The sequence below is a fragment of the Sphingomonas benefaciens genome, assembly GCF_052907485.1.
Map to the genome: position 1 here is coordinate 958,109 of NZ_JBREIC010000001.1, position 445,148 is coordinate 1,403,256.

436 protein-coding genes, 6 tRNA genes, 1 other RNA gene, 1 pseudogene and 1 riboswitch (1 of these 445 cut by a window edge) are annotated in these 445,148 nt (G+C 67.8%); of the genes and pseudogenes, 215 read left to right on the top strand and 229 right to left on the bottom strand.

Annotated features, from left to right (window positions below):
• Window positions 1-83 precede the first annotated feature (83 nt).
• The 4 genes from ACU5AX_RS04660 to ACU5AX_RS04675 form a co-directional block, all read right to left on the bottom strand.
• Window positions 84-395, bottom strand: a complete 312-nt coding sequence (locus tag ACU5AX_RS04660; RefSeq protein WP_446689854.1) for a hypothetical protein — start codon at window positions 393-395, stop codon at window positions 84-86.
• The gene (locus ACU5AX_RS04665) at window positions 392-1,453 is read right to left on the bottom strand and encodes a hypothetical protein (RefSeq protein WP_446689855.1); all 1,062 of its coding nucleotides are present in this window, start codon (window positions 1,451-1,453) and stop codon (window positions 392-394) included. The genes ACU5AX_RS04660 and ACU5AX_RS04665 overlap by 4 nt, the downstream gene beginning before the upstream one ends.
• A 120-nt stretch (window positions 1,454-1,573) precedes the next feature.
• Window positions 1,574-1,658, bottom strand: a tRNA-Leu gene (locus ACU5AX_RS04670).
• A 57-nt stretch (window positions 1,659-1,715) separates the two neighbouring features.
• Window positions 1,716-3,224 carry a YifB family Mg chelatase-like AAA ATPase gene (locus ACU5AX_RS04675; RefSeq protein ID WP_446689856.1) on the bottom strand — a complete coding sequence of 503 codons (1,509 nt, stop codon included), beginning with the start codon at window positions 3,222-3,224 and terminating at the stop codon, window positions 1,716-1,718.
• A 114-nt stretch (window positions 3,225-3,338) separates the two neighbouring features.
• Here ACU5AX_RS04675 and ACU5AX_RS04680 point away from each other — a divergent pair, with 114 nt between their 5' ends.
• The 8 genes from ACU5AX_RS04680 to dapE all read left to right on the top strand — a co-directional run bounded on the left by ACU5AX_RS04680 (window position 3,339) and on the right by dapE (window position 8,792).
• Window positions 3,339-3,617 (top strand): hypothetical protein, encoded by a 279-nt coding sequence (locus tag ACU5AX_RS04680; RefSeq protein ID WP_446689857.1) that lies wholly within the window; start codon window positions 3,339-3,341, stop codon window positions 3,615-3,617.
• Window positions 3,618-3,707: 90 nt separating this feature from the next.
• Window positions 3,708-3,842, top strand: coding sequence for a 50S ribosomal protein L34 (gene rpmH, locus ACU5AX_RS04685; protein ID WP_076743215.1), 135 nt, complete (start codon window positions 3,708-3,710; stop codon window positions 3,840-3,842).
• Window positions 3,843-3,868: 26 nt separating this feature from the next.
• Complete coding sequence (gene rnpA / locus ACU5AX_RS04690; protein WP_232473794.1) at window positions 3,869-4,240, top strand: ribonuclease P protein component; 372 nt, start codon at window positions 3,869-3,871, stop codon at window positions 4,238-4,240.
• Entirely contained in the window at window positions 4,237-4,449 is a 213-nt protein-coding gene (gene yidD / locus ACU5AX_RS04695; protein WP_198352510.1) for a membrane protein insertion efficiency factor YidD, read from the top strand. Before rnpA ends, yidD begins: the two co-directional genes overlap by 4 nt.
• A 15-nt stretch (window positions 4,450-4,464) precedes the next feature.
• On the top strand, window positions 4,465-6,186 hold the full coding sequence (gene yidC / locus ACU5AX_RS04700) for a membrane protein insertase YidC (protein ID WP_446689858.1): 1,722 nt from the start codon (window positions 4,465-4,467) through the stop codon (window positions 6,184-6,186).
• Entirely contained in the window at window positions 6,183-6,854 is a 672-nt protein-coding gene (gene yihA / locus ACU5AX_RS04705; protein ID WP_446689859.1) for a ribosome biogenesis GTP-binding protein YihA/YsxC, read from the top strand. The genes yidC and yihA overlap by 4 nt, the downstream gene beginning before the upstream one ends.
• 154 nt (window positions 6,855-7,008) lie before the next feature.
• Window positions 7,009-7,671, top strand: a complete 663-nt coding sequence (locus ACU5AX_RS04710) for a glutathione S-transferase family protein (RefSeq protein ID WP_446689860.1) — start codon at window positions 7,009-7,011, stop codon at window positions 7,669-7,671.
• 5 nt (window positions 7,672-7,676) lie between these two features.
• Window positions 7,677-8,792: a succinyl-diaminopimelate desuccinylase gene (gene dapE, locus ACU5AX_RS04715; protein WP_446689861.1), complete on the top strand. Its 1,116-nt coding sequence runs from the start codon at window positions 7,677-7,679 to the stop codon at window positions 8,790-8,792.
• A 10-nt stretch (window positions 8,793-8,802) separates the two neighbouring features.
• Here the strand turns inward: dapE and ACU5AX_RS04720 are convergent, their stop codons facing one another.
• The 3 genes from ACU5AX_RS04720 to ACU5AX_RS04730 all read right to left on the bottom strand — a co-directional run bounded on the left by ACU5AX_RS04720 (window position 8,803) and on the right by ACU5AX_RS04730 (window position 11,589).
• Window positions 8,803-9,318, bottom strand: a complete 516-nt coding sequence (locus ACU5AX_RS04720; protein WP_446689862.1) for a Smr/MutS family protein — start codon at window positions 9,316-9,318, stop codon at window positions 8,803-8,805.
• 25 nt (window positions 9,319-9,343) lie between these two features.
• Window positions 9,344-10,654, bottom strand: coding sequence for a murein transglycosylase A (gene mltA, locus ACU5AX_RS04725; RefSeq protein ID WP_446689863.1), 1,311 nt, complete (start codon window positions 10,652-10,654; stop codon window positions 9,344-9,346).
• A 287-nt stretch (window positions 10,655-10,941) separates the two neighbouring features.
• Window positions 10,942-11,589, bottom strand: coding sequence for a Tim44/TimA family putative adaptor protein (locus tag ACU5AX_RS04730; protein ID WP_446689864.1), 648 nt, complete (start codon window positions 11,587-11,589; stop codon window positions 10,942-10,944).
• A gap of 179 nt (window positions 11,590-11,768) precedes the next feature.
• Between ACU5AX_RS04730 and secB the strand changes: the two genes are divergently transcribed.
• The 3 genes from secB to trpS are packed head-to-tail and all read left to right on the top strand — an operon-like array spanning window position 11,769 to window position 14,907.
• Entirely contained in the window at window positions 11,769-12,278 is a 510-nt protein-coding gene (gene secB / locus ACU5AX_RS04735) for a protein-export chaperone SecB (protein WP_198352504.1), read from the top strand.
• Between the two features lie 26 nt (window positions 12,279-12,304).
• On the top strand, window positions 12,305-13,894 hold the full coding sequence (murJ, locus tag ACU5AX_RS04740; protein WP_446689865.1) for a murein biosynthesis integral membrane protein MurJ: 1,590 nt from the start codon (window positions 12,305-12,307) through the stop codon (window positions 13,892-13,894).
• Window positions 13,891-14,907, top strand: coding sequence for a tryptophan--tRNA ligase (gene trpS / locus ACU5AX_RS04745; RefSeq protein WP_446689866.1), 1,017 nt, complete (start codon window positions 13,891-13,893; stop codon window positions 14,905-14,907). Before murJ ends, trpS begins: the two co-directional genes overlap by 4 nt.
• Before the next feature lie 90 nt (window positions 14,908-14,997).
• Here trpS and dnaA read toward each other — a convergent pair whose 3' ends face one another.
• From dnaA to mutM, 3 genes are all read right to left on the bottom strand, one after another.
• The gene (dnaA, locus tag ACU5AX_RS04750) at window positions 14,998-16,437 is read right to left on the bottom strand and encodes a chromosomal replication initiator protein DnaA (protein ID WP_446689867.1); all 1,440 of its coding nucleotides are present in this window, start codon (window positions 16,435-16,437) and stop codon (window positions 14,998-15,000) included.
• Window positions 16,438-16,883: 446 nt separating this feature from the next.
• Entirely contained in the window at window positions 16,884-17,147 is a 264-nt protein-coding gene (gene rpsT / locus ACU5AX_RS04755) for a 30S ribosomal protein S20 (protein WP_198352500.1), read from the bottom strand.
• A gap of 115 nt (window positions 17,148-17,262) precedes the next feature.
• Window positions 17,263-18,078, bottom strand: coding sequence for a bifunctional DNA-formamidopyrimidine glycosylase/DNA-(apurinic or apyrimidinic site) lyase (gene mutM, locus ACU5AX_RS04760; protein WP_446689868.1), 816 nt, complete (start codon window positions 18,076-18,078; stop codon window positions 17,263-17,265).
• A 56-nt stretch (window positions 18,079-18,134) separates the two neighbouring features.
• On the opposite strand from mutM, the gene ACU5AX_RS04765 reads away from it, so the two are divergent.
• The 7 genes from ACU5AX_RS04765 to ACU5AX_RS04795 are packed head-to-tail and all read left to right on the top strand — an operon-like array spanning window position 18,135 to window position 24,425.
• The gene (locus ACU5AX_RS04765; protein WP_198352498.1) at window positions 18,135-18,866 is read left to right on the top strand and encodes a class I SAM-dependent methyltransferase; all 732 of its coding nucleotides are present in this window, start codon (window positions 18,135-18,137) and stop codon (window positions 18,864-18,866) included.
• A 19-nt stretch (window positions 18,867-18,885) separates the two neighbouring features.
• Complete coding sequence (gene ubiB, locus ACU5AX_RS04770; protein WP_446689869.1) at window positions 18,886-20,421, top strand: 2-polyprenylphenol 6-hydroxylase; 1,536 nt, start codon at window positions 18,886-18,888, stop codon at window positions 20,419-20,421.
• A gap of 14 nt (window positions 20,422-20,435) precedes the next feature.
• A complete protein-coding gene (locus ACU5AX_RS04775) occupies window positions 20,436-21,560 on the top strand; it encodes a hypothetical protein (RefSeq protein WP_446689870.1) in 1,125 nt (374 codons plus the stop codon).
• A complete protein-coding gene (gene coaBC, locus ACU5AX_RS04780; RefSeq protein WP_446689871.1) occupies window positions 21,557-22,762 on the top strand; it encodes a bifunctional phosphopantothenoylcysteine decarboxylase/phosphopantothenate--cysteine ligase CoaBC in 1,206 nt (401 codons plus the stop codon). The genes ACU5AX_RS04775 and coaBC overlap by 4 nt, the downstream gene beginning before the upstream one ends.
• A 48-nt stretch (window positions 22,763-22,810) precedes the next feature.
• Complete coding sequence (gene dut, locus ACU5AX_RS04785; protein ID WP_446689872.1) at window positions 22,811-23,254, top strand: dUTP diphosphatase; 444 nt, start codon at window positions 22,811-22,813, stop codon at window positions 23,252-23,254.
• Window positions 23,251-23,655: a hypothetical protein gene (locus tag ACU5AX_RS04790; protein WP_198352493.1), complete on the top strand. Its 405-nt coding sequence runs from the start codon at window positions 23,251-23,253 to the stop codon at window positions 23,653-23,655. The genes dut and ACU5AX_RS04790 overlap by 4 nt, the downstream gene beginning before the upstream one ends.
• Window positions 23,652-24,425 carry a HesA/MoeB/ThiF family protein gene (locus ACU5AX_RS04795; protein WP_446689873.1) on the top strand — a complete coding sequence of 258 codons (774 nt, stop codon included), beginning with the start codon at window positions 23,652-23,654 and terminating at the stop codon, window positions 24,423-24,425. The genes ACU5AX_RS04790 and ACU5AX_RS04795 overlap by 4 nt, the downstream gene beginning before the upstream one ends.
• Before the next feature lie 169 nt (window positions 24,426-24,594).
• Here ACU5AX_RS04795 and ACU5AX_RS04800 read toward each other — a convergent pair whose 3' ends face one another.
• From ACU5AX_RS04800 to wecB, 4 genes are all read right to left on the bottom strand, one after another.
• Complete coding sequence (locus ACU5AX_RS04800) at window positions 24,595-24,870, bottom strand: hypothetical protein (protein ID WP_446689874.1); 276 nt, start codon at window positions 24,868-24,870, stop codon at window positions 24,595-24,597.
• A 145-nt stretch (window positions 24,871-25,015) separates the two neighbouring features.
• Complete coding sequence (locus ACU5AX_RS04805) at window positions 25,016-25,777, bottom strand: metallophosphoesterase family protein (RefSeq protein WP_446689875.1); 762 nt, start codon at window positions 25,775-25,777, stop codon at window positions 25,016-25,018.
• An 85-nt stretch (window positions 25,778-25,862) separates the two neighbouring features.
• Complete coding sequence (wecC, locus tag ACU5AX_RS04810) at window positions 25,863-27,161, bottom strand: UDP-N-acetyl-D-mannosamine dehydrogenase (RefSeq protein ID WP_446689876.1); 1,299 nt, start codon at window positions 27,159-27,161, stop codon at window positions 25,863-25,865.
• Window positions 27,145-28,281: a non-hydrolyzing UDP-N-acetylglucosamine 2-epimerase gene (wecB, locus tag ACU5AX_RS04815; RefSeq protein WP_446689877.1), complete on the bottom strand. Its 1,137-nt coding sequence runs from the start codon at window positions 28,279-28,281 to the stop codon at window positions 27,145-27,147. Before wecB ends, wecC begins: the two co-directional genes overlap by 17 nt.
• 101 nt (window positions 28,282-28,382) lie before the next feature.
• On the opposite strand from wecB, the gene galU reads away from it, so the two are divergent.
• Window positions 28,383-29,243: a UTP--glucose-1-phosphate uridylyltransferase GalU gene (gene galU, locus ACU5AX_RS04820; RefSeq protein WP_446689878.1), complete on the top strand. Its 861-nt coding sequence runs from the start codon at window positions 28,383-28,385 to the stop codon at window positions 29,241-29,243.
• Window positions 29,244-29,324: 81 nt separating this feature from the next.
• On the opposite strand, the gene ACU5AX_RS04825 is transcribed toward galU, so the two are convergent.
• Together ACU5AX_RS04825 and rpsU are read right to left on the bottom strand one after the other, a co-directional pair.
• Complete coding sequence (locus tag ACU5AX_RS04825) at window positions 29,325-29,897, bottom strand: FKBP-type peptidyl-prolyl cis-trans isomerase (protein WP_198352487.1); 573 nt, start codon at window positions 29,895-29,897, stop codon at window positions 29,325-29,327.
• A gap of 109 nt (window positions 29,898-30,006) precedes the next feature.
• Entirely contained in the window at window positions 30,007-30,213 is a 207-nt protein-coding gene (rpsU, locus tag ACU5AX_RS04830; RefSeq protein WP_017978269.1) for a 30S ribosomal protein S21, read from the bottom strand.
• A gap of 270 nt (window positions 30,214-30,483) precedes the next feature.
• Between rpsU and ACU5AX_RS04835 the strand changes: the two genes are divergently transcribed.
• Window positions 30,484-31,212: a response regulator gene (locus ACU5AX_RS04835; protein ID WP_198352486.1), complete on the top strand. Its 729-nt coding sequence runs from the start codon at window positions 30,484-30,486 to the stop codon at window positions 31,210-31,212.
• A complete protein-coding gene (locus ACU5AX_RS04840) occupies window positions 31,196-32,494 on the top strand; it encodes a sensor histidine kinase (protein ID WP_446689879.1) in 1,299 nt (432 codons plus the stop codon). The genes ACU5AX_RS04835 and ACU5AX_RS04840 overlap by 17 nt, the downstream gene beginning before the upstream one ends.
• A gap of 73 nt (window positions 32,495-32,567) precedes the next feature.
• On the opposite strand, the gene ACU5AX_RS04845 is transcribed toward ACU5AX_RS04840, so the two are convergent.
• Window positions 32,568-32,957, bottom strand: a complete 390-nt coding sequence (locus tag ACU5AX_RS04845) for a GFA family protein (protein WP_446689880.1) — start codon at window positions 32,955-32,957, stop codon at window positions 32,568-32,570.
• The gene (locus ACU5AX_RS04850) at window positions 32,954-33,379 is read right to left on the bottom strand and encodes a GNAT family N-acetyltransferase (protein WP_446689881.1); all 426 of its coding nucleotides are present in this window, start codon (window positions 33,377-33,379) and stop codon (window positions 32,954-32,956) included. Before ACU5AX_RS04850 ends, ACU5AX_RS04845 begins: the two co-directional genes overlap by 4 nt.
• 179 nt (window positions 33,380-33,558) lie before the next feature.
• On the opposite strand from ACU5AX_RS04850, the gene ACU5AX_RS04855 reads away from it, so the two are divergent.
• The 3 genes from ACU5AX_RS04855 (at window position 33,559) to ACU5AX_RS04865 (ending at window position 36,911) form a co-directional block, all read left to right on the top strand.
• Window positions 33,559-34,476, top strand: a complete 918-nt coding sequence (locus tag ACU5AX_RS04855) for a dioxygenase family protein (protein WP_446689882.1) — start codon at window positions 33,559-33,561, stop codon at window positions 34,474-34,476.
• A gap of 72 nt (window positions 34,477-34,548) precedes the next feature.
• Window positions 34,549-35,976 (top strand): cysteine--tRNA ligase, encoded by a 1,428-nt coding sequence (gene cysS, locus ACU5AX_RS04860; protein WP_446689883.1) that lies wholly within the window; start codon window positions 34,549-34,551, stop codon window positions 35,974-35,976.
• Window positions 35,973-36,911 (top strand): D-2-hydroxyacid dehydrogenase, encoded by a 939-nt coding sequence (locus tag ACU5AX_RS04865; protein ID WP_446689884.1) that lies wholly within the window; start codon window positions 35,973-35,975, stop codon window positions 36,909-36,911. The genes cysS and ACU5AX_RS04865 overlap by 4 nt, the downstream gene beginning before the upstream one ends.
• A 109-nt stretch (window positions 36,912-37,020) precedes the next feature.
• Here ACU5AX_RS04865 and ACU5AX_RS04870 read toward each other — a convergent pair whose 3' ends face one another.
• Window positions 37,021-37,992, bottom strand: a complete 972-nt coding sequence (locus tag ACU5AX_RS04870) for a M48 family metallopeptidase (protein WP_446689885.1) — start codon at window positions 37,990-37,992, stop codon at window positions 37,021-37,023.
• Between the two features lie 442 nt (window positions 37,993-38,434).
• Between ACU5AX_RS04870 and rpoB the strand changes: the two genes are divergently transcribed.
• The 5 genes from rpoB to ACU5AX_RS04895 all read left to right on the top strand — a co-directional run bounded on the left by rpoB (window position 38,435) and on the right by ACU5AX_RS04895 (window position 48,837).
• On the top strand, window positions 38,435-42,592 hold the full coding sequence (gene rpoB / locus ACU5AX_RS04875) for a DNA-directed RNA polymerase subunit beta (RefSeq protein WP_198352480.1): 4,158 nt from the start codon (window positions 38,435-38,437) through the stop codon (window positions 42,590-42,592).
• A gap of 162 nt (window positions 42,593-42,754) precedes the next feature.
• The gene (rpoC, locus tag ACU5AX_RS04880; protein WP_446689886.1) at window positions 42,755-47,041 is read left to right on the top strand and encodes a DNA-directed RNA polymerase subunit beta'; all 4,287 of its coding nucleotides are present in this window, start codon (window positions 42,755-42,757) and stop codon (window positions 47,039-47,041) included.
• A 301-nt stretch (window positions 47,042-47,342) separates the two neighbouring features.
• On the top strand, window positions 47,343-47,867 hold the full coding sequence (locus tag ACU5AX_RS04885) for a DUF2975 domain-containing protein (RefSeq protein ID WP_446689887.1): 525 nt from the start codon (window positions 47,343-47,345) through the stop codon (window positions 47,865-47,867).
• Window positions 47,867-48,082 carry a helix-turn-helix domain-containing protein gene (locus ACU5AX_RS04890; protein WP_446689888.1) on the top strand — a complete coding sequence of 72 codons (216 nt, stop codon included), beginning with the start codon at window positions 47,867-47,869 and terminating at the stop codon, window positions 48,080-48,082. Before ACU5AX_RS04885 ends, ACU5AX_RS04890 begins: the two co-directional genes overlap by 1 nt.
• Window positions 48,079-48,837, top strand: coding sequence for a hypothetical protein (locus ACU5AX_RS04895; RefSeq protein ID WP_446689889.1), 759 nt, complete (start codon window positions 48,079-48,081; stop codon window positions 48,835-48,837). The genes ACU5AX_RS04890 and ACU5AX_RS04895 overlap by 4 nt, the downstream gene beginning before the upstream one ends.
• Here ACU5AX_RS04895 and ACU5AX_RS04900 read toward each other — a convergent pair.
• Window positions 48,834-49,619, bottom strand: coding sequence for a metallophosphoesterase family protein (locus tag ACU5AX_RS04900; protein WP_446690469.1), 786 nt, complete (start codon window positions 49,617-49,619; stop codon window positions 48,834-48,836). The genes ACU5AX_RS04895 and ACU5AX_RS04900 overlap by 4 nt on opposite strands.
• Before the next feature lie 187 nt (window positions 49,620-49,806).
• Between ACU5AX_RS04900 and ACU5AX_RS04905 the strand changes: the two genes are divergently transcribed.
• The 3 genes from ACU5AX_RS04905 (at window position 49,807) to ACU5AX_RS04915 (ending at window position 54,405) form a co-directional block, all read left to right on the top strand.
• A complete protein-coding gene (locus tag ACU5AX_RS04905; protein WP_446689890.1) occupies window positions 49,807-51,954 on the top strand; it encodes a histidine kinase dimerization/phosphoacceptor domain -containing protein in 2,148 nt (715 codons plus the stop codon).
• Between the two features lie 79 nt (window positions 51,955-52,033).
• Complete coding sequence (locus ACU5AX_RS04910; protein ID WP_446689891.1) at window positions 52,034-53,302, top strand: HD-GYP domain-containing protein; 1,269 nt, start codon at window positions 52,034-52,036, stop codon at window positions 53,300-53,302.
• Window positions 53,299-54,405, top strand: a complete 1,107-nt coding sequence (locus tag ACU5AX_RS04915) for a GGDEF domain-containing protein (protein ID WP_446689892.1) — start codon at window positions 53,299-53,301, stop codon at window positions 54,403-54,405. Before ACU5AX_RS04910 ends, ACU5AX_RS04915 begins: the two co-directional genes overlap by 4 nt.
• A 40-nt stretch (window positions 54,406-54,445) precedes the next feature.
• Here the strand turns inward: ACU5AX_RS04915 and ACU5AX_RS04920 are convergent, their stop codons facing one another.
• The 3 genes from ACU5AX_RS04920 to ACU5AX_RS04930 all read right to left on the bottom strand — a co-directional run bounded on the left by ACU5AX_RS04920 (window position 54,446) and on the right by ACU5AX_RS04930 (window position 56,984).
• Window positions 54,446-55,312 (bottom strand): DeoR family transcriptional regulator, encoded by an 867-nt coding sequence (locus ACU5AX_RS04920; RefSeq protein ID WP_446689893.1) that lies wholly within the window; start codon window positions 55,310-55,312, stop codon window positions 54,446-54,448.
• Window positions 55,313-55,438: 126 nt separating this feature from the next.
• The gene (locus tag ACU5AX_RS04925; RefSeq protein ID WP_446689894.1) at window positions 55,439-55,951 is read right to left on the bottom strand and encodes a biliverdin-producing heme oxygenase; all 513 of its coding nucleotides are present in this window, start codon (window positions 55,949-55,951) and stop codon (window positions 55,439-55,441) included.
• A gap of 43 nt (window positions 55,952-55,994) precedes the next feature.
• Complete coding sequence (locus ACU5AX_RS04930) at window positions 55,995-56,984, bottom strand: NADP-dependent oxidoreductase (RefSeq protein WP_446689895.1); 990 nt, start codon at window positions 56,982-56,984, stop codon at window positions 55,995-55,997.
• 153 nt (window positions 56,985-57,137) lie between these two features.
• On the opposite strand from ACU5AX_RS04930, the pseudogene ACU5AX_RS04935 reads away from it, so the two are divergent.
• Window positions 57,138-57,800 (top strand): annotated as a pseudogene (locus ACU5AX_RS04935) (DUF47 domain-containing protein); the annotation flags it as partial.
• A gap of 12 nt (window positions 57,801-57,812) precedes the next feature.
• The gene (locus tag ACU5AX_RS04940) at window positions 57,813-58,814 is read left to right on the top strand and encodes an inorganic phosphate transporter (RefSeq protein ID WP_446689896.1); all 1,002 of its coding nucleotides are present in this window, start codon (window positions 57,813-57,815) and stop codon (window positions 58,812-58,814) included.
• A gap of 426 nt (window positions 58,815-59,240) precedes the next feature.
• Here the strand turns inward: ACU5AX_RS04940 and ACU5AX_RS04945 are convergent, their stop codons facing one another.
• A complete protein-coding gene (locus ACU5AX_RS04945) occupies window positions 59,241-60,443 on the bottom strand; it encodes a hypothetical protein (RefSeq protein ID WP_446689897.1) in 1,203 nt (400 codons plus the stop codon).
• A 165-nt stretch (window positions 60,444-60,608) separates the two neighbouring features.
• Between ACU5AX_RS04945 and budC the strand changes: the two genes are divergently transcribed.
• The 11 genes from budC to purQ all read left to right on the top strand — a co-directional run bounded on the left by budC (window position 60,609) and on the right by purQ (window position 69,863).
• Window positions 60,609-61,370, top strand: coding sequence for a meso-2,3-butanediol dehydrogenase (gene budC, locus ACU5AX_RS04950; RefSeq protein WP_446689898.1), 762 nt, complete (start codon window positions 60,609-60,611; stop codon window positions 61,368-61,370).
• A gap of 11 nt (window positions 61,371-61,381) precedes the next feature.
• Window positions 61,382-61,825, top strand: a complete 444-nt coding sequence (gene msrB / locus ACU5AX_RS04955; RefSeq protein WP_446689899.1) for a peptide-methionine (R)-S-oxide reductase MsrB — start codon at window positions 61,382-61,384, stop codon at window positions 61,823-61,825.
• A 142-nt stretch (window positions 61,826-61,967) separates the two neighbouring features.
• Complete coding sequence (locus ACU5AX_RS04960; protein WP_446689900.1) at window positions 61,968-63,110, top strand: fumarylacetoacetate hydrolase family protein; 1,143 nt, start codon at window positions 61,968-61,970, stop codon at window positions 63,108-63,110.
• A gap of 34 nt (window positions 63,111-63,144) precedes the next feature.
• Window positions 63,145-63,927, top strand: a complete 783-nt coding sequence (xylB, locus tag ACU5AX_RS04965; protein WP_446689901.1) for a D-xylose 1-dehydrogenase — start codon at window positions 63,145-63,147, stop codon at window positions 63,925-63,927.
• Between the two features lie 83 nt (window positions 63,928-64,010).
• Window positions 64,011-64,415 (top strand): hypothetical protein, encoded by a 405-nt coding sequence (locus ACU5AX_RS04970; RefSeq protein ID WP_446689902.1) that lies wholly within the window; start codon window positions 64,011-64,013, stop codon window positions 64,413-64,415.
• Between the two features lie 68 nt (window positions 64,416-64,483).
• Window positions 64,484-65,293 carry a hypothetical protein gene (locus ACU5AX_RS04975; RefSeq protein WP_446689903.1) on the top strand — a complete coding sequence of 270 codons (810 nt, stop codon included), beginning with the start codon at window positions 64,484-64,486 and terminating at the stop codon, window positions 65,291-65,293.
• Window positions 65,294-65,352: 59 nt separating this feature from the next.
• Window positions 65,353-66,996, top strand: a complete 1,644-nt coding sequence (locus tag ACU5AX_RS04980; protein WP_446689904.1) for an alpha-L-fucosidase — start codon at window positions 65,353-65,355, stop codon at window positions 66,994-66,996.
• A 95-nt stretch (window positions 66,997-67,091) separates the two neighbouring features.
• Entirely contained in the window at window positions 67,092-67,796 is a 705-nt protein-coding gene (locus ACU5AX_RS04985) for a hypothetical protein (protein ID WP_446689905.1), read from the top strand.
• A 368-nt stretch (window positions 67,797-68,164) separates the two neighbouring features.
• Entirely contained in the window at window positions 68,165-68,944 is a 780-nt protein-coding gene (gene purC, locus ACU5AX_RS04990) for a phosphoribosylaminoimidazolesuccinocarboxamide synthase (protein ID WP_115377279.1), read from the top strand.
• Window positions 68,945-68,962: 18 nt separating this feature from the next.
• Entirely contained in the window at window positions 68,963-69,193 is a 231-nt protein-coding gene (gene purS / locus ACU5AX_RS04995; RefSeq protein WP_198352463.1) for a phosphoribosylformylglycinamidine synthase subunit PurS, read from the top strand.
• A gap of 1 nt (window position 69,194) precedes the next feature.
• Window positions 69,195-69,863 (top strand): phosphoribosylformylglycinamidine synthase subunit PurQ, encoded by a 669-nt coding sequence (purQ, locus tag ACU5AX_RS05000; RefSeq protein ID WP_446689906.1) that lies wholly within the window; start codon window positions 69,195-69,197, stop codon window positions 69,861-69,863.
• Between the two features lie 9 nt (window positions 69,864-69,872).
• Here purQ and ACU5AX_RS05005 read toward each other — a convergent pair whose 3' ends face one another.
• A complete protein-coding gene (locus ACU5AX_RS05005; RefSeq protein ID WP_446689907.1) occupies window positions 69,873-70,613 on the bottom strand; it encodes a queuosine precursor transporter in 741 nt (246 codons plus the stop codon).
• A gap of 62 nt (window positions 70,614-70,675) precedes the next feature.
• Between ACU5AX_RS05005 and ACU5AX_RS05010 the strand changes: the two genes are divergently transcribed.
• Both ACU5AX_RS05010 and ACU5AX_RS05015 read left to right on the top strand, forming a co-directional pair.
• Window positions 70,676-70,752, top strand: a tRNA-Arg gene (locus ACU5AX_RS05010).
• Window positions 70,753-70,830: 78 nt separating this feature from the next.
• Window positions 70,831-72,012 (top strand): PQQ-dependent sugar dehydrogenase, encoded by a 1,182-nt coding sequence (locus ACU5AX_RS05015; protein WP_446689908.1) that lies wholly within the window; start codon window positions 70,831-70,833, stop codon window positions 72,010-72,012.
• 8 nt (window positions 72,013-72,020) lie between these two features.
• On the opposite strand, the gene ACU5AX_RS05020 is transcribed toward ACU5AX_RS05015, so the two are convergent.
• The 8 genes from ACU5AX_RS05020 to ACU5AX_RS05055 form a co-directional block, all read right to left on the bottom strand.
• Window positions 72,021-72,146: a hypothetical protein gene (locus tag ACU5AX_RS05020; protein ID WP_446689909.1), complete on the bottom strand. Its 126-nt coding sequence runs from the start codon at window positions 72,144-72,146 to the stop codon at window positions 72,021-72,023.
• 372 nt (window positions 72,147-72,518) lie between these two features.
• A complete protein-coding gene (guaA, locus tag ACU5AX_RS05025; protein WP_446689910.1) occupies window positions 72,519-74,075 on the bottom strand; it encodes a glutamine-hydrolyzing GMP synthase in 1,557 nt (518 codons plus the stop codon).
• 66 nt (window positions 74,076-74,141) lie between these two features.
• Window positions 74,142-74,510 carry a hypothetical protein gene (locus ACU5AX_RS05030; RefSeq protein WP_446689911.1) on the bottom strand — a complete coding sequence of 123 codons (369 nt, stop codon included), beginning with the start codon at window positions 74,508-74,510 and terminating at the stop codon, window positions 74,142-74,144.
• 136 nt (window positions 74,511-74,646) lie between these two features.
• A complete protein-coding gene (rplQ, locus tag ACU5AX_RS05035; RefSeq protein ID WP_446689912.1) occupies window positions 74,647-75,069 on the bottom strand; it encodes a 50S ribosomal protein L17 in 423 nt (140 codons plus the stop codon).
• A gap of 258 nt (window positions 75,070-75,327) precedes the next feature.
• On the bottom strand, window positions 75,328-76,395 hold the full coding sequence (locus tag ACU5AX_RS05040) for a DNA-directed RNA polymerase subunit alpha (protein ID WP_198352456.1): 1,068 nt from the start codon (window positions 76,393-76,395) through the stop codon (window positions 75,328-75,330).
• 89 nt (window positions 76,396-76,484) lie between these two features.
• Window positions 76,485-76,874, bottom strand: coding sequence for a 30S ribosomal protein S11 (gene rpsK / locus ACU5AX_RS05045; protein WP_007405180.1), 390 nt, complete (start codon window positions 76,872-76,874; stop codon window positions 76,485-76,487).
• 92 nt (window positions 76,875-76,966) lie between these two features.
• Window positions 76,967-77,335, bottom strand: coding sequence for a 30S ribosomal protein S13 (gene rpsM / locus ACU5AX_RS05050; protein WP_198352455.1), 369 nt, complete (start codon window positions 77,333-77,335; stop codon window positions 76,967-76,969).
• A gap of 173 nt (window positions 77,336-77,508) precedes the next feature.
• Window positions 77,509-77,751, bottom strand: coding sequence for a hypothetical protein (locus ACU5AX_RS05055; protein WP_446689913.1), 243 nt, complete (start codon window positions 77,749-77,751; stop codon window positions 77,509-77,511).
• A gap of 141 nt (window positions 77,752-77,892) precedes the next feature.
• Here ACU5AX_RS05055 and ACU5AX_RS05060 point away from each other — a divergent pair, with 141 nt between their 5' ends.
• Window positions 77,893-78,039 carry a hypothetical protein gene (locus tag ACU5AX_RS05060; protein ID WP_198352453.1) on the top strand — a complete coding sequence of 49 codons (147 nt, stop codon included), beginning with the start codon at window positions 77,893-77,895 and terminating at the stop codon, window positions 78,037-78,039.
• Between the two features lie 173 nt (window positions 78,040-78,212).
• Here ACU5AX_RS05060 and ACU5AX_RS05065 read toward each other — a convergent pair whose 3' ends face one another.
• The 30 genes from ACU5AX_RS05065 to rpsL form a co-directional block, all read right to left on the bottom strand.
• Complete coding sequence (locus tag ACU5AX_RS05065) at window positions 78,213-78,413, bottom strand: hypothetical protein (RefSeq protein WP_198352452.1); 201 nt, start codon at window positions 78,411-78,413, stop codon at window positions 78,213-78,215.
• 140 nt (window positions 78,414-78,553) lie between these two features.
• A complete protein-coding gene (locus ACU5AX_RS05070) occupies window positions 78,554-79,909 on the bottom strand; it encodes a sensor histidine kinase (RefSeq protein ID WP_446689914.1) in 1,356 nt (451 codons plus the stop codon).
• A 79-nt stretch (window positions 79,910-79,988) separates the two neighbouring features.
• Window positions 79,989-80,678, bottom strand: coding sequence for a response regulator transcription factor (locus ACU5AX_RS05075; protein WP_198352451.1), 690 nt, complete (start codon window positions 80,676-80,678; stop codon window positions 79,989-79,991).
• 255 nt (window positions 80,679-80,933) lie between these two features.
• Entirely contained in the window at window positions 80,934-81,584 is a 651-nt protein-coding gene (locus ACU5AX_RS05080) for an adenylate kinase (RefSeq protein WP_446689915.1), read from the bottom strand.
• Between the two features lie 31 nt (window positions 81,585-81,615).
• Window positions 81,616-82,980: a preprotein translocase subunit SecY gene (secY, locus tag ACU5AX_RS05085; protein ID WP_446689916.1), complete on the bottom strand. Its 1,365-nt coding sequence runs from the start codon at window positions 82,978-82,980 to the stop codon at window positions 81,616-81,618.
• 257 nt (window positions 82,981-83,237) lie between these two features.
• On the bottom strand, window positions 83,238-83,780 hold the full coding sequence (rplO, locus tag ACU5AX_RS05090; RefSeq protein WP_198352448.1) for a 50S ribosomal protein L15: 543 nt from the start codon (window positions 83,778-83,780) through the stop codon (window positions 83,238-83,240).
• Window positions 83,781-83,906: 126 nt separating this feature from the next.
• Complete coding sequence (gene rpmD, locus ACU5AX_RS05095) at window positions 83,907-84,083, bottom strand: 50S ribosomal protein L30 (protein WP_115377306.1); 177 nt, start codon at window positions 84,081-84,083, stop codon at window positions 83,907-83,909.
• A 6-nt stretch (window positions 84,084-84,089) separates the two neighbouring features.
• Window positions 84,090-84,842, bottom strand: coding sequence for a 30S ribosomal protein S5 (gene rpsE / locus ACU5AX_RS05100; protein WP_446689917.1), 753 nt, complete (start codon window positions 84,840-84,842; stop codon window positions 84,090-84,092).
• A gap of 2 nt (window positions 84,843-84,844) precedes the next feature.
• Window positions 84,845-85,201 carry a 50S ribosomal protein L18 gene (gene rplR / locus ACU5AX_RS05105; RefSeq protein WP_198352447.1) on the bottom strand — a complete coding sequence of 119 codons (357 nt, stop codon included), beginning with the start codon at window positions 85,199-85,201 and terminating at the stop codon, window positions 84,845-84,847.
• Window positions 85,201-85,734: a 50S ribosomal protein L6 gene (rplF, locus tag ACU5AX_RS05110; protein ID WP_198352446.1), complete on the bottom strand. Its 534-nt coding sequence runs from the start codon at window positions 85,732-85,734 to the stop codon at window positions 85,201-85,203. Before rplF ends, rplR begins: the two co-directional genes overlap by 1 nt.
• Window positions 85,734-86,129, bottom strand: a complete 396-nt coding sequence (rpsH, locus tag ACU5AX_RS05115) for a 30S ribosomal protein S8 (protein WP_198352445.1) — start codon at window positions 86,127-86,129, stop codon at window positions 85,734-85,736. Before rpsH ends, rplF begins: the two co-directional genes overlap by 1 nt.
• A 10-nt stretch (window positions 86,130-86,139) precedes the next feature.
• Window positions 86,140-86,445: a 30S ribosomal protein S14 gene (gene rpsN / locus ACU5AX_RS05120; RefSeq protein ID WP_198352444.1), complete on the bottom strand. Its 306-nt coding sequence runs from the start codon at window positions 86,443-86,445 to the stop codon at window positions 86,140-86,142.
• Between the two features lie 126 nt (window positions 86,446-86,571).
• On the bottom strand, window positions 86,572-87,156 hold the full coding sequence (gene rplE / locus ACU5AX_RS05125; RefSeq protein ID WP_198352443.1) for a 50S ribosomal protein L5: 585 nt from the start codon (window positions 87,154-87,156) through the stop codon (window positions 86,572-86,574).
• Window positions 87,149-87,466 (bottom strand): 50S ribosomal protein L24, encoded by a 318-nt coding sequence (gene rplX / locus ACU5AX_RS05130; protein WP_198352442.1) that lies wholly within the window; start codon window positions 87,464-87,466, stop codon window positions 87,149-87,151. The genes rplE and rplX overlap by 8 nt, the downstream gene beginning before the upstream one ends.
• The gene (rplN, locus tag ACU5AX_RS05135; RefSeq protein WP_184059266.1) at window positions 87,466-87,834 is read right to left on the bottom strand and encodes a 50S ribosomal protein L14; all 369 of its coding nucleotides are present in this window, start codon (window positions 87,832-87,834) and stop codon (window positions 87,466-87,468) included. The genes rplX and rplN overlap by 1 nt, the downstream gene beginning before the upstream one ends.
• A 185-nt stretch (window positions 87,835-88,019) precedes the next feature.
• Complete coding sequence (gene rpsQ / locus ACU5AX_RS05140) at window positions 88,020-88,292, bottom strand: 30S ribosomal protein S17 (RefSeq protein ID WP_198352441.1); 273 nt, start codon at window positions 88,290-88,292, stop codon at window positions 88,020-88,022.
• Window positions 88,293-88,305: 13 nt separating this feature from the next.
• The gene (gene rpmC / locus ACU5AX_RS05145; protein WP_446689918.1) at window positions 88,306-88,524 is read right to left on the bottom strand and encodes a 50S ribosomal protein L29; all 219 of its coding nucleotides are present in this window, start codon (window positions 88,522-88,524) and stop codon (window positions 88,306-88,308) included.
• Window positions 88,524-88,958 carry a 50S ribosomal protein L16 gene (rplP, locus tag ACU5AX_RS05150; RefSeq protein WP_198352439.1) on the bottom strand — a complete coding sequence of 145 codons (435 nt, stop codon included), beginning with the start codon at window positions 88,956-88,958 and terminating at the stop codon, window positions 88,524-88,526. Before rplP ends, rpmC begins: the two co-directional genes overlap by 1 nt.
• A 12-nt stretch (window positions 88,959-88,970) precedes the next feature.
• The gene (gene rpsC / locus ACU5AX_RS05155; protein WP_198352438.1) at window positions 88,971-89,678 is read right to left on the bottom strand and encodes a 30S ribosomal protein S3; all 708 of its coding nucleotides are present in this window, start codon (window positions 89,676-89,678) and stop codon (window positions 88,971-88,973) included.
• Window positions 89,678-90,055, bottom strand: coding sequence for a 50S ribosomal protein L22 (gene rplV / locus ACU5AX_RS05160; protein ID WP_115377318.1), 378 nt, complete (start codon window positions 90,053-90,055; stop codon window positions 89,678-89,680). Before rplV ends, rpsC begins: the two co-directional genes overlap by 1 nt.
• The gene (rpsS, locus tag ACU5AX_RS05165; RefSeq protein ID WP_198352437.1) at window positions 90,055-90,330 is read right to left on the bottom strand and encodes a 30S ribosomal protein S19; all 276 of its coding nucleotides are present in this window, start codon (window positions 90,328-90,330) and stop codon (window positions 90,055-90,057) included. The genes rplV and rpsS overlap by 1 nt, the downstream gene beginning before the upstream one ends.
• Window positions 90,331-90,333: 3 nt before the next feature.
• On the bottom strand, window positions 90,334-91,170 hold the full coding sequence (rplB, locus tag ACU5AX_RS05170; RefSeq protein ID WP_198352436.1) for a 50S ribosomal protein L2: 837 nt from the start codon (window positions 91,168-91,170) through the stop codon (window positions 90,334-90,336).
• A 5-nt stretch (window positions 91,171-91,175) separates the two neighbouring features.
• Window positions 91,176-91,487 carry a 50S ribosomal protein L23 gene (locus ACU5AX_RS05175; RefSeq protein WP_198352435.1) on the bottom strand — a complete coding sequence of 104 codons (312 nt, stop codon included), beginning with the start codon at window positions 91,485-91,487 and terminating at the stop codon, window positions 91,176-91,178.
• Entirely contained in the window at window positions 91,480-92,106 is a 627-nt protein-coding gene (gene rplD / locus ACU5AX_RS05180) for a 50S ribosomal protein L4 (protein ID WP_198352434.1), read from the bottom strand. Before rplD ends, ACU5AX_RS05175 begins: the two co-directional genes overlap by 8 nt.
• A 3-nt stretch (window positions 92,107-92,109) precedes the next feature.
• On the bottom strand, window positions 92,110-92,847 hold the full coding sequence (gene rplC / locus ACU5AX_RS05185) for a 50S ribosomal protein L3 (protein WP_446689919.1): 738 nt from the start codon (window positions 92,845-92,847) through the stop codon (window positions 92,110-92,112).
• 214 nt (window positions 92,848-93,061) lie between these two features.
• A complete protein-coding gene (gene rpsJ / locus ACU5AX_RS05190; RefSeq protein ID WP_007406109.1) occupies window positions 93,062-93,370 on the bottom strand; it encodes a 30S ribosomal protein S10 in 309 nt (102 codons plus the stop codon).
• A gap of 267 nt (window positions 93,371-93,637) precedes the next feature.
• Window positions 93,638-94,834, bottom strand: a complete 1,197-nt coding sequence (tuf, locus tag ACU5AX_RS05195) for an elongation factor Tu (RefSeq protein WP_198352432.1) — start codon at window positions 94,832-94,834, stop codon at window positions 93,638-93,640.
• Between the two features lie 145 nt (window positions 94,835-94,979).
• A complete protein-coding gene (gene fusA, locus ACU5AX_RS05200) occupies window positions 94,980-97,073 on the bottom strand; it encodes an elongation factor G (protein ID WP_198352431.1) in 2,094 nt (697 codons plus the stop codon).
• A 103-nt stretch (window positions 97,074-97,176) separates the two neighbouring features.
• Window positions 97,177-97,647 (bottom strand): 30S ribosomal protein S7, encoded by a 471-nt coding sequence (gene rpsG, locus ACU5AX_RS05205; protein WP_198352430.1) that lies wholly within the window; start codon window positions 97,645-97,647, stop codon window positions 97,177-97,179.
• A 160-nt stretch (window positions 97,648-97,807) separates the two neighbouring features.
• The gene (gene rpsL, locus ACU5AX_RS05210) at window positions 97,808-98,179 is read right to left on the bottom strand and encodes a 30S ribosomal protein S12 (protein ID WP_029936467.1); all 372 of its coding nucleotides are present in this window, start codon (window positions 98,177-98,179) and stop codon (window positions 97,808-97,810) included.
• Window positions 98,180-98,417: 238 nt separating this feature from the next.
• On the opposite strand from rpsL, the gene ACU5AX_RS05215 reads away from it, so the two are divergent.
• From ACU5AX_RS05215 to ACU5AX_RS05230, 4 genes are all read left to right on the top strand, one after another.
• Window positions 98,418-98,738: a hypothetical protein gene (locus ACU5AX_RS05215; protein WP_446689920.1), complete on the top strand. Its 321-nt coding sequence runs from the start codon at window positions 98,418-98,420 to the stop codon at window positions 98,736-98,738.
• Window positions 98,711-99,103: a bactofilin family protein gene (locus tag ACU5AX_RS05220; RefSeq protein WP_446689921.1), complete on the top strand. Its 393-nt coding sequence runs from the start codon at window positions 98,711-98,713 to the stop codon at window positions 99,101-99,103. The genes ACU5AX_RS05215 and ACU5AX_RS05220 overlap by 28 nt, the downstream gene beginning before the upstream one ends.
• Window positions 99,104-99,160: 57 nt before the next feature.
• Window positions 99,161-99,236, top strand: a tRNA-Trp gene (locus tag ACU5AX_RS05225).
• Window positions 99,237-99,383: 147 nt separating this feature from the next.
• On the top strand, window positions 99,384-99,527 hold the full coding sequence (locus tag ACU5AX_RS05230) for a hypothetical protein (protein WP_446689922.1): 144 nt from the start codon (window positions 99,384-99,386) through the stop codon (window positions 99,525-99,527).
• 71 nt (window positions 99,528-99,598) lie between these two features.
• On the opposite strand, the gene ACU5AX_RS05235 is transcribed toward ACU5AX_RS05230, so the two are convergent.
• A complete protein-coding gene (locus ACU5AX_RS05235) occupies window positions 99,599-99,841 on the bottom strand; it encodes a hypothetical protein (protein ID WP_446690499.1) in 243 nt (80 codons plus the stop codon).
• Between ACU5AX_RS05235 and secE the strand changes: the two genes are divergently transcribed.
• Complete coding sequence (gene secE, locus ACU5AX_RS05240; RefSeq protein WP_332837940.1) at window positions 99,765-99,926, top strand: preprotein translocase subunit SecE; 162 nt, start codon at window positions 99,765-99,767, stop codon at window positions 99,924-99,926. The genes ACU5AX_RS05235 and secE overlap by 77 nt on opposite strands.
• 14 nt (window positions 99,927-99,940) lie before the next feature.
• A complete protein-coding gene (gene nusG / locus ACU5AX_RS05245) occupies window positions 99,941-100,477 on the top strand; it encodes a transcription termination/antitermination protein NusG (RefSeq protein ID WP_198352425.1) in 537 nt (178 codons plus the stop codon).
• 259 nt (window positions 100,478-100,736) lie between these two features.
• On the opposite strand, the gene ACU5AX_RS05250 is transcribed toward nusG, so the two are convergent.
• Window positions 100,737-103,046: a S9 family peptidase gene (locus ACU5AX_RS05250; protein ID WP_446689923.1), complete on the bottom strand. Its 2,310-nt coding sequence runs from the start codon at window positions 103,044-103,046 to the stop codon at window positions 100,737-100,739.
• A gap of 161 nt (window positions 103,047-103,207) precedes the next feature.
• On the opposite strand from ACU5AX_RS05250, the gene otsB reads away from it, so the two are divergent.
• From otsB to ACU5AX_RS05265, 3 genes are read left to right on the top strand one after another with little or no spacing between them, the layout of a single operon-like run.
• Entirely contained in the window at window positions 103,208-103,954 is a 747-nt protein-coding gene (otsB, locus tag ACU5AX_RS05255) for a trehalose-phosphatase (protein ID WP_446689924.1), read from the top strand.
• Entirely contained in the window at window positions 103,951-105,732 is a 1,782-nt protein-coding gene (locus tag ACU5AX_RS05260; RefSeq protein ID WP_446689925.1) for a glycoside hydrolase family 15 protein, read from the top strand. The genes otsB and ACU5AX_RS05260 overlap by 4 nt, the downstream gene beginning before the upstream one ends.
• Entirely contained in the window at window positions 105,714-107,123 is a 1,410-nt protein-coding gene (locus tag ACU5AX_RS05265; RefSeq protein ID WP_446689926.1) for an alpha,alpha-trehalose-phosphate synthase (UDP-forming), read from the top strand. The genes ACU5AX_RS05260 and ACU5AX_RS05265 overlap by 19 nt, the downstream gene beginning before the upstream one ends.
• Here the strand turns inward: ACU5AX_RS05265 and ACU5AX_RS05270 are convergent.
• Together ACU5AX_RS05270 and ACU5AX_RS05275 are read right to left on the bottom strand one after the other, a co-directional pair.
• Window positions 107,074-108,165, bottom strand: a complete 1,092-nt coding sequence (locus tag ACU5AX_RS05270; RefSeq protein ID WP_446689927.1) for a mechanosensitive ion channel family protein — start codon at window positions 108,163-108,165, stop codon at window positions 107,074-107,076. The two genes, ACU5AX_RS05265 and ACU5AX_RS05270, sit on opposite strands and share 50 nt — an antisense overlap.
• Before the next feature lie 374 nt (window positions 108,166-108,539).
• Complete coding sequence (locus ACU5AX_RS05275; protein ID WP_446689928.1) at window positions 108,540-109,697, bottom strand: alpha-hydroxy-acid oxidizing protein; 1,158 nt, start codon at window positions 109,695-109,697, stop codon at window positions 108,540-108,542.
• Window positions 109,698-110,046: 349 nt separating this feature from the next.
• Between ACU5AX_RS05275 and ACU5AX_RS05280 the strand changes: the two genes are divergently transcribed.
• The 3 genes from ACU5AX_RS05280 to ACU5AX_RS05290 all read left to right on the top strand — a co-directional run bounded on the left by ACU5AX_RS05280 (window position 110,047) and on the right by ACU5AX_RS05290 (window position 113,764).
• On the top strand, window positions 110,047-111,690 hold the full coding sequence (locus tag ACU5AX_RS05280) for an inorganic phosphate transporter (RefSeq protein ID WP_446689929.1): 1,644 nt from the start codon (window positions 110,047-110,049) through the stop codon (window positions 111,688-111,690).
• A 120-nt stretch (window positions 111,691-111,810) separates the two neighbouring features.
• Window positions 111,811-112,731, top strand: coding sequence for a UDP-2,3-diacylglucosamine diphosphatase (locus ACU5AX_RS05285; protein ID WP_446690470.1), 921 nt, complete (start codon window positions 111,811-111,813; stop codon window positions 112,729-112,731).
• 7 nt (window positions 112,732-112,738) lie between these two features.
• Entirely contained in the window at window positions 112,739-113,764 is a 1,026-nt protein-coding gene (locus tag ACU5AX_RS05290; RefSeq protein WP_446689930.1) for a glycosyltransferase family 4 protein, read from the top strand.
• A gap of 10 nt (window positions 113,765-113,774) precedes the next feature.
• On the opposite strand, the gene ACU5AX_RS05295 is transcribed toward ACU5AX_RS05290, so the two are convergent.
• The 5 genes from ACU5AX_RS05295 to ACU5AX_RS05315 form a co-directional block, all read right to left on the bottom strand.
• Window positions 113,775-114,494 carry an ATP-binding cassette domain-containing protein gene (locus ACU5AX_RS05295; protein ID WP_446689931.1) on the bottom strand — a complete coding sequence of 240 codons (720 nt, stop codon included), beginning with the start codon at window positions 114,492-114,494 and terminating at the stop codon, window positions 113,775-113,777.
• Window positions 114,491-115,381 (bottom strand): hypothetical protein, encoded by an 891-nt coding sequence (locus ACU5AX_RS05300; RefSeq protein ID WP_446689932.1) that lies wholly within the window; start codon window positions 115,379-115,381, stop codon window positions 114,491-114,493. Before ACU5AX_RS05300 ends, ACU5AX_RS05295 begins: the two co-directional genes overlap by 4 nt.
• A gap of 253 nt (window positions 115,382-115,634) precedes the next feature.
• On the bottom strand, window positions 115,635-117,164 hold the full coding sequence (locus ACU5AX_RS05305) for an efflux transporter outer membrane subunit (RefSeq protein ID WP_446689933.1): 1,530 nt from the start codon (window positions 117,162-117,164) through the stop codon (window positions 115,635-115,637).
• 5 nt (window positions 117,165-117,169) lie between these two features.
• Complete coding sequence (locus tag ACU5AX_RS05310; protein WP_446689934.1) at window positions 117,170-120,382, bottom strand: efflux RND transporter permease subunit; 3,213 nt, start codon at window positions 120,380-120,382, stop codon at window positions 117,170-117,172.
• Between the two features lie 6 nt (window positions 120,383-120,388).
• Window positions 120,389-121,567, bottom strand: coding sequence for an efflux RND transporter periplasmic adaptor subunit (locus ACU5AX_RS05315; protein ID WP_443024711.1), 1,179 nt, complete (start codon window positions 121,565-121,567; stop codon window positions 120,389-120,391).
• 169 nt (window positions 121,568-121,736) lie between these two features.
• Between ACU5AX_RS05315 and ACU5AX_RS05320 the strand changes: the two genes are divergently transcribed.
• Window positions 121,737-122,303, top strand: a complete 567-nt coding sequence (locus tag ACU5AX_RS05320; RefSeq protein ID WP_446690471.1) for a TetR/AcrR family transcriptional regulator — start codon at window positions 121,737-121,739, stop codon at window positions 122,301-122,303.
• 3 nt (window positions 122,304-122,306) lie between these two features.
• On the opposite strand, the gene ACU5AX_RS05325 is transcribed toward ACU5AX_RS05320, so the two are convergent.
• Together ACU5AX_RS05325 and phhA are read right to left on the bottom strand one after the other, a co-directional pair.
• Window positions 122,307-123,308 carry an NAD-dependent epimerase/dehydratase family protein gene (locus tag ACU5AX_RS05325; RefSeq protein ID WP_446689935.1) on the bottom strand — a complete coding sequence of 334 codons (1,002 nt, stop codon included), beginning with the start codon at window positions 123,306-123,308 and terminating at the stop codon, window positions 122,307-122,309.
• 96 nt (window positions 123,309-123,404) lie between these two features.
• Window positions 123,405-124,277 carry a phenylalanine 4-monooxygenase gene (gene phhA, locus ACU5AX_RS05330; protein WP_446689936.1) on the bottom strand — a complete coding sequence of 291 codons (873 nt, stop codon included), beginning with the start codon at window positions 124,275-124,277 and terminating at the stop codon, window positions 123,405-123,407.
• Between the two features lie 49 nt (window positions 124,278-124,326).
• Between phhA and ACU5AX_RS05335 the strand changes: the two genes are divergently transcribed.
• Both ACU5AX_RS05335 and ACU5AX_RS05340 read left to right on the top strand, forming a co-directional pair.
• On the top strand, window positions 124,327-124,980 hold the full coding sequence (locus ACU5AX_RS05335) for a TIGR02117 family protein (RefSeq protein WP_446690472.1): 654 nt from the start codon (window positions 124,327-124,329) through the stop codon (window positions 124,978-124,980).
• Window positions 124,981-125,102: 122 nt separating this feature from the next.
• Window positions 125,103-125,729 carry an alpha/beta fold hydrolase gene (locus ACU5AX_RS05340; RefSeq protein WP_198353347.1) on the top strand — a complete coding sequence of 209 codons (627 nt, stop codon included), beginning with the start codon at window positions 125,103-125,105 and terminating at the stop codon, window positions 125,727-125,729.
• A gap of 255 nt (window positions 125,730-125,984) precedes the next feature.
• Here ACU5AX_RS05340 and ACU5AX_RS05345 read toward each other — a convergent pair whose 3' ends face one another.
• On the bottom strand, window positions 125,985-126,263 hold the full coding sequence (locus tag ACU5AX_RS05345) for a hypothetical protein (RefSeq protein ID WP_198352408.1): 279 nt from the start codon (window positions 126,261-126,263) through the stop codon (window positions 125,985-125,987).
• Entirely contained in the window at window positions 126,263-127,255 is a 993-nt protein-coding gene (locus tag ACU5AX_RS05350) for a glycerophosphodiester phosphodiesterase (protein WP_446689937.1), read from the bottom strand. The genes ACU5AX_RS05345 and ACU5AX_RS05350 overlap by 1 nt, the downstream gene beginning before the upstream one ends.
• A 109-nt stretch (window positions 127,256-127,364) precedes the next feature.
• Here ACU5AX_RS05350 and ACU5AX_RS05355 point away from each other — a divergent pair, with 109 nt between their 5' ends.
• The 5 genes from ACU5AX_RS05355 to ACU5AX_RS05375 all read left to right on the top strand — a co-directional run bounded on the left by ACU5AX_RS05355 (window position 127,365) and on the right by ACU5AX_RS05375 (window position 132,785).
• The gene (locus ACU5AX_RS05355; protein ID WP_198352406.1) at window positions 127,365-127,910 is read left to right on the top strand and encodes a 2Fe-2S iron-sulfur cluster-binding protein; all 546 of its coding nucleotides are present in this window, start codon (window positions 127,365-127,367) and stop codon (window positions 127,908-127,910) included.
• Entirely contained in the window at window positions 127,907-128,887 is a 981-nt protein-coding gene (locus tag ACU5AX_RS05360) for an FAD binding domain-containing protein (RefSeq protein ID WP_446689938.1), read from the top strand. The genes ACU5AX_RS05355 and ACU5AX_RS05360 overlap by 4 nt, the downstream gene beginning before the upstream one ends.
• Before the next feature lies 1 nt (window position 128,888).
• A complete protein-coding gene (locus ACU5AX_RS05365; RefSeq protein WP_446689939.1) occupies window positions 128,889-131,126 on the top strand; it encodes a xanthine dehydrogenase family protein molybdopterin-binding subunit in 2,238 nt (745 codons plus the stop codon).
• Window positions 131,127-131,266: 140 nt separating this feature from the next.
• Complete coding sequence (locus ACU5AX_RS05370; protein ID WP_446689940.1) at window positions 131,267-132,190, top strand: XdhC family protein; 924 nt, start codon at window positions 131,267-131,269, stop codon at window positions 132,188-132,190.
• On the top strand, window positions 132,177-132,785 hold the full coding sequence (locus ACU5AX_RS05375; protein ID WP_446689941.1) for a nucleotidyltransferase family protein: 609 nt from the start codon (window positions 132,177-132,179) through the stop codon (window positions 132,783-132,785). The genes ACU5AX_RS05370 and ACU5AX_RS05375 overlap by 14 nt, the downstream gene beginning before the upstream one ends.
• Window positions 132,786-132,816: 31 nt before the next feature.
• On the opposite strand, the gene ACU5AX_RS05380 is transcribed toward ACU5AX_RS05375, so the two are convergent.
• The 12 genes from ACU5AX_RS05380 to ACU5AX_RS05435 all read right to left on the bottom strand — a co-directional run bounded on the left by ACU5AX_RS05380 (window position 132,817) and on the right by ACU5AX_RS05435 (window position 146,959).
• A complete protein-coding gene (locus ACU5AX_RS05380; protein WP_198352401.1) occupies window positions 132,817-134,025 on the bottom strand; it encodes an ABC transporter permease in 1,209 nt (402 codons plus the stop codon).
• Window positions 134,026-134,303: 278 nt separating this feature from the next.
• Window positions 134,304-135,020 (bottom strand): ABC transporter ATP-binding protein, encoded by a 717-nt coding sequence (locus ACU5AX_RS05385; RefSeq protein WP_198353346.1) that lies wholly within the window; start codon window positions 135,018-135,020, stop codon window positions 134,304-134,306.
• A gap of 28 nt (window positions 135,021-135,048) precedes the next feature.
• Window positions 135,049-136,434: an efflux RND transporter periplasmic adaptor subunit gene (locus ACU5AX_RS05390; protein WP_446689942.1), complete on the bottom strand. Its 1,386-nt coding sequence runs from the start codon at window positions 136,432-136,434 to the stop codon at window positions 135,049-135,051.
• 17 nt (window positions 136,435-136,451) lie between these two features.
• Window positions 136,452-137,960 carry an efflux transporter outer membrane subunit gene (locus tag ACU5AX_RS05395; RefSeq protein ID WP_446689943.1) on the bottom strand — a complete coding sequence of 503 codons (1,509 nt, stop codon included), beginning with the start codon at window positions 137,958-137,960 and terminating at the stop codon, window positions 136,452-136,454.
• A 107-nt stretch (window positions 137,961-138,067) separates the two neighbouring features.
• Complete coding sequence (locus ACU5AX_RS05400; protein ID WP_446689944.1) at window positions 138,068-140,194, bottom strand: ATP-binding protein; 2,127 nt, start codon at window positions 140,192-140,194, stop codon at window positions 138,068-138,070.
• A 122-nt stretch (window positions 140,195-140,316) separates the two neighbouring features.
• Window positions 140,317-141,312, bottom strand: coding sequence for a biotin synthase BioB (gene bioB, locus ACU5AX_RS05405; protein ID WP_446689945.1), 996 nt, complete (start codon window positions 141,310-141,312; stop codon window positions 140,317-140,319).
• A gap of 53 nt (window positions 141,313-141,365) precedes the next feature.
• The gene (gene scpA, locus ACU5AX_RS05410; RefSeq protein ID WP_446689946.1) at window positions 141,366-143,573 is read right to left on the bottom strand and encodes a methylmalonyl-CoA mutase; all 2,208 of its coding nucleotides are present in this window, start codon (window positions 143,571-143,573) and stop codon (window positions 141,366-141,368) included.
• Window position 143,574: 1 nt separating this feature from the next.
• Window positions 143,575-144,357, bottom strand: a complete 783-nt coding sequence (locus ACU5AX_RS05415; RefSeq protein ID WP_446689947.1) for an enoyl-CoA hydratase-related protein — start codon at window positions 144,355-144,357, stop codon at window positions 143,575-143,577.
• Window positions 144,358-144,454: 97 nt separating this feature from the next.
• Window positions 144,455-144,880, bottom strand: coding sequence for a methylmalonyl-CoA epimerase (gene mce / locus ACU5AX_RS05420; protein WP_446689948.1), 426 nt, complete (start codon window positions 144,878-144,880; stop codon window positions 144,455-144,457).
• Between the two features lie 8 nt (window positions 144,881-144,888).
• On the bottom strand, window positions 144,889-145,101 hold the full coding sequence (locus tag ACU5AX_RS05425) for a hypothetical protein (protein WP_446689949.1): 213 nt from the start codon (window positions 145,099-145,101) through the stop codon (window positions 144,889-144,891).
• The gene (locus ACU5AX_RS05430) at window positions 145,098-145,388 is read right to left on the bottom strand and encodes a hypothetical protein (protein WP_446689950.1); all 291 of its coding nucleotides are present in this window, start codon (window positions 145,386-145,388) and stop codon (window positions 145,098-145,100) included. Before ACU5AX_RS05430 ends, ACU5AX_RS05425 begins: the two co-directional genes overlap by 4 nt.
• A gap of 44 nt (window positions 145,389-145,432) precedes the next feature.
• A complete protein-coding gene (locus ACU5AX_RS05435) occupies window positions 145,433-146,959 on the bottom strand; it encodes an acyl-CoA carboxylase subunit beta (RefSeq protein ID WP_446689951.1) in 1,527 nt (508 codons plus the stop codon).
• Window positions 146,960-147,221: 262 nt separating this feature from the next.
• On the opposite strand from ACU5AX_RS05435, the gene ACU5AX_RS05440 reads away from it, so the two are divergent.
• The gene (locus ACU5AX_RS05440) at window positions 147,222-149,669 is read left to right on the top strand and encodes a TonB-dependent receptor (protein WP_446689952.1); all 2,448 of its coding nucleotides are present in this window, start codon (window positions 147,222-147,224) and stop codon (window positions 149,667-149,669) included.
• A 30-nt stretch (window positions 149,670-149,699) separates the two neighbouring features.
• On the opposite strand, the gene ACU5AX_RS05445 is transcribed toward ACU5AX_RS05440, so the two are convergent.
• The 3 genes from ACU5AX_RS05445 to dapB all read right to left on the bottom strand — a co-directional run bounded on the left by ACU5AX_RS05445 (window position 149,700) and on the right by dapB (window position 151,270).
• Window positions 149,700-149,776, bottom strand: a tRNA-Arg gene (locus tag ACU5AX_RS05445).
• Window positions 149,777-149,823: 47 nt separating this feature from the next.
• Entirely contained in the window at window positions 149,824-150,501 is a 678-nt protein-coding gene (nth, locus tag ACU5AX_RS05450; protein WP_446689953.1) for an endonuclease III, read from the bottom strand.
• Between the two features lie 40 nt (window positions 150,502-150,541).
• On the bottom strand, window positions 150,542-151,270 hold the full coding sequence (dapB, locus tag ACU5AX_RS05455) for a 4-hydroxy-tetrahydrodipicolinate reductase (RefSeq protein ID WP_446689954.1): 729 nt from the start codon (window positions 151,268-151,270) through the stop codon (window positions 150,542-150,544).
• A 189-nt stretch (window positions 151,271-151,459) separates the two neighbouring features.
• Between dapB and ACU5AX_RS05460 the strand changes: the two genes are divergently transcribed.
• From ACU5AX_RS05460 to ACU5AX_RS05470, 3 genes are read left to right on the top strand one after another with little or no spacing between them, the layout of a single operon-like run.
• On the top strand, window positions 151,460-151,897 hold the full coding sequence (locus tag ACU5AX_RS05460) for a DUF2231 domain-containing protein (protein ID WP_446689955.1): 438 nt from the start codon (window positions 151,460-151,462) through the stop codon (window positions 151,895-151,897).
• Window positions 151,897-153,198: a PQQ-dependent sugar dehydrogenase gene (locus tag ACU5AX_RS05465; RefSeq protein WP_446689956.1), complete on the top strand. Its 1,302-nt coding sequence runs from the start codon at window positions 151,897-151,899 to the stop codon at window positions 153,196-153,198. The genes ACU5AX_RS05460 and ACU5AX_RS05465 overlap by 1 nt, the downstream gene beginning before the upstream one ends.
• 23 nt (window positions 153,199-153,221) lie before the next feature.
• Window positions 153,222-153,953 carry an NAD-dependent deacylase gene (locus tag ACU5AX_RS05470; RefSeq protein ID WP_446689957.1) on the top strand — a complete coding sequence of 244 codons (732 nt, stop codon included), beginning with the start codon at window positions 153,222-153,224 and terminating at the stop codon, window positions 153,951-153,953.
• Here the strand turns inward: ACU5AX_RS05470 and era are convergent.
• From era to lepB, 3 genes are read right to left on the bottom strand one after another with little or no spacing between them, the layout of a single operon-like run.
• Window positions 153,920-154,819: a GTPase Era gene (era, locus tag ACU5AX_RS05475; protein ID WP_446689958.1), complete on the bottom strand. Its 900-nt coding sequence runs from the start codon at window positions 154,817-154,819 to the stop codon at window positions 153,920-153,922. The two genes, ACU5AX_RS05470 and era, sit on opposite strands and share 34 nt — an antisense overlap.
• Before the next feature lie 40 nt (window positions 154,820-154,859).
• Window positions 154,860-155,528, bottom strand: a complete 669-nt coding sequence (gene rnc / locus ACU5AX_RS05480; protein ID WP_446690473.1) for a ribonuclease III — start codon at window positions 155,526-155,528, stop codon at window positions 154,860-154,862.
• Complete coding sequence (gene lepB / locus ACU5AX_RS05485) at window positions 155,525-156,340, bottom strand: signal peptidase I (protein ID WP_198352317.1); 816 nt, start codon at window positions 156,338-156,340, stop codon at window positions 155,525-155,527. The genes rnc and lepB overlap by 4 nt, the downstream gene beginning before the upstream one ends.
• A gap of 130 nt (window positions 156,341-156,470) precedes the next feature.
• On the opposite strand from lepB, the gene pgi reads away from it, so the two are divergent.
• From pgi to gorA, 4 genes are read left to right on the top strand one after another with little or no spacing between them, the layout of a single operon-like run.
• On the top strand, window positions 156,471-157,961 hold the full coding sequence (gene pgi, locus ACU5AX_RS05490; RefSeq protein WP_446689959.1) for a glucose-6-phosphate isomerase: 1,491 nt from the start codon (window positions 156,471-156,473) through the stop codon (window positions 157,959-157,961).
• Window positions 157,962-158,005: 44 nt separating this feature from the next.
• Complete coding sequence (locus ACU5AX_RS05495; protein WP_446689960.1) at window positions 158,006-158,215, top strand: type II toxin-antitoxin system VapB family antitoxin; 210 nt, start codon at window positions 158,006-158,008, stop codon at window positions 158,213-158,215.
• Window positions 158,209-158,616 carry a type II toxin-antitoxin system VapC family toxin gene (vapC, locus tag ACU5AX_RS05500; RefSeq protein ID WP_446689961.1) on the top strand — a complete coding sequence of 136 codons (408 nt, stop codon included), beginning with the start codon at window positions 158,209-158,211 and terminating at the stop codon, window positions 158,614-158,616. The genes ACU5AX_RS05495 and vapC overlap by 7 nt, the downstream gene beginning before the upstream one ends.
• A 5-nt stretch (window positions 158,617-158,621) precedes the next feature.
• The gene (gene gorA / locus ACU5AX_RS05505; protein WP_446689962.1) at window positions 158,622-159,971 is read left to right on the top strand and encodes a glutathione-disulfide reductase; all 1,350 of its coding nucleotides are present in this window, start codon (window positions 158,622-158,624) and stop codon (window positions 159,969-159,971) included.
• Between the two features lie 4 nt (window positions 159,972-159,975).
• Here the strand turns inward: gorA and ACU5AX_RS05510 are convergent, their stop codons facing one another.
• On the bottom strand, window positions 159,976-160,749 hold the full coding sequence (locus ACU5AX_RS05510; protein WP_446689963.1) for an enoyl-CoA hydratase/isomerase family protein: 774 nt from the start codon (window positions 160,747-160,749) through the stop codon (window positions 159,976-159,978).
• A gap of 102 nt (window positions 160,750-160,851) precedes the next feature.
• Between ACU5AX_RS05510 and ACU5AX_RS05515 the strand changes: the two genes are divergently transcribed.
• Entirely contained in the window at window positions 160,852-161,232 is a 381-nt protein-coding gene (locus tag ACU5AX_RS05515) for a hypothetical protein (RefSeq protein WP_446689964.1), read from the top strand.
• 4 nt (window positions 161,233-161,236) lie between these two features.
• Here the strand turns inward: ACU5AX_RS05515 and ACU5AX_RS05520 are convergent, their stop codons facing one another.
• The 6 genes from ACU5AX_RS05520 to ACU5AX_RS05545 form a co-directional block, all read right to left on the bottom strand.
• A complete protein-coding gene (locus tag ACU5AX_RS05520; protein ID WP_446689965.1) occupies window positions 161,237-162,613 on the bottom strand; it encodes a dihydrolipoamide acetyltransferase family protein in 1,377 nt (458 codons plus the stop codon).
• Window positions 162,614-162,616: 3 nt separating this feature from the next.
• Window positions 162,617-163,624 carry an alpha-ketoacid dehydrogenase subunit beta gene (locus ACU5AX_RS05525; RefSeq protein WP_446690474.1) on the bottom strand — a complete coding sequence of 336 codons (1,008 nt, stop codon included), beginning with the start codon at window positions 163,622-163,624 and terminating at the stop codon, window positions 162,617-162,619.
• A 187-nt stretch (window positions 163,625-163,811) separates the two neighbouring features.
• Complete coding sequence (locus ACU5AX_RS05530; protein WP_446689966.1) at window positions 163,812-165,098, bottom strand: 3-methyl-2-oxobutanoate dehydrogenase (2-methylpropanoyl-transferring) subunit alpha; 1,287 nt, start codon at window positions 165,096-165,098, stop codon at window positions 163,812-163,814.
• A 135-nt stretch (window positions 165,099-165,233) separates the two neighbouring features.
• The gene (locus tag ACU5AX_RS05535) at window positions 165,234-166,235 is read right to left on the bottom strand and encodes a fumarylacetoacetate hydrolase family protein (RefSeq protein WP_446689967.1); all 1,002 of its coding nucleotides are present in this window, start codon (window positions 166,233-166,235) and stop codon (window positions 165,234-165,236) included.
• An 89-nt stretch (window positions 166,236-166,324) separates the two neighbouring features.
• Window positions 166,325-167,893 (bottom strand): methyl-accepting chemotaxis protein, encoded by a 1,569-nt coding sequence (locus ACU5AX_RS05540; RefSeq protein ID WP_446689968.1) that lies wholly within the window; start codon window positions 167,891-167,893, stop codon window positions 166,325-166,327.
• The gene (locus tag ACU5AX_RS05545) at window positions 167,890-168,189 is read right to left on the bottom strand and encodes a hypothetical protein (RefSeq protein ID WP_198352306.1); all 300 of its coding nucleotides are present in this window, start codon (window positions 168,187-168,189) and stop codon (window positions 167,890-167,892) included. Before ACU5AX_RS05545 ends, ACU5AX_RS05540 begins: the two co-directional genes overlap by 4 nt.
• Window positions 168,190-168,499: 310 nt before the next feature.
• Between ACU5AX_RS05545 and ACU5AX_RS05550 the strand changes: the two genes are divergently transcribed.
• Together ACU5AX_RS05550 and ACU5AX_RS05555 are read left to right on the top strand one after the other, a co-directional pair.
• Window positions 168,500-169,891 (top strand): DEAD/DEAH box helicase, encoded by a 1,392-nt coding sequence (locus ACU5AX_RS05550; protein ID WP_446689969.1) that lies wholly within the window; start codon window positions 168,500-168,502, stop codon window positions 169,889-169,891.
• 395 nt (window positions 169,892-170,286) lie between these two features.
• On the top strand, window positions 170,287-170,553 hold the full coding sequence (locus tag ACU5AX_RS05555; RefSeq protein ID WP_446689970.1) for a hypothetical protein: 267 nt from the start codon (window positions 170,287-170,289) through the stop codon (window positions 170,551-170,553).
• Between the two features lie 190 nt (window positions 170,554-170,743).
• Here the strand turns inward: ACU5AX_RS05555 and ACU5AX_RS05560 are convergent, their stop codons facing one another.
• Window positions 170,744-171,535, bottom strand: coding sequence for a crotonase/enoyl-CoA hydratase family protein (locus tag ACU5AX_RS05560; RefSeq protein ID WP_446689971.1), 792 nt, complete (start codon window positions 171,533-171,535; stop codon window positions 170,744-170,746).
• A gap of 76 nt (window positions 171,536-171,611) precedes the next feature.
• Between ACU5AX_RS05560 and ACU5AX_RS05565 the strand changes: the two genes are divergently transcribed.
• Together ACU5AX_RS05565 and ACU5AX_RS05570 are read left to right on the top strand one after the other, a co-directional pair.
• Entirely contained in the window at window positions 171,612-172,037 is a 426-nt protein-coding gene (locus ACU5AX_RS05565) for a PaaI family thioesterase (protein ID WP_446689972.1), read from the top strand.
• Entirely contained in the window at window positions 172,034-172,420 is a 387-nt protein-coding gene (locus tag ACU5AX_RS05570; RefSeq protein ID WP_446689973.1) for a PaaI family thioesterase, read from the top strand. Before ACU5AX_RS05565 ends, ACU5AX_RS05570 begins: the two co-directional genes overlap by 4 nt.
• 3 nt (window positions 172,421-172,423) lie before the next feature.
• Here ACU5AX_RS05570 and ACU5AX_RS05575 read toward each other — a convergent pair whose 3' ends face one another.
• Complete coding sequence (locus ACU5AX_RS05575; protein ID WP_446689974.1) at window positions 172,424-173,668, bottom strand: PQQ-dependent sugar dehydrogenase; 1,245 nt, start codon at window positions 173,666-173,668, stop codon at window positions 172,424-172,426.
• 174 nt (window positions 173,669-173,842) lie between these two features.
• Here ACU5AX_RS05575 and rimP point away from each other — a divergent pair, with 174 nt between their 5' ends.
• From rimP to ACU5AX_RS05590, 3 genes are read left to right on the top strand one after another with little or no spacing between them, the layout of a single operon-like run.
• On the top strand, window positions 173,843-174,439 hold the full coding sequence (gene rimP / locus ACU5AX_RS05580; RefSeq protein ID WP_446689975.1) for a ribosome maturation protein RimP: 597 nt from the start codon (window positions 173,843-173,845) through the stop codon (window positions 174,437-174,439).
• Window position 174,440: 1 nt separating this feature from the next.
• Window positions 174,441-176,057, top strand: coding sequence for a transcription termination factor NusA (gene nusA / locus ACU5AX_RS05585; RefSeq protein ID WP_198352298.1), 1,617 nt, complete (start codon window positions 174,441-174,443; stop codon window positions 176,055-176,057).
• The gene (locus ACU5AX_RS05590) at window positions 176,057-176,287 is read left to right on the top strand and encodes a tautomerase family protein (protein ID WP_198352297.1); all 231 of its coding nucleotides are present in this window, start codon (window positions 176,057-176,059) and stop codon (window positions 176,285-176,287) included. The genes nusA and ACU5AX_RS05590 overlap by 1 nt, the downstream gene beginning before the upstream one ends.
• 127 nt (window positions 176,288-176,414) lie before the next feature.
• Here ACU5AX_RS05590 and ACU5AX_RS05595 read toward each other — a convergent pair whose 3' ends face one another.
• A complete protein-coding gene (locus tag ACU5AX_RS05595; protein WP_446689976.1) occupies window positions 176,415-176,702 on the bottom strand; it encodes a GIY-YIG nuclease family protein in 288 nt (95 codons plus the stop codon).
• A 182-nt stretch (window positions 176,703-176,884) separates the two neighbouring features.
• Here ACU5AX_RS05595 and ACU5AX_RS05600 point away from each other — a divergent pair, with 182 nt between their 5' ends.
• The 9 genes from ACU5AX_RS05600 to pnp all read left to right on the top strand — a co-directional run bounded on the left by ACU5AX_RS05600 (window position 176,885) and on the right by pnp (window position 186,676).
• Window positions 176,885-177,592 (top strand): DUF448 domain-containing protein, encoded by a 708-nt coding sequence (locus tag ACU5AX_RS05600; RefSeq protein WP_446689977.1) that lies wholly within the window; start codon window positions 176,885-176,887, stop codon window positions 177,590-177,592.
• Entirely contained in the window at window positions 177,589-180,423 is a 2,835-nt protein-coding gene (infB, locus tag ACU5AX_RS05605; RefSeq protein ID WP_446689978.1) for a translation initiation factor IF-2, read from the top strand. The genes ACU5AX_RS05600 and infB overlap by 4 nt, the downstream gene beginning before the upstream one ends.
• A gap of 143 nt (window positions 180,424-180,566) precedes the next feature.
• The gene (gene rbfA / locus ACU5AX_RS05610; protein ID WP_198352294.1) at window positions 180,567-180,953 is read left to right on the top strand and encodes a 30S ribosome-binding factor RbfA; all 387 of its coding nucleotides are present in this window, start codon (window positions 180,567-180,569) and stop codon (window positions 180,951-180,953) included.
• Between the two features lie 120 nt (window positions 180,954-181,073).
• On the top strand, window positions 181,074-181,649 hold the full coding sequence (locus tag ACU5AX_RS05615) for a thymidine kinase (protein ID WP_198352293.1): 576 nt from the start codon (window positions 181,074-181,076) through the stop codon (window positions 181,647-181,649).
• A 73-nt stretch (window positions 181,650-181,722) separates the two neighbouring features.
• Complete coding sequence (locus tag ACU5AX_RS05620) at window positions 181,723-182,412, top strand: site-2 protease family protein (RefSeq protein WP_446689979.1); 690 nt, start codon at window positions 181,723-181,725, stop codon at window positions 182,410-182,412.
• Window positions 182,413-182,472: 60 nt separating this feature from the next.
• Complete coding sequence (locus tag ACU5AX_RS05625) at window positions 182,473-182,865, top strand: hypothetical protein (protein WP_446689980.1); 393 nt, start codon at window positions 182,473-182,475, stop codon at window positions 182,863-182,865.
• A 42-nt stretch (window positions 182,866-182,907) separates the two neighbouring features.
• Entirely contained in the window at window positions 182,908-183,897 is a 990-nt protein-coding gene (gene truB / locus ACU5AX_RS05630) for a tRNA pseudouridine(55) synthase TruB (protein WP_446689981.1), read from the top strand.
• 17 nt (window positions 183,898-183,914) lie between these two features.
• Window positions 183,915-184,184, top strand: a complete 270-nt coding sequence (gene rpsO, locus ACU5AX_RS05635; protein WP_198352289.1) for a 30S ribosomal protein S15 — start codon at window positions 183,915-183,917, stop codon at window positions 184,182-184,184.
• Between the two features lie 161 nt (window positions 184,185-184,345).
• Window positions 184,346-186,676 (top strand): polyribonucleotide nucleotidyltransferase, encoded by a 2,331-nt coding sequence (pnp, locus tag ACU5AX_RS05640; RefSeq protein ID WP_198352288.1) that lies wholly within the window; start codon window positions 184,346-184,348, stop codon window positions 186,674-186,676.
• A 100-nt stretch (window positions 186,677-186,776) separates the two neighbouring features.
• Here pnp and ACU5AX_RS05645 read toward each other — a convergent pair whose 3' ends face one another.
• The gene (locus ACU5AX_RS05645; RefSeq protein WP_446689982.1) at window positions 186,777-187,151 is read right to left on the bottom strand and encodes a response regulator; all 375 of its coding nucleotides are present in this window, start codon (window positions 187,149-187,151) and stop codon (window positions 186,777-186,779) included.
• A 79-nt stretch (window positions 187,152-187,230) separates the two neighbouring features.
• Between ACU5AX_RS05645 and ACU5AX_RS05650 the strand changes: the two genes are divergently transcribed.
• A complete protein-coding gene (locus ACU5AX_RS05650) occupies window positions 187,231-188,001 on the top strand; it encodes a Crp/Fnr family transcriptional regulator (RefSeq protein WP_446689983.1) in 771 nt (256 codons plus the stop codon).
• Window positions 187,988-188,974, top strand: coding sequence for a sensor histidine kinase (locus tag ACU5AX_RS05655; RefSeq protein WP_446689984.1), 987 nt, complete (start codon window positions 187,988-187,990; stop codon window positions 188,972-188,974). Before ACU5AX_RS05650 ends, ACU5AX_RS05655 begins: the two co-directional genes overlap by 14 nt.
• A gap of 13 nt (window positions 188,975-188,987) precedes the next feature.
• Here ACU5AX_RS05655 and ACU5AX_RS05660 read toward each other — a convergent pair whose 3' ends face one another.
• Entirely contained in the window at window positions 188,988-189,761 is a 774-nt protein-coding gene (locus tag ACU5AX_RS05660) for a class II aldolase/adducin family protein (protein WP_446689985.1), read from the bottom strand.
• Window positions 189,762-189,927: 166 nt separating this feature from the next.
• Between ACU5AX_RS05660 and ACU5AX_RS05665 the strand changes: the two genes are divergently transcribed.
• Window positions 189,928-190,119 carry a hypothetical protein gene (locus ACU5AX_RS05665; RefSeq protein ID WP_446689986.1) on the top strand — a complete coding sequence of 64 codons (192 nt, stop codon included), beginning with the start codon at window positions 189,928-189,930 and terminating at the stop codon, window positions 190,117-190,119.
• Between the two features lie 94 nt (window positions 190,120-190,213).
• Here the strand turns inward: ACU5AX_RS05665 and ssrA are convergent.
• Window positions 190,214-190,581, bottom strand: a transfer-messenger RNA (tmRNA) gene (gene ssrA, locus ACU5AX_RS05670).
• Window positions 190,582-190,632: 51 nt separating this feature from the next.
• On the opposite strand from ssrA, the gene ACU5AX_RS05675 reads away from it, so the two are divergent.
• On the top strand, window positions 190,633-191,064 hold the full coding sequence (locus tag ACU5AX_RS05675; protein WP_446689987.1) for an RrF2 family transcriptional regulator: 432 nt from the start codon (window positions 190,633-190,635) through the stop codon (window positions 191,062-191,064).
• Window positions 191,065-191,122: 58 nt separating this feature from the next.
• Here ACU5AX_RS05675 and mscL read toward each other — a convergent pair whose 3' ends face one another.
• Window positions 191,123-191,578: a large conductance mechanosensitive channel protein MscL gene (mscL, locus tag ACU5AX_RS05680; RefSeq protein ID WP_446689988.1), complete on the bottom strand. Its 456-nt coding sequence runs from the start codon at window positions 191,576-191,578 to the stop codon at window positions 191,123-191,125.
• Between the two features lie 125 nt (window positions 191,579-191,703).
• Between mscL and ACU5AX_RS05685 the strand changes: the two genes are divergently transcribed.
• From ACU5AX_RS05685 to ACU5AX_RS05710, 6 genes are all read left to right on the top strand, one after another.
• Complete coding sequence (locus ACU5AX_RS05685; RefSeq protein WP_446689989.1) at window positions 191,704-192,303, top strand: LemA family protein; 600 nt, start codon at window positions 191,704-191,706, stop codon at window positions 192,301-192,303.
• A gap of 5 nt (window positions 192,304-192,308) precedes the next feature.
• The gene (locus ACU5AX_RS05690) at window positions 192,309-193,229 is read left to right on the top strand and encodes a TPM domain-containing protein (RefSeq protein ID WP_446689990.1); all 921 of its coding nucleotides are present in this window, start codon (window positions 192,309-192,311) and stop codon (window positions 193,227-193,229) included.
• Between the two features lie 13 nt (window positions 193,230-193,242).
• Complete coding sequence (locus tag ACU5AX_RS05695) at window positions 193,243-193,914, top strand: TPM domain-containing protein (protein WP_446689991.1); 672 nt, start codon at window positions 193,243-193,245, stop codon at window positions 193,912-193,914.
• Window positions 193,911-194,459, top strand: coding sequence for an NUDIX hydrolase (locus tag ACU5AX_RS05700; protein ID WP_446689992.1), 549 nt, complete (start codon window positions 193,911-193,913; stop codon window positions 194,457-194,459). The genes ACU5AX_RS05695 and ACU5AX_RS05700 overlap by 4 nt, the downstream gene beginning before the upstream one ends.
• Window positions 194,460-194,703: 244 nt before the next feature.
• Entirely contained in the window at window positions 194,704-195,426 is a 723-nt protein-coding gene (locus tag ACU5AX_RS05705) for an alpha/beta fold hydrolase (protein ID WP_446689993.1), read from the top strand.
• Window positions 195,423-196,238 (top strand): tetratricopeptide repeat protein, encoded by an 816-nt coding sequence (locus ACU5AX_RS05710; RefSeq protein WP_446689994.1) that lies wholly within the window; start codon window positions 195,423-195,425, stop codon window positions 196,236-196,238. Before ACU5AX_RS05705 ends, ACU5AX_RS05710 begins: the two co-directional genes overlap by 4 nt.
• On the opposite strand, the gene ACU5AX_RS05715 is transcribed toward ACU5AX_RS05710, so the two are convergent.
• Window positions 196,226-196,930, bottom strand: coding sequence for an SIMPL domain-containing protein (locus ACU5AX_RS05715; protein WP_446690475.1), 705 nt, complete (start codon window positions 196,928-196,930; stop codon window positions 196,226-196,228). The genes ACU5AX_RS05710 and ACU5AX_RS05715 overlap by 13 nt on opposite strands.
• A gap of 99 nt (window positions 196,931-197,029) precedes the next feature.
• Between ACU5AX_RS05715 and ACU5AX_RS05720 the strand changes: the two genes are divergently transcribed.
• The 4 genes from ACU5AX_RS05720 to ACU5AX_RS05735 are packed head-to-tail and all read left to right on the top strand — an operon-like array spanning window position 197,030 to window position 199,023.
• Window positions 197,030-197,482 (top strand): VOC family protein, encoded by a 453-nt coding sequence (locus ACU5AX_RS05720; RefSeq protein WP_446689995.1) that lies wholly within the window; start codon window positions 197,030-197,032, stop codon window positions 197,480-197,482.
• Window positions 197,483-198,217 (top strand): hydroxyacylglutathione hydrolase, encoded by a 735-nt coding sequence (gene gloB / locus ACU5AX_RS05725; RefSeq protein WP_446689996.1) that lies wholly within the window; start codon window positions 197,483-197,485, stop codon window positions 198,215-198,217.
• A 12-nt stretch (window positions 198,218-198,229) separates the two neighbouring features.
• Window positions 198,230-198,649: a hypothetical protein gene (locus tag ACU5AX_RS05730; protein WP_446689998.1), complete on the top strand. Its 420-nt coding sequence runs from the start codon at window positions 198,230-198,232 to the stop codon at window positions 198,647-198,649.
• Window positions 198,646-199,023, top strand: coding sequence for a hypothetical protein (locus tag ACU5AX_RS05735; protein ID WP_446689999.1), 378 nt, complete (start codon window positions 198,646-198,648; stop codon window positions 199,021-199,023). The genes ACU5AX_RS05730 and ACU5AX_RS05735 overlap by 4 nt, the downstream gene beginning before the upstream one ends.
• A gap of 36 nt (window positions 199,024-199,059) precedes the next feature.
• Here the strand turns inward: ACU5AX_RS05735 and hslU are convergent, their stop codons facing one another.
• The 6 genes from hslU to ACU5AX_RS05765 form a co-directional block, all read right to left on the bottom strand.
• Window positions 199,060-200,352, bottom strand: a complete 1,293-nt coding sequence (hslU, locus tag ACU5AX_RS05740) for an ATP-dependent protease ATPase subunit HslU (protein WP_446690000.1) — start codon at window positions 200,350-200,352, stop codon at window positions 199,060-199,062.
• A 152-nt stretch (window positions 200,353-200,504) separates the two neighbouring features.
• Complete coding sequence (hslV, locus tag ACU5AX_RS05745) at window positions 200,505-201,065, bottom strand: ATP-dependent protease subunit HslV (RefSeq protein WP_446690476.1); 561 nt, start codon at window positions 201,063-201,065, stop codon at window positions 200,505-200,507.
• Window positions 201,066-201,163: 98 nt separating this feature from the next.
• A complete protein-coding gene (locus ACU5AX_RS05750; protein WP_446690001.1) occupies window positions 201,164-201,436 on the bottom strand; it encodes a 3TM-type holin in 273 nt (90 codons plus the stop codon).
• Window positions 201,433-201,972 carry a glycoside hydrolase family 108 protein gene (locus ACU5AX_RS05755; protein ID WP_446690002.1) on the bottom strand — a complete coding sequence of 180 codons (540 nt, stop codon included), beginning with the start codon at window positions 201,970-201,972 and terminating at the stop codon, window positions 201,433-201,435. The genes ACU5AX_RS05750 and ACU5AX_RS05755 overlap by 4 nt, the downstream gene beginning before the upstream one ends.
• A gap of 61 nt (window positions 201,973-202,033) precedes the next feature.
• Window positions 202,034-203,212, bottom strand: a complete 1,179-nt coding sequence (locus ACU5AX_RS05760; protein WP_446690003.1) for a M24 family metallopeptidase — start codon at window positions 203,210-203,212, stop codon at window positions 202,034-202,036.
• Window positions 203,209-204,432: an NAD(P)/FAD-dependent oxidoreductase gene (locus ACU5AX_RS05765; protein ID WP_446690004.1), complete on the bottom strand. Its 1,224-nt coding sequence runs from the start codon at window positions 204,430-204,432 to the stop codon at window positions 203,209-203,211. Before ACU5AX_RS05765 ends, ACU5AX_RS05760 begins: the two co-directional genes overlap by 4 nt.
• 186 nt (window positions 204,433-204,618) lie before the next feature.
• On the opposite strand from ACU5AX_RS05765, the gene ACU5AX_RS05770 reads away from it, so the two are divergent.
• From ACU5AX_RS05770 to ACU5AX_RS05785, 4 genes are all read left to right on the top strand, one after another.
• Entirely contained in the window at window positions 204,619-205,269 is a 651-nt protein-coding gene (locus ACU5AX_RS05770; protein ID WP_198352265.1) for a GntR family transcriptional regulator, read from the top strand.
• Window positions 205,270-205,359: 90 nt separating this feature from the next.
• Window positions 205,360-205,917, top strand: a complete 558-nt coding sequence (locus tag ACU5AX_RS05775) for a PAS domain-containing protein (RefSeq protein ID WP_198352264.1) — start codon at window positions 205,360-205,362, stop codon at window positions 205,915-205,917.
• On the top strand, window positions 205,910-209,335 hold the full coding sequence (locus ACU5AX_RS05780) for a chemotaxis protein CheB (protein WP_446690005.1): 3,426 nt from the start codon (window positions 205,910-205,912) through the stop codon (window positions 209,333-209,335). Before ACU5AX_RS05775 ends, ACU5AX_RS05780 begins: the two co-directional genes overlap by 8 nt.
• A complete protein-coding gene (locus ACU5AX_RS05785) occupies window positions 209,328-209,699 on the top strand; it encodes a response regulator (protein ID WP_198352262.1) in 372 nt (123 codons plus the stop codon). Before ACU5AX_RS05780 ends, ACU5AX_RS05785 begins: the two co-directional genes overlap by 8 nt.
• 85 nt (window positions 209,700-209,784) lie before the next feature.
• Here the strand turns inward: ACU5AX_RS05785 and ACU5AX_RS05790 are convergent.
• Window positions 209,785-209,861: transfer RNA gene (locus tag ACU5AX_RS05790), tRNA-Pro, on the bottom strand.
• Between the two features lie 198 nt (window positions 209,862-210,059).
• Here ACU5AX_RS05790 and yajC point away from each other — a divergent pair.
• The 4 genes from yajC to ACU5AX_RS05810 are packed head-to-tail and all read left to right on the top strand — an operon-like array spanning window position 210,060 to window position 213,359.
• Window positions 210,060-210,398, top strand: a complete 339-nt coding sequence (gene yajC, locus ACU5AX_RS05795; protein ID WP_198352261.1) for a preprotein translocase subunit YajC — start codon at window positions 210,060-210,062, stop codon at window positions 210,396-210,398.
• A complete protein-coding gene (gene secD, locus ACU5AX_RS05800; protein ID WP_198352260.1) occupies window positions 210,398-211,993 on the top strand; it encodes a protein translocase subunit SecD in 1,596 nt (531 codons plus the stop codon). Before yajC ends, secD begins: the two co-directional genes overlap by 1 nt.
• 15 nt (window positions 211,994-212,008) lie before the next feature.
• Complete coding sequence (gene secF / locus ACU5AX_RS05805) at window positions 212,009-212,980, top strand: protein translocase subunit SecF (RefSeq protein WP_198352259.1); 972 nt, start codon at window positions 212,009-212,011, stop codon at window positions 212,978-212,980.
• Window positions 212,949-213,359: an Mth938-like domain-containing protein gene (locus tag ACU5AX_RS05810; RefSeq protein WP_232473777.1), complete on the top strand. Its 411-nt coding sequence runs from the start codon at window positions 212,949-212,951 to the stop codon at window positions 213,357-213,359. The genes secF and ACU5AX_RS05810 overlap by 32 nt, the downstream gene beginning before the upstream one ends.
• Before the next feature lie 20 nt (window positions 213,360-213,379).
• Here the strand turns inward: ACU5AX_RS05810 and ACU5AX_RS05815 are convergent, their stop codons facing one another.
• Together ACU5AX_RS05815 and ACU5AX_RS05820 are read right to left on the bottom strand one after the other, a co-directional pair.
• Complete coding sequence (locus ACU5AX_RS05815; RefSeq protein WP_446690006.1) at window positions 213,380-214,582, bottom strand: glycosyltransferase; 1,203 nt, start codon at window positions 214,580-214,582, stop codon at window positions 213,380-213,382.
• A 60-nt stretch (window positions 214,583-214,642) separates the two neighbouring features.
• Entirely contained in the window at window positions 214,643-215,464 is an 822-nt protein-coding gene (locus tag ACU5AX_RS05820; protein WP_446690007.1) for a class I mannose-6-phosphate isomerase, read from the bottom strand.
• A 94-nt stretch (window positions 215,465-215,558) separates the two neighbouring features.
• On the opposite strand from ACU5AX_RS05820, the gene ACU5AX_RS05825 reads away from it, so the two are divergent.
• Window positions 215,559-216,509, top strand: a complete 951-nt coding sequence (locus ACU5AX_RS05825) for an outer membrane protein assembly factor BamD (RefSeq protein ID WP_198352256.1) — start codon at window positions 215,559-215,561, stop codon at window positions 216,507-216,509.
• A 738-nt stretch (window positions 216,510-217,247) separates the two neighbouring features.
• On the opposite strand, the gene ACU5AX_RS05830 is transcribed toward ACU5AX_RS05825, so the two are convergent.
• Window positions 217,248-217,478 carry a hypothetical protein gene (locus ACU5AX_RS05830; protein ID WP_446690008.1) on the bottom strand — a complete coding sequence of 77 codons (231 nt, stop codon included), beginning with the start codon at window positions 217,476-217,478 and terminating at the stop codon, window positions 217,248-217,250.
• Between the two features lie 144 nt (window positions 217,479-217,622).
• Here ACU5AX_RS05830 and recN point away from each other — a divergent pair, with 144 nt between their 5' ends.
• Window positions 217,623-219,281, top strand: coding sequence for a DNA repair protein RecN (gene recN, locus ACU5AX_RS05835; protein WP_446690009.1), 1,659 nt, complete (start codon window positions 217,623-217,625; stop codon window positions 219,279-219,281).
• A 246-nt stretch (window positions 219,282-219,527) separates the two neighbouring features.
• Here recN and ACU5AX_RS05840 read toward each other — a convergent pair whose 3' ends face one another.
• A complete protein-coding gene (locus ACU5AX_RS05840) occupies window positions 219,528-220,505 on the bottom strand; it encodes an SDR family oxidoreductase (protein ID WP_446690010.1) in 978 nt (325 codons plus the stop codon).
• A gap of 121 nt (window positions 220,506-220,626) precedes the next feature.
• On the opposite strand from ACU5AX_RS05840, the gene ACU5AX_RS05845 reads away from it, so the two are divergent.
• From ACU5AX_RS05845 to ACU5AX_RS05865, 5 genes are all read left to right on the top strand, one after another.
• Window positions 220,627-220,926, top strand: coding sequence for a hypothetical protein (locus tag ACU5AX_RS05845; protein WP_446690011.1), 300 nt, complete (start codon window positions 220,627-220,629; stop codon window positions 220,924-220,926).
• Between the two features lie 45 nt (window positions 220,927-220,971).
• Window positions 220,972-223,107, top strand: a complete 2,136-nt coding sequence (gene ligA, locus ACU5AX_RS05850) for an NAD-dependent DNA ligase LigA (protein ID WP_446690012.1) — start codon at window positions 220,972-220,974, stop codon at window positions 223,105-223,107.
• A gap of 202 nt (window positions 223,108-223,309) precedes the next feature.
• A complete protein-coding gene (locus tag ACU5AX_RS05855) occupies window positions 223,310-226,621 on the top strand; it encodes a TonB-dependent receptor (RefSeq protein ID WP_446690013.1) in 3,312 nt (1,103 codons plus the stop codon).
• Window positions 226,622-226,733: 112 nt separating this feature from the next.
• Window positions 226,734-227,846: a sensor histidine kinase gene (locus ACU5AX_RS05860; RefSeq protein WP_198352247.1), complete on the top strand. Its 1,113-nt coding sequence runs from the start codon at window positions 226,734-226,736 to the stop codon at window positions 227,844-227,846.
• Window positions 227,843-228,643 (top strand): LytR/AlgR family response regulator transcription factor, encoded by an 801-nt coding sequence (locus tag ACU5AX_RS05865; protein WP_198352246.1) that lies wholly within the window; start codon window positions 227,843-227,845, stop codon window positions 228,641-228,643. The genes ACU5AX_RS05860 and ACU5AX_RS05865 overlap by 4 nt, the downstream gene beginning before the upstream one ends.
• Here the strand turns inward: ACU5AX_RS05865 and ACU5AX_RS05870 are convergent.
• The 10 genes from ACU5AX_RS05870 to ACU5AX_RS05915 form a co-directional block, all read right to left on the bottom strand.
• Window positions 228,600-229,061, bottom strand: a complete 462-nt coding sequence (locus tag ACU5AX_RS05870) for a response regulator (RefSeq protein ID WP_446690014.1) — start codon at window positions 229,059-229,061, stop codon at window positions 228,600-228,602. The genes ACU5AX_RS05865 and ACU5AX_RS05870 overlap by 44 nt on opposite strands.
• A gap of 86 nt (window positions 229,062-229,147) precedes the next feature.
• Complete coding sequence (locus ACU5AX_RS05875) at window positions 229,148-229,294, bottom strand: lmo0937 family membrane protein (protein WP_198352245.1); 147 nt, start codon at window positions 229,292-229,294, stop codon at window positions 229,148-229,150.
• Between the two features lie 118 nt (window positions 229,295-229,412).
• Window positions 229,413-230,216, bottom strand: a complete 804-nt coding sequence (locus ACU5AX_RS05880; protein WP_446690015.1) for a 3'(2'),5'-bisphosphate nucleotidase CysQ — start codon at window positions 230,214-230,216, stop codon at window positions 229,413-229,415.
• Window positions 230,209-231,558 carry a TldD/PmbA family protein gene (locus ACU5AX_RS05885; RefSeq protein WP_446690016.1) on the bottom strand — a complete coding sequence of 450 codons (1,350 nt, stop codon included), beginning with the start codon at window positions 231,556-231,558 and terminating at the stop codon, window positions 230,209-230,211. The genes ACU5AX_RS05880 and ACU5AX_RS05885 overlap by 8 nt, the downstream gene beginning before the upstream one ends.
• Before the next feature lie 99 nt (window positions 231,559-231,657).
• A complete protein-coding gene (locus ACU5AX_RS05890) occupies window positions 231,658-232,011 on the bottom strand; it encodes a DUF3140 domain-containing protein (protein WP_446690017.1) in 354 nt (117 codons plus the stop codon).
• Window positions 232,012-232,070: 59 nt separating this feature from the next.
• On the bottom strand, window positions 232,071-233,471 hold the full coding sequence (locus tag ACU5AX_RS05895; protein ID WP_446690018.1) for a hypothetical protein: 1,401 nt from the start codon (window positions 233,469-233,471) through the stop codon (window positions 232,071-232,073).
• Window positions 233,472-233,579: 108 nt separating this feature from the next.
• A complete protein-coding gene (gene lpdA, locus ACU5AX_RS05900) occupies window positions 233,580-234,974 on the bottom strand; it encodes a dihydrolipoyl dehydrogenase (RefSeq protein ID WP_446690019.1) in 1,395 nt (464 codons plus the stop codon).
• A gap of 34 nt (window positions 234,975-235,008) precedes the next feature.
• The gene (locus ACU5AX_RS05905; protein ID WP_198352239.1) at window positions 235,009-235,404 is read right to left on the bottom strand and encodes an acyl-CoA thioesterase; all 396 of its coding nucleotides are present in this window, start codon (window positions 235,402-235,404) and stop codon (window positions 235,009-235,011) included.
• A 1-nt stretch (window position 235,405) separates the two neighbouring features.
• Window positions 235,406-235,600: a hypothetical protein gene (locus tag ACU5AX_RS05910; RefSeq protein WP_198352238.1), complete on the bottom strand. Its 195-nt coding sequence runs from the start codon at window positions 235,598-235,600 to the stop codon at window positions 235,406-235,408.
• Between the two features lie 20 nt (window positions 235,601-235,620).
• Window positions 235,621-236,967, bottom strand: a complete 1,347-nt coding sequence (locus ACU5AX_RS05915; RefSeq protein ID WP_446690020.1) for a pyruvate dehydrogenase complex dihydrolipoamide acetyltransferase — start codon at window positions 236,965-236,967, stop codon at window positions 235,621-235,623.
• A 119-nt stretch (window positions 236,968-237,086) separates the two neighbouring features.
• Here ACU5AX_RS05915 and ACU5AX_RS05920 point away from each other — a divergent pair, with 119 nt between their 5' ends.
• The 3 genes from ACU5AX_RS05920 to ACU5AX_RS05930 are packed head-to-tail and all read left to right on the top strand — an operon-like array spanning window position 237,087 to window position 239,125.
• Window positions 237,087-237,542 (top strand): universal stress protein, encoded by a 456-nt coding sequence (locus tag ACU5AX_RS05920; protein WP_446690021.1) that lies wholly within the window; start codon window positions 237,087-237,089, stop codon window positions 237,540-237,542.
• 60 nt (window positions 237,543-237,602) lie between these two features.
• Window positions 237,603-237,788 carry a hypothetical protein gene (locus tag ACU5AX_RS05925; protein WP_198352235.1) on the top strand — a complete coding sequence of 62 codons (186 nt, stop codon included), beginning with the start codon at window positions 237,603-237,605 and terminating at the stop codon, window positions 237,786-237,788.
• A 56-nt stretch (window positions 237,789-237,844) separates the two neighbouring features.
• Window positions 237,845-239,125: a M20/M25/M40 family metallo-hydrolase gene (locus ACU5AX_RS05930; protein ID WP_446690022.1), complete on the top strand. Its 1,281-nt coding sequence runs from the start codon at window positions 237,845-237,847 to the stop codon at window positions 239,123-239,125.
• A 4-nt stretch (window positions 239,126-239,129) separates the two neighbouring features.
• Here the strand turns inward: ACU5AX_RS05930 and ACU5AX_RS05935 are convergent, their stop codons facing one another.
• The 5 genes from ACU5AX_RS05935 to ACU5AX_RS05955 form a co-directional block, all read right to left on the bottom strand.
• A complete protein-coding gene (locus ACU5AX_RS05935; RefSeq protein WP_446690023.1) occupies window positions 239,130-240,674 on the bottom strand; it encodes a DUF389 domain-containing protein in 1,545 nt (514 codons plus the stop codon).
• 252 nt (window positions 240,675-240,926) lie between these two features.
• Window positions 240,927-241,961 (bottom strand): RcnB family protein, encoded by a 1,035-nt coding sequence (locus ACU5AX_RS05940; RefSeq protein WP_446690024.1) that lies wholly within the window; start codon window positions 241,959-241,961, stop codon window positions 240,927-240,929.
• A gap of 117 nt (window positions 241,962-242,078) precedes the next feature.
• On the bottom strand, window positions 242,079-242,561 hold the full coding sequence (gene msrC / locus ACU5AX_RS05945) for a free L-methionine (R)-S-oxide reductase MsrC (RefSeq protein ID WP_446690025.1): 483 nt from the start codon (window positions 242,559-242,561) through the stop codon (window positions 242,079-242,081).
• Window positions 242,562-242,606: 45 nt separating this feature from the next.
• Window positions 242,607-243,005 (bottom strand): alternative ribosome rescue aminoacyl-tRNA hydrolase ArfB, encoded by a 399-nt coding sequence (gene arfB, locus ACU5AX_RS05950; protein ID WP_198352231.1) that lies wholly within the window; start codon window positions 243,003-243,005, stop codon window positions 242,607-242,609.
• Between the two features lie 22 nt (window positions 243,006-243,027).
• Window positions 243,028-243,672, bottom strand: coding sequence for an RluA family pseudouridine synthase (locus tag ACU5AX_RS05955; RefSeq protein ID WP_446690026.1), 645 nt, complete (start codon window positions 243,670-243,672; stop codon window positions 243,028-243,030).
• Window positions 243,673-243,723: 51 nt separating this feature from the next.
• Here ACU5AX_RS05955 and ACU5AX_RS05960 point away from each other — a divergent pair, with 51 nt between their 5' ends.
• Entirely contained in the window at window positions 243,724-244,470 is a 747-nt protein-coding gene (locus tag ACU5AX_RS05960) for a M15 family metallopeptidase (RefSeq protein ID WP_446690027.1), read from the top strand.
• Between the two features lie 148 nt (window positions 244,471-244,618).
• Here ACU5AX_RS05960 and wrbA read toward each other — a convergent pair whose 3' ends face one another.
• Entirely contained in the window at window positions 244,619-245,221 is a 603-nt protein-coding gene (gene wrbA, locus ACU5AX_RS05965) for an NAD(P)H:quinone oxidoreductase (RefSeq protein WP_198352228.1), read from the bottom strand.
• 153 nt (window positions 245,222-245,374) lie between these two features.
• On the opposite strand from wrbA, the gene ACU5AX_RS05970 reads away from it, so the two are divergent.
• From ACU5AX_RS05970 to ctrA, 3 genes are all read left to right on the top strand, one after another.
• Window positions 245,375-246,283, top strand: a complete 909-nt coding sequence (locus ACU5AX_RS05970; RefSeq protein ID WP_446690028.1) for a LysR family transcriptional regulator — start codon at window positions 245,375-245,377, stop codon at window positions 246,281-246,283.
• Between the two features lie 118 nt (window positions 246,284-246,401).
• A complete protein-coding gene (locus tag ACU5AX_RS05975) occupies window positions 246,402-247,523 on the top strand; it encodes an AI-2E family transporter (RefSeq protein ID WP_446690029.1) in 1,122 nt (373 codons plus the stop codon).
• A gap of 123 nt (window positions 247,524-247,646) precedes the next feature.
• Complete coding sequence (gene ctrA, locus ACU5AX_RS05980) at window positions 247,647-248,342, top strand: response regulator transcription factor CtrA (protein ID WP_198352225.1); 696 nt, start codon at window positions 247,647-247,649, stop codon at window positions 248,340-248,342.
• 30 nt (window positions 248,343-248,372) lie between these two features.
• Here the strand turns inward: ctrA and ACU5AX_RS05985 are convergent, their stop codons facing one another.
• From ACU5AX_RS05985 to ACU5AX_RS06010, 6 genes are all read right to left on the bottom strand, one after another.
• Window positions 248,373-248,750: a hypothetical protein gene (locus tag ACU5AX_RS05985; protein WP_198352224.1), complete on the bottom strand. Its 378-nt coding sequence runs from the start codon at window positions 248,748-248,750 to the stop codon at window positions 248,373-248,375.
• A gap of 124 nt (window positions 248,751-248,874) precedes the next feature.
• Window positions 248,875-249,087, bottom strand: coding sequence for a hypothetical protein (locus ACU5AX_RS05990; RefSeq protein ID WP_198352223.1), 213 nt, complete (start codon window positions 249,085-249,087; stop codon window positions 248,875-248,877).
• The gene (locus tag ACU5AX_RS05995; RefSeq protein ID WP_446690030.1) at window positions 249,084-249,338 is read right to left on the bottom strand and encodes an MbcA/ParS/Xre antitoxin family protein; all 255 of its coding nucleotides are present in this window, start codon (window positions 249,336-249,338) and stop codon (window positions 249,084-249,086) included. The genes ACU5AX_RS05990 and ACU5AX_RS05995 overlap by 4 nt, the downstream gene beginning before the upstream one ends.
• On the bottom strand, window positions 249,335-249,511 hold the full coding sequence (locus ACU5AX_RS06000; protein WP_446690031.1) for a hypothetical protein: 177 nt from the start codon (window positions 249,509-249,511) through the stop codon (window positions 249,335-249,337). The genes ACU5AX_RS05995 and ACU5AX_RS06000 overlap by 4 nt, the downstream gene beginning before the upstream one ends.
• A gap of 122 nt (window positions 249,512-249,633) precedes the next feature.
• A complete protein-coding gene (locus ACU5AX_RS06005) occupies window positions 249,634-250,527 on the bottom strand; it encodes a bestrophin family protein (protein ID WP_446690032.1) in 894 nt (297 codons plus the stop codon).
• A 23-nt stretch (window positions 250,528-250,550) separates the two neighbouring features.
• Complete coding sequence (locus ACU5AX_RS06010; RefSeq protein WP_446690033.1) at window positions 250,551-252,251, bottom strand: amidohydrolase; 1,701 nt, start codon at window positions 252,249-252,251, stop codon at window positions 250,551-250,553.
• Window positions 252,252-252,462: 211 nt separating this feature from the next.
• Here ACU5AX_RS06010 and ACU5AX_RS06015 point away from each other — a divergent pair, with 211 nt between their 5' ends.
• Together ACU5AX_RS06015 and ACU5AX_RS06020 are read left to right on the top strand one after the other, a co-directional pair.
• A complete protein-coding gene (locus tag ACU5AX_RS06015; protein WP_446690034.1) occupies window positions 252,463-252,591 on the top strand; it encodes a hypothetical protein in 129 nt (42 codons plus the stop codon).
• Between the two features lie 9 nt (window positions 252,592-252,600).
• Window positions 252,601-253,842, top strand: a complete 1,242-nt coding sequence (locus tag ACU5AX_RS06020) for a threonine ammonia-lyase (protein ID WP_446690035.1) — start codon at window positions 252,601-252,603, stop codon at window positions 253,840-253,842.
• Between the two features lie 143 nt (window positions 253,843-253,985).
• Here ACU5AX_RS06020 and ACU5AX_RS06025 read toward each other — a convergent pair whose 3' ends face one another.
• A complete protein-coding gene (locus tag ACU5AX_RS06025) occupies window positions 253,986-254,246 on the bottom strand; it encodes a hypothetical protein (protein WP_446690036.1) in 261 nt (86 codons plus the stop codon).
• 229 nt (window positions 254,247-254,475) lie between these two features.
• Here ACU5AX_RS06025 and ACU5AX_RS06030 point away from each other — a divergent pair, with 229 nt between their 5' ends.
• Window positions 254,476-255,246, top strand: a complete 771-nt coding sequence (locus ACU5AX_RS06030; RefSeq protein WP_446690037.1) for an arginyltransferase — start codon at window positions 254,476-254,478, stop codon at window positions 255,244-255,246.
• Window positions 255,247-255,249: 3 nt separating this feature from the next.
• Here ACU5AX_RS06030 and ACU5AX_RS06035 read toward each other — a convergent pair whose 3' ends face one another.
• The 5 genes from ACU5AX_RS06035 to ACU5AX_RS06055 all read right to left on the bottom strand — a co-directional run bounded on the left by ACU5AX_RS06035 (window position 255,250) and on the right by ACU5AX_RS06055 (window position 261,629).
• Window positions 255,250-256,194 (bottom strand): cell wall hydrolase, encoded by a 945-nt coding sequence (locus ACU5AX_RS06035; protein WP_446690038.1) that lies wholly within the window; start codon window positions 256,192-256,194, stop codon window positions 255,250-255,252.
• Between the two features lie 85 nt (window positions 256,195-256,279).
• Window positions 256,280-257,077 (bottom strand): transglutaminase family protein, encoded by a 798-nt coding sequence (locus ACU5AX_RS06040; protein WP_446690039.1) that lies wholly within the window; start codon window positions 257,075-257,077, stop codon window positions 256,280-256,282.
• Window positions 257,077-258,012, bottom strand: coding sequence for an alpha-E domain-containing protein (locus tag ACU5AX_RS06045; RefSeq protein ID WP_198353333.1), 936 nt, complete (start codon window positions 258,010-258,012; stop codon window positions 257,077-257,079). The genes ACU5AX_RS06040 and ACU5AX_RS06045 overlap by 1 nt, the downstream gene beginning before the upstream one ends.
• Window positions 258,012-259,505: a circularly permuted type 2 ATP-grasp protein gene (locus ACU5AX_RS06050; protein WP_446690040.1), complete on the bottom strand. Its 1,494-nt coding sequence runs from the start codon at window positions 259,503-259,505 to the stop codon at window positions 258,012-258,014. The genes ACU5AX_RS06045 and ACU5AX_RS06050 overlap by 1 nt, the downstream gene beginning before the upstream one ends.
• A 99-nt stretch (window positions 259,506-259,604) precedes the next feature.
• Window positions 259,605-261,629, bottom strand: a complete 2,025-nt coding sequence (locus tag ACU5AX_RS06055; RefSeq protein ID WP_446690041.1) for a protein-disulfide reductase DsbD family protein — start codon at window positions 261,627-261,629, stop codon at window positions 259,605-259,607.
• A gap of 67 nt (window positions 261,630-261,696) precedes the next feature.
• Here ACU5AX_RS06055 and ACU5AX_RS06060 point away from each other — a divergent pair, with 67 nt between their 5' ends.
• Both ACU5AX_RS06060 and ACU5AX_RS06065 read left to right on the top strand, forming a co-directional pair.
• Window positions 261,697-263,391, top strand: a complete 1,695-nt coding sequence (locus ACU5AX_RS06060) for an alkaline phosphatase family protein (protein WP_446690042.1) — start codon at window positions 261,697-261,699, stop codon at window positions 263,389-263,391.
• A 255-nt stretch (window positions 263,392-263,646) separates the two neighbouring features.
• On the top strand, window positions 263,647-264,048 hold the full coding sequence (locus ACU5AX_RS06065) for a hypothetical protein (protein WP_446690043.1): 402 nt from the start codon (window positions 263,647-263,649) through the stop codon (window positions 264,046-264,048).
• A 40-nt stretch (window positions 264,049-264,088) separates the two neighbouring features.
• Here ACU5AX_RS06065 and ACU5AX_RS06070 read toward each other — a convergent pair whose 3' ends face one another.
• Entirely contained in the window at window positions 264,089-265,024 is a 936-nt protein-coding gene (locus ACU5AX_RS06070; RefSeq protein ID WP_446690044.1) for a right-handed parallel beta-helix repeat-containing protein, read from the bottom strand.
• A gap of 202 nt (window positions 265,025-265,226) precedes the next feature.
• Here ACU5AX_RS06070 and ACU5AX_RS06075 point away from each other — a divergent pair, with 202 nt between their 5' ends.
• Window positions 265,227-266,432, top strand: a complete 1,206-nt coding sequence (locus ACU5AX_RS06075; RefSeq protein ID WP_446690045.1) for a cation:proton antiporter — start codon at window positions 265,227-265,229, stop codon at window positions 266,430-266,432.
• A 36-nt stretch (window positions 266,433-266,468) separates the two neighbouring features.
• Here the strand turns inward: ACU5AX_RS06075 and metH are convergent, their stop codons facing one another.
• The 4 genes from metH to ACU5AX_RS06095 form a co-directional block, all read right to left on the bottom strand.
• Window positions 266,469-269,147: a methionine synthase gene (metH, locus tag ACU5AX_RS06080; protein ID WP_446690046.1), complete on the bottom strand. Its 2,679-nt coding sequence runs from the start codon at window positions 269,145-269,147 to the stop codon at window positions 266,469-266,471.
• A 76-nt stretch (window positions 269,148-269,223) separates the two neighbouring features.
• On the bottom strand, window positions 269,224-270,270 hold the full coding sequence (locus ACU5AX_RS06085; protein WP_446690047.1) for a homocysteine S-methyltransferase family protein: 1,047 nt from the start codon (window positions 270,268-270,270) through the stop codon (window positions 269,224-269,226).
• Between the two features lie 109 nt (window positions 270,271-270,379).
• The gene (gene metF, locus ACU5AX_RS06090) at window positions 270,380-271,321 is read right to left on the bottom strand and encodes a methylenetetrahydrofolate reductase [NAD(P)H] (RefSeq protein ID WP_446690048.1); all 942 of its coding nucleotides are present in this window, start codon (window positions 271,319-271,321) and stop codon (window positions 270,380-270,382) included.
• The gene (locus ACU5AX_RS06095; RefSeq protein WP_446690049.1) at window positions 271,318-272,271 is read right to left on the bottom strand and encodes an ArsR/SmtB family transcription factor; all 954 of its coding nucleotides are present in this window, start codon (window positions 272,269-272,271) and stop codon (window positions 271,318-271,320) included. Before ACU5AX_RS06095 ends, metF begins: the two co-directional genes overlap by 4 nt.
• Window positions 272,272-272,403: 132 nt before the next feature.
• Here ACU5AX_RS06095 and ACU5AX_RS06100 point away from each other — a divergent pair, with 132 nt between their 5' ends.
• From ACU5AX_RS06100 to ACU5AX_RS06110, 3 genes are all read left to right on the top strand, one after another.
• Window positions 272,404-272,754, top strand: a complete 351-nt coding sequence (locus ACU5AX_RS06100; RefSeq protein ID WP_446690050.1) for a hypothetical protein — start codon at window positions 272,404-272,406, stop codon at window positions 272,752-272,754.
• Between the two features lie 113 nt (window positions 272,755-272,867).
• Window positions 272,868-273,065, top strand: a complete 198-nt coding sequence (locus tag ACU5AX_RS06105) for a hypothetical protein (RefSeq protein WP_446690051.1) — start codon at window positions 272,868-272,870, stop codon at window positions 273,063-273,065.
• A complete protein-coding gene (locus tag ACU5AX_RS06110) occupies window positions 273,062-274,015 on the top strand; it encodes an aldo/keto reductase (RefSeq protein WP_446690052.1) in 954 nt (317 codons plus the stop codon). Before ACU5AX_RS06105 ends, ACU5AX_RS06110 begins: the two co-directional genes overlap by 4 nt.
• A gap of 26 nt (window positions 274,016-274,041) precedes the next feature.
• Here ACU5AX_RS06110 and ACU5AX_RS06115 read toward each other — a convergent pair whose 3' ends face one another.
• The 3 genes from ACU5AX_RS06115 to ACU5AX_RS06125 form a co-directional block, all read right to left on the bottom strand.
• Entirely contained in the window at window positions 274,042-274,419 is a 378-nt protein-coding gene (locus ACU5AX_RS06115; RefSeq protein WP_446690053.1) for a response regulator, read from the bottom strand.
• Window positions 274,420-274,602: 183 nt separating this feature from the next.
• Window positions 274,603-276,195, bottom strand: a complete 1,593-nt coding sequence (locus tag ACU5AX_RS06120) for an isocitrate lyase (protein ID WP_446690054.1) — start codon at window positions 276,193-276,195, stop codon at window positions 274,603-274,605.
• A 134-nt stretch (window positions 276,196-276,329) separates the two neighbouring features.
• Window positions 276,330-277,721 (bottom strand): helix-turn-helix domain-containing protein, encoded by a 1,392-nt coding sequence (locus ACU5AX_RS06125; protein WP_446690055.1) that lies wholly within the window; start codon window positions 277,719-277,721, stop codon window positions 276,330-276,332.
• Window positions 277,722-277,998: 277 nt separating this feature from the next.
• On the opposite strand from ACU5AX_RS06125, the gene ACU5AX_RS06130 reads away from it, so the two are divergent.
• Both ACU5AX_RS06130 and ACU5AX_RS06135 read left to right on the top strand, forming a co-directional pair.
• Window positions 277,999-278,961, top strand: coding sequence for a cation diffusion facilitator family transporter (locus ACU5AX_RS06130; protein WP_446690056.1), 963 nt, complete (start codon window positions 277,999-278,001; stop codon window positions 278,959-278,961).
• Between the two features lie 32 nt (window positions 278,962-278,993).
• Entirely contained in the window at window positions 278,994-279,689 is a 696-nt protein-coding gene (locus ACU5AX_RS06135) for a hypothetical protein (RefSeq protein ID WP_446690057.1), read from the top strand.
• Between the two features lie 22 nt (window positions 279,690-279,711).
• Here ACU5AX_RS06135 and ACU5AX_RS06140 read toward each other — a convergent pair whose 3' ends face one another.
• Window positions 279,712-280,497: a 3-hydroxybutyrate dehydrogenase gene (locus ACU5AX_RS06140; protein ID WP_446690058.1), complete on the bottom strand. Its 786-nt coding sequence runs from the start codon at window positions 280,495-280,497 to the stop codon at window positions 279,712-279,714.
• Window positions 280,498-280,604: 107 nt separating this feature from the next.
• Here ACU5AX_RS06140 and ypfJ point away from each other — a divergent pair, with 107 nt between their 5' ends.
• Window positions 280,605-281,519 carry a KPN_02809 family neutral zinc metallopeptidase gene (ypfJ, locus tag ACU5AX_RS06145; RefSeq protein ID WP_446690059.1) on the top strand — a complete coding sequence of 305 codons (915 nt, stop codon included), beginning with the start codon at window positions 280,605-280,607 and terminating at the stop codon, window positions 281,517-281,519.
• Window positions 281,520-281,574: 55 nt separating this feature from the next.
• On the opposite strand, the gene ACU5AX_RS06150 is transcribed toward ypfJ, so the two are convergent.
• Together ACU5AX_RS06150 and ACU5AX_RS06155 are read right to left on the bottom strand one after the other, a co-directional pair.
• Window positions 281,575-282,567 carry an NADP-dependent oxidoreductase gene (locus ACU5AX_RS06150; protein WP_446690060.1) on the bottom strand — a complete coding sequence of 331 codons (993 nt, stop codon included), beginning with the start codon at window positions 282,565-282,567 and terminating at the stop codon, window positions 281,575-281,577.
• Window positions 282,568-282,706: 139 nt separating this feature from the next.
• On the bottom strand, window positions 282,707-284,158 hold the full coding sequence (locus ACU5AX_RS06155) for a DUF2171 domain-containing protein (protein WP_446690061.1): 1,452 nt from the start codon (window positions 284,156-284,158) through the stop codon (window positions 282,707-282,709).
• A gap of 215 nt (window positions 284,159-284,373) precedes the next feature.
• Between ACU5AX_RS06155 and ACU5AX_RS06160 the strand changes: the two genes are divergently transcribed.
• The 3 genes from ACU5AX_RS06160 to ACU5AX_RS06170 all read left to right on the top strand — a co-directional run bounded on the left by ACU5AX_RS06160 (window position 284,374) and on the right by ACU5AX_RS06170 (window position 286,030).
• A tRNA-Ala gene (locus ACU5AX_RS06160) sits at window positions 284,374-284,449 on the top strand.
• A 100-nt stretch (window positions 284,450-284,549) separates the two neighbouring features.
• Complete coding sequence (locus tag ACU5AX_RS06165) at window positions 284,550-285,296, top strand: NUDIX hydrolase (protein WP_446690062.1); 747 nt, start codon at window positions 284,550-284,552, stop codon at window positions 285,294-285,296.
• Entirely contained in the window at window positions 285,296-286,030 is a 735-nt protein-coding gene (locus ACU5AX_RS06170) for an extensin-like domain-containing protein (protein WP_446690063.1), read from the top strand. Before ACU5AX_RS06165 ends, ACU5AX_RS06170 begins: the two co-directional genes overlap by 1 nt.
• 37 nt (window positions 286,031-286,067) lie before the next feature.
• On the opposite strand, the gene ACU5AX_RS06175 is transcribed toward ACU5AX_RS06170, so the two are convergent.
• Window positions 286,068-286,625 carry a hypothetical protein gene (locus ACU5AX_RS06175; RefSeq protein ID WP_198353331.1) on the bottom strand — a complete coding sequence of 186 codons (558 nt, stop codon included), beginning with the start codon at window positions 286,623-286,625 and terminating at the stop codon, window positions 286,068-286,070.
• A gap of 279 nt (window positions 286,626-286,904) precedes the next feature.
• Window positions 286,905-287,183 (bottom strand): hypothetical protein, encoded by a 279-nt coding sequence (locus ACU5AX_RS06180; RefSeq protein ID WP_198352186.1) that lies wholly within the window; start codon window positions 287,181-287,183, stop codon window positions 286,905-286,907.
• A gap of 167 nt (window positions 287,184-287,350) precedes the next feature.
• On the opposite strand from ACU5AX_RS06180, the gene ACU5AX_RS06185 reads away from it, so the two are divergent.
• Window positions 287,351-287,686 carry a hypothetical protein gene (locus ACU5AX_RS06185; protein ID WP_446690064.1) on the top strand — a complete coding sequence of 112 codons (336 nt, stop codon included), beginning with the start codon at window positions 287,351-287,353 and terminating at the stop codon, window positions 287,684-287,686.
• A gap of 226 nt (window positions 287,687-287,912) precedes the next feature.
• On the opposite strand, the gene ACU5AX_RS06190 is transcribed toward ACU5AX_RS06185, so the two are convergent.
• Window positions 287,913-288,692, bottom strand: coding sequence for a transglutaminase-like domain-containing protein (locus tag ACU5AX_RS06190; RefSeq protein ID WP_446690065.1), 780 nt, complete (start codon window positions 288,690-288,692; stop codon window positions 287,913-287,915).
• An 89-nt stretch (window positions 288,693-288,781) separates the two neighbouring features.
• Window positions 288,782-289,522, bottom strand: coding sequence for a Bax inhibitor-1/YccA family protein (locus ACU5AX_RS06195; RefSeq protein WP_198352183.1), 741 nt, complete (start codon window positions 289,520-289,522; stop codon window positions 288,782-288,784).
• A 210-nt stretch (window positions 289,523-289,732) separates the two neighbouring features.
• Here ACU5AX_RS06195 and thpR point away from each other — a divergent pair, with 210 nt between their 5' ends.
• The 3 genes from thpR (at window position 289,733) to ACU5AX_RS06210 (ending at window position 294,314) form a co-directional block, all read left to right on the top strand.
• Window positions 289,733-290,278, top strand: a complete 546-nt coding sequence (gene thpR / locus ACU5AX_RS06200; RefSeq protein ID WP_446690066.1) for an RNA 2',3'-cyclic phosphodiesterase — start codon at window positions 289,733-289,735, stop codon at window positions 290,276-290,278.
• A gap of 59 nt (window positions 290,279-290,337) precedes the next feature.
• Window positions 290,338-290,871: a superoxide dismutase family protein gene (locus ACU5AX_RS06205; RefSeq protein WP_446690067.1), complete on the top strand. Its 534-nt coding sequence runs from the start codon at window positions 290,338-290,340 to the stop codon at window positions 290,869-290,871.
• A gap of 338 nt (window positions 290,872-291,209) precedes the next feature.
• Window positions 291,210-294,314 (top strand): TonB-dependent receptor, encoded by a 3,105-nt coding sequence (locus ACU5AX_RS06210; protein ID WP_446690068.1) that lies wholly within the window; start codon window positions 291,210-291,212, stop codon window positions 294,312-294,314.
• A gap of 90 nt (window positions 294,315-294,404) precedes the next feature.
• On the opposite strand, the gene ACU5AX_RS06215 is transcribed toward ACU5AX_RS06210, so the two are convergent.
• Together ACU5AX_RS06215 and ACU5AX_RS06220 are read right to left on the bottom strand one after the other, a co-directional pair.
• Window positions 294,405-295,184: a hypothetical protein gene (locus ACU5AX_RS06215; RefSeq protein WP_446690069.1), complete on the bottom strand. Its 780-nt coding sequence runs from the start codon at window positions 295,182-295,184 to the stop codon at window positions 294,405-294,407.
• Window positions 295,157-296,422: a TIGR04063 family PEP-CTERM/XrtA system glycosyltransferase gene (locus tag ACU5AX_RS06220; RefSeq protein ID WP_446690070.1), complete on the bottom strand. Its 1,266-nt coding sequence runs from the start codon at window positions 296,420-296,422 to the stop codon at window positions 295,157-295,159. The genes ACU5AX_RS06215 and ACU5AX_RS06220 overlap by 28 nt, the downstream gene beginning before the upstream one ends.
• A 247-nt stretch (window positions 296,423-296,669) precedes the next feature.
• Here ACU5AX_RS06220 and ACU5AX_RS06225 point away from each other — a divergent pair, with 247 nt between their 5' ends.
• Genes ACU5AX_RS06225 through ACU5AX_RS06235 form a run of 3 tightly spaced genes read left to right on the top strand, consistent with a single transcriptional unit; the run spans window position 296,670 to window position 299,289 of the window.
• Window positions 296,670-296,795 (top strand): hypothetical protein, encoded by a 126-nt coding sequence (locus ACU5AX_RS06225; protein ID WP_446690071.1) that lies wholly within the window; start codon window positions 296,670-296,672, stop codon window positions 296,793-296,795.
• Window positions 296,795-298,174 (top strand): putative O-glycosylation ligase, exosortase A system-associated, encoded by a 1,380-nt coding sequence (locus tag ACU5AX_RS06230; RefSeq protein WP_446690072.1) that lies wholly within the window; start codon window positions 296,795-296,797, stop codon window positions 298,172-298,174. The genes ACU5AX_RS06225 and ACU5AX_RS06230 overlap by 1 nt, the downstream gene beginning before the upstream one ends.
• Window positions 298,171-299,289, top strand: coding sequence for an acyltransferase family protein (locus ACU5AX_RS06235; protein WP_446690073.1), 1,119 nt, complete (start codon window positions 298,171-298,173; stop codon window positions 299,287-299,289). Before ACU5AX_RS06230 ends, ACU5AX_RS06235 begins: the two co-directional genes overlap by 4 nt.
• A 4-nt stretch (window positions 299,290-299,293) precedes the next feature.
• On the opposite strand, the gene ACU5AX_RS06240 is transcribed toward ACU5AX_RS06235, so the two are convergent.
• Window positions 299,294-299,848 (bottom strand): type 1 glutamine amidotransferase domain-containing protein, encoded by a 555-nt coding sequence (locus ACU5AX_RS06240; protein WP_198352175.1) that lies wholly within the window; start codon window positions 299,846-299,848, stop codon window positions 299,294-299,296.
• Window positions 299,849-299,988: 140 nt separating this feature from the next.
• Between ACU5AX_RS06240 and ACU5AX_RS06245 the strand changes: the two genes are divergently transcribed.
• From ACU5AX_RS06245 to ACU5AX_RS06255, 3 genes are all read left to right on the top strand, one after another.
• Entirely contained in the window at window positions 299,989-301,008 is a 1,020-nt protein-coding gene (locus tag ACU5AX_RS06245; RefSeq protein WP_446690074.1) for a DNA topoisomerase IB, read from the top strand.
• 137 nt (window positions 301,009-301,145) lie between these two features.
• A complete protein-coding gene (locus ACU5AX_RS06250) occupies window positions 301,146-302,297 on the top strand; it encodes a mechanosensitive ion channel family protein (protein WP_446690075.1) in 1,152 nt (383 codons plus the stop codon).
• A gap of 170 nt (window positions 302,298-302,467) precedes the next feature.
• Window positions 302,468-302,755 carry a GIY-YIG nuclease family protein gene (locus ACU5AX_RS06255; RefSeq protein WP_446690076.1) on the top strand — a complete coding sequence of 96 codons (288 nt, stop codon included), beginning with the start codon at window positions 302,468-302,470 and terminating at the stop codon, window positions 302,753-302,755.
• 111 nt (window positions 302,756-302,866) lie between these two features.
• Here the strand turns inward: ACU5AX_RS06255 and putA are convergent, their stop codons facing one another.
• Entirely contained in the window at window positions 302,867-305,920 is a 3,054-nt protein-coding gene (gene putA, locus ACU5AX_RS06260) for a bifunctional proline dehydrogenase/L-glutamate gamma-semialdehyde dehydrogenase PutA (protein ID WP_446690077.1), read from the bottom strand.
• An 80-nt stretch (window positions 305,921-306,000) separates the two neighbouring features.
• On the opposite strand from putA, the gene ACU5AX_RS06265 reads away from it, so the two are divergent.
• The 3 genes from ACU5AX_RS06265 to ACU5AX_RS06275 all read left to right on the top strand — a co-directional run bounded on the left by ACU5AX_RS06265 (window position 306,001) and on the right by ACU5AX_RS06275 (window position 308,556).
• Complete coding sequence (locus ACU5AX_RS06265) at window positions 306,001-306,477, top strand: MaoC family dehydratase (protein ID WP_446690477.1); 477 nt, start codon at window positions 306,001-306,003, stop codon at window positions 306,475-306,477.
• Between the two features lie 58 nt (window positions 306,478-306,535).
• Window positions 306,536-307,714, top strand: coding sequence for an acetyl-CoA C-acyltransferase (locus tag ACU5AX_RS06270; RefSeq protein WP_446690078.1), 1,179 nt, complete (start codon window positions 306,536-306,538; stop codon window positions 307,712-307,714).
• 359 nt (window positions 307,715-308,073) lie between these two features.
• Window positions 308,074-308,556, top strand: a complete 483-nt coding sequence (locus ACU5AX_RS06275; protein WP_446690079.1) for a pyridoxamine 5'-phosphate oxidase family protein — start codon at window positions 308,074-308,076, stop codon at window positions 308,554-308,556.
• A 53-nt stretch (window positions 308,557-308,609) separates the two neighbouring features.
• On the opposite strand, the gene ACU5AX_RS06280 is transcribed toward ACU5AX_RS06275, so the two are convergent.
• Entirely contained in the window at window positions 308,610-309,845 is a 1,236-nt protein-coding gene (locus tag ACU5AX_RS06280) for a polyhydroxyalkanoate depolymerase (protein WP_198352168.1), read from the bottom strand.
• A 157-nt stretch (window positions 309,846-310,002) separates the two neighbouring features.
• Between ACU5AX_RS06280 and ACU5AX_RS06285 the strand changes: the two genes are divergently transcribed.
• Both ACU5AX_RS06285 and ACU5AX_RS06290 read left to right on the top strand, forming a co-directional pair.
• Complete coding sequence (locus ACU5AX_RS06285; RefSeq protein WP_446690080.1) at window positions 310,003-311,772, top strand: ABC transporter transmembrane domain-containing protein; 1,770 nt, start codon at window positions 310,003-310,005, stop codon at window positions 311,770-311,772.
• Between the two features lie 204 nt (window positions 311,773-311,976).
• On the top strand, window positions 311,977-313,125 hold the full coding sequence (locus tag ACU5AX_RS06290) for a saccharopine dehydrogenase family protein (protein WP_446690081.1): 1,149 nt from the start codon (window positions 311,977-311,979) through the stop codon (window positions 313,123-313,125).
• A gap of 5 nt (window positions 313,126-313,130) precedes the next feature.
• Here the strand turns inward: ACU5AX_RS06290 and ACU5AX_RS06295 are convergent, their stop codons facing one another.
• Together ACU5AX_RS06295 and ACU5AX_RS06300 are read right to left on the bottom strand one after the other, a co-directional pair.
• Window positions 313,131-313,460: a hypothetical protein gene (locus ACU5AX_RS06295; protein ID WP_446690082.1), complete on the bottom strand. Its 330-nt coding sequence runs from the start codon at window positions 313,458-313,460 to the stop codon at window positions 313,131-313,133.
• Complete coding sequence (locus ACU5AX_RS06300) at window positions 313,457-315,691, bottom strand: ribonuclease R family protein (protein ID WP_446690083.1); 2,235 nt, start codon at window positions 315,689-315,691, stop codon at window positions 313,457-313,459. The genes ACU5AX_RS06295 and ACU5AX_RS06300 overlap by 4 nt, the downstream gene beginning before the upstream one ends.
• A 221-nt stretch (window positions 315,692-315,912) precedes the next feature.
• Between ACU5AX_RS06300 and trhO the strand changes: the two genes are divergently transcribed.
• Entirely contained in the window at window positions 315,913-316,833 is a 921-nt protein-coding gene (trhO, locus tag ACU5AX_RS06305) for an oxygen-dependent tRNA uridine(34) hydroxylase TrhO (RefSeq protein ID WP_446690084.1), read from the top strand.
• A 103-nt stretch (window positions 316,834-316,936) separates the two neighbouring features.
• Here the strand turns inward: trhO and ACU5AX_RS06310 are convergent, their stop codons facing one another.
• Together ACU5AX_RS06310 and ACU5AX_RS06315 are read right to left on the bottom strand one after the other, a co-directional pair.
• Window positions 316,937-318,466, bottom strand: coding sequence for an aminoacyl--tRNA ligase-related protein (locus tag ACU5AX_RS06310; RefSeq protein ID WP_446690085.1), 1,530 nt, complete (start codon window positions 318,464-318,466; stop codon window positions 316,937-316,939).
• 31 nt (window positions 318,467-318,497) lie between these two features.
• A complete protein-coding gene (locus ACU5AX_RS06315; protein WP_446690086.1) occupies window positions 318,498-318,902 on the bottom strand; it encodes a hypothetical protein in 405 nt (134 codons plus the stop codon).
• 116 nt (window positions 318,903-319,018) lie between these two features.
• Between ACU5AX_RS06315 and ACU5AX_RS06320 the strand changes: the two genes are divergently transcribed.
• The gene (locus ACU5AX_RS06320; RefSeq protein ID WP_446690087.1) at window positions 319,019-319,579 is read left to right on the top strand and encodes a hypothetical protein; all 561 of its coding nucleotides are present in this window, start codon (window positions 319,019-319,021) and stop codon (window positions 319,577-319,579) included.
• Window positions 319,580-319,600: 21 nt separating this feature from the next.
• Here ACU5AX_RS06320 and ACU5AX_RS06325 read toward each other — a convergent pair whose 3' ends face one another.
• From ACU5AX_RS06325 to ACU5AX_RS06355, 7 genes are all read right to left on the bottom strand, one after another.
• Window positions 319,601-319,786, bottom strand: a complete 186-nt coding sequence (locus tag ACU5AX_RS06325) for a hypothetical protein (RefSeq protein WP_446690088.1) — start codon at window positions 319,784-319,786, stop codon at window positions 319,601-319,603.
• A gap of 210 nt (window positions 319,787-319,996) precedes the next feature.
• Window positions 319,997-320,512, bottom strand: coding sequence for a CcdC protein domain-containing protein (locus ACU5AX_RS06330; RefSeq protein ID WP_446690089.1), 516 nt, complete (start codon window positions 320,510-320,512; stop codon window positions 319,997-319,999).
• Between the two features lie 36 nt (window positions 320,513-320,548).
• Complete coding sequence (gene gcvPB, locus ACU5AX_RS06335; RefSeq protein WP_446690090.1) at window positions 320,549-322,123, bottom strand: aminomethyl-transferring glycine dehydrogenase subunit GcvPB; 1,575 nt, start codon at window positions 322,121-322,123, stop codon at window positions 320,549-320,551.
• Window positions 322,120-323,478, bottom strand: a complete 1,359-nt coding sequence (gene gcvPA / locus ACU5AX_RS06340) for an aminomethyl-transferring glycine dehydrogenase subunit GcvPA (RefSeq protein WP_446690091.1) — start codon at window positions 323,476-323,478, stop codon at window positions 322,120-322,122. The genes gcvPB and gcvPA overlap by 4 nt, the downstream gene beginning before the upstream one ends.
• A gap of 122 nt (window positions 323,479-323,600) precedes the next feature.
• Window positions 323,601-323,972 (bottom strand): glycine cleavage system protein GcvH, encoded by a 372-nt coding sequence (gene gcvH / locus ACU5AX_RS06345; RefSeq protein ID WP_198352155.1) that lies wholly within the window; start codon window positions 323,970-323,972, stop codon window positions 323,601-323,603.
• Window position 323,973: 1 nt separating this feature from the next.
• Window positions 323,974-325,167 carry a glycine cleavage system aminomethyltransferase GcvT gene (gene gcvT, locus ACU5AX_RS06350; RefSeq protein ID WP_446690092.1) on the bottom strand — a complete coding sequence of 398 codons (1,194 nt, stop codon included), beginning with the start codon at window positions 325,165-325,167 and terminating at the stop codon, window positions 323,974-323,976.
• A 160-nt stretch (window positions 325,168-325,327) separates the two neighbouring features.
• Window positions 325,328-325,419, bottom strand: a riboswitch (glycine riboswitch).
• 81 nt (window positions 325,420-325,500) lie between these two features.
• Entirely contained in the window at window positions 325,501-326,136 is a 636-nt protein-coding gene (locus tag ACU5AX_RS06355; protein WP_198352153.1) for a hypothetical protein, read from the bottom strand.
• A 116-nt stretch (window positions 326,137-326,252) separates the two neighbouring features.
• On the opposite strand from ACU5AX_RS06355, the gene ispH reads away from it, so the two are divergent.
• Complete coding sequence (ispH, locus tag ACU5AX_RS06360; protein ID WP_446690093.1) at window positions 326,253-327,236, top strand: 4-hydroxy-3-methylbut-2-enyl diphosphate reductase; 984 nt, start codon at window positions 326,253-326,255, stop codon at window positions 327,234-327,236.
• Between the two features lie 15 nt (window positions 327,237-327,251).
• Here ispH and ACU5AX_RS06365 read toward each other — a convergent pair whose 3' ends face one another.
• On the bottom strand, window positions 327,252-327,674 hold the full coding sequence (locus ACU5AX_RS06365; protein ID WP_446690094.1) for a hypothetical protein: 423 nt from the start codon (window positions 327,672-327,674) through the stop codon (window positions 327,252-327,254).
• A gap of 140 nt (window positions 327,675-327,814) precedes the next feature.
• Here ACU5AX_RS06365 and thrB point away from each other — a divergent pair, with 140 nt between their 5' ends.
• Window positions 327,815-328,759 (top strand): homoserine kinase, encoded by a 945-nt coding sequence (thrB, locus tag ACU5AX_RS06370; RefSeq protein ID WP_446690095.1) that lies wholly within the window; start codon window positions 327,815-327,817, stop codon window positions 328,757-328,759.
• Entirely contained in the window at window positions 328,756-329,214 is a 459-nt protein-coding gene (rnhA, locus tag ACU5AX_RS06375) for a ribonuclease HI (protein WP_446690096.1), read from the top strand. Before thrB ends, rnhA begins: the two co-directional genes overlap by 4 nt.
• Window positions 329,215-329,289: 75 nt before the next feature.
• Here rnhA and ACU5AX_RS06380 read toward each other — a convergent pair whose 3' ends face one another.
• Entirely contained in the window at window positions 329,290-330,384 is a 1,095-nt protein-coding gene (locus ACU5AX_RS06380) for an NAD(P)/FAD-dependent oxidoreductase (protein ID WP_446690097.1), read from the bottom strand.
• Window positions 330,374-331,363, bottom strand: coding sequence for an alpha/beta fold hydrolase (locus ACU5AX_RS06385; RefSeq protein ID WP_446690098.1), 990 nt, complete (start codon window positions 331,361-331,363; stop codon window positions 330,374-330,376). Before ACU5AX_RS06385 ends, ACU5AX_RS06380 begins: the two co-directional genes overlap by 11 nt.
• Window positions 331,364-331,419: 56 nt before the next feature.
• On the opposite strand from ACU5AX_RS06385, the gene ACU5AX_RS06390 reads away from it, so the two are divergent.
• The 9 genes from ACU5AX_RS06390 (at window position 331,420) to ACU5AX_RS06430 (ending at window position 340,689) form a co-directional block, all read left to right on the top strand.
• Window positions 331,420-331,881 carry an A24 family peptidase gene (locus tag ACU5AX_RS06390; RefSeq protein ID WP_198352146.1) on the top strand — a complete coding sequence of 154 codons (462 nt, stop codon included), beginning with the start codon at window positions 331,420-331,422 and terminating at the stop codon, window positions 331,879-331,881.
• A 60-nt stretch (window positions 331,882-331,941) separates the two neighbouring features.
• Window positions 331,942-333,015, top strand: coding sequence for a Flp pilus assembly protein CpaB (cpaB, locus tag ACU5AX_RS06395; protein WP_198352145.1), 1,074 nt, complete (start codon window positions 331,942-331,944; stop codon window positions 333,013-333,015).
• A 1-nt stretch (window position 333,016) separates the two neighbouring features.
• Complete coding sequence (locus ACU5AX_RS06400) at window positions 333,017-334,552, top strand: type II and III secretion system protein family protein (RefSeq protein ID WP_446690099.1); 1,536 nt, start codon at window positions 333,017-333,019, stop codon at window positions 334,550-334,552.
• A gap of 22 nt (window positions 334,553-334,574) precedes the next feature.
• Window positions 334,575-335,207 (top strand): CpaD family pilus assembly protein, encoded by a 633-nt coding sequence (locus ACU5AX_RS06405; RefSeq protein ID WP_446690100.1) that lies wholly within the window; start codon window positions 334,575-334,577, stop codon window positions 335,205-335,207.
• Between the two features lies 1 nt (window position 335,208).
• Window positions 335,209-336,480, top strand: a complete 1,272-nt coding sequence (locus ACU5AX_RS06410; RefSeq protein ID WP_446690101.1) for a CpaE/TadZ family protein — start codon at window positions 335,209-335,211, stop codon at window positions 336,478-336,480.
• A gap of 41 nt (window positions 336,481-336,521) precedes the next feature.
• Window positions 336,522-337,496 (top strand): type II secretion system F family protein, encoded by a 975-nt coding sequence (locus ACU5AX_RS06415; protein WP_198352141.1) that lies wholly within the window; start codon window positions 336,522-336,524, stop codon window positions 337,494-337,496.
• Between the two features lie 21 nt (window positions 337,497-337,517).
• Window positions 337,518-338,498, top strand: coding sequence for a type II secretion system F family protein (locus ACU5AX_RS06420; protein WP_198352140.1), 981 nt, complete (start codon window positions 337,518-337,520; stop codon window positions 338,496-338,498).
• A gap of 107 nt (window positions 338,499-338,605) precedes the next feature.
• A complete protein-coding gene (locus ACU5AX_RS06425; protein WP_446690102.1) occupies window positions 338,606-338,995 on the top strand; it encodes a hypothetical protein in 390 nt (129 codons plus the stop codon).
• A 41-nt stretch (window positions 338,996-339,036) separates the two neighbouring features.
• Window positions 339,037-340,689 carry a thiamine pyrophosphate-binding protein gene (locus tag ACU5AX_RS06430; RefSeq protein ID WP_446690103.1) on the top strand — a complete coding sequence of 551 codons (1,653 nt, stop codon included), beginning with the start codon at window positions 339,037-339,039 and terminating at the stop codon, window positions 340,687-340,689.
• Window positions 340,690-340,720: 31 nt separating this feature from the next.
• On the opposite strand, the gene ACU5AX_RS06435 is transcribed toward ACU5AX_RS06430, so the two are convergent.
• The 3 genes from ACU5AX_RS06435 to thiS form a co-directional block, all read right to left on the bottom strand.
• Window positions 340,721-341,005 carry a hypothetical protein gene (locus ACU5AX_RS06435; protein WP_446690104.1) on the bottom strand — a complete coding sequence of 95 codons (285 nt, stop codon included), beginning with the start codon at window positions 341,003-341,005 and terminating at the stop codon, window positions 340,721-340,723.
• Window positions 341,006-341,093: 88 nt separating this feature from the next.
• Window positions 341,094-341,276, bottom strand: a complete 183-nt coding sequence (locus ACU5AX_RS06440) for a CsbD family protein (RefSeq protein WP_446690105.1) — start codon at window positions 341,274-341,276, stop codon at window positions 341,094-341,096.
• A gap of 138 nt (window positions 341,277-341,414) precedes the next feature.
• Window positions 341,415-342,422, bottom strand: a complete 1,008-nt coding sequence (gene thiS / locus ACU5AX_RS06445; protein WP_446690106.1) for a sulfur carrier protein ThiS — start codon at window positions 342,420-342,422, stop codon at window positions 341,415-341,417.
• Between the two features lie 128 nt (window positions 342,423-342,550).
• Between thiS and aroQ the strand changes: the two genes are divergently transcribed.
• From aroQ to glnA, 6 genes are all read left to right on the top strand, one after another.
• On the top strand, window positions 342,551-342,985 hold the full coding sequence (aroQ, locus tag ACU5AX_RS06450; RefSeq protein ID WP_446690107.1) for a type II 3-dehydroquinate dehydratase: 435 nt from the start codon (window positions 342,551-342,553) through the stop codon (window positions 342,983-342,985).
• Window positions 342,986-342,999: 14 nt separating this feature from the next.
• Window positions 343,000-343,497, top strand: coding sequence for an acetyl-CoA carboxylase biotin carboxyl carrier protein (gene accB, locus ACU5AX_RS06455; RefSeq protein WP_446690108.1), 498 nt, complete (start codon window positions 343,000-343,002; stop codon window positions 343,495-343,497).
• 4 nt (window positions 343,498-343,501) lie between these two features.
• A complete protein-coding gene (gene accC / locus ACU5AX_RS06460) occupies window positions 343,502-344,854 on the top strand; it encodes an acetyl-CoA carboxylase biotin carboxylase subunit (RefSeq protein WP_446690109.1) in 1,353 nt (450 codons plus the stop codon).
• 158 nt (window positions 344,855-345,012) lie between these two features.
• Window positions 345,013-345,354, top strand: a complete 342-nt coding sequence (locus ACU5AX_RS06465) for an arsenate reductase family protein (protein WP_446690110.1) — start codon at window positions 345,013-345,015, stop codon at window positions 345,352-345,354.
• A 153-nt stretch (window positions 345,355-345,507) separates the two neighbouring features.
• On the top strand, window positions 345,508-345,846 hold the full coding sequence (locus ACU5AX_RS06470; RefSeq protein WP_198352131.1) for a P-II family nitrogen regulator: 339 nt from the start codon (window positions 345,508-345,510) through the stop codon (window positions 345,844-345,846).
• A gap of 98 nt (window positions 345,847-345,944) precedes the next feature.
• Entirely contained in the window at window positions 345,945-347,357 is a 1,413-nt protein-coding gene (glnA, locus tag ACU5AX_RS06475; protein ID WP_446690111.1) for a type I glutamate--ammonia ligase, read from the top strand.
• A 168-nt stretch (window positions 347,358-347,525) separates the two neighbouring features.
• Here the strand turns inward: glnA and ACU5AX_RS06480 are convergent, their stop codons facing one another.
• From ACU5AX_RS06480 to rpiA, 6 genes are all read right to left on the bottom strand, one after another.
• Window positions 347,526-348,272: an HAD-IIB family hydrolase gene (locus ACU5AX_RS06480; protein WP_446690112.1), complete on the bottom strand. Its 747-nt coding sequence runs from the start codon at window positions 348,270-348,272 to the stop codon at window positions 347,526-347,528.
• A complete protein-coding gene (locus tag ACU5AX_RS06485; protein WP_446690113.1) occupies window positions 348,269-349,066 on the bottom strand; it encodes a Cof-type HAD-IIB family hydrolase in 798 nt (265 codons plus the stop codon). The genes ACU5AX_RS06480 and ACU5AX_RS06485 overlap by 4 nt, the downstream gene beginning before the upstream one ends.
• A 17-nt stretch (window positions 349,067-349,083) precedes the next feature.
• Window positions 349,084-350,094 carry a phosphogluconate dehydrogenase (NAD(+)-dependent, decarboxylating) gene (gene gnd, locus ACU5AX_RS06490; protein WP_446690114.1) on the bottom strand — a complete coding sequence of 337 codons (1,011 nt, stop codon included), beginning with the start codon at window positions 350,092-350,094 and terminating at the stop codon, window positions 349,084-349,086.
• Window positions 350,095-350,145: 51 nt separating this feature from the next.
• A complete protein-coding gene (tal, locus tag ACU5AX_RS06495) occupies window positions 350,146-351,270 on the bottom strand; it encodes a transaldolase (protein WP_446690115.1) in 1,125 nt (374 codons plus the stop codon).
• Window positions 351,270-353,360, bottom strand: coding sequence for a transketolase (gene tkt, locus ACU5AX_RS06500; protein ID WP_446690116.1), 2,091 nt, complete (start codon window positions 353,358-353,360; stop codon window positions 351,270-351,272). The genes tal and tkt overlap by 1 nt, the downstream gene beginning before the upstream one ends.
• Before the next feature lie 72 nt (window positions 353,361-353,432).
• On the bottom strand, window positions 353,433-354,125 hold the full coding sequence (rpiA, locus tag ACU5AX_RS06505; protein WP_446690117.1) for a ribose-5-phosphate isomerase RpiA: 693 nt from the start codon (window positions 354,123-354,125) through the stop codon (window positions 353,433-353,435).
• Between the two features lie 178 nt (window positions 354,126-354,303).
• On the opposite strand from rpiA, the gene ACU5AX_RS06510 reads away from it, so the two are divergent.
• Genes ACU5AX_RS06510 through ACU5AX_RS06520 form a run of 3 tightly spaced genes read left to right on the top strand, consistent with a single transcriptional unit; the run spans window position 354,304 to window position 360,444 of the window.
• Window positions 354,304-355,560 carry an efflux RND transporter periplasmic adaptor subunit gene (locus tag ACU5AX_RS06510; protein ID WP_332837871.1) on the top strand — a complete coding sequence of 419 codons (1,257 nt, stop codon included), beginning with the start codon at window positions 354,304-354,306 and terminating at the stop codon, window positions 355,558-355,560.
• Between the two features lie 4 nt (window positions 355,561-355,564).
• Window positions 355,565-358,807 (top strand): efflux RND transporter permease subunit, encoded by a 3,243-nt coding sequence (locus tag ACU5AX_RS06515; RefSeq protein ID WP_446690118.1) that lies wholly within the window; start codon window positions 355,565-355,567, stop codon window positions 358,805-358,807.
• Window positions 358,807-360,444 (top strand): efflux transporter outer membrane subunit, encoded by a 1,638-nt coding sequence (locus ACU5AX_RS06520; protein ID WP_446690119.1) that lies wholly within the window; start codon window positions 358,807-358,809, stop codon window positions 360,442-360,444. Before ACU5AX_RS06515 ends, ACU5AX_RS06520 begins: the two co-directional genes overlap by 1 nt.
• A 43-nt stretch (window positions 360,445-360,487) precedes the next feature.
• Here ACU5AX_RS06520 and ACU5AX_RS06525 read toward each other — a convergent pair whose 3' ends face one another.
• From ACU5AX_RS06525 to ACU5AX_RS06545, 5 genes are all read right to left on the bottom strand, one after another.
• On the bottom strand, window positions 360,488-360,889 hold the full coding sequence (locus tag ACU5AX_RS06525) for a phasin family protein (protein ID WP_446690120.1): 402 nt from the start codon (window positions 360,887-360,889) through the stop codon (window positions 360,488-360,490).
• A gap of 85 nt (window positions 360,890-360,974) precedes the next feature.
• The gene (locus tag ACU5AX_RS06530) at window positions 360,975-361,448 is read right to left on the bottom strand and encodes a hypothetical protein (protein ID WP_446690121.1); all 474 of its coding nucleotides are present in this window, start codon (window positions 361,446-361,448) and stop codon (window positions 360,975-360,977) included.
• Between the two features lie 16 nt (window positions 361,449-361,464).
• Window positions 361,465-361,914 carry a hypothetical protein gene (locus ACU5AX_RS06535; protein WP_446690122.1) on the bottom strand — a complete coding sequence of 150 codons (450 nt, stop codon included), beginning with the start codon at window positions 361,912-361,914 and terminating at the stop codon, window positions 361,465-361,467.
• Window positions 361,915-361,962: 48 nt separating this feature from the next.
• Entirely contained in the window at window positions 361,963-362,313 is a 351-nt protein-coding gene (locus ACU5AX_RS06540; protein WP_446690123.1) for a hypothetical protein, read from the bottom strand.
• A 38-nt stretch (window positions 362,314-362,351) separates the two neighbouring features.
• A complete protein-coding gene (locus tag ACU5AX_RS06545) occupies window positions 362,352-363,110 on the bottom strand; it encodes a helix-turn-helix domain-containing protein (protein WP_446690124.1) in 759 nt (252 codons plus the stop codon).
• A gap of 130 nt (window positions 363,111-363,240) precedes the next feature.
• Here ACU5AX_RS06545 and ACU5AX_RS06550 point away from each other — a divergent pair, with 130 nt between their 5' ends.
• The 4 genes from ACU5AX_RS06550 (at window position 363,241) to ACU5AX_RS06565 (ending at window position 368,714) form a co-directional block, all read left to right on the top strand.
• Window positions 363,241-363,891, top strand: a complete 651-nt coding sequence (locus ACU5AX_RS06550; protein ID WP_446690125.1) for a L,D-transpeptidase family protein — start codon at window positions 363,241-363,243, stop codon at window positions 363,889-363,891.
• 162 nt (window positions 363,892-364,053) lie between these two features.
• Window positions 364,054-364,719 carry a GAF domain-containing protein gene (locus ACU5AX_RS06555; RefSeq protein WP_198352115.1) on the top strand — a complete coding sequence of 222 codons (666 nt, stop codon included), beginning with the start codon at window positions 364,054-364,056 and terminating at the stop codon, window positions 364,717-364,719.
• A 219-nt stretch (window positions 364,720-364,938) separates the two neighbouring features.
• Window positions 364,939-367,626, top strand: a complete 2,688-nt coding sequence (gene acnA / locus ACU5AX_RS06560; protein WP_446690126.1) for an aconitate hydratase AcnA — start codon at window positions 364,939-364,941, stop codon at window positions 367,624-367,626.
• A 293-nt stretch (window positions 367,627-367,919) separates the two neighbouring features.
• Window positions 367,920-368,714: a TorF family putative porin gene (locus ACU5AX_RS06565; RefSeq protein WP_446690127.1), complete on the top strand. Its 795-nt coding sequence runs from the start codon at window positions 367,920-367,922 to the stop codon at window positions 368,712-368,714.
• Window positions 368,715-368,836: 122 nt separating this feature from the next.
• On the opposite strand, the gene ACU5AX_RS06570 is transcribed toward ACU5AX_RS06565, so the two are convergent.
• The 7 genes from ACU5AX_RS06570 to ACU5AX_RS06600 form a co-directional block, all read right to left on the bottom strand.
• Window positions 368,837-369,247 carry a DUF3035 domain-containing protein gene (locus tag ACU5AX_RS06570; protein ID WP_198352112.1) on the bottom strand — a complete coding sequence of 137 codons (411 nt, stop codon included), beginning with the start codon at window positions 369,245-369,247 and terminating at the stop codon, window positions 368,837-368,839.
• On the bottom strand, window positions 369,240-369,749 hold the full coding sequence (gene lspA, locus ACU5AX_RS06575) for a signal peptidase II (RefSeq protein WP_446690128.1): 510 nt from the start codon (window positions 369,747-369,749) through the stop codon (window positions 369,240-369,242). The genes ACU5AX_RS06570 and lspA overlap by 8 nt, the downstream gene beginning before the upstream one ends.
• Window positions 369,742-372,561, bottom strand: coding sequence for an isoleucine--tRNA ligase (gene ileS / locus ACU5AX_RS06580; RefSeq protein WP_446690129.1), 2,820 nt, complete (start codon window positions 372,559-372,561; stop codon window positions 369,742-369,744). Before ileS ends, lspA begins: the two co-directional genes overlap by 8 nt.
• Before the next feature lie 44 nt (window positions 372,562-372,605).
• The gene (locus tag ACU5AX_RS06585; RefSeq protein ID WP_446690130.1) at window positions 372,606-373,532 is read right to left on the bottom strand and encodes a bifunctional riboflavin kinase/FAD synthetase; all 927 of its coding nucleotides are present in this window, start codon (window positions 373,530-373,532) and stop codon (window positions 372,606-372,608) included.
• A gap of 34 nt (window positions 373,533-373,566) precedes the next feature.
• Window positions 373,567-374,214, bottom strand: coding sequence for an FMN-binding negative transcriptional regulator (locus ACU5AX_RS06590; RefSeq protein ID WP_446690131.1), 648 nt, complete (start codon window positions 374,212-374,214; stop codon window positions 373,567-373,569).
• An 80-nt stretch (window positions 374,215-374,294) separates the two neighbouring features.
• Window positions 374,295-374,774, bottom strand: a complete 480-nt coding sequence (locus tag ACU5AX_RS06595; protein ID WP_446690132.1) for a dihydrofolate reductase — start codon at window positions 374,772-374,774, stop codon at window positions 374,295-374,297.
• A gap of 5 nt (window positions 374,775-374,779) precedes the next feature.
• The gene (locus ACU5AX_RS06600) at window positions 374,780-375,574 is read right to left on the bottom strand and encodes a thymidylate synthase (RefSeq protein WP_446690133.1); all 795 of its coding nucleotides are present in this window, start codon (window positions 375,572-375,574) and stop codon (window positions 374,780-374,782) included.
• A 98-nt stretch (window positions 375,575-375,672) separates the two neighbouring features.
• Between ACU5AX_RS06600 and ACU5AX_RS06605 the strand changes: the two genes are divergently transcribed.
• Both ACU5AX_RS06605 and msrB (ACU5AX_RS06610) read left to right on the top strand, forming a co-directional pair.
• A complete protein-coding gene (locus ACU5AX_RS06605) occupies window positions 375,673-376,062 on the top strand; it encodes a JAB domain-containing protein (RefSeq protein WP_446690134.1) in 390 nt (129 codons plus the stop codon).
• Window positions 376,063-376,226: 164 nt separating this feature from the next.
• Window positions 376,227-376,715, top strand: coding sequence for a peptide-methionine (R)-S-oxide reductase MsrB (gene msrB / locus ACU5AX_RS06610; protein ID WP_446690478.1), 489 nt, complete (start codon window positions 376,227-376,229; stop codon window positions 376,713-376,715).
• Window positions 376,716-376,865: 150 nt separating this feature from the next.
• Here msrB (ACU5AX_RS06610) and ACU5AX_RS06615 read toward each other — a convergent pair whose 3' ends face one another.
• Complete coding sequence (locus ACU5AX_RS06615; RefSeq protein WP_232473768.1) at window positions 376,866-377,387, bottom strand: CHAP domain-containing protein; 522 nt, start codon at window positions 377,385-377,387, stop codon at window positions 376,866-376,868.
• Between the two features lie 486 nt (window positions 377,388-377,873).
• On the opposite strand from ACU5AX_RS06615, the gene ACU5AX_RS06620 reads away from it, so the two are divergent.
• Together ACU5AX_RS06620 and ACU5AX_RS06625 are read left to right on the top strand one after the other, a co-directional pair.
• Entirely contained in the window at window positions 377,874-379,076 is a 1,203-nt protein-coding gene (locus ACU5AX_RS06620; RefSeq protein ID WP_446690135.1) for an acyl-CoA dehydrogenase family protein, read from the top strand.
• A 111-nt stretch (window positions 379,077-379,187) separates the two neighbouring features.
• Window positions 379,188-379,976, top strand: a complete 789-nt coding sequence (locus ACU5AX_RS06625; protein ID WP_446690136.1) for an SDR family oxidoreductase — start codon at window positions 379,188-379,190, stop codon at window positions 379,974-379,976.
• Window positions 379,977-380,421: 445 nt separating this feature from the next.
• Here ACU5AX_RS06625 and ACU5AX_RS06630 read toward each other — a convergent pair whose 3' ends face one another.
• Window positions 380,422-382,677, bottom strand: coding sequence for an NADP-dependent malic enzyme (locus ACU5AX_RS06630; protein WP_446690137.1), 2,256 nt, complete (start codon window positions 382,675-382,677; stop codon window positions 380,422-380,424).
• 166 nt (window positions 382,678-382,843) lie between these two features.
• Here ACU5AX_RS06630 and mutS point away from each other — a divergent pair, with 166 nt between their 5' ends.
• Both mutS and ACU5AX_RS06640 read left to right on the top strand, forming a co-directional pair.
• Window positions 382,844-385,423 (top strand): DNA mismatch repair protein MutS, encoded by a 2,580-nt coding sequence (gene mutS, locus ACU5AX_RS06635; protein ID WP_446690479.1) that lies wholly within the window; start codon window positions 382,844-382,846, stop codon window positions 385,421-385,423.
• 34 nt (window positions 385,424-385,457) lie between these two features.
• The gene (locus tag ACU5AX_RS06640) at window positions 385,458-388,202 is read left to right on the top strand and encodes a [protein-PII] uridylyltransferase (protein ID WP_446690138.1); all 2,745 of its coding nucleotides are present in this window, start codon (window positions 385,458-385,460) and stop codon (window positions 388,200-388,202) included.
• A 479-nt stretch (window positions 388,203-388,681) separates the two neighbouring features.
• Here the strand turns inward: ACU5AX_RS06640 and ACU5AX_RS06645 are convergent, their stop codons facing one another.
• From ACU5AX_RS06645 to ACU5AX_RS06660, 4 genes are all read right to left on the bottom strand, one after another.
• The gene (locus tag ACU5AX_RS06645) at window positions 388,682-391,504 is read right to left on the bottom strand and encodes a TonB-dependent receptor (RefSeq protein ID WP_198352101.1); all 2,823 of its coding nucleotides are present in this window, start codon (window positions 391,502-391,504) and stop codon (window positions 388,682-388,684) included.
• 472 nt (window positions 391,505-391,976) lie between these two features.
• Window positions 391,977-392,510 (bottom strand): translation initiation factor IF-3, encoded by a 534-nt coding sequence (gene infC / locus ACU5AX_RS06650; protein WP_115378678.1) that lies wholly within the window; start codon window positions 392,508-392,510, stop codon window positions 391,977-391,979.
• 76 nt (window positions 392,511-392,586) lie between these two features.
• Window positions 392,587-394,581 (bottom strand): threonine--tRNA ligase, encoded by a 1,995-nt coding sequence (gene thrS, locus ACU5AX_RS06655; protein WP_446690139.1) that lies wholly within the window; start codon window positions 394,579-394,581, stop codon window positions 392,587-392,589.
• Window positions 394,582-394,804: 223 nt separating this feature from the next.
• Window positions 394,805-395,620 (bottom strand): LD-carboxypeptidase, encoded by an 816-nt coding sequence (locus tag ACU5AX_RS06660; protein WP_446690140.1) that lies wholly within the window; start codon window positions 395,618-395,620, stop codon window positions 394,805-394,807.
• Between the two features lie 51 nt (window positions 395,621-395,671).
• On the opposite strand from ACU5AX_RS06660, the gene ACU5AX_RS06665 reads away from it, so the two are divergent.
• From ACU5AX_RS06665 to ACU5AX_RS06690, 6 genes are all read left to right on the top strand, one after another.
• Window positions 395,672-397,192 (top strand): glutamate ligase domain-containing protein, encoded by a 1,521-nt coding sequence (locus ACU5AX_RS06665; protein WP_446690141.1) that lies wholly within the window; start codon window positions 395,672-395,674, stop codon window positions 397,190-397,192.
• Window positions 397,193-397,260: 68 nt separating this feature from the next.
• Window positions 397,261-397,695, top strand: a complete 435-nt coding sequence (locus ACU5AX_RS06670) for a hypothetical protein (RefSeq protein ID WP_198352097.1) — start codon at window positions 397,261-397,263, stop codon at window positions 397,693-397,695.
• Window positions 397,692-397,901 carry a helix-turn-helix transcriptional regulator gene (locus ACU5AX_RS06675; protein WP_446690142.1) on the top strand — a complete coding sequence of 70 codons (210 nt, stop codon included), beginning with the start codon at window positions 397,692-397,694 and terminating at the stop codon, window positions 397,899-397,901. Before ACU5AX_RS06670 ends, ACU5AX_RS06675 begins: the two co-directional genes overlap by 4 nt.
• A complete protein-coding gene (locus ACU5AX_RS06680; protein WP_446690144.1) occupies window positions 397,898-398,806 on the top strand; it encodes an alpha/beta fold hydrolase in 909 nt (302 codons plus the stop codon). Before ACU5AX_RS06675 ends, ACU5AX_RS06680 begins: the two co-directional genes overlap by 4 nt.
• Before the next feature lie 72 nt (window positions 398,807-398,878).
• Window positions 398,879-399,982, top strand: a complete 1,104-nt coding sequence (locus tag ACU5AX_RS06685; protein WP_446690145.1) for a YjgN family protein — start codon at window positions 398,879-398,881, stop codon at window positions 399,980-399,982.
• The gene (locus ACU5AX_RS06690; RefSeq protein WP_446690146.1) at window positions 399,966-401,072 is read left to right on the top strand and encodes a M48 family metallopeptidase; all 1,107 of its coding nucleotides are present in this window, start codon (window positions 399,966-399,968) and stop codon (window positions 401,070-401,072) included. Before ACU5AX_RS06685 ends, ACU5AX_RS06690 begins: the two co-directional genes overlap by 17 nt.
• A gap of 31 nt (window positions 401,073-401,103) precedes the next feature.
• Here ACU5AX_RS06690 and ACU5AX_RS06695 read toward each other — a convergent pair whose 3' ends face one another.
• Together ACU5AX_RS06695 and hrpB are read right to left on the bottom strand one after the other, a co-directional pair.
• A complete protein-coding gene (locus tag ACU5AX_RS06695) occupies window positions 401,104-401,385 on the bottom strand; it encodes an ETC complex I subunit (RefSeq protein WP_446690147.1) in 282 nt (93 codons plus the stop codon).
• Between the two features lie 125 nt (window positions 401,386-401,510).
• Window positions 401,511-403,952, bottom strand: a complete 2,442-nt coding sequence (hrpB, locus tag ACU5AX_RS06700) for an ATP-dependent helicase HrpB (RefSeq protein ID WP_446690148.1) — start codon at window positions 403,950-403,952, stop codon at window positions 401,511-401,513.
• A 121-nt stretch (window positions 403,953-404,073) separates the two neighbouring features.
• On the opposite strand from hrpB, the gene ACU5AX_RS06705 reads away from it, so the two are divergent.
• The 3 genes from ACU5AX_RS06705 (at window position 404,074) to ACU5AX_RS06715 (ending at window position 406,518) form a co-directional block, all read left to right on the top strand.
• Window positions 404,074-404,406, top strand: coding sequence for a hypothetical protein (locus ACU5AX_RS06705; protein ID WP_446690149.1), 333 nt, complete (start codon window positions 404,074-404,076; stop codon window positions 404,404-404,406).
• Window positions 404,407-404,477: 71 nt separating this feature from the next.
• On the top strand, window positions 404,478-405,449 hold the full coding sequence (locus ACU5AX_RS06710) for a cation diffusion facilitator family transporter (protein ID WP_446690150.1): 972 nt from the start codon (window positions 404,478-404,480) through the stop codon (window positions 405,447-405,449).
• A gap of 22 nt (window positions 405,450-405,471) precedes the next feature.
• The gene (locus ACU5AX_RS06715; protein WP_446690151.1) at window positions 405,472-406,518 is read left to right on the top strand and encodes a glycoside hydrolase family 43 protein; all 1,047 of its coding nucleotides are present in this window, start codon (window positions 405,472-405,474) and stop codon (window positions 406,516-406,518) included.
• Window positions 406,519-406,695: 177 nt separating this feature from the next.
• Here the strand turns inward: ACU5AX_RS06715 and ACU5AX_RS06720 are convergent, their stop codons facing one another.
• The gene (locus ACU5AX_RS06720; protein WP_446690152.1) at window positions 406,696-407,706 is read right to left on the bottom strand and encodes a polyprenyl synthetase family protein; all 1,011 of its coding nucleotides are present in this window, start codon (window positions 407,704-407,706) and stop codon (window positions 406,696-406,698) included.
• 98 nt (window positions 407,707-407,804) lie between these two features.
• Between ACU5AX_RS06720 and ACU5AX_RS06725 the strand changes: the two genes are divergently transcribed.
• The 4 genes from ACU5AX_RS06725 (at window position 407,805) to ACU5AX_RS06740 (ending at window position 409,709) form a co-directional block, all read left to right on the top strand.
• On the top strand, window positions 407,805-408,083 hold the full coding sequence (locus ACU5AX_RS06725; RefSeq protein WP_198352088.1) for a chorismate mutase: 279 nt from the start codon (window positions 407,805-407,807) through the stop codon (window positions 408,081-408,083).
• Between the two features lie 60 nt (window positions 408,084-408,143).
• A complete protein-coding gene (locus ACU5AX_RS06730; protein ID WP_446690153.1) occupies window positions 408,144-408,509 on the top strand; it encodes a DUF2147 domain-containing protein in 366 nt (121 codons plus the stop codon).
• Window positions 408,510-408,513: 4 nt separating this feature from the next.
• Window positions 408,514-409,164 (top strand): dTMP kinase, encoded by a 651-nt coding sequence (gene tmk / locus ACU5AX_RS06735; protein ID WP_446690154.1) that lies wholly within the window; start codon window positions 408,514-408,516, stop codon window positions 409,162-409,164.
• Between the two features lie 125 nt (window positions 409,165-409,289).
• Window positions 409,290-409,709 carry a hypothetical protein gene (locus tag ACU5AX_RS06740; RefSeq protein WP_198352085.1) on the top strand — a complete coding sequence of 140 codons (420 nt, stop codon included), beginning with the start codon at window positions 409,290-409,292 and terminating at the stop codon, window positions 409,707-409,709.
• 65 nt (window positions 409,710-409,774) lie between these two features.
• On the opposite strand, the gene ACU5AX_RS06745 is transcribed toward ACU5AX_RS06740, so the two are convergent.
• Window positions 409,775-410,551 (bottom strand): enoyl-CoA hydratase, encoded by a 777-nt coding sequence (locus ACU5AX_RS06745; protein WP_446690155.1) that lies wholly within the window; start codon window positions 410,549-410,551, stop codon window positions 409,775-409,777.
• A 10-nt stretch (window positions 410,552-410,561) separates the two neighbouring features.
• A complete protein-coding gene (locus ACU5AX_RS06750; protein WP_446690156.1) occupies window positions 410,562-411,632 on the bottom strand; it encodes an enoyl-CoA hydratase/isomerase family protein in 1,071 nt (356 codons plus the stop codon).
• Window positions 411,633-411,735: 103 nt separating this feature from the next.
• On the opposite strand from ACU5AX_RS06750, the gene ACU5AX_RS06755 reads away from it, so the two are divergent.
• Window positions 411,736-414,870 carry a type II toxin-antitoxin system ParD family antitoxin gene (locus ACU5AX_RS06755; protein ID WP_446690157.1) on the top strand — a complete coding sequence of 1,045 codons (3,135 nt, stop codon included), beginning with the start codon at window positions 411,736-411,738 and terminating at the stop codon, window positions 414,868-414,870.
• 7 nt (window positions 414,871-414,877) lie between these two features.
• On the opposite strand, the gene ACU5AX_RS06760 is transcribed toward ACU5AX_RS06755, so the two are convergent.
• Together ACU5AX_RS06760 and ACU5AX_RS06765 are read right to left on the bottom strand one after the other, a co-directional pair.
• The gene (locus tag ACU5AX_RS06760; RefSeq protein WP_446690158.1) at window positions 414,878-416,368 is read right to left on the bottom strand and encodes an alginate export family protein; all 1,491 of its coding nucleotides are present in this window, start codon (window positions 416,366-416,368) and stop codon (window positions 414,878-414,880) included.
• A 102-nt stretch (window positions 416,369-416,470) separates the two neighbouring features.
• Complete coding sequence (locus ACU5AX_RS06765; RefSeq protein ID WP_446690159.1) at window positions 416,471-417,808, bottom strand: dicarboxylate/amino acid:cation symporter; 1,338 nt, start codon at window positions 417,806-417,808, stop codon at window positions 416,471-416,473.
• Between the two features lie 202 nt (window positions 417,809-418,010).
• Between ACU5AX_RS06765 and ACU5AX_RS06770 the strand changes: the two genes are divergently transcribed.
• Entirely contained in the window at window positions 418,011-419,759 is a 1,749-nt protein-coding gene (locus ACU5AX_RS06770; protein WP_446690160.1) for a sensor histidine kinase, read from the top strand.
• Entirely contained in the window at window positions 419,756-421,084 is a 1,329-nt protein-coding gene (locus ACU5AX_RS06775; RefSeq protein ID WP_446690161.1) for a sigma-54-dependent transcriptional regulator, read from the top strand. Before ACU5AX_RS06770 ends, ACU5AX_RS06775 begins: the two co-directional genes overlap by 4 nt.
• A gap of 19 nt (window positions 421,085-421,103) precedes the next feature.
• Here the strand turns inward: ACU5AX_RS06775 and ACU5AX_RS06780 are convergent, their stop codons facing one another.
• Window positions 421,104-421,604: a methylated-DNA--[protein]-cysteine S-methyltransferase gene (locus tag ACU5AX_RS06780; protein WP_446690480.1), complete on the bottom strand. Its 501-nt coding sequence runs from the start codon at window positions 421,602-421,604 to the stop codon at window positions 421,104-421,106.
• Between the two features lie 2 nt (window positions 421,605-421,606).
• A complete protein-coding gene (locus ACU5AX_RS06785; RefSeq protein ID WP_446690162.1) occupies window positions 421,607-422,902 on the bottom strand; it encodes a homoserine dehydrogenase in 1,296 nt (431 codons plus the stop codon).
• Window positions 422,903-423,338: 436 nt separating this feature from the next.
• Between ACU5AX_RS06785 and ACU5AX_RS06790 the strand changes: the two genes are divergently transcribed.
• Window positions 423,339-425,306, top strand: coding sequence for an OPT family oligopeptide transporter (locus tag ACU5AX_RS06790; RefSeq protein ID WP_446690163.1), 1,968 nt, complete (start codon window positions 423,339-423,341; stop codon window positions 425,304-425,306).
• Window positions 425,307-425,445: 139 nt separating this feature from the next.
• Window positions 425,446-425,631 carry a hypothetical protein gene (locus ACU5AX_RS06795; RefSeq protein ID WP_446690164.1) on the top strand — a complete coding sequence of 62 codons (186 nt, stop codon included), beginning with the start codon at window positions 425,446-425,448 and terminating at the stop codon, window positions 425,629-425,631.
• A 48-nt stretch (window positions 425,632-425,679) separates the two neighbouring features.
• Here ACU5AX_RS06795 and ACU5AX_RS06800 read toward each other — a convergent pair whose 3' ends face one another.
• From ACU5AX_RS06800 to queF, 3 genes are all read right to left on the bottom strand, one after another.
• Window positions 425,680-426,963 carry a glycoside hydrolase family 130 protein gene (locus ACU5AX_RS06800; protein ID WP_446690165.1) on the bottom strand — a complete coding sequence of 428 codons (1,284 nt, stop codon included), beginning with the start codon at window positions 426,961-426,963 and terminating at the stop codon, window positions 425,680-425,682.
• Between the two features lie 46 nt (window positions 426,964-427,009).
• Window positions 427,010-429,280: a glycosyltransferase family 4 protein gene (locus ACU5AX_RS06805; protein WP_446690167.1), complete on the bottom strand. Its 2,271-nt coding sequence runs from the start codon at window positions 429,278-429,280 to the stop codon at window positions 427,010-427,012.
• Between the two features lie 126 nt (window positions 429,281-429,406).
• On the bottom strand, window positions 429,407-429,853 hold the full coding sequence (gene queF, locus ACU5AX_RS06810) for a preQ(1) synthase (RefSeq protein ID WP_198352073.1): 447 nt from the start codon (window positions 429,851-429,853) through the stop codon (window positions 429,407-429,409).
• Between the two features lie 29 nt (window positions 429,854-429,882).
• Between queF and ACU5AX_RS06815 the strand changes: the two genes are divergently transcribed.
• Genes ACU5AX_RS06815 through metC form a run of 3 tightly spaced genes read left to right on the top strand, consistent with a single transcriptional unit; the run spans window position 429,883 to window position 433,539 of the window.
• A complete protein-coding gene (locus ACU5AX_RS06815) occupies window positions 429,883-431,427 on the top strand; it encodes a cryptochrome/photolyase family protein (protein WP_446690168.1) in 1,545 nt (514 codons plus the stop codon).
• 56 nt (window positions 431,428-431,483) lie between these two features.
• Window positions 431,484-432,332: a 3-mercaptopyruvate sulfurtransferase gene (gene sseA / locus ACU5AX_RS06820; RefSeq protein ID WP_446690169.1), complete on the top strand. Its 849-nt coding sequence runs from the start codon at window positions 431,484-431,486 to the stop codon at window positions 432,330-432,332.
• A gap of 4 nt (window positions 432,333-432,336) precedes the next feature.
• A complete protein-coding gene (metC, locus tag ACU5AX_RS06825) occupies window positions 432,337-433,539 on the top strand; it encodes a cystathionine beta-lyase (RefSeq protein WP_446690170.1) in 1,203 nt (400 codons plus the stop codon).
• Between the two features lie 229 nt (window positions 433,540-433,768).
• Here metC and xth read toward each other — a convergent pair whose 3' ends face one another.
• The 3 genes from xth to ACU5AX_RS06840 form a co-directional block, all read right to left on the bottom strand.
• Entirely contained in the window at window positions 433,769-434,539 is a 771-nt protein-coding gene (gene xth, locus ACU5AX_RS06830; protein WP_446690171.1) for an exodeoxyribonuclease III, read from the bottom strand.
• A gap of 3 nt (window positions 434,540-434,542) precedes the next feature.
• A complete protein-coding gene (locus tag ACU5AX_RS06835) occupies window positions 434,543-434,881 on the bottom strand; it encodes a HesB/IscA family protein (RefSeq protein ID WP_446690172.1) in 339 nt (112 codons plus the stop codon).
• A 266-nt stretch (window positions 434,882-435,147) separates the two neighbouring features.
• Window positions 435,148-436,332: a M23 family metallopeptidase gene (locus tag ACU5AX_RS06840; RefSeq protein ID WP_446690173.1), complete on the bottom strand. Its 1,185-nt coding sequence runs from the start codon at window positions 436,330-436,332 to the stop codon at window positions 435,148-435,150.
• 332 nt (window positions 436,333-436,664) lie between these two features.
• Here ACU5AX_RS06840 and ACU5AX_RS06845 point away from each other — a divergent pair, with 332 nt between their 5' ends.
• Window positions 436,665-437,651: an isopenicillin N synthase family dioxygenase gene (locus tag ACU5AX_RS06845; protein ID WP_446690481.1), complete on the top strand. Its 987-nt coding sequence runs from the start codon at window positions 436,665-436,667 to the stop codon at window positions 437,649-437,651.
• Between the two features lie 276 nt (window positions 437,652-437,927).
• Here ACU5AX_RS06845 and ACU5AX_RS06850 read toward each other — a convergent pair whose 3' ends face one another.
• The 5 genes from ACU5AX_RS06850 to hflK all read right to left on the bottom strand — a co-directional run bounded on the left by ACU5AX_RS06850 (window position 437,928) and on the right by hflK (window position 444,779).
• Entirely contained in the window at window positions 437,928-439,145 is a 1,218-nt protein-coding gene (locus ACU5AX_RS06850; RefSeq protein WP_446690174.1) for a M20 metallopeptidase family protein, read from the bottom strand.
• 97 nt (window positions 439,146-439,242) lie between these two features.
• On the bottom strand, window positions 439,243-440,874 hold the full coding sequence (locus ACU5AX_RS06855) for a helicase HerA-like domain-containing protein (RefSeq protein ID WP_446690175.1): 1,632 nt from the start codon (window positions 440,872-440,874) through the stop codon (window positions 439,243-439,245).
• A 109-nt stretch (window positions 440,875-440,983) separates the two neighbouring features.
• Window positions 440,984-442,555 carry a Do family serine endopeptidase gene (locus ACU5AX_RS06860; protein WP_446690176.1) on the bottom strand — a complete coding sequence of 524 codons (1,572 nt, stop codon included), beginning with the start codon at window positions 442,553-442,555 and terminating at the stop codon, window positions 440,984-440,986.
• Between the two features lie 227 nt (window positions 442,556-442,782).
• Window positions 442,783-443,661 (bottom strand): protease modulator HflC, encoded by an 879-nt coding sequence (gene hflC, locus ACU5AX_RS06865; protein WP_446690178.1) that lies wholly within the window; start codon window positions 443,659-443,661, stop codon window positions 442,783-442,785.
• Window positions 443,658-444,779: an FtsH protease activity modulator HflK gene (gene hflK / locus ACU5AX_RS06870; RefSeq protein WP_446690179.1), complete on the bottom strand. Its 1,122-nt coding sequence runs from the start codon at window positions 444,777-444,779 to the stop codon at window positions 443,658-443,660. Before hflK ends, hflC begins: the two co-directional genes overlap by 4 nt.
• A gap of 74 nt (window positions 444,780-444,853) precedes the next feature.
• Here hflK and ACU5AX_RS06875 point away from each other — a divergent pair, with 74 nt between their 5' ends.
• Window positions 444,854-445,148, top strand: partial view of an Mrp/NBP35 family ATP-binding protein gene (locus ACU5AX_RS06875; RefSeq protein ID WP_446690180.1) — the 5' portion only. Its footprint extends 695 nt past the window's final position; only the first 295 of its 990 coding nucleotides appear in the window; it begins with the start codon at window positions 444,854-444,856; its stop codon lies beyond the right edge, outside the window.

Here is a 445,148-nt window from a genome sequence, read left to right on the forward strand (position 1 = left end):
GCACGGAGCAAATTCATCGCGACGTCACCAAGCTAGCTTCGACCGCCCCCATTCCACTCCGGCTTGCCAGGGCCCTCACCCGCTCACTCCTGCTCATCGCGCAGCCCTGTTAGCTCAGTCGACCCCACGGGGTCATCCTCAGCCAGTGTGTCTTCGAGAAAGAAACCCGCTGGGATGTCGAGCACCAACTGCCGTGCTTCCCCCTCATAATCCTGGGCGATGATCGGAAACGCATCCACGACCTGGCGCAGGAAGGGCTTGTCGAGTTCATCCACATCCGCCGCGAGACTTTCCAGCATGCTGACGGCCGTGTCGGGATGCAAATCCTCTTCGTCGGTCATATTCAAATGTATCACCATATTGGCGATGATGCGGGCAACCTGCAAAGCGATCATGGTTCTACCACCCTGACTTTGATGTTGGCGACTTTTTCTTTCTTGATGGCGTTAAAAGCTTTGATCCTCTGCGCGGCGGTCGGGACTTCCCACATGCCGTGAACACCGTTCTGCGCCAGGACTTTCGATTGCCGCAGGATCTGTGCGCGCGCATTCGGCAGGTTGACGACCTTCCACTTGCGATCGATCATATATTCGCCGTCAATCCCGTCGAACTTGACCCGCCGCGTCGTTCCGTCCGGCATCCGCCGCATCAGCGCAGGTGCGAGGCCGGGTCGCGCTCCAGGAGCTGCGTCATTGTACAGGGTTGATGGCAAACCTTTTTTGAGGGTTTCCTTGGACCAAGTTATCGAAGGCGGCTCACGGGCTGGATACACCTTGGCCATCTTCATCCAGCGAAGCGTGGCGACTCTGGACAGTGCAGTGTTTGTCACCCCGCCGATCGCAACGGTTCCGGCGGCGTGCCCGGTTACCCGACCAATATCCCGGGCCGAGGCGCTCGCGACCGCCTGCCCCGCCCGCGCGATCTGCCGATAGGCCGGCGTATCCTCGGCAGCGATCGCAGCATCCAGCATGGCCGCGACTCCGGCATTGGTCTCGCGGATCGTGGTCACTGGGTTCGTTGTGACCAGCGCATAGGTGTTTGAGACCGCGCCCTTGGCCGTGTCATACAGGCCTTCGCCCACGCCTGCGACAAAGTTGAAAACCGGGCCGCCGGCCTCTCCTCCCGCCCCTGGTCGGCGGGGGGTGCTGGAGAGCGCGCGCGATGCCTGGCGTCGCGCCATATCTTTGGCCGCATCCAACGATACGGCCGGTGCTCCCGCGACCGCCCCTTCTCGGACAAGCCGGCGTCGCGCGCCGCGAACAGCATCCCCCGCGCGCCTCCCTTCGCTGGCACCGCCCGCGCCGGAGAAGGTGAACCGACCATTGGCCGGATCATGCCACGGATTGAACTTGAGTTCGCGCCCGTCTTCGCTTGTGCAACGCGGCAGCCGTCCGGTCCGCAACCATTGTGCGAACAGCCGCCGTCGCTCGAGTGCCGACGATTCCGTCATCATTCCCGCCCCCCGATAAGGCACAATTAGGGAACGACGGCGCAAAAGTCAATCCAAACCGGACATAACACTTCGACGTGCGCGTGCCAGCGCCTTAACTACCGAGAATGATAGGAAAGAAGATGGTGCCCCTGGCCGGACTCGAACCAGCATGCCTTGCGGCGTTCGATTTTGAGTCGAATGCGTCTACCAATTTCGCCACAGGGGCAGCGAAGATCGGCGCGGTAGCCGATGGCGGCGGCGGGATCAACCGGCACGTCGCGAATCAGTTGGCGGGCGCGCGGCGGCGATAGCTCAGCGCTTCCGCGACGTGGGGCCGGCCTACGCCTTCGCTGCCGGCGAGATCGGCGATCGTGCGGGCGACACGCAGCACCCGCGTATAGCCGCGCGCGGAGAGGCGCATCGCCTTCGCCGCCTGGGCAAGTAGGGTGCGGCCGGCCTGATCGGGCGTGGCGACCGCCTCCAGCAATTTGCCATCCGCTTCCGCATTGGTGCGCGGGCCCTCCCCGGCATAGCGTGCCGCCTGCACCGCCCGCGCCGCTGCCACCCGCGCGGCGATCGCCACCGATCCCTCGCGCGCGGGCGGCAGCACGAGATCGGCAGCGGTGACGGCGGCGACCTCCACGTGCAGGTCGATACGGTCGAGCAGCGGCCCCGACACCCTGGCCTGATAATCGGCGGCGCAGCGCGGCGCACGGGCGCAGGCGAGGCTGGCATCGCCGAGATGACCGCAGCGGCACGGGTTCATCGCCGCGACGAGCTGGACGCGGGCGGGAAAGGTGACATGGGCATTGGCACGGGCGACAGTCACCGTGCCCGTCTCCAGCGGCTGGCGCAGCGAATCGAGCACGGCACGCTGGAATTCGGGCAGTTCGTCGAGGAACAGGACGCCGAGATGCGCGAGGCTGACCTCACCCGGCTTGACCCTCAGCCCGCCGCCGGTCAGTGCCGCCATCGATGCGCTGTGATGCGGCGCCCGGAAAGGGCGCGCCCGCGTCAGCCGGCCACCGGCGAGCGTTCCCGCCACCGACTGGACCATCGACACTTCCAGCGCCTCGGCCGCGTCGAGCGGGGGCAGGATGCCGGGCAGGCACGCGGCCATCAGCGACTTGCCGGCGCCCGGCGGCCCGATCATCAACAGATTGTGACCGCCGGCGGCAGCGATCTCCAACGCGCGCTTGGCCACCTCCTGCCCCCGGACCTGGGCGAGGTCCGGTCCGGGCGGCGGCGCGTCCACCTCGCCCGCCGGCGGCGGGGCGAGCAGGCCGTGCCCCTTGAAATGGTTGATCAGCGCCAGCAGGTCCGGCGCGGCGAGCACCTCCACCGATCCCGCCCAGGCCGCCTCCGCCCCCTGCGCCGCCGGACAGATCAGCCCCGCTCCCTCCGCCCCGGCATGGAGGGCGGCAAGCAGCACGCCGGGCGAGGATGCGATCCGCCCGTCGAGGCCGAGCTCGCCGACCACGATATAGTCCGTCAGCGCCTCGCTATCGATCACGCCCATCGCCGCGAGCAGGCCGAGCGCGATCGGCAGGTCGAAATGCGACCCCTCCTTGGGCAGGTCCGCGGGTGACAGATTAACGACGATCCGTTTCGGCGGCAGCGCCAGACCGAGAGCGGCGACGGCACCGCGCACCCGCTCCCGACTCTCCCCCACTGCCTTGTCGGCGAGACCGACGACGTAGAAGCCGGGCACGCCGGGGATCAGCTGCACCTGTACCTCGACCGCCCGCGCCTCCAGCCCCAGATACGCCACCGTCCGTACGATCGCCGCCATGCCTTGCCCCCGGACTGCTGCGATGTCACGCAGCCGGTCATAGCTATACATAGGCGCGAATCCGCCTCCTCGGTGTCTTGCGCTCCTATGTCACCACCACCAGATGGACCCTCGATGAGCGATCGCCACCCCGCCCTGCGCATCCTGCAATTGACGGTGGGCGTGCTGCTGATCGTCGGGGCGGGCATCGTGGCTCCGCTACCTGGGCCGGGCGGTATCTTCCTGTTTGCTGGCGGATTGGTGCTGATCCTGCGCAATTCGCGCTGGGCGCAGGTGCGCTTCGTGCGGCTGAAGCGGCGTTGGCCGCGGATCGGTGGCTTGGTTGACCGGGCGATGCGCCGACGCTCGGCGCTGCGCCGCCACGCCCGCGACAAGCAGCTGCGCTCGCGTTGACTTGCCGCCGTCTTGCGGGTAAGCGCCCCGACCATCCGGCCGCCCTTCGTGGTGGCCCTTTTCTATTTCGACGTATTCGAGGAATGAACCATGAAGCGGACCTTTCAGCCGAGCAACCTGGTGCGGGCGCGTCGCCACGGCTTCCGGGCGCGGATGGCGACGGTCGGCGGCCGCTCGGTGATCCGCGCGCGCCGGGCGCGCGGCCGCAAGAAGCTGTCGGCGTAATTCCCCCTGTCGGCCACGCCGACATATTGACGCTGACCCGCCGCCGCGATTTTGTGGCGGCGAATGCGGGCCTCCGCGCACCGATGCCAGGCTTCGTCCTGCTGGTGCGCCCCCGCGACGACGGTGACGCGACGATCCGCGTCGGCTTCACCGTCACCAAGAAGATCGGCAACGCCGTCGTCCGTAACCGCATGAAGCGGCGGTTGCGGGCGCTGGCGCGCGAGCTGTTGCCGACCGGCGGCATCCGCGGTGCGGACCATGTACTGATCGGCCGCGACGGGGGCGTCGAGCGCGACTTTGCCGCGCTGCGCAGCGAGTTCGGCAAGGCGCTGGGCAAGATCGCGCGCGGCGAATCGGCGCCTGCCCGCGGTCCTCGCCCGCCGAAGCGGCGCAAATGATCGCGCGGCTGCTCATCGTGTTCGTGCGACTCTGGCAGGTCGGCCCCTCGGTCGTCCTGCCGTCGTCCTGCCGCTACCAACCCTCCTGTTCGGCCTATGCAATTACGGCGCTTCGCCGCTATGGCGCGCTGAAGGGGGGCTGGCTGGCGGCGAAACGGATCGCGCGCTGTCATCCCTGGGGCGGGTACGGACCCGATCCCGTCCCGTAGAATTGGGGTCGGACCTTGAACAACGAACGTCAGAATTTTGTCCTGTTCGCGGTCCTCGCGGCCCTGATCCTGTTCGCCTGGCCACTGATCCAGGGGAAGTTCTTCCCGGTGGCCAATCCGCCGGTAACCAAGATCGAGAATGGCAAGTCCAAGGCCTTGCCACAACCGTCGGCCGATCCCGCCGCCGACAATCCGACCGCGATCCGCAACCGCGACCTCGTGCTGCGGGAAACGCCGCGGGTCGCCATCGACACGCCAACGCTGAAGGGTTCGATCAACCTCAAGGGCGCGCGGATCGACGACCTGGTCCTCGTCAAGTACAAGCAGGACATCCGCAAGGATTCGCCGCCGATCCGCCTGCTGTCGCCGGCGGGGTCGCAGGACGCCTATTTCGCCGGCTTCGGCTGGCGTGACGAGGGGCTGAGCCCACCCGCCCCCGACACGGTGTGGCAGGCGAGCGCGCCGGTGCTGAAGCCCGGCCAGCCGGTGACGCTGCAGGCGCAGAATGCGCGCGGCCAGCGCTTCCAGATCCGCCTGTCGGTCGACGACGGCTATATGTTCACCGTGACGCAGACGGTGGCGAACGCCGGCGGCGCGCCGGTGCCGGTCGCCCCCTATGGCTATGTCAGCCGTGTCGGCGTGTCCAAGGACCCCGGCACCTGGCAGATCCACACCGGGCCGATGTCCGTCCACAATGGCGGCGCGCATTACGGCGTCAACTTCAAGGATATCGACCAGACGCCCGACCGGTTCACCACCACCGGCGGCTGGCTCGGCTTCACCGACAAATATTGGCTGACCGCCCTGGTCCCTGATCAGGCGGCGCAGTTCGACGGCCAGTTCCGCTCCGGCGGCGACAAGCAGTATCAGGCCGATTACGCCTTCGCGCCGAAGCTGCTCGCGCCCGGCAAGGCATTGACCCAGACCAGCCGTTTCTTCGCCGGTGCGAAGGAAGTGAAGCTGCTCCAGCAGTATGAGAACCAGCAGGGCGTCGCCAAGTTCGACAAGGCGATCGACTGGGGCTGGTTCGAGATCCTGGAAAAGCCGATCTTCACCTATCTCGACTGGCTGTTCCGCATGGTCAGCAATTTCGGCGTCGCGATCATCCTGCTGACGATCACCATCCGCGGCCTGATGTTCCCGATCGCACAGCGCCAGTTCGCCAGCATGGCGAAGATGCGCGCCCTGCAGCCGAAGATGAAGGCGATCCAGGACCGCTACAAGGACGACAAGGTCGTCATGCAGCAGAAGGTCATGGAGCTGTACAAGACGGAAAAGGCGAACCCGCTCGCCGGCTGTCTGCCGACGCTGATCCAGATCCCGGTGTTCTTCGCGCTGTACAAGGTGCTGATGCTGACCATCGAGATGCGGCATCAGCCGTTCTTCGGCTGGATCAAGGATCTGTCCGCGCCCGATCCGCTGACCCCGGTCAACCTGTTCGGCTTTCTCAATTTCACCCCGCCGCACATGCTGGCGATCGGCGTGGTGCCGATCGTGCTCGGCATCTCGATGTTCTTCCAGTTCCGCCTCAATCCGGCACCTATGGACGAGACGCAGAAGCAGGTCTTCGCGGTCATCCCCTGGGTGCTGATGTTCGTGATGGCCAGCTATCCGGTCGGCCTCCAGGTCTACTGGATCGCGTCGAACTTCCTGGCGATCATTCAGCAGCAGGTCCTCTATGCCCGCCATCCCGAGCTGAAGACCGCTGCGGCAAAGACGACGGTCATCGCCAAGTGAGCGAGGACGGTACGCCGCTGGACCAGGGCTTCACGCCCGAACTGATCGAGGCGGCGCGCCGGACCTTCGCTGGGCCCGTGGCGTTCCTGAAGTCGGCGCCGAGCCTGAAGTTCCTGCCCGATCCCGACGTGCCGGAGGTCGCCTTTGCCGGGCGGTCGAACGTCGGCAAATCGTCGCTGCTCAATGCGCTGACCGGGCGCAACGCGCTCGCGCGCACCTCGAACACGCCGGGGCGGACGCAGGAACTCAACTTCTTCGACGTCGCGGGCAATGGCGAGGCGCCCGCATTCCGGCTGGTCGACATGCCGGGCTATGGCTTTGCCAAGGCGCCAAAGGACGTCGTCCGGACGTGGCGGTATCTGGTCAACGACTATCTGCGCGGGCGCGACGTGCTGAAGCGCGTGCTGGTGCTGATCGATTCACGGCACGGCATCAAGGACGTCGACCGCGAGATCCTGGGCATGCTCGACAAGGCGGCGGTCAGCTATCGCCTGATCCTGACCAAGGCCGACAAGGTTAAAGCGACCGACCTGGCCGATGTCATGGCGCGGACGGCCGAGGACGCGCGCAAGCGGCCCGCGGCGCATCCCGATATCTTGGCGACGTCGAGCGAGGGCGGCATGGGTATTCCCGAACTGCGCGCCGCGGTGTTCGAAGCGATCGGCTGATTCCGCTGGCCGTCGTCCCCGCATTGGCGGGGATACGGAATTGCCGAAACCGGCACCATCAGCGCCAGCGCCTCCGGCCTGCCTTCGCGGCAATGCCGGATGTGTCCGGGCTACCCGCTGGACCTGCTCTGCCCGCGTCGCTACGCCTGCGGCCATGAAGCTCATCATCGGCAACAAGGCCTATTCCTCCTGGTCGCTGCGCGGCTGGCTGGCGTGCAAGCAGTCGGGCATATCGTTCGAAGAGGTGGTCGTGCCGCTCTACGACGCCGAATGGGACCGGCGGCGCGAGGGGGCGGAGTTCGCGCCGTCGAGCGGCAAGGTACCGATCCTGTGGGACGGCGATGCCGTGGTGTGGGACAGCCTGGCGATCGTCGACTATCTCGCCGACAAGGTCGGACGCGAGCATTTCTGGCCGGCGGACGACGCCGCACGCGCGATGGCGCGGTCGATGGCGGCGGAAATGCACTCCAGCTTCACCGCGCTGCGCCGCAAGCATCCGATGAACATCCGCCAGCAATTTCTCGCGCAGCGGCCGGACGACGACGTCATTGTCGACCTTGCCCGCGTGATGGAATTGTGGGCTCAGGCGCGCGCCCGCTTCGGCGGTGACGGCGCCTATCTGTTCGGCGATTTCGGCGCGGCGGACATCATGTTCGCGCCCGTCGTCACCCGCATCCTGACCTATCAGCTGCCGATCGCCCGCTTCGCCGCCGCCTATATCGATGCGGTCGTGCAGCATCCCTTCCTGCAGGACTGGATCGCCGCGGCACAGGAAGAGGATTGGGTGATCGAACAGTTCGAGCAGCCGGCACGGTGAGCCACATGATCGACGTTGTCGCGCTCGCGCAGGCGCTGTTGCGCGCCGGCAGCGTGACGCCGGCGCGCGGACCGGTGTTCGACGTGCTGGAGGCGGCGCTGACCGGTATCGGCTTCGCCGTCGACCGCTTCGTCTGCGGAGAGGCGCCGGACGGCCCGGTCGAAAATATGATCGCGACCCGCCACGGCACCGGGCGACACCTGGCCTTCGCCGGCCATGTCGACGTCGTGCCGCCCGGCGAGGGCTGGACCGGATCGCCGTGGAGCGGCGAAGTGCGCGGCGACCTCCTCCACGGCCGCGGCGCGGTCGACATGAAGGGCGCGGTCGCGGCCTTCGCGGCGGCGGCGTCACGGGTCGACGGCGCCGGACCGCTCAGCCTGCTGATCACCGGCGACGAGGAAGGCCCGGCGACCTACGGCACTCCGGCATTGATCGCCCGCATGGCAGAACGCGACATCGCGCCCGACCTGTGCCTGGTCGGCGAGCCGACTTCGGTCCACCGGCTCGGCGACATGGTCAAGATCGGGCGGCGGGGCTCGGTCAACATCTGGATCGACGTGCCGGGACGCCAGGGTCACGTCGCCTATCCGCACCTCGCCGACAATCCGGTGACGCGTCTGGTGCGCGCGCTCGCCGCGCTGGACGCGATGCCGCTCGATGCCGGCAATGCCTGGTTCCAGCCGTCGAACCTGGAGATCACCGAGGTCAGCGTCGGCAATCCGGCGCATAACGTCATCCCCGCTGCGGCCGCGGCGCGGCTCAATATCCGCTTCAACGACGAACAGACCGGACTTGGCCTGATCGAACGCGTTACCGACATCGTTCATGCCGAGGCGCCGGAGGCGCGGGTCCACGGCACGATTTCGGGCGAAGCCTTTCTCACCGAACCCGGCGGGCTCACCGCCCTCGTCAGCGGCGCCATTTTAGCGAAGACCGGGATCGAGGCCGAACTCTCGACGACCGGCGGCACGTCCGATGCCCGCTTCCTGTCTAAACTCTGCCCGACGATTGAATTCGGGCTGATCAATGCGACCATGCATCAGGTCGACGAGGCGGTCGCGGTCGCCGACCTCGAAACGCTGACGGCCATCTACGCCGACGTGATCCGCCGGGCGGCCTAGCGTCGGAGGATCAGCGCCGCCGCAGCACGATGTAGAGCGCGCCCTGCCCGCCATGACGCGGATGCGCACCTCGCACCGCCGCGATCGCATCGGCATGACGCGACGCGGCGAGCCAATCGGCGATCGCCGCCCGGATCGCACCGCGCGCGTGGGGCCGCTCGCTCTCCGGCCGTGGCGGCTTACCGGTGACGAGCAGCAGCACCCGGTCGCCGCGCGCGATCGCCCGCTCCAGCCCCTGGTCGAGCAGGGCATGCGCCGAGGCCAGGCTGTGACCGTGCAGGTCGATCGAACTGTCGGGGATGACGATCCCGCGGCCGAGCTTCTTGTCCCAGCCGCCGTCGAGCGTGTTGGGACGCGGCTTGGCAGCGGCCGGCGGAGCCACGGGCAGGCGTGGTGGCGGCACGCGCCCGGCGGGCTTCGGCGGCTTTGCCGCCTGTGCGGGCGCGGCGGCGGGCGGCCCCGCCGCCGGCTTGCCGACCGGACCCGCCGGCGCGGCCGCGGCCCGCAGTGGGCGCACGGTCGCCATCACCCGCGCCCATAGCGCGGCTTCGTCAGGGTTGAGCTGGCGCACCGGTCTGCATTCGGCTCAGCGTTCCGATCGGCAGCAGCACGAAGGCGGTGCCGCGCGCCGCCATGCCTCCGGCGGTCGCCTCGGCCACCGGGCCGGCGCCCCAGAAAGTGTCGAAGCGGTTGGCACCCTTGATCGCGCCGCCGGTATCCTGCGCCACCCACAGGCCCGTGGCATCCTGACGATCCATCGACAGGAAGACCGGCGCGCCGAGCGGGACGAATTTGGTGTCGACCGCGGCGCTGATCCCGCCATTGACGACATAGCCCATCGCGCCGAGCGGCGGCGTATCGATCTCGCGGAAGAAGACGAAGCTCTTGTTCTCGTTCATGATCGCCCGCCCCTGTTCGGGGTTGGCGCGCAGCCAGGCGACGATCCCCTGCATCGAGGTCTGGCCGGGGCCGATCAGCCCGCGCGCCTTCATCAGCGCGCCGATGCCGGTATAGTCGCGGCCGTTCTGACTGTCATAGCCGATCCGTATGACGTCGCCATTGGGCAGTCGCAGCCGGCCGGACCCCTGCACCTGCAGGAAGAATACCGCCGCCTCGTCCGCGCCCCAGGCGAGGACCGGCGCGCGTCGCTCGATCGCCCCGCCGACGATCGCGGCGCGGTCGTAATAGGGGATGAGATTCTTGCCGTCGACACGGCCGCGGATCTTCTTGCCCTTCAGATCGGCCGAGAATTGGCCCAGGTCCACGTCGATCAGATCGTCGGGCCGGGCATAGATCGGCACCTCGTAGCCGGGGCGGCGCTCACGCGATGCGGCGATCTCCGGCTCGTAATAGCCGGTGGCGAAGGCGCGGCCGTCGCCGACCTGAACCGCCTCGAAATTGGTGATGAAGAAATCGCGGGCGCCGCCGCGGGCTACGCTACGCGCCGCGGCACAGGCGGTCTGCCAGTCGGCGCCGCGGGTCAGGCCGCTGGTGTCGGTACGGCGCATCAAGCCGGGGCAGCTGGTCAGAAACGCCTGCCGCGCGGCCTCCGCCTGCGCCTCGGTGATCGGCAAGGTATCGATCGCCGGGCCCGGCACCACGCCGGCGGCGGCGGCGGTGGTGGCGCCGGGCAGCGGCTGTACCGGCGTCGCCAGCAACGGTGTCGCCGGCGCGATGCGGCCGTCGAAGCCACGCCCGCTGGCAATCACCTGGCCGGCACTGGTCGGACGGGGCGGCATCGGCCGCGGCCGCTCCTCGCCGCGCACTGGTGGCCGTTCGGTCGTAAGCGGCACGACGCGCCCGCCGCAGGCGCTGAGCGCAAGCGCAAGCGCGATCGATCCTGTTACGCGTTTACCGATCATCGTCCGTCCCCGGATAGCCCCCGCCGTGACACGCGGGTTTCGACAAGGGCACTGCCTTAAGGTGACGGGGGGCGACAAGCCCGGCATGGAAAAAAGACCATCGGAAACGGCTTCGGAACACCCGAGCAAACCCCATCCGCCAGCGGCGGCCTCCTATGCCCGAGCGAAAGGATAGACGGATCTGCGTTCGAAGCAGAAACGCCACCACGGACAAGGGTCCATGATGGCGCTTCGTATCTCTATGCCGGCCCTGCTGTAGGTCCGACGGCCGTCCATGGCGGAGACGTCTACGCTTCGTCCGTATCCGCCAGCTTCCAATTTGGATCGCGGCTCTTCAGCGTGCGGCTGAAAGTCCAGAGATCGTGCGTCTCCACCGCATCGGTCAGCGAACCGGCGATCACCTGTCCCTCGGCATCACGCGTCACGGCAGCAATGTCGGCATCGAAGCGGACGACGATGCGCGCCTCGCGACCGTCGAGCACCGCATCGGCGATCGTCGCGCGCTCGATCGAGATCAGCCGGTTTTCCAGCGTCTCCCCGGCTTCACGCCGGGCCGCAATCGCCTCGCCGAAGGCATGGGCGACATCCGGCTGCGCCAGCTCGGCGATCGTCCCCTCGTCACCTTGCCAGAATGCCTCCAGCGTCATGCGATAGGCGGCCTGGGCGCCCTGCAGGAACTGCGCGACGTCGAAACCGGATTCACCCGAGATGATCGCGCGCAGACCGGCCTCGGCCTTCGGCTCGATGTTGCGGTTCTGCGGCTCGCGAACGTCGGCCGCGACGTCGATCGTGCGGGGCACGGCGACGGCCGCCGGACGCTCCTCTGCTGCCCGCGCGAGCGGCTGCTGCTCGTGGCCGGTACGCTTGCCGAGCACGCTGTACAGGCGGAGCGCCAAAAACGCCGCCACCATCGCGAGAAGAACCACGTAAACCACCGTACCTCCGATCCTGACCGCTACATAAGCCTATCGCGGCCGTTATTCAAACCGGCGGCGTTGAAACCACCCGCCTGCGCTGCTAGCGCGGGCGCCATCGCGACCGAACGTTCGACGGGCAGCTTCGGTCCCATCTTTCTCTAACGCCAGCCCGTCAGACTCTTTCAAGGACTCATCGCATGGCCGACCAGGACAACGGCACCTCGTTCGACACCCAGCCGCTGGCGAACGGCGCCGACACCGGCCCCGCCGCGGGCCTGATCTCGCAATATGTGAAGGATCTCTCGTTCGAAAATCCGAACGCGCCGGCGATTTTCCAGAACCCCAATCCGCCGCAGATCGACGTGCAGTTCAACATCGGCATGGCACAGGTCGCCGACGAGGTGCACGAGGTGATCCTGAAGATCGACGTCAAGGCAGAGGCCGAGGGCCAGACCGCCTTCATCGTCGACCTGACCTATGCCGGCCTGTTCGGCCTGCGCAACGTGCCCGCGGATGCGATCCAGCCGTTCCTGCTCGGCGAGGCGCCGCGCCTGCTGTTCCCCTTCGCGCGTCGCGTGCTCGCCGATTGCGTGCGTGACGGCGGCTTCCCGCCGCTGCTGCTCGAGCCGATCGACTTCGGTGCGCTCTACATGCAGCAGGCCGAGGCGCAGGGCCAATTCACCGTCGGCGACGTCGGCAACGCCTGAGCGCACGGCAGGCGGGGACGACGGGGGTGAACCTCGCCAAGGCTTTGGGTTCGGTCGGCGGGCTGACGCTCGCCAGCCGCGTGCTCGCGCTGGTTCGCGACACGTTGCAGGCCACCTATGTCGGTGCGGGCTTCGCCTCCGACGCCTTTTTCGTCGCCTTCCGTCTGCCCAACATGTTCCGCGCCCTCTTCGCGGAGGGCGCGTTTTCCGCCGCCTTTATCCCGATGTTCAACCGCAAGGTGGCGGATGGCGGCGGGACGGCGGCCGGTGTCGACTTTGCCGAGCGGGCACTTGCACTCCTGTTTCCGGTACTGCTCGGCTTTACCGTCTTGATGATCCTGGCTGCCTGGCCAATCACCTGGGCGCTATCGGGCGGGTTCGACCGTCAGCATCCGACCCCTGAGCAATTCGCCTTTGCGGTGACGCTGTCGCGCTTCACCATTCCCTATCTGATGCTGATCTCGCTGGTGTCGCTGCTCGGCGGCATCCTTAACTCGCTCAACCGCTTCTGGGTGAATGCGGCAGCGCCGATCCTGCTCAACGTGGCGATGGTCGGCGCCCTGCTGTTCTTCCACGGCGGCGATCCCTATGCGACCGCACGCGCCCAGGCGATATCAGTCACCGCGGGCGGGGCGTTGCAGCTGCTCTGGCTATGGTGGGCGTGCCGCCGGGCCGGCGTCCGATTGGCCTTGCGCATCCCGCGCATCGACGATGACGTCAAACGCCTGCTGACGCTGATCGTGCCGGCCGCCGCAGGCGCTGGCGCGGCTCAGATCAATCTTGCCATCTCGACGGCTTTAGCCGGGCATCTGCTTGCCGCCGGCTCAATATCCGCAATCTATTACGCGGATCGGCTCAATCAGTTGCCGCTCGGCCTGATCGGCATCGGTCTCGGCACGATCCTGCTGCCGGTCGTTAGTCGCCTGTTGTCCGAAGGTCGCGAGGCGGAGGCGATGGAGACGCAAAATCGCGGCTTGGAATTGGCGCTGTTCCTGACGCTGCCGGCGACGGCCGCCTTCGTCTTTGCCGCCGAGCCGATCGTGCGCGGCCTGTTCCAGCACGGCGCGTTCGACGCGACCGATACGACGCGTGCGGCGCAGGCGCTTGCCGCCTTCTCGCTCGGGCTGCCCAGCTATGTGCTAGTGAAGGTGCTCACGCCCGGCTTCTACGCCCGCGCCGACACCAAGACGCCGGTCCGGCTGGCGCTCTATTCCGTGGCGATCAATCTGATCGGCAATCTGATCCTGATCCCGACCCTTGCGCACTGGAACATCGGCCAGATCGGGCCTCCTCTGGCCACTGCGCTCGCGTCAACGGTCAACGTCGCCTCGCTCTACATCGTGCTTGCCCGCCGCGGTCATTTCGCGCTCGATCCGCAACTGCGCCGTAAGGTACCGCGGCTTGCGATCGCGGCGCTGCTGATGGGTGGCGCCCTGCTGATGGTGACGCCGTGGGTTGAGCCGTATCTCACCCATTCTCTGGCCGCCCGCGGCCTGGCGCTCACCGTGCTGGTGGGCGCAGGCGTGGCGATCTACGCGCTCGCCTGCGTGGCGACCGGCGCCTTCCGCCTACAAGACATCCGTTCCCTCCTCCGTCGCAGAGCCTCGTCCCGATGACCACCAAGCGCGTCGTATCCGGCATCAAGCCGACCGGTAACCTCCACCTCGGCAACTATCTCGGCGCGGTGAAGCAATGGGTCGCCATGCAGGACGCGATCCAGGCGGAAGGCGGCGAGACGCTCTACTTCATCGCCGATCTGCACGGCTTGACCGAATGGATTGCGCCGGCGGATCTGACCGCCAACACCATCGAGATGACCGCGACGCTGGTCGCCGCTGGCATCGATCCGTCGCGCTCGATCCTGTTCAACCAGGCGCGGGTGACCGCGCACAGCGAGCTCGGCTGGCTGCTCAACAACGTCGCGCGCGTCGGCTGGCTGAACCGGATGACGCAGTTCAAGGACAAGGCGGGCAAGAACCGCGAGGGCGCCAGCGTCGGCCTCTACGACTATCCCGTCCTGATGGCCGCCGACGTGCTGCTCTACAACACCACCCACGTCCCCGTCGGCGAGGACCAGAAGCAGCATCTCGAGCTGGCGCGCGATATCGCGACCAAGTTCAACACCGATTATGCGACCGATCTCTTCACCCTGCCCGAGCCGCTGGTCAGCGCCGCGGCGCCGCGGATCATGAGCCTGCGCGATGCCGGGGCGAAGATGTCCAAGTCCAACCCATCCGAACAATCGTTGGTCAAGCTGATCGACAGCGACGAGGTCATCGCCGACAAGTTCAAGAAGGCGAAGACCGATCCCGATCTGCTGCCGGCCAGCGTCGACGAATTGGCCGAGCGCCCCGAGGCGCGCAATCTGCTGACGATCTTCGCCGCGCTGGCGGATCGGACGCCGCAGGACGTGCTGAACGACTTCGCGGGCAAGGGCTTCGGCGCGTTCAAGCCGGCGCTGGCCGATCTGGCGGTCGCCAAGCTCGGGCCGATCCGCGACGAGATGGTGCGGCTGCTCGACGATCGGGCGGCGATCGAGGCGATCTTGGAGCGCGGCGCCGAACAGGCTCGCTTGCTCGCGGCGCCGGTGCTGCGCGACGCGCAGGCTGCGATGGGATTGCTGCGCTAGGTTGCCGGCGGGGACGACTTCGGTCGTCCCCTGCCACCCGCGCCCCGGCCTCCTTCTCCCGCCGGCCTCGCCGACGAGCCGCGATCGGGTCTAGGCTTCGAGCTCGCGCATCAGCGTACGCACCGCAGCGTCGATGTCGCGATCCTGGTCGCGCAATTCCTCGATCTTGCGCACGGCGTGGATCACGGTCGAGTGATCGCGCCCGCCGAACTTGCGGCCGATCTCCGGCAGCGAACGGGTGGTCAGCCGCTTGGCGAGATACATGGCGATCTGGCGCGGGCGCGCGACCGCACGACTACGCCGGGCGGACACGAGATCGAGCGGCTTCAACTCGAAATGCTGGCTGACCAGCTTCTGGATCTCGTCGATCGTCACGCGACGCTGCGCCCCGCGCAGCACATCGCCCAGCGTCGCCAGCGCAAAGTCGAGGTTGATCCGGTCGCCGGTCAGCTGCGCATAGGCGACGACGCGGTTGAGCGCCCCTTCCAGCTCGCGGATATTGGCATGGATGCGCGCGGCCAGCAGGTCGAGCACCTCGGCGGGGACATCTGCTTCCGGCAGGTCGGCGAGTTTCCTGTCCAGTATAGCACGGCGCAACGTCAGGTCTGGCGCCTTGATGTCGGCGACCAGCCCCACGGCCATGCGGCTGACGATCCGCGCCTCGACGCCGTCGAGTGCCTGCGGGCACCGATCCGCAGAGATGACCAGGCGCTTGCCCGCGCTCATGATCTCGTTGACCGTGTGGAAGAATTCTTCCTGCGTCGCATCCTTGCCGGCGATGAACTGCAGATCGTCGATCAGCAGCAGGTCGGCGCTGCGCAGCCGCTGCTTGAACGCGAACGTGTCGCGGGCGCGCATGGCGGCGACGAAGTCGAACATGAAGCGCTCGGCCGACATGCACAGCACGGTGGCATCGGGATGCGCTGCGAGGAAGGCATGGCCGATCGCATGCATCAGATGCGTCTTGCCCTGCCCGGTGCCCGAATGGAGGAACAACGGGCTGAACCGCGGCGGGCCCGGCTCGGCCAGCGCCTTTGCGGCATTGAAGGCGACGCGATTGGCGGTATCGACGACGAATCGGTCGAAGGTGAAACGCGGATCCAGCGGTGGCCGTTCGGTCGCTTTGCCCGGTGTAGCGGCGGCGACCGCCGGCCGGGCCGGCGCGGGCTGCGGTGCCGCCACGGGCTGCACGGTCGCCGGCTTCGGCGCAGGCGCGTCCGCGACCAGCTTGACCGGGGCAGCACCGGCAGCGCGCGTCTCGATCGCAACGCTGCTGACCGCAGGGATCAGGGCACGAAATTCAAGCAGCAGTCGATCGGCATAATGATTGCGGACCCAATTGGCCATGAAGGCCGAGGGCAGGCCGAGGCGGATCGTGTCCGGCTCATCCGCGTCCTCGATCAGTTCCATTGGCTTGAGCCACTGTTCGAACAAACGGGCGCCGGCCGATTCGCGCAGGTTGGAGCGGACGCGAGCCCAGGCGTGTTGCGCCTCGCTCCCGGTTTCCGCCACTGCCTGCACCTTGACCACGCACACGTCTCCCTTGCTCGCGTAACGGCATGTCACGCGCAGCGGCTCGATCATCAGGACAGACACGTCCCCCATACGGCCCACCGGGCCGTCCGGTATTCCCCAACTGTTCAGTATCCGGCGACGGTGAATCCCGCCGCGGTAGGGGCGAGTTATGAAGCCTGGGCTGAGTCGATCAAGCCCTGCGCCGGTCACTAATGTGAAATAAACGGGATTGACACGCCACGGGCCGCGGAATTGCGTAGAGAAAAATCACAAGTCGTTGTTATTGCTTCTCTTTCTTCGACGGCGCCCAAACCGGCACACACGAATCGCGGTGACTCCGATGGTTCCGATTTCGTTCCACGAACCCCGTTTCGGACGCAAATAAATCCGGCAGACGGCACAGCAAAAAGCCCGCCGGGGAAACCCCGGCGGGCCTTGGCCATCGACGCTGTCGACGTGGATCAGGCGAGCGCGGAAAGGCGCTTCGTCAGCCGTGCGAACTTGCGGCTGGCGGTGTTCTTGTGGAGCACGCCCTTGGCAACGCCGCGCGCCAGCTCCGGCTGGACAGCCGCGAGTGCCGTGGTCGCCGCCGCCTTGTCGCCCGACGCCAGCGCAGCCTCGACCTTCTTCACGAAGGTACGGATGCGGCCGATGCGCGCACCATTGACTTCGGCGCGACGCTCATTGCGACGGATACGCTTCTTGGCTTGCGGCGTGTTCGCCATTCGGGTCGGTCCTCAGTATGTTCCGGTCGATGAAAAAGGGGCGCCGGGATCACCCTACGCCCTCTCGAAGGTGGCGCCCATAACGAGTGTGGGCGACAAGGTCAACCGCGGCTGCTCAGCGCGGCTGGCATTTCGGGCAGTAGAAGGTCGATCGGCCGGAGTCGACCCGCCGCCTGACGGTACCTCCGCAGTGGCACGCCTCGCCCTCGCGGCCGTAGACCAGGAATTGCTTCGAGAAATAGCCGAGTTCGCCATCGGGCCGGGCATAGTTGCGCAGCGTCGAGCCGCCGGCCTCGATCGCGGCGAGCAGCACGTCGCGCACCGCCTCGGCGAGGCGATCCAGCCGCACCTGGCTGATCTGGCCGGCGGGCCGCGTCGGCGTGATTCGGGCGAGATGCAGCGCCTCGCAGACATAGATGTTGCCAAGGCCGGCGACGATCCGCTGGTCGAGCAGCATCGCCTTGATCGGCGCCGCCCGACCGGCGAGCGCCTCCGCCAGATAGGCGCCGGTGAAGGCGGGCCCGAGCGGTTCCGGCCCCATCGCCGCGAAAGGCGGATAGGAGTCGAGCGCGTCGCTGCGCCACAGATCGAGAAAGCCGAATCGCCGCGGATCGTTGAGCGCAAGGCTGCGCCCCTCCCCCGTCTCGATGACCAGATGATCGTGCGCAAGCGGTTCCGCCGGATCGACTCGCCAGCGTCCCGACATGCCGAGATGGAAGATCAGCGTGTCGCCGCGATCGGTGTCGATCAGCCCGTATTTGGCGCGCCGGCCGAGCGCCGTGACAAGGGCCCCGGTCATCCGCTGGCGCAGATCGACGGGGATCGCCTTGCGCAGGTCGGCGCGTCGCGGCTCGACACGGGTCAGGCGCTGTCCCGCCAGCACGGGCGTCAGGCCGCGGACGGTGGTTTCGACTTCGGGAAGTTCTGGCACGCCGATCAGCTAGGTTGCGTTTGCCCCCGCCACAAGGCGCGGCTAGGGCGTTGCAGATGAGCGACACCGTCTCCTTCGGCTACGAAGACGTCACCCCGGAAGAAAAGACCGCCCGCGTCGGCGGCGTGTTCACCAACGTGGCGAGCCGCTACGACCTGATGAACGACGCCATGTCGGGCGGCATGCACCGTCTGTGGAAGGACCGGTTCGTGCGCCGGCTCAATCCGCGGCCGGGCGAGCAGGTCCTCGACATGGCGGGCGGCACCGGCGACATCGCGTTCCGGATCGCCGATCGCGGCGCGACGGTGACGGTCGCCGACATCAATCCTGCCATGCTGGAGGTCGGCATGCAGCGGGCGGCCAAGCGCGGCTACGACGGACTGGTTTGGACCGAGGCGAATGCCGAAGTGCTGACCTTCCCCGACCGCTTCTTCGACGCCTATACGATCGCCTTCGGCATCCGGAACGTCACCGACATTCCGGCGGCGCTGAAGGAGGCGCATCGTGTGCTGCGCCGCGGCGGCCGGTTCTTCTGCCTGGAATTCTCGACCACGCAATGGCCGGGGTTCAAGGAAATCTACGACAGCTATTCGCACAAGCTGGTGCCGAAGCTCGGCCAGATGCTGGCGCAGGATGCGGACAGCTATCGCTATCTGATCGAATCGATCCGCCGCTTCCCCGACATGCCGACGTTCGAGGGGATGATCCGCGACGCGGGCTTCACCGCGACGCGCGTCGAGCCGCTGCTCGGCGGCCTGGTCGCGATCCATTCGGGGTGGAAGATCTGATGCCCGGCGCCGACACGCAGTGACCGCGCCCGCCGTCCATGTCTGGCGACTCCTGAAATGGGGCCGCATCCTGGCGCGTCATGGCGCGCTGAAGGGGATCGAGGGCGATCCCAATACCCCTGCCCCGGTCCGCCGTCTGGCACGGATCGCGCGATTCGGCGCGCGCGTGCCGGCGACGCCGCGTTATGCCGACGCCTTTCAGGCGATCGGCCCGGCGGCGATCAAGCTGGGCCAGACACTGGCCACCCGCCCCGACCTGGTCGGCGAAGCGGCGGCACACGATCTGTTGCGGCTGCAGGATCAATTGCCGCCGGTGCCGTTCGAGACGATCTGCGCGGCGATGGAAACCGGTCTCGGCCGTCCGCCCAGCGCGGTGTTCAGCCAGATCGAGGAGGTGCCGGTCGGCGCCGCCTCCATCGCCCAGGTCCATCGTGCGGTCACGACCGACGGCCGGCGGGTCGCGGTCAAGGTGCTGCGCCCCGGCGTCGAGGCGGATTTCACGCGCGCGATCGACACGTATCAATGGGCAGCGGCGCAGCTCGAGGGGCTGGGTGGCGAGGCGAAGCGGCTGCGCCCGCGGCTGACGGTGGAAAATTTCCGCCGCTGGACGCTGCGCGAACTCAACTTCCAGCGCGAGGCCGCCTCGGCCAGCGAATTGGCCGAGGCGATGACCGCCGAACCCGATTTCGTCGTGCCGACGATCGACTGGCAGCGTTCGTCGACGCGCGTGCTGACGATGGAGTGGATCGACGGGATCAAGCTGTCGAACCGCCAGGCGCTGATCGACGCGGGCTATGACCTGCCGAAGCTCGCCAACACCCTGGTCCAGGCCTTCCTGCGCCAGGCGATCGCGGAAGGATTCTTCCATGCCGACATGCATCAGGGCAATCTGTTCGCCCTGCCCGGCAATCGGATCGCGGCGATCGATTTCGGCATCATGGGGCGGATCGACCGGCGCGCCCGCGTCTGGCTGGCGGAGATCCTCTACGGGCTGATCACCGGCAATTACCGCCGCGTCGCGGAGATCCATTTCGAAGCGGGCTACGTGCCCAGCCACCATAATGTCGCCGAATTCGCCACCGCGCTGCGCGCCGTCGGTGAACCGATGCGCGGCTTGCCGGTCAAGGACATGTCGATCGGCATGATGCTCGATGGCCTGTTCTCCATCACCCGCGATTTCGACATGGTGACGCAGCCGCATCTGCTGCTGCTTCAGAAGACGATGGTGATGGTCGAAGGGGTGGCGACCGGGCTCGATCCCGACATCAATTTGTGGGAAGCGGCCGCCCCGTTCGTGCGCGAATGGATTCGCACCGAACTGGGGCCGGAAGCGGCCATTGCGGACCGGCTGATCGAGGACGTGCGCACGCTGGCGCGGCTGCCTGACCTGCTGCGGCGGATCGAAGCGCGCTATCCCGCCCCGGGTGGCGAGCCCCCTGCCCCGCCGCTCAAGGAGATCGAGGTGGTGCGGATCGGCGGCGGCTGGCGCTATCTTGCGGTGGCACTGGTCACTGCGGCGGCAAGCGTCGCAGCGACGCTGGTGCTGATCCATTGATCGCACGCTGAGCGATGCATCGGCGCGCCCTCACCCCGATCTGGCTGGCGAGACCGTCGCGCTTCGCCGACGTTCAGCCACGTGGCGGCCGGATCGGTGCGGCGCTGCTCGCGCTGCTGCTGATGCTCGCCACGCTGCTCGTCTATGCGAGCCCGGCGCCTCCCGTCGCCAGCGGTCAACCGGAGAATCGCGCTGACGACCGTGCCGACGTCGTGCTGTACGAGACGATCGTCGCCAACGTGCGTGCCGGACGCGACTATTACCTTGCCGCCGCGGATGCGCAGCGCGCCGGCGGCTATCCGCTGCGGCCGTTCGTCACCGTCCGGCTGCCGACGCTCGCTCGGGTGCAGGCCGCGCTACCGCCATTGGCCACACCGATACTGCTCTATCTGCTCTGCGCAGCGGTCGCCGCGACCTGGGGCTTCCGGCTGCGCACCGCCTTCGCCCGTACTCCGCCGCGACTGATCGCGCTGGCGCTGCTGGCAGGCGGGCTGATGGTCTTCGTCCAGCCGGATCTGGCGGCATTCCACGAGATATGGGCAGGGCTGTTCGTCGCGCTGTCGCTCGGATTGTGGCGTCCGGATCGCTGGCTACCATCGGTCGCCTTCGGTCTCGCCGCCGTCCTGATCCGCGAAACGGCGGGATTGTACCTTGCGATCATGGCCGGCTGCGCCCTTGTCGAAGGCCGCCGGCGCGAAACCGCCGGGTGGCTGGTCGCGATCGCGATCCTTGCCGCTGTGCTCGTGCTCCACGCCCATGCCGTCGCCCAGGTCGTACGGCCGCTCGACCCGGCCTCGCCGGGCTGGTCGGATCGGCTCGGCATCGGCCTGTTCGTCCGGGCGTTGGTCGCGCTGACCGCGCTCGATCTTGCCCCGCTCTGGCTGGCCGCGCCGCTGATCGGATTGTCGCTGTTCGGCTGGGCGGCGTGGCGTGACCTTCTGGCAATGCGGGTGCTGGCAACGATGCTCGCCTATGCCACGCTGCTCGGCCTGTTCGCGCGGCCGGACACCTTCTATTGGGCGATGCTGATCGCGCCGCTGTCGCTGGTCGGCCTCGCCTTTGCGCTCGACGGCGGGCGCGATCTTCTGTCGGCCGCGTTCGATACGCGCCGCATCACCGTGACGCGAGTGGTTCGATGACGCGTATCCTGCTGATCGTCGGGGGCGGCATCGCCGCCTACAAGGCCTGCGAGCTGATCCGCCTGCTGAAGAAGCGCGGCCATGCCGTCCGCTGCGTGATGACTGAGGGCGCCGGCCACTTCGTGACCCCGATGACGCTCGCCGCGCTCAGCGAGGACCAGGTCTACACCAGCCTGTGGGACCTCAAGGACGAGGCGGAGATGGGCCATATCCAGCTCAGCCGCGAGGCGGACCTGGTCGTCGTCGCGCCCGCTACTGCCGACCTGATGGCGCGGATGGCCGCAGGGATCGCCGACGATCTCGCCACGACCGTCTTGCTCGCGACCGATACGCCCGTGCTCGTCGCGCCGGCGATGAACGTCCGGATGTGGGCCCACCCGGCGACGGTGCGCAACGTCGCCCGCCTGCACGCCGACGGGATCACCGTACTGGAACCGGACGAGGGGCCCATGGCCTGTGGCGAATACGGCCCCGGCCGACTGCCCGAACCGGAAGCGATCGCCGATGCCGTCGATCGTATGCTCGATCGAGACCGCCAGCGTCCTTTGGCCGGGCGCCATATTCTCGTTACGGCGGGACCGACGCATGAAGCGATCGATCCGGTTCGCTATATCGCCAATCGCTCGTCCGGCCGGCAGGGCTTTGCGATCGCCGGCGCCCTCGCGGCATTGGGCGCCAAGGTGACCCTGGTCGCTGGTCCCGTAACCCTTCCCACCCCAGTAGGCGTGACACGCGTGGACGTGATCAGCGCCACGGAGATGGCGGCGGCGGTCGAGGCGGCGCTGCCCGCCGACGCCGCGGTGATGGTCGCCGCCGTGGCCGACTGGCGGGTCGAGCCGGCGCCGCAGAAGGTCAAGAAAGGCGATGCGCCCCCCTCTCTGGTGCTGACCGAAAACATCGACATCCTGGCCACGCTGGCACTCAGTCCGCGCCGCCCCCGGCTGGTGGTCGGCTTCGCGGCGGAGACGGAGCAGGTGATCGAGCGGACCGCCGGCAAGCGGCTGCGCAAGGAAGCGGACTGGATCGTCGGCAACGACGTGTCGGGCGACGTCTTCGGTGGCGACAGCAACACCGTGCATCTCGCTACCGCCGACGGGGTCGAATCCTGGGAACCCCTGTCCAAGGATGCGGTCGCGCAGCGGCTTGCTGTGCGCATCGCCGCAGCGCTCGCTGCCGACGTCGGCGCAACGCCGGGCCGGTAGGGCGCGTCGGATTTCCCATCCGCTTAAACCTCCGCTACACTCCGTCCAGTGAGCAGCATCCGGATCGCCATCACCCGCTTGCCCCATGGCCAGGGCTTGCCGCTACCCGGCTATGCCACCGCCGGCGCGGCCGGGATGGACGTCGTCGCCGCCGAATCCCTGACATTGGCGCCCGGGGCGCGCGCGGCGGTCGCCACCGGCTATGCGATCGCCATACCCGAAGGTTATGAGGTGCAGGTGCGGCCGCGATCCGGGCTGGCGCTGAAACATGGCGTCACCTGCCTCAATACCCCCGGCACGATCGACAGCGACTATCGCGGGGAGGTGAAGGTGATCCTCGCCAACCTCGGCCACGAGCCGTTTGCGATCGAACGGGGCGACCGTATCGCGCAGATCGTCCCCGCCCCCGTGCTGCGGGCGACATTGCAGGAGGTGGTGGAACTGAACGCCACCGCCAGAGGCGATGGCGGCTTTGGGTCAACCGGGCGATGATCGTCGCCTTGCTCTTCGCCCTACAGGGTGCGCCGGCGGCCGCTCCGCCACCCCCGCCGCTGCCGCCGCAGGATTGGAGCGCGCTGCGGACATTGCCGTTGCTCGGTGATCCATCGGACGATGGCAACGTGTCTGGCTTCGTCCGGTCGGAGGTACTGGCCGGACACTGCGGCGCGGCGATGCAATCCGGCGGCAGCTGGACGCTGCGCGTCGACGTGGCGGTGTTGATCGGGCCCGCCGGCCAGCCGCGCCGTATCGTGCCGCGTGCCATCCAATGCCCATCGGTCGAACAATATGCCGCCGGGCTCGTCTCCAGCATGGCCAGGGCGAATCGCACAGCTGGAGCCTTGCAGACCGAAGGCTGGTATAAGACCAGCCTGACCTTCGCCTGGACGCAATGACCGGGGTTGAGACGCTTTCCGACGACGACCTGTCGCGCTATGCCCGGCACATCGTCCTCAAGGAGGTCGGCGGCGGCGGGCAGATGCGGCTGCGCGCCGCGCACGTCGTGGTGATCGGGGCCGGCGGCATCGGTTCGCCAGCGATCCAATATCTTGCCGCAGCGGGGATCGGGCGACTGACCATCGTTGACGATGATCGGGTCGACCTTTCCAATCTGCAGCGCCAGACGATCTACGCCACCGCGGATATCGGTGCGGCCAAGGCACAGGCCGCCGCTGAAGCGGCACAGCGGCTCAACCCCGGCATCGTCGCCATCGCGATCGCATCACGCGCCGATGCCGGATCAGTTACGCGGCTGATCGCCGATGCGGACGTGGTGCTCGACGGCTGTGACAATTTCGCGACGCGGCTGCTCGTCGCCGACGCCTGTCTGGCGGCGCAAATTCCGCTCGTTTCCGCAGCGGTCGGACAATTCGACGGTCAACTCGCCACCTATCGCGGCTGGGAGCCGGACAAGCCGTGCTACCGCTGCTTCGTCGGCGACGCTCCCGATCGGGATGGCGTCAGCTGCGCCGAGGATGGCGTGCTGGGGCCGATGGCGGGGGTGATGGGCAGTCTTGCCGCGCTCGAGGTAATGCGCGCGATCACGCCGTTCGGGGAGGACAGTGCCGGTCAGTTGCTGATGTTCGACGCACTGGCGCTGCGCAGCCGCACCCTCCGCCTGCCCAAGGATCCAGGCTGCCCGGCATGCAGCGGGCGCGCCCGTTAGACCGCATTTTGCTCTGGCCTCTCGGTGCAGCCCGGACCACGCCCGATCAAGCATGTGGCGCAAATTCGCGTCGCTATGCGATCATATCGGCCGGATTGGAGCGATCTTCTCTAGACAAAAAAATAGCGGCCCGAAGGCCGCTATTTCCTAGCAGATGCTATCCGTCAGCTTAGTTGCTGGACGGCGAATCGTTGCTGTCGGCGACAACGACGATGCCCGCAACGACCGCAGCCGCCGCCAGGATCGCGATGATCACGCCACCACCGGCGAGCTCATTCTTCTTCGCCGAGGCCGAGCCGGTGCGAACCGACTTCGAAACCGACAGGCTGGCGGCCGGATTGACCGGAGCCGCAACGGCCGGAGCGACCGCCATCGTGGCGGCAGCGGCAGCCATGAGATACTTCCCAAGACGCATGATGAACTCCCTCTTGTGCTCGTCGGACATGCCCTGCCACAGTTAGGTAAGCACGGCAACCCGACTAAAACCCGGTTCCTCAATCGGTTCCAAGCAGTTGCGGCAGTGCAACACAAACCGCAAAAAATGTATTAACGCGGATAAGGGAATTAGGGAAGAGGTGTTGGCGCGCCGATCACGCAACCTGCACGGTCCAGCTCGCTTCGCCCTCCAGCCCGAGCGCGGTTAGCCGCCCGGTCGAATAGGCGCCGGTATCGACGCCGATGCGATGCGGCTGAACGTCGAGTTCGTCGCTGATCGTATGACCGTGGACGACGACCTTCTCGAGCGGGCGCCCATGATCCAGAAAGGGATCGCGAATCCACCGCAGGTCGCCGCTGCGTTGGGCATCCAGCGCGACGCCGGGACGCACGCCGGCATGCACGAAGACATAATCGCCGATCACGATCAGATCCTCGAAGGTGGCGAGGAAGGCACGGTGCTCGGCGGGCACCTGCCGCTGCAGCGCCGTCAAGAACTCCTCGTAATCCATCCGGTCGTACGCCTCGGCGTCGATACCGTAGCTGATCGCGGTCTCGCGGCCGCCGACGCGACAGAAGAGGCGCAGCGCCTTGGGCTCGCCGTCAAGCGCGCCGAGGAACATTTCTTCATGGTTGCCGAGCAGAAAGCGGGTGTCGGGCCGCACCGCGGCGAGCTGGCGGAGCCGTTCGACGACGGCCGCCGACGCCGGCCCTCGATCGATCAGGTCGCCGAGGAAGACCAGCGTCGTGCGCGCCGGCCCCCGCGCCTCGTCATCGGCGGCGATGGCGGCGAGCAATCGTTCGAGCAACGCGTCGCAGCCGTGGATGTCGCCGATCGCATAGACACGCTGTCCCGGCGGGATCGATCCCGTCGGCTGGGTGCGGGTTCGGCGGCTTTTCAGCAAATTGGCTAGCATGGATCCGGTCGGGTGACAGCGAGCTGGGGGTGATAGATTCAGCCGCGCCTTGCCGCAACCGCCTGAACTCGGCGTGAAGCGGAGGTCAACCGGCGAGGCGCAGTGGGATTCCCGCGGCAACGGAACGCGGCTGGTCCGGCCAGATGCCGCGCGTATCCAGCACGGCCTTGTCACGCCGCTCCTCCAGCGGCACCGAGCGGAACATGTCGTGGTCGACCAGCACGATCATGATCGGGCATTGTTCGATCGCGGTATCGATGTCGATCAGCCGCGCGCCCGTGGTCGCCAGTGCGGGTGGCAGCGTTGGGGCATAGGGTTCCACCACCCGCATCCGCTCGCCGAACCGTTCGGCCAGTGCCTGTGCCACCTTGAGCGCAGGACTTTCACGGAAATCGTCGATGTTGGCTTTGAACGCGAGGCCGAGACAGGCGAACGGCACACCCGGTCGCGCTTCGATCAGCGCAGCCGCGGCGGCGATGACATGGTCGGTCTTGCCGTCGTTGACCATGCGCGCGGTCCGGATCAGCGGCGTGTTCTGGGGATCGGCGTGAACCAGGAACCACGGGTCGACCGCAATGCAGTGACCGCCGACGCCTGGCCCCGGCTGCAGGATGTTGACCCGTGGATGGCGGTTGGCCAAGCGGATCACCTCCCATATGTCGACACCCATCGTGTCGGCGACGAGACTGAGTTCGTTGGCGAAGGCGATGTTGACATCGCGGAAGGCATTCTCGGTCAGCTTGGTCATTTCCGCCGCACGCGCGGTGGTGGTGACGCAGGCGCCCCGGACGAACCGGCGGTAGAAGGCGAGTGCCTTGCGGGCGCAGCGCGGCGTGATGCCGCCGATGACGCGATCATTGTCGATCAGTTCGACCAGGATACGGCCGGGCAGCACGCGCTCCGGGCAATAAGCGATGGCGACGTCCGCCGCCTCGCCGGTTCGGCCCGGCACGCGCAGGTCGGGACGCAGCTTGGCGAGGAGGTCCCGCACCTCCTCCGTAGTGCCGACCGGGGAGGTCGATTCGAGGATGATCGTGTCGCCCGCCTTCAGCACGGTCGCGATCGTCGTCGCGGCTTGCAGCACATAGCCGATATTGGGGGCATGATCCTCGCCGAACGGCGTCGGCACGGCGATGACGAAGACATCGGCCGGCTCGATCGTCGTGGCGGCGCGCAGCGTGCCGCGTGCGACCACGCCGGAAACCAAGCCGTCGAGGTCGACCTCCTCGATATGGACGCGGCCGGAATTGACGGTATCGACAACGGTTTCCGACACATCGATGCCGAGCACCCGCGCGCCGCTGCGCGCGATCACCGCGGCGGTCGGCAGGCCGATATAGCCGAGGCCGAGAACGACGACCTTGAGTTCAGAGTCCGAAAGCATCGGCGATGATCCCCGCGATCCTGTTGCTGGCCCGGCCGTCACCATAGGGATTGTGCGCGCGAGCCATGGCGGAATAGGCGCCCTTGTCGTCCAGAAGCGTGAAGACTTCGGAAACGATGCGATCTTCGTTGGTGCCGACCAGCCGCGCGGTACCGGCGGCGACGCCCTCCGGCCGCTCGGTCGTGTCGCGCATCACCAGCACCGGCTTGCCCAACGCCGGCGCCTCCTCCTGCACACCGCCCGAGTCCGTCAGCACGATATCACTCAGTTCCAGGGCACGGATGAAATGCGGATAATCCAGCGGCGCGATGCGAGCGACATTGTCGCGGGCGCCGAGCGCCGCATCCATCACACCGACGACGTTGGGATTGGGATGCATCGGGAACAGCACAGCCGTGTCGTCGCGGTCGGCGATGCGGGCGATGGCGCGGGCGATCGCAGCCATGCCGTCACCGAAATTCTCGCGCCGATGGGTCGTGACCAGGATCAGTCGCTTGCCGGCGAACCGGGTCGCGACGGCATCCAGATCCGCGGCGAGCGCAGGTGCGGCGGCGATCCGCTCGCGCGTCCAGTGCAGGGCATCGATGACGGTATTGCCCGTGACGCGGACGCCGGTGGTGACGGCCTCCCGCGCAAGGGCCGCCGCTGCGGTCTCGGTCGGGGCAAAATGCAGATCGGCGATCGGTGCGACGATGCGGCGGTTCACCTCTTCGGGCCAGGGATGGTAGATGTCGCCCGAGCGCAGCCCCGCCTCGACATGCGCGACCGGGATCTTGCGATAATAGGCCGCCAGCGCGCCGACCATCGCCGTTGCGGTGTCGCCCTGCACCACAACGCGGTCGGGCCGCCCGGCATCCATCACCTCGCCGAGGCCGATCAGCAGGCGCGCGGTCAACCGGTCCAGCGTCTGCCCCGCTTCCATCAGGTCGAGGTCGATATCGGGGGTCAGCCCGGCGATGGCGAGCACCTGGTCGAGCAGGCCGCGATGTTGGGCAGTGACACAGGTGACCGTGTGGAGCCGCGGGTCTTGGCGCAGAGCGCGGACCACGGGAAACAACTTGATCGCCTCCGGTCGGGTGCCGAAGATGACGAGAACTTTGGGATGCGGCGGACTGGCCATGGCCCATGCGTAACGGTCGCGACTTAACGTCCGACTAAGCGCGTTGCGGCACCGCCGCGGACATCCTAGGTGCATGCACCTTTGCCAATCCAGGAATGACGATGACGATCAAGCGCGTACGCAAGGCGGTTCTGCCGGTGGCCGGTCTCGGCACCCGGTTTCTCCCGGCCACCAAGGCCATGCCCAAGGAGATGCTGACCGTCGTCGACAAGCCGCTGATCCAATATGCGGTCGAGGAAGCCTTGGAGGCGGGGATCGAGCAGATCATCTTCGTCACCGGGCGCGGCAAGAGCGCGCTGGAAGATCATTTCGACGTCTCCTACGAGTTGGAGGCCACGATGAAGGCGCGCGGCAAGTCGCTCGCCGCGATCGCGGGCGTGCGCCAGAAGCCGGGCTCGCCCGTCTACGTCCGCCAGCAGGAGCCGCTGGGCCTTGGCCATGCGGTATGGTGCGCACGCGAGATCGTCGGCGACGAACCGTTCGCGGTGCTGCTGCCCGACGAGCTGATGGTCGGCGGCTTCATGAAGCAGATGGTGGAGGCCTATGACACGGTCGGCGGCAACGTCATCGGTGCGCTCGAAGTGCCTGACAGCGAGACCGACAAATACGGCATCATCTCGCCCGGCAAACAGGACGGCCGCCTGACCGAAGTCACCGCGCTGGTCGAGAAGCCCAAGGGCAAGGCGCCGTCGAACCTGATGATCCCGGGCCGCTACATCCTGCAGCCGGAGGTGATGCAGATCCTCGACGCGCAGGAGCCCGGTGCGGGCGGCGAGATCCAGCTGACGGACGCGATGGCCAAGCTGATCGGACGCCAGCCGTTCCACGGCTTCACCTTCGACGGGCAGCGCTACGATTGCGGCGACAAGGCAGGCTGGCTGACCGCGAACCTGGCGCTGGGCCTGGCGCGCGAGGACATCGGGCCGTCGGTGCGCAGCTTCGCCAAGCAGCTGCTCGGCTGAGGCGCACGACTGCCGCCGAATGCAAAACGGCCGGGCTTCCATCGCGGGAAGCCCGGCCGTTTCGATATGCGGCGGCGGCGATCAGCGACCGGCGGGCGGCGCGACCTCCGCACCCTGCGGCAGCTGCGGGCGACCGCCCATCTGCTGCTGCATCTGGATCTGGCGGACAACGTCGGCGGGCAGGAACTCGATCATGTCGATGTCGAAGACCAAGGTCGAATTGGCCGGGATCGGGCCCTGCGCCGTATCGCCATAGCCGAGCGACGGCTTGATCCAGACGCGGTACTTCGACCCCTTGGGCATCAACTTCATCGCTTCGGAGAAGCCGGGGACGACGCCGGCGACGGGCATCGGCGTCGGCTGGCGCGACTTGTCGAAGACGGTGCCGTCGAGCAGGCGGCCTTCATAATTGATCAGCGCGACGTCGGTGTCGGTCGGCTTGGCCGCGCCCGGCTTGCCGGGATCGAGCACCTGATATTGCAAGCCCGAGGCGGTGGTGACCACGTTCGAGCGGCGCGCATTGCGGGTCAGGAAGTCGTCGCCCTGGCGCGCGAGCAGAAAGGCGGCAATGACCGCGAGCGCGATGCCGACCCAGAGATAGACGAGATAGCTGCGCTTGACGGGGCGCAGCGGAACGGCGGTGACGGTCGACATGGCTAAGGCACCTGGAGCTGTGGTGCCGGGCCGGCCGTCACCGGAGAAGTTCGCAAAGTTCACGCACCGGCGTCACCGCAAGGGCGACGCCGGGTATCACAATACCTGCTTACCGGGCACCGTCACGCTCGGCGCGCTTGCGCTCGAGCTTGCGGGCGCGGCGCACGGCGGCGGCACGCTCGCGCGCGCGCTTTTCCGACGGCTTCTCGTAATGACGGCGCAGCTTCATCTCGCGATACACGCCCTCGCGCTGCAGCTTCTTCTTGAGTGCGCGAAGAGCCTGGTCGACATTGTTGTCGCGGACGACGATCTGCATAAAACCGATTCACTCCAATCAAATAGGTAACGCGGCCGCGAACCGGGGTCCGCGCCGTGTGAACGGGCTCCCTAGCAGCGACTCGTCGAGCTGGCAACCCGTTCGCCGCAGCGCGGTTCCGCCCCGCCCGACTGTGGCATGGCAACCACAGCCCGCGATGTTTCGCGCCATGTTGCAGCCTTGCAACCGGGCGGATACGTCTGCGCTCGAGTGGCGGACGCCATGCAGAACATCGCCCGACCGACCGCCGCCCCCCTGACAGCGGATATCATGGACCTGGAAACGCGCCTTCTCATCGTCGACGACGATCCCGGTATCCGCGAGCTGACCGCCGCCTTCTTGGCCCAGCACGGCTATCGCGTCGACACGGCGGAGGACGGCCCGACGATGCGCGCCGCGCTGGCGCGCAGCGATTATGCGCTGATCGTGCTCGACGTGATGATGCCCGGCGAGGACGGCCTGACGATCCTGCGCTCGCTGGACCGGGCGACGGCGCCGCCGGTGATCATCCTGTCGGTGATCGGCGAGGAGGTCGACCGGATCGTCGGGCTGGAGATGGGCGCCGACGATTACATCGCCAAGCCGGCCAACCCGCGCGAGCTGCTGGCGCGCATCCGGTCCGTGCTGCGCCGCAACGAGGCGCGCGGCGAGCCGCGCACCCGCCTCCCCGCCCGCCCCTATCAGCGCTTCGCCGGCTGGCGGCTCGATGCGGCCGGGCGTCAGCTGTTCGATCCGGACGACGTGCTGATCAACCTGTCCGACGGCGAATTCCGGCTGCTGATGACGCTGGTCGACCATCCCCGCCGGGTGCTGAGCCGCGATTTCATCCTGGATCATGCGCGCGGGCCGACCGCCGAGCATTTCGACCGCGCGATCGATGTGCAGATCAGCCGCCTGCGCCGCAAACTGGCGCGCCGCGACGGACAGGGCGGCGACGAGCTGATCCGCACCATCCGCAACGAAGGCTATATGTTCGCGGCCGATGTCGAGGTCCGCTGAGCCGGCGGAGCGGGTGCGGTCGATCGCCGCGCCGATCTTCGCCCTCGTCATCGCTGCGGTTCTGGTCGCCACCGCCGTCTCGTTCGTCGTCACCTTCCGCGGGCCGCCGCCGCGCGACCCGCCGCATGCGTTGGACGATATCGCGCACGCCCTGCGCACCGGCGCGGCGCCGGAGGGGCCGGGGCCGCATACGGCCGTGACGCAGAGCGCCGCCGCACCGCAGCCGGGACGCGGGCAGCGTGCGGACGGGCGCGCGGCGCAGCGGATCGCCGCCGACCTGGGTGTTCCGGCGTCGGCGGTGCGCGCCTATGCCGGCCCGCCGAGCGGCCCCGGCGGCATGTTCGTCGACGATTTTACCTTCGCGGTGCGACACGGCGACGGCTGGCGGATCGCGGCGGTGCCGCGCGCGCCGCTGCTCAAACACTGGCATTGGATCAGCCTGTCGGCGATGCTGCTGGCGATCCTGATCCTCGCCTGGCCGGCCTGGGCATTGGCGCGGGCGATCTCGCGCCCGCTCGGCCAACTCGCCGCCGCCGCCGATGCGGCGCGGGTCGGCGAGGCGCTGCCACCGCTGCCGACGCGGGGATCGCGCGAGGTGCGCAAACTCGCCGCCAGCGTCGCGACGATGCATGCGCGGCTCGCCGGCCATGCCGAGGGGCGGACCGCGATGCTCGGCGCGATCGCGCACGACCTCGGCACGCCGCTGTCGCGCCTGTCCTTCTGGGTCGAGCAACTGCCCGAGGCGGCGCGGACGCGCGCCAGCGCCGACATCGACGAGATGCGCGCGATGATCCGCGGCGCGCTCGCCTTCGCCCGCGACGAGACCGGCCCGCACGAATCGGTGCGCGTCGACCTCGGCAGCCTGCTCGACAGCCTGGCCGACGACATGCAGGTCGCCGGCGCGCCCGTGACGTTGACGCCGGGCGAGCGCGCGGTGGTGCGCGGCGATCCGGTCGCCTTGCGGCGGCTGTTCGCCAATCTGGTCGACAATGCGGTCCGCTATGGCGAGGCGGCGACGATCGGCTGGCGGATCGACGGCGCCCGGGTCGCGGTGACGGTCGAGGATCGCGGGCCGGGGATCGACCCGGCGCAGGTCGAGCGCCTGTTCGAACCCTTCGTCCGCGGCGATCCGTCGCGCAACCGCGCGACCGGCGGCACCGGCCTGGGACTGGCGATCGTGCGGACGATCGCCGCACGGCACGGCGGCACCGCGATGCTGGCGAACGGCGCGAGCGGCGCGGGCGGCGCGCGGGCGACGGTGACGTTGCCGCTGGCGGAGTGACGCGGGGCGATTAGAGCCGATCGACATTCGGCAGGGCGTTTCCGAAGCCTGCGCTGCTGAATGTCGATCGGTCCTAGGCCGGCGGTCCTTCCGGATAGTGCGGCAGCCCATCGTCAAGTTGCAGCCAAGGCTGCTTGCGCGACGTCCAGATATGCTCGGTCGGCTTGAAACATTCGGGATGGTCGAGGCTGCCCATCGACAGGCCGATCGTGCCGGCGCTCCGCCGTTCCGAAAACAGCGTCGTGCCGCATGCCGTGCAGAAGCCGCGCCGGATGCCGCTGTCGGCAGCCAGCCAGCCGACCGGCCCCTCGATCGCGACGGCCGCCAGCGGGACCATGACGCGGGCGTAAAAAGCGGCGCCGGTCGCCTTCTGGCAGCGGCGGCAATGGCAGACGCGGACATTGAGCGGTTCACCGTCCGTCCGATAGCGGCACGCGCCGCACAGGCAGCCGCCCGCGATCATCGATCGAACCGCTTGCGAAGGAAGAACCGCACATTGTCTCCGGGGCTGCCGTCCAAGGCGCCGAACGCCTCATAGCCGAGCTTTTCGTAGAACCCCCGGGCCTGGAAGCTCAACGTCGTCAGCCACGATCCGACGCAGCCCCGCTCGGCCGCGATCGCCTCCGCCGCGTTCATCAGCCGCGTTCCCAAGCCCTGCCCCCTGCCGCCCTCCGGCACGACCAGATAGTCGACGAACAACCAGTCGTAGACCGTCTTGCCCCATAGGCTGCCGGCCGTCTCCCCCGCATCGTCGCGCAGCAGGATGGCCACCGGCCGCGGATCGGCCGGATAGCCGCTCTGCGCGTTGAAAGCGGAAAGCGGCGCGAGGATCGCGTCGCGGTCCCGATCGGTCGGCGGATCGGCGATGACGAGGGCATGGGTCATCGCGGCAGTGTGCACGGGCGACGTCGCCGAGGAAATGGCCGATCGGCAAAGCCCTGCGCCGCCGGCATTCCGGCGCGCGACCCATCGTTACACGTCGCAACAATGTGTCGGCGACCGACATCGGCTGGCGACGAGAAGGCACGATCCCCGCCCCGTCATCCATCCGGGGAGTTTCGACCATGACGAATCACGACGATCACCACCACGGCCACGGCATGGCCGAGGACCTGCCGCGGATCGAGGCGCTGCTGGCGCGGCGGCGGGCGCTGAAATGGTTCGCGGGGGCCGGAACGGCGGCGCTGGTCGCGGGCTGCGGCGGCAGCGATGCAAGCGGGTCGAGCAGCAGCGTCAGCGTGACGAGCAGCGGCGCGACCGCGACGCCCACGCCGACCGCCACCGCGACACCGACGCCGACCGCCACCGCCACCTCGACCAGCACCGCCTGCATCGCCGATCCGACCGAGACCGCCGGCCCCTACCCCGCCGACGGCACCAACAGCGCATCGGGTTCGACCAGCAACATCCTGACGGTCAGCGGCATCGTGCGCAGCGACATACGGTCGAGCTTCATCAGCACATCGACCGTGGCGACGGGCGTGCAGCTGACGATCACGCTGACCCTGGTCAACGTCAACGCCGCCTGTGCGCCGCTGGCCGGCTATGCCGTCTATCTATGGCATTGCGATCGGCAGGGCCATTATTCGCTCTATACCGCGGCGGCCGAGAGCTATCTGCGCGGCGTGCAGGTGACCGACGCCAATGGCCAGGTGACGTTCACCACCATCTTCCCCGGCTGCTACGATGGCCGCTGGCCGCATATGCATTTCGAGATCTTCTCGAGCCTCTCCAATGCGTTGGGCGGGAAATATGCGGTGCTGACGTCGCAGCTGGCGATGCCGTCGAGCTGGTGCACGACGGTCTATGCCGACACCACCACCTACCCGTCGAGCGCGACCAATTTCGCCAAGGTGTCGCTGTCGAACGACAATGTGTTTGGCGACAACAGCAGCGCCCAGCTCGCGCAGCAGACCCCGACGATCAGCGGATCGGTGGCGGCCGGGCTGACCGGCTCCGCGGTGATCGGCATCGCGCGCTGACCACGACATCCTCCTCTGCCGGCGCAGGGGAGGATTGGCGTTGCCGCATCCGGCGCGCTAGAGCCTCGCGCCATGACGCCGATCACGCTCTACAACAGCCTGACGCGCGCGACGGAGACCTTCGCGCCCGCCGACCCCGCCAACGTGCGCATCTATTCGTGCGGGCCGACCGTCTATCACTATGCGCATATCGGCAATCTGCGCGCCTATCTGTTTACCGACACATTGGGGCGCGTGCTGACCTGGCTGGGCTATGGCCTCACCCATGTCATCAACATCACCGATGTCGGCCATCTGACCAGCGACGCCGACGCGGGCGACGACAAGATGGAGGCGGCGGCGAAGAAGAGCGGCCAGGACATCTGGGCAGTGGCCGACCATTATACCCGGGCGTTCAAGCAGAACCTCAAGGACCTCAACGTCCGCGACCCCGCGCGCTTTCCCCTGGCTACCGATCATGTCGAACAGATGATCGCCTTCGGCGAGAAGATCGCCGACCGGCATTGCTACCGCCTGCCCGACGGCCTGTATTTCGACGTGACGACGGTGCCGCAATACGGCCTGCTCGCCGGCACGCGCGAGGACGGCCCGGCGGAGGGGCGGATCGAGACGGTGGAGGGCAAGCGTCACCCCGCCGACTTTGCGATCTGGCGCACCAGCGCACCGGGCGAGAACCGCCAGATGGAATGGGACAGCCCCTGGGGCCGCGGCGCGCCCGGCTGGCACCTCGAATGTTCGGTGATGAGCCGGCAGTATCTCGGCGACCACTTCGACATCCACACCGGCGGCATCGACCACCGCGAGATCCACCATCCCAACGAGATCGCGCAGAACCAGGCCTATTCGGGCAGCGCCGACACCGGCGCCACGGTGTGGATGCACAACAACTTCCTGGTCGACCGGACCGGCAAGATGTCGAAATCGTCGGGCGAGTTCCTGACCCTGCCGGCGCTGGTCGCGCGCGGCTTCCACCCCCTCGCCTATCGGTTGATGTGCCTGCAGGCGCATTATCGCAGCGAGCTGGAGTTCAGCTGGGACAATCTGGCGGCGGCGCAGACCCGGCTGAAGCGGCTGGTGCAGAGCGTCGCGGCGCTGAAGGCGCGCGGCGAGGGCAAGGGTGCGGCGGCGGCATCGCCCTATCGCGAGCGGCTCACCGCGGCGGTGGCGGACGACCTCAACACGCCGCGTGCCCTGCCGGTGCTCGACGAACTGCTCGCCGACAAAAGGATCAGCCCGCAGGACCGGCTGGCGGCGCTCGCGGACTTCGACGCGGTGTTGGGGCTGGAGCTGCTGACGCTGACCCGCGAGGATCTGCGGGTGCGGCCGGAGAGCGCCGGGATCGACGAGGCGGGGATTGCGGCGCGGCTGGCGGAGCGGCGCGAGGCGCGCGCGGCCAAGGACTTCGCGCGCAGCGACGCGATCCGGGATGAGCTGACGGCGGTGGGAGTCGAGGTGATGGACGGCGATCCGATGGGCTGGGACTGGAAGGTGCAGTCGTGAAGGCGGTGCTGCCCGCACTCGCCCGACCGCTGCTCGAACCGCGGCTGCCCGCCGGGCTGGAGGTGGCGTGGTTCGCCAGCCCGGACGAGGCGAAGGCGATGATCGCCGATGCCGACATCGCCTGGGTCGACATGCAACCAACGCGGCTGGTCGCCGAGGCGATCCGCGCGGCTGGACCGAACCTCCAATGGGTGTCGACCATCTATGCCGGCCTTGACGCCTTTCCGCTCGACGTGCTGCGCGCCAAGGGCGCGACGCTGACGAACGGCGCCGGGATCAACGCGGTGGCGGTGGCGGAATATGCCGTGATGGCGATGCTGGTCGCTGCGAAGCGCTTCGACACCGTGCTCCACGCCGGGCAGCGGCACGAATGGCTGGGCGATGCGCCGGGCAAGGTCGAGCTGGACGGCACGCGGGCGCTGGTGGTCGGCTATGGCACGATCGGGCGGCTGATCGGCGAGCGGCTGACGGCGTTCGGCGTCGGCGTCGACGGCGTGACCCGGTCGGGGCGCGACGGGACGCTGGGGCCGGACGACTGGCGGGCGCGGCTGGGCGACTATGACTGGCTGGTGCTGGCGGCGCCGTCGACCGAGGCGACCAAGGCGATGATCGGCGCGGACGAGCTGGCGGCGATGCGGCGCGACGCATGGCTGATCAACATCGCGCGCGGCGACATGGTGGATCAGGAGGCGTTGGTCGCGGCGCTCAAGGCGCGGCGGATCGGCGGCGCCGTCCTCGACCCGACCGAGCCGGAGCCGCTGCCGGCGGATCATCCCTTGTGGGACGCGCCCAATTGCATGATCTCGATGCATCTGTCGGGGCGCAGCCAGACCCGGATGTTTCAGCGCGGCGCGGCGCTGTTTCTGGAGAACCTGGCAGCATACATGGCGGGCAAGCCGATGCAGAACGTCGCCGATCTCGACGCGGGGTATTGACCTGTCAGCGCACCCTCACCCTTCCCATCGCCTTCGGCGCTGGGCCCCTTCCCTCTCCCACCGGGAGAGGGAGGGAGGCGCGTAGCGCCGTAAGGGTGAGGGTGATGACTTATTGCAGCGGTTTGTCCGCCTCGGCGAGGATCGGCGGCAGATAGGGCGTCGGGGCATCCGCCGGAATCCTGGCGATCTCCGCCTCCAGCGCGGCGGCGCGCGCCTTGGACGAGGGGTGGGTGCGGCTGCGGAACAGACCGCCGTCGACCTCGCCGCCATGCTCGCGCCAGAACCGCACCGCCGCCTGCGGGTTCCAGCCGGCGTTGCGGATCAGATACATGCCGAGGATATCGGCCTGATCCTCGGTGGTCCGGAACAGGCGCCCGTTGCGGCCGACCTCGGCGAGCAGGCCGCGGCTGACGCCCGCCGCATCGAGCCGGGCCCGGTGGCGCAATATGGTATGGGCGAGCTCGTGGCCGATCACCACCGCCAGTTCCTCGTCGGTATAGCGGGCGAAGAAGGGCACGCTGATCTGGACGATGCGGCCGTCGGACGAGGCCTCCATCTTGTTGCCGAGCAGCACCTCGAACGCGCTGCGGCAGCCGGCCGATGCCGGGATGGTGACGGTGCGGGTACGGCCGTCGCGCAGCAGCGTGACGGCGAGCGGGCGATCGGCGGGTTCGCCGGCGATCACCGCCTGCGCCGCGTCGCGCGCCGCACTGCTCGGTTGCGCCGGCGGGGCGGTGTCGGGCAGCGGCTGGCCATCGATCGCCACCAGCGAGTCGCCGGGGGCGATGCCCGCCCGTGCCGCCGGCCCGCCGGGCACCACCGCCTCGACCGCGACCGGGCGTTCGAAGCCGAAGCTGACCTTCGCCTGGGCACGTAAGGGGGCGTCATATTGGCCGATGCTGTGCAGCGCCCAGCCCGGCGTCGGCTGGCGATCGCGGCACAAGGCGGCATTGGCGGTGGTTAGCCGATAGGCGATCGCGGCCATGCGCCCGTCGACTTCGCGCAGCGCGGCGAAGGTGGCGGCGGGGTCGTCGGCGGGCGTGGCGGCGAGGGCGACGGCGGCGAGGAACGCGAACGGCATGGGACGGTCTTAGCGTAGCAGTGAGGTGGGAGGAACCGGTCCTCATCTCGTCATGCCGGACCCGTTCCGGCATCCACGGAGCCGCATACCCCGCGGCCGCAGCGTACGTGGACGGGTGGATGCCGGAACAAGTCCGGCATGACGGGATTGCGTAGGGGGTTTGCCAGCGCCCCGCCTGTTGTCCCCAGCCCATCCTGCGAGCGGCGCCCCCCCCCTTTGACAAGCGTGCGCCCCGCCCCTATATCCCGCCTCTCACCACAGCTTTCGGGACATGGGGCGCCGTCGCGCAGCGCCTGCATACGAATAGGGAGTTGCTGGTTCCATAGACGCTTCAAGGCCGACGCACAGTGCTGCGCTCGGCTTTTTCGCGTCTTTGACCAATCCGCGTCCCGTCCGGAGGCTTTCCGGGCACGATATACGGCTGACGAGGCACAATAGATCCATGGCGACCAAGGCGATCCAGCAGGCCAGCACCGCGAAGCGGCGCATCCGCAAGATCTTCGGCGACATCCACGAAGTCATCCAGATGCCGAACCTGATCGAGGTTCAGCGTGAAAGCTACGAGCAGTTCCTGCGCTCCGACAAGAGCACCGGTCACGTCTCGGGCCTGGAAAAGACGCTGCGGTCGGTGTTCCCGATCCAGGATTTCGCCGGCACCGCCTATCTCGACTTCGACGATTACGTCCTCGAACCGCCCAAGTTCGACGTCGAGGAATGCCGCCAGCGTGGCATCACCTATGCCGCGCCGATGCGCGTCACGCTGCGCCTGACCGCGTTCGAGGTCGATCCAGATACCGAGGCCAAGTCGGTCATCGATATCAAGGAGCAGGACGTCTACATGGGCGACATGCCGCTCATGACCGAGAACGGCACCTTCTTCATCAACGGCACCGAGCGCGTCATCGTCAGCCAGATGCACCGCAGCCCGGGCGTCCTCTTCGACCATGACCGCGGCAAGACGCACGCGTCGGGCAAGTATCTCTTCGCCGCCCGCGTCATCCCGTACCGCGGCTCGTGGCTGGATTTCGAGTTCGACGCCAAGGACATCGTCAACGTCCGTATCGACCGCAAGCGCAAGCTGCCGGTGACGGCGCTGCTCTATGCGCTCGGCATGAACTCGGAAGAGATCCTCAACTACTTCTACAACCGCGTGACCTTCGTCCGCGGCGAGGGCGGCTGGCGCATTCCGTTCGCGGCCGAGAACTGGCGCGGCGTGAAGCCGATGTTCGACATCGTCGACGCCAAGTCGGGCGAGGTCGTGTTCGCCGCCGGCCAGAAGATCAGCCCGCGCGCCGCCAACAAGGCCGGCAAGGACGGCCTGACCGAGCTGCTGATCCCGACCGAGGAGATCTTCGGCCGCTACAGCGCCTACGACCTGATCAACGAGACCACCGGCGAGATCTACGTCGAGGCCGGTGACGAGATCACCGCCGAGAATCTGGAAAGCCTCGACAAGGCGGGCGTCGACACGATCGAGCTGCTCGACATCGACTTCGTCACCACCGGTCCGTGGATCCGCAACACGCTGAAGGCCGACAAGGCCGAAGAGCGCGAGCAGGCGCTGAGCGACATTTATCGCGTCATGCGCCCCGGCGAGCCGCCGACGCTGGAGACGGCGGAAGCGCTGTTCGCCGGCCTGTTCTTCGATCCGGACCGCTACGACCTGTCCGCGGTGGGCCGCGTCAAGCTGAACATGCGCCTCGACCTCGACGCGCCGGACACGGTGACGACGCTGCGCAGCGAGGACATCCTCGCCGTGATCAAGACTTTGGTCGGCCTGAAGGACGGCAAGGGCGAGATCGACGACATCGACAACCTCGGCAACCGCCGCGTTCGTTCGGTGGGCGAGCTGCTCGAGAACCAGTATCGCGTCGGTCTGCTGCGCATGGAGCGCGCCGTGAAGGAGCGCATGTCGTCGGTCGACGTGTCGACGGTGATGCCGAACGACCTGATCAACGCCAAGCCGGCGGTGGCCGCGGTGCGTGAGTTCTTCGGCTCGTCGCAGCTGTCGCAGTTCATGGACCAGACCAACCCGCTGTCCGAAGTGACGCACAAGCGTCGCGTCTCGGCACTCGGGCCGGGCGGTCTGACGCGTGAACGCGCGGGCTTCGAGGTCCGCGACGTCCACCCGACCCACTATGGCCGCATCTGCCCGATCGAGACGCCGGAAGGCCCGAACATCGGTCTGATCAACTCGCTGTCGACCTTCGCCCGCGTCAACAAGTACGGCTTCATCGAGACGCCGTACCGCAAGGTGAACAACGGCCAGGTGACCAACGAGGTCGTCTATCTGTCGGCGATGGAGGAGCAGAAGCACACCGTCGCGCAGGCATCGGCCGCGACCGATGCGGACGGCCGCTTCACCGAGGATCTGGTCTCGGCGCGGCAGGCGGGCGAGTTCCTGATGGCGCTGCCCGAGACGATCACGCTGATGGACGTGTCGCCGAAGCAGCTCGTCTCGGTCGCCGCCTCGCTGATCCCCTTCCTCGAGAAGGACGACGCGAACCGCGCGCTGATGGGTTCGAACATGCAGCGCCAGGCGGTGCCGCTGGTCAAGGCCGAGGCGCCGTTCGTCGGCACCGGCATGGAAGAGACGGTGGCGCGCGATTCGGGCGCCGCGATCTCGGCCAAGCGCGCCGGCGTCGTCGACCAGGTCGATGCGACCCGCATCGTCGTCCGCGCCACCGGTGAGGTGGATGCGAGCGTCAGCGGCGTCGACATCTACACGCTGATGAAGTTCCAGCGTTCGAACCAGTCGACCTGCATCAACCAGCGTCCGCTGGTGAAGGTGGGTGACGTGGTCGAGGCCGGCGACACGATCGCCGACGGCCCGTCCACCGAGTTCGGCGAGCTGGCGCTGGGCCGCAACGTCCTCGTCGCGTTCATGCCGTGGAACGGCTACAACTACGAGGATTCGATCCTGATCAACGAGCGGATCGTGAAGGACGACGTGTTCACGTCGATCCACATCGACGAGTTCGAGGTCATGGCTCGCGACACCAAGCTCGGGCCGGAGGACATCACGCGCGACATCCCCAATGTCGGCGAGGAAGCTTTGCGCAACCTCGACGAGGCGGGCATCGTCTACATCGGCGCCGAGGTGGAGCCGGGCGACATCCTGGTCGGCAAGATCACGCCGAAGGGCGAAAGCCCGATGACGCCGGAAGAGAAGCTGCTGCGCGCGATCTTCGGTGAGAAGGCGTCGGACGTGCGCGACACGTCGCTGCGCCTGCCGCCGGGCGTTGCCGGCACGGTGGTCGACGTGCGCGTCTTCAACCGTCACGGCATCGATAAGGACGAGCGCGCGATGGCGATCGAGCGCGAGGAGATCGAGCGCCTGAAGAAGGACTCGGACGACGAGCGCACGATCCTCAACCGGGCGACGTGGAGCCGCCTGCGCGAGATGCTGCTGGACCAGGTCGCGACCGGCGCGCCGAAGGGCGTGAAGAAGGGTTCGACCATCGACATGGACCTGCTCGACAGCGTCGACCGCCACGAATGGTGGAAGTTTGCGGTGCAGGACGATGCGGTCCAGGCGAACCTGGAAGCCGTCAAGCAGCAGTATGACGAGGCGACCAAGCGCATCCGCGACAAGTTCGAGGATCGCCGCGAGAAGCTGGAGCGGGGCGACGAGCTGCCGCCGGGCGTGCTCAAGATGGTCAAGGTGTTCGTCGCGGTGAAGCGCAAGCTGCAGCCGGGCGACAAGATGGCCGGCCGCCACGGCAACAAGGGCATCATCAGCCGCATCCTGCCGCAGGAGGACATGCCGTTCCTCGAGGACGGCACGCCGGTCGACTTCGTGCTCAACCCGCTGGGCGTGCCGTCGCGCATGAACGTCGGGCAGATCTTCGAGACGCATCTGGGCTGGGCCGCGCGCGGCCTGGGCCGCAAGATCGGTGCGGCGCTCGACCAGTGGCGGGCCGAGAATCCGAACCCGACGCCGGGTCAGGCGCCGGAGGCGGTGAAGGACGCGCTGCGGCTGGCGTATGGCGACAGCTATGTCGAGGAACTCGACAAGCGTTCGCCCGAGCAGCTGATCGATCTGGCGCAGAACGTCCGTACCGGCGTTCCGATGGGCACCCCGGTGTTCGACGGCGCGGTGGAATCGGACGTGGCCGACATGCTGAAGCTCGCCGGGCTGGATGAATCGGGTCAGGTGACCCTGTTCGACGGCCGCACCGGCGACGCCTTCGACCGCAAGGTCACCGTCGGCTACAAGTACGTGCTGAAGCTGCACCATCTGGTCGATGACAAGATCCACGCGCGGTCGATCGGCCCCTACTCGCTCGTCACCCAGCAGCCGCTGGGCGGCAAGGCGCAGTTCGGCGGCCAGCGCTTCGGCGAGATGGAGGTCTGGGCGCTGCAGGCGTATGGCGCCGCCTATACGCTGCAGGAAATGCTCACGGTGAAGTCCGACGACGTGGTCGGCCGCACCAAGGTCTACGAGGCGATCGTCAAGGGTGACGACACGTTCGAGGCCGGCATTCCGGAGAGCTTCAACGTGCTCGTCAAGGAAATGCGCTCGCTCGGCCTCAACGTCGATCTGCGGTCCATGGAGGATGCGCAGGACGACGACGGGCTCGCCGAGGCCGCGGAGTAAGCCATCGCTCTCCCTCTCCCACCGGGAGAGGGAGGGAGCCGCCGACAGGCGGCGGAAGGGTGAGGGTGACACGGTCGCCACCACCCCACCCTCACCTTCCCACCCGGCTGCGCCGGGCGGGCCCCTTCCTCTCCCAGCGGGAGAGGAAAAAGAGGTAAGAACATGAACGAACTGACCAATTTCGCCAATCCGGTCGCCAAGCCCGAGACGTTCGACCAGATCCAGATCGGCATCGCTTCGCCCGACAAGATCCGTTCGTGGTCGTTCGGCGAGATCAAGAAGCCCGAGACGATCAACTACCGCACGTTCAAGCCGGAACGTGACGGCCTGTTCTGCGCGCGCATCTTCGGTCCGATCAAGGATTACGAATGCTTGTGCGGCAAGTACAAGCGCATGAAGTACAAGGGCATTGTCTGCGAGAAGTGCGGTGTCGAAGTCACGGTGTCGAAGGTACGCCGCGAGCGGATGGGCCATATCGAGCTCGCCGCGCCGGTCGCGCACATCTGGTTCCTGAAGTCGCTGCCGAGCCGGATCGGCCTGTTGCTTGACATGCAGCTGAAGCAGCTCGAGCGTGTGCTGTACTTCGAAGCCTATATCGTCATCGAGCCGGGCCTCACCCCGCTCGAGAAGTTCCAGCTGCTCACCGAGGATGAGCTGCTCGAGGCGCAGGACGAATATGGCGAGGACGCCTTCTCCGCCGGCATCGGCGCCGAGGCCGTGCGCGTCATGCTCGAGAATCTCGACCTGGAGGGCGAGAAGGTCGCGCTGCTCGAGGAGCTGGCGACGACCAAGTCGGAGCTGAAGCCCAAGAAGATCATCAAGCGCCTGAAGGTCGTCGAGAGCTTCCTGGAATCGGGCAACCGCCCCGAATGGATGATCCTGGAAGTCATTCCGGTGATCCCGCCCGAGCTGCGCCCGCTGGTGCCGCTGGACGGCGGCCGTTTCGCGACCTCCGACCTCAACGACCTGTACCGCCGCGTCATCAACCGCAACAACCGCCTGAAGCGGCTGATGGAGCTGCGCGCGCCGGACATCATCGTCCGCAACGAAAAGCGCATGCTGCAGGAAGCGGTCGACGCGCTGTTCGACAACGGCCGTCGCGGCCGCACCATCACCGGTGCCAACAAGCGTCCGCTGAAGTCGCTGTCCGACATGCTGAAGGGCAAGCAGGGCCGCTTCCGTCAGAACCTGCTCGGCAAGCGCGTCGACTATTCGGGCCGTTCGGTCATCGTCACCGGTCCGGAGCTCAAGCTGCACCAGTGCGGCCTGCCTAAGAAGATGGCGCTCGAGCTGTTCAAGCCGTTCATCTACGCGCGCCTCGACGCCAAGGGCCTCAGCATGACGCTGAAGCAGGCGAAGAAGTGGGTGGAGAAGGAGCGCAAGGAAGTCTGGGACATCCTGGACGAGGTGATCCGCGAGCATCCGGTGATGCTGAACCGTGCGCCGACGCTCCACCGCCTGGGGATCCAGGCGTTCGAGCCGGTGCTGATCGAGGGCAAGGCGATCCAGCTGCATCCGCTGGTCTGCTCCGCGTTCAACGCCGACTTCGACGGCGACCAGATGGCCGTGCACGTGCCGCTGAGCCTCGAGGCCCAGCTGGAAGCGCGCGTCCTGATGATGTCGACCAACAACATCCTGTCGCCCGCCAACGGCAAGCCGATCATCGTGCCGTCGCAGGACATGGTGCTGGGTCTCTATTATCTGTCGATGATGAAGGAAGGCGAGCCTGGCGAGGGCATGCTGATCTCCGACATGGCGGAGGTGCATCAGGCGCTCAACGCCGGCTCGGTGACGCTGCACACCAAGATCGTCAGCCGCGTTCCGCAGACCGACGAGGACGGCAACCAGTATCTGAAGCGCGTCGAGACGACCCCGGGCCGCATGCTGCTCGGCGAGACGCTGCCGAAGAGCCACAAGGTGCCGTTCGAGATCGTCAACCGCCTGCTGACCAAGAAGGACGTGGGCGACGTGATCGACGAGGTCTATCGTCACACCGGCCAGAAGGAGACGGTGCTGTTCGCCGACGCGATCATGAGCCTCGGCTTCCGCCACGCGTTCCGCGCCGGCATCTCGTTCGGCAAGGACGACATGATCATCCCGAACGAGAAGGACGCGCTGGTCGAGGAGACCCGCACGCTCGTGAAGGATTACGAGCAGCAGTATCAGGACGGCCTGATCACGCAGCAGGAGAAGTACAACAAGGTGATCGACGCCTGGAGCCGCTGCGGCGACCAGGTGGCGAACGCGATGATGAACGAGATCAAGGCGGTGAAGCGCTACGAGGACGGCGAGCATGCCGGCCGCGAGAAGCCGATCAACTCGATCTACATGATGGCGCACTCGGGTGCCCGCGGTTCGCAGGCGCAGATCAAGCAGCTCGCCGGCATGCGCGGCCTAATGGCCAAGCCGAGCGGCGAGATCATCGAGACGCCGATCATCTCGAACTTCAAGGAAGGTCTGACCGTTCTTGAATACTTCAACTCGACGCACGGCGCCCGCAAGGGCCTGGCGGATACGGCGCTCAAGACGGCGAACTCGGGTTATCTGACCCGCCGTCTGGTCGACGTGTCGCAGGATTGCGTCGTGATCGAGGACGATTGCGGCACCGAGCGCGCGCTGGAGATGAAGGCGATCGTGCAGGGCGGCTCGACCATCGCGTCGCTCGGCGAGCGTATCCTGGGCCGTACCACGGCCGAGGATGTGGTCGATCCGAAGACCAATGCGGTCGTCATCCCGACCGGTACCCTGCTCGACGAGCCGATGGTGGCGAAGATCGAGGCCATGGGCATCCAGGGCATGAAGATCCGTTCGCCTCTGGTCTGCGAGAGCAAGGTCGGCGTGTGCGGCAAGTGCTACGGGCGCGACCTTGCCCGCGGTACGCCGGTCAACATCGGCGAGGCGGTCGGCGTCATCGCGGCGCAGTCGATCGGCGAGCCGGGCACGCAGCTGACGATGCGCACCTTCCACATCGGTGGTGCGGCGCAGCTCAACGAGCAGTCGAACCTGGAGGCGCCGGTCGACGGTACCATCCAGTTCCGCGACCTGCGCATCATCGGCGACCAGCGCGGCCGCCGCGTCGTGCTCTCCCGTTCGGGCGAGATCGCGATCGTCGACATGGACGGTCGTGAGCTGGCGGTGCACCGTATCCCCTACGGCGCTTACGTCATGTTCGACGACGGCCATATGGTGTCGAAGGGTGACCGGATGGCGGAATGGGATCCGTTCACCATGCCGGTGATCACGGAAAACCCGGGTACCGTCCGCTTCCAGGACCTGCTGGAGGGCAAGACGCTCACCGAGCAGACCGACGAGGCGACCGGCATCGCGCAGCGCGTCGTGACGGAATATCGCACCTCGTCCAAGTCGAAGGAGGATCTGCGTCCGCGCCTGACCCTGCTCGACGAGACGAGCGGCGAATCCGGCCGCTACATGCTCGCCCCCGGCGCGACGCTGTCGGTCGAGGACGGTGCGCAGGTGCAGGCGGGTGACGTGCTCGCCCGCGTCAGCCGCGAAGCTGCCAAGACGCGCGACATTACCGGCGGTCTGCCGCGCGTCGCCGAGCTGTTCGAGGCGCGCAAGCCGAAGGAGAATGCGATCATCGCCAAGGTCTCCGGCCGCGTCGTGTTCGGCAAGGACTATAAGGCGAAGCGCAAGATCGGCATCCAGCCCGAGGATGGCGGCGAGGTCGTCGAGTATCTGGTGCCCAAGTCGAAGGTGATCGACGTTCAGGAAGGCGACTACGTCAAGCGTGGCGACAACCTGATCGGCGGCAGCCCCGACCCGCACGACATTCTCGAAGTGCTCGGCATCGAACCGCTCGCGGAATATCTCGTCTCGGAAATCCAGGAAGTCTATCGACTCCAGGGCGTGAAGATCAACGACAAGCACATCGAGGTGATCGTTCGCCAGATGCTGCAGAAGGTCGAGATCACCGAGTCGGGCGACACCACCTTGCTCGTCGGCGAGCAGGTCGACCGCGAGGAGATGGACGCGATCAACGAGAAGCTCGGGCCGAACGAGGCGCGGGCAGCCGGCAAGCCGATCCTGCTCGGCATCACCAAGGCGTCGCTGCAGACCCGCAGCTTCATCTCGGCGGCGTCGTTCCAGGAGACCACCCGCGTCCTCACCGAGGCGGCGGTCCAGGGCAAGCAGGACACGCTGATGGGCCTCAAGGAGAATGTCATCGTCGGCCGGCTGATCCCGGCGGGTACCGGCGCCGGCATGAACCGCCTGCGCGTGGCGGCCTCTTCGCGGGATGCGGCGCTCCGTGCGCAGCAGCGCGCGCTGCAGGCGGCGATCGTCGCCCCGACCTCGGCCGCGGAACTGCGCGCCGCGGAAGAGCAGCGCTCGCGTCGCGACGACCAGGGCACGGGTTCCGACCCGCTCGCCGAAGTCGTTCCGTCGGGCGACGGCAGCGACGCGGCCGCGGGCGAGTATCTGAACGATTGATCGGTCGGGTCCTGAACCTGAAGAGATGAGAAACCGCCGTCCGGCATGCCGGACGGCGGTTTTTCGTTGTGAACGGTGTTGGGGTGCGGCCGATCGTTTCTCGGCGCGCGCTTGCACAGCGCAGCGGTGGACTGGTTCCTCGCCTGCCCCGTCGCGAGGGTACCCCCGTCCCACCGGGCGTGTCGCAGCAATTTCCTCGCATCCGTCATCGGCTAGGGGCGGACACAGCACTTATCGATAATCAACGAATCACTTGCTGTTTTTCGATATGACCCGCATCCTCCCCTGCGGAGGATATCCGATGCCACAGCAACCTCGCCTGCTCCGCACCTCGATCACGACCGTCCAAATATTCCGGATCGCCAATCTGGTCATCGGGTGTTTCTCTCTGTCGGTGCTCATCGCTACGCTGCCGGGCGTCGAATTCGTCCAGCCGATGCTTGTCCGCAAATACGGCGCCGCCGCCGACGTCGACGCCATCATCATCTTCATGCGCGCGACCCTCTTGCTCGGCCTGCCCCTGGCTTATGCCGCGGAACGCCTGTTGCGGGCATTGCGGGCGATCCTGCGTACGGTGGAGCACGGCGATCCGTTCGTCCGCGCCAACGCGGCAAGGCTGCGCATCATCGGCTGGGCGCTGCTGACGCTCCAACTCGCCGACCTGGCGCTCGGCGGCGCCCGGCTGATCGCCAACGCGCTGCGCATCGACTATCTTCAATGGCAGCCGAGCTTCACCGGCTGGCTGGCGGTGATGATCGCGTTTGTGCTCGCGCAGGTCTTCGAACGTGGTGCGGCGATGCGCGACGATCTGGACGGCACGATCTGATGCCGGTCCGCGTCCACCTCGACGATCTGCTCCACGCGCGCCGCATGACGCTAACCGAACTCAGCGAGCGGGTCGGCATCACGCTCGCCAATCTCTCGATCCTGAAAACGGGCAAGGCCAAGGCGATCCGCTTTTCGACGTTGGAAGCGATCTGCACCACGCTCGGCTGCCAGCCGGGCGACATCCTCACCATCACTGAAGGAGACGAACGATGACCGCGATCCAGCGCTTCTTGGCCGTGGCATGGCAATCCTACCGCGACGGCCCACGCGTGCTCGCCGGTCTCCCGTGGCTGTTCGGCGCAATCATCGCCTGGGAATTTGCACAGCACGTGATGGAATATCGCATCGGCTTCTTCGTTAGCCGCGAGGCCGCCAAAGCGGTGTCTCAGGATGGCGGGCGTATGGCGCTCGGCTGGGTCAAGATGATCCTGGTCTACGTGGGCGGCTTCTTCGCCATCCGATATCTAATGCTCGGCCAGTCGCGCGCGGTGCTTCGTCCGGCGCTTCGCACGATGCTCCGCTACCTGCCCTATGTCGCCTACGCACTGATCGTCTTCGCAATAATCTTCTACGCCGACCGTCTGGTGGCGCCGGCGCACGTCATGACGTTGCGCGGCCTCGTCGGCCTGACGCAAATCGCGATCGAGCCGCTGCTGATGCCCTGGATCGTCTCCGCGGCGACCGACGGCCCGGTGCGCACTCCTTGGCAGTCGGCCAACATGGTCGGCCGCTGGTACCCGTGGGCGCTCGCGCTGTTCTTCGTCGGGCGGCTGCCGATCAGTCTGGTCCACCAGGGACTTGGTACCTGGGCGATGGGGCGCGACACGCTGCTGCTCTGGCTGATGCTGGCGGCGGATGCGGTGACGGTCGGACTGCTGATCGCCATCATCCCGGCGCTCAGCGTGCGCATCGTCGCCGGGCTGAGCCAAGCGCCCGCCCGGCCGACGGCGGCCCTCGCACCGGCCTAGCGCCCGACCCGCCCGGCAGCCGCATCCTCGGTGATCACCGCCGCCGGCGCTTCCGATTGCGTGCGCGCGACGGTGGTGAAGCGGCCGTCCGCCACGCGGATCTCGTTGAACGAGGCTGGCGTGTGCCGGGTACGCTTCGACAGCGTCCCGGCGCCGATCATGCGGATCGTCCAGCCATTCCGCTCGATCGGCACGTCGAACGGATCGTGGACATGGCCGCTGAGCACCGCTTGCGCACCCGCAGCGGCGAGTGCGGTGAGCGCGGCATCGCCGTGACGGGTCTTGGCCGTCCCCTTGGTGCCGCCCTCGATCAGCGGGTGATGCGCCGCGACGAAGATGAGATTGCCCTTTGGCGCCGCGGCGATCATCGCCAGCGCCCGGCGCAGCGATCCGGCACTGACCCGACCCTTCGACCAGTTCCAGCGCCATTGCGCGCGCGCGATCGTCTTCAGCGGCACGACGGTGATGCCGGGCAGTTCCAGCTCGCGTTCGATCATCCGCTCCACCGCCGCATAGCGCTGATAGGGGGCGAACAGCCGGCGGAACGGATCCCAGTAATACGGAATGTCGTGGTTGCCGACCTCCACCGTCACCGGCACACCCAGCGCGCCCAGCCAGGCGCCGCCGCGTTCGAATTCGCGGCGCGTTGCGCGCATCGTCAGGTCGCCGGTCATGATCACCGCGTCGGGCGACTCGGCCGCCACGCATTGCTGAAACCAGGCGAGCGCGGCGGGATCCTCGGCACCGAAATGGACGTCGCTGACATGAAAGAGCTTGATCATCATCCCCGCAACGTCGCAGCCGCCGATCGGATGCGTCCTACAGGGGCGCTCGGGCTCGCGTCCAGCCACCAGCTGACCGCAACGTCGACGGTTGGGTCATCACCGTTGATTGATCGAAATTAGCAATGGACGCATTGTAAACCCCTGAAACGAGGCCCATGGTCATAGCCATCTGCGTGCAAGAGTAATGATGGCGACCCCCATTCCCACCGATCCCGCGGTTGATCTGACCGATTGCGACCGCGAACCGATCCACGTGCCGGGTGCGATTCAGCCCCATGGTCTTTTGCTCGTGGCCTCGGCGAACGGGGATCATCGGATCGTCGGCGGCGCCGGTGCGATCGAGCCGCGGCTGACCGCCGACTGGCTCGGCAGGCCCCTCGCCGAGTTGATCGGCCAGGACGTCGCCACTCTGCTGGGCAGCACCCTGCCCGCCAATCCCAATGTCGTCGTGCCGCCGCTGGTCACCGGCAGCGACGAGACGTTTCTCGCGACGCTGCACCGTACCGACGGCTATCTGCTTGTCGAACTGGAGCCGGTGGCGGAGCGGCCGACCACGGCCGCGGCGATGCTGTCGTGGCTCGATGCGGTCGCCGGCGGCTTCGAACGCGCGGTCGACAAGCAGACGTTGTACGAACGCGCCGCCAAGGCCTTCCGCACGCTGACCGGTTTCGACCGGGTGATGATCTACCGCTTCCTCGACGACGAGGCAGGTTGCGTCGTTGCCGAGGATCGCGATCCCGAACTCGGCTCGTTCCTCAACCATCATTTCCCGGCGAGCGACATTCCCCGCCAGGCGCGCGCACTCTACATCCGCAACCGCACCCGCGCGATCCCCGACGCGGCCTATGCGCCGCAGCCGCTGCGCCCGGCGCATCTGGCGAACATCGATCTCAGCGACGTCGCGCTGCGCAGCGTCTCGCCGATCCATCTCGAATATCTGCGCAACATGGGCGTCGAGGCATCCGCCTCCATCTCCATCGTCAAGGACGGCCTGCTGTGGGGGCTGATCGCCTGCCATCACAACAGCCCGCGGCTGCTGCCCCCCGACGTGCGCGGCGCCGCGGCGACGCTGGCCAGCGGGCTGGCACGCCAGATCCGGGCGAAGGAGGAGGCGGCGGCCTATCGCGAGCGGCTCAACCTGCGCGTGGTCGAGGACATGGTGACGCCGCGGTTGCAGGGCGACGTGCCGCTGCACGAGGCGATCGCCGGCATGAAGGGCGATCTCAGGGCGATGCTCAACGCCGACGGTTTCGCCGTGGTGACGCGCACCGCGGTGGTGACCGACGGCCGCTGTCCGTCCCCCAAGGTGCTCGGCAAATTCGCCGATTGGGCGCGGAGCCGCGGCGGCGAACCGGTGGCGACCCACATGCTGTCGACGATGATGCCGGGCGCGGCGGAGCATCGCGCCCTGGCCAGCGGGATGATCGCGCTGCCCTTGCGCGACGATGACGCGACGCTGATCTGGCTGCGCGCCGAGCGCATTCAGGAGATCGAATGGGCGGGCAATCCGCACAAGTCGGTGTCGCTGGCCCCCGGCGAACGGCTGTCGCCACGGGCGTCGTTCGAGACGTGGAGCGAGACGGTGCGCGGCCGTTCGCGACGGTGGTCGCTCGAGGAGATCGAGGCCGCGCACCGCCTGCGCCGCCGCTTCCACGAGGCGCGGCAGGGTCAGCAATTGCGGGCGCTGAACCACGACCTCAATCTCGCACTGGTCGAGAAGGACGCCCTGCTCGCGCAGAAGGACGTCCTGATGAAGGAGGTCAACCATCGGGTGCAGAACAGCCTGCAGCTGGTCGCCTCGTTCCTGCGGCTCCAGGCCAAGACCGCGGGCGACGGCGCGGTCGCCGACCATCTTGCCGAAGCGCAGGCACGTCTCGCTGCGGTCGCATTGGTCCACCGCCGGCTGTACCGCGACGACCAGGTCGAAAGTGTCGATCTGTCGCGCTATGTCGAGGAGCTGGTCGCCGACATGCGCACTTCGCTGGGCGCCGACTGGGGCGCACAGATGCGGCTCGATCTCGCTCCGGTGCTGGTCCCGACCGATCGCGCGGTGAACATCGGGCTCATCCTCACCGAACTCGTCATCAACGCCAGCAAATATGCCTATGACGGCCGGCCCGGACCGCTGTCGATCGCGCTCGAACAGCATGGCGCGCTGCTCCGGCTGATCGTCGCCGACCAGGGCCGCGGCAAGGGTCAAGGCGAAGGATTCGGCAGCCGGATGATGGCGGCGATGGTCCAGCGGCTCGACGGCGAGATCGCCTACCTCGACAATGATCCTGGCGTCAGGGCCATCATGACCGCACCGATCGGCGCAGAATCTACCCTATAGTGGAAGGTTATTATACCCGATTCCGCCGTATCGGGTAACTTTCAGCGAAATCTTCACCTGTGTCAGCCATCTCGGTTGCATGACGGGCGGACGGGGACACAACAAGCTGCTGCGGATCGACGGGCGGCAAGTCGAACTGGGCATGTACATTCACGAACTGCATTGTTCGTGGTTGGACAACCCGTTCTGGCGTAAGAGCTTTCTGCTGACCGACGTGGCCGACCGCGATGGCGTGCGGCAATCGGTACCCGCCGTCACCATCGATCTGTCCAAGGGCCGCGGGCTGACCCTGGTCAAGACCACCGGCCGCTTCCTGCCGGCGGCGGAGGAGCATCGCGATCTGCCGCCCGCCGCCGTGCCAAAGCTGATCCGGCGGCGTCCCTCCAACAGCCTCGACCGGGCACGTGCCAGCGTCGAACAGGCGACCCAGGCGATCACCGACCTGTTCGAGGAAGCCCGGCTCGGCCGGGCGATCGGGGTCGAGACACTCAACACCACGGTCGACGACCTGGCCGACGCCATGACCCGCGACGCGGCGGCGATGATCACGGTGACCCGGCTCAAGGACACCGATCGCTACACCTACATCCATTCGGTCGCGGTCGGCGCGCTGATGATGGGGCTGACCCGCCACCTCGGCTATGACGAGGCGGACGTGCGCGTCGCCGGCATGGCCGGGCTGCTGCACGACATCGGCAAGATGGCGGTTCCGTCGGCGATCGTCGGCAAGCCGGGCAGACTGACGCCAGAGGAGCTGGAGGTGATGCGCACCCATCCGGCACGGGGCCACGGCACGCTGACCGCGATCGCGGAACTCGATCCCCGCATCCTCGACGTCTGCCGTCACCATCACGAGAAGGTCGATGGCACCGGCTATCCGGATGCGCTGTCGGCAGAGGCGCTGTCGCCGTTCGCGCGCATCTCGGCGATCTGCGACGTCTATGACGCGGTCACCTCGATCAGGGCGTATAAGCCCGCCTGGTCGCCGCATACCGCCCTCGCCCGGATGCAGGCGTGTCAAGGGCATTTCGACCCCGACCTGCTCCGCCCCTTCATCGTCAGCCTCGGCATTCAGCCGTTCGGCGCGCTGGTGCGGCTGCATTCCAACCGGCTCGGCCTGGTCGTCGCCGACGGCGACAGCCCGCAGGCCCCGATCGTCCGGGTCTTCTTCGACGTCGAGCGGCAATGCGAATTCGCGCCGATCGATGTCCCGAGTGCCCAGGACGCGATCATCCGCAGCGAGCGCGGCGAATATTGGTTCGGCGCGCGCTGGACCGCGGTGCATACGGCGGTGATGGGTGACGGTGCCCCGCTGCCCGATGGCGTCCGGCAGGAGGCACGGGCATGAGCACTGCGCTACACAGCGCGCCGCGGCGCCGGCTGCGGCTGGGGGGATGGCTGTCGCAGGCCCCCGCCCCGGCCGGCGGCATGCCGTCCCCCGCCCCGGCCCCGGTGCGCGAGAACACCGCCGCGCGCCTGTATGACGAGGTCGGCGAATTTCTGTTCACGCACGACCTGCCGCTCGCGCCCGACATTTTTGGCGTCGCCCTCGCCTATCTCGGCGGTGAGGATCGCGAGCTGACGCTGACCATCCGCGAGCGGTTGCGCACCGAAGGCCGGCTCGATGCCGACTTCCTGCGTCAGCTGGCGGAGATGCGCAGCGGCGGCATCCGCCCGACGACGATCGCCCGCATGGCCGACACGCTCGCCGCGCAGCTGGCGCAATGTCTGGCGCTGCTCGGCGAATCCTGCACGTCGGCGACGGAATATGGCGACGCGCTCGACCGCGAGGTCGAACAGCTCGACAGTCCGGCCGGCGGCGGCGATGCCATGAGCCGGCTGATCGACCTGACGATGCAGGCGGTCGCCACCTCGCGCCAGATGGCGGAGCGGCTGGAGGAAAAGCGCCGCGAGACGACGCGCCTGCGCGACAATCTCGATCGCGCCCGCCGCGCGGCCGAACAGGATCACCTCACCGGACTGATCAATCGCCGCGGCTTCGACGCCCGGCTGCAGGCGCGCAAGCACGCGGGCGAGCCCGCCGATTGGTGCGTCGCGGTGTGCGACATCGACGATTTCAAACGGATCAACGATCGCCATGGCCACGATGCGGGCGATCGCGTGCTCAAGCTGGTCGCACGGCTGCTGAAGACCGAGCTTGCCCCCGACGCCATCGTCGCCCGGCACGGCGGCGAGGAGTTCGCCTGCCTGTTCGCCCATGCCGACGTCGATACCGCCTTTGCCAAGCTCGACGCGGTGCGCCGCTCGATCGCCGCGCGCTCGCTGGTCAATCAGGACACTGGCGAGCCGATCGGCTCGCTGACCATATCGATCGGCCTGGCGGCGGTGGCCGACGACCCGGTCAGGGCGATGCGCCGGGCCGACGCCGCCTTGTACGGGGCGAAGCGGGACGGCAAGAACCGGGTGGCCGTAGCGGAGCGCGGCGCCTGAATTTGCCGGCAGCGCCGGCCGTTCAGGCTGGTCGAGGAGTCTAGAAGACGATCGGTGGCGGCGGTCCGACCTGATAGGCGGTGTGCGGCGCGTCGAAGGGGAAACCCTGCGCCGCCGCCGCGGCGATCGCCAGCCGGACCGAGGTCGCGGTGCGCTGGCTCGTCTCGATCGCGTCAGGCCGCTTCATCCAGTCGGATGAGATGATATAGCCCTGGCGCAGGCGCACCACCGGCCCGCCGGCATGGCCCAGACGCCCCAGCCGCCGCCGCACCGTGGTTTCCGACAGGTTGAGCACCCGCGCCAGCACGCTCGCGCGCACGGCATGGTCCGGGCCGAAGCGGACGCCCTCGACCGGCCGCCGCGGCGGCAGCGGCGCGCGATGCAGATTGCCCGCCAGGATCGTCGAGAAGATCACCAGATCGAGCCAGTTGCCGTGGATTGCCTGATTGCTGTCCGCGGTCGCCAGCATCACGTCGACGGCCGCCTGCACCCCGACCGTCCTGTCGTAGCGCACCGCGCTGGGGCGCAGCACCGGCAGCTCGCCCGCATCGTACAGGGCTTGGACGAAACAGACGAAGCTGTCGTGGGTGAGTGCGATCAGCCCGGCGATGTCGGGACGCGTCAGGACCTCGGGATCGACCACGACCCCGCCGTGCAGCCGTACGCACAGCCCCGCCGCGATCAGGGCGTTGACGTGGCGGCGGACGGTTTCAAACGATCGCCCGAGAGAGATCGCTGCCGAATGGGTCGAGATACCCGAGTTGCGGGCGCCGCCACGAATGCTTTCGCGCGTGATCAGAGAGAAGATCGCGAAACGGTCGATATCGCCGTCGAAGCATCGCAGCCCCGCAGCATTGACCCTTGTCTGCATGTCGGCGAGCAGCCGTGTCATGCTCAACAGCTTCAACCGTCTCTCCGTTTGCAAACGCCCCGACGAAGTCGTTCGTTTGCCACGGATCACCCGTTTTGGGCAGAAAAAGGACGCGTATTCCGCCAGTTTGAGCATTTGTCCATTTCGGACTTCACCGGCACTTCAGTCGCCGAGCGCACCCCGATAGAGAGCGAATGTCTGTCGCGCGCCGTGCAGCGCCGCTGCGCGCCAGCGATCGTCTCGCGCTGCCGCCTGCCGCTCGAGGGCGTCGAGCAACGCCCGCCACTCGCCCCGCTGGTGGACCGCACCGAGATAGGCGGACGGAGCGTCCGGCGGCAGGCCGCGGGCCAGAAGCTGCCCGCCCAGCCGCGATCCCTCGATGACATAGAGCGCGCCCCAACGCGCACCCTCGTTGTCGAGCACGAACGGCAGCGCCGCCGGCAGCGGCCGCCCGAGTGCGGCGAGATCGGCGGCAAGTGCGTCGGCGCGCGGCCGCCAGACCGGCAGATCGTCATGATTGGCCAGCGCCGCTTCGACCGCCGGCAGCGCGCGGCCGTGCGCGATCAGAAAGCGCAGATAGTCCGCCGTCCGGTCGAGACGCAACGCGCCGAACCGGGCATCGACCGCGTCATGATCGGCGGCGGTCTCGGTGCGGAGCGTCTGGACAAAGGACATCCGCACGCCCCTGACGCCTGCACCGCCGCCTGTCGAGGGGGCGTCAGACCAGCGTCAGCACGATCTTGCCGCTGACGTGCCCCTCGGCCTGCGCCTGCTGCGCCGCGGCCGCCTGATCAAGGGGAAAGGTCTGCACCACCCGGACCTTGACGGTGCCGTTGGCGACGAGATCCCCGATCTCTCCCAGCTGCGCGGCATTGGGCCGGGCGAGCCAGCGTGGCGCCGCGCGCACGCCGTGACGCGCCGCCTCGGCCTGGTCCGGTTCGCTGACCGTCGACACCAGGATGCCGCCCTGGCGCAACGTCCCCCACGACCGCGCCCGCGTCTCGCCATCGATCAGATCGAACACCAGGTCGACGTCGCGGGCGATCTCCTCGAACCGCTCGCTGGTGTGATCGATCGCGCGATCGACGCCGAAATCGCGGAGCAACTCCTGGTCGTCGGGACCGGCCGTGGCGAACACCTCCGCCCCCTTCCAGCGGGCGAGCTGCACCGCGAACTGACCGACGCCGCCGGCACCGCCGTGGATCAGCACGCGCTGCCCCGACTGCAGCCCGCCGTGATCGAACAGCCCCTGCCACGCAGTCATCGCCGCCAACGGGATCGCCGCGGCGGTCGTCATGTCCAACCCGTCGGGAATGGCGCACAATTCGATCGCCTTGACGATGACGTAATCGGCCTGCGCCCCGCGGTCGAAATCGATGAAGGCGAAGACCGGGTCGCCATGGCGCACCATGTAATGCGCCCGCGTCCCGAACGTCTCGATCGTGCCGGCGAGGTCGCGGCCAAGCACCGCCGGAAGCTGCGCCTCGCCGACCGGCGGGAATTGGCCTTCGCGGGTCTTGTAGTCGACCGGGTTGACGCTGGCGGCATGGACGCGGACCAAAACCTCGTCGTCCTGCGGCACAGGTAAGGGCAGGTCGCGGACCTCCATCACCTCGGGTCCGCCGAAGCGCGGGATCACCAGCGCACGGCCGCTGCGCGGCGCCGTCTCGGGCGTTTCCGACTCGCGCATGGGATTGTCGGTGGCCATGATCGCTGTGTCCTTCCTATCCTGTCTCGACCGCTCCGAACGCGACGCGCCGCCGTGCGATCCCCCGGCGAGACGCCCGCCAGCGCACTTTCGGCTTGCACCGCGGCCCCGCGCCCGCCATGCGCCGCCCCGCCTACCACCGACATGTTCATCCAGACGAAAGGTCTCGCCATGGTTGCCTGGTTCCAGGCGCTGATGCCCAAGCAGGGGCGTTTCTTCGAGCAGTTCGAGGCGCATGCGGCGACGTTGGTCGCCGGGGCCGAGGCGCTGCAGCGGCTGTTCGCCAGCGAGGGCACGACCGCGCAGCATATCGCCGAGATCGTGCGCCGCGAGCATGAGGCGGACGACATCACCCGCGACGTGCTGCAGGACGTGCGCCGCGTCTTCGTGACGCCATTCGACCGTTCGGCGATCACCGACCTGATCGGGGTGATGGACGATTCGATCGACCAGATGAACCAGACCGCCAATACGATCGAGCTGTATGAAGTAACCACCTTCGCCCCCGACATGCGCGCCATGGCGGACCTGGCGGTCGAGGCGGCGCGGGTCACCGCGCAGGCGATCCCGCTGCTCCGCCATCTCGATCGCAATGCGGCGCAGCTGCACGATCTGACCGCGCGGCTGGTCGCGATCGAGGGCCGCGTCGACGAGCATCACGCCGCCGGGCTGAAGGCGCTGTTCAAGGCGTGCGGCGACAATCAGCCGATGCGCTTCATCGTCGATCGCGAGATCTACAGCCATCTCGAACGGATCGCAGACCGGTTCGAGGACATCGCCAACGAGATCCAGGGTCTCGTGATCGACCACGCCTGAGGCGCGCGCGACATGACCATCTCCTTCACCGTGCTGGTCCTGCTGATCGGCGTGGCGCTGCTGTTCGATTTCCTGAACGGCCTGCACGATGCGGCGAACTCGATCGCCACCGTCGTCTCGACCCGCGTGCTGAAGCCGCATCATGCGGTGCTGTGGGCGGCCTTCTTCAACTTCATCGCCTTCACGGTGTTCGGGCTGCACGTCGCCAACACGGTCGGCAAGGGCATCGTCGATGCGCAGGTGATCGACCCGCAGGTGATCTTCGGCGCGCTGATGGGGGCGATCAGCTGGAACGTCATCACTTGGCGCTTCGGCATCCCGTCCTCGTCCAGCCACGCGCTTATCGGCGGGCTGCTCGGCGCCGGCATCGCCAAGGTCGGCCCCTCGGCGATCGTCTGGTCGGGCGTACGCAACACGATCGCGGGCATCTTCGTGTCGCCCGCGGTCGGCCTGATCCTCGCGCTGGCGCTGGTCCTGGTCGTCGCCTGGACCTCGCTCCGCCTGACGCCGATGGGCGTCGACCGCCGCTACCGCAAGCTGCAGCTCGTCTCCGCGGCGCTGTACAGCCTCGGCCACGGCGGCAACGACGCGCAGAAGACGATGGGGATCATCGCCGTGCTGCTCTATTCGCAGGGTATGCTCGGCGGCGAGTTCCACATCCCCTTCTGGGTGATCCTGGCGTGCCAGGCCGCCATGGCGGCAGGCACGATGTCGGGCGGCTGGAAGATCGTCCACACCATGGGCTCGAAGATCACGCGGCTGACCCCCGCACAGGGCTTCTGCGCCGAGACCGGCGGCGCGATCACGCTGTTCCTCGCCAATGTCGGTGGCATTCCGGTGTCGTCGACGCACACCATCACCGGCGCGATCGTCGGCGTCGGCTCGGCGCGGCGCCTGTCGGCGGTGCGCTGGAACGTCGCCAGCCGCATCGTCGTCGCCTGGATCGTGACGCTGCCGGCGGCCGGCCTGATCGGCGCGCTCTGCTACGAGGCGACGAGGCTGATCGCCCGGTGAGCGGAAGGCGCGATCCGTCCGGCTGACGGACGGAGCGTGCCGCCATCACCCCCGTTATTCTCGCGGAGGCGGGAATCCAGAAACGCTGGCATAGCGGCCCTTGCGACGACCGCCGCGTCTGGATCCCCGCCTCCGCGGGGACGACGGACTATGGCGACGGCGACGCGATGTCCGCATGGTCCCTCGGCGCAACCTGCCACACGGTCAAACTGCCACGACAGCTTGCGGGTGTCTGCCAGCAGCCGGTCGGCATAACGATACGCGCCGCCGTCAACCTGCCCCCGCCGTCATTCCCGCGCAGGCGGGAATCCAGAAACGCTGACGTAGCGGCCCTTGCGAAGACCTGCGCGTCTGGATCCCCGCCTACGCGGGGATGACGGACTGGGGCGATGGCGGTGCCACTTCCACACGATCGCGCGGCGCGGCCTACAGCGCCCAGTCCAGCTGCAACCACAGCTTGCGGGTGTTGGTCAGCAACCGGTCGGCGCGATAATCGGCATAGCGGACGCTCGCCGTCGTGCGGCCGAATTTGGCGCTCGCCAGCAGGTCGATCTCATTGCCATAGTGCCGGACCAGCCGGTCGCTCTCGAACCGGTGGTAGACTGCGGTCAGCCCGACCGCCTTCGCCGGGCCGAGCGTCGTCCAGCCCCATCCTGCGCTGGCATAGAGGTCGCGGATGCCGTCGGCGGGGGTGGTGGTGAATTTGTCGGCCCAGCCCTGGAACTTGAAGATCGAGGCGAGCGGCGTCTGGAAGCTGGTCAGCGCGCTGCCGTCGCTGGCGCCGAGCACCTCGTAACCGGCGCCGAGGCGCGGGCCGCCGAAATCCACGCCGACATCGGCCAGGCCGTAGCCGGCCGCATAGCGATTGGGGTTGCGGTGATAGTCCGACTGGCGCGCATAGCTCAGCTGGTAGCTCACCTTCACCGGCCCGATCGGCCGCATTCCCGCCAGCCGGGCACCATAGGTCTGGCTGGACAGCCGGAAGCCCTGGACCGCCGCCTCGTCCTCGTCGATCAGATAGGCGAAGCCGGTCAGCCGCCCGACCGGCGAATCCCAGCCGAGATTGGCGAGCACGGTATCGCCGCCGATCGACCGCGGGCGCGCGCCGCGTCCGTCGATGCCATTCACCGTGCGGATCGACCAGACGTAGCTGACGTCCGCCTTGACGCCCCGCAGCGGCACGACTTCCGCCCGCACCGCGTCGAAACTCTGCCCGTTGTTGCGGATCGTGCCCTGGCCGACGAAACGCTCGTCGTCGAGCGCGATGACCTGCCGCCCCGCCGTCACCGTCAGCGGTGCGCTGGCATAGCGCGCCTGTGCGCGGAAGATCGCGATATTCTGAGGATCGGCAATCAGTGGCCGCGTCGCCGTGCCGTGCAGGCCGTCGAAATAATCAGGCACGATCGCCAGATTGCCCTGCGCCTGCACCAGCGCCGACCACGGTCCCTCTGCAACCTGCACACCGGTGCGCAGTCGCACCGTCACCGCGTCGCTGTCCTGCGGCAGACCGTCCTGCTCGACTCGTTCGTAGCGCAGCCGACCCTCCGCCAGTGGCGTCACCGTCTGCGCCGTCGCAGACGCTGCCGAGCCGAGCGCCGCCGTGGCGGCCAAAATCGCGATCCCCCGCATAGTCTCCCCTTCCGGATCGTGGGGTTAGCCGATGATCGCGGCCTACCCAATTTAGGAAAGGTTGCGCGATCGATACGGAGTGTTGCCGCTCGGACCGCGACCGCACCGCAACCAAGGCCAGCATGGGCCGTTCACCCGCACCGCTCGGACAGACAGGAGAGACGCGTGGCGCGATTTGCGGACAAGGTGGTGGTGGTGACCGGAGCAGCCTCCGGCATCGGCGAAGGCGCCGCGCGTCGCTTCGCGCAGGACGGCGCCCGGCTGGTGCTCGGCGACAAGGATCGCGACGGGCTGGAGCGGCTCGCCGCCGAACTGGGCGGCCAGGTCGAGACGGTGATCGTCGACGTCTCGGTCAACGCCGATTGCGAGACGCTGGCGGCGCGCGCGGTGGAACGGTTCGGCCGCATCGACGTGCTGGTTAACGATGCCGGCGTCGACCACCTCGGCAAGCTCGACGAGGGCGGCCTAGAGAAATTCACCAAGGTCATCGAAACTGACCTGTACGGCGTCGTCCAGATGAGCCGCGCCGCGATCGCCGCGTTGCGCCAGAGCCGCGGCTGCATCGTCAACATCTCGTCCGTCTCCGGCCTCGGCGGCGACTGGAACCACAGCTTCTATTGCGCCGCCAAGGGCGCGGTGACCAATTTCACCCGCGCGCTGGCGATGGACGAGGCGAAGAACGGCGTGCGCGTCAACGCGGTCAACCCGTCGCTGACCTATACCGCGCTGACCGCGGGGATGAAGGAGCAGCCGGAGCTGATCGCCAAGTTCGAGGAGCGCATCCCGATGGGCCGCGGCGCCGAGCCCGCCGACATCGCCGGGGCGGTGGCCTTTTTGGCGAGCGAGGACGCGCACTATATCACCGGGGTCAACCTGCCGGTCGACGGCGGCCTGTCCGCCTCGAACGGCCAGCCACCGCTGAGCTGAAGGACCCGATGATGACCGACTATCGCAAGACCGACGAGGCGATCGCCAAGCTGACGCCGGAGCAATTCTACGTGACGCAACAGAGCGGCACGGAGCGCCCCGGCACCGGCGAATATCTCTACAACAAGGAGCCCGGCATCTACGTCGACATCGTGTCGGGGGAGCCGTTGTTCGCCTCCGCCGACAAGTTCGATTCGCATTGCGGCTGGCCGAGCTTCACCAAGCCGATCGAGCCCGCGCGGGTGCAGGAACTCTCCGACCGCAGTCACGGCATGGTGCGGACCGAGGTGCGCTCCGCCGGCGGCGACAGTCACCTCGGCCACGTCTTCGACGACGGTCCGCGCGATCGCGGTGGTCTGCGCTATTGCATCAACTCCGCGGCGCTGCGCTTCGTCCCCAAGGCGGAGATGACGGCACAGGGCTATGGCGACTATCTGGATCAGGTCGAGGGTTGATGCGATTGGCAGTGGCCGGTCGCGACACGGCCGCCCGCTGCCACCCTCGCCGTCCTGACCGGGCGGATCGGCCTTGAACCGCCCCGGTCGCCTGCTATTGCCCGACAAATTCACCGGCAATCCAGCGACAGAGAGGTTCGGCATGCCCGCCTATTTTGATCCTGCCACGGCGCTCGGCGCGGATTGGCGCCGGGGCCGCTGGCTCGGGCGAATCGATCGCGGCGACGGGCCCTCGCCTATCTTCGTCGTCGACGGCATCGTCCACGACATGAGCCGCGTCGCGCCGACCGTCGCCGAACTGGTCGCGCGGCAGGCGTTCGACCCCGCCGCGGGCACGCCGGTCGGCGATCTCGCGACGCTCGGCCTGTCGGCCGACGGCATGCCGCGGCTGCTCAGCCCGATCGACCTGCAATGCGTCAAGGCGGCGGGCGTCACCTTCGCCACCTCCGCGCTGGAACGCGTGATCGAAGAGCGCGCGCGCGGCGATGCCACCGCCGCGGCGGGGCTGCGCGGCCGGCTCGAACAGCGGGTCGGCGGCGGCCTGCGCCAGGTCGTGCCCGGCTCGGCGGAGGCCGCCGCGCTCAAGGCCGCGCTGATCGACGAAGGCCTGTGGTCGCAATATCTCGAGGTCGCGATCGGCCCGGATGCGGAAATCTTCACCAAGGCGCCGGTGCTCGCGACGGTCGGCTGGGGCGCGGAGGTCGGCATCCGCTCCGACTCGACCTGGAACAATCCGGAGCCGGAGGTGGCGCTGCTCGTCGCACCGGACGGCCGCGCGGTCGGCGCCTGCCTCGGCAACGACGTCAACCTGCGCGATTTCGAAGGACGTTCGGCGCTGCTGCTCGGCAAGGCGAAGGACAACAACGCCTCGGCCGCGCTCGGCCCCTTGGTCCGCCTGTTCGACGACGGCTATACGATCGATCACGTCCGCGATGCGCAGGTGACGCTGACCATCGTCGGCGAGGACGGCTATCGCCTCGACGGCCACAGCTCGATGCGCGAGATCAGCCGCGATCCGCTCGAGCTCGTCCGCCAGGCGCTGAGCGAGCATCACTATCCCGACGGCTTCGTCCTCTACCTCGGCACGCTGTTCGCGCCGATCCAGGATCGCGACGAGCCCGGCCGCGGCTTCACCCACAAGGTCGGCGACACCGTCACCATCGCCAGCCCCGGCCTCGGCGAGCTGGTCAACCGCGTCACCACGTCGAAGGATGCCGCGCCGTGGACCTTCGGCACGCTTGCGCTGATGCGCAATCTCGCCGGCCGCGGCCTGCTCGCCGCCTGATCGGCGGCCCCCTCGATCCTTTGAAAGCACCCACATGACCGACCTGCCCGCCGCCGACCGCCGCGCCATCTACCCCTCGCTCCGCGGCAAGCGCGTCATCGTCACCGGCGGCGGGTCGGGCATCGGCGCCGGCCTGGTCGAGGCCTTCGTCGCGCAGGGTGCGCGCGTCGCCTTCGTCGATGTCGCGGTGTCCGACAGCGAGGCGCTGGTCGCGCGCCTGTCGCACGAGGCTGCGCATCCGCCGCTGTTCCGGCCGCTCGACCTCACCGACCTCGACGCGCTGAAGACGGTGTTCGCCGAACTGATCGCGCAACTCGGCGGCTGCGACGTGCTGATCAACAATGCCGCCAACGACGATCGCCACGCGATCGCCGACGTCACCCCGGCCTATTGGGACGAGCGGATGAACGTCAATCTGCGCCACCAGTTCTTCGCTGCCCAGGCGGTGGTACCGGCGATGACCGCGGCGGGCGGCGGGTCGATCCTCAACTTCGGCTCGATCAGCTGGCATCTCGCGCTCGAAGACCTCATCCTCTACCAGACCGCCAAGGCCGCGATCGAGGGCCTGACGCGCAGCCTCGCCCGCGATCTCGGCCGCAAGGGCATCCGCTGCAACGCCATCGTCCCCGGCAACGTCCAGACGCCGCGTCAGGAGAAATGGTACACGCCGGAGGGCGAGGCGGAGATCGTCGCCGCGCAATGTCTCGACGCCCGCATCCAGCCTGCCGACGTCGCCGCGCTCGCGCTGTTCCTCGCCTCGGACGACGCGCGCCTATGCACCGGTCACAATTACTGGATCGATGCCGGCTGGCGGTAAGCGGCGCGGCGGCGGGGCGTCGCCGGCCATGACGACTTTGGTACGGTAACGGAATTTTTTAAATATCAGTCCATAATGGCCTGATGGCTCCACCGCGTTATGACATTCGGCCGGATGCGGACGCGCAGTTTCTGCGGCTGACGCTGTCAGGCGACTGGGATGCCGCCACGTCCGAACGCTTCGCGACCGACGTCGCCGAACGGCTGCGCATGATGCTGGCCGATGGCGTCCGGCATGGCGAGCTGCGCACGCTGATCGACATGCGCGAGAAGATGGTGCTCCCGCAGCAGGCGGCGGCGCATTTCACCCGCCTGATCCGTCCCGGCGGCCCGTCGAAGCGGATCGCCCTGCTCGCCTCCGGTGCGCTCCACCGGTTGCAGGTGAAGCGGTTCATCGACGATCGCTGCCGCCTGTTCGAACATGAGACGGATGCCATGGCGTGGCTGCTGGCGGATCCATGGCGAGACGCCGCCCCCGCCGATGATTGACCACCGGATGCTGGACGTGGTCGAATCCCGCCGCCAGCTTCGCCTATTCGCCTCGTGAGGTACAGCCCGTGACCACCACGCCTTCGCGCATCGCCGGTTTCGCGCCGAACCCCGGCGCAACCCTGGCCTTCGCCCTGACATCCGCGCTGCTGGTGGTGCTCGCCCACGCCATCGCCTATCTCGCGCATGAATATGCGCACAGCATCGTCGCCTGGGCGCTGGGCTGGATGGCCGACCCCTTCGCGCTCGATTATGGCCCGGCGACGCTCAACAACATCCTGTTCCTTGGCGATGTCGGCGACAACGTGCCCTATGACGCGATCTTCGCGCAGGGGCGCGGCCTGCAGGCGGCGGTCATCGCGCTGGCCGGCATGACGATCGGCAACGTCGCAGCCTATGTCCTGCTCGCCCGCCTCGCCACCCGGCCGTGGATCGCCGGCCATCCGATGCGGCTGTCGATCGTCTTCTGGCTCGCGCTGATGTCGGCGGGCAACGTGTGGAGCTACGTGCCGGTGCGCGCCCTCGCCACTCATGCCGACATCGCCCTGGCGGCGAAGGGCTTCGGCGTGGCGCCGTGGCTGCAATTGCCCTTCCTGCTGGTCCCGTCGCTGGGCGTCATCCTGCATTTCTTCGGTCGGATGTGCGGTCCGGTCATTGCCGGCATTGCCCGCGCCACGCCCGGTAGGGCCGTCGTGCTGATCGCGCTGACCGGCTATTGGTTCTTCGTCTTCTTCGTCGGCGATGCCGCGGGCGGCAGCTACGGCATGCCGGCGGAACTGATCGCCATCACCTCCAAATATCTGCTGTTCCCGCTGTCGACGGCGTGGCTCTGGCACCGCTATGCCACCTGCCTCGCTGCCCCGCATACCAGTCGATAGCGCTCGACAGCGCCCCATTCGTCCCATAGTCTTTCGTCTGACATATCGGGAGGGATTCGGTGGACCGGCGATCGTTTCTGTACGGCGCGACCGCCACCGGCGCCGCGACGCTGATCGACCGGGCGGCCCGGTCCCGCACCGGCCCTGCCGCCGCGTCGGGCCCGTTCCAGCCCGAGTGGTCGTCGTTGGTCGCCGGCTATCGGGCGCCGGACTGGTTCCGCGACGCCAAGTTCGGCATCTGGGCGCATTGGTCGGCGCAATGCGTGCCCGAGGCGGGCGACTGGTATGCGCGCGAGATGTATCTGCAGGGCACGCGTGCCTACCGCCACCATCTCGACCATTACGGCCACCCCTCGCAGGTCGGCTTCATGCAGATGTATCCGCGCTGGACGGCGGCGCGATGGCACCCGGAACGGCTGCTAGACCTCTATCAGCGCGCCGGCGCGCGCTATTTCATGGCGCTGGCCAACCACCACGACAATTTCGACAGCTATGCCTCGACCCATCATGCGTGGAACAGCACCCGCATCGGTCCGAAGCGCGACATCATCGGCGAATGGAGCCGGCTGGCGCGGGCGCGCGGCCTGCGCTTCGCCGTCTCCAACCATTCCGCCCATGCCTGGCACTGGCTGCAGCCGGCCTATGGCTACGATCCCGAAGGGCCGCGCGCCGGCCAGCGTTACGACGCCGCCGTCCTGACCCGGGCGCAGGGGCGCGGCCAATGGTGGCAGGGGCTCGACCCGCAACAGCTCTACACCGGCCCCACCATGCCGATGCCGGACGGCCTGCGCTCGATCGCCGCCGCCAACGCCTGGCACGAGAAGAACGACCGCCTCTGGATCGAAACGCCGCCCGCGGCCAATCCCGGCTTCACCCGCAACTGGTCGCTGCGCTGCCGCGAGCTGATCGACGTCTACCGGCCGGACATGATCTATTTCGACAATTTCGCGCTGCCGCTCGGTCAGGTGGGGCTGGATGTCACCGCCCATTTCTACAACCAGTCGATGCGCTGGCACGGCGGCCGCAACGAGGCGGTGGTCACCGCCAAGGGCACGCCGGCCGACCGGCGCGCCGGCATCGTCGACGATGTCGAGCGCGGCGTCCATGACGACATCCAGCCCTATCCGTTCCAGACCGACACCTGCCTCGGCAACTGGCATTACGACCGCGATCTTTACGAACGCGACGGCTACAAGACGCCGGCCAAGGTGATCCACACCTTGTGCGACGTGATGGCGAAAAACGGCAATCTGATGCTGTCGGTGCCGATGCGTGGCGACGGTACGATCGACGAGAAGGAGGAGGCGATCGTCGAGGCGATCGCGGCGTGGATGGGCCGATACGGCAGTGCCATCTACGGCACCCGCCCCTGGCATCGGTCCGGCGACGGCCCGACCCGCCCGGCCGGCGGCGACTTCAACGAAGGCGGCCGCGACAGCCCCTTCACCGCGCGCGACATCCGCTATGCGCGCAAGGGCAGCGCCGTCCACGCCTTTGCGCTCGGCTGGCCGGACGACGGCATCGTCCGCCTGCCCGCGCTGGCGGCGCAGGGCGAGGTACGGCGGGTCACCGTGCCGGGCTCGACGGTGCCGCTGCCCTTCCGCCGCACGTCCGAGGCGGTCGAGGTCGATGTGCCCGGCGCGCTGCGCAATCCAATCGGCATTGCCCTGATCGTTGAGGGCGATGGCCTGACGCGCGGCTGATCACCCCGTCGGCCGCTGAACGTGCCAGAATCTTCACCGGCTTGACGCAATTCCTACTAGCTGCGTAGATAATCGTGTTGGCGGGAGACAACGCGATGCGGTGGCTGGTGATCGGATTGGCCTGCGTCCTGTTGGCAGGCTGCAGCAAGGCACCCGACGGCCCCGGCGAGGTGACGGCGCGCGCCGGCACGCTCGCCTTCGCCTATCAATTCACCTTCCGCTTGCCGTCCGCGCGCATCGCCGATGCGCAGGAGGCGGCAGCCCAGGCATGCGAACGGCTCGGCGTGGGCTGCCGGATCACCGGCATGACCTATCGCGTCGACGACGCCGCCCGGGTTTCCGCCAGCCTCGACCTCCGCGTCGCGTCTTCTGGCGCCCGCGCCTTCGGGCGCCGCAGCGTCCAACAGGTCGAGCAAGCGGGCGGCGTCCTGGCGCAGGCGGAGATCAGCGGCACCGATCCCACCGATGCGAAGGCTCAGGCGGCCGATGCGGCCGACAGGAACGACGCCGAGACGCAGCCCGCCGGACGGACACCGGCCGCGTCCGTCGTGCCGGCGAACGTCGCCACCACGCCGATCCGCTTCACCTATGTCGCGGGCGCCGGCGTCGGGCTGCGCGCGCGCCTCGGCGAGGCCGCGGCGGCCGGCTATGCCTCGCTGAACTGGACGCTGGGCAACGCGCTGACGCTGCTGGCCTACGGCATTCCGCCGTTCGTGCTGCTGTTCCTGGTCGCTTTGTTCTGGCACCGCGTCGGCCGCCCGCTCCATCGCCGGCTCTTCCCGCCGCCGCCGGCCGGATGACGCCGTCGCTGCCCGACCCGCCGTCGGTCCGCGGCGATGCGGCAGGCTCATTTGGGCGGGCCGCACCGGTTCGCTCAGCCGCTGTCCTACAACGCCGTCGCCCGCTACGCTCGCATCGCCCCGCTCTTTGATTCGTCCAGACCATCTGCCGCGTGCCCCCATGCACGGGTGGGACCTTTGCGACCTTTCGAGGTTGGCGGCCCAGCGAACTGCGGGCATCGCGCGCCCCTTTGGGTGAGACTTTTGAGACTTTCCGCGCCGAGCGGGAAGATTGCACCCCCGCCCCCCTTCCCCTATAGGCGCCTCGATCCTGCCCCGGCCACGTCAAGGGCGTCGCCGGGGCGCACCGTTTCCAGGGGACTGCGCACATGGCTCGCCGCCGCCAGATCTACGAGGGCAAGGCCAAGATCCTCTACGAGGGCCCGGAGCCGGGCACCCTGATCCAATATTTCAAGGACGACGCCACCGCGTTCAACGCCCAGAAGAAGGGCACGATCAACGGCAAGGGCGTGCTCAACAACCGGATCAGCGAGCATGTCTTCACCCTGCTCGACGCGATCGGCGTACCGACGCATTTCATCCGCCGCCTCAACATGCGCGAACAGCTGATCCGCCAGGTCGAGATCGTGCCGATCGAGGTCGTCGTGCGCAACGTCGCCGCCGGCTCGCTGTCGAAGCGCCTCGGGATCGAGGAAGGCACCAAGCTGCCGCGCACGATCATCGAATATTATTACAAGGACGACGCGCTCGGCGATCCGATGATCACCGACGAGCATATCGCGGCCTTCGGCTGGGCAAGCCAGGAGGAGATGCACGACATCGCCGACCTCGCGATCCGCGTGAACGACTTTCTCACCGGCCTGTTCGCCGGCATCGGCATCCGCCTGGTCGACTTCAAACTTGAATTCGGCCGGATCTGGGACAATGACTATGGCCGGATCATCCTGGCGGACGAGATCAGCCCCGACGGCTGCCGCCTGTGGGACATGACCAGCGGCGAGAAGCTCGACAAGGATCGTTTCCGCCGCGACCTGGGCGGCGAGGCGGAGGCCTATCAGGAGGTCGCCCGCCGGCTCGGCCTGATGCCCGAGGGCGAGGACAATGCGGTGCTCGACCTCGACAGCCATCGCAAGCGGCGTGGCAAGTAAGGCAGGGAGAAGTCACCGATGAAGCTGCGTATCTTCGTGACGCTCAAGCCCGGCGTGCTCGACCCCCAAGGCCGTGCGATCCACCACGCACTGGGCAGCCTCGGCTTCCAGGGCGTCGAGGACGTCCGCGCCGGCAAGATGTTCGAGCTGGAGGTCGCCGACTCGACCGACGATGCGGCGATCGACGGCATGTGCCGCCAATTGCTCGCCAATACCGTGATCGAAAACTACCGGGTGGAGCGCGTTTGAGATGAAGACCGCCGTCATCGTCTTTCCGGGATCGAACTGCGACCGCGACCTCGCCGTCGCGCTGGAGGCGGTGACCGGCGTCAAGCCGGCGATGGTCTGGCATGCCGAAACCGAACTGCCGGACGGCATTGGCTTCGTCGCGGTGCCCGGCGGCTTCTCCTACGGCGACTATCTCCGTTCCGGCGCGATCGCCGCCCGCTCGCCGATCATGTGCGCGGTGGTCGAACAGGCGGGCCGCGGCCTGCCCGTGTTCGGCGTGTGCAATGGCTTCCAGGTGCTGACCGAGGCGGGGCTGCTCCCCGGCGCGCTGATGCGCAACGCCGGCCTCAACTTCGTCTGCCGCGACGTCGCGCTGACCGTCGAGAATGCGCAGACCGCCTTCACCAGCCGCTATGACGCGGGCGAGACGCTCTCGGTGCCGGTCGCGCACCACGACGGCAATTACTTCGCCGATGCCGATACGCTCGACCGGCTCGAGGGCGAAGGCCGCATCGCCTTCCGCTACGGCGAGGCGGTCAATGGCTCGGCGCGCAACATCGCCGGCATCGTCAACGCCGCCGGCAACGTGCTCGGCATGATGCCGCACCCGGAACGCCGGATCGAGACGGCGCACGGCGGCACCGATGGCCGTCGTCTGTTCGAGGGTGTGCTGGAGACGGTCGGCGCCTGACCGCGCTGGCTAGAGCCGGGTCCGGAACGGCGAGAAGTCGGTGGCCCGATCGAACACGTCGACGCCCTCCGCGCGCTTGAGCCAGCCGACCACCGCATAGGTGACCGGCGTCAGCAGCACCTCCCAGCAGACCTTCAGCGCCCATTGCGTGAACAGTACGGTGACGACCAGCGCGGGCGTCCACCCGGTCGCACCCAGGAAGGCGAGCGGGTAGAAGATCAGGCTGTCGACGCCCTCGCCGACGACCGTCGATCCGATGGTGCGCATCCACAGATGCCGCCCCTCGCTCCACACCTTCATCCGCGCCATGACGTAGGAGTTGACGAACTCCCCCGCCCAAAAGGCGCACACGCTGGCCAGCACGATGCGCGGCACTTGGCCGAAGATCGTCTCATAGGCGGCCTGGTTGGTCCAGCTCGGCGCCGGCGGCAACGCCACCACCACCCAGCTCATGAACGCCATGAACACCACCGCCGCGAACCCCGCCCAGATCACCCGCCGCGCACGGGCATAGCCATAGACCTCGGTCAGCACGTCGCCGATCACATAGCTGATCGGAAAGAACAGGATGCCCGCGCCGAACGGCCAGTCGCCGATCCCCGGCAGATGGATTACGGCGACCTTGCCCGCACCGATGACGTTGGACAGCAGCAGCAGCGCGACGAACGCCGCCATGACGAAATCGTAATAGCGGAACGCCGCCCCTTGCATGGCGGCGGCATCGACGGGGCGTTCGGCTGGCTCGGTCATCGGCCTGGCATCATATCCCGGTTCCGCTGCCGCACAATCCGCGCTAGTCCCCCCTCTGGTGCGCGCCCGTAGCTCAGTTGGATAGAGCACGAGCCTTCTAAGCTTGGGGCCGCTGGTTCGAATCCAGCCGGGCGCGCCAATGTCCCTTCGCTGGTCGCCACGCATCTTCAGCATCGTTCGATCGTTGATCGCCGCACAGCGAAGGAAGGAAGGCGCCATGACGACCCGATGGGGAATGGCACTCTTCGCGGCGCTCGCGGTGAGCGGATGCGGTAGCGACGATAGCGGCGGTGCGATCGGTTCGACACCATCGCCGACCCCCAGCGTCTCGCCGACGCCGAGTCCCTCGCCCTCCGCCACCACGCCGGCAATCGCGGTTACGGCGGTCGACCAGCGCGTCGTCGCCAGCCTCGACAATCCCTGGGCGATCGCGGTCTTGCCCGACGGGCGCATGCTGGTCACCGAGAAGCCGGGGCGGCTGCAACTGGTGACCACCGGCGGCGCAAAGACCGCCATCGCCGGTGTGCCCAATGTCTTCTATTCTGGGCAACTCGGGCTGCAGGACGTCGATCTCGACCCAGGCTATGCCAGCAACGGGCGCGTGTGGCTGAGCTATGCAGAGCCCGCGACCGGCGGTCAGCGACTGGCCGTAGCACGCGGTACGCTCAACCTGACGGCAAACCGCCTCGATGACCTGACGATAGTGTGGCGCGCGACGCCGACGACCACCGGCGGGCAGCTCGGCGCGCGCCTCGCCTTTTCGCCCGACGGCCGCTATCTCTTCGTTACCAGCGGCGAACGCCAACAGGGTACGCCGGCACAGGATTTGTCCGGCACTTTGGGCAAGATCGTCCGGCTGAACCTGGACGGCAGCGCGGCGGCCGGCAATCCCTACGCAGCAACCGCCAACGCCCGGCCGGAGATCTGGACGCTCGGCCACCGCAATCCCTACGGCCTGGTCTTCGCCAGCGACGGCCGGCTGTTCGAAAGCGAGATGGGTCCGGCGGGCGGCGACGAGTTCAACATGATCGAGCCGGGCCGCAATTATGGCTGGCCGCGCGTCTCGGAGGGCGACAATTACGACGGCACGCCGATACCGCGCCACAGCACCAATACGGCCTATACACCGCCGCTGGTCAGTTGGACGCCGGTGATCGCGCCGGGCGGCATGATCCAGTATCGCGGCAGTGCGTTCGGGGGCTGGACGGGAGATTTCCTGCTGGCTGGCCTGGTGCAGCAGGGCATCGTGCGTGTTCGGGTCAGCGGCAACACCGCCACCGAAGTCGCCCGGATCGGGTTGGGCGACCGGATCCGCGACGTGGCGGAAGGACCGAACGGCACCTTATGGGTGCTACGCGACGGCAGCGGCGGGGCGCTGATCCAGCTCACCCCGCGTTGAGGACGCGATCAGGCAGCGAGGCGAACCGGCGTGGCGGCGCGGTCGTTAGCCGTCACGGGACGCGGCGCCGTGATGGCAGGCGTCTGGGTGGCAAGGCGACGGTATTCGAAGAACAGGGCGATCAAGCTGAACATGGGGAGGTCTTTCATGCTTTGCCGCAATGCAGCATGATCTCCATGTGGCGAGGTACGGCGGTTGCGGCAAATGCAAGTCGGTTCTTCAACATTGCAGGGCACACAATCGTCCATGGCATCGGCAGGAGATGGCACCCGATGCCGGCGCCCCTGCTGCCGACCCGCCCTATCGGAAATGCATGTCGCAACCATGCAAGGCAAGGCTCACGCTGGCCAAATTGGCGCGGCATTCTCCAGTGCCGCACCCTCGCGAACCGAGAAGGCAGCACTCATGGTCAGTGCCGTGTCCTGCCCTCGCAGCCATCGCTCCGACATTCGAATCAACCTAAAAACCGCGCGGTCAGACCTCCAATCGACCGTTCGTCATGGCCATCATTCCCATTCGATCGTGCCAGGCGGCTTGGAGGTATAGTCGTAGACCACCCGGTTGACGCCCTTCACCTCGTTGACGATGCGAGTCGCGACTCGGGGCAGGAAGTCTCCGGGGAAGTCGAATACCTCTGCCGTCATGCCATCGGTGGACGTGACGGCGCGCAGGGCCAGCACCGAATCATAGGTGCGGCCGTCGCCCATCACCCCCACGGTGCGCACCGGCAGCAGCACCGCGAAGGCCTGCCAGATCGCATCGTACAGGCCGGCGTTGCGGATCTCCTCGAGGTAGATGGCATCCGCCTTGCGGAGGATGTCGCAGCGCTCGCGGGTTACCTCGCCGGGAATGCGGATGGCGAGGCCGGGTCCGGGGAAGGGATGGCGACCGACGAAGATCTCCGGCAGGCCCAGCTCGCGACCGAGGACGCGGACTTCGTCCTTGAACAGCTCGCGCAGCGGCTCGACGAGCTTCATGTTCATCCGCTCGGGCAGGCCGCCGACATTGTGATGGCTCTTGATCGTCACCGACGGGCCGCCGGTGAAGCTGACGCTCTCGATCACGTCGGGATAGAGCGTGCCTTGGGCGAGGAACTCTGCCCCGCCAATCTTCTTCGCCTCCGCCTCGAACACGTCGATGAAGGTCTTGCCGATGAACTTGCGCTTCGCCTCCGGGTCGGTGACGCCGGCGAGGCCGTCCATGAACAGGTCCTGCGCCTCGACGTGGACGAGCGGGATATTGTAGTGGCCGCGGAACAGGCCGACGACCTGCTCGGCCTCGCCCGCGCGCAGGATGCCGCCGTCGACAAAGACGCAGGTCAGCTGGTCGCCGATCGCCTCGTGGATCAGCAGCGCCGCGACCGCCGAGTCGACCCCGCCGGACAGGCCGCAGATCACCTTGCCGCTGCCGACCTGGGCGCGGATGTCAGCGATCTTCGCCTCGCGGAATTCCGCCATCGTCCAGTCGCCCGCCAGTCCGCAAACGTGACGCGCGAAATTGGCGATCAGCTTGCCGCCGTCCGGCGTGTGGACGACTTCCGGATGGAATTGCACGCCATAGAAGCGGCGCGCCTCGTCAGCGACGATCGCATAGGGTGCGCCTTCGGAGGTCGCGACGGGGACGAAACCGGGAGCGAGCGAGTCGACCTTGTCGCCGTGGCTCATCCACACCTGATGGCGCTCGCCGCTCGCCCAGAGCCCGTCGAACAGCGCGCATTCCGACTTGATGTCGACGAACGCCTTGCCGAATTCGCCGCCGTCGCCCGAGACGACGACATTGCCGCCGAGCTGCGCGCTCATCAACTGCTGTCCGTAGCAGATGCCGAGGATCGGCACCCCCGCCTCGAAGAAGCGCTGCGGCGCGCGCGGGCTGTTCTCCGCGGTGACGGAGGCAGGGCCGCCGGACAGGATGATCCCGGCCGGCTTGATCCGGTCGAACGCCTCCTCCGCCGACTGGAAAGGTGCGATCTCCGAATAGACGCCCGCCTCACGCACTCGCCGCGCGATGAGCTGGGTGACCTGACTGCCGAAGTCGATGATGAGGATGCTGTCGCTGTGCTGCATGGCGCCGGCCTTAGCGGTGCAGCCAGACGAGGCCAAGCCCGACCGGAAGGTCTCCACCGCCTGCCCTCACTCCATGCCCGGCGGAAGTTTCAACACCAACGGCACCGTCGCTGGTGGGCTAGCGTCGACTTGTGCCGGCCGGGAAGGATCCAACGCAACGATGCTCGCATCGGTCCGGCCGAGATTGCGGAACCGGTCGCCGTGGCGATGCAGATCATCGGGCCCCAATCGGGGCGCGCCGGACGGACGAACGCCGAGGATCGTCGCGCCACCGGCATAAGCGGCGATCGCTTGGTCGCGCCGCCGCGCCTGTTCCCGGTTGAACTTCAGCCATTCCGCGGTGGGCGTCGATACGGCGGTGCGTTGCGGCTGATAGCGTTCGGTACAGCCCGAGACCGCCCGCGCAATCAGACCCAATACCAGTGTATGTCGCATCGTCCCCCCGGATCGGGCGATCGGCTCGATCACCGGGAGGAGCCCTATCAGTCCATAGTTGACCTGATGCTGAACGCACGAAGGGCGCGCCGTTGCCGACGCGCCCCTGTATTGCCGGAACCGGCGACGATACCGATCAGGCGGCTTCGTCGAACTCCTCGTCGGTCATCACCGGGCCCGAATCCTGGCCCTTGGCCGACACGTCGCGGTCGACGAACTCGATGATCGCCATCGGCGAGGCGTCCGAGGCGCGGATGCCGGCCTTGATGATGCGGGTGTAACCGCCGTTGCGGTCGGCGTAGCGCGACGCCAGGACGTCGAACAGCTTCACCAGCTGCGCATTGTCGAGCAGGCGCGCATGGGCGAGACGACGGTTGGACAGGCCACCCTTCTTCGCCAGCGTGATCAGCTTCTCGACGTAGGGACGCAGTTCCTTCGCCTTGGCGACAGTGGTGGTGATATGCTCGTGCTTGATGAGCGCGGCCGACATGTTGCGGAACAGGGCCAGACGATGGGCCGAGGTACGCTGCAGCTTACGGCCGCCGACGCGATGACGCATGATTCACTTCCTTCGTTCGTTAAGGGGCCGTGTCACGGAACCCCAGAGCTGGCGGTTTACGACCCGGGGACCGCCGTTCACCCCGTCTGAAAAGTCTCAAAGGTCGCACGCATCGCATGCTTCCCTGGCCGCCGGGTGGCGGTGCGGCGGAGCCGCACCGAGCACGTCGATCGGGATCGGGTCGCGACTGCGTCGCTTCCCGATCCGTCGGCCGGGCTGACGCCGTCTCGGAGATAGCTTTCGCTATCTCCGCGCGGCTCAGCCCATGATCTCCTGCTCGAGCTTCTTGGCCATTTCCTCGATGTTCTCGGGCGGCCAGCCCGGGATTTCCATGCCGAGGCGCAGGCCCATGGACGAGAGCACTTCCTTGATCTCGTTCAGCGACTTGCGACCGAAGTTCGGGGTCCGCAGCATCTCGGCCTCGGTCTTGCCGACCAGATCGCCGATATAGATGATGTTGTCGTTCTTCAGGCAGTTCGCCGAACGCACCGACAGTTCCAGCTCGTCGACCTTCTTGAGCAGGTAACGGTTGATCTGCTGCGTGTCGCCCGCGACCTCGCCACCGGTAGCCGGCACAGCGGCCTGGCCGATCGGCGCCGACGAACGGGTGATCGCCGAATCGTCGAAGTGAACGAACAGCGCCAGCTGGTCCTGCAGGATACGCGCGGCATAGGCCACCGCATCGTCCGGGGTCACCGTGCCGTCGGTCTCGATGGTCAGCGTCAGCTTGTCATAGTCGAGGTCCTGACCGACGCGGGTCGGGTCGACCTTGTACGACACCTGGCGCACCGGCGAGTAGAGCGCGTCGACCGGGATCAGGCCGATCGGCGCGTCGGCCGGACGGTTGGCGGTCGCCGGGACATAGCCCTTACCGATGTCGGCGGTCAGTTCCATGTTGAACGTCGCGCCTTCGTCGAGGTGGCAGATGACCAACTCGGGATTCATCACCTCGATGTCGCCCGACACTGCGATGTCGCCGGCCTTGACCTCGGCCGGACCGGTCGCCGACAGCTGCAGACGCTTCGGGCCTTCGCCCTGCATCTTCAGCGCGATCTGCTTGACGTTGAGGACGATGTCCGTGACGTCCTCGCGCACGCCGGCCAGGCTGCTGAACTCGTGCAGCACGTTCTCGATCTTGATCGAGGTCACCGCCGCACCTTGCAGCGACGACAGCAGCACACGACGCAGCGCGTTACCGAGCGTCAGGCCGAAGCCACGCTCCAGCGGCTCGGCGATGAAGGTCGCCTTGCGCTTGCCATCGCCGCCCTTCTTCTCAAGGCCGTTGGGCTTCTTCAGTTCCTGCCAGTTCTTTGCGTTGACAGACACGTGTGTCCCCTAATTTGGGGCCGGAACGGGGGCGGTTCCAGCCGGGAAAGAGACGCGCCGACTCGTCAGCCGGCGCGTGGAGCGCCTGATTAGACGCGGCGACGCTTCGACGGGCGCACGCCATTGTGCGGGATCGACGTCACGTCGCGGATCGAGGTGATCTGGAAACCGACCGCCTGCAGCGCGCGCAGCGCCGACTCGCGGCCCGAACCCGGGCCCTTGACCTCGACTTCGAGGGTGCGGACGCCGTGTTCGGCGGCCTTCTTGCCGGCGTCCTCGGCGGCGACCTGCGCTGCATAAGGAGTCGACTTACGGCTGCCCTTGAAGCCCATCATGCCGGCGGACGACCACGAGATGGCATTGCCCTGCGCGTCGGTGATGGTGATCATGGTGTTGTTGAAGCTGGCGTTCACGTGCGCGACGCCGGCGGTGATGTTCTTGCGCTCGCGACGGCGAATGCGCTGCGGTTCACGTGCCATTGTTGGTAATCCTGACCTGAATCTCTGATGCGGAAGCCGCGGCGGCTGTCAGCCTCCAGCCTGCCTCCGGCGGAGAAGTAAGCGCCCCGCGCTTACTTCTTCTTGCCCGCGATCGGCTTCGCCTTGCCCTTGCGGGTGCGCGCGTTGGTGTGCGTGCGCTGGCCGCGGACCGGCAGGCCCTTACGGTGACGCAGGCCGCGGTAGCAGGCCAGGTCCATCAGGCGCTTGATGTTCATCGCGGTCTCGCGACGAAGGTCACCCTCGACCGTGTGGTCGGCGTCGATCGTCTCACGGATCTGCAGCACTTCCTGATCGCTCAGGTCCTGCACGCGACGCTCCGCGGCGATGTTCAGCTTGCCGGTGATTTCCTTCGCCTTAGCCGGGCCGATGCCGTGGATATAGGTCAGCGCGATCACCACGCGCTTGTTGGTCGGGAGATTGACACCCGCGATACGTGCCATGAAACGTTTCTCCTTGCTCCACAGGGGCCGGCATGGCCGCACGGCCCCCATCTCGTCGCATTACATCCGAACCGCCACCGACCCTGATACGCACGCGCGCGGCGCGCGCCAGACAGCGCCGCCGGGACCGGTGTTTCGGAAGGACAGGCAGGTAGGCGCGCGCAAACGTCGTGTCAAGCGATCGGTTCCGCTGCGCGCAGCTTCGTAAGCGCCTGCCACCAGCGACGTAACGCGACCGCAGTCCATAAGAGTTCCACCGCGCCGAACGGCCAAGCGCCTTGCAGGAAGCCGTAGCAGGAACTGAGCAAGCATCCGAAGGCGAAGCCCAGCGTCCACCAAGGCGAACGCGCCTCCATCAGATAACAGAGCAGCATGAAGAGAATGGCGAACAGGCCGAAGAGCGACAGCGGATCCATGACGCCCGACGTGGCGCCCCTAGCCCGCGACGGCAAGGACCGCAGCCGCCGATGATGCCGGGACGGGCCCCATTCTGCCGCATTAACCATTCTTTAGGCGGGTGACGGCAGAACACGCTCGTTCATTGCATGAGAAGCCGCATGTCCGACTCGCTTGTCGCCAGCCGTCGTATTGCCACCAAGATGCAGTCGCCGCTGCCGGCGCAGACCGGTCCGTGGCGCGCACCCGATTTGGTCGAACTGATCGCGCGGATCGATGCCGCGCTGGAAACCCGTCGCGCCGCCTGAGCGCTGCGCCCAAGGCCGTCCGGTATTATGGGCGCAAGACCGCGCCGCCACGCCCTAAGTCGCCTACAGGCAGCGCGAATGTCACGTTGCACTGACGCTGTTACGCAACGCGCGTGGCGTGAATCGGAATGCGCAGCCGCCCGCCGCTCAGCGGCGCCGACGGTCGCGCCCGATCATTGCAGGACGATCGTGCCGGGTGCGGTCAACGCCATCAGCAGCAGCATCGCCGACAGGCCGGCCGACAGGCCGCACAGCACATAGCCGATATATTCGAGCATCGGGGGATTGGCCCGTTGCAGCCGGCGGTTGCGCGACGCCCCCTGCAACACGAAACTGGTCAGCATCCCATAAGTGAAAACGATCGCGCCGAGCATAATGCCCCTTCTTCCCGCTAACGGTCCAAAGCCCCCGCGGCCCCCCGGCCGCACTGTCGCCAAAAGCCTAATCGCGGCGCCCTGACAAACGGTTAACTGCCAATCGCCCGGAAAGCGCGACCAAATCCGGCGACGCCGGGTCAGCGTGGCAGCACGATGCGTGCGATCAGCCCTGGGGCATTGTCGGCGAGCTCGAACCGGCCGTTGTGCAATCGCGCCACCGCCTCGATCAGCGCCATGCCCAATCCGGCGCCCGGAGTCGTCCGCGCCGCATCCAGCCGCCCGAACCGCTTCAGCGCCTGGGCGCGATCCTGCTCGGCGATGCCATTGCCGCGATCCTCGACCTGGATGACGATCTGCGTCGCATCGCCGCTCAGGCGCAGCACCAATTGCCGTCCCGCGGCCGCATGCTTCAAGGCATTGTCGATCAGATTGGTGATCGCCTGGCTGAGCAATTCGCGGTGCAACGGCATCGCCGGCGGCTCGGCGTCGATCGTCACGGTGAACGCCCAGCCGGCCTCCTCGGCGACCGGGCCGTACAGGTCGGCGATCTCCTCGATCAGCTCGAGCGGCTCGACCAGGGTGAAGCGATCACGCGACACCGATTCGGACCGGCTGATCTCGATGACCATGGTCAGCATCCGCATCACCAGATCGGTCTCGACCAGCAAGCCGCCGAGCGCCGCCTCGCGTTGCGCCGGATCGGCGATCAACACCGCCTGTTCCGTCTTGGTGCGCAATCGGGCGAGCGGCGACCGCAAATCGTGTGCCATGCTGTCGGTGACGACGCGCAGCTCGACCATGACGCGCTCCAGCTTCTGAAGCATGCGGTTGAGCTGTTCGGCCAGCCGGTCGAAACCATCGCCATGGCCGCCGCCCACCGGCACGCGGCGCGACAGGTCGCCCTCCCCCGCTGCCTCGATCACCGCCGCGATCCGGCCGAGCCGCCTGCCGACATATTGCGCCAGGACGAGACCCGCACCGATGCCGAGCAGCAGCGACAGCAGGATGGCGACCGCCAGCGCCCGCTCGATCGCATGCTGCTCCGCCTGCACGAGATCGAGGCTGCGTCCGACGATCAGCCAGTCATCACCGATCCGGTGCAGCGCATAGCCGACGTCGCTGGTCGCGTCCGAACCGTCGAGATCGGCGACCCGGAAGGTGGCGGCCGTCAGGGGAACGGGAAGCCGGGCCGGGCCGTAACCGAACACGCGCCGCGAGCGGGCGTCGAAGACCGCGAGCAGCAGCGAGGTGTCGCCGGGGGCGCGACCGTCGCCGATCGCCTCGCGCACCGCGTCCATGCCGCCGGTGCGGTAGAGCGCGCGCATCGCATCGGACTTCTCGATCGTCTCGCGGCGCACCGTGCCGATCGCGGCATCGTGCGTTTGCTTCCAGACGAAGCCGACGAGGACGAGATTGGAGACAACCGCCAGCGCGATCGACAGCAGGGCGATGCGCGCGGTGACCGACAGGCGCATGCCATGGCCAAGGGTCATGGCCGAAACCCGCGCGACGTCGGCGCCGGGCCCGTCATGCAACCGACCGGCGCGCAGCGACGATCATCCGGCCGGACGATCAGTCCGCCGCCAGCCGGTAGCCAGCACCGCGCACGGTATGGAGGATCGGCGAACCGAAGCCGTCCTCCAGCTTGCGACGCAGCCGGCCGATATGCACGTCGACGACGTTGGAGCCGGGATCGAAATGGTAGTTCCAGATCTTCTCCAGCATCATCGTCCGCGTCACCACCTGTCCGGCGTGGCGAGCGAGGAATTCGAGCAGGTTGAATTCGCGCGCGCCGAGCGGGATCGTGCGGCCCGCCCGTGTGACATGCCGGGCGAGCAGGTCGATCTCGAGGTCGCCGACCGCCAGCCGCGTGCGCGTCGGTTCGGCTGCGGCGCGATCGGTGCGGCGGACCAGCGCTTCGATCCGCGCCGACAGTTCGGCGAAGGAGAAGGGCTTGCAGAGATAGTCGTCCGCGCCGGCCTTGAGCCCATCGACCCGGTCGTCGACGGCGGCGAGCGCGGACAGAACCAGCACCGGCGTCGCGATGCCGGCGGCGCGGATCGCGCTCACCATCGACAGTCCGTCGATGCCCGGCAGCATGCGGTCGGCGATGACCAGGTCGAAGATGCCTTCGCTCGCCAGGAACAGCCCGTCGCGGCCATCGTGCGCCGTCTCGACGGTATAGCCGGCTTCCGACAGTCCCTTGGCCAGATAAGCGGAGGTCGAGCTGTCATCTTCGACGATCAGGATCTTCCGGGTCACGCGTCCTTCCCCTCGTGCCGCAACCTATGACGGGAAAGGCCGGCGGAAAGCAACTCTCCGCCGGCCCCCCACGGCACCCCCGGGAGTGTCGGGCACCGATCCTGTCGAAACTGCGTCGGCCGGAACGGCCTAGTTGCGACCTCTAGTCGGAACTGCCTGCCATCGCGATGAAATCAATATGAAAAAGGTGTCATGTTCGCGTCACAGCCGGGCCGCGACCGGCCCCGCCGGCGCGTGCCGGAAGCGGTCGCGGGCTCAGCCGCGACCGTCGAGGATCGTGTCGATCGCCTGCGCGACATGGTCGATGTCGGCCATGCCGTTGACGCGATGGACCAACCCGCGGCTTTCGTAGATCGGCAGGATCGGCGCGGTCTTGGCGCGATATTCGGCCATGCGCGTGCGCACGGTTTCGGCATTGTCGTCCGGCCGGCGCTTGAATTCGGTCGATCCGCAGACGTCGCAGACGCCCGCCACCTTGGGCAGCTTGAACCGGTCGTGATAGCCGGTGCCGCACACCGCGCAGGTGTAGCGCCCCTCGACGCGTTCGATCAGGGCCGCCTCGTCGACCTCCAGTTCGATGACGAAGTCGAGCGTCTGGTCGCGCTCGTCGAGGAGGCCGTCGAGCGACGCCGCCTGCGCCGCGGTCCGCGGATAGCCGTCGAAGATCGCGCCGCCACCGATGCCCTGATCGAGCCGCTCGCCGATCAGTGCGGAGACGATCGCGTCGGAGACGAGCTGACCGGCGTCCATCACCGCCTTCGCCTGCTGGCCGACCGGCGAGCCCGCCTTGACCGCGGCGCGCAGCATGTCGCCGGTCGACAGCTGCACCATGCCGCGGGTCGTCATCAGCCGCTGCGCCTGGGTGCCCTTGCCCGCCCCCGGCGGCCCGAGAAGGATGATGTTCACGCGTTGATCCCCTTTTCCGTCGATGACCCGCTCAGCGCAGGCGTCCGCCCTTCAGCTTCGCCTTCTTGATCAGGTCGCCATATTGGTGGGCGAGCAGGTGGCTCTGGATCTGCGTCACCGTGTCCATCGTCACGTTGACGACGATGAGCAGGCTGGTGCCGCCGAGATAGAAGGGAATCGACAAGGCCGAAACGAGATATTCGGGGAGGAGGCAGATGATGACCAGATAGGCGGCACCGATCACGGTGATGCGCGTCAGGACATAATCGAAATAGGTCTCGGTGTTCTTGCCCGGCCGGATGCCGGGGATGAAGCCGCCGTAGCGCTTCAGATTGTCCGCAGTCTCTTCCGGATTGAAGACGACGGCGGTGTAGAAGAACGAGAAGAAGATGATGCCCGCGGCGTAGAGCGCCATGTACACCGGGCTGCCGTGCTGCAGATACTGGTTGAGGGTGATGATGAAGTCACCCCATTTGCTCTCGCCCGCGACGTGCTGGCCGGCGAACTGGCTGATCGTCAGCGGCATCAGCAGCAGCGACGAGGCGAAGATCGGCGGGATCACGCCCGCGGTGTTGAGCTTCAGCGGCAGATGGCTGCGATCCGCCTGCATGCCGCGTTGCGTCTGGCGCTTGGGATATTGGATCAGGATGCGGCGCTGCGCCCGCTCCATGAAGCAGATGAACAGGACCAGGAAGACGACCGCGGCGATGATGCCGATCAGGCGCACCGCATCGATCGACCCCGACCGCCCGCCCTCGAGCAAATTGACCAATGTGGTCGGCAGATGGGCGACGATGCCGGCCATGATGATCAGGCTGGTGCCGTTGCCAATGCCGCGGCTGGTGATCTGCTCGCCCAGCCACATCAGGAACATGGTGCCGCCGATCAGCGAGATGACCGCCGCGATGCGGAAGGTCATGCCCGGCTCGATCACCGCCTGCACGCCCTGGCTGGCGCCGAACGCCTCCAGGCCGACGGCGATGAAATAGCCCTGCACTGCGGTCAGCGCGACCGTGCCGTAGCGGGTATATTGGTTGAGCTTCTTGCGCCCCGATTCGCCTTCCTTCTTGATCGCGGCGAGCTGCGGCGACAGCGAGGTCGCGAGCTGCACGACGATCGAGGCGGTGATGTACGGCATCACGCCCAGCGCGATCAGCGACATGCGGGTCAGCGCGCCGCCCGAGAAGGTGTTGAAGAAGTCGAGCACACCGCCGCTGGTCCGCTGCGACAGCTGGCCGAGCACCGTCGGGTCGATACCCGGCAGCGGCACGTAGCTGAGCAGGCGGAAGACGATCAGCGCGCCGATCGTAAACCAAAGCCGCTTCTTGAGGTCGGTGGCCTGGGCGAACTTCGCCAGGCTGATGCTTTGCGCCATCTGGTCGGCTGCGGATGCCATGCGTGTCGGTGTCCTGGAAACAGAAACGGCGGGTAAGCGTGTGTCCGCCCCCGCCGCTCATATAGGCGCTTGATGCGCCTTGTCTAATGCCCGGCGTTGTCCTTGCCTGCAGGCAGGCATGCCGTCGCTCCCATCCGTCACCCCGGACTTGTTCCGGGGTCCACCGTTCCGCATGCGCCGCGACCGACGCTGAGGAGGACGGGTGGATGCCGAAACACGTCCGGCATGACGCAGAAAGAACGACGGCGGGAAGCAGGTCAGGCCTTGAACGACGCCTTCTTTTCCTGGCGCGCCTTGTACTGCACGCCCTTCTTGGCGGCAGCCTTCTCCGACGCCGGGACGATCGTCGGCACGTCGACCGAGCCGCCGGCCTTCTCGATCATCTCGCGCGCCGAGGCGGAGACGCCGGCGACGGTGAACGCCAGCTTGGCGGTCAGATCGCCCTTGCCGAGCAGACGGACGCCGTCCTTGCCGCCACGCACCAGACCGGCCGCCTTCAGCGCCGCCTGGTCGATCGTGCCCTCGGCCTTCAGCTTGCCCGAATCGATCGCCTTCTGGATCGCGCCGGTGTTCACCGTCGCATAATCCTTGGCAAAGATGTTGTTGAAGCCGCGCTTCGGCAGACGCATGTGGAGCGGCATCTGGCCGCCCTCGAAGCCGGCGATGCTGACGCCCTCGCGGCTCTTCTGACCCTTGACGCCGCGGCCGCCGGTCTTGCCCTTGCCCGAGCCGATGCCGCGGCCGACGCGGATCTTGGACTTGCGGGCACCCTGGTTGTCGCGGAGTTCATTGAGCTTCATGATATGCACTCGCTTTCGCTTTTGTCGCGCTCCCGGCGACTAGGCCGGGTGGTGGAAAAATCGGAAAAAGGAAGGGGGCTGGTTAGCCCCCTTCCCCGTATTTGTCACTAGGTCGGATACGGGTGTTTAGCCCTGAACCTCAACCATGTGCTGGACCTTGCGGATCATGCCGCGGACCTCGGGGGTATCCTCGAGCTCCGACACCTTGTGCATCTTGTTGAGGCCAAGGCCGACCAGCGTCGCGCGCTGGTCCTTGGTGCGGCGGATCGGCGAACCGGTCTGCTTGATCTTGATCGTCGCCATCGTGCGTTACTCCGTGACGGCCGCGGCTTCGGCCTCGGCGACGCCCTTGTCGGCACCACCGCGACCGAGCAGGTCGGCGATCTTCTTGCCACGACGCTGAGCGACCGCCTTCGGCGAAGTCTGGTCGGTCAGCGCCTCGAAGGTGGCGCGGATCATGTTGTACGGGTTCGAGGTCCCGATCGACTTGGTCACCACGTCGGCGACGCCCAGGCTCTCGAAGATGGCGCGCATCGGGCCACCCGCGATGATGCCGGTGCCCTGCGGCGCCGAGCGGACGGTGACGCGGCCGGCACCGAAGTGGCCGTTGCCGTCATGGTGCAAGGTACGACCCTCGCGCAGCGGCACGCGGACCATCGCCTTCTTCGCCGAAGCGGTCGCCTTGGAAATGGCTTCCGGCACTTCGCGTGCCTTGCCATGACCGAAGCCGACCCGGCCCTTGCCGTCGCCGACGACGACCAGTGCCGCGAAGCCGAAGCGCTTGCCGCCCTTCACCGTCTTCGAGACGCGGTTGATGTGGACCAGCTTCTCGATCAGCTCTTCGCCGCCATCGTCCTGACCGCCACGACGGTCGTCGCGACGACCGCGGTTGCCGTCACGGCCGCCACGATTGCCGCCCGGACCACCCGGACCGCGACCGCCGCCACGACCGCCACGCGGACCGCGACCGCCGCCCGGACCGCCGAAGCCGCTCTGGCCCTGCTGCGCATCCTGCGGCGCGCCTTCAGCCGCTGCGGGCTGCACGTTGTTGTCGTCAGCCATCTTTAGAACTCCAGTCCGGCTTCACGAGCCGCTTCGGCGAGCGCCTTGACGCGGCCGTGGAACAGGAAGCCACCGCGGTCGAACACGACCTGCGTGACACCGGCCGCCTTCGCCGCTTCCGCGACGCGCTTGCCGACCTCGGTCGCCGCAGCGACGTTGGCGCCCGACGTGTCGCGCGCACCCTTTTCCAGCGTCGAGGCCGAGGCGACGGTCTTGCCCGCCTCGTCGTCGATCACCTGGGCGTAGATGTGCTTGCCCGAACGATGCACCGAGAGCCGCGCACGGCCACCGGCACGCGCCTTCAGCGCGGTACGATTGCGCCGACGGCGCTTCTCGAACAGAGAGAGACCCTTGGTCATTACTTCTTCTTCCCTTCCTTGCGGAAGATGAACTCGCCGTCGTACTTGATGCCCTTACCCTTGTACGGCTCCGGCTTGCGCCAGCGACGGATCTCGGCGGCCAGCTGGCCGACCTTCTGCTTGTCCGAACCGCTGATCTCGACGGTGGTGGCGTCCGGCGTCTTCACCTCGATGCCTTCCGGCACGTCGATGTTGACGTCGTGGCTGTAGCCGAGCTGCAGCTTCAGGGTCTTGCCCTGCGCCGCGGCGCGGTAGCCGACGCCGGTGATGACCAGCTTCTTTGAGAAGCCGGTGGTGACGCCGGTCACCAGGTTCTGCACCAGCGTGCGCTGCATGCCCCAGAAGGCGCGGGCGCGCTTGGTGTCGTTCGCCGGCTGCACGCCGATGGCGTCCGACTGGACGTCATAGGCGATCTCGTCGGCGAGCGGCATCGACAGGGTGCCCTTGGGCCCCTTCACGCTCAGCACCTTGTCGGCGACGGTCGCGGTCACGCCCGCGGGGATCGCGACGGACTTCTTACCGATGCGGCTCATCAGAACACCTCCGCCAGCACTTCGCCGCCGACGTTCTGCTCGCGCGCTTCCGCGTCCGAGAGAACACCGCGCGGGGTCGACACGATGGTGATGCCCAGGCCGTTGCGCACGCGCGGCAGGTCCTGCGCGCCCGAATAGATGCGACGGCCGGGCTTCGAGACGCGCGCGACGTGCTTGATCGCCGGCTGGCCCTCGAAATACTTCAGCTCGACGCGGATGCCGGCCGCGGGGCCCATCTGCTCTTCGCTGTAGCCACGGATATAGCCTTCGCGCTGCAGAACGTCGAGCACGCGGACGCGCAGCTTCGACGCCGGCGTCAGGACGGAGTCCTTGCGCGCGCGCTGGCCATTGCGGATGCGGGTGAGCAGGTCACCCAGGGGATCGGTCACTGCCATGATCTAATCCTTACCAGCTCGACTTCGTGAGGCCGGGGATCATGCCCTTGTTGGCAAGATCGCGCAGCATGACGCGAGCAAGACGGAACTTGCGGTAATAAGCGCGGGGACGGCCGGTGATCTCGCAGCGGTTGCGGATCCGGGTCGGGTTCGCGTTGCGCGGCAGTTCCGCCATCTTGAGGCGGGCGATCAGGCGCTCGCTTTCGTCCAGGCTCTCATCGTTAGCCTGGGCTTTCAGCTTCGCATATTTGCCGGCATATTGCTTCACCAGCTTCTTGCGACGCTCGTTCTTGTTGATCGAACTCAGTTTCGCCATGGACTTAAGCTCTTCCTATGTAACTCCCCTCCCGCTTGCGGGAGAGGTCGGGGGAGGGAAGGACCGACACGAACTACGCTCGCTGAGCCCCTCCCCTAGCCCCTCCCGCAAGCGGGAGGGGAACCCTTATGCCGCCTTCTTCTCTTCGGCGGCCTCGGGCTGCGGGAACGGGAAGCCGAACAGACGGAGCAGCTCGCGCGCCTCGTCGTCGGTCTTCGCCGTGGTGGTGACGATCACGTCCATGCCGCGCACCTTGTCGACGCGATCATAGCTGATCTCGGGGAAAATGATCTGCTCCTTGATGCCGCAGGCATAGTTGCCGCGACCGTCAAAGCTCTTCGGGTTCAGACCACGGAAGTCGCGCACGCGGGGCAGCGCGATGGTGATGAAGCGGTCGAGGAACTCGTACATGCGCTCGCGGCGAAGGGTGACCTTCACGCCGATCGGCATGCCTTCACGCAGCTTGAACTGCGCGATCGACTTCTTCGCCTTGGTGATCACCGGCTTCTGGCCCGCGATCAGCTCCATCTCGGACGCGGCCTGGTCGACGCGCTTCTTGTCCTGGGTCGCCTCGCCGACGCCCATGTTGAGCACGATCTTCTCGATCCGCGGGATCTCGTTGACGTTCTTGTACCCGAACTTCTCGACCATCGCCTTGACGATCGTGTCCTCGTAGATCCCCTTCATCCGGGGCTTGTAGGCATCAGCCATCGATCTTCTCCCCGGACTTCACGGCCACGCGGACCTTCTTGCCATCCTGCATCTCGAAACGGACGCGGGTCGGCTTGCCGTCGGCGGTCACGTGCGCGACCTTCGAGATATGCAGCGGCGCTTCGACGCGCTCCAGGCCACCCTGCGGGTTCGCCTGGGTCGGCTTGCGGTGGCGCGTCGCAACGTTGACGCCGCCGACGACGACCTTGCCGTCCTTCGGCATCGCCTGGGTCACGGTGCCGGTCTTGCCCTTGTCCTTGCCGGACAGGACGATGACCTGGTCACCCTTCTTGATCTTCGCGGCGGCCATTACAGCACCTCGGGAGCGAGAGAGATGATCTTCATGTGCTTCTTGCCACGCAGCTCGCGCACCACCGGGCCGAAGATACGGGTGCCGATCGGCTCCTCGTTCTTGTTGACCAGAACGGCAGCGTTGCTGTCGAAGCGGATGGTCGAGCCATCGGCACGGTGGATGTCCTTGGCGGTGCGGACGATGACGGCGCGGTGCACGTCACCCTTCTTCACGCGACCGCGCGGCTGCGCTTCCTTGATGCTGACGACGATGATGTCGCCGACCGATGCCGTGCGACGCTTCGAGCCGCCCAGCACCTTGATGCACTGCACCCGCTTCGCGCCGCTATTGTCAGCGACGTCGAGATTGGACTGCATCTGGATCATCGATCCTGCTTCCTTCTCTTCTTGGGCTGGATTCCGACCCAGCCCGGCCTAAAAAAAACGACCCCGGCGGCGGGCGAACCCGCGCCAGGGGGAGCGGCCCCATAGCCGCCCCGGTGGCAGAGGGCAAGCCCCCTGCCCGCCGATCACAATCGGGTCATCCCGGTCGATGCCGGGACGACGGCCGATTACGCGTCGACGTCGACCCGCTCCGGCGTCGCATGGGTGTTCACCCGATCGAGCACCTTCCAGGTCTTGAGCTTCGACATCGGCGCGATCTCTTCGATGCGCACGGTCTCGCCCTGCTTGTACTCATTCGCCTCGTCATGGGCGTGATACTTCTTCGAACGGCGGATGATCTTGCCGTAGAGCGGGTGCTTCACCTTACGCTCGACGTTCACCACCACCGTCTTGTCGCCCTTGTCGGAGACGATCAGCCCGGTCAGCACGCGCTTCGGCATGTGCCTTGGTCCTTTACTTGGCGGCCGAAGCGCTGGTGCGCTTGGCCTGCAGGGTCTTGATCCGCGCGATGTCGCGGCGGACTTCCTTCACGCGGCTCGGCTTCTCGAGCTGGTTGGTCGCAGCCTGGAAGCGCAGGTTGAACTGCTCGCGCTTCAGGTTGCCCAGGCTCTCGACGAGCTGGTCGTCGCTCTGGCCGTTGAAATCGGTCCCGTTCTTCTTGCTCTGGGCCATTACTCGCCTCCGAGGTGCGAGGTGTCGCCCAGGCGGGCAACGACCTTGGTCTTGATGGGGAGCTTCATCGCGGCGCGCTCGAACGCCTCCGCGGCGATCTTGCCTTCGACGCCGTCGAGCTCGAACAGGATACGGCCCGGCTTGACGCGCGCCGCCCAATATTCGGGCGAGCCCTTGCCCGAGCCCATGCGGACTTCGGCAGGCTTGGTCGACACCGGCACGTCCGGGAACACGCGGATCCACAAACGCCCCTGGCGCTTGATGTGACGCGTGATCGCGCGGCGGGCCGCCTCGATCTGGCGGGCGGTGATCCGCTCCGGCTCCATGGCCTTCAGGCCATAGGCGCCGAAGTTCAGCGTGGTGCCGCCCTTCGCATCGCCGTGGATGCGGCCCTTGAAGGCCTTGCGGAACTTGGTGCGCTTTGGTTGCAGCATCTCTTCTCGTCCTTAACGGCGGTCGTCGCGCGCCGGGCGAACGCCGGAGGTCTGAGCCTCCATCATCAGCCGGTCGGTCGCCATCGGGTCGTGACCCAGGATCTCGCCCTTGAACACCCAGACCTTGACGCCGCAGACGCCGTAGGACGTGTGCGCTTCGGCCTCGGCATAATCGATGTTCGCGCGGAGCGTGTGCAGCGGCACGCGGCCCTCACGATAGCTCTCGGTGCGCGCGATCTCGGCGCCGCCCAGACGGCCGCCGCACTGCACGCGGATGCCCTCGGCACCCAGACGCAGCGCCGACTGCACCGCGCGCTTCATGGCGCGGCGGAACGCGATACGACGCTCCAGCTGGTCGGCGATGCCCTGCGCGACGAGACGCGCATCGACTTCCGGCTTGCGGATTTCGACGATGTTCAGCGACACGTCCGAGCTGGTCATCGCGCCGAGCGTCTTGCGCAGCTTCTCGATGTCCGAGCCCTTCTTGCCGATGATGACACCGGGACGGGCGGCGAAGATCGAGATGCGGCACAGCTTGGCCGGACGCTCGATCACCACCTTGGAGATCGCCGCCTGCGGCAGCGTCTTCATGATGTACTGACGGATCTTGAGATCCTCCAGCAGCAGCCGGCCATAGTCATGGCCTTCCGCGAACCAGCGGCTGTCCCAGGTGCGGTTGATCTGCAGGCGCAGACCGATCGGGTTGCTCTTCTGACCCATTATGCTTCTTCCTGCTCGCGCACGACGATGCGCAGACGGCTGAACGGCTTCAGGATGCGCGTCGACTTGCCGCGGCCACGCGTGGCGAAGCGCTTCATGGTGATCGACTTGCCGACCGACGCCTCGGCGACGACGAGCGCGTCGACGTCGAGGTTGTGGTTGTTCTCGGCATTGGCGATCGCCGAAGCGAGCACCTTGCGCGCGTCCACCGCCATCGCCTTCTTCGAGAAGGCGAGGATGTTGAGCGCGTCGCCGGCCTTCTTGCCGCGGATCAGGCCCGCGACCAGGTTCAGCTTCTGCGCCGACCCACGGATCTGGGTGCCGACGGACAGGGCCGACTTGTCGTCGACCTTGCGGGGGGACTGAGGCTTGCTCATCAGCGCTTGCCCTTCTTGTCAGCCGCGTGACCCGGGAAATAGCGGGTCGGCGCGAACTCGCCGAGCTTCATGCCGACCATGTCCTCGTTGACCGAGACGGGCACAAACTTGCGGCCGTTGTAGACCGAGAACGTCAGACCGACGAACTGCGGCAGGATGGTGGAGCGACGCGACCAGGTCTTGATCGGCGCACGGCCACCGGCATCCTGCGCGGCTTCGGCCTTCTTGAGCAGGCTCAGTTCGACGAACGGGCCCTTCCAAACAGAACGAGCCATCTATCAGCCCTTCTTCTTCGCGTGACGGCTGCGGATGATCATCTTGTCCGTCGCCTTGTTGTGACGGGTGCGCGCACCCTTCGTCGGCTTGCCCCACGGGGTGACCGGATGACGGCCGCCCGAGGTCCGGCCTTCACCACCGCCGTGCGGGTGGTCGACCGGGTTCTTGGCGACGCCGCGGGTCAGCGGGCGCTTACCCATCCAGCGCGAACGCCCGGCCTTGCCGAGGTTCTGGTTCTGGTTGTCCGGATTGGACACCGCGCCGACCGTCGCCATGCACTCGCCGTGGATGTAGCGCTGCTCGCCCGAGTTCAGGCGAACGATCACCATGCCGCGATCGCGGCCGACGACCTGCACATAGGTGCCGGCCGAACGGGCGATCTGGCCACCCTTCATCGGCTTCATCTCCACGTTGTGGACGATGGTGCCGACCGGCATCTGGCCCAGCTCCATGGCGTTGCCCGGCTTCACGTCGGTCTTCTTGCCCGCGACGACCTTGTCGCCGGGCGCGAGACGCTGCGGCGCCAGGATGTAGGCCAGCTCGTCGTCGGCATACTTGACCAGCGCGATGAACGCGGTGCGGTTCGGATCGTACTCGAGCCGCTCGACGGTGCCCTCGACGTCCCACTTGCGACGCTTGAAGTCGACGTAGCGGTACTTCTGCTTGTGACCGCCCGCGATGCCGCGGCTGGTCACATGGCCCTTGTTGTTGCGGCCACCGGTCTTGCGCTTGCCTTCGGTCAGCGCCTTGACCGGCTTGCCCTTATAGAGCGCCGACTTGTCGACGAGGATGAGGCCGCGGCGGGCCGGGCTCGTCGGGTTATAATGCTTAAGTGCCATGGCCCTTAGATCCCCGTCGTCACGTCGATGGACTGGCCATCCTTGAGGGTGACGATCGCCTTCTTCATGTCCGAACGCTGGTAGGGAGCACCCTTCCAACGCTTGGTCTTGCCCTTCTGGACGATCGTGTTGACGCCGGTCACGGTGACGTCGAACAGAGCTTCGACGGCAGCCTTGATCTGCGGCTTGGTCGCGTCGTTGGCGACCTTGAACACGACGGCGTTCTGCTCGCTGAGCAGGGTCGCCTTCTCGGTGATGTGCGGCGCGACGATCACGTCATAGTGACGGTTGTCGACAGCCTTCTGCTGCTTAGCCATTGAAGCGGGCCTCCAGCTTTTCGACCGCGGCGCGGGTCAGCACCAGCGTGTCAGCCTTCAGGATGTCATAGACGTTGGCACCGATCGCCGGGAGGACGTTGACCTCGCGGAGGTTGCCGGCGGCGAGCGCGAAGCTGGTCTCGACGGCGTCGCCATCGATGACGAGCGCGGTCTTGCCGAAGCCGAGCTTGGCCAGATCGCCCTTCAGCGTCTTGGTCTTGTTGCCGTCGACCACCAGGCTGTCCATGACGATCAGCGAGCCGGCCTTGGCATGGCTCGACAGCGCCATCTTCAGACCCAGCGCGCGGATCTTCTTGTTCAGCGACGGATTGAAGTCGCGAACGCGGGCACCGTGAGCCTTACCACCGCCGATGAAGACGGGAGCGCGACGATCGCCGTGACGGGCGACACCGCCGCCCTTCTGGCGACCCAGCTTCTTGCCCGAGCGGGCGACATCGGCACGCTCGCGGGTGCCGCGCGCGGTGGCGCGACGCTTTTCTAGCTGCCAGGTGACGACGCGATGCAGGACGTCAGCGCGCGGATCGAGGCCGAAGACCTCGTCGTTGAGCTCGACATCCGCCGCGGCGGAACCGGCGAAGGACTTGACTGCGACCTTCACTTCTTAGCCCTCCTGGCCAGCGGTGGCTTCCGGAGCGGGCTCGGCAGAAGCGACATTGTTGTTTGCGGCGCTCTTCAGCCCGGCAGGCATCGGCGCATCGGCGTGATGGGCGACCTTGACCGCGTCCTTGACGAACAGCCAGCCGCCCTTCGAGCCGGGGACCGAGCCCTTGACGAAGATCAGGCCGCGCTCGACGTCGGTGCCGACGATCTCGAGGTTCTGCTGGGTGCGGTTCTTGTCGCCCATGTGGCCGGCCATCTTCTTGTTCTTGAAGACGCGACCCGGGTCCTGGCGGTTACCGGTCGAACCGTGCGAGCGATGCGACACCGACACGCCGTGCGTCGCGCGCAGACCGCCGAAGTTCCAGCGCTTCATCGCGCCGGCGAAACCCTTACCCTGGGTACGACCCTGGATGTCGACCAGCTGGCCGGCGACGAAGTGGTCGGCCGACAGTTCGGCGCCGACGTCGAGGAGATTGTCCTCGGTGACGCGGAATTCGGCGACCACCGCCTTCGGCTCGACCTCGGCCTTGCCGAAGTGGCCGCGCTGCGGCTTGGCGACATTCTTGGCCTTGGCGACGCCTGCGCCAAGCTGGACGGCGGTGTAGCCGTCGGTATTCATCTCGCGGCGGGCGATGACCTGCAGGCCTTCGAGTTGCAGGACGGTGACCGGCACGTGGCGGCCGTCATCCTGGAACAGGCGGGTCATCCCCATCTTCTTCGCGATCACGCCGGTGCGCATGATCCACACTCCTCACAGAGGCACGCCCGAACCATTCGGACGTGCGTGTCGACCCGGAAATGCGAAGCGTGCCCCCGTCCCGGGCCGGTTGTCCTCACAGCACTATGCTCAAGAACATGACGGGAGACGCTGCCCTGACTGCCGAAGCGGTCAGCGGTATCTCAAATGCCATCGCGCCGCGGGACCGGAGTCGACCGCAGCGCGTGGGCAGCCCTTACGCGAGCTTGATCTCGACGTCAACGCCGGCGGCGAGGTCGAGCTTCATCAGCGCGTCGACCGTCTGCGGGGTCGGCTGCACGATGTCGAGCATGCGCTTGTAGGTGCGCACCTCGAACTGCTCGCGCGACTTCTTGTCGATGTGCGGGCCGCGGTTGACGGTGAACTTCTCGATACGGGTCGGCAGCGGAATCGGGCCGCGGATGAGCGCGCCGGTGCGACGCGCGGTGTCGGCGATGTCGCCGGTCGCCTGGTCGAGAACGCGATGGTCGAACGCCTTGAGGCGGATGCGGATGTTGCTGTCCATGATCCCTACCGATGCTACTTGAGCACAACCCCGGCCGTCACCCCGACACCCGGTCCGGGGTCGGGGGCTCGTGCCGCAGGCCGCAGGCCGGCGGGATGAGATCCCGGGGCGACGCCCGGGACGACGAGAAAGAGCCGTCACTCGAAAACTGAAGGGGCGCCCTTACAGGCGCTCCTATAAAAAGGCAATCGCCCGGCACCCCTTTTTGGGGGTACCGGGCGAAAAACCTTGCGATGTCGTCGGCGCACTCGGCGCGCCGAAGACCTCTTACTTGTCGATCGAGCTCACGACGCCCGCGCCGACGGTACGACCGCCCTCACGGATGGTGAAGCGCTGGCCGACGTCCATCGCGATCGGCGCGATCAGCTTGATGCCGAGGGCGATGTTGTCGCCCGGCATCACCATCTCGGTGCCCTCGGGCAGCTCGACGGTGCCGGTCACGTCCGTGGTGCGGAAGTAGAACTGCGGACGATAGTTGGCGAAGAACGGCGTGTGACGGCCACCCTCGTCCTTCGACAGCACGTACACTTCCGACTTGAAGTCGGTGTGCGGCTTGATCGAGCCGGGCTTGCAGAGCACCTGGCCACGCTCGACCTCGTCACGAGCGACGCCACGGATCAGCGCGCCGACGTTGTCGCCGGCCTGGCCCTGGTCGAGCAGCTTGCGGAACATCTCGACGCCGGTGACGGTGGTCTTGCGGACCTCCGGGTGGATGCCGACGATCTCGACTTCCTCACCGACCTTGATGATGCCGGTCTCGACGCGGCCGGTGACGACGGTGCCGCGACCCGAGATCGAGAACACGTCTTCGATCGGCATCATGAACGGCTTGTCGAGCGGACGCTCCGGCTGCGGGATGTACTCGTCGACTGCCTTCATCAGCTCCATCACCGCGTCGGTGCCGAGCTTCTGGTTCGAACCCGACAGCGCGCAGGTCGCCGAACCCTTGATGATCGGAATGTCGTCGCCCGGGAACTCGTACGAGCTCAGCAGCTCGCGGACTTCCAGCTCGACCAGCTCGAGAATTTCCTCGTCGTCGACCAGGTCGACCTTGTTCATGAACACGACCATCGCCGGCACGCCGACCTGACGGGCGAGCAGGATGTGCTCGCGGGTCTGCGGCATCGGGCCGTCGGTCGCCGACACGACCAGGATCGCGCCGTCCATCTGGGCGGCACCGGTGATCATGTTCTTGACGTAGTCGGCGTGACCCGGGCAGTCGACGTGCGCATAGTGACGGTTCGCGGTCTCGTACTCGACGTGCGCGGTCGAGATGGTGATGCCGCGCTCACGCTCTTCCGGCGCCTTGTCGATGTTGGCGAAGTCGACCGCCGCGTTGCCGGCGACGTTTTCCGCCAGCACCTTGGTGATCGCTGCGGTCAGCGAGGTCTTGCCATGGTCGACGTGACCGATGGTGCCGATGTTCAGGTGCGGCTTGGTCCGCTCAAACTTAGCCTTAGCCATTGATTCCCTACCTTCTGGATTTCCACTTGAGCCGCACTGAGGACTCGCCGTGAAGGCGGCCCCATAGCGGCTGTTTTCACCCTTTGCCAGCCCCTCCCGACCAGACCGCCCCGGAAGGCGGCCTGAATGACGGGAGGTACCCGGCTTACGCCAGCTTCGCCTTGACCTCGTCCGCGACGTTCTGCGGCACTTCGTCATAGTGCGAGAACTGCATCGAGTAGCTGGCGCGGCCCTGGGTGAAGGAGCGCAGCGAGTTGACGTAGCCGAACATGTTGGCGAGCGGCACCATCGCGGTCACCGCCTGCGCGTTGCCGCGCGTGTCGGTGCCCTGGATCTGGCCGCGGCGGCTGTTCATGTCGCCGATCACGTCGCCGAGATAATCCTCCGGCGTCACGACCTCGACCTTCATCACCGGCTCGAGCAGCGTGATGCCGGCCTTCTGGGCCGCCTCACGCATCGCACCGCGCGCGGTGATTTCGAACGCCAGCGCCGACGAGTCGACGTCGTGATACGCGCCGTCGTACAGCGAGATCTCGAAGTCGATGATCGGGAAGCCGACCAGCGAGCCCGTAGCCGCCGTCTCGCGGAAGCCCTTCTCGATCGCCGGGATGTATTCGCGGGGGATGTTACCGCCCTTGATCTCATCCTTGAAGATGATGCCAGCGCCGCGCTCGCCCGGCGTCAGCTTCACCTTCACACGACCGAACTGGCCGGTGCCGCCCGACTGCTTCTTGTGCGTATAGTCGATGTCGACGGCCTTCTTCAGGTATTCGCGATACGCGACCTGCGGCGCACCGACGTTCGCCTCGACCTTGAACTCGCGACGCATGCGGTCGACGAGGATCTCGAGGTGGAGCTCGCCCATCCCCTTGATGATCGTCTGGCCCGATTCGTGGTCGGTCGACACGCGGAACGAGGGGTCCTCGGCAGCCAGGCGGTTGAGCGCGATGCCCATCTTCTCCTGGTCGGCCTTGGTCTTCGGCTCCACCGACAGCTCGATCACCGGCTCCGGGAATTCCATCCGCTCAAGGATGATCGGATGCGCCGGATCGCACAAAGTGTCGCCGGTCGTCGTCTCCTTGAGACCCGCGAGCGCGACGATGTCGCCGGCACGCGCCTCTTCGATGTCCTCACGCGAGTTCGCGTGCATGAGGAGCATGCGGCCGATCTTTTCCTTCTTGTCCTTCACCGAGTTCAGGTAGCTGCCCTTGGTGAGCACGCCCGAATAGATGCGGGCGAAGGTGAGCGAACCGACGAACGGGTCGTTCATGATCTTGAACGCCAGCGCCGAGAAGGGCGCAGTGTCCGACGAGGGGCGCTCGTCCGGCGTCTCGCCGTCGAGCTTGACGCCCTTGATCGCCGGCACGTCGAGCGGGCTCGGCAGATAGTCGACGACGGCGTCGAGCAGCGGCTGCACGCCCTTGTTCTTGAACGCCGAACCGCAGACGACCGGCACGAACGCCATGTTGAGCGTGCCCTTGCGGAGCAGCGCCTTCAGCGTCTTGGCGTCGGGCTCGTTGCCCTCGAGATACGCCTCCATCGCCTCGTCGTCCTGCTCGACGGCGAGCTCGATCAGGTCGTTGCGATACTTCGCCGCCTTCTCGGCCATGTCGTCGGGGATCGGCTGATATTCGAACTTCGCGCCGAGCGACTCTTCGAGCCAGATGATCGCGCGGTTCTCGACCAGGTCGACGAGACCCTTGAAGCCGCCCTCGATGCCGATCGGCAGATACAGCACGGCCGGCTTCGCGCCCAGGCGGTCGATGATCGACTGCACGCAGAAGTAGAAGTCGGCACCGGTGCGGTCGAGCTTGTTGACGAAGCACATCCGCGGCACGCCGTACTTGTCGGCCTGACGCCACACGGTCTCCGACTGCGGCTCGACGCCGGCGACGCCGTCGAAGCAGGCGACCGCGCCGTCCAGCACGCGCAGCGAGCGCTCGACTTCGATCGTGAAGTCGACGTGGCCCGGCGTGTCGATGATGTTGATCAGATGCTCGGGGCCCTTGCCCTCTTCGGCCTTCCACTTGCAGGTGGTGGCCGCCGAGGTGATCGTGATCCCGCGCTCCTGCTCCTGCTCCATCCAGTCCATCGTCGCAGTGCCTTCGTGCACTTCGCCGATCTTGTAGGACTTGCCGGTGTAATAGAGGATGCGCTCGGTCGTCGTGGTCTTGCCGGCGTCGATGTGCGCCATGATGCCGATATTGCGGTAGAGTTCGAGCGGATGGCTGCGGGCCATGATCGGGCTTCCTTAGCGATGTGGGGAGCTCAGCACTCGGCCGGCTCCCCACGATATAGGTCAGATTGAGGACGCTTCCAAGACAGGCCGCGTCCGCAATGGATTACCAGCGATAGTGCGAGAAAGCGCGGTTCGCTTCCGCCATGCGGTGGGTGTCTTCGCGCTTCTTCACCGCGTTGCCGCGGTTGTTCGAGGCATCGAGCAGCTCGCCCGACAGGCGCGCCGACATCGTGTTCTCGCTGCGGGCACGAGCCGCGGCGATCAGCCAGCGGATCGCCAGCGCCTGCGCACGCTCCGGACGTACTTCGACGGGGACCTGGTAGGTCGCACCGCCGACGCGGCGGCTGCGGACCTCGATGCCCGGCTTGATGTTGTTCAGCGCGTCGTGGAACACGCCGATCGGCTCGCGCTTCGCGCGGGTCTCGACGGTTTCGAGCGCACCATAGACGATCGATTCGGCGGTGGACTTCTTGCCGTCCAGCATCACCGAATTCATGAACTTGGAGAGAACCTCATCCCCGAACTTGGGATCAGGCAGGATGACCCGCTTTTCGGGACGACGACGACGCGCCATTTGGAATTCCTTCTAACCAGCTCCCCCATCCGTCATCCCGGCGAATGCCGGGACCCATGGACGCGATGGAGGTCGTTGTTGCACGCGACCCCGGTCGAGGTCGCTCCGAGCCGCACGAGATCCCGGCCTTCGCCGGGATGACGTGAGGCATCGCCTCACATCACTTCGGCCGCTTGGCGCCGTACTTCGAACGCGACTGGCGACGGTCCTTGACGCCCTGCGTATCGAGCACGCCGCGCAGCACGTGGTAGCGCACGCCCGGAAGGTCGCGCACACGGCCGCCGCGGATCAGCACCACCGAGTGCTCCTGCAGGTTGTGGCCTTCGCCCGGGATGTAGCTGATCACTTCGCGCTGGTTGGTCAGGCGGACCTTGGCCACCTTGCGCAGCGCCGAGTTCGGCTTCTTCGGGGTCGTCGTGTACACACGGGTGCAGACGCCGCGCTTCTGCGGGTTCTGCTCCATCGCAGGGACCTTGGACTTGGCCTTCTGCGGTTCGCGGCCCTTGCGGACCAGCTGGTTGATCGTCGGCATGAAGCCTTCACCTCTTGATAGGGTTACTTTGCTGGAGCCATCACAGCACTTCGGAATACAAAAAGGGGCGAAGGCCACGCGCTAGCGCTGCCCCGACCCACACATCTTGCATCCAGCAATGTTCAAGCTTGTCCGCCACTTTCGGGCAGCGGACGCGCGGCCCTATACGTCGCGGGCGGACGATCGTCAACGGGCGGGCTTAACCGCGCCGCAACCGACGACGGCTATGGCCGGAACGATGCCGACGCTCATCCGCCTAATGCGCACCGCCGCTCCGCACCGCCGCCGCCAGACCGGCACGGCGCTGCTGGTCCTGCTGGTCGCCGTGACCGGCACCGACTGGGTCGCCGGCTGCGCGGCCGCGGTGCAGGCGATCGCGATGATCGCGGCGATCCGCTCCTACCCGCTGAGCCGCCCGCCCGTCGCGGCGAACGACAACCTGCGGCTGCCGCGCGGCCTGCAGCCGCCCTCCCCGCTCGCGGCGGCGATGGCGCGTTGCTATAATGATTGGGACGACGGGTGGAGGGACCAATGTTCGGCGGCAGCAAGGTTGAGGTAAGGCGCGAGCGCACCAGCGGACTTTCCGTGATCGGCGCCGACATGACGATTCGCGGCGACATCACCACCGAGGGCGATCTTCACGTCGACGGGCTGGTCGAGGGCGACATCAACTGCGGCTCGCTGATCCAGGGCGGCAGCGGCCGCATCGTCGGCACGCTGCGGGCCCGTGAAGCACGCATCGCCGGCGCGATCGAGGGCACGATCCATGCCGAGCGGCTGACGATCGAAGGCGGCGCCCGCATCACGGGTGACAGCCACTATCACATGCTGACGATCGCCACCGGCGCGCAGGTCGACGGGCGGATGACGCCGGAAGGCTCCGCGGCGGAGGCGCCGCTGCGGCTGGTCGACGCAACCGGCTGAGGCGGCAACGACACGCTTGCCCTCGCCGATCCGACCGGCTAGAGGCCCCGCCACCGCAGGAGTGTAGCTCAGTTGGTAGAGCATCGGTCTCCAAAACCGAGGGCCGTGGGTTCGAGTCCCTCCACTCCTGCCAACATCCTTCCCCCCGATGCTATGGATGGGCCGCATCCCCGCCCTTGATCCACATGCACGACGACATCACCGAAAATGACTCAATTGTCATTTTGAGTGTGAATGGGGAGTGACGACGCCGTGCGGCGTCACTATCGCCGAGGCCGCTATGGATGAAAGCACGCGTTACCTGATTGTCTACACCATCGTGGCGATATTGCTGGTGATCGGTGTCCCGTCATCGGTCGTCATCCTGCGCCGCCGCCGCCGGGAGAAGCTGCGGCGACGGGGCATCAAGACCTACGGGCATTGATCCGCCGGCCCTGATCAACCGCGACGACGATCGGACGACCCACCGCCTCCCACGCTCTTGCCTTCACGGCATCACGCCGCTATCTGCCTGATCCCATCCGACAGCGAGGACGGGCAAACGCCGGTTCCCTTCACGGGAAGCGGCGGAAAAGCCATGTCCTTCAGATCGGTATTTTCTGATTCCAGCGGGCTTCGAAAAACAGTGGCGAAGACGACCCCTATCGAATTCATCCGACAGGTGCAGGCCGAGACCAAGAAGGTCGTGTGGCCGACCCGGCGCGAAACGATCATGACGGGCGTCATGGTGGTCATCATGACGACCATCCTCGCGCTGTTCTTCCTGGGCGTCGATTCGGTGTTCAACGCCATCGTCCAGGCGCTGCTGAAGCTCGCGAAGTAAAAGGGCCTCATTACATGGCGCGCTGGTACATCATTCACGCCTATTCCGGCTTCGAGGGCAAGGTCCGCGACGCCATCATGGCCGAGGCGACCCGCCTGGGCCTCGAGCAGCTGGTCGAGCAGATCGAGGTGCCGACCGAGACCGTCACCGAGGCGCGTCGCGGCAAGAAGATCGCCGTCGAGCGCAAGTTCATGCCGGGCTACGTGCTCGCCAAGCTCAGCATGAACGACGACGTCTACCACCTCGTCAAGAACACCCCCAAGGTGACCGGCTTCCTGGGCTCGCAGGGCAAGCCGCAGGCGATCAGCGAGGCGGAAGCCGCGCGGATGCTCAATTCCAAGGAGGAAGCCGCCGCCGCGCCGAAGACCAAGGTCAAGGTCGATTACGAGATCGGCGACGCGGTCAAGGTGCTGGAAGGTCCCTTCGCCAGCTTCAACGGCGTGGTCGAGGAACTCGATTTCGACAAGTCGAAGGTCAAGGTCAGCGTCTCGATCTTCGGCCGCGCGACGCCGGTCGAGCTCGACTTCGAGCAGGTCGAACGCTCGAAGTAAGCGGATCCTTTGCGGATATGAAACAGGCCGGCGGGGCGACCCGACCGGCCTTTTTCGTATCCGCTGTCCTACAAGGTTTCAGCGCCGTAGAAGGATCGAGGCATCGCGACCGGGCGACGCCCCGCTCTTTCTCATCGTGCCATCACATCGCCGCGGCACAGAAGGCAATGACGCGTGCAGGCGTCAATTCTGTCAAGACTCGCGATATCGTCCTTGTTTCGCAACGGGATCGCGCCGCCCAGACGGGAGCGCATCCCCCTCACCGCGCGCCCGCCGGCAAATTGGTCTCCAGATAGCGCGTCAGCAGATTGTACAGATGCACGCTCGTCCCCGGCTTTTCGTAGATGCCGTGCGTGCGATCCGGATAGGCCATCATCGAAAACGGCTTGCCGGCGGCGATCAGGGCATCGGCCATCTGCTCCATGTTCTGATAGTGGACGTTGTCGTCGCCGGTGCCGTGGACCATCAGCAGATTGCCCCTGAGCCCCGACGCATAGGTGATGGGCGAGCCCTTGCGAAAGCCGTCCACATTGTCCTCCGGCAGCCCCATGTAGCGTTCCTGATAGATGGAATCGTACAGCTTCTGGTCGGCGACGCCCGCCACCGCGATGCCGGTGGAATAGAGGTCGGGGAAGCGGAACATCGAATGGAGCGTGGTCGAGCCGCCGCCGCTCCACCCCCAGATGCCGACCCGCGCCGGGTCGATATAGGGACGCGTCGCGAGCATCTTACGCACGCCGGCGGCGATATCCTCCGGGCCGATGATGCCGATCCGCCGATAGATCGTCTTGCGCCATTCGCGCCCGCGCGGGCTTGCGACGCCGCGGGGATCGATGCTGGCGACCAGATAGCCGTGTTCGGCCAGCATCCGATGCCAAAGCGCGCCGCGGCCGCCCCAGCGATCCGCCACCGTCTGGCCGGCGGGTTCGCCATAGACCTGGAACAGGATCGGATAGCGTTTGCTGGGATCGAAATTGGCGGGCTTGATCAACCAGGCGTCGAGCTGTGTCCCGCCACCGATATCGACCCGGAAGAATTCAGTAGGCGGCAACGGCCCCTGGCTGACGACGTCCTGGAACGCCTGGTTGCGCGCCAGCACCCGCAGCGACGTGCCGGTGGTCATGTCGAGCAGGTCGGTGACGGGCGCGCGGTCGAAGCTGGAATAGGTATGACGCGCCCAATGCGCGCCGGGCGCCAGATCGTAGCCGTGCGTCCCGGCCAGCCCCTCTGGCGTGACCCGCTCGACGCGGGGCGTGCCGGTCAGCGTCGCGCGATACAGATAGCGCTGCGTCGGATTGTCAGGCGAGGCGATGAAATAGGCATAGCCGCCCTTCTCGTCGACCTGCAGCAGGTCGATGACGTCGTAATTGCCCGGCGTGCGCAGGTCCGATTTCTTGCCGTCGCGCGAGACGAGATAGAGATGGCGCCAGCCGTCACGCTCGCTCATCCAGGTGAAGCCACGGTCGTTGGCCAGCCACTGGACCTGGTCGTTCGCCTCGACCCAGGCCTTGTCACGCTCGACGAACAGGGGGGCGACGGCGCCGGTGGCGGGATCGCCGCTCAGCACCTGATAGGTGTTCTGCAACCGGTTGGCATATTGGATGAGCACGCGGCCCGACTTGCCCGCCCAGCCCATTTGCGGCACGTAATTCTGGCGCGGATCGCCCTGCAGCCTGAACCAGCGTGTCTCGCCGCTGCCGACGTCGACGGTGCCGACCTGCACCGCCGAATTGGTCGTCCCCGCCTTGGGATATTGCAGCGGGATCACCTTGGAATATTGGCCGTCGGTGTTCTTGACCATGTAGAAGGTGCCGACCCCCGACGTGTCGAACCGCCAGAAGGCGATGCGTCGTGAATCCGGGCTCCAGCTCCACGCCTTGCGGAGGCCGAATTCTTCTTCATACACCCAGTCGCCCAGACCGTTGACGATCAGGTCGCTGCCGTCGCGAGTGAGCTGCTGCGGCGCGCCCCCGGCGACGGGTTCGACGTAGAGGTTGTTGGCGCGGACATAGGCGATGCGGGTGCCGTCCGGCGAGAATTCGGCATACATGGTCGTCGACGGCGCGACGCCGCTGCCGCCGACCCGGCGCAGCGCCTTGCTGTCGAGGTCGAGCAGCCAATAGTCGCCGAGTGCGCGCGTCCGCCGGAATGGCTGGCCGTTGGTGAAGATCAGCACCTTGCGCCGATCGGGCGAGAAGGCATAGCCCTCCACCCCGATCGGCGTGCCTCCCTTGGGCACGAGCAGCGCCGCCGGGACCAGCACGGTGCGCGCGCCGCCGGCGATCTCGTAGCGGACGATGTCGCTGCCGCCGCCGGCGCCCTTGGCGGGCTCGATCGCGATATAGCCGCGGCTATCCTCGGTCCATTCGCCGCCGTCGAAACTGTCGCCGCGGATCGCGTCCTGGCCGAAGATGCGCTCGACGGTCAGCGGCCGATACCCCTGCGACGCCGCCGCAACCGGCGCACGCCCGCGCTGGACCGGCGCCTCCGGCACCGGCGTGACCTGCGACCAGACCAGTGCCGGCGTCGCGATCGCGGCCAGGGCGGCCAGCAAAGTTATTGAACGCATCAGGCATCCCCCTCAATCATCAATTCGCCGCTGTGTTAGCGGGGCAAGCCGCAACCGTATACCGCTTCGTGCCGACAACCCCATGCATCGCGTGTCGCGGGAACCAGCGCCGCCCGATGAGGGATTGACGCGGAGCCATCCTATCGGAGACGCAGCGCCTCGTGACCGATCTACCCCCTCCCCCGCTCAACCTGCTGCGTGACGCCGCGCTGTTCCTCGACTTCGACGGCACCCTCGTCGAACTGCAGGAACGCCCCGACGCCGTGTGCGTGGATGATCGGCTCAAAGCCTTGGTCGAGCGACTGTCACGCGCGCTCGACGGCCGCGTCGCCATTATCAGCGGGCGGCCCGTCGCCGGCATCCGCGCCTTGTTCGGCGATCCCGGTTTCGCCGTTTCCGGCAGCCATGGCCTCGAACTGGCCTGGCCCGACGGCAAGGAAACGATGGCGGAACGACCCGCCGCTCTCGACCGTATTGTCGCCGAGATGACATCCTTCGCCTCTACACGCCCCGGCGTGCTCGTCGAACAAAAGCCGCTCGGTGCGGCGCTCCACTACCGATCCGCTCCGGACGCCGCCGCCGACAGCGGCGCATTGGCGCGCGACCTCGCCGCGGAAGCAGGTCTGCACCTGCAGACCGGCAAGATGATGATCGAAGTGCGCGTTCCGGGCGCCGACAAGGGCAGTGCGCTGGTCAAGCTGATGGACTCGGCGCCGATGGCGGGTTTCCGGCCGGTTTTCCTCGGCGATGACGATACCGACGAACCGGCGATGGTGGCCGCCGCCAACATGGGCGGCGCCGGCATTCTGATCGGCGCCGCCCGCGCCAGTGCCGCGGCCTATCGGCTCGACGGCGTCGCCGCGGCGCTCGACTGGTTGGAGGCCGCCGCCGCGCGGGCGCAGGCATGAGTAGCGTCGACCTCTGGCCGATCGGCAATTGCCAGGTCAGCGCCCTGATCGATCGTGCCGGCCGCTTCGTCTGGGCCTGCGTGCCGCGGGTCGATGGCGATCCGCTGTTTTCTGCATTGGTTGGCGGCAAGGAGCCGGAGGGCGGCTATTGGTCGATCGACCTCGAGGATTCGGCCAGCGTCGAGCAATATTACGTCCGCAACACGCCGATCCTGGTCAGCCTGCACACCGACACGGCCGGCAACGCGATCGAGGTAATCGACTTCTGCCCGCGCTTCTCGCGTCACGGCCGCACCTATCGCCCGGTCGCTTTTGCCCGCATCGTACGGCCGGTCGCGGGATCGCCGCGGATCCGGGTCAAGATGCGCACCACCTGCGGCTGGGGCGGCATGTGCCGCGAACAGGTCGGCGGGTCGAACCATCTGCGCGTCCTGCTCGACTCGATGGCGATGCGGCTGACCACCACCGCGCCGATCGGCATGGTCGAGGAAGAGCGGCCGTTCCGGATCGAGCGCCCCCTGCACTTCTTCCTCGGGCCTGACGAGGGCTTCGCCGGCGACCTCGCTGAAACGGTCGAGGCGATGCTCGCCCAGACCACGGCGGAGTGGCAGGAATGGGTCCGCGGCCTCGCCGTACCGCTGGAATGGCAGGACGTGGTGATCCGGTCGGCGATCACGCTGAAGCTGTGCCAGCACGAGGAGACAGGCGCGATCGTCGCGGCGCTGACCACCTCGATCCCCGAACATGCCGGGTCCGAGCGCAACTGGGATTACCGTTACTGCTGGGTACGTGACGCTTATTACACGGTGCAGGCGCTCAACCGGCTCGGGGCACTCGACGTACTGGAGGGCTATCTCGGCTATCTGCGCAACATCGTCGACAGCGCGCGGGGTGGCCATATCCAGCCGCTCTATGGCGTGCTGGGCGAGGCGACGCTGGAGGAACGGTTCGCCCCCGCCCTGCCCGGCTATCGCGGCATGGGGCCGGTCCGCGTCGGCAACCAGGCCTATGAGCAGGTCCAGCACGACGCCTATGGCCAGATCGTCTTGTGCAGCGTCCACGCCTTCTTCGACCAGCGGCTGTTCCGCCAATCCGGCCGCGAGGATTTCGAGAGCCTGGAGCGGGTCGGCGAGCGCGCGTGGAAATTCCACGACCAGCCCGACGCCGGCCTGTGGGAGCTGCGCACGCGGCAGAGCGTCCACACCTATTCGAGCGCGATGTGCTGGGCGGCCTGCGATCGGCTGGCCAACGCCGCGCAGGCCCTGGGGCTCGAGGACCGCCGCGCCTTCTGGCAGGATCGCGCCGACACGATCCGTCGCGAGATCGAGACGCGCGCCTGGCGGCCGGAGACCAACCGGATGTCGGCGACCTTCTCCGGCGACGACCTCGATGCCAGCCTGATCCAGCTGCTCGACCTCAGGTTCTTCCAACCCAACGATCCGCGCTTCATCGGCACGCTGGAGGCAGTCGAGAAGGGCCTGCGCCGCGGCAGCCACATGCTACGCTACGACACGGAGGACGATTTCGGCCTGCCGGAGACGGCGTTCAACGTCTGCACCTTTTGGCTGATCGAGGCGCTGCACTTCACCGGCCGGTCGGAGGACGCGCGCGCGTTGTTCGACGAGATGCTCGCACGCCGCACCGCAGCGGGCTTGCTGTCCGAGGACATTGATCCAAGTAGCGGCGAATTGTGGGGAAATTACCCACAGACCTATTCGCTGGTCGGCATGATCAACTGCGCCGCCCTGTTGTCGAAACCATGGAGTTCGATCCGCTGAACCGTCTCGTCATCATTTCGAATCGTGTATCTGCACCTACTGGCTCACATTCCGGGTCGCAGGGCGGGCTCGCCGTCGCGCTCACCTCTGCCTTGCGCGAATATAAGGGGATCTGGTTCGGCTGGTCGGGCGAGCAGACCGAGGAATATTCCGGCCAGATCACCTTCGCCCGCAACGAGGGTGTGACCACCGCCACGGTCGACCTGGAAGAACAGGATGTCGAGGAATATTACAACGGCTACGCCAATCGCACGCTGTGGCCGCTGTTCCATTATCGCGTCGACCTGGCGGAATATGAGCGCGAGTTCGCCGGCGGCTACCAGCGGGTCAACGTCCGCTTCGCCGAGACGGTCCGCCCCTTGATCGAGGAAGGCGACGCGGTCTGGATCCAGGACTATCACATGTTCCCGCTCGGCGAGGAACTGCGCAAGCTGGGCCTCAAGAACCGCATCGGCTTCTTCCTGCACATTCCCTGGCCGCCGCGCCGTCTGCTGTCGATCCTGCCCGAGGCGGAGGCGCTGGTGCGCACCATGTTCGCCTATGACGTGATCGGCTTCCACACCGAAGAATGGCTGAGCTCGTTCGTCGACTATGCCTGTCACGAGCTTGGCGCCATACTCGACGGCGACACGCTGCGGCTTGGTGAGCGGCATGTGAAGGTGATGGCGGTACCCATCGGCATCGACGCCGAGGAATTCGCCGGCCTTGCCACCAGCACGCGCGGCCGCCTCGCCTTCCGGCAGATGCGCGACAGCGCGGTCGGGCGCGACATGATCGTCGGCGTCGACCGGCTCGACTATTCCAAGGGGCTGGAAGAGCGGTTCCTCGGCTACGAACGCTTCCTCACCGAACATCCCGAAGAGCGGAAGGAGGTCTTCCTTCTTCAGATCGCGCCGCCCAGCCGGGCGACCGTCGGCAGCTACCAGCGCATCCGTACCAGCCTGGAAGGCATCGCGGGGCGGATCAACGGCGCCTATTCCGACATCGACTGGACGCCGATCCGCTACGTCAACCAAGGCTATCCGCGCGACGTCCTGGCCGGCATCTACCGCGCCGCCAAGATCGGCCTGGTCACGCCGTTGCGCGACGGCATGAACCTCGTCGCGAAGGAATATGTCGCCGCGCAGAACCCGGAGGATCCCGGTGTGCTGATCCTGTCGCGCTTCGCCGGGGCGGCGTGCCAGCTGACCGACGCGGTGCTGATCAACCCCTATTCGGCCGAGGAGATGGCCGATGCGATCATGCTGGCGCTGCGCATGCCGCGCGAGGAGCGTATCGAGCGCTGGCAGAAGATGATGGCGGTGATCAACCGCGAGGATATCGGCTGGTGGCGCCGTACCTTCACCGAGGCGCTGATGCAGGTGCCGTTGCCGGAGACGGAGCCGGCATAAGCCGCGTCTTCGGCAGCGCCTCCGGCATGTCGGTGCGGATGAAGGCATAAAGCGCCTCGCGCACCTCGCAACGCAGGTCGAAGGCCGTCGAGGCATCCTTAGCGGTCATCAACCCACGCAACTCCATCGTTCCGTCGGGCTTCGAGTCGGTGACCTGCAGGTTGTAGAAGCGGCCATCCCAGCGCGGCGATGCGCGCACCACCTCCTCCAGCTTCTCCCGGAGCCGCGGCACGTCGGCGGCGGGATCGACGTACCAGAAGACCGAGCCGAGCAACGCGCTGGTTTCCCGCGTCCAGTTCTGGAAGCTGTTCTCGAGGAACTTCGACACCGGCACGACAAGGCGGCGGTCGTCCCAGATGCGCACCACGACATAGGTCAGGCGGATGTCCTCGATCCGCCCCCATTCGTTGTCGATGATGACGACGTCGTCGATGCGGATCGGTTCAGTGAAGGCCATCTGGATGCCGGCGATGACGTTCTTCAGCGCGGGTTGCGCGGCGGCGCCGATCGCGAGGCCCGCGACGCCGGCGGAGGCGGCGAGCGTGACGCCGATCGTGCGCACCGACGGGATGCTCATCAGCATCATCATCGCGGTCAGCATGACCAGCACGAACACGCCGATACGGTGCAGGATCGAAATCCGCGTCCGCCGCCGCCTCGCGCGCAGATTGTCGGGGCCGCTGATGTCGAAGCGCACCTCGCTGATGTCGCGATAGGCGGTCAGCGCCGCGAGCAGCATCCAGCCGAACAGGCCCGGCGCGGCGATGCCGAGGAGGCGCTGCCAGACCGTCTCCCAGAAACGCGGCAAGTCGAGCGTCGGGGTCGCCGCGGCCATCGCAAGCCCGACCAGCAGCCAGAAGCTCGGCCGCCGCAGCCGGAGGACGAGAATGTCATCGGCCTTGGTCGCCGTCCGCCCCGCGATCCGTTTCAGGATGGCGAACAGCAGGCGATGCAGCAGCACCACCAGCACGACGAGGCCGACAAGGCCGAGCAGCCGGGTGGCCCAGCCGGGCAGATCGAGATCGGCATAGGGGATGCGCATCGCGCGCTAACACGCATCAGTCGGCGAAAGGGTCCGACCGTCACCCCTCGGCACGCGAGTCTTGACAGATTTGACGCCTGAACGTTGCGTCTTCTGCCTCTCCGGCTTTTCGGTTATTGCGCGATGAGAAAGAGCATAGATGGAACGAGTCCCCGCCCATCGTTCCGACCAGAGCACAGATCGCGAACGATATACGCGTGCCGAAGCTTGTAGGACAGGATCTTCGTCCTCCCCTGCAAGGGAGGTTGCAGGTCACAGCCCGGCTGAGGAAGTATTGCCTGTCGCGACATTGCCACGCCCCTGCTCGAGTAGGGACACCCCCCTCCACCCGCCACGCTAATCCCCTTCCCCTTGCAGGGGAGGATTTGGGGGCTCTATACCCGCTGCGCGCCGGCCTCGCGCACCGCGGCCAATGTCGGGTAGCCGTTGACCGCCATCAGCAGGTCCGCCTCCGCCAGCAGGCAGCGCAGGACGTGCGCGGCACCGTCCACACCGCCGAGTGCGAGGCCGTAGCTGTACGGACGCCCCACCCCGACCATGCGCGCACCGAGCGCGATGGCCTTGATGACGTCGGTGCCCGAACGCACACCCGAGTCGAACAGCACCGGTAGGTCGCCAGCTGCCGCGACGACATCCGGCAGCAGGTCGATCGCGGCGATCCCGCCATTCGCCTGGCGGCCGCCGTGGTTCGAGCAGTAGATCGCGTCGATCCCGACATCGGCGGCGCGGCGCGCGTCGTCGGGGTGACAGATGCCCTTGAGCACGATCGGCAGGCTGGTCAGCGACCGCAACCAGCCGAGATCGTCCCAGGTCAGTACCTTACCGAAGAGGCGTGTCCACAGCCCGACGGCCTCCGAAGGCGCGTGCGCGGGCGGCTTGCCAAGTAAGCGCTGGAAGACGGGATCGCTGAAATAATTGGTCAGTACGTGGCCGCGAAGCTGAGGGAAATTGGCGACGTTGAGGTCGCGTGGTCGCCAGCCGGTGACCCAAGTGTCGAGCGTCACGACGATCGCCTTGTAACCCGCTCCTTCCGCGCGCGAGACGAGGCTGGCGGCGAGTTCCGGATCGCGCGGCGTATAAAGCTGGAAGAAGCCGGGCGTCTGGCCCATCGCGCCCGCCACCGCTTCCAGCGGATCGTTCGACAGGGTCGAGGCGCAGAGCGGCACGCCAGTGGCGGCCGCCGCGCGCGCGGCGGCGAGATCACCGTGCCCGTCCTGCGTACACATACCGGTGACGCCGATCGGCGCCATGAACAAAGGGCTTGGCAGCGTCAGGCCGAACAGCTCGACCGACAGGTCGCGCGTGCTGCAATCGACCAGCATCCGCGGCACCATGCCCCAATGCGCGAAGGCCTCTGCGTTGCGCCGCTGGGTGGTCTCGTCGCCGCAGCCGCCCTGCACATAGCCGAGCACGCTGGGCTCCATCGCCGCGGCGGCGCGCGCCTCCAGCGTCGCGAAGTCGACGGGCCAGCGCGGCTGGATGCCTTGTAGGCCCGCGCCGTAGATCAAATTCTGGTAATCGCCATAGGCCATGGGCGCCTCTCCTTGGATCGTTTTCGGTGAGGGTAAGCCGGCTGGGGGTGCGGTTGAAGCGGTATATGTAGGGGTTTGTCGCGCGCCCTCCGGCGCGCCTGCTGCGTCATCCCCGCGCAGGCGGGGATCCAAAGACGCCGACGGTGCGGCTCCATCGTTGGCGCCTGCGCATCTGGATTCCCGCCTGCGCCGGAATGACCGTAAATTTGGGGGCGCTTTCGCTTCTGCCGCTTCGACCGGGAGCATCGCCGCTGCAACCTGGATCAATGGCGTGCGTTGGGCGCGACGATGGGATAGGCCGTCACAGGTCTGTCACGAACTCGTCACATCGAGGGTGCACCGGCACGCCATGGCTACCGTCGCTTCCGCCCCGCACGAAGGATCCTCATCCTCACGCGGTCCGCATCTCGATGCGCAGTTGCATCCCGCCGGACGCTGGATCTTCCTTGCGGTGCTGGTCGGCGCGCTCGGTTATGCCGGTTTCAGCGTCATCAGCGACACCGCACAGGTCGGCGAGCAACTGGCGACCGGCGTCTTCCTGTTCCTGGGCCTGGCGCTGCTGATCGCTTTGGGCTTCGAATTCGTCAACGGCTTCCACGACACCGCCAATGCGGTGGCGACGGTGATCTATACGCATTCCCTGCCCGCGCCGATCGCGGTGGTGTGGTCAGGGTTCTTCAACTTCCTGGGCGTCGTCACCTCGTCGGGGGCGGTCGCCTATTCGATCGTCACGCTGCTGCCGGTCGATCTGATCCTGCACGTCGGATCCGCCGGCGGCTTCGCGATGATCTTTGCATTGCTGCTCGCTGCGGTGATCTGGAACCTCGCGACCTGGGCGGTCGGCCTGCCCAATTCGTCGAGCCACGCACTGATCGGATCGATCCTGGGTGTCGGCCTCGCCAACCAGCTGCTGTCGCAGGGGATCGGCGGCACGTCGGGGGTCGATTGGCACCAGGCGGAAAAGGTGCTGATCACGCTGCTGGTCAGCCCGCTGGTCGGCTTCGCCGGCGCACTGGTGCTGATCCTGGTGATGAAGCGCTTCTTCCGCGACCCCAAGCTGTATCGCGAGCCGCCCGCCGACGCGCCGCCGCCCAAAGGCATCCGTGGCCTGCTCGTTTTCACCTGCACCGCGGTCAGCTTCGCGCACGGCAGCAACGACGGACAGAAGGGCATGGGCCTGATCATGCTGATCCTGATCGGCTGCGCCCCCACCGCCTATGCGCTCAACCGCACCGTACCGTCGAGCGCCACCCCCGCTTATGTCGCGCAGGCGCGCGCGGCGGAGGCGACGTTCGCCGCACACGGCGATGCCCGGCCCGCGTCGATCGACGCGGCGCGCGCGACGATCACCAAGGGCTTGTCGACCCGTCACGTCGACAATCCCGACATCTACGGCGCCCTCGCCGCACTCTCCGCCGACGTGGGCAAGCGGATCGGCAATTACGGCGCGCTGAGCAACGTGCCGGCGGCGGCGACGCCGAACCTGCGCGCCGACATGTATCTGGTGCTCGACGCCAGCAAGCAGATCGTCGCCGACGAGGGCGCCAAGGCGCGCTTCTCCGCACGCGAACTCGAACAGATCAAGGGTTATGGCGGCAGCCTGGAACAGGGCACGCGCTACATCCCCCTGTGGGTCAAGGTGACGCTCGCGATCGCGCTCGGGCTTGGCACGATGGTCGGATGGAAGCGGATCGTCGTCACCGTCGGCGAACGTATCGGCAAGAGCCACCTTACCTATGGCATGGGCGCGTCGGCGGAATTGATGGCGGCGAGCACGATCCTGCTCGCCGACCGGCTCGGCATGCCAGTGTCGACGACGCATGTGCTGTCGTCCGGCGTCGCGGGTGCGTCGGTCGGCAATGGCGCCGGACTGCAGTGGCGCACCGTGCGCAACATGGCGATGGCATGGTTCCTGACCTTGCCCGTTGCGATGCTGCTGGCGGGCCTGCTCTACTGGGCGCTGCTGACCGGAATCCGCCTCTACGCCGGATAGGGCGGACGGCCCGGCCGCAACAAAGCCGTAACCGGAACGAGACGGCAGCGTCATACTGGACGTGCATGGGAATCGGACGGGGGAAGAGGGCCCCCGAGGGGTTCCGCCATGACCGACGCCATGTTCGACGATCGTCCCGCCACCGCCTTCGATCAGGATCAGGATCAGCTTGGGGCCGCCATCCTGGCCTTCGCGACCCAGGGCCGCCCAGCCGCGCCGAATCGCACCCCGGACAAGCCCGCGATCCAGCGCCGCCGCTACCGCACGATCTGGATCAGCGACGTCCATCTCGGCACCCGCGGCTGCAATGCGGACATGCTGATCGACTTCCTCGATCATGTCGACAGCGACATCCTCTACCTGGTCGGTGACATCGTCGACGGCTGGCAGCTGAAGAAGCGCTTCTACTGGCCGGCGGCCCACAATGACGTGGTCGGGCGGCTGCTCAAGCGGGCCAAGCGCGGCACGCAGGTCACCTACATCCCCGGCAATCACGACGAGATGTTCCGCCAGTTCGCCGGCATGAACTTCGGCGGCGTCGCGATCCGCCGCAAGGCGATCCATCGCACCGCCGATGGCCGCCGCCTGCTGGTGCTGCATGGTGACGAATTCGATGCGATCACGCTTGGCCATCGCTGGATCGCGCTGCTCGGCGACAGCGCCTATACCGCGTTAATGACGCTGAACCGCTGGACCAACGTGGTGCGGCGCAAGCTCGGCCGACCCTATTGGTCGCTGTCGAAACATGCCAAGGCGAAGGTCAAGAACGCCGTCGCCTTCATCTCCAAGTTCGAAGAGGTCGTCGCGCATGCCGCCGGCTCGCGGGGGGTCGACGGCGTGGTATGCGGGCATATCCATACCGCCGAGATCCGCCAGATCGGCGATGTCGCCTATTATAACGATGGCGACTGGGTCGAAGGCTGCACCGCACTGGTCGAGCATTTCGACGGTACGATGGAAGTGCTGCACTGGGCGGACGAGATCGAGGCACGTACCGCGGCAGATCGCGCCGCCGCCCGCAGCGTCACCCTCGCCGCCTGAACTCCCGATGCGCATCGCACTGATCACCGACGCCTGGCAGCCGCAGGTGAACGGCGTCGTCCGTACGCTGGGGGCGACGCGACGCGAACTCGAAGCGATGGGGCATGAGGTGATGGTCGTCTCGCCCGACCGGTTCACCACCCTGCCGTGCCCGACCTATCCGGAAATACGGCTGGCGCTGACCGGGCGCAGCGGCGTCGGGCGGCTGATCCGCGCCTTCGACCCCGACGCGATCCATATCTCGACGGAAGGGCCGCTGGGCCTGGCGGCGCGGCGCTGGTGCCTGGCGCGCGGATTGCGCTTCACCACCGCCTATCACACGCAATTCCCGGACTATCTGGCAGCACGCACCGGCGTCAGTGCGGAATGGTTCTGGCGCTACATCTGCTGGTTTCATCGGCCGGCGGAGGCCATTCTGACATCGACGGCGTCGGTCGACGACGTGTTGCGCGACCATGGCCTGACCCATTTGCGGCGCTGGGGCCGCGGGGTCGACCTGACGCTGTTCACGCCGGACGGGCCGCGCGATCCGGTCATGGCGACCCTGCCGGGGCCGATCCAGCTCTACGTTGGCCGGGTCGCCGTAGAAAAGAACGTCGAGGCGTTCCTTGCCACGAAGCAACCGGGCAGCAAGGTCGTGGTCGGCGACGGCCCGGCGCGCGATGCCCTGGCAGCGCGTTACCCGCAGGCGCATTTCCGCGGCGCCCTTTACGGCGAGGCGCTGGCGGCCGCCTATCGCAGCGCCGACGTCTTCGTCTTCCCCAGTCGCACCGACACCTTTGGACTGGTGATGGTCGAGGCGCTCGCCTGCGGCACGCCCGTCGCGGCCTTGCGCGCACCGGGTCCGGTGGACGTGCTGTCGGCGGACGTGGGGGCGATCGATCCGTCGCTCGACCTGGGGATCGCGGCGGCGCTGGCGAGGGACCGCACCGTCTGTGCGGATTATGCCAAGGGGTTCAGCTGGACCGCCAGTGCCACGCAATTCCTGCACGCGCTGGCACCGATCCGCTTCGTCGCGCGCATGGCGGCCTGAAACAACGGCATCATCCCCCGCGCCGGAGGCGATCGATCATCTCGCGTTCGAACTGCCGGGGGTCGTCCGCGGCTTGGCATAAAGCGGCGCGATCCAGCACCGCTGCGACACGCCCGTTCGCAAGCATCAGACCCGCGTCACACGCCCCCGCCAGCGTGCCCAAATCATGCAGCGCGGTGACGAGCGTCAGCCCGTCGTCGGCCATGCGGCGCAGCACCTGCCGAACGTCATAGGCGGCGACTGGATCGAGCCAGTTGAACGGTTCGTCGAGGACGATGCAGCGATGCCCTCCCGCGAAGGCGGCGGCGATAGCCAGACGCTGACGCATCCCCGCCGAACATTCCCCGATCCAGCGATCGAGCAGTGCCGGAATCCCGAGCGCCGCCCACAGATCCGCCAGGCGCGCCGCATCGAGCGGCGCGTCGCCGCGAGCGTAATCGAGCAGCTCCCGGCCCCGCAGCAGATCGGGCAGGCGGTCCGCCGGCGGGGCGAAGCCGATGGCACGTGCGCGGGCGGCGCGATCGTCGGTAAGATCGCGCCCGTCGATCCGGCAGGTGCCGCCCACAAACGGCAAGCGACCGCTCACCGCGCGCAGCAGGCTCGTCTTGCCCGAACCGTTCGCGCCAACGATGCCGAACCATGTTCCTGGGGCGACCGACAGGTCGATGCCGTGGACGACCCTCTGCCCCTCCCGTGCGACGATCGCCTCGGCGAGGTGAATCGCGATCATGGGATCATCCAAAGCTGGCGTGCGGCGCCTCGCGACATCCGCCAGAGGCTGATCAGCGCGACCACCGGCGCGGCGAACGGGACCATCACCGCGACCAGAGCGACGACGCCGATCAGGACGGCGACGAGCATATCCGCCTGCCGCCGGCGGTAGAGCCGATAGGCCTGGATACGCAGCGTCAGGATCAGCAACAGCACCGACGCGGTCAGCGCCGCCACGATTCCCGCGCTCAGCCCTATGGCCAACCCCGCAGCCAAGGGCGAGAGACACAGGAAGACCAAAGCCGCGGGGAGCTGCCGCCGCAGCACGGTACCTAGGCCGTGACCCGCCATCGCCATGTATCGCACGACGGCCGGATCGATGGCCGTAAGCGACGCCGCCAGCCCCAGCGTGACGACACCGGTTTCGACAAGTTGCGCGCCCGCATCGGCGGGACGGACCACCAGCAGGACGACGAGCAGGAGCGTCGCGGCAGCCAGTCCGGCAAGGGGCCGCCGCGAGAGCGAGGCGAAAGCCTGCCGCGGAGTCATGCCGCCCCCATGCCATGGCCGGACTCGATATCTCGCCACGGCCACACCGGCCGCCGCAAACCCCAGATAGGCGGGCGCCGCGGTCATCACGAGGTCCGACCGGATGACCAGCATCGCCAGTACGATCGTCAGTAGCGCGACGCCGTAGCAGCGAAGACGGTAATGAACGCGACCTATTCGATCGAGAGATAGGGCCGCCAGCACGCCATCGGCGTCGTGGAAGCGCAAGCGCTCCGCGACGAGGCGCTCCATGCCCCATGCCGCCGCACCGGCGGCTCCGATAGCGATCCACCTTGCCCGTTCGGCCGGCTGGTCGAGCAGCGCATGGCGGGCCAGCGCCAACACGAACACCAGCATCACCGCAGCGATCAGCCGATCGTGCCAGCCGCGCAAATTCGTGGCGACCGCGCGACCGAGCAGCCGCCGATCGTGATCGAACAGACGATTCGAGCCGTGTTTCTCAACCCCCATCACGGCGGAGTAGGCCGGATCGCCGCGAGCTTTTCAAGCGTCGCCAATACGAGGTCGGCGACGATCGGCCCGTGGCCGATCCTCTCTCTTGCTGCGACCCGGCCGCGTCGGGTGGGCGCACCACCCGACGTGTCTGCGATTACTGCAGCCCGCCGCCGAGCGACCGGTACAGTTCGATCAGGTTGCTGCCCCGCGCCAGCCGGGTGGTGACGAGCTGCTGCTGCGCCGTGTAGGACGTGCGCTGGGTGTCGAGCGTGTTGAGGAAGCTTTCCACGCCCGCCCGATAGCGCGCGTCGGAGAGACGCGCGGCGACCGCGGCTGCGTTGGCGCGTGCGGTTTGCGCCGAAACCTGCTCGTCAATCGTGCCTCGCTGCGCCAGCGCATCGGCGACCTCGCGGAAGGCGGTCTGCACCGTCTTCTCATAGGTGGCGACCGCCGCCTGCTGCGAGGCCTTGGCATAATCGAGATTGCCGCGCAGGCGCCCGCCGTCGAACAGCGGCACGCCGATCGACGGCGTGCCGGTGTAGGTGAAGCTGCCCCCACCGAACAGGCCGCTCAGCGCGGTGCTGATCGTGCCGAGCGTCGCGGTCAGCGAGATACGCGGGAACAACGCGGCACGCGCCGCACCGATATTGGCGTTCTGCGCGATCAGTTGATGCTCCGCCTGCAACACGTCCGGCCGGCGCAGCAAGACCTCCGATGACACGCCGGCCGGCAACGTCGGGATGGTTGCGTCACCATTCCCTAGGCTGGCGGGCAGCAGATCGGCGGTTACCGTGGTGCCGACAAGCAGGTTGAGCGCATTCTGATCCTGCGCGACGCGTGTCTTCAGCGCCGCGATGTCGTTGCGCGCGGCCTGATAATTGGTTTCCGCCTGCCGCGCCTCCAGCTCGGAAGCGACGCCGATGCGGAACTGCGCCTGGGTCAGTTCGAGCGTCTGCTGGAACGTCTTCAGCGAATCCTGCGAGATGCGCAGCTGGTCCTGATCCGACGCGAGCGTCAGCCAGGCGGTGGCGATTTCCGCGATCAGGCTGATCCGCGTCGAGCGCTGCGCCTCTTCGCTGGCGAAATATTGTTCCAGCGCGGCGCGGCTGAGGTTGCGGACTCGGCCGAACAGATCGAGTTCGAACGCCGAGAAACCGGCATTGACCGAATAGAATTGGAGATTGGACGAGGAGCTGCTTCCGACGCTGCCGCCGACCCCCGTACCGGTACCACCGGTCGTACCACCCGTGGTTCCGCCGGTGCCGGTGCCGCCCGTGCCAGTGCCACCGGTGCCCGATCCGCTCGCGGCACCTGTGGTGCTCGCCGCGCCGAACAGATTGTTGGTATAGGTGCCAGAGCCGCTGATCGTCGTGCTCGGCACCAGATCGGCGCGCTGGACGCGATATTGGGCACGAGCCTGCAACACGTTCGCCGCCGCGACGCGCAGGTCGCGGTTGTTGTCGAGGCCGAGCGCGATCACCTGTTGCAGCTTCGGATCGGTGAAGAAGCTGCGCCAGCCGATCTTGGTCACGTCGGGGGCGTCGGTCGCGGCGGCGGGATAGACGCCGCCCTGCGGCAGCGTCGCCGGCACCGCGCCCGCCGGGCGGACGTATTTCGGCGCCATGTTGCAGCCGGCGAGCGACGCGCTCGCCACCAGCGCCACGATGAGGGACTTACGGGTCATCGAACTTACGCTCCCTGCGGGGCCGGACGGCCCTGCGGTTCGTCATGAGCACCGCCGTCGTGCGGCGGCGCGCCGTGGGGATCGTCATGGGCCGCCGGCTCGGCGTGGCCGCCCTGACCGAACAGGCGCAGGACTACGACGAAGAACATCGGCACGAAGAAGATCGCGAGGATCGTCGCCGACAGCATGCCGCCGACCACGGCACGGCCGATCGCATTCTGGCCGCCCGCGCCCGCCCCAGTCGAGATCGCCAGCGGCAACACGCCGAAGACAAAGGCGAGGCTGGTCATCAGGATCGGCCGGAGGCGCAGCTTCGCCGCCGCAACCGCCGCGTCGAACGGCTTCAGCCCGTCGCGCATCTTCTCCTCGGCGAATTCGACGATCAGGATCGCGTTCTTCGCCGACACGCCGATCGTGGTGATCAGACCGACCTGGAGGTAGATGTCGTTGTTGAGCCCGGTCAGCGTCGCGGCGAGCACCGCGCCGAGCACGCCAAGCGGCACCACCAGCATCACCGAGATCGGCACCGACCAGCTTTCATACAGCGCGGCGAGGCAGAGGAAGACGATCAGCAGCGACAGGCCGTACAGTGCCGGCGCCTGGCCGCCCGACAGACGTTCCTCGTAGCTGAGGCCGGTCCATTCCAGCGCCGTGCCCGGCGGCAGTTTGGCGTGGATCGCCTCCATCGCCTTCATCGCCGCACCGGACGAGACACCGGGCGCGGGAGCGCCGAGCAGTTCCATCGACGGCAGACCGTTGTACCGGGTCAGCTGCGCCGGCGCCTGCTTCCACGACAGGGTCGAGAAAGCGGTGAAAGGCGCCATCTGGCCGCTGTCGCCGCGGACGTAGAAATTGCCGACGTCCTCGGGCTTCTGGCGGTAGGGTTCATCGGCCTGGATGTAGACGCGCTTGACGCGGCCACGATCGATGAAGTCGTTGACGTAGCTGCCGCCCCAAGCGGTCGAGATCGTGCTGTTGACCGTCGACAGGTCGAGGCCGAGCGCACGCGCCTTGTCCTGATCGACGTCGATCTTGAGCTGCGGCGCGTCGTCAAGGGCGTTGGGACGCACGCCGACCAGCGACTTGTCCTGCATCGCCATGCCCAACATCATGTTGCGCGCGGCAAGCAGCTTTTCATGGCCGATACCGGATTCATCGACCAGTTGCAGGTCGAAGCCGGTGGCATTGCCGAGCTCCTGCACGGCGGGCGGGATGACCGCGAAGATCATCGCGTCCTTGAACTGCGACAAGGCTCCCATCGCCCGGCCGGCGATCGCCTGCGCCTTGTTGGCCGCGCCCTTGCGTTCATCCCACTGCTTGAGCGGGATAAAGGCGATGCCGCTGTTCTGGCCCTGGCCGGCGAAGCTGAAGCCGTTGACGGTGAAGACACCCTGGACGTTTCCGCCTTCCTTTTGCAGGAAGTGATCGCGGATCGTGTCGAGGCCCTTTTGGGTACGGGCGGTGGTGGCGCCCGGCGGTCCCTGCACCAGTGCGATCATGATCCCCTGATCCTCGTCGGGCAGGAAGCCCGTCGGCAGGCGCATGAACAGGAAGCCCATGCCCAGCACGAGCAGCAGATAGACCAGCATCGAGCGCTTCCAGCTGCGTGCCGTCCGCACCACGCCATGCTCGTAGCGGACCTGGCCCCGCTCGAACTTGTCGTTGAACCAACGGAAGAAGCGGGCGAAAATGCCGTTGCCTTCGACCTTATTGGCCTCGTGCGGCTTCAGGATCGTAGCGCATAGCGCCGGCGTCAGGATCAGCGCGACCGCGATCGACAGCACCATCGCCGAGACGATCGTGATCGAGAACTGGCGATAGATGACGCCGGTCGAGCCGCCGAAGAACGCCATCGGCAGGAACACCGCCGACAGCACCAGCGCGATGCCGATCAGCGCGCCGGTGATCTCGTCCATCGACTTCCGCGCCGCCTCCTTGGGCGACAGATGCTCGGTGGTGATCAGGCGTTCGACGTTCTCGACGACGACGATCGCGTCGTCGACCAGCAGGCCGATGGCCAGCACCATGCCGAACAGGGTCAGCGTGTTGATCGAATAGCCCGCCGCGGCGAGGATGCCGAAGGTGCCGAGCAGCACCACCGGCACTGCGATCGTCGGGATCAGCGTCGCGCGCCAGTTCTGCAGGAACAGGAACATGACGAGGAAGACGAGGATCACCGCCTCGATCAAAGTATGGACGACCTGCTCCACCGACAGCCGCACGAACGGCGACGTGTCATAGGGATAGATCACCTTGACGTCGGACGGAAACTGCTTGGCGATGGCGTTGACGCGCTCCTTGACGGCGGTGACCGTGGTCAGCGCGTTGGCCCCCGGCGCGAGCTTGATGCCGATGCCGGAGGCGGGCTTGCCGTTCCATTCCGACTGAAAGCCGTAATTTTCTGCGCCGATCTCCACCCGCGCGACATCGCGTAGCCGGACCACGGCCCCGTCGGTGCCGCTCTTCAGCCGGATCGCGCCGAATTGTTCGGGCGAGGTCAGTCGCGACTCGACCGACACGGTGGCGTTGAGCATCTGCTCCTTGGGCGCCGGCTGCGCACCGATCTGGCCGGCGGACACCTGCGCGTTCTGCGCGGTGATCGCGGAGGTCACGTCCGCCATGGTCAGCGCGTAGTTGTTAAGCTTCAGCGGATCGACCCAGACGCGCATCGCATATTGCGAGCCGAACACGATCGTGTCGCCGACGCCGTTGACGCGCGCGAGCGGGTCCTGGATCTTGGACACGATATAGTCCGACAGGTCGGCACCATTGTGGCTGCCGTCCGCCGAATAGAGGCCGACGAACATCAGGAAGTTCTGCGTCGCCTTCGCGACGATCAGCCCCTGGCGCTGGACTTCCTGCGGCAACAGCGGCGTCGCCGCCTGCAGCTTGTTCTGCACCTGCACCTGCGCGATGTCGGGATCGGTGCCCTGTTCGAACGTCAACGTGATCGTCACTTGCCCGGCCGAGGACGAGGACGAGGAGAAGTAGCGAAGGTTATCAATGCCCTTCAGCTGCTGCTCGATGATCTGCGTCGTCGTATTTTCGAGCGTCTGGGCGTCCGCGCCCGGATAGGTCGCGGTGATCGACACCGCGGGCGGTGCGATGGCCGGAAACTGCGCGATCGGCAGGCTGCGGATCGCCAGGATGCCCGCGAGCATCGTGACGATCGCCAGCACATAGGCAAAGATCGGGCGATCGATGAAATAGCGCGACATGGATTCTTACTTCGCCTGTGCCTGCGCTGGCTGGCCGGGTTGCCCGGCCGCCGGCTTCGCATTGGGATCCCAGACATGGCCCTTCACCGGCATGCCCGGCCGCAGCATCATGCCGCCCTCGACGATGACCTTGTCACCCGGCTTCAGCCCGGAGGTGACGACCCAATTCTCGCCCTCCGTCCGGTTGGTTTCGAGCACGCGAGGTTCGACCTTGCCGCCCTGGCCGATGACCATCACCGTCGCCTTGCCGCGCTCGTCGCGACTGACCGCGCGTTGCGGGACGAGGATCGCATCCGCCTGCGTACCCTGGATCAGCTGGGCGCGGACGAACATGCCGGGCAGCAACAGCCCGCGCGGATTGCCGAACAGCGCCCGAATCGTCTGCGAACCGGTCGACGGATCGACGGTGACGTCCGCGAAGCGCAGCGTGCCCTCGATCGGATAGGTCGTGCCGTCCTCGAGCAACAGCTTGACCCGCGCATTGCCGTCGCGCGCGACCTGGCCGGCGATGATCTGCTGGCGCAGCTTGAGCAGGTCGGCGCTCGACTGCTGAATGTCGACATAGATCGGGTCGAGCCGCTGGATCGTCGCCAGCGCCTGCGTCTGCGCGGCCGACACCAAAGCTCCGGTGGTGAACAGCGAGCGACCGATGCGGCCGGTGATCGGCGCGCGGATCGTCGTCCGCGCGAGGTCGATCTGCGCCGTGCGCACCGCGGCCTGCTGCGCGGCGACGTCGGCGCGCGCCTGCGCGGCCGAGGTCTGCGCATTCTCATATTCCTGGCGCGCGATCGCGTTGATCTTGACCAGTTCGCCATAGCGGCGGGCGAGCGCCTCGCTCGACGCGATCGCGGCGCGGGCGCGGGCCAGTGCGGCGCGCGCATTGGCGACCTGCGCCTGATAGGGCGAGGAATCGATGCGGTAGAGCGGCTGGCCGGCACGGACCATGTCGCCCTCGGTGAAGAGCCGCGCCAGGATCAGGCCATTGACCTGAGGCCGGACGTCCGATGTCTCATAGGCGGCGGTGCGCCCGGGCAGCTCGGTGGTGACCGAGACCGGCTGGGTCTTCATTTCGACATAGCCGACTTCCGCCGGCCCTTGCTGCTGCTGCGCCGGTTGACCGCCGCCATTGCTTCCGCAACCGGCAAGCACCAGCGCCAACGCCACCACCCTGTGTCGGCCATTCATCATGCTGTAATCCGCTAGACAATATGTGAGTGATCGTTCACTCTCATTTTTGCTGCTACTGCGAAGACGGACGGAGCGTCAAGCGTCGAGATGAAGATAAACTACGATGAACGATAGCGTTGGTGGTTGCCCCCTGCCCCCGAGCCGGGCCGAACAGCGCCGCCGGTTGGTGATCCAAACTGCGCGCAAGTTATTCATGGATCACGGCTTTCATGCCACCGGCATGGCCCAGCTCGCCAAGGAATCGGGTGTTGCGGTGGGTCAAATCTATCGCGACTTCGCGTCCAAGGAAGATATCGTCGCGGCGATCTGCAACGCCGATTGTCGCGAATATATGCTCGACCGGCAGCTGCGACAGGCGATCGAGTCGGACGACTCGGAGGGGGTTCGCGCCTGGTTGCGCCACTTCCTCGACGCGGAGGATCCGGAGGACGATGACCGGCTGTTCGCCGAAATCGTCGCCGAGGCGACCCGCAACGATCGGATCGCGTCGATCTTTCACGAACTGCGTGGCGAGTTCCAGGGCAAGCTGCACGCCGCGCTGGTGATGCTGGCGCCGGGCGATGCCTTTGCGGAGCGGCGACAGCTGATCGCGGACATGATCATGTCGCTGTCGCTGGGGCTAATGTATTTCCAGCTGCTTCACCGGCCGGACAATATGGATGCGCTGACGACGATGCTGATCAGCCTGGTCGATCGTGAGGTCGACGCCTTGTGCGCCGACGCGCGGGCCTGACGGTCAGCGGTCGGCCCACTCCCGGAACCAGGCAACGAAGCGCGGCACACCGTCGTCGATCGTCGTCGTGGGACGATAGCCCAAATCACGGGTCGCCGAATCGATATCGGCAAAGGTGCGCACCACGTCGCCGGGCTGTATCGGCAGGTCTTCCCGAACCGCACGCCGACCGATCGCCTGTTCCAGCAGAGCGATGACGCGGCCCAGCGGTTCGCAACGGTGGTTGCCGAGATTGTAGAGGGCGTGCGGGCCAACGCTGCCGCCGGACTTGGCCTTGCCGTCATCAGCCGGTGCCCGGTCATGCGCGGCGAGGACGCCGGCGACGATATCGTCGATGAAGGTGAAGTCGCGCTCCATCCGCCCCTGGTTGAAAACCGGGATCGGCTCGCCGCGCAGAATCTTGCCGGTGAAGATCCACATCATCATATCGGGCCGGCCCCATGGGCCATAGACGGTGAAGAAGCGCAGCCCCGTCTGCGGCAGACGGAAGAGATGCGCATAGCTCTCGCTCATCAGTTCATTGGCGCGTTTGGTCGCCGCATAGAGTGAGAGCGGTCGGTCGACACGATCTTCGACGCAAAACGGGACTGCGGCATTGCCGCCATATATGGACGAGGACGAGGCATAGACCAGATGCTCGACCCGTCGTGCGCGGGCCAGTTCGAGCAGGTTGAGGTGGCCGACGAGGTTCGCCTGGCCATAGACCTCCGGCCGCTCGACGGAATAGCGCACACCGGCCTGCGCACCGAGATGGACGATGCGCTCAAACTCCCGGCCTTTCAGCGCGGCGGTCAGCTCGCCGGGATCGGCGAAGTCGAGACGGTGGAATGCAAAACGATCACCGAATGCCGCCCGTAATTGGGCAAGCCGTGCGTGCTTGAGCGCCGGATCGTAGTAATCGTTGAGCGAATCGATCCCGATCACCCGATCGCCGCGGGCCAGCAGCGCCGCTGCGACGCTCATGCCGATGAAGCCGGCAGCTCCGGTAACCAGCGTCGTCGGCATGCAAGGTCCCTGCGAATCGAGCTCTATGGTCCGCCATCCGCCGGCGAACCGGGCCGCGAACGGTTCGCGCCGCCTCTATGACCTTCTAGCGACGCGTCAACCGTTAGCCTTGGCAAGGGCATAAGCCTGGGTGCCGCGGGTCATCACCCTGTCGTCGGGCAGGATCTCGGCGACCGGAATGTCGGGCTGTGCCTTGAGCTGCGCGTACAGCGGGGCAAAGTCCGTCTCGACCGTGATCCTCAGCAGTTCGTCGAAGCTGGGGATGACGAAATAATTCTGCTGGAAATCGTCGATGCGATATTCGGTCCGCATCACCCGCGCGATGTCGAAGCCGATGCGATTGGGGCTCGGATCGTCGAGCGCGAAGCGGCTTTCGGCATAGCTGGAGACGATGCCCGAGCCGTAGATGCGCAGGTCGCCCCCTTCCTGCACCAGCCCGAACTCGACGGTATACCAGTACAGGCGGCCGAGATATTTCAGCGCGTCGAGCCCGAGCGCGCGCTGTCCGCCGCGGCCATAGGCCTCCAGATAGTCGGCGAACACCGGGTCGGCAAGCATCGGCACATGACCGAACACGTCGTGAAAGACGTCCGGCTCCTGCAGATAGTCGAGCTGGTCCGGGCGCCGGATGAAATTGCCGGCAACGAAACGGCGGTTCGCCATATGGTCGAAGAAGACGTCGTCGGGCACCAGTCCCGGCACGGCGACGACCTGCCAGCCGGTCAGTGCCATTAGCCGCTCCGACAGTTCCTCGAAGTCGGGAATGCCCGGCTTCGACAGCTTCAGCACGTCGAGCCCGCGCAGATAGGCCTCCGACGCGCGGCCGGGAAGCAGCTTGGATTGCCGCGCGAACAACGTATCCCAGGTGGCATGGTCCTCGGCCGTATAATGCTGCCAATCCTGGGGGATCGTCCAGTCGGCGGCAGCGCCCGGCGGGGGCGAGTCGAGCATGTGGGTATCGTCGGCCATGCGTCATCCTAACAGAAGGTATCCGATGAAACTATACGCGTGGAGGTTGATGCGGATCACCGGCCAAGGCCTGCTGGGGTTGGCGTTGGCGCTTGGCGTCTATGCCGCCGCGGGGCTGATCGGCGGTGCCATCCCGGTCCATGCGGACTGGCGTCCCGCCGCCCGCGGCATCCCCGTTTGGATCGAATCGAACGGCGTCCACGTCGGCCTGGTTCTGCCGAAAAGCGCGGCCGGCGTGGATCTCGCGCCCTTTGCGCCGGGCGCGGATCTGCGTGACCCGCGCTACGCCGCGTACGACCATCTCGCGATCGGTTGGGGAGAAAAGGACTTCTACCTCGGCACGCCGCATTGGGCGGACGTCCGGCTTCGCACGATCATGGCGGCGGCGATCGGCAGCGACACGACACTGTTGCATATCGAGCACGTCCCCGGCCCGATCGAGGGTGCGCGGGAGATCATGCTTCGCCCCGACGAATATCGTCGGCTAGCGACATTCGTTCAGGCAACCTTCAAGCGCGACGGTCGTATATTTCAGGGATATGACAACAACGATGCCTTCTATCCGGCGCGGGGCCGCTATAGCGCGTTGCGGACATGCAACAGCTGGGTCGGGGAAGCGTTGCGCCACGCCGGCGTGCGGATAGGCCGATGGACACCTTTTCCGGTCACCGTGACAGGCTGGTTTCCACCCACGACGGCTTAGCGCCATTCCGTCGTCTGCTGAGCGATGCCCTGGCGCGTCGCCCGCGGCACGATGCGGCGGACGAGACCCTGGCCGCGCCGCCGCCATCGTTGTTCGCCGCGGAGTTGCCGAGGGTCGCTTGGATGCTGGCGACGCGCTGGCGGCATCGCGAGGCCTTGGCGGCGGTGCCGCCCGGACGCGGCGGTGCCGTGATGGTGCTGCCCGGCCTGTTCGACTCGGATGGGTCTAGCCTCGTGCTGCGACGGTTTCTGGGCGGCCTCGGTTACCGGGCGCAGGGTTGGGGCCTCGGTCGCAACCTTGGCGCGCGCAGCGCCGACGGCGATGCCAGCCGGCTGATCGCGCGGGTCGAGGCGCTCGCAGCGGAGGCCGGCCCGGTCGCGCTGGTCGGCGTCAGCCTGGGTGGGCTGATGGCGCGTCTGGTCGCGCATCGCCGACCCGATCTCGTGTCCCGGGTGATCACCGTCAGTTCGCCCTATGCGGGCAGCGGCAGGGCGACCAACGTCTGGCGCGCCTTCGAATGGGCGACGGGCGAGCGGCTCGACGATCCGGCAGTGGTCGCCCGTTGCGAGGAGATCGCCGCCCCCCTGCCCGTGCCGGCAACCGCGATCTGGAGCCGCCACGACGGTATCGTCAACGGTCGCATCTGTCATGACCCGAGCGCGACCTGCGTCGAGGTGTCGAGCGGACACCTTGGCGCGCACATCCATCCAGAGGTGCTGATCGCGATTGCCGAGGCGTTGGGGAAATAACGCTAGGATTGATCGACATTCAGCATCACAGGCTTTGGAAACGCCCTGCCGTCATTCCCGCGAAGGCGGGAATCCAGACGCGCGGAGGCTACTTGTAGAGCCGCGACGTCAGGGGTTCTGGATCCCCGCCTACGCGGGGATGACGAACCATGGCCTGCCATGCGGAAGGTCGATCGGCTCTAGCGGACAGGTCAGGCGGCCAGCCCCCGCCCCCCCCCGCGTTTGCGGGAAGGAATGCAAAGCGCTGCGCGGAGCTCAATATCCCGCGCGGTACCCCGAATATTGGCAAGCATCCTGGTCGTCGGGATGCTTGCGGCAGCGCTCCGCCGCCTTCTTGCGCTCGCGGCCTTCCTTCGCCTCCTGCTTGCGCATCTTCCGGCCGTAGTTGCGATCGGCCTCCGATTGGCTGGTCGTGGTCCAGTCGACCGCCTTGCCGACCACCTGAAACGGCGCCTTGACGATCGAGGTCGCGGTGCTGACGCAGCCGCTCGTGGCGAGGGCGAGCAGGGGAAGAAGCAAACAGGCCTTACGCATTACGGATGTTCCCTGGCGGCATTACGCGCCTCCACCCCTTCTAGCGGAAAATCGGTGAAGAATCCGTCGATACCCTGGTTCAGCGCGGCGCGGATTTCGCCCCGCACGTCGCCCTGCGCACTTGGGTCGTCGCCACGACGAAAGGGTGCCCGCAGGAACTGGTTCTCCGCGCGATAGGTCCAGGGGTGGACGCGCAAGCCGGCGGCATGGGCATCGGCGACTAAAGTCGACGGCTGCTCCCCACGCCACAGCTGCGCCTTGTTCGGCCCTATGCCCCAGGCATAGGTCGCGATCTGCCGCAGCCCCGCCGGCGTCAGCATCGCGGCATAGGAAGCCGCGGCGCGATCGGCCGGCCCGCCCTCCCCGTCGACCAATTGGATCAGGCGGATACCGGTCAGATCGTGGATACGCCGCAAGTTGGCGACCTCGAATGACTGGATGAAGACCGGCGCGTCTGCGCTGCTCCACCCTGCCGCCTTGAGCTGGTCGACCAGCAGGACGTCGGTGGGATGGCCGATGCCGGCGAAATAGGTCGGATGCTTGGTTTCGGGATAAATGGCGATCGTCCGCCCCAGGTCCCGCGAGCGGCGTTTGGCGAGCGCGATGATCTCCGCCAGCGTCGGCACCTCGAATTGGCCGTCATAGGCGGCATTGGCACGCCGCACCTCGGGCAGGCGCTCGCGCGCGCGGAGCGTCTTCAGTTCGGCGAGGGTGAAATCCTCGGTGAACCAGCCCGTCACCTGCTGCCCGTCGATCGTCTTCGTCGTCCGGCGCTTGGCGAATTCGGGGTGCTGCGCGACATCGGTGGTGCCGCCGATCTCGTTCTCGTGACGAGCGACCAGCACGTCGTCCCGGGTCGGCACCAGATCGGGCTCGATCACGTCGGCACCCTGTTCGATCGCCAGTTCATAAGCGGCCAGGGTATGCTCGGGGCGATAGCCGCTCGCGCCGCGGTGCGCGATGACGATCGGAGGCGACAGGGGTGTGGTCATGCCGCCCTTGTGCCCGTCCGCAACCGTACGGGCCAGTGAGACCGATTCGCATCCGGAAACGATCAGCAAACAAGACGTTAAGCTGCGGATCAACCAGGGGCTCCGCCACATGCGCTTTACCATCAACGGGCAATCCCATCAGGCGGACGTCGACATCCGCACTTCCCTGCTCGACCTGTGCCGCGAGCATCTCGGCCTGACCGGCAGCAAGAAAGGGTGCGACCACGGCCAGTGCGGTGCGTGCACCATGCTGGTCAACGGACGCCGCGTGAACAGCTGCCTGTCGCTCGCCGTGATGCATCAGGATGACGAGATCGTGACGATCGAGGGGCTGGGCACGCCGGATCAGCTCCACCCGCTGCAATCCGCCTTCGTCCGTCACGACGGCTATCAGTGCGGCTATTGCACCCCCGGGCAGATCTGCTCGGCGGCGGGCATGCTCGACGAGGTGAAGAAGGGCTGGCCGAGCTACGTCAGCGACGACCTGACCGCGCCGGAATTCGGCGACGAGGAGATAAGCGAGCGGATGAGCGGCAATCTGTGCCGATGCGCCGCCTATCCCAATATCGTCGACGCGATCCGCGAGGTGGCGTCGTCGTCGGGCGACGCGAAGACGGCGCCGACGCCCCGCGAGCCGGCGGAGGCGGGCGCATGAAGACCTTCACCTACGAAAAGGCGACGACCGCCAACGACGCGGTGCGCGACATCGACCATGTCGGGGCCAAGTTCATCGCCGGCGGCACCAATTTGCTCGACTTGATGAAGCTGCAGGTCGAGACGCCGGACAAACTGGTCGACATCAGCCGCCTGCCCCTCGGCGAGATCGAAGAGCGCGAGGACGGCGGGCTGACCATCGGCGCGCTGGTGCCGAACAGCGACCTCGCCGCCGATCCGCGCGTCATCGCCAAATATGAGGTACTGAGCCGCGCCCTGCTCGCCGGTGCCAGCGGCCAGCTGCGCAACAAGGCGACCACGGGCGGCAATTTGCTGCAGCGGACCCGCTGCTATTATTTCTACGACACTGCGATGCCCTGCAACAAGCGCAACCCCGGTGCGGGCTGCTCGGCCATCGGCGGCTTCAACCGCGTGCTCGCGGTGCTCGGCACGTCGGATCATTGCATCGCGACGCATCCGGGCGACATGCCGGTGGCAATGCGCGCGCTCGACGCGACGATCATCACGCTCAAGACGGACGGCGACAAGCGACGGATCAGCATTCATGACTTCTACCGCCTGCCGGGCGACCGCCCGGACATCGAGACGGTGTTGGAGCCGGGCGAGCTGATCACCCATGTCGAATTGCCGGCACCGCCAGAGGGCAAGCAGGTCTACCGCAAGGTCCGCGACCGCGCCTCCTACGCCTTCGCGCTCGTCTCGGTCGCGGGCGTGGTCAAGGTGGCGGACGGCAAGATCGAAGCCGCGTCACTCGCCTTCGGCGGCCTGGGGCCGATGCCGTGGCGCAATCCGGCGGTGGAGGCGGCGCTGGTCGGCCAGGCGCCGTCCGATACCGCCTTCGCCGCGGCCGCCGACGCCTTGCTCGCCGACGCCAAAGGCTACGGCAGCAACGACTTCAAGATCCCGCTCGCGCGCCGGGTCCTGATCGCCACCCTGCGCGAGCTGACGGGAGAATAACATGTTCGGTTTCGGCAAGAGCGACACCAACGCGCTGACCATGGACAAGCCGCATCCGGACAGCCTGCTCGACACGGGCGCGCAGGATGTGATCGGCAAGCCGATCGACCGGATCGACGGCCCGCTGAAGGTGTCGGGCCGCGCCACCTATGCGGCGGAATACGACATTCCCAACCTCGCCTACGGCTTCCTGGTCCGTGCGACGGTCGGCTCGGGCAAGGTCGTCGACATCAACGCCGACGCCGTGCGCGGCCTGCCGGGCGTGATCGACGTCATCACCGACTACAAGACATTTATTCGCAATCCCGGCCAGGGCGGCGACCGCAAGAAGCCGCAGCAAGGCGTCGACGACGTTGCCTATTTCGGCGAACCGATCGCGATCGTCGTTGCCGACAGCTACGAGGCGGCACGCGATGCCGCGCAGCAGCTCACCGTCGAATACGAAGAGAAGGACGGGCGTTACGACTTCGCCGCCTATCGCGACGAACACGACAAGCCGCCCGAGGGTGTGATGCCGCCCTATACCGGCACCGGCGATCCCGACGCCGCATTCGACGCGGCGGCGATCAAGATCGACGCGACCTATACGACGCCCAGCCAGAATTCGGCGGCGATGGAGCCGCATGCCAGCATCGCGCTGTGGCAGGACGATGAGCTGCACCTCTACGGCGCCTACCAGATGCTGTCGACCGACCGCATCCAGCTCGCCAAGGCCTTGGGGATGAAGCCCGACAAGGTGCGGATCGTCGCGCGCTTCGTCGGCGGCGGCTTCGGCTCCAAGCTGGGCATCGCGCCGGAGAGCGTCGCCGCGGCGGTGGCGGCGAAGCAGATCGGCCGCCCGGTCAAATGCGCCATGGCGCGGCAGCAGGTGTTCGACGCGACAGTGCGCCGCTCCAACACCGAGCAGCGCGTGCGGCTCGGCGCGGATACTGACGGCAAGCTGTCGATGCTCGGGCACAATTGCCTCGTCTCGAACCTCCCCGAAGAGGGCTTCTTCGAGCCGTGCGGTCAGGCGACTCAGTTCCTCTACGCCGCCCCCAACATCACCATCACGCACGACATCGTACGGCTCGACTGGTTGCTCGCGGCGTCGATGCGCGCTCCGGGCGAGGCGGTCGGCATGATCGCGCTGGAATGCGCGATGGACGAGCTGGCGGAGGCGGTCGGGATCGACCCGATCGAGCTGCGCAAGCGCAACGAGCCGACCGAACATCCGATCGATCATATCCCCTTCTCCACCCGGCAACTGGTGCCGTGCATGGACCGCGGTGCCGCGCTGTTCGGATGGAGCAAGCGGCAGGCGAAGCCGGCGAGCGATCGCCGCGGCGAATGGCTCTACGGCATGGGCATGGCGGCCTCGGCCCGATCGAACATGCTGCAGAAGTCGAGCGCCAAGGTGTCGATCGACGGTCAGGGCCATGCCACGGTCGAAACCGACATGACCGACATCGGCACCGGCACCTATACGATCCTGGCGCAGATCACCGCCGAGATCCTGGGCCTGCCGATCGCCGACGTGACGGTGAAGCTGGGCGACACCGCGTTCCCGCCCGCCGCCGGTTCGGGCGGATCGTTCGGCGCGGGGTCGAGCGGGACCTCCGTCTATCTCGCCTGCGAGGCGCTGCGCGGACAGATCGCCGAAAAGATGGGCGTCGCCACCGATGCGCTGACGCTGAAGGACGGCCGCGCGATCGGCGACAACCGCTCGGTGCCGCTTGCCGAATTGGTCGGCGACGGGATCGAGGCGACCGGGCAGGTCGCCCCCGGCAAGCAGGAGAAGGAGACGCTGCAGTCGAGCTACGGCGCCCATTTCTGCGAAGTTGCGGTCAATGCGGTGACCGGCGAGGTGCGGATCAAGCGCATGCTCGGCGTCTTCGCCGGCGGTCGCATCCTCAACGCCAAGACCGCGCGGTCGCAGATCCTCGGCGGCGTGACGTTCGGGATCGGCGCGGCGCTGTCGGAGGAGCTGGTGCACGATCCCCGCAACGGCAAGGTGGTGAATCGCGACCTTGCCGAATATCACGTGCCGGTGAATGCCGACATTCCGCAAATCGACGTGGAATTCCTGTCGGAGCGCGACATCCACGCCAATCCGATGCATGCAAAGGGGCTAGGCGAATTGGGCATTTCCGGTGCCGGTGCGGCCGTGGCGAACGCTATCTATAATGCCACCGGCGTGCGGGCTCGCGACTTCCCGCTGACCCTCGACAAGCTGCTCGACGGCTTGCCGGCCGTCTAGCATAGTCTCCCCGCTTGCGGGGAGCGGGACCGTCGCAGACGGTGGCAGCGGGCTTCCTCAAACGTAACCGTTGGTGGATAGCCCCCTCCACCAGCTTCGCTGGTCCCCTCCCCGTGCCGGGAGGATGAAGAGAGAACGACATGGCCGAGAACGACAGCGTCATAGCCGCCGCAAGATCCTGGGCGGGGGAGCCAATGGCGCTGGCGACCGTGGTGTCGACCTGGGGTTCGGCACCGCGACCGCGCGGCAGCCACATGCTGGTTCATGCCGATGGCCGGTTTGAAGGATCGGTATCTGGCGGCTGCGTCGAAAGCGACATCCTGCAGACCGCGGCCGAAGTGATCGCCGGCGCACCTTTCCAGGTCAAAACATACGGCGTCGCCGACGCCTCTGCCTGGGAGGTCGGCTTGCCCTGCGGCGGCGAGATCGCGGTGATGGTGCAGCCGGTGTCGGCGGCGGGCTTCGACCCCGAATTGTTCGACCGGATCGGCGAGGCGCGCGACGACGGACGGGCGCTGACCGTCATCACCGACCTCGCCACCGGTCACAGCGACCTGCGCCCGCAGGAGACAGGCGAGGTCTTCATCAATCGCTACGATCCGCCGCGCCGTCTGCTGATCGTCGGCGCGGTGCAGATCGCCCAGGCGCTGGCGCAGCTGTCGACCACGCTCGGCATCGAGACGGTGGTGATCGACCCGCGCGCCCGTTTCCTGACCGAGGAGCGCTTCCCCGGCACGACGCTGGACGATCGCTGGCCGGACGAGGCGGTGACCGCACTGAATCCCGGCCCGTCGACGGCGGTGGTGACGTTGAGTCACGACATCAAGATCGACGATCCGGCGCTGATCGCCGCGTTGGCCAGCGACGCCCCCTATGTCGGCGCGCTCGGCAGCCGGCGCAGCCATGCCGCGCGGCGCGAGCGGCTGGCGCAGGCCGGGCTCAGCGCCGAACAGATCGATCGGATCGACGGCCCCGTCGGCCTCGACATCGGCGCGATCGGCCCGTCGGAGATCGCGCTGTCGATCGCCGCCGCAATGGTGAAGGCCTTCCATGATCCGCGCTGAGGATTGCGTGCTGGTCCTGCTCGCCGCGGGCCGATCGTCGCGGATGGGCGACATCGGCAGCAAGCTCGACCAATTGTTCCTCGGCCGGCCGCTTGGCCTGCATGTCGCCGTCGCGCTGGAGGACATGCCGTTCCGCGAGCGCGTCGCAGTGTGCGGCGGCGCGGAATGCGATTATGCGCAGCACGGCTTCTCCGTCGTCCGCAACGAGGATCCGGATCAGGGCCTGTCGCATTCGGTGCGGCTCGGCGTCGAGCGTGCGCGGGCCGTGGGCGCGCGGGCAATCGTGCTGGCGCTCGCCGACATGCCGCGGGTGACGGCGACCCATATCTACGCGCTGCTCGAGGCGGCAGATGGCGACGATGCGGTGGTCGCGTCGAGCGACGGCCGCAGTCCGAAACCGCCGTGCGTCTTCGGCCGCGACCGGTTCGACGCTTTGTGCGATCTGGAAGGCGATGCCGGTGCGCGTGCGCTGATCCTGGCCGGCAAGCACGTCGTCACCGTCCCCGCGGAACTGATCGACGTCGACACGCCCGAAGAGCTGGAGGAACTGCGCCGGCTGGTCCACGCGCCGGAGGCACGGACGCGCTGGCGCTAGCGCCCCCCGCCCGCGGGCGGGAGGGGATCGATCACTCGTGCCGCAGCGCGTCGATCGGATTGAGCGCCGCCGCGCGCCGCGCCGGGAAATAGCCGAAGACGACGCCGATGATCGCCGAGATGGCGAAGGCGATGACGTTGATCTCCGGCACGAACAGGAACGGCAGGCTGCCGAGATAGGACAACAGCCCCACCGCGGCCTGGGCAATGACCAGCCCGATCAGTCCGCCCAGCATCGACAGGGCCACCGCCTCGACCAGGAACTGGGTCAGCACCTCGCTGGCAACCGCGCCGATCGCCAGGCGGATGCCGATCTCGCGCGTCCGCTCGGTCACCGACACCAGCATGATGTTCATGATGCCGATGCCACCGACCACCAGGCTGATCGCCGCCACCGCGGTGACGATCCGGGTCAGCAGCGTCGTCGTGCTGGAGAGCGTGTCGCTGATCTGCTTGGTGTCGAAGATGTTGAAATCGTCGTCCTTGCCGGCGGTGATATTGCGCCGCTCGCGCAGCAGGTCGGTGATTCCGGCCTGCACGGTGCTGGTCGAATAGGCCTGGTCGACGCCGACCAGCATCAACCGGATGTCGCGATTGCCAGTGAAACGGCGCTGCACTGCCTTGATCGGCATGATGACGACATCGTCCTGATCGCCGCCAAAGCCCGCCTGACCGCGCGTCGACAACACGCCGATCACGTCGCAGCTGATGCTGCCGATGCGGAAGCGGGTGCCGACCGCGTCGCCGCCGCGCCACAGATTCTGGCGCACGGTGTTGCCGATGATGCACACCGCCTTGCCCGCGCTTTCCTCCTGCCCGGTCCAGTAGCGGCCGGCGGTCAGCGGCCAGGCCTGCACCTGGAAATAGGCGTTGGTCGTGCCGTTGATCGTCGTCTGCCAGTTGGCGCCTTCATAGATCGCGGTGGCACTGGCCTGCGCCTGCGGCGCGACCGCCGAGACGCCGGCGATCTGCTGCGCAATCGCGGTGACGTCCTCCGGCTTGAACGGCGCCGGCGGTGGGCCGCCTCCGCCGCGACCGAAGCCCTGGCCGGGACGGACCTGCAGGATGTTGGTGCCGAGCGACGAGATGTTCTTCTGCACCTGCGCGGTGGTGGCACGGCCGAGCGTCACCATCGTGACCACCGCGGCGACGCCGATGATGATGCCGAGCGTGGTCAGGAACGAGCGCAGCTTGTGCCGCGCGATCGAGCGCAGGGCGAGGAGGAGCGTGGTGCCGAGCATTTATTGAGCCGTCCCGAAGGGCATGCCGCCAGACGCATCCCACGTCATTCCCGCGAAGGCGGGAATCCAGAGATGCTGGCGTCGCGGCTCCATCGCAGACGCCAACGCGCCTGGATCCCCGCCTCCGCGGGGCTGACGGCAGTGGTAAAGGCCAGCCTCACCCCCAATCGTCATGCCGGACTGGTTCCGGCATCCACGGATCCGCAGACGCCGCGCCCGCAACGTGCGTGGACGGGTGGATACCGGAACGGGTCCGGCATGACGGGCGATAGCCCCCCTCACGCCACCGGCTCCCCGGCGTGATGGTTGCGTTCGATTCGTTCGACCAGGCCATCCTTGAAGTGCACCACCGTGTGCGCGAATGCCGCCATGTCGGGCTCGTGCGTCACCATCAACACGGTGATGCCGCTGTTGGCGTTGAGGTCGGACAGCAATTCCATGATCTCCACCGACCGTTCGCTGTCGAGGTTGCCGGTCGGTTCGTCGGCGAGCAGCACGTCGGGTTGGGTGACGATCGCCCGCGCGATAGCGACGCGCTGCTGCTGGCCGCCGGACAGTTCGGCGGGCGTATGGTCCCACCATTTCTCCAGGCCGACCTTGGCGAGCGCCGCCATCGACGCCTCACGCCGCGCCTGCTTGTTGTCGCCGCGGTAGAGCAGCGGCAGCTCGACATTCTCCAGCGCGGTGGTGCGCGCGAGCAGGTTGAACCCCTGGAACACGAAGCCGAGATATTTCCGCCGCAACAGCGCGCGCTGATCGCGGTCGAGCGCCTCGACGTGATGGCCGCGGAACAGGAACTCGCCCCCGGTCGGCACGTCGAGACAGCCGAGTATGTTCATCGTCGTCGATTTGCCCGATCCCGACGCGCCCATCACCGCGATGAAGTCGCGCGCGTGGATGTCGAGGTCGATGCCCTTCAGCGCCTGGAAGGCGGTTGCCCCCTCGCCATAGGTCTTGGTGATGCCGCGCAGCCGGATCAGCGGCGGCGCCGCCAGATCCGGGCCGCCGCCGGGGCGCGGCGGGTTACTGGCCACGCTGGCCCCCGCCTGCCCCGCCCGCTGCGCGCCGGCCGCCCGAGCGGCCGCCACCGCCGGAGCCCGAGTCGCCGCCCGCGAGCTGGCCGGTGATGACCTGCATCCCCGGCTTCAGGCCGCCGCTCAGCACCTCGGTCATCTGGCCGTTGGTATCGCCGGTGGTGATCTGCACCGGCTGCGGCTGGCCATCAGCACCCTTGACGTAGACGGTCTGGGTCGCGCCGCGCGCCAGCGTCGCCTGGCGCTGGTTGCCGCCACGCGGACGCCGCATGGTCAGCGAACCCGCAATGCCATCGTTCTGCGAGGCGTTGCCGCTCGACGGCTTGAAGCGCAGGGCGGCGTTGGGAACGAGCAGCACGTCCTTCTTCTCGGAAGTGATGATGTCCGCCGTCGCGGTCATGCCGGGACGCAGCTGGAGCGTCGGATTGGCCACGGTCAGATCGGCGGCGTAGGAAACGACCTGATTGCTGGTCGAGGTCGCGCTGGTCGTCGACGAGGAGGAGGTGCTCGCCGCGCTGACCGTCAGGTTGGAGCCCAGGTCGACGCGGGTGATCGTCGCCGGGAAGGTCTTGCCCGGGAAGGCGTCGACGGTGAAGCTGGCCTTCTGGCCGACCTTGACGCCGCCGACATCGGCCTCGTCGATCGCCACCTCCAGCTTCATCTTCGACAAGTCCTCGGCGATGACGAACAGCGTCGGCGTGTTGAACGAGGCGGCGACGGTCTGGCCGGGATCGACCTGCCGCGCCAGCACGACGCCGTTGACCGGCGAGCGGATGACCGAACGCGCCCGCTGCGTCTGGCTCTGCGCCAGCAGCGCGCGCGCCGCGGCGACGTTCGCCTGCGCGGTCTTGGCGGCGGCGACCGCACGCTGATAATCGGCCCGGCCGGTCTGCAATTCGGTACCCGACGGCACGCGACCGCCCGACAGCTTGTAGACTTCCTCCAGCCGGGCGAGCTGGGCGCGGCTCTCCGCCACGGTCGCCTGCGCCTGGTTCACCTGCGCGACATTGGCCGCGATCTGCGCCTGCTGCTGCTTGATCTGGTCGTCGATTTGCTGCGGATCGATCAGCGCGAGCGGCTGGCCGGCGGTGACGCGATCGTTGACGTCGACGACGACCTTGGTGACCAGGCCCGACAGCTGCGAGCCGACCGTCACCTGAGTCGTCGGGGCGAGCTTGCCCGTTGCCGACACGCTGACGGTCAAATCGCCGCGGTCGGCCGCCTGGGTGGCATAGTCCGCGCCCTTCTTGCCGCCGAAGCAGCGGCTGACCAGCAGGCCGAGCAGGACGACGCCGACGACGATCAGCACCCATTTCAGGTAGCGCCGCCACGCCGGCACCGGCTTCACCCCCAGGAACTCGTCGGTCGTCTGCATTGCCGTGTCCTGGGCCATCAGCGGGTCTCTGTGCCGGAAGAAAGGGGGTCGGTAGCGGGCGTGCCGGTCGGAACGACGGCGCCGCGTGGCGGCGCCTCTGGGATGAGGTTCGGATCCCAGCCGCCGCCGAGCGCATTGTACAGCGCGACCAGCGCGGTCGCCTTGTCGGACTGCGCCTGGGTCAAGCCGTTCTGCGCCGAGAGCAGCGCCGCCTCCTGCGTGTTGAGCGTCGTGAAGTCGGTCAGGCCGGTACGATATTGGCTGCGGGCCAGGATCGCGCTGTTGCTGGCGGCTTGGTAGGCGATGCGAAATTGGATCTCGCGCTGCCGTGCCGAATCGAGCGCGACGATGGCATTCTCGATATCCTCGAGCGCGGTCAGCACCGTGCCCTTGTAGGCCGCCAAGGCCGCGTCGGTGGCGGCTTCGTTGGCGCGGACGACGCTGCGCAGGCGGCCGCCGTTGAAGATCGCCTGGGTCAGGCCGGCGAACAGGCTGCCGGTGATCGCATTGCCCAGGCTGCCCAGCGCACTGGCGTTGGTGTTGACGTTGCCGGTGATCGCCAGCGCCGGATAGAGCGCCGCCTTGGCGACCCCGATCTGCGCGGTGGCGGCGGCGAGCGCGCGCTCGGCGGAACGGACGTCGGGGCGACGGCGCAAGGTGTCGGCGGGAATACCGACCCCGACCGTCTCCGGCCCGCGCGGGATCGGGCGCACCACGGCCAATTGGCTGCGCAACGCGCCCGGCGCCTGCCCGGTCAGCACGCCGATGCGTGCGACGGCGGCGGCATATTGCTGCTCGATCTGCGGCACGGTGGCGGCGGTCTGGGCGCGCTGCGCCCGCGCCTGCTCGGCATCGACGGAGGAGACCAGGCCGGCCTGCACCCGGAAACCCGCGATCTCCAGATTGTCGTCCTGGATCGCCAGGCTGGCGCGCGCATTGGCGAGCTGCGCCTGATAGGCGCGCGCGAGGATGTAGTTGGACGCGACCTCGCTCTCGACGGTCAGCAGCGCCGTGGCATAGTCGAAGCCCGAGGCCTGATATTGCGCGCGGCTCGATTCGACGGTGCGCCGCAATTCGCCGAACAGACCGAGCTGGTAGCTCGCCGACAGGCCGGCGGAAAAGCTGTTGGTGCCGCCGCCGCCGGTATCGACGACAGTGCCGTCGGGCAGCGTGAACGACCGGCCGCCGCCCCGCAGATTCTCATTGCGCTGATAGCCCGCCGATCCCGACACGGTCGGCAGCAGTCGGGCGCGGCTTTGGATCAGCGCTTCGCGGGCCTGACGCAGCCGGGCCACCGCCTGCGCAACGTCGGTATTGGCGAGCCGCGCCTGCTCGATCAGCTGGCCGAGCGCCGGATCGTCGAAATTGGCCCACCAGCGGGTCAGATCCTCCGGCGTTGCCGCCGCAGGTACGGAATAGGCCGCGGGCACGCCAAGCTCGGCGGCAGCCTTCGGTCGGTAATTCGGGCCGACGGTGCAGCCGGCCAGCGCCGCGGTGACGAGCAGAAGGGCGGGAACACGAGCCATGGCGTGGTGTGTGGTCAATACACCCGGGGCCTGTCCAGTCTTATTATGTCGCAGAGTGTGCCACTTGCACCGGCGGGGACGATGCGAACCGGCCCGCCGGCCGCGGATCATTCCAGTTCCAGGATCACCTGATCGACGGCCAGGCTGTCGCCCGCCGCCGCGTTGACCGCCTTCACCGTCGCACTCTTCTCGGCGCGCAGGATGTTCTCCATCTTCATCGCCTCGACCACCGCGAGCGGCTGGCCGGCCTCGACCTTGTCGCCCGCCGCGACGTCGAGCCGGACAAGCAGGCCCGGCATCGGCGCGATCAGGAACTTGGACAGGTCGGGCGGCACCTTTTCGAGCAGATGCCGCGCATAGGGCGCGACGCGGGCGGGCAGGACGCGCGCGACATGGCTGGCGCCGCGCGCCGTCAGCCGGAAGCCGGTGCGGGTCGGCGCGATCCGCACCGACAGACGCGCCTCGTCCGCAAGCTCCGCCTCGATCAGGCGATCGCCCGGGGTATATTCGATGCCGATGTCCAGCGGTTGACCGTCGACATCGATCGCCTCGGTCGAGATGCTGACCGCGTGATCGACGCCGCCGATCCGCACGACCCAGTCGGCGGGCGGCCGGAGCCGGTGGCCGAGCTGACCGTTGATGCGCCGTGCGCGATCCGCCTGCGCCGTCGCGGCGAAGGCGGCGATGGCGGCGAGATCGCGCAGCAGCTCAGCGGAAGCGGGGGCGCCGTGGAAGCCGTCGGGATATTCCTCGGCGATGAAGCCGGTGGTCAGCCGGCCCTCGCGGAAGCGCGGATGCTGCATCAGCGCCGACAGGAAGTCGATGTTGGTGCCCGGCCCCTCGATCTCGAAGGCGTCGAGTGCCGCGATCTGGGCATCGATCGCCGCCTCGCGCGTCGGCGCCCAGGTGATCAGCTTGGCGATCATCGGATCGTAGAACATGCTGACTTCGCCGCCCTCGGCGACGCCGTCGTCGACACGGACGATGGCTTGGGGTTCAAAGTCCCTGCCCCCCTCACCGTCATCCCCGCGGAGGCGGGGATCCAGAGACGCGACGTCGGCGGCTCCATCGGCGACATGGGTTATGGATCCCCGCCTCCGCGGGGATGACGGCAGTTGGGCCGCGGCATCGATAGCTTGCGGCGGATTGTAGCGCACCAATCGCCCGATGCTCGGCAGGAAGCCGCGATACGGGTCCTCGGCATAGATGCGGTTCTCGATCGACCAGCCGTTGATCCCGACGTCGCCTTGCCCGAAGGCCAGCGGCTCCCCGGCCGCAACGCGGATCATTTGCTCGACCAGATCGAGCCCGGTGATCTCCTCGGTCACCGGATGCTCGACCTGCAGCCGGGTGTTCATCTCGAGGAAGTAGAAGCTCTCGCCGGTCGTATCCGCACCGGAAACGATCAGCTCCACCGTGCCGGCCGAATAATAGCCGACCGCCCGTGCCAGCGCGACCGCCTGTTCGCCCATCGCCGCGCGCATCTTCGGCGTGACGAACGGCGACGGCGCCTCCTCGACCACCTTCTGGTGGCGGCGCTGCACCGAACATTCGCGCTCGTTGAGGTAGACGATATTGCCGTGCTGGTCGCCGAGCACCTGGATCTCGATGTGGCGCGGGCTCTCGATGAACTTCTCGATGAAGACGCGGTCGTCGCCGAAGGACGCGAGCCCCTCGCGCTTGGTCGCCTCGAACCCCTCGCGCACGTCCTGCTCGCTCCAGGCAAGCCGCATGCCCTTGCCGCCGCCGCCGGCCGAGGCCTTCATCATCACCGGATAGCCGATCTCGCCCGCGATCCGCACCGCCTCGTCGGTGTCGGCGATCTCGCCGAGATAGCCGGGCACGACGTTGACGCCGGCCTGCTTCGCGAGCTTCTTCGATTCGATCTTGTCGCCCATCGCCGCGATCGCGTTCGGCGGCGGCCCGACGAAGGCGATGCCCGCTTCGGCACAGGCACGCGCGAAGCTCTCGCGCTCAGACAGGAAGCCGTATCCGGGGTGGATGCAGTCGGCGCCGGTTTCCTTGGCCGCCAGCAGGATCAGCTCCGCCTTGAGATAGCTCTCCGCGGCGGGCGCCGGCCCGAGCCGCACCGCCTCGTCCGCCATCAGCACGTGCGGGGCGCGCGCATCGGCGTCGGAATAGACGGCGACCGTCTTGATCCCCATCCGCTTGGCGGTGCGGAACACGCGGCAGGCGATCTCGCCGCGATTGGCGACCAGGATTTTCTTGAACATCCTCTTCTCCCCTCCCGTTTGCGGGAGGGGCCGGAGGAGGGCCTGTCCGCATGCGGGCATCGTTCTGATGGTGGGGAGGGCGGCCCCTCCCCCTAGCCCCTCCCGCACGCGGGAGGGGGGACTTACTCCGCCGCCTCGGCCAGCCGGCACTCCGCCGCCATCGGCGTCACGCCCAGCTTGGCGAACAGCGCGGCGTCCTTGTCGTCGCCGGCATTGCCCGCGGTCAGCAATTTGTCGCCGGTGAAGATCGAATTGGCGCCCGCCATGAAGCACAGCGCCTGGGTCGAGTCCGACATGCTCTCGCGCCCCGCCGACAGGCGCACCATGCTGGCCGGCATCGTGATCCGCGCCACCGCGACGGTGCGGACGAACTCGATCTCGTCGATCTTGGCGAGCGGCGTGTCGGCCAGCATGTCGCCGAGCACCGTGCCCTTGACCGGCACCAGGGCGTTGACCGGCACGCTGCCCGGATGCTCCGGCAGCGTCGCCAGCGCGTGGACGAAGCCGACACGATCCTCCCGCGTCTCGCCCATGCCGACGATACCGCCGCAGCAGACGTTGATCCCGGCCGAACGCACCGCATCGAGCGTATCGAGTCGCTCCTGAAAGGTCCGCGTCGTGATCACGTCGCCGTACCGCTCCGGCGAGGTGTCGATATTGTGGTTGTAATAGTCGAGCCCCGCCGCGGCGAGGCGATCGGCCTGATGCGGCTCGAGCATGCCGAGCGTCATGCACGTCTCCATGCCCATGCCGCGGACGCCCTCGACCATCGCGACGATCGCGTCCATGTCGCGGTCCTTGGGATTGCGCCACGCCGCGCCCATGCAGAAACGCGTCGAGCCATTGTCCTTGGCCTGCGCCGCCGCCTGCAGCACCGCGCGCACGTCCATCAGCTTGGTCGCCTTGACGCCGCTGTCCGCACTGACCGACTGCGAGCAATAGCCGCAATCCTCCGGACAGCCGCCGGTCTTGATCGACAACAATGTGGAGAGCTGCACCTGGCCAGGCGCGTGATGCGCGCGATGAACGGTCTGCGCCTGCCACATCAGCTCGTCGAACGGCAGGTCGAACAATGCGGCGATCTCGTCGCGGGTCCAGTCGTTACGTACGCCCGTCATTGGTCTATTCACGTCCTTGTCCATCGTCGCGCTCGAAGGCTGTAGCAGCGTGTTCACGCGGCGTCCTCCTCCGGCGGCATATTGTGGCCGAGCAGGCGCAGCACCTCCTCCGCCGCCCTGATCAGATTGGTGCCGGGGCCGAAGATCGCCTGCACCCCCGCGTCGCGCAGCGCCTGATAGTCCTGCGCGGGAATGACGCCGCCGGCGATCACCTTGATGTCGGGCCGCCCGGCGTCCTTCAGATGGCCGATCAGCTCCGGGATCAGCGTCTTGTGCCCGGCGGCGAGGCTGGAGGCACCGACCACGTCGACCTCCTTCTCCAGGGCGAGCGCGCTCGCCTCCTTCGGCGTCTGGAACAGCGGGCCGGGCACGACCTCGAAGCCGAGATCGCCGAACATGCTGCTGACCAGATTGGCGCCCCGGTCGTGGCCGTCCTGCCCCATCTTGGCGACCAGCATGCGCGGCTTGCGGCCGAGCCGCCGCTCGGTTGCCTCGACGCCACGCACCAGCCGCGCCCAGCGCTCGTCATCGGTATAGGCACCACCGTAGACGCCTTTGACCGGTTTCGGATGCGTGCCGAAACGGCCGAACACGTCCTCCATCGCGGACGAAATCTCGCCGAGCGTCGCGCGCGCCCGCGCCGCCTCGACCGCAAGGGCGAGCAGGTTGGCGTTGCCCCGCGCGCCCTCCCGCAATTCGCTAAGCGCGCGCTGGCAGGCGGCCTCGTCGCGGGCGGCCTTGACGGCCCGGATGCACCGTACCTGCGCCTCACGCACCGCGACATTATCGACGTTGAGGATATCGATCGGCGCCTCGCCGGGCAGCCGGTATTTGTTGACGCCGACGATCACGTCCTCGCCGCGATCGACGCGCGCCGCCCGCGCGGCGGCGGCCTCCTCGATCATCGCCTTGGGCCAGCCGGCGGCGACCGCCTTGGCCATGCCGCCTTCCGCCTCGATCCGTTCGATCAACGCCCAGGCGCCGTCCACGAGCGATTGCGTCAGGCTCTCGACATAATAGCTGCCGCCGAGCGGATCGACGACCTTGGTCATCCCCGTCTCTTCCTGCAGCACGATCTGCGTGTTGCGCGCGATCCGCGCGGAAAAGTCGGTGGGCAGCGCGATCGCCTCGTCGAGCGCGTTGGTGTGGAGCGACTGGGTGCCGCCCAGCATCGCCGCCATCGCCTCGATCGTCGTGCGCATGACGTTGTTGTACGGGTCCTGCTCGGTCAGCGACACACCGCTCGTCTGGCAATGGGTGCGCAGCATCTTCGAGCGCTCGTCCTTTGCGCCGAGCTGCGTCATCGCGCGATGCCACAGCACCCGCGCGGCGCGCAGCTTCGCCACTTCCATGAAGAAGTTCATGCCGATCGCGAAGAAGAAGCTCAAACGCCCTGCGAACTTGTCGATGTCGAGCCCGCTGGCGACGCCGTATTTCACATAGTCGATGCCATCGGCGATGGTGAAGGCGAGCTCGTGGAGCTGCGTCGCCCCCGCCTCCTGCATGTGATAGCCGCTGATCGAGATGCTGTTGAACTTGGGCATCTCGCGTGACGTATAGGCGAAGATGTCCGAGATGATCCGCATGCTCGGCTCGGGCGGATAGATGTAGGTGTTGCGGACCATGAACTCCTTGAGGATGTCGTTCTGGATGGTCCCGTCGAGCTTGGCGCGCTCGACCCCCTGTTCCTCGCCGGCGACGATGAAGAAGGCGAGGATCGGGATCACCGCGCCGTTCATCGTCATGCTGACGCTCATCTGGTCGAGCGGAATGCCGTCGAAAAGGATCTTCATGTCCTCGACGCTGTCGATCGCGACGCCCGCCTTGCCGACGTCGCCGGTGACGCGCGGGTGGTCGCTGTCGTAACCGCGGTGCGTGGCGAGATCGAAAGCGACCGACAACCCCTTCTGCCCCGCGGCGAGGTTGCGCCGATAGAAAGCGTTCGATTCCTCGGCGGTGGAGAAGCCGGCATATTGGCGGATCGTCCACGGCCGGCCCGCGTACATCGACGCGCGCACGCCGCGCGCGAACGGCGCGAAACCGGGCAGACCGGGGTCCCAGCCCTCGACATCGGCCTCGGTGTACAGCGGCTTGACGTCGATCCCCTCAGGCGTGCGCCAGGTCAGGTCCTTGCCCTTCACCTCCCTGGCGGCGGCGGCCTGCCAGTCGGCATGGCTCGGCCGTGGTGTCGGCTCCAGAGCAGCGGCGGGTGCGCGGGTGCTGCCGGCATCCTCGCCGATATTGGTTTCGATCTCGGCCATGTCAGGCCCCCTTGAATGCGGGCGCGCGCTTCTGGAGGAAGGCCATGCCGCCCTCCATCGCGTCGGCGGTGCCGCGCATCGCGCGCTGATCGTCGGCCTCGCGCGCCAGAGCGGTGGCGAGATCGCTTTCGAGCGCGGCGTGCAGCCCGCGACGGATCGTCCCCAACGTCATCGTTGGCCCCGCCGCCAGCCGGGCCGCCAGCTCGAACGCCTCCGCCTCGAGCGCCTCGTCGGCGACGACCTTGTGGATCATGCCCCAGTCGAGCGCCTTGGCGGCCGGCACCCGCTCGCCGAGCAGCATCATCTCCGCTGCCCGCGCGCGGCCGATCAGCCGCGGCAGCAGCCAGCTCGCGCCGCCGTCGGGCACCAGGCCGATGTTGACGAATGCCTGCAGGAAATAGGCGCCCTCGCTCGCCACGCAGAAATCGGCGGCGAGCGCGAGGCTGCAGCCGATGCCGGCGGCCGGTCCGCGCACCGCGCTGACCACCGGCACCCGCGCCTCGGCGACGGCGAGGATGGCGGGATTGTAGCTGTCGGTCAGCGCCGCATGCGTCGCCGCGCCGGGGTCGGCGGAGCTCAGCGCACCGGCACCGACATCGGCGCCCGAACAGAAGGCGCGCCCCGCCCCCTGGATCAATATCGCCCGCGCGCCGCCCAGATCGGCCAGTGCGGCCGTGATCTCCTCGAACAGCGACGGCGGCGCGGCATTGAGCCGCTCCGGCCGGTTGAGCGTCAGCACGAGCACGTCGCCGCGCCGCTCGGTCAGCAATTGGTCGACGGCCATGTCCGCCTCTCCCTCGTCTCTCAGCATCGCGGAGGGAACGTGCCCGTCCGCATCGTTGCGGAGGCCATGGACCGGCGGCGCGCGCGGTTCAAGGGGATCAGCCGTGATGGTCCCCGCGCGGGCTTTCCATCAGTTCGACCAGCATCCCGCCCATGTCGCGCGGGTGCACGAAGACGATCGGCGTGCCGTGCGCACCGATCCGCGGCTCGCCGAGCACGGTTGCGCCCTTCGCCTTGAAGCCGGCGACGGCGGCGTGGATGTCCGGCACCTCGAAACAGACATGATGCTGTCCACCGGCGGGGTTCTTCTTCAGGAAACCGGCGATCGGCGAGCTGTCGTCATAGGGCTGGATCAGCTCGATCTGGGTGTTGGGCGCGTCGATGAAGCACACTTTGACACCCTGCGCGGGCAAGTCGAACGGCTCGCCGATCGCGGTCGCGCCGAGCAGGGAGCGATAGGTCTCGATCGATTGGGCGATCGACGGCGTCGCGACGCCGACATGATTGAGGCGGCCTAGGGTCATCTGATTGGTCAATCCTCGATCCGCCGTTGCCGCGTCGCCATCGCGGCGCCTTCGATCACACCTTCGAGCCGGCTGACGCGGTCGCGCAATGCGGCGTGCGCTTCAGCGAGGGCGGCCAGCCGACCGCTCTGACTGGTAGCCATATCCTTGAGCTGACGAACGTCTTCTTGCAGCAGAAGGACGTTACGAAGCGCCGTCATCGTCTCGCCAAGGAAGCTCATACGCCTGCTCCTTCGCCGGCAAGGACCGCATCCACGACGGCGTTTGCACGGCTCATGCTCGCAATCGCTTCCTTGATGTCGGCACGCATCCGCGGAACGGCGGCGTTCACTTCACGAACAAGCGTCGCCAGCTGCTGCTCGTCCTCATCCGCGGTGGCTTGCGCAATGTAGATAGCCGAAGCCTCGCGCATGACATGACCAACGGATTTGCCCTGGCTCGCGGCAAATGCGTCGAGTGACGCCTTGTGTTCGGGGGTGGTCAGAAAGGTCACGCGTTCAGTCTGCATGCAGCGCCTCCTTCACATGACCTTATAATGTGCAGGGGCAGGGCTCACAACGGAATATTGTCGTGCTTCTTCCACGGGTTTTCCAGCTGTTTGCCCCGTAGCTTGCGAAGCCCGAGCGCGATCCGCCGCCGGGTGGAGTGCGGCTGGATCACCTCGTCGATGAAGCCCTTGCTCGCCGCGACGAAGGGGTTCGCGAAGCGCGCCTCGTATTCGGCGGTGCGTTCGGCGATCTCTTCCGGCGTCTTCCCCCGGAAGATGATCTCCACCGCGCCCTTGGCGCCCATCACCGCGATCTCGGCGGTCGGCCAGGCATAGTTCAAGTCGCCGCGCAGATGCTTGGACGCCATCACGTCGTACGCGCCGCCATAGGCCTTGCGCGTGATGACGGTGATCTTGGGCACGGTCGCCTCGGCATAAGCGAACAGCAGCTTGGCGCCGTGCTTGATGATGCCGTTATGCTCCTGCGCCGTGCCGGGCAGGAAGCCGGGCACGTCGACGAAGGTCACGATCGGAATGTCGAAGGCGTCGCAGAAGCGGACGAAGCGCGCCGCCTTCTTCGATGAATTGATGTCGAGCACGCCGGCCAGCACCATCGGCTGGTTGGCGACGATGCCGACGGTGCGCCCCTCGATCCGGCCGAAGCCGCAGATGATGTTGGCCGCATGCGCCGGCTGCACCTCGAAGAAGTCGCCTTCGTCGACGGTCTTCCGGATCAGCTCGTGCATGTCGTACGGCTGGTTGGCATTGGCCGGCACCAGCGTGTCGAGGCTCGGCTCGATCCGGTCCCAGGCGTCGGCGGTCGGCCGCTCTGGCGCCGCCTCTCGGTTCGACGCGGGCAGGAAGTCGATGAAGTCGCGCGCCGCCAGCAGCGTCTCGATGTCGTCCTCGAAGGCGACGTCGGCGACGCTGGTCTTGGTGGTGTGCGTCACCGCGCCGCCCAGCGCCTCTTGCGTCACCACCTCGTTGGTCACCGTCTTCACCACGTCCGGGCCGGTGACGAACATATAGCTCGAATCCTTCACCATGAAGATGAAGTCGGTCATCGCCGGCGAATAGACCGCGCCGCCCGCGCAAGGCCCCATGATCAGGCTGAGCTGCGGCACCACGCCCGAAGCGAGCACGTTGCGCTGGAACACCTCGGCATAGCCCCCCAGCGACGCCACGCCTTCCTGAATGCGCGCGCCGCCGGAATCGTTCAGGCCGATGACGGGCGCGCCGACCTTCATCGCCATGTCCATGACCTTGCAGATCTTCTGCGCATGCCGCTCGGACAGCGAGCCGCCGAACACGGTGAAGTCCTGGCTGAACACGAAGACCAGCCGGCCGTTGATCGTGCCCGATCCGGTCACCACGCCGTCGCCCGGGATCACCTGATCCGCCATGCCGAAATCGACGCAATTGTGCTCGACGAACATGTCGACCTCTTCGAAACTGCCCTCGTCGAGCAGCACGTCGAGCCGCTCGCGCGCGGTCAGCTTGCCCTTGGCGTGCTGCGCGGCGACACGCTTCTCACCACCGCCCATCCGTGCAGCTTCACGACGACGTTCGAGTTCCTGGATGGTCGATGACATGGCCTCTCCTCCCCGTTGTTTCGGCCGCACGACGGATCGCGGGCGCCAGCCGGGGTGTCCGGTTCAACAGCGGCGGCAAGCTATAGGTTCGGTGCTTTTGCCTCGCAAGGCGGGTTGGCCAGCGCCATCCATGGGGCCGAACCGTCACCATCGTGTCACGAACCGTGTCTAGCCGCCTCGGCATCCGGCGGCATCGGCTCGCCGGGCACGATGATGCCGACCGGCTCGATCAGCGGGCACGACGGCTGCCGGGGGGCAAGACATGAATGATTGGGTTCATGCGACCGCGCGTCGCGGGGTTATCGCCGCCTCGCTCGCCGGCGCCGCGCTATTCGCTGCGCCGGCACTGGCGCAGACCGTCGCACCGCAAAACCCCGGGCCAGCAGCGGACACGACCGCTCCTGTCACGTCGGCTGGAGACGAGGACAGCCGCGACATCACCGTCGTCGCACGCAAGACCAGCGAAAACGTGCAGGAGGTGCCGATCCCGGTGACGGTGATCGGCGCCGCCACGCTGACCCGGCAGAACCTCACCAATTTCACCAACTTTCAGTTCAAGATCCCGGCCTTCTCGGTCTATCTGACCAATCCGAAGCAGCTCAACCTCGGCATCCGCGGCATCGGCAACAACGGCTTCAACACCGATGGCATAGACGGATCCGTCGGCGTCTTCGTCGACGGCGTCTACACCGGCCGGCAGGGCATGGTGTCGAATGACTTCAACGACCTCGCCGACGTCGAGGTGCTGCGCGGGCCGCAGGGAACGCTGTTCGGCAAGAACACCACCGCCGGGGCGGTGCTGATCAACACGCTGAAGCCCAGCTTCACGCCGGGCGCGACCGCCGAGGCAAGCACCGGCAATTTCGGCTTCACCGAGATCAAGGGCAGCGCCACCGGTCCGCTGGTCGACGGACTGCTCGCGTTGCGCCTGTCGGCCTTCTATAGCGATCGCGACGGCACCTATCGCAACCTCTACAACAACCGGTATCAGAATGCGCGCCAGGGTTCGGGTCTACGCGGCCAGCTGCTCGCAACGCCGGCCGACGACCTCAGCATCCGCCTGATCGGCACGCATGCGCGCCAGTCCTTCCCGACCATTTCGCCGGTCATCCTGTCGATCTACAATCCCGCGGCGCTGCAGGCGCGGATGGCGGCGGCGGGCTATACGCTGAACACCGGCACCGCCAGCAACCGGTTGATCAACATCGATGGCCGGCTCGACGCGCGCACCAGCCTTGACAGCGCCAGCGGCCAGATCGACTGGTCGCCCGGCGACCTCGGCACCTTCACCTCGATCACCGGCTGGCAGCGGTGGAGCTGCTTCACCAACAATGACAACGATTACACGCAGCTCGACGCGATCACCGACTACGGCTCGTGCAACGTCGAGCGGCAGGTCTCGCAGGAATTGCGCTGGGAGACGCCGCGCGGCCGCACGGTCGAGGCGACGTTCGGCGCCTTCCTCAGCCGCCAGCGGCTCCAGGTCGATTCGCGCATCCGCTTCGGGCGCCAGTACAATATCTGGGCGGCCAATCCGTCGACCAATGCCTTCCCGACGATTGGCGGCCGCAGCTGGGCGCTGGGCGCCTATGCCGACCGCGTTGCCGGCTTCGGCATCCGCAGCCAGGCGGTCTTCCATACCGATACCGAGGCGCTGTTCGGCAACGCCACCTGGCACCCCGATGCCGCACGCCGGCTGGCCTTCGACATCGGCCTGCGCCAGACCTGGGAACGTCGTTCGCAGACCTATAACGGCGTCGTCGCCGCCAACCTTGGTAATCTCACCAGCGCCCAGATCCGCGCCCTGTCGCCCGCCGGCGCAAATGCGCAGCTGGGGCAGGTCGACACCAGCCTGAGGGATCGCGCCCTGTCCGGCGAGGCGGGCGTCAGCTATCAGGCGGGCCGCGACGTCTTCGTCTACGGCAAATATGCCCGCGGCAACAAATCGGCGGGCTTCAACCTGTTGCCCTACAATAGCAGCAATCCCGACAGCGGCGTCGCCTCGGCGATCGCACTCGGCGCGGCGCAGACGGTGAAGGGCGAAACCGCGGACAATTTCGAGGCGGGGATCAAATCGTTGTTCCTCGACCGGCGCATCCTGCTCAATCTCACCGCCTTCCACACCAAGGTGCGCAACTATCAGGCGAACCAGGCGGTCGGCGTCGGCAACACCGCGCTCAAGTTCCTCGCCAACGTCGGGTCGCTGACCTCGCGCGGCATCGAGCTGGAAAATGAGACGTGGCTGGTTCCCGGCCTGCATACCAAGGGCTTCATCGCCTATGACAAGGCGACCTATTCGTCCTTCCCCAATTCAGTCTGCCCGGGGCAATTAACCACGCCGACCTGCGACCTGACCGGGCGGCAGGTCGCCTGGGCACCGGTGTGGACCAGCGACCTGACGGTCGATTATACGCAACGGCTGGACGAGACGACCAAGGCCTATGGCCTCGTCGACGTCAATTGGCGCTCGCGCCAGAATACGACGATCACGCTCGATCCAGCGGCGGAGATCCCGGCCTATGCACTCGCCAGTACGCGCGCCGGCCTGTTGCTCGACAACGAGCGGCTGGATTTGCAGCTATGGGTCGAGAATCTGTTCAACAAGGCCTATTTCATCAACCTGCTCGGCTATACCAAATCGACCGGCATCGTGCAGGGCTATCCCGGCAACCCGCGCAGCTACGGCTTCACGACGCGCGTCCGCTTCTGACGCGCGCTTGGCGGGACCGATGAAGGAAGCTGGCGCACCCGACAGGATTCGAACCTGTGGCCTCTGCCTTCGGAGGGCAGCGCTCTATCCAGCTGAGCTACGGGTGCGTGGAGCGCCCGCCTAGCAAAGGCGCGACGGCTGCGCCAGCCTTTGTTTACGCCGTCGGATCGTCGGCCGCATCCGCCGACGAACCTTTCGGCGGTGGCGTCTTCGGCTTGAACGCGCACAGGTCCGCGACGACGCAGCGCCAGCATTCCGGCTTGCGCGCCTTGCAGACGTAGCGGCCGTGCAGGATCAGCCAATGATGCGCGTGCAGGCGGAACGGCTGCGGCGTCGCCTTGTCGAGCTTCAGTTCGACCGCCAGCGGCGTCTTGCCGCGGGCGAGGCCGGTGCGGTTGCCGACCCGGAAGATATGCGTGTCGACCGCGAAGGTCTCCGCGCCGAAGGCGACGTTGAGCACGACATTGGCCGTCTTGCGCCCGACCCCGGGCAGCGCCTCCAGCGCGGCGCGATCGTCCGGCACCTGGCCGTCATGGTCGGCGACCAGCGCTTCGGACAAAGCGATGACGTTTTTCGCCTTCGTGTTGAACAGGCCGATCGTCTTGATGTGCTGCTTCAGCGCCGCCTCGCCGAGCGCGACCATCTCTGCCGGCGTCGTCACCTGTTCGAACAGGCGGCGCGTCGCCTTGTTGACGCCGGCGTCGGTCGCCTGTGCCGACAGCACCACCGCGACCAGCAATTGATAGGCATTGCTCGATTCGAGCTCGGTTTCCGGATGCGGATTCACCTCGGCCAGCCGCCGATAGAATTCGAAGACGTCCGCCTTCTTCATCCCGCCCCCTGCCCCGCCGGCACGATCCCGGCCGTCGTCCTCACAGGCCGAGCACGTCCGCCATCCGGTATCGGCCGGGCCGCTGCGGCGCGAGCCATAGCGCCGCCCGCACCGCGCCCTTGGCGAAGATCGAACGGTCCTGCGCCAGATGCGACAGCTCGATCCGCTCCCCCTCGCTGGCGAAGACGACGGTATGGTCGCCGATGACCGAGCCGCCGCGCAGCGAGGCGAGGCCGATCGTCCCCTCCATGCGCGCGCCGGTCAGCCCGGCGCGGCCGTCGACGCGCACCTCGCCCAGCGTCGTGCCCCGCCCGCTGGCCGCCGCTTCGCCGAGCATCAGCGCGGTGCCCGAGGGTGCATCGACCTTGTGGCGATGATGACTCTCGACGATCTCGATGTCCCAGTCGCTGCCCAGGCGCGTCGCCGTCTCGCGCACCAACTGGGCGAGCAGCACGACACCGAGCGAGGTATTGCCGGTCTGCAGCACGGCGACGTCCTGCGCGGCGGCGTCGATCAGCGCATGCTGCGCGGCGGACAGGCCGGTCGTGCCGATCACGATCGGCGTCCCGGTGGCGCGCGCCGCGGCGAGATGCGGCTCCAGCGCGGCGGCGACCGAGAAATCGACCAGCACGTCGGCACGACGGGCCAGCGCGAGCGGATCGCCGCCCGCCCCCGTGCCGCCGGCGAGCGTTGCGCCCTCCGCCTCGGCGAGATCGGCGATGGCGCGGCCCATGCGGCCGCCGCTGCCGTAGATGCCGATCGCGGTCATGCGGCGGTCCGGGCGGGCAGGCGGTGGCGGTAGGTCATGGCTCATCCTTGGCAGAGAATCGACGGCGGCGACAGGGGGCGACACCCCGTCACGCGCCGAAGCGCCCTGATCGGACCGGACCCGTAACGCCGGCTCGTGCGTAAGGGTGGTCAGGCTGTGACCAGCAGCAGCCGGTGAGGACCTATGCCCATGGCTCGTACCCTAACCGCCGCCGGAACGGCGCATCCCATCCACGGGATGCTGGCCGCCTATCCGCTCGCTTTCTTCACTGCGGCGCTCGTCAGCGATATTGCCTATGCCAATACCGCGTGGATGCAATGGGCCAATTTCTCGGTCTGGCTGATCGCGGGCGGCTGCGTGATGGCGGTGCTCGCGGCGCTCGTCGGCATCGTCGACGCGATCCGCCATCGCGGGCGAACGCGGCGACGGGCCAGCGCGCTGCACGGTGTGCTCACCGTGGTGATGCTGGTGCTGGCGATCCTCAACGGCTTCATTCACAGCCGCGACGGCTGGACCTCGGTGGTGCCGACCGGGCTGATCCTGTCCGCGATTGTCGCGGCCCTGGTCGTGGTGACCAGCTGGCTCGGCTATGCCGCAGAGCCGGCACCGACGGTGGAGACGGTCTGATGCGCGCGCTTCTCCTTCTCGCCGGCACCGCCGCCCTGCTCGCCGGTTGCGGCGCCCGCGGCGGCGGCGATCCCTCGACGCAATTGGGTCCCAATCCGCGGCTGCCGGCGATCAACCAATATGTCATGCCACCGATGCACGTCGCCGGCGTCACCGCCCGGAACGGCGCGGTGCCGACAGTGCCGCGCGACCTGACCGTGCGCCCCTATGCCGGCGATTTCCGCAACGTGCGCCAGCTCTACACGCTGTCCAACGGCGACGTCCTCGCCGTCGAGCCCAAGGGGCCGAGCGAGCCGGTGCAACGGCCCAAGGACATCATCGTCAACTGGGTGCAGGGCTTCGGCCATGCCAAGACGGGCGGCGCGGACCGGATCACGCTGCTGCGGGACAGCGATGGCGACGGCCGCGTCGACCAGCGCAGCGTGCTGGTCGACCATCTCCATGCGCCCTTCGGCGTCGTGCAGGTCGGCGGCGACCTTTATGTCGCCAACACCGATGCGATCGTCCGCTTCCCCTTCACCCCCGGCCAGACCCGCATCACGGCGCCGGGCACGATCCTGACGCAGCTTCCCGGCGGACCGATCGATCACCATTGGACCAAGAGCCTGACCGCCAGTCCCGACGGCAGCAAGCTGTACGTTGGCATCGGTTCCAACAGCAACATCACCGAAAACGGCATCGAGGCCGAACAGGAGCGGGCGCGCATCTGGGAAGTGGATCGCGCGAGCGGCGCCCATCGCCCCTATGCGACCGGCCTGCGCAACCCGAACGGCCTGACCTTCCACCCGCAGACCGGGCAACTGTGGACGGTGGTCAACGAGCGCGACGAACTCGGCCCCGATCTCGTTCCGGATTATATGACGGCGGTGACGCCGGGCGCTTTCTACGGCTGGCCATACAGCTATTGGGGCCAGCATCGCGACCCGCGCGTGCAGCCGCAGCGGCCGGATCTGGTTGCCCGCGCGATCCTGCCGGATTACAGCCTCAGCTCGCATGTCGCGCCGCTCGGCATGGCGTTCAACACCGGCACCGGCCTGCCCGCACGCTTCGCCGGCGGCGCCTTCATCGCCGAACACGGCAGCTGGAACCGCGGCCACCTCAACGGCTACAAGGTCGTCTACGTCCCCTTCGCCAACGGCCGGCCCAGCGGCAAGGCGGTCGACGTCGTGACCGGCTTCATCGACGCATCCGGCAAGGCGCGCGGCCGGCCGGTCACCGTCGCCTTCGACCGCACCGGCGCCTTGCTGATTGCCGACGACGTCGGCAACATGGTCTGGCGGGTCAGCGCCAAGGGGCGCTAAGCGCGCGCATGGAGGTCGGGACGATGGGCGGGATCCGGAATATCGTCATCCTGACTGGCGCCGGCGTCTCTGCGGAATCGGGCATCGCGACGTTCCGCGGACCGGGCGGCCTATGGGAAGGCCACCGGGTCGAGGACGTGTGCACGCCCGAGGCGCTGGCGCACGACCCCGCTCTGGTCCATCGCTTCTACGATCTGCGACGCGCCGCGCTCAGGGACGTTCGGCCCAATGCCGCGCACACTGCGCTCGCCCGCCTCGACCGCGAATGGACGGGCGACCTGCTGATCGTGACGCAGAATGTCGACGACCTTCACGAACGCGCCGGGGCGGAGCGGCTGGTCCACATGCATGGCGAATTGCAATCCGCCCTGTGCGCCGCCTGCGGCGTGCGCGAACGGTGGACGGACGCACTGCCGCCGGCGACGGAATGCCCCAATTGCGGCACCTTCGCCCTGCGTCCCGACATCGTCTTCTTCGGTGAGATGCCCTACCACATGGACCGGATCGAGGCCGCGCTCGCCGCCGCCGACCTGTTCGTGTCGATGGGCACGTCCGGGGCCGTCTATCCGGCCGCCGGCTTCGTCCAGATGGCGGACGCCTATGGCGCCGACACGCTGGAACTCAACCTGGAGCGATCCGCCGGCAGCGGCTTCTTCGCCCGGTCTGAGCTGGGCGCGGCGGGAGAGCTGGTGCCGGCCTGGGTCGACACCGTGCTCGCCGCTCAATCGACCCAGTCGAGTCCCATGTCGCGATAGACTTCGCGGTCTTCGTCCCAGCCCTGCTTGACCTTGACGTGCAGGTAGAGGTGGACCGGGCAGCCCATGATCGCCGCCAGTTCCGTACGCGCGCGCGCGCCGATCTCGCGGATGCGCTGGCCGCCCTTGCCCAGCACGATCGCGCGCTGGGTCGGCCGTTCGACCAGGATCTGCTGATGGATCTCGACCGATCCGTCGGGCCGTTCGGTATAGGCCTCTGTCTCGACCGCGCTGGCATAGGGCAGTTCGGCGTGGAGCTGCAGATACAGCTGCTCGCGCGTCACCTCGCTGGCCAACGCCCGCTCGGTCGCGTCGGACACCTGGTCTTCCGGATAATGCCACGGCCCGGCCGGCATCGCCGCCGCCAGCGCGCTCTTGAGCTCGGGCAGCCCGTCGCCGGTCTGCGCGGACACGAACCAGGTGTCGGCGAAGGTCATCATCGCATTGAGCTTCTCCGCGTGGATCAGCAGCTTGGGCTTGTCCGCAACGTCGACCTTGTTGAGCACCAGGATCTTCGGCTCGGTCCGGTGTTTCAGCGCGTCGACGATCCCCTCGACCTTGGGCCCGATGCCACCCTTGCCGTCGACGACCAGGGCGATCAGATCCGCGCCCTCCGTTCCGCCCCAGGCGGCGGCGACCATCGCGCGATCGAGCCGCCGCTGCGGTTCGAAGATGCCGGGCGTGTCGACCAGCAGGATCTGCGCCTGATCCTGGAGGGCGACGCCGAGCAATTTGGTGCGCGTCGTTTGCGCCTTGGGGCTGACGATCGCAACCTTCTGGCCGACGAGCGCATTGACCAGCGTCGACTTGCCGGCATTGGGCGCACCGACGACGGCGACGAGGCCGCAATGTTGGGTCTGGGTCATCATCATCCTTTGGGGAGGCGCGCCGCGTTGGGCAAGCGTCTTACCCCTTCACCTGCGCCAGCATCGCCTTGGCCGCCGCCGTCTCCGCATCCTGTTTGCTGGTGCCGGTGGCGCTCGCCTCGAGCTGGCGGCCGACCCGGACCTGGACGGTGAAGCGCGGCGCGTGATGCGGGCCGGACCGTTCGACGACGCTATATTCCGGTGGCTTGCGATTATGCGCCGCGGCCCATTCCTGCAACGCCGACTTGGGGTGCTGTGGCGCTTTGTCGGTACGATGGACGCGATCGGCCCAGGCGTGCCGGATGAAGCCGCGCGCCGCATCCAGCCCCGCCTCGCGGTAGAAGGCGCCGATCAGCGCCTCCATCACGTCGCCCAGGATATTGTCGCTGTCCGACGCGCCGTCGTCGCGCGCCTGCTTGCCCAAGCGCAGGTGATCGCGCACGCCGAGTTCGCGGGCCACCTCGGCACAGACATGGCCGGTGACCAGCGCGTTGAGCCGCTTCGACAATTGCCCTTCCGGCTCCTCGGGGAACAGCTCCCACAGCCATTCCGCCATGACCAGGCCGAGCACGCGATCGCCGAGGAACTCGAGCCGCTCGTAATTGTCCGCCGCCTGGCTGCCGTGGGTCAACGCGCGGGTGAAGGCGGCAAGGTCGCGGGGCGCCCGGCCGAAGGTCGCGCCGAGCCAGTTTTCGATCGTGCCGCTCAGAAGCCCTCTCCCACCCGCGAGAAGCGCCAGCCGGACAGCCACGTCCAGGGCCGCCACAGCGAGGCCGAACCGTCGTTGGAAGCGAAGGTGACGACCGCCTTGCCCTCGATCCGCTCCATCGGGATATAGCCCATGCCGGCGGGATAAGGGAAACGACTGTCGGCGCTGTCGTCGCGATTGTCGCCCATCAGGAAGACGTCGCCGGCCGGCACGGTGTACAGGCCGGTGTCGTCGCGATCGGGCAGTTCGGCCTGATCGAGGACGAAATAGCTCCGTCCGTTCGGCAGCGTCTCGCGGAAGCGCGGGTAGCGGCAGATCGCATGGCCCTGCGCATCGGTGTCGAGGAACGGCGCGCCGCAATGGCTCTCGTCGAAATTGGGCGAAATCGGCAATACGAAGTCGGCGACGCGCTGCTTCGGGATCGGCTTGCCGTTGAGGATCACCACGCCATGCGTGACCTGGATCGTGTCGCCCGGCAGGCCGATCACCCGCTTGATGACGTCATGGTCGTCCGACCCCGGCGACCGGAACACGACCACGTCGCCTCGGGTCGGGTCGCGGCCGAGAAGACGGCCCGGGACGGGCGGGATACCCCAGGGAAAGGACCAGCGCGAATAGCCGTAGTTCCACTTGGTGACGAACAGATAATCGCCGATCAGCAACCGTGGCAGCATCGATTCGGACGGGATCGAGAAGGGTGCGAACACCAGGCTGCGCAACAGGAACACCGCCAGCGCGAGCTTGAGCAGGAAGCGCAGCATGTCGGCCCATTCGGACGTCGGCTTCGCGGAAGAGGGGTTGGAAGTGGCCATGACGGGAGCCTTAGCCGGGCTCGTGCGTCCTGAGTAGCCGTCTCCTGCCGAGCATGCGGGCGACGCCCCTTGCGGTATTACATTGGTTCGCTACGGAAACGATCGCCAACTTCCCTTCAGGATGATGCACATGAGCGACTGGTCTGCCATCGAGGCCCTGCCCTCCCCCAAGCTTCTCGAACTGTTCGATGCCGATCCGGAGCGGCTGGCGACCTTCAGCCTCGACGTGGCGGGGATCCATTTCGACTGGTCGAAGACGCATCTGACGCGCGAGGCGGTCGACGCCTTCGTCGCGCTGGCGGACGCCAAGGGCCTGGCGGCGAAGCGCGATGCGATGTTCGGCGGCGAACACGTCAACGTCACCGAGGACCGCCCGGTCGAGCACACCGCCGAGCGCGGCGAGGGTAATGCCGACAGCGTCGCCCGCGCCCGCCAGCTGCACGAGCGGATGCGCGCGCTAATCGACGCGATCGAGGCCGGCGCGCTCGGCGACATCCGCCACGTGCTCCACATCGGCATCGGCGGGTCCGCACTCGGCCCGGACCTGCTCGTCGACGCGCTGGGTCGCGAAGAGAAGCGCTACGACGTCGCGATCGTCTCCAACGTCGACGGCGTCGCCCTGGAAGACGCGATCAAGGATTTCGATCCCGCCGCCACCTTGCTGGTCGTGGCGTCCAAGACCTTCACCACCACCGAGACGATGCTCAACGCCACCTCCGCGCTGCAATGGATGCAGGAGCATGGCGTCGAGGATCCCTATGGCAAGGTGATCGCGCTCACCGCCAGCCCCGAAAAGGCGATCGAATGGGGCGTCGACGAGACGCGCATCCTGCCGTTCAGCGAAGGTGTCGGCGGCCGCTATTCGCTCTGGTCGTCGATTGGCTTCCCGGCGGCGGTGGCGCTCGGCTGGGCGGCGTTCGAGGAGCTGCTGGAGGGCGCGGCCGAGATGGACCGCCACTTCCGCCTGACCGCGCTGCGTCAGAACGCGCCGGCGCTCGCCGCCTTTGCCGACCTCTATTACACGCAGGTCCGTCACGCCGAGACGCGTGCGCCCTTCGCCTATGACGAGCGGCTGCGCCTGCTGCCGAGCTACCTGCAGCAGCTGGAGATGGAGTCGAACGGCAAGGGCGTCACGATCGACGGCCAGCCCGTAAGGCGCCCGACCGCGGCGATCACCTGGGGCGGCGTCGGCACCGATGCGCAGCATGCGGTGTTCCAGCTGCTCCACCAGGGTACGCACCTCGTCCCCGTCGAGTTCATCGCGGTGATCGAACCGGGCGATACGCTGGCGGAAGACCATCATCGCCAGCTGCTGCTCAACGCCTTTGCCCAGGGCGCGGCGCTGATGAAGGGCAAGCAGGTCGACGATCCGGCGCGCTCGTACAGCGGCGACCGGCCGTCGTCGACGCTGCTGCTCGACACGCTCGACCCGCGCACGCTCGGCGCGCTGATCGCCTTCTACGAGCACCGCGTCTTCGTGAACGGCGTGCTGCTCGGCATCAACAGCTTCGACCAGTTCGGCGTCGAGCTGGGCAAAGAAATGGCCAAGGCCGCCGACCAGGGCGGACAGAGCTTCGACCCCTCCACCGAAGACCTGATCCGCCGCGCCGGTCTGGATTGATGCCTGCCCGACCGCTATGTGTATGGCTCTGCGGAGCCATACACATGCGGACCAATATCGATATCGACGAAGCCCTTTTGTCCAAGGTGATGAAGGCGCTAGACATCGACAGCGAAAGTGACGCCGTCAACGAAGCGCTGCGCCGGCTGATCACGGTTCGGCAGCAGGAGGCGATTCGCGGCCTGCGCGGGTTGGGTTGGGATGGCGATCTCGACGACATGAGGACCAGCAAGCACCTTCCTGCCGAATGGTAGTCGTCGATTCCAGCGTCTGGATCGATTATCTTCGTGCGACACGGACCCTCCAGACCGAGTATCTGCATAGCTGCCTCGGCCGTGAAGAGGTGTCCGCCGGCGATCTCATCGTCGCCGAGGTACTGCAGGGGGCTCGGGACGATCGCCGCTTCGGGATCGCCCGCGACCTGCTGAGCCTAGCCACCCCCCTGACCATCTCCGACCACCGCGTCGCTGTCGAAGCCGCCCGAAACTATCGTCACCTGCGCCGCCTCGGCATCACGGTCCGCAAGACGATCGACACGCTGATCGCCACCCGCTGCATCCTCGACGACCTTCCCTTGTTATACAGCGACCGCGACTTCGATCCGTTCGTCCGGCATCTCGGCCTGCGACCGGCGCTCGCGCTGCCCTTGGAGTGATCCCAATGCCCCAATACGACTACGACCTCTTCGTCATCGGGGCGGGCTCCGGCGGCACGCGTGCCAGCCGCGTCGCCTCCGCGCATGGCGCCAAGGTCGCGGTGGCGGAGGAATACCGCGTTGGCGGCACCTGCGTGATCCGCGGCTGCGTGCCCAAGAAGCTGCTCGTCTACGGGGCGCATTTCGCCGAGGATCTGCGCGACGCCGGCCAGTTCGGCTGGGACGTGCCGCAGCCTTGCGCCTTCGATTGGAAGCGGCTGCGCGACAACGTGCTGGCCGAAGTCGACAGGATCAACGGCGCCTACAAGCAGACGCTGGAGAACAACGGCGTCGAGATCATCCCGCAGCGCGCCGTGGTGACCGGTCCCAACAGCGTCCGGCTTGCCGACGGCACCGAGAAGACCGCGGCGCGCATCCTCGTCGCGGTCGGCGCGCATCCGGCGGTACCGTCCTGCCCGGGCCACGAACACGGCATCACCAGCAACGAGGCCTTCCACCTCGACGCCATCCCCAAGCGTATCCTGATCGCCGGCGCCGGCTATATCGCCAACGAATTCGCCGGCGTCTTCCACCAGTTCGGCGCCCACGTCATCATCATGAACCGGACGCAGGACATCCTGCGCGGCTACGACCTGTCGATCCGCGACCGGTTGTTGCAGATCAGCATGATGAAGGGCCTGGAGTTCCGCTTCGATGCCGCCTTCGAGGGGATCGACAAGGGCGAGGACGGCTGCCTGACCGTCAAGATGTCGAACCACGAGCCGGTCACCGTCGACATGGTGATGTTCGCCACCGGCCGCGTCCCCAATACGCGCGACCTCGGGCTGGAGACGGCGGGCGTCGAGCTGGACGACAAGGGCGCGGTCAAGGTCGACGCGCAGAGCCGCTCGACCTGCGACAGCATCTTCGCGATCGGCGATGTCACCAACCGCGTCCAGCTCACTCCCGTTGCGATCCGCGAGGGGCAGGCCTTCGCCGACACCTTCTACGGCGATAAGCCGACGACCGTCGATTACGAGAATATTCCGAGTGCGGTGTTCAGCCACCCGCCGCTCGCCGGCGTCGGCATGACCGAGAGCGAGGCGAAGCAGAAGCTCGGCTCGGTGGCCGTCTATTCGTCCGACTTCCGGCCGATGAAGAACGTGCTGGCCGGCCGCAACGAGCGGGCGCTCTACAAGATGGTGTGCGACGGCGAGACCGGGCGGATCGTCGGCCTCCACATGATCGGGCCCGACGTGCCGGAAATCCTGCAGGCCGCCGCCGTCGCGGTGAAGGCAGGGCTGACCAAGGCGCAGTTCGACGCGACCGTCGCTTTGCACCCCACGATGGCGGAGGAACTGGTCCTGATGCGCTGACCGCTCAGGCGCCGATGTAGCGGCCGGGGCGGCGTTCGTTCACCGCCCTCACCCCTTCGGCGAAATCCTGCGTGCGCTGCAGCCATGCCTGTTCGGCGAGTTCGTGATCGGTCTGGCGCTGGACGAGACCGGACAGGTCGCCGCGGATCGTCGCCCGCGTCGATTGCACCGCGAGCGGCGCCGCCGCGGCGATCTCCTGCGCCAACGCCAGCGCCGCCGGGCGAAGCTGGTCCTGCGCCACGATCTGATCGACCAATCCCCAGGCTTCCGCCTGCTCCGCCTTGATGCGACGGCCGGTCAGCAGCATCAGCGCCGCACGCTGTCGGCCCACCACGCGTTCGAGCACGGCGGAGATGCCGAAGCCGGGGTGCAGCCCCAATTGGACGAAATTGGCGACGAACCGCGCTTCGGGCGACGCGATCCGGAAGTCCGCGGCCAATGCCAGGCCGAGGCCGGCGCCGACGGCGGAACCTTGGATGGCCGCGACGACCGGCTTGGTGACGGCGTACAGACGTGCCGCCGCGACGTAGAAGGGATTGCGCGTCCCTTCGGGCTGCGGATCGGCGACGGGATTGTCGCGGGCCAGATCGGCCCCGGCGCAGAAGACCCGCCCGTCGGACTGGAGCACGATCGCCCGCACCGCGGGATCGACATCCGCCGCGGTAAAGGCCGCGCCGATCCCCTCGATCAGGGCAAGGTCGGCAGGATTGTGCGGCGGCCTGGCGAAGGTGATGATGGCGACGTGATCGTCATGCGCGACATGAACGGAAGCGGTCATGCCGTGGCCATAGCGTGACCATCGGTTCCAATCCAACCGATCCGCCATTTTGATGATACCGAAGCGGGCTTGTTAATAATCGAATCGTATACGACCGATCCCATGCTGCTGCCCGCCCTGCTTCTCGCCGGCCTGATCGTCCCGGCCGCGACGACCGCTGCCCCCGTTGCCGCGGCCGCCGCCGCCACGGGTCGGCTGCAGCTCGGCGAACAGCAGCGGCTTCGCTTCGAACGGCGGCTGGAACTGCTGGCGATGCAGATCGACCGGCAGCGCGCGCTGGGCCTGCCTGAAGGACGCGCCGCCTTCATGCGCCAGGACCTCGCCCGCGTCGCCACCGGCATCGCCGCGATCCTGCGCGTCCAAGGCTATCTCAGCCCCGCCGAAGAGCGCAGCTATACCGCCTCGCTGGGCCAGGTCGCGCGCAAGCTGGCCCGCGCCCAGGCGGAACGCGCGCCGCAGCTTACGCTCGTCGCCCGGCGCTGAGCCGTCAGTCGGCGAACAGCAGCACCGGGGTTTCCAGCACCGCCTTCAGTGCCTGCACGTAGCTGGCGGCGTCCCAACCGTCGACGACGCGATGGTCGCAGCTGATCGACAGGTTCATCAGCTTGGCGCGGCGGATCTCGTCGCCTCGTCCGGTGAACACCGGCCGCTCGACGATCTTGTTCGGACCGATGATCGCGACCTCGGGCCGGTTGATCACCGGCGTCGTCGCGATGCCGCCGAGCGGCCCCAGGCTGGTCACGGTGATCGTGCCGTTGCCCAGTTCCTCCGACTTCAGCTTGCCGGCGCGCGCAGCGTCGGCGAGGCGGCCGATTTCGGTCGCGAGCTGCCAGACGTTCTTGTCCTGTGCGTCGCGGATCACCGGCACGGTCAGCCCCGCGTCGGTCTGTGCCGCCATGCCGAGGTGGACGCGACCCGACCGCGTCACCACGCCCGCCTCGTCATCGTAGCGCGCGTTGAGCATCGGGAATTGCGGCAGCGTCCGGCAGATCGCGACGATCATCAGCGGCAGCAGCGTCAGCTTCGGCCGGCCACCGCGATGGTCGTTGAGATCGGCGCGCATCTTTTCCAGCGCGGTCACGTCGATCTCGTCGACATAGGTGAAGTGCGGAATGTGCCGCTTCGCCGCGGCCATGTTCTCGGCGATACGACGGCGCATGCCGATGACGCGGACCTGCTCGTCGGGCCGCGCCCGGCTCGCCTGCGGCGCCTGATAGCCCTGCGCGCTGCCGTAACGCAGGAAGGCATCGAGGTCGGCGTGGCGGATGCGGTCGCCCTCCGCGACGCGGACCTGGCTCAACTCGATGCCGAGGTCGCGCGCACGGGCGCGAACCGCCGGCGAGGCGAGGATGGGTGCACTGTCCCTCTCCCCTTGTGGGAGAGGGAGGGAGCCGCCGGAGGCGGCGGAAGGGTGAGGGGGTGTCTGCGGCGAGCGTAACGCTTCATCACTCCCTCTCACCTTCCCACTCGGCTGCGCCGAGCGGGCCCCTTCCTCTCCCACAAGGGGAGAGGAGGTTTGTGCCTCCTCCACCCCGGGATTCTCCGCCTCATACTGTTCCGCCGTCTCGGCCTGCGCGGGCGTCGGGGGTGCGGCGATCACCTCGGCCTCGCCCTCCCCTTCGCCCTCGGTCTCGATGACCACCAAGGTCGAACCGATCGCCACCTGGTCGCCGACCTCGCCGGCCAGTTCGACGACGGTGCCCGCGACGGGGCTTTCCATCTCGACGGTGGCCTTGTCGGTCATCATGTCGGCGAGGTTCTGGTCCTCCTCGACACGGTCGCCGACGGCGACGTGCCAGGCGACGATTTCGGCTTCGGCGATGCCTTCACCGATGTCGGGCAGGCGGAAGGAGAAGCGGGCCATGCGTCAGGCGTCCTTCATGATCTTCTTGAGCGCCTCGCCGATGCGGACCGGGCCCGGGAAATAGGCCCATTCGAGGCTGTGGGGATAAGGCGTGTCGAACCCGGTGACGCGCTCGATCGGCGCCTCCAGGTGGTAGAAGCAGCGTTCCTGCACCAGCGCCGACAGTTCGGCGCCGAAGCCGGAGGTGCGTGTCGCCTCGTGGACGATCATGCAGCGGCCGGTCTTCTTCACCGACGCCTCGATCGCTTCGATGTCGAGCGGCACGAGCGTGCGCAGGTCGACGATCTCGGCATCCACGCCGTGGTCGGCGACGACGCGCTCGCAGACATGGACCATCGTGCCGTAGCAGAGGATGGTCAGCGCCTCGCCGGGGCGGACGATCGCTGCTTTGCCGAGCGGCACGGTGTAATGGCCGGTCGGCACCTCGCCGCCCGGATGCTTCGACCAATTCTCCGCCGGCTTGTCCCAATGGCCGTTGAACGGGCCGTTGTAGATGCGCTTCGGTTCGAGGAAGAGGACGGGGTCGTTGTCCTCGATCGCCGCGATCAACAGCCCCTTGGCGTCGTAGGGCGTCGCCGGGATCACCGTCTTTATGCCGGAAACGTGGGTGAAGATCCCTTCCGGCGACTGCGAGTGCGTCTGGCCGCCGAAGATGCCGCCGCCATAGGGCGAACGCACCGTGATCGGCGCGGTGAAGTCGCCCGCCGAGCGATAGCGCAAGCGCGCCGCCTCGGAGACGAGCTGGTCGAGCGCGGGATAGATATAGTCGGCGAACTGGATCTCCGGCACCGGCCGTAGGCCATAGGCGCCCATGCCGATCGCGACGCCGATGATGCCGATCTCGGTGATCGGCGTGTCGAACACGCGCGTCTTGCCGTATTTCGCTTGCAGACCGGCGGTGGCGCGGAACACGCCGCCGAAATAGCCGACGTCCTCGCCCATCACCATCACGTCCGCATCGCGCGCCATCGCGACGTCGAGCGCGGAGTTGATCGCCTGGATCATGTTCATCCGGCTGGTGGCGGGGGTGTCGCCTTCCGCCAATGCAGGGGGACGCGCAGTGTCAGTCATTCCACAATCCTCGTCATCCCCGCGCAGGCGGGGATCCAGACGCGCAGGTGATCGATGGAGCCGCCGGCGCTGCGGCTCTGGACTCCCGCCTTCGCGGGAATGCCGGAGGGGCGGACGGCCATCGCCATCACTTCCGCGCCCATGGCCGTCCCGACGCTTCTTCCTCGTCCAGCATCATCTGGCGCTGCTCGCGCAGATGCCAGGGCATCTCCTCGAACACGCCGTCGAACAAGGAATCGAGCGGCTGGTGCAGGCCGTGGCCGAGGATGCCGTTCTTCTCGGCCTCCTTCTGGATGGCGCGCACTTCTTCGGCGATCGCCTTGTCCTGAGCGGCGTGGCGATCCTCGTCCCATTCGCCGATCACGATCAGATGCTGCTTCAGGCGTGCAATCGGGTCGCCCAGCGGCCAGGCGGTCGGTTCGCCCGCGCTGCGATATTGCGACGGGTCGTCGGAGGTCGAATGGCCTTCCGCGCGGTAGGTGAAATGCTCGATCAGCGTCGCGCCCTGGTTGGTGCGCGCGCGCTCCGCCGCCCACAACGTCGCGGCATAGACCGCCAGCGCGTCATTGCCGTCGACCCGCAGCCCGGCGATGCCATAGCCGATCGCGCGCGCCGCGAAGGTCGTCGCCTCCGCCCCGGCGAAGCCCGAGAAGCTGCTGATCGCCCACTGGTTGTTGACGACGTTGAAGATCACCGGCGCGCGATAGACCGCGGCGAAGGTGCAGGCCGAGTGGAAGTCGCCCTCCGCGGTCGAACCCTCGCCGCACCAGGCGGCGGCGATACGCGTGTCGCCCTTCGCCGCCGATGCCATCGCCCAGCCGACCGCCTGCGGATATTGCGTGGTCAGATTGCCGGAGATCGAGAAGAAGCCGTAGTCCTTCGCCGAATACATGATCGGCAGCTGCTTGCCGCCGAGCTTGTCGCCGCGGTTCGAGTAGATCTGGTTCATCATCTCGATCAGCGGATAATCGCGGGCGATGAGCAAGCCCTGCTGGCGATAGGAGGGGAAGCACATGTCGTCGCGGTCGAGCGCCTGCGCCGCGGCGATCGCCACCGCCTCCTCGCCCGTCGCCTTCATGTAGAAGCTGGTCTTGCCCTGGCGCTGGGCGCGGAACATCCGCTCGTCGAAGGCACGCAGCCGTACCATATTGTACAGCATCCGGCGCAACGTGTCCGGCGACAGCTTCGGGTCCCAGGGGCCGACGGCACGCCCGTCCTCGTCAAGGACGCGGACCATCGTATAGGCGAGATCGGTAAAGGCGCGCGCCTCTTCGGCGGTGTCGGGGCGGCGCTGCGCGCCCGCCGGCGGCACGTCGACCGCGGCGAAATCGACCGTATCGCCGGGGCGGAACTTGGGTTCCGGCACGTGCAGCGTCAGCGGCTGCAGATTGGCGCGGGTGGTCTCGGCCGCCACGTCTCTCTCCTCGTCTCGCCACCGGATTCGTCCGCCGGCGGTGTCCGCACCGGCTCTTGCCGATGCGTAACTTAATTTCAAGCGGCTTTACGACTGTTGCGGCGCCGGACGGGTCGATCCGGTCGCCGCGACCGCTCAGCCGACCGTCTGTTCGATCACCCCGAAGATCGGATGGTGGCGATCGTCCTCCGCCCAGATCCGCACGGTGTCGCCCTGCTTCAGGAAGGGCGTGACCGGCTTGCCGCCCGCGATCGTCTCCACCGTGCGCAATTCGGCCAGGCAGCAATAGCCGACGCCACCGTCGGCGATCGTCTGGCCCGGGCCGCCGTCGGGCCCGCGGTTGCTGACCGTGCCCGACCCGACGATCGTGCCGGCGCCGAGCCGCCGGGTCTTGGCGGCATGGGCGACCAAGGTGCCGAAGTCGAAGGTCATGTCCTCGCCCGCGGCGACGCGGCCGAACGGCTGACCGTTGAGGTCGACCATCAGGGTGCGGTGCAGCTTGCCGTCCCGCCACCAATCGCCGAGCGCGTCGGGCGTGACGAAGACCGGCGAGAAGGCGCTCGCCGGCTTGGACTGGAAGAAGCCGAAGCCCTTGGCCAGCTCGCCGGGGATGAGGTTGCGCAAGCTGACGTCGTTGGTCAGCCCGACGAGGCGGATCGCGGCGAGCGCCTCGTCACGGCTGGCGCCGAGCGGCACGTCGCCGGTGACGACCACCACCTCCGCCTCGAGGTCGCAGCCCCAGCTTTCGTCGGCGAGCGGAATCGCGTCGCGCGGCCCCAGGAAGCCGTCGCTGCCGCCCTGGTACATCAGCGGATCGTGCCAGAAGCTGTCCGGCATCTCCGCCCCGCGCGCCTGCCGCACCAAGGCGACGTGGTTCACATAGGCCGAGCCGTCCGCCCATTGATAGGCGCGCGGCAGCGGCGCCGCCGCGTCATGCTCGTGGAAGCGCAGCCGCGGGATCGTCTCATGCTCGAGATCGGTGGCGAGATTCTGCAGGTCGGGGAGCAGCCGGTCCCAATCGTCGAGCGCGGCCTGCAGGGTCGGGACGATATGGCCGGCATCGGCGCACCAGGCGAGGTCGTTGGAGACGACGACGAGCTTGCCGTCGCGACCGTGCTTCAGGCTGGCCAATTTCATGCGCGATCCTCTTCCTCGTTGGAGCGCGAGCATAGATGGCCGGCCGGCGCTTGCCAGCCCGAAAACGTATCAGCCGTTACCGGATCGCGTCAGGCGGCGCGGTTCTGCGCATCGCGCAGCTGCTCGACGAAGCCGACCGTCGATCGGCGCAGGCGACGCGCGTGGTCGGACAGGGTGGTGGCGGCATCGCGCACCTCGCCCGACAGCGCGCCGGCGGCATTCACCGCCTCGGCGACATGCCCCATCCGCGCCGCGATCATATGGGCACCGGTGCGCGCTTCATGCACGCTCTGCGCGATGCGGTGCGCAGTGCCGCCCTGCGCGGCGACCGCGGCACGGATGTCCTCGGCGGCGCCCTCGACCTGGCCGACCGCGGCGGAGGCGGCGTCGAGATCGCTGGCGGCGGCATCGACGCCCTGCTGGACGCTGGCGACCAGGCTGGCGATCTTGTCGGTGGCACGGCCGGTGGCGCCGGCGAGTTGCTTGACCTCGCTCGCCACCACCGAAAAGCCGCGGCCGGCATCGCCGGCGCGTGCCGCCTCGATCGTCGCGTTGAGCGCGAGCAGATTGGTCTGCGCGGCGATACCGTTGATCTCGCCGACGAAGCCGCCGATGTCGATGGCCCGGCGCGCCAGCGTCTGGACGGTGGCGTCGCCGTTCTTGGCGCTGGTCCGCGCGGCGGCGGTCAGCCGGCTCTGCTGTTCGGCGCTTTCCGCGACGCTGGCGATCGCCCCGGTCAATTGGTCGACCGCGGCGGCGACGCCGCGCACCGCGTCCGACGCCTGGGTCGCGCCCGATGCCGCCTCGCTGGCCTGACGGCCGGCGTCGGCGGCGAGGCCGTTGAGCGTCGTCGCCGATCCCTCCAGCCGTGCCGAGGCGCTTTCGATCGCCACCGCGACCTCGACCACGGTCGCTTCGAAGGCGGCGGCGAGCGCCACCAGTTCGGCGCGGCGCTGTGACTCGCTGCGTTCCTCCACCGCGCGGCGGGCGTCGCGGTCGGTCGCCGAGCGGTCCTCCGCGGCGCGTGCCGCGGCGAGCGCGTTAACCGCCCGCTCGCGCTCGACCCGCGCGGCCTCGCGCTCCGCCTCGGCAGCGGCGGTGAGCCGTTCGCTTTCGGCGCGTGCGGCATGCTGGTGCGCGACGAGCTGGCGCAGCTGCAACGTGACATAGGTCAGCGCTGCGAATTGCAGCACCACCGCGACGACGTGGAACAGGACGCGCCAGACGCCGCCGCGGCCGTTCTCGAACACCCAGCCCGGCATCAGCCAGTCGAGGGCAAGATGGTGGACCGCGATCAGCACCGAGGCGAGCGCCAGCGGCCGCCAGTCGCACAACACGGTCAGCGCGGCGAGCGCCGAGAAGAAATACATGTGCGCGTCCATCTGCCACGGCTGTCCCGACAGCAGGAAGACGAACAGCGCCGGCAGCACCGCCGCGAGGCTGCCGACCGCGAGCCGTGCGCCGGCGTCGTATCGCCGCCGGATCGCCAGCATCGTCGGGATGATCATCGACGCCGTGGCGAGCAGGGTGGCAGGCAGGACATGCGGGCTGCCGACGATCCAGCCGAGCAGCGCCAGCGTCGGCACGGCGGCGAGCGACACAGCCACCAGTCCGCGCACGCCGCGCTGACGCAGCGCGTCGAGGCTCTCGATCGTCATGCCGTGTCGCCGCAGAGCAGAGCCGGCGCGCCGAGGGTAAGGACGCCGTGGCGCAGCAAGGGCCAGTCGAGGATGCCGAGATCGCCGCGTACGACCAGGGTCGAGCCGGGACCGCGATCGACGATCAGCGCGCCGCGGTCGACGGCGGCACGGGCTAGCCCGGCGCTGCCGTCGAGCGGCACGAGCAGCAGGGCGCCGCCCGGTGCCGGGGCGAAGCCGAGCATGACGATCAGCGCGAGCGCGCCGACGATCTGCGGCACGGCCCAGCGGAGCGCGCGGAATGGCATCCTCTTCATTCCATCGGCCTAGACCCCAGGAGTTGCGCGATAGTTAACGCCCTGGGAAACATGAAGAACAGACTTCTCTGTGGATCTTGCTCGGGCTCGCGATCGGCGCCGCACCCGCTGATCATTGACATTTCGTCCGGTAGCGCGCACATGGCCGCTCATCGAGGCGTCATGCAGCGTGAACGGAGCTTGGCTCCCGGCTCCGCCTCGGTCGATCCGTTCAGGGCTTCCCTATTCACGCGGGGTGTCAGTTTTCCCCCGCCACCCGTGCGCCGTTGCCGGCGCTCACGGGCATGGCCCGTTGTTTGAGGTTTATACCATGTCCTTTTCCGATCTCGGCCTCGCCGAGCCGCTGGTCCGCGCGCTCGAAGCCAAGGGCTATTCCGAGCCGACGCCGATCCAGCGTGACTCCATCCCCACCCTGCTCGAAGGCCGCGACCTGCTCGGCATCGCGCAGACCGGCACCGGCAAGACCGCGGCCTTCGTGCTGCCGTCGATCCAGCGCCTCGTCGCCGCCAACAAGCGCGTGCTGCCGACCCATGTTCGCATGCTGGTGCTCGCCCCGACGCGCGAGCTCGCCGGCCAGATCGCCGACAATGCGCGCGGCTACGGCAAGTTCTCGAAGCTGACCGTTGCCACCGTGTTCGGCGGCACCAGCATCAACAAGAACCGTCAGGACGTGGCGCGCGGCGTCGATATCCTGGTCGCGACGCCGGGCCGCCTGATCGACCTGGTCGAGCAGGGCTTCGTCAATCTGTCGATGATCGAGATCCTGGTCCTCGACGAGGCTGACCAGATGCTCGACCTTGGCTTCATCCACGCGCTGAAGCGCATCGTGAAGATGCTGCCGAGGAAGCGCCAGACGCTGTTCTTCTCGGCGACGATGCCGCCGTCGATCCGCGAACTCGCCGACAAGTTCCTGACCGATCCCGCGACGGTGTCGGTGGTCCCCGCCTCCACCACGGCGGAGCGCGTCGACCAATATGTCACCTTCGTCAACCAGACGGAGAAGCAGGCGCTGCTGACCCTGGTGTTGCAGGATCCGGCGATCGACCGTGCGCTGGTCTTCACCCGCACCAAACATGGCGCCGATCGCGTCGTGAAGCTGCTCGCCGGCAACGGCATCGCCGCCAATGCGATCCACGGCAACAAGAGCCAGGGCCAGCGCGAGCGCGCGCTCGGTGAGTTCAAGGACGGCAAGGTCCGCATCCTCGTCGCCACCGATATCGCGGCGCGCGGCATCGACGTCTCGGGCGTCAGCCATGTCGTCAACTTCGAACTGCCCAACGTGCCGGAGCAATATGTCCACCGCATCGGCCGGACGGCGCGCGCCGGCAACAGCGGCATCGCCATCGCCTTCTGCGCCGATGACGAGCGGCCGTACCTCAAGGACATTGAGAAGCTGACCCGCCAGAAGGTCGCGGTGCGGCCGCTGCCCGACCAGTTCACCGCCAAGGCGGAGGCGATCAAGACGGCGCGGGTCAAGGCGATCGGCGCCGATCCGGCCCCGCGCGTCGACCTGCCGCGGCAGCGCCAGATCCCGAAGCCGCGCGCGACGCATGCGCCGACCTCGACCCGCGACTACGCCAATGCCAGCCGTAACCGGCGCGGTGGTGGCGGTGGCGGCGGCGGCGGCGGCGGTGGCCGCGGCCGCGGTCGCGGCGGCCAGGGCCGCGGCGGCGCGGGCGCCGGGACCGGCGCGAGCCGCTAAACGGACCGGCGGCGCGGTGCCTCGACAGGCACCCGCCGCCGCCCCATTTGGCGCTTGCGGATGCTCGCGCTTCGCCTTCGCCGGGCATGCGATGCCCGTTTCGGCCAGAGCCGATCGCCATTCGGCATGGCAGGCCATGTTTCGTCATCCCAACGGACGCAGGGATCCAGATTCCCTGACGTCACGGCTCGACAAGCAGCCTGCGCGCGTCTAGATTCCCGCCTGCGCGGGAATGACGGCAGGGCATTTTCCAAGCCTGCGATGGCGTCAGCTCGCAATGTCCCGGCGTCGCTACACCAGGAATGACGTTCGCCGCGCGCGAACTGCCGTTCTCGACACACTTGTCGCTGAACCTCCCTCCCCGCTCGCGCATTGACGATGCGAAGGAGAGAGCCATGGACGTGTCCACCACCCCCATCGCCGAACGGATCGCCCGCGTACTCGCCGGCCAGCGGATCAGCGCCAATGCCGGCGGCGACGCCGAATCCGCCGGGGACGCGGTCGATGCCGCGTGGCGCGACTATCTCGCCGATGCCCGCGCGGTGCTGAAGACGCTGCGCGAGCCCGACCAGGCGATGGCCGCCGCGGGCGACCCGGCGATCTGGGAGCGGATGGTGCTCGCCGCGATCGCCGAATCCAGGCCGGAGACGGTGGTTCTCTAGGACCGATCGACGTTCAGCATCGCAGGCTTTGGACACGCCCTGCCGTCATTCCCGCGAAGGCGGGAATCCAGACGCGCGGAGGCGGCTTGTAGAGCCGTGACGTCAGTGGTTCTGGACCCCCGCCTCCGCGGGGATGACGAAGCATGGCCTGCCATGCCGAATGTCGATCGGCTCTAAAGGCCGGCCGTCCTCAATCGACGAAATGCGCCAGACGCTTCTGCATGTTGGCCATGACCTGTTCGATCTGGTTCGGCGTCCGGATCAGTGCCAGCTGCTCCTCCGTCTCCGCCCGCAGCACCGTTTCGGCATCCGCCTCCGCCGCCTGATTGTAGAGTCGCTTGGCGCCGCGCACCGCATGCGGATTATGGCCTGCGATATCGCGGGCCAGCGCCAGCGCCTCGCCGATCGGATCCTCGCTGACGCGGGTGACGAAGCCGTGTCCCGCCGCCTCCGCCGCGTCGAATTCGCGCGCGGTGTAGGTCAGCTCGCGCAGCACGTCGTCGCGAACCAGAGTTCGCCACAAGGCCACTCCCGCCATGTCCGGCACGATGCCCCAATGCAGTTCGCGGATCGCCAATCGAGTCCCCGGATGGGCCAGCCGGACATCGCCGCCGCTAGCCACCTGCAATCCGCCGCCCAGCGCGACGCCATGCAGCGCGACGATCACCGGCATTGGTAGCTCGCGCCAGCCCCAGGCGACATATTGCGCCAGATTGGCGATGCCGTGGCGCCGCGTCGCCAGGTCGATCCCGACTCCGTCGCCGCCCAATCCCGCCATCGCCGCCATGTCGAGGCCGGCACAAAAGGCCCGCCCCTCGCCCGACAGGACGACGCAGCGCACGTCCTGGCGCGTCTTCAGGGCGTCGATGGTCGCGGCCAGCGCCTCGAACATCGCGGGATCGAGCGCATTCATCTTGTCGGGCCGCGACAGGCGGACGTCGGCGATATGGTCCTCGACCCGGACGGTGACGCGGTCGCTCATCTCTCTCTCCCAGCTTTGCGCTTCCTTACCACCGCCGCCGCATTGCGCTACCTCCGCCGCCGTGTACAAACCGCGCATGAGCGGGTTCGACATCCAGCGGTTCACCGCACGCGGCTTCGGCGGCCATATCGGACGTTTGGGTCTGACCTATTATGACAGCGGTGCTGACTGGGTTTCGCTGGCCTTGCCCTATGCCGAGGATCTGGTCGGCGAGCCCGAGACGGGAGTGGTCGCGTCCGGTCCGATCGTGACGATGATGGATACCGCCACCAGCCTGGCCGTGTGGGTGAAGCTGGGCCGGTTCCAGCCGCAAGCGACGCTCGACCTGCGCGTCGACTATCTGCGCCCGGCGCGGCCCGGCAAAACCGTGATCGGCCGCGGCGAGTGCGTGAAGATCACCCGCTCCGTCGCTTTCGTCCGCGGCGTTGCCTATGACGAGGGCCCCGACGACCCGCTCGCCCAGGTCGCGGGCACGTTCATGCTGATGAGCAACTGGTCGTGACGCTGCCGCCCTATGCCAGGTTGCTCGGCGTCACCGTCGAGACGAAGGCCGATGCCGCGCCGCTGATCGTCATGCCGTTCGGCGACGACGTGCTCGGCCGCCCCGGCTTCCTGCATGGCGGCGCGATCGCCGGGCTGCTCGAGATCGCGGCGATCGCCGCGCTGCGCCACGCGCTGGCGGTGGAGGGCGGCGGTCGCATCAAGCCGATCGGCGTCACCGTCGACTATATGCGCGGCGGCCGCGACAAGCCGACGTTCGCTCAGGGCATAGTGAGCCGCCTCGGCACGCGCATCGCCAATGTCGATGCGACCGCCTGGCAGGACGATCCCGCAAAGCCGATCGCCCGCGCCCGAATGAACTTCCTTCGTATGCGCGAAGATTGAGAACTATTTGGCGGTCAGCCGCAGCAACCGGCCGCCCGCGCCCTTGCCGCCGTCCTCCAGCAACCAGATCGCCCCGTCGGGCGCCTGGGCGACATCGCGGATGCGGGTGCCCATGTCCCATTGGTCCTTCGCGGCCGCCCGCGCGCCATCGACCGCGACGCGGATCAGCGATTCGTCCGACAGCGCCGCGATAAACAGCGAGCCCTTATATTGCGGGAACATCGCGCCCGAATAGGCGATCATCCCGCCCGGCGAGATCGACGGGTTCCACCACAGCACCGGCGCGGCGAAGTCGGGGCGGCTGGGATGATCGGGGATCGGCTTGCCCGAATAATTGTCGCCGTTGGACACGACCGGCCAGCCATAGTTGCGGCCCGGCTCGATCAGGTTGAGCTCGTCGCCGCCCTTCGGCCCCATCTCCTCTTCCCACAGGCGGCCGTCGGCGGTGAAGACGAGGCCGTAGGGATTGCGATGGCCGCTGGTCCAGGTCATCGCCTGCACCCCGCCCCTGGCGTACATCGGATTGCCCGGCCACGCCTTGCCGTCGAGCGTCAGGCGCAGGATCTTGCCGAGCAGCTGCTGCGGGTCCTGCGCCGGCGTGAAGCGCTGCCGCTCGCCCGAGGTTAGGAACAGCGATCGGCCGTCCGGCGCGAAGGCGATGGTCGCGCCATATTGGCCGCCGGGCCCGTCCGATCCGGCACGCCAGATCACGGCGACGTCGCGCAGCGCCGGCGTGGTGCCGGCGGCGTCGAGCGTGCCGCGGGCCAGCGTCAGGCTGCTGCCGCCATTGGGCCGCGGCTCGGCGTAGGTCAGGTAGATGACGCGGCTCTCCGCAAAGGTCGGCGCGATGGCGACGTCGAGCAGGCCGCCCTGCCCGCCCTGCGCGACGCTCGGCACGCCGCCGACCGGCACCGCGCCGCCATCGGCACGCCGCAGCATCAGCCGCCCTGCCTTCTCGGTGACCAGCAATTGGCCGTCGGGCAGAAAGGCCATGGCGAACGGCGCCTCGAACCGACCGATTTCCGCCACCGCAAAGGGCGGCGGCGTCTTGGGCAAATTGGCCCGGCCGGTGGTTGCGGGCACGTTGCGGATCGACGGATCGGCGGGTGCGTCGCGCGGCACCGGGGCGTTCGCTCCGGCCGGCTGCGGGCCCTGCGGCCCCTGCGGTGCAGCGGGCGCCGTCTGCTGCGGCTGCGCGGAACAGGCGGTTCCCATCATCGATAGGGCAAGCAGGCCGGCGCGGTGCATCGATCTCTCCCAGGAAGGCGTCCTGTCATAACCGCTTACCGCGTCGGCGGTTGCCCGCTTGCGCCGCAGGGACATGCAGCGTATATGGCGCATGTCTTCTCTTACATCGCCAGGTGAAAGAGGCTGCGGGGTCCCCTCCGCGGCGCCGACAACGCACATCCCGTAAAGGTCCCCATGGTCGATATCGCCCTCCTCACGCAGATCATCGAACCCGAAGCCAAGGCGCTCGGCTTCGATCTCGTGCGCGTGAAGATGTTCGGCGGCAAGTCGGACCCGACCTTGCAGGTGATGGCGGAGCGGCCGGATACCGGCCAGCTGACGATCGACGATTGCGCCGATCTGTCGCGCCGCATCTCCGACCGGCTCGACGAACTCGAGGCGGAGGGGCGCGACCCGATTCCGGACGCCTATCGGCTCGAAGTGTCCTCGCCCGGCATCGACCGCCCCCTCACCCGCCCCCAGGATTATGCAAACTGGCTCGGGCACGAGGCGAAGATCACGCTGACCGACAAGGTCGACAACCGCAAGATCCTGACCGGCGATCTGGTCGGCATCGATGGCGAGAACGTAACGATCGACGTCCGCGGCCATCAGCCGATGACCGTGGCGCTGCCGCAGATCGCCGATGCCAAGCTGACGATCACCGACCGGCTGATCGCCGCCACCGCGCCGCTGTCGACGGAAGGCGCGGACGAATTCGTGGAGGTGTCCGACGATGCGGACACCGCCGACACCAACGACAACGATGCCCTGAAGGAAGGACACGCTTAAGATGGCCAGTGTTGCCACCGCCAATCGCGCGGAGCTGATCGCGATCGCCAATTCGGTCGCGTCGGAGAAGATGATCGACAAGGCGATCGTCATCGAGGCGCTGGAGGAAGCGATCCAGCGCGCGGCCAAGACCCGCTACGGCATCGAGAACGACATCCGCGCCAAGCTCGACCCGCAGACCGGCGACCTGCGCCTGTGGCGCGTCGTCGAGGTGGTCGAGGCCGTCGACGACTTCTTCAAGCAGGTCGACGTCGCGCAGGCGCAGAAGCTGCAGAAGGGCGCGGCTGTCGGCGACTATATCGTCGATCCGCTGCCGCCGATCGAGTTCGGCCGCATCCAGGCGCAGGCGTCGAAGCAGATCATCTTCCAGAAGGTCCGCGACGCCGAACGCGACCGTCAGTATGAAGAGTTCAAGGACCGCCAGGGCGAGATCATCACCGGCGTCGTCAAGCGGGTCGAGTTCGGCCATATCGTCGTCGACCTCGGCCGCGCCGAGGGCGTCATCCGTCGCGACCAGCAGATCCCGCGCGAGGTGGTGCGCGTCAACGACCGCATCCGGTCGCTGATCCTCAACGTCCGCCGCGAGAACCGTGGGCCGCAGATCTTCCTCAGCCGCGCGCATCCCGACTTCATGAAGAAGCTGTTCGCGCAGGAAGTGCCCGAGATCTACGACGGCATCATCACCATTCAGGCCGCCGCGCGCGATCCGGGCAGCCGCGCCAAGATCGGCGTGATCAGCCGCGACAGCAGCATCGATCCGGTCGGCGCCTGCGTCGGCATGAAGGGCAGCCGCGTGCAGGCCGTCGTGCAGGAGATGCAGGGCGAGAAGATCGACATCATCCCCTGGTCGCCCGACACCGCGACCTTCGTCGTCAACGCGCTCCAGCCCGCGTCGGTCAGCCGCGTCGTCATCGACGAGGAAGAGGACCGGATCGAGGTGGTCGTGCCCGACGACCAGCTCTCCCTGGCCATCGGTCGCCGCGGCCAGAACGTCCGCCTCGCCAGCCAGCTGACCGGCAAGGCGATCGACATCCTGACCGAGGCCGACGCCTCCGAGAAGCGCCAGAAGGAATTCGTCCAGAATTCCGAGATGTTCCAGAACGAGCTCGACGTCGACGAGACGCTGGCGCAACTGCTGGTCGCCGAGGGCTTCGGCGCACTGGAAGAGGTCGCCTATGTCGAGCTCGACGAGCTCGCCGCGATCGAGGGCTTCGATGAGGACCTGGCGCAGGAGCTGCAGAGCCGTGCGCAGGAAGCGCTCGATCGTCGCGAACAGGCTGCCCGCGAGGAGCGCCGGTCGCTCGGCGTCGACGACGCGTTGGCCGACATGCCGTACCTGACCGAGGCGATGCTGGTCACGCTCGGCAAGGCGGGCATCAAGACGCTCGACGATCTCGCCGACCTCGCTACCGACGAATTGGTCGAGAAGAAGCGCGCCGAGCCGCGTCGCCGCAATGACGATGCCCCCAAGCGCCCCGAGCCGAAGGGCGGCATCCTCAGCGAGTATGGCCTGAGCGACGAGCAGGGCAACGAGATCATCATGGCGGCGCGCCAGCATTGGTTCGCGGACGAAGAGCCGGCCGCCGACGCCGAAACCGCAGAGGGCGAGGAGGCCTGATGCCGTTCGTCTCGATCCGACTGGCCGGCTCCGCGACCAAGGAGCAGAAGGCGGGTGTCGTCGCGGACGTGACGGCCTCGCTGGTCGCGCGTCTCGGCAAGAACCCCGCCGCGGTCCAGATCGTGATCGAGGAGGTTTCGACCGAGAATTACGCGGCCGGCGGGCAGTTGCTCGCCGATCGCGATGCTCCCAAGCCGAGGGAGGACGCGCATGCGGTTCCCTCGCAATGAGGCGCTAGGTCACCTCGTAAACCGACGGTCGTCACCCCGGACTTGTTCCGGGGTCCACTCTTCCGCGCCCACAACATCCGCGGCATGCGCGGAACGGTGGATGCCGGAACGAGTCCGGCATGACGGGTCAGGGCATGGGCGGCAGGCCGAGTGGGATCGCGAGGTCGTTCCATTCCGGATTTGCGCGTTCGATCAGGTTCTTCTTCCAGTCGCGGCGCCATGCCTTGATGCGTTTTTCGCTGGCGATGGCGTCGTTCATCGTGTCGGTCATCTCGAACCAGACGAGGCGGTGGATGCCGTAGCGCTTGGTGAAACCGTCGAAGGTGCCGTCGCGATGCTGGATTATCCTGCCGATCAGGTTGGACGTAACGTCGGTGTAAAGGGCGCCGTTGAAGCCGTTGCTGAGGATGTACACGCAGGATTGCCGCTCGCGCATGCCCCGCACGGTGCAATGAATCCAAAGCGGCCTCAATCCCATTGCGTCATGCCGGACTTGTTCTGGCATCCACCCGTCCACATGCGCCTGAGTACGTTGCGTCGGCGGGACCGTGGATGCCGGGACAAATCCGGCATGACGGCTTCGCGGGAGGCGCACGTATGAGCGATGCCGTCCGCAAGTGCATCCTGTCGCAGGAACGTGACGCGCGCGACTCGCTCGTCCGTCTCGCGCTCGCCCCCGACGGCCAGATCCTGCCCGACGTGCGCGCCAAGGCGCCGGGGCGCGGCGCCTGGATCGGCGTGTCGCGCGCCGAGCTGGAAGAGGCGATCGCCAAGAAGCGGCTGCGCGGTGCGTTGCTGCGTGCATTCAAGGGCGCCGAACTTATCATCCCCGACGACCTGCCGCAGCGGATCGCCGATGCGCTGGAGCGCAACGCGCTCGACCGGCTCGGCCTCGAGGCCAAGTCCGGCACGCTGCTGACCGGATCGGAGCGGATCGAGACCGCGGCGCGGTCCGGCCAGCTCCACGCGCTCTATCATGCCGCCGATGCGAGCGACGACGGACGGCGCAAGCTGGCTCAGGCCTGGCGCGTCGGTTCGGACAAGGAAGGTTCCGACCTCAAGGGCTTGGCACTGCCTGTCGCACGCCCCATATTGTCGTTGGCGCTGGGCCGCGAGAATGTGGTACACATAGGCCTGACCGACCGCGCTGCCGCCGCGCGGGTGAGCGATGCGCTCGACCGCTGGCTGCATTTTATCGGAACCGAATCTGCCCCTGCGCCTTGCGAAACGGCCTCGCGAGGTTCATCGCCCTCCGGCTCTTCCGGGGCGCTGCCGGCCGTAGACGTAAACGAGGATTTTGAGTGAGCGAGACCGACAACGACAAGCCGAAGCTCGGAATGCGCGCGCCCTTGGGGTTGAAGCGCACGGTCGAGACCGGCCAGGTGAAGCAGAGCTTCAGCCACGGCCGCTCCAACACCGTGATCGTGGAAACCAAGCGTCGCCGCGTGCTCGGCCGTCCGGGCGAGACGCCGGCGGCTGCGCCCGAGCCGACGCCGGTCGCCGCGCCGGCTCCTGCGCCCGAGGCCCGCACCGCGCCGCCGGCGCCGCGCCCTGCACCGGCCGGTGAGACCGCGCAGGAGCGCCAGGCCCGCCTGCTGCGCGAGGCGGAAGAGCAGCGGATGCACGCTCTTGAGGAAGGCCGCCGTCGCGAGGAGGCCGAGCGTGCCCGTGCCGCGGAGGAGGAGCGTGCCCGCGCCGCCGAGCGTGCGGCCGCACCCGTCGCAGCGCCCGAACCCGCGCCGCAGCCCGAACCCGAGGCGCCGCAGCCGGCGCCCGTGACGGAAGCGGCCGCGCCGACGCCGACCGTGTCGGTTCCGACGCCCGCCGGCCGCGGCTTCCGCCCGGTCGAGCGGCCGGTGCCGGCTCCGCAGCCGATCGCCGAAGAGGCCCCTGCTCCGGAGCCGGTCCAGGCTGCGACGCCTGCGCCCGCACCGGTCGAGGCGGCGCTCGCTCCTGCTCCGACGCCGGCCCCGCAGCCGGCGGCGCCCGAGCCGACGGCGCCGACCGTCGAGCTTGGCCGCGACCCGTCGCTGCCGGCGCCGCGCCGCTTTTCGCCGGTCGCCCGCCCGGAGATTCCGAAGCCTGCGCCGAAGCCCGCGCCGGCACCGGTCGCCGCACCGAGCGCCCCGGCCCAGACCGGTAGCGCCGCTGCGCCGAACCGGCCTATGCCCTCGGGCCAGGCGACGCCGCGCAACGCGCCGCCGAGCCGTCCGCAGCAGCGCGACCGCAAGGGTGACGAGCGTCGCGGCGGCAAGCTGACCGTCAACCGTGCGTTGAACGAGGACGGTGGCGCCCGCGCCCGCAGCCTCGCCGCGCTGAAGCGCGCGCGCGAGAAGGAAAAGCGTGCGTTCGGCGGCCCGCGCGAGCAGCAGGCCAAGCAGGTCCGCGACGTGCAGGTGCCCGAGGCGATCACCGTCTCCGAACTCGCCAACCGCATGGCGGAAAAGGGTGCGGACCTGGTCAAGGCGCTGTTCAAGATGGGCATGCCCGTCACGCTCAACGCGACGATCGATCAGGACACCGCCGAGCTGCTGGTGACCGAATTCGGGCACAACATCGTGCGCGTCTCCGATTCGGACATCGACCTTGCCGTCGACACGACCGAGGATGCGACCGATCAGCTGCAGCCGCGTCCGCCGGTGGTTACGATCATGGGCCACGTCGACCATGGCAAGACCAGTCTGCTCGACGCGCTGCGCGGCACCGACGTGGTGCGCGGCGAGGCCGGCGGCATCACCCAGCATATCGGCGCCTATCAGGTCACGCTGAAGGACAAGTCGAAGGTCACCTTCCTCGACACGCCGGGCCACGAGGCCTTCACCGCGATGCGCGCGCGCGGCGCCGATGTCACCGACATCGTCGTGCTGGTGGTCGCGGCGGACGACGGGCTGATGCCGCAGACGATCGAGGCGATCAACCACACCAAGGCGGCCGGCAAGCCGATGATCGTTGCGATCAACAAGATCGACAAGTACGAGGCGAATCCGCAGCGCGTGCGCGAGCGTCTGCTCGAGCATGAGGTGGTGGTCGAGAGCATGGGCGGCGACGTCCAGGAAGTGGAAGTCTCCGCGCTCAAGAAGACCGGTCTCGACGAGCTGATCGAGAAGATCCAGCTACAGGCCGAAATCCTCGAGCTGAAGGCCAACCCCGATCGCGCCGCCGAAGGCACCGTGGTCGAGGCGAAGCTGGACAAGGGTCGCGGCCCGGTCGCGACGGTGCTGGTCACCCGCGGCACGCTGAAGGTCGGCGACGTCTTCGTCGTCGGCGCGGAAAGCGGCAAGGTGCGCGCGCTGATCGACGACAAGGGTCGGCAGATCAAGAGCGCCGATCCGTCGATGCCGGTCGAGATCCTCGGCATCTCCGGCGTTCCCTCGGCGGGCGATCCGCTGCAGGTCGTCGAGAGCGAGGCCCGCGCCCGCGAGGTCGCGGAATATCGCCAGGGCGTGCTGACGCAGAAGCGCACGACGGCGGCCCCGGCGAGCCTGGAGAGCATGTTCTCCGCGCTCAAGGCCAATCAGGCGATCGAATATCCGGTCGTCGTCAAGGCCGACACGCAGGGCACGGTCGAGGCGATCGTCGCGTCGCTCAACAAGCTGTCGACCGACGACATTCGCGTGCGCATCCTGCATTCGGGCGTCGGCGGCATCACGGAGAGCGACGTCAACGTCGCGGCGGCAAGCGGAGCGCCGATCATCGGCTTCAACGTCCGCGCCAACGCCAATGCGCGCCAGATCGCCGAGCGTCACAAGGTCGCGTTGAAGTATTATGACGTGATCTACGACCTGATCGACGAGATCCGCGCCGGCATGGCGGGCGAGCTCGGGCCGGAGGCGTTCGAAACCGTCGTCGGCCGTGCCGAAATCCGCGAGGTCTTCTCGGCGGGCAAGCACGGCAAGGCCGCCGGTCTGCTGGTGGTCGAAGGTGCGATCCGCAAGGCGCTCAAGGCCCGCATTACGCGTAACGACGTCATCATCTACGTCGGCGAGATCGCGTCGCTGCGGCGCTTCAAGGACGACGTGGCGGAAGTCCGCGCCGGCCTGGAATGCGGCGTCACCTTCTCGAACAACTTCATCGATATTCGCTCCGGCGATTTCCTGGAGACGTTCGAGGTCGAGCTGCGCGAACGCACGCTGTAACACCCTAATCCCTCTCCCCTCGGGAGAGGGAGGGAGCCGGCACAGCCGGCGGAAGGGTGAGGGTGACGTGAGGGTGCTGACACCCTCACCCTCCCACCGCCTGACGGCGGCGGGCCCCTCCCTCTCCCGTCGGGAGAGGGAATATGCAAAAAGACCCCCAGGAGAAATCGGTCCGCACCCTGCGCGTCGGCGAACAGGTGCGTCACATCCTGTCCGACATCCTGCAGCGCGGCGACGTCCACGACGAAACGCTGGCCAGCCACATGGTCAGCATCACGGAAGTGCGCATGTCCCCCGACCTGCGCCACGCCACCGTCTTCGTGAAACCACTGCTCGGCAAGGATGAGGAGGCGGTGCTGAAGGCGCTGCGCACCAACACCGCCTACCTGCAACGCGAGGTCGCGCACCGCATCAAGATGAAATATGCGGCCAAGCTCAAGTTCCTCAGCGACGAGAGCTTCGACGAAGGCAGCCATATCGACGCGATCCTGCGCAAGCCGGAGGTGGCCCGCGATTTGGGCGAGGATTGAACCGAGCCAAGTCGCTGCGTTCAAACACCGCGGGTGACATCGCCCGATCGAGCCCTCATCAGTTAGGCACGCGATCGTCGCCGGCTGGACAAGACCCTGATCCTGCGGTCTGACACGGCGATGGCCAAGCTGTATTTCTACTACGCCTCCATGAATGCGGGCAAATCGACCACGCTGCTGCAGGCGGATTTCAACTATCGCGAGCGCGGCATGGCGACGATGCTGTTCACCGCCGCGATCGACGACCGGTTTGCGTTCGGCACGATCACCAGCCGGATCGGCCTGGAGGCGCAGGCGACGCCGTTCGACGCGCAGACCGATATGGCCGCCCGTGTGGCCGAGCGGCATGCCCGCGAGCCGCTCGCCTGTGTGCTGGTCGACGAGGCGCAGTTCCTGACCGCCAAGCAGGTCGATCAGCTCGCCCGCATCTGCGACGTCACCAACATACCGGTGCTCGCTTATGGCCTGCGCACCGACTTTCGCGGGCAGCTGTTCGAAGGCTCGGCGCGGTTGCTCGCGCTCGCCGATGCCTTGGTCGAGATCAAGTCGGTCTGCGTCTGCGGTCGCAAGGCGACGATGAACCTGCGCGTCGACGCCGCCGGCCGTGCGATCGCCGAAGGGCAGCAGACGGAGATCGGCGGCAACGACCGTTACGTCGCCCTGTGCCGGCGACATTTCAGCGAAGCACTGGGGTGACCGACGCCTGTTCGGCACGACGCGACCCTGCCAGCCACTGGCGCTTTGCCCCCGCCCCGGCCATATCGGCGTGATGAGCCCGGACCATATCGTCTACCGCACCGCCGTGTGGATCATCCCGCTGATCATCGCGATCGTCTTTCACGAGGTCGCGCACGGCTGGATGGCGAAATGGCTGGGCGATCCGACCGCCGCGGAACGGCGGCGGCTGAGCTTCAATCCCATCCGTCACGTCGATCCCGTCGGCACGCTGATCCTGCCGCTCGGCCTCGCCATCGCCGGTGCGCCGGTGTTCGGCTGGGCGAAGCCGGTGCCGGTGGTCGCGGCACGGCTGCGCAATCCGCGCTGGGGCATGGTGGCGGTGGCGCTCGCCGGCCCGGGGATGAACCTGATCCTCGCCACCATCGCCGCCGTGGCGCTCGGCCTGACCGCAGTCGGCGTCGGCCAGGGCCAGCCGGGACCGGTTGCCGCCTTCATCATCGCCAATCTGATCAGCTTCCTGTGGGTCAACGTCTTCCTGGCGCTATTCAACCTGTTGCCGCTGCCGCCGTTCGACGGCGGCCACGTCGTCGAGGGCGTGCTGCCGCGCCCGCTCGCGGCGCGCTACGCGCGGCTGGATCAGCTCGGTATCGTGCTGCTGCTCGGCCTGCTGGTCGTGTTGCCGATGATCTCGCCCCGCCTCGACGTCGTCCAGCATCTGATCGCGCCACCGGCGCAGGCGCTGGTGGGGTGGTTCCTGTCGCTAGCGGGTGCGATCGCCTGATCGCCTCGGAACCGCCGGCACTCATCCCCGGTTGAAGCGGCGTCGCCTAGGAGGACCGTCATGCGAAGCCTGCTCTGCCTGGCGCTCGGCGCCACCGTCATCGCCCTTCCCGCCGCGGCGCAACAGCGCACCCCGACGGGCAAGGAAACCGTCATCACCTTCGCGGGCAACGGCGGTCTGCGCGACTGGCAGGCGGGGCCGCCCGACAGCGGCATCGTCTATGTCCGCGATCGCAACCTCAGCTGGTATCGCGTCCAGCTCACCGGTCCCTGCGCCCGCGATCGCGCGCTCGACACGCTGCGCTACACCACCGATGTCAACGGCACGTTCGATCGCTTCTCGCGGGTCAGCCTCGCCCGCTATCCGAACCAGATCTGCGGCGTCACCAGCATCCGCACCAGCCTGCCGCCGAAGGGCCAGCCGGGTGCGCCCAAGGTCAACCCGCCGCGCTGATCCGCGCTTGCATCGCGGCGTGGCTCCGCTAGGCGCGCGGCGATGCACGGTTGGATCATCATCGACAAGCCGCTGGGCCTGGGGTCGACCCAGGGCGTTTCGGCGGTCAAGCGGGCGCTGCGTCAGGGCGGCTATGGCAAGGCCAAGGTCGGGCACGGCGGCACGCTCGATCCGCTCGCCACCGGCGTGCTGCCGATCGCATTGGGCGAGGCGACCAAGCTCGCCGGGCGGATGCTCGACAGCGACAAGGCCTATGCCTTCACCATCCGCTTCGGCGAACAGACCGACACGCTCGATGCCGAAGGCGCGGTGATCGCGACCTCGCCGGTGCGTCCGACGATGACGGAGGTCGAGGCGGTGCTGCCGCGCTTCACCGGACCGATCTCGCAGGTGCCGCCGGCCTATTCGGCGCTGAAGGTCGACGGGGAGCGGGCGTACGACCTCGCGCGGGCGGGCGCGGAGGTGGCGCTGAAGAGCCGGGACGTGACCATCTATTCCCTGTCCTCCCCGGCACGGGGAGCGGGACCATCCGAAGGATGGTGGAGGGGGCTTTCCTCGAGTGATGGCGCCTGTGGCAGCCCACCCTCCACCGCCTCCGGCGGTCCCCCTCCCCGGGTTGGAGAGGATATCGACGAAATCACCCTGGTCGCCCATGTCTCCAAGGGCACGTACATCCGCAGTCTCGCCCGCGACATCGCGCTGGCGCTCGGCACCGTCGGTCACGTCTCGATGCTGCGCCGGCTGAAGGCGGGGCCGTTCGACCTCTCCCACGCGATATCGCTGGACAAATTGCACGATGCCGCTATGGCCCGCGATCTTGAACACCTACTCCTGCCGCTGAGGGCGGGGCTGGACGACATCCCGGCTCTTGCTCTCGAACCCGACCAGGCAGGGGCGCTCCGTCAGGGGCGTGTGCTGGCCGGGATCGCCGCAGACGATGGCTCCGCGTTCGCGATGCTGGGGGATGTCCCGGTCGCGCTGGTGGAGGTGGAGGACGGTTTCGTCCGTGTCGTCCGTGGCTTCAACCTGTAGTAATAGAAAGGACGACGATGTCGATCACTGCAGAGCGCCGCCAGGAGCTCATCAAGGAACACGCCCGTCAGGAGGGCGACACCGGTTCTCCCGAGGTGCAGGTCGCGATCCTGTCGGAGCGCATCAAGAACCTGACCGAGCACTTCAAGGGCCACGCCAAGGACAATCACTCGCGCCGCGGTCTGCTGATGCTGGTCAACAAGCGTCGCAGCCTGCTCGACTACCTCCGCCACAAGGATGGCGATCGGTATCTGGCGCTGATCGCGAAGCTCGGCCTTCGCAAGTAATCCGGCAAGGGCGGCTCTCGGGCCGCCCTTCTCGCATCTGCCCTCGCGCAATCCGGCGTCGCGGGCATAGGGGCGACGCAACGTCCCGCACCGCCGCGGACCGGTTTAGTCCGCGAGACAGGCCCCGGACGGGATAGGCCCGCCGGAGTGAAGGAAATAGAATGTTCGATACCAAGAAGGTGGAAATCGAGTGGGGCGGCAAGACGCTGACCCTCGAGACGGGCCGCGTCGCCCGCCAGGCCGACGGCGCGGTGCTCGCGACCCTCGGCGAAACGGTGGTGCTGTGCGCCGTCACCGCCGCCAAGAGCGTCAAGGAAGGGCAGGACTTCTTCCCGCTGACCGTCCATTACCAGGAGAAGTATTCGGCAGCGGGTCGCATCCCCGGCGGCTTCTTCAAGCGCGAGCGCGGCGCCACCGAGCGTGAGACGCTGATCAGCCGCCTGATCGACCGTCCGGTCCGGCCGCTGTTCCCCGAAGGCTTCTACAACGAGATTAACTGCATCGCGCAGGTGCTGTCGTATGATGGCGAGAACGAGCCCGACATCCTCGCGATGGTCGCCGCCTCCGCCGCCCTGACCATCTCGGGCGTGCCCTTCATGGGCCCGATCGGTTGCGCGCGCGTCGGCTACAAGGACGGCGAGTATCAGCTCAACCCGACCGACGGCGAAGTCGCCGAGGGTGAACTGGACCTGGTCGTCGCCGCCACGCACGACGCCGTCATGATGGTCGAATCCGAAGCCAAGGAGCTTTCGGAAGAGGTCATGCTCGGCGCGGTGATGTTCGCGCACAAGGCGTCGCAGCAGGTGATCGACGCGATCATCGATCTCGCCGAACAGTCCGCCAAGGATCCGTGGGAGCTCGCCCCCGTCGCCGACAAGTCGGAGACGATGGCCAAGCTGAAGAAGGCGATCGGCAAGGATGTCGAGGCCGCTTACAAGCTGACCGACAAGCAGGCCCGCCAGAATGCGCTCAACGCCGCCCGCACCAAGGCGCGTGAGGCGTTCGCCGACCTCAAGGACAGCGATCCGGCCCAGTATCTCGGCACGCTGAAGCTGGTGAAGAAGCTGGAGGCGGACATCGTCCGCACCGCGATCCTCAAGGAAGGCCGCCGTATCGACGGGCGCGACACCAAGACGGTGCGCCCGATCGCGTCGGAGGTCCACTTCCTGCCGCGCGCCCACGGTTCGGCGCTGTTCACCCGCGGCGAGACGCAGACGATCGCGACCACCACGCTCGGCACCCGCGACGCCGAGCAGATGGTCGACGGCCTCGGCGGCCTGACCTACCAGCACTTCATGCTGCACTATAACTTCCCGCCCTATTCGGTCGGCGAAGTCGGCCGCTTCGGCGCGCCGGGCCGTCGCGAGATCGGCCATGGCAAGCTGGCCTGGCGCGCGCTGCACCCGGTGCTGCCGACCAAGGAGGAATTCCCCTACACCATCCGCGTGACCAGCGACATCACCGAGTCGAACGGCTCGTCGTCGATGGCCACCGTCTGCGGCGGCTCGCTGTCGCTGATGGACGCGGGCGTGCCGCTGAAGCGTCCGGTGTCGGGCATCGCCATGGGCCTGATCCTCGAGGGCAAGGACTTCGCCGTTCTGTCCGACATCCTGGGTGACGAGGATCACCTGGGCGACATGGACTTCAAGGTCGCCGGCACGTCCGAGGGCATCACCAGCCTGCAGATGGACATCAAGATCGCCGGCATCACCGAGGAGATCATGAAGGTCGCGCTGGCGCAGGCCAAGGACGGCCGTGCCCACATCCTCGCCGAGATGAACAAGGCGCTGGGCGAGACCCGCACCGAACTGTCGGCGCATGCGCCGCGCATCGAGACGATGTCGATCGACAAGTCGAAGATCCGCGACGTGATCGGCACCGGCGGCAAGGTGATCCGCGAGATCGTCGCCACCACCGGCGCCAAGGTCGACATCGACGACGAAGGCGTGATCAAGATCAGCTCGTCCGACGCGTCGCAGATCGAGGCGGCGATGAACTGGATCAAGGGCATCGTCGAAGAGGCCGAGGTCGGCAAGGTCTACAACGGCAAGGTCGTCAACCTGGTCGACTTCGGCGCGTTCGTGAACTTCATGGGCGGCAAGGACGGCCTCGTCCACGTCTCGGAGATCAAGAACGAGCGCGTCGAGAAGGTCTCCGACGTCCTCAAGGAGGGCCAGGAGGTCAAGGTCAAGGTCCTCGAGATCGATCCGCGCGGCAAGGTTCGCCTGTCGATGCGCGTCGTCGATCAGGAGACCGGCGCCGAGCTGGAAGACACCCGCCCGGCGCGCGCGCCGCGTGAGGGCGGCGATCGTGGTCCGCGTGGTGACCGCGGCGACCGCGGCCCGCGCCGTGACGGCGGCGACCGCGGCGGCGAGGGCCGTGGCCCGCGTCGCGACCGCGGCGACCGGCCGCGCCGCGAGCGCAGCGAAGGTGGCGACAATGGTCCGGCCCCGGACTTCGCGCCGGCCTTCCTGACCGGCGATCGCGACTGATTGAAAAAGGGCCCGGTAGCGATACCGGGCCCTTTCCTTGTCGGCTTACGCCGACATGACATGTCAGCCGCTATGGTCGGGGCGTGGCAGAGCCAGCCCCCTACCCCCACAGCGCCTCCGCCGCCCGCATCAGCCCTGCCGCCGATACCGGCTTCTCGCACCGCGACAGTCCCTGATAGGCGACGGGGATCGTCGCCAGATCGTAGCCCGTGGTCAGCAGCACCGCGACGCCGTCGCCGATCAGCCGGTCGATCAGCGGATAGACCATCGTGTCGCGCAGATTGATGTCGAGCACCGCCGCGTCGATGCGCGGCTCCGACTGGGTCAGACGCATCCCCTGCGGCAGCGATGCCGCCGGACCGATCACCTCGGCTCCCGCGGACGCCAGCGCCCGCGCCAGGTCATCGGCGATCAGATACTCGTCCTCGACCACCAGAACGCGCTTGCCGTGCAGCGATGAAACAGCAGATGACATTTTTTACCCCTTGTTCTTGCAAGGAATAATTCACCCACTCCGATAAGCGCTAACATGGATGAACGAAGGCGATTAGGATATGGTCACAGTCGCGGCCATGTTCCACGACCAAGCCCATCCGCTGATCGCACGGCTCGGTCATTATGTCCGCTTCTCGGCCGACGAACGTGCGATGCTGGACAAGGCGCTGGCCGGTCCGACGACGACGCTGCGGCAACGCCGCGACCTGATCCGCGAGGGCGACCGGCCACGCGGCGTGCCGCTGATCCTCGAAGGCTGGGCGTTCCGCTACAAGACGCTGGAAGATGGACGGCGGCAGATCATCGCCTTCCACCTGCCCGGCGACCTGTGCGACCTGCACGGCTATATCCTCGATGAGATGGACCATTCGCTCGGCGCTTTGACCGCGGTTCGCTATCTGGAGATCAGCCGCGACCGCATCGAGGCGCTGGGTGCGCACAGCCCGCGGTTGACCCATGCGCTCTGGTGGGACACGCTGACCAAGGCGGCGATCCAGCGCGAATGGATCGTCAATCTCGGGCAGCGCGACGCGATCGAACGGCTGGCGCATCTGTTCTGCGAATTGTTCTTCCGACTGCGCGCGGTCGGGCTGGTGTCGGGGAATCGCTGCGACATACCGCTGACCCAGACCGACTTGGCCGAGGCGACGGGCATGACGCCGGTCCACGTCAACCGGATGATCCAGGATCTGCGCGCCCGTGGCCTGATCCGCTGGAAAGGCGGCGAGTTCGAGGCGCTCGATCTTGACGGATTGTGCGACGTTGCGATGTTCAATCCCAGCTATCTGCATCTGGATCGGGAAGGACGGGAGCTGGATGCGCAGGACTGACGCAGCCGGCACCATTCCGCGCGGCCCGACCTTCCCCTTTCCGCAACCCGGCTGGCGCGGCACCGCGGACGGCGAATGTACCTGGGTGTCGCCGGCCTGGACGATGCTGACCGGCCAGACCGGTCTGCGCGCCATGCGCTACGGTTGGTTGTCGCACATCCACGGCGACGACCGGCTGCGGCTGGCGCGCATGTGGCGCCGCGCCGCCATCGCTGGCCACGGCCGCACCGACGTGCGGCTGATCGCCGCCAACGGTTTGCCGCGCTGGTATCGAATTGAAACGATGCGCGAGCCTGCCCAGGCCGGCTGGAGCGCGGTCGGCATGGACGTCGACGATCTGCACCAGCGCCTGGCGGACAAACGGGCGCAGCGCACCGCCCTGCAGCATCGTGTCCGCAACACGCTGGCGGTGATCCGCTCGATCGCGCGACGCACCGCCGAGAACAGCGAGACGGTGGAGGATTATCGCGTCCATTTCGACGGCCGCCTTGCCGCCTTCGCGCGCACCCAAGGCCATATCCTGCGGGCGAGCGATCGTGGCGTCGATCTGGAAGCGCTGCTCGCCGACGAGTTCCTCGCCAACCGCGCGGGTGACGACGTCACCCTTGCCGGGCCGGAGATACGGCTGGCGCCGCGTCTCGCCGATCTGCTCGGCCTCGCCTTTCACGAGCTGGTCGCCAATGCCGTTCAATTCGGCGCGCTGTCCAACGACGGCGGCAAGTTGGACACCACCTGGCAACTCGCCGGCGACCACGCCAATCGCTGGCTGCATTTCAGCTGGCGCGAGACCTTGCCCGGCTCTGCCCCGCCCCTGACGGCGCCCGACCACGAAGGCTTCGGCCTCGAACTGCTCACCCGCAGCTTGCCTTATGAAGTCGACGCCCGCGTCGAGGTCATGTTCGAGGCGTCGGGCTTCCGCGTCGAGCTTCACGTGCCGATCGACGGCGGTCGCCTCGCCCGGCCGCGATCCTGACCGCCGTGCGCGGTCAGTCGCGATAGCCCGGATCGATCCGGTCCAGCTTGCGCAGCAGGGCCGGCCAGGCCAGCACTTGCGCCAGCATTCCCAGACCCTTGGGATTGGACTGCTGCGCCACCTTGCCTTCGACGCCCTGCGGCGGCGCGTTGAGCGCCTCGCGGCCGGCCGCCAGCATCAGCACCTGCGCCTCGCAGGCGCGTTCCAGGAAATAGAGCCGGAGGAAACAGGCCGCGACGCTCTCGCCGACGGTCAGCGTGCCATGATTGCGCAGGATCATCGCGTTGCGCGTGCCGAGGTCGGCGACGAGCCGCTCGCGCTCTTCCAGATCGGTCGCGATCCCCTCATAATCGTGGTAGGCGACGTCGTGGCCGGCGATCATCGCGGTCTGCGTGTGCGGCAGCAGCCCGAACTCCATCGCCGACACCGCTTGGCCGTGCGGCGTGTGCAGATGCATCACCGCCACCGCATCCTCCCGCGCCATATGGATGGCGGAGTGGATGGTGAAGCCCGCCGGATTGACCGGATGGCTCGATGGCCCGACCGGCGCGCCGTTGACGTCGATCTTGACTAGGCTCGACGCGGTGATCTCCTCGAACATCATGTCATAGGGGTTGATCAGGAAATGATGTTCCGGCCCCGGCACCCGCGCCGACAGATGGGTGAAGATCAAATCGTCCCAGCCGTAGAGCGCGACCAGCCGGTAGGCCGCCGCCAGATCGACCCGCGCTTCCCATTCGCCGGGCGCCATATGGTCGTTCGGGGCGGACAGTGCTGCGGTCGCCATGACACCTCTCCAGTTGTGATTTGCTACCGATGCTATCGCACGCGGCCGCTGTGGGCAATGGCCCCGTCACACAGGGTTAACCCTTGTAATCGCGGTAAAATCCCGGCGTGGTAGAACGGTCTGCGGCAAGGCGGAGCCGGGTCCGCCGTACCATGGGAGCAGGACGATGCCCAGCGACGCCGACCGTGACCGCCTCTATTTCGAACGACGCGAGGCACAGGAACGCGTGCTCGCCGATCAGGCACGATCGGCCGAGGGCCGCCTGGTCCACCTCGAACTGGCACGCTGCTATGCGGAAATGACACGCGAGGCGCAGCCCGCGATCAGACCGCGGTTGCGTTTGTTTCGACAGGCCTGACATCACGCCGGTCAGGCGGGCCGTATCGCCGGACCGGCCGAGCATCGGGAAAAGGTCCGGAGGGTTCTGTTGCCCGGCCCCTCCGGCGGCCGCTGGAATCCGCTTCTGTTGCCCGGTGCGGTCCAACCGCGCTATTTTGGTGTAACGTCAGGCCGTTAGGCCGTCAGTTACGCCGCAATCGCGAGTGCTTCGTTATCGTTGGCACTTGTGTAATGGGCCGTTGCGGTGGTCCCATTCCGAGCGAAAACAGCGCCTTTCAACACACGTCGATCCTAGTTCGGCCCCATCAGCTACGCCGCTTCGGCCTCCCGCTTCCGCAGAGTGGCCAACCGGCGCAAGTGGTGGAGCCGCCGGGTACCGCCCCCGGGTCCGCTGCGTCTATTTTACGCCGCAGTTTATCGCCATAGCCGGCTGGAAGCCGACCCGGACGATATAGGCGCGCGATCGTGGCTCCGCAATGCGTGAAACTATCGCCTTTCGCTTGCCACATTATCGGCGCATAGCGCCGCAACCATGTTGACACAGCGTTCCCGTTATGCCCTGCGCGCCATGCTGTTTCTGGCGACCGCGCCTGCCGCCAGCCCGCCGATCCCGATGACCCGCATCGCCGCCGAGGCGAACGTCCCGCGCAAGTTCCTCGAACTGATCCTCGCCGATCTGCGCGACGCGGGGCTGCTGCACAGCACGCGTGGCAAGATGGGTGGCTATCGACTGTCGCGCCCGTCGCACCTGATCTCTTTGGGGGAGATCATCCGCGTCATCGAAGGGCCGCTGGCCCTCGTCCCCTGCGTCAGCCGCACCGCCTACCGTCCCTGCAAGGATTGCAAGAGCGAGGCGGATTGCGCGATCCGCCACGCGATGATGCGCGTCCGCGACGAAACCGCGCGCATTCTCGACGGCACCAGCCTTGCCGACGCGACCGCGGAGGATCTGGCCGCGGCCTGATCCTCCGGATCGCCATCGTCTTAGGAGGGGCGACGGCACGCGCCGCCGCCCGATCGCCTCAGACGCGGGGGCGTGCCTTCAGCTCGTCGCGGATCTCGCGCAGCAGCGCGATCTCGGCCGCCTCCGGCGCCGGGGCCGCCGCAGCCTCGGCCTTCTGCCGCTCCATCAGGCCGCTCGCCCGGTTCACCGCGCGGACGATCATGAAGATGATGAAGGCGACGATCAGGAAGTTGACCAGCTGGGTGACGAACTCGCCATAGCCGAGCAGCGGTGCACCCGCCTTCTTGAGCGCGGCATAGTCGGTCAGCGAGCCCGTATAATTCGCCGGCACCGGCCCCAGGCGCAGGAAATAGCCGGAAAAGTCGAGGCCACCGAAGATCTTGCCGATGATCGGCATCAGCACGTCCTCGGTCAGCGAGGTGACGATCTTGCCGAATGCGGCGCCGATGATCACGGCGACGGCGAGGTCGAGGACATTGCCTCGCGCGATGAAGGCCCTGAATTCCTTGAACATCGTCCACCCTTTCGTGCGACATTGCGGTGCTGATCGAGGTTAGACGCCGATTTGCCCTTCGCCAAGCGCCACGACTGTCCTATATGCCTGATACAGAGCCAGAAGGTTCCTGCTTGGAGGATTTCATGCCGTCGCTTCGTTCCGCTTTTGCTCCCGTTGCCGGTGTCGTCCTGGTCGCCAGCCTGTCTGGCTGCGGCATCAACGCGGTGCCGACCGCGGAAGAGAATGTGAAGGCGCGCTGGGCGGACGTCCAGAACGACTATCAGCGCCGCGCCGACCTGATCCCCAACCTGGTCGCGACGGTGAAGGCCGCCGGCGCGCAGGAAAAGGACATTCTGGTCCAGGTGACGCAGGCGCGCGCCGCCGCGACGCAGGTGCAGGTCCCCGCCAGCCAGCTGTCCGACCCGACCAAGGTCCAGCAATATGAGCGCGCGCAGAACAACGTGACCATGTCGCTGCAGCGGCTGCAGGAGGCTTATCCGGAGCTGAAGAGCCAGGCGAATTACACCACGCTGATGAGCCAGCTGGAGGGCACGGAGAACCGGATCGCGATCGCCCGCCGCGATTACAACGAGGCGGTGCAGGCCTATAACACGCGCATCCGCACCTTCCCCGACGCGATCGGCGCACGCATCTTCTACGGCGCCAAGCCGCTGACCCCGTTCAGCGCGACCACGCCGGGAGCGGAGACGGCGCCGACGGTCAACTTCGGGAATGCGAGCTGAGGGCGATGCGCCCTCCCCTCGTTCGCTTCGCGGCGGCGCTGCTCGCCTTCGCGGGCGCGCTGCTGCTCGGCCTCGCGCCGGCGAGCGCGCAGACCTTTCCCAAATTTACCGGCCTGGTGGTTGACGCCGCCAATGTCCTGCCGGCCCAGACTGAGGCCGACCTGACGGCCAAACTGGAAGCGTTACAGCGAGACACGCACCGCCAACTGGTGATCGCGACGATCCCTGATCTTCAAGGCTATGCGCTGGAGGATTACGGCTACAAGCTCGGGCGGGAATGGGGTGTCGGGCTGCGCGACGTTAACAACGGTGTGGTCCTGTTCATCGCGCCCAATGCACCACCGGGGCAGCGGGGTGCGAGGATCGAGGTCGGCTACGGTCTAGAACCGGTACTGACCGACGCCTTGACCAGCGTCATCATCAATCAACAGATGCTGCCCCGTTTGAAGGCAGGTGACGTTCCCGGCGGAGTCACGGCCGGTGCCGACGCGATCATTTCACAGCTGCGCGCCAGCCCGGACGAGGCCAAAGCGCGCACCGATGCCGCCGCGAAGGAATTCGACGCGACGCACCGCCGTACCGCGTCGCGCAACGGCGGCGGCGTGCCGATCGGCCTGATCTTCTGGGCGATCATCCTGCTCTTCGTGGTCGTGCCGATGATCGTCGGGCGGCGGCGCAATGCAGGCCCATGGGGCCGTCGCTACGATGGCGGCGGCGGCAGCGCGCTGCCGATCGTGCTCTGGTCGATCGCCAATGAGATCGGCCGCGCCGCCAGCGACCGCGACGACGACGATCGCGGCGGCTGGGGCGGTGGCGGCGGTTGGGGTGGCGGCGGCGGCGGCTCCGACGGCAGCTGGGGCGGCGGCGGCTTCACCGGCGGCGGTGGTGGATCGTTCGGCGGCGGCGGCGCGTCGGGCAGTTGGTGAGGCGGAGGAACCGATGCACTTGACCGATGCCGATCGCGCCCGCGTCGCGCAGGCCGTGGCGGATGCCGAGCGCAACACCGCCGGCGAGATCGTCACGATCGTCGCCAAGCGCTCCGACGCCTATCACGACGTCGCGCTGCATTGGGCGGTGCTGGCGATGCTGCTGGTGCTGGCGTTGCTCGCCTGGCGGCCGGAGGCGGCGGTGTGGGCGCACGGCCTTGTCGCCGACCCGTGGTCCGGTGCGCCCTCCCCCGGCGGCCTCTACACCGTCGCGCTGGTGCAGCTCGCGATCGTCTTCCTCCTCGTCCGCGTCCTGCTCGCCGCGATGCCGCTGCGCATCGCGCTGACGCCGGGGCGGACCAAGGCGCGCCGCGTCCACGCCCGCGCGCTGGCGCTGTTCCGCGCCGCGGCGGAGGCGCGCACGCGCGATGCCACCGGCGTGCTGATCTACCTGTCCGCCGACGAGCGTCGCGCGGAAATCATCGCCGACCGCGCCATCCACGGCCGCGTCACGCCCGATATATGGGGCGCGGCGATGGCGGCGCTGATCAACGGCATCCGTGATAGCCAGCCCGGCGACGGCATGGCCGCCGCGGTCGAGCAGGTCGGCCTCGTCCTCGCCGAACATTTCCCGCCCCGCGCCGACGACACCAACGAGCTGCCGGACCGTTTGATCGAGCTATGACCGACACCACGACGACGACCGACGCCGCCCATCTCATGTGGGAAGGCAAATATCTGACCGTGCGCCAGCAGGGCAGCTGGGAATATGCCGAACGCCGTGGCGGCATCGACGCCGCGGTGATCGTCGCGGTCGATGCCGAGGGGCAGCTGATCCTCGTCGAGCAATATCGCATCCCGATCGGGCGCAACTGCCTCGAACTGCCGGCCGGCCTTGTCGGGGATTTGGACGCCGGCGAAGCCATCGCCGACGCGGCGCGTCGCGAGCTCGAGGAGGAGACCGGCTACCATGCCGCCCTCGTCGAGGAATATGGCCGCTTCTATTCCTCGCCGGGGATGACGTCGGAGGCGTTCACGCTCGTCGTCGCGCGCGATTTGACCCGCACCGGCGACGGCGGCGGCGACCAGGACGAGAATATCGTCGTCCACCGGGTGCCGGTCGACGAGGTCGAGGCGTTCATCGCCGCCAAGCGTCGCGAGGGGTTGGGCATCGACGCCAAGCTGCTGCTGCTGCTCGGAAGCGGCCTGCTGCGGGACCTGCGCGACTAGCGGCTGGCCCTATCCTCCCCGCTTGCGCTGCCACTTTCCCGAAGGCGGCGAGGATCGACAAACGCCTGTCCTACAAGCCCGCGCGCAGCTAGGCTCTTCGAAGCTCTTTCTCACCGTCCGAACCGCACACCCAAGCTGCCTCAACAGGGGGAGCGAAGATTGCGCGTTCAGGCGTCAATTCTGTCAAGACTCGCGTGGGTCCACCCGCCATTGCCCTGCCCCTCGCCCCGCCCTAGACCGCGGCATGACCGACACGCCCCGCCCCCGCCTCGCCTATCATCACACACCGGGCGCCGGGCCGACCATCGTTTTCCTGCCCGGCTATGCCTCCGACATGACGGGGACCAAGGCGACGGCGCTGGAGGCCTGGGCACAGGCGAACGGCCGCGGCTTCCTGCGTTTCGACTATGCCGGCTGCGGCCAGAGCGAGGGTGCGTTCGCCGACCAGACGCTCGCCGGCTGGCGCGACGACGTGCTGGCGATGCTGGATTCGGTCGCGACCGGTCCGGTGGTGCTGGTCGGCTCGTCCATGGGCGGCTGGCTGATGCTGCTCGCGGCCAAGGCGCGACCGGAACAGGTCGTCGGCCTGGTCGGCATCGCGCCCGCGCCCGATTTCACCGACTGGGGCTTCACCACCGACGAGAAGATCGCGATGCTGCAGACCGGGCGGCTAGAACGCCCCAATGCCTATGGTCCCGAACCGACGCTCTATACTCGCGCCTTCTTCTCCAGTGGCGAGGCGAACCGGCTGATGTTCGGAGAGATTCCCTTCGACGGGCCGGTGCGGCTGGTGCAGGGCCAGCGCGACGCCGACGTGCCCTGGCACCGCGCCACGCATCTCGCCGGACTAATCCGTTCAGCCGACGTGCAGACGTGGCTGGTCAAGGACGGCGATCACCGCCTGTCGCGCGAGACCGATATCGCGCTGGTCATCCGGGCGGTCGAGGATGTGCTCCACCGCTTATGATCGCCTTGCTCTTCGCCGCCGCCGTTCAGTCCGCAACCCCTGCCCCGCCGGCGGCGCGGGCCGCCGCCCTGCCCGAGGATTCGCGGGAAGCCCGCTACCAGCGCTGCGTGGTCACCGCCGAAAGCGATCCCGCCGCGGCACGAGCCGAGGCACTGCGCTGGGCGGCGGCCGGCGGCAGCTGGTTCGCGCGGCAATGCGCCGGCCTCGCCTATACGCAGGAGCGCAACTGGACCGCCGCCGCCGGCGAGTTCGAGGCCGCAGCCAAGGCGGCGGAGCTCGGCCACAATGTCCGCGCCGCCAATTACTGGGCGCAGGCGGGCAATGCTTGGCTGGCGGCGGGCGACCCCGGCAAGGCGCGGGCAGCGCTTGACACCGCGCTGGTCGCCGGCACGCTGACCGGGCTGGCGCTCGGCGAGGCACAGCTCGACCACGCGCGCGCGATGGTCGCCGCCGGCCAGAATGACGCGGCGCGCCGCGATCTTGATCTGGCGCTGACCACCGCCGGCGACGATCCGCTCGCCTGGCTGCTGTCGGCGACGCTGGCGCGGCGCGAAGGCGACGTGCCCCGCGCCAGAAAGGACATCGCCGAGGCGCTGCGCCGGTCGCCGGACGATGCCTCGGTCCAGCTCGAGGCGGGCAACATCGCCGCACTCGCCCGCGACGAAACCGGGGCGCGGGCCGCTTGGGCGCAGGCCGCCCGTCTTGCCCCGACCAGCCCCGTCGGCAAGAGCGCCCTCGCCGCGCTCCAGCAGTTCGACACGCCGGCCACCACGCCGCCGCCGGCGTCGGTGCCGCCCGCTCAATCGAGGTAGAATTCGACCGTCGTCACCACCCGGACCTTCTTGAAGGGCGTGTCGGCGACGCCATAGCTACCCTGTTCGCCGTCTCGCGCTTCGACCGAGAAATAGCCCTGGGTCGCGCTTTTGATGCCGCCGACACCGGTGCCGCTGTCTTTGGCGAACTGTTCCGCGGCGGCGCGCGCGTCGCGGGTCGCGGCGGCGACCATGGCGGGCTTGATGTCGTTCAGCCGGGTGAAGCTGTAGGTCATCCCCGACCCTTCCTGCAGCCGCACGCCCTGGCGGATCAGGTCGAACTGCCGCGCAACCGCGGCCCGCGCGCGGGGGATATCGGTGGTGCGCAGCTGCAGCCGCTGGGTGATCGTCACGTGCGGCACGTTGTTGACGAAATTCTGGTTCACGCCGACGCCGGCGGGCGCCAGCGCCGACGCCGGAAAGCCGAGCCCGGCGAAGAAGCGCCGCAACGTCTCCGTGTCGCGTTCGATCGCTGCCTGTGCAGCCGCGGCGTCGGTGCCCTGTTCCGAGTAATTGAGCGTCCACACCGCAAGATCGGCATTCACGTTCCGCTCGGCGAGGCCGCGGACGGTGACGGCGCGATCCGCCTGCTTGGCGCGGAGCAGACCGTTGCCGAGCAGATAGCCGCCGATGACGATCCCGACCGCCAGGATCAGCGCCGCGATCCACAGCCCCAGCTCACGCCGCGCCATCTGCCGACTTTCCATCGCGCCCTCCGCTCCCATATAGCCGGCAGAAGGCTGCGCCTCTGCCGATGAACCGTGCATTTACGGCGACGAATGGAGATCACCATGACCTATTACCTGCACACCATGATCCGCGTCAGCGATCCCGATGCGACGATCCGGTTCTTCGAGCTGCTCGGGTTGAAGGAAGTGCGCAGGACCGAAAGCGAGGCGGGCCGGTTCACGCTGATCTTCCTGGCCAGCGAGGAGGATGCCAAGATCGGCAACCGCCGCGCCGAGGTCGAGCTGACCTACAATTGGCCGGAGGAGGACGGCTCCGCGCCGGAACACTATACCGGCGGTCGCAACTTCGGTCACCTCGCCTATCGGGTCGACAACATCTACGACATGTGCGCGCGGCTGCAGGATGCCGGCGTGACGATCAACCGCCCGCCGCGCGACGGCAACATGGCCTTCGTCAAGACGCCCGACGGCATCTCGATCGAGTTGCTGCAGCTCGGCGAGCCGCTCGCCCCGGCCGAACCCTGGGCGTCGATGCCCAACACCGGGACCTGGTGAATGAGCGCCGCGCTGGAGATCGTCCGCGTCCCCGTCCTTGCGGACAATTACGCCTGGCTGATCCACGATCCGGCCAGCGCCGAGACGGTCGCGGTCGATCCCGGCGAGGCGCAGCCGCTGCTAGATGCGGCGGCGCAACGCGGCTGGACGATCAGCCAGGTGTGGACGACGCACTGGCATCCCGATCACACCGGCGGCAATGCGGACATGCGGGCCGCCGGGGCGCGCATCACCGGACCGGCGGCGGAGGCGGCGAAGATACCGACGCTGGACGTCACGGTCGGTGAAGGCGATACGGTCCGGATCGGCGATCACGTCGCCGATGTCTGGCACGTGCCGGGCCATACCGCGGGGCACATCGCCTTTCACCTGCACGACGACGGCGTGGTGTTCACCGGCGACACCTTGTTCGCCATGGGTTGCGGCCGGCTGTTCGAGGGCGATGCGGCGCAGATGTACGGCAACATGCGGCGCTATGCCGCGTTGCCCGACGACACGCGCGTCTATTGCGGCCATGAATATACCCAGTCGAACGGCCGTTATGCGCGCGTCGCCGAGCCCGACAACCAGGCCATCGCCGAACGGCTGGCGGAGGTCGAGGCGCTGCGAGCGCGGGGCGAGGCGACGGTGCCGACGACGATCGGCCTGGAACGCGCGACCAATCCGTTCCTGCGCGCTGGATCGGCAGAAGCGCTTGCCAAATTCCGTGCCGCAAAGGATGCTTTCAGGGGCTAAAATCGGCGACTGGTGCGTTGGGGCAGCATGATCGGCAAAGCGTGGATCGTCGGGCTTGCAGCCCTGTGTGCAACCGCCGCCTGCACCGGCAAGGCGACGGCACCGCAGCCCAGCGCCGCGGCCAGCGCGGGTCTGGCCAAGGAGCTGGCCGGGCTGACCCCGCACGAGACCACCAGCTGCATCACCCTGCTGCCGACCCAGCAGACCAAGGGCTATGGCCCGACGATCGTCTACGTCGTCAACCAACGGCTGAAATATCGCAGCGATACGAGTGGCGGTTGCGAGGCGATCGGTCGCGGCGACGCTTTGGTCACGCGCACCACCACCTCGCAATTGTGCCAGGGCGACATCGCGACGACCGTCGACACCACGTCGCGCACCTTCTCCGGCAGCTGCTCCTTCGGCCCCTTCACCCAGTATAGCGCCAAATGAGATCCCGCATCCCCCGCCATGTCGCCCCGCTCGCCCTGCTGCTGCCGCTCGCCCTGACCGCCGCTGCCAAGGACCCGCTCGCCGGCCGCGTCGCCGGTCCGCCGAGCGAGTGCATCTCGCTTAGTTCGACGCACGGACCGGAGGTGATCGACACTCACACCATCCTCTACACCGAGGGTGCCGGACGCCGGATCTGGAAGACCGGCCCGGTCGGCGACTGCCCCTCGCTGCGGCCGCTCAACACGCTGATCATCGACGTCTACGGTGGCCAGCTGTGTCGCAACGACCGCTTCCGCGTGCTGGAGCCGGGGGTCAGCATCCCGTCCGCTTACTGTCGCTTCACCGCCTTCACCCCCTATCAGAGGCCGCGCTGAGACAGCGGTCCCGCGGCCGGAGCCGCGGGATGAAGGTCACAGCACGAAGCGGCTGAGATCGGTGTTGCGGGCGATCCCCGCCAGTTGCGCCTCGACATAGCCGGCGTCGACCGTCACCGGCTCGCGCCGGTCCTCCGCGTCGAAGCTGACGTCCTCGAGCAGCTTTTCCATCACCGTCTGCAAGCGGCGCGCGCCGATATTTTCGACTTGGCCGTTCACCTCCGCGGCGATACGCGCAATGGCGGCGATGCCTTCGGCGGTGAAGTCGACCGCGACGCCCTCGGTGCCAAGCAGTGCCTTGTACTGCGCCGGCAGCGACGCCTTGGTGTCGGAGAGGATCGCAATGAAATCCTCCTCGGTCAGCCCCTTCAGCTCGACGCGGATCGGCAGGCGACCCTGCAATTCGGGCAGCAGGTCGCTCGGCTTGGCGACGTGGAAGGCGCCGGAGGCAATGAAGAGGATATGGTCGGTCTTCATCGGCCCGTATTTGGTCGCCACCGTCGTGCCCTCGATCAGCGGCAGCAGGTCGCGCTGCACGCCCTCGCGGCTGACCGAACCGCCGCGCACGTCGGACACCGCGATCTTGTCGATCTCGTCGAGGAAGACGATGCCGTTCGCCTCCGCATCGGCCAGCGCCGTGCGGTTGACGTCGTCCTGGTCGAGGCGCTTGTCGGCCTCTTCCTCGACCAGCTTGTCCCAGGCCGCGCGCACCGTCAGCTTGCGCCGCTTCAAGGGCTGGCCGCCGCCGAACGACTTCATCATCTCGCCGAGGTTGATCATCTGCGCGCCGGCGCCGGGGATGTCGAACGGTGCCGCGGGCGCCTGTTCCATCTCGATCTCGACCTCCGCGGTGTCGAGATGACCGTCGGCGAAGCGCTGCTTGAAGCTTTCGCGCGTCGCCTGACTCGAATCCTTGCCGACCAGGGCATCGAGCAGCCGCTTCATCGCCGCCTCCTCGGCCTTGTCCTTGACGGCGACGCGGCGGCGCTCCTTCTCCAGCCGGATCGCTTCCTCGACCAGGTCGCGGGCGATCTGTTCGACGTCGCGGCCGACATAGCCGACCTCGGTGAACTTGGTCGCCTCGACCTTGACGAAGGGCGCGTCGGCCAGCTTGGCGAGACGGCGGCTGATCTCCGTCTTGCCGCAGCCGGTCGGCCCGATCATCAGGATGTTCTTCGGCGTCACCTCGTCGCGCAACTCGGCGTCGAGCTGCTGGCGACGCCAGCGGTTGCGCAGCGCCACGGCAACGGCGCGCTTGGCGTCGCGCTGGCCGACGATATGGGCGTCGAGGGCGGCGACGATCGCCTTGGGGGTCAAGTTCTGGTTCATCGGGTCACCCGGTGTCCGCACGGACGATCCGGCGCGGCACAGTTGGAAAGTCTCAAAGGTCGCACCCAGGAGGGGCACAGCCGAACGTCACGAAGGTCGCACCGAGGGCGCGTCCGGAAAGTCTCAAAGGTCGCACCCGTTCACGGACCGCATCAGGACGTGCTGTCCAGCGTCTCCACCGTCACGCGATCGTTGGTGTAGACGCAGACGTCGGCAGCGATCTGCATCGCCTTGCGGCAGATCGTCTCGGCATCGGCCTCATAGTCGACCAGGGCACGGGCGGCGGCGAGCGCGTAATTGCCGCCCGATCCGATCGCGGCGATGCCGTTCTCCGGCTCCAGCACGTCGCCGTTGCCGGTCAGGATCAGCGTCACCTCCTTGTCGGCGACGATCATCATCGCCTCCAGGTTCCGGAGGTATTTGTCGGTGCGCCAGTCCTTGGCGAGTTCGACCGCGGCGCGCATCAGCTGGCCCTGATGCCGCTCCAGCTTCGCCTCCAGCCGCTCGAACAGGGTGAAGGCGTCGGCGGTGGCGCCGGCGAAGCCGCCGATCACCGCACCCTTGCCGTCCGGGCCGTCGGCGCCGAGCCGGCGGACTTTGCGGGCGTTCGGCTTCATCACCGTCTGGCCCATCGAAACCTGCCCGTCGCCGATGACGACGACCTTACCGCCGCGTCGTACCGACAGGATGGTGGTGCCATGCCAGACCGGCATGGCGTGAGGATCGTTCCCGCTCATGAGCCGCATGTAGGGATCGCGGGCGGCGGATGCCAAGGGCTCGATCCTCCCCGCACGCCGGGAGGTTCGAGCCGCTACTCCACCCCGCGCGCCTTGCCGATGCTGCGCGCCACGGTGTAGCCGACGTAGCCCGTGCCGAAGAGCGCGTAGAGCGGCTCCGGGATCGCGCGCAGATAGGCGGCCATGCCCGCCGCCATCGCCGCCGCCGCGGCGGGGCGGATGGCGGCGAGCAGCCCCATCGGAATCGACCAGAGCAGCAGTACGTACATGACGTACAGGAACGCGGGTCGCGCCCGCGTGACCCAGCGGTCGGTCGTCGGCGTACCGGCCTCGTCGATCGCGCTCATCCGACCCGCCCCGCCAGCCAGCCGTAGAGGAACGCCTCGTCCGCCGGTCGTTGCTCGGCGAGGCGGACGTAGCGCTCGCCGCGCAGCGCCTGCACCGCCTTGACCATCACCCCCTCGCCCGCCGGGCCGCGCCGTTTCAGAAAGGCAGCGATCGCCGCGATGGTGCGGGCCCCGACGCGGCCGTCGACCGGCAGGTCGGCGTAATCGTGCCCGCCGCGATTGAGCGCGTTGAGCGCCCGCTGCAGAAAGCCGCCCGCCGTCGCCACGCCCATGTTGACGCCCGCGTCGAACAGCTCGGCGGCGAGGATCGGCGCGATCGCCGCCACCCGGTCCCAACCCGGCGCGATCCAATAGCGCCGCCGGTAGATGGCGACCGCCGTGGCACGCGGCAGCGCCCGCATCGGTCCCGCATAGCCTTCTTCACGCGCGACCGCGGCGGTGATTCCCCAGCAGGTCTCGCCACCCCGGTCCGCCGCATCATGCACATAACCGCCCTCGCGCGCGATGAGGCGGTCGATCAGTCCGTCGATATCCATATCCTACCCTCCCGAATGTCAGGATCGAACCATATTGGTTCGTTGTAGGACAGCGAAATCGTCAGCCGAAGGGGCGGTCCACCGCAGGCTGCGGCTCGGTGAACCAGGCGGCGCCCGTCTCGGTGACGTGGAAGTGATCCTCCAGCCGGACGCCGAAGCGATCCGGTACGACGATCATCGGCTCGTTGGAGAAGCACATGCCCGGCGCCATCGGCGTGCGGTCGCCGCGGACCAGATTGGCCGGCTCGTGGATCGACAGGCCGATTCCATGCCCGGTGCGGTGCGGCAGGCCGGGCAGGCGATAGTCCGGACCCAGCCCGTTCGCGACCAGCACCCGCCGCGCGGCGGCATCGACCTGCTCGCAGGGGACGCCGGGAGCGACGGCAGCGAAGGCGGCGGCCTGCGCCTCCTTCTCGATCTGCCAGATCGCCGCGACCTCGTCCTCGACGCGGCCAAAGGCATAGGTGCGGGTGATGTCGGAATGATAGCCGTGCACCGTCGTGCCGGTGTCGATCAACACCAGCTGATCCTCCTCCAGCTGCTGGTCGCCGGGCAGGCCGTGCGGAAAGGCGGTGGCGCGGCCGAACTGTACCGCGCAGAAAAACGAGCCGGTGCCGCCGATCGCACGATGCGCTTCATCGATGAAGCGCGCGACCGCGCTGGCGGCGATGCCGGGGCGCAGGATGCGGGCGGCGCGCGCCTGCACCTCCAACGTCATCGCCTTGGCCTCGGCGAGCAGGGCGAGTTCGGCGGGCGACTTGATCATCCGGCAGCCGTCGATCGCCGCGGCGCCGTCGATCGCGGTCAGGCCGAGGCCGCGCAGCCGCTCGCCCCAGGCGAAGGGCAGCAGCGGGTCGATCGCGACGGTCGCGCCGCGCGGCAGCGCGTCGGCGACCAGCGCCGTCGGCGCCTCCTCCTCCTCCCACAGCCGCAGCTCGGCGTCGATGACGAGCGCGGCGACCAGCGATCCTTCCTCGAAGCGCGGGCAGACGATCGACGGCGTGCCGCGCACCGGCAGCAGCAGCGCGACCATCCGCTCGGTCGCCGCCCAGGGCACACCGGTGAAATAACGCAACGACGCGCCGGCATGGACGAGCAGGGCATCGGCGCCGAGCCGCTCGGTCAGCGCGCGCGCCTTGTCGAGCCGGGCGGCATATTCGTCGGCGGCGATCGCGGGCGCGCGGGTCGCGGGCGGACGGATCGCGGCGAGTTCGGTCGCGGCGTCGGAGGTGGCGATCATGGCAGGCGTCCCGTCAGGCGTTCGAGGGCGAAGGGGGCGAGGTCGGCGGCGGGCGTCGCGCCGGCGACGAGATCGGCGACCAGCTCGCCGGTCAGCGGGCCGAGCGTCAGGCCGAGATGCTGGTGGCCGAAGGCGTAAAAGAGGTCGTCGACCTGCGTCGCCCGGCCGATCGCGGGCAGATAGTCGGGCAGCGTCGGGCGGACGCCCATCCAGCGGCTCGCGACCGGTCCGACCGGCAGGCCGAGCGCGGCGACATGCGCCTCCAGCCGGTGCCACTTGCGCGGGTCGGCGGGCGCCTCGGCGCGGCCGAACTCGACGAAGCCGGCGGCCTGAACGGTATCGGCATAGCGGGTGACGATCAGCGAGCGATCCTCGAAAACGACGGGCACCTGCCCCGCCGGCCAGTCGCCGGGCGCGAAGCGGACATGATAGCCGCGCTCCGCGATCAGCGGCACGCGCCAGCCGATGTCGGCGAGCAGCGCACGTGAGCCGATGCCGGCGGCGACGACGATACGGTCCGCCGCGACGCCCTCGATCGCGGCGCGGCGCCCGTCGCGGACCAGCCGCGCGCGCTGCGTCACGCGTTCGACGCCGGCGCGGGCCAGGGCCGCGTCGAGCGCGGCGGCGAGCCGGCCGAGATCGGCGATGCGGCCGGTGCCGTCGAAGCGGACGGCGTCGGCGACGGCGGGCGCGAGACCGCGCAGCGTCGCCAGTTCGCCGGCGGCGAGGTCGTGCAGCGACGCCGTGCCGATCGGCGCTGCGGCCCAGGCGGCGCGGCCCGCCGTGGCGGTGGCGCCGCTCTCCCAGGCGACGACATGGCCATCGAGGGCCAGCAGCGTCGGCGCGTCGATCGCCGCCGCCAGCCGCTGCCAGGCCGGCGCCGCCGCGCGCAGCAGCGTGCCGAGCGCGTGCGTACCGGCGGCGAAACGGGCGGGCCGCGCCGCCAGCGCGAGGCGCAACGAGAAGGGCAGCCACGCACCGGCCATGCGCGGCGGCAGCGCCACTGCGCCACCGCGCAGGAACAGCCGCCGCGGCACCGAGGCGATGGTGGCGAGCGAGGCGAGCGGTGCGCCCTGTTCGATCGCGATATGACCGGCATTGCCCCAGGACGCCGCCGCCATATCGCCGTCGTCGACCAGCACCACCCGCGCCCCGCGGCCGGCGAGCGCCAGTGCGATGCTGCGCCCGACGATACCGCCGCCAAGGATCGCGATCTTCACGCCAGGAACCTCATCGCCGGCGACCTATCGTATACGATCGCTGCCCGCAAGTCGCAGTAACATAGGCATATCGCCAAGTCGCCGGGATCTGATATACGGTACCCTCTACGCCCGCCATCATGTTGGAAGGGCGGCGTTAAGCGCGCCGGGGCGTCCTGCCCCGTGCGTCCCCCAGGAGCCTGTTGCATGACCATCGTCGTCCGTACGCTGTCCGATCAAGTATTTGAGATCGTTCGCGAACGGATCGTCTCCGGGTCGATACCGACGAGCGCGCCGATCCGCCAAGACGCGCTGGCCGCCGAACTGGGCGTCAGCAAGATCCCGCTTCGCGAGGCGCTGGCCCGACTGGAACAGGAAGGGTTGCTCGTCAGCCAGGCCAACCGCGGCTATACGGTGCGGCCGATGTCGGCGGACCAGGCCGACGAGATCTACGCGCTGCGCCTGGCGATCGAGCCGCTCGCCGCGGCGCGTGGCGCGGCGGAGGCGACGCAGCGCGAACAGGCGGAGGCGCTGGCCGCCTTCCACGCGCTCGACACCGCCGCGTCGGAGAATCTGGCCGAGGTGGCGGTGCGCAACCGCGACTTCCATACCGCGTTGGTGCGTCCGGGCGGCCGGTTGCTGACCACGCAGTTGGTCGAGCGGCTGGCGGTGCTCGCCGAACGCTATGTCATCACCCATCTGCAGCCGGCGGGACGTGAGGATCGCGCGCATCTGGAGCATCGCGAACTGATCGACGCGTGGCTCGGCCGCGAAAGCTCGACGGTGGAGGCGGTGATGACGCGGCATCTGGCGGCCACGCTGGACGATTTGCGCGCGCAGTTCAGCGCCACGGCGTGATCAGGACCGTCCCATCCGCGAACCCGCGATCCGCAAACCTATGTTGCAACCGATCGGCCGCTTGTGCTTAGTGACCGCGAAAGTGCACGCGTGACCATCGACATACCCAATCACCTGAGCGACTATTTCGCCCGATCCCATATCGCGCTCGCGCTGGCCGCGGCGACGGACGACAATCCGTTGCTGCTCGTCAACGCGCCGTTCCGCGCGCTGACCGGCTATCGCGACGAGGATGTGATCGGCCGCAATTGCCGCATGCTCCAGGGTGACGCCCCCAACGTCGAGCCGCGCGCGGTGCTGCGCGAATTCCTCGCCGACGACCGCGAAGGCAACGTACGCACCCCGATCATCAACTTCCGCAAGGACGGCTCGCCGTTCGTCAACCTGCTCTTCATGTCGAAGCTGCGCGCGCTCGATCGCACCGTCCGCTACGTCTTTGCCTCGCAATTCGACATCAGCCGGTCGCAGCCCGACATGCTGGCCGAATATGACGACCAGCTCGCCCGCACCCTGGGTCAGTTGCGCCCGGTGCTCGCGGAAAGCGGCATCGTGCTGGAGGGATCGCTGGTGACGATCGCCAACACCGCCGCGACCGTCGCCCAGGCCAAGCTGACGCTCGCCGATCTCGATGCCAAGCCCTTTGGCTGACGATCCGTCCGACCCGCCACCAGAGGCGTTGCCGATCGTCGGCATCGGCGCCTCCGCCGGCGGGCTGGAAGCGTTGCGCGACATGCTGGCGCCCGCCCGCGCGCCGACCGGCATGGCGTTCGTCATCGTCCAGCATCTCGATCCCAATCACGAAAGCATGCTGGCGCAGCTGCTCGGCCGCCACACCAGCCTCGACGTGCTGCAATGCGAGGGTGGCGAGCGGGTCGAGGCGGACCGCGTCTACATCATCCCGCCCGGCCACGGCCTGGTGGTGCGCGACGGCGTGCTAGAGCTGACCGATTTCGCCCAGCCCCGCGGCCTGCGCCGGCCGATCGACGATTTCTTCCTGTCGCTCGCCTCGGACCAGCAGGGTAACGCCGCCTGCGTCATCCTGTCGGGCACCGGCGCCGACGGCACCACCGGCCTGCGCGCGGTCAAGGAGAATGGGGGCGTCTGCGTCGTCCAGCAGCCGGAAACCGCCCGCTACGACGGCATGCCGCTGTCGGCGGTCGGCACCGGGCTGGTCGATTTCGTCAAGACGCCGGGCGAGATCATTCATTGCCTGCACGGCTTCTTCTCGCGTCGCGGCGGCGAGGCCGGCGAAGCGGAAGCGGGGGTCGTCGCCGACCATGTCGACGATCTGTGCCGGGTGTTGCGCACCGCGGTCGGCCACGATTTCTCCGGCTACAAGCGGTCGACGCTGGTCCGCCGCGTCGAGCGGCGCATGCACGTGCTCGGCATAGAGACGGGGCGCGCCTACCTCAACCGCGTCCGCAACGATGCCAAGGAATGCGAGGCGCTGTTCCGCGACCTCTTGATCAACGTCACGCGCTTCTTCCGCGACGCCGAATATTTCGAGGTGTTGCGCAGCCGTGCCATCGAACCGCTGCTGCGCGATCGTGCCGCCGACGAGGACGTGCGCGTCTGGATTCCCGGCTGTTCGAGCGGCGAGGAAGCCTATTCGATCGCGATGCTGTTCGCGGAAGCCGCGCGGACCACCGGCCAGCCGCTCGCCGTGCAGATCTTCGCCACCGATATCGACGAACAGATGCTGGCGATCGCGCGCGAGGGCACCTATCCCGCCTCGGCGCTGGCCGACATCCCGCCGCCGCTGCGCGAGCGGTACACCGTGCCGCATGCCGAGCGCTTCACCATGGCGCCGGCAATCCGCGACATGATCCGGTTTTCCAACCACAGCCTGGTCAAGGATCCGCCGTTCGCGCGCATCGACCTGCTGTCGTGTCGCAACCTGCTGATCTATTTCGACGACCAGCTGCAGCAATCGATCATGCCGCTGCTCCATTATGCCGTGCGGCCCGGCGGTTTCCTGTTCCTCGGCCCGTCGGAAAGCGTCGGCCGCTTCGAACATCTCTTTCCCGTCCTCGACCAGCATGCGCGCCTGTTCGAGCGGTCGCCGGGGGCGCCGAGCTATCCGATCGACCTGCCGGGCAGCCTGCGCCAGCGTACGCCGCGGCGCGAGCGCGACACCGGCGGCGGGTCGAGCCTGATGGGCGACGAAGGCGCGGCGATCCGCCGCATCGTCGATCGCTATGCCCCGCCCAGCCTGATCCTCGACCAGGACGGCGGCATCCTGTCGGCGTTCGGCAAGCTCGGCCGCTATTTCGACTTTCCGGTGACGCGAACCGGCGGATCGAGCGCGATCACCCTCGCCCGCCCCGGCCTGCGCACCGTGCTCGGCCCGCTGCTCCGCCAGGCGCGCGACCAGCGCAAACGGCTGGTCGCCCGCGACGTCGCGGTGACCGGCGAGTTCGGCACGCAGATGGTCGAGGTGGTGTGCGAGCCGCTGTCCGACGGCACCTTGCTGTTCGTCTTCCGCGAGAGCGGACCGTTCCGACCGGCCGACGCCAACGACCTGACCGACATGGAATCGGGTGACGACCATGTCGAGGCGTTGGAGGACGAGCTGCGCCTGACCCGGCATCGGCTGCGCTCGACCGTCGAGGAGCTGGAGACGGCGAACGAGGAGCTGAAGAGCTCCAACGAAGAAATGATGTCGATGAACGAGGAGCTCCAGTCGACCAACGAGGAGCTGTCCACCGTCAACGACGAACTGAAAAGCAAGGTCGACCAGCTCACCGTCGCCAATTCCGACCTGAAGAATTTCTACGAATCGACCGATCTGGCGATGATCGTCGTCGATGCGGAGCTGCGCATCCGCAGCTTCACCGAGGGGGCGACGACGATCTTCCCGCTCAAGGCGGCGGATCGTGGACGGCCGCTGACCGATGTCGCCAGCCGACTGGAGACGACCGACTATCTGGACGAAGCGCGCAACGTCGCGGCCGGCGCCGGGCCGCTGCAGCGACGGGTCGCCACCCGCGACGGCGAACGCGTCTTCTCGCTCAGGGTGCTGCCCTATCGCACCCAGTCGGGGTCGATCGACGGCGCCACCCTGCTGCTCACCGACATCACCGACGCGCTCGACATGGAACGTCAGCTCGCCTCCGAGCGCGAGCGACTCGACCTTGCAATCAAGGCGGGCGGCATCGGCGTCTGGGAATATTGCCCGGAGACCGGCGAGACGATCCTCGACGGCGTCGAACAGGCGCTGTTCGCGGTCAGCGGTCCCGATGCGGGACGGATCGACCCGCTGCTGGCGCGGATCGAGCCCGACGACCGCGGCGCGGTGGAAGAATCGCTGCGTCGCGCCGCCACCGGCGCCTGCGACTTCGAGGCCAGCTTCCGAGTCCGTCACGGCGACGGTACGGTGCGCTGGCTCAAGGGCTTCGGCCGGCTGATCGCGGGCAGCGCGCCGCCGCGCCTGATCGGCGTGTCGATCGACGTGTCGCCCGAATATGCGGTGGCGGAAACGCGCGAGCTGATGCTGCGCGAGATGAACCACCGCGTGAAGAACCTGTTCGCGATCGTCGGCGGCATGGTCGGCGCCGCCGCGCGCAGCCACGACGACGTGCGGACCTTCGCCGACGATCTGCGCGAGCGGATCTCCGCCCTGGGCCGCGCCCATTCGCTCGCCTCGCCGACGGGCGAGCAGCAGGCGATCGACCTGCAGGGCCTCGTCACCGCGACGCTCGCCCCCTATCGCGATCATGCCGGGATCGTAATGGACGGTCCGGACGTTCTGGTGGATCGGAACTGTCTCTCCCCGCTCGCGCTGATGCTGCACGAATGGGCCACCAACTCGGTGAAATACGGTGCGCTGGGGGCAGGACCGGCGGGACGGCTTGAGGTGCGCTGGCGAATGGAAAACAAGGGGTTGGTCTTGGACTGGAGCGAGCAGCGCCGCAGCACGGCGCCGGTCGGCACGGGTCGCGGCTTCGGCACGTTGCTGGTCGACACCTCGGCCCGTCAGCTCGGCGCGACGCTCGACCGTGCCATCACCAGCGACCGGTTCGCGCTGACCCTGACGCTGCCGCAGGACGTGCTCGTCCATGGCTGACAAGGTGATGCTGGTCGAGGACGAGCTGTTCGTGGCGCTCGACGTGCAGATGACGATCGAGGAAGCCGGCCTGTCGGTCGAGGGACCCTATACCTCGCTCGCCGAGGCGGAGGCGGCGTTGAGCACGCTCGACCCGCATGCGCTGCTGTGCGCGGTGCTCGACGTGCGGCTGCGCGACGGCGAGGTCTTCCCCGCGGCGGACCGGCTGAAGGCAGCGGGCGTGCCGATCATCTTCCACTCCGGCCATGCCGACCAGCAGGCGCTCGAGCGCCGCTATCCGGGGGCGCTGGTCTGCGGCAAGCCCTGTTCACCGGGCACGCTGCGCAGCAGCATCCAGTCGATCGCCGAACACGTCGAGGATTGAGGCGCGCTGCGCCTTCCCGGAGGATTGAGGCTCGCCGCGCCGTCCCGCTGCGGGAGGGCGTTCGCCGACGGTGATGTTCGATAAATGGTCGGGGCGACAGGATTCGAACCTGCGACCCCCACACCCCCAGTGTGATGCGCTACCAGGCTGCGCTACGCCCCGACCGAGGGCCCGGCGACACTGCCGCGACGGACCCGAGCGCGGGCCTGTAGGCCGCTCCGCCGCGGCGCGCAAGCCGTCTTCGTCGTAAGCTGTCCGCAAAGCGGCAAAGATTGCGCGGCTCGCGAAGCGATGCTAGCCCGCGGCGCATCCTGTGCGACGGGAGCCTTTCCCGCCGCCGACCAGCCATGCACGGATCCGATGCTCATCTCCCCAGCTTATGCCCAGGCCGCCGGCGGCGCCGCTGAATCGGGCGGTATCGCCTCGTTCCTCAGCCTCGCCCCGCTGTTTCTCGTCTTCATCGTCTTCTACGTGCTGATGATCCGTCCGCAGCAGAAGCGGATGAAGACGCTGCAGCAGGCGGTCGAGGGCGTGAAGAAGAACGACACCGTCGTCACCGCTGGCGGCATCGTCGGCAAGGTGACCAAGGTCGAGGACCGCTTCGTCGAGGTCGAGATCGCGCCGAACACCCGCGTCCGCATCGTCAAGTCGACGCTGAGCGAGGTGACCAGCGCCAACGCGAAGCCGGCGAACGACTGATGCTGGACTTTCCCCGCTGGAAGGTGACCGCGATCTGGGCGCTGCTCGCGGCCCTGTGTGCGCTGTCGATCCCGAGCTTCTTCTCGGAGGAACAGACCCGCAACTGGCCGGCGCATCCGCGCATCAACCTCGGTCTCGATCTCGCCGGCGGCAGCTATCTGCTGCTCGAGGCGGACACGCAGGATCTCGCCAACAGCCGCATCGAATCGATGCGCGACCAGATCCAGGGCTCGCTGCGCAACGGCACGCCGCGGATCGCGATCGGCGACATCTCGACCCGCGGCGGTCAGATCAGCTTCATGCTGCGCGATCCGACGCAGGTCGATGCGGCGCGCGAGCGGCTGCTCGGCATCACCGGCAGCGGCGCCGGCATGTCCGGCCAGCGCGAATGGGATATCCAGGTCGTCGACACCAGCCGCTTCATCGTCACCCCGACCAAGGCCGGGCTCGACCAGGCGGTGAAGACCGCGATGAACGACACCACCGACGTGGTGCGCAAGCGGATCGACGCGCTCGGCACGCGCGAGCCGACGATCGTCCGCCAGGGCGACAATCGCATCGTCGTGCAGGTGCCGGGCCTCAACAACCCGCAGGCGCTGAAGGACCTGCTCGGCAAGACCGCCAAGCTCGAATTCAAGCTGGTCGACACCACCGCCAATCCCGCCGACCTCGCCAAGGGCATCGCGCCGATCGGCAGCCAGATCCTGCCCTATGCGACGCCCGGCCTGCCGCCGATCGCGGTCAAGCGCGAGGTGATCATCTCCGGCGACATGCTCGCCGACGCGCGCCAGGCCTTCGACCAGCAGACCAATCAGCCCAACGTCGAAATGACGTTCAACGCCATCGGCGGCAGCCGCTTCGCCCGCGTCACCCAGGCGAACATCGGCAAGCCGTTCGCGATCATCGTCGACAACAAGGTGATCTCGGCGCCGAACATCCAGACCGCGATCCTGGGCGGTACCGCGACGATCAGCGGCGGCGGCTTCACGGTCGACAGCGCCAACCAGCTCGCCATCGCGCTGCGTTCGGGCAAGCTGTCGGTGAACCTCAAGGTGATCGAGGAATCGACCATCTCGGCCAGCCTCGGCAAGGACTCGATCCACAACGGCATCATCGCCTGCGCCGTCGCGGTGGCGCTGGTCATCGCCTTCATGTTCCTGACCTACGGCCGCTTCGGGCTCTACGCGAACCTCGCGGTGGTCATCAACGTGTTCGTCATCCTCGGCGTGCTCGCCGTGCTGCACGGCACGCTGACGCTGCCGGGCATCGCCGGCTTCGTGCTGACCATCGGCACCGCGGTCGACGCCAACGTGCTGATCAACGAGCGCATCCGCGAGGAACGCCGGCGCGGGCGCAGCGTCGTCCAGGCGGTCGAGCTCGGCTACAAGGAGGCGAGCCGCACGATCTTCGAGGCGAACGTCACCCATGCCATCTCGGGCATCATCATGTTCGTGCTCGGCTCGGGCCCGGTGAAGGGCTTCGCGGTGGTGCTGCTGATCGGCATCTGCACCTCGGTGTTCACCGCCGTCACCTTCACCCGCATGCTCGTCGCACTGTGGATCCGGCGCAACAAGCCCAAGACGATCAACATCTGATCGGGGACCTGAACCATGAAACTCCTGAAAATCGTCCCCGACAACACCAACATCGACTTTGTCCGGCTGCGCGGCTGGGCGTTCGGCCTGACGCTGCTGCTCAGCGTGCTGGCGGTCGGCGTCACTCTGGTGCGCGGCCTCAACTTCGGCGTCGATTTCGCCGGCGGCCTCTCGATCGAGGAACGCTTCGTCACGCCGCCGGCGGAGGACAAGGTGCGCAGCGTCGTCAACGGCCTCGGCGTCGGCGAAGCCTCGCTCCAGCAGCTCAGCGATCCGCGGTCGCTGACCATCCTGCTCCCCGCGCAGGAAAGCGCCGACGAGGGTGCGACCAACGCGGTGGTCAAGAAGGTCGAGACCGCGCTGGCGCAGGCCTTCCCCGGCGCGACGTTCAGCCGCTATTCGACCGTGTCGGGCAAGGTGTCGGGCGAGCTGATCCGCAACGGCGTGCTCGCCGTCGTGCTGGCGATCATCGGCATCGGCCTGTTCGCGATCTTCCGCTTCGAATGGCAGTTCGGCGTCTCGACGATCGTCGCGATCGTCCACGACCTGTTGATGACCCTCGGCTTCTTCGCGATCACGCGGTTCGAATTCGACCTCAACATCGTCGCCGCGGTGCTGACCATCATCGGCTATTCGATCAACGACAAGATCGTCATCGACGACCGCATCCGCGAGAACATGCGCCGCTATCGCAAGATGGACATGCGCGAGATCATCAATCTGTCGGTCAACGAGACGCTGCCGCGCACGGTAATGACCTCGGTGACCATCCTGCTGGCGCTGGTCGCGATGCTGCTGCTCGGCGGGCACGTGCTGCGCGGCTTCACCGCGGCGATGATCCTCGGCATCGTCGTCGGCACCTATTCGTCGATCTACGTGTCGTCGTCGCTGCTGATCAGCCTGGGCCTGCGCGCCGAGCCCAAGGCGGAGAAGATCGGCACCAGCCCGATCGACAATGCCGAGCGCGTCGCGCCGCGCGACCGCTGAGCCGATCATGCGGATGGAGCGCGAGCAGCAGGCCGGCGGCCCGATCGTACGGGGCTTCGCCGGCACCGGCTTCCGGGTCGACGACGGCGCCTATCGCGCGCTGCTGCTGACGGTGACCGCGGCGTCCGGCTGGACGCCGCCGCCGCTCGCCACGCTCGACGTCGACGCGCTGGCGCCGCTGCTCGATCCGGCGCCGGAATTCGTGCTGATCGGCACCGGCGCGACGCTGACCCGCCCCCCTGCCGCGCTGGTCGCGGCGTTGGACGCGCAGGGTATCGGCGTCGAGGCGATGGACAGCCGCGCCGCCGCCCGTGCCTGGGGCGTGCTGCGTGGCGAGGGTCGCCAGATCGCCGCCGCCCTCTACCCGCTCGACGCCTGAGCGGCTTCGCTTAAATCCGTTCAGGACGCGGCGGCGCTTCGATCCGCGGCCGCGCCGCGCCCCCGGGCGACCAGCCCGGCGAGATGGACGAACAGCGCCGCGCCATTGGCGGCCCAGGTGAAGGGCGCCGCCATCGCGCGGGTCGCCTCGGCCGCCGGCGGGTCGGCGAGGATCGCGGCGATGCCGCCGGCGAATCCGGCCGCCGTCCGCGGCACGATCCGCCCCGCGTCCGGCCCGATCACCACTTCGCGCGCGCCGCCGGCGTCGGAAATCACCACCGGGGTACCGCAGGCGATCGCCTCCACCCAGGCGTTGGCGAGCCCTTCCGAGCGCGACGCGAGCGCCATGACGTCCGCGGCGCCGATCAGCGCGGGCAGGTCGTCGTGCGGGACGCCGCCGATCAGCCGGACCCGATCGGTGATGCCGTGCTGTGCGGCACGCGCGGCAAGGCGGTCGCGCTCCGGCCCCTCGCCGGCGATGATCAGCGTCACGCCCGGCAGTCCGGCGACCGCGTCGATGACGATGTCATGCCCCTTGCGCGGGATCAGCGCGCCGAGCGACAACACCAACGGCCCGGCGACGCCCAGCGCCGCCTTCTGTGTTGCCCGGTCGCCGGGGCGGAAGCGATCCTGGTCGACGCCCGTATAGTGGACGTGGATCCGCCCTGCCGGCATGCCGAGCGCGATCATGTCGTCCCGCATCGTCGCGCTGACCGCGAGCATGCCGTCCGCCGCCACGGCCGCCGCCCGTACCTGTTCCGCGGTGGCGCGCGCCGTGCCCCAGTGGTGGATGTCGGCGCCGCGCGCCTTGATCGACACCGGCACGCCATAGCGCGCGCCGAGCGCCACCGCCGCCGGCCCGTCGGGGTAGAAGAAGGAGGCGTCGATCACGTCGAAGCGGAATTCATCGCGCAGTCGATCGATCACCGGCCTCAGTGCGCGTTGCAGACTGGCGGCGTTGCGGGGGCCGCCGACCCGCGGCAGCGCCACGAAACGCGGCCGCTCGACGGCCAGGCCGAGCCAGCGGTCGCGCAACGGCACCGTCTGCCGCCCGGCGGGGGCGAGCCAGGCGAGCGGGCCCGGCGGCGTCCCGATCGGCGCGACGACGCGCACCTCGACCCCTGGCACCGCCGCCAACGCCTGCGTCTGGCGGGCGACGAACTGGCCGAAATTGGGCCGGCTCGCATCGGGAAACAGCGTCGAAAGCGTCAGCACGCGCAACATGCGCGCGGCTCTACCCTACCAGACGTTAAGGGGCGGTGATCCACCGCCCCGCTTCGGCCCTTATCGCCGCTGCGTGCCCGGATAGGCGAACAGCAGGTCGGCGTCCCCGTCGACCTCCACCGTCTCTGTGCCGGTGACGGTGACGCATTCGCCCGCCTTGAACGCGACGCCGGCGACGCGGCCCGATCCGCTGATCGGCACCAGCCAGCCCGTCGTCCCCTCCGGCAGCGCCACGTCGCGGCCGTGCGACCAGCGCTCCAGCACGAACTTCGGCCCTTCCACCAGGATCGTCCGGCCGGGCTCGACCTCGCCCGGCGAGGTGATCGGCCGATACGGTTCGAGATGCGCGACGTCGACGCCGTCCTTCAGGTGCAATTCGCGGTCGCTGCCATAGTCATACAGACGATAGGTCGTCTCGCTGTTCTGCTGCACCTCGATCAGCGTCAGCCCGCCGCCGATCGCGTGGATCGTGCCCGACGGTGCGTAATAGAAATCGCCCGCCTTCACCGGCACCCAGTCGAGATCCGATTCGATCGTGCCGTTCTGCGCGTCGGCGCGCAGTTGGTCCTTACCGATCGGCTGTTTGGGGCCGAGCGCGATCGTCGAATCGGGCCGAGCGCTCAGGATCGTCCAGCATTCGTCCTTGCCGCGCGGCAGGCCACGGGCATGCGCCTGCTCATCGTCCGGATGCACCTGCACGGACAATTTCTGGCCGGTAAACAGATATTTGATCAGCAAGTCCGGGGTCGTGTCGCCCGGCTCCTGAAACCAGATCTCGCCGACGGGATCGCCGCTCGCCGGCGCATCCTCGAAGCCGAAGCCCAGATCGTGCCGCCCCCAGGGCTTTTCGACGCGGTGGGTGTGGAGCAACGTGGCGGGCATCGAGAGACCTTTCGGGAGGGGAACAAATCCGGGGTGCAACGAATGACGTGGGGGATTGTTCGCGCCAACCCCCTTACGCTAAGAGCCGTAGCCGATGCGTATCCCCCAGTCCAAGGCGCTGACCGCCGCTCTGCTCGCCGCCCTCGTCCTGCCGATGGCGGGTTGCGCCCGCAACCGCGCGAAGAGCGACCTGCCCTATGTCGCGCGCGACGTCGGCACGCTCTATTCCACCGCCAAGACGCGGCTCGACCAGCACCGCTACAAGGAGGCGGCGCAACTGTTCGACGAGGTCGAGCGCCAGCACCCCTATTCGATCTGGGCCCGCCGCGCGCAGCTGATGAGCGCGTTCAGCTATTATCTCGACCGTGACTACACCAAGTCGATCCAGTCGGCGCAGCGCTTCATCTCCGTCCACCCCGGCAATCGCGACGCGCCCTATGCCTATTACCTCGTCGCGCTGAGCTACTACGAACAGATCCGCGACGTCACCCGCGACCAGAAGATCACGCTGCAGGCGCTCAGTGCGCTCGGCGAGCTGACCCGCCGCTATCCCAACACGCGCTACGCGTCGGATGCGCGGCTGAAGATCGACCTGGTCAACGACCATCTGGCCGGCAAGGAAATGGAGATCGGCCGCTTCTACGAAACGCGCGGCCAGTGGCTGGCGGCGACGCTGCGCTTCCGCACCGTGGTCGACAAGTTCCAGACGACGACGCATATTCCAGAAGCGCTGATGCGCCTGACCGAAAGCTATCTCGCCCTCGGCCTGCCCGAAGAGGCGCAGAAGGCGACCGCGGTGCTCGGCGCCAATTATCCCGGCACTGACTGGTACAGCCATGCCTACAAGCTGATGCAGGAGCATCCGGTGCAGAAGGTCGCGGCGGTCGCGCCGGGCCAGCCTATCGTGCCGGTCGGCACCCCCGGCGCCGCGCCCACCCTGCCCGGCGCCTCGACCAAGAGCGGCGGCGCGCCGAGCGCGACCAGCACCGGCCCGGCGCCGGTGGGTCCGGCCGGCAGCACGAGCGCGGGTCGACCGACCAACTGACGCACGCGGGACAACGCGCGGCTTGATCGAAGTCTGACGGTCGCCCCGGCCAGAGCGCCGGGGTACCGCGTCCTTCCCTGCGTTTACCCCACCCTTGAGATCGAGGCGACGCAACAACGCTCCGGCAGTTGGAGCGGTGCGTCCGCTTTTGGGGGGTTAGCGGACTTCGGACATCCCCGCTCTACTCGCTTTAACAAAGGCGACAAGGGAGACTATCGGGAAGCCAGTTTTCACTATTACCTGTCCTGTCATCATGACTTTAAACACCATGACGACCGGTACTGATATTCCAAAAAGCAGGATCAGATCGTTAGGCATTGTCCAATTGATACCAAGGCCTATGAAGCCAAATAGGCATCCAATTATCCACAATACCTTCAGCTTGAATAAGGCGTGCCGGATTATCATCAATATCGACCCGATGCTGGTTGCTATAACGAGCGCAGCGAATAGGATCACGATAATTTGATAGACGTTCATATATCCGCCCTGTCGTTCAAGTTTGCGCGATAAATATCATCCGATTGGTTGCGTCCGCAATTGGGCGAAAGCGGGCCTCAAGCATCGCCCGCAAGCCACGCGAATAGGACATACCCGCCGAAGAGAATGAGCATGATCGCTCCGGCAATCACCGGGCCAAGGAAGGTCCGGCCGCGGTTAGTTGGCGTGGCCACGTTCCAAGCTAGGCTGCGCGCGCTACTATCCGCTAATGGGCGTGAGCGGTCGCCGCACACCGCTCTACAGTTTGCCGATCGTTTGGGCGAGTTGGATGATTGCGCCAATGCATATCAGGCTGACCGCCAACACGTTGAATGTCATCAGCCATCGATAACGCTTTGGCTGAGCGTCCTTTGTAAGCGAGAAGCCTCGGGCTGATGCGACCCCTCGGCGAAGATCACGCCTGATCGCCCAGATACCGTAAAATGCCAGTGCGGATATCGCAGCGGCAAAAAAGACGCTGTCGTCCATGCCCGGACAATATGCCGATTAAGAAGGAGCGCAACGTCTGCATCTGGGCGGCAGACGCCATCCGCCGGACCGCGCCGCCCGTCTCGAAAAAACAGAACATTGAGGGATCAACATCGCCGCGCCGCCGCGCTATATCGGCCGACGATGCTGACTGCGCTTTCCATCCGCGACGTGGTGCTGATCGAGGCGCTGGATCTCGAATTCGGGTCCGGGCTCGACGTGCTGACCGGTGAAACCGGCGCGGGCAAGTCGATCCTGCTCGACGCGCTCGGCCTGGCGCTGGGTGCGCGCGGCGAGAGCGGGCTGGTGCGCCATGGCGCGGCGCAGGCGACGGTGACCGCGACCTTCGACCCGCCGACCGGATCGCTGCGCGCGCTGCTCGACGACAATGGCATCGAGGTCGAGCCGGGCGAGCCGCTGCTCGTCCGCCGCCTGGTCAAGGCGGACGGCGGCAGCCGCGGCTTCGTCAACAATCAGCCGGCGGGCGCGGCGCTGCTGCGCGAGATGGCGCCGATGCTGGTCGAGATCCACGGCCAGCACGATGATCGTGGCCTGCTCAACCCGCGCGGCCATCGTGCGCTGCTCGACGCCTTCGGCCGGATCGACACCGCCGACACGGCGCGGGCCTGGGCAGCGTTCCGCGACGCCGAGGCCAAGCTCGCCGCGGCGCGCGCGGAGATCGAGACGGCGGCGCGCGACCGCGAATGGCTGGAACATGCGGTCGGCGAACTGACCGCGCTCGCCGCCGAGCCGGGCGAGGAAGAGGCGTTGGCCGAAAAGCGTCGCGGCATGCAGCGTGCCGAAAAGATCGCCAGCGAACTGGCGGCGATCGACGCGCATCTCGACGGATCGGACGGCGGCCTGTCGCAATTGCGCCAGGCGGCGCGGGTGCTGGAGCGGATCGCCGAGGATCACCCTGCCCTGGCCGAGGCGCTGGCGGCGATCGACCGCGCGGTGATCGAGGCATCGGCTGCGGAGGAGCGGTTGCGCGAGGCGCATGGCGCGCTTGCCTTCGATCCGCGCGCGCTGGAGGATGACGAGGCGCGGCTGTTCGAGCTGCGCGGCATGGCGCGCAAGCATCGCGTTCAGCCCGATGATCTCCCCGCACTCGCCAGCGAATTGCGCGAGCGCCTCGACCGACTGGAGGCGGGCGAGGACGGCATTGCGGTGCTGGAAGCGACGGTCGCGGCGGCGCGGGCCGATTACGATGCCGCCGCCGACATTCTTTCGACACGTCGACGGGCCGCGGCGGAGCGGCTCGATGCGGCGGTGGCGGGCGAGCTGGCGCCGCTCAAGCTCGATGCGGCGCGCTTCCGCACGGTGGTGCAGACGGTCGGTGCCGAAGGCTGGTCGGCGCATGGCAAGGATCGCGTCGAGTTCGAGATCGCGACCAACCCCGGCGCGCCCTTCGCCCCGCTCGCCAAGATCGCCAGCGGCGGCGAATTGTCGCGCTTCATCCTGGCGCTCAAGGTCGCGCTGGCCGAGGAAGGCGGCGCGGCGACGATGATCTTCGACGAGATCGACCGTGGCGTCGGCGGCGCGGTGGCGAGCGCGATCGGCGATCGGCTGGCGCGACTGGCGGAGCGGACGCAGCTGCTGGTCGTCACCCATTCGCCGCAGGTCGCGGCCCGCGGCGCCGAACATCTGCTGATCGCCAAGAGCCATGACGGCACCGTCACCCGCACCGGCGTGCGCCTCCTCGACGAGGCCGAGCGGCGCGAGGAGATCGCCCGCATGCTGTCCGGCGCGACGGTGACGGACGAGGCGCGCGCCCAGGCCGACCGCCTGTTGGAGACCGCATAAGGCGCTGTCCTACACGGCCGGATGGGGGCATGATGCGGGCGGGTTAACGGCTCTTTCTCATCGTGGTCCAAATGGCGATGGTCACGAGCGGCCTCAGCACCGCCTCCCCCGTCCACGCCCGTGAGGCGCTCGGGTCGAGCCCGGCATCGTGGAGGGGGCGAGAAACCCCGTTCAGGCGTCAATTCTGTCAAGACTCGCGGCGAAACGCGCGATCATCAAGGACTTGGCCGCCGCCCTCACGGGCGATCAGATCGCCCCCGTCCCGCCGTTCGCGCCAAAGGCGCTGCCGGTGGTGAAGCTGTTGGTCGGATCGGCCAGGCTGACGTAGAGGCCGGCCAGCTCCGCCGGCTGGCCGGCGCGTCCCAACGGCGTGTCCTGGCCGAACTTGTCCATCTCGCCCGGCAATTGCCCGCCGGCGACCTGCAGCGGCGTCCAGATCGGCCCCGGCGCCACCGCATTGACGCGGATGCCCTTGCTGGCGATCTGCTTGGCCAGCGCCTTGGTGAAGATCAGGATGCCCGCCTTGGTCGTCGCGTAATCGAGCAATTCCTTTTCCGGACTAACCGAATTGACCGAGGCAGTGTTGATGATCGCCGCGCCTGGCTTCATCAACGGGATCGCCGCCTTGGTCAGGTGGAACATCGCATAGAGGTTGGTCTTCATCGTCCGGTCGAACTGTTCGGCGCTGATCTCCATGATCGACGCCTTGCTCTGCTGATAGGCGGCGTTGTTGACCAGGATGTCGAGCCCGCCGAGTTCGCGATTGGCGCGCCCGATCAGGTCGCGGCAGAATTTTTCGTCGGTCAGGTCGCCGGGGATCAGCACCACCTTGCGGCCCTCGCCGCGCAACAGGCGGGCGACGTCCTGCGCGTCCGGCTCCTCGGTCGGATAATAATTGATCGCGACGTCCGCCCCCTCGCGTGCGAAGGCGATCACCGCGGCGCGGCCGATGCCCGAATCACCGCCGGTGACCAGCGCCTTGCGCCCGGCGAGCCGGCCGGAGCCGCGATAGCTCGCCTCGCCGCAATCCGGCACCGGCTTCATCTCGCGCTGCAGGGCCGGCCATTTCTGCCGCTGTTCCGCAAAGGGTTGGCTGGGGTATTTCGTCTTCGGGTCGGATACGGGCACGGTACCCGCCTGGGCCAGTGCCGGCGCGGCCGCCGCGGTGACTCCGGCCGCGGCCGCGCCCTTGAACAGGTCACGGCGATTGGTCTGATCGGTCACGCGCTATCTCCCTGCCTTTGCAGACGAAAGCGCGCGCGGACGAGGTTGGTTCACGGCGCGTGAGGAATTTTACGCGGCGATGGGACTTGCGCCGCCGCGGTCCAGCCGCGACGAAACAGCGATGGCCATCCGGGATGTCGAATCGCGCGTCGCGCTGGCGATGCTGCCTGTCGGGACGCTGCTCAGCCTGCTCTCCGCCATCGGCGGCGTCGCGGTGCTGGCGCTGGCGATCGACGTGATCATCCGGCGGCCGGCGGGCACCGGCTGGTGGCTGGCCTGGTGCCTGGTCGCGGCCATGATCGCCGCGTGGAATACACGACGATCGCTGGAGACGCTGGCGAGCTTCGAATGGCGCACCGCGCTGCCGGTGCTGGCGCTGTCGATGGCGATCGTCGCCGTCTATCCCAGCTGGTGGTTGTAGCGCGGGGCTTGCCCGATCGCGCCCGCCTCCCCTACCGCCATGCGCATGACCGATCTGCCCGAGACCGAGACCCAGGCTGCCGCCGAGCTGGAAGCGCTCGCCGCCGAGATCGCCCATCACAATCGCCTGTATCATACGGAGGATGCGCCGGAGATCAGCGACGCCGACTATGACGCGCTGATCCGCCGCAACGCCGCACTCGAAACGGCCTTCCCGCATCTGGTCCGCGCCGATTCGCCCAGTCGCCAGCTCGGGGCGACGCCCGCCGGCCATCTTGCCAAGGTCGCCCATGCCCGGCCGATGATGAGCCTCGACAACGCCTTCTCGGACGAGGAGGTGGCCGAATTCGTCGCCCGCGTTCGCCGCTTCCTGCGCCTCGCCGATGACGAGCCGGTGGCGCTGACCGCGGAGACCAAGATCGACGGCCTGTCCTGTTCGCTGCGCTACGAGGACCGTCGGCTCGTCCAGGCGCTGACCCGCGGCGACGGGCAGGTCGGCGAGGACGTCACGGAGAATGTCCGCACCATCGCCGACATCCCCGCCACGCTGCCCGCGGAAGCGCCGGCGGTGTTCGAGATCCGGGGCGAGGTCTATATGGCCAAGGCGGATTTCGCCGCGCTCAACCGCCGGCTCGCCGACGAGGCCGAGGCGAGCGGCAAGGCGGCCCGCCAGTTCGCCAATCCGCGCAATGCCGCCGCCGGCTCGCTGCGCCAGAAGGACGCCGGCGTCACCGCCAGCCGCCCGCTGCGCTTCTTCGCGCACGGTTGGGGCGAGGTGTTCGCCTTGCCCGCCGAGACGCAGAGCGGGGTCGTCGCCGCCTTACAGCAGTGGGGACTGCCGATCGCGGAGGGCTTCACCCGTGCCGATACGGTGGAGGCGGCGATCGCCGCCTATCGCGCGATCGAGGCACGCCGCGCCGACCTGCCCTTCGACATCGACGGCGTCGTCTACAAGGTCGACCGGCTCGACTGGCAGCAGCGGCTCGGCCAGGTCGCGCGCGCGCCGCGCTGGGCGATCGCCCACAAATTCCCGGCGCAGCAGGCGCAGACGACGCTCAACGCGATCGACATCCAGGTCGGCCGCACCGGCAAGCTGACCCCGGTCGCGCGGCTGGAGCCGGTGACCGTCGGCGGCGTCGTCGTCACCAACGCGACGCTGCACAATGCCGACGAGATCGCGCGGCTAGGCGTCCGGCCCGGCGACCGCGTCGTGCTGCAGCGTGCCGGCGACGTCATCCCGCAGATCGTCGACAATCTGTCGCGCGACGACAGCCGCCCGCCATGGCCCTTCCCCACCCATTGCCCCGAATGCGGATCGGCGGCGGAGCGCGCGCCCGGCGAGGTCGACTGGCGCTGTTCGGGGGGCCTGATCTGCCCGGCGCAGCGCGTTGAGCGATTGCGCCATTTCGTCTCGCGCCACGCGCTCGATATCGACGGCCTCGGCATCACCAATATCGAAAGCTTCTTCCGCGACGGTCTGATCCAGACGCCGGCGGACATCTTCCGGCTGACCGAGGAGACGTTGCTCGCGCGCGAACGCTGGGCCGAGGTGTCGGCGCGCAACCTGATCGCGGCGATCGACGCGCGGCGCACGCCGCCGCTCGACCGCTTCCTGTTCGCGCTCGGCATCCGCCACGTCGGCGAGGTCACCGCGCGCGATCTGGCGCGGCGGTGGACGAGCTGGGCCGGGCTGATGGCGATGATCGACCAGGGCATCGCGCTGCGCGACGCGACGCCGGCGGCGATCGGCGAGAGCGACGACAAGCACCTCGCCCGCCTCGCCAAGGCGCTGGCTGCGGTGGTCGACACCAAGCAGGTCGGACCGGAGGTGGCGCTGGCGCTGATCGACTTTTTCGCGGAACCGCACAATCGCGCCGCGGTCGACGACCTGCTCAGCCAGGTAACGCCGGCCGATCTGGTCTGGCAGACCCGCGAATCGGCGGTCAGCGGCCAGACGCTAGTGTTCACCGGCAAGCTGGAGACGCTGAGCCGCGACGAAGCCAAGGCGCAGGCGGAGGCGCTGGGCGCGCGGGTCGCCGGATCGGTGTCGGCGAAGACCGATCTGGTCATCGCCGGGGCGGACGCCGGCTCGAAGCTGAAAAAGGCCGCGGATCTGGGCGTCCGCGTCATTGACGAGGCGACGTGGAACGGGCTGGTGGCCGGCGCCGTCACGCTGGACTGACTTGGTTCCGAGTTGGTGACGAGGCGGACCTAAAACCCTTGGAAGCGTTGCGTTTTTGCAACGCAGCAGCGCGAACGTAACCCGCGTAGCAACCACGACTCGCGATTGTCACAGAATAGAAATATCCCACGGGCAGGGCGCGCGGAGACGGCACAACGCTGGCCGCGATTCCGAGCTGAAGCTCAAAGGGGACATTTTTCTGATGCGAAACAACCTTTTCCTGGGTGTGGCCGCGGTCGCGCTCATCGCACCGGCGGCCGTGTCCGCGCAGGAGACGACGTCAGCGATTCGAGGCTCGGTGACGGCCAGCGGCGCTCCGGTGGCGGGCGCGACGGTGACGATCACCAACACCACGACCAACGCCCGCATCAACACGGCGACGGGCCCGGACGGCACGTTCAACGCCAGCGGCCTGCCTGTCGGCGGTCCCTACACCGTTGAGATCGCGAGCCCGCAGGGTAACCGCACCGTCACCGACATCTACACCGTCGTTCAGCAGCCCTTCTCCCTGCCGATCGACCTGACGCCGGCTGCCGGCGACGAAGCTGGCGACATCGTCGTTCGCGCATCGTCGATCCGTGGCGCCGGCACGACCTCGGACGGTCCGCAGACGGTGCTGACCCAGGAGACGATCAGCAAGGTCGCCTCGGTCAACCGCGACATCCGCGACATCCAGCGCCGTGACCCCTTTGCGACGCTCGACCTGTCGAACAGCGGCGACCGCGGCGGCGCGGTCAGCTTTGCCGGCGTCAATCCGCGCTACAACCGCTTCACCATCAACGGCGTGACCGTCGGCGACACCTTCGGTCTGAACCAGGACGCCAGCCCGACCAACCGTGGTCCGGTGCCGTTCGACGCGATCTCGCAGGTGTCGGTTTCGATTGCGCCCTATGACTTCCGTCAGTCGGGCTTCCAGGGCGGCACGATCGACACGGTTCTGCTGTCCGGTACCAACGAATTCCACGGCACCGGCTTCTATTCGCAGAACACCGACGGCCTGACCGGTGATCGCATCGGCAGCTCGACGCAGGTGACGCCGAAGTACAAGTCGGAAACCTATGGCGCGACGCTGCGCGGTCCGCTGATCGCCGACAAGCTGTTCTTCATGGTCTCGGCTGAGCGCAACACCGATCCGCGCCCGTTTTCGACGCTGCTCGGCTCATATGCCAACCCGACGCTGCTCAACAGCCAGATCAACTCGGTGATCGGCGTGGCCAACGGTCGCAATCTCGGCGCCAACGTCGGCAGCGTACTGACGATCAACCCGCGCAAGGACGAAAAGATTACCGGTCGGATCGACTGGAACATCATGGACGGCCAGCGCCTGTCGGTGTCGTACATCAACGCATATGATTCGCTGGTCAGCCAGAACAACACCAGCACCAACGCCGCCAACCCGACCTATGGCCTCAGCTCCAACGCCTATGCGCTGACCGAGCTGCTGAAGGCGGGCATCGTTCAGCTGAACTCGGACTGGACGGACAAGTTCTCGACCGAAGCGCGCGCGATCTACAAGTACAATCTGCGTGGCCAGGAGCCGCTGCTCGGCCGTGGCATCGGCCAGCTCGGCGTCTGCGCCGATGCGACGTCGAGCGGCAGCACGACCGGCTGTTCGACGGGCGTACCGCGGATCTATTTCGGTCCGGACAATTCGCGTCAGACGAACCAGCTGTTCTTCGACACCTGGGAAGGCTCGCTGCTCGGCCGCTACACCGCCGGTCAGCACCAGATCCAGGCGCTGGTCGACGTGACGCAGAACCGCACGTTCAACAACTTCGTGCAGAATAGCCTCGGCACCTATTACTTCGACTCGCTGGCTGACTTCCAGGCCGGCAACGCCAACCAGCTCATCTATGCAGCGCCGATCCCCGGCGTGAGCGCGGCAGCCGACTTCCGCTATACCCAGTTCACCTTCGGCATGCAGGACGAGTGGCAGGTTACCGACACCCTCGCCGTCACTTATGGCGCGCGGTACAGCATGTATGCCCAGGGTGAGCGCCCGGTCTACAATCCCTATTTTAACACCCGCTACGGCTATCCGAACACGAATACCTACAACGGCCTCGATCAGTTCGAGCCGCGCATCAGCTTCGATTGGAAGCCCGACAACTTCCTCGGTGGGCTGAAGCTGCGCGGCGGCGCCGGCATCTTCGGTGGCGGTTCGCCCGACATCTACGAGTCGAACAGCTTCTCGAACACGATCACCACCAGCGCGATCACGATCACGCGCGCGGCGCAGGGTTCCAACACCTGCACCTCGAGCATCACCGTGCCGACCGACATCTGCACCGCGGCGCTCAACAACGTCACCGGCAACGTGCCGTCGTCGGTGGCAGCCTTTGCCGCCAACGCAGCTGCCAATCCCGCGGCAGCCGCAAACGTCGCGCGCACCAACACCGGCGCCCTGGCACCGAACTTCCATCTGCCGCGGTCGCTGAAGGCGACGATTTCGGGTGATTACCGCTTCCAGGGCTTCAACCTGGGTGCCGATTATTACTACTCTAAGGTCGTCGACGGCGTGATCTTCACCGACGCGCGGTCGGTGCCGATCGGCCTGCTGCCGGACGGTCGCGTCCGCTACGGTGCCGCGACCGGTACCTTTGCCGATGCCAATTACGACATCATCACGGGCAACAGCCATCAGGGCCACAGCCACATCATCGTCGTTCGCGCCAGCAAGGACTTTGATTGGGGTCTGAGCCTGTCGGGTAGCTACACCCGCCAATGGGTGAAGGATGTCGGCAACGCGACTTCGTCGACGATCAACTCGAACTACCGCAACCAGTTCTTCGCCGATCCGAACGTCCCGTCGTATGGAACGTCGAGCGACCAGATCAAGTGGCAGTTCAAGTATTCGGTCGGCTACGATCACGCGTTCTTCGGCGACTATCGCACCGTGTTCCAGCTGTTCGGTGAAACCCGCGCGGGCCGTCCGTTCAGCTACACGATGCAGGACAACGTCTCGACCCGTTCGACCGTGTTCGGCACCGTGCTGACCGGCAACACGCCGACCAACCTGCTCTACGTGCCGACCGGTACCGGCGATGCTAAGGTCAGCTACGACAGCACGACCACGCAGACCGCGCTCGACGCCTACATCAATGCCAACCCCGATCTCGCCAAGTATCGTGGCCAGATCATCGCCAAGAACACCGCACGCAACCGGGCGTTCACCCGCATCGATCTGCACGTCGAGCAGGAAATTCCGACGTTCCTCGGCAAGTCCCGCCTGTCGATCTTCGCGGACATCAACAACCTGCCGAACCTGCTCAACAAGAACTGGGGCGGTCTGCGCCAGTTCGGCTTCCCGTATGGCGCCTCGTTGGTCAACGTGCAGTGCCTGAGCGTGGCGACGCCGACCGGGACCACGCCGGGGACGGGTGTGGTCAACACCAGCTCGTCGCAGCCATGCGCCCAGTATCGCTACAGCTCGTTCGCGTCGCCGAACACCAAGTCGCTGAACTTCACGCAGTCGCTGTACCAGATCCGCCTCGGCGCCCGCTTCTCCTTCTAAGGCGAACGGGAACCGCCTGACGGTTCGAACTCCAGGGCCGCCGCTTCCTTCGGGCAAGCGGCGGCCCTTCTCTTTTGCGCGACGCGCCGCTCCCGTGTAGAGGCGGGGCGACATGGCGACCCTTCCCGCCCCGCAGCGCCCCGCGCTCAACGTACGCCCCTTCTTCGAGGACAAGGCCCGCGCCTTCTGGACGCTGCAGGCCGTCGGCTGGACCGGCTATCTGCTGCTCCGCGGCGCCTCGACGCTGTCGAACCTGTCGGTCAAGGCGGTGATCCCCGCGATCGTCGAGGCGATCGTCGGCTATTGCATCACCCTGCTGCTCTCGACGCTGTACGGCTATTATCGCTCGCTGCCGCGCCTTGGCGGGGTGCTGCTGACCGTGCTGACGCTGCTCGGCGCGGTGCTGTTCTATGCGCTGATCGTCTCCATCGCCTTCTCGCTGGTGCGCGACGATCGCGCCGCGGTGACGATCGTCGGCATGTTCGGCGCGCTCTATGTCGCCTTCATCGTCCTGACCGGCTGGTCGGCGCTCTATTTCGGCATCAACTTCTACCTGATCGTCGAACAGCAGATCGACGAGATGCACGTGCTGGAAAATCAGGCGTCGTCGGCGCAGCTGGCGATGCTGCGCTACCAGCTCAACCCGCACTTCCTGTTCAACACGCTCAACTCGATCTCGACGCTCGTCCTGCTCAAGCAGACGGAACGGGCGAATGCGATGTTGAGCCGTTTATCGTCCTTCCTGCGTTACACGCTCGCCAACGAACCGACCGCGCACGTCACGGTCGCGCAGGAGGTGGAGACGTTGAAACTGTACCTCGAGATCGAAAAGATGCGCTTCGAGGAGCGGTTGCGCCCGGTGTTCGACATCGATCCGCGCGCCGAACGTGCCCGCCTGCCGTCGCTGCTGCTCCAGCCCCTGGTCGAGAATGCGATCAAATATGCGGTCAGCCCGCAGGAGGATGGCGCGGAGATCTGCGTGCGCGTGCGGCTCGCCGGGGACCGGGTGCAGATCGGCGTGTCCGACACCGGGCCGGGCTTGCACGAGACCCGCATCACGCCCAGCCTTTCAACCGGCGTGGGTCTTACCAATATCAGGGAGAGGCTGGTGCAGGCCTATGGCCCGGATCAGCGCTTCGAGACGCGTACCACGCCGGCTGGCGGGTTTTCGGTGGATATCGAGATTCCCTTCCAGCTCGACGATGTGAGTAGAGAGGCCGCATGACGATCAGAACCATCCTGGTGGACGACGAACCGCTCGCGATCCAGGGATTGGAGCTTCGGCTCCAGGCGCACGATGATGTCGAGATCATCGAGAAATGCTCCAACGGGCGCGAGGCGATCCGCGCGATCAAGACGCACAAGCCCGATCTCGTCTTTCTCGACATCCAGATGCCGGGCTTCGACGGCTTTTCGGTGGTGCAGGGGCTGATGGAGGTGGAGCCGCCGCTCTTCGTCTTCGTCACCGCTTATTCCGATCATGCGTTGCGCGCGTTCGAGGCGCAGGCGGTCGACTATCTGATGAAGCCCGTCGAGGAAGCGCGCCTCGCCGACACACTCGACCGGGTGCGGCAAAGGCTCAGCGAAAAGCGCGGCGTCGAGGAGGTCGAAAAGCTGAAGGAGGTGCTTGCCGAGCACGCGCCCGAAGCTGCGGCCGACATGGCCGACGGCAGCGATGGTGTCGCGGCGAACCGCTTTGAAAAGCTCATCAACATCAAGGATCGCGGCCAGATCTTCCGCGTCGACGTCGACACGATCGAGCGGATCGACGCCGCCGGCGACTATATGTGCATCTACACCGGCGACAATACGCTGATCCTGCGCGAGACGATGAAGGACCTGGAAAAGCGGCTCGACCCGCGCCGGTTCCAGCGCGTCCACCGGTCGACGATCGTCAACCTCGACCTGGTCAAGCAGGTCAAGCCGCACACCAACGGCGAATGCTTCCTCGTCCTCGATTCGGGCGCGAGCGTGAAGGTCAGCCGCAGCTATCGTGACGTGGTCGCCCGCTTCGTCCACTGATCGCCAGCGACGGGGCGAGGCGACGACTTGCCCCGCTCGCTGCGGCCGGCGGGAGCAGGCCGTCGCCGAGCAGGCGCGCCACCTGTGCGGCCGTATAGGGTTTGGGCAGGAAGACGCTGCCGACGGGCAGGGCATCGTCGTCGACGCTGCCAGCGCCGGAGGTGATGACGATCGTCAGATCCGGTCGCGCCTGCCGCAACCGGTGCGCCAATTGCAGCCCGTCGATCGCCCCCGGCATCCGGATGTCGGTGAAGACGGCAACGGGATAGGGCGGCTGCGCCATGCGCAGCATCGCCTCCTCGGCATCGGCGGCTTCGATTACGGCGAACCCCGCTTCTTCTAGGGCAAGATGGGCGTGGACGCGCAACAGGGGTTGATCCTCGACGACGAGAACCAGAGGTCGGTCGATAGTGGTCATCGGCAGATCAACCGCCCCCGGCTCGCCACGTTCCAGTTTTACGATCAGAATCAGTGGTTAACGCGGCGAACCGTGGGGCCGGTCGCCTAGATGGCGCGGCGGCCGGTGAACAGCTGGATCAGGCCGACGATGATCGCGATGACGAGCAGGATGTGGATCAGGCCACCGGCGATGTGGAGCGAGAAGCCGAGCAGCCACAGGATGAGCAGGATGACGGCGATGGTCCAGAGCATCGGATGGTCCCTTTGTGTCGGTCGACGCCCCCAATGGCATCGATCGGCAACAAAACGTTACGCAGGCGTCAGGGTTCCGGTGCCTCAGCGGCGCACCTAATTCAGATCACAGCCTTTTTCAGGATGACGTAGGTGGCGGGCCGAGGATCGCACGGGCCCGGTCGGCGAGCCGGTCGACCGCCGCGGCATGGATGCCGGGCGCCGCGGCGACGACGCCGAATGCGGTCGGATCGGCCTTGTTGAAGCGCAGCGCGGCACCGGTGGCATCGCCGATCCCCGCGCCCGCCTCCGCCGCGATCAGCACTGCGGCGGCGATGTCCCATTCGTTGCCCCAACGCAGCGTCGCGACCAGATCGGCCTCGTCGGCGGCGACCATGGCGATGCGCAGCGCGATCGAATTGGGCTTGGCGACCGGCGACAGATCGCGGTCCGCCTTGGGCAGAGCGTCGGTCGGCACGCGCGCTCCGGGCAGCGCGGTACGACCGCCCGCCCGCAGCCGCACGCCGTTGCGCCACGCCCCCTGCCCCGCGACGGCGGTCCAGCGCTCGCGTCGCGCGGGCGCGTCGAGCACCGCGATCGTCACGTGCCCGTCCTCGACCAGAGCGACCGACACCGCCCAGCCCTCACGCCCGCGGATATAGTCGCGCGTGCCGTCGATCGGATCGACCACCCAGACGCAATGGTGAGCCAGGCGCTCGGGACTGTCGGCGCTTTCCTCCGACAGCCAGCCCGCCTCCGGCAGCAGGGCGGCGAGGCGCGCACGGAGCATCCGGTCAACGTCGATGTCGACTTCGCAGACCGGGCTGCCCGGCGTCTTTTCCCATTGGCGGAAATCGGTCCGCCAGCGCGCCAGAGCCATCTGCCCGGCATCAGCCGCCGCCTGGGCGACGGCGCGGCAGAGGGCGGCGCGCGGGTCAGCCACCGGCGACCGTCATCCCGTCGATGCGCAGCGTCGGCACGTTGGTGCCATAGCGGAATTCCAGATCGTTCGCCGGCGTCAGCTGCAGGAACATGTCCTTGAGGTTGCCGGCGACGGTGAATTCGGCGACCGGGCCGGCGATTGCGCCGTTGTCGATCAGGAAGCCGGCGGCACCGCGGCTATAGTCGCCGGTGACCGGATTGACGCCCTGACCGATCAGTTCCGTGACATAGACACCGCGGACGATGTCGCCGATCAAAGTTTCCACCGGCACCGCGCCCGCCGCCATGTAGAGGTTGCTCGGCGACACGCCCGGCCCGCCGCCGACGCCGCGCGCGGCATGGCCGGTCGGCTCCAGACCCAATTGCCGGGCAGAGCCGCTGTCCAGCAGCCAGGTTTCGAGCATGCCGTCCTCGACCAGCGCGACCGGCGACACCGGCAGACCCTCGCCGTCGAACGGGCGCGAGCGCAGGCCGTGCGGGCGATGCGGATCGTCATGCACCGACACGCCCGCCGCGAACACCTGCGTGCCGAGCGCGTCGAGCAGGAAGCTGGTCCGGCGGGTGATCGCCTGCCCCGCGATGGCGCCGGTCAGGTGGCCGAGCAACGAGGCGCCGACGCGAGGATCGAAGACCACCGGCATCGGCCCGCTGGCGATCCGCCCCGGGTTGAGCCGCGCGACCGCCCGCTCGCCCGCGCGCCGGCCGATCTCGGCCGCCGATTCGAGATGGCTGCGGTGGCGGGCGGCGTGATGCCAGTAATCGCGCTCCATGCCGCTGGCGACGTCGCCAGCCAGCACGCTCGCCGACAGGCCATAGGCGGTGGCGGCATAGGCTCCGGCGAAACCGTGGCTGGTGGCGAGCGCCCAGACCGAGCGGGAGGCGCTGGCGCCGGCGCCTTCGCTGTTCGAAATACCGGCGACCGCACGCGCCGCCTCCTCGGCTTCGAGCGCCAGCGCCTTGAGCTCGGCCGGTTCCGCCTCGCCCCGGTCGTCGAGGTCGAGCAGCGGCGGCGCGCCGTGCATCAGCCGGTCCGCCGGGGCAAGCCCCGCCCAGCGATCCTCCGGCGCCTCGCGCGCCATCGCTACCGCGCGCTCGACCAAGGCGGCGACCGCGTCGCTCGACAGATCGGAGGTGGAGACGCTTGCCGAGCGTTGGCCGACGAAGACGCGCAGGCCCAGTTCTTCGCTTTCGGACCGGCCGACGTCCTCCAGGGCGCCGAGGCGCACGGAAACGTCGAGCGAGGAATCGGCGGCGAAGACGGCATCGGCGGCATCGGCGCCTGCAGCACGAGCACGGGCGACGATGTCGGCGGCGCGATCACGCGCCTGATCAGGAGTCAGCATAGCGTGCGACTTAGGGACCTCATGCTTGCGATGCTAGGGTGGGATCGCGGCGACCCGACACGCGACCCCGCCTCGACCGGTCCATCCGATCGACCGGGCTCAATCCTTCAGTGGATCGTGCCCCCAGTTCATCAGGGAATAGCGCCAGTCGCTGTGCTCGACGTCGTCCTTCGGCCCGCCCTGCGCCAGGTGCCGGTGGACGTAGGACGTCACCTTCTTCATGTGCGCATAATCGTCGTCGGTAAGGTCGGCCTTCTTCTTGTGCTTGATCTCGACGATCCGCTTGCCGGACTTATGACCGACGCTCTCGCCCGATCCCTTGCCATCCTCGCCCTTCCAGCCGACGCGCTTGCTGTCGTCGGTGTCGAGGAACTTCTCCAGCGTAGCGGGGGTCATGTTCACCGCCTCGGCGAATTCCTTGTAGATCGCGTCGTGATCGTCTTGCTTGGCCATGATCTGCTCCGGTCATCCAGCAGCGGCAACGCGCTCGCCGGCTGGACGGTTGCCGGTGGTCAGCCCAACATCCCGACATAGGTTTGCGGCGGCGCGGGCAGCACGACGCGGGCGATCAGGCCGGCGAACAGGACCAGCGCGAGCAGCACCAGCGCCGGCCGGGCGACGCGGATACGGCCGACGAGTACCCAAGCGATCGCCGTCGCGATCATCGGCCAGAGATGGTAGCGCAGGTCGGAGGCGATGCTGAGCACGGCGAAGCTGCCCTCCAGCGCGAGCGCCGAGACGAGCAGCGCCGCGGCGAGCCGCCCTGCCCCGTCCCCCCGCCGCCAGGCCGCGGGCAGCCGGATCAATGCCAGGACGAACCAGACGATCGGCCAGCCAAAGGGCGTTTCGACCAGCGTGGCGGCGACCGTCTGCCACCGCGTCGCGCGCGCGGCCGGCGATGCGAGGCCGAGGCGATTGGGCTCGTTCGCCTGCGGCGGCGCCGCGCCGGGCCAGCGGAACGGCACCAGCCAGCGCATGGTCGAATTGAGATGGGCGAGGCGATGGCCGGCATAGGCGATCGGATGGGTCACCGCGGCGGCCGCCCAGCGCAGATAGAGCTGGCCGGGCGACAGCGTCGCGAGCGTCGCGACCTCCGCTTGGCAGCGGCGCGGCTCGCCGAGCGGGTCCCAGAAATAGGGGCGGACGCAGGCCTTGCGGCGCAACGCGACGATCGCCCGCGGTGACAGGCCGGTGGCGGGGTCGCCGCTGCGCACGGCGATGCCGGCAAGGTCGTAGGTCGGCTGGGTGCGCTCGACCCCGCTGGGCGTGGCGGCGAGCAGGCGATGGTTGATCGGACCGGCGATGCCGATCACCGCCAGGATGGCGACCAGCGCCAACAGGGCGGCGAGCACGATGCGGATCGGCGGCGTCGGCCGCGGCCGGCGCCACGCCAGCATGACGACGAAGGGCACCACGGCGAAGACCGCGTTCGCGCGGACCAGCATGGCATAGCCGAGCAGCAGCGCGACGACGATCCAGACGCCGACGGGTAGCCGCCGCTCGCGCAGCCGCCACATCGCGACCAGGCCGGTCGCGGCGAGCAGCGCCGCGAGCATCTGCGTGTCCTTGAGCACCACCGGCTGCCAGCCGAGGAACGGCGGCCACAGCGCGACGACCAGCAGCGCGAGCGCCGCGACGCGACGGCCGATGGCGGCGAGCACCACGATCAGGACGCCGAAGCCGAGCCAATAGCCGGCGAGCTGGAGCAGCATCATCGGCGCCTGGCCGCGCGTGCCGAACAGCGCCCACAGATGCGCCATGATCGGCGGGTGCCAGTCCTCGTAGCGGCCCGACAACGCCTGCTCATATTGAGCGAGGCTATCGTACTGGACATAGCCCGGCCAGAACAGCGTGGCGCTGGCCAGGAACAGCAGCGCCATGCCGATGGCGAGGCGGGTGGTGCGGTGGATCATCACTCTATTCTAGCAGCCGCTGCCCTCACCCTTCCCCCTGCCTTTGCCGGGAGGCGGCGCCCTCCGCGCGGCGCCGTGAGGGTGAGGGCCGGCGGTGCGACCACCATGCTAAAAGTGCAGCGCGCGGCCGTAGGCGCTCAGCACGCTCTCGTGCATCATCTCCGACAGCGTCGGATGCGCGAACACCGTTTCCATCAGCTCATGCTCGGTGGTCTCGAGCTGGCGGGCGACGACATAGCCCTGGATCAGCTCGGTGACTTCCGCGCCGACCATGTGCGCGCCGAGCAGCTCGCCGGTCTTGGCGTCGAACACCGTCTTGATGAAGCCCTCCGCCTCGCCGAGCGCGATCGCCTTGCCGTTGCCGATGAAGGGGAATTTGCCGACCTTCACCTCATGCCCGGCCTCCTTGGCCTTGGCCTCGGTCAGGCCGACGCTGGCGACTTGCGGCCGGCTGTAGGTGCAGCCCGGGATGTTCCACGTCTCGAAGGGATGCGGGTTCTCGCCGGCGATCTTCTCGACGCAGACGATGCCCTCGTGGCTCGCCTTGTGCGCCAGCCAGGGCGCGCCGGTGACGTCGCCGATCGCATAGATCCCCTCGACGTTGGTGCGGCCGAAGCCGTCGACCTTGATGTGGCCACGCTCGGTCTCGACGCCCAGGGCCTCCAGCCCGATATTCTCGGTATTGGGGACGATGCCGATCGCGACGATGACGTGGCTGTATTCCTCAGCCGCGACCTTGCCGTCGGCGCCCTTAATCGATGCCGTCACCTTGTCCTTGCCGGTCTCGATCTTCTCCAACGCGGCGCCGGTGACGATCTTGATGCCCTGCTTGGTCAGCGCCTTGGTCATGAACTCGCTGACCTCGGCATCCTCGACAGGCAGGATGCGCGGCAGCATCTCGACGATCGTCACGTCCGCGCCCATGTCGTTGTAGAAGCTGGCGAATTCGACGCCGATCGCGCCCGAGCCGATGACCAGCAGCTTGGTCGGCATGACCTGCGGCACCATCGCATGGCGATAGGTCCAGATACGCTCGCCGTCCGCCTTGGCGAAGGGCAGGTCGCGGGCGCGGGCGCCGGTGGCGATCAGGATATGCTTGCCGGCGAGCTCGACGGTCTGGTCGCCCTGCTTGACCGACAGCTTGCCCTTTCCGGTGACCGTGCCGACACCCTCGACGACGGTGACCTTGTTCTTCTTCATCAGGCCCTTGACGCCGGCGTTGAGCTGGCCCGCGACCTTGCGGCTGCGGTCGACGATCTTGCCGAGGTCGAAGCCGACATTGTCCGCCTTCAGCCCGTAGGCGTCGGCATGGGTCATGTAATGGTAGATCTCCGACGTGCGGAGCAGCGCCTTGGTCGGGATACAGCCCCAGTTGAGGCAGATGCCGCCCAGCCGTTCGCGCTCGACGATCGCGACCTTCATGCCGAGCTGGCTGGCGCGGATCGCCGCGACATAGCCGCCGGGGCCGGAACCGAGGATGATGAGATCGTAGGTGTCAGCCACGCGGAAAGGTCCTTACCTGGGGAATAGGGAAAGTTCAGGCGGCCGGTACCGGCCGCGGCTTGCGATCCTCGTCGATCGCCACGAAGGTGAAGCGCGCCTCGGTCACCTTGCGCACCTCCTCGCCATGCCGGTCGCGCGCCCAGCTTTCGACCGCGATCGCCATCGAGGTGCGGCCGACCGTGATCAGCCGGGCATAGACCGAGACTTCGTCGCCGACATGGACGGGCGCATGGAATTGCATGCCGTCCATCGCGATCGTCACCGCGCGCCCCTTCGCCCGGCGGGCGGCGACCAGGCCGGCGGCCGAGTCCATCAGGCTCATCAGCCAGCCGCCGAAGATATCGCCATAGGCATTGGCATCCGCCGGCATGGCGGAGACGCGGATCGTCGGCGCGTCCTGCGGCAGAAGGGCGGGCGGAAGGTCGGTCATGTCAGCGTCTCCGATCGGCGGCGCGCGCGCGACGCAACGGACCGATGCCCATCATCGCGGTGGCCGCCATCGCCACCCCGCCGCACCACCAGATCACCTCGCGCCCCAACGGATAGGCCCAGGCCGCCGCCGCGGTCAGCAGCGCGGCGGCGGTGAGCCCGGCGACGAGGTGGAACAGTTCGACCAGGGTGCGCATCGGCGCGGCGTCGCTTGCGTTCAGGCGAGCATGCCGAGCGGACGCTCGACCAGCTCCTTGAACGCCTTCATCAGCTCGGCGCCGTCGGCACCGTCGATCGCGCGGTGATCGAAGCTGCCGGTGGCCGACATCACCGTGGCGATGCCGAGCTGGCCGTCGACGATGTACGGCCGCTTCTCGCCCGCGCCGATCGCCAGGATCATGCCCTGCGGCGGATTGATCACCGCCTCGAACTGCTTGATCCCGAACATGCCCATGTTGCTGATCGAGGCGGTGCCGCCCTGGAATTCCTCCGGCTTCAGCTTGTTGTCGCGGGCTCGCGCGGCAAGATCCTTCACCTCGGTCGAGATGGTCGACAGGCTCTTGGTGTCGGCGCCGACGACGATCGGCGTGATCAGGCCGGCCGGCGTCGACACCGCGACCGAAATGTCGGCGCGCTTGAAGCTGATCAGCTGGTCCGGCGTGTACATGACGTTGCACTTCGGCACCGCGATCAGCGCCGCGGCCAGCGCCTTCACCAGCATGTCGTTGACCGACAGCTTGACGCCGCGGCTCTCGAGGCTGGCGTTGAGCTCGGTGCGGAGCTTGAGCAAGGCGTCGAGCTGCACGTCCACCGTCAGGTAGATGTGCGGCACGGTCTGCTTCGATTCGGTCAGGCGGCGCGCGATCGTCTTGCGCATGTTCGACAGTTTGGTCGCCTCGTGCGGGATGTCCGGCACGGCGGCGGGCTTGGCGGCGGCGGCGGGTGCCGCGGCGGCAGCCGTATCCGTCGCGGCCGGCGCGGTCGCGGCAGGGGCAGCGGCGCCGGGCTTGGCGCCCTCGACGTCGGCCTTGACGATGCGGCCGTTGGGGCCGGTGCCCGACACGGCGTTAAGGTCGATGCCCTTGTCGGCGGCGATGCGGCGGGCGAGCGGGCTGGCCTTGATCCGGCCGCCCGATGCGGGCTGCGCGTCCTGCGTCGCCGGGCGGCCGTGGTCCTCGGCCTGCGTCAGCGTGCGCTCGGCGGGCTTCGCCTCGCTGCCGGTCTTGTTCGGGTCGGTCGGATCGGGCCGGCCCTTGAACTCGGGATCGGTCGGCTCGGGCGTCTCCGACTTGGTCGGCGCCTGCACCGCGGCCGCATCCTCGCCCTCTTCGGCGAGAATCGCGATCACAGCGCCCACCTTCACGTTGTCCGTGCCCTCGGCAACGAGGATCTTGGCGATCGTCCCTTCATCAACCGCCTCAAACTCCATCGTCGCCTTGTCGGTCTCGATCTCGGCCATGATGTCGCCGGACTTGACGGTGTCGCCTTCCTTGACGAGCCATTTGGCGAGGGTGCCCTCCTCCATCGTCGGCGACAGCGCGGGCATCTTGATCTCGATCGACATGCAGGTCCTCTTGCCTGGGGAGTGGCCGCTCCTTCGCGCCCCCGTGCCGCAGGGTCAACCCCAGGGTCGCTCTTGCACTGCCCCGGGTCAGGCGTCACCTAACGGAAAAAGGGGCGAATATGCGCATCTATCTGGTGGTGGTCGACGAAAGTCCGGAAGCGGCGATCGCACTGCGCTTTGCGGCGCGGCGCGCGGTGAAGACCGGTGGCGGGGTCGAGATACTGACGCTGATCCCACCGCAGGAATTCATCGCCTTCGGCGGCGTCCAGGCGACGATCGAGGAAGAAGCCCGGCTGCATGCGGAGGGACTGGTCACCGCGGCGGCGGGCGCGCTGATGCAGGAATCGGGACTGAAGCCGGCGATCACGGTGCGCGAGGGCGAGGGCCCGAAGATCATCCGCGAGATCATCGCGGCCGACCCCAACATCGCGGCCTTGGTGCTCGGCGCTGCCGCGAGCGGCGCGCCGGGAAAGCTGGTCAGCCATTTCACGGGCACGGACGCCGGCACACTAGCGGTGCCGATCATGATCGTGCCCGGATCGTTGAATGCAGAGGCGATCGACCGACTGAGCTAGGGTAATTTGGCCAGGCCAATTAATTGGCGATTCGACTTGCGCGTCTGGCCAATATGTATTATGAATACGATCGTCATGCACCGAAACGCCACGCTTGATCTCGATTTAATGCGCGCCATTGCGATGCTGAGCGAGACGTTGGTATTGCTCGACAATTTGGGCGAGACCATCGCCGCCGCCAACGTTTGCGGAGTGATTGATCAGCTCGATCGACACATGGTGCAGGACTGCGTACGGCCGCATTGATGGGATAACGGCGATCGCTGCTTGAGGACGGCGCACTTCGCCGCCACACTGTCGCCATGCTTCCTCTCCTGCTTGTGGCCGCGGCCGCTTCCGCCTCTTCCCAACAACCCAGCGTCACACGGCTGAAGGCCGATGTCGCCTTGCTGGTCGGGTTCGGGACCCGCCATACGCTGTCGTCAGCGACGGATCCCAAGCGCGGCATCGGCGCGGCGCGGAGCTGGGCGGCGCAGCGGTTCGAGGTGCTGTCGCGCGCCTGCGGTGGCTGCATCAAGGTCGAGCGGATCAGCCGCCGCTTCGACGGGCCGCGCGCGCCAAACGGCGTCGTGGTCGAGGACGTGCTGGGCATCCAGCCGGGCCGCGATCCCAATCGTGTCGTCATCGTCGGCGGCCATATCGACAGTCGCGTCACCGACGTCATGGATGCGACTCATGACGCGCCCGGCGCCAATGACGATGCGTCCGGCGTCGCTCTGGTGCTGGAGGCCGCCCGCCTGCTGTCACAGAGAAAATTCGATGCGACGATCGTCTATGTCGCCTTCTCTGCCGAGGAACAGGGCCTGTGGGGGTCGGAATTGCTCGCGGATACGGCGCAGCAGCGCGGCTGGCAGGTCAGCGCGATGCTCAACAACGACATCGTCGGCAACACGATCGGCCAGGGCGGCGTGGTCGATGCCGGCCGCGTCCGCGTCTTTTCCGAGGGCATTCGCGCCTCTGAGGATCTGGCGCAGGCGATGCGCAGGCGTGGCGACGGCGGGGAGGACGATGGCCCGAGCCGCGCGCTGGCCAAGGCGATCGATGGCATCGCCGGCACGATCCCCGGCGGGCTCGACGTCGTGGTCGAACGGCGACCGGACCGATTCGGCCGCGGCGGCGATCACGAACCCTTCCTCAAGCGCGGCTATCCGGCGGTGCGCTTCTCGGTCGGCGCGGAGAATTGGGACGCCCAGCATCAGGACCTGCGCACCGATAAGGGCGTGGTTTACGGCGACACGATCGACCGGATGGACTTCGCCTATCTGGCCAAGGTGACCGCGATCAACGTCGCCACCCTCGCCCGCCTGGCCGCCGCCCCCGCCGCACCGGCCAGCGTGACGCTGTCGGGCGACCTGTCGCGCGACACGCAGGTGTCGTGGCCGGCGGTGCCGGGCGCAGCGCGCTATCGTGTGCGCTGGCGGCCGAACGACAGCGCGACGTGGCGCGAATCGCGCGACGTCACCGGAACGCAGACGGTGCTGAAGCAGGTGCCGGTCGACGACACCTTCATCGGCGTGGCGGCCGTGGCGGCGGACGGGGCGGAGAGCCTGGTGACGTTCGGCGGTCGTGCCGTGCGGCGCTGATCGCTCAACGCCCGCCCGCCCCGCGTCCGGGGTCGGTCCGGTCCCGATCGGGCGGTGATGCACCGGCCGCCGCGGGTGCCTCGTCGCTCCAACGCAACCGCAACGCGCCACCCGCGCTGCCGGCCGTAGCCGCGCCGCCCCGCCGGGCGATCGCGGTGGCGACCGCCTCGCGCTGCACGGCACTGCCGCCGTCGACCAGCAGCGCCTGACCGCGCCGCGCCGAACTCCACGCCGCGTCGCCCAGCGCTTCATCGTCGACGACCCCCGCGACGATCGGCACGGCCGGGGGCGCGACCTCCGCCGGCGGGGCGAGCCGCACCGTCCATTGCGGAAGGGCGGCTGCGGCCCGCGCCTCGATCGCCCGATACCCCGCCAGCGTCAGTCCGGGCAGCGCCGCCGTCGTCGCGGCCAGCGTCCGCGCGCCGGCGTCGGCGCGGACGCTGACGGCATCGACACCGGCGACGAGGGCAAGATCGGCGATCGCGCGGCGCTGGCGATCGGCATCGCGGGTCGCGGCAGTGCTGCTGGCGCGGGCGATCTGCGCCGCCTCGACGCCATTGTCCTCCGGCGCGACGCGCAATTGATCGACGTGGACGTCGATCGGCCGGTCGAGCCGCGCGCGCAGGTCCGCGGCCAGGACCCGGTCGGCGGCGGGATCGAGCCGTGGCGTCAGCACCACCGCGCGGATGCGGATCGGCTGCGCATCATAGTCGATGTCGAGCTGGCCGAGGCGAGAGGCGTCGGGAAAGCGATCGCTGATCGTCTCGCGCACCTGGCGCTGGGCCACCGCCTCGAACGCGATCTGGCGCAGCGCTGCGCCGAGCGGCACCGCGAGCAGGCCGACGGCGACGACGAACAGCACCAGCTGCCAGCCGGTATGTTGCGGCGACAGATGCGCGCCGAAGCCGTAGACGCGCGCGACCAGTGCGGCGGTGAGCGCGATGGTGATCGCATTGGTGACGAACAGCAGCAGCGAGCCGGCGAACACCGTCCAGTTGAGCGTCGCGATGCCGAAGCCGACGACGACCAGCGGCGGCATCAACGCGATCGCGATCGCGACGCCGACCACCGTGCCGCCCCGCCCGCGGATCAGCGCATAGCCGCCGGCGACCGCGGACAGCAATGCGACGAGCAGGTCGAACAGCGTCGGCCGGGTGCGGGCGGCGATCTCGCTGGTGATCGTCTGGATCGGCGACAGCGTGACGCAGACCACCGACAGGGCGATCGCGAGCAGGGCGCCGGCGATCAGCGCGGTGGCGGCGCGGCGCATCTCGCGCGGGTCGACGGTCGCGATCGCGAAGCCCAGGCCGATGATCGGCATCATCAGTGGCGACAGCAGCATCGCACCGATCAGCACCGCCACCGACGGCATCAGCAGGCCGAGCAGCGAGATCGCCGCCGAGATGACGATCAGGAAGGCGTAACGACCGGACCAGCCGCTGTCCTCGGCGATCTGGCGCAGCACCGCATCATGGTCGACGCCGCCGGTCGCCCAATGCGACCACCAGCGGCGGACGCGACCGTGGTTTGGGGCTGTGGTGGCGGACATCGGCGGTCTCCGGCTGGGGCGTCGGTGCGGTCAGCCGCACCGGCGACCCGGCGGAACTGCCGGGCCTTGATCACGGCCCCCGGTCCGACCGGACGGGCGCCACCGGGTCAAGCGCGGGCAGGACGAAGGGAGCGCGGCTTCGGTTCACCTGCATCAGGCCGCCCCCGCCCGGCCCCGAAAAAGCGATGCCGCCCCGCGGGAGTTCATGCGGGACGGCATCGGGCCTTGCGGCCAGCCCGGATCGCTATCGCCTCAGCGGCAATAGCATTTCGGCGCGGGGCGCCAGACGCGCTTGGTCTTGGTGCGCAGTGGCGCGCGGCGCGTGTAGGTGACGGCGTCCTCGTAAATCTCAGTGGTCGTGGTGGTGACCACCGGCTGGGTCTGCACGACGACCGTCGTGGTCGTCGCACCAGGATAATAATAGCCGCCGCTGGCATAGCCGGCGCCGCTGGTCGTGGTCACCGTCGTCCGGCCATCGGCGGAACGCCAGCCCGGCCCGGGCAGCGGCTGCACCACCGGCGCTGGCGGGGCGTAGACCGGCGGCGGCGGTGGCGGCGGTGCGTAGTCGGCGGGCGGCGGCGGCGGATAGTCCGGCGCCACCGGCACGCGACCGGGGCGGCCGTAGTCGGCGCCATAGCCGTCGCGACGGCGATCGCCGGCCCGGTCGATCGCATAGCCGGCCGCGGCGCCGACGCCGGCCCCGATCAGCGTGCCACCCAGGCGGTTGCCGCGCCCGGCGATGACGTTGCCGGCGGCACCGCCGACCACCGCGCCGGCGACCGCGCCGCCGACGCCGCTGTCGCGGCGTTGGTAATAGGCGTCGCGGCTGTCGGCATAGACGCCGCGATCGTCGGCATAGGCGCCGTCGTCATACTGGTCCCAGTCGACGTCGGAGACACTGTCGTAGACCGCGCCGCGCCCGTCGACGAGCACCGCGTCGTCATAGTAACGGACCCAGGTATAGCCCTGCGGCGGCTGCACCAGGCCATAGGTCGACCAGTCGCTGACATAGAAGCGCGGGGCGACCCAATAACGGGGCAGCGTCCAGCCGCGCACCGGGCGGCGATAGGCATTCCAACCGCCTGGAGCGTTAACCCCGCCCCACCAATGGCCGCCGACCTTGCTGCCCCAGCGCCCTTGATAGCCGGGACGCGGCGCGAAGCCGGGGCGCGCATAGCCACCGCCGACCTGCGGCGCCGGGCCGTGCATCACGACGCGCTGCTGGGCATCGGCTCCATCTGCGGCGACCAGTGCGAGCACGGCGCCCGCCAGCATGACCTTGCGCATTCCCCTTGACCTCCTGTCGGCGACTCGACGTTACGGTTGCGCAACGCCGATCTACTTAACAGGTTGCTTACCAAGCCGACCCCGGTCCCGGAAGCATGGCCTGTGTCCCGATTAGGATCACACCAGGCGCGGCGCGAGCAGCGTCATCAGCGCGACGCAGCCGGCTTCATCTTCGCCATCGAAGCGGTCAGCCTGCGGACTGTCGAGGTCGAGCACGCCGAGCAGGCGGTCGTCGTGGACGATTGGCACGACCAATTCGGAGCGGCTGGCCGCATCGCAGGCGATATGGCCGGGGAAGGCGTGGACGTCGGCGACGACCTGCGGCGTGCGGGTCGCGGCGGCGGTGCCGCAGACTCCCTTGCCGAACGGAATGCGGATGCACGCCGCCTTGCCCTGGAATGGCCCGAGAACAAGTTCGTCGGCGACGTTGCGGTAGAAGCCCGCCCAGTTGAGATCCGGCAGATATTGCCAGATCAGCGCCGCGGCATTGGCCATGTTGGCGATGCCGTCCGGCTCGTCAGCGGTCAGCGCGTCGAGCGCGGCGTGGAGCTCGCGATAGAGTTCGGCCTTGCTGCCGGCCTGGATGTCGAACTGGTACATGGCGCGCGATGTAGGGCGGTTCGGCGCGGGTCGGAAGGCCCGTTGTCAGTCGAGGCGCACCTTGCCGCGACCCGCCTTGACGGCGCTGCGGCCCTTCTTGGCGTCGACCCGCTTCGCCTTGGCGGCGCGCGACGGCTTGGTCTTGACCCGGCGCGCCTCGCGCTCCTCCGCCTTGGCGAGCAATTCGGCGAGCCGCTCGCGCGCGTCGGCGCGGTTCGCCTCCTGCGTGCGGTAGCGGCGCGCGGTGATGACCAATTGGCCGCTGGCCGACAGCCGGCTGCCGGCGAGCAGCTTCAGTCGGCGGTAGCTTTCGGGATGCAGGCCGAGCCGGAAGACGTCGCAGCGTAACTGGCAGGCGGTGGCGACCTTGTTGACGTTCTGGCCACCGGGGCCGGACGCGGCCAGGAAGCGTTCCTCGATCGCGTCTTCCGGCACCTGGATCACGGTAAGCGCCCGGCTGCGGCCATCATAGCGGCCAGTCGCCGAACCGCGCGGGCAGCGGCGCCTCCGCCACGATCGGGTCCTTGTTCGCGCGCGGAACGATCAGTGCCGCGGCGTGGAGCATCATGCCGCCCGGCTCGCCACGGCCGTAGACCGGGTCGCCGACGACCGCCACGCCGAGACCCGTCGCGGCATGGACGCGGATCTGATGGGTGCGCCCGGTCGCCGGCCGGAATTCGACCAGGGCACGGCCGTCGCGGACGGCGACCAGCCGCCAGTCGGTGCGGGCCGCCTTGCCCTTCGGATCGGCGACCATCCGCCAGCCCTGCTCCAGCGTCGATACCTTGCCGAGCGGCAGGTCGATCGTGCCGCCCTCCCCGTCCGGAACGCCGTCGAGGATGGCGAGATAGCGTTTCTCGACCAGTCCCTGCTCGAACGCCTGCTGGAAGCGCGCCTGCGCCTTGGGGTTGCGCGACAACAGCAGGCAACCGCTGGTGTCGCGGTCGAGCCGATGCACCGGCTGCGGCCAGCGCTGGAAGCCGAAGCGCAGTGATTCCAGATGGTTTTCGAGGCTGAGACTACCGTCGCGGGGGCGATCGACGGGCAGCCCGGCGGGCTTGTCGATGACCAACGCTTCGCCGTCGATGAAGAGGACCCTGTCGCCGTGCATGGCATCGGCCCTTGCCACCGGATGCCGCTTCGCGCCAGAGGCGGCGGCGCGATGCGTGCCGCCCTGATCCTTCCTCTGCTCACGCTGGCGACGCCGGCGCTGGCCGACATCTGTCCCGCCGCGCGATCGAGCATGAGCGATCCGGGGCGGGTCTACGGCCATCTCCCCTATGGCGACGTCGCGCCGGGCGACCTCGTCCCGGCGCCTGCCGGCTTCGCGCTCAATCGCTGCCTGGTTCACCGCGATATGCTGCCCGACCTGACCCGGCTGCTCGCCGCGGCGGCGGGCGACCCGGCGGTGATGGGGACGCTGCGCGGTCTGTCGTGCCACCGCTCGATCGTGTCGCAGGCGGAGGTGTTCTGCCGCGAGCATCCCAATGCGGCGGCGGAGCGCGCGATCTCCGTCGCGCCGCCGGGGCATAGCGAACATGCCACCGGCTATGTCGTCGATTTCGCGGTCCGGCCGGCCAACGGCTGCCCCGACGCGGAGGCATGTATGGCGGCGACGCCGGCGGCGCGCTGGCTGGTCCGCAACGCGCCGCGCTACGGCTTCGAACTGTCCTTCCCCGGTGGCAACCGCCAGCAGGTGAAGTGGGAACCGTGGCACTGGCGCTGGGTGGGGACGAGCGCGGCGGCACCGGGGGCGGCCCGGGCGCGCTTCCTGTTCGGCAAGGCGCGGGACCTGTTCCCGGCGCAGCCGGCGGTCGATCCGGTGCGGGTGATCGACGGGGTGTTGCCGGTCGCCTTCGTGCGGGTGCCGACGTGGGTGGCGCCCAGGACGCCGAAACGGCGGCGCTGATCCGCCTCCCGCTTTGCGGAAGGGTCAGGGGACGGAAGAAGAGCGGGGTCGTGAGAATGACGACCGCCGCGACCGCCCTCCCCCAACCCCTCCCGCAAGCGGGAGGGGAGTTGGATGTGCCCCTCCCGCAAGCGGGAGGGGCATGGCCTTAGCCGAACAGCTTCGCCGCGGTTTCGGCGATGCGCTTGCCCTGATAGCGGGCGCCGTCGAGGTCGACCTGGCTCGGCTGGCGGCTGCCGTCGCCGTCGGCGAGCGTCGAGGCGCCATAGGGCGTGCCGCCATGCACTTCCTTGACGCCCATCTGGCCCTGATAGCCATAGTCTAGGCCGACGATCGTCATGCCGTGGTGGAGCAGATTGGTGATGATCGAGAACAGCGTCGTCTCCTGCCCGCCATGCTGGCTGGCGGTGGAGGTGAAGGCGCCGCCGACCTTGCCGACCAGGCCGCCGCGCATCCACACGCCGCCGGTCGTATCCCAGAAGGCCGCCATCTGGCTGGGCATGCGGCCATAGCGGGTCGGCGCGCCGACAATGATCGCGTCATATTGGGTCAGCGCGTCCGGCCCTTCGATCTCGGGATGCGCGGTGTCGGTCTTGAAATGGGCCGCCGCGATCACCTCGGCCGGCGCGGTCTCGGCGACGCGGCGGATGTCGACTTCGGCGCCGCCGGCACGGGCGCCTTCGGCGACGGCATCGGCCATCTGCTCGATATGGCCGTAGGACGAATAATACAGGACGAGGACCTTGGTCATGTTCAACTCCGCAAAGGCTGCCCGCCCAGAACCGGGCGGCGGGGAATAGGTTCAGTGCGGAACCAAAGATGGCGACGGGCCGGCAGCGCGTAAACGGAAACGCTGGAAACCTATCGTTTCTCGGGATACGCCGCGTCAAGAAGAGGGCGGCTGATGCGATTACCCGATCTGGAGGCCTGGGCGATCTTTGCCGCGGTGGCGGAGCATCGCTCGTTCAGCGCCGCGGCCGAGGCGATCGGGCTGAGCAAGGCGACCGTGTCCAAGGCGATCTCGCGGCTCGAGGCGAAGCTGGGCCAGTCGCTGTTCCACCGCACCTCGCGCCGGCTCGCGCTGACCGAAGCGGGCAAGCCGCTGGCCGAACATGCCGCGCGGATCCTCGCCGAGGCGCGCGCCGCGGAGGAGACGGCGCGCGACGGCGCCAGCGCGCCGACCGGGCGCGTCCGGCTCGCCGCACCGATGAGCTTCGGCATCTCCAACGTCGCGCCGATCCTGCCGGAATTCCTCGCCGCGCATCCGGGGGTGGAGATCGACCTGCACTGTTCGGACGCCAAGATCGACATCGTCGCGGAAGGATTCGACGTTGCGCTGCGCATTGCCGACCTGCCCGATTCGAGCCTGCGGGCGCGGCGGCTGTGCGGCATCCGCGTCCATACCGTCGCGGCGCCCTCCTATCTCGCGCAACACGGCACGCCGGCGCATCCCAGCGACCTGGCCGGGCACCGGCTGCTCGGCTATTCCAACGTCACCGGCCCGTGGCGTTTCCGCGCACCCGGCAAGGCGGAGGTGACCGTCCGCCAGGAAGGGCCGCTCGCCGCCAATTCGGGCGAGGCGCTGGTGCCGACCCTGATCGCGGGGCTGGGCATAGCCCGCCTGCCCGGCTTCATCATCGGGCCGCATGTCGCCAGCGGCGCGGTGGTCGAAGTGCTGGAGGATTGGGCGCCCGGACCGATCGGGCTGCATCTGCTGACGCCGCCCAGCGCCTTGCGCCCGGCGCGGGTCGAGGCGCTGATCGCCTTCCTCTCCGCCCGCCTGCGCGATCCGTGCGAGGCGGCGGGGGCGTGACACTGCTCCCCGTGCCAGGCAGCATTTCGCACCTGGCCGGGAACGGGGAGCAAAACGGACCATCGCTCATTAAGCACGGGATGCCGATCCGTCCCCTCGTTCGTCCCGCGCGCGCCGCATGAGCCCGCCCAAGGCCCGCCTCGCGCCCGACGAGAGCGATTCGCGATTCATCCGGCGCGTCCTCTATGTCCTGATCATCGCCGCGCTCGCCGCCGCGCTGTTCAAGGCGGGCAATTTGCTGATCCTGGCCTTCGGCTCGATGCTAGGCGCGATCGCGATCCACGCCATCGCCGATTTGTGGCGGACGCGGGCGAAGGTGCCGGACAAGGCGGCGCTGCCGCTCGGCATGATCACCGCGATCGGCATCGTCGGTTTCCTGGTGTGGCTGTTCGGCGTGCAGTTCCGCGAACAGGTCAACGTGCTGGTCACCCGCGCGCCGGGGCTGCTCGACCAGCTTGCCGCCTGGGCGTCGCAGAGCCCGGTCGGTGCCAAGATCGTCGACGCGGTGCGGCAGGCCTATGCCGGGTCGCAGGCGGCGCGCGACGTCGGCGGCCTGGTGACCGGAGCGGGCGAGCTGCTGCTCAATTGCATCCTGCTGCTGGTCGGCGCGCTGTTCTTCGCCGCCGACCCCGGCATCTACCAGCGGGGCTTCCTATTCCTGATGCCGCCGTCGAAGCGGCCGGCGATCGAGGATGCGCTATTCGACGTCGGTTCGACGCTGCGGCTGTGGCTGCAATCCTCGCTGATCCTGATGACCAGCATGGGCACGCTGATCGGCATCGGCCTGTGGATCAGCGGCGTGCCCTCCGCCGCCGCGCTTGGCCTGCTGGCGGGCTTGAGCGAATTCATCCCCTATATCGGCCCGACCGCGGCGATGGTGCCCGCGCTCGGCCTGGCCGCGACTCAGGGCACCGGGCCGCTGATCGGCGCCCTTGCCACCTATGCCGTGGTGCGGCTGATCCAGACCAATTTCATCACCCCCTACGTCCAGGCGCGGGTAATCTCGATCCCGCCGGCGATCACCGTCTTCGCCATCATCGGCATCGGCGTCATCTTCGGTATCTTCGGCCTGTTCTTTTCCGCCGCGTTGCTCGTCGTGATCTTCACGCTGGTGCGCAGCCTGTACCTGCGTGAGGTGCTGGGCGAAGACATTCCCCGCAGCCGGCATCAGACGTTGCTCGGCCCCGATCTTACCCCGATCGACCCCGACGGAGAGGAAGCCGCGTCCGACGCGCGGTAATCAGCCGCTTAATCCCTTTTAAGCGCAAATTAACCTTTGTCGTTCAGAGGTGATTTGGTTAATGAATCCGGGCCGTCCGGGCACAGCAGGGTGTGCCCGTCCGCGCCAACAGGGGACGACGCGATGCGGGTGCTGCTGATCGAGGACGAGCCGACGACGGCCAAGGCTATCGAGCTGATGCTCGGGACGGAAGGTTTCAACGTCTACACCACCGACTTGGGCGAAGAGGGCTTGGACCTCGGCAAGCTCTACGACTACGACATCATCCTTCTCGACCTCAATCTGCCGGACATGCACGGCTATGACGTGCTGAAGAAGCTGCGTGTCGCGCGGGTGCAGACGCCGGTGCTGATCCTGTCTGGCGTCAACGAGATGGATTCGAAGGTACGCAGCTTCGGCTTCGGTGCCGACGATTACGTCACCAAACCCTTCCACCGCGAGGAGCTGGTCGCGCGCATCCACGCCGTGGTGCGCCGGTCGAAGGGTCATTCGCAGAGCGTCATCCGCACTGGCAAGCTGGCGGTCAATCTCGACGCCAAGACCGTCGAGGTCGACGGCGCCCGCGTGCACCTGACCGGCAAGGAATATGCGATGCTGGAGCTGCTCTCGCTCCGCAAGGGCACCACGCTGACCAAGGAAATGTTCCTCAACCACCTGTATGGCGGGATGGATGAGCCGGAACTGAAGATCATCGACGTCTTCATCTGCAAGCTGCGCAAGAAGCTCAGCCTGGCCTGCGAAGGCGACAATTATATCGAGACGGTGTGGGGCCGCGGCTATGTGCTCCGCGAACCCGAGGAAATCACGGCGGTTGCGTAACGCCTGCGGCCCCCGCCATCCGGCGGAGGCTCAGGCGACGATCCGGTCGGCCAGCATCCGGTAAAACAGGCCGATGTCGGCCAGCTCCCGCCCCGCCGGCCGCAACTCCGCGCCGAGCGGGAAGGTCTGCAGATCCTCGGACACCGGGCAATACCAGCCCGCCGTCATCCAGCGCCCGTCGCGTTCGTCGGCGCGCGACACGACACCGCCGGTGTGGATCAGGCAGGCACGGGTACGGCCAAGTGCGCGCAATCGCCGCTGGTCGGTGCCTTGCGAAAAGGGCGCGATCTTGTTCGCCATGTTGCGCTGGACCGTGACGGCCGGGGCATGGCCCGTCGCCTCGTCGATCAGCAGGTGCAGGAAGCGGTCGAGCTCCCCCAGACAATTGGCGATGTAGCGCCGGCGCACCTCCGCGGCGCGCGGCGACGATCGGCCGCCGCCGGGCAACAGGCGCGGCCCGCCGTCGGCGAGAAACCCCGCCGCCCGCGTCAGCGTCTGATAACGACGGTCGATCAGGACTTCGCCCGCCGCATCATCGCGGCCGCTCGACGATTACCGGCGGGGTGCGCTGCGACTCACGGCGCCGCTCGGCAAGATCGGCGCGGGCCGCCATCGCTTCCCAAGAGGCGGCGGCACGACTGCAGCGCTCGCGGACGTTCTCGAGCACCGCTTCGCCGGCGGCGCGATGCTGTTCCGCCGCCTGATGACGGTAGAAGGCAGCGGATTTGGACGGGGCGTCGCTCACCGACCGTCGCTCCGATTGAGTTCGGCGATGACGGCAGCGAGCCCCGGCTCGCCGTCGATCGCCAGATCGATCGGCCGACCGCCGAGCGCGTCGTCCGGCGTGTTGAGGAAGGCGATGACCCGGTCACGGTCGCGGAAGGCGCGCCATGCTGCGTCCGCGACGACCGCCTGCCGCCGCTTCTGGCCATCGTCGAGCTTGACGCGCGGCTGCACCGGTCGAAAGCGCTGCGTCTGACGGGGCGTGTCGCTCATGCCAGGGGCACCAGTGGGGTGGCATTGCCGCGCGCGACCTGCGTCATCGTCTCGATCCGGCGAGCATAGCCGCGGGCGAGCTGGCGGTGACAGAGGCGCGCCTCGACGCTGGCGGCGGCGTCGGCCATCATCAGGGCGACCTGATGGCGATGGAGAAGATAGTTGAGGCCCATGACAGGTCTCCCGTTCCGTAAGCGGGAGCACACTCGGTCTCTCAGTCACGATCGCCTACAGGACGATTTGATCGTGATATGTGTTATATAGGGATCAAACGGCACATCCGCCACCCCGTCCGTCAGCGTAGCACAAAACCTTCGGGCTGGATCGCCGGCGGCAGGTCGTGTCGACCCGTCGCGGCCAGCAGATCACGCTCGACGGTGCGGACCAGCGCGTCGAGCGGCAGGTCGTTGTCGTCGTCGCCGAACGGGTCCGACAATTCGTCACCCAGGGCGTCGAGGCCGAAGAAGGCATAAGCGATGACCAAGGTCGGCAGCGGCACCCACCAGCCGAGTTCGGGAGCGAGCGCGAACGGTAACAGGCAGCAGAACAGATAGACGATGCGGTGCAGCAGCAGCGAATAGCTGAACGGCAGCGGCGTCGTCGTGATGCGCTCGCAGCCGCCCTGGACATGCGCGAGTTCGGTCAGCGTACCCTCCAGCACCGAATAGCGGATTGAATCGATAATGCCGGACTCGAGCAGCGACAGGCAGCGCCGCCCGACCTCGCGCAGCACGGCGTCCGTTGGATTGGGCAGACCGTCGGGCAAAGCGGGCCACCAGGGGCGGATCGCCGCCGCCTCGTCGCGATCGCGCAGCCGCGCGCCCAGCCCGCCGGCGAAGCCGCACACCATCTCGAGCATCGGCGCGCGCTCTGCGATGGGCAATGTCGCGGTCTGGCGGGCGAAGCCGCGCGCCGCGATCACCAGCTGGCCCCACAGCCGACGCCCCTCCCACCACCGGTCGTAACAGGCGGTGTTGCGGAAGCTCATGAAGATCGACAGCGAGAGGCCGAGCAAGGTAAACGGCATCGCCGACAGATGCCCGACCATCGCCGGCCGCGCCCCGACCAGCAGCACGGCGCCGATCGACAGCGCCCCGATGAAGGCCAGTCGCCCGGCGATTCGTGGCAAGATCGAACCACGCATCGCGAACAGCACGTCGGCGAAGCGCGGTGCATTGCGGACGATCATGCGGCCCCCTCCCGCCCCCGCGGTTACTTGCGTTCCCAGACCTTCTGCGCGCCGATCCAGGTTTCCAGCACCTTGGTCGCGCGCAGATCCGCCGGCGAGGCGGCGAGCGGATCGCGGTCGAGGACGATGAAATCGGCGAGCTGCCCCGGCTGGAGCGAGCCGAAATCCTTTTCGGCGAAGGCCGCATAGGCCGCACCGCCGGTATAGGCCCACCATGCCTGCTCCCGGGTGATGCGCTCCTGCGGCTGCCAGCCGTCAGCGGGCTCGCCGTCCGGTCCCTGGCGGGTGAAGGCGGCGGCCCAGCCGGCCCAGGGATCCGGCTTCTCGACCGGAAAGTCCGATCCGAAGGCGAGGTGGGCGCCGTTCTTCAGCATCGACGCCCAGGCATAGGCGCCGGCCAGCCGCTGCGGCCCCAGCCGCGCCTCCGCCATCAGCCGGTCGCTGGTCTCGTGCACCGGCTGCATCGAGGCGACGATGCCGTTGCGGCCGAAACGCGGCAGGTCGGCCGGCGCGACGATCTGCGCATGCTCGATCCGCCAGCGGCGGTCGCCCTTGTAGGTATCGGACAGTTCCTCAATGGCGCCGAGCACCTGCGCATTGGCGGCGTCGCCGATCGCGTGCACGGCGACCTGATAATTGTCCATCGCCGCGCGGCTCATCAGGTTGCGGATCAGCGTGTCGGACATGAAGCCCGCGCCGGACTGGCCGGGCGCATCGGCATAGGGCTGTTTCAGCCAGGCCCCGCGCGAGCCGAGCGCGCCATCGGCATAGAGCTTGACCCCGGCCAGCTTCAACCGGCCGTCGTACAGCCACGGCGTCGGCCCGGTGCCGCCGATCATCAACGTGGTGTCGACGCCCATGCCGTAGCTGACGATGCGGACGCGCAGCGAGTCCTTGTCGCCCATCCGGCGATAAGTCATCCAGTCGTCGAGGCTGCTGCCCATGTCGGCGACCGCGGTGACGCCATAGCCGAGCAGCAAGTCCTGCGCGCGCAGGAAGGCGGCGTTACGATCCTTGGCGAGCGGCGCCGGCACCACCTTCCGCACCAGCTCCATCGCCGCATCGACGAACACGCCGGTCGGCCGGCCGCCCGCCTTCTCGATCCGCCCGCCCGCCGGCGACACCGTCTGTGCCGTGATGCCCGCGGCCTTCATAGCGGCGCTATTGGCCCAGGCGGCATGGCCATCGGCACGCTCCAACCACACCGGGTGGTCGCCCGTCACCTGATCGAGTTCGGCCGCGGTGGGGAAGCGGCCCAGGCCCCAGCTTTCCTGGTTCCAGCCGCCGCCGAGAATCCAGCGCCGGTCCGGATTGCCCTGAACATAGGCGCCGATACGCGCCTGCGCCTCCGCCAGGCTGCGGGCGCTGGACAGGTCAAGCTCGAGCGTGCGGAAACCTTGCTCCATGACATGGCCGTGCGCGTCGAACATGCCCGGCACGACGACCCGCCCCTTCATGTCCGCACGCCATGCATAGCGCGGCCCGGGGTTCTTCTTGGTCGGCTCCGGCGTCTTCTCGCCGAGCGGCACGAGCCGCACGACGCGCCCCTTTGCATCGACGATGATCGCGCGGAAGCGGACGACATGCTGCTGCGCGTCGAGCGCCATGCCGTTGACGTTGTCGACGATCGCGTCAGCCGCCGCCGCGCCGGGCAGCAGGCCGAAACAAGCGAGGATGGCGGCGGCGGAACGGCGGGCAGTGCGCCGAGTTGCGGGTTCGGACATGCGCCTGCCATATGGCGGCGACACGCGATTGGCGAGAGGTCAGCCGTGCCGTTTGGCCTACTGATCGCGATCGCCGCCGCGGCACCGGCGCCGATGGTCGGCGATTACCGCTTCACTCACACCTACCCGATGGTCGAGGAACGCCTGCCGACGCTGCGCCGGTGATTGGATGCAGACGGAGAGAGGCTGCGCTTGCCGCACCGCGCGCAGCGTGTCCGCCGAGCGCATCGATGCCGCGCGCAACGGCGTTCCGTTCCACCGGGAGACGGGAAAGGTCGGGAAGGTCGCGACCGATACGCCGCTGCATCCGCCGGTTCCCCACGTCGCCTTTATCGGCTAGCGGTCCGGCATGGCCTCCCAACGCGTTGATGCATCCGCCCTGCCCGTCTCGCTCGCCGACGTGCGCGAGGCGCATGCCCGTATTCGCGATTCGATCGTCCGGACGCCGACGCTGATCAGCCGCACCCTGTCGGGCATGACGGGCGCGCAGGTCTTCCTGAAATTCGAGAATCTGCAGTTCACCGCCGCCTACAAGGAACGCGGCGCGCTCAACACCCTGCTGCAACTGTCCGACGCGGCGCGGGCGAAGGGCGTGATCGCCGCCTCGGCCGGCAACCATGCGCAGGGCGTCGCCTATCACGCCAACCGGCTGGGCATTCCCTCGACCATCGTGATGCCGCGCACCACGCCGACGGTGAAGGTGGTGCAGACCGAAAGCCACGGCGCCACGGTCGTGCTGGAGGGCGAGACGTTCGACGCCGCTTATGCCCACGCCCGCGTGCTGGAGGCGGAACGCGGTTTCACCTTCGTCCACCCCTTCGACGATCCGCGCGTCATCGCCGGTCAGGGTACCGTCGCGCTCGAAATGTTCGAGGACGTGCCGCAACTCGATACCTTGCTGACGCCGATCGGCGGCGGCGGCTTGATCTCCGGGATGGCGACGGTCGCGCACGCCCAGCCGCATCGGGTCGAGGTGGTCGGCGTGCAGGCCGAACTCTATCCCTCGATGTACAACCGCATCCGCGGCACGCATCTGCCCTGCGCCGGCGATACGCTGGCCGAGGGCATCGCCGTCAAGGAGCCGGGCGGCCTGACGGCTCAGATGGTCGCCGCGCTGGTCGACGACATCGTCCTGGTCGGCGAGCGCAATCTGGAGGAAGCGGTCAGCCTGCTGCTGCAGATCGAGAAGACGGTGGTCGAGGGCGCGGGCGCTGCCGGTCTCGCGGCGTTGCTCGCCTTCCCCGAGCGGTTCCGCGGCCGTCATGTCGGCGTGGTGCTGTGCGGCGGCAATATCGACACGCGGCTGCTCGCCAACGTGTTGTTGCGCGACCTCGCCCGCTCGGGCCGGCTGGCGCGTCTGCGCGTGCGGCTGCAGGATCAGCCTGGCGCCCTGTACAATGTCGCCCGCATCTTCGACCAGCAGCGGGTCAACATCATCGAAGTCTATCACCAGCGCATCTTCACGACGCTGCCGGCAAAGGGCCTGATCACCGATATCGAATGCGAGACGCGCGACGCCGCGCATCTCGATCGGCTGATCGCGGCGCTGCGGGCCAGCGGTTACGAAACCAGCATGGTCGAGCAGGCCTAAGTCATCGGCGGACCGGGCCGGGCGAGCTTTGCCCGGTCGCGGCCGTGCCGATCGTCGATCCGCCGTGGCGGCGAATCGCATCAGGCGCGAAAAGGGCGCCGCGGTCAGGCCGCGACGCCCCTTCGTCATCCACGTGACGTGGATCAGTTGCTGCTGGCGTTATCGTCCTGCACGATCGCGACGACGCCGATCGCCACCACGCCCGCGGCGATGATCGCCGCCAGGATGCCGCCGCCACCGGCGCCGAGCTTGCTCTTGCCGCTGGTCGGCGCGCCGGCGCGGACCGACTTGGCGACCGACAGCGATGCCGCCGGATTAGCCGGGGCGGCGAAAGCCGGCGCCGCGGCGATCGGCGACGCGACGAGAGCGAGGGCGGCCATCGAACCGGAAAGCAACTTGGTCATAGGGAATACTCCAATGGTCAATTCGCCCATTGTAACAGGAACCCACACCGATGGTTCCGCAGCGCAGCAAGATGATCGTTCGGCTCGTCGCATTTTATGGTTACGACCGGCTTAGGCGAAATTAACCAACAATGATGGTAAAGCTCCTTCTCAGAGCGGCTTACGTGATTCATATAGACGTGGCGCCGCGCATCAGGTGTCACTTTCATCCATCAGGAGTCCGCCGGCGGTGACTGCGCCCTTTCGTTTCCCGCGCTTCTTCGTCACCAGCCCCGCCCCCTGCCCCTATCTGCCGGGCCGGCAGGAGCGGAAGGTGTTCACTGAACTCAGCGGGCCCCATGCCACCGAGCTCAACGATGCGCTGAGCCGGATCGGGTTCCGTCGCTCGCAGGGCGTCGCCTATCGCCCGTCATGTGCCGGCTGCACCGCCTGCCTGTCGGTACGCGTCGTCACCAGCGACTTCATCCCCAATGCGACCCAGCGCAAATTGCTCAAGCGCCACGACGGCATCGAGGTCACCGCCTGTCGCCCCTGGGCGACCGACGAGCAATTTCAGCTGCTCCGCCGCTATCTCGCGGCGCGCCACCCCGGTGGCGGCATGGCGGGAATGGACGAAGATGATTATGCCGACATGGTCGAGCATTCGCCGGTCCAGTCGCTGGTCATCGAATATCGCCTGCCCGCCAAGGATGGGCAGCGCGGGCGACTGATCGGCGCCTGCCTGACCGATCGGCAGGTGGACGGTCTGTCGATGATCTACAGCTTCTTCGACGCCGGCGCGGATTCGCCCCCCGGCCTCGGCAATTTCATCATCATGGACCATATCATGCGCGCGCGCGATGCGGGGCTGCCCTATGTCTATCTCGGCTATTGGGTGAAGGGATCGCAGCGGATGGCGTATAAGACGCGCTATCGGCCGATCGAAGTGCTCGGCCCGAACGGCTGGCGGCTGCTGGAGGACGAGACGGACGGCGGGACCAGCGACGCCGTCGCCGCCTGACGATCAGATCGGGTCGCTCTCCGCCTCGACGACCACGCCGTCGGCGCTGACCTCGCGATCGGGACCCTGCCGCCCGAAGTGGACGCGGACGCCGCCTGCGGTGACCATCTTGGCAACCGGCGCCGCGGCGGCAAGGTCCTTGGCGCGGCCACGGTGGACGGTGACGCCGCTGTCATCGATTGCATCGCGATAGACGGTAGCGACCTCGCTCGCCGGTGCCGGGGCCAGCGGCACGGCCGAAGCAATGCCCGGCTCGACCCCGACATAGCTGGCGCGGAAGCTCAGCGCCTGTTCCATCGCGCCGCGCCACCGATAGAAGATATGCGCGCCGACCGCACCGATGCGGGTCAGGCTGGAAGCCCACCAGGGCAGCACGTAATTGGCATGGTAGAAGGTCGCCGAACCGATCGGCGCATAGACCTGGCCGGCGAGCGCGGCGGCGGCGACCTGCGCCGCGCGGCTCCAGGCGATCGGATCGCGGCGGAAGGCCATCGACCCGTCGCAGGTGAAGGAGAATTGGCAACCGGTGCGGCGCTGCGATCCCTGATAGACGACGCCGCAGACGCTGTGCGGAAACGCGCGGTCGCGGACGCGGTTGAGCACCACCTGCGCCACGGCGCGCTGGCCGTCGAGCGGTTCCGACCGCGCCTCGTAATAGACCGCCGCGGTCAGGCATTCGGCCGCGCGTCGCGCATCCTCGTCGCTGCGCGCCTGTGCGAAGAACGCCGGTGCTGCTTGGGCGAAGGCCGGTGCGGCATCGTCGGCCGCCGACGCGGTCAGGTTGCGCGGCAATGCCGCGACTTCGGGCACGTCGAGCGCCAGGTCGCGCAGCAACTGGCGCGGCGACGCCGCCGGCACCGTCTGACTGACATGCGCGCCATGCGGGCCGCCCGGCGTACACGACGATGCCGCGAACAGCACGATGCCGAGCGACAGCCGGACAGACAAGGAATTGCGTGACGACCCCACATGGCCGCCCTAGGGGCTAAGTGCTTAGGAAGCGGTTAAACGTGAAGGGCGGCGGGCCGTGCCGCTATTGCTCGCGCACGGTGACGTCGACCGCCAATTCCTCTTCGCCCTCGCCCAGCCGCGATCCCGCCACCGGCGCGGCGCCCGCCGCGTCGAGCGCGATCGCCACCCGCACCACTTCCTCCTCGGGCGATCGGCCGGCCGACGGGTCGAAGGCGATCCAGCCAAGCCCATCGACATGGACTTCCGCCCAGCCATGGGGCGTCGGCCGGTGCGCGCCGTCGGCGAGGCTGTAGCCGGACACGTAGCGCGCCGGCGCGCCGAGCGCGCGTGCACCCGCCAGGAACATCTGCGCCATATCACGGGTCGTCGCGCTGGGTCGGGCAAAGGCCGCGGCAGCGGTCAGGCCGGGCTGCGGACGGCCGCAGTCGGGCGCGAACCGCGCGTGCAGGGCGCGGTTGAACCGATGCAGGGCGCCAAGCTGGCCGTCGCTCCCCCGCGCCTCCCGCGCGAATGCGGCCAGCGCCGCGTCCGCCGCCGTCGTCTCCGTCGTACGCAGGAACAGCGCCGGCGGCAGCACGTCGGCGACCCCGCGCACCACGCCGCTGGCATGGCTGGTCAACACTTCGCCGCGCACGGCGATCTCCAGCGAATCGATCGGCCCGTCGGCGTAGAGCATGGTGACGGCATTGCCGAAACCGTCGCGGCTGCGACGCATCCGCGCATCGCAATCGACGTCGATGCGCCAGCGCGCCACGGTCTGATCGTGACTATTCTCCGGCGTCAGGCGCAGCATCTGGACGATGCGCGTCTGCGGCGCGCTGAACCGGTAGACGGTGCGATGATCGATCGACAGTCGCATCAGCCGAACCGGAATTGCCGGCCGATCGCCTCGTGCAGGCGGCCGTTCTCGGCGATGAAGGCCTGCAGATATTGGTGCAGGCCGCCCAGGATGACGTCGCCGGACCGCGTCCGTGCCATCCGATTGGCCCGCGCACGCGCCATCCGGTCCGCCTCGCCATGCGTGCCGACCCGTTCGGCGAGCAGACCGAGAATGTCGACCGTCACCTCGGCGGACGCCACCAGGCTGCGTGGCAATTCGCCCTTGGCGATCAGCAGATCGATAACGTTCGCCGGGGTCAGCCCGTCCGAATAGAGCCAGCGATAGGCGGTCACCGCCGACACCGTCTGCAGCAATGTCGTCCACTGATCGCGATCGACCACGCCGCCGACCCGCTCGCCTTCCGGCAGCAGGATATGGTATTTGACGTCGAGCAGCCGCGCGGTGTTGTCCGCGCGCTCGATCGCCTGGCCGAGCCGGATGAACCAATGCGCCTGGTTGCGCAGCATCTGGTGCACCGCGCCTTCGAAGCCGCGCGTCTCGTTCTTCACCGCCTCGACCAGTGCCAGCGTCGCACGCGTGTCGCCGACGCCGGCGCGGTTTTCGAACACCAGCCAGGCGCGGTTGATCGCGGTCCACGCCTCGCGGCTCAGCGCGATGCGGACCGCGCGGGCATTGTCGCGTGCCCGGTCGAGGCAGCGGACCAGCGAACCGGGGTGGCTGGTGTCGAGCGTCAGGAAGCGCACGACATTGCGCTGGCGCAGCTCCGCGCCGCTGGCGGCGAAATCCGCCTCCGCTTCGATCACCGCCAGTGCCGACGACCAGGCGATCTCGCCCGCCGGCCGCGACGACATGACGTCGAGCCGCACCGTCGCCTCAATCAGCCGCGCGATGAAGTCCGCCCGCTCGAGATAACGGCCGAGCCAGTAGAGCGACGAGGCGGTCCGCGACAGCATCATGCGCCGTCGCCCTGCCGCTGCGTCATGCCGCCCAGCGTCTGACTCTGCATGCCGCCCGCATCGGGCAGCAGCACAAAACTGTCCTTGGTGCCGCCGCCTTGGCTGGAATTGACCACCAGCGAGCCCTCCTTCAACGCGACGCGCGTGAGGCCACCCGGCACCACCTGCACACCCTTGGCCCCGGTCAGCACGAAGGGGCGGAAGTCGACATGGCGCGGCGACAGGCCGCTGTCGGCGAGCGTCGGCACCGTCGACAGCGCCAGCGTCGGCTGGGCGATGTAGCGGTGCGGTTCGGCGATCAGCGCCGCGCGAAAGGTCTCGATCTCGTCGCGGCTGGCGGTCGGTCCGACCAGCATGCCATAGCCACCCGACCCGTCGACCAGCTTGACGACCAATTCGTCGAGATGGTCGAGCACGTAGCGCAACGCTTGCGGTTCGCGGCAGCGCCACGTCTCGACATTGGGCAGCTTCGCCTCGCCGCCGGAATAGAAGCGGACGATCTCCGGCATATAGCTGTAGATCGCTTTGTCGTCGGCGATGCCGTTGCCGGGCGCGTTGATGATCGCGACGTTGCCGGCGGCATAGGCTGCGATCAGCCCCGGCACGCCGAGCATCGAATCGGGACGGAAGATCAGGGGATCGAGGAAATCGTCGTCGATCCGGCGATAGATGACGTCGACCCGAACCAGCCCCGCGATGGTGCGCATCCACACGATGTCGTCGTCGACGACCAGATCGGCCGCCTCGACCAGTTCGATGCCCATCGAATCGGCCAGGAAGCTGTGCTCGTAATAGGCCGAATTATAGTGGCCGGGGGTCAGCACGACGCAGGTCGGCTGGCCGGCGCGGCCCGGCGGCGCGACCGATTTCATCGTCTCGAGCAGCCGGTCGGGATAGCTGTCGACCGGCGCGACGCGATACTGGCGGAACAGTTCCGGGCACAGCCGCACCATCGCCTCGCGATTCTCGATCATGTAGCTGACGCCGGACGGCGTGCGGGCATTGTCCTCCAGTACGTAGAATTCGTCGGGGCCGGTGCGCACCAGATCGATGCCGCAGATATGTGCCCAGATGCCGTGCGGCGGCCGCATCCCCGCGATCTCCGGCCGGAATTGCGGATTGCCGAAGATCAGATCGGGCGGCAACACGCCGTCCTTCAGGATGCGCCGTTCGCCGTAGATGTCTTCGAGGAAGGCGTTGATCGCCTCGACCCGCTGCACCAGCCCTTCCGACAGGCGCGTCCATTCGTCGTGCAGGAAGACGCGCGGCACGATGTCGAATGGGATGATCCGTTCGCGTGCCGCGGCATCACCATAGACCGCGAAGGTGATGCCGAGCTGGCGGAAGGTCGCTTCGGCCGCGGCCTGGCGGCGGCGCAGTTCGTCCGTGGGCGTAGCGTCGAGCCAGCGTCCTATGGCGGCCAGCGCGGGACGCGGCGGCGCCTCTCCCGAAAGCCCCATGATTTCGTCGAACGCCGGTCGTTTCCCCATCGGAACGGTAAAGCCCCCCGCCTGTCGCAAGTTCCATGCTGACAGCTTTGATGCGGCGCACAAGAGGGCGTTGGAAAATTGGCGAGCGGATTCGGTCCGTTATTTCAGCGCGGCGAGCATCCCGGGCGTCAGCACCTGCGGCAACACCTGCGGCGTCGCGGCGCCCGGCGCGTAATAGAGGTAGAGCGGCACGCCGGCACGGTTGTGCGCCTGGATGAAGCGGCCGAGCACCGGGTCGCCGTCGGTCCAGTCACCGACCAGCACCGCGACCTTGTGCTGCGCGAAGGCGGTACGGGTGGCGGCGGTGTCGATCGCGGCGCGCTCGTTGACCTTGCAGGTCAGGCACCAGTCGGCGGTGAAATAGGCGAACACCGGCCGCCCCTCACGCCGCAACTGCGCCAGCTTCGCCTCGCTGAAGGCATCAGCGCTCGCCGGCTTGACGATCGCCGTTCCGGTCAGCGCCGCGGCGAGCACGACCGAGGCGCCGACCGCGCCCACCGCCAGCGACCAGCCGAAGCCCTGCCCGCGCCTTTGCCGGCGCCCCCCTGCGATCAGCAGCGCCGCCGTCGCCAGCATCGTTACCACGCCGACGACCAGACCGAGCGAGCCCGCCTGCCGCCACAACAACCACAGCAGCGCCAGCGTGGTCAGCAGCATCGGCACCGCCAGAATCCGGCGCAGCCGCTCCATCCACATTCCCGGTCGCGGCAACCGCCGCCTGAGCGCCGGCACGAACCCGATCGCCAGGAACGGCAGCGCCAGCCCGAGGCCGAGGCCGCCGAACACCGCCAGCGCCGCCGGCCAGGGCAGCACCAGCGCCGCACCCAGGGCCGCCCCCATGAACGGCCCCGTGCACGGCGTCGCGACGAAGGCCGCCAGTGCGCCCGTCGCCACCGAGCCCAGCGCACCGCCACCGGTCGCGAAGCGCGGCGCCGGCACCTCGAACCGCCCGAGCAAATTGAGCGCGATCGCGAAGGTCAGGGCGACGAGCAGCACGATGACGCGCGGGTCCTGCAGCTGGAACGCCCAGCCGATCGCCGATCCCCCGGCGCGCAGCGCCAGGATCAGGCCCCCCAGTGCTACGCAGGTCAGCACCGCCCCCAGCATGTAGCCCAACGCATCGGTGCGCGCCTCGCGCTCGTCCGCCCCGCCCTTGGCCAGATGCAGCGCCTTCAGGCTGAGGATCGGGAAGACGCAGGGCATGACGTTGAGGATTAGGCCGCCGAGCACGGCGCCGGCAAAGGCCGCGAGTACCGCCGCCCAGCCGAAGCCGGCGCCGCCCGATCCGGTCGCAGCGACCGCGCCCGGCGCCGCCCGCACCGCCAGGCCGAGATCCTTGCCGATGCGCAGCACGCCCTCGATCGCGCCGCGCGGGCTGCCCTGCGTCGCGATCAGCAGCCGGTCGCCCTCGCGCGTCACGGTCTGCGGCGCGGCATAGGTCAGGCTGCCCGGCGTGCCGGCGAAGAAATAGGCGTTGGCCACCTTCGCGCTCGCCGGCAGCGGCACCGCGATGGTCAGCTTGCCATCCTGCACCTGATAGGCGGCGGGGGCGTCGAGCGGCTTGGGGATCGCCGCGCGCCAGCGGTCGAACGCCGCGGTATCGGCGGGCCCGCCGTCGCCGACCGTCAGGTCGATGCGCAGGTCCTGCTGTTCCGGCACGCAGATCGTGTCGGTGCAGACCAGGTAGCTGGTGTGCAGCCGCACCGGCAGATGCGTTCCCGGCGCCAGACCGGCCGGCACGTGCAGCGCGACGAGAGGCGCATACGGCGTATCATAGACGTAGTTCATCAGCCCCGCGACGACCAGCGTCGTCGGCACTGGCCATTGCGGCGCATCGGCGCGTGCGCCTTTGGCCAAGGTCCAGTCGAAGCTCGGCGGGAAGCCGGCGTCGCCGGTGTTGCGCCAATATCCGTGCCAGCCCTTCTCGGGCCGGGTGTCGAGCGCCAGCGTCACCACCTGCCCTGCGCGCGGCGCGGCGGTGTCGGCGACCAGGCGCATCGCGAGGTGCGGCGCACCCCCCGCCGGCGGCAGCGCGTCGGCCAGCGCCGGTCCCGCGGCGATTGCCGCGAACAAGGTCATGATTGCGCAACAGAGCGCGCGCATTGCGGTTCTTGCCCGTCCCATCGGGTCACGCCATAGCCGCACCGCCGTAGCAATACGAGCCGCCGCAACACGAGGTTGATGTTCTACGATGAAGGCTCTGTTCGCCGCCGCCCTGTTCGCGTCCGCCGCCGTCGCCGCGCCGCTCGCCGCCCAGCAATCCTCGCCGCGTGCGGTCGACACCGCCCCCGCTGCGGCCGCGCAGCCCGCTGCGCCGACGCCGACGACGCCGCTGTTCCCGACCACGCCGCCGAAGCTGATCGTCGCGATCTCCGTCGACCAATTTTCCGCCGACCTGTTCCAGCAATATCGTAATCATTTCACCGGCGGCTTCGCGCGGCTGCTGACCGGCGCGGTCTTCCCCTCCAGTTACCAGAGCCATGCCGCGACGGAGACCTGCCCCGGCCATTCGACGATCCTCACCGGCATGCGCCCCGCCCATACCGGCATCGTCGCCAACAATTGGATCGACCAGCGCGCGCCACGCGCCGACAAGATCGTCTATTGTTCGGAGGACGAGCGCGTGCCCGGCATGACGCACGACACCTATACCGTGTCGGACATGCACCTGAAGGTGCCGACGCTGGGCGAGATGATGAAGGCGGCCAATCCGACGACCCGCGTCGTCTCGGTCGCGGGCAAGGATCGCGCCGCGGTGATGATGGGCGGCCACAAGGTCGACGAACTGTGGTGGTGGGACGGCAAGACCTACGTCAGCTACGCCGGCCGGCCCGTGCCCGCCGCCGTGCAGCGCGGCCGTGATGCCGTCGCCCGGCTGATCGCGCAGCCGCAGCCGGCGTTGCCGCTGCCCGGTTTCTGCAAGCCGCTCGACCGGCCGATCAACGTCGCCGGCACGGCCTATGGCCAGGGGCGGTTCGAACGCGCCGCAGGCGACCTGAAGGCATTCCGCGCCTCGCCGGCCAGCGACGCCGCCGTGTTCGCGATCGCCGCCGGCCTGATCCAGGACATGAAGCTGGGCCGCGGACCACAGACCGACATCATCGACATCGGCGCCTCCGCCACCGACTATATCGGCCATTCGCTCGGCACCCAGGGTACCGAGATGTGCATCCAGATGGACCAGCTCGATCAGACTTTGGGCAGCTTCTTCGACACGCTCGACAGCTGGGGCCTTGATTATGAGGTGATGCTGACCGCCGACCATGGCGCGCACGACATGACCGAACGGCAGCAACAGCGCGCGATGCCGATGGAACAGCATGTCGCCGCCGACGCATCGATCAAGCACATCGCCGCCGCCATCGCTGCCGACCTGCATCTGTCCGGGCCGGTGCTGCTCGGCGCCGAAGGCGACGTCTATGTCGATCGCGACCTGCCCGCCGCCACCCGCGCCCGCGTGCTGGCGGAGGCGCAACGGCGTTTTGCCGCGCTGCCGCAGGTCGCCGTCGCGCTGACCCGCGACCAGATCGCGGCCACGCCCTTCGCCACCACGCCGCCCGAAACCTGGACGCTGGCAGAGCGCGCACGGGCGTCGTTCAATCCCGACGTCTCGGGCGATCTGCTCGTCCTGCTCAAGCCGCGGGTGACGACGATCGAAAAGCCGGGCCCCGGTTATGTCGAAACCCACGGCAGCCCGTGGGACTATGACCGCCGGGTGCCGATCCTGTTCTGGCGCAAGGGCATGACCGGCTTCGAACAGCCGCTGTCGGTCGAAACGGTCGATATCGCCCCGACGCTCGCCGCGACGATCCGCCTGCCCGTCCACGGCCTCGACGGCCGCTGCCTTGACCTCGATCCGGGGGCGGCGACCACCTGCGCCCAGTAGCGGGGCGGCTTGCCAAAACCCGCTGTCCTACACGGCAAAAGGAGCGCATGGTGCCGACAGCATGATGCGCTCTTTCTCATCGTTGTAAGGATCGTTCGCGACAGGGCGATTTTCCGACACGTTCAGGCGTCAATTGTGTCAAGACTCGCGGGGCGGGACGTGGCGTGCCGTGGCGTCGACCTCATCTCATCTTCCCCCGCCGCAGGCCGAAAGAGGATGCTTCAAGCCGCTCCGATCCCACTTTAAGGCGATGGCATGCACCGCTCGCTCCTGCTGCTCCCCCTCGCCATTCTCGCCGCCTGCGACCAGCAGCGCACCGTTCCGGAGCGTACCGACGACGGACAACGCCAGGCAGCTGAGGCGCAGGAGCGCAAGGCGATCGCGGGGATCGAGACGGACGTCCGCATCAAGACGTTGCAGGCGCAGGTCGACCGGCTGGAGGCGGAACTGTCCGAATTGAAGGACGGCAGGCAGGCGATCGACACGCAGTTGCTCTCACAACGGCTGACGGCGGTCGAGCAGCGCGTCTACGCCGCCGAACCGCCCGCCGCCACGCCGACGCCGATCGCGACGGCGACGCCGAAACCCTCCGCTGCGCGCACCACGGCCCCCCCGCGTGCCAAGCTCAAGCTCACGCTGCCCCCGCCGGAACGGTGATCCGCAGGGCCGCTGCCCGTAACGGAGCGGCTGGCACGCCCTAGCGCAGTTCGAACGGCCGGATGTTCCTCCCCAGCCGGTTTGCCCCGATCGCCAGCCGCTGGCGGGTGAAATCCGCCACGAACGCCGGACTGCCACTCGCCCCCGGCGCCAGCCGCGCGTCATTGTCGGCGATCACCAGCCCGGTCGCCGGAAACGTCTTCGCTTCCGCGGCGATGACGATCAGCGCCGACGCATTTTCCTTGTTGCGGCCCTGGACGAAGACGTTGCGCGCGATCGTGCCGGTGCCGCCCTCCGACAGGTCGATCATGTAATTGGTCTTGCGCCCGGCACTGTCGTCGAAGCTGTTGTCGGTAATCGTCGCATTGGGCACGCGCAGCTTGACGTAGTGGCCGCCGGTTCCCGCCTCGAACCGCGAATGCGTCACCGTCACGCTGCCGCGGTTGGACAGATAGATGGCGTGCGAACAGTTCACCGCCTCGTCGCACTGGCCGAGGCCGGAGAAGGTCGACCGGTCGATCACGATCCGCTGCCGCGTCGGCTCGCCGCCCAGGATGCCTTCCTGGCTGTCGAGGAACATCGCATTGGTGACGGTCAGGTCGCCCATCTCGGTGCGGATGCCGGCGCCATTGCCGTCCGACACGCTGTAGCCGCGGAACACCAGTCCATCGACCGTTGATCCCTGCCCCCGCAGCACCAGCGCGGCCTTGTCCTCGCACGCTTCCTTCTCGAAGATCGCGGTGCCCGGCCGCACCGCCTTGAAGGTGATCCGCCCGCCCTGCTGCACCGCGCACTGGCGGTAGACGCCGGGAGCGATCAAGATCGTGCCCGTGCCCATGCGGATCGACGACACCGCCTCCTGCAGGTCGGTAAAGCCCTGGCCGGTCTCGGCGACGGTGAAGGGGGCGCGCTTCTCCGCCGCGGGGGATGGGGAGGCAAGCAGCGCGGCAAGAATGACAGGAAGGGCGGCGCGCATGGATCGATATTCCTTCTGGCTCGCCCCGCCATGCCGCGCGCGGTTGCCGCGACGGAAGGGCCAATCGCGGTTAACCGCTGCGGCGGCCACGGCAGGACATGAACGAGGGGCGGTGCCGTCCCGCGCCGGGACAGTGCGCGGGTGATTGCAGGAGTGCCGGCGGCTTTGCTAACCGCCTGGCACACAAGGGGGAGGTTCACCGATGCATATGTCGCCGACGGAGGTATTCCTCCTCGCGATCCTGATCATCTTCACCGGGCCGTATCTGGTCTGGCGGTTGGGGCGCACCGATTACTGGGCGCCTTTGGTCGTGGTGCAGATCATCGGCGGCATCCTGCTCGGCCCAGGCGTGCTCGGCGCGCTGATGCCCGATTATTATGCCTTCGTCTTCCAGCCGTCGACAATGGCGGCGCTGAACGGCATCGCCTGGTGGGCGGTGATGCTGTTCGTCTGGGTCGCAGGGCTCGAGCTCGACGTCACCGAGGCTTGGCGCCGCCGCGGCGAGACGGGCGTCACCGCGGGTCTGGCGCTGGGCATGCCGTTGGTCGCGGGCAGCCTCGCGGCGCTCGTCATGCTGCACTTTCCCGGCTGGCGCGGAACGGCAGGCGCCGAATGGCAGGTCGTGCTCGGCATCGGCATGGCTTGCGCGGTCACCGCCTTGCCGATCCTCGTCCTGCTGCTGGAAAAGCTCAGCATCCTGCGCAGTCCCCTCGGCCAGCGCGTGCTACGCTACGCCAGTCTCGACGACATCGCGATCTGGGGCGTGCTCGCGCTGATCCTGCTCGATTGGGAGCGCGTGACGCGCCAGGTCGGCTTCCTTGTCGGCTTTGCCGTCGCGACCTGGGCGGTGCGGCGGCTGATGCGCGCCATTCCGGAAAACGATCGCTGGTATGTCGGGCTGATCTGGCTCGCCGCCTGTGCCTTCGCCGCCGACTGGTCGGGCCTGCACTTCATGGTCGGCGCGTTCCTCGCCGGCGCGGTGCTCGACGCGCATTGGTTCGGCGAGGCGCGGATGGACCGTTTCCGCCAGACGGTCCTGCTCGCCGTCATGCCCGTCTTCTTCCTGTCGACCGGCCTCAAGACGCAATGGGGCGTCGGCGGTCCCGCGGTCTTCGCGGCCGCGGCGCTGCTGCTCGTCGCCAGCGTCGGCGGCAAGCTCGGCGGCCTTGCGCTCGCGGGCCGTATCCTGAGATGGCCCAAGGGCGAGGCACGGACGATCGGCTGGCTGCTGCAGACCAAAGCGCTGATCATGATCATCTTCGCCAACATCCTGTTGGATAAGCAGATCATCACGAACGAGACGTTCACCGCCTTGCTGTTGATGGCGGTAGCCAGCACGATGCTGACGATCCCGATGGTCGCCCCGATGTTGCGCCGCGACCCCGGGATGGCGAAACGCGGGTTCTAGCCACTCCCCCTCCCCTCGGGGGAGGGGCTTTTCACCTCAATCCAGATTCGGGCGCAGCCAGCGCGTCGCCTGCGCGACATCCACCCCGCGGCGCGCGGCATAGTCCGCCACCTGATCCTCGCCGATCCGCGCGACGCCGAAATATTCGGCCTGGGCATGGCCGAAGTAGAAGCCACTCACCGCCGCGGTGGGCAGCATCGCGAAACTCTCGGTCAGCTCGATGCCGACCGCCTTCTCGGCACCGAGCAGGTCGAACAGCGTCCGCTTCAGGCTATGCTCCGGGCAGGCCGGATAGCCGGGCGCGGGGCGGATGCCGCGATATTGCTCGCGGATCAGCGCCTCGTTGGTCAGCTGCTCGCCCGCGGCATAGCCCCATAGATCGGTGCGCACATGCGCGTGCAGCCGTTCCGCGAACGCCTCGGCTAGACGGTCTGCCAGCGCCTTCAGCAGGATGTCGTTGTAATCGTCGTGCCCAGCCTTGAACGCCGCGAGATGCGGCTCGATGCCGTGGATCCCGACCGCGAAGCCGCCAATCCAGTCTCCGGCCGGGTCGATGAAGTCGGCGAGGCACATATTGGCGCGGCCCTCGCGCTTGGCGATCTGCTGGCGGAGGAACGGCAGGCGCGTGCCTGTGTCCAGCACCACGTCGTCCCCCTCGCGCCGGCACGGCCACAGCGCCGCGACGCCCTTGGCGGTCAGCCACTTCTCTGCAACGATCCGGTCGAGCATCGCCTGTGCGTCGGCATAGAGCGACCGCGCGCTTTCCCCGACCACCGCATCGTCGAGGATCGCCGGGAAGTTGCCGGCCAGTTCCCAGGCGCGGAAGAACGGCGTCCAGTCGATATAATGCCGCAGGTCCTCGAGACTCCAGTCGTCGAACACATGCACGCCCGGCTGGTCCGGCGCCGGTGCCTTCAGGATCATGTCCGCCTGAAAGCCGCGCGCGCGCGCCTCCGCCAGCGGCAGCAGGTCGTTCTGCCCCTTGCCCGCGCGCGCATCGCGCACCTTCTGATATTCGGCGGCGACATCGGCAACATAAGGATCGCGTTGCGTGTCCGACACCAGGGTCGTGGCGACGCCGACGGCGCGGCTCGCGTCGAGCACATGCACCACCGGCCCTTGATAGGCCGGCGCGATGCGCAGCGCGGTGTGCACCTTCGACGTCGTCGCGCCGCCGATGAGCAGCGGCATGCGCATCTGCGCGCGCTGCATCTCCTCGGCGACCGTCACCATCTCGTCGAGCGACGGGGTGATCAGCCCCGACAGGCCGATCATGTCGGCATCATTCTCGTTCGCCGCCTCGATGATCTTCGCCCAAGGCACCATCACGCCCAGATCGACGACCTCGAAGCCGTTGCACTGGAGCACGACGCCGACGATGTTCTTGCCGATATCGTGCACGTCGCCCTTGACGGTCGCCATGATGACCCGTCCCTTGGCGCGGGCGCCCGCCGCTTTCTCCGCCTCGATGAAGGGCAGCAGGTGTGCCACCGCCTTCTTCATCACCCGCGCCGACTTGACCACCTGAGGCAGGAACATCTTGCCGCTGCCGAACAGGTCGCCGACGACATTCATGCCCTGCATCAGCGGGCCCTCGATCACCTCGATCGGCCGCCCGCCGCGCGCGAAAATCTCTTGCCGCGCCTCCTCCGTATCCTCGACGACATGCGCGTCGATGCCCTTGACCAGCGCATATTCCAGCCGCTTGACGACATCGAGGCCGCGCCATTCCGCCGCCTGTTTCTCCGCCACCGCATCGGTGCCGCGGAAGCGCTCCGCCAGCGCGACCAGCCGGTCGCCCGCTTCGGGATCGCGGTTGAGGATGACGTCCTCGCACGCCGTGCGCAGTTCGGGATCGATCGTGTCGTAGACGTCGAGCTGGCCGGCATTGACGATGCCCATGTCCATGCCCGCGGGAATCGCATGGTAGAGGAACACCGAGTGCATCGCCCGCCGCACCGGCTCGTTGCCGCGGAAGCTGAACGACAGGTTCGACAGACCGCCCGAGATATGGACGTGCGGGCAGCGCGCCTTTATCTCCTTGCACGCCTCGATGAAGTCGACACCGTAATTGTTGTGCTCCTCGATCCCGGTCGCGACCGCGAAGACGTTGGGGTCGAAGATGATATCTTCCGGCGGGAAACCGATGCCGGTCAGCAGCTTGTACGCGCGCTCGCAGATCTCGACCTTGCGCGCCTGCGTGTCGGCTTGCCCGACCTCGTCGAACGCCATCACGACGACGGCGGCGCCATAGGCCATGCAGAGGCGCGCCTGTTCCAGGAACTGCGCCTCGCCTTCCTTCATGCTGATCGAATTGACGATCGGCTTACCCGACACGCACTTCAGCCCCGCCTCGATCACGCTCCACTTGGAGCTGTCGATCATGATCGGCACGCGCGCGATGTCGGGCTCGGCGGCGATCAGCTTGAGGAAGGTGGTCATCGCGTAATGCGCGTCGAGCAGGCCTTCGTCCATGTTGACGTCGACGACCTGCGCGCCATTCTCCACCTGCTGGCGCGCGACCTCGACCGCGCGGGCATAGTCGCCCGCCATGATCATCTTCTTGAACGCCGCCGATCCGGTGACGTTGGTGCGCTCGCCGATGTTGACGAACTGGGTGGAGGAAGTGCTGGTCATCGATTCTTCTTCAAATCCTCCCCGCTCGCGGGGAGGGGGACTGCTCGGCGAAGCCGAGGGGTGGAGGGGGCTCTCCACCAGCGATTACCGTCGTGGAGAACCCCCTCCACCATGCTGCGCATGGTCCCCCTCCCCCAAGCGGGGAGGATAAACGCTATGCCGCCATCGTGAACGGCTCCAGCCCGGCGAGCCGCGTCCGCACCGGCGGCGTCGGGATCGCGCGCGGCGGCACCCCGCGCACCCGCTCGGCGATCGCGGCGATATGCGCCGGCGTCGATCCGCAGCAGCCGCCGAGCACGTTGACCTGGCCTGCCCCGGCCCATTCGTAGACCAGCGCCGCGGTCGTCGCCGGCGCCTCGTCATAGGCGCCCAGCTCGTTGGGCAAGCCGGCATTGGGATAGACCATGATCAGTGTGTCGCAGATTTCGCTGAGCGTCTTGACGTGCGGACGGAGCTGCTCGGCGCCGAACGAGCAATTGAGCCCGATCGTCAGCGGCCGGGCATGACGCACCGCATGCCAGAATGCCTCGACGGTATGGCCCGACAGGTTGCGCCCCGACAGGTCGGTCAGCGTCATCGACAGCATGATCGGCACGTCATGCCCGCGATCGCGCGCCGCATCGAGCGCCGCCATGATCCCCGCCTTGGCATTCAGCGTGTCGAACACCGTCTCGATCAGGATGAAGTCGGCGCCGCCATCGAGCAGCGCATCGGTCTGCTCGCGATAGACGCCTTTCAGATAGTCGAAATCGATCTCACGATAGCCCGGATCGTTGACATCGGGCGATAGCGACAGCGTCTTGTTGGTCGGCCCGATCGCGCCGGCGACGAAGCGCGGCCGGCCATCGCGAGCGGCGAATTCATCGGCGATCGCCCGCGCCATCTTGGCGCTCTCGTAGTTGATCTCACGCACGAGATGTTCGGCCCCGTAATCGGCCTGGCTGATGCTGTTCGCCGAGAAGGTATTGGTTTCGGCAATGTCCGCCCCCGCCTCGAAATAGGCGCGGTGGATCGACGCCGGCACCTCGGGCTTGGTCAGCGCGAGGATATCGTTATTGCCTTTCTGGTCGTGGGACAGGCCCAGCGATCCGGCATAGTCTGCTTCGGAAAGCTTCCAGTTCTGGATTTCGGTGCCGAACGCGCCGTCGGTGATCAGGATGCGCTTGGCCGCTTCGGCAAGGAAGATGTCGCGTGTGGTCATGGTCATCTCCTCCCCTCCCGCTTGCGGGAGGGGTCGGGGGAGGGAAGTCGCGAGCGGCGCGGTGGAGGACAGGCCCTCCCCCATCCCCTCCCGCAAGCGGGAGGGGGGTCTACGCCGCCGCCTCGACAGTGCGGTCCTTCGCCCGCACGCCCAGCAGGTGGCAGATCGCAAACGCCAATTCAGCCCGGTTGAGCGTGTAGAAGTGCAGCGACTTGACCCCGCCGGCATAGAGCTTGCGGCTCAGTTCCGCGGCCAGCGTCGCGGCGACCAGCTGGCGCGATCCGGGATGGTCGTCGAGCCCCTCAAACAAACGCGCCATCCACGCGGGCACGGCGGTGCCGCACATCGCGCTCATCCGCTGCACGCTCGCGAAATTGGTCACCGGCATGATCCCCGGCACGATCTCCGCGGTGATTCCCGCCGCCGCCACCGCGTCGCGGAACCGGAAAAAGGTTTCCGGCTCGAAGAAGAATTGGGTGATCGCCCGCGCCGCGCCGGCGTCGATCTTGCGCTTGAGGTTGTCCAGATCGGCAGCCGGATTGGCCGAATCCGGATGGCTTTCCGGATAGGCCGCGACCGAAATCTCGAACGGATGCAGCCGCTTGAGCCCGGCAACCAAGGCCGCCGCATTCTCATAGCCGCCCGGATGGCTCTGGAAGCGCGCGCCGGCCGCCGGCGGATCGCCGCGCAGCGCGACGATGTGGCGCACGCCCGCCGCCCAATATTCCTGCGCGACCTGATCGATCTCCTCGCGCGTCGCCTCGACACAGGTGAGATGCGCCGCCGCCGCCAGCGACGTCTCGCGCTGGATGCGCGCCACCGTTGCGTGCGTGCGTTCCCGCGTCGATCCGCCGGCGCCGTAGGTCACCGACACGAAGCTCGGCCCCAACGGTTCGAGCGTGCGGATCGCCTCCCACAATTGCGCGTCCATCTTCTCCGTCTTGGGCGGGAAGAATTCAAAGGAGACGTCGAGGTCGCCCGCAACGTCGGCATAGAGCGGCGCCTTCAGTGCGATCTGCGCCTCTTCGAGCTGGTTCACCGAAATTGTCATGCCGCTTTCACCTCACGCAATCGTGCACCGGGGCGCGCGCCCAGCCACAAGGTCACCGTCAATTCCCCGCCCTCCAGCGTCCGTGTCTCGGCCAATGCGAGCCCCGCCTTGGCGAACCAGCCGGCGATCTGCTGATCCCCGAAACCGAGCCGCGTGTGGGCATCGCGGGTGCGCAATTCCTCGCGATCATGCGGCGCGAAATCGGCGATCAGCAGCCGCCCGCCCGGCCCCAATACGCGCGCTGCCTCGGCGATCGCCGCGCCCGGCTGCTGCGCGAAATGCAGCACGTGGTGCAGGATCGCGACATCCGCGGCCCCGTCACCGAGCGGTAGCGCATACAGGTCCGCCTGGCGCAATTCGGTGTTGGTCCGGTCGTGCAGCTTGGCGCGTGCCAGCCGCAGCATCTCCGACGACCGATCGATGCCCAAGGCCAGCTCCGCCTGCCCGGCGAACAATTCCAGCATGCGGCCGGTGCCGGTACCGATGTCGATCAGTTGACCGATCGGTGCCGGTCCGATCAAGGCCGCCATCGCCGCCTCCACCTGCTCCTCGGCAATATAGAGGGAGCGGATCGCATCCCATTCGTCGGCATGCCCTTCGAACCATTGCGCTGCGCTGGCCGCCCGATCGGCACGCACCGCGGCAAGGCGAGCCGCGTCGGCGACCGCCCAATGATCCGGCGCGCTGGCGTGCCATTGGTCCAGCGCGGCGGCAACGGGTGCGGTCGCGGCCTGCTTGCCCAGTGCAACAAACACCCAGCTGCCTTCCTTGCGCCGCTCGGCGAGACCGGCGTCGCACAGGATCTTCACGTGGCGCGACACGCGCGGCTGGCTTTGCCCCAGCACCTGCGCCAGTTCGCCGACGGACAGTTCCATCGTGCGCAACAGCGAGAAGATGCGCAGGCGCGTCGCATCGGCAAGGGCGCGGAATATGTCGAGGGCGTGGCTCACGAGATCAACATATAAAGAAATCTTTATATGTGGTCAACGCGGAGCCGAAACGGGATCGTCGCGTTGCACTCCGTCATACCTGGATCAATGTCCCGGTAGACGACGCAGGCCAATCACAAGGGAGAACAGATCATGAAGCGCATCCTCGTCCTCGCCGCGGTCCCCGCGCTGGCGCTCGCCGCATGCAGCCAGAACGCGCAGGACAAGACCGCCGACGCCGGCAATGCCATCGCCGCCGACACGCGCGCCACTGCCGACAATGCCGCCGACGACGTATCGGCTGCGACCAACGATGCCTTCGGTTCGGCCGAGCGCAAGATGGATCGCGCCGGCGACCGGATCGACAATGCCGCCGATCATACCGGCGAGAAGATCGAGAATGCCGCCGACCGTGCCGGCCGTGCGATCAGCAATGGTGCGGACCGTGCCGCCGATGCCACCGGCAATGCGCTCGAAAAAGCCGGCCGCGCGCTGAAGGACTAAGCGCCTCGCCGCCGCCAGTCCCCATGGATCGGACTGGCGGCAGTGGCCCGGCCTTGCTCGGCCAGTCGATACCTGGCTAATCCGGGTCCGGGCATCGTCACGAAGGGGCTGTCATGACGCGCATCTTTCCGTTTGTGGCTGCGTTGGCTGCCGTCGTTCCGGCCGGCTGTTCGCGCTCTGCGGATGACCAGCCAGGCGCAGTCACCGCCGATGAATCGCGACAATTGAACGAGGCGGCGGAGATGCTCGACGCTAACAGCGTTGATCTCAACGCCCTCGACTCCACCAGCAACGGAACCGACCCGTCATGACCGCTCCCCTTCGCCGCCTCGGCTCCACCGATCTGCGCATCGCTCCGCTCGTCCTCGGCGGCAACGTCTTCGGCTGGACCGCGGATCGCGCCGCCAGCTTTGCGGTACTCGACGCCTTCGTCGACGGTGGCGGCACGATGATCGACACCGCGGACGTCTATTCCGCCTGGGTCGACGGCCATCGCGGCGGCGAATCCGAAACCATGATCGGCGAATGGCTGAAGGCGAGCGGCAAGCGCGACCAGGTGCTGATCGCGACCAAGGTCGGCATGCTGCCCGGTGAGGGCGGCGAGAAGCTGGCGCCGGCCCGCATCGCCGCCGCGGCCGAGGCATCGCTGCAGCGGCTCGGCACCGATCGTATCGATCTCTATTATGCGCACCAGGACGACGACAGCGTGCCGCAGGAGGCGGTACTGGATGCCTTCGCCAAGTTGATCGACGCCGGCAAGGTGCGTGTCATTGGCGCATCCAACTTCCACGCCGCCCGGCTCAAATCGGCGAACGACGCGGCCAAGGCGGCGGGTCTGCCGCGTTACCATGTCCTGCAGCCCGAATATAACCTCGTCAGCCGCCATAAATACGAAGGCGAGCTGGAGGATTATTGCATCGCCGAAAATATCGGCGTGCTGCCCTATTACGGGCTCGCGTCCGGCTTCCTGACGGGCAAGTACCGCAGCCGCGACGACCTGTCGAAGAGCGTGCGCGGCAACCGCATGGGCGACCTGCTCGAGGGCAAGGGCGCGGACGTGCTCGCCGCGATGGACGAGATCGCAGGCGAGACGGGCGCGAGTCTTGCCCAGATCGCCCTTGCCTGGCTGATCGCGCAAGAAGGGATCACCGCGCCGATCGCCAGCGCGACGTCAGTCGAGCAGCTGCACGACCTGCTGCCCGCGATGACGCTGGAACTCAGCAAGGATCAGATCGGCCGTCTTGACGCCGCGGGAGCCTGAGCCCCTTCCCCGCCGAAGGGCGACGGCTAGGCGGCGCGCAAGGCGTCGATCACCAGCCTCGGATTGTACGGCTTCTGGTAGAAGGCGACCGTCGGCGCCAGCGCCGGCTCGTCGGGCGCGCGCCCGCCGCTGGTGATCAATGTGCGAATGTGCGGCCAGCGCTGCTGCACCGTCAGCACCAGGGCGAGGCCGTCCATGCTGCCGGGCATGTCGAGGTCGGTTAGCATCGCGCCGATGTCCGGTTCGGATGACAGGATCGCCAACGCCTCGTCGGCGTCTCGAGCAGCGAAGGCGACGAGACCCGCCTCTTCGATCATCGCAACCGCTGTCATCAGGACGAGGGGATGATCCTCGACGACCAGCACCGCCGTGAACGTATTAATCTGCCGATTGAATTCATGCATCTTGGCATTCCTCGGCCGAATACCGCAATGATACGCCTGGCGGTCCGCATCTTACTCGTTGCGTAACCTACTCTGTCTGATCTGGCGTGGTAAAGAGATATCACCTGCCAAATCGGTTCGATTGATACGGGTCAATACGAATGATGCGCGGGCACGATCTCGCAATCGGCCCGCGCAGGAAGTTCAGGCGGCGAATTGGTTCATCGTATTGTGGGCGCCGCCAGCCTTCAGCGCCGCCTCACCGGCGAAATACTCCTTGTGATCGTCACCGATGTCGCTGCCCGACATATTCTGGTGGCGGACGCAGGCGATACCTTCGCGGATCTCGCGCCGCTGCACGCCGGCGACATAGCCGAGCATGCCCGCGTCGCCGAAATAGTCGCGCGCGAGATTGTCGGTCGACAGCGCCGCCGTGTGATAGGTCGGCAGCGTGATGAGATGGTGGAAGATGCCCGCCCGCGCGCTCGCATCCTTCTGGAAGGTGCGGATGCGCTCGTCCGCCTCGGCGGCCAGATCGGTGGCGTCGTAGCTGGCGCTCATCAGCCCAGCCCGGTCATAGCCGGATACGTCGCGCCCCTCGCCGGCCCAGCGGTCGTAGACCTGCTGACGGAAGTTGAGCGTCCAGTTGAAGCTGGGCGAATTGTTGTAGACCAGCTTGGCATCGGGCACGACGGCGCGGATCCGATCGACCATCGACGCGATCTGCTCGATATGCGGTTTCTCCGTCTCGATCCACAGCAGGTCGGCGCCGTGCTGGAGCGCGGTGATGCAGTCGAGCACGCAGCGGTCGGCCCCCGTCCCCTCGCGGAACTGGAACAGGTTGGACGGCAGCCGCTTCGGCCGCAGCAGCTTGCCGTTGCGCGCGAGCACGACGTCGCCGCGCAACGTCGACGGATCGACCACCTCCTCGCAGTCCAGGAAGGCGTTGTACTGGTCGCCGAGATCGCCCGGCTCGCGCGAAAAGGCGATCTGCTTGGTCAGGCCCGCGCCCAGCGAGTCGGTACGGGCGACGATGATGCCGTCCTCGACGCCCAGTTCGAGGAAGGCGTAGCGGATCGCACGGATCTTCTGCAGGAAATCCTCGTGCGGCACGGTGACCTTGCCATCCTGGTGGCCGCATTGCTTCTCGTCGCTGACCTGGTTCTCGATCTGCAGGGCGCAGGCGCCCGCCTCAATCATCTTCTTGGCGAGTAAATAGGTCGCCTCGGCATTGCCGAAGCCGGCGTCGATGTCGGCGATGATCGGCACGACATGGGTTTCGTATGCATCGATCTTGTGCAGCAGGCGATGCGTGTTGACCGCATCACCCGCCGCCTTGGCCGCGTCGAGATCGCGGAACAGCAGCGACAGTTCGCGCGCATCTGCCTGTCGCAGGAAGGTGTAGAGTTCCTCGATCAGTGCCGGCACGCTGGTCTTCTCGTGCATCGACTGGTCGGGCAGCGGCCCGAATTCGCTGCGCAGCGCCGCGATCATCCAGCCGGACAGGTACAAATAGCGCCTCTTGGTGGTGCCGAAATGCTTCTTGATCGCGATCAGCTTCTGCTGGCCGATGAAGCCGTGCCAGCAGCCGAGCGACTGGGTGTAGGCGGACGGATCGGCGTCATAGGCTGCCATATCGCGCCGCATGATCGCGGCGGTGTAGCGCGCGATGTCAAGGCCGGTGCGGAAACGGTTCTGCAACCGCATACGCGCGACCGCCTCGCCATCGATCCCGGCCCATGTCGGCCGATCGCCGATCGCCTGAACCGCCGCACCGATCGTTTGATGATAGCTCATGTCCGCGCCCTCTGTGTGTTGGAACGCGTTCTTTGTACCCTGATTTACAAGCGTCTCGACCTGACCACCTGCATCGATGATGGTCATAGTGTCACTAGATCAGAAATCATCTTGTCGTTTTGTCATGATTCCACTCAATCCCCGGCGAAGGTAAAGCCGGAAAGACCGCGGTCGCGCTCGTTGATCAGCAGCGGCCGACCGGCCGGAGGCGCCGATCGCTGCGGGCAATCGCTGCGGTGGCAGGCCCGACAGCCAAGGCCGATCGGCGTCGCATCGCCCTTCAGGTCGATGCCTCGCGCTACCGCGAGCCCGCCCGCCACCTCTGCCGGCACGCCAAGCCCGATCGCGAACTCGGCGACCACGGCGCCATAACGGCGACGTTGCGGCGTCACCGTGCATGACACGGTAAGCCAACGCGCCTGATCCTCCAGTTCGACCAGCTGCACCGCCAGATCGCCGGGACGATCAAAGGCGTGGTGCACCCGCCACAATGGGCAGCGTCCGCGCGCCTCCGCCAGCGGCGACGCGCTCGACCCGGCGAAGCGTTTCGAACATTGCCCGGCGCGATCGATTCGGATCAGGAAGAACGGCAGGCCGCGCGCGCCGACGCGGTGCAACGTCGTCAGCCGGTGCGCAACCTGCTCGAAGCCCGCGCCGAAGCGTCGCTGCAACAGTTCGAAGTCATAGCCCGTCGCCTCGCAGGCGCGCAGGAAACGCGTGTAGGGCATCATCACCGCCGCCGCGAAATAACTGGCGAGGTGGCGGCGGAACAGTCGCTCCGATGCACGATCGGCGAAGCCCGCCCCCTTGGCGAGCGCGTCGATCTCGTTGCGCGCCTCGATCAGCGCCAGCTGGTAGCCCGCGGCGAAGGTCCGCGACGCCGGGTCGAGCGTCTCGCTCAACTGCAGTTGCCGCGCGTGCAGGTCGAGCCGGTGGAGCAGATCGGGCATGACGTCGACCGGCAGGATGCGGATCGTCAGCTGGTGCTTGACGCGCAGCCGTTCGGCGATCGCGCCATACAGGTCCCCCGCCCCCAGTCGCAGTTCGTCGGCCAGCGACTCGGCCGCGCTGTCCAGGTCGGGGAAATGGCCGCGCCAGCGCTCGATCTCGCGCCGCACCTCGCCGACCGGGTCGAGCCCCTCCGGCGCGACACCGCTGCCGCCGCCGGCGCCGAGCCGGTCGTAGACGCGGGCGAAGGCCTCCGCCCCGCCCGGCGCGCCGGCGATCCATTCGGATAGCTCGTTGCGGTCGATCTCCAAGTCCGCGAACATCGGGTCGGCAAGCCGCCGGCGCAGCGCCGCCTCGCCGCCGCCCGGCTCGCCCGCCGTCAGCGCGCGGGGATCGAAATCGTACGATTCGGCGAGCTTGACCAGCAGCGCCGCCGACAACGGCCGCTGGTTGCGCTCCACCAGATTGAGATAGCTCGGCGAAATCGCCATCGCTTCCGCCATCGCCGCCTGCGTCAGCCCGGCCTGCCGCCGCAGCCGCCGCACCGCATGGCCTGCGAACAACTTGCGCTCCGCCATTCGTCCTCCCCTTTGACGAGCCCCGCGTCGCCTTCTGGCACGCTTTTGTCAATTCCTCACAAATGCACCCATCGTGACACCAGCGGCGTACACATCGTGACCGTACCGATCCGCACCCCCCGGCTGGCCGCCGCGCGCCGCCCGGCTATCAGCGGCGAAGAAAGTTTCCTGGGGAGGAAAGGTGCCCGCCGGTGGATTGCCACCGGCGGGCATTCCCGTTCTGGGGCCAGCGATGCGGCGTGTGGCACCACCATGCCGCCGCCGCGTTAGGCAGCGCATGACCCACGGCTTCGTGCAGCGCATCCGCGACAATATCGTTCTTTACGGCGCGCTGGCGGCGAATCTCGGCATCGGCATCGCCAAGTTCGTCGCGGCAGCGATCACGGGATCGTCGTCGATGCTGACCGAGGGCGTGCACAGCTGCGTCGACAGTGGTAACCAAATCCTGCTGCTCTACGGCCAGCATCGGGCGAAGCGCCCGCCCGACGAGGTCCACCCGTTCGGCTACGGCCGCGAACTCTATTTCTGGGCCTTCGTGGTCGCGATCCTGATCTTCGCGGTCGGCGCCGGCGTATCGGTCTACGAAGGCTATCTCCATATCATCGAGCCGGAGGAACTGACCGACCCCCTGGTCAACTACATCGTCCTTGCGATTGCGGCGCTGCTCGAGGGATCGTCGTGGCTCCTGGCGATGCGCGAATTCCGCCAATCGAAGGGCCGGCTGGGCTGGTGGCAGGCGATCCGCCGATCGAAGGATCCGGCGGGCTTCATCGTCCTGTTCGAGGATTCGGCGGCGCTCGCCGGCCTCGTCATCGCCGCGATCGGCGTCTGGGCCAGCCACGCCTTCGCCGATCCGCGCATCGACGGCATCGCCTCGATCGTGATCGGCCTGATCCTCGGCCTGGTCGCCATGCTGCTGGCGCGCGAGGCAAAGGGGTTGCTGATCGGTGAGCGTGCCGACCCGCAGGTGGTCGAGACGGTTCGGCGGATCGTCGCCGCGCATCCCGCCGTCACGTCGGTCAATCACGTCCGCACTATCCACACCGCACCCGAATCAGTGTTCGCCGCGGTCAGTGCCGATTTCGTCGACAGCGTGACGATGGGTGAAGGCGAGACGCTGATCGAGGAGCTGGAGGATCAGCTGCGGACCGCGGTACCGACGCTGAGTTCGATCTACATTCGCCCGGAGAAGCACGAGAATGCGGTGAGCACCGCGACCGATCGCGGTCTGGCGGGCTGACGTCGCGCCGGCGCCGCGCTAGACTGGCCGCCATGGCTCCTAGATTGCTCCGCCCGCTGCTCGCCCTGTTCCTGACGCTTGCCGGGGTGCTGGGCGCCGCGCCGGCCTGGGCGAAGGTGACGATCACCTTCTGGAGCCACGAATTCGGCAACAGCTTTCCGCACGCCTTCTTCACCCTGCGCGGCGTGCCCGATGCCGGCGGCGCGCCGGTCGACGCCAATTACGGCTTCACCGCCAAGGCGGTGACCCCCGCCATCCTGATGGGCACCGTCGCGGGTCGGCTCGACATCGCCAAGCCCGGCTATATCAACGGCAGCGATGCGCAATTCTCGGTCACGCTGAGCGACGCGCAATATGCCGAGGAGCTGAAGCTGATCGCCGCCTGGGACGACAAGACCGGCGACGGTCGGTACAATCTCAACACGCGCAACTGCATCCACTTCGTCAAGGAGGCGGCGCGCATCGCCGGCCTGACCGGGCTCGACCAGCCCAAGCTGATGAAGAAGCCGCGTTCCTATCTGCAGGCGGTCGCCGCCGCCAATGCCACGGCGATCACACCGGTCAACATGCACGGCAAGGCCTATCTCGCCTCGCTGCCGCCGCTCGCCGCCACGCCGCTGGTCGCGGCGCCGGGTCCGACCGGCCCCGCTGCGGTCGTTGCGCCGCCGGCCGCGATGCCGGCGCCGAGCGCCGCGACCGCCGTGGTGCAGCCGCTGCCGGCGCACTGACCGCGGCGGCCTCGGCCACGGCTCACATCGCCGTCCAGCCGCCGTCGACCGACAAATTGGCGCCGGTGATCGCCTTGGCTTCGTCACGGCACAGGAACAGCGCCAGCGCCGCCACCTGTTCGGGTGTGACGAACGCCTTGGTCGGTTGCGCGGCGAGCAGCACGTCGTTCATCACCTGCTCGCGGGTCAGGCCGCGTGCCGCCATCGTGTCGGGGATCTGCGCCTCGACCAGCGGCGTCCAGACATAGCCGGGCGAGATGCAATTGACCGTCACGCCGGCCTGCGCGACCTCCAGCGCCACCGTCTTGGTCAGTCCGGCAAGGCCGTGCTTGGCCATCACATAGGCCGATTTGTTCGGGCTCGCGACCAGGCTGTGCGCACTGGCAGTGGAGATGATCCGGCCCCAGCCCGCCGCATTCATGTGCGGCACCGCCGCCTTCATCGCATACCAGGCGCTCAGCAGATTGATCTGGACGATCGCGAGCATCTTGTCGTCGGGGAACTGGTCGATCGGCGCGACGTGCTGGACGCCGGCATTGTTGACGAGGATGTCGACCGACCCCGTCTCGCGCGCCGCTCGCTCGATCATCGCCACGATCGCATCCGGCTGGGTCATGTCCGCCGCATCGTACAGCGCCGCCGCACCGCTCGCCGCCGCCAGCTCGCCGCGGGTCGTCTCGATCGCCGCCGCATCGCCGAAGCCATTGATCACCACCGACGCCCCTTCCGCTGCGAAGGCGCGCGCATAGGCGAGGCCGATGCCGGAGGTGGAACCGGTGATGACGGCGGTCTTGCCCTTCAGGAACATGGCGCTTCTCCTCTTTATGCCCCGCTCCATGCCCGTTCCGGGCGGCGCGTTGCAACCGTGAGGCGTTCCGCGCATTTCGTAACGCGAGCAGAACGGAGACATGCCCCATGCGCCTCGACGATTTCGATCCCAACATTGACGTCGAGGATCAGGGCAACACCGGTGGCGGCGGCTTCGGTGGCGGCGGCGGGGGCGGTCTGCTCTTCGGCCTGCTGCCGCTGATCGGCAGCCGATTCGGCTGCGGCGGTATCGTCGTCGTGTTGCTGTTGCTGGCGGTGTTCGGCGGGCTCGGCAACCTCGGCAGCATTCTGGGCGGCGGCGGGGGTAGCGGTACGCAGGTGACGCGCAGCGCCCCGTCAGAAGGCAAGGGCGCGACCGCCGTCTGCTCGTCCGAGCCCGACAAGCGCGCCGCCTGCAACGCGTTCAGCTCCGCCGACAAGACGTGGCAGGCGATCTTCGCCCAGTCGGGCCAACAATTCCGCGCGCCCGGCCTGACCTTCTTCGATCAGAACGGCCGGTCGGGCTGCGGCGCCGCGCAGTCGGCGATGGGGCCCTTCTACTGCCCGACCGACCAGCGCATCTATCTCGACACCAGCTTCTTCAACGAACTCGCCAACCGCTTCGGCGCTAAGGGCGATTTTGCCCAAGATTACGTGATCGCACACGAATTCGGCCATCACATCCAGAACCTGCTCGGCACGTCGGATCAGGTGCAGCGGATCCAGCGCTCGTCGGGCGAGGCGGAGGGCAATGCCGCCTCGGTCCGTCTCGAACTCCAGGCCGATTGCTACGCCGGTGTCTGGGCGGCGAAGAACCGTGACCGAATGGACGCCGGCGACCTGCAGGAAGGGCTGACCGCCGCCAATGCGATCGGCGACGACACGTTGCAGAAGGAGGCGCAGGGCCGGGTCGTGCCCGACAGCTTTACCCACGGCACTTCGGCGCAGCGCGTCTACTGGCTGAAGCATGGCTTCGAGACCGGCGACCCCGCGCAGTGCGACACGTTCAACGGCGGCGTCTGACGCAACGCTGACGGCCGCCAGCCCCTCCTTGTCGGGGGAGGGGCTGCGATGTCACTTATACGCGGACGAGCATCTTCCCGGTGTTGCCGCCCGAGAACAGCCCCAGGAACGCCTCCGGCATCCGCTCCAGCCCCTCGACCACCGTCTCCTGCCGCTTCAGCTTGCCGTCCTGCAGCCAGCCACCCATGTCGCGATAGAAATCGGCCGCGCGGTCGACATAGTCGCTGACGATGAAGCCCTGCATCCGCACGCGATTGCCGATCAGCCGCGCCAGGTACCGCAGGCAGGTCGGTTCAGCACTGTTGTAGACATCGATCATGCCGCAGATCGCGAAGCGGGCGTGGAGATTGGCATGCGCCAGCGCCGCGTCGAGATGGTCGCCGCCGACATTGTCGAAATAGACGTCGATGCCGTTGCGCGCGACCTCGCCCAGCGCCTTCACCACCGGCACGTCGCCCTTATAGTCGATCACCGCATCGGCGCCGAGCGACTGGACCCAGGCGCATTTGTCCGCCCCGCCTGCCGATCCGATGACATGGCAGCCCTTGGCCTTGGCGATCTGCACCACCGTCGATCCGACCGCCCCCGCCGCCGCGGAGACGAAGACCGTGTCCCCCTCCTTCAGCTGCGCGACCTCGATCAGGCCGAAATAGGCGGTCATCCCCGGCATGCCGAGCTGCCCGAGATAGGCCTGCGGGTCGACGTCGAGCTGCGGCAGCGGCTGCACCTGTGTGTCGGGCAGCGCGGCCTCGTCGCGCCAGCCGGCGAAATGCTGCACCGTGTCGCCCGGCTTGAACTGGTCGGAGCGGCTCTCCACCACCGTGCCGATCGCGCCGCCCTCCATCGGCTTGCCCAGCGCGAAGGGCGGCGTGTAGCTTCTCACGTCGTTCATCCGGCCGCGCATATAGGGATCCACCGACAGCCATTGGTTGGCGATGCGCACCTCACCGTCCTCGAGCGGGCGCGGATCGAGGTCGACCAGCGCGAAATTGTCGGGCGTCGGCATGCCTTGCGGACGCGACGTCAGGGTCCAGGCGCGGGGCATCATGATCTCCTTGCAAAGCGATGGCGCATCGTGGCGCGGCGGCCGGTCCGATGGCAACAGGGTTTCGGTTTGAAACGAAAAAGGCCCGGGTCGCACCCGGGCCTTTCCGGCGGCCCTAGGGCCGCGTCGCGCAGTCGCGGGCTCAGATGCTGCCCGTGCCGCTCCGGTTCAGCGTGGTGCTGTCACCACTCTTCTGCTCGGTCTGCCCCGCGGTCGACGTGGCGCCGGTCGAAGAGGTGGTGCCGGTCGAGGACATACCGCCGGTGGTCGACTGGCCGCTGGTCGAGGTCGAACGGTTCAGCGACGACTGGTTGGTCGCCGACGTGCCGCGGTTGCTGCCGTCGGTGTTGTCGCCATAGCCGAACATCGCCTGGTTGCGCTCCTCGTCGCGCCACGCCGATTTGGCCTCGCTCGCGGTCTTCGACAGCGTCACCTTGCCGTCGACGCTCTTCAGCCAGCTCGACGGGATCGAGTGGTGACGGCCGCCGGCATCGGCATCGTTCTTGGTCAGCAGGATGCGATCGCCGCGCACCTTGTCGACGGTGCCGACATGTTCGCCGTCCGATCCGACGACGTCCTGATGCTCTTCGACCTTATTCAGCAGGTCGCGCTGGCCCTGCCGGTTGGTGCGCCACGACGAGAATTCATTCTCGAACTTGGTGCGGTTCTCGTTGCGATATTCGTCATAGTCGCGGTCCAGCGCGGCGATCTGGCCACGGCGCCAGTGGCCGTAATCCTCGTCGCGATGGCCATAGCTGCGCTCGCTGTCGCGGTTGCCATAGCTGTTCTCGTCGTAGCGCGCATCCTGCTCGCGGCGACGCTCGGCATCCTCGTCACCGAACCACGAGCGGACCTCGTCGCCGGCGCGCGCGAAGAAGCCGCGCTCTTCATAGTCATAGCCCTGCGGCTGGCGGCCATAGCCCTGCTGGCGGTTCTGGTCGCGCTGGCCGGACTGCTGGCCATAGCCGCTGCGATTCTCGTAACGGCCGCGCTGGTTGTCGTCATCGGCATGGCTGTAGTTGCCGACGTCGAGGAAGCGACGGCCGTCGTGCGAATAGCTGCCGTGATATTCTTGACGCTCACCGCCGTAGCGGTTCTGCTCGTTGCCGCCACCGTAGCGGTTCTGGTCGTTGCCGCCGCCGTAGCGGTTCTGATCGTAGCCGCCGCTGCGGCCCTGCTCGTAGCGACCCTGTTCGTAGCGGTTCTGCTGGACGTAGCGGTTGTCCGAATTGCCGCGATAGCTGCCGCTCTGATAGCTGTCGTTGCGGCCGTAACCGCCCTGCGCGCCATAGTTGTCGCGGTCGCGGTTGAACCGCTCACGGCTGTCGTAGCGCTGGTTGCCGTATTCGCGACGACCATAATCCTGACCGCTGTTGCGATCGTTACGGTCGTTGCGGTCGTCGTCATAGGCGCCGCTCGCCTGATAGTCGCGCGCGCTGGAATAGCTGTACGAGCGGCCCGAGCCGTAATCGTGTCCGTAATCCTGCGTGTCGGAGCGGCCGTAATAGTCGCCCTGCGGATTGCTGTTCCGCGGGTAGCGTTCGTAGCCCATGATCGTCTCCTTGAAATAGAGCATCCTGCGGTTGCGGGGCATCGATCTGCACCCCTGCGTCCGAGGGTTAACAAGCATCAAAGCGGACCTTCGTTCCTGTCGTTCCGGGCGCGTAGCGACAAACTGCGCCGCAGAATTGCGGCGTTTCGTCGCGATGTCTGGCGGTCGATTATTTGGGAGGACGGCTCGGGCGCTGTTGCAACGCCGGAAAAGGCCCGCTAAGGGCGTCGCTCCCGGCCATGCCGGGTTCGGAGTGCGGGGCTGTAGCTCAGATGGGAGAGCGCTGCAATCGCACTGCAGAGGTCAGGGGTTCGATTCCCCTCAGCTCCACCACCCACTCCGACGACGCCGCGTCGACCGCGCGCAATACCCCATCGATGACTCCCGCCATCATGCGATTGACCCGGTGCCACGCCCGCGCGTTACAGGGGCGATGACCGCCGTTCCGATCCCCGCCGCGACGCTGATCCTGTTCCGCGAGGCGGCGGCCGGACCACCCGAGATATTGATGGTCGAGCGCGCCGCAGCGATGGCCTTCGCGCCTGGTGCCATGGTCTTTCCCGGCGGCCGGATCGATCCGGGTGATCATGCCCTCGCCGAGGCGCAGGGCCGAAGCGACGACGCGGCGGCACGGCTCGCCGCGATCCGCGAGACGATCGAAGAGGCTGGCGTCGCCATCGGCCTTTCTCCCTCGCCCGACGCGACGGCGATCGGACAGCTGCGCGCCGCGCTCCACGCTGGCCGGCCGTTCGCCGCGGCGCTGGCCGCGGCCGGGATGACGCTCGACCTCTCGACGCTCACCCCGTTCGCGCGCTGGCGCCCCAACCATCGCACCACCCGCCTGTTTGACACGCTCTTCTTCCTCGCCCGTGCGCCCCTGTCGGCGCAGGCACAGGTCGACGGTACGGAGAATCGTCGGCTGACCTGGACGACCGCCGCGGCGATGCTCGCCGCCGCCGATGCCGGCCGCGCGACGATCATCTACCCCACCCGCCGCACGCTCGAACGGTTGGCGCGCTTTGCGACCTATGAGCAGGCCGTCGCCGACGCCGCCGCGCATCCGATCCGGGCGATCACCCCGTTCATCGCCAGCCGCGACGGGGTCGCTCATCTCTGCATCCCCGACGATCTCGGCTTCCCGGTCACCGCCGAGCCGCTCGACCAGGCCAGTCGCGGCTGATGCGCGCGCTGCGCCGGACGATCGCGGCGCTCGCCATCCTGCTGCTGCTGGCCGCCGCCGCGTTGCTGATCTGGGCGCTGGCGCGCGGCCGGCCACAGGATCTGCCGTGGACAAAGCTCGATCTCGGCGCGCCGATCGGCCTGTCGACCGGACGCAAGCTCACCGCGCTCGGGCGCGATGCACCGCAATGCCGCGCGTTGCTCACCGACGCCGGCGTCCGCTTCACTAATTTGCCAACACGGCGCGATGGCGCCAGCTGCGGCTATGACGAAGCGGTGCGCTTCGTCGCCGGCGGGGCGCGGACGATCGCCTTCCGACCCGCCGGCCTCGGCACCAGCTGCGCCGTCGCCGCCGCATTGGCCGTATGGGAATGGGATGTCGTCCAGCCCGCCGCCCGCCGCCGCTTCGGCAGCCGCGTCGTCGGGATCGACCATTTCGGCAGCTACGCCTGCCGCCGCCTCTACGGGCGCGACAGCGGCAATTGGAGCGAACACGCCCATGCCAATGCCGTCGATATCGCCGGCTTCCGCCTCGCCGATGGACGCCGCATCACGGTACTGCGCGACTGGACCGGCGACGATCCACAACGCGCCGCCTTTCTGCGCGAGGTCAGGGACGGCGCCTGCGGCCTGTTCGCCACGACCCTGTCACCGGATTACAACGCCGCGCACCGCGATCATCTTCATCTCGACCAGGCGGATCGCGGCGCGATCGGCTGGCGCGCCTGCCGCTGATCGATCGCCGCCCCCCGGCAGGCGATCGATCGCATCCTCAATGCGACAGCGTCGCCGATCCCGTGTCGACCTTCTCGACCCATTTTGGGAAGAACGCCGGCTGGCGGTTCGACCAGCCCGACGCGGTCGCCGCCGCCTCGCTGATCGACTGCAACAGCTTGCGCCGCAGTTCCGGATGCAGATGCGGCAGCGCCGCCGCCGCGCAGAAGGCGCTCGGCAGCCACGGCCGCACCTCCGCCCCGACCAGCCGCTCGTACAGGAAGCGGAAGGCGGAGAAGCTGGTCAGCCGCCCCTGCCCCAGGTCGAAGGCCGCGATCGTGACCAGCGGCGCCAGAAACGGCTCCATCTGGGTCAGGTCGGCGTCGTCGGGCACACGCTGGCGCAGTTCGGGCAGGGCGCGGTACAGACGCGCCTGCGCCCGGATGCTCGCCGCCTCGACGACGTCGCGCGACCAGCGCGCCATCGCATCGTCGCGGTCCAGTCCGATGTCGAGGCTGCGCCGGATATAGCGCTGCGTCGACGACGCGAACCCCGCGAACTCCTTCATTTCGGCCAGCGTCATCGCGCCTTCTGCCGGTCTTCTGCTTGCACTCATCGCCGTCACCCCGCCCGCTGCCTGTCCGTCGATCGCGATCATGCCCGCACATGGTTAACAGGGTGCTGAACAGACCTCGGTCGACGTCATAAAAGGATCACGAAACCCTGTTGCGGCGCAACATTCGATACGACGAACCGAGTGCAGCTCGTCGCAAATGTCGCCGGGTGGTGATTTCCCGCCACAGATGGTGGGCAAAGCTGCCGGAATATATTGCCCATAATGAGAGAGGCGGCCGCCCCTCCGGGCAACCGCCTCCTTACCTCGATTCGATAAAGCTTATTGCTGCAAACGCTTTTCCGCTTCCTCGTCATAGCCCGAGGAAGGGGCTGGGCCGTTGTTATGCACCGGCTGCGTGGATGCGGGCGGATCGCTGGCGTCCATCGATTCGTCGAGCGCATTGTCTAGCCGCGCATCAGGATTTTCGGGGTTACGCTCCAGCCGCTCGCTGATCGACCGATCCTGGCCCGCGTCCTGCCGCTCGTCGCGCTCCTGGTTGCCGGCATTGGGCGGGGTAACCGCCAGGCTGTCCAGCGCCTTGTCGTCGATACCGGTCATGTCATCCTCCTCAGATGGCGTACGCAGGCAAAAACGATGCCGAGATCATTTCCGTTCCGCTCAGCGCAATACGCCTCCTGATGGCAGAGGGATGCTTATTACGGCCTTGGAACAAATCCCCCGGGATAGGCGATCATAGGTAGTTATCTACCAGGGAGGAGATGCAAATGTCTGATTATCGCACCGACACCGACGCCACGGTAGTCCATCGCCGTGGCGGCAGCGGCCGTATCGTCGCCGCCATCGTGGGCATCATCGCGCTCATCGTCATCGTGCTGTTCGCGACCGGATTCTGGAGCGCCAAGGTCACCAAGACGGGCTCGCTGCCGGAGGTCTATGTGTCGACAAAGGGCGGCTCGTTACCGAAAGTCGATCTCGACTCGAAGAAGATCGTCGCCGGCACGAAGCAGACCACCGTCGACGTCCCCAAGGTCGAAACCGAGAAGAAGAGCATCTCGGTGCCGGTCGTCGGCGTGACCAATGGCGATACGGACAAGAAGTAAGCACGCATAGGCCGGTTGCCGGGCTGAAGGCCTGGCTGACGGACGGATCGAAGCCGTCGCCATGGGAAATGGCGACGGCTTTTCCGTATCGTGTTCCCGTACAAAGGGCGTGATGCGCCGCTGCTCGCGAGCCCGATGCCAGCGCCAAGAAATGCCTGGAGCATATGGAAGGGCGCGACGTCATCCCGTAATCGGCGGCCTGTCCCGCACGCCTCCCAGGATCTGCTCAGCCCGCCGTCACCGTGACGCTCTGCCGCTGCAGGAACGCCTCGCCGAAGATGGTCAGGAAGGCGATGTCGGTCGCGTCTCGGCCGACGCAGACGCGGGCGATCGACTCCGGCGTCGCCATGCCGGTCGCGTCGACCAACCGCCACGCGCCGCCCAGCCATAATTCGGCGACCGCATGGAAATCGGGCGGATCGACGCCCGGTGCATAAGCGGCGACGCAGCGTGCCGGTATCTCCCCCGCCCGCGCCAGCGCGACCAGCAGATGCGCATAATCGCGGCAGACACCGTTGCGGCTGGCGAACGTGTCGAGCGCCGTCGTCGTCCCCTGACTCGAACCGGCGCGATAGGTCAGCGCGCCGCCGACCCAATCGACCAATGCCGCCGCCAGCGCCCCTCCCGCCAGAACGGGGAATTCGCCGCGGACGAACCCCTCGAACTTCTCGGCCTGGCAATACCGGCTCGGCAACAGATACGGCACCAGCTCGCCAGGGAGCATGCGCACCGGTGTCGCCGGCAGCGTGGCGAGATCGTCGGCCTGCCGCGCGATCTCCACCACCGCCCGATATTCCGCGGTCAGCCGTCCTTCGACTTGCGCCCAGCAGCGCTGGCCGATGCCGTCCTCGCCGCGCACCGCGGCGATGGGCAGGTCGCTCCACACCGTCAGCGCCTGCTCGGCCAAGCGCTGGTCGGGCATCGCCGCGACCTCGATCTGCAGCAGCACGTCGGTCGGTCCGCCGACGATGGCATAGTCCAGGTCGGCGGCGATCGTCAGGCGCATGACGCGCTCCCTTTAGTGAGGACGGGCGAAACAAAAGGCCCGGCGGATCGCCGCCGGGCCTTCGCAAGGGATCACCGCGATGCCGCGGATCAGTTGCGCTGCGAACCGAACAGCCGCAGCACGAACAGGAACATGTTGATGAAGTCGAGGTACAGCGACAGCGCCGACAGGATCACCGCCTTGCCGACCATGTCGGTGCCAGCCACCTGAAAATACAGGCTCTTGGTGCGCTGCGTGTCATAGGCGGTCAGCCCCGCGAACAGCAGCACGCCGACGATGCTGATCACCAGCGCGAGCGGGCCCGACTGGACGAACAGGTTGATCAGGCTGGCGACGATCAGGCCGACCAGACCGACGATCAGGAAGGTGCCGAGCGCCGACAGATCCTTCTTGGTGGTATAGCCGTACAGGCTCAGCGCCGCGAAGCCCGCCGCCGTGGCGAAGAACGCGCCGGCGATCGAGGTGCCGCTGTACACCAGGAAGATCGTCGACAGCGACAGGCCCATCAGCACCGCGAACGCCCAGAACAGCAGCTGCAGCGTGCCGGTCGAGAAACGGCCCTGGCCGAAGCTCATCGCGAACACCACGCCGAGCGGCGCCAGCATCAGGATCATGCGCAACGCGCCATTGGCGAACACCGCCTCCGCCGCGCCCGAATAGGCGAAGCCGAGCGCGACGATGCCGGTCAGCAGCACGCCCGACGTCATGTAATTGTAGACCGACAGCATGTACGAGCGCAGACCCGCGTCATAGGCGCCGCTGCGCGCGGCCCCTGCGCGCGGGGCGCCGAACGGCGCGGCGCTCTGCCGGGGGTCGGACCAGTTAGCCATGGTATCCAAAACTCCTTTGCCCGGCATGATGCCGGTTAACCCGGAATATCGCCCCCGGGCGGCCGCTTTTCAAGCGGTGGCTGAGCGGCGCGCAGTCGCCCGCAACAGAATGTTACAGACCCGCCGGCGCCGCGCGTGCTCCGGCGATTGCCACCGCCGGCGGGCTTGGGCACACACGGCCAGTCCCTCGCCTCTTGCCGCCGGTCCGTCATGCCCCGCCTCTTCGTCGCGCTGCGCCCGCCCCCCGAGATTCGTGCCCGACTGCTGACCCTGGCCGGCGGCATTCCCGGCGCACGCTGGCAGGATGACGAGCAACTTCACCTCACGCTGCGGTTCATCGGCGATGTCGATCGGCCGCTGGCCGAAGACGTCGCCGCCGCCCTCGCCGCCGTACACGCACCGGCGCCGACGGTGACGATCGCCGGGGTCGGTTGCTTCGCTCATCGCGGCCGCACCGACACCTTGCTGGCGACGGTGGCGCCGTCGGATCCGCTCCACCATCTGCAGCGCAAGACCGATCAGGCATGTGTCCGCGCCGGCCTGCCGCCGGAACGGCGCGCCTTCCTCCCGCATGTCACGCTGGCGCGCTTCGGGCGGAGCGCCGGCACCGCGCCGGAGATCGAGGCCTGGCTGTCGGTCCACGCCGGACTGTCCTGCCCGCCTTTCACTGCCGGTCACCTCATCCTCTACGAAAGTCACCTCGGGCATGAGGGTGCGCGCTACGACGCCGTCATGCGCTGGCCGCTTGCGGGGTAGCTTTCGGGAACCCGCCGGGTCATGACGGGTTCGTAAGGATCATCTCGGGAGTTTCGACCATGCGCGCGCTGTTCCTGGCCGGTTGTGCCGCCCTGACGCTTTCCGCCTGTGACAAGGGCCATGACATGGTGACCGGCACGCCGATGGCCGGCGGCGCCCGCGCGACGGCGATGCTGCACACCGCGACCGGCGCCGACGCCGGCCGCGCCACCGTGACGGAAGTGACCGGCGGGTTGCGCTACACGCTCGACGTCAAGGGTCTGCCGGCGGGCACGCACGGCGCCCATATCCACATGACCGGCCGTTGCGACGCGCCTGACTTCACCACCGCGGGCGGTCATTGGAATCCCGACCAGAAGAAGCACGGCACGATGAACCCGCAGGGGCCGCACGAGGGCGACCTGCCCAATCTGACGGTCGGCACGGATGGCCGCGGCACGCTGGGCGTCACCATTCCCGGCCAGACGCTGGCCGGCCTGCTCGACGCCGACGGCGCGGCGATCGTCGTCCATGCCGGCCCCGACGATCTGATGACCGATCCGTCGGGCAACAGCGGCGGCCGCATCGCCTGCGGCGTGTTCGCCCCGGCCTGACCGTTCGGACGGTCGGCCATCGCGAGGGACGGCCGACCCAACTACAGCCGTAAAATTGCCTCACCCGCGCGCCAGCCGGTCGCGGATGCCTGGACGTGCGAGTCGCCGGACGCAGCAACCTTTTGCAGCGAACGTCTGGTTCGACACATCATTGCTCATTTCGCGCCGCGAAAGCACGTCAGTGTTGCACAAAGGCCGCATCGGCTGCGATTCTGACCGGAATCGTCCAAACGGCAAAATCTTCCTTGCACTCTCGCAAATCTGAAACATAGTTGTTCCGCCTACCGTATACGGTTGGTCTTTTCAGACGCTGGGGAGCGTCAAAGAGGGGAACAAGGATGACGAACATCAAGCGGGGCCTCCGCAAGGGGCTTCTCGCATCAGCGCTCTGCGGCCTGATGACAACGACCGGCCTGGTCGCGCTCGCACCCAGTGCGTCAGCGCAGGGATTCACCAGCTTTGCGGCGACCGGCACGGTCGTCGACACCAATGGCAAGCCGATCGAAGGCGCGACGGTCACGATCCGTTCGGTCGGCCAGGGTTTCACCCGCTCCGCAACCACGACAAAGGGCGGTGCTTATCTGATCCCCGAATTGCAGAACGGCGACTATGACTTCACGGTCGAGGCACCTGGCTTCGACGCTTATGCCGAATCGGCGGTTCGGCTCGCCGCCGGCGCATCGTCCAACCAGTTTCGCCTGGGCGCGGCAGGTGGCGACATCACCATCACCAGCAAGCGCATCAAGACGACCGACTTCGACCTGACCACCACCGGCCAGATCATCAACGTTGCGGACATTGCCACACGCCTGCCGATCGCGCGTAGCCTGACCGCCATCATTCTACAGGCGCCGGGGACGGCGGCAGGTTCGGGCGCCTTCGGCGGCTTACCCTCGGTCAACGGGTCGGCGGTTTCGGAAAATGCCTATTTCGTCAACGGCCTCAACATCTCCGATTTCCGCAAGAGCCTGTCGCCGGCGGGTGTCCCATTCGAGTTGTATCAGACGGTGGAAGTGAAGACCGGCGGCTTTGCCGCTGAATTCGGTCGCACCACCGGCGGCTTCACCAGCGCGACCACCAAGTCGGGTTCGAACGACTTCCACGGCGGCGTCCTGTTCACCTGGAATCCGAACAAGCTGCGCTCATACGGCCGCGACACCTTCGGATCGGACAATGACGGCGGCACCAGCGATTCACGCTCGACGATTTTTCAATTGTCCGGCCCGATCTGGAAGGACCATCTGTTCTTCTACGGCCTGTACCAGGCCCGCGACAATACGAGCAGCGGTGCCGGCCGCCAGTTCCTCGGCGATCCGCGGACCAGCGACGTGTCCAATCCGGCAAAGTATCTCGGGACCAGCCGCAGCTATTACTCGACGCACTCGCCGTTCTGGGCGGGCAAGGTCGACCTCGTGGTCACCGACGGACAGCGCCTCGACTTCACCTATTTCAGCACCGTGGGCAACGACGTCAACAGCACCTACGGCAACACCGTCACCGCCGCGAACCGGTACAACTACCTGACCAACACCGATGGCCCATACAGCGGACGCACCCTGTCGACCTACGGCGGCAACAACTATGTCGCACGCTATACCGGCGTGATGACGAAGTGGCTGACGCTGTCGGCCGCCTATGGACGTAACGAGAACAACTACAATTATCAGTCGTTCAACGCGACCAACACGATCGTGCCGGGCGCCGGCGACTATCGCGATCCGCTCGTCAGCAAGACGCTGACCGTTGCCGGCGGCAGCCAGGGAATCAGCGAGGATACGCGGAAGTTCTACCGCGGCGACGCCGATCTCTACTTCAACCTGCTCGGTTCGCATCACGTCAAGGGCGGTTACGATCGCGAGGAGCTGTCGTCGAACTCGCTCTACCTGCCGTCGGGCAATGGCATCGGCTACAGCATCTACCGTGCGGACGCGAGCAACAGCTACGGCCTCGCCGTTGGCACCGACTATGTTCAGCAGAGCGTCTATCGGCAGTCCGGCGTCTTCAAGTCGCTCAATAGCGCCTACTATATCGAGGACAGCTGGTCGTTGTTCTCGAATCGACTCAACCTCAATCTTGGCCTGCGCAACGACCGCTTCACCAACAACAACGCGCTCAACCAGACCTTCTACCGATCGGGCAATCAATGGGGGCCGCGTCTTGGGTTCACCTTCGATCCGATCGGTGACCAGCGTGACAAGATCTACGGCAGCTTTGGCCGCCTGTTTATCCCCGTTGCGTCGAACACCAACATCCGTCTGACCGGTGGTGAAACCTATTTCATCCGAACCAACCTGTACGCCGGATTGAACAGCAGCAACATTCCGATTCTCGGTGCGCCAGTGCTCTATTCCGGTGCGGCGGCCTGCCCTGACGACAAGGTGCTCAATTGCTCGGTCACCGGAAACGGTCAGCCGAAGGAGGCAGCCTCCACCGTGTCCTCGACGCTGAAACCGCAGTCGGCGGATGAGTATATCCTCGGATACGAGAAGCGGATCGGCGCACGCTGGCGGATCGGTGCCTTCTTCACCTACACCAAGCTGAACGAAGTATTGGAGGACGCCGCCATCGACGGCGCGATCAACAATTACTGCGTCCAGCAGAAGATCAGCGGTTGTTCGTCGCTCTGGGGCGGGTTCGATCAATATGTGCTGATCAATCCGGGCAGTGGCGCCACCGTCCAGCTCGCCTATCCGATCAACGGTGAAAGCACGCCACGCACCGTCTCGTTCACTGCGGCGCAACTCGGCTATCCGAGGGCGGTGCGCACCTACAAGGGCATCACCTTCGAAGCTCATCGTGAGTTCGATGGCGTGTGGAGCTTCGACGGCTCGTACACCTATTCGAAGACGATCGGGAATTACGAAGGTGGCGTGAAGACCGACAACGGCCAGAGCGACACCGGCCTGACCACCGACTTCGACCAGCCCGGCCTGGTCAACGGCACCTACGGCTATTCCCCGAACGATAAGCGCCACGTGATCAAGCTGGCGGGCAGCTACCTGTTCTTTGACAGCCTCAATGTCGGCCTCAACGTCCAGGCCTATGCGCCGCGGCGGTTCGGTTGCCTTGGTCGCGTGCCCAAGTCGGTCGATCCCTATGCTTATGCCTATGGCGCCGGCGGCCTTTATTGCCAGGTCAATGCGGATGGCTCGATCAATACCGACCCGTCGGTGACCGCGCCCGTTCAGCTGATCCAGCGCGGCTCCGTGTTCAAGAGCGACTGGCTGATCACCAACGATCTGGACATCAGCTACAAGTTCAACGTCGGCAAGGCGGCGATGACGCTGCGCGGTACGGTGTTCAACGTGCTGAACCGCCAGGCGGTCGTCAGCCGCAGCGAGTATGGCACCGACAGTCAGGGTCGCGCGTCGCCCTATTACAGGACGATCAACGGTTATCAGACCCCGCGCAACGCGCGCCTCCAGCTGTCGTTCGACTTCTAAATTCAGAGTTCCGAGCGGCTGCGTTATCCCTCGCTGCCATCGGCCACACTGCCGGTCCCGCATCACCGCGGGGCCGGCCTTTTTATGGGATCAGGCCCGCGCCTGGCGGCGGGCGCCCTGTTCCAGGCGGCGGAGCAGCGCCTCGATCGACGGCGGTTCGTTCGTCTCCGGACGGACCGGCAGTTCGACGGTGGCGATCCGCTCCCCCTGGCCGAGCGCCACCGGCGTGCGGAGCGGGGCGACCGGACGAATCGGTTCGCGCGGCGCATCCGGCACCGCTTCGGGGTGGAAGGCGGCGAGCGGCTGATCGAGGTCGGCGGGCAAGGCGCGCTCGACCGGCGGTACGGGCGGCGACGGCGAGGTGGCGAGCGGCGCCGGCAGGATCTCGACTGCCTGCGTCAGGGCCTCCGCCACCACGGCAGCAGGCGTCGCGTCCACGACCTCGGCCGATGCCGGAGTCGGTGGCGGCAGCGGCGCACCGAGATCGGCGGCGGACAGCGGCCGGCGCGACGGCGCGTCGGGATGCGCATCGGCGCGGCGCAGCACCGGCGCGCCCGCCTCGCCCGGCGTGTCCTTGCGGCCGAACACCCCGCCCACGCCGAACAGCAGGAACAGCGCCGACCAGCTCACCGCAGCGGCGACGCAGCCCGTGCCCAGTGCCAGCACCATCCGCGCGGTGGTGCCGAGTGGCGGCTGCGCCACCGGCACCAGCGCGGCGACGCCGCTTCGCCACACCCAATCCTCCAGCGTCCCGCCCGGCACCAGCAGGAACAGCGCCGCCACCGCCCCGCCCGCGATCGCGCCACCGACGGGCGCGATCCAGGGGGCGACGGCAGAGAGGGTCAGGTGCGGGCGGAAGAACGCGGCCATGATCGATCCAGTCTTGCGGCGGTGAGCCTTTGGTAAATCGGTTCGTAACGCCAAATATTTGACGACCAGTTACGCTCCTCCTCGACGAAGCGGCGCGCCCGGCCGCGGCGCGCCTCCCAGTCCGTTCGGTCGGCGAGCAGGCCGGCGAGCGCGGTGGCGATCGCCGCGGGATCGTCGGGTGCGAACAGCGTGCCTGTATCGCCCTCGCCGGCCCCCGCGCCGCCCCCGTCACCGCCAAAACGGATCAGCTCGCGATGCCCGCCGACGTCGGACGCCGCGACCAGCCGCCCCTGCGCCATCGCCTCCAGCGGTTTAAGCGGCGTGACGAGGTCGGTCAGTCGCATCCGTTTGCGGGGATAGGCGAGCACGTCCACCAGCGCATAATAGCGCTCCACCTCGGTGTGCGGCACCCGGCCGACGAAGCGGATCGCCTGCGCCGCCGGCGACGCCGCCGCCTGTGCGCGTAACGCCGCCTCCATCGGCCCACCGCCGACCAGCAGCAGCCGCGCCCGCGGCCGCGCCGCGACCAGCGCCGGCATCGCCGCGATCAGATCGTCGAGCCCTTCGTAATCGTAGAAGCTGCCGATGAAGCCGATCGTCTCCGCCCCGACCAGGTCGAGCGCCGCGGCCAGCGCCGGATCGCGCGGCACGGGTTCGCCGAACAGCGACAGGTCGACGCCATTGGGCGATACGGTGACCTTATCGGCCGGCACGCCGCGCGCGATAAGGTCGCCGCGCAGGCCCTCGCAGATCACCGTCACCGCGTCGGCGCGCGCCACCGCCCAATTTTCCATCGCCCGCGTCGCGCGATACCGGGCCGATCCCTCGCGCCCGGTGCCGTTGCCGACCGCCGCATCCTCCCAGAAGGCGCGGATCTCATAGACCAGCGGCAAGCCCCGCCGCCGCGCGACCAGCCAGGCGGCGACCGCGTCCAGCGCGGGCGAATGCGCATGCAGCACGTCCGGACGGAACGACTCCACCGCCGCGTCAATCCGCCGCGCGAAGGCGCGGATGCCGCGCGCCTCGCCGACCGGCCCGGTGCCGCCGACCGGCGGCGTCCGGTGAAAGGTGATGCCGTCGACCGATTCGACCGCATCGGCGCAGGCACCCTGCCGCGGCCCGGTGACCGCCGCCACCTGCCAGCCGCGCGCCTGCTGCGCCTTCAGGATCGCGCGCGTGCGAAAGGTATAGCCGCTCTGCAGCGGCAGGCCGTGATCGAGGACGTGGAGGATGCGCATGATGCACGCCTTGCCACGATCCCCGTTAACGCCGCGTCAGCGATGGTGGCGGATGGTCGGCTCGCGAACGTGCGAAGCATTCCGGACCGGCGGATAGCGCGGATTGCTCATGCACCTGTCAGGATGCTCCATCCTACGTCTTGGCGGCAGCCGCACCCTTCTCGCGCTGCCGCCCGTATCATGTTTAAGCCTCCGTCAACCGCTGGTCGCTAGGCAGCGCGATGGCGGGAAGGAGCGCCGGGCAGCCATGATCGACAATTTCGCGCTCGGCCTGACGCATGCGCTGCTGCTCCTCGCCGCATGGCGGCTGCTGCGCCGGCCCGACCTCGATTCCGAAGCGCCGCCGCCGCGTCATTGGCGCTCGCGCGACTGATGCGCGACCTCGCCTTCATCGGCTTTCTCGTCGCTTTGTTCGGCATGGGGCTGCGCCGGCCGTTCCTGCTCGTGCTGGCCTATGTCTACATCGACATCGTCTCGCCGCAGCGGCTGACCTATTTGCTGCTCAACAGCATCCCGATCTCGCTGATCGCGGTGGCGATGGCGGTCGGCGGCTGGCTGATCGCCGACGACAAGAGCGACAGCCGCTTCGCCCCCCGGCAAGGCCTGATCGTGCTGCTGCTGCTCTATTGCTGGGCGACGACGCTCGGCGCCGATTTCCCCCTCGACGCCAAGGACAAATGGGACTGGGTGTGGAAATGCCTGGCCTTCGCCGCCTTCCTGCCGCTGACCCTGCGCACGCGGTTGCGTATCGAGGCGCTGCTGCTGTTCATGATCGTTTCGGCGGGCGCGATCATCATCGTCGGGGGCATCAAGACGCTGGCCGGCGGCGGCGGCTATGGCCAGCTCGACCTGATGGTCAACAACAATTCGGGCCTGTATGAGGGTTCGACTATCTCCACCGTCGCGATCGCGATCGTGCCGCTGATCGCCTGGTTCATGCGCTGGGGCACGATCTTCCCCCCGGACTGGCGGATGAAGAGCTATGGCCTGGCACTGATCTTCGCCTGTCTGCTGATCCCGATCGGCACGTCGACGCGTACCGGCCTGGTCTGCATCGTGCTCGTCGCGCTGCTGTCGCTGCGCAACACCCGCCGCAAGTTCCTCTATCTGTCGCTGATTGGCGGCCTGGCGGTGCTGTCGGTGCCCTTCCTCCCGGCCTCGTTCACCGACCGGATGAGCACGATCAAGAACCATGACGCCGACGAATCCGCCTCGACCCGCGTCGCCGTGTGGAAGTGGACGATCGACTATGCCAAGTCGCACCCGTTCGGCGGCGGGTTCGAGGCCTATCGCGGCAACCGCATCCGCTACGAGATCAAGAAGACGGACGGCAGCGGCCCCGCCCCCGTTGTCGCCGACATGGCGGTGACCGACAAGGCGCGCGGCTATCACAGCGCCTATTTCGAGACGCTCGGCGAACAGGGCTATCCCGGCCTCGCGCTGTGGCTGTCGATCAGCCTGATCGGGTTGATCCGCATGGAGGTGCTGCGCCGGCGCTACCGCGATCCGGAGGGTGAGTTCGGCTGGGCCGGGCCGCTCGCCGCCGCGCTGCAGACCGCGCATTGTGTCTATCTGCTCGGTGCGGCCTTCGTCGCCATCGCCTTCCAGCCGTTCGTCTACATGCTGCTGGGCGCGCAGATCGGCCTCGACACCTATCTGTCGCGCCGCCGCGCCGAAACGGGCGACACCGGCTTCGTCCGCCGCGCCACCGCCGCATCGCCGCCCGATCCGGCCCCGCCGCTGCCGGCATGAGCGAATTGCGCGCGCTTACCGGCGCCCGCGGCCTCGCCGCCTGGGCGGTGGTGCTCTACCATGTCCGCGTCAGCATCGCCGGCCTGCCGCCGTCGGTGGAGGCGGCGTTCGCGCACGGCTATCTGGCGGTCGATTTCTTCTTCCTGCTGTCCGGCTTCGTCATCTGGCTGACCTGGGGGCCGCGGCTGCACGACGGCGGTGTCGCCGCCGTGCCCGGCTTCTGGCGCAAGCGGGTGGCACGGATCTGGCCGCTGCACGTCGCCATGCTGGCGTTCGGTGTGCTGCTTGCCGCGCTGCTCGCAGCGACGGGGCGGCATGATCCCGCCTTTCCATGGGCGGAGCTGCCGTTGCACCTGCTGCTCGTCCAGAATTGGGGTTTCACGAACCGGCTGACGTGGAACGACCCGGCCTGGTCGATCAGTTGCGAGGCGGCGGCCTATCTGCTGTTCCCGATATGCGCCTGCGCGCTCGACTGGCGGCGCTGGCCGACGCCGGCATTGCTGGCATCGGCATTGGCGCTGCTCGGCGTGCTTGCCTGGGGCATGGCGGACCAGCCCGGCCTCGGCGCCGACATCCCGCGCTTCGGGCTGCTTCGTTGCCTGACCGAATTCGGCTGCGGCACGATCCTCGCCGCGCTGTATCTCCGGTGCCCGCCGCTCGGCTGGTCACTCGCAGTGGCCGTTGTCGCCGCCACGGCCCGATCGCTCGGCGCGCCGGAGACACTCACCGTTCCCGCCGGTTTCGCCGCGCTGCTGATGCTGCTCGCGCAGACCGCCGGCCGGCCGCGCCATCCGCTGGAGCTCGCCATCGTTCATTATCTCGGCGAGATCAGCTTCGCGACCTATCTGTCGCACTTCCTGCTGTGGAAGGCGTTCAAGCTCGTCTTCGTGCACGGCGATCAGGTGCCGCCCGTGACGATCGCCGCCTATCTGCTGCTGGTGCTGATCGCCTCGGTCGGGCTCTACCATCTGTGGGAACGCCCGGCGCAGCGCTGGCTGAACGCTGTAGGGCCCCTGCCCTGCAGGGATGGGTTTGGGGTGGGGCCTTTCCGCACGCGGAGCGTACGAGGCGACGCCCCACCCCCTATCCCTCCCTTCAAAGGGGGGGCTGAGTAGCGCCTCAGGCGTCGGTCAGTTCTTCCTCCAGCGCCTTCAGGATCGCGTCGTTGAAGGCGGGGATGTCGTCCGGCTTGCGGCTGGTGATCAGATTGCCGTCGACGACGACCTGATCGTCCTCCACCTCGGCGCCGGCATTCTCCAGGTCGGTGCGCACCGACGGCCAGCTCGTCACGCGGCGACCGTCGACCACGTCCGCCTCGACCAGCAGCCACGGCGCGTGGCAGATCGCCGCGACGATCTTGTCGTCCTCCATGAATTCGGTGACGATCTCGACCGCGCGCTCCTGCAGCCGCATCTTGTCGGGGTTGCCGACGCCGCCCGGCAGCACCAGCGCGTCGTAATCGTCGGTGTCGACCTGGTCCAGCGTGAGGTCGGGCGTGATCGTCTCGCCCTTCTCGCTGTCGTGGACCATGCCCTGGATCGCGTCGGTCTTGATCGACGCCAGCGTCACCTGCACGCCAGCGTCGAGCAGCGCCTGGCGAGGCTTGAACAATTCGTCCTGCTCGAAACCGTCGGTGGCGAGCATGAGGACGCGGGCTTGGCTGAGATCGGCCATGTCGGGTTACTCCTGATTGGGACGTCGCGAAGGGGGATCGCCAGGGCCCAACACGCGCCCGCCCCGGCCGTTCCGGAACGAAGCGACGGACGGCGCATTTTCGAAGACAGCCAACCCATTGTTTCAAAACGGAGACACGCGTGGCGACCCGCATCGTCTATTGCGACGATTCCAAGCCCGGCATCACCCGCAGGAAAGTGCGGAACGGCTGGGCCTATTATGACGCCAAGGGGGACCGCATCACCGATCGCGACGAGATTGACCGGCTGAACGCGATCGGCCTGCCCCCCGCCTATCGTGACGCCTGGTTCTGCCCCAAGCCCAACGGCCATATCCAGGCGGTCGGCTGGGACGAGAAGGGCCGCAAGCAATATCGCTATCACACGCAATTTCGCGAGGCGCAGGAGGCGGCGAAATACGAACGCTGCGCCGAATTCGGCCGTGCCCTCCCCGCCCTGCGAGTCCGGGTCGAGAAGGATCTGGCGCAGCGCGGCCTGACCCGCGAACGCGCCATCGCCGCGGTCGTCCGCCTGCTCGACGAGACCAACATCCGCGTCGGCAACGAGGCCTATGCGGAGGCGAACAAGAGCTTCGGCGCCACCACCCTGCGCAAACGCCACGGTACCGTCCGCGGCAGCACGCTGCGCCTGCGCTACAAGGGCAAATCGGGCAAGGAGCGCGACTGCGCGGTCACCGACAAACGGCTCGCCGCCACGGTCAAGAAGATGCAGGACCTCGACGAACAGCATCTCTTCGCCTGGCTCGACGCCGAAGGCGAGGCGCATCCCGTCACCTCGTCGGACGTCAACGCCTATATCAAGGCGGTGACCGGCGGCGACTTCTCCGCCAAGCATTTCCGCACCTGGGGCGCCAGTGTCTGCGCCTTCGACGCGCTCGCCCGTGCCGAGGCGGACCTCAGCCTCAAGGCCCTGCTCGAGCCGGTCGTCGCGCGGCTCGGCAACACGCCGGCGATCGCCCGCAAGAGCTACGTCCACCCGTCGCTGATCGCCCTGGTCAAGAAGGGCCAGGGCGCCTTTCGCCGTGCGTTGCGCCTGCCCCGCGCCGCGCGCTATCTCAGCCGCGAGGAGCGTGGACTGATCGCCTTTCTCGAAGCCGGCGCCCCTGCCGACCTCGCGCCAGTGCTGGCCAAGGCAGCGTAGCGCTGAAATAGCCCCTCCCCTTCAGGAGAGGGGTCGGGAATGGGGCTTCTCCGCGAACGCGGCGCCTGTGGGAACGCCCCACCTCAAACCCTTCCCTGAAGCGGAAGGGGCTCGAGACATCAGTTAAAGAGGATCTCATGGCCAATTCCTCCGCCCCAAAGGGCCCCCTGATCGACACCGAGTCGATTCAACAGCAGACCGGCAGCCTCGTGCGGGAGAGCCAATGGTGGCTGCAGCAGCATTGGCTGCAGATCCTGATCGCCTTCGCCGCCGGCACGGTCATCGTCCTTGCGCTGCACGGCCTGCGCCGCCTGGGTGATCGCTTGTGCCAGCATGATCAGCGGCTGCGCGGCTGGGGCCATGTCCTCGGCCGCACCATCGCGCGCACCAACAACTTCTTCATCGTGATGCTCGCCGCCAAGCTGGTCGCCGGCTATGCCGGCGCGCCGGAGGGGGTCGCCACCACGATCAACTTCCTGTGGACAGTCGCCTCCGTCTTCCAGGCGGCGATCTGGGCGCGCGAACTGATTCTCGGCGCGATCGAGCATCGCACCAGCGCCGAAAATTATTCGGGCGAGGCGCTGCTGTCGGCGCTCGGCCTGATCCGTCTGCTGATCACCGTCGCGCTGTTCGCGGTCGCGCTCGTCGTCGTGCTCGACAATCTCGGCGTCAACGTCACCGGCTTGGTTGCCGGACTCGGCGTCGGCGGTATCGCCATCGGCCTCGCCGCGCAGGGCATCTTCGCCGATCTGTTCGCCGCCTTGGCGATCATCTTCGACCGTCCGTTCCGCCGCGGCGACACGATCAGCTACGGCTCGAGCAGCGGCACGATCGAATCCATCGGCCTCAAATCCACCCGCATCCGCGCCTTCACCGGCGAGTTGCGCATCATCTCCAACCGCCAGTTGCTCGACAAGGAAATCCTCAACACCGCGGTGCGTGACCATATCCGGCTATCGTTCACCATCGGCGTCACCTACGAAACCGCGCCGGAAAAGCTGGAACAGGTGCCCGCGATCCTGCGCGAGATCGTCGAGGGCGAAGGCGGCAAGGTCGCGCGGTCCGGCTTCGAGACGTTCGGCGCCTCCAGCCTCGACTATGCGCTGCAATTCGACATCCCCGGCAACGACTGGGCGACCGCGCATCCGATGCGCGACCGCATCATGGTCGCGATCATCCGTCGCTTCGCCGCCGAAGGCATCGGCATCGCCTATCCGACCCAGACCACCTACACCGCCGCGCCGGATGGCAAGCTCGTTATGCCCTATGCGGATGGGCCGCGGAGTTGAGAGTCAATGCTAAAACGTCCGCCAACCGCTCTACCTCGTCACCCCAGCGAAAGCTGGGGTCTTCAGCCTCAAGCACTCGCGATGGCACAAAGTCGTGATTTTTCCGAGGATAATGGAAAGGCTGTCGACCTGCGTTGAAACGCCGCCGCCACGTAGTTAGTCTTGAGCCTATGGCCGGCGGCTACACCTATCTACTGGCCAGCAAACCCCGAGGTATGCTTTATATCGGCGTCACCTCACACCTCGCCGAGCGGATCGACCAGCACCGCCGCGACGTCGGCTCTGCCTATTGCCGACGCTACGGCATCAAGACGCTCGTTCTGATCGAGCCCCATGCCACGATCGAAGACGCGATCGTGCGGGAAAAAGCGCTGAAGGCCTGGAAGCGCGCGTGGAAGATCTATCTGATCGAAGCCGCTAACCCTGACTGGCGCGATCTGTACGACGAACTCTCCTGAAACCTCTAACGGCGGTGTCTCCACCGCAGGCGAACGGGTTGATCGGCGAGTGCTCGCCCCGCGGCACGAGACCCCAGCTTGCGCTGGGGTGACGGATAGCCAGTTGTCCCCTCAAATCCCCCCTTCATCCAGGCTCAGCAACGTCGCATTGCCACCCGCGCTGGTCGTATCCACCGACACCGCCCGCTCCGCGCAGAAACGATAGAGATAATGCGGCCCACCCGCCTTCGGGCCGGTGCCGGACAGGCCCTCGCCGCCGAACGGCTGGCTGCCGACCACCGCGCCGATCATCGAGCGGTTAATATAGAGGTTGCCGACCGCCGCCTCGCCCTCGGCGACTTCCGCCGCCCGTGCGATGCGGCTGTGCAGCCCCATGGTCAGGCCATAACCCTTGGCGTTGACCCGCGCGATCGTCTCCGAAAGCTTGCCCGCCTCCCAGGTCGCAACGTGCAGGATCGGGCCGAACCATTCGCGATCCAGATCCTCGATCCGGTCGAGCCGGATCAGCGTCGGCGGCACGAACAGGCCGTCTGCCGGCGCATCCAGAGTCTTGATCACCCGCTCGCCCGCCGCGGCGCGATAGGCCATCAACTTGTCATAGGCGGCGCGGTCGATCACCGGGCCGACATCGGTGCGCGGATCACCGGGGTCGCCGAGCCGCAGCGTGTCCATCGCTCCTTTGAGCATCGCGATCACGCCATCGGCGACGTCCTCCTGCACCAGTAGCAGGCGCAGGGCCGAACAGCGCTGCCCCGCCGAGCGGAAGGACGAGGTGACGACATCCGCCACCACCTGTTCGGGCAGCGCGGTTGAATCGACGATCATCGCGTTGATCCCGCCGGTCTCCGCGATCAGCGGCACGATCGGCCGCTCGTCGTCGGCCACCAGAGTACGCGCGATCCGCTTGGCGGTGGCGGTCGATCCGGTGAAGGCGACGCCAGCGATGCGCACGTCGCCGGTCAGCGCCGCGCCGACCTCCGGCCCGCCGGTGACCAGGATCAGCGCATCGGTCGGCACACCAGCCCGGTGTGCGAGGGCGACCGCGGCGCGCGCGATCTCGGGCGTCTGCGGCGCCGGCTTGGCGACGACGGTGTTGCCCGCGACCAGCGCCGCCACCGTCTGGCCCAGGAAGATCGCCAGCGGGAAATTCCACGGCGCCACCGTCGCCCAGACGCCGCGCCCCTCGATATGCAGCGTGTTGCGTTCGCCGGTCGGCCCCGGTAGTTCCACGGGGCGCAGCCGCGCGCGCGCTTCGCCCGCATAATAGCGACAGAAATCCGCCGCCTCGCGTACCTCGCCGATCGCGTCGGGGATCGTCTTGAACGCCTCCTGCACGCAGATCGCCATCAGCTGATCGCGATTCTCCTCGAGCAGGTCGGCTAGCCGCTCCAGGATTTCGGCGCGATGGTCGACCGGGGTGGTCGACCAGGCCGGGAAGGCGGCGGCAGCGCGGGTGACGGCATCGGCGACCACCGCATCACCCTCACCCTTCCCACTGCCTTCGGCAGCGGGCCCCTTCCCTCTCCCGTCGGGAGAGGGAAAAGACGGCGCAGCCGGCGAAGGGTGAGGGCGACCTAGCCCCGCAACAGGCGCGTTGACCGCCTTCACCGTCCGCTCCAGCACCGCCCGATCCGCCAGGTCGAGTCCTTCCGAATTGCGATGCCCCGGCGCGAACAGATCCTTGGGCAGCGGGATCGACGGATGCCGGCTGCCGCCCAGCGCCGCGATCTTCGCCACCGGGTCCGCCAGGATCTCGTCCTCGCTCAGCCGCGCATCCGCAAGCTGGTGCACGAAGCTCGAATTGGCGCCATTCTCCAGCAGGCGCCGGACGAGATAGGCGAGCAGGTCGCGATGGCCGCCGACCGGCGCATAGATGCGGCAATGATAGCCCTGTTCGCGGACCAGCCGCTCGTACAGGCCGTCACCCATGCCGTGCAGGCGCTGGAACTCGAAATCGCGGCTGTTGCCCGCCCATTCCAGGATGGTGGCGACGGTCAACGCATTGTGGCTGGCAAAGGCAGGGCGGATGTTCTCCGCCGCCAGCATGTCCTTGGCGACCGCCAGATAGGAGACGTCGGTCGCCGCCTTGCGCGTGAACAGGGGGTAATCGGACAGGCCCTCGACCTGCGTCCGCTTGATCTCGCTGTCCCAATAGGCACCCTTGACCAGCCGGACGTTCATGATCCGGTCGAGCCCGTTGGCCCAGGCGACGACGGGCCGCGCGCGCTTGCCATAGGCCTGTACCGCCATGCCGAAGCCGTCCCAACCCTTGAGCGACGGCAGGCTGGCGACGTTGCCGATGATGTCGAGGCTCATCTCCAGCCGCTCGGATTCCTCGGCATCGACGGTCAGCGCGATGTTCTTGGCCGCCGCCTGCACCGCCAGCGCCTCCAGCATCGCGGTCAGTGCCGGCACGCATTCGTCCCAGCGCGCGACCTCGTAGCGCGGATGCAGCGCCGACAGCTTGACCGACACCGAATGGCCCGCCGCCGGATCGCTGCCGACCGCGTCGATCGCGCCGACATAGGCCCGGAAATAGCGATCCGCGTCGTCGAAGGTCCGCGCCGCCTCGCCCAGCATGTCGAAGCTGGCGGTGAAGCCCTTGTTCTCACCCCGCTTCATCCGACGCATCGCCTCGTCGATGGTGCGGCCCATGACGAAGATCTCGCCCATCATCTTCATCGCCGCGCCCACCGCCTGGCGCACGAACGGTTCGCCGGCGCGGCTGATCAGCCGCTTGAGCGGCCCCGCCTCCCCCTCGCCGACCAGCGCCCGGCCGACCACCAGCCCCCAGGTCGCCGAATTGACCAGCTTGGACGACGATTTGCCGGTGTGCGCGCGCCAGTCCGCCTCGCCCAATTTGTCCGCGATCAGCAGGTCCGCCGTCTCCGGATCGGGGACGCGCAGGAACGCCTCCGCCAGGCTGAGCAGCGCCACGCCCTCCGACGAGTTGAGCCGATATTCCTGCAGGAACTGGTTCACCCAGCCGCGATTCTGCGCCGCGCGCAGGTCGGCGAGCAGGCCGGAGGCGTGCGCCATGATCCGCTCCCTCGAATCGGGCGACGCGGCGGCGCGGTCGAGCAGCGGCTTTAGAACATCGGGTTCGCTGGCACGGTGCAGCCGAGCCATGGTTTCGCGGGCTGTTGACGTTACGGTGGTGGACATGTTCGCGCTTTCGGTCTGGCAAGGCTTGCGGGGAACGGTCCGCCGCGCCTACAGGATGCTCGCGCGTCTAGCGCCAAATGATGGTCGAGGGGAATGGCGTGGCGGAAGTGACGCTGGCGGAGATGCAGGCGCGGGTCGGCAGCGAGACCGTGTCCGACTGGGTCGAGGTGACGCAGGCGATGATCGATCTGTTCGCCGATGCGACCGGCGACCACCAGTTCATCCACGTCGATCCGGTCGCGGCGGCCGCGACGCCGTTCGGCGGCACGATCGCGCACGGTTTCCTCACCCTGTCGCTGATGCCGCTGCTCGCCAGCAAGGTGCCCGACGCGCCGCGGCTCGCCGGCGTGCGGATGGGCGTCAACTACGGCGGCAACAAGGTTCGCTTCCTCACCCCGGTGCGCGCGGGCAGCCGCGTGCGCGGCCGCTTCCTCCTGCTCGCCTTCGAGGAAAAGCGTCCCGGCCAGTTCCAGCAGACCACCCAGTTCATCGTCGAGATCGAGGGGCAGGACAAGCCCGCCCTGATCGCCGAGTGGATCAGCCAAGCCTTTGTATAATCACGATTGTTGGTTTTAAACCCACGCGTCTGTGCGTGAAGTTAGGGAAGAACGACCCATGCGCTCCGCCGTCATCGTCTCCACCGCCCGCACCCCGATCGGCCGCGCCTATCGCGGCGCCTTCAACGCCACCACGCCGCAGGCGCTGGCCGGCCACGCCATCGCCCATGCGGTCAAGCGCGCCGGCCTCGACGGCGGCGAGGTCGAGGACGTGGTGTTCGGCGCCGCGCTGCAGCAGGGGCACCAGTCGACCAACATCGCCCGCCAGGCGCTGCTCCGCGCCGGCCTGCCGACCTCGGTGCCGGGCATGTCGCTCGACCGCCAGTGCGCCAGCGGCCTGATGGCGATCGCCACCGCCGCCAAGCAGATCGTCCAGGACGGCATGGACATTGCCGTCGGCGGCGGCGTCGAGAGCATCAGCATGGTGCAGACCCCGCAGATGCGCGTCGCGCCCGACAAGCAGCTGATCGCAATGCACGCCGACATCTACATGCCGATGCTGCAGACCGCCGAGGTCGTGTCGAAGCGCTACGGCATCGGCCGCGACGCGCAGGACGCCTATGGCCTGCAGTCGCAGCAGCGCACCGCCGCGGCGCAGGCCGCCGGCAAGTTCGACGACGAGATCGTCGCGCTCGACGCGGAGATGGACCTCGTCAACAAAGAGACCAAGGAGGTGACCAAGAAGCAGGTCACCCTGTCGAAGGACGAGGGCAACCGCGCCGACACGACGCTGGAAGGGCTGCAGTCGCTCAAGCCCGTCGTCGGCCCGGACGGTCACATCACCGCCGGCAACGCCAGCCAGCTGTCCGACGGCGCCTCGGCCAGCGTGCTGATGGAGGAAAGCGTCGCCGCCGCGCGCGGCCTGAAGCCGCTTGGGCGCTATGTCGGTATGGCCGTTGCGGGCACCAAGCCCGACGAGATGGGCATCGGTCCGGTCTTCGCGGTGCCCAAGCTCCTCGAGAAGAACGGCCTGACGATCGACGACATCGGCCTGTGGGAGCTCAACGAGGCGTTTGCGGTCCAGGTCCTCTACTGCCGCGACACGCTCGGCATCCCGGACGAGCTGCTCAACGTCAACGGCGGTGCGATCTCGATCGGCCATCCCTATGGCATGTCGGGCGCCCGCATGACCGGTCACGCGCTCATCGAGGGCAAGCGCCGCGGTGCCAAATACGTCGTCGTGACGATGTGCGTCGGCGGCGGCATGGGCGCGGCGGGGCTGTTCGAGGTGCTGTGAGGTTGAAGCGTTAAGGCCGAAACGGTATAAACGGGGTCGGCGATGTCATGAGCGCCTTTCTGCCGAGCCCCGGTCGTTGCAGCGACCGGGGCTCAAACGTTTGGGGCTCGGGTTGCAGCCCGAGCCCCGCCCGTGCACCTTATCTGTTTCGCGCCACTTCGATGATCTTCAGGACCAGGGTCCCGAAGGCAAAGAGCACGCCCAGGATCAGGCACAGATCGGCAACGGTCATGCGTCGTCCTTTCTGCTAAAGCGGCAGGATTGCCGCCGCCAGCGATCGTGGCCGCCGCGGCCCTATCGCGCAACCAACCCCCGGCGCGCTCGTTCTCCGGCAAACCCCTCGCATCAGGAGACGTGCCGTGGCCGACCAAGACAATCCCCAGGAGATCGCCGACAAGTTCCTGTCCAAGCTGCACGACAGCCCATTCGTGATGATCGGCCTGACCAACGGCGAACACAGCGAGCCGATGACCGCGCAGCTCGACGACAGCCAGCCCAACACGCTGTTCTTCTTCGCCGGCAAGGACAATCGCATCGCCAGGGGCGGCGATGCGATGGCGCAGTTCGTCGGCAAGGGCCACGACTTCTTCGCCTGCCTCGCCGGCACCGTGTCGCAGGCGAAAGATCACGCGCAGATCGACCGGCTGTGGAATAATCAGGTCGAGGCCTGGTTCCCGGGCGGCAAGGAAGACCCCAACCTGACGCTGCTGCGCTTCGACATCGACAGCGCCGAACTATGGGAAACCGACATCTCGCTGTCGGGCCGGGTCAAGATGCTGTTCGGCGGCACGATCCGTGGCGACGAGTCGAGCAGCCACGCGGTGGTCGACTCGGTCGCCTGAGCCTGATCCGGCACGATGAGGGGCGCGGCGCGACGGCGCTCGCGCCCCTTCGCTTATCCGGCGTTGGCGGCCATCCATTCCTCGACGACGGGCGCGACGCGGTTGCGCCACTTAGACCCGTTGAAGATGCCGTAATGGCCGGCGCCCTCAACCATCAGATAGCGCTTCTTGTCCTCCGCCAGCGCAGTCGCCAGCGTCAGCGCCGCCTTGGTCTGGCCGAGCCCGGAGATATCGTCCCGCTCGCCCTCGATCGCCAACAGGCCGACGTCGGTGATCGCGCCGGGATCGACCCGGCGGCCGCGATGCGTCATCTCGCCGCGCGGCAGGGCATGGGTCTGGAAGACGAGGTCGACCGTCTGCAGATAGAATTCTGCAGTCATGTCGCAGACCGACCGATATTCCTCGTAGAAGGCCTTGGTCGACGCCGCGCCCTCGCCGTCGCCCTGGACGAGGTGTTTGAACATCTCCCAATGGCTCATCATGTGGTTGCCGAGGTTCATCGACATGAAGCCGGCGAGCTGGAGGAAGCCGGGATAGACCTTTCGGCCTGCACCCGGGTAGGTCATCGGCACGGTCGCGATCGCATTCTGCTCGAACCAGGCGTGCGGCCGCTCCGTGGCCAACGTGTTGACCGCGGTCGGCGCCTCACGCGTGTCGATCGGGCCGCCCATCATCGTCAGCGTCCGCGGCCGGCATGGATTGCCGTCGGCGCACATCAGGGCGGTCGCGGCATAGCAGGGCACCGACGGCTGGCAGACGGCGAGCATGTTGGCCCCGCGGCCGCCGGCGTCCGGACCGATCGCCTCGAGGAAGGCGATCAGATAGTCGATATAATCGTCGAGATCGAAGCGCCCCTCCCACAGGGGAACCAGCTTCGCGTCGCGCCAGTCGGTGATGTAGACGTCGGCGACCGGCAGCATCCGCTCCACCGTGCCGCGCAGCAACGTCGCGAAATGGCCCGACATCGGCGCGACGATCAGCAGCCGCGGCCCGCCCTCCACGCCCTCGCGGCGGAAGCGCTTGAGCTGGCCGAACGGCTTTTGCAGCACGATCTCTTCGTGGATCGGCACCTCGACACCCTCGATCACCGTGTGGGTCAGGCCGAACGCCGGCTTCCCCCGCGGTGCGGCGGCATGGGCGAAGACCTCCAGCGCGCTCGCCACCACCGATCCGCCGCCAAGATAAGCCCAGGGATTGGCAGGGTTCTGGAGCAGTCCGGCACTGAAGGTCGCCATCGCACTGGCACCGGCGAGCATCGAACGCTGAAATTCATAGGCATCGTACAGCATGGCGCGCTTCTATCCCATGTCGGTTGCCGTGTCCGTAAACACTTTGACCTAAACGGCGGATTGCGACGAAACGTTGCGCTTACGGTGAGCAGCCGCGTCGATCAGCAGGGCAGCGACGTTGAGCGGACCGATACGCACTGCTAGGCGCCTGACGATCATGGCCGCATCCCCGCCCCCTCCGGGCCGCCGTCTCGGCGACCTCCGCCTCGTCTGGGACCGCGTGCTGCGCTACCCGCGCGAGCTCGCCTTCGCCCTTGCCGCGCTCGCCACCACCTCTGCCGCGACGGTCGCGATCCCCGCCGGCTTCAAGCGGGTGATCGATCGCGGCTTCGGCCCCGACGCGCACGGGTCGGTAGCGGCGTCGTTCCATTATCTGCTGATGATCGTCGGCGTGCTCGCGCTTGCCACGGCGGTCCGCTTCTACTTCGTCTCCTGGCTCGGCGAGCGCGTCGTCGCCGACCTGCGGCTGCAGGTGCAACGCCATCTGCTTGGCCTCAGCCCGCGCTTCTTCGAAGAGAACCGCCCGTCGGAGATCGCCTCGCGCCTGACCTCCGATACGACGCTGATTGAAACCGTGGTCGGCAGCACCGTGTCGATCGCGCTGCGCAACACCTTCACCGCGATCGGCGGCACGGTCTATCTGTTCTGGCTGTCGCCGAAGCTCGCCGGCATGCTGCTGCTCGGCATCCCGTTGATCATCCTGCCGGTCACCATCTTCGGCCGCCGCATCCGTGCCCATTCGCGCACGTCGCAGGATCGCGTCGCGGATGTCGGCGCGATGATCACCGAGACACTGGGCGCGATGAAGATCGTCCAGGCCTTCGGCCAAGAGGATCGCGAGGCAAATCGCTTCGGCGGCGCGGTCGACGCCACCTTCGCTGCTGCCAAGCGCCGCATCGGCCTGCGTGCAATCATGACCGCGATCATGATCGCGCTGATCTTCGGCTCGATCACCCTGGTCGTCTGGGAAGGCGTCGCCGACGTCACCGCCGGGCGTCTGTCCGGCGGCGGCCTGTTCGCCTTCGTGCTGACCGGCGGCATCGTCGCCGGGGCGTTCGGCGCGCTGACCGAAGTCTATGGCGACCTGCTGCGCGGCGCGGGCGCGGCGAGCCGTATCGCCGAACTGCTCCACGAACGGCCGGAGATCGCCCGCCCCGCCGCGCCGATCCCGCTGCCCGTGCCGGTTCGCGGCGCACTGACCTTCGACGACGTGCACTTCCGCTATCCTACCCGGCCCGAGGTCGCGGCGCTCGACGGCCTCAGCCTCGCCATCCGTGCCGGCGAAACGGTGGCGGTGGTCGGCCCGTCGGGTGCGGGCAAGTCGACCCTGTTCCAGCTCGCCGAGCGTTTCTACGATCCGGCGGCGGGCCGCATCCTGCTCGACGGCGTCGACCTGACCGAGGCCGATCCCGCCGCGATCCGCGCCCAGATCGCGATGGTGCCGCAGGAAACCGTGATCTTCGGCGCAACGGCGCGCGACAATCTGCGCTACGGCGACTGGCAGGCGGACGACGATCTGCTTTGGGCCGCCGCGGAGGCGGCCAATGCCGCCGACTTCCTGCGCGCGCTGCCGGAGGGGCTCGACACCTTCCTGGGTGAAGGGGGCGCCCGGCTGTCGGGTGGCCAGCGTCAGCGGATCACCATCGCCCGCGCGCTGCTGCGCGACGCGCCGATCCTCTTGCTCGACGAGGCGACCAGCGCCCTCGACGCGGAGAGCGAACGACTCGTCCAGCAGGCGCTGGAGCGGCTGATGGAAAACCGCACCACCCTCGTCATCGCCCACCGGCTCGCCACCGTCCGCGCGGCGCAGCGCATCGTCGTGATGGATCAGGGCCGCATCGTCGAGGAAGGCCCGCACGGCGCCCTGATCGGCCGCGGCGGCCTCTACGCGCGGCTTGCGAGCCTGCAGTTCCACGAAGCGGCATAGCATGTTCAATTCGTCATTCCGGCGAAAGCCGGAATTCATGGATGCGGGACGCTGATGTTGCGCGCCATCGCCTGCCGCGCCGTATCCGTGGGTCCCGGCTTTCGCCGGGATGACAAGCGAGGTTTGAGACGGCGCACGACCGGCAAGCCTGCTTGATCCCCTGCCCATAGACGCCCATCATCGGGTCAAAAGGCAGGAGCTTCCATGCGCGACTTCGACATCATCGTGTACGGCGCTACCGGCTTCACCGGCCGGCTCGTCGCCGAATATCTCGTCGCGGAGGGCGCGCCGCGCTGGGCGATGGCGGGCCGCAACCTGACCAAGCTGCAGGAAGTGCGCGACGCGATCGGCGCGCCCGCCGACCTGCCGCTGCTCGTCGCCGACTCCGACGATCCCGCCGCCCTCCGCTCGCTCGCCGAACGCACGCAGGTCGTGCTGACCACCGTCGGCCCCTACCAGCTTTACGGCAGCGACCTCGTCGCCGCCTGCGCCGCCACCGGCACCGGCTATGTCGACCTGTGCGGCGAGCCCGCCTGGATGCGCCACATGATCGACGCCCATCAGGCCGAGGCGCAGCGCACCGGCGCGCGCATCGTCTTCTCCTGCGGCTTCGATTCGATCCCCTTCGATCTCGGTGTACTGACGCTGCAGGACTGCGCCCGCGCCAAATACGGCCGACCCGCGCCGCGCGTGAAGGGCCGGGTACGGACGATGCAGGGCAGCTTCTCCGGCGGCACCGCGGCGAGCTTCCGCGCGACGCTCGCCGCCGCGGCGCGCGATCCGTCGATCGTCGGCCTGCTCACCAACCCCTTCGCGCTGACCCCCGGCTTCAGCGGCCCGCACCAGCCGGTCGGCCTGCTTCCGGAGTTCGACCCGACACTCAACACCTGGGTCGCGCCGTTCATCATGGCGGCGATCAACACCAAGAACGTCCACCGCACCAACTTCCTGCGCGGCCATCCCTATGGCACCGACTTCGTCTATGACGAGATGATGGTCGCCGGCCTCGGCGAGATGGGCAAGGCCGCGGCGGAGGCGATCGCCAAGCTCAATCCGCTCAGCAACGACAAGGGCCCCAAGCCCGGCGAAGGGCCCAGCAAGGAGGAGCGCGACAGCGGCCATTACGACCTGCTGTTCGTCGGCCTGATGCCCGACGGCGCCCGCTTCGACGCGGTGGTCACCGGCGATCGCGATCCGGGCTATGGCTCGACCAGCAAGATGATCGCGGAAACCGCGCGCTGCCTGGTCGAGACCGAGGGCGACGGCGGCATCTGGACGCCGGGCGCGCTGCTCGGCACGACGCTGCGGGACCGATTGCAGGCCAAGGCGGGGCTGCGCTTCACCGCCGGCTGACGCCCTCAGCCGCGATAGAAGAACAGCATTACGCCAGCGATCAGCAGCGCCACCAGCAGCATCACCGGCAACCGTCGCCGGCGCCGCGCCTCGCGCGCCGCCTCATACGCATCCATGTCGAACCAGAACCGCCCGCCGCCCAGCGTGCGGATCGACCCGTCCGCGATCATCGCCGCCAGCGTCCGCGCCTCGCGCGGATCGGCCGGCACGAACGGGATCGCCTCCGCCATGCTCAGCGCCCCTGACCCGACGAAGCGCGGCGCGATCGACCCGTGGACGAGGTAGCGCGTCCGCACCGCCGGCGCCGGCGGCGGCACGATACGCAGCGAGCTCACCGTCGCCGGCCTTGATGACGGATGTTGCCCGGCCGGCCGCGCTTGCCGAGCACCCGGTCCTTGCGCACCGGCCCGCCGCCGCCACGACCTGGCCCACGCCGAACCAGCGGCGCGCCCTTGCCACCCGGCAACTCGAAGCGCAGCGCGCCGGACACCGGGTTCGCCTCCGCCAGCTTCAGCTCCAGCCGCTGGCCGAGCGCATAGACGTCGCCGCTATCCTCGCCGACCAATTGCCGCGCCGCCTCGTCGAAGCGGAAATATTCGCCGCCGAGGTCGCGCACCGGGACGAGGCCGTCGCCGCCGATCCCCTCGACCGTCGCGAAGAAGCCGAAATTGGCGACGCCGGTGATCCGCGTCTCCATCACCTGCCCGACCCGCTCGGCGAGGAAGGCGGCGACATAGCGGTCGAGCGTCTCGCGCTCCGCCTCCATCGCCCGGCGCTCCAGCCCGCTGATCGTTTCGCCGATCCGCTCCATGCCCGCCGCATCCTCCGGCGTCAGCGCCCCCGGCCCCAGGCCATAAGCGCCGACCAGCGATCGATGCACCAGCAGGTCCGCGTAGCGCCGGATCGGCGAGGTAAAATGCGCGTAGGAACCGAGCGCCAGCCCGAAATGCCCCTGACTGGCCGGCGCATAATAGGCCTGGGTCTGCGTGCGCAGCACCTGCTCCATCACCTGCGGGCGGAAATCCGCCTCGCCAACCCGGTCGAGGATATGGTTGAACGTCGCCGGGCGGATCACCTGGCCCAGCGCGAACGGTACGCCGAACGTCTCCAGATAGTCCTTGAGCGCGACCAGTTTCTCCCGGGCCGGCGGCTCGTGGACGCGGTACATCACCGGCGCCTTCTTCGCCTCCAGCGCCTTGGCGGCGGCGACATTGGCGGCGATCATGTAATCCTCGATCAGCCGGTGCGCATCGAGCCGCTCGCGCGGCGCGACCGAGAGCAGCCGCCCCTTCTCGTCGAGCACGACGCGTCGTTCCGGCAGGTCGAGCTCGAGTGGCTCGCGCTTGTCCCGCGCCGCCGCCAGCGCGCGCCAGCAGTCCCAGAGCGGGCGCAGCGCATCGATCATCGCGCCTTCGCCCGCATCGATCGTCGCCTGGGCATCCTCATAGGCGATGTTCGCCGCGATCCGCACCACCGCACGGCTGAACCGCCAGCTCTTCAGCGCGCCGGCACGGCTGACCTGCAGGTGACAGACCAGAGCCGCGCGATCGACGCCCTGCTTCAGCGAACAGACGTCGGCGGACAGCACCTCCGGCAGCATCGGCACGACGCGGTCGGGGAAATAGACCGAATTGCCCCGTCGCCGCGCGTCGCGGTCGAGCGCCGAACCGGGACGGACGTAGAAACTGACGTCGGCGATCGCGACCACCGCCTGCCAGCCGCCCTCGTTCGCCGGATCATCGTCGGGCGTCGCCCAGACCGCATCGTCATGGTCGCGCGCATCCGCCGGATCGATCGCGACGATGGGCAGATGGCGCAGGTCCTCGCGGTCGTCGCCGAGCGGCTGCGTCGCGACCCGCGCCGCCTCGTCCAGCGTCTCCGCCATGAAGGTATCGGGAATGTCGTGCTTGTGGATCGCGATCAGCGAAAAGCTCTTCGGCGCGAACGGGTCGCCCAGCCGCTGCACCACCTTGGCGGTGATCCGCGGCGGCCGTCCCGCCTTTTCCGCCAGCACCAGATCGCCCGCCTCGGCCCCGCCCGCGTCGGACACCGCGACCTCGCGCCGTTCCTTCTTGTCGACCGCCGTCAGCCAGAAGCGACCGGCTTCCTCGCGCAGCACGCCCAGCATCTGCTCCGACGCGCGCGCCAGCGTCTTCATCGGATGCGCGATCCAGCCGTTGCCCGCCTCCTCGGTACGCGCGAGGATACGTTCGCCGACGCCGAGCGAGCCACGCTTGCGTTCGCGCACCCGCAGCCGCGGCGGCGGGCCGTCCGCTTCCCAGCGTTCCGGCACCGCCCAGACGTTGCCGCCATCGTCGACGTCGGCGATGCGCAGCACCGTCACCTTCGGCACCCCACCCATCTTGTGGAAGGCGCGACCGGGGGCGGAATCGATCAGCCCCTCGTCGCCCATGTCCTTGAGCAGCGCCTTCAGCGCGATCTTGTCCTGCGCGCTGAGGCCGAAGGCGCGCGCGATCTCGCGCTTGCCTGCGGGAACGTCCGACTGTTCAATGAAGTCGAGGATCTGCTGCCGCGTCGGCAGGCCGAGTCTGGGTTTCTTCGCCACGGGACGGAGATAGGGTGGCGGGCACGGTTCGTCATGGGTTTGTTCGCGCGAAGACGCGAAGCCGCGAAGAAGGTTTGCTCGCGGGGGTGACGACACCCCCGTCATGCCGGTAAAACCGCATGATCCGACCAGGTGCATGCCCCTCCGCGCCTCCGCGCCTCCGCGCGAACCATAAACTTCGCGTCTTCGCGTCTCCGTGCGAATCCCGTAAAGCCCCGCCGATGCCCGTCACCGTCGCCGCCCTCTACCACTTCACCCGTTTCGAAGACCCCGCCGCCCTCCGCGCGCCGCTGCTCGGTCTGTGCGAGGCGCACGGCGTGCGCGGCACCCTGCTCCTCGCCCGCGAAGGCATCAACGGCACCATCGCCGGCCCGCAGAGCGGCGTCGACACCGTCCTCGCCCACATCCGCGCCCTGCCCGGATGCGCCGATCTCGACGTCAAATTCTCCGCCGCCGCGACCCTGCCCTTCCACCGCACCAAGGTCCGGCTAAAGAACGAGATCGTCACCATGGGCCAGCCGGACATCGACCCGACCGACACCGGCACCTATGTCGCTCCGGCGGAATGGAACGCGCTGATCGCCGATCCGGCGACGCTGCTGATCGACACGCGCAACGATTACGAGGTCGCGGTGGGGACGTTCGCCGGGGCGGTCGATCCGCATACCGCATCCTTCCGCGATTTCCCCGAATGGTTCCGCACCCATCGCGACGAGTTGCTCGCCGGCAAGGCGCGCGTCGCGATGTTCTGCACCGGCGGCATCCGCTGCGAGAAGGCGACCGCTTTCCTGAAAGCCGAAGGGGTGGAGGACGTCTTCCACCTGAAGGGCGGCATCCTCAAATATCTGGAGGAGACTTCGGCGCAGGACAGCCGCTGGCAGGGCGAATGTTTCGTCTTCGACGAGCGTGTCGCGGTCGGTCACGGCCTGGGGCCGGGCAGCCACAGCCTGTGCCGCGGCTGCCGCATGCCGGTCAGCCCGGCTGATCGCGCCTCGCCGCTCTACGAGGAGGGCGTCAGTTGTCCCCATTGCCACGCTAGCCGGGACACCGAGGCGAAGGCACGCGCGGCGGAACGCCACCGCCAGGTCACGCTCGCCGCCGAACGGGGCGAGGCGCACGTCGGGGCCAGGTACCAGGACTGACGATCCTCACCCTTCCGCGGCTTCGCCGCTCCATCCCTCTCCCAATGGGAGAGGGAAGAGGTCGCACAGCGACCGATAGGGTGAGGGTGGGGCGGAACGGCCGTCAGTAAGCCCGCGCCAGCAGCACCCGCTCGACCGCCGGTGCGCCGGTGAACACGCACGCCCCCTCGATCGCGCCCTGCCCGTGCGGCGCGTTGCGGATCGTCAGCTTCAGTGCCTTCAGCCGCTCGACCACCGCGTCCAACGCGGCACCCGTCGGTTTCGACCAGCGCACGTCGACCCAGCCCGGATTCTTCACGGTCTCGGCGAAATGCGCCTCGACCGCCGCCCAGTCGTCGACCGGCGTGATCGCCGCCTTCAACCGCGCCGTCGCCTCCTCGTGCAGCCCGCGCTGGATCGCGACGAGCAGATCGGCGACCGCGCCGACGAAGTCGCCGCGCGCCTGCACCTGGCTGTCGAGCTTGCCGTCCTCGCGATACAGCCGGTCGCGGCGGATCACCGAGACGTTGCCGCCGGCCATGTCGCGGCCGCCGATCTCGATCACCACCGGCGCGCCCTTCTTGACCCAGCCCCAGCGCTTGGTCGCCGCCTTGGTCGCCTTGACGTCGACCAGCACGCGCAACGGCTCGCCGAACGCGCTCAGCTTGGCCAGTTCCGCCTGGATGTCGCGCGCATAATCGAGCAGCGCCGCATCCTCCGGCTGGTCGCGCAGCATCGGCACGATCACCACCTGCCACGGCGCCAGCCGCGGCGGCACGCGCAGCCCGTCGTCGTCGCCGTGGGTCATGATCAGCCCGCCGATCATCCGCGTCGACATGCCCCAGCTGATCGTCTGCGCCGGTTCCAGCCCGCCTTCCGCGTTCTGAAAGCGGATGTTCTGCGCCTCGGCGAAATGCGTGCCGAGGAAATGGCTGGTGCCGGCCTGCAGCGCCTTGCCATCCTGCATCATCGCCTCGATCGACCAGGTCTCGACGGCGCCGGGGAAGCGCTCATTCTCCGGCTTCTCGCCCGCGATCACCGGCATCGCCGCACATTCCTCGGCGAAGCTACGGTAGAGTTCCAGCGCCTTCATCGTCTCGGCACGCGCCTGGTCGGCGCTGGCATAGGCCGCATGGCCTTCCTGCCACAGGAATTCGGCGGTGCGCAGGAACATGCGCGTGCGCATCTCCCAACGCACGACATTGGCCCATTGGTTGATCTGCACCGGCAGGTCGCGCCACGATTGCACCCAGCGCGCGAAGGCGGCGCCGATCACCGTCTCCGACGTCGGCCGGACGATCAGCGGCTCCTCCAGCTTCGCCTCCGGATCGGGCATCAGCCCGCCCTTGCCGTCCGGCACCAGCCGATGGTGCGTGACGACCGCCATCTCCTTGGCGAAGCCCTCCACATGCTCCGCCTCCTTTTCAAAATAGGACAGCGGGATGAACAGCGGGAAATAGGTGTTGTCATAGCCGAGGCCGCGGATGCGGTCGTCGAGCAGTCGCTGCATCCGCTCCCAGATGCCATAGCCCCACGGCCGCATCACCATGCAGCCGCGCACCCCGGACTCTTCGGCCATGTCGGCCTCGGCGATGACGGACTGATACCAGGCGGCGAAGTCGGCGGCGCGGGTGACGGACAGGGCGTGCTTCATGCCGCCCGCCTAGCCAAAGCCACCCGACCCGTCACCCCCCTGCGGTGCGATCGCTGCTGCCGTCTGACAGCGGACGCGCGACGCGATAGTCGGCCGGCACGGGACGCGGCCGGGGATTTAAATGGCCGATGACGAACAGGGCGATTACGATCGCGACCGCGACGGTCCAGCCGAAGCGGTCGATCAGCGGGATCGGTGAGCCGCCGAGTTCGGCCTCGACCTCCGCTGGGTCGAGCTCCTGGCCGCGGCCGCAGAGTTCACAGTCCTGACGGTAGGTCTTGCTGACCGGCCAGCGGCACAGCCACAGGATGTGCCACAGCCGATAGGACAGCCAGCGGATGAAGGTGCGATCCTTCTCGCATGTCGGGCAGTAGAACACGCCGACCGATCCGAGCGCGATGACCACCGTCTTCGCGCCCCAGGTGATGAAGAACATCCTGTGCCCCGTTCGCTGTGCCCCTCTCCCATCATAGAATGGAATGGGCGGCCCCGGTCGGGGTCGCAAGCGGGACCTAAGTGTGCTATGCCGATAACACAGAACAGGGAGTCAGCATGGACGACGCCACGATCCACTTGAGCCAGCGCATTGCACGGCTCGAGCGCCGCAACCGCTTCGTCGCGGCGATCGCCACGATCAGCACGGTCGCCGCGTTCGGCGCAGCCATCACCGGGCGGGCGGCCGCCGGATCCGACGAAGCGGCGATCCACGACGTACTGCGCGTCCGCACACTCGATGTCGTCGACGCGCATGGCATCACTAGGGTGAAGATCGCCGCGCCGCTGCCGCACGCGATCGTTGCTGGACGTCAGCTTCGCAGCCGCGGCGGCCGTCCGGAAGACACGATGTCGGGCATGCTGCTGTTCGATGCCGAGGGGCAGGAGCGCAGCGGCTATGCCACCGTCGACCACGGCTATTCCAACGTGCTGCTGACGCTCGATGACAAGATGCGGCAGCACGCCATGTTCATCGCCGAACCAACCGGCGCGACCACCCTGCGCCTGTTCAACGGCGATACCCGCGACCGCCTCGACCTCGGCATGGACGAGGACGGTCCCTCGCTGACGATGGTCCGACACGGCGAGCAGATCTACCGACTGCCGGCGCGGCCCTGATCCGGCCGGCCCGCGGAGCGGTCAGGCGCCGTTGATCTTCTGACCCATGTTGTCGCTCTCGCCCTCGTCGGCGGCATGATCGGTCGCGGTCTTCTTCGCGCCCGTCCGCGTGCCGCCGCCACGCCCGGTTCCCAAGCTGCCCCGCGCATGGTCGCCACCTTTCGCAGTCACCGCACCCGGATTCCCGCCCGCACCTTTCTGAGCCATCGCCGTCACTCCGCTGGAAGGACGGCATCAACCGGCCCGAGCGTCTCTCGTTCCCAGCAATTACAGTGACTTAGATCAGTCGAAAGGCAGCGATGGGCGCGCGCCGCCCCCCCGGCCGCCGGCCGGTGCCCCCGCGTCTATGCGCGAACTTCGTCAACTTTGCTCGCCGCCCCGGCCCGACGGCAGGCGCCGTCACCGAGCGATGTGCGGTCAGGGGCGCACAGCCTCGGCGAGCAGCCGCTTGCCGCGCAGGTACATCTCGATCCGGGTCGCGGTGAACAGGCCGAGCGCCAGCGCCATCAGCATGTCGGTCACCGCCATCGGATCGAAGCCCATCGCCGCGCCCTCGACGCCGGCGACCTGCCGCGCGCCGGTGCGCACCGCGACCAGCGCCAGCAGGAACAGCATCGCCGCCGGCGATCCCGTCTGGTTGAGGCTATGCGTCTCCGGGTCGACGGTCAGCCGCATCATCTTGCCGCGCTGCCAGCCCAATGCCGCGCCGAGGCCGAGCGCGATCAGGCAGAACAGCCAGGCGAGGCCATGCGGCGGCTTGGCGGAGAAGGTCGCGACCAGCGCCACGGCATAGAGGGCGGGCACGATCCACAGCCGCTCCAGCTTCAGCGGCTTCACCCGCTGCATGCGCCGCCAGCGCAGCGCCATCACCACCGCGATGATCACGGCGGTGACGGCGTAGCTGATCCATCCTTGCGTATCGTGTGTCTGCATGAGTCCCCACCCCTGTTACCGGGGTGGAGGCTAGCGTCACTCCGCGGCTTGCGCCAGCGGCCGTTCCTTCCATACCAGCACCGGCTTGCGCGCCGCCAGCGTCTCGTCCAGCCGGGCCCGTGGTGCGAAATGCGGCGCGGTCTTCAGGCTCTGGTCGCCCGCCTTGGCCCGTTCCGCCACCGATCGCAGTGCACCGACGAACTGGTCGATCCCCGCCTTCGACTCGGTCTCCGTCGGCTCGACCAGCATCGCGCCGTGGACGACCAGCGGGAAATACATGGTCATCGGGTGGAAGCCTTCGTCGATCAGCGCCTTGGCGATGTCGATCGTCGAGAAGCCCTCGGCTAGGCCGGCATCGCTGAAGATCGCCTCGTGCATGCACGGGCCGCTGCCTGCAAACGGCGCGTCGAGCGTGTCCTCGAGGCTGCGCAGGATGTAATTGGCGTTGAGCACCGCATCCTCGGCGACCTGGCGCAGGCCGTCGGCACCGTGGCTGAGGATATAGGTCAGCGCGCGGGTGAACATGCCCATCTGGCCGTGGAAGGCGGTCATCCGCCCGAACGTATCGGGATGATCGTCGCCGGCCGTCTCCTCCTCGACTAGCTGGATATGGCCGTCGCCATGGCGCGCGGTGAACGGCAGCGGCCCGAACGGTGCCAGTGCCTTGGACAAAACCACCGGCCCCGACCCCGGCCCGCCGCCGCCGTGCGGGGTGGAGAAGGTCTTGTGCAGGTTGATGTGCATCGCGTCGACGCCGAGGTCGCCCGGCCGCACCCGTCCGACGATCGCGTTGAAGTTGGCGCCGTCGCAATAGACGTAGCCGCCCGCGGCATGCACCGCATCGCTGATCTTCTTGAGGTCGCGCTCGAACAGGCCGCAGGTGTTCGGGTTGGTGATCATCACCGCCGCCACGTCGGGACCCAGCCGCGCCTCCAGCGCCGCCAGGTCGACCCGGCCGTCGGCCGTCGCCGGAATGTCCTCGACCGTGAAGCCGGCGAAGGCGGCGGTGGCGGGGTTAGTGCCATGCGCGCTCTCCGGCACCAGCACCACCTTGCGATGCCCCTCGCCCCGCTTCTCCAGCGCCGCCTTGATGCACAGTATGCCGCACAACTCGCCATGCGCGCCCGCCTTGGGGCTCATCGCGACGCCTTCCATGCCGGTCAGTTCGATCAGCCAGAAGGCGAGCTCGTTGATCACGCCCAGCGCACCCTGCACGGTGTCGACCGGCTGCAGCGGGTGAACGTCGGCAAATCCGGGCAGCCGCGCCATCTTCTCGTTATGCCGCGGGTTGTGCTTCATCGTGCACGAGCCGAGCGGAAACAGGCCGAGGTCGATCGCGTAATTCTGGCGGCTGAGGCGGGTGTAGTGACGAATCGTCTCCGGCTCCGACAGGCCGGGGAGGCCGATCGGCGCCTTGCGCGTCAGATCGCCGAGCCGCGATCCGGCCACGTCGCCGGCCGGGAAGTCGACGCCGGTCGTCTTGTCGTCACCGATCTCGAAGATCAGCGCCTCTTCCAGCATCAGCGCGCGATTGCCGGTGAAGGTCGCCGGCGCCCCGCCGTCCTTTGCCTCGGGCGCGGTCGGCTTCCAGCCGCTCTGGTTGATCGTCATGCCAGCACCTCCTCAAGCGCCGTGGCCAGCGCCTCGATATCCTCGTCGGTCACCGTCTCCGTCACCGCGACCACCAGTCCGTTGGCCAGGCTGGCCTCGCCCGGATAGAGCCGGCCGAGCGAGACGCCGGCCAGCACGCCGCGGTCGGCGAGCGTCCGCACGATCGGCCGCGCCTCCTTGCCGAGGTCGAGCGTGAACTCGTTGAAGAAGGTGTCGTTGACCACCCGCACGCCGGGCACCTGCGCCAGCCGCTCCGCGGCGCGGCACGCCTGCGCATGGTTGATCCCCGCCAGTCGGCGCAGCCCCGCCTCGCCGAGCAGCGTCATGTGGATGGAGAAGGCCAGCGCGCACAGGCCCGAGTTGGTGCAGATGTTGCTGGTCGCCTTCTCGCGGCGGATATGCTGCTCGCGCGTCGACAGCGTCAGCACGAAGCCGCGCTTGCCGTCGGCATCGACCGTCTCGCCGCACAAACGGCCGGGCATCTGGCGGACATATTTGTCCTTGCAGCCGAACAGGCCGACATAGGGGCCGCCGAACTGCAGGCCGACGCCCAGTGACTGGCCCTCGCCGACGACGATGTCCGCGTCCATCTCGCCCGGCGCCTTGACCGCCCCCATCGCCACCGGCTCGGTGACGACCGCGATCAGCAGCGCCTTCTTGGCATGACAGGCGTCGGCGAGCGGCTGCAGGTCGGCGATGCGGCCGAGGATGTCGGGATATTGCACCACGACGCAGCTGGTGTCGTCGTCGATCGCCGCGACCAGCGCATCGACGTCAGCATCCGCGCTCAGGGTCGGCAAGGCGGTTTCCAGCGCATCGCCAGTGTACTTCGCCATGGTCTTGGCGACGCTGACGTAATGCGGATGCAACCCGCTCGACAGGATCGCCTTGGCCCGCTTGGTGATGCGCCGCGCCATGCCGATCGCCTCCCAGCAGGAGGTCGAGCCGTCGTACATGCTGGCGTTGGCAACGTCGGTGCCGAGCAGCCGCGCGACCTGCGTCTGGAACTCGAACAGCATCTGCAGCGTGCCCTGCGCGATCTCCGGCTGGTAGGGCGTGTAGGCGGTGAGGAACTCGCCACGCTGGATCAGATGGTCGACCGAGGCTGGCACATGGTGCCGATAGGCGCCGCAGCCGAGGAAGAAGGGCACTTCGCCAGCGACCATGTTCTTGCGGGCAAGCGCGGTCATGTGCCGCTCGACCGACAATTCGCTGGCATGCAGCGGCAGGCCGGCGATCGGCCCGTCCAGGCGCGCCGCCTCGGGCACGTCGACGAACAGTTCGTCGATGTGATGGACACCGATCGTCGCGAGCATCGCCTCGCGGTCAGGGGACGTCAGGGGCAGGTAGCGCATTCGTTACTCCTCAACCCCTCCCCTTCAGGGGAGGAGCAAGGGGTGGGGTTTCGCCCCGAACGCCATCGCCCGTGGAGGCGCCCCACCCCAATCCCTCCCCTGATGGGGAGGGGCTTGATCAATCACAGCTTCGCGACGAACGCCTCGTAGGCGGTCTCGTCCATCAGATCCTCGAGCTCCGACGAATCGGTCAGCGTGATCTTGAAGAACCAGCCGTCGCCTTCCGGATCGGAATTGACCAGCGACGGATCGTCGCCGAGCGCGGCATTGCCCTCGATGACATGACCCGACACCGGCGAATAGACGTCCGACGCGGCCTTGACCGACTCGACCACCGCGGCCTCGTCGCCCTTGCTCAGTTGCTTGCCCTCTTCAGGCACGTCGACGAACACGATGTCGCCGAGCTGGCCCTGGGCGTAATCCGAAATGCCGACCGTCCCGGTCTCGCCGTCGACGTCGATCCACTCATGGTCTTCGGTGAAGTAACGGCTCATCTCACTTGGCTCCTGCACGGATATAGCGGTGGGGAACGAAGGGCATCGCCGCGACGGTAGCGTCGTGGAGCTTACCCCGCTGGATCAATTTGAGCTGGGTGCCCGGCGTGGCGAGCACGGCGGGCACATAGGCCATGCCGATCGGCGCGCCAACGCTCGGCGCAAAGCCGCCCGAGGTGACACGGCCGATGATGGCGCCGTCGGCGTCGACGACGCTCGCGCCCTCGCGGACCGGCTGGCGCCCGGCGACGGACAGGCCGACGCGCTTCACCGCCGGGCCGCTCGCCCGCTCGTCGAGGATGCGTGCGGCGCCAGCGAAGTCCGCCGCCTCGCGACGCCGCTTGGATAGCGCGAATCCGAGATCGGCCATCACCGGCGTCGTCTCCGGATCGAGATCGTGGCCATAGAGCGGCAAGCCGGCCTCGAGACGCAGCGAGTCGCGCGCGCCCAGGCCGATCGGCTTGACCTCTGGCTGCGCGCAGACCGCGGTGGCGAAGCCTTCCGCGCTGTCGGCCGGCAGCGAGATCTCGAAACCGTCCTCCCCCGTATAGCCCGAACGGCTGATCCACAGCGGCGTGCCGTTCCAGCTGAACGCGCCGGCGGTCATGAACACCAGCGTATTTACGCCGGGCACAACGCGCACCAGAGCGTCGACTGCCTTCGGCCCCTGCAACGCGAGCAGCGCCTGCTCGTCCATGAGGTTGATGACGACGTCCTCGGGCAGCACGTCGAGCAAATAGGCAACGTCATCATATTTGGTCGCGCCGTTGACGACCATGTAATGGCTCGCCTCGCCGAACGGATGCCCTTCGGGCAGCGTCGTGACCATCAGGTCGTCGAGGATGCCGCCCTCGCTGTTGAGCAGCAGCGAATAGCGCATCTTGCCCGCCGCGAGTCCGGCCACGTCGCCCGGCAGCACCGTCTCGAGCGCCTGAGCCACGCCGTCACCGGTCAGGCCGACCTGCCCCATGTGGCTGACATCGAACAGGCCTGCATTCTCACGCGTCCACAGATGCTCGGCCATGATGCCCTCATATTGGACGGGCATCTCATAGCCAGCGAAGGGCACCATGCGGCCGCCGCGGGCGCGATGCCAGCCGTCGAGGGGAAGATGCTGGATCGCGGGCTCGTCCGCTTCGCCGTCGAGCCGTTCCAGTTCGGCGTCCTGCGCCTGTTCGATCACCGCGTCGCTCATCACCCGGGCCTTTCAAAAGGGCAACAGGCCGCGGCGACGTGCCGCGTCCTGTCGGAAACCCCCTCTGTCACGGAACCTGAGAGCTTTGACCCGCGCCGGCGCGCCGTGCGGGCTTACCCCTTCGGTGGCCCCTGAAAGGGGCGCTTTCCAGAGTGTCGATGGCGGTCGCGCGGTCCCGTGTGCCTGAGAGATTCCGGGGTGGTTGCTCCTTCGGCGGCCCCCTTCACGAAGGCTCTCTCCCGCGCGCGCCTATGCGGGTTGACCCGCATCGACTTGGCCCCGCTCTGACTGCGCGCCCGTGCCAAGTCAATCGGCAAACGACCGATCGACGGTTCAGCGTTGTGCGTTGTATTTCAGCTGGTCGTTCGTCAACTGGAACCCGACCAAGGCCTCGAACGAGGCGCTCAGCACCGCCTGGCGGATATCGGGCCGGCTCAACGGATCGGTCGCCGCATCCTCTTCACCGGCCTTGCGCTTCTTGGTCAGCTCGCGGCGCACGTCGTCGGACAGCGTCGCGGCGGCACGCGCCACCTGGGTCGAGGCCTGCCCGGTCGCCTGCGCGCGCGCCTGCCCGGCGTCGAAGTGGACGCGGACCTGGCCGATCCGCTTCGCCGTCACCTGCGTCCCGCCACGCACCACCGCAATGTAGAAGGGCAGCGTGACGTCGCGCGCCGAGTCGGTGCGGGTGCGGCGGGCGAGCACCTCGAACGTCACCGTCGTCGCGATCTGCTCGCCAGCATCGTTGCACGTGCCGCGGACGTTGGTCATGTCGGCAACGACATCGATCGCGCTGGCATCCTGGCTGGTCGCCGGATCGAACAGCGTGACGTCGCCGGTCCCCGCGGCGACGCCGACGGTCGGACAGGCCGAGCGCACGGCCGAGATTCCGCCTTCCACCACCTCGCCCTTGCCGGCGCAGCCGCCGAGGACGAGCGCGAGGGCGCAAGGGGCGAGAAGCGAGCTTTTCACGGTGAACGCGTACCTTTTCGAACGGGCGACACATCAGACCGGGTCGCCCCGGCCAAGCGGCGCGCACCATAGGAAGCGCCTTTCGTGCACGCAAGCAATCGCGTAGAGCGTGCGCCATGGCCTCCATCGTTCCGACCGCTCCGGCGCCCGCCGGCGACAAACCCGCGCTCGAACTGCTGATCGCGGCGCCGCGCGGCTTCTGCGCCGGTGTCGACCGCGCCATCCGCATCGTCGAACTGGCGATCGAGAAGCATGGCGCGCCGGTCTATGTCCGTCACGAGATCGTCCACAACAAGTTCGTCGTCGACACGCTGAAGGCGAAGGGCGCCGTGTTCGTCGAGGAACTGGATCAGGTGCCCGACGGCAAGCCGGTGGTCTTTTCCGCGCACGGCGTGCCCAAGTCGGTACCCGCCGCGGCGCAAGATCGTGGCCTCGACTATCTCGACGCTACCTGCCCGCTGGTCTCCAAGGTGCATCGCCAGGCGGAACGGCATGTCGATGCAGGCCGGCACATCGTGTTCATCGGCCACGCCGGCCATCCGGAGGTGATCGGCACGCTGGGTCAGGTGCCGGCTGGCGCCATGTCGCTGATCGAGACGGTCGAGGACGTCGCCGCCTTCACCCCGGTCGATCCGTCAAACCTCGCATTCCTCACGCAAACAACGCTATCGGTGGACGACACGGCGGCGGTTGTTGCTGCACTGCAGCATAAGTTCCCGTCTATCCAGGGCCCGCGGGGCGAGGACATCTGCTACGCCACATCGAACCGTCAGGCAGCGGTGAAGGTGATCGCGGCATCGTGCGACGCCTTGCTGGTCATCGGCGCGCCCAATTCGTCCAACTCGCTGCGGCTGGTCGAGGTGGCGGAGCGCGAGGGGACGCCGGCACGGCTGATCCAGCGCGCCGACGATCTCGACTGGGCGTTCCTCGACGGGGTCGGCACGCTCGGCATCACCGCCGGCGCCTCCGCGCCCGAACTGCTGGTCCGCGAACTGGTCGACCGTCTCGCCACCCGCTTCGACGTCACGGAACGGGAAGAGGAGACGACGCGGGAGACGATCGCCTTCAAGCTGCCGCGCGGGCTCGAAGCAGCGGCTTGAGGTGGCGGATCCGGGTCAGTCGATGGCGACGATCTGGTCGATGGTGTCGATCTCGACACTGTGCTGGTAGCGCGCCAGCGAACGCGGCCGTCCGACCACGAGATTGGCGATCGGCCGCGCGCGGATGCGACCACGCACCGTCACCGTCTTGCCTTTGAGATAGGTTTCGGGCGGCTGGCCGTATTTTTTCTCCAGCATCTTCGCGACGATCGGTCGCATCGAGAAGGTGACGTCGTCGGCCCCGCGATAGTCGGGGGCGGAGTTCAGGAACACCGCCTTCAAATTGCGATCGGTGGCGGCGACCGTCATGCGGAAGGTGCCGCTGTTCGCCCGTTCGGGATGCGCCTCCGCCAGAGCGATCGCGGCGGGCGGATCGAGCACCGCAGGTGCGGCGGCGGTCTGAGCGGCGAGCGTGGCGAGCAGGAACGCGATCGGCATGGCGGCTTCCTTCGTGTCGTGGACGACCAAGGGCTTGTAGGCAGGGGACAATCCAAGGCGCCAGTGAATAGCGCGTCATCCTGCCCTTTCCTTCCGGCGCGGCGGCGGGCAGGAGGTGCAGGATCGGGGCAGGGAGTGGCATGGCAGTCTATACGCAGGTCTCGGCGGAGGCGCTCGGCCGCTTTCTGGAACGCTATGACGTCGGCGCCCTGGTGTCGGCCAAGGGCATCGCCGAGGGCGTCGAGAACAGCAATTATCTGGTCGACACCAGTGATGGCCGGTTCATCCTGACGCTCTACGAGAAGCGCGTCGATGCCGGCGACCTGCCCTTCTTCATGGCGCTGCTCGACCATCTCGCGGCGTGCGGGCTGCCGGTGCCGCCGGCGATCCGCGACCGCGACGGCATCGCGATCCAGACGCTGGAGGGCCGGCCGGCCTGCCTGATCCAGTTCCTGCCCGGGGTGTCGGTGACCCGCCCCACCCCCGCCCAGGCCCGTACCGCCGGCGCCGCGCTCGCCGATCTGCACGCCGCGGTCGCCGATTTCGACGGCGGGCGGCCCAACAGCCTGGGGGTCGCCGCCTGGCGGCCGCTGCTCGACCGCTGCGGCGGCGACCTCGACACCATCGCGCCCGGTCTGTTCGCCCGCGTCGATGCCGCGCTGGCGGACGTCGAGGCGGCATGGCCGCACGACCTGCCCGCCTGCGTCATCCATGCCGACCTGTTCCCCGACAATGTGCTGATGCTCGCCGCACAGGTCACCGGGCTCATCGATTTCTACTTCGCCTGCCGCGACTTGCGAGCCTATGACGTCGCCGTGATGCACACCTCCTGGGCTTTCGATCCCGTCGGCACGCCACTTCCCGGTGTCGGCGCCTCACTGATGACCGGCTACGGCCCGCGCCTGCTGACGGAAGAGCGCGCCGCACTGCCGGTGCTGGCACGCGGCGCCTGCATCCGCTTCCTGCTGACCCGCGCCTGGGACTGGCTCAACACGCCCGCCGATGCGCTGGTGACGCGTAAGGACCCGCTCGCCTACCTGCGCCGGCTCGACTGGTACGACGCCCATCCGGAGGCGTTCGCATGACGACGCCGACCAGCCTGGTCGAGATCGCCACCGACGGCGCGTGCAAGGGCAATCCGGGGCCCGGCGGCTGGGGCGCGGTGCTGCGCTTCGGCAGCCATGAAAAGGAACTGTCCGGCGGCGAGCCGATGACCACCAACAACCGCATGGAGCTGACCGCCGCGATCAAGGCGCTGGAACTGCTGACCCGCCCCTGCCACGTCAAGCTGTCGACCGACAGCAAATATGTGATGGACGGCCTGACACGCTGGATCCACGGCTGGCGCAAGAACGGCTGGAAGACCGCGGACAAGAAGCCGGTGAAGAATGCCGAACTATGGCAGGCCCTGTTCGCCGCGACCCAGCGGCACGAGATCGAATGGATCTGGGTGAAGGGCCATGCCGGCCATCCCGACAATGAACGCGCCGACAAATTGGCGAGTGACGCGGCGATCGCGGCGGGGAAGCCAGCCGCCTGATCTTTGCGGCCTGACACGTCGGGCCGGCGGATGACGGCTTAAGGGCGCCGCCCGATCCCGGACGAGTCCGATCGATCAGCCGGACACATCCGTGAAGCGGGTCGGCGCGTAGCGGTCGACGTCGATCGCACCGACGAAGGCGGGTGGCGCCCGGTCGAGCAGCAGCGCCGCCGCCAGCGCTGCCGCTGCCGGCGCGGTCTGAATGCCGAAGCCACCCTGACCGGCGAACCAGAAGAAGCCCGGCATGCGGGGATCGAACCCATAGACCGGCAACCGGTCGGGCGCGAAACTGCGCAGCCCGGCCCAGCGCCGTTCCAGTCCGGCGACGCGCCAGTCGACCGCGCCTTCGAACCGGTCGATCGCGACCGCGACGTCGATCTCCTCCGCCGCGGCGTCGCACGGGTCGCTCGGCGTTTCGTCGCTGGGGGTCAGCCACAGCCGGCCACCCGCCTCCGGCTTGAAATAGAAGCTGCCGGCGATGTCCTCGACCAGGGGCAGGCGTGGCGGCGGTGCAGGATCGGTGCGCAATTGCACCATCGTGCGCCGGTGCGGCGTGATGCCGAGCGGCGGCACGCCGGCGAGTCGGGCGATTCCATCGGCCCAGGCACCTGCCGCGTCGACCAGCAGTCGCGCGGCGAAAGGACCGGCCGCCGTGTCGAGTCGCCAGACGCCGTCCTGCCGCGCGGCGCCACGAAGGACGGCCGAGGTGACCAGGGTGCCGCCGCTCCGTCGCGCGGCGGCGAGGTAATCGCCATGCAATGCCGCGACGTCGATATAGGCGCAGGTCGGCTCGGCGATGCCGATCGTCCAGCCGGGTCGCAGCCGCGGCACGACGCCGGCCGGATCGACCGTGTCGAGCGCGACGCCCGATCCGGCAAAGGCGGTGAGAAAGGCCTCGGCCGCCGCCGCGTCCTGCGCCCGGCCGATGTGCAGCGAGCCGAGCGGATCGAGGTAACCGCCGTCGCGCAGCGTCGCGCCCGACGCGCTGGTCAGCGGCTGAATCGCCGGGCCGCCATAGGTTTCCGACCAGAAGGCCGCGGAGCGGCCGGTGGCATGATAGCCCGGTCGGTCCTCCGCCTCGAGTAGCAGCACGCGCGCGGCATCGCCGATCGCCGCAGCAAGGCTGGCCCCGGCGATGCCCGCACCGACGATCGCGACGTCATGGATCATGCGGCACGGTCAACGAATGGGGGTCGGCGAGGAAGGCATCGATCAGGCCATAGGCGCGCCGGCGCACCGCGTCATCCTCGCGCAATATCTCGTGCGCCGATTCGGCGCCGAACCGCTCCAGCCGGCAATCGGGCAGCTTCGCCGCGACGCGGATCGCCGCCGCCGCGTCGACCAGCCCGTCCGCCTCCGCCACCAGCATCAGCGTCGGCGTCGTCACCTGCGCCAACCGTGGGTCGCGCTGCAGCCGCGCGCAGGCGTCCAGCGCCTCGCGCACCCAGGCCCAGCTCGGCGGGCCGAGCAGCAGATCGGGTGCTTGGCCGTACCAGAAGGCCTCGTCGGCGTAGCGATCGGCCGAATGGGTCAGCAGCCGCTGGCGATGGCCGCTCGAGCGCGCATCCTCGCGTACCTTCCAGGCGGGGCGGGCCGGATCGCCGGCCATGGTCATCAGTCGCGCCAGCCAGCCGCCGATCCGCGCGCCGACCGGCGAGCGGACGCCGAGCATCGGCGCGACCAGCACCAGCGAATCGGGATCGATCCGTCGCTCAATCAGCGCCCGCAAGGCGAGATGCCCGCCCATCGAATGGCCGAGCAGCGCCGCCGGCCCGTCCGCTTCCGCGCGCCATTGCCGCCAGAAGTCATCGAGATCGGCGATCCACGGCAGGAAGCTGGCGGCATGGCCGACGCGCGGATCGGCGGCGAGCCGCCCGGACCCGCCCTGCCCGCGCCAGTCGAACGCGGTTACCGACCAGCCGCGGTCGTGAAGATGGTGGATCACCTCGAGGAACTTCTCGATGATGTCCGCGCGCCCGCCCTGCACCAGCACGCGGCCGCGCGGATCGGGATGGGGCCAGTCGAAGCGGCGGTGCGCCCAGCCGTCGGGCGCGGTCCAGCACGACAGGGTCGATCCCGCCGGCCATGATCGCCGCAGCGCGCGGGCCGAATCGACGTCCGCATCGGCGATCGTCCGGGTCCGGTTCATCGGCGGCGCGTCGTGGTTACGTTTTCGCAAGCCATATCATCTACCTGTCACGGGTCATGGGGTGGCATCAACTTCTTGCCGTGGCGCTGGCCGGCGCGCTCGCTCTGCTGCTGATCGCGGCGGGTGTCGAGGATGCACGCCGGCGCGAGATCGCCAATTGGAAGAATGCCGCCATCGCGCTCGCCGCGCCGCTCTGGTGGTATGCCAACGGCCTCGGCTTGGGCGACGTCGCCTGGCAGCTGGGTATCGGCCTCGCCGTCTTCTTGATCTTCGCGGGCGTCTTCGCGGCCGGCTGGATGGGCGGCGGCGACGTCAAGATGATCGCCGCGCTGGCGCTCTGGCTGCCGGCGGGCGCGCTGCTCAACATGCTGATGCTGATGGCGCTGGCCGGGGGCGTAATCACCGCGCTGATGCTCGTCGACAGCAAATTGCGCCGCCGGTCGGGTGCGGTGGAGGTGCCCTATGGCGTCGCCATCGCCGCCGCGGCGCTGCTCACAATATCGCCAACCGGATTTTAACCGTTCCAATGCAATGTGATGCCGGTTCAACTGCCGGTGCGCTGAAAGGCCCCAAGTACAATGGATAGTCGCAAGCTCGTTTTGCTGGTGGGCGCCTTGCTGGTCGCCGGCATCACGGCATTCTTCGCCAAGACGCTGATCAGCGGCGCCGCCACGCCCCAGGCATCCGCCATGGGTCAGCCGGCGCCCGTGATCGATGGCCCCGAAGTGCTGGTCGCGACCCGCGCCCTGCCCGTCGGCACGATCCTCGACGCCACCGCGCTGAAGTTCCAGCCATGGCCGAAGGACCTGGTCGACGGTGCTTATTATATCAAGGGCACGACCGATCTCAAAACGCTGCAGGGCACGGTGGTGCGCAATGCCATCACCGCAGGCCAGCCGGTGACCACCGGCGCGCTGGTCAAGCCGGGCGATCGCGGCTTTCTCGCCGCGGCGCTCGGGCCAGGCATGCGCGCCGTGACGGTCAGCGTGTCGGGCCAGGCGGCGGTGGCGGGCTTCGTCTTCCCGGGCGACCGCGTCGACCTCGTCCTCACCCAGTCGGTGGCCGGCGGCGGCGATGGCGCCCCGCTGAAGGTGTCGGAAACGATCATGCGCAATATCCGCGTGCTCGCCACCGACCAGCGCACCGACAATGTCGTCGGCGAGGACGGCAAGACCAAGGTCAGCAACTATTCCAACGTCACCTTCGAAGCGACGCCCAAGATGGCGGAGCAGATCGCGGTGGCCAAGACACTAGGCGACCTGTCACTGTCGCTGCGCAGCCTGGCGGACAGCCCCGCCGAGCTCGAGGAAGCGATCGCCAACGGCGGCGTCAAGGTGCCGGCGAACGGCGATGCCAAGGCCGAAAAGGCGATGATGCTTGCCGTCGCCAGCCAGCCGCAGGTCGGCAATTCGACCTTCGCCACCGGCGGTGACGTGTCGCGCTTCCAGCGGTCGACCGTGCCGGCCAAGGCGTCCGGCTCCGCCGTTGCCGGCGGCGTCAATACCGCGGGCGTGCCGATGCCCGGCGGCGCCCCGGGGGCGCCCAATGCGACCGTGGCGGGCGGTGCCGCCGCCGGCGTCCCGACGGGGCCGGTGGTGCGCGTCGCGCGCGGCAATTCTGTGACCGTGGTGCCGGTCGGGGGGAACAAGTAACATGCGCACGCTCTTCATTCCGCTGACGATCGCGCTGGCCGGCGCGGCAGCGGCCCCGACCGGCGCGCGGCCGACGACGCCCGCCCCGGTGACCGGTTCGGGTCTGGTGCAGGTCAACACCGGCCGCGGCCGGCTGGTGACGCTGCCCCGGCCGATGACCGACGTCTTCGTCGCCGACGACGGCGTCGCCGACGTGCAGGTCCGCTCGCCCACCCAATTGTACATCTTCGGCAAGAAGCCCGGCGAGACGACGATCTCGGCGACCACCAAGGGCGGCGCCGTCGTCTATGCCAGCACGGTCCGCGTCGGGAACAATTACGACTCGATCGGCGCGATGCTGCGGCTGGCGATGCCCGAGGCGCAGATCGTCGCGACGCCGATGAACGGCCTCGTCCTGCTGACCGGCACGATCGCCAGCCCCGGCGACGCGGCGGAGGCGGAACGGCTGGTCCAGGCCTATGTCGGCGACAGCACCAAGGTCCTGTCGCGGCTGAAGACCGCGACGCCGCTGCAGGTTAATCTGCAGGTCCGCTTCGCCGAGGTCAGCCGCACCTTCATCAAGAACGTCGGCGTCCGCCTGACGACCAGCGACCGTCCAGGCGGCGGCTTCCTGTTCGGCAGCGACTCGTCAACCGCGTCGGCCGGCACGATCAGCTACGATGCGACGACGGGCGCGAAGACCTCGACCTTCACCACGGGCGCGAATCGCACGACGCTTGGCATCGCCGGCCGCCTGCTCGGCACCGACATCCTGTCGGCGATCGACCTGGGCGAGACGCTCGGCCAGGTGACGACGCTCGCCAATCCCAATCTCACCGCGCTGTCGGGTGAGACGGGGACGTTCCTCGCCGGTGGCGAGGTGCCGATCCCGATCGCGCAGGCGCTCGGCACCGTGTCGGTCGAATACAAGCAATATGGTGTCAGCCTTGCCTACACGCCGACCGTGCTTGCCGACGGGCGCATCTCGCTGCGCGTCCGGCCTGAGGTGTCGCAGCTCGACTATTCAAACGCGGTGACGCTGAACGGCACGCGCGTGCCGGGCCTGTCGACCCGCCGTGCGGAGACCACGCTCGAGCTCGGCTCGGGTCAGAGCATGATGATCGGCGGCCTGCTGCAGAACAGTCACAACAATTCGATCGACAAGACGCCGTTCCTCGGTGACCTGCCGATCATCGGCTCGCTGTTCCGCTCGAACAACTTCCAGCGCAGCGAAACCGAATTGGTGATCATCATCACCCCCTATCTGGTCAAGCCGATCAACAACGCCGCCGACGTCGCGCTGCCCAGCGACGGCTATCGCGCGCCCACCGACGCTCAGCGCATCCTGATGGGTGAGGTCGGCACCGGCGTCAGCGGTGGCCGCCGACCCGTGCCGACCATGGCGACCGGCCGCTATGCCCCTGCCCCCACGATCGGCGCGGCGGCCAGCGTGCCGGCGACGCCGCAACGCGACCCGGCGGCGGCGACGGCCGATCCCCGCACCACCCGCAAGTCAAAGGCGGCGGCCACCGTGCCCGCCCCCGGCTTCTCCAACTAAGCGCGCGAAGGACACTCGCATCATGATCCGCTCGCTCCTCCTCGCGTCCCTCGCGGTCCCGGCGCTGCTCGTCGGCGGCTGCATGGGCACCGAAAACCGCGGCGTCGAGTCGGTCCACCAGCCGGTGGTCGATCGCGCCAGCTACGCCCTCGATCTGGCGGTGCGCGGCAGCGCCCTGGCGCCCGGCGAGGACCGCCGGCTCGCCGGCTGGATGGACGGCATGCGCCTCGGCTTCGGCGACGTGGTCGCCGTCGACGATCCGGGCTATGCCGCCCCCGTCGCGCATGACCAGGTCGCCGGCGTCGTCGCGCGCTACGGCCTGCTGCTGTCGACCGACACGCCCGTCACCAATGCCCCCGTCGCGGCCGGCGCGGTGCGCGTGGTGGTGACGCGGATGCGCGCTTCGGTGCCGGGCTGTCCGGACTGGAGCCGCAACAGCAGCAACGAATTCGATGCCAATGCCTCGTCCAATTATGGTTGCGCGGTCAACAGCAACCTCGCCGCGATGATCGCGCGGCCGAGCGATCTGGTTCACGGCGCCGACAGCGGCCCGGTCACCGATCCGATGCTGACCAGCAAGGCGGTCGACGCCTATCGCAAGAAGGCACCGACCGGTGCCGGCGGCCTGCAGGCCGCCAGCGCGGGAGGGAAGTAAGATGAACGCACCCTGGAAACCCGGCAGCACCGGCCTGCGCGACCCGTTCGCCGCCTATGTCTGCGACGAGACCACCGCCGAGACGCTGCGTCCGGTCGTCGCCGAACTGGGCTGGGCGGTCGAGAAGGTCCACAAGGGCGGTCTGCGCAATGCGGTGCAGTCGCTGTCCGTGTCGGCAAGCCCGCAGATCCTGTTCGTCGACCTCGCCGAATCGGGCGACCCGCTCAACGACATCAACGCCCTCGCCGAGGTCTGCGAACCGGGCACGGTGGTGATCGCCGCCGGTCAGGTCAACGACGTGCGCCTGTACCGCGACCTCGTCGCCAGCGGCATCCAGGATTATCTGCTGAAGCCGGTGCATCCGGACATGCTGCGCGAGGCGTTGGGCCATGCGCAGGCGATGCTCAACGCGCCCAAGCCGATCGACGCCGAACCCGACCGGCCGCACCTCGCGACCGCGGTGATCGGCACGCGCGGCGGTGTCGGCGCTTCGACGCTGGCGACCTCGCTCGCCTGGCTGCTCAGCGAAAAGGAGAAGCGGTCGACCGCGTTGCTCGATCTGGACGTGCACTTCGGTACCGGCGCGCTGGCGCTCGACCTCGAGCCCGGCCGCGGCCTGACCGACGCGATCGAGAATCCGAGCCGCATCGACGGCCTGTTCATCGAGCGGGCGATGGTCAAGGCGTCGGAGAAGCTCGCCGTGCTCTCGGCGGAAGCGCCGATCAACGCCCCGCTGATGACCGACGGCGCCGCCTTCTACCAACTGCAGGAGGAGATGCGCGCCGCGTTCGAATGCACCGTCGTCGATCTGCCGCGCGCGATGCTGGTCCAGCACCCGCATCTGATCAGCGACATCCAGACCGCGGTGATCGTCACCGAACTGACCCTTGCCGCGGCGCGCGACACGATCCGCATCCTGTCCTGGCTGAAGACGAACGCGCCGCAGACGCGGGTCACCGTCGTCTGCAACCGCATGCATCCAACCGCGCAGATCGAAATCAGCCGCAAGGATTTCGAAGGATCGATCGAGCGCAAGATCGATCACGTCGTCCCCTTCGACCAGAAACTTGCGGCACAGGCGGCGAAGCTCGGCAAGCCGCTGGCCGAGGCCGGCAAGAATTCGAAGACGGTGGCGCCGCTGGTCGATCTGGCGGGCAGCCTGCTGAATGCGAACGACGAAATCGCCGACAGCATTGGCCCGGCCAAGGGCGGCAAGAACGCCAAGGGCAAGTCGCTGATCGCCTCGCTGCTCAACAAGCGCCCGGCCAAGTGATCGTCCGCCGGCATCGGCTTTAGGGAGCGCGGAACGGGACCATGACCATGATGCCCCTGCTGTTGATCGCGCTTGGCGCGGCGGCGGTGCTCGGCCTGCTCGCCTTTGCGTTCGCGGGCCCGTCGCCGCAGCGGGCGCAATCCCGCCGCATCGCCGCGTTGCGCGAGCGCCATGGTGAGGGCGCGGCGATCGCCGATGCCCAGATGCGCCGCATCACCGCCGGTCGCGAACAGACCAAGACCGACATCGCCTTCGGCAAGCTGCTGCCGAATCCGGCGCAACTCGCCAAGCGGCTGGCGATGACCGGCAAGGACTGGACCGTCGGCCAATATGGCATGGCCAGCGTCGGCCTGCTGGTGGTGACCGCCGGCCTGTTATGGCTGCGCGGCGCGCCGCTCATCCTGGGCCTGTTCATCGGCACGATCGTCGGCGGCGGCATTCCGCACTTCGTCGTCGGCAAGTTCATCCAGCGCCGCATCGCCAAGTTCACCGCCAAATTCCCCGACGCGATCGAGCTGCTGGTGCGCGGTCTGCGCTCCGGCCTGCCGGTGACTGAGACCATGACCGTCGTCGGTCAGGAGGTCGATGGTCCGGTCGGCGAGGAATTCCGCATGGTGTCCGACAAGATGAAGATCGGCCGATCGATGGACGGCGCGCTGCAGGACACCGCCGACCGGCTCGGCACGCCGGAATTCCAGTTCTTCGTCATCACGCTGGCCATTCAGCGCGAGACCGGCGGCAATCTGGCGGAAACCCTCGCCAATCTGGCGACGGTGCTCCGCCAGCGCAGCCAGATGAAGCTCAAGATCAAGGCGATGTCGTCGGAATCGAAGGCCTCGGCCTATATCGTGGGCTCGCTGCCGTTCATCGTCTTCGGCATGATCTGGATGATCAATTCCAGCTACATGCAGAACTTCTTCGTCGACCAGCGGCTGATGATCGCCGGCATCGGCGGGCTGATCTGGATGAGCATCGGCGCCTTCATCATGGCCAAGATGGTCAATTTCGAAATCTGACGGGCTGGAAAGAGACGCATCATGCAAGCACCCGGCCCTACCCTTCTCGGCGTCGACGTCATGTGGGTCGCTACGATCCTGTCGGGCGTCGCCGCCTTCGCGGTGATGGTCGCGATCTATGCGGCGACGACGGTCAGCGACCCGATGGCGAAGCGTGTCAAGGCGCTGAACGACCGGCGCGAACAGCTGAAGGCGGGCATCACCGCCTCGACCCGGCGCCGCGCCAAGCTGGTGCAGCGCAACGACACTGCCGACAAGATGCGCAGCTTCCTGTCGTCGCTGAAGGTGCTGCAGGACAGCCAGGTCAAGACCGCGCAGGTCAAGCTGATGCAGGCCGGCATCCGGTCGAAGGATTGGGCGGTCGCGGTGATCTTCGGCCGGCTGGCGCTGCCGATCGTGTTCGGCGGCCTCGCGGTCTTTCTCGTCTACGGCACCGACACCTTCGCCGATTACTCGCCGTTCAAACGCTATGCGATCGTCGCGGTCACCTTCCTGCTGTCGTACAAAGCGCCCGACATCTATCTCAAGAACAAGATCAACAAGCGATCGGACGCGATCCGCAAGGGGCTGCCCGACGCGCTCGATCTGCTGGTGATCTGCGCCGAGGCGGGCCTGACCGTCGACGCCGCGTTCAACCGTGTCGCCAAGGAACTGGGCCGCGGCTTTCCCGAGCTGGGCGACGAATTCACCCTGACCGCGATCGAGCTCGGCTTCCTGACCGAACGGCGGCAGGCGTTTGAGAATCTCGCCATGCGCGTCAACCTGGACGCGGTGAAGGGCGTCACGACGACGATGATCCAGACGGAGAAATACGGCACGCCGCTGGCCTCCGCCCTTCGCGTCCTGTCGGCGGAATTCCGCAACGAGCGGATGATGCGCGCGGAGGAAAAGGCGGCGCGCCTGCCCGCGATCATGACGGTGCCGCTGATCCTCTTCATCCTGCCGACGCTGTTCATCGTCATCCTGGGCCCGGCGGCCTGTTCGATCAGCGACGCCTTCTAAACACCGTCACGGCGAACCCATCACACGGCATCCTCCCCGCGTGCGGGGAGGGTCGCGCTTGAACCAACCTCGCCGGTCGTCGTTGTCGTCCCGTAACAGGGAGGACCATGATGCTCTTCACCACCCCGACCCAGTTCGCCGCGCTCGCGCTGGCGCTGTTCGCCGGCTGGCTGTTCGGCCTCGCCAGCCATCCCGGTGGCCGCAAGTGGAAGACGCGCTACGCCACCGAGCGTGATGCGCATGCCGGCTATCGCCGCGACACTGATACCCGGGTCGCCGAGGCCAATCGCCGCATCGCCGAGCTGGAGGCGGAAAACAGCCGCCTGGCCAAGGCGCAGCCGGTCGCCGCGCCGGTGGTGACGACCACGGATGGCGCCGTCGCCGAACGGCCGACCCTGACCGATCGGCTGACCGGCCGGCAACCGGTGGCCGCGCGGGCCGCCCGTCCGGCCTTCGCCCCGCGTGACGCCAACCGCGGCTGGTTCGACTGGCGCTGACCTCGCTCGACTTGGGCCGGCAAAGCGGTCAAGGTCGCGTCATGACCCAGCCTCTTCGCACCGGCGGCCGCATCCTCGTCGACCAATTGCTGGCGAACGGATGCGAGCGCGTCTTCACCGTGCCCGGCGAGAGCTTCCTCGCCGTGCTCGACGCGCTGCACGATACGCCGGAGATCGACACGGTCACCTGCCGGCAAGAGGGTGGCGCGGCGTTCATGGCCTGCGCCGACGGCGCGCTCAGCCATCGGCCGGGCATCGCCTTCGTCACACGCGGGCCGGGCGCGACCAACGCGTCGATCGGCGTTCATGTCGCAATGCAGGATTCGCAGTCGATGATCCTGTTCATCGGCGACGTCGATCGCGGCACCCGCGATCGCGAAGCGTTTCAGGAGGTCGATTTCGCGGCGATGTTCGCGCCGCTCGCCAAATGGGCGGCGCGGATTGACGACGCGCGCCGCATCCCGGAATATGTCGCGCGCGCCTATGCCACCGCGATGAACGGCCGGCCGGGGCCGGTCGTGCTCGCACTGCCCGAGGACATGCTGCTCGATGAGGTCGAGGCGGTCGACCGCCCGCGGGTCGAGCGTACCCGTCAGGGCTGTGACGAGGACACGATCGAGCGGCTCGGCGACCTGCTCGCCACCGCCGAACGGCCGGTGGCGATCGTCGGCGGCGCCGGTTGGGACAGCGTCGCCGCGCAGGATTTTGCGGCGTGGGCGGATCGGACCGGCGTGCCCGTGGCGGCGGCATTCCGGCGGCAGGACGCCATTCCGAACGCCTGCCCGAGCTATGCGGGCAACCTTGGCTATGGCCCCAATCCGCAGCTGGTCGACCGTATCAAGGCGGCGGATCTGCTGCTCGTCGTCGGGCCACGGCTCGGTGAGGCGACGACCGACGGCTATGCGCTGATCACGCCGGACCATCCCGGCCAACGGCTGATCCACGTCCATCCCGATCCCGAGGAACTGGGCCGCACCTATCGGACCGATCTGGCGATCTGCGCCGGCATGACCGAATTCGCCGAGGCGCTGGTCGCGCTGGACGGACCGCCGCATCCCGGCGGCGCGGAGGCGCATGCCGACTGGCGCGCCTGGTCGACGCCGGCGGCGCGCGACGGCGTCGCGATGGACCTCGGCCGCTGTGTCGCGACGATGTGCGAGCAATTGCCCGCCGATACGATCATCTGCAACGGCGCGGGCAATTACAGCGGCTGGTGGCATCGCTATTGGCCCTATGCGGCGCCAGGCACGCAGCTGGCGCCGACCGCCGGTGCGATGGGCTATGGCCTGCCCGCCGCGATCGCCGCGGCGCTGCGTCATCCCGAGCGCAGCGTCGTCGCGCTGGCGGGCGACGGCTGCTTCCTGATGAACGGGCAGGAACTGGCGACCGCGGTCCAGCACGACGTGCGGCTGCTCGTGCTGGTCGTCGACAATGGCGCCTATGGCACGATCCGCATGCATCAGGAGCGGGAATTCCCCGGCCGGATCGCCGCGACGCAGCTTGCCAACCCGGATTTCGCCGCCCTCGCCCGCGCCTATGGCTGCTGGGCCGAGACGGTGACGCGGACGGAGGATTTCGCCGCAGCGCTGGGCCGCGCGCAGGCGGAGCCGGGTGTGCGCCTGCTCCACCTCAAGACCGATGTCGAGGTGATCACCGCCGGCACCACGTTGAGCGCGATCGCGCAACGCAACTAAACGCCGCGACGATCGCCGCCCGGCCGCGGTCTTAGCGCAGCTTCTCGGTCCCGTTCATCAGCGCCGTCTTCTGCGCATCGGTCATCGCCGCGGCGTTGACGTCGGCGTCGTCGATCGCATCGGCCTGCTGCTCGCCGCTCTTGCGGATCTGCTTGGCCTGATCCTTCATATTGTCGGCCGCCTGCTCCATCGCGTCGGCGCGATTGTCATAGGCCTTTTCGACGTTCTTCGCGAGTTTGTCGTCGCCGTTGCCGCCGCAAGCGGCCAGCGACAGCGCCATGGCACCCAGCACGGCCGCAGCCATCGTCTTCTTCATGTCTCTTCCCCTGTTTGATGTCTGGTGTGAAAAAGGGCCGCCCCGCGCCTGGCGGGACGACCCTTGATCCGGTTGCCCGGCAGGACGGTCAGATGTCGTCGCCGAGCGCGCCCTTGACCTTGCCCTTGAACTGCTCGCCCTTGCCTTCGACCTGCTGGGCCTTGCCCTCGGCGGCCATGTCGGCGTCGTTGTTGTGGTTGCCGATGGCTTCCTTGACGTTGCCGATCGCTTCGTTGATGTTGCCCTTGATCTTGTCGGTCAGCTCGCCCATCACGGCCTCCTGCGCTTGATGCGGACCGGGGATCGGACCGCTTGATCTACCGCAAGAACAACGGGTTCGACCTCGTACCGGTTCCGTGACAAACTCGACAGACAGCGTCCATTTGCGACGAAACGTCGGCGGGCCGGCTCAGATCAGGCCGGCGAGCGGACTGGACGGGTCGGCGTAGCGACGCTGGCCCATGCGGCCGGCCCGATAGCTCAGCCGCCCGGCCTCGATCGCGGCGCGCATCGCGGCGGCCATCATCACCGGATCCTTCGCCTCGGCGATCGCGGTGTTCATCAGCACGCCGTCGCAGCCCAGCTCCATCGCGACCGCCGCATCGGAGGCGGTGCCGACGCCGGCATCGACCAGCACCGGCACCTTGGCGCCCTCGACGATCAGGCGGATGGTGACGCGGTTCTGGATGCCGAGGCCGGAGCCGATCGGCGCGCCGAGCGGCATGATCGCCACCGCACCCGCCTCTTCCAGCTGCTTCGCCGCGATCGGATCGTCGACGCAATAGACCATCGGCTTGAAGCCCTCGCGGACCAGCACCTCGGTCGCCTTCAGCGTCTCGCGCATGTCGGGGTAGAGCGTCTTCGCCTCGCCCAGCACCTCCAGCTTGACGAGATCCCAGCCGCCGGCCTCGCGCGCCAGGCGCAGCGTGCGGATCGCCTCGTCCGCGGTGAAGCAGCCGGCGGTGTTGGGCAGATAGGTGACTTTCTTGGGGTCGATATAATCGGTCAGCATCGGCGCCTTGGGATCGCTGACGTTGACCCGCCGCACCGCCACGGTGACGATCTCGGCGCCGCTCGCCGCCAGCGCGGCGGCATTCTGCGCAAAGTCCTTGTACTTGCCGGTGCCGACGATCAATCGCGAGCGGAAGGTGCGGCCTGCCACCGTCCAGCTGTCGTCGTCGATCGGCCGCGCGTGATCGCCACCACCCACGAAATGCACGATCTCGATATCGTCGCCATCCTCGACGCACACTTCGGCCAGCGTCGAGCGCGGCACCACCTCGAGATTGCGCTCGACCGCGACCTTCTCTGGCACCAGCCCTAGCTCGGAGGCGAGCTGCGCGAGGCTAAGGCCGGCCGGGACGCGCTTGTGCTCGCCATTGACGGTGATCGAGACGGTGCCATCGGTGTGGGGCATAATCGGAACTCCTTGCCGCCCCATCTAGGCGCCTTGGCCCCGGTGTCCACCTCTGCGCGGGATGATGTTCGCGCAACGCGGGGCACGCCGTTTTGCACCCGCCGGCAAAGGGCGGTAAGCCCGCCGCCATGTCCGACACCATCTTCGTCCTCAACGGCCCCAACCTCAACCTGCTCGGCCTGCGCGAGCCGGACATCTACGGCCACGACACGCTCGACGACATCGCCGGGCAGCTGGAGGATCGCGGCCGCGAGCTGGGTCTGGAGATCGACATGCGCCAGTCCAATCACGAGGGGCATCTGGTCGACTGGCTGCACGAGGCGCAGGTGCGGCAGGCGAAGGCGGTGCTGCTCAACGCCGGCGGCTTCACCCATACGTCGGTGGCGATCCACGATGCGATCAAGAGCGTGACGACACCCGTGATCGAGGTGCATCTGTCCAATCCGCACGCGCGCGAAAGCTTTCGGCACGAGAGCTTCGTCGGGCGGGCCGCCAAGGGAACCATCGCGGGCTTTGGTGCCTTGAGCTACATCCTCGCGCTTGAAGCAGCCGCGCGCTTCTGACAGGAGGCTCCGCCATGACTGATAACAACCAGAACGGCGCCCAGGGAGGCGCGATGCAGGTCGATGTCAACCTCGTGCGCCAGCTCGCCGAGCTGCTCGACGCCACCCACCTGACTGAGATCGAGGTCGAAGAGGGCGACCGCAAGATCCGCGTCGCGCGCAAGGCCGCCGCGGCCGCGGCCGCCGTCCACTATGCGCCGGCGCCCGCCGCCGCGCCTGCGCCTGCCGCCAGCGCACCGGCGACCGCCGAGGCCGGCGCCCCTGCCCCGACCGTCTCTGCCAATGCGGTCAAGTCGCCGATGGTCGGCACCGTCTACCTTGCCGCGGAACCGGGCGCCAAGCCGTTCGTCAGCGTCGGCCAGAGCGTGTCGCCCGGCGACACGCTGCTGATCGTCGAGGCGATGAAGGTGATGAACCCGATCACCGCCACCTCGGCCGGCACCGTCAAGCAGATCCTGGTCGAAAACGGCCAGCCGGTCGAATTCGACCAGCCGCTCGTCGTCGTCGAGTAAGGCGATGCGCCCCATCAAGAAGCTGCTGATCGCCAACCGCGGCGAGATCGCGCTGCGCATCCATCGCGCCTGTCACGAGATGGGCATCCAGACGGTCGCGGTCCATTCCACCGCCGATGCCGATGCGATGCACGTCCGCCTGGCGGACGAGGCGGTGTGCATCGGGCCGCCGGCGGCGACCGACAGCTACCTCAACATCCCCAACATCATCTCCGCCGCCGAAATCTCCGGCGCGGACGCGATCCATCCCGGCTACGGTTTCTTGAGCGAGAACGCCAAGTTTGCCGAGATCGTCGAGCTGCATAACCTGATCTTCGTCGGCCCGAAGCCGGAGCATATCCGCACCATGGGCGACAAGGTGGAGGCGAAGCGCACCGCCGGCGCGCTCGGCCTGCCGCTCGTCCCGGGCTCCGACGGCGCGATCAGCGACGTCGCCGAAGCGAAGGCGCTGGCCAGTCGCATCGGCTATCCGGTGATCATCAAGGCGGCGTCGGGCGGCGGCGGCCGCGGCATGAAGGTGTGCACCAGCGAAGATCAGCTCGAGACGCTGATGCAGCAGGCGGGCAGCGAGGCGAAGGCGGCGTTCGGCGACGCCACCGTCTATCTCGAAAAGTATCTGGGCAATCCGCGCCATATCGAATTCCAGGTGTTCGGCGACGGCAACGGCAACGCCATCCACCTCGGCGAACGCGACTGTTCGCTGCAGCGCCGCCACCAGAAGGTGCTGGAGGAGGCGCCCTCCCCCGTCATCACGCCAGAGGAACGCGCGCGGATGGGCGGCATCGTTGCCAAGGCGATGGCCGACATGGGCTATCGCGGCGCAGGAACGATCGAGTTCCTGTGGGAAGACGGCGAATTCTACTTCATCGAAATGAACACGCGGCTGCAGGTCGAGCATCCGGTGACCGAGATGATCACCGGCCTCGACCTCGTCCGTGAGCAGATCCGCGTCGCCGAGGGGCACCCGCTGACGCTGCGCCAGGAGGACGTGCAGTTCCGCGGCCATGCGATCGAATGCCGCATCAATGCCGAGGACCCACGCACCTTCGCGCCCTCGCCAGGTTTGGTGAAGCAATATCACGCGCCGGGCGGCATGCACGTGCGCGTCGATTCGGGGCTGTACGCGGGTTACAAGGTTCCGCCTTATTACGATTCGATGATCGCCAAGCTGATCGTCTACGGCACCACCCGCCAGGGCGCGTTGCGCCGCCTGCGCCGCGCGCTGGAGGAGTTCGTGATCGAAGGGATGAAGACCACCATCCCGCTGCACCAGGCCTTGCTCGACGACCCCGAATTCCAGGACGGTCAGTACACGATCAAGTGGCTGGAGGAATGGCTGGCGCGGCAGGACGCCTGAGACGCTGACGCCTCCCCGTTCGCGGGGAGGTGGCACCGCGACAGCGGTGACGGAGGGGGCTGGCCGCAAACGCACCGCATGTGGCCGCCCCCCTCCACCACGCCCCTTCGGGCGCGGTCCCCCTCCCCGCTAGCGGGGAGGATTGCTAAGGTGGCTGCATGAAAGCCACCATCTACCACAACCCGCGTTGCGGCACGTCGCGCAGCACACTCGCCATCCTCGAAGAGGCGGGCGCCGATGTCACCGTCGTCGAATATCTGAAGCATCCGCCGACGGTCGCCGAACTGTCGCGGCTATACGGCCTTGCCGGGATCAGCCCGCGCGACGGGCTGCGCGCGACCGAACCGGACGCCAAGGCGCTGATCGATGCCGGGGCCGACCATGCTACCATTCTGGAAGCGATGGCGATCAATCCGATCATCATCCAGCGGCCGCTGGTCGAGACCGACAAGGGCGTGGTGCTTGCCCGTCCGGCCGAACGGGTGCGCACCATCCTCTAGTCTGCTGAAAAAACGCGCAGATCGACAAGGTCTGCCCGTTTCTCGCGCAGTAAAATTGCGAGATTCCCCGTTGCTTGCAAGGGTCCGTTGCTGGCACAATCGGGCCACGGCGCGCGGGGTTGCGGGCGGGGTTCCAGCGAGGGGCGTAGACAGGTGAAGAAGGTCGAAGCCATCATCAAGCCGTTCAAGCTGGATGAGGTGAAGGAAGCGCTGCACGAGATCGGCGTCAGCGGCATCACCGTCACCGAGGCGAAGGGCTTCGGCCGCCAGAAGGGCCACACCGAACTGTATCGCGGCGCCGAATATGTCGTCGACTTCCTGCCCAAGGTGAAGCTGGAGGTCGTCGTCGACGATTCGCTCGCCGAACGCGTCGTCGAGGCGATCGCCGCCGCCGCGCAGACCGGCCGCATCGGCGACGGCAAGATCTTCGTCATCCCCGTCGAAACCGCGCTGCGCATCCGCACCGGCGAACGCGATGAAGCGGCGATCTGAATGATTTCCGTCACCCCAGCGAAAGCTGGGGTCTGCTTCAAACCACGAGACCCCAGCTTTCGCTGGGGTGACGCAAGGCGAAAGAAAGACTGACGACCATGGCGACGACCGCTTCGGACATTCTGAGCAAGATCAAGGACGAGGAGATCGAGTGGATCGATCTCCGCTTCACCGACCCCAAGGGCAAGTGGCAGCACCTCACCATGGTCGCCTCGATCCTGGGCGAGGACGAGCTGACCGACGGCCTGATGTTCGACGGTTCGTCGATCGCAGGCTGGAAGGCGATCAACGAGTCGGACATGATCCTGAAGCCCGATCTGGACGCGGTCTATACCGACCCGTTCTCGGCCACCCCGATGCTGATCGTCTTCTGCGACGTCGTCGAGCCGTCGACCGGTGAGCTCTACGCCCGCGATCCGCGCTCGACCGCCAAGCGCGCCGAGGCGTACCTCAAGACCACGGGCATCGGCGACACCGTCTATGTCGGCCCGGAAGCCGAATTCTTCATGTTCGACAACGTGCAGTTCGACACGAACTATGCCGGCTCCTACTTCAAGATCGACGACATCGAGCTGCCGACGAACACTGGCCGCGACTATGAGGGCGGTAACCTCGGCCACCGTCCACGCGCCAAGGGCGGCTATTTCCCGGTCGCGCCGGTCGACTCCGCGGTCGACATCCGCGGCGAGATGGTCTCGACCATGCTCGAGATGGGCCTGCCCTGCGACAAGCATCACCATGAGGTCGCCGCCGCGCAGCACGAGCTGGGCCTGACCTTCGGCACGCTGACCACCACCGCCGACCGCATGCAGATCTACAAGTATGTCGTGCATCAGGTCGCCCACGCCTACGGCAAGTCGGCGACCTTCATGCCCAAGCCGATCAAGGAAGATAACGGCTCGGGCATGCACACCCACTTCTCGATCTGGCAGGGCAAGGAGCCGCTGTTCGCCGGCAATGGCTATGCCGGCCTGTCGGACACCTGCCTGTATTTCATCGGCGGCATCATCAAGCATGCCAAGGCGATCAACGCCTTCACCAACCCGACCACCAACAGCTACAAGCGGCTGGTGCCGGGTTACGAAGCGCCGGTGCTGCTCGCCTATTCGTCGCGCAACCGCTCGGCCTCGTGCCGCATCCCGTACGGCACGGGCGCCAAGTCGAAGCGCGTCGAAGTCCGCTTCCCCGACGCGATGGCCAATCCCTACCTCGCTTATGCGGCGCTGATGATGGCCGGCCTCGACGGCATCCAGAACAAGATCCATCCCGGCGAGGCGATGGACAAGAACCTCTACGACCTGCCGCCGGCGGAACTGGCGCAGGTGCCGACCGTCTGCGCGTCCTTGCGCGAGGCGCTCGAGTCGCTGGGCGCCGACCACGACTTCCTGCTCAAGGGCGACGTCTTCTCCAAGGAGCAGATCGAGGCCTATATCGAGCTGAAGTGGGAAGAGGTCGCGCGCTGGGAAATGACCCCGTCGCCGGTCGAATACGACATGTACTACAGCATGTAAGACGGTCGCGTCGGTACGGCCCTGGCCGTGCCGACGCTGTCGCCTGCCATGGCCTCGCGAGGAGTGGCGCGGCGACGGCATACCCAGCGCCACGCCAAGAATAAGGGCGCCCGGATCGTTCCGGGCGCCCTTATGCATTTGATCGTGACCCGAACATCGGGCCGGCGGCTATTTCTGGCAGGCGACGATCGCGGCGATTACCGACAGCGTCTCTTCCGGATCGCGCACCTTGACGGTGTCGAGGCCCAGTTCCTTCGCCGGATAGTCGTTACCGCCCGGGAAGATCGCGTCGCCGATGAACATCATCTTGTCGAGCTGGATGCCGCTCGCATCGCGCAGCTTCTTCAGGCCATAGGCCTTGTCGACGCCCTCGCGAGTGATGTCGATCGAGGTCGCGCCGCCCATGTTGATCGACAGGCCGGGCAATCGCTTTTTTAGGTCGGCCTGGATCACCTTGCGCTTCTCGAACTTGGGGTCCCACTGTTCCTTGGCGTCGATCGGCGCCTGCTGGCCGAGCGCCGAGAAGGTGATCTGGCTGCCGCGGTCCTCGATCCGCTCGCCCCAGGTCTTCTCGGGCACGAAGCCGGTCGCCTCGAGCGATTCGTCGAACGCCTTCAGGATCTTGGCCTTGGTCTCGTCGTCGAACAGTTCGGCATAGACCGGCGACCAGGCGCCGTCGCGATGCGTATAGAGCTTGGTGCCGGTGGTCGGCATCAGCCACAGCTTCGACAGATCGGCGCGCGGCGGCAGGCGGCTTGCCACCTGCTTGTCGAACTGCGGCCAGTCACCGCCCGAGATTACCGCGACATGCGCGACGCCGAGCAGGTCGGCCAGCGCCTCCCCCATCGGCTCCTGCAAGGGCTGCTTGCTCTCGGCCAGCGTTCCGTCGAGGTCGAAGGCAACCAGCTCTTTCATGCACTTACTCCAATTCGGGGGAAGATCAGGGTGTCGATCGCATGGGCGACGCCATCGGCGTCATTGCCGCTGGTGACCGCGTCGGCCAGTGCCTTCACGCCGTCGGGCGCATTGCCCATGGCCACGGCGAAACCGGCGCGTTCCAGCATCGGCACGTCGTTGAACTGGTCGCCGATCGCCGCCACCGCATCGAGCGGCTGGTCGAAGGCGCGGGCCAGCGCGATCATGCCGTCGCCCTTGTTGCCGGCGAGCGCGGTGACGTCGAGATAATAGACCTGGCTCTGCACGATCGTCGCGCGATCGCCGAACGCCGGCGCACACTTATCCGCCAACGCCTTGAGCAGCGCGTGGTCGTCGCTGACGAAGGTGATCTTGTCGGCGCGTTCGAGATAGGGCGTGAAATCGTCGGTGACGACGGGGTCCTGGTTCGACGCCAGCCGCTCGTGGGCGACATGCTCGCCTTCGTCGGTCGAGGCATACCAGCGATCGTCGGCGAACACCCAGGTGTCGACCGCCTCTCCGTTCGCCAGATCGAGCACGCCGCGCACCACCTCCGGGTCAACGACATGATGCTCGTCGACGGTACCGTCGCGGCGGAAGATGATGCCGCCGTTGAACGCCGCCATCGGCGCGTCGATGCCGAGCGTGTCGGCGATCGGCATGATCCCCGACCGGGGACGCGCGCTGATCACGGTGAAGCCGACGCCCGCCTGCTCCAGTCGCAGCACGGCATCGGTGGTCGCCGGGGTCAGTTGCTTGCTCTTGTCGACCAGGGTCCCGTCGATGTCGGACACGACAAGCCGGATCGGCGTCATTGCGGGATCTCGACGTGTCCGCCGAAGCCGAAGCGCATCGCCGACAGCACCTTGTCGCCGAAGGTATGCTCGACGCGGCTGCGATAGCGCGCGAACAGCGAGGCGGTCAGCACGTTGGCCGGCACCTTCTCCTCCATCGCCGCATCGATCGTCCATTGGCCCTCGCCCGAGTCGGCGACGCTGCCGGTGAATTGTTCGAGCTTGCCGTCCTTGGCGAGGGCAATCGCGGTCAGGTCGAGCAGCCAGGACGAGATCACGCTGCCGCGCCGCCATACTTCAGCCACGTCGGTCAGGTTGATGTCGAAGCGCTCGTCCTCGGGCAACTTGTCGCTGCTCTTGCCCTTCAGAATGTCGAAGCCCTCGGCATAGGCCTGCATCAGGCCGTATTCGATGCCATTGTGGATCATCTTGACGAAGTGGCCCGCACCCGCCGGCCCGGCATGGATATAGCCCTTTTCCGCGCGCGGATCGTCGCCCTCGCGGCCCGGCGTGCGCGGGATCGAGCCATAGCCCGGCGCCAATGCCTCGAAGATCGGGTCGAGCATCGTCACGGTGTCGTCGTCGCCGCCGATCATCATGCAATAGCCGCGCTCCAGCCCCCAAACACCGCCCGACGTGCCGACGTCGACATAATGGACGCCCTTGTCGCGCAGCCCCTTCGCGCGGCGGATGTCGTCCTTGTAGAAGGTGTTGCCGCCGTCGATGATGACGTCGCCTTCGCGCGCATCCTCCGCGATCGCCGCGATCGTGTCCTCGGTCGGGCCGCCGGCGGGCAGCATCACCCACCAGATCGCCGGACTGTCCAGCTTGTCGCGCATGTCCTGCAGCGAGGTCGCGGCGATCGCGCCGTCCGCGGCGAGCTTGTCGACCGCCTCCTTGGCGCGATCGAAGGCGACGACCTCATGCCCCGCCTTCATCAGCCGCCGCGCGATGTTGCCGCCCATGCGGCCGAGTCCGACCAAACCGATCTTCATGGAATATACGTCCTGCTGGGAAGGATGATGCACGGACAAACTCCGCCGCGGCTCAAGTGTTGCGCCGCGGCGGAGCCGGATGCGTCAGGCCGTGGCCGGCTGCTTCGCCGCGATCGAGCCGAGCAGGTCGTCGAACGCTTTGGCAAAGGAGGCGACACCCTCCTCGACCAGCCGATCGGTGACGCCGTTCAGGTCGAGGCCGAGCCGCTCGACTTCCGCCAGCACGTGGCGGGCATCGTCGACGTCGGCGGTCAGCGTCTCCGCCACCGTGCCGTGGTCGCGGAACGCGTCCATCGTCGCGGGCGGCATCGTGTTGACGGTGTCGCGGCCGATCAAAGTGTCGACGTAGAGCGTGTCGGGATAGGCCTTGTCCTTGACCCCGGTCGACGCCCACAGCAGCCGCTGCGGCTGCGCACCCTTGGCGGCGAGCGCCTGCCAGCGGTCCGACTTCTCGAAGTCGAGGAACCATTGATAGGCGAGCTTGGCGTTGGCGATCGCGACCTTGCCGCGCAGCGCCTTGAGCGCCGTCGATTCCGGATCGTTCTCGGCGACGCGGCGGTCGATCTCCTTGTCGATCGTCGAATCGATACGGCTGACGAAGAAGCTGGCGACGCTGGCGATCCGGTCGATCGGCTGGCCCTGGCGGACGCGCTCCTCGAGACCGGTCGCATAAGCCTCGGCGACACGGATGTACGCGTCCTTCGAGAAAAGCAGCGTGACGTTGACGTTGATCCCCTTGGCGATCGTCGCGCTGATCGCGGGTGCGCCAGCCGGCGTGCCGGGGATCTTGATCATCAGGTTCGGCCGGTCGACCGCGTGCCACAGCTTCTCAGCCTCGGCGATCGTCGCATCGGTGTCGTCGGCGATATAGGGCGAGACCTCAAGGCTGACATAGCCGTCCTTGGCGTCGAGCCGGTCGTAGACCGGCTTCAGCGTCTCGGCCGCGGCCTTGATGTCCTGGATCGCCAGCGCCTCGTAGCGGTCGATCGTCGCCGCGCCGGGATGGCTCTTGTCGAATTCGGCGAGCGTCTGGTCATAGGCGTCGCCGTGACCCATCGCCTTTTCGAAGATCGACGGGTTGGAGGTGACGCCGGTCAGCCCGTCCTCGTCGACCAGCTTCTGCAGGCCGCCGGCCTCCAGGAACTTGCGATCGACGAAGTCCAGCCACACCGCGGTGCCGGCCTGGCTCAGGTCCTTGAGCGTGCTCATCACTTCGTCTCCAGCATCTCTTTGGCCACCTTGACGACGTTGTCGACGGTGAAGCCGTATTTGTCCTGCAGCTTGGATATGGGGGCGGAGGCGCCGAACGTCGACATGGTGATCTGGCGACCTTCGTAGCCGACGTAGCGGTCCCAGCCGATCGGCCCGGCCTGTTCGACGGCGAGGCGCGCCTTGACCGCCTTGGGCAGCACGCTTTCCTTATATTCGTCCGACTGGAGTTCGTAGCGGTACCAGCTCGGCAGGCTGACGACGCGGCTGTTGACGCCCTCTGCCTTCAGCTTTTCATGCGCCTGCACCACCAGCGCGAGCTCGCTGCCGGTCGCGAGGAGGATCACGTCGGGCGTCCCGTCGCTGTCGGCGAGCACGTAGCCGCCCTTCAGCACGCCGTCCGCCGGTGCATATTTCTCGCGGTCGAGCGTCGGCAGCGCCTGGCGCGAGAAGATCAGCGCAGTCGGCCGGCTGGCATCCTCCAGCGCGGCGCGCCAGGCATAGGCGACCTCGTTGGCGTCGCCCGGGCGGATCGTGTCCAAGCCGGGGATCGCGCGCAACGAGGCGAGATGCTCGATCGGCTGGTGCGTCGGGCCGTCCTCGCCGACGCCGATCGAGTCGTGGGTGAACACCCAGATGCTCGCCAGCTCCATGATCGCCGACAGGCGGATCGGCGGCCGCATATAGTCGGCGAAGACCAGGAAGGTGGAGCCATAGGCGCGCAGGTGCGACAGCGACATGCCGTTGACCACGGCGCCCATGCCATGTTCGCGGACGCCGAAGTGGAAGTTCTGACCGCCGTAGTTCGACGCCTCGAAACTGTCCTTGCCCTTGATGTCGGTCTTGGTCGACGGCGCCAGGTCGGCCGAACCGCCGATCAGCCACGGCAATTTTCCGACCAACGCGTTGAGCACCTTGCCGCCCGAATCGCGGCTGGCGAGGCCCTTCTCGTCGGCCGGGAACACCGGCACGTCCGCATCCCAGTCGGCGGGCAGCTTGTCCTTCAGCATCAGGTCGAGCTCGGCGGCCAGATCGCCATGCTCGGCGCGATAGCGATCGAAGGTCGCGACCCACTCGTCGCGCAGCTTGCCGCCGCGATCCTTCAACGTGCCGTTCAGATGCTCACGCACGCCGTCGGGAACGTAGAAGTCCCTGTCTTCCGGCCAGCCATAGGCGCGCTTGGTCGCCTTGACGTTGTCGACGCCGAGCGGCTCGCCATGCGCCTTCTCGCTGCCGGCCTTGGGGCTGCCCCAGCCGATGACGGAATGGACGACGATGAACGTCGGCTTGTCGTTCGTCGCCTTGAACGTCTCGATCGCCTTGGCGAAGGTGGCGGTGTCATTGGCGTCGTCGACGTGGATGACGTTCCAGCCATAGGCCTGGAACCGCTTGCCGACATCCTCGTCGAACGCGAGATCGGTCGATCCCTCGATCGAGATGTGGTTGCTGTCGTAGATCCAGCACAGGTTCGACAGCTTCAGATGGCCGGCGATGCTCGCCGCCTCGGACGCGACGCCCTCCATCATGTCGCCGTCGCCGCACAGCGCATAGACGTCATGGTCGAACAGCGTGAAGCCCGGCTTGTTGTAGCGCGCCGCCAGCCAGCGCTCGGCGATCGCCATGCCCACCGAATTGCCCGCACCCGCGCCCAGCGGACCGGTGGTCGTCTCGACGCCGGTGGTGTGGCGATATTCGGGGTGACCGGGCGTCTTCGACGATAGCTGGCGGAAGCCCTCGATGTCGGCGAGGCTGACCGCCTCCTTGCCCGTCTTGTTGCCGTCCGCGTCGATCTCCTCGATCCCGGCCAGGTGGATCAGGCTGTACAGCAGCATCGACGCATGGCCGACCGACAGCACGAAGCGGTCGCGGTTCGGCCAGTCGGGATGCGCCGGATCGTAGCGCAGAAACTGCGACCACAGCGTATAGCCGACGGGCGCGAGCGCCATCGGCGTGCCGGGGTGGCCGGAATTCGCCTTCTGCACGGCATCCATCGCCAGGGTGCGGATCGTATCGATCGTCAGCCGCTCGATCGAACCGTCCTCGCGAAAGGTGTCTTGCGCAGGCGCGCCGGTGGTGATGGTGTCGGACATGGAAAAGGGGCCTCGCTCTTGTCGCGGGTCGAACGCGGCGCGCCCGATCCGGTTGCCTGTCTCGGCGCGGCCTTAGCTCGCCCCGTCGCCCCGTTCCAGCCGCGAAACGACTGCGGCCTCGGCGACATAGGCGGCGTCGACCTGGTCGAGGAACAGGCCGTGCCCCAGCACGCCCGGAATGGCGTCGAGCCAGCGCGCCAGGGCGCGCGCGTCGGCCAGGTCGAACCGGCAATCCGCGACCAGATTGCCGTTGTCCGTTAGATAGGGCCGGTCGCCCGCCATCCGCAGCACCGCGGCCTCGCCGAGCTCCCGCAGCACGAAGGCGCGCGCGAACGGCAGGATTTCGACCGGCACCGGTGCCTTCGTTCCGATCGCCGCCACCCGCTTGCTACCGTCCGCGATCACCACCATCCGATCGGACGCTTCGGCGACCACCTTCTCCCGCAGCATCGCCCCGCCCGCCCCTTTGACCGCGTAGAGGCGCGCGTCGATCTCGTCGGCACCGTCGATGGTCAGGTCGATGCGCGGCACATCGGCGAAGTCGAGGACGACGATGCCCAGCGACTCGGCGAGCGTCGCACTGGCATGCGAGGTCGCCACCGCCCGGATCGCGAGCCCTCCGGCGACCCGCTCGCCGAGCCGGCGGATCGCATGGGCGGCGGTCGATCCGGTCCCCAGCCCGATCAGCATGCCGTCCCGCACCTCCTCGATCGCGGCCGCCGCGGCCGTATCCTTGTCCCCGTCGCTATCTGTCTGTACCGCCATGATTTACGTCCGCCTTGCTGCCCCACTGCGACAATTTGCGACACTTATAACGCCCCCATCGGCTTGCATTTCCGCCGTTTTGCCCGGCATTGGACATGTGCATGCAACCAAAGACCCCGATGACGGATTATCGCGCGGTCGCGGTCGCGCGGACCGAAGACACTGCCGGGTGAACCACTTGACCACATCATCGAATCGCAGGCTCCGAGCGTCGGCCGGAGTCGCCACCAGCGCCGCCGTCCTCGCCCTGGCGTTCACCCTTTCCGCTTGTGGCGGCGGTCACTCCGAACAGAAGGGCAAGGGCGGCCCCGGCGGCGCAGCCGGTCCCGCCACCGTCGGCTATGTCGTGGTACAGCCGTCGAGCGCCGCGATGGTCACCGAACTCGCCGGGCGGACCAACGCCTATGAAAGCTCGGACGTGCGGCCGCAGGTCAACGGCATCATCCGTCGCCGTTTCTTCACCGAGGGCACGATCGTCCGCAAGGGTCAGCCGCTCTACGAGATCGATCCGCGCCTGTATCGCGCCTCGGTCAACCAGGCGCGCGCCAATCTGTTGAGCGCCCAGGCCAATGCCGAAGCGACGCGCATCCAGGCGGACCGCTATCGCCCACTGGCGCAGATCGAGGCGGTGTCGAAGCAGGAATATACCAACGCCGTCGCCTCCGCACGCCAGGCCGCCGCCTCGGTCGCGCAGAACCAGGCCGCGCTGGAAACGGCGCGCGTCAACCTCAGCTTCACGACGGTGCCCGCGCCGATCACCGGACGGATCGGCCGCTCGCTCTACACCGTCGGCGCGCTGGTTTCCGCCAGCCAGACCGATCCGCTGGCGCAGATCCAGCGGCTCGATCCGATGTTCGTCGACATCCAGCAATCCGCCGCCGACCTGCTCAGCCTGCGCCGCAGCCTGGCGCAGGGGGGCGTCACGCCCGCCTCGGCGCAGGTGCGGCTGATCCTGGAGGACGGCAGCGACTATGGCCAGACCGGCACCGTCGAATTCGCCGAAACCGTGGTCGACACGCAGACCGGCACCGTGACGCTGCGCGCGCGCTTCCCCAATCCGCAGGGTCTGTTGCTGCCCGGCATGTTCGTCCGCGCCCGCTTCGCGCAGGCGATCAACACCAATGCCTTCCTGGTGCCGCAGCAGGCGATCTCACGCGATCCGAAAGGCAATGCGACGCTGTTCGTCGTCGGCCCGAACAACAAGGCGGTGCAGCGCACCGTCACCGCCGACCGCACCCAAGGCACCAATTGGGTCGTCACCAAGGGGCTCAACGCCGGCGACAAGATCATCACCCAGGGCCTTGCCAACGTGAAGCCGAACCAGGCGATCAAGCCGGTGCCGGCGAACAGCCCGCAACAGGTCAAGCCGCCCTCCCCCGAGGAGATGAAGAAGGCCCAGGAAAAGGGCGGCGCCGCCGGCAAGGGCGGGCGCTGAGCCGATGATCAGCCGCATCTTCATCGATCGCCCCATCTTCGCATGGGTGCTGGCGATCATCACCATGATGGCGGGCATCGGCGCGATCCTGTCGCTGCCGATCGCGCAATATCCCGACGTCGCGCCGCCGCAGGTGTCGATCCGCGCCACCTTCCCCGGCGCATCGGCACAGACGCTGCAGAATTCGGTGACGCAGGTCATCGAACAGCAGCTGACCGGCATCGACGGCCTGCTCTATTTCCAGTCCTCCTCGTCCAGCCGCGGCGCGGTGACGATCACCGCCACCTTCGACAAGGGCACCGATCCGGACATCGCCCAGGTCCAAGTGCAGAACCAGGTCCAGCAATCGGTCGCGCGCCTGCCGCAGCAAGTGCAGCAACAGGGCCTCGTCGTCCGCAAGTCGAATCCGGACTTCCTGCTGATCGCCGGCGTCTATGACGAGACCGACCGGATGACCAACCAGGACGTCTCCGACTATCTCGTCTCCAACCTGCAGGACCCGCTGGGCCGTATCCAAGGCGTCGGCGACACCAACGTCTTCGGCTCGCAATATGCGATGCGCATCTGGCTCAACCCGGAACGGCTCGCCTCCTATCAGCTGATGCCGTCCGACGTCATCACCGCGATCCAGAACCAGAATACCGAAGTCGCGGCCGGTGAAGTCGGCGGCCTGCCGATGCCGACGACGCAGATGCTGAACGCGACGGTCACCGCGCAGTCGCGCCTGCAGACGCCAGAGCAATTCCGCGAGATCATCGTCAAGACGCTGAACAACGGCGCCACCGTGCGCCTGTCCGACGTCGCGCGGATCGAGCTCGGCGCCGAAAGCTATGCCGCGGTCAGCCGCGTCAACCGCCACCCCGGCGCCGGCATCGCGGTGCTGCTCGCACCGGGCGCCGACGCGCTGAAGACCGCCGAACTGGTCAAGGCCGAGGTCAACCGGATCGCCAAGGGCTTCCCGGCCGGCCTGAAGGTCGCCTACGCCAACGACACCACCGCCTTCATCAAGCTGTCGATCGAGGAAGTGGTCAAGACGCTGGTCGAGGCGATCATCCTCGTCGTCATCGTCATGTTCGTCTTCCTGCAAAGCTGGCGCGCGACCCTGATCCCGACGATCGCGGTGCCGGTGGTGCTGCTCGGCACCTTCGCGGTGTTCAAGTTCGCCGGCTTCTCGATCAACACGCTGACCCTGTTCGGGTTGGTGCTTGCGATCGGTCTGCTGGTCGACGACGCGATCGTGGTGGTCGAGAACGTCGAACGCCTGCTCGACGAAAATCCCGACATGACGCCGCGCGAGGCGACGATCGAGTCGATGAACGAGATCAGCGTCGCGCTGATCGCGATCGCGCTCGTTCTGTCGGCGGTATTCCTGCCGATGGCGTTCTTCGGCGGGTCGACCGGCGTCATCTACCGACAATTCTCGGTAACCGTGGTCGCCGCGATGGTGCTGTCGGTGCTGGTCGCGCTGATCCTGTCGCCCGCCCTGACCGCGACCCTGCTCAAGCAGAAGAAGAAGGAGGGCGAGGATGGGGGCTGGCTGGAGCGCAAGCTGCCGCGCGTCGCGCACGCGCTTGATCGCGCCAAGCACGGCTTCAACGACCGGTTCGATCGCGGGATCGAGCGCTACACCGTCGCCGTCCGCCACGTTGTCGACCGCAAATGGCTGTTCCTGCTGATCTACGTCGGCATCGTCGCGCTGCTCGCGGTGCTGTTCCTGCGCCTGCCGACGGGCTTCCTGCCGACCGAGGACCAGGGTGCCGCGCTGGTCCAGTTCCAGCTGCCCGCGGGCGCGACCCAGGGTCGCACGCTCGAGGTGCAGCGCCAGGTCGAGAAATATTTCGCCGACAATGAAGGCGCCAATACGTCGGTGATGTTCACCGTCGCCGGCGGCGGCGGCGGCGGCACCAGCGGCCAGAACACCGGCCAGGGCTTCCTCAACCTCACCGACTGGGCCGATCGCAAGGGCAAGGAGAATACCGCCGACGCCATCACCGCCCGCGCCTCTGCCGCCTTCCGCGGCCTGCGCGATGCGCGCGTCTATGCGCTGGTGCCGCCGGCGGTGCGCGGCCTCGGCCAGTCGAACGGCTTCACCATGGAGCTGCAGAACACCAGCGGCATGAGCCAGGACAAGTTCGAGGCGGTGCGCGACCAGTTGCTCGCCGCCGCCAATGCCGACCCGACGATGACGTCGGTGCGCCTGACCGAGCTGCCGGACATCGCGACGCTGCAGGTCAATATGGACAACCAGAAGCTCGCGGCGCTGGGTCTGACGCAGAGCCAGGCCAATTCGACGCTGTCGACCGCCTGGGGCGGCCAGTACGTCAACGACTTCATCGACCGCGGCCGCGTCAAGCGCGTCTATGTCCAGGGCGATGCGCCCTATCGGGCCGAGCCGGACGATCTGAAACAGTGGTTCGTGCGCGGGTCGAACAATCAGATGGCGCCCTTCTCGTCCTTCTCGACGATCAGCTGGGGCCAGGCGCCCACCACGCTGTCCCGGTTCAACGGCATTCCGTCGTTCGAATTCCAGGGCTCCGCCGCCGCCGGTAAGAGCTCGGGCGACGCGATGGCGAGGATGGCCGAACTCGCCGCCAAGATCCCCGGCGTGTCGGTCGCCTGGGCAGGATTGTCCTACCAGGAACGGCTGTCCTCGGGCCAGGCGCCGCTGCTCTATGCGCTGTCGATCGCGGTCGTCTTCCTCTGCCTCGCGGCATTGTACGAAAGCTGGTCGATCCCGTTCGCGGTGCTGCTGATCATCCCGCTCGGCCTGATCGGCGCGATCGCCTTCGTCACGCTGCGCGGCCTGACCAACGACGTCTATCTGCAGATCGGCCTGCTGACGACGATGGGCCTCGCCGCGAAGAACGCGATCCTGATGATCGAATTCGCCGAGCAAGCGGAAAAGCAGGGCAAGCGCGTCATCGACGCCGCGCTGGAAGCCGCGCGCATCCGTCTCCGCCCGATCCTGATGACCAGCTTCGCCTTCATCTTCGGCGTGCTGCCGCTGGCGATCTCGACCGGCGCGGGCGCCAACAGCCGCATCGCGATCGGCACCGCGGTGATCGGCGGCATGCTGACCGCGACGGTGCTGGCGATCTTCTACATTCCGCTGTTCTTCGTGCTCGTCCGCCGCGGCGTGCGCGACGGCCTCGCCAAGCTGCGCGGCAAGCCGACCGGCCATCACGATGCCCGTGACGACCAGCCGCCTGCCCCGCCGATGCCCCCCGCCGAGCCGGAGCCCGCCTGATGCGCCGCCTGATCCTGTCCTCGCTGATTGGCGCGACGATGCTGTCGGGCTGTTCGATGGAGCCGAAGTACGTGCGGCCCGACCTGCCGGTGCCGCCGTCCTGGCCGGTCGGCGATGCCTATCTGCGCCAATCGGAGGCGGCGCTGCCGGCGCTCGGCTATCGCGACGTGTTCCGCGATCCGCGGCTGCAGGCGATCATCGACCAGGCGCTCGCCAACAACCGCGACCTGCGCACCGCCGCCGCCAATATCGTCGCGGCGCGGGAACAATATCGCATTCAGCGCGCCAATCTGCTGCCGACGATCAACGCCACCGGCCGCTACACCTATTCGGGCGGCGGCAACGGCACGACGACCGTCGCAAGCAGCGGCGACAGCGGCACCAACACCGGCACCGGCACCGGCACCGGCACCGGCGGTGTCGGAACCGGCACGGGCACGGGCACGGGCACGGGCACCGGCGGCACCGGAACGGGCACCTCGACCGGCGGCACGGGCAGCACCGGCACCGTCACCACCACCAGCCGATCGGGCAGTGCCTATTCGGTCAGCCTCGGCACCACCGCCTTCGAACTCGACCTGTTCGGCCGCATCCGCTCGCTGTCGCGCGCCGCGCTCGACCGCTATTTCGCGACCGAGGCGGCAGCGCGCGCGACCCGGCTGACCCTGGTCGGCGAGGTCGCCTCCGCCTGGCTGACCTATGCCGCCGATCGCAGCCTGCTCAAGATCGCGCAGGATACCGCCACCAGCGCGCAGAAATCGGTGCAGCTGACTCGCGCCCGGCTCGAGGGCGGCGTCAGCGCCCGCACTGATCTCACCCAGGCGCAGCAGATCCTGGAAACCGCCAACGCCGATCTCGCCGAACAGACGACGCTGGTCGCGCAGGACGTCAATGCGCTGCAACTGCTCGTCGGCGCCCCGGTCGATCCGGCACTGCTGCCCGACAGCATCGACACCGCCGGCGCGACCATCGTCAACGTGCCCGCCGGGCTCGACAGCGGCGTGCTGCTGCGCCGCCCCGACGTCGTCCAGGCGGAATATACGCTCCGTTCCTACAATGCGCAGATCGGCGCTGCCCGCGCGGCCCTGTTCCCGCGCATCTCGCTGACCGGGCTGGTCGGCTTCGCCAGCGACGCGCTGCGCACGCTGTTCGCCGGCGGCGCGTTCAACTATTCGGTCGCGCCCTCGGTCAGCTATCCGATCTTCCAGGCGGGCGCCGGGCGCGCCAACGTCCGCTATACCGAGGCGCAGCGCGACGCCGCCTTGGCGACCTATGAGAAGACGATCCAGACCGCCTTCCAGGAGACGGCCGACGCGCTGGCACGGCAGGGTACGATCGATGCACAGCTGCGCGCCAACAGCAACTTCCGCGCCGCCGCCGCCGACACGCTGCGGCTGACCAATGCGCGCTATCAGGGCGGCATCGACACCTTCCTGTCCAGCCTCGATGCGCAGCGCTCCTTCTATTCGGCGCAGCGCACGCTGGTCGCGACGCAGCTGACCGCTGCGACCAACCGGGTCACGCTGTATCAGGCGATCGGCGGCGATTCGTCACTGGAGGCGGCCGCGGACGGCCCCAGGCCGGTGACGCCGAGCGGCGCTCCCCGACCGCAGCAACCGGCCACGGCGGCGCGGTGACCGAACTGGTACGGGACGCGGCGTCCCGTACCGTCCTGTCCGGTCAGTCCTTGGTGCCGCCGCGCAGAGGGGCGACGGCATCGCGGCCGATCGCCATGATCATCTCGCTGATCTCACGCGCCTGATCCATCGCACGCTGGCCCTGACCGCGCAGATACTCGCCCTGGATGCGCATCACGTCGCTCAGGTCGCGGGCCTGTGCCGCCTCGCGCATCGCGGCGAATGCCTCGTGCGTGTTCCGCTCCGCCTGTTCGATCATCTTCAGGCCGATCGCCTGGCCGCCTTCGGCGACCTGTTGTCCGGATGCCCGCATCGCCTCGCCTGCGCGGCGTGCCGGATCGACGACATGGTCGGCGAAGCCGTCGCGCGCGCGCCGGGCAGCCTGCTGCCAATCTTCGGTCGTGCCGGTGGCTTCTCCGTTTCCGTTCGCCGCATCGTCCGCCATGCTGTCCTCCAGATATGCCGTGGATCAGGCGGATCGCCGCCTGTTCCGGTCCAACGCGCGGCGGGGCCGGGCGTTGCCGTCTGGGTCACACGTCGCCGATGCAGCGCAGGACCAAAGCGAAGCCGGTGCCAGTCAGTGCCAGCCGCGTCCCGTTCTGCCCGTCATCGTCGCCGGCGTGGACCAGACCGTGCTCGACCAGCACCGCCAGCCAGCGCTGCGCGACTAGCGGCCGGATGCCCGCCGCCGCCGCCGCCGCATCGAGCCGCAGTTCGCGCCCTTCCTCATAGGCGATGAAGGTCGCGAGCAGCAGGTCCCAGCTGGGCTCGCCGAACAGTTCGGCCAACGTCCCCGCGGCCGCATCGCGGGCGCGACGCTGGGCGAACAGCACGCGTGCGCGCTCGACGTCGCTCGGCTCTTCGGGGCCGGAAGGGACTTCGGCGACGATCTCGCCACGCCCGCGCCGCGCGACGTTGCGCACCCGCGCCAGCGCGGCGGCCAGCCGTTCGAAGTCGTCGCGGTCGCGCTCCGGCCAGCGCAGCAAGCGGATGTCGGCAGTCATGGGTAATTCGATCCGATCAAGGCAGCGGCGACCAGTCCGGGTCGCTGCCAAAGCGCGCCACGCGACGTCGGTGACGGACCGCCCCCACGGCGAGCAGCAACAGCATCGGATAGGCGATCTTGCCGCTGGCGCCGGCGTACATCCACGGCACCAGTGTCGGCTGGATCGCCTTCACCCCGTGGATCGCGATGGCGAGGAAGTGCAGCGCGCTGACGTAGAGCGGCCAGTAACGGTCCGCCCGCAGTGCGATGCCGACCAGCCCGCCGAGCATGGCGACATCGACCAAAAGCAGCATCGGCTCGAGCCGGCCGAAGGGACGCAAGGCGTCGGAAAAGGGGGCGGCGAAGGTCGCCGCCGCGCCCAAGATGAAGACCAGCGCCGTCCAGCGTTCCGGCGCGCCACCGGCATAGAAGGCGATGGCGCAAGTCAGCAGCAGCGTCAGGTTGAAGACGATGACGTGGGTCATGGCTCGGCCGATCGATGGAGCAAGCAAGGACCGGCCAAGCCATGAGCCCTAGGCAGCGATGCGCAGCGGAGCGACATCGACACCCGACGGGGCGAAAGCGGGCTTCGGCTTTTCGTCGCCGAAGCTCGTTTCGAACCCGATCTGCTTGCCGACCTTTTCGATGACGCGATGGCCGGCGACGGTGTGGCCGCGCGCGGCGCCGATCGCCAGGATCGCCTGGCCGAGCACTTCGAACGCCTGCTGCCCCGCGATCGCCGGCAGATTGGCGGCGGCGCGGGCACGGGGCAGCGCGGCGAGCAATTCGCCGCCGGTGGCGAACGCCTCGTCCAGCTGGGTTTCCAGCCGCCACAGCAACTGCGCCACCAATTCGGCCGCGGCCTGCGAGTTCGCGTGAGACATAGCCACCTTTCCACCCGATGCCGGGTCCTGTTCGAGGGTCAGGAAAGGGTGCGCGAGACGGCCTCAATGAGACCGGTCAGCGCCTGGAGGCCCGTCATCAGCATGCCGAAACCGACGGCAATGCCGAGTGCGATGACCGGCATCCAGATCAACCGGTCGCCGACCGACAGGTCGTTGCCGCGTTGCCCTTTCCGCCGGAAGGGCAACCGAATTCCCGGGGAGCGCGCTGTCAGCGACGGCTCCCCGGTCACCCCCGGTTGCCTGGCGAACGTGTCGTCCGGCGAAGTCGGGAATGGCAGGTCGGCCGGGAGCGCCGCCAGCCGCGCAGAATCACCCCCCATTTTGTCGGGGGCGGTCACGGCAGGCACGAATTCCGCCTTGGCAGCCTCCGTCGCCGTCGAGTCGCCGGCCGCGGCACGTGACGCTTCATGTTCCGCCAATAGCAGCGCCGCGTCGCGGCGGTTGCGCGCGCCCAGGATGCGCACCGCCTCGGTCAGATAGCCGTCAACCGTCGACTTCTCGACGCCCAGGGCCGCCGCGATCTCCTTGGACCCCAGCAAGGCGCGAACGCCGCGCAGGCATTCGCGATGGCGTTTGGTCAGGCGGTCGAATCGCGCGTCATCGCCCGCTGGCGCGTCCACGATCGGCGATGCCGCCGCGCCCGACGGCGCCTGGCCGCCGCCGCCGTCTTCCCGAATGTCAGCCCCGCTCGTCACGCCATGTCCCAATCCCGCTGACCTGCCGGCCCCGATAACATGCTTAACCGGCTCGGCAAAAACCGGCGCTTTGTCCCTCATGCCCCGCGCCATCGTACATCGGTTGACGCGCCGCGTCATCGTCCCGCGCTGGCACGGCCGAAAAGCACGGGTGGCGGGCGGCGCGGAAAGCCGGCACCATCGCGCTCGCCCGCCGCCTGAGAACCGGATCATGCCCCGCCTGCCCCGCGCCCTGCTTGCCAAGACCATCCTCGCGATCGCCGTGCTCGGGACTGCGGCCGGCACGACGCTGTCGCGGGCGCCGGCCTCGGTGGCTGCCGCCGCCGCACCGATACCCGCGCCGGCACCGGCGCGCGTCGTGGCGGTCGCACCGACACCGTCGCCGCGGCCCAGCACGCTGCCGACGCCGGCCGCGGCCATGACGATCAAGCGCGTGCTCGACATCGGTCCAATCAAGTTCGGCGAGTATGCCTGGGACGACGAGGGCGTGCCCGACGGGCCGCTGATCATCACCGTCGATCTCGCCGCACAGACGCTGTCGGTGTTCCGGGACGGGTACGAGATCGGCGCGGCCGCGATTCTGTACGGCACGGATGACAAGCCGACCCCCCTCGGCACCTTCCCGATCACCCAGAAGGATGCCGACCACGTCTCGACGCTCTATCATGCTCCGATGCCCTATATGCTTCGGCTGACCAATGACGGCGTCTCGATCCATGGGACGGAGGTCGCTTGGGGCTATGCGACGCACGGCTGCGTCGGCGTGCCGACGGCGTTTGCCAAGAAGCTGTTCGCCGTCGCCAAGCTCGGCGATCGCGTCATTGTCACCCGCGGGCGGGTGCTGACCGCGTCGAACCGCTGAACCACTGAACCGCTGAACCGCTGAACCGCTGAACCGCAAGGTGTTTTTCACCCATTTATATGATCTCGATGCAATCAAAGTGATTTGATTGAGACAGGTCGTATGGGATTGGTTACCTCCGGCAAGGTAAGCAGGACTGCGCTATTTTTGCCTGGAGGTAATATGCTCGAGCGAGACGCGGACGCCGCCAGGCTGGACACACTGGCCCAATATGGCTTGCTCGACACCCCGCCCGAACGCCAGTTCGACGCGATCGTCGAGTCGGCCCGCCAGCACACTAACACGCCGATTTCCACCATCTCGCTGATCGACGCACGGCGGCAGTGGTTCAAGGCGCGGCTCGGCCTCGATTCGCAGGAAGGGCCGCTGTCCGAATCCTTCTGTGCGCACGCCATCGAAAGCGACGCGATGCTGGTCGTGCCCGACGCGACGCAGGACGCACGCTTCCGCGACTTTCCCAATGTCACCGGCGGCACCGCCATCCGCTTCTATGCCGGCGCGCCGCTGAAAATGCGCAACGGCGAGCGGATCGGCACCCTGTGCGTCGTCGACGTCGTGCCACGCGAAGGGCTGGACGACGAGGAACGCGCGGCGCTGGAGGATCTTGCCCGCCGCACCGTCGCCGCCTTCGAGCTACGCCGCGACCTTATCGAATCGGGTCACGAACCGGCTACGACCGCCGCCGATCGCCGAGCCTGGCTGACCCAGGCGTCGGCCTATCTCGCCAAGGCCTGGGCGGCGCTCGACCAGGTCGGCGCGACCGCGCCGATCGCGCATCTGGAACAGGTCATCGTCGACGTCGACGCGCTTCGGCTGGCGAGCGAATAGCGATCCAAAATCAGCGGGATGCGGCCGGTGCCCGGCGCCTGCGCGGCGGGTCCGCGCGGGCAACCCCATTCGCACCGATGTGAAGACTTTCCCCGCCGGTAACCCCTTGCTAAGGCCCGCGCGACGACAGGCTTAGCCAAGCGCTCCTCGCGCGCCCGCGCGGTGTCCCCGACGCCGCCGCCCCAGGCGCGAAATCGAGCCAGACAGAAGGGACACGACATGACCGCCATCGGCCAGGACAGCCTCAAGACCCGCACGACGCTCGACGTCGGCGGCAAGGCCTACGATTATTTCAGCCTCGCCAAGGCGGCGGAAAAGTTCGGCGACATCAGCCGCCTGCCCTTCTCGATGAAGGTGCTGCTGGAAAACATGTTGCGTTTCGAGGACGGCAAGACCGTCACCGAGGAGGACGTCAAGGCGATCGTCGACTGGCAGCAGGAACGCCGCAGCGACCGCGAGATCCAGTATCGCCCGGCGCGCGTGCTGATGCAGGATTTCACCGGCGTGCCCTGCGTCGTCGACCTCGCCGCGATGCGCGACGCGATCACCAAGCTCGGCGGTGACGCGGCCAAGATCAACCCGCAGGTTCCCGTCCACCTCGTCATCGACCATAGCGTCATGGTCGACGAATTCGGCACGCCCAAGGCGTTCGAGGACAATGTCGACCTCGAATATCAGCGCAACGGCGAACGCTACGAGTTCCTGAAATGGGGGTCGAAGGCGCTCAACAACTTCCAGGTCGTGCCGCCGGGCACCGGCATCTGCCACCAGGTGAACCTGGAATATGTCAGCCAGGCGATCTGGTCGTCGACCGAAAGCGGCGACTTCGCCAATGGCACCGCCGCGATCGCCTATCCCGACACGCTGGTCGGTACCGACAGCCACACGACGATGGTCAACGGCCTCGGTGTGCTCGGCTGGGGCGTCGGCGGCATCGAAGCGGAAGCGGCGATGCTCGGCCAGCCGGTGTCGATGCTGATCCCCGAAGTCGTCGGGTTCAAGCTGACCGGCGCGCTGAAGGAAGGCATTACCGCCACCGACCTGGTGCTCACCGTCACCCAGATGCTGCGCGCCAAGGGCGTCGTCGGCCGCTTTGTCGAATTCTACGGCCCGGGCCTGTCGTCGATGACGCTCGCCGACCGTGCGACCATCGCCAACATGGCGCCCGAATATGGCGCTACCTGCGGCTTCTTCCCGATCGACGACAAGACGATCGAATACATGCGCCTGACCGCGCGTCCGGAAGAGACGATCGCGCTGACCGAAGCCTATGCCAAGGCGAACGGCTTCTGGCGCCATGACGATGCCGCCGATCCCGTGTTCACCGACACGCTGGAGCTCGACATGGGCACCGTCACCGCGTCGCTCGCCGGCCCGAAGCGTCCGCAGGACCGCGTCAGCCTGACCAAGGTCGACGAGGTGTTCAACGGCGACCTCGCCAAGCTGTACCACAAGGATCGGCCCGAGCGCGTCGCGGTCGCCGACCGCGGCCATGACATCGGCGACGGGGACGTCGTCATCGCCGCGATCACCAGCTGCACCAACACGTCGAACCCGTCGGTGCTGGTTGCCGCCGGCCTCGTCGCGCGCAAGGCCAACGCGCTCGGCCTGAAGCCTAAGCCCTGGGTCAAGACCAGCCTCGCCCCGGGTTCGCAGGTCGTCACCGACTATCTCAACAAGGCCGGCCTGACCCAGGACCTCGACGCGATCGGCTTCAATCTGGTCGGCTATGGCTGCACCACCTGCATCGGCAATTCCGGCCCGCTGCCGGGTCCGATCTCGGCCGCGATCAACGAGAACGACCTCGTCGCCGCCTCCGTCCTGTCGGGCAACCGCAACTTCGAGGGCCGCGTCTCGCCCGACGTGCGCGCCAACTTCCTCGCCTCGCCGCCGCTCGTCGTCGCCTATGCGCTGAAGGGCACGGTGACGCAGGACATGGTCGAGACTCCGCTCGGCCAGGGCAAGGACGGCCAGGACGTGTTCCTGAAGGACGTCTGGCCGTCGAACCAGGAAGTCGCCGAGGTGATGGCGGCGAACATCGACGACGAGATGTTCCGCAGCCGCTACGGCAACGTCTATGCCGGCGACGAGAAGTGGCGCCAGATCGACGTCACCGGCTCGGCGACCTACAGCTGGCCGACCGGATCGACCTATGTCGCCAACCCGCCGTATTTCGAGGGCATGGAGATGACCCCGAAGCCGGTCACCGACATCATCGAGGCCAAGCCGCTGGCGATCCTGGGCGATTCGATCACCACCGATCACATCAGCCCGGCCGGCTCGATCAAGGCCGACAGCCCCGCCGGCCAGTGGCTGACCGAGCGTCAGGTCGCGCGCAAGGACTTCAACAGCTATGGCGCGCGTCGCGGCAACGACCATGTCATGGTCCGCGGTACCTTCGCCAACATCCGCATCAAGAACGAGATGGTGCCGGGCGTCGAAGGCGGCATGACGCAATATGACGGCGAGGTGATGCCGATCTACGATGCGGCGATGCGCCACAAGGCGGACGGAACGCCGCTCGTCGTCGTCGCCGGCAAGGAATATGGCACCGGCTCGTCGCGCGACTGGGCGGCAAAGGGCACGAACCTGCTCGGCGTCCGCGCGGTGATCACCGAAAGCTTCGAGCGTATCCACCGGTCGAACCTGGTCGGCATGGGCGTGCTGCCGCTGCAGTTCGCCGATGGCGTCACCCGCCAGACGCTGAAGCTGGACGGCACGGAGACGTTCACGATCACCGGCGTCGCCAATCTGCGGCCGCGCCAGACCGTCGAGGTGACGCTGAAGCGCGCCGACGGCAGCACCGAGACGTTCGAGACGCGCTGCCGGATCGATACCGTCAACGAGCTGGAATATTTCCTCAACGGCGGCATCCTGCAGTACGTGCTGCGCAAGCTCGCCGCCTGATCCCATCGGTGACGACGAACACGGGGGAGGTGCCGCGAGGCGCCTCCCCTTTTTCGTGTCGGCAGAACGGCCGGGCGGTTCCTGCCTCAAAACGGCGAAGCGGTGCCCGCGCGCAACACTCCGTTACAATCGCGCATCACCCCGTTCACAACTCTTGTGCACCGCGGCACCGGCTGCCATCCTGGCCACAGGTTGGTCACAAGCCACGCGCGCGGTCGCCTGACCGGGAACAGACGCGGGCAGCCATCCTGGCAGGCCGGGACATCGACCTTCTTCGACTCGAAAGGGACACGATGCGCTTCACCCATTTCTTGCTCGCCGGCCTCGCGCTGACGGCAGCCGCGCCGGCCTTGGCGCAGGACGAAACCGCGCCGCCGCCGGCGCTGAAGCTGTCCGGCGGCACGACGCTGATCAGCGACTATCGCTTCCGCGGCGTCACCCAGTCCGACAGCGATCCCGCATTGCAGACGACGCTCAGCCTGACGCACAAATCGGGCTTCTACGTCGGCACCTTCCTGTCGACGATCGACGGTTCGGGCCGCACGCCCGCGCTGACCGGCTATGGCCGGGCGGAGATCGATCTGTACGGCGGCTTCACCAAGAGCCTGAAGAGCGGCCTCGGCGTCGACGTCGGCCTGCTCTATTACGACTATGACGGCCACAACAACGGCCAGCGGACCAACTTCTTCGAGCCTTATGCCGCGGTGACCTACACGCTCGGGCCGCTATCGACCAAGGCGGGCGCCGCCTATGCCTGGGGCGGTCAGAGCGGCCTCAAGGGCTTCGACGTCAAGGGCGGCAACGACGACAATATCTATGTCTATGGCGAGGCCGCGGCGGCGATCCCGACGACCCCGATCACGCTCAAGGGGCATCTGGGCTATTCCAAGGGGTCGCTCGGCTCGCTGAACGCGCCCGGCAGCAACGACGACACCTATCTCGACTGGTCGGCGACGGCGGAAGCGGTCGGCGGCCCGTTCAAGGTCGGCGTCAGCTACGTCGACACCGACATCAGCGAAAGCAACCGCTTCGCGACGCGGCTGGGCCGCGGCTCGACCGTGCTCGCCTATATCGGCACGACCTTCTGACAATCGTCTAGCTCCTCCCCTGAAGGGGAGGGGTTGGGGTGGGGCTGTCCGCGAGCGAACTCCTTGGGACGACGCCCCACCCCCTACCCCTCCCCTGAACGGGAGGGGCTTGGTATCAAACCTTACTGTGCCGAGGCGCGCGCGTCCTGACCGTCGCCCTGCGGCGCGGCGACGATGTCGCGGGTGGTCGACCCCTTGTCGACGACGTTGGTGCCCGGATCGCCGACCGACGAACGGATGCCGGTGTCGGCCGCGTCGTCGCCCGCCTGCTGCAGCACGCCGTTTTCCGCCTGGCTGCGCTGCTGGTTGCCGCCGAACAGCGCCTGCAGCGTCTGCGCGGTGGACGCATTGTCCTGCGGCCGTGCCGCGCCCGGCTGCGGCGGCACCAGCGAATAATCGGGCGGGATCACCAGCGGCGCCTGACGCGCGACGGCGAATTCGTCGGGGCGTGCGCGGTCGTAGCCGCGCTTGCCGCAGCCGGACAGCAGGGCGACGCAGGCAAGGCCAGTGGCAACGGCAACGAACTTACGCATGGGGATTCTCCGAAACTGCGTCGCGCTTGTCGCGCATCAGGAGCGCGCGGACAAGCAGCACCAGCACGCCGAGGGTGATCGCCGCATCCGCGACGTTGAAGACGAGGAACGGCCGCCATTCGCCGAAATGAAGGTCGGCGAAATCGACGACATAGCCGAACCGCACGCGATCGACGATATTGCCGATCGCCCCGCCCAGGATCGCGCCCAGCGCGATCCGGTCGGCGCGCTGCGTCTCGCGCGTCATCCACACCGCCACCGCGGCGGCGATCGCGCCGGTCATCGCGACCAGCGCCCAGCGCATCGCATCGGTGTCGGCATGCAGATAGCCGAGCGACACGCCGTGATTGGCGACGAAGCGCAGGTTGAAGAACGGCGCGACGTAGCGCGCGTCGGTCAGGTCGCTGAGACCCAGACCGCGGGTGACGCCGACCTTGCTCAACTGGTCGACCAGGAAGACGACGGCCGCGGTGACCAGGCCGACGACGGGCAGCTTACGCATCGCTGACCACCCCCGCGCAGCGATCGCACAGCGCGTCGTCCGTCGTCACCTCGGGCAGATGCCGCCAGCATCGGCCGCATTTGTGATAGTCGGTCCGGCGCACGGCAACGCCCTCGCCCGCATCGACGCGCGCGACGATGAACGTCTCGGCCAGCGCCGCCGCCGGCAGCGGCAGATCGGGTACCGTCACCTCCGCCTCCAGGCTGGAACGTACGGTCTTCTCGCGACGCAGCGGCTCGATCGCCTCGGTCACCGTCTGGCGCAGCGCACGCACGTCCGCCCAGTCGGTCGACAGCGGGTCGTCCCCGGCGACGGCGGGCAGTTCCGGCCATTCGAGGAAGTGCACCGACTGGTCCTCGCTCGGGAAGCGCGCCTGCCACACCTCCTCGGCGGTGAAGCAGAGGATCGGCGCGGCATAGCGGACGAGGGCGTGGAACAGCAGGTCGAGCACGGTGCGATAGGCGCGCCGCTTCGGATCCGCCGCCGCGTCGCAATACAGCGAATCCTTGCGAATATCGAAGAAGAAGGCCGACAGATCCTCGTTGGCGAAGTCGGTCAGCCGGCGCAGGTAGCGATTGAGCTCGAACCCCTCCGCCGCCTCGCGCAGGTCGACGTCGAGCCGGCCGAGCAGGGTCAGCACATAGCGTTCCAGTTCCGGCATCGCGGCGACCGGCACCTTCTCGGCGTCGCTGAACCCGTCGAGCGCGCCGAGCAGGTAGCGGAAGGTGTTGCGCAGCTTGCGATAGGCGTCGGACGCCGTCGCCAGCACCTCCTTGCCGATCCGCACGTCGTCGAAATAGTCGGTCGAGGCGACCCACATGCGCAGGATGTCGGCGCCGCTCTCGCCGATCACCTTCAGCGGATCGACGACGTTGCCGAGGCTCTTCGACATCTTGCGCCCCTTGTCGTCGAGCGCGAAGCCGTGCGTCAGCACCGCGTCATAGGGCGCCCGCCCGCGCGTGCCGCAGCCTTCGAGCAACGACGACTGGAACCAGCCGCGATGCTGGTCGGAGCCTTCGAGGTACAGATTGGCGCGGACATCCTCGCCATAGCGCGCCTCGACGGTGAAGACGTGCGTCGAGCCCGAATCGAACCAGACGTCAAGGATGTCCTCGACCACCTCGTAATCGGCGAGGTCGTAGTCGGCGCCGAGCAGCGCCTGATGGTCGGCGGTGAACCAGGCGTCGGCGCCGCCGGCCTCGAAGGCCGCGACGATGCGGGCGTTGACCTCGGCATCGACCAGATATTCGCCCGACTGGCGGTGCACGTAGAGCGCGATCGGCACGCCCCAGGCGCGCTGGCGGCTGATCACCCAGTCCGGCCGCCCCTCGACCATCGAGCGGATGCGGTTGCGGCTTCGCTCCGGCACCCAGCGGGTGTGTTCGATCGCGTCGAGCGCGGTTTCGCGCAGCGTCGCACCGTTGCTCGGGGCGCCGGCACCCTGCGGCAGGATCGCGCGGTCCATCGGGATGAACCATTGCGGCGTCGCGCGGAAGATCACCTTCGCCTTCGACCGCCAGCTGTGCGGATAGCTGTGCGCGAAATCGTCGGACGCGGAGAGCAGCGCCCCCGCCTCACGCAAATCGCTGCAGATCGGCCCGTCGGCGCCGACGAACTTCTTGTTGATGACGCTGCCCTGGCCGCCCAGCCACGCCCAGTCGGCCCGGTAGAAGCCGGCGCCGTCGACCGCGAACACCGGCTCGATGCCATTGGCCTTGCACAGCAGGAAGTCGTCCTCGCCATGGTCGGGCGCCATGTGGACCAGGCCGGTGCCGGCGTCGCGCGTCACGAACTCGCCGGCCAGGAACGGCCGCGGCTTGGCGAAGAAACCGCCCAGCGCGTGCATCGGGTGCCGCGCGGACGCGCCCTCCAGCGCCGCGCCCTTCACCAGCGCGACGAACTCGTCCATCGCCAGTCCGGTACGCTTCAGAAACGCCGGCAGCAGGTTTTCCTCGACCAGGTACCGCCGCTCGCCGCCACGGAACAGGACGTAGTCGAGCGCCGGATTGTAGGCGAGCGCCTGGTTGACCGGGATCGTCCACGGCGTCGTCGTCCAGATCACCGCGGTCGCGCCGACCAGTATCTCCGCCTCCGGCGCGGACGCGATCTCGAACCCGACGTCGATCTGGGTCGAGACGATGTCCTCATATTCGACCTCCGCCTCGGCGAGCGCGGTCTTTTCGACCGGCGACCACATCACCGGCTTGGCGCCGCGATACAGCTGGCCGGATTCGGCGAACTTGAGCAGCTCGCCGACGATCGCCGCTTCGGCACCATAGTTCATGGTCAGATACGGATCGGCCCAATCGCCCATCACGCCCAGCCGCTGGAACTGGCCGCGCTGCACATCGACCCAACCCGTCGCATAGGCGCGGCATTCGGCGCGGAAGTCGGCGACCGGCACGTCGTCCTTGTTCTGCTTCTTGGCGCGATACGCCTCCTCGACCTTCCATTCGATCGGCAGGCCGTGGCAATCCCAGCCGGGCACATAGGGCGCGTCCTTGCCCATCAGCGACTGGCTGCGCACGATGATGTCCTTCAGGACCTTGTTCATCGCATGGCCCATGTGGATGTCGCCGTTGGCGTAGGGCGGCCCGTCGTGCAGGATGAACAGCTCGCGCCCCTTACGGATCGCGCGCAACCGGTCGTACAGGCCGATCCGCTGCCACCGCTCCAGGATCGCCGGTTCCTTGGCGGCGAGGCCCGCCTTCATCGGAAAGTCGGTCTTCGGCAGGAAGACGGTGTCGCGCCAGTCCCTGGTGGCGTCAGGGGCGGCGTCGCGGGCGGTATCGGGCGCAGAGGCGTCGGTCATAGAATTGCGCGCTCTAGCGGAAGTCCGCCGCCTGTGTCACTCGTCTATACGTGCAGGATCGCACGCGCCTGTGCGCAATCCGCCTCCATCTGGCGGATCAAGGCGTCGAGGTCGTCGAACTTCGCTTCCGGACGGATATAGTCGACCAGCGCGACCTCGATCGCCTGCCCGTACAGGTCGCCGGAAAAGTCGAAGAAATAAGGCTCGAGCAATTCCTTCGGCGGCGTGAAGCTCGGCCGGATGCCCAGATTGGCGGCGCCCGCCAGCACCCGCCCTTCGGCCAGCCGCCCGGTCACCGCATAGATGCCGTAGGCCGGGCGCAGATACTTGCCCATGTCGAGATTGGCGGTCGGATAGCCGATGGTCCGGCCGACCTTGTCGCCGTGCTGCACCACGCCCGCGATTGCGAACGGCCGGGTCAGCAGGCGCGCCGCCTCGCGGGCGTCGCCCCGGCGCAGCGCGGCGCGGATGCGGCTCGACGAGACCGGCTCGCCGTCCAGCGTCACTGGCCCGACGGTGTCGGCGACGAAACCGTGCCGTCCGCCCAGCGCCGCCAGCGTCGCGACGTCGCCGCTTTTGCCCTTGCCGAAGGTGAAATCCGCGCCGGTCACCACCCCGGCGATGGCGAGGCAGGCGACCAGCCGTTCGGCGACAAAGGCTTCGGCCGACAGGCTCGCGAGATCGCCATCGAAGCGGAACACCACCATCGCATCCGCTCCCGCCTCGGCGAACAAGCGCTGCCGCTGGTCGAGCGTGGTCAGCCGGAACGGCGGCGTGTCGGGCCGGAAGTGGCGCACCGGATGCGGATCGAAGGTCGCGACCAGAGCCGGCCGCCCCTCGGCATGCGCCCGCGCCACCGCCGCCCCGACCACCGCCTGGTGACCGAGATGGAATCCATCGAAATTACCGAGCGCGACGATGCCGCCGGCCAGATGCGGCGGAATGGCCGAGCCGCCGTCCAGCCGCTCCATGATCCCGCGCCTTTAGGGAAGGTTGCAGGGCGACTCAATCGCCTTGACCGCCGGGCGCCGGCGGCAGGTCGTCGCGCGCCGCGCGCATCAGCCCGGCCAGCCTGTCCTCGCCGAGTGCATCATAAGCGGCGACCGCGGCCGCCATGTCGCGCTGCCGCTCGTCCTGGCCCAGGCAGAAGCTCGCCTCGATCCGCTCGATCTCCAGCGTGAACCCCTGGATCGCGTCCAGCCGCCGCTGCACGCCCTCGCGCCCCAGCTCGCCGATCGACCAGCCATGGTCGCGCCCCGCCTCCCTCTGCGCGACGAGATCGACCAGATGCCGCATCGTCTCCGCCCGCGACAGCAGGCGCAGCCGCCCGTGGACATGCGCGACGCGGAAGATCCAGGTCGGTGCCGAATCCCGCACCGGTGCCGCCGGATACCAGGATGGCGAGACATAGCCGCCGGTATCCAGAAAGATCGCCGTCGCGGCCAGCCCGTCCTGCAGCAACGCCGCATGATCGTTGTTCCGGGCGACATGGCTGATCAGGCGGCGCCCCGCGCGGTCCCCGACGAAGACCGGATGCGACAGCTGCGGCACGCCGTCGTGAACCGTGATCAGCGTGCCGAGCGGCAGCTGGTCGATCAGCGCGAACACCGCCTCCTCGCTGTCCGGCGCGAACACCGGCTTGGTATAGAGCATAGCCGTCCCCCGACCGCCACCGACACGGCAGTTCTCCCTTCATCGTAGCAGAGACGCGGCCCGCCACGCCGCCGCGTCGGCTATTCCCGAACCAAGGTCACGAAGCTATAGGCCGGTCGCCCGTCCGCCGCTGGATGCTCCTCCCGCGCCACCTCGCGCGTGCCGGCGAAGGCCGGCACCACGGCGTCGCCATCGAACCTGCCGTGCACCTCGGTCAGCTCGATCCGGTCGGGCGTGAACAGCGCGAACACCTCCGCCCCGCCGATCACCGCCACCTCGTCGCCGCCGGCCAGCGCCAGCGCCGCCTCCGGCCCATGCGCCGCCTCCGCCCCCGGCGCCGACCAGGACGTATCGCGGGTCAGCACGATATGCCGCCGCCCCGGCAGCGGCGCGGGAAAGCTGTCGAACGTCTTGCGCCCCATCACCATCGGCTTGCCGAGCGTCAGCGCCTTGAAGCGCTTCAGGTCCGCCGGCAGGTGCCAGGGCAGCTGCCCGTCGCGGCCGATCACGCCATTATCGGCCCGCGCGAGCAGGAAGACGATGCGCGGCCCCGCCGTCATGGCCGTCATATCGCGACCGGCGCCTTGATATGCGGCTGCGCGACATAGTCGTGCAGGACGAAATCCTCATAGGCATAGCCGTCGATCGCGTCCGGCCGACGCAGGATCTCCAGGCGCGGCAACGGCCCTGGATCGCGGGTCAGCTGGGTGCGCGCCTGCTCGAGATGGTTGAGGTAAAGGTGGCAGTCGCCGCCCGTCCAGATGAAGTCGCCCACCTCCAGCCCGGCCTGCTGCGCGAGCATATGGGTGAGCAGCGCATAGCTGGCGATGTTGAACGGCACCCCCAGGAACACGTCCGCCGACCGTTGATACAGCTGCAGGCTCAGCCGCCCGTCGGCGACATGCGTCTGGAACAGGCAGTGGCAGGGGCTTAGCGCCATGGCGCGCAGTTCGCCGGGGTTCCAGGCGGTGACGATCTGTCGTCGGCTCGCCGGATTGCGGCGGATCGTGTCGATCAAGTCCGTGATCTGATCGATATGCCGCCCGTCCGCGGTTTGCCAGTCGCGCCATTGCTTGCCGTAGACGGGGCCGAGATCGCCGTTCGCGTCCGCCCATTCGTCCCAGATGCTCACTTTGTTCTCGTGCAGCCAGCGCACGTTGGTGTCGCCTCTCAGGAACCAGAGCAATTCGACGATGATCGAGCGCAGATGCAGCTTCTTGGTAGTCAGCACCGGAAAACCGGCGCGCAGGTCGAAGCGCATCTGCGCACCGAAGACCGACAGCGTGCCGGTGCCGGTACGGTCGTCCTGCCGGCTGCCGCTGGTGAGGATCCGGTCCATCAGGTCGAGATATTGGCGCATGCCGGCGGCGTATCGCCTCCGACGCGAATCGCCAAGCGCTCCGCCGTTTTGGAGACAGATGACGGTGCATCGCGCGCGCTGCTCCGGCAGGATCGGCCGTGTCCGATCGCCGAACCCCCACGCACATCCGCGACGCGGCCGGCGCCGCGGCGCTCTTTCCCGAGTTCCGCACCGCCTCGATCGAACATGCGGGGGTCGTCCTGCTCGATCCGGAATGGAGATATCTCGGCACGACCCTGTTCACCGGCGGCCAAGACAGCGTCACGCCGTCGCTGCGCGCGATTGTCGGGGCGGCACTGGCGCAGGACGCTGCCGGACTGATCCTCGTCCACAATCATCCCAGCGGCCATGCCGAGCCGAGCCAGGCGGACGTCGTTTTCACCGCCGCTTTGTCCAGGGTCTGCGATCCGCTCGATCTCGACCTGATCGACCATCTGATCCTGACGGCAGAGGAGACGACCAGCTTCCGCGCGTGCGGCCTGCTCTGACGCCGCCCCTGCCGCCAAGGGCCAGGCTGCGGCAGGTCGCCGCCAAGCCGGCGGGGATGCACGGCCGCATGGCCGATCACGTCGCCGCGCGGCAATGCCAACCTGAATCAATATGATCGATGGGGATGGATGACGAAGCGCCGCCTCCCCATATCCATCCCATGATGCAGGATCCGACCCGCCGTTCGCTATTGTCGCTCGCCGCCACCGGCGTTGCCGGCGCGATTCTGTGGGGCTGCCGTGCCGCCCCGGCCGACGCCGCCACCTATCCGGTTCAGATGAGCGACGCCGCCTGGCGCAAGAAGCTCGGCGATCAGGCCTGGGCGGTACTGCGCCACGAAAGCACCGAGCGACCTTTCTCCAGTCCGCTCAACAACGAGCATCGCGCCGGCACCTTCAGCTGCAAGGGCTGTGACCAGCCGCTGTTCTCGTCCAAGACCAAGTTCGACAGCGGCACCGGCTGGCCGAGCTTCTGGGCGCCGCTGCCCCGCGCGGTCGGCACCAAGAGCGATCGCGCCTTGCTGGAGGAACGCGTTGAGGTCCATTGCAGCCGTTGCGGCGGCCATCTTGGCCATGTCTTCGATGACGGCCCGAAGCCGACCGGCAAGCGCTATTGCATGAACGGCGTCGCCATGACCTTCCGCCCGGCGTGAGGGGTTAACCTCCGGCGAAAAACGGCGTCATCCCCGCGAAGGCGGGGATCCAGACACGCTGACACTCGAGGGGCAATCAACAGGTGTTGCGCGTCTGGATCCCCGCCTACGCGGGGATGACGTATAATTTTGGGATAGCGCCAGACCGCCTCAGCGATCCGCCACCGGCGCCACCGGCACCGCGGCCGAGGTGGCGATCACCGCCATATTGGCGCGGGCGACTTCGTCCAGGTCGCTGGCGGTCGCCGGCGCGGCGTCACCGCCCAGCGGGGCATGGCCCGAATAGATGAAGCCGTTGGTCGGATAGGCCGAGGTGCCGAGATCGCCGTTCGGCGCATACCAGACCTTCACCTCGCTCCAGTCGCCGGCGGCGGAGACGTCGACGGCGCGGACGTTGCGCTCGATCTGGCCGGGGCGCGACCAGTTGGCGTGGGTCAGCAGCACTTCGCGATCGCTGATCACCTGCGACACCATGGCGACATGGCCGACGCGCATGCGATGGGTCGACTGGAAGGACAGCACCGCGCCGATCTCCGGCTTGTGGCCGCGCTGGTACTTGCCGGCGGCCTGGCCCCACCAGGTGTCGGCATTGCCGTGGATGTCGATACCGGAAACCTCGCGGGCATAAGGCGCGCACTGCCAGAACTGCGCCGCAGCCGGAGTGGCCATCATCAGGCCGCAGGAAACCATCAGCGCAAAACGCGCCGTCAACGACTTCAACACTTCAGTGACCCCCCGGCCAAAACCCGTTCGTCGAGGATGGCGCTACGCAAGAATGTTCCGGGCGGATAGGGGCTTACCCCCGGCTTTCCGGCGAACGGTGGTGAAGCGCCGATGAACGGCTCACCGTGCGACGAAGCGAGGGAGTCAGGCTGTCCTATCTCGCCTTACGGCATCGAAAAAAACACGCTCGCAGGCCCAAACGTCATGCCGGACTTGTTTCGGCATCCACGGTTCGACACACGCCGCCGCGAGTTCGTGTGCGGAACGGTGGATGCCGGAACAAGCCCGGCATGACGAAGAGCGGTTGCATCATTGGTATAGTTGGTACCAGCAGAAATGCGTCCTGTAGACGGATGTCACACTCGATTTGAATTTCGGGTTTGCTCCGCTCCAGCCACTGGCCTAGCCTCGCGCCAATTGCATAAGGACATGCGCATGGCCCTCGACCCGGAGACTTTCGACGCGCTGATCGACGCCATCCGCCGCTTCGTCGCCGAACGGCTGCGGCCGCTCGAGGCGGAGGTGGAGGCGGCCGATGCCATACCGGACGAGCTCGTCGACGAGATGAAGGCGATGGGCCTGTTCGGCCTGTCGATCGCCGAGGACTATGGCGGGCTCGGCCTCACCATGGTCGAGGAGGTGCAGGTCGGCATGGAGATGGGCCGGACCACGCCCGCCTTCCGCTCCGCCTTTGGCACCAACGTCGGCATCGGCAGCCAGGGCCTGGTGATGGCCGGCACGCCCGAACAAAAGGCCGAATGGCTGCCGCGCATCGCCAGCGGCGCGATCGTCACCAGCTTCGCGCTGACCGAACCCGACGTCGGCAGCGATTCGGGCAGCGTCAAGACGCGCGCCGTCCGCGCCAAGGACGCCGATGGGGCCGACATCTACCGCCTGTCCGGCACCAAGCGCTACATCACCAATGCCGACCGCGCCCAGCTGTTCACCGTTATGGCGCGCACCGGCGACGCGCCCGGCGCGCGTGGCGTCAGCGCGTTCCTTGTGCCGCGCGACCTGCCCGGCGTGACGATCGGCGAGCCGGAAAAGAAGATGGGGCAGAAGGGCGCCAAGGTCGCCGACGTCCATTTCGACGATGTGCCCGTTCCGGCCGCCAATCGACTCGGCGCGGAGGGCGAAGGCTTCAAGATCGCGATGCGCGTGCTCGATCGCGGCCGGCTGCACATCGCCGCGGTCTGCGTCGGCGTCGCCGAGCGGCTGATCGCTGACAGCGTCGCTTATGCCAAGGAACGCAAGCAGTTCGGCAAGCCGATCGCCGAGCATCAGCTGATCCAGGGCATGATCGCCGACATGAAGACGGAGGCGCTCGTCGCCCGCGCGATGGTGTTGGAAACCGCCCGGACCAAGGACGCTCTGGACCAGGCCGCCGCACCGGGAACGGACGCGCCGGCGGCCGGCCAGGACGTCGTGCTCGAATCGGCGGCGGCGAAATATTTCGCCAGCGAGATGGTCGGCCGCGTCGCCGACAAGGCGGTGCAGATTTTCGGCGGGGCCGGCTATATCGCCGATTATGGCATCGAACGCCTGTACCGCGACGTCCGCCTGTTCCGCATCTACGAAGGCACCAGCCAGATCCAGCAGATCATCATCGCCCGCGAGACGCTGAAACGCGGCGGGTGACCTATTCTCCCCTCCCGCTTGCGGGAGGGGTCGGGGGAGGGCAGAATCACGATCATCACCGCGCGCGGACGGCCCTCCCCCAGCCCCTCCCGCAAGCGGGAGGGGAGCATCATGAACACCACCGACCTGTTCCGCCTCGACGGCCGCATCGCCCTCGTCACCGGCGGCAGCCGCGGCATCGGCCGGATGATCGCCGCCGGATTCGTCGCGCAGGGCGCGCGCGTCTACATCTCCAGCCGCAAGGCGGGCGCCTGCGAGGAGACCGCCGCCGCGCTCGGCCCGAACTGCATCCCCCTGCCCGCCGACGTCTCGACCGTCGACGGCGTCCGCGCCCTCGCCGCTGCCCTTGCCGATTGCGAGGAACGGCTCGACATCCTCGTCAACAACGCAGGCGCCGCCTGGGGCGTGCCGTTCGAAGAGTTTCCGGAAAGCGGCTGGGACAAGGTGATGGACCTCAACGTCAAATCACCCTTCTTCCTGACCCAGGCGCTGCACGGCCTGCTCAAGGCGGCGGGAGCCCCCACCCGTCCGGCCAAGGTGATCAACATCACCTCGATCGACGGCCAGCGGCTCAATCCCTGGGAAACCTACAGCTACCAGGCGTCCAAGGCGGCGCTGATCTACCTCACCAAGCGGATGGCGGCGCGGCTGGTGCGCGACCACGTCAACGTCACCTCTATCGCACCCGGCGCCTTCGCCAGCGAGATGAACCGCGCCGCCCGCGACCACGGCGATGCGGTGGCGCAGGCGATTCCGGCCGGACGGATCGGCACCGACGAGGACATGGCCGGCGCCGCCATCTATCTCGCCAGCCGCGCCGGCGACTATGTCGTTGGCGAGACGATCACCGTCGACGGCGGCCTCGTCCATGCGGCCCTGGGAACGAGCATCGACGGCTAGGGCCGATCGACGCCCTATTTCGTCATCCCCGCGGAGGCGGGGATCCAGAACCCCTGACGTCACGGCTCAACAAGCAGCCTCCGCGCGTCTGGATTCCCGCCTTTGCGGGAATGACGGCAGGGCGTTTCCAAAGCCTGCGATGCCGTATGTCGATCGTTCCTTCTGCGTCCTCCGCCCGTGGACTGTCAGGCGGGCATTCAGCGCTGCCCTACAAGATCGTGCGCCGCTAACCTCGCCGGCATCCGTGCTCCTGCGCACGCAGGAGCCCAGAGGCTTTTTCTCATCGTCGACACCCAACGCGCGCTCTGCGCAACATTCGCAAAGCAGAAGCGCCGCAGACTTTTCGTTCAAGTGTCAAAAGTGTCAAGACTCGAGCAGCCGCCGGCGCTCGCGGGGGTCCGCGCCCCGCGATCCGTGAGACTTTTGAGACCTTCCGAAGCCGCCGTCAGCGCGCGATGCCCCCCGCCGCCAGCACCGCCAGCGTCACCAGCTCGCTGGCGGTCGAGGTCATCGGCGCGATCTGCACCGGCTTTTCCATGCCGATCAGCATCGGTCCGATCACGCTGTCGCCGCCCAGCTCGCGCAGCAACTTGGCGGAAATGTGCGCCGATTGCAGGCCCGGCATGATCAGGATGTTGGCCGGCCCCGACAGACGCGCGAACGGATAATTGGCGAGCTGGCGTGGATTGAGCGCGACGTCGGGCGGCATCTCGCCTTCATATTCGAAGCCGACCTGACGTCCGTCGAGCACCGCCACCGCCTCGCGGATATTGTCGACCCAGGCGCCCTTGGGGTTGCCGAAGGTCGAATAGCTCAGCATCGCGACGCGCGGCTCGTGGCCCATGCGACGCGCGACCTGCGCGGTCTGCTCGGCGAAATCGGCGAGCTGTTCGCCCGTCGGCCGCTCGTTGACCGTGGTGTCGGCGATGAACACGGTGTGGCTTTGGCCGACCATGATGTGGATGCCGAAGGGGGTGCGGCCCGCCTCCGGATCGATCACCCGCTTCACCTGGCGCATCGATTCGGCCCAGGTGCGGGTGATGCCGGTGATCATCGCATCCGCCTCGCCCAGCTGCAGCAGCGCGGAGCCGAAGACGTTGCGGTCCTGGTTGATCATCCGCTCGACGTCGCGGCGCAGATAGCCGCGCCGCTGCAGCCGGCCGTAGACGAAGTCGACCATCTTCGGCACCAGCGGCGAGACGCGGCTGTTGTGCAGCTCGTAATCGTCCGGGTTGACGCCGAGGTCGCGCAAGCGGTCGCGCACGTCGTCGCGGCCGACCAGCACCGGCGTGCCGTAGCCGCCTTCCTTGAAGGCGATGGCCGCGCGCAGCACGACTTCCTCCTCGCCCTCCGCGAACAGCACGCGCTTCGGCCGCGCCCGCGCGCCTTCATAGGCGAGCGTCAGCACCGACGTGGTCGGATTGAGCCGCGCCCGCAGGCTCTGGCGATAGGCCTGCATGTCGAGGATCGGCTTGGTCGCGACGCCCGAATCCATCGCCGCCTTGGCGACCGCGGCGGGCACCTCCTCCATCAGCCGCGGGTCGAACGGCGCCGGGATGATATAATCGGGGCCGAAGCTGTGGCTGACGCCATAGGCGACCGCCACCTCTTCCGGCACGCGCTCGCGGGCGAGGTCGGCGATCGCCTTGGCCGCGGCGATCTTCATGTCGTCGTTGATCCCCGTCGCGCGGACGTCCAGCGCGCCGCGGAAGATGAAGGGGAAGCCCAGCACGTTGTTGACCTGGTTCGGATAGTCCGACCGGCCGGTGGCGATGATCGCGTCGGGGCGCGCGGTCTTCGCCTCTTCCGGCAGGATCTCCGGCACCGGATTGGCCATGGCGAAGATGATCGGCGCGTCGGCCATCTCGATCACCATGTCGCCCTTTAGCGCGCCGGCGGCGGACAGGCCGATGAACACGTCGGCGCCGACCAGAGCCTCCTTCAGCGTGCGGCGGTCGGTGGCGGCGGCATGCGCCGACTGCCACTGGTTCACGTCGTCGCGGCCTTGGTAGATGACGCCGGTCTTGTCGCACATGATGACATGGTCGTGGCGTACGCCCATCGCCTTCATCAGCTCGGTGCAGGCGATCGCCGCCGCGCCGGCGCCGTTGACGACGACGCGGATGTCCTGAAGCTTGCGCCCGGTCAGCAGGCAGGCGTTGATCAGCCCGGCGGCGCAGATGATCGCGGTGCCGTGCTGGTCGTCATGGAAGACCGGGATGTTCATCTTCTCGCGCAGCGCCTGCTCGATGATGAAGCATTCGGGGGCCTTGATGTCTTCGAGGTTGATGCCGCCGAAGCTCGGCTCCATCAGCTCGACCGCGTCGATGAAGCGGTTCACGTCCTCGGTCTTGAGCTCGATGTCGATCGAATCGACGTCGGCGAAGCGCTTGAAGAGCACCGCCTTGCCCTCCATCACCGGCTTGGAGGCGAGCGCACCCAGATTGCCGAGGCCTAGGATGGCCGTGCCGTTGGAGATGACGGCGACCAGATTGCCTTTGGCGGTGTAATCATAGGCGGTGGCGGGATCGTCGGCGATCGCCTGCACTGGCACCGCGACGCCGGGCGAATAGGCCAGCGCCAGGTCGCGCTGCGTCGCCATCGGCTTGGACGCGACGATCTCGATCTTGCCGGGGCGCCCCTCCGAATGGAACAGCAACGCCTCGCGCTCGGAGAACTGTAGGGACGCTTCTTCGGACATGGGACCTCGCTGGCGGCTGGGGACGCTACGGCTCTTGACCGTTTAGGACCGGCCTTTCAACCCGTGCTAGGCATGTCGGGGGCTGCGACCTATAGCCCGCAGGCCCGCGCCGAGCGCCCGATCGAACGATGAACAGCACCCCCGCACGATGACCGCACCCACCCCGATGATGGCGCAATATCTCAGCCTGAAGGCCGAGGCCGAGGATTGCCTGCTGTTCTACCGCATGGGCGATTTCTTCGAATTGTTCTTCGACGACGCGCGCGTCGCTGCCGGCGTGCTCGACATCGCGCTGACCTCGCGCGGCGAACATGGCGGCGAGAAGGTGCCGATGTGCGGCGTGCCCGTCCACGCCGCCACCGCCTATCTGCAGCGGCTGATCAAGGCCGGCCACCGCGTCGCCATCGCCGAACAGACCGAGAGCCCGGAAGCGGCGCGCAAGGCGCGCGGGTCGAAGGCGTTGGTCAATCGCGCCATCGTGCGCTTCGTCACCGCCGGCACGCTGACCGAGGAGGCGCTGCTCGACGCGCGCGCCGACAATTGGTGCGTCGCGATCGGCGAGGCGGGCGGTGCGGTCGCACTCGCCGCGGCGGACGTGTCGACCGGCCGCTTCGAGGTGATCGACTGCCCGGTCGAATCCCTGGGTGCCGAACTCGCCCGACTCGGCGCGGCGGAAGTGGTTGCCGCCGAAAGCAGCGACCATGCCGCCGCGGCGACCAGCCTGCGCCCCAGACAGACGTTCGACAGCGGCGCGGCGGAGGCGCGGCTGAAGGCGCTCTTCGGTGTCGCGACGCTCGACGGCTTCGGCCAGTTCGGTCGCGCGGCGCTGGCCGCGGCGGGCGGCCTCGTCGCCTATCTCGAACATACCGCCAAGGGCGCCCTGCCCTTCCTGCGCCCGCCGGTGCTCGCCAGCGCGGCGGCAACGATGGCGATCGACGCCGCGACGCGCGAGAGCCTGGAGCTGACCTGCACCACCGGCGGCCAGCGCAAGGGATCGCTGCTCGACGCGATCGACCGCACCGTCACCGGCGCCGGCGCCCGCGCGCTGGCCGGCGATCTCGGTGCGCCGCTGATGGACCGGGGGAGGATCGAGGCGCGGCTCGATCTCGTCCAGTTCTTCCACGACCAGCCCGCCTTGCGCGAGCAGGTCCGCACGACGTTGCGCGCCTTGCCCGACATCGGCCGCGCACTCGGGCGGCTGGCGGCAGGCCGGGGATCCCCGCGCGATCTCGGCCAATTGCGCGACGGGCTGGACGGTGCGTGGCAGCTTGGCGAGCGGCTGGGGCAGATCAAGGCGCCGCTGACGTTGCTCGCCCGGCTCGCGCCGCAGCTACGCGGCCATGGCCAGCTGATCGACCTGCTCAAGCGCGCCCTGGTCCCTTCGCCGCCGATCGACGCCGGCGACGGCGGCTATATCGCCGCCGGCTACGACGTCGCGCTGGACGACCTGCGCGACGCCGGCGCCGGTGGACGGCGGGCGATCGCCGCGCTGGAGGCGGAGATGAAGGCCGCGACCGGGATCGCGACGCTCAAGGTCCGCCACAACAATGTGCTGGGCTATCACGTCGAGGTGCCTGCCCGGTCGGCGGACGCGCTGATGAAGCCGGACAGCGGCTATACCCATCGCCAGACGCTGGCCGGCGTCGTCCGCTTCAACACGCCGGCGTTGCACGAGGTCGCGGCCAAGGTGTCGCAGGCCGGCGCCCATGCCCTGGCGGCGGAAGCGGCGCACCTCGAGGAACTGACCGCCGCCGCGCTGGCGACCCGCGAGGCGATCGCCGCCACCGCCGACGCGCTTGCCCGGATCGACGTCGCCGCCGGCCTGGCGGAACGTGCAGTTGAGGGTGGGTGGAGCCGTCCGACCTTGGTCGACCACGCCTGTTTCGAAGTGACCGGCGGCCGCCACCCGGTCGTCGAGGCGGCGCTGGCCCGCGCGGGTGATCGGTTCGTCGCCAACGATTGCATGCTGGGCGAACGGTCGCGCCTGTGGCTCGTCACCGGGCCGAACATGGGCGGCAAGTCGACCTTCCTGCGCCAGAATGCACTGGTCGCGGTGCTTGCCCAGGCGGGCGGGTTCGTGCCGGCGACCAAGGTGACGCTCGGTCTGGTCGACCGCCTGTTCAGCCGGGTCGGCGCGTCGGACAATCTCGCGCGCGGCCGCTCGACCTTCATGGTCGAGATGGTCGAAACCGCGGCGATCCTGGCGCAGGCGACGCCGCGCAGCTTCGTCATCCTCGACGAGGTCGGGCGCGGCACCTCGACCTATGACGGGCTCGCCATCGCCTGGGCGGTGGTCGAGGCGATCCACGAGGATAACCGCTGCCGCTGCCTGTTCGCGACCCATTATCACGAGCTGACCCGGCTGGCGGAACGCTGCGACGCGCTGTCGCTGCATCATGTCCGCGCCCGCGAGTGGAAGGGCGAGCTGGTGCTGCTCCACGAGCTGGCCGACGGGCCCGCGGATCGCAGCTACGGCCTGGCGGTGGCGCGGCTCGCCGGCATGCCGCCGGCGACGGTGGCGCGCGCCAAGGCGGTGCTCGCCAAGCTGGAAGCGGGCCGTGCCAAGACCGGCGGCCTTGCCGCTGGCCTCGACGACCTGCCGCTGTTCGCCGCCGCCGCCCAGGTCGAGGAGGAGACGTGCGACGCGATCCGCGCCGAGGTGGAAGCGCTCGACATCGACGCGCTGACCCCGCGCGAGGCGCTCGACACGCTTTACCGCTTGAAGGCCTTGGCGCGCGAGGGATAGCGGCGTTAACCCCGAAGCGGCTATGACCCCGCGCATGTCCGGCCGCTTCGACCATCTGCCCAACCGCCGCGCGATCATCGACCGGCGCCTGCTTGCCGAAACCATCGCCGCGCTCGACGCGGACGGGACGCCGCTGCGCAACCAGGTCGCCGTCCTGCTCAAGCGCGCGCTCGTCGAGGGGCGTGCCGAGGTCGAGCGGCGACTGCTCGCCCATCCGTCGCGCGGACTGGAGGCGTCGCATGCCCAGGCCTATCTGGTCGACCAATTGCTGCGCCTGCTGTTCGATCTCGCCACCCAGCGGCTGCACCCGCTGCACAATCCGACCAGCGGCGAGCGGCTGACGCTGATCGCGGTGGGCGGCTACGGCCGTGGCGAGATGGCACCCTATTCGGACGTCGACATCGGTTTCCTGACGCCGGGCAAACAGACGCCCTGGGCGGAGCAGGTGATCGAATCGATGCTCTATGCGCTGTGGGACTTGGGCCTCAAGGTCGGCCATTCCAGCCGCAGCATCGATGAGATGGTGCGCCAGGCGAAGGCGGACGGGACGATCCGCACCGCACTGCTCGAAGGCCGCTACGTCACCGGCGACACGTTGCTGTACGAAGAGGCGTCGCGTCGTTTCCGCGCCGAGGTGCAGCACGGCACCGAACGCGCCTTCATCGCCGACAAACTGGCCGAGCGCGACGCCCGTCACCGCAAGATGGGCGACACCCGCTATGTCGTCGAGCCCAACGTCAAGGAGGGCAAGGGCGGCCTACGCGACCTGCACGCGCTCTTCTGGATCGGCAAATACGTCTACAACGTCCAGCAGGGCAAAGACCTGGTCGGGGTCGGACTGCTGACCCAAGACGAATACCGCCTGTTCCACCGCGCCGACAATTTCCTGCAGGCAGTGCGCTGCCATTTGCACAGCATCACCAAGCGGGCGGAGGACCGGCTGACCTTCGACGTGCAGCGCGAGATCGCGGCGCGGATGCGCTTTTCCGACCGGCCGGGGAAGCCGGCGGTCGAACGGTTCATGCAATATTACTTCCTGCAGGCGCGCACCGTCGGCACGCTGACCGGGCTGTTCCTGACCCACCTCGACGAGCGGTTCGCTGCGCGCGGGCGGCGGTTCGGGCTGCCGACCATTCGTCGCCGGCCGCGCAAGCTGCACGGCTTCGTGCTCGACCGCGGACGGCTGGCGATCCCGGATGACGACTTCTTCCGCAAGGACCCGGTGCGGCTGATCGAAATGTTCCAGCTCGCCGACCTGCACGGCGTCGAGATCCATCCGCTCGCCTGGCGCGCCGCGACGCGCGACGCCAAGCTGATCGACGAGCATCGCCGCGATCCGCGGGCGAACGCCCTGTTCCTCGACGTACTGACCAGCCCGCGCGATCCCGAACTGGTGCTGCGCTGGATGAACGAAGCCGGGGTGTTCGGCCGCTTCGTGCCCGATTTCGGCCGCGTCGCCGCGCAGATGCAGTTCGACATGTACCACCATTATACGGTCGACGAGCACACGATCCGCGCGATCGGCCTGCTCAGCCGCATCGACCGTGGTCTGCTGAAGGACGACCATCCGATCGCCTCGGCGATCATCAAGCAGATCGTGTCGCGGCGCGTCCTCTACGTCGCCGTCCTGCTGCATGACATCGCCAAGGGGCGCGGCGGCGATCATTCGATCCTGGGCGCGGAGGTCGCCGAACGGCTGTGTCCGCGCTTCGGCCTGACCCCAGCGGAGACGGAGACGGTCGCCTGGCTGGTGCGCTTCCACCTGCTGATGTCCGCGACCGCGTTCAAGCGCGACCTCGCCGACTTCAAGACGATCCTCGATTTCTGCGCGGTGGTGCAGAGCGCGGAGCGGTTGCGTCTGCTGCTGTGCCTGACCGTCGTCGACATTCGCGCGGTCGGGCCCGGCACGTGGAACGGCTGGAAGCGGCAGCTCCTCGGCGATCTGTACGAACAGGCCGAGGAGGTCCTGCGCCTCGGCCACAAACAGCGCGGTCGCGGCGAGCGGATCGTCGCCAAGCAGGCGGCGCTGCGCGACACATTGGGCTGGGACGCGGCGCGCTTCGAGCGATTCGTGCGGCGCTTCCCAGAAGCCTATTGGATCGCCGAGCCGGAGGACGTGCTGCTCCACAACGCCCGCTTCATCGGCAGCGTCGGCGACACGCAACTGGCGATCGACGCGCAGGTCTATGCCGAGCGGGGCGCGACCCTGGTGACGATCTATGCCGCGGACCATCCCGGCCTGTTCTACCGGATCGCGGGGGCGATCCACGTCGCGGGCGGCAACATCATCGATGCGCGCATCCACACGACGCGCGACGGAATGGCGATCGACAATTTCCTGATCCAGGATCCGCTGGGCCGGCCGTTCGACGATCCCGGGCAGCTGGCACGGATCAGGACGGCAATCGAAGACGCGCTCGCCAACCGCGGCAAGCTGGTCGACCGGCTGGTCGCCAAGCCGGCGGCGCGGACCCGCGCGGACGCCTTCGACATCAACCCCAACGTGCTGATCGACAATCACGCCTCGAACCGCTTCACCGTCGTCGAGGTCAATGCGCGCGACCGGCCGGCACTGCTCAACCAGCTCGCCCATGCGCTGGTCCAGTCGAAGGTCACGCTGCATTCGGCGCATGTCGCGACCTATGGCGAGCGCGCGGTCGACACCTTCTACGTCACCGACCTGACCGGCGACCGCATCGTCGCGCCGGCGCGGCTGCGCGCGCTGGAAAAGCGGTTGCTGGCCGCGGCGGCGGGGGAAACGACGGAGCTGGCGGCGTAGCGGCTGAGGCGAAAAGTCTCAAAGGTCGCACTACGTCGGGTAGGCATCGGGTCAAACCACGGAGCAATACGATGCCAGCGTAAGCGAGGCGCTTGTCCTAGCGCCGATCGCTATTCGGCATGGCAGTCCATGGTTCGTCATCCCCGCGGAGGCGGGGATCCAGAACCCCTGACGTCACGGCGCTACAAGCAGCCCCCGCGCGTCTGAATTCCCGCCTTCGCGGGAATGACGGCTGGGCGTTTCCAAAGACTGCGATTCCGAATGTCGATCGGTCCTAAGGCCGTGCATCGAACGGCGAGTCTTGACAGAATTGACGCCTGAACGCGCCATCTTCGCTTCCTGTGCGGCACGGATGCGGAAGGCGAATCAACGGTGAGAAAGAGCGCGCGATCACCGTGCACCCCGACAGGCTTGTAGGACAGCAGAAATGAAAACGGCGGCGCATCGCTGCGCCGCCGTCCTCCTCCGCGACGAACGGGTTAGAAGCGGATGCGGGCCGTCACGCCATAGGTGCGCGGTTCGGCGAGGAACGAGGTGAAGATCTGGTTCGACGGCGAGGTGCCGAGCTTAATCGTCGAGGCGAGGCTGCCCGCACCCTGGAACGGCGCGTTGAACGCAACCTGCTCGTAGCGGGTGTTGGTCAGGTTCTGGCCCCAGAACTCCAGCGCCCAGCGCTGGCCCGGTCCGCGAATGCCGACGCGGGCGTTGAGCAGGAAGAAGCCGTCCTGCCGCTTTTCGTAGAACAGGTCCGAACCAGTGTTGTAGTCGGAGGTCAGGCGACCGTCGACGTAGAACAGGCCGGTCAGACCCGAACCGCCGAGTTCCGGCGTAAAGGTCATCGACGAGGTGACGACGTGGCGCGGCGCGTTGGACAGCTGGCTGCCCGGCAGCAGGAACAGCTGGGCATCGAGCGCCTCGCCCGATTCGCTGCCGACCAGATTGTGGCGGAAGTGGGTGTCGGCCATGGTGTAGCCGAGCGCGAAGGACAGGTCCTTGGCCGGATACAGTCCTGCTTCCAGCTCGAAGCCCTGGCTGAGCACACCATAGCCGGTCTTGCCGGTGCAGGCGCCGGTGGTCGAACTGCCGTCCTGATCCGCACCGTTGAGGCTGGTGCCGCACGAGGTGATGTTCTGGACGATGTAGTTGGTGCCGTTGAAGGTGTTGAGCTGGAAGTTCTTGAACTCCTGGCGGAAGGCGGCGGCGTTGAAGGTGAACTGGCGGCTGGTGTACTTCAGGCCGACTTCGTAGGCGTTGACCGTCTCCGGATCGAAGCGCAGCCGGCTGGCGCTGGCATTGGTCGGCGGGGAGAAGACGTTGGAGTTAAAGTCCGACCGGTCGAGATTGTAGCCGCCCGCCTTGTAGCCGCGCGAATAGGAGGCATAGACCAAAAGGTCGTTGATCGGCTTGTACGAGATCACGCCGGTGCCGGTGAATTCGCCTTCGCTCAGGCGATCCGACGGGGTCAGCGCGTTGATCGACGAGGTCGAATTGCCGGTGCAGGTCAGCGTCACGATGCCGCCGATCAGCGGCTTCAGCGCATCCGGCACCGCGGTGCTCGCCAGCAGCGGGCTGAGCGCCGCCTGCTGCGCCGGACAGATCGTGTTGTTGTTGTTGAACGTCGCGTTGAAGTTCTTGCGTTCATGCGTGTAGCGCAGGCCGGCGGTGATCGACAGCTTGTCCGTCAGCTTGAAGATGTTGTGCGTGAAGAAGGCGTAATTCTCGCTGTCCTGATAATAGCGCGAGTTGACGTCGCCGACGTTGTTGACGGTCGACAATCGATCGATGCCGGCGAGGATCGTCGGCGTGAGGGCACCGAAGGCCGGGGTCGTGCCGGGCACCTGACCCGACAGCACGGCGCGGCCGGTGGCCGACAGACAGCCCGTCGCCGCCGGATTGCGCAGCGCAGCGGCGGGATTGATCGTCGCGACGATGCGGCAGGCGGCGAAGGCGCCGTACTGCGTGCCGAACTTGAGGTTGTCGGCGACGAGCAGATTCTCCTTGGCGTAATAGCCGCCGATCAGCCAGTCGAGCTTGCCGCCGAACGCCTCGCCGTTGAGACGCAGTTCCTGCGTGAAGGTGTGGAATTGGCGGAAGGCGTTGCCGTCGTTCGGGCGATAGCCGATGTCGAGATTGCCATAGTCGATGTCGCCGGCGCCGCCGGACTTATATTCGCGATAGGCGGTGATCGAGGTCAGGCCGGCGCCGCCGAGATTCCAGTCGAGCTGCGCCGACCCGCCGTAATCCTTGGTGACGTTGCTATAGGCGCGGCCGAGCGTGTTGGCGATCTGGCGATTATAGGGGTCCCCCGCACTCGGGAAGACGGCGCCGAGCGACTGCATCACCTGGACGATGCGGTTGCCGGCCGGGTTGATCGTGTAATCGCCGGGCACGCCCGGCGTCGGATCGAGCTTCTCGCGCAGGTCGACATAGACCGCGCCGCAGCATTTCTCGTCGCGCCAGGTATAGTCGCCGATCAGGCGCAGCGAGATGTCGGAGGTCGGCTCGAATAGCAACTGCCCGCGGACGAAGAAGCGGTTGCGGTTGTTGTAGTCGGTATTGTTGACGACGTCGCGATAGAAGCCGTCGCGCTTGTTGTAGACGCCGTCGACGCGGAAGGCGAGCATGTCCTTGATGATCGGCCCGGTGATCGCGCCGGCAAGGCGGACGGCATTGTAATTGCCGTAGGTGCCCTCGGCATAGCCGCCGAACGTGTAGGACGGCGCCTTGGTGATGATGTTGATCGTGCCGGCCGAGGCGTTGCGGCCGGACAGCGTCCCCTGCGGGCCGCGCAGCACCTCGATACGGTCGACCTCGCCCAGATCGTTGAGGCCCGAGCCGGTGCGGCTGCGGTAGACGCCGTCGATGAACACCGCGACCGAGCTTTCGAGACCGGGATTGTCGCCGACGGTGCCGATGCCGCGGATGCGGGCCGAGGCATTGGCTTCCGAACCGGTCGACGAGACGAGCAGCGACGGGGTCAGCTGGGTCAGCTGGCGGATATCGGTGGCGCCGGAATTCTGCAGCGATTCGGTGCTGACCGCGGACACGGCGATCGGCACGTTGGACAGCCGCTCGGCGCGGCGCGTGGCGGTGATGACGATATCGCCGGCGTTGGTCGCCTCCTGGCCGGCGGGTGGCGTCTGGCCGGCGTCGACCGAGCCGTTGGCAGTGGCGGACGTGCTGGTCTGTGCCTGGCCCTGGGTGGTCGGGGCGTCGGTCGGCTGCTGCTGCATGTCCTGCGCGACCGCGGGGGTGGCGAGTGCGATGGTGGCGGCCGAAAGCAGATACGCGGTCAGGCGCATGGGCATCCTCTCCTGTTGCCCCGGTATTTTTCATATCCGGGTTTGGAGAGAGGCTAGGGTCGCGGCAGCCGGCGCGTCCACCCGTTTTATCGCGCACGGGCGTGCCAAACCCGATTTTCGAAACAGGTGTCGCCAAAGCGCAACACTCCGGGCCCGGATTGCGAACCCGTTGTTCAAAAGTTGCGCGAAAAAGGACAGGACGGGTGTCAGGCGGCCGACTGTGCCGGCGCAGGGACGGTATGTCCGGTCGGCGTCATCGGGCCGACGCGTGACCGATCGACCCGATGCTTTCGGCCCGATCGCCGTTCGACACCCGCGTGCCCCCTGCCCTGCGTCACCGCGCCAGGGCGCACCTGGGTCGCGATTCGACCTCACGGTCGGTGGCGATGCCCGACAAAAAGAAACCCCAGCTTTCGCCGGGGTCACGATGATGGACCGATGCGCCCCTCTTCCGATGGAAGAGGGGCCGGAATTATTTGGGCGCGAGCACCATCAGCATCTGGCGGCCTTCCATGCGCGGATAGGCTTCGACCTTGGCGACTTCGGCGACCTGTTCGGCGACGCGCTGGAGCACGTTCATGCCGAGCTGGCCATGGCTGAGCTCACGACCACGGAAGCGCATCGTCACCTTAACCTTGTCGCCCTCCTCGATGAACTCGACGACCTTCTTCATCTTGGTGTCGTAATCGTGGTCGTCGATGTTCGGACGCATCTTGATCTCCTTGATCTCCTGCGTCTTCTGCGACTTGCGGGCGAGGTTCGCCTTCTTCTGCGCCTCGTACTTGTATTTGCCCACGTCGAGGAACTTGGCGACGGGCGGATCGGCGTTGGGCGACACCTCGACCAGGTCGAGCCCGACTTCCTGCGCGGCGGCCATCGCCTCGCGCGTGTACATCACGCCGAGATTCTCGCCCTCATGGTCGATCACGCGAACCTTCGGGCTTTGAATCCACTCGTTGAACCGAGGGCCGTTCATCGGTGGCGCCTGCATCGGCCGGCGCATCATGGGAGGACGTATGGGTATTTCTCCTGTGGCAATTGCCCCTTGAATATAGGGTAACCGCGGCCCGTTTGGAAGGTCGTCAACGCAGATCGGGCGGAGTGGCTTCCTCAGCGAGCATCGCGATCGCCTCGTCGACCGTCATGATCTGTTGCGCCTGGCTGCCGAGGCGACGGATCGCGACCTTGCCCTCCTCCGCCTCGCGCTTGCCGACGACGAGCAGATTGGGGACCTTGGCGACCGAATGTTCGCGGACCTTGTAGTTGATCTTCTCGTTGCGCAGGTCGGTCTCGACGCGGATGCCGGCGGCGCGCAGCTTCGCCGCCACCGCGCCAGCATAGCCATCGGCGTCCGACACGATCGTCGCGACCACCGCCTGCACCGGGGAGAGCCACAGCGGGAATCGGCCGGCGTGATGCTCGATCAGGATGCCGATGAACCGTTCAAACGTGCCGAGGATCGCGCGGTGCAGCATCACCGGGCGGTGGCGGTTGCCATCCTCGCCGACATAGCTGGCATCGAGTCGCTCGGGCAGCACGCGATCGGACTGGATCGTGCCGACCTGCCAGGTGCGGCCGATCGCGTCGGTCAGGTGGAATTCGAGCTTCGGCGCGTAGAAGGCGCCCTCGCCGGGCAGTTCCTCGAACTTCGCCTTGATCGAGTCGGGCAGGTCGGAGGCGAGCACCGCGTCGCGCAATTCCTGTTCGGACTTGTCCCACATCGCGTCATCGCCGAAGCGCTTCTCGGGACGGAGCGCCAGCTTGACCGCATAATCCTCGAAGCCGAGGTCGCGGTAGACGCTGTCGAGCAGCTCGCAGAACTTGCGCACCTCCTCGACCAACTGGTCCTCGCGCACGAAGATGTGCGCATCGTCCTGCGTGAACTGGCGGACGCGCATGATGCCGTGCAGCGCGCCGTGCGGCTCGTTGCGGTGGCAGCAGCCGAACTCGGCCATGCGGATCGGCAGGTCGCGGTAGCTCTTGATCCCCTGTTTGAAGATCAGCACGTGCGCCGGGCAGTTCATCGGCTTGAGCGCCATCAGATCGCCCTCACCCGACAGCACCGGCCCCTCCTCTTCGGTATTGGGGATTTCGTCGGGGACGACGAACATGTTCTCGCGATACTTGCCCCAGTGGCCGGACTGTTCCCACTGGCGGGCGTCCATCAGCTGCGGCGTCTTCACCTCGGCATAATCGGCGGCGTCGAGGCGGCGGCGCATATAGGCCTCGAGCTGGCGCCACAGGATATAGCCCTTGGGGTGCCAGAAGACCGACCCTTGCGCCTCGGACTGGAGGTGGAACAGGTCCATCTCCGCGCCGATCTTGCGATGGTCGCGCTTCGCCGCTTCCTCCAGGCGGAAGAGGTGCGCGTCGAGCTGCTTCTTGTTGAGCCAGCCGGTGCCGTAGATGCGGCTGAGCATCGCGTTATTCTGGTCGCCGCGCCAATAGGCGCCCGACACGCGCGTCAGCTTGAACGCCTGCGGATCGATGCGCCCCGTCGTCGGCATGTGCGGCCCGCGGCACATGTCGAGCCACGCGCCCTGACGATAGATCGTCAGTTCCTCGCCCTCGGGCAGTTCGGCGGCCCATTCGGCCTTGAACGTCTCGCCCTGTCGACGCCACGTCTCGATCAGCTGCTCGCGGCTCCACACCTCGCGCGTGAACGGCTCGTTCTTGGCGATGATGCGGCGCATCTCCGCCTCGATCGCGGGGAGGTCGTCCTCGGTGAAGGGCCGGTCCTTGGGCGCGAAGTCGTAATAGAAGCCGTCGTCGGTCGCCGGACCGAAGGTGATCTGCGTGCCGGGGAAGAGGTGCTGCACCGCCTCCGCCATGACATGGGCGAGGTCGTGACGGACGAGCTCGAGCGCCTCCGCTTCGTCCTTGAAGGTGACGAGCGCGAGGTTGGTGTCGCCGTCGAACGGCCGGTTGAGATCGCGCACCTGGCCGTCGATGCGCGCGGCGATCGCCGCCTTGGCGAGGCCCGGCCCGATCGCGGCGGCCACGTCCGCGGGGGTAGTCCCCGGCGCTACCTCGCGGACGGAACCGTCGGGCAGCGTGATGCGGAACATGGCGGACATGATGAACTTTCGGTCTTTGGGTGGAAGAGCCGCGAATAAAGCGGTGCGGGGTATATAGGCAAGCGCTGCGGCAATACGCCGCTCACGCCCCTCCCGTCATTCCCGCCCCGGCGGGAATCCAGATACTCTGACGTTTGCGATAGCATCGCGGCGTCAGCCGGTCTGGATCCCCGCCGGCGCGGGGATGACGATTGTCGAGATGGCGCGCGTTGATCCCAAACGCTCACGCCACGCCGAACGGCACGAGGCGGTTGCTCTGTGTGTGGCCGATGTCGGCGCGGCCGAGGTACGGCACGCCGAGGTCGCCGCACCAGCGCTGCACCATCGTCTCGATCGACTCGTTCCATTCGGGCTCGTTGGGGGTGACCGCGGTCACCGCACCGAGACGGACGCCGGCCAGCCCCTTCAGCTGCGTCGCATGGCCCATGTGGAACAGCAGCCGGTCGATATTGTACATCGGCTCCGACACCTCCTCGATCAGCAGGACATGGTCGGTCAGGTCTGGGAGCCACGGCGTCCCGATCAGTGCGCCCAGGATCGACAGGTTGAACGCCGCCGCCGGACGGCCGTCGAGCCCCGGTTCCAGGCCGCTGCGATCGCCGCGCGCCAGCCAGCCGAGCGAGCGTGCGATCGTCGCATCGCCGCCCTGCCGCCGGATGTCGCTCGCCATCGGCCCGTGCACCGGCCGGCCGATCCGCCGCGCGTAGAGGGCGCCGAGCAGGAAGCCCATGTCCGAATAGCCGCAATAGCTCTTGTGCCGCGCCGCCGGCCCGAGCCGCGGCATCAGCAGCGGCAGGATGCGGTTGGAGCCATAGCCGCCGCGCAGGAACCAGATCGCGTCGAAGCCGGGGTCGTTGGCGAATTCGAGGAAGGCGTCGGCGCGGCGCCGATCGGAGCCGGCGAAATGGCCGTCCTGCTCCCAGCATTGCGGATGGACGACGAGGTCGACCTCCGGATAGGCGAGCGCGGCGAAGGCGAGCGCGGGGGCTTCCGCTTCCCGGTTACCGACGCTCGCCGGGGCGACCACTCCGATCCGCATGTCTTCCCGCGCCTTCTTGCCCCTGCCGAGCCGTGCGGATAGCGCGGGGGGATGGCGAACGGCAACATCGACGGACCGCTCAGCGGCCAACGCTTCTTCCTGGTGGGCATCGGCGGATCGGGGATGATGCCGCTGGCGACGATCCTGGCCGGGCGCGGCGCGACCGTCGAAGGCTCCGACCGCGGGCTCGACCAGGGGCGCGTGCCGGCCAAGTTCGCGGCGCTGGAGGCGCTGGGCGTGCGGCTGTTCCCGCAGGACGGCAGCGGCGTCGTCGCGGCGGAGCAGATCGTCGTCGCCTCCGCCGCGGTCGAGGACAGCGTCGCCGACATCGTCGCGGCGACGCGGCTGGGCTGCGCACGGATGACGCGGGCGCAATTGCTGAGCGAGCTGTTCAACGCGAGCGCGCTGCGCATCGGCGTCGCCGGCACCAGTGGCAAGTCGACCGTCACCGGCATGATCGGCTGGATCCTCCACGCCACCGGCCGCGACCCGACGGTGATGAACGGCGCGGTGATGACCAATTTCGCCAGGCCCGACTCGCCCTTCGCCAGCGCGCTGGTCGGCGCCTATGGCAAGGAGCGGGGCGACGCCTTCGTCAGCGAGGTCGACGAGAGCGACGGGTCGATCGCCTTCTACCGGCCGAGCATCGCGGTGCTCAACAACGTCAGCCTCGACCACAAGGGGCTGGACGAGCTGCGCCAGCTGTTCGGCGATTTCGCGCTACGGGCGGAGCGGGTGGTGGCGAACGTCGGCGATGCCGAGACCGCGGCGCTGGTCGCGGGAATGGATCATGTGCTGACCGTCGCGGTCGAGGGGACGGCGGATCTCGTGGCGGAGGCCCTGGCGCCCGAGCCGTTTGCGATCGGCTTCGACCTCGTCGTGCGGACACCGTCACCCTTCGGGCGCTTCGCGCCCTCTTCCCTCTCCCGCCGGGAGAGGGAGGGAGCGCCGGAGGAGCGGAAGGGTGAGGGTGACGAGCGGCGCCGCATCCGGTTGGCGGTACCGGGGCGGCACAATGTCGCCAATGCGCTCGCCGCGATCGGCGCGGCCATGGCGGCGGGCGTGCCGCTGGACGAGGCGGCGCGGGCGATCGAGGGGTTCACCGGATTGAAGCGCCGGTTCGAAAAGGTCGGTGAAGCCGCCGGCGTCACCGTGATCGACGACTTCGGCCACAACCCCGACAAGATCGCCGCGACGCTCGACACGCTGCATGCCTTTCCCGGCCGGCTGCTGATCCTGTTCCAGCCGCACGGCTACGGGCCGCTCAAGGTGATGCGGCGCGAGCTGGTCGAAAGCCTGGCGGCACGGCTGGCGCCGGACGACCTGCTGGTGCTGCCCGACCCGGTGTATTTCGGCGGCACCGTCGCGCGCGAGGTGACCAGCGCCGACATAGTTGACGATCTTCGCGCCTATGAACGTGACGCCCGCCACGTCGCGGATCGAGCGGAGGCGGCCGCGATGCTGGTGGCCGAGGCGAGGGCCGGTGACCGGATCGTGGTGATGGGCGCGCGCGACGACACGCTGAGCCTGCTCGCCTGCGACATGTTGGAAAGTGTACACGCCAAAACGTAAAGCTCGCTTGACGTAAAGCCTGCTTTCCATGTAAAGCCTCCTTCACATCGAGTCGAAGGAGGGTCGTGATGTTTTCCATCAAGCGCGGCGAGAAGATGAACCCCGCGCAGCGCCGCTACCTGCGCCGCTTCTTCCCGGCGATGGGCACCTATGTCGTCGTGCTGTTCACCTGCACCTGGCTGTACCGCGACCTGAAGCCGACGGGCGCGCTGCTGGTCCTGCTGTCCGTCCTGCCGGCGCTGCCGATCGTCGCGGCGATCCTCGTCATGGGCGCCTATCTGATCGAGGAGCGCGACGAGTTCATCCGCAGCCGGCTGGTCGCCTCGATGGTCGGCGGCCTCGGCATCATGCTCGCCATCACCACGGTCTGGGGGTTTCTGGAAAACGGCGGCGCGGTGGCGCATTTCCCGACCTATCTGACCTTCCCCTTGTGGTGCGCGTGTTTCGGCCTGTGGCAGTGCGTCACCGGCCTGCGCGACCGCGCGACGGGGGACGCAGCATGAACAACCGCCTGCGCGTGCTGCGCGCCGAGCGGGGGTGGTCGCAGCAGGATCTTGCCGAGCGGCTGGAGGTCAGCCGCCAGAGCGTCAACGCGATCGAGACCGGCCGCTACGACCCCTCGCTCCCCCTCGCCTTCAAGATCGCCGAATTGTTCGGCCTCGCCATCGAGAACGTCTTCGTCAGCCCGTCCAAGGAGAGTAGATCATGATGTCGCACCTGCCGCTTCGCATCGCCGCCTCGCTGTTGACGCTGGGCGTCGTGCTCCATCCCGCCGCCGGCCATTGCGAGGCCGCGGCGACCGCCGACGGTGCGACCCGCCTGCCGCACATCTCCGTCCGCTCGGTCGGCACGGGCAGCCCCGTCGTGCTGATCCCCGGCCTGTCCTCCCCCGCGGCGGTGTGGGACGCCAGCGTCGCCCAGCTCGCGCCGCACCACCGCGTCATCACCGTGCAGGTCAACGGCTTTGCGGGCGACGCGCCGGGCGCGAACCTGTCGCCCGGCATCCTGGCGGGCGTCGTCGCCGACCTGCACGGCTATCTGGCCGCCCAGAAGCTCGTCGGCGTGCCGGTCGTCGGCCATTCGATGGGCGGCCTGCTGGCGATGCAATTCGCCCTCGCCCATCCGGGCGACGTCGGCCGGATCATGATCGTCGATTCGCTGCCCTTCTACGGCCGGCTGTTCGGCCCGACGATGACCCCGGCGATGATCGAGCCGCGCGCGAAGATGATGCGCGAGGCGATGGCGGCGCGATACGGCCAGCCGGCCGATCCGGCGGCGACCGCGGCGCTGGCCAATCAGATGGCGCTGAAGCCCGAGTCGCGCGCCAAGGTGACCGCCTGGGTCGGCCAGGCCGACGCCCGTGTCGGCGCGCAGGCGATGTACGAGGATCTGACCACCGACCTCACCGCCGACCTGCCCAAGCTCCGTGCGCCGGTGACGCTGGTGGTGCCGTACAATGCGATGCTGCCGCAGGCGCAGGTCGATGCGCTCTATCGCGGCGCCTATGCCGGTACGCCGACGCTGTCGGTGGTCGAGATCGGCGATGCCGCCCATTTCGTGATGCTCGACCAGCCGCAGGCCTTCGCCAAGGCGCTGGACGACTTCCTGCGCTGAGACAGCGGCTTCGTTTATCCCGATTGACCCCAGCCCCCCGCCGCGGTCAGACTGCGCGGCGGGGGGATTATCATGACTGAATATCGCGACGGCGGGACGCGCGCGTTCCGCTTCACCGGCAGCTGGCAGCAGTATGCGCCGATCGCCTTCACCAATCTGCTGCTGACGATCGTCACGCTCGGCATCTACAGCTTCTGGGGCAAGGCGCGGACGCGACGCTACCTGTGGAGCCGCACGATCTTCATCGACGACCGGCTGGAATGGACCGGCACGGGCCTTGAGCTGTTCATCGGCTATCTGCTCGCGATCGTCTTCTTCGCCCTGCCGTTCGGCCTGATCAACCTGATCCTGCAGGGCGTGATGATGCGCGGTCATCCCGGTGCCGGCGGGCTGATCGTCGCCCTGCTCTACCTGGCCGCGCTGTTCCTGGTCGGCGTCGCGCGGTTCCGCGCGCTGCGCTACCGGCTCAGCCGGACCTTGTGGCATGGCATCCGCGGCGGCAGCGACGAACAAGGCGTCGGCTATGGGCTCGGCTATTTCTGGCGATCCTTGGTGGCGATGCTGACGATCTGGCTGATGACGCCCTGGTCGATGGCGAAACTGTGGAACATGCGCTGGAATGCGATGAGCTTCGGCTCGCTGCGCTTCCACAGCGCGGCGCGCTGGCAGCCGGTGTTCGGGCGGTTCCTGCTCTTCTATCTGGCACCGGTGGTGCTGTTCGCCGCAATGGGTGTGCTGATCGGTATCGTCGCCGGAGTCGGCGGCACGCAGGCGTTCCGGCCTGGGCAAGTGCCGTCCGGTGGGTTGATCGTCACCTTCGTTCTCGCCGGCCTCGCCTTCTACCTCATCTTCTTCGGCCTGCTCGGGCTGATCGCCATGGCGTTCTTCTCCGCCTTTTTCCGCGAAGCGGTGGGGGCGACCACGCTGGGCGACCTCAGCTTCGGATTCGAGGCGACGACCCGCGACTGGGTGATGCTGTTCCTCGGCAATTATGCGCTGATCTTTTTCACCTTCGGGATCGGCTACATCTTCGTGCCCTATCGCAACTGGGCCTTCTTCGTGCGGCACATGGCGGCCTATGGCAGCGTCGCCACCGACGCATTGACCCAGTCGCAGACGCGTGAGCCCGGCCAGGGCGAGGGCCTGCTGGACGCGTTCGATGTCGGCGCTTTCTGACGCGGACGCGCCGGCGGACGGCGCCGACGAGGCGGACGGCGCCTGGGCCTGGCATTATGACGGCGTGACCGCGCTGCGCCGGCGGGTGCGGCTGGTGGTGGCGGGCGATCATCTCCAGCTCGACGAGGACGGCGTGCGCGGCGAGGCGCTGCCGCTTGCCCGGCTGGTGCCCGGCCATGCCGATACCGGCCGGGTCAGCTATGGCCTGCGCGACCGGCCCGGCTGGCGGATCGACCTGACGCCACCGGTGCCTGCAGCGCTGGAACGACGCCTGCCGCGCCCGACCCGCTACGGCGGCTGGGTCGACCGGCTGGGACTGTGGCGTGCGGCCGGCGTGTTCGCGGTGATCGCCGCGCTCACCGTGCTGGTCGTGCTGCGCACCCCGGCTTTGCTGGCGCGACTGGTGCCGGCGAACGTCGAGCGGCAGCTGGGCGAGGCGATGATCGGCGATTTCGGCCGGCGCGGCTGCCGCGACACGGCGGGGCGCGCGGCGCTGGCGACGCTGGCGGCGCGCATCGACCCGGACGACCCGACGCTGGAAGTCGACGTCGTCAAGCTGCCGATGGTCAATGCGGTGACGCTGCCCGGCGGCCGGATCGTCGTGTTCGACGGACTGCTCCAGGCGGCCGCCTCGCCGGATGAGGTGGCGGGGGTGATCGGGCATGAGATCGGCCATGTCCGCCACCGCGACGTGATGGAAAGCCTGCTGCGCCAATTCGGCTTGTCGATGCTGCTCGGCGGGTTGGAGGGGCATGTCGGCAATTATACCAACGCGCTGCTCGCCACCGCCTATTCGCGCGACGCGGAGGCCAAGGCGGACGATTATGCGATCACGGCACTGCGTGACGCCAAGGTGTCACCGCTGCCGACCGCCGCCTTCTTCGACCGGCTGGGGCGCGGCGGCACCGGCAAGGCGGAACGGATGATGGCCTATGTCGCGACGCATCCGGTGTCGGCGGACCGGGCGCGCCGCTTCCGCGCCAGCATCGTCAGGGGCACGGCCTATACGCCAGCGCTGAATGCGGCGGAGTGGCAGGCGCTGAAAGGCATCTGCCGCGGCGACACCGACACGATCGACTGGCGTTTCTGATCGGAGCGGCCGGCACCCGCCGGCGCCTCGATCAGCGGAAGTTGTCGGCGTAGGCCTGCAGCTTCAGCGTGCGCTGCGGCGCCGGAATCAGTTCGTAGTCGAAGCCCTGCGCCTCGCAATAGGCGATCGCCGCCTCCTGCGTCGGGAAGAACAGGCGGATCTGTTCGCGCGTGTCGCCGCTGCCCGCCCAGCCGGTCAACGGATCGGGCTTCTTGGCCTCGGCCGGCTCGAATTCGAGCTGCCATTGGCTAGTCCGGTACTTGCCGGACTGCATCGCGTTCTTGGGGCGCTGGAAGATGCGGGCGGTGGGCATGATGGCTCCTTAACGCGCGAGCGGGCTTCGGGGAAGCGGGGTTTGTTGGGAGCGTGCTCCCCCCCCTCTTGTCGTCATTCCGGCGGAGGCCGGGATGACGGCCGATGGTCACGGGGCCCCACCCCTCACCCTCGCCGCGCATCGGCCTTCTTGGTGCGCAGCGTCGCAGAGGCCGCGGTGGGATCGTCGGGCCAGGGGTGCTTCGGGTAGCGGCCGCGCATTTCCTTCGCCACCGCGGCCCAGCTGCCGCGCCAGAAGCCGGGCAGGTCGCGCGTCGTCTGGATCGGGCGGCCGGCGGGGCTGGTCAGGCTGAGCACCAACGGCACGCGCGCCTCGCCGACGGTGGGATGATCGGCGAGGCCGAACAGCGCTTGGACGCGCAGCTCGACCTTCGGGCCGGCTTCCGCGGCGTAATCGATCGCATGCGTGCTGCCGGCGGGGCTGGTGAAATCCGCCGGGGCGAGCCGGTCGAGCCGCTGCAGCTCGGTCCAGCCGATCAGATTGCGCAACGCCTCGGTCAGCGCGCCAGCGGGAATCGCGTCGAGCCGGCGGCGGCCGACAAGCAAGGGCGGCAGCCATTCGTCGAGCCGTTCCGCCATCATCGTCTCCAGCGGCACGCCGGCATAAGCGGCACGGCGGCGCAGCGCGGCGGCTCCCTCGCTCCACGGCAGCAGCTCCAGTCCGCGCATCCGCACCGCCTCCAGCAGGGCGGCGGCGATCGCCTCGGGATCGGCATGGGGGTCGGGGCCGCTCGATAGGCGCAGCGCGCCGAGCCGCCGTTCGCGGCTGGTGACGACGCCGCCGGTCGCGGGATCGAAGGTTACGTCGCGATGGGTCGCGATCCGGTCGGCGAACAGCCGCTCGATCGTCGCCAGCGTGATCGGCGCCGCGGCAAGGATGCGCGCCGCCGAGGCCGCGCCCTGCGTCTCCGCCACCGCCAGCCATTCGGCCCGGGCGAGATTGCTCGCGGGATCGAGGCGGAAACCGCGACCGCCCGCCGACGCCCAATGTTCGCCGCTGGCGTCGCGGCGGCGCGCGACGCGATCGGGGAAGGCGAGCGCGATCGCCACCTCGACTCCCTCGTCCGCCGCCGCCGCGCCGCCGGCGAGCTTCGCCCAGCGATCGGCGAGCTGGCCCGCGGCCTTGGCCTTGGGACCGCGATCGGCACGCCAGCGCTTCAGGCGGGCGTCGAGGTCGGGGTCGGTACCGCCCAGCCCGCGTTCGGACAGCAGCACCGCGACCTCGGCGGCGACGCGCCCCTGCCCCAGCTCGCCGGCGCGCAGCAGCATATGGGCGAGGCGCGGCGGCATCGGCATGGCGGCGATGCGGCGGCCATGCGCGGTCGGTCGGCCGCTGTCGTCGATCGCCGCGATTCCGAGCAGACGCCCGCGCGCCTCCTGCACCGCGGCCTCGGGCGGCGGGTCGAGCCAGGCAAGATCGCGTGGGTCGCCCACCCCCCAGATGGCGCAGGCGAGGACCAGGCCGGACAAATCCGCCTCCAGGATCTCCGGCGGGTCGAAGCGCGGCAGGCCGGCGGTCGCCGCCTCTTCCCACAAGCGATAGGCGACGCCCGGCCCCTGGCGTGCGGCGCGGCCGGCGCGCTGGGTCACCGCCGCCTGGCTGGCACGTTCGGTGACGAGGCGGGTCATGCCCGCGGCGCGATCGTAACGGGGGCGGCGGGCGAGGCCGGAATCGACGACGACGCTGATGCCGTCGAGGGTCAGGCTGGTTTCGGCAATGCTGGTGGCGAGGACGAGCTTGCGGCGGCCGTCCGGCTCGGGACGAATGGCGGCACGCTGCGCGGCGGGGTCGAGGCTGCCGTGCAACTGGTGAACGGCGATCGACTCCGGCAGGTCGGCGAGCCGTTCCTCGACGCGGTCGATCTCGCCGACGCCGGGCAGGAAGGCGAGCACGCCACCGCTTTCCTCGGCCAGCGCGCGGCGGATCGCGGCGGCCATGCCGTCCTCGATCCGCGCGGTCGCGTCGCGACCGAGATGGCGTAGGGTGAGCGGATAGCTGCGCCCCTCGCTCTCGATGATGGGCGCCGCCGGCCCGTCGGCGCCCATCAGCGTCGCGAAGCGGCTGCCGTCGAGCGTCGCCGACATGGCGAGGAGGCGCAGATCGGGACGCAGCGCGCCCTGCGCGTCGAGCGCCAGCGCGAGGCCGAAATCGCCGTCGAGGCTGCGTTCGTGGACCTCGTCGAACAGCACGGCGGAGATACCGGCGAGTTCCGGATCGGCCTGGATGCGCGCGACGAAGATGCCCTCCGTCACCACCGTCACCCGAGTCGCGGCGGAGCGGCGCGAGTCCATGCGGGTGGCATAGCCGAAGGTGCCGCCGGCCGCCTCGCCGGCGAGCGCCGCCATCCGCTCGGCCGCGGCGCGCGCGGCGAGGCGGCGGGGCGAGAGCAGCAGCACCTCGCCCGTGCACCATGGCTCAGCCAGCAGCGCGGGCGCGACGGCGGTGGTCTTGCCCGCCCCGGGTGGCGCGACCAGCACGGCGTTGCTCGCGCGGCGCAGGGCGGCGAGCAGGTCGGGCAGCACGGCATGGATCGGCAGGTCGGACACGATGGCGGCGCCTTGCCACGAAAGGTCGCGCGCCGACAATGCACGCCGACCGGCGCGAAAGGGCTTTCGGTCGACGCCTTTCGGTGGTTAGCTCCCGCGCTAACGGTTTCGGAGACGCATCATGGGTCTGTTGGACGGCATCCTGGGGCAGGTCGCGGGCAATCCGGCGATCACCAATCTCGCGGAGAAGATCGGCCTGTCGCCCGAGCAGGTGACGCAGGCGATCGGCGCGCTCGGCGCGGCGCACGGCGAGCCCGGCGACACCGTCGCCAGCGCCGCCGACTCCACTGGCCTGCCGCAGGATGCGCTGCACCAGATCCTGGAGCATCTCGGCGGCGAAGGTGCGCTGGCGGACATCGGTCGCGTGCTCGGCGGCGGGGTCAGCGAGGGCGACGGCGGCGGCATCGCCGGCGGTCTGGGCAGCATGCTCGGCGGGCTGTTCGGCAAGTCCTGACGTCCTATCATCACCCGGGCCGGCGGTGGTAAGCGGGTCGGGGCGGCCGGCTGCGGCCATGGGGACGATGCGTGCACATCCACTTTCATCACGACGACCATGACGGCCACGGCCAGCACGGTCACGGCCACGGTCACGGTCACGGGCATAGCCACAGCCACGGGCATGGCCACAGCCATGCGCCGGCCAGCTTCGACCGAGCCTTCGCGATCGGCATTGGGCTCAACATCGCCTATGTCGCGGCGGAGGCGGGCGCCGGGCTGTGGACGGGATCGGTCGCGCTGCTCGCCGATGCCGGGCACAATCTGTCCGACGTGCTCGGCCTCGCGGTCGCCTGGGGCGGCGCGACCCTGGCCAAGCGCGGGCCAACCAAGCGTTTCACCTATGGCCTGAAGGGATCGACGATCCTGGCGGCGCTGCTCAACGCGCTGCTGCTGCTCGTCGCGCTGGGCGCGATCGTGCTGGAGGCGGTGCAGCGGATCGGCGACCCGCCGCCGCTCGCCGGCCTGACCGTATCGGGCGTCGCCGCGATCGGCATATTGGTCAACGCCTTCACCGCATGGCTGTTCGCCAGCGGGCGCAAGGACGACGTCAACCTGCGCGCCGCTTATCTGCACATGGCCAGCGACGCCGCGGTGTCGGCCGCGGTCGTCGTCGCCGGCGCGGTGATCTGGGCGACCGGGATCGGCTGGATCGACCCGGTGATCAGCCTGGCGATCGCGGCGATCATCTTCTGGCAGACCTGGGGCCTGCTGCGCGAGACGGTGGAGATGTCGCTGTCCGCGGTGCCGCGTGGCATCGATTACGATGCGGTGTCGCAGGCGCTGCTCGCGCTGCCCGGAGTCGAGAAGCTGCACGACCTGCACATTTGGGCGATGTCGACGACCGAGCCGGTGCTGACCGCGCATCTGTTCATGCCGGGCGGTACGCCGAGCGACGCCTTCCTGGCGGAGGCGCAGGACATGCTGCACCATCGCTTCGGCATCGGCCATACCACGCTGCAGGTCGAGACGGGGGCCGACGGTTGCGAGGTCGGCTGCTGAGGCGGAACATATCGGGAGACGGATGATGGCCGGATGGCGGGGACTGGCGGCGATGCTGCTTCTGGCGAGCGCGCCGGTGACCGGACAGGCGACCGGCGGTGCCGCGCCCGCGCCGGCGGCGGCGCCGCTCGTCCTGCCCGACATGCCGCTCCACGATCCATGGATCGTCGCCGATCCGACGACCCGCACCTATTGGCTGTTCACCCGCAACGAAGCGGCGGTCAGCGGCGACAGGCGGCTGGGCATCATGGCCTATACCAGCCGCGACCTGCGCCACTGGACGCGACCTGTGGTGGTGTTCGCGCTGCCGCCGGGGGGCTGGGCGAACGACGGCGCCTGGGCGCCGGAGGTGCATCGCTGGCGCGGGCGCTGGTATCTCTTCTCCACCTACCACAATGAATCCGCGCGGCTGCCCGCCGACGGCGCGCGCCGGCCGGTCCGACGCGGCACGACGCTGGCGGTCGCCGACCGGCTGGGCGGGCCGTTCCGCCCGCTGCGCGACAATGCGCCGGTCGCCGATCCCGGACTGATGACGCTGGACGGCACGCTCTACGTCGATCCGGCGGGCAAGCCGTGGTTCGTCTATGCGCACGAATGGGTGCAGATCGGCGACGGCACGATCGAGGCGCTGCCGCTCGACGTGTCGCTGGCCGCCGCGGGGCCGCCACGCACGCTGTTCCGTGCCTCGTCGGCGCCCTGGGCCAAGGCCAATCGCGAGGTGCCGGGCGACCCGACCTGGGTCACCGACGGGCCGGAGCTGTTCCGCACGCGCACCGGCACGCTGCTGATGCTGTGGTCGAGCTATGACGCCACGGGCTATGTCCAGGGGCTGGCGCGGTCGCGATCGGGGACGCTCGATGGCCCCTGGGAGCAATTGCCGCCGCTACTGCGCGGCGACAGCGGGCACGGCATGCTGTTCCGGCGGTTCGACGGAACGCTGATGCTGATCGTGCACCGGCCGTTCCACAAGGCGCGCGGCAAGCTGTACGAGGTGCGGGACGAGGGCGACCGGATCACCCTGGCGCGCGAGGCGACGGAGCTGGATGGCGAGACCAAGCCGGTGATGTGAGCGGGCGCGCTTGCATCCTCCTCCAGGTGAGGCGGGCTGGAGGCGCACAAGCGCCGACGGCGAAGCCGCCGGCGTGACGTCGGACGGGCTCGGCTCTGCCGACCCGCCGGCCGGATCGCGCGATGCCGTCGCTGCGCTTGGCACCGCCGCGGACGTGGCCGCGGCGGTGCGCGTCCGTCAGTACGCCCGCGCCACCGCGAAGGCCACCGCCTCGACCATCGCGTCCTTCGCCTTGCTCGCCGGGAAGCCGGCGATCGCGTCGATCGCGCGCTGGCCATAATGGCGGGCGCGGGCGAGCGTGTCGTCCACCGCGCGGGTCTTGCGGACCAGGTCGATCGCATGGGCGAAGTCCGCATCGGAGGCACGACGGCCCTCGACCGCATCCTTCCAGAACTTGCGATCCGTCTCGTCGCCGCGGGCCAGCGCCAGGATCACCGGCAGCGTCATCTTGCCTTCGCGGAAGTCGTCGCCGGCATCCTTGCCCATCGTGCCCGCGTCGGAGACATAGTCGATCGCGTCGTCGACCAGCTGGAAGGCGATGCCGAGGTTGCGACCATAGGCGTCCAGCGCCGCCTCGTCCGCCTCCGGCCGCTCCGCCACCACCGCAGCGATGCGGCAGGCGGCGGCGAACAGCGCCGCGGTCTTGGCGTCGATGATGTCGAGATAGCGTTCCTCGGGCAGGTCGATGCGCCGCGCCGCGGTGAGCTGGTTGACCTCGCCTTCCGCGATCACCGCGGAGGCGTTCGACAAAATCCGCAACACCTTCAGCGACTCGGCCTCGACCATCAATTCGAAGCTGCGGCTGAACAGGAAATCGCCGACCAGCACGCTGGCGGGGTTGCCCCAGATGATGTTGGCGGTGCGCTTGCCGCGGCGCAGGTCCGAACCATCGACGACATCGTCGTGCAGCAGCGTCGCGGTGTGGATGAACTCCACCGCTGCGGCGAGGACGTGATGGCGCGCCCCCTCGTAACCGAGCAGCCGCGCGCTCGCGAGGGTGAGCATCGGCCGCATGCGCTTGCCACCGCCCGCGATCAGATGGCCGGCGAGTTCGGGGATCAGCGGAATGTCCGACCGCATCCGGTCGACGATCACCGCATTGACGTGATCCATGTCGCCCGCGACCAGCCGGAGCATCGGCTCCAGCGAGGGGGCATGGGCATCGAGGCGCTGGACGGTGGCGGTCATCTCTGCTGCGCTGTGGCGACTGGCGCGCGCGAAGGCAAGCCTTGCCCGAAGCCCGACTTGCTATCATGGAGCAACCGGCGGACGACGGAAGGGCTGAGATGAGCGACGCGACTTTGCAGGGCTATCGCAAGAGCATCGACAATATCGACGCGGCGCTGGTCCATCTGCTCGCCGAACGATTCAAGGTCACGCAGGCGGTCGGCCGCCACAAGGCGACCACCGGCCTGCCCGCCGCCGACCCCGGTCGCGAGGAACGCCAGATCGCGCGGCTGCGCTCGCTGGCCGAGGATGCCGAGCTGGATCCGGAATTCACCGAGAAGTTCCTGCGCTTCATCATCGACGAGGTGATCCGCCACCACGAACAGCTGCGCGGGTGACGCCCCCTTTCGCATCGCCTGGCGAGGAACCAGATATGCGCTGCTATGATATTGGTTTCCTTGGCTTTAGCGGTCGCGGCGGTGGGCGCGCCCGGTTCCATCACGGGGGTTTGGCACAATCCCAAGAATACGGTCGCGGTACAGACCGGGCCGTGCGGGGTGCGCCTGTGCGGCTGGATCGTCCGCGCCAGCGACAAGGCGCAGGCGGATGCGGCCCGGGCGGGCGCACCGCCGCTGATCGGCACCGCGCTGCTGCGCGGCTATCGCGTCAGCGGATCGGCGCGCTGGTCCGGACAGATCTGGGTACCCGACATGCGTCGCGCCTTCGGGTCGACGATCACGATGGTCGATGCCGACACATTGAGCGTCAAAGGGTGTCTGATCGGCGGCCTAATCTGCAAATCGCAACTGTGGCGGCGGGACTGAGCGCGTGACCGGCGGCCGGTTCATCGCGGTCGAAGGGGTCGACGGTTCGGGCAAGAGCGGCGTCGTGCGCGCGCTGATCGCGGCGCTGGCGTCGCGCGGGCATGCGGTGCTGGGCACGCGCGAGCCCGGCGGCACGCCGCAGGGCGAGGCGCTGCGCGGCCTGCTGCTCGCCGGGGCGGACGAGGCGTGGGAACCGCGCGCGGAGCTGCTGCTGATGACCGCGGCGCGCGTCCAGCATGTCGCGCGCGTGGTGCAGCCGGCGGTAGCGGCGGGGACGATCGTCGTCTCGGATCGCTATGCCGGTTCGACCCTGGCCTATCAGGGCGCGGGCCGCGGCATGGACGAGAGGCTGATTCGCGGGCTGCATGCGACGATGGTCGACGACCTCTGGCCCGATCTGACGCTGGTCCTCGATCTCGATCCGGCAATCGGGCTGGCGCGATCGAAGCGGCGGCTGGCGGCGGACCAGATCGACGAGGGCCGGTTCGAAGCGCTCGACCTGACCTTCCACCAAAGGATCAGGGCCTCGTTCCTGGCGCAGGCGGCGGCGGCTCCGGCACGGCATGCGGTGATCGACGCCGGCGGCACGCCCGCGGCGGTGCAGGACGCCGCGATCGCGGCGGTCACGCCGTTCTTGCCGGTCGACCCGACTTAGCGGCCAAAGCACTGCCGGATCGAATGACCGGCAGCGTACGCAATTTGTCCGACATCACATGAATTGGTGCAACCGCCCCACCGCCGTTCTAGGGGGGAGCCATGTCATCCAACGATGCGGTCGCCATGACCATCGAACAGCAGCATGACGCCATCATGCAATGCTGCGGCAGCCTGCAGGCCGCCCTTGCAGCGGGTCCCGGCGATCTTGCCGTCGCTCAGGTCAGGTTGAGGTTGGCGGGCTTGCTGCAAACCAACCTCGCGTCCGAGGAACGCGAGCTGAACGCACCGATCCGCCGGCTTCCGACCGCGGACCGGCCGCGCGACTTCGTGCGGCTCGGGGGTGAGGCCGCCGATCTGCGCGCACGCTATTCGGAACACGTGGGGCGCTGGACGCCCGCTGCCATTGATGCTGACTGGAGCGGCTATGTCCGTTCCGCGACGACGCTGATCCAGCAGGTTCGCGACCATCTTGCTGCCAAGCAGCGGGTCCTGCCCGAGTGGAAGCGGGCGGCCCTGCGCCAGACGCGGGATGCATCGCACTAGGCGGTATCGGCATCCCTTGCTGGCGACAGGAGGATCGAGCTAGGCCGTTCGGGTCGGCAGTCGCGCTACCGCCCCGTCCACTTCCCCGGCCGCTTCTCGACGAAGGCGGCCATGCCTTCTTTCTGGTCGGCGGTGCCGAACAGGCCGTTGAACAGGCGGCGTTCGAACTGGATGCCCTGCGCCAGCGTCGTTTCGAACGCGGCGTCGACCATTTCCTTGTTGGCCTTGACCGCGAGCGGCGCCATGCCGGCGATCGTCTGCGCCGTCTTCACCGCTTCCTCGACCAGATCGTCGGCGGGAACGATGCGGCTGACCAGGCCGGCGCGCTCCGCCTCGGCGGCATCCATCATTCGGCCGGTAAGGCACATCTCCATCGCCTTGGCCTTGCCGACCGCGTGGGTCAGCCGCTGCGAGCCGCCCATGCCGGGGGTGACGCCCAGCTTGATCTCGGGCTGGCCGAACCTGGCCGTGTCGGCGGCGAGGATGAAGTCGCACATCATCGCCAGTTCGCAACCGCCGCCCAGCGCATAGCCGGCGACCGCCGCGATGATCGGCTTGCGCGTGCGGGTCAGCGTCTCATAGCCGGCGAAATGGTTGGTGGCGTACATGTCCGCAAAGGACATCGCCTGCATTTCCTTGATGTCGGCCCCCGCCGCGAACGCCTTGGCGCTGCCGGTGATCACCGCGCAACCCTGGCTGCCGTCGGCGTCGAAGGCGGCGAGCGCGGCGATGAGATCGGCAAGCACCTGCGCGTTGAGCGCATTGAGCGCCTGCGGGCGGTTGAGCGTGATCAGCGTGGCATTGTCGCGCTGTTCGACGAGGATGGTGTCATATTCGGCCATGTGCGTGTCCTCAGTCGTGGGGGGTCCAGGCCTCTGCCTCGGGCAAGGGCGCGAAGATCTGGTCGATGACGTGGTCGGTGACGCCTTCCGGCGTCGCCGGGTCCCAGCGCGGCGCATTGTCCTTGTCGACGATCACCGCGCGCACGCCCTCCAGGAAGTCGTGACGCTGGACCATGCGGCCGGCGACGGCATATTCCTGCCGCATCTCGTCGGCGAAGCTCTGCATCGCGGCGCCGTCGTACAGCAGCCGCAGGCCGACCTTCATCGCCATCGGGGACTTGGTGCGGATCCCCGCCAGCTGCGCGCGCGCGAATTCGCCGTCGTCCGCCTCCAGCGCGGCGATGATCGTCTCCAGATCGTCGGCGGCGAACAGGCGGTCGATGTCGGCACGATGGGCGGCGATCGTGCCCTCCCCCGGCGTCTCCGCGAGCCCGTCCAGCGCCGCCGCCATGGCGTGCGGATCGGCCAGGATCGCCGCCTTGGCCTCGTCGAGCCGGGCCGCCGACAGATAATGCGTCGCGAGCCCGAGCGCGGCGCAGTCCGCCCCGTCCAGCCGATGACCGGTGACCGCTAAAAAGGCGCCCACCCGCCCCGGCAGGCGCGACAGATACCAGCCGCCGCCAACGTCGGGGAACAGGCCGATGCCCGATTCCGGCATCGCGAGCCGCGTGTTCTCGGTCGCGACGCGGTATCGGCACGGCAGGGCGATGCCGACGCCGCCGCCCATCGTGATGCCGTCCATGAACACGACGCTGGGCTTGGCGAAGGTGAAGAGGGCGTGGTTGAGACGATATTCGAGATGGAAAAAGGCGCGCGCCGCCTCGCCGTCGCCGGCGCCGCTGTCGGCGAGCAGACGGATGTCGCCGCCCGCGCAAAAGCCCCGCGACAGCTTCGGGGCGCCATCGGGTGCGGGGAGATGGTCGAGCATCACCGCGGCGACCGCGGCATCGCCGCGCCAATCGTCGAGCGCGGCGAGCATCGCGGCGCACATGTCGCCGTTGAGCGCGTGCAGCGCCTTGGGGCGGGACAGGCGCAGGCGGCCGACCGCACCTTCGATGGCTATGGTGACGTCGCTGGTCATTGGCCGGTCTTCTAGCCTGTGCGGCCGCCGGGTCCATACCGATGCGCCAAATTGACGGGTGACATCTGTTGACACAGGCACTTGGCCTGTCCACGTCCAATCCATGGCCAATCGTCAATCGCGCAATATCTCCCTGACGTCCGAACTGGATGCGTTCATCGATGGTGCCTTGGCGACGGGCGATTACGGCAATGCGAGCGAAGTGGTGCGGACCGCGCTGAAGCTGCTGCGCGACAACGAGAGCAGCGTCACCCGCGCGGTGGCGAGCGACCGCTGGCCGATCGGCGACGGCGAATGCGCGCACCTGATCCGCGAACGTGACTGGAGCCGAACGCATCTCGGCCCGATCGAGAGTTGGCCAGAGGCCTTGCGGCTGACCGTCTCCAACATCGTCAATTCGCCGGTGCCCAAGGTGCTGATGTGGGGCCGCGACGGCCTGATGCTGTACAACGATGGCTATATCGCCGTGGCGGGCGCCCATCACCCGCACGCGCTGGGTGCCTTGGTGCGCACGATCTGGCCCGAAATCTGGGATTGGAACAGCGCGATCCTCGAGCGCGGCTTTGCCGGCGAGGTCATCTCCTATCGCGACCAGCCGATGCAGCTGAACCGCTCAGGCCGGCTCGAGCAGCTGTATTTCGACCTGTTTTACACGCCCATCTACCTGCCCGACGGCAGCGTCGGCGGGGTGATGTGCACCGTGCTGGACAACACCGCCCGCATCGCCATGGAGGCGGCGCTGTCCGCCAGCGAGCAAGAATTGCGGACGATCACCGATGCGCTGCCGGTGCTGATCTCCTACGTCGATCGCGATCAGATCTATCGGTTCGCCAACAGCTATTATGAACAATGGTTGGGCGTGCCGGGCGCGGTGACGATCGGGAAGCATATTCGCGACGTGATCGGTGCGGACCTGTATGCCGAGCGCGAGCCGCTCATCGCGCGGGCGCTCGCCGGCGAGCCGATCGTCAGCGAAGGGCCGATGCCGCATCGCGACGGCACGCCGCGACGGGCGGAAATCCGCTACCTGCCGCGGCTGGAGGCGGACGGCAGCGTCGCGGGCTTCCACATCCTGGTCGCCGACATCGAGGAGCGGGCGCAGCGCGAGGCGGAGGTGCGCGCCAGCAACGATCGTTTTCGCGCGGCGATGGAGGCGGTGCACGGCGTGCTGTGGACCAACACCGCCGACGGCCGCATGGAGGGCGAACAGCCCGGCTGGCAGGCGCTGACCGGCCAGACGCCGGAACAATATCGCGGCTATGGCTGGGCGCAGGCGGTGCATCCCGACGATGCGCAGCCGACCGTCGTCGCCTGGGAAGCGGCGGTCGCGGCGCAGACGATGTTCGTGTTCGAACACCGCGTCCGCCGGCATGACGGCGCATGGCGCAACTGCCTGATCCGCGCGCTGCCGATCAAGGACGGCCAACGGATCGTCGAATGGGTCGGCGTCCACACCGACATCACCGAACAGCGCGCGGCCGAACAATCGCTGCGCGACCAGGCCGACGCGCTCGCCCGTCAGGTGCGGCACCGCGAGCGTGCCGAAGAGCAACTGCGCCAGCTCAACGAGAATCTGGAAGCGCGCGTCATCGCCGAGATCGGCGAGCGCCGCGCGGCCGAAGCCGCGCTGGCCCAGGCGCAGAAGATGGAGACGATCGGCAAGCTGACCGGCGGCGTCGCGCACGATTTCAACAATCTGCTGCAGGTCGTCTCAGGCAATCTGCAGCTGCTCGCCAAGGACATCGTCGGCAACGAGCGCGCCGAGCGCCGCGTCGCCAATGCGATGGCGGGCGTGTCGCGCGGGTCGAAACTCGCCGCGCAACTGCTCGCCTTCGGCCGGCGACAGGCGCTGGAACCCAAGGTCGTCAACGTCACCCGCTTCGTGCAGGGCATGGACGACCTGCTGCGCCGCGCGATCGGCGAGGCGATCGAGATCGAGACGGTGTTCGGCGGCGGCCTGTGGAACTGCTTCATCGATCCGGTGCAGATCGAGAATGCGCTGCTCAATCTGGCGATCAACGCGCGCGACGCGATGAACGGCCAGGGCAAGCTGACGATCGAACTCGCCAATGCGCATCTCGACGATGCCTATGCGCGCACGCATGACGAGGTCGAACCGGGCCAGTACGTCATGCTGGCGGTCAGCGACACCGGCAGCGGCATGGCGCCGGAGATTATCGAGAAGGTGTTCGAGCCGTTCTTCTCGACCAAGAGCGAGGGCAAGGGGTCGGGGCTCGGCCTGTCGATGGTCTATGGCTTCGTCAAACAGTCGGGCGGCCATGTGAAGATCTATTCGGAGGTCGGCGAAGGCACGACGATCAAACTGTATCTGCCGCGCTCGGTCGAGGCGGAGGACGTCGAGGTCGTGACCGCGACAGGTCCGATCGTCGGCGGTACCGAGACGGTGCTGGTGGTCGAGGACGATGACGAGGTGCGCGCGACGGTGGTCGAGATGCTCGGCGACCTCGGCTATCGCGTGCTCAAGGCGGTCGATGCGCAGAGCGCGCTGAGCGTCATCGAAAGCGGCATCCCGATCGACCTGCTGTTCACCGACGTGGTGATGCCCGGCCGGCTGAAGAGCCCGGAACTGGCGCGCAAGGCGAAGGAACGGCTGCCCGAGCTCGCGGTGCTGTTCACCAGCGGCTATACCGAGAATTCGATCGTCCACGGCGGCCGGCTCGATGCCGGCGTCGAGCTGTTGTCCAAGCCCTATACGCGCGAGGCACTGGCGCGGAAGTTCCGCCATGTGCTCGCCAACCAGCGTCAGCGGCGCGAGGGGCTGGAGGCGCGCGCGCTGACCAGCGCCCCTGCCCCGCTCCGCCCGGCGCCCGGGGCAAACGGCCAGGTCACCGTGCTGCTGGTCGAGGATGACGAGGTCATCCGCGCGACCACCGCCGAGCTGCTGCAACAGGGCGGCTATGTCGTCGTCGACGCGGCGAGCGCCGAAGAGGCGATGACCGCGCTGCAGACGGTGCCGATCGACGTGCTGGTCACCGACGTCAACCTGCCGGGCATTTCCGGGCCGTCCTTCGCCCGGACGGCGCGCGAACTGCGCCCGCGAGTCGGCGTGGTGTTCGCCACCGGCGATGTCGCCGCGGTACCGGCGGACACGGGGGCGGTGCTGCTCGCCAAGCCCTACGGCCTGGAGACGCTGCACGCCGCGATCAGCGGTGCGATCGGGCGACCAGTGAGCGCGGCGCCGTTGGATACGCCCAAGCTGGAGCGCGAGGCGGAATAGCCGTCGGTCAGAACCGCAGGCTGATCCAGCCCGCCAGGAAATCGCTGCTCTTGAAGCCGGCATCGGTCAGCGCCGGACCGGCGGCGAGATGCTCGTAGCGGCCGGTGACCGAGACGCGCGGGCTGATCGTCCACACCGCCTGGAGCCGGGCGACGTCGCCGATCTTGCGCGCACGGCCGTTCTGCGTGCCCGCGAACGGCTGGCCGTTGGCGCGGTACACCGCGTCATAGACGCTGTCGCGCCAGGTCAACTGATATTCGGCGGTGACGCGCAGCGGCTTGATCGGCGCCACGCTGACATTGGGCGCCAGCGCGACGAGGTTCGACGGCGTCAGAAACAGGCCATAGCTGTAATAGATGTTGTTGCCGAACGGCGCATAGGCGTCGCGCAATTTGCCGTCGCCATAACCACCGCCGCCGCTGGCATAATCGGCATGGACGCCGATCCGCGGCGCGCGCGCGGTCTTGCCGAGCCGATAGGTCTGGGCGGCGAAGACCTGCCAGGCATCGATGCGCTGGTTGATATAGGTGCCGTATTGGTGGTTGACCGTCCAATCGATCGTCAGCGGCCCGGCATCACCCCACACACGCGTGCCGAGATAATAACGCGTCGCCGGGCCGATCCGCCCACCCCAGGCGCCGACCGTGTTCCGCCGCCGCCAGAAGAAGGGGTCGACGTAGAGCTTCGACCCGCCGAACCAGCGCTGTGGCACGACGAACCCCAAAGTCACGCCGGAGAAGCGCCGCGCCGGGTCGGACACATCGTCCTCCGTCCCGAGATCGCCATAGGCCGTGGGCTTGAGATCGAACAGGTCGGCGCGCACCCTCTTGCCCCGGGCCCAGAGCCTCAGACCGTTGAGCGTGTAGCGGATCGTGTTGTTGTCGCGCTGCGAGACGAGCAGATTGGGCCCGTCGGTGAACTCCTGCCGGCCATAGCGCGCGCCGAGCGCGACGCCGGCCACATCCACGTCCCCCTCGACGAACGCCTGCTGCACCACGAGGTCGTTGCGCAGCGTCGCGGCGGGCGCGCCCAGTTCCACGCCCGAAATGCCACCGTGCGCGACCTCGACGAAGCCGCGTAGATGCGGGCCGACGTGCAGATCGGCGCCGGCGACGATGCGGTTGATGTCCTGCCGCTGCGCGCGGCTGTCGCGCAAATTGGGGTTGGTGGTGTGGTTGACGCGTAGGCGGAACTCGCCGGACAGCGTCAGGTAGATGTCGCCGTCGCCGTCGAGCGGCAGGAACTTGAGTCGGTCGAGCGGATCGTCGCGCTTCTCGGGGTTGCGGTAGCTGCTCCAGTCCTCGGCCCAGCGCGACAAATTGAAGCCGTTGGTCGCGGCACCGTCGCCCGCCGCGGCCGCCGGATAAGACTGCGCGATCGGCGCGGCGGGGTTGCGCGTCTGGCCTGTTTCGCTGGGCGCCGCGGATTGAGCTTGGGCCCCCGTCGCGAGCGCGAGCGTGGCGGTGGCGCCCAGCAGGGCGCGGATGGTCGACAACATGGAAGAGATCCTTGGCAATTCCCGTCCTCACCCTTCCCTCTCACATCGAGAGAGGGAGGGAGGCGCGACGCGCCGGAAGGGTGAGGGCAGTACCGTGAAGCGTTACTCGGCAGGAATGGCGTGCACGGGCAGTTGATCGACGCGCAGCGCTTCGCCACGCAGCGCCGCATCGAGCGCGTCGCGGTCGAGCGCGCCTTCCCAACGCGAGACGACGATCGTCGCCACTGCATTGCCGATGAAATTGGTCAGGCTGCGGCACTCGCTCATGAAGCGGTCGACGCCGAGGATCAGCGCCATGCCGGCGACCGGCACGCTGGGCACGATCGACAGCGTCGCGGCGAGCGTGATGAAGCCCGCGCCGGTGACCCCCGCCGCGCCCTTCGACGACAGCATCGCGACGCCGAGCAGCAGCAGTTGCTGGCCGAGCGTCAGGTCGACGTTGCACGCTTGGGCGATGAACAGCGCCGCCAGCGTCATGTAGATATTGGTGCCGTCGAGGTTGAAGCTGTAGCCGGTCGGCACGACCAGACCGACGATCGATTTGGGGCAGCCGGCCCGCTCCATCTTCTCGATCAGCGAGGGCAGCGCGCTTTCCGACGACGAGGTGCCGAGAACGAGCAGCAATTCGGCCTTGAGATAGGCGATCAGCCGCAGGATCGAGAAACCGGCGAGCTTCGCGACCACGCCGAGGACGACCAGCACGAACATTAGCGAGGTCAGGTAGAAGGTCCCGACCAGTGCGGCGAGATTGGCGAGCGTGCCGACACCATATTTGCCGATGGTGAAGGCCATGGCGCCGAACGCGCCGATCGGCGCCGCCTTCATGACGATCGAGACAAGCTTGAAGAAGGCGACCGACGCCTGTTCGAGCAGGCCGAGCACCGCCTGCCCCCGCTCGCCGATCAGGGCGAGGCTGACGCCGAACAGGATCGCGACGAACAGGGTCTGCAGGATGTTGCCCGCGGTGAGCGCGGACAGGAAGGTGTCGGGGATGATGCCGGTCAGGAAGCCGGTGATCGTCGTCTCATGCGCCTTTTCGGCGAATTCGGCGACCTTCGACGTATCGAGCGAGGCGGGATCGATGTTGAGCCCCGCCCCCGGCCGCACGACGTTGGCGACGATCAGCCCGACGATCAGCGCCAGCGTCGAGAAGAACAGGAAATAGAGAAACGCCTTGCCCGCGACCCGGCCGACCGAGGCTAGGTCGCGCATGCCGGCGATACCGGTGACGATGGTCAGGAAGATCACGGGTGCGATCACCATCTTGACCAGCTTGATGAACGCATCGCCGACCGGCTTGAGCGCCTCGCCGGTGGCCGGCGCAAAATGGCCGAGCAGCACGCCCGCGACGATGGCGGCGAGCACCTGAACGTAGAGGTGGGTGTACCACGGCTTGGCGGCGGGGGGCAGCGGTGGGCTGGCGAGATGATCGATGGTCATCGGCGGGTCTCTTCCTCTCTCCGACGCAGACCGGCTGACGCGGTCCTGCGAGCAAGGTGGCAGCGTGCCACCGTGCAGCAGAGGCGGAAAGCATTTTTCCTTTTTCATTTTTAACAGGCAAAACAGGACCTTACAAAATTTCGCTAGCATCGTAGGTGCCAATCTTCGCCAATCGAATACCCCGATGTGCCGAAACTTGCCCATGGCACAGAAGGTGCCTAATCTCGCCGGCATGGCCCATCTGCCCCGCCGGATCGCCGCTGCGCTGGCGGCGGCGCTGCTCGCCGCACTCGCCGCATGGCTGGCGGGCGATGTCGCGGGGCGGCGTGCGCGCGCCGGTGTCGCGATCAGTGTCGCCGCGGACGCCCGGCTGCGTCAGGCGTTGCTCGCCAGCGAGCTGGAGCGGTTCGCCCTGCTGCCCGTGGCCCTGGCCGATGATGTCGACGTGCTCGACGCGCTCGCTGGCCGGACGGGTGCGGCGGCCCGGCTCGACGGCAAGCTCTCGGCATTGGCCCGCGAGACGGGCGCATCCGCCATCTACCTAATCGGCGCGAACGGTCGCGCGATCGCCGCGAACAATGCCGGGACCGCGAGCAGCTTCGTCGGCCAGGATTATCGCTTCCGCCGCTATTATCGCGACGCGCGGCAGAGCGGGCGCGGGCGGCAATTCGCGCTGGGCACGGTCAGCGGACGTCCCGGCCTGTATCTGGCGCGGCGGACGCGGGACCGCGGCGTCGTGGTGGTGAAGCTGGAATTCGACCGGATCGAACAGGCGTGGCGCGCCGCCGGCGGCGAGACCTTCGTCACCGATCGCGACGGCATCATCCGCGTCACGAGCCGCCCCGCCTGGCGGTTCGCCGCGACGCGGGCGCTGTCAGCGGAGCGTGCCGCGGCGGCGCAAATCGACAGCGGCGTCCGCGCCCTCGGCCCCTCGCCGATCCGCCGCGCCGCCGACGGCACGATCCGGCTCGACGGCACCGCCGGCCCGGTATCGCTTGCCGTGACCCCGCCCGATCAGAATGGCTGGCGCGTCCAGTTCGCGCTTCCGCTGGCCGCCACCGTCCGGCCGATCGTGCGTGTTGCCCAGATTGGCGGCGCGCTCACCATGCTGGCGCTGCTCACGCTCGGCTGGGCGTGGCGAACACGGGCGCGACGTCGCGCCGAGCGCACAGGTGCTTTGGAGACGGCGGTGAGCGAGCGCACTGCGGCGCTGCGCCGGGAGATCGAGGAGCGCGCCGCGGCAGAGGCGCAGGCGGCGGAATTGCGCGAGGGGCTGCGCCAGGCGAACCGCCTCGCCGCGCTCGGTCAGATCACCGCCAGCGTCGCGCACGAAACCGCCCAGCCGGTCGCGGCGATCCGAACCTATGCTGCCAATGGCGAACGGCTGCTGGACCGGGGCGAGATCGACGAGGTCCGTTGCAATCTCCGGGCCATTGCGCGCCTGACCGAACGCATTGGAACCGTGACCGCGGAACTGCGCGGCTTTGCCCGCAAGGGCAGCGGCACGATCCAGCCGGTGCCGCTGGCCATGGTAGTCGACGGTGCCCGGCTGATTCTCAAGGAGCGGTTGCAGCCGATCACCCTCACCGTGCCGGCGATCCCCGCCGATTTGAGCGTGATCGCCGGACGCGTGCGGCTGGAACAGGTGCTGGTCAATCTGCTGCAGAATGCGATGGAGGCGCTGGAGGGTCGCGTCGATCCGCGTATTGACCTGCTACTGAACAGCGACGCGGACACGGTCCAGCTCATCGTGCGCGACAACGGGCCCGGCATCGCAAGGGAGATCGCCGACCGCATCTTCACCCCGTTCGCGACGAGCCGGCCGACGGGACTAGGTCTGGGTCTGGTGATCGCTCAGGATATCATGACCGACCTGGGCGGAACGCTGCGCCTGCTGGCGCCCGATGGTGCCGGGGCAGCCTTTGCGATCACGCTGCGGCGGGCGCAGTGACGGAGGCGCCGCTTCGCGTCGCGCTGGTCGAGGACGACGAGGATCTGCGCGCCTCGATCGCGCAGACGCTGCGCCTCGCCGGTTTCGCTGTCGACGCTTTCGCTGCTGCGCCACCGGCGCTGGCTCAGCTGGACGCGGATTATCCCGGCATATTGGTCACTGATGTGCGCATGCCGTTGATATCGGGGATCGAGCTGTTCGGAATGTTGCGCGATCGCGACGCGACGCTGCCGGTGATCCTGATCACCGGCCATGGCGATGTCGCGATGGCGGTGGATGCGCTGAAGGCGGGCGCGTGGGATTTCCTGACCAAGCCGTTCGACCCCGACAGGCTGATCGCAAGTGTCACGCGCGCGCTGCAGACGCGGACGCTGGCGCTGGAGAACCGGGGGCTGCGCGCTGCCGCCGAAGCGGATGCGGACGGCGGACTGATCGGCGAATCGCCGGCGATACGGCGGCTGCGGGCGATGATTCCGGCACTCGCGGCTGCCGACATCGATCTCCTGATCGAGGGCGAGACGGGCACCGGCAAGGATATGCTGGCGCGGCTGATCCACAATGGCGGCAAGCGCCGGCGGCGGCGCTGCATGACCGTCGCCTGTGCCGCACTACCCGATGCCCTGATCGACGGCGATCTGTTCGCCAGCGTCGGTGAAGGCAGTGTCGTCGCGGCGGATGGCGGCACGCTGCTGCTCGACGACATTGATCGCGCGCCACGGCGGTTGCAGGATCGGCTGGCGCAGCTGATCGCGACGCGCAGTGTACCGGGGCGTGGTCGCGACCCTATCGCCATCGACCTGCGGGTTATCGCCACCGCGCGCGAGGAGGCGCAGCGCGGGCCAGAGGCGATCGACCCGGCCTTGCTCTATCGGCTCGCTGCGGTGCGACTGCGCCTGCCGCCATTGCGGGAGCGGCGGGAGGACGTGCCGCTGCTGTTCGCCCATCTAGCGGCGCAAGCGGCGGCGCGGTTGCGCGCGCGGCTGCCGGTGTTGACCGACGCGACGCGCGGGCATCTGATCCATCACGATTGGCCGGGCAACGTTCGGGAACTCGCCCATTTCGCGGACCGGCTGGTGCTTGGTCTCGACCCGCTCGGCGACGGGATAGCAGCCCCGGCGGCGACGCTACCGCTGCCAGCGCGTGTCGACGCCTTCGAACGGGCGGCGATTATCGAGGCGCTGGCGGCGACCGACGGCGAGGTCGGGGCCGCGATCACGCGCCTCGGCATCCCGCGCAAGACCTTCTATTATCGGGTGCAGCGACTGGGCATCGACCTAGCGGTGCTGAAGCGGCGGCGGGCGGGCGATTCAAACCCGCTCCGATGACGAGCAGTGGCGCCGCCGGTCAGAAGGCGAAGCCGGCCTGACCGCGCTCATGCGCCAGCAGCTGCTGCTTGACCGACAAGCCACCGGCGAAACCCGTCAATGCTCCGCCGCTGCCGATGACGCGGTGGCAAGGGACAAGGATCGACAGCGGATTGCGGCCGTTCGCTGCGCCCACCGCACGCACCGCCTCCGGCTTGCCGATATCCTGCGCGATCGCGGCATAGCTGCGCGTCTCGCCGAACGGGATGGCGGTCAGCGCGTTCCAGACCCTGCGCTGGAAATCGGTACCGCGTGCTGCCAGCGGCAGGTCGAAATGACGCCGCGCCCCGGCGAAATAGTCGGCCAATTGTGCTGCGGCCGCGCGCAGCAGCGGGTGATCGGGTTCGTCGACCGCCGGTGGCAGCGGCACGCGCCGCGCCTTTCCAGGATCGGGCCAGAGCACCGCCACCAGCCCCTCGTCCGCTGCGACCAGCGTCAACACCCCGACCGGCGATGCGAATAGCCGCCGGGCCAGCGGTATGGTCACGGCAGGATGTGCATCCACAGCGGCGCACCGGCGAGGCTCTGCGATCCGCGCAGTTTCTCCAACGCCTGCGCGACGCAGCGTTCCGGTCCGTCGTGCGTGACGATCGCGACGAGCACATGGCCGTCGGCGGTGCGGCCGCGTTGGATCAGACTTTCGATCGACACGCCAGCGTCGCGCATCGCCGCGGCTATCTCTGCCAGGACGCCGACGCGATCCTCGACCGTGAAGCGCAAATAGGCCCGGCCGCGGCGTTCACCGCTGTCCGCTTTGCCTGCCGCGACCAGAGCGGCGGCGGGCATGGCATAGGGTGGCCCATATTCGCCGCGGGCGATGTCGATCAGATCGGCGACCACCGCGCTTGCCGTCGGTCCATCGCCGGCGCCGGCGCCCTGAAAGAACAGCCGGCCGACGAAATTGCCGTCCGCCACCACCGCATTGAGCGAGCCGGTGACGTGCGCCAGCGGATGGTCGAGCGGCACCAGATGCGGGTGCACGCGCTGGAACAGGCCGGCGGGTCCGGCCTCGGCGACGCCGACCAGCCGCACCTTGTAGCCCAGTGCCGCCGCCTCGGCGATATCGGCGGCGATGACATGGCGGATGCCGCTCGCCGCGACATCGCCGAAGGCAGGGCGCGTGCCGAAGGCGATGCTGGCGAGGATCGACAATTTGTGCGCGGCGTCGATGCCGTCGATGTCGAAGCTGGGGTCGGCTTCGGCATAGCCGAGTGCCTGTGCCTCGGCGAGCACCTCGGCGAAGTCGCGGCCTTCCGCCTCCATCTTCGACAGGATGAAATTGCAGGTGCCGTTGAGGATGCCGTAGACGCGATCGATCGCATTGGCCGCCGCGCCCTCGCGCAGCCCCTTGATGACCGGAATGCCGCCGGCCACCGCCGCTTCGAACTTGAGCGGCGTGCCCGCCGCTTCCGCCGCCTGCGCGAGTTCCAGACCGTGATGGGCAAGCATCGCCTTGTTGGCGGTGACGAAGCCCTTGCCCGCCGCCACGGTGCGCCGCGCGAGCGTCAGGGCGGGCCCGTCGGAGCCGCCGATCAGCTCGACCACCACATCGGCACCGTCATGCCCCGACAGTGCCGTCGTGTCGTCGACCCAGGCGAAGCGCGACAGGTCGACGCCGCGATCCTTGCCGCGGTCGCGAGCCGAGACGGCGACGACCTCGATCGGACGACCGGCACGGCGGGCGATCAGATCGCGATTGGCGTCGAGCAGGCGGATCACGCCGCCGCCGACGGTGCCGAGGCCGGCAAGCGCGACGCGTAACGGTTGGTTGGTGGTCATGGCGCGCGCCTAGCGGATCGTGATGCCGGATGTCGAGCCGACGCAACCTTGTTTCGCAGCTGCACGCACAAGCCTATCGCGTACGCGAGTGATGTTATGGCTAGCCGGCGGGATGGTCGGAAGCGGTGACGGTCTGGCTCCCAACAACGGCTACGCGTCTCGATCCCCGCCTGCACGGGGATGACGAGGGCGTATGCAATCAGATCAAACGCAGATCGCCAACCGTCACAGACGACGCCCTCCGCCTCTGCTGTCAGCCCCGCGAAGGCAGGGACCAGACGCACGACGACGGTGAGGCGCGCGACGATCTCGCTTACTCCAAGCCCCTCGCTTCTCCGAATCGACGACAGTCGCATCGCGATCATCGCGAATGCCGCGCCCGGCAAAAGCGCCACCGCCCTTGTCGGGCCGCGACGCTTTGTGCCACGCTCGCGCCATGACCGACCTTCGCGCTGCGCCACCGACCCCCGTTGCCGAATTGACCGTCCGCGGCATCCTGCTCGGTGGTCTGATCACCTTGCTGTTCACCGCGGCCAACGTTTATCTTGGCCTCAAGGTCGGCCTGACCTTCGCCACCTCGATCCCGGCAGCGGTGATCTCGATGGCGATCCTGCGCTACCTTCCCGGCGCGACGATCCTGGAGAACAATATCGTCCAGACCGTCGCCTCCGCGGCGGGAACGCTGGCGGCGATCATCTTCGTGCTCCCCGGTCTGGTGATGATCGGCTGGTGGAACGGCTTCCCCTATCTGCTCACCGCCGGCATCACGGCGACCGGCGGCATTCTCGGCGTGATGTTCTCCGTGCCGCTGCGCCGCGCGCTGGTCGTCGATACCGACCTGCCCTATCCGGAAGGGCGCGCCGCCGCGGAGGTGCTGATGGTCGGGGCGGGCAGCCGCGCCGGCGAGGCGGAGAGTGCCCGTGGCCTCAAGCTGATCGTCGTCAACGCCGTGGTGTCCGCCGGCTTCGCGGTGCTGACCCAGACCAAGCTGGTGGTCGCCGAGGCGGCACATTTCTTCCGCGTCGGCGCGGGCGCGACCGGCATTTCGGGTGGTCTCTCCTTCGCTCTGATCGGTGCCGGTCACCTCGTCGGCATTTCGGTCGGCATGGCGATGCTGGTCGGCGTCGTGATCGGCTGGTGGGTGGCGCTGCCCTATCTGACCGCGCTCGCACCGGCGGCGGCCGGTGTCGGACTGGAAGCCTGGGCCGGTGGCGTGTTCCGCACGGACGTGCGCTTTCTTGGTGCCGGCGTGATCGGCGTCGCGGCGATCTGGACGCTGCTCAAGATCATCGGCCCGGTAGCCGCAGGCATCCGCTCGTCGATCGCCGCGAGCCAGGCGAAACGTAGCGGCGCGGTGCTCGAACTCGGCGAGCGCGATCTGCCGATCGGCATCGTCGCCATTGTCAGCGTCGCGGTGCTGATACCGATCGCGGCGCTATTGTGGTCGGTGATCGCCGGCGGGCCGCTCGCTCCGTCGGCCGTCGCCTTGATCGCGGGAGCACTGGTCTTCGTACTGGTGCTCGGCCTCGTGATCGCCGCCGTCTGCGGCTATATGGCGGGGCTGATCGGCGCGTCGAACAGCCCGGTGTCGGGGATCGGCATCCTCTCCGTGCTGGCCGCCTCGCTGATGCTGGTCGGCCTGTTCGGCCGCGGCACGCCGCCGGAAACGACGCAGGCGTTGGTCGCCTATGCGCTGATCGTCACCGGCATCGTGTTCGGCGTCGCGACCATCTCCAACGACAATCTGCAGGACCTCAAGACTGGGCAGCTGGTCGGCGCGACGCCGTGGAAGCAGCAGGTCGCGCTGATCTTCGGCGTCATCTTCGGAAGCCTGGTGGTGCCGCCGGTGCTCGAACTGCTGGCGACGACGCTCGGCTTCCAGGGCGCACCGAGTGCCGGCCCCAATGCGCTGGCCGCGCCTCAGGCGGCGCTGATCTCCGCATTGGCCAAGGGCGTGCTGGGCGGCGATCTCAATTGGACGATGATCGGCGTCGGCGCCCTTGTCGGCGTGGGTGTCATCATCCTCGACGAGGCGCTCGGCCGGATGGGCAAATTGCGGCTGCCGCCGCTCGGCATCGGCCTCGGCGTCTATCTGCCGATGGCGGTGACGCTGCCCGTGGTGATCGGTGCGATCATCGGCTTCTTCTACGACCGCTGGGCGGAAGGCCGGCCGGACGTCGAGGGGGCGAAACGGATGGGCGTGCTGACCGCGACCGGCATGATCGTCGGCGAAAGCCTGTGGGGCGTCGCCTTCGCGGTGATCGTCTACCTGACCAATTCCGATGCGCCGCTCGCCATCGTCGGCGCGGGCTTTGCGACTCCCGCGCTGATCGGCGGGACGATCGCATTTCTGGCGCTGATCGCGGCGCTGTACCGCTATACCCGGCGCATGGCCGCCCAATAGGTTTTTTGCGACCAGCCGTTGATCGGGCCGGGAACGCCCGGCCCGGACGGCGGTTATCCCCTGCGAACCCGGTGATCGCAGCCTCCCCCCCCCGGCAGGCGATCATCGGGTTTGCTGTATGCGTGGATGAGGATCGGACGTGAGTGCGTCGAAAAAGCAACGCGAGCGGGTCGCGCAGGTCGGCGAAACGCTGCGCGCCGGGGTCGATGTGCCGACCGACACTTATATTACTGGCGACATCCCGCTGCTGCTGACGCGCCTCTCGCAGGTCGAGGGCGTGCGCAAGGGCGACCGGCCGAAGCGATCGAAGGGCGACACCGAATAGCCCCAGACGAAGCCCGCTCTTTGACCGTGGCAAACGGCGGGCGGCGCCTCACGCCATGGCGGCGAGCATCTCCTTGATCTTGACGAAGGCAAAGCCGACCGAGCTGTCGGCGATGCCATAGGGCAGGAAGATCGTGTCGCCGTGACGGATCGCGCCGCAGGAATAGACGACGTTGGGCACATATCCCTCGCGGTCCTGATCCTTCGCGGCGAGGATCGGCTCTACCGTCCGGCCGATCACCTTCGACGGATCGTCCTTGTCGAGCAGCACCGCACCGATCGAATATTTGCGCATCGCACCGACGCCGTGGGTCAGCAGCAGCCATCCCTCGTCCAGCTCGATGGGCGGTCCGCAATTGCCGATCTGCACCAGCTCCCACGGATAGACGGGGGTGAGGATCTTCTCGCCCTCGTCCCAATGTTCCAGCGTATCGGATTTGAGCAGGAACAGATTCTCGCCGTCCTGGCGGCCGATCATCATATACTGACCGCTGACCTTGCGCGGGAACAGGGCCATGCCCTTGTTGCGCGCCGCGGGGCCGCTCATCGGCACCAGGTCGAACGCGCGGAAATCGCGCGTGCGCATCAGTTCCGATTGGATCACCGAGCCATTGTAGGCGGTGTAGGTGCCGATCCACTCATAGTCGCCGTCGTCATGCCGGAAGTGGACGATGCGCAGATCCTCCAGCCCCTTCGACTGGGCGCTGGTGATCGGGAAGATCACCGTGCCCGACAGCGTCGAATCGCGGTGGCGATAGACGGTGACCGGCCCTTCCGGCATCTCGTCCTCGACCGCACCCGCCAAATCCGCCGCCGTCGCGAAGGGCGGCTCCGGCGCCAGCTTCAGCTGGTTCTCGTCGGTGATGATCCCCTCGCGAAACGCGACCGAGCTGATATGCCCCTCGCCGACCGAGCGCAGCGACATCAGGATGCGCATCGATCCCGCCGGCATGCCCGACTGGTCGAAATGCGGCACCGCGCTGGGGTTCATCAGCGCCGCTGCGGCATAGCTATATTCGTGGCAGAAATAGGCGCCGATCAGCTGGCGCTTCTCGTCACCGATCTCGCTGCCGTCGAGGCCGAGCAGTTCGGCAATCTCGTCGTAGCGAGTCATGAAGACACGCCGGGTCTGCCAGTGCCGCGCCTCGAAGTCCTTGAGAACTTCTTCCAGCTCGTCGCGCGCCTGCTGCGGCGACATCTTCAACACCTCACCGACCAGTCGCTCGGTCCGGTTGGGCGCGCCACCCTTCCCGCCCCAGGCGATATGGAAGGGTCGCACGACAACGCGCGACGGGTCGGCATGCAGCCGCAGGTCGTGGTTGAACAAATCCATGCGGGTAGCAGCCTCGTCGGTCGTTTACGCAGCCGTCACGCGAAGCTCACGCGACGACGCGCCCGGTCCCTGCCACGCCTTGGGCCTTCTTTGAAAGGGTAGAAATCGCGCAATTGGCCAGTTGCAGGGCCAAAATCGACTCGGCGCCCTGATTGCGATTGAGCCCAGTCGGCATCAGCCCGTCGAAACAGCCACCGTCCGCGGTGGTCGCCAGTGGCAGGTCGAGGTCGTTCTGACCGAGATACCAGGCGTAGGCGCGCTCCGCCTCGGCAATCCAGCGCGTATCACCGGTTCCCTCATAGGCCGTCACACACGCATCGACCGTCGCCTGCGCCTCCAGCGGCTGCTGGTCGAACTGGAGCGGTTCGGCATAGGGACGATGGAAGCTTTCGGTGCCGACGGCGCGGAAGCGCCCTTCCGGCGACGTCTGTTTGGCGACGATCCATTCCAGCGTCTCGATCCCGCGCGCGACCAGCTCCGGGCGGCCCAACGCCTGCCCGGCGCAGATCAGCCCCTGGGGAAGGCGTGCGTTGTCATAAGCGAGGACGATCTCGAACCATTCCCATTCCGGACGACGCGTTTCCTCCAGCAAGGCGAGCTGGTCGTCGGGGAAGCGCTCCAGAATGGTGCGCGCCAGCTCGTGACCCGGTGACGCCTCCAGCATCGCCGCCGCACCGAGCATCGCGAACGATTGCGCGCGCAGCGACCCGAGGTCGAGCGCCAGGCTGGCGGTGGCGTCAAACATCGCCTTGGCCCAGTCGCGATGCTTGGGATCGTGGGCGTCGCGTGCAGTGACACCCAATGCCCAAACGGTACGACCGTTCGAATCCTCGGAGCCGACGTCCTCGCACCAAGTCCGGTCGAAGTTCATGAAGTTGCGGAAGCGCCGCGCCTCTGGATTCCACGCATATTGGATGAACGATGCATAGATCGTCGTCCATTTGTCGCGCATCACCGGATCCATGTCTTCGATCGCGCTCATCAGCATCAACGCCCGGGCATTGTCGTCGATGCAATAGCCATGGCGGCGATCAGGCACCGAATAGATCGAATGCTGCAGCATGCCAGTGGCATCGCTCATCCGCTCCACCGCGGCGAAATTGGGGACGAGCGGCCTGACCTTCGGCTGCTGCTGCGCCAGCCGCCTAGGGTGGGCGGCCACCGCCGCTTCCGTCTGAGCTAGACTCGCTTCGGCGAGACGCGGCCAGATCATCGTCCGGCCACGTGCATAAGCGCGCTGCGCCAGCCGGGTGCGGTCGCGGCCGTTGGCGAGCAGCCGTTCGATTTCGCGACCAAAGGCGGCGACGTCACGGAAGTCGACCAGCACGCCATGACCATCCGCCAGGATCTCGGTGGCGTGCACATAGGGGGTGGAGATCACCGCCTTGCCGACGCCGACCGCATAGGACAGCGTGCCGCTCGTGATCTGAGCGGGGTTCAAATAGGGCGTCGCATAGATGTCAGCCGCCTGCAGATAGTCGATCAGTTCGTCATGCTCGACGAAGCCATCGATGAACGCGACATTGTCGCTGACGCCCAGCTCAGCGGCGAGGGCCTTCAGCCGGTCGCGATAGGCCTCGCCCTCATGCGCAACCAGATTGGGATGCGTCGCGCCGAGCACGACGTACAGCAGATCGGGATGCTTGGAGACGACCGCCGGCAGCGCCTCGATGATCGTCTCGATCCCCTTGTTTGGGGCGAGCAGGCCGAAGGTCAGCACAACCTCGCGCCCTTCCCAGCCGAAGCGCGGCTTCAACATCGCCGGATCCACATATTCGCGATCCGGCACGCCGTGCGGGATCATCGCGATCTGGCGCGGATTGGCGCCATAGACACGGCGGAGGATCTCATTGCCGCGCTCGGCCATCACGATGACCTTGGCACAGCGGCGTAACAGGCCTTCCATCACGCGGCGTTCGTCGGCGTTGGGCTTCTCGAGGACGGTGTGCAGGGTCGCGATCACCGGCAGGGTCGTGCGATCGAGCAGCGCGAGCAGATGCTCGCCCGCCGGACCGCCGTAGATGCCGTATTCGTGCTGTACCCAGATCGCCTGAGCGCCGCTGGCCTCGATCTTCCGGGCCGCATCCAGATAAGCGGCCAGCTCATGCTGCGGGATCGTCCCGGTCACCGCCGGCGCATAGGCATAACGACCGGGGTGATCGTCCATCGCATAGACATCGACCTTCACATCCGGAAAGCGGTCCCGCATCGCCTGCCAGACATCGGTGGTAAACGTCGCCAACCCACACTGACGCGGCAGGAAGTTTCCGATCATCGCCAGATGTTTGATACTGCCGATCGCCGCCGTCGTCGCCATGCCCTACCCTTCGCTGAAGCAAGGCCGCTACGCGTTAGCCACAACCTTGCGATTGGATGAACACGTGAGAGGCCAAAAAGGTTGCATTCGCGCTGCACTGCGAAAAATGGACTTTACCTAGTTAAATCAACCCCTTCCACGATAGGGCGCAACACCTTGGTCGGGTAGCCAAAGACCTGCTGGCGGCGCACCGCTCTGCCAGAAGACGTCGATCGGGATGCCGCCGCGCGGATACCAATATCCGCCGATACGCAGCCACGTCGGTTTCATCTCGTCGAAAAGGCGCTGGCCGATGCCGACGGTGCAATCCTCGTGAAAGGCGGCATGGTTGCGGAACGCGCCGAGGAACAGCTTGAGCGACTTGGATTCGACGATCGTGTGGCCGGGCGCATAGTCGATCACCAGATGCGCGAAGTCCGGCTGGCCGGTGACCGGGCACAGCGAGGTGAATTCGGGCGCCACGAACCGCACCGCATAGAGCGTCCCGACGCGCGGATTCGGAACATAATCCAGGATAGCCTCTTCCGGAGAGGCGGGCAGGTGGCTCGTCTGGCCAAGATGCTTTGGGGTCATGGCCGCGCATGTAGGAGCTTCGTGGCGCGATGAAAACGCTGGTGCCGGTGCTCGGCGACCAATTGACGCCCACCCTGTCGTCGCTGCGCGACGCCGATCCAGCCGACACGGTCGTGCTGATGGTCGAGGTGGCGGAGGAGACCGGCTATGTCCGCCATCACCAGCAGAAGCTCGTCTATATCCTGTCGGCGATGCGCCATCATGGCGAGGCGCTGCGCGAGGCCGGTTGGACCGTCGACTATGTCCGGCTCGACGATCCTGACAATGCCGGCAGCTTCACTGGCGAACTGGCCCGCGCGATCGCCCGTCACCAGCCCGACCGCATCGTCGTTACAGAGGCCGGCGAATGGCGGGTCGCGGCGATGCTTGACAGCTGGCAGACGATGTTCGGCCTGCCCGTCGACATCCGCGCGGACGACCGCTTCCTGTGCAGTCATGCCGAATTCGACCACTGGGCCGACGGGCGCAGCCAGCTCACGATGGAATATTTCTATCGCGAAATGCGCCGCAGGACCGGGCTGCTGATGGACGGCGGCAAGCCGGTCGGCGACCGCTGGAATTTCGACAAGGACAATCGCAAGCCGGCGTCCGGTGGGCTGTTCGTGCCGAAGGCGCTGGCATTCGCGCCCGACGCCGTGACGCGCGAGGTGATCGATCTGGTCGCGCGCCGCTTCGGCAACCATCCCGGCCATTTGGATGGCTTCGCCTGGGGCGTCACGGCGGCCGATGCGCAAGCGCAGGCGGACCATTTCTTCGTCCAGGCGCTTGCCGGCTTCGGCGATTACGAGGACGCGATGCTAACCGGCGAACGCCATTTGTGGCATTCGATTCTGTCGCCCTACATCAATTCCGGCCTGCTCGATCCGCTCGATCTGTGTCGCCGCGCAGAGGCGGAATATCGCGCGGGCCGGGCGCCGCTCAACGCGGTCGAGGGCTATATCCGCCAGATCATCGGCTGGCGCGAATTCATGCGCGGCATCTATTGGCGCGAGGGGCCGGACTATGTCGAGCGCAACTTCCTCGACCATCGGCGCGCCCTCCCCGGCTGGTACTGGACCGGCGACACGGACATGCACTGCCTGAAGGAAGCAATCGGCCAGACGCTGGCCACCGCCCATGCCCACCATATCCAGCGACTGATGGTGACCGGCAACTTCGCCTTGCTGATCGGCGCCGATCCAGCGGCGGTGCACCGCTGGTATCTCGAGGTCTATCTCGACGCCTATGAATGGGTCGAGCTGCCCAATACGCTGGGTATGAGCCAGTTCGGCGACGGCGGCCTGGTCGGCACCAAACCCTATGTCTCGTCGGGTGCCTATATCGACCGCATGTCGGATTACTGCGGTCACTGCCGCTATGACGTCAAACAGCGCGTCGGTGAGAATGCCTGCCCGTTCAACGCGCTCTACTGGGATTTCATCGCCCGGCACGAGGACAGGCTCGGCGACAATCCGCGCATGCGGATGCCGTATCGCACCTGGCACCGCATGTCCGACACGGCGCAATCGGCGACGCGCGAACAGGCCGCACGCATTCTGACCACTCTCGACGCGAGCGGCGACGCGGGTTACTAGCATCGTGCGGGCCTCCTCCCCAGGCGTTCTGCCCGACGCTGATGATGGAGAGAGCAATGGACGCGCTGGTGACCACGCAATGGCTGGCCGACGAAATGGGGGCGAGCGACCTTCGCGTCGTCGACGCGACCTATTTCGCAAATTTTCCCGGAGAAGCGCCGCGTGACGCGGCGGCAGAATATGAGGCCGCGCACATCCCCAGCGCCGTGTTCATGAACCTCGGCGAGCTGCGCGACGCCGACAGCGACCTGCCGATGATGCTGCCGAGCGCGGAAAAGTTCGCCAGCCGCATGCAGAGCCTGGGGCTGGGCGATGGCAGCCGCATCGTCCTCTACGACAATTCGCCGCACCATACGGCAGCGCGGGCGTGGTGGATGCTGCGCACCTTCGGCGCGCACGACGTCGCGATCCTCGACGGCGGCATTGCCAAATGGCAGGCGGAGGGGCGCGAGGTCGCCACCGGCAAGGAGACACAGCGCCATCGCCACTTCACCGTCTGGGCGGACAGCAAGCCGGTGCGCACGCTCGAACAGATGAAGGCAAACGTCGACAGCGGCGCCGAGCAGGTTGTCGATGCCCGCTCCGCCGCGCGCTTCACCGGCGAGGAGCCGGATCCGCGCCCCGCGACCCATGCCGGGCACATTCCCGGTTCGAAGAATCTGCCACAGGGGCAGCTGTTCAACGCCGACGGCACGTGGAAGCAGGGCGAGGCGCTGCGCCGCGCGTTCGAGGACGCCGGCGTCGATCTCGACCGACCCATGGTCGCGACCTGCGGGTCCGGGATCACCGCCGCGGTGCTCGCCTTCGGCGCGCATCTGCTCGGCCGCGACATGCCGATCTATGATGGCAGCTGGTCGGAATGGGGCGCCGACCGGTCCACCCCAAAAGCGATGGGAGCCGCTTGAGACCTTGACGGACGACGACAACAACAACCGCCCGGCCGGCGATGCCACGCGCGTCGTCCAGGCCGGGCGCCGGACCGAATGGACCCAGGGTATCGTCAACCCACCGGTGTGGCGCGCCTCGACGATCCTGTACGATTCGATGGCGGATCTGCGCGCCATGGCGGGGCGCGACACGCATCACCGGCTCTATTACGGCCGGCGCGGCACGCCGACGCAATGGAGCCTCGCTGATGCGCTGACCAGCCTAGAGCCGGGGGCAGAGGCGACCTTCCTCTACCCCTCCGGCGTCGCGGCAGTGGCGGCGGCCCTGCTCGCGGTGCTGTCGCCGGGTGACGAGCTGCTGCTGGTCGACAGCGCCTATGAACCGACGCGCAGCCTCGCCAACGGCTTTCTCAAGCGCTTCGGGATCACGACGCGCTTCTACGACCCGTTGATCGGCCCCGGCATCGCGGACCTGATTGGCGAGCGGACCCGCGCGATCTTCCTCGAGAGCCCGGGCAGCCTGACCTTCGAGGTGCAGGACGTGCCGGCGATCGTCGCCGCCGCCAAGGCACGGGGGGTCGCGACGCTGCTCGACAATACCTGGGCGACTCCCTTGTTCTTCCCGGCGATCGAAAAGGGCATCGACTATACGATCCTGGCCGCGACCAAATATGTCGTCGGCCATTCCGACGTGATGATGGGTTCGGTGACCGCGGCGCAGGGCCGATTCGCCGCCCTGCGCGACGTCAGCCATCAGCTCGGCCAGGTGACCAGTCCCGACGATGCCTGGCTGGGCAGCCGCGGCCTGCGCACCATGGCGGTGCGGCTGGCGCAGCATCAGCAATCCGCGTTGCAGATCGCCCACTGGCTGGCCGACCGGCCGGAGGTGGCGGAGGTGCTGCACCCAGCCCTGCCCTCCTGCCCCGGCCACGACGTGTGGCAGCGCGACTTCAAGGGATCGAGCGGCCTGTTCGCCTTCGTGCTGCGCGAGGGCGGCGAGGCGGCGCGGGCGGCGTTGATCGACACGCTCGACCTGTTCGGCATCGGCTATAGCTGGGGCGGCTTCGAGAGTTTGGCGACGCCAGTCGACGTGGGCCGCATCCGCAGCGTGGCGCGGCGGGACTTTCCGGGACCGGTGGTGCGGTTGCAGATCGGCCTGGAAGACCCGGCGGACCTGATCGCCGATCTGGAGCGGGGGCTGGCGGCGTATCGCGCGGCACTCTGACACTCACCCGACCCATTGTCGTCATCCCCGCGCAGGCGGGGATCCAGAGCCACTGAGTTCGCGCATCCATCGATAACGTTAGCGTATTTGGATCCCCGCCTCCGCGGGGATGACGGTTGTGAGTACCTCTGCCGTCTTCTGCCCGCGTGTTCCTGCGAACGCAGAAGCCCAGAGCCACATACGGTATCGTGCGCGAACCTGCGCCCCTGCGTCCGCAGGAGCACGGAGGCTACTTCAACCGCACCCAGGTCGGGGCGTGGTCGCTCGCCTTCTCGCGACCGCGATATCCCTTGTCGACGCCGGCATCGAGCAGCCGGTCGGCGGTCATCGGGCTGAGCAGCAAATGGTCGATGCGGAAGCCCGCGTCGCGCTGCCAGGCGCCGGCCTGATAGTCCCAGAAGGTCCACACCCCGCCCTTGGGCTGGCGGGTACGCAGCGCGTCGGTCCAGCCCTGCGCGAGCAGGCGGCGATAAGCCTGCCGGCTTTCCGGCTGCATCAGCGCGTCGTCGGCCATCGCGCGGACGGAGAAGGTGTCGTCGTCGTTGGGGATGACGTTATAGTCGCCCATCAGCACGGCCGGCACTTCCTCGTCGAGTAGCGCCTGCGCGCGGGCGGCGAGCCGGTCCATCCAGCGCAGCTTGTAATCGAACTTCGGCCCCGGCTGCGGATTGCCGTTGGGCAGATAGATGGAGGCGACGACCAAACCGTCGACCTCACATTCGAGATAGCGGCTGTGCTCGTCCTCCGGCTCGCCGGCAAGGCCGCGCTGGCGCTCGACCGGCTGCTGGCCGCGCGCGAGAACGGCGACGCCGTTGAACCCCTTTTGCCCGTGCCAGATCGCGCCATAGCCCGCATCGGCGATCTCCTTCGCGGGGAAGGTCTCGTCGGTGGTCTTGAGTTCCTGCAGGCAGACGACGTCAGGCTGCTGCTCGTCGAGATATTCGAGCAGGCGCGGCAACCGGGCCTTGATGCCGTTGACGTTATAGGTGACGAGCTTCACCCGTCAGACCGCGAAGCTGGAGCCGCAGCCGCAGCCCGAGGCGGCGTTCGGATTCTCGACGCGGAAGGCGGCGCCGCCGAGCGATTCGACATAGTCGACCTGCGCCCCGCGGACGAGATCGAGGCTGATGCTGTCGACCACCAGCGTCGCATCACCGGTCGTGGCGACCGTGTCGTCGCCGGCGGGCGCGTCGGCGAGGCCGAATTTATACTGGAACCCCGAACAGCCGCCGCCCTCCACCGACAGGCGCAGGATGGCGGGCTTTCCCTGGCGCGCGGCGATCGCGGCGACGCGGGCGGCAGCGGCGGGAGTGAGGGCGATGTCGGCAGCGAGCGTGGCCATGGCCGGGAGATAGGCGCTTCAACCCGGGGCGGCAACGGGCGGCTGCGGGTCCCGCGAGTCTTGACACTCTTGTCGCCTGAACGTTGCGCCGTCGATGTCGGCTACGACATTTCGTTTCGCGACGTTGAGAAAGAGCTTCGCCACGCTAGCTCCGGCTCTGGATGTAGGACAGCGTTTTCGACGTTCGGCCCGCCGGAATGAGAAAGGGCGGAGGTTCGCCCCCGCCCAATCCTGGTTCGCTGTTCCGATCGCGTTCGTAGCCGAATTCAGTCCTGCGCGGCGGGACCGTCGGTGGTGACCGGCACGACATGCACCGCACGGTCCTGCGCGGCGAGCAGATAGTCGGCGGTGGTCAGGAACGGGATCGGGTTGACCGCATGACCGTCGATGCGGACCTCATAATGGAGGTGCGGGCCGGTCGAGCGACCGGTCGAACCCATCAGCGCGATCAACTGGCCGCGGGTCACCCGGCTGCCGTCGGTGACGAGGATCTTCGACAGATGGCCGTAGCGGGTGGCGATGCCCTTGCCGTGGTTGATCTCGACCATGTTGCCATAGCCGCCCTGCCGCGCCGCATGGGCGACGATGCCGTCGGCAGTGGCATAGATCGGCGTGCCGACCGGGCCGGGAATGTCGACCCCGGCATGCATCGCGGCGGTGCCGCGGAACGGATCGGAACGGATACCGAAATTGCTGGTGAACTGCAGGTGCTGGACCGGCTGCACCGAGGGGATCGCGATCGCGCCCTGCTGCAGCGTGTCGAGCTTCTTCCAGCTCTGGAACAGGGTGCGGAACTGCGCGTCGGCCTTCAGATCGGCCTGCGCCTCGGCGCTGTTGGCGTCGATCAGCGGGCCGCCCATCGCGACCGGCTTGGCGGAGATGCGATTGGCGACGCCCAGCTTGCGCAGCGTCGCATTGGTCTGGGCGAGCTTGCGGTCGACCAGCTTCTGCGCCAGCCCGGCAAGCTGCGCCTGGCGCGCCTCGACCTTCAGCAGCGGATCGACGACGGCGGCGGCGGTGCGGTTCGGCGCCTGCTCGACGGCCAGCGTCGCCATCGCCAGCTTCTGTTCGTCACCCTTGCCGGTCAGCACGGCGGTGAGCAGCGCCTGGCGCTGTTCGACCCGCTGCGCATGTTCCTGGGCAAGATGCTGGATGGTCGTGACCTGCGCCTTCATCGCGCCGATCTGGCGCTGCATCTGCTCCATCTTCTGGCCGGCCGGGGTCGGCGTCACGACGCCGGTCACCGTCGCGGTGCGATAGGCGGCGTGGGCGGCGCCATAGCCCGACAGGCTGACCGTCATCGCACCGAATGCGGCGATCACCGCCTGCGTCCGGCCGGAGACGCTGAAGCGGCGCAGCGCGCGGCCATCGTGGAACATCACATCGCGCGTGATGAAGAAGGAGCGGGCGCGCGCACCCAAAGCGACGGCGGAACGGGCAAACTTGTTCATCGGACCCCAGGCAGAAGCGCCGCGTCCGCCCTGACCGGACCCGGCATCGGTGATCGTCGTGCCACGCAGCCCCACCCGCGTCAGACGCACAGTCTGTGGTCACAATCACCGCGACGCCACAAGCCCGTCGCCCGGCATGGCGCGGCAAAACGGCAGAGCGGCGCGGCGAAACGTTATACAATGGCACGTCGCCTGTCCCAGTTCGGCGGTTTTGTAAGGTGCCGGAACGCCAAGCAGCCGCGCGGTCCGGCCCGTCGAATCACCATCGCAGGGGCATGACGCGGGCGTTCGGCGTGTCTATATCCGTGCGATAACAAACGGATTTGACGACCATGCTCGATACGCCCGCCGCCGCCCCATCGACCGCCGACGTGCCCGTTCTCAGCCTCGCCGAACTGGACCGTGATCCGCAGGCCTTTGCCGCCGCGTTCGGCGGCTCGTTCGAACGGTTCGGCTTCGCGATCGTCGCCGACCATGGCGTGCCGCAGGATCTGATCGATCGCGCCTGGGCGGAGACCGAGGCGCTGTTCGCGCTGCCCGAGGACGAGAAGCGCCGGTATTTCGTCGAGGGCGGCGGCGGCGCGCGTGGCTACACGCCGTTCAAGACGGAAATCGCCAAGGACGCCAAGCACGTCGACCTCAAGGAATTCTGGCACGTTGGCCGGGAACTGCCGGAGGGGCATCGCTTCGCCGGACAGATGGCGCCCAACGTCTGGCCGACCCGCCCGGAAGGATTCAAGGACACGTTCGTCGAACTGTTCGCCGCCTTCGATCGCGCCGGCGACCGGTTGCTGTCGGCGATCGCGCTCCACCTCGGGCTGGACAAGAACTGGTTCGACCGGGCGGTGACCGACAGCAATTCGGTGCTGCGCCTGCTCCACTATCCGCCGATCCCGGTCGATGCCGAGGGCGTGCGCGCTGGGGCGCACGAGGACATCAACCTGATCACGCTGCTGCTCGGCGCGGAAGAAGCCGGGCTGGAACTGCTAGACCGGCATTCCGGCCAGTGGCTGGCGATCAAGCCGCCGTCGGGCGCGATGGTGGTCAACGTCGGCGACATGCTGCAACGACTGACCAACCATGTATTGCCCTCGACGACGCACCGGGTGGTCAATCCGGCGCCGGAGCGGCGCGGCCACTCGCGCTATTCGATGCCCTTCTTCCTGCACCCGGCGCCGGACTTCCTGATCGAAACGCTGCCGCAGACGATCACCGCGGAAAATCCGAATCGCTACCCGACGCCGATCACCGCGCACGACTATCTGCACGAGCGACTGGTGGAGATCGGCCTGATCAAGCCGCGGCCCGGCCAGGCCTAGGGCCGATCGACATCCAGCATCGCAGGCTTTGGAAACGCCCTGCCGTCATTCCCGCGAAGGCGGGAATCCAGACGCGGGGGGCTGCTTGGAGAGCCGTGACGTCGAGGGTTCTGGATCCCCGCCTCCGCGGGGATGATGAAACAGGGCCTGCTATGCCAACTGGCGATCGGCTCTAGCGCAGGCTAGGCCCCACATGAGCGAGGCCGGCCGGGCCCGGCATGCCAGGCGTCGACGTCACGGGATTGATACCCGTAACGCCCTGCCGCGCCGAAAAGCTCAGTCGAACCCGCCTTCCAGGAAGCGCGTCGCCATCGCGCAGTGCATGGCGACGCCCTTGGCCATCACCGCTTCCTCGATCTGCATCCGCGTATTGTGCAGCGGCGGATTGGTCGCCGGGTCGCTGCCCATAGGTGCGAAGCCGACGAAGGCGAAGGCGCCGGGCACCGCTTGCAGCACGTAGGAAAAATCCTCGGCGCCCATCATCGGCTGCGGCATCTCCGCGAAGCCCTGCGCATCGAGATCGCGCGCGCAACGCTCGATCAGCGCGGCGCCGCGCGGATCGTTGACGGTCACCGGATAGCCGGTGTCGACCCAGGCCTCCGCTTCGGCGCCATGGGCCGCCGCGATATGGGTGGCGATCCGTTGCAGCGCATCCTGCATCGTGCCGCGCGTCGTCTCTGACAGGGTACGCAGCGTGCCGAGCAGCCGCACCTCGGCCGGGATGACGTTGTGTGCGCTGCCGCCCTCGATCTTGGTGATCGACAGCACGGCCGGATCGGTGACCGCGATCTGGCGCCCGATAAAGGTCTGCAAGGCGAGCACAATCTCGCAGGCGACGGGAACCGGATCGAGGCAGTCGTGCGGCATGGCGGCATGGCCGCCGCGACCACGGACGACGATATGAACGGTGTCGGCCGACGCCATGATCGGGCCGGCGCGGGTCACCACCAGCCCGGCCGGGGCGTTCGGCGAGACGTGCAGCGCGAAGGCGGCGTCGGGGGAGGCGGTGGCGAGCAGGCCATCGTCAATCATGAAGCGGGCGCCGTGATGCCCCTCCTCGCCGGGCTGGAACATGAACACCACGGTGCCGGGCAGCTGGTCCCGCCGTGCCGCCAGCGCGCGGGCGGCGCCGACCAGCATCGCAGTATGCGCATCGTGGCCGCAGGCGTGCATGCGGCCGGCGAGCGTGCTAGCGAAGGGCAAGCCCGTCTCCTCCTGCATCGGCAGCGCGTCCATGTCGCCGCGCAGCAGGACGGTGCGGCCGTTGTCACCGCGCTGGCCGCGCAGGATGGCGATGAAGCCGGTGGTCGAGCGGCTGTCGTGGATCTCCAGCGGCAGGCCGGCGAGCGCGGCCTTCGCCTTCGCGGTGGTCAGCGGGCAATGCAACCCGACCTCCGGCTCGGCGTGGATCGCCCGGCGCAGTGCGACGACCGCGTCGAGCTCGGCCTCGCCCGCGGCGGTCCAGTCGGCGGTATCTAGGGTGTCGAGGCTCATGGGACGGCTCCTGATGATGGGACGCCGCCGTTTTGCGCCGTGCCGCGCCGAATGTCACGGCCCAGCCGCTGGCGTGCGTGCCAGCCAGCCCGGACCGCTATCCCCGCGTCAGATTGCCGAGCACGCTGCGCAGCACGGTGCCGACCAGCCCACCGCCGCTGCTGCGGCCGCGGCCGGTGCCGAACACCTGCTTGCCGATCTCATTGGCGACCTGGCGACCGATCGAGCTGGAGGCGGCGCGGGTGGCCGAGGTCATCGCCTTCGCCCAGGGGGAATTAGCCGCCTCGCGGCGCGCCTGCGCCTCGGCCCTGTCCTGCGCCGCCGCGGCGCGGGCGGCGTCCTTGGCGGCCTGGGCATCCGCCTTGGCCTGCAGCGCGGCGGCCTTGTCGGCATCGTCCTTCGCCCGCGCGGCGGCGGCGGCGGCGGCGGCCTCCTGTGTCTTGGCGGCGAGGATCTCCTCCGCCGATTCACGGTCGACGACCGTGTCGTATTTGGCGCCGATCGCGTCGGTCTGGATCAGCACGCGGCGCTCGTCGGGGGTGACGGGACCGACGCGGCTGGCCGGCGGCTTGATCAGCGTGCACGTCACCGGCGACGGCGCGCCGTCGGGCTGGAGCAGCGACACCAGCGCCTCGCCGACCTTCAGCTCGGTGATCGCGGTGGCGACGTCGACGCCGGGATTGGCGCGGAACGTCCCCGCCGCGGCACGCACCGCTGCCTGATCGCGCGGCGTGAAGGCGCGCAACGCATGCTGGACGCGGTTGCCGAGCTGGCCCGCGACCTTGTCGGGCACGTCGATCGGGTTCTGGGTGATGAAATAGATGCCGACGCCCTTGGACCGGATCAGCCGCACGACCTGCTCGATCTTGTCGAGCAGCGCGTCGGGCGCATTGTCGAACAACAGATGCGCCTCGTCGAAGAAGAACACCATCTTCGGCTTGTCGGGGTCGCCGACCTCGGGAAGATGCTCGAACAGTTCGCTCATCAGCCAGAGCAGGAAGGTCGCATAGAGCTTCGGCGCGGCCATCAATTTGTCGGCGGCGAGGACGTTGACGATGCCGCGGCCGCGGTCGTCGCTGGTCAGGAAATCGGCGAGGTCGAGCGCCGGTTCGCCGAAGAACTTGTCGCCGCCCTGGCTGCGCAGCTGGAGCAGCGAACGCTGGATCGCGCCGATCGATTGCTTCGAGACGTTGCCGTAGGTGGTGGTCAGCTCGTCGGCGCGTTCGGCGCAATGGCTGAGCATCGCCTGCAGGTCGTCGAGGTCGATGAGCAGCAGCCCCTCGGTATCGGCGACGTGGAAAGCGATGGTCAGCACGCCTTCCTGCACCTCGTTTAGGTCCATCAGCCGGGCGAGCAGCAGCGGGCCCATCTCGCTGACGGTGGTGCGGATCGGGTGACCCTGTTCGCCGTACAGGTCCCAGAATTGCACCGGATTGTCGGCGTAGGACCAGTCGGTGTCGCCGATCTCCTGCGCGCGGGCGGCGAAAGTGGCGTGCGTCTTGGCGGCGGGCGAGCCGGCCATGGCGAGGCCGGACAGGTCGCCCTTCACATCGGCGACGAAGCTCGGCACGCCGACCTTGGAGAAGCCCTCGATGATGCCCTGCAGCGTCACCGTCTTGCCGGTGCCGGTGGCGCCGGCGATCAGGCCGTGGCGGTTGGCGCGTTTCAGGTCGAGGCTCTGCGGGTTCGCCCCACCCTCGCCCGCCCCGATGAAGATGCCGTCCGCCATGCTGCCGCTCCCGCTATCTGGTGAGAGGGTGATAGCGAGGCTGCCGGCAAAAAGAAGAGGTCCCGGTCCTCACCCTCCGCCGGCGGCGAAGGGTGAGAGCGGAACGACGTTACTTCCCGATCTTCAGCGGCAGGAAGACCGGATTGCCGCGGCCACGCTGGACCAGCGCCAGCACCGACGGACGGCCCGCCGCCTTGGCCTGCGCGACGAGGCGCGCGACGTCGGCGGCGGTGCGCACCGGCGTGCCGTTGATCGCCTGGATCACGTCGCCACGACGCAGCTTGCCCGACGCGTCGCTCGACGAATCGACCGTCGCGATCACCACGCCCTGCACCGTCGGATCGACGCCGATCGCACGGGCGATACCCGGCGTCAGCGGCTGGACGTTGAGGCCGAGCGGCGCCGACGACCCCTGGGTCGTGCCGGCGCCGGTGCCGTCATCGTCCGAGCCGTCGTCCTGCTGCTGATCGCCGGGGCCGAAGCCGCCGGAGTCATCACCACCATTCTGCAGCGCGCGCAGTTGATCGTTCGACGGCCGCGTCGTGACCTGGATGTTGACCGTCTGGCGCTGACCACCACGTAGCACGTCGAAGCGCGCCGTCGAGCCAGGCTGCAAGTTGGAGACGAGACGGGTGAGCGTCTGGTCAGGATTCACCTGCTGACCATTGATTGCGACGACCACGTCACCGGCCCGCAAACCGCCCTTCGCCGCAGGGCCATTGGGTTCGACACGGGCGATCAACTCACCCTGGTTTTTCGGGATGCCCAGCGCCGCGGCCGCATCATCGTCGACGCCGCCGCCGATCGACACGCCGATATAGCCGCGGATGATCTTGCCGCCCTTCATGAAGGTGTCGATGATCGGACGAGCGGTCTCGGCCGGGATGGCGAAGCCGATGCCGATGTTGCCGCCCGACTGGCTGAAGATCTGCGAGTTGATGCCGATCACGTTGCCGTTGAGATCGAACATCGGACCGCCGGAATTGCCCTGGTTGATCGCCGCATCGGTCTGGATGAAGCGGTCGTAGGCGCCAAGCTGGCCGGTGACGCGGTTGATCGCGGAGATGATGCCGGCGGTGACCGTGCCGCCGAGACCGAAGGGCTCGCCGATTGCGAGTACCCAGTCGCCGACGCGCGCGCGGCTCGAATCGCCCCACTTGACGAACGGCAGGCCGGTCGCGTCGATCTTGAGCAGGGCGAGGTCCGAATCCTGGTCCTTGCCGATGACGCGCGCGGTATATTCCTTGCGGTTGTTGAGCGTGACGGTGATCGAATCCACCGTCGCCCCCTGCGCGCCCGGCGAGATAACGTGATTGTTGGTCACGACATAGCCGTCGGCGGAGATCAGGAAGCCCGATCCGAGCGAGGCACCCTCGCGCTTCACCGGCGCGCCATTGCCGCCGCCCTGACCGAAGCCGAACAGATCGCCGAACGGCGTGCCCTGGAACGGATTGGCCTGCTGGCGCTGGACGATGGTCTGCTTGGTCGAGATGTTGACCACGGCGGGCTGCAGTTTGGCCACCATGTCGGCGAAGCTCATCGGCGCACCGGCCCGTGGCGCCGTCGCCTGGATCGCACCCGGCTCGTTCTGCGCAACCTGCGCGGTGGAGGGCTGAAGGGCCAGCGTGGCGGCCGCGCCGCCGAGGAGAAGCGCACTGGTGATGGCGTAGGCGTTGCGCACTAGACTTGGGTCCTCTTCTTGGATTGGTCCCGTCGGGATGGTGCCTTAGTGGACCAAATCGGCTGAACGTCGCTTGAATATTAACGCGCGCGACAGGTGGAGGGTCCCCGCGTCGCGATCAAGGGCGGTGCCACCGCGCTCCCCCACCCGGCCGCCCACACCGTCCCCTGGATGGGCGGCCGGGTGGGGGAGCGGGCTGGCATCCCATCCACGCAAGTGGATAACCTTCAGCGCCCGCGCCCTTCGAATTCGCGCAGATAGCTGTTGTTCGGCGACAGGATGATCGACGTCGATCCTTCCGGTGTCTGGCCGTTGCCGGCGGCGCCGAAGGTCCGGCGGTACGACTGCATCGCGCGGTAGAAGTCGTAGAAGTCGGCGTCCTTGGTGAAGCTTTGCGCGTAGATGCGCGCCGCCTGGGCGTCCGCTTCGGCGCGGATGATCTGCGCGTCCTTGTTGCCCTGCGCCCGGATCGTCGTCGCCTGCTGCTCGCGCGCGGTGCGCATCCGCGCCAGCGCGCGGTCGAGCGGGCTACCGTCGGGCAGGTCGGCGTGCTTGATCCGCACGTCGACGATCTGCACGCCATATTGGCTGGCGAGCCGCTGCAACCGCGACTGGATATTGTCCATCACCTGGTCGCGTTCCGGAGATAGCAGCGTCGCGAACGGCTGGTTGCCGAGTTCGTTGCGGATCGAGCTGCCGAGCAGCGGGCGCAGCGCGTCGGTGATCCGCGTCTCGGTCGACGAGGTGCTGCCGGTCGCGTTCACCGCCTTCAACGGATCGACGATGCGGAAGCGCGCGAAGGCATCGACCTCGAGCCGCAGCTGGTCGGACGACAGCACCTGCTGATTGTCATAGTCGACGTCGAGGATGCGCTTGTTCAGCCAGACCAGCCGGTCGACGAACGGGATGCGCGCGATCAGCCCGGCGCCGGTGCGGCCGAAGGTCTCGCCCTGGCGCCAGGCGTTGACGGTGCGCACCGGCTGTTCGAAGCGCAGCACGACGACCTGCTGCGTTTCCGGCACGATCGTGATCGTCGCGGCGAGCAGGATCACCGCGACAAGCGTGGCGAGGCCGAGCGTGACCGGGTTCTTCCACAGATTGCTCACTGGCCACCTCCCTGGGCAGGCGCGGCCTGGACGGTGGTCGCGGGGGCTTCGCCATTGGCCTCGGGCAGTTTGCGGCCCTGCGACAGCGGCAGATACGGCACGACGCCCGGCGTCTCGACGATCGTCTTGTCGGATTTGGCGAGCACGGCTTCCATCGTTTCGTAATACATGCGGCGGCGCGTCACTTCGGGCGCCAGGCGATATTGTTCGTAGACCTTGTCGAACTGCGCGGCCTCGCCTTCTGCCTGGGCGACGATCTGCTTGGCATAGGATTGCGCCTGATTGCGCGCGCCCTGCGCATCCTGCTGGGCGGCGGTGACGTCCTTGAACGCATCGTTGACGCGGGCGGGCGGATCGGCCTGCTTGATGCCGACGCCGGCGATGCGGATGCCCGCCTTATAATCGTCGAGGATCTTCTGCATCCGCTCCTGCACCTGCGCCTCGATGATCGGGCGCCCTGGCCCCAGCGCCTCGTCGAGCGAGACATTGGCGACCACCTCGCGCATCGCGCTTTCGGCGGTGGCCCGGACGGTTTCGCGCGGCTTGTCGATCTGGAAAACGTAATCTTCCGGATTGGCGATCGTCCAGCGCACCGAATAGGCGAGATCGATGATGTTCTGATCGCGCGTCAGCATCAGATTTTCGCCGCCGCCCTCGGGAAAATCCTCGACGCGGATGTTCTGCACGTCGACCTTGACGACGTTGGCGATCGGGGCGGGCAGCGTCAGTGCGATGCCCGGCGCTAGCGTCTCGGAATAGCGGCCGAAGCGGGTGACCACCCCCCGCTCCTGCGGCGCGATCGGATGGATCGACGTCCACAGGACCCATACCAGCAGGATGATGCCGGCGCCGATCAGCCACAGCGCCCGCGCATTGGCGCCACCGGGCAGTCCGCCGAAGCCGCCGCCGCCTGGTCCACCGTCGCCACCGCCCCGCGCCTTTTTCAGGAATTCGTCGAGCGCCGTCGGCCGCTGCCCCGCCTTACGGCCGCCGGGCGGCACCGCCCAGGGATTGCGCGGGCCGCTGCCGGACGAATCATCGCCCTGTCCCCAGGGGCTTTTCGGCGGTTCGACAGCAAGTGCGGGAGGGTTCGCGCGGCGGCCCGGCAGGATCTTCATGACGACCTTTATAAGTGGGCGGGCGCGGAAAAACAGTGCCAAGCCAGCCGATGCGGCCTATCTGCTGCCCAGATATGGACCAGAACGGCTTGAAGCAGGCGATCGACGGCGTGGCGGGCGCGCGCGCGACGCTCCGAATCGAGGGCGCGCGCGCCGGTATCGTGCTGGACGCGACCGGGCTGGACGCGGCCGCACGAGACGCGCTGGAGGCGGCGGTACGCGCCGCCGCGGCGGGCTGGGCCGGCGAACTGCGCGTCGTCGTCACCGCCGAGCGGGTGCAGCGGCGACTGGTCGCGGTGGCGAGCGGCAAGGGCGGCGTCGGCAAGTCGACGCTCGCCGCCAATCTGGCGATCGCGCTTTCCCGCCACG

Bases quoted from the DNA above. Each gene is read 5' to 3' on its own strand.
- ACU5AX_RS05360 (WP_446689938.1), top strand. From the start codon at position 127,907: ATGAAGACCTTCACCTACGAAAAGGCGACGACCGCCAACGACGCGGTG.
- ACU5AX_RS06660 (WP_446690140.1), bottom strand. From the start codon at position 395,620: ATGCGGATCGGAGTGGTCGCCCCGGCGAGCGTCGGTAACCGGGAAGCG.
- ACU5AX_RS05295 (WP_446689931.1), bottom strand. From the start codon at position 114,494: ATGATCGCGATTCACCTCGCCGAGGCGATCGTCGCACGGGAGGGGCAG.
- ACU5AX_RS06310 (WP_446690085.1), bottom strand. From the start codon at position 318,466: ATGAAGCACGCCCTGTCCGTCACCCGCGCCGCCGACTTCGCCGCCTGG.
- ACU5AX_RS06765 (WP_446690159.1), bottom strand. From the start codon at position 417,808: ATGACCATCGATCATCTCGCCAGCCCACCGCTGCCCCCCGCCGCCAAG.
- rpsO (WP_198352289.1), top strand. From the start codon at position 183,915: ATGTCGATCACTGCAGAGCGCCGCCAGGAGCTCATCAAGGAACACGCC.
- rpmC (WP_446689918.1), bottom strand. From the start codon at position 88,524: ATGGCCCAGAGCAAGAAGAACGGGACCGATTTCAACGGCCAGAGCGAC.
- ACU5AX_RS05690 (WP_446689990.1), top strand. From the start codon at position 192,309: ATGCGCCCTCCCCTCGTTCGCTTCGCGGCGGCGCTGCTCGCCTTCGCG.
- ACU5AX_RS06665 (WP_446690141.1), top strand. From the start codon at position 395,672: ATGGCGAACGGCAACATCGACGGACCGCTCAGCGGCCAACGCTTCTTC.
- gcvPA (WP_446690091.1), bottom strand. From the start codon at position 323,478: ATGCGCTACCTGCCCCTGACGTCCCCTGACCGCGAGGCGATGCTCGCG.
- ACU5AX_RS06240 (WP_198352175.1), bottom strand. From the start codon at position 299,848: ATGGCCGATCTCAGCCAAGCCCGCGTCCTCATGCTCGCCACCGACGGT.
- ACU5AX_RS06745 (WP_446690155.1), bottom strand. From the start codon at position 410,551: ATGGCCGAATATGACACCATCCTCGTCGAACAGCGCGACAATGCCACG.
- ACU5AX_RS05335 (WP_446690472.1), top strand. From the start codon at position 124,327: ATGCGGATCACCGGCCAAGGCCTGCTGGGGTTGGCGTTGGCGCTTGGC.
- ACU5AX_RS06740 (WP_198352085.1), top strand. From the start codon at position 409,290: ATGACCATCGAACAGCAGCATGACGCCATCATGCAATGCTGCGGCAGC.
- gcvH (WP_198352155.1), bottom strand. From the start codon at position 323,972: ATGAGCCGTTACTTCACCGAAGACCATGAGTGGATCGACGTCGACGGC.
- ACU5AX_RS06025 (WP_446690036.1), bottom strand. From the start codon at position 254,246: ATGACCAAGTTGCTTTCCGGTTCGATGGCCGCCCTCGCTCTCGTCGCG.
- ACU5AX_RS04665 (WP_446689855.1), bottom strand. From the start codon at position 1,453: ATGATGACGGAATCGTCGGCACTCGAGCGACGGCGGCTGTTCGCACAA.
- ACU5AX_RS05890 (WP_446690017.1), bottom strand. From the start codon at position 232,011: ATGGCCAAGCAAGACGATCACGACGCGATCTACAAGGAATTCGCCGAG.
- rpsM (WP_198352455.1), bottom strand. From the start codon at position 77,335: ATGGCACGTATCGCGGGTGTCAATCTCCCGACCAACAAGCGCGTGGTG.
- ACU5AX_RS05015 (WP_446689908.1), top strand. From the start codon at position 70,831: ATGACGACCCGATGGGGAATGGCACTCTTCGCGGCGCTCGCGGTGAGC.
- ACU5AX_RS05285 (WP_446690470.1), top strand. From the start codon at position 111,811: ATGTTCGACGATCGTCCCGCCACCGCCTTCGATCAGGATCAGGATCAG.
- ACU5AX_RS05350 (WP_446689937.1), bottom strand. From the start codon at position 127,255: ATGACCACACCCCTGTCGCCTCCGATCGTCATCGCGCACCGCGGCGCG.
- ACU5AX_RS05550 (WP_446689969.1), top strand. From the start codon at position 168,500: ATGTCCTTTTCCGATCTCGGCCTCGCCGAGCCGCTGGTCCGCGCGCTC.
- phhA (WP_446689936.1), bottom strand. From the start codon at position 124,277: ATGGCCGACGATACCCACATGCTCGACTCGCCCCCGCCGGGCGCTGCC.
- ACU5AX_RS05700 (WP_446689992.1), top strand. From the start codon at position 193,911: ATGACCGACACCACGACGACGACCGACGCCGCCCATCTCATGTGGGAA.
- ACU5AX_RS06325 (WP_446690088.1), bottom strand. From the start codon at position 319,786: ATGGCTCAGAAAGGTGCGGGCGGGAATCCGGGTGCGGTGACTGCGAAA.
- ACU5AX_RS05910 (WP_198352238.1), bottom strand. From the start codon at position 235,600: ATGCGCACCCTGGTCGAACTGTTCCACCTCGTCGCCGGGCTCACCGCC.
- ACU5AX_RS05665 (WP_446689986.1), top strand. From the start codon at position 189,928: ATGCCCAGCGACGCCGACCGTGACCGCCTCTATTTCGAACGACGCGAG.
- ACU5AX_RS05935 (WP_446690023.1), bottom strand. From the start codon at position 240,674: ATGTCCGCCACCACAGCCCCAAACCACGGTCGCGTCCGCCGCTGGTGG.
- ACU5AX_RS06045 (WP_198353333.1), bottom strand. From the start codon at position 258,012: ATGCTGTCGCGGACCGCCTCGTCGCTCTACTGGCTCGGCCGTTATCTC.
- ACU5AX_RS05265 (WP_446689926.1), top strand. From the start codon at position 105,714: ATGGAGTTCGATCCGCTGAACCGTCTCGTCATCATTTCGAATCGTGTA.
- nusG (WP_198352425.1), top strand. From the start codon at position 99,941: ATGGCGCGCTGGTACATCATTCACGCCTATTCCGGCTTCGAGGGCAAG.
- ACU5AX_RS04945 (WP_446689897.1), bottom strand. From the start codon at position 60,443: ATGCGGGGGATCGCGATTTTGGCCGCCACGGCGGCGCTCGGCTCGGCA.
- ACU5AX_RS05465 (WP_446689956.1), top strand. From the start codon at position 151,897: ATGCGCGCGCTTCTCCTTCTCGCCGGCACCGCCGCCCTGCTCGCCGGT.
- ACU5AX_RS06755 (WP_446690157.1), top strand. From the start codon at position 411,736: ATGGCCAATCGTCAATCGCGCAATATCTCCCTGACGTCCGAACTGGAT.
- ACU5AX_RS04710 (WP_446689860.1), top strand. From the start codon at position 7,009: ATGAAGCTCATCATCGGCAACAAGGCCTATTCCTCCTGGTCGCTGCGC.
- ACU5AX_RS04835 (WP_198352486.1), top strand. From the start codon at position 30,484: ATGGACCTGGAAACGCGCCTTCTCATCGTCGACGACGATCCCGGTATC.
- ACU5AX_RS05400 (WP_446689944.1), bottom strand. From the start codon at position 140,194: ATGTTCAAGAAAATCCTGGTCGCCAATCGCGGCGAGATCGCCTGCCGC.
- ACU5AX_RS06565 (WP_446690127.1), top strand. From the start codon at position 367,920: ATGCGCTTCACCCATTTCTTGCTCGCCGGCCTCGCGCTGACGGCAGCC.
- ACU5AX_RS05915 (WP_446690020.1), bottom strand. From the start codon at position 236,967: ATGTCGATCGAGATCAAGATGCCCGCGCTGTCGCCGACGATGGAGGAG.
- mutS (WP_446690479.1), top strand. From the start codon at position 382,844: ATGATGGCGCAATATCTCAGCCTGAAGGCCGAGGCCGAGGATTGCCTG.
- ACU5AX_RS06135 (WP_446690057.1), top strand. From the start codon at position 278,994: ATGGCTCCTAGATTGCTCCGCCCGCTGCTCGCCCTGTTCCTGACGCTT.
- ACU5AX_RS05735 (WP_446689999.1), top strand. From the start codon at position 198,646: ATGAGATCCCGCATCCCCCGCCATGTCGCCCCGCTCGCCCTGCTGCTG.
- ACU5AX_RS06390 (WP_198352146.1), top strand. From the start codon at position 331,420: ATGGGGTGGCATCAACTTCTTGCCGTGGCGCTGGCCGGCGCGCTCGCT.
- ACU5AX_RS05620 (WP_446689979.1), top strand. From the start codon at position 181,723: ATGAGCCCGGACCATATCGTCTACCGCACCGCCGTGTGGATCATCCCG.
- ACU5AX_RS06645 (WP_198352101.1), bottom strand. From the start codon at position 391,504: ATGCGCCTGACCGCGTATCTGCTTTCGGCCGCCACCATCGCACTCGCC.
- ACU5AX_RS06525 (WP_446690120.1), bottom strand. From the start codon at position 360,889: ATGGCGGACGATGCGGCGAACGGAAACGGAGAAGCCACCGGCACGACC.
- dapB (WP_446689954.1), bottom strand. From the start codon at position 151,270: ATGACCGCGATCGGCATCTACGGCAGCGGCGGCCGCATGGGCCGCGCC.
- mltA (WP_446689863.1), bottom strand. From the start codon at position 10,654: ATGATCGGTAAACGCGTAACAGGATCGATCGCGCTTGCGCTTGCGCTC.
- ACU5AX_RS06615 (WP_232473768.1), bottom strand. From the start codon at position 377,387: ATGATGGCCACTCCGGCTGCGGCGCAGTTCTGGCAGTGCGCGCCTTAT.
- rpmH (WP_076743215.1), top strand. From the start codon at position 3,708: ATGAAGCGGACCTTTCAGCCGAGCAACCTGGTGCGGGCGCGTCGCCAC.
- ACU5AX_RS06690 (WP_446690146.1), top strand. From the start codon at position 399,966: ATGTCGGCGCTTTCTGACGCGGACGCGCCGGCGGACGGCGCCGACGAG.
- ACU5AX_RS05675 (WP_446689987.1), top strand. From the start codon at position 190,633: ATGTTGACACAGCGTTCCCGTTATGCCCTGCGCGCCATGCTGTTTCTG.
- xylB (WP_446689901.1), top strand. From the start codon at position 63,145: ATGACCGACCTGCCCGCCGCCGACCGCCGCGCCATCTACCCCTCGCTC.
- ACU5AX_RS04900 (WP_446690469.1), bottom strand. From the start codon at position 49,619: ATGATCAAGCTCTTTCATGTCAGCGACGTCCATTTCGGTGCCGAGGAT.
- ACU5AX_RS05310 (WP_446689934.1), bottom strand. From the start codon at position 120,382: ATGTCGCGCTATTTCATCGATCGCCCGATCTTTGCCTATGTGCTGGCG.
- ACU5AX_RS06220 (WP_446690070.1), bottom strand. From the start codon at position 296,422: ATGCGCATCCTCCACGTCCTCGATCACGGCCTGCCGCTGCAGAGCGGC.
- ACU5AX_RS06785 (WP_446690162.1), bottom strand. From the start codon at position 422,902: ATGACCACCAACCAACCGTTACGCGTCGCGCTTGCCGGCCTCGGCACC.
- rpsS (WP_198352437.1), bottom strand. From the start codon at position 90,330: ATGGCTCGTTCTGTTTGGAAGGGCCCGTTCGTCGAACTGAGCCTGCTC.
- lepB (WP_198352317.1), bottom strand. From the start codon at position 156,340: ATGGCCACTTCCAACCCCTCTTCCGCGAAGCCGACGTCCGAATGGGCC.
- ACU5AX_RS05545 (WP_198352306.1), bottom strand. From the start codon at position 168,189: ATGAAGAGGATGCCATTCCGCGCGCTCCGCTGGGCCGTGCCGCAGATC.
- ACU5AX_RS05750 (WP_446690001.1), bottom strand. From the start codon at position 201,436: ATGAGCGCGATCGACGAGGCCGGTACGCCGACGACCGACCGCTGGGTC.
- ACU5AX_RS06215 (WP_446690069.1), bottom strand. From the start codon at position 295,184: ATGGCCGCGTTCTTCCGCCCGCACCTGACCCTCTCTGCCGTCGCCCCC.
- ACU5AX_RS05250 (WP_446689923.1), bottom strand. From the start codon at position 103,046: ATGCGTTCAATAACTTTGCTGGCCGCCCTGGCCGCGATCGCGACGCCG.
- ACU5AX_RS06185 (WP_446690064.1), top strand. From the start codon at position 287,351: ATGTCTGATTATCGCACCGACACCGACGCCACGGTAGTCCATCGCCGT.
- acnA (WP_446690126.1), top strand. From the start codon at position 364,939: ATGACCGCCATCGGCCAGGACAGCCTCAAGACCCGCACGACGCTCGAC.
- rplN (WP_184059266.1), bottom strand. From the start codon at position 87,834: ATGATCCAGATGCAGTCCAATCTCGACGTCGCTGACAATAGCGGCGCG.
- cysS (WP_446689883.1), top strand. From the start codon at position 34,549: ATGACGCCGATCACGCTCTACAACAGCCTGACGCGCGCGACGGAGACC.
- ACU5AX_RS06120 (WP_446690054.1), bottom strand. From the start codon at position 276,195: ATGAGCTATCATCAAACGATCGGTGCGGCGGTTCAGGCGATCGGCGAT.
- hslU (WP_446690000.1), bottom strand. From the start codon at position 200,352: ATGAACCAGAACTTGACCCCCAAGGCGATCGTCGCCGCCCTCGACGCC.
- mce (WP_446689948.1), bottom strand. From the start codon at position 144,880: ATGACCCTAGGCCGCCTCAATCATGTCGGCGTCGCGACGCCGTCGATC.
- thpR (WP_446690066.1), top strand. From the start codon at position 289,733: ATGCCCCGCCTCTTCGTCGCGCTGCGCCCGCCCCCCGAGATTCGTGCC.
- queF (WP_198352073.1), bottom strand. From the start codon at position 429,853: ATGACCCCAAAGCATCTTGGCCAGACGAGCCACCTGCCCGCCTCTCCG.
- ACU5AX_RS06415 (WP_198352141.1), top strand. From the start codon at position 336,522: ATGACCATGATGCCCCTGCTGTTGATCGCGCTTGGCGCGGCGGCGGTG.
- ACU5AX_RS06280 (WP_198352168.1), bottom strand. From the start codon at position 309,845: ATGCTGTACGATGCCTATGAATTTCAGCGTTCGATGCTCGCCGGTGCC.
- ACU5AX_RS05995 (WP_446690030.1), bottom strand. From the start codon at position 249,338: ATGAGCGACACGCCCCGTCAGACGCAGCGCTTTCGACCGGTGCAGCCG.
- ileS (WP_446690129.1), bottom strand. From the start codon at position 372,561: ATGACCGACGCCTCTGCGCCCGATACCGCCCGCGACGCCGCCCCTGAC.
- pgi (WP_446689959.1), top strand. From the start codon at position 156,471: ATGAGCGACTGGTCTGCCATCGAGGCCCTGCCCTCCCCCAAGCTTCTC.
- ACU5AX_RS06205 (WP_446690067.1), top strand. From the start codon at position 290,338: ATGCGCGCGCTGTTCCTGGCCGGTTGTGCCGCCCTGACGCTTTCCGCC.
- rpsT (WP_198352500.1), bottom strand. From the start codon at position 17,147: ATGGCGAACACGCCGCAAGCCAAGAAGCGTATCCGTCGCAATGAGCGT.
- coaBC (WP_446689871.1), top strand. From the start codon at position 21,557: ATGACGCGTATCCTGCTGATCGTCGGGGGCGGCATCGCCGCCTACAAG.
- ACU5AX_RS06850 (WP_446690174.1), bottom strand. From the start codon at position 439,145: ATGAGCCTCGACACCCTAGATACCGCCGACTGGACCGCCGCGGGCGAG.
- msrC (WP_446690025.1), bottom strand. From the start codon at position 242,561: ATGTACCAGTTCGACATCCAGGCCGGCAGCAAGGCCGAACTCTATCGC.
- ACU5AX_RS06430 (WP_446690103.1), top strand. From the start codon at position 339,037: ATGACCCAGCCTCTTCGCACCGGCGGCCGCATCCTCGTCGACCAATTG.
- ACU5AX_RS05955 (WP_446690026.1), bottom strand. From the start codon at position 243,672: ATGCACGGCGACAGGGTCCTCTTCATCGACGGCGAAGCGTTGGTCATC.
- ACU5AX_RS05710 (WP_446689994.1), top strand. From the start codon at position 195,423: ATGATCGCCTTGCTCTTCGCCGCCGCCGTTCAGTCCGCAACCCCTGCC.
- ACU5AX_RS05810 (WP_232473777.1), top strand. From the start codon at position 212,949: ATGCCGAGCGCGTCGCGCCGCGCGACCGCTGAGCCGATCATGCGGATG.
- rpoB (WP_198352480.1), top strand. From the start codon at position 38,435: ATGGCGACCAAGGCGATCCAGCAGGCCAGCACCGCGAAGCGGCGCATC.
- ACU5AX_RS06210 (WP_446690068.1), top strand. From the start codon at position 291,210: ATGACGAACATCAAGCGGGGCCTCCGCAAGGGGCTTCTCGCATCAGCG.
- aroQ (WP_446690107.1), top strand. From the start codon at position 342,551: ATGTCCGACACCATCTTCGTCCTCAACGGCCCCAACCTCAACCTGCTC.
- ACU5AX_RS06380 (WP_446690097.1), bottom strand. From the start codon at position 330,384: ATGATCCATGACGTCGCGATCGTCGGTGCGGGCATCGCCGGGGCCAGC.
- ACU5AX_RS05175 (WP_198352435.1), bottom strand. From the start codon at position 91,487: ATGGCTAAGCAGCAGAAGGCTGTCGACAACCGTCACTATGACGTGATC.
- gloB (WP_446689996.1), top strand. From the start codon at position 197,483: ATGAGCGCCGCGCTGGAGATCGTCCGCGTCCCCGTCCTTGCGGACAAT.
- ACU5AX_RS06250 (WP_446690075.1), top strand. From the start codon at position 301,146: ATGGCCAATTCCTCCGCCCCAAAGGGCCCCCTGATCGACACCGAGTCG.
- ACU5AX_RS06065 (WP_446690043.1), top strand. From the start codon at position 263,647: ATGCACCGCTCGCTCCTGCTGCTCCCCCTCGCCATTCTCGCCGCCTGC.
- tuf (WP_198352432.1), bottom strand. From the start codon at position 94,834: ATGGCTAAGGCTAAGTTTGAGCGGACCAAGCCGCACCTGAACATCGGC.
- ACU5AX_RS06805 (WP_446690167.1), bottom strand. From the start codon at position 429,280: ATGGCGACGACGGCGGCGATCGGCAGTATCAAACATCTGGCGATGATC.
- ACU5AX_RS05975 (WP_446690029.1), top strand. From the start codon at position 246,402: ATGAGCCCGCCCAAGGCCCGCCTCGCGCCCGACGAGAGCGATTCGCGA.
- wrbA (WP_198352228.1), bottom strand. From the start codon at position 245,221: ATGACCAAGGTCCTCGTCCTGTATTATTCGTCCTACGGCCATATCGAG.
- ACU5AX_RS05855 (WP_446690013.1), top strand. From the start codon at position 223,310: ATGCGAAACAACCTTTTCCTGGGTGTGGCCGCGGTCGCGCTCATCGCA.
- ACU5AX_RS05815 (WP_446690006.1), bottom strand. From the start codon at position 214,582: ATGTTGCGCGTGCTGACGCTTTCGACGCTGTTTCCCGATGCGAGCCGG.
- ACU5AX_RS06675 (WP_446690142.1), top strand. From the start codon at position 397,692: ATGAACAACCGCCTGCGCGTGCTGCGCGCCGAGCGGGGGTGGTCGCAG.
- ACU5AX_RS05325 (WP_446689935.1), bottom strand. From the start codon at position 123,308: ATGCCGACGACGCTGGTTACCGGAGCTGCCGGCTTCATCGGCATGAGC.
- accC (WP_446690109.1), top strand. From the start codon at position 343,502: ATGCGCCCCATCAAGAAGCTGCTGATCGCCAACCGCGGCGAGATCGCG.
- ACU5AX_RS05280 (WP_446689929.1), top strand. From the start codon at position 110,047: ATGGCTACCGTCGCTTCCGCCCCGCACGAAGGATCCTCATCCTCACGC.
- ACU5AX_RS06230 (WP_446690072.1), top strand. From the start codon at position 296,795: ATGCGCGACCTCGCCTTCATCGGCTTTCTCGTCGCTTTGTTCGGCATG.
- mscL (WP_446689988.1), bottom strand. From the start codon at position 191,578: ATGTTCAAGGAATTCAGGGCCTTCATCGCGCGAGGCAATGTCCTCGAC.
- ACU5AX_RS06465 (WP_446690110.1), top strand. From the start codon at position 345,013: ATGAAAGCCACCATCTACCACAACCCGCGTTGCGGCACGTCGCGCAGC.
- ACU5AX_RS05300 (WP_446689932.1), bottom strand. From the start codon at position 115,381: ATGCTGGTGTTCGTGTTGGCGCTGGCCCGCCATGCGCTGCTCGACCAG.
- ACU5AX_RS06155 (WP_446690061.1), bottom strand. From the start codon at position 284,158: ATGCCCCGCAACCGCAGGATGCTCTATTTCAAGGAGACGATCATGGGC.
- ACU5AX_RS06110 (WP_446690052.1), top strand. From the start codon at position 273,062: ATGACCGCTCCCCTTCGCCGCCTCGGCTCCACCGATCTGCGCATCGCT.
- thiS (WP_446690106.1), bottom strand. From the start codon at position 342,422: ATGCCCCACACCGATGGCACCGTCTCGATCACCGTCAATGGCGAGCAC.
- ACU5AX_RS06715 (WP_446690151.1), top strand. From the start codon at position 405,472: ATGATGGCCGGATGGCGGGGACTGGCGGCGATGCTGCTTCTGGCGAGC.
- ACU5AX_RS05885 (WP_446690016.1), bottom strand. From the start codon at position 231,558: ATGCTGACTCCTGATCAGGCGCGTGATCGCGCCGCCGACATCGTCGCC.
- ACU5AX_RS06420 (WP_198352140.1), top strand. From the start codon at position 337,518: ATGCAAGCACCCGGCCCTACCCTTCTCGGCGTCGACGTCATGTGGGTC.
- ACU5AX_RS06550 (WP_446690125.1), top strand. From the start codon at position 363,241: ATGCCCCGCCTGCCCCGCGCCCTGCTTGCCAAGACCATCCTCGCGATC.
- guaA (WP_446689910.1), bottom strand. From the start codon at position 74,075: ATGCAGCACAGCGACAGCATCCTCATCATCGACTTCGGCAGTCAGGTC.
- yidD (WP_198352510.1), top strand. From the start codon at position 4,237: ATGATCGCGCGGCTGCTCATCGTGTTCGTGCGACTCTGGCAGGTCGGC.
- ACU5AX_RS06520 (WP_446690119.1), top strand. From the start codon at position 358,807: ATGCGCCGCCTGATCCTGTCCTCGCTGATTGGCGCGACGATGCTGTCG.
- ACU5AX_RS06530 (WP_446690121.1), bottom strand. From the start codon at position 361,448: ATGACTGCCGACATCCGCTTGCTGCGCTGGCCGGAGCGCGACCGCGAC.
- ACU5AX_RS05440 (WP_446689952.1), top strand. From the start codon at position 147,222: ATGAATGATTGGGTTCATGCGACCGCGCGTCGCGGGGTTATCGCCGCC.
- metF (WP_446690048.1), bottom strand. From the start codon at position 271,321: ATGACAATTTCGGTGAACCAGCTCGAAGAGGCGCAGATCGCACTGAAG.
- ACU5AX_RS06255 (WP_446690076.1), top strand. From the start codon at position 302,468: ATGGCCGGCGGCTACACCTATCTACTGGCCAGCAAACCCCGAGGTATG.
- ACU5AX_RS06330 (WP_446690089.1), bottom strand. From the start codon at position 320,512: ATGCAGACACACGATACGCAAGGATGGATCAGCTACGCCGTCACCGCC.
- ACU5AX_RS06515 (WP_446690118.1), top strand. From the start codon at position 355,565: ATGATCAGCCGCATCTTCATCGATCGCCCCATCTTCGCATGGGTGCTG.
- ACU5AX_RS06840 (WP_446690173.1), bottom strand. From the start codon at position 436,332: ATGAACAAGTTTGCCCGTTCCGCCGTCGCTTTGGGTGCGCGCGCCCGC.
- tkt (WP_446690116.1), bottom strand. From the start codon at position 353,360: ATGTCCGACACCATCACCACCGGCGCGCCTGCGCAAGACACCTTTCGC.
- ACU5AX_RS06600 (WP_446690133.1), bottom strand. From the start codon at position 375,574: ATGCGCCAATATCTCGACCTGATGGACCGGATCCTCACCAGCGGCAGC.
- ACU5AX_RS05875 (WP_198352245.1), bottom strand. From the start codon at position 229,294: ATGCTCTGGACCATCGCCGTCATCCTGCTCATCCTGTGGCTGCTCGGC.
- ACU5AX_RS05960 (WP_446690027.1), top strand. From the start codon at position 243,724: ATGCGTGCCGCCCTGATCCTTCCTCTGCTCACGCTGGCGACGCCGGCG.
- rplQ (WP_446689912.1), bottom strand. From the start codon at position 75,069: ATGCGTCATCGCGTCGGCGGCCGTAAGCTGCAGCGTACCTCGGCCCAT.
- ACU5AX_RS04870 (WP_446689885.1), bottom strand. From the start codon at position 37,992: ATGCCGTTCGCGTTCCTCGCCGCCGTCGCCCTCGCCGCCACGCCCGCC.
- ACU5AX_RS05415 (WP_446689947.1), bottom strand. From the start codon at position 144,357: ATGGCCGTCGACCAATTGCTGACCGAGCGGCGCGGCGACGTGCTCGTG.
- ACU5AX_RS04825 (WP_198352487.1), bottom strand. From the start codon at position 29,897: ATGTCGACCGTCACCGCCGTTCCGCTGCGCCCCGTCAAGCGCAGCTAT.
- ACU5AX_RS06385 (WP_446690098.1), bottom strand. From the start codon at position 331,363: ATGAACCGGACCCGGACGATCGCCGATGCGGACGTCGATTCGGCCCGC.
- secB (WP_198352504.1), top strand. From the start codon at position 11,769: ATGGCCGACCAGGACAACGGCACCTCGTTCGACACCCAGCCGCTGGCG.
- ACU5AX_RS05230 (WP_446689922.1), top strand. From the start codon at position 99,384: ATGGATGAAAGCACGCGTTACCTGATTGTCTACACCATCGTGGCGATA.
- accB (WP_446690108.1), top strand. From the start codon at position 343,000: ATGACTGATAACAACCAGAACGGCGCCCAGGGAGGCGCGATGCAGGTC.
- ACU5AX_RS06075 (WP_446690045.1), top strand. From the start codon at position 265,227: ATGCATATGTCGCCGACGGAGGTATTCCTCCTCGCGATCCTGATCATC.
- ACU5AX_RS05355 (WP_198352406.1), top strand. From the start codon at position 127,365: ATGCGCTTTACCATCAACGGGCAATCCCATCAGGCGGACGTCGACATC.
- ACU5AX_RS05380 (WP_198352401.1), bottom strand. From the start codon at position 134,025: ATGCTCGGCACCACGCTCCTCCTCGCCCTGCGCTCGATCGCGCGGCAC.
- secF (WP_198352259.1), top strand. From the start codon at position 212,009: ATGAAACTCCTGAAAATCGTCCCCGACAACACCAACATCGACTTTGTC.
- ACU5AX_RS06555 (WP_198352115.1), top strand. From the start codon at position 364,054: ATGCTCGAGCGAGACGCGGACGCCGCCAGGCTGGACACACTGGCCCAA.
- ACU5AX_RS06790 (WP_446690163.1), top strand. From the start codon at position 423,339: ATGACCGACCTTCGCGCTGCGCCACCGACCCCCGTTGCCGAATTGACC.
- ACU5AX_RS06115 (WP_446690053.1), bottom strand. From the start codon at position 274,419: ATGCATGAATTCAATCGGCAGATTAATACGTTCACGGCGGTGCTGGTC.
- rpsK (WP_007405180.1), bottom strand. From the start codon at position 76,874: ATGGCACGTGAACCGCAGCGCATTCGCCGTCGCGAGCGCAAGAACATC.
- ACU5AX_RS05925 (WP_198352235.1), top strand. From the start codon at position 237,603: ATGAATACGATCGTCATGCACCGAAACGCCACGCTTGATCTCGATTTA.
- ACU5AX_RS05005 (WP_446689907.1), bottom strand. From the start codon at position 70,613: ATGACCGAGCCAGCCGAACGCCCCGTCGATGCCGCCGCCATGCAAGGG.
- ACU5AX_RS06040 (WP_446690039.1), bottom strand. From the start codon at position 257,077: ATGCGACTGTCGATCGATCATCGCACCGTCTACCGGTTCAGCGCGCCG.
- ACU5AX_RS05930 (WP_446690022.1), top strand. From the start codon at position 237,845: ATGCTTCCTCTCCTGCTTGTGGCCGCGGCCGCTTCCGCCTCTTCCCAA.
- ACU5AX_RS06140 (WP_446690058.1), bottom strand. From the start codon at position 280,497: ATGTTCCTGAAGGGCAAGACCGCCGTCATCACCGGTTCCACCTCCGGC.
- yajC (WP_198352261.1), top strand. From the start codon at position 210,060: ATGCTCATCTCCCCAGCTTATGCCCAGGCCGCCGGCGGCGCCGCTGAA.
- rpsE (WP_446689917.1), bottom strand. From the start codon at position 84,842: ATGGCTGACGACAACAACGTGCAGCCCGCAGCGGCTGAAGGCGCGCCG.
- ACU5AX_RS05425 (WP_446689949.1), bottom strand. From the start codon at position 145,101: ATGAGCTTCCTTGGCGAGACGATGACGGCGCTTCGTAACGTCCTTCTG.
- ACU5AX_RS05615 (WP_198352293.1), top strand. From the start codon at position 181,074: ATGGCCAAGCTGTATTTCTACTACGCCTCCATGAATGCGGGCAAATCG.
- ACU5AX_RS04970 (WP_446689902.1), top strand. From the start codon at position 64,011: ATGGCTCCACCGCGTTATGACATTCGGCCGGATGCGGACGCGCAGTTT.
- ACU5AX_RS06180 (WP_198352186.1), bottom strand. From the start codon at position 287,183: ATGACCGGTATCGACGACAAGGCGCTGGACAGCCTGGCGGTTACCCCG.
- hflK (WP_446690179.1), bottom strand. From the start codon at position 444,779: ATGAAGATCCTGCCGGGCCGCCGCGCGAACCCTCCCGCACTTGCTGTC.
- ACU5AX_RS06175 (WP_198353331.1), bottom strand. From the start codon at position 286,625: ATGAGTGCAAGCAGAAGACCGGCAGAAGGCGCGATGACGCTGGCCGAA.
- ACU5AX_RS05940 (WP_446690024.1), bottom strand. From the start codon at position 241,961: ATGCGCAAGGTCATGCTGGCGGGCGCCGTGCTCGCACTGGTCGCCGCA.
- ACU5AX_RS05430 (WP_446689950.1), bottom strand. From the start codon at position 145,388: ATGCAGACTGAACGCGTGACCTTTCTGACCACCCCCGAACACAAGGCG.
- rpsU (WP_017978269.1), bottom strand. From the start codon at position 30,213: ATGCAGATCGTCGTCCGCGACAACAATGTCGACCAGGCTCTTCGCGCA.
- secY (WP_446689916.1), bottom strand. From the start codon at position 82,980: ATGGCATCCGCAGCCGACCAGATGGCGCAAAGCATCAGCCTGGCGAAG.
- rplB (WP_198352436.1), bottom strand. From the start codon at position 91,170: ATGGCACTTAAGCATTATAACCCGACGAGCCCGGCCCGCCGCGGCCTC.
- ACU5AX_RS05715 (WP_446690475.1), bottom strand. From the start codon at position 196,930: ATGGCGCGGCGTGAGCTGGGGCTGTGGATCGCGGCGCTGATCCTGGCG.
- rplV (WP_115377318.1), bottom strand. From the start codon at position 90,055: ATGAGCAAGCCTCAGTCCCCCCGCAAGGTCGACGACAAGTCGGCCCTG.
- ACU5AX_RS05370 (WP_446689940.1), top strand. From the start codon at position 131,267: ATGGCCGAGAACGACAGCGTCATAGCCGCCGCAAGATCCTGGGCGGGG.
- ACU5AX_RS04915 (WP_446689892.1), top strand. From the start codon at position 53,299: ATGAGCACTGCGCTACACAGCGCGCCGCGGCGCCGGCTGCGGCTGGGG.
- ACU5AX_RS04905 (WP_446689890.1), top strand. From the start codon at position 49,807: ATGATGGCGACCCCCATTCCCACCGATCCCGCGGTTGATCTGACCGAT.
- ACU5AX_RS05390 (WP_446689942.1), bottom strand. From the start codon at position 136,434: ATGCAGACGACCGACGAGTTCCTGGGGGTGAAGCCGGTGCCGGCGTGG.
- rnhA (WP_446690096.1), top strand. From the start codon at position 328,756: ATGACGACGCCGACCAGCCTGGTCGAGATCGCCACCGACGGCGCGTGC.
- putA (WP_446690077.1), bottom strand. From the start codon at position 305,920: ATGTCCACCACCGTAACGTCAACAGCCCGCGAAACCATGGCTCGGCTG.
- ACU5AX_RS05290 (WP_446689930.1), top strand. From the start codon at position 112,739: ATGCGCATCGCACTGATCACCGACGCCTGGCAGCCGCAGGTGAACGGC.
- rplR (WP_198352447.1), bottom strand. From the start codon at position 85,201: ATGACCAAGGGTCTCTCTCTGTTCGAGAAGCGCCGTCGGCGCAATCGT.
- ACU5AX_RS04775 (WP_446689870.1), top strand. From the start codon at position 20,436: ATGCATCGGCGCGCCCTCACCCCGATCTGGCTGGCGAGACCGTCGCGC.
- ACU5AX_RS05495 (WP_446689960.1), top strand. From the start codon at position 158,006: ATGCGGACCAATATCGATATCGACGAAGCCCTTTTGTCCAAGGTGATG.
- ACU5AX_RS05030 (WP_446689911.1), bottom strand. From the start codon at position 74,510: ATGCGACATACACTGGTATTGGGTCTGATTGCGCGGGCGGTCTCGGGC.
- trpS (WP_446689866.1), top strand. From the start codon at position 13,891: ATGACCACCAAGCGCGTCGTATCCGGCATCAAGCCGACCGGTAACCTC.
- lspA (WP_446690128.1), bottom strand. From the start codon at position 369,749: ATGCGTAAGCTGCCCGTCGTCGGCCTGGTCACCGCGGCCGTCGTCTTC.
- pnp (WP_198352288.1), top strand. From the start codon at position 184,346: ATGTTCGATACCAAGAAGGTGGAAATCGAGTGGGGCGGCAAGACGCTG.
- ACU5AX_RS05515 (WP_446689964.1), top strand. From the start codon at position 160,852: ATGCTGCTGCCCGCCCTGCTTCTCGCCGGCCTGATCGTCCCGGCCGCG.
- ACU5AX_RS04795 (WP_446689873.1), top strand. From the start codon at position 23,652: ATGACCGGGGTTGAGACGCTTTCCGACGACGACCTGTCGCGCTATGCC.
- infC (WP_115378678.1), bottom strand. From the start codon at position 392,510: ATGATGCGCCGGCCGATGCAGGCGCCACCGATGAACGGCCCTCGGTTC.
- ACU5AX_RS06005 (WP_446690032.1), bottom strand. From the start codon at position 250,527: ATGATCGTCCGCAATGCACCGCGCTTCGCCGACGTGCTGTTCGCGATG.
- rplF (WP_198352446.1), bottom strand. From the start codon at position 85,734: ATGAGCCGCATCGGTAAGAAGTCCGTCGCGATCCCCGCGGGCGTGACC.
- ACU5AX_RS06150 (WP_446690060.1), bottom strand. From the start codon at position 282,567: ATGATGCCCCGCGCCTGGACCCTGACGTCGCGTCCGCAAGGCATGCCG.
- ACU5AX_RS06100 (WP_446690050.1), top strand. From the start codon at position 272,404: ATGAAGCGCATCCTCGTCCTCGCCGCGGTCCCCGCGCTGGCGCTCGCC.
- truB (WP_446689981.1), top strand. From the start codon at position 182,908: ATGCACGGTTGGATCATCATCGACAAGCCGCTGGGCCTGGGGTCGACC.
- ACU5AX_RS05340 (WP_198353347.1), top strand. From the start codon at position 125,103: ATGCTGGCGACGCGCTGGCGGCATCGCGAGGCCTTGGCGGCGGTGCCG.
- ACU5AX_RS06170 (WP_446690063.1), top strand. From the start codon at position 285,296: ATGCGCGCGCTGCGCCGGACGATCGCGGCGCTCGCCATCCTGCTGCTG.
- ACU5AX_RS06435 (WP_446690104.1), bottom strand. From the start codon at position 341,005: ATGAAGAAGACGATGGCTGCGGCCGTGCTGGGTGCCATGGCGCTGTCG.
- msrB (WP_446690478.1), top strand. From the start codon at position 376,227: ATGCAGGATCCGACCCGCCGTTCGCTATTGTCGCTCGCCGCCACCGGC.
- ACU5AX_RS05020 (WP_446689909.1), bottom strand. From the start codon at position 72,146: ATGTTCAGCTTGATCGCCCTGTTCTTCGAATACCGTCGCCTTGCCACC.
- rpiA (WP_446690117.1), bottom strand. From the start codon at position 354,125: ATGGCGGTACAGACAGATAGCGACGGGGACAAGGATACGGCCGCGGCG.
- purQ (WP_446689906.1), top strand. From the start codon at position 69,195: ATGAAGACCGCCGTCATCGTCTTTCCGGGATCGAACTGCGACCGCGAC.
- ACU5AX_RS05215 (WP_446689920.1), top strand. From the start codon at position 98,418: ATGCCGACGCTCATCCGCCTAATGCGCACCGCCGCTCCGCACCGCCGC.
- ACU5AX_RS06480 (WP_446690112.1), bottom strand. From the start codon at position 348,272: ATGAAAGAGCTGGTTGCCTTCGACCTCGACGGAACGCTGGCCGAGAGC.
- ACU5AX_RS06270 (WP_446690078.1), top strand. From the start codon at position 306,536: ATGCGCTCCGCCGTCATCGTCTCCACCGCCCGCACCCCGATCGGCCGC.
- ACU5AX_RS06365 (WP_446690094.1), bottom strand. From the start codon at position 327,674: ATGCCGATCGCGTTCCTGCTCGCCACGCTCGCCGCTCAGACCGCCGCC.
- glnA (WP_446690111.1), top strand. From the start codon at position 345,945: ATGGCGACGACCGCTTCGGACATTCTGAGCAAGATCAAGGACGAGGAG.
- ACU5AX_RS05060 (WP_198352453.1), top strand. From the start codon at position 77,893: ATGTCCGACTCGCTTGTCGCCAGCCGTCGTATTGCCACCAAGATGCAG.
- rplX (WP_198352442.1), bottom strand. From the start codon at position 87,466: ATGGCCGCCGCGAAGATCAAGAAGGGTGACCAGGTCATCGTCCTGTCC.
- ACU5AX_RS05685 (WP_446689989.1), top strand. From the start codon at position 191,704: ATGCCGTCGCTTCGTTCCGCTTTTGCTCCCGTTGCCGGTGTCGTCCTG.
- ACU5AX_RS05845 (WP_446690011.1), top strand. From the start codon at position 220,627: ATGGCCATCCGGGATGTCGAATCGCGCGTCGCGCTGGCGATGCTGCCT.
- ACU5AX_RS05270 (WP_446689927.1), bottom strand. From the start codon at position 108,165: ATGCGCATCCCCTATGCCGATCTCGATCTGCCCGGCTGGGCCACCCGG.
- nth (WP_446689953.1), bottom strand. From the start codon at position 150,501: ATGAAGAAGGCGGACGTCTTCGAATTCTATCGGCGGCTGGCCGAGGTG.
- ACU5AX_RS06235 (WP_446690073.1), top strand. From the start codon at position 298,171: ATGAGCGAATTGCGCGCGCTTACCGGCGCCCGCGGCCTCGCCGCCTGG.
- ACU5AX_RS06195 (WP_198352183.1), bottom strand. From the start codon at position 289,522: ATGGCTAACTGGTCCGACCCCCGGCAGAGCGCCGCGCCGTTCGGCGCC.
- ACU5AX_RS04985 (WP_446689905.1), top strand. From the start codon at position 67,092: ATGCGGTGGCTGGTGATCGGATTGGCCTGCGTCCTGTTGGCAGGCTGC.
- rbfA (WP_198352294.1), top strand. From the start codon at position 180,567: ATGCAAAAAGACCCCCAGGAGAAATCGGTCCGCACCCTGCGCGTCGGC.
- ACU5AX_RS06130 (WP_446690056.1), top strand. From the start codon at position 277,999: ATGACCCACGGCTTCGTGCAGCGCATCCGCGACAATATCGTTCTTTAC.
- ACU5AX_RS05055 (WP_446689913.1), bottom strand. From the start codon at position 77,751: ATGGATCCGCTGTCGCTCTTCGGCCTGTTCGCCATTCTCTTCATGCTG.
- rpsL (WP_029936467.1), bottom strand. From the start codon at position 98,179: ATGCCGACGATCAACCAGCTGGTCCGCAAGGGCCGCGAACCGCAGAAG.
- ACU5AX_RS04800 (WP_446689874.1), bottom strand. From the start codon at position 24,870: ATGTCCGACGAGCACAAGAGGGAGTTCATCATGCGTCTTGGGAAGTAT.
- ACU5AX_RS04850 (WP_446689881.1), bottom strand. From the start codon at position 33,379: ATGACCCATGCCCTCGTCATCGCCGATCCGCCGACCGATCGGGACCGC.
- rplP (WP_198352439.1), bottom strand. From the start codon at position 88,958: ATGCTGCAACCAAAGCGCACCAAGTTCCGCAAGGCCTTCAAGGGCCGC.
- ACU5AX_RS06440 (WP_446690105.1), bottom strand. From the start codon at position 341,276: ATGGGCGAGCTGACCGACAAGATCAAGGGCAACATCAACGAAGCGATC.
- ACU5AX_RS06770 (WP_446690160.1), top strand. From the start codon at position 418,011: ATGGCACAGAAGGTGCCTAATCTCGCCGGCATGGCCCATCTGCCCCGC.
- ACU5AX_RS05830 (WP_446690008.1), bottom strand. From the start codon at position 217,478: ATGGACGACAGCGTCTTTTTTGCCGCTGCGATATCCGCACTGGCATTT.
- ACU5AX_RS06620 (WP_446690135.1), top strand. From the start codon at position 377,874: ATGGCCCTCGACCCGGAGACTTTCGACGCGCTGATCGACGCCATCCGC.
- ACU5AX_RS04805 (WP_446689875.1), bottom strand. From the start codon at position 25,777: ATGCTAGCCAATTTGCTGAAAAGCCGCCGAACCCGCACCCAGCCGACG.
- purC (WP_115377279.1), top strand. From the start codon at position 68,165: ATGGCTCGCCGCCGCCAGATCTACGAGGGCAAGGCCAAGATCCTCTAC.
- ACU5AX_RS05235 (WP_446690499.1), bottom strand. From the start codon at position 99,841: ATGATGACCACCATGACGCCCGTCATGATCGTTTCGCGCCGGGTCGGC.
- ACU5AX_RS05590 (WP_198352297.1), top strand. From the start codon at position 176,057: ATGCCGTTCGTCTCGATCCGACTGGCCGGCTCCGCGACCAAGGAGCAG.
- ACU5AX_RS06410 (WP_446690101.1), top strand. From the start codon at position 335,209: ATGAACGCACCCTGGAAACCCGGCAGCACCGGCCTGCGCGACCCGTTC.
- ACU5AX_RS04675 (WP_446689856.1), bottom strand. From the start codon at position 3,224: ATGGCGGCGATCGTACGGACGGTGGCGTATCTGGGGCTGGAGGCGCGG.
- rpsQ (WP_198352441.1), bottom strand. From the start codon at position 88,292: ATGCCGAAGCGCGTGCTGACCGGGCTGATCGTCTCCGACAAGGGCGAC.
- ACU5AX_RS06855 (WP_446690175.1), bottom strand. From the start codon at position 440,874: ATGGCGGACGGCATCTTCATCGGGGCGGGCGAGGGTGGGGCGAACCCG.
- ACU5AX_RS06725 (WP_198352088.1), top strand. From the start codon at position 407,805: ATGAGCGACGCGACTTTGCAGGGCTATCGCAAGAGCATCGACAATATC.
- ACU5AX_RS06670 (WP_198352097.1), top strand. From the start codon at position 397,261: ATGTTTTCCATCAAGCGCGGCGAGAAGATGAACCCCGCGCAGCGCCGC.
- ACU5AX_RS05275 (WP_446689928.1), bottom strand. From the start codon at position 109,697: ATGGCCTATGGCGATTACCAGAATTTGATCTACGGCGCGGGCCTACAA.
- ACU5AX_RS06315 (WP_446690086.1), bottom strand. From the start codon at position 318,902: ATGTTCTTCATCACCTGGGGCGCGAAGACGGTGGTCATCGCGCTCGGA.
- rimP (WP_446689975.1), top strand. From the start codon at position 173,843: ATGGTCGATATCGCCCTCCTCACGCAGATCATCGAACCCGAAGCCAAG.
- rplO (WP_198352448.1), bottom strand. From the start codon at position 83,780: ATGAAGCTCAATGAACTCCGCGACAACCAGGGTGCCCGCAAGTCCAAG.
- ACU5AX_RS05860 (WP_198352247.1), top strand. From the start codon at position 226,734: ATGGCGACCCTTCCCGCCCCGCAGCGCCCCGCGCTCAACGTACGCCCC.
- wecC (WP_446689876.1), bottom strand. From the start codon at position 27,161: ATGCTTTCGGACTCTGAACTCAAGGTCGTCGTTCTCGGCCTCGGCTAT.
- ACU5AX_RS06535 (WP_446690122.1), bottom strand. From the start codon at position 361,914: ATGACCCACGTCATCGTCTTCAACCTGACGCTGCTGCTGACTTGCGCC.
- ACU5AX_RS04720 (WP_446689862.1), bottom strand. From the start codon at position 9,318: ATGGCGACCGTGCGCCCACTGCGGGCCGCGGCCGCGCCGGCGGGTCCG.
- ACU5AX_RS05770 (WP_198352265.1), top strand. From the start codon at position 204,619: ATGACCATCGTCGTCCGTACGCTGTCCGATCAAGTATTTGAGATCGTT.
- ACU5AX_RS06290 (WP_446690081.1), top strand. From the start codon at position 311,977: ATGCGCGACTTCGACATCATCGTGTACGGCGCTACCGGCTTCACCGGC.
- ACU5AX_RS06845 (WP_446690481.1), top strand. From the start codon at position 436,665: ATGCTCGATACGCCCGCCGCCGCCCCATCGACCGCCGACGTGCCCGTT.
- ACU5AX_RS06685 (WP_446690145.1), top strand. From the start codon at position 398,879: ATGACTGAATATCGCGACGGCGGGACGCGCGCGTTCCGCTTCACCGGC.
- ispH (WP_446690093.1), top strand. From the start codon at position 326,253: ATGGCCTCCATCGTTCCGACCGCTCCGGCGCCCGCCGGCGACAAACCC.
- ACU5AX_RS05365 (WP_446689939.1), top strand. From the start codon at position 128,889: ATGTTCGGTTTCGGCAAGAGCGACACCAACGCGCTGACCATGGACAAG.
- ACU5AX_RS06720 (WP_446690152.1), bottom strand. From the start codon at position 407,706: ATGACCGCCACCGTCCAGCGCCTCGATGCCCATGCCCCCTCGCTGGAG.
- ACU5AX_RS06060 (WP_446690042.1), top strand. From the start codon at position 261,697: ATGAAGGCTCTGTTCGCCGCCGCCCTGTTCGCGTCCGCCGCCGTCGCC.
- ACU5AX_RS05895 (WP_446690018.1), bottom strand. From the start codon at position 233,471: ATGATCCACCGCACCACCCGCCTCGCCATCGGCATGGCGCTGCTGTTC.
- ACU5AX_RS06750 (WP_446690156.1), bottom strand. From the start codon at position 411,632: ATGACCAGCGACGTCACCATAGCCATCGAAGGTGCGGTCGGCCGCCTG.
- thrB (WP_446690095.1), top strand. From the start codon at position 327,815: ATGGCAGTCTATACGCAGGTCTCGGCGGAGGCGCTCGGCCGCTTTCTG.
- ACU5AX_RS06595 (WP_446690132.1), bottom strand. From the start codon at position 374,774: ATGACGGCGGGGCCGCGCATCGTCTTCCTGCTCGCGCGGGCCGATAAT.
- hslV (WP_446690476.1), bottom strand. From the start codon at position 201,065: ATGCCGGTCTGGCATGGCACCACCATCCTGTCGGTACGACGCGGCGGT.
- gorA (WP_446689962.1), top strand. From the start codon at position 158,622: ATGCCCCAATACGACTACGACCTCTTCGTCATCGGGGCGGGCTCCGGC.
- ACU5AX_RS06265 (WP_446690477.1), top strand. From the start codon at position 306,001: ATGGTCGAGGGGAATGGCGTGGCGGAAGTGACGCTGGCGGAGATGCAG.
- ACU5AX_RS04925 (WP_446689894.1), bottom strand. From the start codon at position 55,951: ATGTCCTTTGTCCAGACGCTCCGCACCGAGACCGCCGCCGATCATGAC.
- ACU5AX_RS05525 (WP_446690474.1), bottom strand. From the start codon at position 163,624: ATGAACATGATCCAGGCGATCAACTCCGCGCTCGACGTCGCGATGGCG.
- bioB (WP_446689945.1), bottom strand. From the start codon at position 141,312: ATGACGGGCGTACGTAACGACTGGACCCGCGACGAGATCGCCGCATTG.
- ACU5AX_RS06070 (WP_446690044.1), bottom strand. From the start codon at position 265,024: ATGCGCGCCGCCCTTCCTGTCATTCTTGCCGCGCTGCTTGCCTCCCCA.
- ACU5AX_RS06320 (WP_446690087.1), top strand. From the start codon at position 319,019: ATGGACGACGCCACGATCCACTTGAGCCAGCGCATTGCACGGCTCGAG.
- ACU5AX_RS06760 (WP_446690158.1), bottom strand. From the start codon at position 416,368: ATGTTGTCGACCATCCGCGCCCTGCTGGGCGCCACCGCCACGCTCGCG.
- ACU5AX_RS05920 (WP_446690021.1), top strand. From the start codon at position 237,087: ATGCGCATCTATCTGGTGGTGGTCGACGAAAGTCCGGAAGCGGCGATC.
- ACU5AX_RS06625 (WP_446690136.1), top strand. From the start codon at position 379,188: ATGAACACCACCGACCTGTTCCGCCTCGACGGCCGCATCGCCCTCGTC.
- ACU5AX_RS05565 (WP_446689972.1), top strand. From the start codon at position 171,612: ATGAGCGGGTTCGACATCCAGCGGTTCACCGCACGCGGCTTCGGCGGC.
- cpaB (WP_198352145.1), top strand. From the start codon at position 331,942: ATGGATAGTCGCAAGCTCGTTTTGCTGGTGGGCGCCTTGCTGGTCGCC.
- ACU5AX_RS06085 (WP_446690047.1), bottom strand. From the start codon at position 270,270: ATGACCACACGCGACATCTTCCTTGCCGAAGCGGCCAAGCGCATCCTG.
- ACU5AX_RS05825 (WP_198352256.1), top strand. From the start codon at position 215,559: ATGCGTATCCCCCAGTCCAAGGCGCTGACCGCCGCTCTGCTCGCCGCC.
- vapC (WP_446689961.1), top strand. From the start codon at position 158,209: ATGGTAGTCGTCGATTCCAGCGTCTGGATCGATTATCTTCGTGCGACA.
- ACU5AX_RS06050 (WP_446690040.1), bottom strand. From the start codon at position 259,505: ATGGGGAAACGACCGGCGTTCGACGAAATCATGGGGCTTTCGGGAGAG.
- gcvPB (WP_446690090.1), bottom strand. From the start codon at position 322,123: ATGACGATCAACCAGAGCGGCTGGAAGCCGACCGCGCCCGAGGCAAAG.
- rpsJ (WP_007406109.1), bottom strand. From the start codon at position 93,370: ATGGACAGCAACATCCGCATCCGCCTCAAGGCGTTCGACCATCGCGTT.
- ACU5AX_RS06590 (WP_446690131.1), bottom strand. From the start codon at position 374,214: ATGCTCTATACCAAGCCGGTGTTCGCGCCGGACAGCGAGGAGGCGGTG.
- ACU5AX_RS06020 (WP_446690035.1), top strand. From the start codon at position 252,601: ATGGCCTCCCAACGCGTTGATGCATCCGCCCTGCCCGTCTCGCTCGCC.
- rplC (WP_446689919.1), bottom strand. From the start codon at position 92,847: ATGCGCACCGGCGTGATCGCGAAGAAGATGGGGATGACCCGCCTGTTC.
- ACU5AX_RS06705 (WP_446690149.1), top strand. From the start codon at position 404,074: ATGGGTCTGTTGGACGGCATCCTGGGGCAGGTCGCGGGCAATCCGGCG.
- ACU5AX_RS05520 (WP_446689965.1), bottom strand. From the start codon at position 162,613: ATGGCCCGCTTCTCCTTCCGCCTGCCCGACATCGGTGAAGGCATCGCC.
- sseA (WP_446690169.1), top strand. From the start codon at position 431,484: ATGGACGCGCTGGTGACCACGCAATGGCTGGCCGACGAAATGGGGGCG.
- ACU5AX_RS05720 (WP_446689995.1), top strand. From the start codon at position 197,030: ATGACCTATTACCTGCACACCATGATCCGCGTCAGCGATCCCGATGCG.
- ACU5AX_RS06680 (WP_446690144.1), top strand. From the start codon at position 397,898: ATGATGTCGCACCTGCCGCTTCGCATCGCCGCCTCGCTGTTGACGCTG.
- ACU5AX_RS05705 (WP_446689993.1), top strand. From the start codon at position 194,704: ATGACCGACACGCCCCGCCCCCGCCTCGCCTATCATCACACACCGGGC.
- ACU5AX_RS06225 (WP_446690071.1), top strand. From the start codon at position 296,670: ATGATCGACAATTTCGCGCTCGGCCTGACGCATGCGCTGCTGCTCCTC.
- ACU5AX_RS06125 (WP_446690055.1), bottom strand. From the start codon at position 277,721: ATGGCGGAGCGCAAGTTGTTCGCAGGCCATGCGGTGCGGCGGCTGCGG.
- ACU5AX_RS04855 (WP_446689882.1), top strand. From the start codon at position 33,559: ATGACGAATCACGACGATCACCACCACGGCCACGGCATGGCCGAGGAC.
- nusA (WP_198352298.1), top strand. From the start codon at position 174,441: ATGGCCAGTGTTGCCACCGCCAATCGCGCGGAGCTGATCGCGATCGCC.
- tal (WP_446690115.1), bottom strand. From the start codon at position 351,270: ATGAGCACGCTCAAGGACCTGAGCCAGGCCGGCACCGCGGTGTGGCTG.
- ACU5AX_RS05470 (WP_446689957.1), top strand. From the start codon at position 153,222: ATGGGCGGGATCCGGAATATCGTCATCCTGACTGGCGCCGGCGTCTCT.
- ACU5AX_RS04660 (WP_446689854.1), bottom strand. From the start codon at position 395: ATGATCGCTTTGCAGGTTGCCCGCATCATCGCCAATATGGTGATACAT.
- ACU5AX_RS06630 (WP_446690137.1), bottom strand. From the start codon at position 382,677: ATGTCCGAAGAAGCGTCCCTACAGTTCTCCGAGCGCGAGGCGTTGCTG.
- ACU5AX_RS05345 (WP_198352408.1), bottom strand. From the start codon at position 126,263: ATGCGTAAGGCCTGTTTGCTTCTTCCCCTGCTCGCCCTCGCCACGAGC.
- ACU5AX_RS05575 (WP_446689974.1), bottom strand. From the start codon at position 173,668: ATGCACCGCGCCGGCCTGCTTGCCCTATCGATGATGGGAACCGCCTGT.
- rpsG (WP_198352430.1), bottom strand. From the start codon at position 97,647: ATGGCGCGTCGTCGTCGTCCCGAAAAGCGGGTCATCCTGCCTGATCCC.
- fusA (WP_198352431.1), bottom strand. From the start codon at position 97,073: ATGGCCCGCAGCCATCCGCTCGAACTCTACCGCAATATCGGCATCATG.
- ACU5AX_RS06000 (WP_446690031.1), bottom strand. From the start codon at position 249,511: ATGGGCCTCAACTATCTTCTCCATCGCCATCAGGTCGCCCTGATGATG.
- ACU5AX_RS05760 (WP_446690003.1), bottom strand. From the start codon at position 203,212: ATGATCGCCACCTCCGACGCCGCGACCGAACTCGCCGCGATCCGTCCG.
- ACU5AX_RS06640 (WP_446690138.1), top strand. From the start codon at position 385,458: ATGTCCGGCCGCTTCGACCATCTGCCCAACCGCCGCGCGATCATCGAC.
- ACU5AX_RS05660 (WP_446689985.1), bottom strand. From the start codon at position 189,761: ATGGCGACCGCAGCACTGTCCGCCCCGAACGACCATATGGCGCCCGGC.
- gcvT (WP_446690092.1), bottom strand. From the start codon at position 325,167: ATGAGCGACGCGGTGATCGAACAGGCGCAGGACGCCGAACTGGAACGG.
- ACU5AX_RS05460 (WP_446689955.1), top strand. From the start codon at position 151,460: ATGGCTCGTACCCTAACCGCCGCCGGAACGGCGCATCCCATCCACGGG.
- ACU5AX_RS04765 (WP_198352498.1), top strand. From the start codon at position 18,135: ATGAGCGACACCGTCTCCTTCGGCTACGAAGACGTCACCCCGGAAGAA.
- ligA (WP_446690012.1), top strand. From the start codon at position 220,972: ATGACCGATCTGCCCGAGACCGAGACCCAGGCTGCCGCCGAGCTGGAA.
- secD (WP_198352260.1), top strand. From the start codon at position 210,398: ATGCTGGACTTTCCCCGCTGGAAGGTGACCGCGATCTGGGCGCTGCTC.
- ACU5AX_RS05535 (WP_446689967.1), bottom strand. From the start codon at position 166,235: ATGAAATTGGCCAGCCTGAAGCACGGTCGCGACGGCAAGCTCGTCGTC.
- ACU5AX_RS05260 (WP_446689925.1), top strand. From the start codon at position 103,951: ATGAGTAGCGTCGACCTCTGGCCGATCGGCAATTGCCAGGTCAGCGCC.
- ACU5AX_RS06585 (WP_446690130.1), bottom strand. From the start codon at position 373,532: ATGGAGCGGCTGGACGGCGGCTCGGCCATTCCGCCGCATCTGGCCGGC.
- rpmD (WP_115377306.1), bottom strand. From the start codon at position 84,083: ATGGCGACGATCAAGATCAAGCAGACCGGTTCGCCGATCCGCCGCACC.
- ACU5AX_RS05070 (WP_446689914.1), bottom strand. From the start codon at position 79,909: ATGACCCTTGGCCATGGCATGCGCCTGTCGGTCACCGCGCGCATCGCC.
- ACU5AX_RS05865 (WP_198352246.1), top strand. From the start codon at position 227,843: ATGACGATCAGAACCATCCTGGTGGACGACGAACCGCTCGCGATCCAG.
- ACU5AX_RS04895 (WP_446689889.1), top strand. From the start codon at position 48,079: ATGACCGCGATCCAGCGCTTCTTGGCCGTGGCATGGCAATCCTACCGC.
- ACU5AX_RS05870 (WP_446690014.1), bottom strand. From the start codon at position 229,061: ATGACCACTATCGACCGACCTCTGGTTCTCGTCGTCGAGGATCAACCC.
- wecB (WP_446689877.1), bottom strand. From the start codon at position 28,281: ATGGCCAGTCCGCCGCATCCCAAAGTTCTCGTCATCTTCGGCACCCGA.
- ACU5AX_RS05510 (WP_446689963.1), bottom strand. From the start codon at position 160,749: ATGACCGCTTCCGTTCATGTCGCGCATGACGATCACGTCGCCATCATC.
- recN (WP_446690009.1), top strand. From the start codon at position 217,623: ATGCTGACTGCGCTTTCCATCCGCGACGTGGTGCTGATCGAGGCGCTG.
- ACU5AX_RS05315 (WP_443024711.1), bottom strand. From the start codon at position 121,567: ATGAATGGCCGACACAGGGTGGTGGCGTTGGCGCTGGTGCTTGCCGGT.
- rpsH (WP_198352445.1), bottom strand. From the start codon at position 86,129: ATGGCAGTGACCGATCCCCTGGGTGACCTGCTCACCCGCATCCGCAAT.
- ACU5AX_RS06835 (WP_446690172.1), bottom strand. From the start codon at position 434,881: ATGGCCACGCTCGCTGCCGACATCGCCCTCACTCCCGCCGCTGCCGCC.
- ACU5AX_RS05600 (WP_446689977.1), top strand. From the start codon at position 176,885: ATGAGCGATGCCGTCCGCAAGTGCATCCTGTCGCAGGAACGTGACGCG.
- ACU5AX_RS04930 (WP_446689895.1), bottom strand. From the start codon at position 56,984: ATGGCCACCGACAATCCCATGCGCGAGTCGGAAACGCCCGAGACGGCG.
- thrS (WP_446690139.1), bottom strand. From the start codon at position 394,581: ATGTCCGCCATGTTCCGCATCACGCTGCCCGACGGTTCCGTCCGCGAG.
- ACU5AX_RS05555 (WP_446689970.1), top strand. From the start codon at position 170,287: ATGGACGTGTCCACCACCCCCATCGCCGAACGGATCGCCCGCGTACTC.
- ACU5AX_RS06815 (WP_446690168.1), top strand. From the start codon at position 429,883: ATGAAAACGCTGGTGCCGGTGCTCGGCGACCAATTGACGCCCACCCTG.
- ACU5AX_RS04885 (WP_446689887.1), top strand. From the start codon at position 47,343: ATGCCACAGCAACCTCGCCTGCTCCGCACCTCGATCACGACCGTCCAA.
- ACU5AX_RS06190 (WP_446690065.1), bottom strand. From the start codon at position 288,692: ATGCGCCTGACGATCGCCGCCGACCTGGACTATGCCATCGTCGGCGGA.
- ACU5AX_RS04845 (WP_446689880.1), bottom strand. From the start codon at position 32,957: ATGATCGCGGGCGGCTGCCTGTGCGGCGCGTGCCGCTATCGGACGGAC.
- ACU5AX_RS04840 (WP_446689879.1), top strand. From the start codon at position 31,196: ATGTCGAGGTCCGCTGAGCCGGCGGAGCGGGTGCGGTCGATCGCCGCG.
- ACU5AX_RS05625 (WP_446689980.1), top strand. From the start codon at position 182,473: ATGCGAAGCCTGCTCTGCCTGGCGCTCGGCGCCACCGTCATCGCCCTT.
- rplE (WP_198352443.1), bottom strand. From the start codon at position 87,156: ATGGCTGATGCCTACAAGCCCCGGATGAAGGGGATCTACGAGGACACG.
- ACU5AX_RS05065 (WP_198352452.1), bottom strand. From the start codon at position 78,413: ATGCTCGGCGCGATCGTTTTCACTTATGGGATGCTGACCAGTTTCGTG.
- ACU5AX_RS05655 (WP_446689984.1), top strand. From the start codon at position 187,988: ATGCGCAGGACTGACGCAGCCGGCACCATTCCGCGCGGCCCGACCTTC.
- ACU5AX_RS05220 (WP_446689921.1), top strand. From the start codon at position 98,711: ATGTTCGGCGGCAGCAAGGTTGAGGTAAGGCGCGAGCGCACCAGCGGA.
- ACU5AX_RS04890 (WP_446689888.1), top strand. From the start codon at position 47,867: ATGCCGGTCCGCGTCCACCTCGACGATCTGCTCCACGCGCGCCGCATG.
- ACU5AX_RS06105 (WP_446690051.1), top strand. From the start codon at position 272,868: ATGACGCGCATCTTTCCGTTTGTGGCTGCGTTGGCTGCCGTCGTTCCG.
- ACU5AX_RS05645 (WP_446689982.1), bottom strand. From the start codon at position 187,151: ATGTCATCTGCTGTTTCATCGCTGCACGGCAAGCGCGTTCTGGTGGTC.
- ACU5AX_RS05540 (WP_446689968.1), bottom strand. From the start codon at position 167,893: ATGACGATCGAGAGCCTCGACGCGCTGCGTCAGCGCGGCGTGCGCGGA.
- ACU5AX_RS06570 (WP_198352112.1), bottom strand. From the start codon at position 369,247: ATGCGTAAGTTCGTTGCCGTTGCCACTGGCCTTGCCTGCGTCGCCCTG.
- ACU5AX_RS05695 (WP_446689991.1), top strand. From the start codon at position 193,243: ATGCACTTGACCGATGCCGATCGCGCCCGCGTCGCGCAGGCCGTGGCG.
- rpsN (WP_198352444.1), bottom strand. From the start codon at position 86,445: ATGGCGAAACTGAGTTCGATCAACAAGAACGAGCGTCGCAAGAAGCTG.
- ACU5AX_RS05785 (WP_198352262.1), top strand. From the start codon at position 209,328: ATGGCTGACAAGGTGATGCTGGTCGAGGACGAGCTGTTCGTGGCGCTC.
- purS (WP_198352463.1), top strand. From the start codon at position 68,963: ATGAAGCTGCGTATCTTCGTGACGCTCAAGCCCGGCGTGCTCGACCCC.
- ACU5AX_RS04960 (WP_446689900.1), top strand. From the start codon at position 61,968: ATGCCCGCCTATTTTGATCCTGCCACGGCGCTCGGCGCGGATTGGCGC.
- ACU5AX_RS04790 (WP_198352493.1), top strand. From the start codon at position 23,251: ATGATCGTCGCCTTGCTCTTCGCCCTACAGGGTGCGCCGGCGGCCGCT.
- scpA (WP_446689946.1), bottom strand. From the start codon at position 143,573: ATGGCCGAGATCGAAACCAATATCGGCGAGGATGCCGGCAGCACCCGC.
- ACU5AX_RS04680 (WP_446689857.1), top strand. From the start codon at position 3,339: ATGAGCGATCGCCACCCCGCCCTGCGCATCCTGCAATTGACGGTGGGC.
- ACU5AX_RS06540 (WP_446690123.1), bottom strand. From the start codon at position 362,313: ATGTCTCACGCGAACTCGCAGGCCGCGGCCGAATTGGTGGCGCAGTTG.
- ACU5AX_RS06695 (WP_446690147.1), bottom strand. From the start codon at position 401,385: ATGCCCACCGCCCGCATCTTCCAGCGCCCCAAGAACGCGATGCAGTCC.
- ACU5AX_RS06405 (WP_446690100.1), top strand. From the start codon at position 334,575: ATGATCCGCTCGCTCCTCCTCGCGTCCCTCGCGGTCCCGGCGCTGCTC.
- dapE (WP_446689861.1), top strand. From the start codon at position 7,677: ATGATCGACGTTGTCGCGCTCGCGCAGGCGCTGTTGCGCGCCGGCAGC.
- era (WP_446689958.1), bottom strand. From the start codon at position 154,819: ATGACCCAGACCCAACATTGCGGCCTCGTCGCCGTCGTCGGTGCGCCC.
- ACU5AX_RS04910 (WP_446689891.1), top strand. From the start codon at position 52,034: ATGACGGGCGGACGGGGACACAACAAGCTGCTGCGGATCGACGGGCGG.
- rpoC (WP_446689886.1), top strand. From the start codon at position 42,755: ATGAACGAACTGACCAATTTCGCCAATCCGGTCGCCAAGCCCGAGACG.
- rpsC (WP_198352438.1), bottom strand. From the start codon at position 89,678: ATGGGTCAGAAGAGCAACCCGATCGGTCTGCGCCTGCAGATCAACCGC.
- trhO (WP_446690084.1), top strand. From the start codon at position 315,913: ATGCCCGTCACCGTCGCCGCCCTCTACCACTTCACCCGTTTCGAAGAC.
- ACU5AX_RS04940 (WP_446689896.1), top strand. From the start codon at position 57,813: ATGACCATCTCCTTCACCGTGCTGGTCCTGCTGATCGGCGTGGCGCTG.
- ACU5AX_RS05435 (WP_446689951.1), bottom strand. From the start codon at position 146,959: ATGTCATCGACCATCCAGGAACTCGAACGTCGTCGTGAAGCTGCACGG.
- ACU5AX_RS06400 (WP_446690099.1), top strand. From the start codon at position 333,017: ATGCGCACGCTCTTCATTCCGCTGACGATCGCGCTGGCCGGCGCGGCA.
- ACU5AX_RS05305 (WP_446689933.1), bottom strand. From the start codon at position 117,164: ATGACCCGTAAGTCCCTCATCGTGGCGCTGGTGGCGAGCGCGTCGCTC.
- ACU5AX_RS05905 (WP_198352239.1), bottom strand. From the start codon at position 235,404: ATGACCGACCTTCCGCCCGCCCTTCTGCCGCAGGACGCGCCGACGATC.
- ACU5AX_RS05820 (WP_446690007.1), bottom strand. From the start codon at position 215,464: ATGCCCGCCACGTTGCTCCACACCCACCGCGTCGAAAAGCCCTGGGGG.
- ACU5AX_RS06800 (WP_446690165.1), bottom strand. From the start codon at position 426,963: ATGGATTTGTTCAACCACGACCTGCGGCTGCATGCCGACCCGTCGCGC.
- ACU5AX_RS06545 (WP_446690124.1), bottom strand. From the start codon at position 363,110: ATGAGGGACAAAGCGCCGGTTTTTGCCGAGCCGGTTAAGCATGTTATC.
- ACU5AX_RS06055 (WP_446690041.1), bottom strand. From the start codon at position 261,629: ATGGGACGGGCAAGAACCGCAATGCGCGCGCTCTGTTGCGCAATCATG.
- ACU5AX_RS05560 (WP_446689971.1), bottom strand. From the start codon at position 171,535: ATGAGCGACCGCGTCACCGTCCGGGTCGAGGACCATATCGCCGACGTC.
- ACU5AX_RS05970 (WP_446690028.1), top strand. From the start codon at position 245,375: ATGCGATTACCCGATCTGGAGGCCTGGGCGATCTTTGCCGCGGTGGCG.
- ctrA (WP_198352225.1), top strand. From the start codon at position 247,647: ATGCGGGTGCTGCTGATCGAGGACGAGCCGACGACGGCCAAGGCTATC.
- ACU5AX_RS06425 (WP_446690102.1), top strand. From the start codon at position 338,606: ATGATGCTCTTCACCACCCCGACCCAGTTCGCCGCGCTCGCGCTGGCG.
- ACU5AX_RS05375 (WP_446689941.1), top strand. From the start codon at position 132,177: ATGATCCGCGCTGAGGATTGCGTGCTGGTCCTGCTCGCCGCGGGCCGA.
- ACU5AX_RS05755 (WP_446690002.1), bottom strand. From the start codon at position 201,972: ATGGATATCGACGGACTGATCGACCGCCTCATCGCGCGCGAGGGCGGT.
- msrB (WP_446689899.1), top strand. From the start codon at position 61,382: ATGACCGACTATCGCAAGACCGACGAGGCGATCGCCAAGCTGACGCCG.
- ACU5AX_RS06165 (WP_446690062.1), top strand. From the start codon at position 284,550: ATGACCGCCGTTCCGATCCCCGCCGCGACGCTGATCCTGTTCCGCGAG.
- ACU5AX_RS05650 (WP_446689983.1), top strand. From the start codon at position 187,231: ATGGTCACAGTCGCGGCCATGTTCCACGACCAAGCCCATCCGCTGATC.
- ypfJ (WP_446690059.1), top strand. From the start codon at position 280,605: ATGCGCCTCGACGATTTCGATCCCAACATTGACGTCGAGGATCAGGGC.
- ACU5AX_RS05395 (WP_446689943.1), bottom strand. From the start codon at position 137,960: ATGGCTCGTGTTCCCGCCCTTCTGCTCGTCACCGCGGCGCTGGCCGGC.
- ACU5AX_RS06010 (WP_446690033.1), bottom strand. From the start codon at position 252,251: ATGTCCGAACCCGCAACTCGGCGCACTGCCCGCCGTTCCGCCGCCGCC.
- galU (WP_446689878.1), top strand. From the start codon at position 28,383: ATGACGATCAAGCGCGTACGCAAGGCGGTTCTGCCGGTGGCCGGTCTC.
- ACU5AX_RS06285 (WP_446690080.1), top strand. From the start codon at position 310,003: ATGGCCGCATCCCCGCCCCCTCCGGGCCGCCGTCTCGGCGACCTCCGC.